The 459,278-nt window shown below is 58.8% G+C and carries 412 protein-coding genes, 3 tRNA genes, 2 rRNA genes, 1 other RNA gene, 6 pseudogenes and 1 riboswitch (2 of these 425 running past the window's edge); of the genes and pseudogenes, 180 read left to right on the top strand and 244 right to left on the bottom strand.

All coding sequences use genetic code 11. From position 1 onward, the window contains the following. Positions 1-383: the final stretch of a 3-hydroxybutyryl-CoA dehydrogenase gene (locus AT6N2_RS21460; RefSeq protein ID WP_063949214.1), read on the top strand. 499 nt of this gene lie to the left of the window's left edge; only the last 383 of its 882 coding nucleotides appear in the window; its start codon lies beyond the left edge, outside the window; its stop codon occupies positions 381-383. A gap of 45 nt (positions 384-428) precedes the next feature. On the opposite strand, the gene tlpA is transcribed toward AT6N2_RS21460, so the two are convergent. Continuing rightward, positions 429-1,097 carry a thiol:disulfide interchange protein TlpA gene (gene tlpA, locus AT6N2_RS21455; protein ID WP_209091297.1) on the bottom strand — a complete coding sequence of 223 codons (669 nt, stop codon included), beginning with the start codon at positions 1,095-1,097 and terminating at the stop codon, positions 429-431. A 22-nt stretch (positions 1,098-1,119) separates the two neighbouring features. On the opposite strand from tlpA, the gene argH reads away from it, so the two are divergent. The 4 genes from argH (at position 1,120) to AT6N2_RS21435 (ending at position 6,975) form a co-directional block, all read left to right on the top strand. Next, positions 1,120-2,520, top strand: a complete 1,401-nt coding sequence (gene argH / locus AT6N2_RS21450) for an argininosuccinate lyase (protein WP_209091296.1) — start codon at positions 1,120-1,122, stop codon at positions 2,518-2,520. A gap of 94 nt (positions 2,521-2,614) precedes the next feature. Next, the gene (lptM, locus tag AT6N2_RS21445; RefSeq protein ID WP_063949211.1) at positions 2,615-2,818 is read left to right on the top strand and encodes an LPS translocon maturation chaperone LptM; all 204 of its coding nucleotides are present in this window, start codon (positions 2,615-2,617) and stop codon (positions 2,816-2,818) included. 13 nt (positions 2,819-2,831) lie between these two features. Then, a complete protein-coding gene (lysA, locus tag AT6N2_RS21440; protein ID WP_209091295.1) occupies positions 2,832-4,100 on the top strand; it encodes a diaminopimelate decarboxylase in 1,269 nt (422 codons plus the stop codon). A gap of 178 nt (positions 4,101-4,278) precedes the next feature. After that, positions 4,279-6,975 (top strand): TIGR02302 family protein, encoded by a 2,697-nt coding sequence (locus AT6N2_RS21435; protein WP_209091294.1) that lies wholly within the window; start codon positions 4,279-4,281, stop codon positions 6,973-6,975. A 251-nt stretch (positions 6,976-7,226) separates the two neighbouring features. Here the strand turns inward: AT6N2_RS21435 and AT6N2_RS21430 are convergent, their stop codons facing one another. The 3 genes from AT6N2_RS21430 to AT6N2_RS21420 form a co-directional block, all read right to left on the bottom strand. Beyond that, the gene (locus AT6N2_RS21430) at positions 7,227-7,586 is read right to left on the bottom strand and encodes a response regulator (RefSeq protein WP_004445642.1); all 360 of its coding nucleotides are present in this window, start codon (positions 7,584-7,586) and stop codon (positions 7,227-7,229) included. 141 nt (positions 7,587-7,727) lie between these two features. Continuing rightward, positions 7,728-8,270 carry a hypoxanthine phosphoribosyltransferase gene (hpt, locus tag AT6N2_RS21425; RefSeq protein WP_063949207.1) on the bottom strand — a complete coding sequence of 181 codons (543 nt, stop codon included), beginning with the start codon at positions 8,268-8,270 and terminating at the stop codon, positions 7,728-7,730. 68 nt (positions 8,271-8,338) lie between these two features. After that, positions 8,339-9,010, bottom strand: coding sequence for a hypothetical protein (locus tag AT6N2_RS21420; protein WP_209091292.1), 672 nt, complete (start codon positions 9,008-9,010; stop codon positions 8,339-8,341). A 198-nt stretch (positions 9,011-9,208) separates the two neighbouring features. On the opposite strand from AT6N2_RS21420, the gene ftsE reads away from it, so the two are divergent. The 4 genes from ftsE to AT6N2_RS21400 all read left to right on the top strand — a co-directional run bounded on the left by ftsE (position 9,209) and on the right by AT6N2_RS21400 (position 12,624). Continuing rightward, positions 9,209-9,868, top strand: coding sequence for a cell division ATP-binding protein FtsE (gene ftsE / locus AT6N2_RS21415; RefSeq protein WP_063949205.1), 660 nt, complete (start codon positions 9,209-9,211; stop codon positions 9,866-9,868). Next, on the top strand, positions 9,861-10,868 hold the full coding sequence (locus AT6N2_RS21410; protein ID WP_209091290.1) for a cell division protein FtsX: 1,008 nt from the start codon (positions 9,861-9,863) through the stop codon (positions 10,866-10,868). The genes ftsE and AT6N2_RS21410 overlap by 8 nt, the downstream gene beginning before the upstream one ends. Positions 10,869-10,994: 126 nt before the next feature. Beyond that, positions 10,995-11,711, top strand: coding sequence for a YdcF family protein (locus tag AT6N2_RS21405; RefSeq protein WP_186376783.1), 717 nt, complete (start codon positions 10,995-10,997; stop codon positions 11,709-11,711). Between the two features lie 115 nt (positions 11,712-11,826). Next, positions 11,827-12,624 (top strand): lysophospholipid acyltransferase family protein, encoded by a 798-nt coding sequence (locus AT6N2_RS21400; RefSeq protein ID WP_209091288.1) that lies wholly within the window; start codon positions 11,827-11,829, stop codon positions 12,622-12,624. On the opposite strand, the gene AT6N2_RS21395 is transcribed toward AT6N2_RS21400, so the two are convergent. Continuing rightward, entirely contained in the window at positions 12,597-13,148 is a 552-nt protein-coding gene (locus tag AT6N2_RS21395) for a gamma-glutamylcyclotransferase (protein WP_144576556.1), read from the bottom strand. The genes AT6N2_RS21400 and AT6N2_RS21395 overlap by 28 nt on opposite strands. Before the next feature lie 49 nt (positions 13,149-13,197). On the opposite strand from AT6N2_RS21395, the gene AT6N2_RS21390 reads away from it, so the two are divergent. Then, positions 13,198-14,199, top strand: coding sequence for a DUF2125 domain-containing protein (locus tag AT6N2_RS21390; RefSeq protein WP_209091286.1), 1,002 nt, complete (start codon positions 13,198-13,200; stop codon positions 14,197-14,199). An 81-nt stretch (positions 14,200-14,280) separates the two neighbouring features. On the opposite strand, the gene rhaI is transcribed toward AT6N2_RS21390, so the two are convergent. Together rhaI and AT6N2_RS21380 are read right to left on the bottom strand one after the other, a co-directional pair. Continuing rightward, on the bottom strand, positions 14,281-15,573 hold the full coding sequence (rhaI, locus tag AT6N2_RS21385; protein WP_209091284.1) for an L-rhamnose catabolism isomerase: 1,293 nt from the start codon (positions 15,571-15,573) through the stop codon (positions 14,281-14,283). A 189-nt stretch (positions 15,574-15,762) separates the two neighbouring features. Then, a complete protein-coding gene (locus AT6N2_RS21380; RefSeq protein WP_209091282.1) occupies positions 15,763-17,859 on the bottom strand; it encodes a bifunctional rhamnulose-1-phosphate aldolase/short-chain dehydrogenase in 2,097 nt (698 codons plus the stop codon). Positions 17,860-18,059: 200 nt separating this feature from the next. On the opposite strand from AT6N2_RS21380, the gene AT6N2_RS21375 reads away from it, so the two are divergent. From AT6N2_RS21375 to AT6N2_RS21345, 7 genes are all read left to right on the top strand, one after another. After that, the gene (locus tag AT6N2_RS21375; RefSeq protein ID WP_209091280.1) at positions 18,060-18,884 is read left to right on the top strand and encodes a DeoR/GlpR family DNA-binding transcription regulator; all 825 of its coding nucleotides are present in this window, start codon (positions 18,060-18,062) and stop codon (positions 18,882-18,884) included. Between the two features lie 46 nt (positions 18,885-18,930). After that, positions 18,931-19,941: a rhamnose ABC transporter substrate-binding protein gene (gene rhaS / locus AT6N2_RS21370; protein ID WP_144576561.1), complete on the top strand. Its 1,011-nt coding sequence runs from the start codon at positions 18,931-18,933 to the stop codon at positions 19,939-19,941. A gap of 226 nt (positions 19,942-20,167) precedes the next feature. Beyond that, positions 20,168-21,700, top strand: a complete 1,533-nt coding sequence (locus AT6N2_RS21365; protein ID WP_233282563.1) for a sugar ABC transporter ATP-binding protein — start codon at positions 20,168-20,170, stop codon at positions 21,698-21,700. 14 nt (positions 21,701-21,714) lie between these two features. Then, complete coding sequence (locus AT6N2_RS21360) at positions 21,715-22,716, top strand: ABC transporter permease (protein ID WP_209091278.1); 1,002 nt, start codon at positions 21,715-21,717, stop codon at positions 22,714-22,716. Then, a complete protein-coding gene (locus AT6N2_RS21355) occupies positions 22,713-23,723 on the top strand; it encodes an ABC transporter permease (protein ID WP_144576563.1) in 1,011 nt (336 codons plus the stop codon). Before AT6N2_RS21360 ends, AT6N2_RS21355 begins: the two co-directional genes overlap by 4 nt. 3 nt (positions 23,724-23,726) lie before the next feature. Further along, positions 23,727-24,050 (top strand): L-rhamnose mutarotase, encoded by a 324-nt coding sequence (rhaM, locus tag AT6N2_RS21350; protein WP_209091276.1) that lies wholly within the window; start codon positions 23,727-23,729, stop codon positions 24,048-24,050. Then, positions 24,047-25,438, top strand: coding sequence for an FGGY-family carbohydrate kinase (locus AT6N2_RS21345; RefSeq protein ID WP_209091274.1), 1,392 nt, complete (start codon positions 24,047-24,049; stop codon positions 25,436-25,438). Before rhaM ends, AT6N2_RS21345 begins: the two co-directional genes overlap by 4 nt. Before the next feature lie 46 nt (positions 25,439-25,484). On the opposite strand, the gene AT6N2_RS21340 is transcribed toward AT6N2_RS21345, so the two are convergent. From AT6N2_RS21340 to AT6N2_RS21325, 4 genes are all read right to left on the bottom strand, one after another. Then, positions 25,485-26,321: an alpha/beta fold hydrolase gene (locus tag AT6N2_RS21340; RefSeq protein WP_063949191.1), complete on the bottom strand. Its 837-nt coding sequence runs from the start codon at positions 26,319-26,321 to the stop codon at positions 25,485-25,487. 317 nt (positions 26,322-26,638) lie between these two features. Further along, the gene (locus AT6N2_RS21335; RefSeq protein ID WP_144576567.1) at positions 26,639-27,334 is read right to left on the bottom strand and encodes an FkbM family methyltransferase; all 696 of its coding nucleotides are present in this window, start codon (positions 27,332-27,334) and stop codon (positions 26,639-26,641) included. Positions 27,335-27,449: 115 nt separating this feature from the next. Beyond that, positions 27,450-29,372: a putative bifunctional diguanylate cyclase/phosphodiesterase gene (locus AT6N2_RS21330; protein WP_233282562.1), complete on the bottom strand. Its 1,923-nt coding sequence runs from the start codon at positions 29,370-29,372 to the stop codon at positions 27,450-27,452. A 21-nt stretch (positions 29,373-29,393) separates the two neighbouring features. Continuing rightward, the gene (locus tag AT6N2_RS21325) at positions 29,394-29,900 is read right to left on the bottom strand and encodes a molybdopterin-dependent oxidoreductase (protein ID WP_063949188.1); all 507 of its coding nucleotides are present in this window, start codon (positions 29,898-29,900) and stop codon (positions 29,394-29,396) included. 602 nt (positions 29,901-30,502) lie between these two features. Between AT6N2_RS21325 and AT6N2_RS21320 the strand changes: the two genes are divergently transcribed. Continuing rightward, positions 30,503-31,939 carry an NAD-dependent succinate-semialdehyde dehydrogenase gene (locus AT6N2_RS21320; protein WP_063949187.1) on the top strand — a complete coding sequence of 479 codons (1,437 nt, stop codon included), beginning with the start codon at positions 30,503-30,505 and terminating at the stop codon, positions 31,937-31,939. A 95-nt stretch (positions 31,940-32,034) separates the two neighbouring features. Here AT6N2_RS21320 and queE read toward each other — a convergent pair whose 3' ends face one another. From queE to AT6N2_RS21260, 12 genes are all read right to left on the bottom strand, one after another. After that, complete coding sequence (gene queE / locus AT6N2_RS21315; RefSeq protein WP_209091272.1) at positions 32,035-32,790, bottom strand: 7-carboxy-7-deazaguanine synthase QueE; 756 nt, start codon at positions 32,788-32,790, stop codon at positions 32,035-32,037. Next, positions 32,787-33,143, bottom strand: coding sequence for a 6-carboxytetrahydropterin synthase QueD (queD, locus tag AT6N2_RS21310; RefSeq protein ID WP_063949185.1), 357 nt, complete (start codon positions 33,141-33,143; stop codon positions 32,787-32,789). The genes queE and queD overlap by 4 nt, the downstream gene beginning before the upstream one ends. Beyond that, a complete protein-coding gene (gene queC / locus AT6N2_RS21305; RefSeq protein WP_209091270.1) occupies positions 33,143-33,853 on the bottom strand; it encodes a 7-cyano-7-deazaguanine synthase QueC in 711 nt (236 codons plus the stop codon). The genes queD and queC overlap by 1 nt, the downstream gene beginning before the upstream one ends. Positions 33,854-33,999: 146 nt before the next feature. Beyond that, entirely contained in the window at positions 34,000-35,133 is a 1,134-nt protein-coding gene (locus tag AT6N2_RS21300; protein ID WP_063949183.1) for a Gfo/Idh/MocA family protein, read from the bottom strand. 22 nt (positions 35,134-35,155) lie between these two features. Then, entirely contained in the window at positions 35,156-35,920 is a 765-nt protein-coding gene (locus tag AT6N2_RS21295; RefSeq protein WP_209091268.1) for a sugar phosphate isomerase/epimerase family protein, read from the bottom strand. 54 nt (positions 35,921-35,974) lie between these two features. Beyond that, positions 35,975-37,063: an ABC transporter ATP-binding protein gene (locus AT6N2_RS21290; RefSeq protein WP_144576574.1), complete on the bottom strand. Its 1,089-nt coding sequence runs from the start codon at positions 37,061-37,063 to the stop codon at positions 35,975-35,977. A 5-nt stretch (positions 37,064-37,068) separates the two neighbouring features. Next, complete coding sequence (locus AT6N2_RS21285) at positions 37,069-38,010, bottom strand: carbohydrate ABC transporter permease (RefSeq protein ID WP_209091266.1); 942 nt, start codon at positions 38,008-38,010, stop codon at positions 37,069-37,071. Beyond that, positions 38,003-38,905, bottom strand: a complete 903-nt coding sequence (locus AT6N2_RS21280; RefSeq protein WP_063949179.1) for a carbohydrate ABC transporter permease — start codon at positions 38,903-38,905, stop codon at positions 38,003-38,005. Before AT6N2_RS21280 ends, AT6N2_RS21285 begins: the two co-directional genes overlap by 8 nt. A 141-nt stretch (positions 38,906-39,046) precedes the next feature. Next, a complete protein-coding gene (locus AT6N2_RS21275; RefSeq protein ID WP_209091264.1) occupies positions 39,047-40,279 on the bottom strand; it encodes an ABC transporter substrate-binding protein in 1,233 nt (410 codons plus the stop codon). A 290-nt stretch (positions 40,280-40,569) separates the two neighbouring features. Then, positions 40,570-42,000 carry a mannose-1-phosphate guanylyltransferase/mannose-6-phosphate isomerase gene (locus AT6N2_RS21270; RefSeq protein WP_063949177.1) on the bottom strand — a complete coding sequence of 477 codons (1,431 nt, stop codon included), beginning with the start codon at positions 41,998-42,000 and terminating at the stop codon, positions 40,570-40,572. A 52-nt stretch (positions 42,001-42,052) separates the two neighbouring features. Continuing rightward, positions 42,053-42,250, bottom strand: a complete 198-nt coding sequence (locus AT6N2_RS21265; protein WP_063949176.1) for a hypothetical protein — start codon at positions 42,248-42,250, stop codon at positions 42,053-42,055. Between the two features lie 22 nt (positions 42,251-42,272). Beyond that, entirely contained in the window at positions 42,273-44,702 is a 2,430-nt protein-coding gene (locus AT6N2_RS21260; RefSeq protein ID WP_209091262.1) for a glucose/quinate/shikimate family membrane-bound PQQ-dependent dehydrogenase, read from the bottom strand. A gap of 399 nt (positions 44,703-45,101) precedes the next feature. Here AT6N2_RS21260 and AT6N2_RS21255 point away from each other — a divergent pair, with 399 nt between their 5' ends. Together AT6N2_RS21255 and AT6N2_RS21250 are read left to right on the top strand one after the other, a co-directional pair. Further along, positions 45,102-46,001 (top strand): LysR family transcriptional regulator, encoded by a 900-nt coding sequence (locus AT6N2_RS21255; RefSeq protein ID WP_209091260.1) that lies wholly within the window; start codon positions 45,102-45,104, stop codon positions 45,999-46,001. A 159-nt stretch (positions 46,002-46,160) separates the two neighbouring features. Then, positions 46,161-48,449, top strand: a complete 2,289-nt coding sequence (locus AT6N2_RS21250) for an NADP-dependent malic enzyme (protein ID WP_209091258.1) — start codon at positions 46,161-46,163, stop codon at positions 48,447-48,449. Between the two features lie 156 nt (positions 48,450-48,605). Here AT6N2_RS21250 and AT6N2_RS21245 read toward each other — a convergent pair whose 3' ends face one another. After that, positions 48,606-50,339: a methyl-accepting chemotaxis protein gene (locus AT6N2_RS21245; RefSeq protein WP_209091257.1), complete on the bottom strand. Its 1,734-nt coding sequence runs from the start codon at positions 50,337-50,339 to the stop codon at positions 48,606-48,608. 288 nt (positions 50,340-50,627) lie between these two features. Here AT6N2_RS21245 and AT6N2_RS21240 point away from each other — a divergent pair, with 288 nt between their 5' ends. After that, the gene (locus tag AT6N2_RS21240; protein ID WP_209091256.1) at positions 50,628-51,881 is read left to right on the top strand and encodes an NAD(P)/FAD-dependent oxidoreductase; all 1,254 of its coding nucleotides are present in this window, start codon (positions 50,628-50,630) and stop codon (positions 51,879-51,881) included. A gap of 12 nt (positions 51,882-51,893) precedes the next feature. Here the strand turns inward: AT6N2_RS21240 and AT6N2_RS21235 are convergent, their stop codons facing one another. Then, entirely contained in the window at positions 51,894-52,427 is a 534-nt protein-coding gene (locus AT6N2_RS21235) for a hypothetical protein (protein WP_209091255.1), read from the bottom strand. Between the two features lie 66 nt (positions 52,428-52,493). Then, entirely contained in the window at positions 52,494-52,718 is a 225-nt protein-coding gene (locus AT6N2_RS21230; protein ID WP_063949169.1) for an aa3-type cytochrome c oxidase subunit IV, read from the bottom strand. Between the two features lie 391 nt (positions 52,719-53,109). Here AT6N2_RS21230 and AT6N2_RS21225 point away from each other — a divergent pair, with 391 nt between their 5' ends. Then, the gene (locus AT6N2_RS21225; protein ID WP_144576581.1) at positions 53,110-53,649 is read left to right on the top strand and encodes a TRAP transporter small permease subunit; all 540 of its coding nucleotides are present in this window, start codon (positions 53,110-53,112) and stop codon (positions 53,647-53,649) included. A 32-nt stretch (positions 53,650-53,681) separates the two neighbouring features. Beyond that, a complete protein-coding gene (locus tag AT6N2_RS21220; RefSeq protein WP_209091254.1) occupies positions 53,682-55,163 on the top strand; it encodes a TRAP transporter large permease in 1,482 nt (493 codons plus the stop codon). Between the two features lie 360 nt (positions 55,164-55,523). Here the strand turns inward: AT6N2_RS21220 and AT6N2_RS21215 are convergent, their stop codons facing one another. Further along, on the bottom strand, positions 55,524-56,621 hold the full coding sequence (locus tag AT6N2_RS21215; protein WP_144576582.1) for a TRAP transporter substrate-binding protein: 1,098 nt from the start codon (positions 56,619-56,621) through the stop codon (positions 55,524-55,526). A 290-nt stretch (positions 56,622-56,911) separates the two neighbouring features. On the opposite strand from AT6N2_RS21215, the gene AT6N2_RS21210 reads away from it, so the two are divergent. Next, entirely contained in the window at positions 56,912-57,667 is a 756-nt protein-coding gene (locus AT6N2_RS21210) for a gamma-glutamyl-gamma-aminobutyrate hydrolase family protein (RefSeq protein ID WP_209091253.1), read from the top strand. A 96-nt stretch (positions 57,668-57,763) separates the two neighbouring features. Here the strand turns inward: AT6N2_RS21210 and AT6N2_RS21205 are convergent, their stop codons facing one another. The 13 genes from AT6N2_RS21205 to AT6N2_RS21145 all read right to left on the bottom strand — a co-directional run bounded on the left by AT6N2_RS21205 (position 57,764) and on the right by AT6N2_RS21145 (position 72,771). Continuing rightward, a complete protein-coding gene (locus AT6N2_RS21205; protein WP_063949164.1) occupies positions 57,764-58,792 on the bottom strand; it encodes an ABC transporter permease in 1,029 nt (342 codons plus the stop codon). A 32-nt stretch (positions 58,793-58,824) separates the two neighbouring features. Next, positions 58,825-60,366, bottom strand: coding sequence for a sugar ABC transporter ATP-binding protein (locus AT6N2_RS21200; RefSeq protein WP_063949163.1), 1,542 nt, complete (start codon positions 60,364-60,366; stop codon positions 58,825-58,827). A gap of 224 nt (positions 60,367-60,590) precedes the next feature. Beyond that, on the bottom strand, positions 60,591-61,520 hold the full coding sequence (locus AT6N2_RS21195; RefSeq protein WP_063949162.1) for a sugar ABC transporter substrate-binding protein: 930 nt from the start codon (positions 61,518-61,520) through the stop codon (positions 60,591-60,593). Between the two features lie 346 nt (positions 61,521-61,866). After that, complete coding sequence (locus AT6N2_RS21190) at positions 61,867-62,577, bottom strand: ribonuclease activity regulator RraA (RefSeq protein ID WP_063949161.1); 711 nt, start codon at positions 62,575-62,577, stop codon at positions 61,867-61,869. A 33-nt stretch (positions 62,578-62,610) separates the two neighbouring features. After that, positions 62,611-63,408 carry an NAD-dependent epimerase/dehydratase family protein gene (locus AT6N2_RS21185; RefSeq protein ID WP_209091252.1) on the bottom strand — a complete coding sequence of 266 codons (798 nt, stop codon included), beginning with the start codon at positions 63,406-63,408 and terminating at the stop codon, positions 62,611-62,613. Between the two features lie 11 nt (positions 63,409-63,419). Next, entirely contained in the window at positions 63,420-65,144 is a 1,725-nt protein-coding gene (araD, locus tag AT6N2_RS21180) for an L-arabinonate dehydratase (protein WP_209091251.1), read from the bottom strand. A gap of 37 nt (positions 65,145-65,181) precedes the next feature. Beyond that, on the bottom strand, positions 65,182-66,261 hold the full coding sequence (locus AT6N2_RS21175; RefSeq protein ID WP_209091250.1) for an ABC transporter ATP-binding protein: 1,080 nt from the start codon (positions 66,259-66,261) through the stop codon (positions 65,182-65,184). 22 nt (positions 66,262-66,283) lie between these two features. Continuing rightward, the gene (locus AT6N2_RS21170) at positions 66,284-67,327 is read right to left on the bottom strand and encodes a carbohydrate ABC transporter permease (RefSeq protein ID WP_209091249.1); all 1,044 of its coding nucleotides are present in this window, start codon (positions 67,325-67,327) and stop codon (positions 66,284-66,286) included. Further along, the gene (locus tag AT6N2_RS21165; protein ID WP_063949156.1) at positions 67,320-68,288 is read right to left on the bottom strand and encodes a carbohydrate ABC transporter permease; all 969 of its coding nucleotides are present in this window, start codon (positions 68,286-68,288) and stop codon (positions 67,320-67,322) included. Before AT6N2_RS21165 ends, AT6N2_RS21170 begins: the two co-directional genes overlap by 8 nt. Before the next feature lie 57 nt (positions 68,289-68,345). Further along, positions 68,346-69,617, bottom strand: coding sequence for an ABC transporter substrate-binding protein (locus AT6N2_RS21160; RefSeq protein ID WP_209091248.1), 1,272 nt, complete (start codon positions 69,615-69,617; stop codon positions 68,346-68,348). A 22-nt stretch (positions 69,618-69,639) separates the two neighbouring features. Next, positions 69,640-70,713: a Gfo/Idh/MocA family protein gene (locus AT6N2_RS21155; RefSeq protein WP_209091247.1), complete on the bottom strand. Its 1,074-nt coding sequence runs from the start codon at positions 70,711-70,713 to the stop codon at positions 69,640-69,642. Further along, on the bottom strand, positions 70,710-71,726 hold the full coding sequence (locus AT6N2_RS21150; protein WP_209091246.1) for a Gfo/Idh/MocA family protein: 1,017 nt from the start codon (positions 71,724-71,726) through the stop codon (positions 70,710-70,712). The genes AT6N2_RS21155 and AT6N2_RS21150 overlap by 4 nt, the downstream gene beginning before the upstream one ends. Continuing rightward, on the bottom strand, positions 71,719-72,771 hold the full coding sequence (locus tag AT6N2_RS21145; RefSeq protein ID WP_209091245.1) for a Gfo/Idh/MocA family protein: 1,053 nt from the start codon (positions 72,769-72,771) through the stop codon (positions 71,719-71,721). Before AT6N2_RS21145 ends, AT6N2_RS21150 begins: the two co-directional genes overlap by 8 nt. 103 nt (positions 72,772-72,874) lie before the next feature. Here AT6N2_RS21145 and AT6N2_RS21140 point away from each other — a divergent pair, with 103 nt between their 5' ends. Both AT6N2_RS21140 and AT6N2_RS21135 read left to right on the top strand, forming a co-directional pair. After that, positions 72,875-73,588 (top strand): GntR family transcriptional regulator, encoded by a 714-nt coding sequence (locus tag AT6N2_RS21140; RefSeq protein ID WP_063949216.1) that lies wholly within the window; start codon positions 72,875-72,877, stop codon positions 73,586-73,588. A 33-nt stretch (positions 73,589-73,621) separates the two neighbouring features. Then, a complete protein-coding gene (locus AT6N2_RS21135) occupies positions 73,622-74,542 on the top strand; it encodes an SMP-30/gluconolactonase/LRE family protein (protein ID WP_233282561.1) in 921 nt (306 codons plus the stop codon). 15 nt (positions 74,543-74,557) lie between these two features. Here the strand turns inward: AT6N2_RS21135 and AT6N2_RS21130 are convergent, their stop codons facing one another. The 6 genes from AT6N2_RS21130 to AT6N2_RS21105 all read right to left on the bottom strand — a co-directional run bounded on the left by AT6N2_RS21130 (position 74,558) and on the right by AT6N2_RS21105 (position 81,280). After that, entirely contained in the window at positions 74,558-75,871 is a 1,314-nt protein-coding gene (locus AT6N2_RS21130; RefSeq protein ID WP_209091244.1) for an HlyD family type I secretion periplasmic adaptor subunit, read from the bottom strand. Further along, positions 75,858-77,687, bottom strand: a complete 1,830-nt coding sequence (locus AT6N2_RS21125) for a type I secretion system permease/ATPase (RefSeq protein WP_209091946.1) — start codon at positions 77,685-77,687, stop codon at positions 75,858-75,860. The genes AT6N2_RS21130 and AT6N2_RS21125 overlap by 14 nt, the downstream gene beginning before the upstream one ends. A 266-nt stretch (positions 77,688-77,953) precedes the next feature. Further along, complete coding sequence (locus tag AT6N2_RS21120) at positions 77,954-78,418, bottom strand: pseudoazurin (protein ID WP_233282560.1); 465 nt, start codon at positions 78,416-78,418, stop codon at positions 77,954-77,956. 8 nt (positions 78,419-78,426) lie between these two features. Next, the gene (locus AT6N2_RS21115) at positions 78,427-79,227 is read right to left on the bottom strand and encodes an ABC transporter ATP-binding protein (RefSeq protein WP_209091242.1); all 801 of its coding nucleotides are present in this window, start codon (positions 79,225-79,227) and stop codon (positions 78,427-78,429) included. Further along, entirely contained in the window at positions 79,224-80,252 is a 1,029-nt protein-coding gene (locus AT6N2_RS21110) for a FecCD family ABC transporter permease (protein WP_209091241.1), read from the bottom strand. Before AT6N2_RS21110 ends, AT6N2_RS21115 begins: the two co-directional genes overlap by 4 nt. Continuing rightward, positions 80,249-81,280, bottom strand: coding sequence for an ABC transporter substrate-binding protein (locus tag AT6N2_RS21105; protein ID WP_209091240.1), 1,032 nt, complete (start codon positions 81,278-81,280; stop codon positions 80,249-80,251). Before AT6N2_RS21105 ends, AT6N2_RS21110 begins: the two co-directional genes overlap by 4 nt. 157 nt (positions 81,281-81,437) lie before the next feature. Then, positions 81,438-81,670: riboswitch (cobalamin riboswitch) on the bottom strand. 370 nt (positions 81,671-82,040) lie between these two features. On the opposite strand from AT6N2_RS21105, the gene argE reads away from it, so the two are divergent. From argE to AT6N2_RS21075, 6 genes are all read left to right on the top strand, one after another. Then, positions 82,041-83,165 carry an acetylornithine deacetylase gene (gene argE / locus AT6N2_RS21100; RefSeq protein WP_209091238.1) on the top strand — a complete coding sequence of 375 codons (1,125 nt, stop codon included), beginning with the start codon at positions 82,041-82,043 and terminating at the stop codon, positions 83,163-83,165. A 20-nt stretch (positions 83,166-83,185) separates the two neighbouring features. After that, complete coding sequence (locus tag AT6N2_RS21095; protein ID WP_209091236.1) at positions 83,186-84,109, top strand: 2-hydroxyacid dehydrogenase; 924 nt, start codon at positions 83,186-83,188, stop codon at positions 84,107-84,109. A 27-nt stretch (positions 84,110-84,136) separates the two neighbouring features. Further along, complete coding sequence (locus AT6N2_RS21090; RefSeq protein ID WP_144576600.1) at positions 84,137-84,493, top strand: cupin domain-containing protein; 357 nt, start codon at positions 84,137-84,139, stop codon at positions 84,491-84,493. A gap of 190 nt (positions 84,494-84,683) precedes the next feature. Further along, entirely contained in the window at positions 84,684-86,147 is a 1,464-nt protein-coding gene (locus AT6N2_RS21085) for an aldehyde dehydrogenase family protein (RefSeq protein ID WP_209091234.1), read from the top strand. 13 nt (positions 86,148-86,160) lie between these two features. Then, entirely contained in the window at positions 86,161-87,204 is a 1,044-nt protein-coding gene (locus AT6N2_RS21080; RefSeq protein WP_209091232.1) for a tartrate dehydrogenase, read from the top strand. Between the two features lie 15 nt (positions 87,205-87,219). Beyond that, a complete protein-coding gene (locus AT6N2_RS21075) occupies positions 87,220-88,677 on the top strand; it encodes an NAD-dependent succinate-semialdehyde dehydrogenase (protein ID WP_209091944.1) in 1,458 nt (485 codons plus the stop codon). 645 nt (positions 88,678-89,322) lie between these two features. Here AT6N2_RS21075 and AT6N2_RS21070 read toward each other — a convergent pair. After that, a complete protein-coding gene (locus tag AT6N2_RS21070) occupies positions 89,323-89,970 on the bottom strand; it encodes an outer membrane protein (protein WP_209091231.1) in 648 nt (215 codons plus the stop codon). Positions 89,971-90,402: 432 nt separating this feature from the next. Here AT6N2_RS21070 and AT6N2_RS21065 point away from each other — a divergent pair, with 432 nt between their 5' ends. Next, entirely contained in the window at positions 90,403-91,044 is a 642-nt protein-coding gene (locus AT6N2_RS21065; RefSeq protein WP_209091230.1) for a DUF1007 family protein, read from the top strand. After that, positions 91,038-92,087, top strand: a complete 1,050-nt coding sequence (locus AT6N2_RS21060; RefSeq protein WP_209091229.1) for a nickel/cobalt transporter — start codon at positions 91,038-91,040, stop codon at positions 92,085-92,087. The genes AT6N2_RS21065 and AT6N2_RS21060 overlap by 7 nt, the downstream gene beginning before the upstream one ends. On the opposite strand, the gene AT6N2_RS21055 is transcribed toward AT6N2_RS21060, so the two are convergent. The 4 genes from AT6N2_RS21055 to AT6N2_RS21040 form a co-directional block, all read right to left on the bottom strand. After that, positions 92,078-92,308 carry a hypothetical protein gene (locus AT6N2_RS21055; RefSeq protein ID WP_063950490.1) on the bottom strand — a complete coding sequence of 77 codons (231 nt, stop codon included), beginning with the start codon at positions 92,306-92,308 and terminating at the stop codon, positions 92,078-92,080. The genes AT6N2_RS21060 and AT6N2_RS21055 overlap by 10 nt on opposite strands. Further along, positions 92,301-92,987 (bottom strand): GNAT family N-acetyltransferase, encoded by a 687-nt coding sequence (locus AT6N2_RS21050; protein WP_209091228.1) that lies wholly within the window; start codon positions 92,985-92,987, stop codon positions 92,301-92,303. Before AT6N2_RS21050 ends, AT6N2_RS21055 begins: the two co-directional genes overlap by 8 nt. 275 nt (positions 92,988-93,262) lie before the next feature. Continuing rightward, on the bottom strand, positions 93,263-93,958 hold the full coding sequence (locus AT6N2_RS21045) for a tellurite resistance TerB family protein (protein WP_209091227.1): 696 nt from the start codon (positions 93,956-93,958) through the stop codon (positions 93,263-93,265). A gap of 108 nt (positions 93,959-94,066) precedes the next feature. Next, a complete protein-coding gene (locus AT6N2_RS21040; protein ID WP_209091225.1) occupies positions 94,067-94,705 on the bottom strand; it encodes a 2-dehydro-3-deoxy-phosphogluconate aldolase in 639 nt (212 codons plus the stop codon). A gap of 169 nt (positions 94,706-94,874) precedes the next feature. Between AT6N2_RS21040 and AT6N2_RS21035 the strand changes: the two genes are divergently transcribed. The 3 genes from AT6N2_RS21035 (at position 94,875) to AT6N2_RS21025 (ending at position 97,470) form a co-directional block, all read left to right on the top strand. Further along, entirely contained in the window at positions 94,875-95,360 is a 486-nt protein-coding gene (locus AT6N2_RS21035; protein WP_209091223.1) for a CYTH domain-containing protein, read from the top strand. Further along, entirely contained in the window at positions 95,344-96,252 is a 909-nt protein-coding gene (locus tag AT6N2_RS21030) for a CHAD domain-containing protein (protein ID WP_209091221.1), read from the top strand. The genes AT6N2_RS21035 and AT6N2_RS21030 overlap by 17 nt, the downstream gene beginning before the upstream one ends. A gap of 273 nt (positions 96,253-96,525) precedes the next feature. Beyond that, positions 96,526-97,470 carry a rhodanese-related sulfurtransferase gene (locus tag AT6N2_RS21025; protein ID WP_209091219.1) on the top strand — a complete coding sequence of 315 codons (945 nt, stop codon included), beginning with the start codon at positions 96,526-96,528 and terminating at the stop codon, positions 97,468-97,470. A gap of 227 nt (positions 97,471-97,697) precedes the next feature. On the opposite strand, the gene AT6N2_RS21020 is transcribed toward AT6N2_RS21025, so the two are convergent. The 6 genes from AT6N2_RS21020 to AT6N2_RS20995 form a co-directional block, all read right to left on the bottom strand. After that, a complete protein-coding gene (locus tag AT6N2_RS21020) occupies positions 97,698-99,941 on the bottom strand; it encodes a bifunctional diguanylate cyclase/phosphodiesterase (protein WP_209091218.1) in 2,244 nt (747 codons plus the stop codon). 194 nt (positions 99,942-100,135) lie between these two features. Then, a complete protein-coding gene (locus AT6N2_RS21015; RefSeq protein WP_063950482.1) occupies positions 100,136-100,915 on the bottom strand; it encodes a MetQ/NlpA family ABC transporter substrate-binding protein in 780 nt (259 codons plus the stop codon). A 33-nt stretch (positions 100,916-100,948) separates the two neighbouring features. After that, positions 100,949-101,617: a methionine ABC transporter permease gene (locus AT6N2_RS21010; protein ID WP_209091216.1), complete on the bottom strand. Its 669-nt coding sequence runs from the start codon at positions 101,615-101,617 to the stop codon at positions 100,949-100,951. Beyond that, complete coding sequence (locus tag AT6N2_RS21005) at positions 101,607-102,647, bottom strand: methionine ABC transporter ATP-binding protein (RefSeq protein WP_209091214.1); 1,041 nt, start codon at positions 102,645-102,647, stop codon at positions 101,607-101,609. Before AT6N2_RS21005 ends, AT6N2_RS21010 begins: the two co-directional genes overlap by 11 nt. 468 nt (positions 102,648-103,115) lie before the next feature. Continuing rightward, positions 103,116-103,745: an NAD(P)H-dependent oxidoreductase gene (locus AT6N2_RS21000; RefSeq protein WP_209091212.1), complete on the bottom strand. Its 630-nt coding sequence runs from the start codon at positions 103,743-103,745 to the stop codon at positions 103,116-103,118. 211 nt (positions 103,746-103,956) lie between these two features. Further along, the gene (locus tag AT6N2_RS20995) at positions 103,957-104,829 is read right to left on the bottom strand and encodes a methylated-DNA--[protein]-cysteine S-methyltransferase (RefSeq protein ID WP_209091210.1); all 873 of its coding nucleotides are present in this window, start codon (positions 104,827-104,829) and stop codon (positions 103,957-103,959) included. Between the two features lie 200 nt (positions 104,830-105,029). Here AT6N2_RS20995 and AT6N2_RS20990 point away from each other — a divergent pair, with 200 nt between their 5' ends. From AT6N2_RS20990 to AT6N2_RS20965, 6 genes are all read left to right on the top strand, one after another. Further along, positions 105,030-105,845, top strand: a complete 816-nt coding sequence (locus tag AT6N2_RS20990) for a MurR/RpiR family transcriptional regulator (RefSeq protein WP_144576616.1) — start codon at positions 105,030-105,032, stop codon at positions 105,843-105,845. 202 nt (positions 105,846-106,047) lie between these two features. Beyond that, a complete protein-coding gene (locus AT6N2_RS20985; RefSeq protein ID WP_209091208.1) occupies positions 106,048-107,964 on the top strand; it encodes a bifunctional 5-dehydro-2-deoxygluconokinase/5-dehydro-2-deoxyphosphogluconate aldolase in 1,917 nt (638 codons plus the stop codon). Beyond that, on the top strand, positions 107,961-109,787 hold the full coding sequence (gene iolD, locus AT6N2_RS20980) for a 3D-(3,5/4)-trihydroxycyclohexane-1,2-dione acylhydrolase (decyclizing) (RefSeq protein ID WP_209091206.1): 1,827 nt from the start codon (positions 107,961-107,963) through the stop codon (positions 109,785-109,787). The genes AT6N2_RS20985 and iolD overlap by 4 nt, the downstream gene beginning before the upstream one ends. A 1-nt stretch (position 109,788) precedes the next feature. Further along, a complete protein-coding gene (gene iolE / locus AT6N2_RS20975) occupies positions 109,789-110,697 on the top strand; it encodes a myo-inosose-2 dehydratase (protein WP_209091204.1) in 909 nt (302 codons plus the stop codon). Between the two features lie 189 nt (positions 110,698-110,886). Then, positions 110,887-111,699 (top strand): 5-deoxy-glucuronate isomerase, encoded by an 813-nt coding sequence (iolB, locus tag AT6N2_RS20970; protein ID WP_209091202.1) that lies wholly within the window; start codon positions 110,887-110,889, stop codon positions 111,697-111,699. 36 nt (positions 111,700-111,735) lie between these two features. Then, on the top strand, positions 111,736-112,863 hold the full coding sequence (locus tag AT6N2_RS20965) for a Gfo/Idh/MocA family protein (protein ID WP_209091200.1): 1,128 nt from the start codon (positions 111,736-111,738) through the stop codon (positions 112,861-112,863). Positions 112,864-112,966: 103 nt separating this feature from the next. On the opposite strand, the gene AT6N2_RS20960 is transcribed toward AT6N2_RS20965, so the two are convergent. Then, complete coding sequence (locus AT6N2_RS20960; RefSeq protein WP_063950531.1) at positions 112,967-113,443, bottom strand: Lrp/AsnC family transcriptional regulator; 477 nt, start codon at positions 113,441-113,443, stop codon at positions 112,967-112,969. A gap of 229 nt (positions 113,444-113,672) precedes the next feature. On the opposite strand from AT6N2_RS20960, the gene AT6N2_RS20955 reads away from it, so the two are divergent. Next, positions 113,673-114,998 (top strand): NAD(P)/FAD-dependent oxidoreductase, encoded by a 1,326-nt coding sequence (locus tag AT6N2_RS20955; protein WP_209091198.1) that lies wholly within the window; start codon positions 113,673-113,675, stop codon positions 114,996-114,998. A gap of 80 nt (positions 114,999-115,078) precedes the next feature. Here the strand turns inward: AT6N2_RS20955 and AT6N2_RS20950 are convergent, their stop codons facing one another. From AT6N2_RS20950 to AT6N2_RS20920, 7 genes are all read right to left on the bottom strand, one after another. Then, complete coding sequence (locus AT6N2_RS20950) at positions 115,079-116,014, bottom strand: ABC transporter substrate-binding protein (RefSeq protein WP_209091197.1); 936 nt, start codon at positions 116,012-116,014, stop codon at positions 115,079-115,081. A 158-nt stretch (positions 116,015-116,172) separates the two neighbouring features. Beyond that, a complete protein-coding gene (locus AT6N2_RS20945; RefSeq protein WP_209091196.1) occupies positions 116,173-117,111 on the bottom strand; it encodes an ABC transporter substrate-binding protein in 939 nt (312 codons plus the stop codon). A gap of 21 nt (positions 117,112-117,132) precedes the next feature. Next, positions 117,133-118,944, bottom strand: a complete 1,812-nt coding sequence (locus AT6N2_RS24355; RefSeq protein WP_209091195.1) for an amino acid ABC transporter permease/ATP-binding protein — start codon at positions 118,942-118,944, stop codon at positions 117,133-117,135. Positions 118,945-118,957: 13 nt separating this feature from the next. Beyond that, on the bottom strand, positions 118,958-119,503 hold the full coding sequence (locus AT6N2_RS20935) for a GNAT family N-acetyltransferase (RefSeq protein WP_209091194.1): 546 nt from the start codon (positions 119,501-119,503) through the stop codon (positions 118,958-118,960). A 21-nt stretch (positions 119,504-119,524) separates the two neighbouring features. Continuing rightward, positions 119,525-120,712 (bottom strand): M20 aminoacylase family protein, encoded by a 1,188-nt coding sequence (locus tag AT6N2_RS20930; RefSeq protein ID WP_209091193.1) that lies wholly within the window; start codon positions 120,710-120,712, stop codon positions 119,525-119,527. An 82-nt stretch (positions 120,713-120,794) separates the two neighbouring features. Beyond that, entirely contained in the window at positions 120,795-122,135 is a 1,341-nt protein-coding gene (locus AT6N2_RS20925) for an LLM class flavin-dependent oxidoreductase (RefSeq protein ID WP_209091192.1), read from the bottom strand. Between the two features lie 22 nt (positions 122,136-122,157). Continuing rightward, entirely contained in the window at positions 122,158-123,159 is a 1,002-nt protein-coding gene (locus tag AT6N2_RS20920; RefSeq protein ID WP_209091191.1) for an LLM class flavin-dependent oxidoreductase, read from the bottom strand. 299 nt (positions 123,160-123,458) lie between these two features. Between AT6N2_RS20920 and AT6N2_RS20915 the strand changes: the two genes are divergently transcribed. Further along, entirely contained in the window at positions 123,459-123,908 is a 450-nt protein-coding gene (locus AT6N2_RS20915; RefSeq protein ID WP_063950464.1) for an RrF2 family transcriptional regulator, read from the top strand. Between the two features lie 29 nt (positions 123,909-123,937). Here AT6N2_RS20915 and AT6N2_RS20910 read toward each other — a convergent pair whose 3' ends face one another. From AT6N2_RS20910 to AT6N2_RS20895, 4 genes are all read right to left on the bottom strand, one after another. Beyond that, positions 123,938-124,891 carry an acyl-CoA dehydrogenase family protein gene (locus AT6N2_RS20910; protein ID WP_209091189.1) on the bottom strand — a complete coding sequence of 318 codons (954 nt, stop codon included), beginning with the start codon at positions 124,889-124,891 and terminating at the stop codon, positions 123,938-123,940. Positions 124,892-124,938: 47 nt separating this feature from the next. After that, on the bottom strand, positions 124,939-125,484 hold the full coding sequence (locus AT6N2_RS20905) for a flavin reductase family protein (RefSeq protein ID WP_209091187.1): 546 nt from the start codon (positions 125,482-125,484) through the stop codon (positions 124,939-124,941). Between the two features lie 144 nt (positions 125,485-125,628). After that, positions 125,629-126,798: an FMNH2-dependent alkanesulfonate monooxygenase gene (ssuD, locus tag AT6N2_RS20900; RefSeq protein WP_209091185.1), complete on the bottom strand. Its 1,170-nt coding sequence runs from the start codon at positions 126,796-126,798 to the stop codon at positions 125,629-125,631. Between the two features lie 212 nt (positions 126,799-127,010). Beyond that, complete coding sequence (locus tag AT6N2_RS20895; protein WP_209091183.1) at positions 127,011-127,628, bottom strand: alpha/beta hydrolase; 618 nt, start codon at positions 127,626-127,628, stop codon at positions 127,011-127,013. A 371-nt stretch (positions 127,629-127,999) separates the two neighbouring features. Between AT6N2_RS20895 and AT6N2_RS20890 the strand changes: the two genes are divergently transcribed. Beyond that, positions 128,000-129,070, top strand: a complete 1,071-nt coding sequence (locus tag AT6N2_RS20890) for an LLM class flavin-dependent oxidoreductase (protein ID WP_209091180.1) — start codon at positions 128,000-128,002, stop codon at positions 129,068-129,070. A 5-nt stretch (positions 129,071-129,075) separates the two neighbouring features. On the opposite strand, the gene AT6N2_RS20885 is transcribed toward AT6N2_RS20890, so the two are convergent. Both AT6N2_RS20885 and AT6N2_RS20880 read right to left on the bottom strand, forming a co-directional pair. Next, complete coding sequence (locus AT6N2_RS20885; protein ID WP_209091178.1) at positions 129,076-130,098, bottom strand: LLM class flavin-dependent oxidoreductase; 1,023 nt, start codon at positions 130,096-130,098, stop codon at positions 129,076-129,078. A 509-nt stretch (positions 130,099-130,607) separates the two neighbouring features. After that, the gene (locus AT6N2_RS20880; RefSeq protein WP_209091177.1) at positions 130,608-131,594 is read right to left on the bottom strand and encodes a GlxA family transcriptional regulator; all 987 of its coding nucleotides are present in this window, start codon (positions 131,592-131,594) and stop codon (positions 130,608-130,610) included. Between the two features lie 129 nt (positions 131,595-131,723). Here AT6N2_RS20880 and AT6N2_RS20875 point away from each other — a divergent pair, with 129 nt between their 5' ends. The 7 genes from AT6N2_RS20875 to AT6N2_RS20845 all read left to right on the top strand — a co-directional run bounded on the left by AT6N2_RS20875 (position 131,724) and on the right by AT6N2_RS20845 (position 136,515). Further along, positions 131,724-132,551 (top strand): alpha/beta fold hydrolase, encoded by an 828-nt coding sequence (locus AT6N2_RS20875; protein WP_209091175.1) that lies wholly within the window; start codon positions 131,724-131,726, stop codon positions 132,549-132,551. Positions 132,552-132,576: 25 nt separating this feature from the next. Beyond that, the gene (locus AT6N2_RS20870) at positions 132,577-133,368 is read left to right on the top strand and encodes an SDR family NAD(P)-dependent oxidoreductase (protein ID WP_209091173.1); all 792 of its coding nucleotides are present in this window, start codon (positions 132,577-132,579) and stop codon (positions 133,366-133,368) included. A gap of 12 nt (positions 133,369-133,380) precedes the next feature. Continuing rightward, a complete protein-coding gene (locus AT6N2_RS20865) occupies positions 133,381-133,866 on the top strand; it encodes a hypothetical protein (protein ID WP_209091171.1) in 486 nt (161 codons plus the stop codon). Positions 133,867-134,031: 165 nt separating this feature from the next. Continuing rightward, the gene (gene blh / locus AT6N2_RS20860) at positions 134,032-135,327 is read left to right on the top strand and encodes a bifunctional sulfur transferase/dioxygenase Blh (RefSeq protein WP_209091169.1); all 1,296 of its coding nucleotides are present in this window, start codon (positions 134,032-134,034) and stop codon (positions 135,325-135,327) included. Next, on the top strand, positions 135,321-135,677 hold the full coding sequence (gene bigR, locus AT6N2_RS20855) for a sulfite-sensing transcriptional repressor BigR (RefSeq protein ID WP_209091167.1): 357 nt from the start codon (positions 135,321-135,323) through the stop codon (positions 135,675-135,677). The genes blh and bigR overlap by 7 nt, the downstream gene beginning before the upstream one ends. Then, a complete protein-coding gene (locus AT6N2_RS20850) occupies positions 135,674-136,081 on the top strand; it encodes a YeeE/YedE family protein (RefSeq protein ID WP_209091166.1) in 408 nt (135 codons plus the stop codon). The genes bigR and AT6N2_RS20850 overlap by 4 nt, the downstream gene beginning before the upstream one ends. Further along, a complete protein-coding gene (locus AT6N2_RS20845; RefSeq protein WP_209091164.1) occupies positions 136,078-136,515 on the top strand; it encodes a YeeE/YedE family protein in 438 nt (145 codons plus the stop codon). Before AT6N2_RS20850 ends, AT6N2_RS20845 begins: the two co-directional genes overlap by 4 nt. Before the next feature lie 73 nt (positions 136,516-136,588). Here the strand turns inward: AT6N2_RS20845 and gpmI are convergent, their stop codons facing one another. The 5 genes from gpmI to AT6N2_RS20820 all read right to left on the bottom strand — a co-directional run bounded on the left by gpmI (position 136,589) and on the right by AT6N2_RS20820 (position 143,075). Beyond that, a complete protein-coding gene (gene gpmI / locus AT6N2_RS20840) occupies positions 136,589-138,106 on the bottom strand; it encodes a 2,3-bisphosphoglycerate-independent phosphoglycerate mutase (RefSeq protein ID WP_209091162.1) in 1,518 nt (505 codons plus the stop codon). A gap of 243 nt (positions 138,107-138,349) precedes the next feature. Then, a complete protein-coding gene (locus AT6N2_RS20835; RefSeq protein WP_209091160.1) occupies positions 138,350-139,645 on the bottom strand; it encodes a dihydrolipoamide acetyltransferase family protein in 1,296 nt (431 codons plus the stop codon). A 2-nt stretch (positions 139,646-139,647) separates the two neighbouring features. Beyond that, positions 139,648-140,661, bottom strand: coding sequence for an alpha-ketoacid dehydrogenase subunit beta (locus AT6N2_RS20830; protein WP_209091158.1), 1,014 nt, complete (start codon positions 140,659-140,661; stop codon positions 139,648-139,650). Positions 140,662-140,664: 3 nt separating this feature from the next. Further along, positions 140,665-141,903 (bottom strand): 3-methyl-2-oxobutanoate dehydrogenase (2-methylpropanoyl-transferring) subunit alpha, encoded by a 1,239-nt coding sequence (locus AT6N2_RS20825; RefSeq protein WP_233282559.1) that lies wholly within the window; start codon positions 141,901-141,903, stop codon positions 140,665-140,667. Positions 141,904-141,947: 44 nt separating this feature from the next. Continuing rightward, positions 141,948-143,075: an acyl-CoA dehydrogenase family protein gene (locus AT6N2_RS20820; protein ID WP_209091156.1), complete on the bottom strand. Its 1,128-nt coding sequence runs from the start codon at positions 143,073-143,075 to the stop codon at positions 141,948-141,950. 302 nt (positions 143,076-143,377) lie between these two features. Here AT6N2_RS20820 and AT6N2_RS20815 point away from each other — a divergent pair, with 302 nt between their 5' ends. The 8 genes from AT6N2_RS20815 (at position 143,378) to panB (ending at position 152,261) form a co-directional block, all read left to right on the top strand. After that, a complete protein-coding gene (locus tag AT6N2_RS20815; protein ID WP_209091155.1) occupies positions 143,378-143,851 on the top strand; it encodes an Lrp/AsnC family transcriptional regulator in 474 nt (157 codons plus the stop codon). Between the two features lie 78 nt (positions 143,852-143,929). After that, positions 143,930-145,102: an isovaleryl-CoA dehydrogenase gene (locus tag AT6N2_RS20810; RefSeq protein ID WP_209091153.1), complete on the top strand. Its 1,173-nt coding sequence runs from the start codon at positions 143,930-143,932 to the stop codon at positions 145,100-145,102. A gap of 9 nt (positions 145,103-145,111) precedes the next feature. Continuing rightward, the gene (locus AT6N2_RS20805; protein WP_209091151.1) at positions 145,112-146,713 is read left to right on the top strand and encodes a carboxyl transferase domain-containing protein; all 1,602 of its coding nucleotides are present in this window, start codon (positions 145,112-145,114) and stop codon (positions 146,711-146,713) included. A 7-nt stretch (positions 146,714-146,720) separates the two neighbouring features. Next, the gene (locus AT6N2_RS20800) at positions 146,721-148,712 is read left to right on the top strand and encodes an acetyl/propionyl/methylcrotonyl-CoA carboxylase subunit alpha (protein WP_209091150.1); all 1,992 of its coding nucleotides are present in this window, start codon (positions 146,721-146,723) and stop codon (positions 148,710-148,712) included. A 1-nt stretch (position 148,713) separates the two neighbouring features. Then, positions 148,714-149,640: a hydroxymethylglutaryl-CoA lyase gene (locus AT6N2_RS20795; RefSeq protein WP_209091149.1), complete on the top strand. Its 927-nt coding sequence runs from the start codon at positions 148,714-148,716 to the stop codon at positions 149,638-149,640. Beyond that, positions 149,630-150,400, top strand: a complete 771-nt coding sequence (locus AT6N2_RS20790; protein ID WP_209091148.1) for an enoyl-CoA hydratase-related protein — start codon at positions 149,630-149,632, stop codon at positions 150,398-150,400. Before AT6N2_RS20795 ends, AT6N2_RS20790 begins: the two co-directional genes overlap by 11 nt. Positions 150,401-150,546: 146 nt before the next feature. After that, positions 150,547-151,425 (top strand): pantoate--beta-alanine ligase, encoded by an 879-nt coding sequence (gene panC / locus AT6N2_RS20785; protein ID WP_209091147.1) that lies wholly within the window; start codon positions 150,547-150,549, stop codon positions 151,423-151,425. Then, complete coding sequence (panB, locus tag AT6N2_RS20780; RefSeq protein WP_209091146.1) at positions 151,422-152,261, top strand: 3-methyl-2-oxobutanoate hydroxymethyltransferase; 840 nt, start codon at positions 151,422-151,424, stop codon at positions 152,259-152,261. The genes panC and panB overlap by 4 nt, the downstream gene beginning before the upstream one ends. 163 nt (positions 152,262-152,424) lie before the next feature. On the opposite strand, the gene AT6N2_RS20775 is transcribed toward panB, so the two are convergent. From AT6N2_RS20775 to ruvC, 26 genes are all read right to left on the bottom strand, one after another. Continuing rightward, the gene (locus AT6N2_RS20775) at positions 152,425-153,501 is read right to left on the bottom strand and encodes a hypothetical protein (RefSeq protein ID WP_209091145.1); all 1,077 of its coding nucleotides are present in this window, start codon (positions 153,499-153,501) and stop codon (positions 152,425-152,427) included. A 283-nt stretch (positions 153,502-153,784) separates the two neighbouring features. After that, positions 153,785-154,021, bottom strand: a complete 237-nt coding sequence (locus tag AT6N2_RS20770) for a hypothetical protein (protein WP_209091144.1) — start codon at positions 154,019-154,021, stop codon at positions 153,785-153,787. A gap of 153 nt (positions 154,022-154,174) precedes the next feature. Next, positions 154,175-154,251, bottom strand: a tRNA-Met gene (locus tag AT6N2_RS20765). Positions 154,252-154,386: 135 nt separating this feature from the next. Beyond that, the gene (gene mnmA, locus AT6N2_RS20760; RefSeq protein WP_144576656.1) at positions 154,387-155,583 is read right to left on the bottom strand and encodes a tRNA 2-thiouridine(34) synthase MnmA; all 1,197 of its coding nucleotides are present in this window, start codon (positions 155,581-155,583) and stop codon (positions 154,387-154,389) included. 190 nt (positions 155,584-155,773) lie between these two features. After that, positions 155,774-156,964: an OpgC family protein gene (locus tag AT6N2_RS20755; RefSeq protein WP_209091143.1), complete on the bottom strand. Its 1,191-nt coding sequence runs from the start codon at positions 156,962-156,964 to the stop codon at positions 155,774-155,776. Positions 156,965-157,391: 427 nt separating this feature from the next. Next, positions 157,392-158,474, bottom strand: a complete 1,083-nt coding sequence (locus AT6N2_RS20750; RefSeq protein WP_209091142.1) for a Tim44 domain-containing protein — start codon at positions 158,472-158,474, stop codon at positions 157,392-157,394. A gap of 220 nt (positions 158,475-158,694) precedes the next feature. After that, positions 158,695-160,290 (bottom strand): phosphoglycerate dehydrogenase, encoded by a 1,596-nt coding sequence (serA, locus tag AT6N2_RS20745; protein WP_063950394.1) that lies wholly within the window; start codon positions 160,288-160,290, stop codon positions 158,695-158,697. Positions 160,291-160,375: 85 nt separating this feature from the next. Next, entirely contained in the window at positions 160,376-161,554 is a 1,179-nt protein-coding gene (locus AT6N2_RS20740) for a phosphoserine transaminase (protein ID WP_209091140.1), read from the bottom strand. 213 nt (positions 161,555-161,767) lie between these two features. After that, a complete protein-coding gene (locus AT6N2_RS20735; RefSeq protein ID WP_063950392.1) occupies positions 161,768-162,613 on the bottom strand; it encodes an outer membrane protein in 846 nt (281 codons plus the stop codon). Between the two features lie 183 nt (positions 162,614-162,796). Then, on the bottom strand, positions 162,797-164,149 hold the full coding sequence (glmM, locus tag AT6N2_RS20730) for a phosphoglucosamine mutase (RefSeq protein WP_209091139.1): 1,353 nt from the start codon (positions 164,147-164,149) through the stop codon (positions 162,797-162,799). 189 nt (positions 164,150-164,338) lie between these two features. After that, complete coding sequence (ftsH, locus tag AT6N2_RS20725; RefSeq protein ID WP_110758059.1) at positions 164,339-166,303, bottom strand: ATP-dependent zinc metalloprotease FtsH; 1,965 nt, start codon at positions 166,301-166,303, stop codon at positions 164,339-164,341. 154 nt (positions 166,304-166,457) lie between these two features. Next, positions 166,458-167,792, bottom strand: coding sequence for a tRNA lysidine(34) synthetase TilS (tilS, locus tag AT6N2_RS20720; RefSeq protein WP_209091940.1), 1,335 nt, complete (start codon positions 167,790-167,792; stop codon positions 166,458-166,460). A 27-nt stretch (positions 167,793-167,819) separates the two neighbouring features. After that, positions 167,820-168,827, bottom strand: a complete 1,008-nt coding sequence (gene ybgF, locus AT6N2_RS20715; protein WP_186376769.1) for a tol-pal system protein YbgF — start codon at positions 168,825-168,827, stop codon at positions 167,820-167,822. 157 nt (positions 168,828-168,984) lie between these two features. Next, positions 168,985-169,518: a peptidoglycan-associated lipoprotein Pal gene (gene pal / locus AT6N2_RS20710; protein WP_063950387.1), complete on the bottom strand. Its 534-nt coding sequence runs from the start codon at positions 169,516-169,518 to the stop codon at positions 168,985-168,987. Positions 169,519-169,728: 210 nt separating this feature from the next. Beyond that, positions 169,729-171,036 carry a Tol-Pal system beta propeller repeat protein TolB gene (gene tolB, locus AT6N2_RS20705; RefSeq protein WP_063950523.1) on the bottom strand — a complete coding sequence of 436 codons (1,308 nt, stop codon included), beginning with the start codon at positions 171,034-171,036 and terminating at the stop codon, positions 169,729-169,731. 20 nt (positions 171,037-171,056) lie between these two features. Then, on the bottom strand, positions 171,057-172,226 hold the full coding sequence (locus tag AT6N2_RS20700; protein ID WP_209091138.1) for a TonB C-terminal domain-containing protein: 1,170 nt from the start codon (positions 172,224-172,226) through the stop codon (positions 171,057-171,059). 9 nt (positions 172,227-172,235) lie between these two features. Then, positions 172,236-172,697 (bottom strand): protein TolR, encoded by a 462-nt coding sequence (gene tolR, locus AT6N2_RS20695; RefSeq protein WP_003506238.1) that lies wholly within the window; start codon positions 172,695-172,697, stop codon positions 172,236-172,238. A gap of 59 nt (positions 172,698-172,756) precedes the next feature. Beyond that, the gene (gene tolQ / locus AT6N2_RS20690) at positions 172,757-173,476 is read right to left on the bottom strand and encodes a protein TolQ (RefSeq protein WP_063950385.1); all 720 of its coding nucleotides are present in this window, start codon (positions 173,474-173,476) and stop codon (positions 172,757-172,759) included. A gap of 261 nt (positions 173,477-173,737) precedes the next feature. Then, entirely contained in the window at positions 173,738-174,178 is a 441-nt protein-coding gene (gene ybgC, locus AT6N2_RS20685; RefSeq protein WP_063950384.1) for a tol-pal system-associated acyl-CoA thioesterase, read from the bottom strand. After that, complete coding sequence (locus AT6N2_RS20680; RefSeq protein ID WP_209091137.1) at positions 174,175-174,711, bottom strand: NUDIX hydrolase; 537 nt, start codon at positions 174,709-174,711, stop codon at positions 174,175-174,177. Before AT6N2_RS20680 ends, ybgC begins: the two co-directional genes overlap by 4 nt. Beyond that, positions 174,708-175,232, bottom strand: a complete 525-nt coding sequence (locus AT6N2_RS20675; RefSeq protein WP_209091136.1) for an NUDIX hydrolase — start codon at positions 175,230-175,232, stop codon at positions 174,708-174,710. Before AT6N2_RS20675 ends, AT6N2_RS20680 begins: the two co-directional genes overlap by 4 nt. Beyond that, positions 175,222-175,809 carry a DinB family protein gene (locus tag AT6N2_RS20670; RefSeq protein WP_209091135.1) on the bottom strand — a complete coding sequence of 196 codons (588 nt, stop codon included), beginning with the start codon at positions 175,807-175,809 and terminating at the stop codon, positions 175,222-175,224. The genes AT6N2_RS20675 and AT6N2_RS20670 overlap by 11 nt, the downstream gene beginning before the upstream one ends. A 36-nt stretch (positions 175,810-175,845) precedes the next feature. Next, a complete protein-coding gene (locus tag AT6N2_RS20665) occupies positions 175,846-176,064 on the bottom strand; it encodes a DUF2945 domain-containing protein (RefSeq protein WP_209091134.1) in 219 nt (72 codons plus the stop codon). Between the two features lie 52 nt (positions 176,065-176,116). Then, on the bottom strand, positions 176,117-177,157 hold the full coding sequence (ruvB, locus tag AT6N2_RS20660) for a Holliday junction branch migration DNA helicase RuvB (protein ID WP_063950380.1): 1,041 nt from the start codon (positions 177,155-177,157) through the stop codon (positions 176,117-176,119). 82 nt (positions 177,158-177,239) lie between these two features. Beyond that, on the bottom strand, positions 177,240-177,857 hold the full coding sequence (ruvA, locus tag AT6N2_RS20655) for a Holliday junction branch migration protein RuvA (protein WP_209091133.1): 618 nt from the start codon (positions 177,855-177,857) through the stop codon (positions 177,240-177,242). 27 nt (positions 177,858-177,884) lie between these two features. Next, a complete protein-coding gene (gene ruvC / locus AT6N2_RS20650; protein WP_209091131.1) occupies positions 177,885-178,397 on the bottom strand; it encodes a crossover junction endodeoxyribonuclease RuvC in 513 nt (170 codons plus the stop codon). Between the two features lie 247 nt (positions 178,398-178,644). Here ruvC and AT6N2_RS20645 point away from each other — a divergent pair, with 247 nt between their 5' ends. Beyond that, complete coding sequence (locus AT6N2_RS20645; RefSeq protein WP_209091129.1) at positions 178,645-180,954, top strand: methyl-accepting chemotaxis protein; 2,310 nt, start codon at positions 178,645-178,647, stop codon at positions 180,952-180,954. Between the two features lie 141 nt (positions 180,955-181,095). After that, the gene (locus AT6N2_RS20640; RefSeq protein WP_063950376.1) at positions 181,096-182,097 is read left to right on the top strand and encodes an LLM class flavin-dependent oxidoreductase; all 1,002 of its coding nucleotides are present in this window, start codon (positions 181,096-181,098) and stop codon (positions 182,095-182,097) included. Between the two features lie 52 nt (positions 182,098-182,149). Here AT6N2_RS20640 and AT6N2_RS20635 read toward each other — a convergent pair whose 3' ends face one another. After that, on the bottom strand, positions 182,150-182,896 hold the full coding sequence (locus tag AT6N2_RS20635; RefSeq protein WP_063950375.1) for a YebC/PmpR family DNA-binding transcriptional regulator: 747 nt from the start codon (positions 182,894-182,896) through the stop codon (positions 182,150-182,152). A 195-nt stretch (positions 182,897-183,091) separates the two neighbouring features. Here AT6N2_RS20635 and AT6N2_RS20630 point away from each other — a divergent pair, with 195 nt between their 5' ends. Continuing rightward, complete coding sequence (locus AT6N2_RS20630) at positions 183,092-183,595, top strand: pyridoxamine 5'-phosphate oxidase family protein (protein WP_209091127.1); 504 nt, start codon at positions 183,092-183,094, stop codon at positions 183,593-183,595. A gap of 35 nt (positions 183,596-183,630) precedes the next feature. On the opposite strand, the gene AT6N2_RS20625 is transcribed toward AT6N2_RS20630, so the two are convergent. The 7 genes from AT6N2_RS20625 to AT6N2_RS20595 form a co-directional block, all read right to left on the bottom strand. Beyond that, on the bottom strand, positions 183,631-184,473 hold the full coding sequence (locus AT6N2_RS20625; RefSeq protein ID WP_144576669.1) for an MBL fold metallo-hydrolase: 843 nt from the start codon (positions 184,471-184,473) through the stop codon (positions 183,631-183,633). A gap of 112 nt (positions 184,474-184,585) precedes the next feature. Further along, complete coding sequence (locus tag AT6N2_RS20620) at positions 184,586-185,410, bottom strand: TIGR00282 family metallophosphoesterase (RefSeq protein ID WP_063950372.1); 825 nt, start codon at positions 185,408-185,410, stop codon at positions 184,586-184,588. A gap of 72 nt (positions 185,411-185,482) precedes the next feature. After that, on the bottom strand, positions 185,483-186,100 hold the full coding sequence (locus tag AT6N2_RS20615) for a 5-formyltetrahydrofolate cyclo-ligase (RefSeq protein ID WP_209091125.1): 618 nt from the start codon (positions 186,098-186,100) through the stop codon (positions 185,483-185,485). Beyond that, positions 186,100-187,362 (bottom strand): hemolysin family protein, encoded by a 1,263-nt coding sequence (locus AT6N2_RS20610; protein ID WP_063950370.1) that lies wholly within the window; start codon positions 187,360-187,362, stop codon positions 186,100-186,102. Before AT6N2_RS20610 ends, AT6N2_RS20615 begins: the two co-directional genes overlap by 1 nt. A 227-nt stretch (positions 187,363-187,589) precedes the next feature. Next, positions 187,590-187,748: non-coding RNA, 6S RNA (gene ssrS, locus AT6N2_RS20605), on the bottom strand. Positions 187,749-187,825: 77 nt separating this feature from the next. Next, complete coding sequence (locus AT6N2_RS20600; protein WP_209091123.1) at positions 187,826-188,203, bottom strand: cell division protein ZapA; 378 nt, start codon at positions 188,201-188,203, stop codon at positions 187,826-187,828. 10 nt (positions 188,204-188,213) lie between these two features. Then, positions 188,214-188,486: a DUF4164 domain-containing protein gene (locus AT6N2_RS20595; protein WP_046799912.1), complete on the bottom strand. Its 273-nt coding sequence runs from the start codon at positions 188,484-188,486 to the stop codon at positions 188,214-188,216. Between the two features lie 324 nt (positions 188,487-188,810). On the opposite strand from AT6N2_RS20595, the gene tkt reads away from it, so the two are divergent. The 8 genes from tkt to AT6N2_RS20555 all read left to right on the top strand — a co-directional run bounded on the left by tkt (position 188,811) and on the right by AT6N2_RS20555 (position 199,303). Further along, positions 188,811-190,793, top strand: a complete 1,983-nt coding sequence (tkt, locus tag AT6N2_RS20590; RefSeq protein ID WP_144576671.1) for a transketolase — start codon at positions 188,811-188,813, stop codon at positions 190,791-190,793. 62 nt (positions 190,794-190,855) lie between these two features. Then, on the top strand, positions 190,856-191,866 hold the full coding sequence (gene gap / locus AT6N2_RS20585; RefSeq protein WP_209091121.1) for a type I glyceraldehyde-3-phosphate dehydrogenase: 1,011 nt from the start codon (positions 190,856-190,858) through the stop codon (positions 191,864-191,866). 317 nt (positions 191,867-192,183) lie between these two features. Further along, positions 192,184-194,049 carry a potassium/proton antiporter gene (locus tag AT6N2_RS20580; protein WP_144576673.1) on the top strand — a complete coding sequence of 622 codons (1,866 nt, stop codon included), beginning with the start codon at positions 192,184-192,186 and terminating at the stop codon, positions 194,047-194,049. Positions 194,050-194,116: 67 nt separating this feature from the next. Next, positions 194,117-195,319 (top strand): phosphoglycerate kinase, encoded by a 1,203-nt coding sequence (locus AT6N2_RS20575; protein WP_209091119.1) that lies wholly within the window; start codon positions 194,117-194,119, stop codon positions 195,317-195,319. Positions 195,320-195,509: 190 nt separating this feature from the next. Continuing rightward, entirely contained in the window at positions 195,510-196,535 is a 1,026-nt protein-coding gene (locus AT6N2_RS20570) for a class I fructose-bisphosphate aldolase (protein ID WP_209091117.1), read from the top strand. 374 nt (positions 196,536-196,909) lie between these two features. Continuing rightward, positions 196,910-198,199, top strand: a complete 1,290-nt coding sequence (locus tag AT6N2_RS20565; protein ID WP_063950365.1) for an MFS transporter — start codon at positions 196,910-196,912, stop codon at positions 198,197-198,199. Continuing rightward, entirely contained in the window at positions 198,196-198,387 is a 192-nt protein-coding gene (locus AT6N2_RS20560; RefSeq protein WP_063950364.1) for a DUF1192 domain-containing protein, read from the top strand. The genes AT6N2_RS20565 and AT6N2_RS20560 overlap by 4 nt, the downstream gene beginning before the upstream one ends. Before the next feature lie 400 nt (positions 198,388-198,787). Further along, positions 198,788-199,303 carry a DUF1465 family protein gene (locus tag AT6N2_RS20555; protein WP_063950363.1) on the top strand — a complete coding sequence of 172 codons (516 nt, stop codon included), beginning with the start codon at positions 198,788-198,790 and terminating at the stop codon, positions 199,301-199,303. 150 nt (positions 199,304-199,453) lie between these two features. Here the strand turns inward: AT6N2_RS20555 and rpmE are convergent, their stop codons facing one another. Further along, positions 199,454-199,675 (bottom strand): 50S ribosomal protein L31, encoded by a 222-nt coding sequence (rpmE, locus tag AT6N2_RS20550; protein WP_003497640.1) that lies wholly within the window; start codon positions 199,673-199,675, stop codon positions 199,454-199,456. 258 nt (positions 199,676-199,933) lie between these two features. On the opposite strand from rpmE, the gene AT6N2_RS20545 reads away from it, so the two are divergent. After that, on the top strand, positions 199,934-201,733 hold the full coding sequence (locus tag AT6N2_RS20545) for an ABC transporter transmembrane domain-containing protein (RefSeq protein ID WP_209091115.1): 1,800 nt from the start codon (positions 199,934-199,936) through the stop codon (positions 201,731-201,733). A 2-nt stretch (positions 201,734-201,735) separates the two neighbouring features. On the opposite strand, the gene AT6N2_RS20540 is transcribed toward AT6N2_RS20545, so the two are convergent. The 6 genes and pseudogenes from AT6N2_RS20540 to AT6N2_RS20515 all read right to left on the bottom strand — a co-directional run bounded on the left by AT6N2_RS20540 (position 201,736) and on the right by AT6N2_RS20515 (position 208,435). Next, positions 201,736-203,379 (bottom strand): FAD-binding dehydrogenase, encoded by a 1,644-nt coding sequence (locus AT6N2_RS20540; RefSeq protein WP_209091112.1) that lies wholly within the window; start codon positions 203,377-203,379, stop codon positions 201,736-201,738. 87 nt (positions 203,380-203,466) lie between these two features. Continuing rightward, a pseudogene (locus AT6N2_RS20535) lies at positions 203,467-204,497 on the bottom strand (peptidoglycan -binding protein). 2 nt (positions 204,498-204,499) lie between these two features. Next, on the bottom strand, positions 204,500-205,519 hold the full coding sequence (locus AT6N2_RS20530; protein ID WP_209091110.1) for a flagellar motor protein MotA: 1,020 nt from the start codon (positions 205,517-205,519) through the stop codon (positions 204,500-204,502). 200 nt (positions 205,520-205,719) lie between these two features. Then, positions 205,720-206,520: an inositol monophosphatase family protein gene (locus AT6N2_RS20525; RefSeq protein WP_209091108.1), complete on the bottom strand. Its 801-nt coding sequence runs from the start codon at positions 206,518-206,520 to the stop codon at positions 205,720-205,722. 152 nt (positions 206,521-206,672) lie between these two features. Further along, positions 206,673-207,773: a tetratricopeptide repeat protein gene (locus AT6N2_RS20520; RefSeq protein WP_186376770.1), complete on the bottom strand. Its 1,101-nt coding sequence runs from the start codon at positions 207,771-207,773 to the stop codon at positions 206,673-206,675. An 8-nt stretch (positions 207,774-207,781) separates the two neighbouring features. Further along, the gene (locus AT6N2_RS20515) at positions 207,782-208,435 is read right to left on the bottom strand and encodes a thiamine phosphate synthase (RefSeq protein ID WP_209091106.1); all 654 of its coding nucleotides are present in this window, start codon (positions 208,433-208,435) and stop codon (positions 207,782-207,784) included. A gap of 104 nt (positions 208,436-208,539) precedes the next feature. Here AT6N2_RS20515 and AT6N2_RS20510 point away from each other — a divergent pair, with 104 nt between their 5' ends. After that, positions 208,540-209,304 carry a sulfite exporter TauE/SafE family protein gene (locus AT6N2_RS20510; RefSeq protein ID WP_209091104.1) on the top strand — a complete coding sequence of 255 codons (765 nt, stop codon included), beginning with the start codon at positions 208,540-208,542 and terminating at the stop codon, positions 209,302-209,304. A 99-nt stretch (positions 209,305-209,403) separates the two neighbouring features. Here the strand turns inward: AT6N2_RS20510 and AT6N2_RS20505 are convergent, their stop codons facing one another. Beyond that, positions 209,404-209,580 carry a YdcH family protein gene (locus AT6N2_RS20505; RefSeq protein WP_006314700.1) on the bottom strand — a complete coding sequence of 59 codons (177 nt, stop codon included), beginning with the start codon at positions 209,578-209,580 and terminating at the stop codon, positions 209,404-209,406. Positions 209,581-209,813: 233 nt separating this feature from the next. Here AT6N2_RS20505 and AT6N2_RS20500 point away from each other — a divergent pair, with 233 nt between their 5' ends. The 5 genes from AT6N2_RS20500 (at position 209,814) to AT6N2_RS20480 (ending at position 212,613) form a co-directional block, all read left to right on the top strand. Continuing rightward, a complete protein-coding gene (locus tag AT6N2_RS20500) occupies positions 209,814-210,017 on the top strand; it encodes a YdcH family protein (protein WP_003497661.1) in 204 nt (67 codons plus the stop codon). A gap of 47 nt (positions 210,018-210,064) precedes the next feature. Next, positions 210,065-210,532, top strand: a complete 468-nt coding sequence (purE, locus tag AT6N2_RS20495; RefSeq protein WP_209091938.1) for a 5-(carboxyamino)imidazole ribonucleotide mutase — start codon at positions 210,065-210,067, stop codon at positions 210,530-210,532. Between the two features lie 11 nt (positions 210,533-210,543). Next, the gene (locus tag AT6N2_RS20490) at positions 210,544-211,620 is read left to right on the top strand and encodes a 5-(carboxyamino)imidazole ribonucleotide synthase (RefSeq protein ID WP_209091936.1); all 1,077 of its coding nucleotides are present in this window, start codon (positions 210,544-210,546) and stop codon (positions 211,618-211,620) included. 146 nt (positions 211,621-211,766) lie between these two features. Next, the gene (gene ykgO, locus AT6N2_RS20485; protein ID WP_003497670.1) at positions 211,767-211,892 is read left to right on the top strand and encodes a type B 50S ribosomal protein L36; all 126 of its coding nucleotides are present in this window, start codon (positions 211,767-211,769) and stop codon (positions 211,890-211,892) included. 100 nt (positions 211,893-211,992) lie between these two features. Next, positions 211,993-212,613, top strand: coding sequence for a tetratricopeptide repeat protein (locus AT6N2_RS20480; RefSeq protein ID WP_209091102.1), 621 nt, complete (start codon positions 211,993-211,995; stop codon positions 212,611-212,613). A 68-nt stretch (positions 212,614-212,681) separates the two neighbouring features. Here the strand turns inward: AT6N2_RS20480 and AT6N2_RS20475 are convergent, their stop codons facing one another. The 3 genes from AT6N2_RS20475 to AT6N2_RS20465 form a co-directional block, all read right to left on the bottom strand. Beyond that, positions 212,682-212,936: a DUF2312 domain-containing protein gene (locus tag AT6N2_RS20475; protein WP_209091100.1), complete on the bottom strand. Its 255-nt coding sequence runs from the start codon at positions 212,934-212,936 to the stop codon at positions 212,682-212,684. 153 nt (positions 212,937-213,089) lie between these two features. Further along, positions 213,090-213,395: a DUF1244 domain-containing protein gene (locus AT6N2_RS20470; RefSeq protein WP_209091099.1), complete on the bottom strand. Its 306-nt coding sequence runs from the start codon at positions 213,393-213,395 to the stop codon at positions 213,090-213,092. Between the two features lie 14 nt (positions 213,396-213,409). After that, entirely contained in the window at positions 213,410-214,198 is a 789-nt protein-coding gene (locus AT6N2_RS20465; RefSeq protein ID WP_209091097.1) for an N-formylglutamate amidohydrolase, read from the bottom strand. Between the two features lie 194 nt (positions 214,199-214,392). Here AT6N2_RS20465 and AT6N2_RS20460 point away from each other — a divergent pair, with 194 nt between their 5' ends. Beyond that, complete coding sequence (locus AT6N2_RS20460; protein WP_063950352.1) at positions 214,393-214,875, top strand: DUF1036 domain-containing protein; 483 nt, start codon at positions 214,393-214,395, stop codon at positions 214,873-214,875. Next, positions 214,875-216,314, top strand: coding sequence for a pyruvate kinase (gene pyk, locus AT6N2_RS20455; RefSeq protein ID WP_209091096.1), 1,440 nt, complete (start codon positions 214,875-214,877; stop codon positions 216,312-216,314). Before AT6N2_RS20460 ends, pyk begins: the two co-directional genes overlap by 1 nt. 78 nt (positions 216,315-216,392) lie before the next feature. Here the strand turns inward: pyk and AT6N2_RS20450 are convergent, their stop codons facing one another. Together AT6N2_RS20450 and AT6N2_RS20445 are read right to left on the bottom strand one after the other, a co-directional pair. Continuing rightward, positions 216,393-218,297, bottom strand: coding sequence for a DUF882 domain-containing protein (locus AT6N2_RS20450; protein ID WP_209091094.1), 1,905 nt, complete (start codon positions 218,295-218,297; stop codon positions 216,393-216,395). Between the two features lie 176 nt (positions 218,298-218,473). After that, positions 218,474-220,021 (bottom strand): sigma-54-dependent transcriptional regulator, encoded by a 1,548-nt coding sequence (locus AT6N2_RS20445; RefSeq protein WP_209091092.1) that lies wholly within the window; start codon positions 220,019-220,021, stop codon positions 218,474-218,476. Between the two features lie 169 nt (positions 220,022-220,190). On the opposite strand from AT6N2_RS20445, the gene AT6N2_RS20440 reads away from it, so the two are divergent. Both AT6N2_RS20440 and AT6N2_RS20435 read left to right on the top strand, forming a co-directional pair. Beyond that, entirely contained in the window at positions 220,191-222,041 is a 1,851-nt protein-coding gene (locus tag AT6N2_RS20440; RefSeq protein ID WP_209091090.1) for a M3 family oligoendopeptidase, read from the top strand. Between the two features lie 99 nt (positions 222,042-222,140). Further along, positions 222,141-222,776 (top strand): aminotransferase class IV family protein, encoded by a 636-nt coding sequence (locus AT6N2_RS20435; RefSeq protein WP_209091088.1) that lies wholly within the window; start codon positions 222,141-222,143, stop codon positions 222,774-222,776. Here the strand turns inward: AT6N2_RS20435 and AT6N2_RS20430 are convergent. Beyond that, complete coding sequence (locus AT6N2_RS20430) at positions 222,773-223,681, bottom strand: GGDEF domain-containing protein (protein WP_209091086.1); 909 nt, start codon at positions 223,679-223,681, stop codon at positions 222,773-222,775. The two genes, AT6N2_RS20435 and AT6N2_RS20430, sit on opposite strands and share 4 nt — an antisense overlap. A 258-nt stretch (positions 223,682-223,939) precedes the next feature. On the opposite strand from AT6N2_RS20430, the gene AT6N2_RS20425 reads away from it, so the two are divergent. The 6 genes from AT6N2_RS20425 (at position 223,940) to AT6N2_RS20400 (ending at position 231,014) form a co-directional block, all read left to right on the top strand. Beyond that, entirely contained in the window at positions 223,940-225,385 is a 1,446-nt protein-coding gene (locus AT6N2_RS20425) for a homospermidine synthase (protein WP_209091084.1), read from the top strand. 149 nt (positions 225,386-225,534) lie between these two features. After that, the gene (gene omp10, locus AT6N2_RS20420; protein ID WP_063950516.1) at positions 225,535-225,912 is read left to right on the top strand and encodes an outer membrane lipoprotein Omp10; all 378 of its coding nucleotides are present in this window, start codon (positions 225,535-225,537) and stop codon (positions 225,910-225,912) included. A gap of 218 nt (positions 225,913-226,130) precedes the next feature. Then, positions 226,131-228,056, top strand: coding sequence for a 5'-nucleotidase C-terminal domain-containing protein (locus tag AT6N2_RS20415; RefSeq protein WP_209091082.1), 1,926 nt, complete (start codon positions 226,131-226,133; stop codon positions 228,054-228,056). 346 nt (positions 228,057-228,402) lie between these two features. After that, complete coding sequence (gene hemH, locus AT6N2_RS20410) at positions 228,403-229,437, top strand: ferrochelatase (RefSeq protein ID WP_209091080.1); 1,035 nt, start codon at positions 228,403-228,405, stop codon at positions 229,435-229,437. Positions 229,438-229,494: 57 nt separating this feature from the next. Continuing rightward, a complete protein-coding gene (locus tag AT6N2_RS20405) occupies positions 229,495-230,547 on the top strand; it encodes an SPFH domain-containing protein (RefSeq protein WP_144576696.1) in 1,053 nt (350 codons plus the stop codon). Positions 230,548-230,549: 2 nt separating this feature from the next. Further along, entirely contained in the window at positions 230,550-231,014 is a 465-nt protein-coding gene (locus AT6N2_RS20400) for an NfeD family protein (protein WP_209091078.1), read from the top strand. A gap of 71 nt (positions 231,015-231,085) precedes the next feature. On the opposite strand, the gene AT6N2_RS20395 is transcribed toward AT6N2_RS20400, so the two are convergent. Next, a complete protein-coding gene (locus tag AT6N2_RS20395) occupies positions 231,086-232,081 on the bottom strand; it encodes a KpsF/GutQ family sugar-phosphate isomerase (protein ID WP_209091076.1) in 996 nt (331 codons plus the stop codon). A gap of 111 nt (positions 232,082-232,192) precedes the next feature. After that, positions 232,193-232,558, bottom strand: coding sequence for a PAS domain-containing protein (locus AT6N2_RS20390; protein WP_209091074.1), 366 nt, complete (start codon positions 232,556-232,558; stop codon positions 232,193-232,195). A 412-nt stretch (positions 232,559-232,970) separates the two neighbouring features. Between AT6N2_RS20390 and uppP the strand changes: the two genes are divergently transcribed. Further along, positions 232,971-234,464: a polysaccharide biosynthesis protein UppP gene (uppP, locus tag AT6N2_RS20385; protein WP_209091072.1), complete on the top strand. Its 1,494-nt coding sequence runs from the start codon at positions 232,971-232,973 to the stop codon at positions 234,462-234,464. Positions 234,465-234,518: 54 nt separating this feature from the next. Here the strand turns inward: uppP and galU are convergent, their stop codons facing one another. Continuing rightward, a complete protein-coding gene (gene galU / locus AT6N2_RS20380) occupies positions 234,519-235,406 on the bottom strand; it encodes a UTP--glucose-1-phosphate uridylyltransferase GalU (RefSeq protein ID WP_144576701.1) in 888 nt (295 codons plus the stop codon). A gap of 195 nt (positions 235,407-235,601) precedes the next feature. Between galU and AT6N2_RS20375 the strand changes: the two genes are divergently transcribed. The 4 genes from AT6N2_RS20375 to AT6N2_RS20360 all read left to right on the top strand — a co-directional run bounded on the left by AT6N2_RS20375 (position 235,602) and on the right by AT6N2_RS20360 (position 240,398). Beyond that, on the top strand, positions 235,602-236,825 hold the full coding sequence (locus AT6N2_RS20375) for a lytic murein transglycosylase (RefSeq protein ID WP_209091070.1): 1,224 nt from the start codon (positions 235,602-235,604) through the stop codon (positions 236,823-236,825). 66 nt (positions 236,826-236,891) lie between these two features. After that, positions 236,892-238,127: an SGNH/GDSL hydrolase family protein gene (locus tag AT6N2_RS20370; RefSeq protein WP_209091069.1), complete on the top strand. Its 1,236-nt coding sequence runs from the start codon at positions 236,892-236,894 to the stop codon at positions 238,125-238,127. Between the two features lie 244 nt (positions 238,128-238,371). Continuing rightward, complete coding sequence (locus AT6N2_RS20365; protein ID WP_209091068.1) at positions 238,372-239,046, top strand: response regulator transcription factor; 675 nt, start codon at positions 238,372-238,374, stop codon at positions 239,044-239,046. Beyond that, a complete protein-coding gene (locus AT6N2_RS20360; RefSeq protein ID WP_144576705.1) occupies positions 239,043-240,398 on the top strand; it encodes a sensor histidine kinase in 1,356 nt (451 codons plus the stop codon). Before AT6N2_RS20365 ends, AT6N2_RS20360 begins: the two co-directional genes overlap by 4 nt. A gap of 72 nt (positions 240,399-240,470) precedes the next feature. On the opposite strand, the gene AT6N2_RS20355 is transcribed toward AT6N2_RS20360, so the two are convergent. The 4 genes from AT6N2_RS20355 to gltB are packed head-to-tail and all read right to left on the bottom strand — an operon-like array spanning position 240,471 to position 247,340. Beyond that, positions 240,471-241,925, bottom strand: a complete 1,455-nt coding sequence (locus AT6N2_RS20355) for a glutamate synthase subunit beta (RefSeq protein WP_144576706.1) — start codon at positions 241,923-241,925, stop codon at positions 240,471-240,473. 20 nt (positions 241,926-241,945) lie between these two features. Then, on the bottom strand, positions 241,946-242,344 hold the full coding sequence (locus tag AT6N2_RS20350) for a type II toxin-antitoxin system VapC family toxin (protein WP_209091067.1): 399 nt from the start codon (positions 242,342-242,344) through the stop codon (positions 241,946-241,948). Then, the gene (locus AT6N2_RS20345) at positions 242,341-242,631 is read right to left on the bottom strand and encodes an antitoxin (protein WP_209091066.1); all 291 of its coding nucleotides are present in this window, start codon (positions 242,629-242,631) and stop codon (positions 242,341-242,343) included. Before AT6N2_RS20345 ends, AT6N2_RS20350 begins: the two co-directional genes overlap by 4 nt. 41 nt (positions 242,632-242,672) lie before the next feature. After that, complete coding sequence (gene gltB, locus AT6N2_RS20340) at positions 242,673-247,340, bottom strand: glutamate synthase large subunit (protein ID WP_233282599.1); 4,668 nt, start codon at positions 247,338-247,340, stop codon at positions 242,673-242,675. A gap of 447 nt (positions 247,341-247,787) precedes the next feature. Here gltB and AT6N2_RS20335 point away from each other — a divergent pair, with 447 nt between their 5' ends. Beyond that, positions 247,788-248,840 carry a low specificity L-threonine aldolase gene (locus AT6N2_RS20335; RefSeq protein ID WP_209091065.1) on the top strand — a complete coding sequence of 351 codons (1,053 nt, stop codon included), beginning with the start codon at positions 247,788-247,790 and terminating at the stop codon, positions 248,838-248,840. A 30-nt stretch (positions 248,841-248,870) separates the two neighbouring features. Here the strand turns inward: AT6N2_RS20335 and AT6N2_RS20330 are convergent, their stop codons facing one another. The 9 genes from AT6N2_RS20330 to AT6N2_RS20290 form a co-directional block, all read right to left on the bottom strand. After that, positions 248,871-249,560 (bottom strand): response regulator transcription factor, encoded by a 690-nt coding sequence (locus tag AT6N2_RS20330; protein WP_209091064.1) that lies wholly within the window; start codon positions 249,558-249,560, stop codon positions 248,871-248,873. A 57-nt stretch (positions 249,561-249,617) separates the two neighbouring features. Then, complete coding sequence (locus tag AT6N2_RS20325; protein ID WP_209091063.1) at positions 249,618-252,320, bottom strand: sensor histidine kinase; 2,703 nt, start codon at positions 252,318-252,320, stop codon at positions 249,618-249,620. 54 nt (positions 252,321-252,374) lie between these two features. Further along, a complete protein-coding gene (kdpC, locus tag AT6N2_RS20320) occupies positions 252,375-252,941 on the bottom strand; it encodes a potassium-transporting ATPase subunit KdpC (protein ID WP_209091062.1) in 567 nt (188 codons plus the stop codon). 12 nt (positions 252,942-252,953) lie between these two features. After that, positions 252,954-255,038, bottom strand: coding sequence for a potassium-transporting ATPase subunit KdpB (kdpB, locus tag AT6N2_RS20315; RefSeq protein ID WP_209091061.1), 2,085 nt, complete (start codon positions 255,036-255,038; stop codon positions 252,954-252,956). A 44-nt stretch (positions 255,039-255,082) separates the two neighbouring features. Next, entirely contained in the window at positions 255,083-255,244 is a 162-nt protein-coding gene (locus AT6N2_RS20310) for a hypothetical protein (RefSeq protein ID WP_209091059.1), read from the bottom strand. Positions 255,245-255,253: 9 nt separating this feature from the next. Further along, positions 255,254-256,957 carry a potassium-transporting ATPase subunit KdpA gene (gene kdpA / locus AT6N2_RS20305; RefSeq protein ID WP_209091058.1) on the bottom strand — a complete coding sequence of 568 codons (1,704 nt, stop codon included), beginning with the start codon at positions 256,955-256,957 and terminating at the stop codon, positions 255,254-255,256. Between the two features lie 33 nt (positions 256,958-256,990). Continuing rightward, a complete protein-coding gene (kdpF, locus tag AT6N2_RS20300) occupies positions 256,991-257,080 on the bottom strand; it encodes a K(+)-transporting ATPase subunit F (protein ID WP_063950325.1) in 90 nt (29 codons plus the stop codon). Positions 257,081-257,410: 330 nt separating this feature from the next. Then, a complete protein-coding gene (locus AT6N2_RS20295; RefSeq protein ID WP_209091056.1) occupies positions 257,411-258,346 on the bottom strand; it encodes an asparaginase in 936 nt (311 codons plus the stop codon). Further along, positions 258,346-259,803, bottom strand: coding sequence for an amino acid permease (locus tag AT6N2_RS20290; RefSeq protein ID WP_144576715.1), 1,458 nt, complete (start codon positions 259,801-259,803; stop codon positions 258,346-258,348). Before AT6N2_RS20290 ends, AT6N2_RS20295 begins: the two co-directional genes overlap by 1 nt. A gap of 244 nt (positions 259,804-260,047) precedes the next feature. Between AT6N2_RS20290 and AT6N2_RS20285 the strand changes: the two genes are divergently transcribed. Beyond that, on the top strand, positions 260,048-261,502 hold the full coding sequence (locus AT6N2_RS20285; protein WP_209091055.1) for an aspartate ammonia-lyase: 1,455 nt from the start codon (positions 260,048-260,050) through the stop codon (positions 261,500-261,502). Here the strand turns inward: AT6N2_RS20285 and AT6N2_RS20280 are convergent. The 4 genes and pseudogenes from AT6N2_RS20280 to AT6N2_RS20265 all read right to left on the bottom strand — a co-directional run bounded on the left by AT6N2_RS20280 (position 261,471) and on the right by AT6N2_RS20265 (position 267,608). Next, positions 261,471-262,187, bottom strand: coding sequence for a FadR/GntR family transcriptional regulator (locus AT6N2_RS20280; protein WP_063950321.1), 717 nt, complete (start codon positions 262,185-262,187; stop codon positions 261,471-261,473). The two genes, AT6N2_RS20285 and AT6N2_RS20280, sit on opposite strands and share 32 nt — an antisense overlap. Before the next feature lie 192 nt (positions 262,188-262,379). Continuing rightward, positions 262,380-265,450, bottom strand: a pseudogene (locus tag AT6N2_RS20275) (efflux RND transporter permease subunit). Beyond that, complete coding sequence (locus AT6N2_RS20270; protein ID WP_209091053.1) at positions 265,447-266,532, bottom strand: efflux RND transporter periplasmic adaptor subunit; 1,086 nt, start codon at positions 266,530-266,532, stop codon at positions 265,447-265,449. The pseudogene AT6N2_RS20275 and the gene AT6N2_RS20270 overlap by 4 nt, the downstream one beginning before the upstream one ends. Then, positions 266,532-267,608: an efflux RND transporter periplasmic adaptor subunit gene (locus AT6N2_RS20265; RefSeq protein ID WP_209091051.1), complete on the bottom strand. Its 1,077-nt coding sequence runs from the start codon at positions 267,606-267,608 to the stop codon at positions 266,532-266,534. Before AT6N2_RS20265 ends, AT6N2_RS20270 begins: the two co-directional genes overlap by 1 nt. A 294-nt stretch (positions 267,609-267,902) precedes the next feature. Here AT6N2_RS20265 and AT6N2_RS20260 point away from each other — a divergent pair, with 294 nt between their 5' ends. Next, positions 267,903-268,517 carry a TetR/AcrR family transcriptional regulator gene (locus AT6N2_RS20260; protein WP_063950317.1) on the top strand — a complete coding sequence of 205 codons (615 nt, stop codon included), beginning with the start codon at positions 267,903-267,905 and terminating at the stop codon, positions 268,515-268,517. 40 nt (positions 268,518-268,557) lie between these two features. Here the strand turns inward: AT6N2_RS20260 and rutF are convergent, their stop codons facing one another. From rutF to AT6N2_RS20225, 7 genes are all read right to left on the bottom strand, one after another. Further along, positions 268,558-269,082: an NADH-dependent FMN reductase RutF gene (gene rutF / locus AT6N2_RS20255; protein ID WP_063950316.1), complete on the bottom strand. Its 525-nt coding sequence runs from the start codon at positions 269,080-269,082 to the stop codon at positions 268,558-268,560. A gap of 26 nt (positions 269,083-269,108) precedes the next feature. After that, positions 269,109-269,699, bottom strand: a complete 591-nt coding sequence (locus AT6N2_RS20250; protein WP_063950315.1) for a malonic semialdehyde reductase — start codon at positions 269,697-269,699, stop codon at positions 269,109-269,111. 17 nt (positions 269,700-269,716) lie between these two features. Continuing rightward, the gene (gene rutD, locus AT6N2_RS20245; RefSeq protein ID WP_209091049.1) at positions 269,717-270,508 is read right to left on the bottom strand and encodes a pyrimidine utilization protein D; all 792 of its coding nucleotides are present in this window, start codon (positions 270,506-270,508) and stop codon (positions 269,717-269,719) included. 12 nt (positions 270,509-270,520) lie between these two features. Then, complete coding sequence (gene rutC, locus AT6N2_RS20240) at positions 270,521-270,907, bottom strand: pyrimidine utilization protein C (protein WP_111792390.1); 387 nt, start codon at positions 270,905-270,907, stop codon at positions 270,521-270,523. A 23-nt stretch (positions 270,908-270,930) separates the two neighbouring features. After that, positions 270,931-271,671, bottom strand: coding sequence for a pyrimidine utilization protein B (rutB, locus tag AT6N2_RS20235; RefSeq protein WP_209091047.1), 741 nt, complete (start codon positions 271,669-271,671; stop codon positions 270,931-270,933). Then, complete coding sequence (gene rutA, locus AT6N2_RS20230; RefSeq protein ID WP_144576723.1) at positions 271,668-272,759, bottom strand: pyrimidine utilization protein A; 1,092 nt, start codon at positions 272,757-272,759, stop codon at positions 271,668-271,670. The genes rutB and rutA overlap by 4 nt, the downstream gene beginning before the upstream one ends. Before the next feature lie 459 nt (positions 272,760-273,218). Then, positions 273,219-273,830: a biliverdin-producing heme oxygenase gene (locus AT6N2_RS20225; RefSeq protein WP_209091045.1), complete on the bottom strand. Its 612-nt coding sequence runs from the start codon at positions 273,828-273,830 to the stop codon at positions 273,219-273,221. A 295-nt stretch (positions 273,831-274,125) separates the two neighbouring features. Between AT6N2_RS20225 and AT6N2_RS20220 the strand changes: the two genes are divergently transcribed. The 9 genes from AT6N2_RS20220 (at position 274,126) to AT6N2_RS20180 (ending at position 283,001) form a co-directional block, all read left to right on the top strand. Further along, positions 274,126-275,010 carry a dihydrodipicolinate synthase family protein gene (locus tag AT6N2_RS20220; RefSeq protein WP_209091044.1) on the top strand — a complete coding sequence of 295 codons (885 nt, stop codon included), beginning with the start codon at positions 274,126-274,128 and terminating at the stop codon, positions 275,008-275,010. A gap of 20 nt (positions 275,011-275,030) precedes the next feature. Then, entirely contained in the window at positions 275,031-275,687 is a 657-nt protein-coding gene (locus AT6N2_RS20215; RefSeq protein ID WP_063950308.1) for a GntR family transcriptional regulator, read from the top strand. A gap of 52 nt (positions 275,688-275,739) precedes the next feature. Further along, positions 275,740-277,068 (top strand): ABC transporter substrate-binding protein, encoded by a 1,329-nt coding sequence (locus AT6N2_RS20210; protein WP_209091043.1) that lies wholly within the window; start codon positions 275,740-275,742, stop codon positions 277,066-277,068. After that, positions 277,068-278,006, top strand: a complete 939-nt coding sequence (locus tag AT6N2_RS20205; protein ID WP_209091042.1) for a carbohydrate ABC transporter permease — start codon at positions 277,068-277,070, stop codon at positions 278,004-278,006. Before AT6N2_RS20210 ends, AT6N2_RS20205 begins: the two co-directional genes overlap by 1 nt. 14 nt (positions 278,007-278,020) lie before the next feature. Beyond that, entirely contained in the window at positions 278,021-278,842 is an 822-nt protein-coding gene (locus AT6N2_RS20200; RefSeq protein WP_170985582.1) for a carbohydrate ABC transporter permease, read from the top strand. Between the two features lie 32 nt (positions 278,843-278,874). Next, a complete protein-coding gene (locus AT6N2_RS20195) occupies positions 278,875-279,933 on the top strand; it encodes an ABC transporter ATP-binding protein (protein WP_209091041.1) in 1,059 nt (352 codons plus the stop codon). A 20-nt stretch (positions 279,934-279,953) separates the two neighbouring features. After that, on the top strand, positions 279,954-280,913 hold the full coding sequence (locus tag AT6N2_RS20190) for a sugar kinase (protein ID WP_209091040.1): 960 nt from the start codon (positions 279,954-279,956) through the stop codon (positions 280,911-280,913). A gap of 143 nt (positions 280,914-281,056) precedes the next feature. After that, positions 281,057-282,115, top strand: coding sequence for a P1 family peptidase (locus AT6N2_RS20185; RefSeq protein WP_209091039.1), 1,059 nt, complete (start codon positions 281,057-281,059; stop codon positions 282,113-282,115). 19 nt (positions 282,116-282,134) lie between these two features. Further along, positions 282,135-283,001: a D-amino-acid transaminase gene (locus AT6N2_RS20180; RefSeq protein WP_144576732.1), complete on the top strand. Its 867-nt coding sequence runs from the start codon at positions 282,135-282,137 to the stop codon at positions 282,999-283,001. Between the two features lie 7 nt (positions 283,002-283,008). On the opposite strand, the gene AT6N2_RS20175 is transcribed toward AT6N2_RS20180, so the two are convergent. The 7 genes from AT6N2_RS20175 to AT6N2_RS20145 all read right to left on the bottom strand — a co-directional run bounded on the left by AT6N2_RS20175 (position 283,009) and on the right by AT6N2_RS20145 (position 290,852). Continuing rightward, positions 283,009-283,905: a LysR substrate-binding domain-containing protein gene (locus AT6N2_RS20175; RefSeq protein WP_209091037.1), complete on the bottom strand. Its 897-nt coding sequence runs from the start codon at positions 283,903-283,905 to the stop codon at positions 283,009-283,011. A gap of 126 nt (positions 283,906-284,031) precedes the next feature. Continuing rightward, entirely contained in the window at positions 284,032-285,543 is a 1,512-nt protein-coding gene (locus AT6N2_RS20170; protein WP_209091035.1) for a serine hydrolase domain-containing protein, read from the bottom strand. A 227-nt stretch (positions 285,544-285,770) separates the two neighbouring features. Beyond that, positions 285,771-286,511, bottom strand: a complete 741-nt coding sequence (locus tag AT6N2_RS20165) for an ABC transporter ATP-binding protein (protein WP_022556864.1) — start codon at positions 286,509-286,511, stop codon at positions 285,771-285,773. Further along, on the bottom strand, positions 286,508-287,338 hold the full coding sequence (locus AT6N2_RS20160; RefSeq protein ID WP_144576735.1) for an ABC transporter ATP-binding protein: 831 nt from the start codon (positions 287,336-287,338) through the stop codon (positions 286,508-286,510). Before AT6N2_RS20160 ends, AT6N2_RS20165 begins: the two co-directional genes overlap by 4 nt. Before the next feature lie 3 nt (positions 287,339-287,341). Further along, positions 287,342-288,244, bottom strand: a complete 903-nt coding sequence (gene nikC / locus AT6N2_RS20155; RefSeq protein WP_004433196.1) for a nickel transporter permease — start codon at positions 288,242-288,244, stop codon at positions 287,342-287,344. Beyond that, the gene (locus AT6N2_RS20150) at positions 288,241-289,254 is read right to left on the bottom strand and encodes an ABC transporter permease (RefSeq protein WP_209091934.1); all 1,014 of its coding nucleotides are present in this window, start codon (positions 289,252-289,254) and stop codon (positions 288,241-288,243) included. The genes nikC and AT6N2_RS20150 overlap by 4 nt, the downstream gene beginning before the upstream one ends. Positions 289,255-289,256: 2 nt before the next feature. Next, positions 289,257-290,852, bottom strand: a complete 1,596-nt coding sequence (locus AT6N2_RS20145) for an ABC transporter substrate-binding protein (protein WP_209091033.1) — start codon at positions 290,850-290,852, stop codon at positions 289,257-289,259. A gap of 232 nt (positions 290,853-291,084) precedes the next feature. On the opposite strand from AT6N2_RS20145, the gene AT6N2_RS20140 reads away from it, so the two are divergent. Further along, positions 291,085-292,125, top strand: coding sequence for a dipeptidase (locus AT6N2_RS20140; RefSeq protein ID WP_209091031.1), 1,041 nt, complete (start codon positions 291,085-291,087; stop codon positions 292,123-292,125). Positions 292,126-292,180: 55 nt separating this feature from the next. On the opposite strand, the gene AT6N2_RS20135 is transcribed toward AT6N2_RS20140, so the two are convergent. Then, positions 292,181-292,474: a hypothetical protein gene (locus AT6N2_RS20135; protein WP_063950295.1), complete on the bottom strand. Its 294-nt coding sequence runs from the start codon at positions 292,472-292,474 to the stop codon at positions 292,181-292,183. 277 nt (positions 292,475-292,751) lie between these two features. On the opposite strand from AT6N2_RS20135, the gene mprF reads away from it, so the two are divergent. The 3 genes from mprF (at position 292,752) to AT6N2_RS20120 (ending at position 298,207) form a co-directional block, all read left to right on the top strand. Further along, positions 292,752-295,352: a bifunctional lysylphosphatidylglycerol flippase/synthetase MprF gene (mprF, locus tag AT6N2_RS20130; RefSeq protein WP_209091029.1), complete on the top strand. Its 2,601-nt coding sequence runs from the start codon at positions 292,752-292,754 to the stop codon at positions 295,350-295,352. Further along, complete coding sequence (acvB, locus tag AT6N2_RS20125; protein WP_209091028.1) at positions 295,349-296,719, top strand: virulence factor family protein; 1,371 nt, start codon at positions 295,349-295,351, stop codon at positions 296,717-296,719. The genes mprF and acvB overlap by 4 nt, the downstream gene beginning before the upstream one ends. Before the next feature lie 159 nt (positions 296,720-296,878). After that, on the top strand, positions 296,879-298,207 hold the full coding sequence (locus AT6N2_RS20120; RefSeq protein WP_209091026.1) for a telomere resolvase: 1,329 nt from the start codon (positions 296,879-296,881) through the stop codon (positions 298,205-298,207). A gap of 46 nt (positions 298,208-298,253) precedes the next feature. Here the strand turns inward: AT6N2_RS20120 and AT6N2_RS20115 are convergent, their stop codons facing one another. From AT6N2_RS20115 to graD, 7 genes are all read right to left on the bottom strand, one after another. Continuing rightward, positions 298,254-299,540: an MFS transporter gene (locus AT6N2_RS20115; RefSeq protein ID WP_209091024.1), complete on the bottom strand. Its 1,287-nt coding sequence runs from the start codon at positions 299,538-299,540 to the stop codon at positions 298,254-298,256. A 220-nt stretch (positions 299,541-299,760) separates the two neighbouring features. Further along, positions 299,761-300,099, bottom strand: a complete 339-nt coding sequence (locus AT6N2_RS20110; RefSeq protein WP_209091022.1) for a YciI family protein — start codon at positions 300,097-300,099, stop codon at positions 299,761-299,763. Further along, entirely contained in the window at positions 300,092-300,982 is an 891-nt protein-coding gene (gene graB, locus AT6N2_RS20105; protein WP_209091020.1) for a hydroxyquinol 1,2-dioxygenase, read from the bottom strand. Before graB ends, AT6N2_RS20110 begins: the two co-directional genes overlap by 8 nt. A gap of 12 nt (positions 300,983-300,994) precedes the next feature. Next, on the bottom strand, positions 300,995-302,050 hold the full coding sequence (locus tag AT6N2_RS20100; protein WP_209091018.1) for a maleylacetate reductase: 1,056 nt from the start codon (positions 302,048-302,050) through the stop codon (positions 300,995-300,997). Between the two features lie 3 nt (positions 302,051-302,053). Further along, positions 302,054-303,037, bottom strand: coding sequence for a gamma-resorcylate decarboxylase (tsdA, locus tag AT6N2_RS20095; protein ID WP_209091016.1), 984 nt, complete (start codon positions 303,035-303,037; stop codon positions 302,054-302,056). A gap of 46 nt (positions 303,038-303,083) precedes the next feature. Continuing rightward, the gene (gene graA, locus AT6N2_RS20090) at positions 303,084-304,313 is read right to left on the bottom strand and encodes an FADH(2)-dependent resorcinol hydroxylase oxygenase component (protein ID WP_209091014.1); all 1,230 of its coding nucleotides are present in this window, start codon (positions 304,311-304,313) and stop codon (positions 303,084-303,086) included. 37 nt (positions 304,314-304,350) lie between these two features. Further along, positions 304,351-304,890, bottom strand: a complete 540-nt coding sequence (graD, locus tag AT6N2_RS20085) for an FADH(2)-dependent resorcinol hydroxylase reductase component (RefSeq protein ID WP_063950285.1) — start codon at positions 304,888-304,890, stop codon at positions 304,351-304,353. Between the two features lie 199 nt (positions 304,891-305,089). Between graD and AT6N2_RS20080 the strand changes: the two genes are divergently transcribed. Then, positions 305,090-305,521: a MarR family winged helix-turn-helix transcriptional regulator gene (locus tag AT6N2_RS20080; protein ID WP_209091012.1), complete on the top strand. Its 432-nt coding sequence runs from the start codon at positions 305,090-305,092 to the stop codon at positions 305,519-305,521. A 132-nt stretch (positions 305,522-305,653) separates the two neighbouring features. After that, on the top strand, positions 305,654-306,043 hold the full coding sequence (locus AT6N2_RS20075; protein WP_209091010.1) for a hypothetical protein: 390 nt from the start codon (positions 305,654-305,656) through the stop codon (positions 306,041-306,043). Between the two features lie 114 nt (positions 306,044-306,157). Here the strand turns inward: AT6N2_RS20075 and AT6N2_RS20070 are convergent, their stop codons facing one another. From AT6N2_RS20070 to AT6N2_RS20055, 4 genes are all read right to left on the bottom strand, one after another. Beyond that, positions 306,158-306,784 (bottom strand): outer membrane protein, encoded by a 627-nt coding sequence (locus AT6N2_RS20070; RefSeq protein WP_209091009.1) that lies wholly within the window; start codon positions 306,782-306,784, stop codon positions 306,158-306,160. Positions 306,785-307,023: 239 nt separating this feature from the next. Then, complete coding sequence (locus AT6N2_RS20065; RefSeq protein WP_209091007.1) at positions 307,024-308,421, bottom strand: sensor histidine kinase; 1,398 nt, start codon at positions 308,419-308,421, stop codon at positions 307,024-307,026. Between the two features lie 35 nt (positions 308,422-308,456). Continuing rightward, the gene (locus AT6N2_RS20060) at positions 308,457-309,131 is read right to left on the bottom strand and encodes a response regulator transcription factor (RefSeq protein WP_209091005.1); all 675 of its coding nucleotides are present in this window, start codon (positions 309,129-309,131) and stop codon (positions 308,457-308,459) included. A gap of 169 nt (positions 309,132-309,300) precedes the next feature. Beyond that, complete coding sequence (locus tag AT6N2_RS20055; protein ID WP_209091003.1) at positions 309,301-309,933, bottom strand: TetR/AcrR family transcriptional regulator; 633 nt, start codon at positions 309,931-309,933, stop codon at positions 309,301-309,303. A gap of 141 nt (positions 309,934-310,074) precedes the next feature. On the opposite strand from AT6N2_RS20055, the gene AT6N2_RS20050 reads away from it, so the two are divergent. Beyond that, the gene (locus AT6N2_RS20050) at positions 310,075-312,111 is read left to right on the top strand and encodes an NADH:flavin oxidoreductase (protein ID WP_209091001.1); all 2,037 of its coding nucleotides are present in this window, start codon (positions 310,075-310,077) and stop codon (positions 312,109-312,111) included. Between the two features lie 158 nt (positions 312,112-312,269). On the opposite strand, the gene AT6N2_RS20045 is transcribed toward AT6N2_RS20050, so the two are convergent. Both AT6N2_RS20045 and cpdR read right to left on the bottom strand, forming a co-directional pair. Then, positions 312,270-312,344 (bottom strand) — tRNA-Val (locus AT6N2_RS20045). Positions 312,345-312,425: 81 nt separating this feature from the next. Next, positions 312,426-312,788, bottom strand: a complete 363-nt coding sequence (cpdR, locus tag AT6N2_RS20040) for a cell cycle two-component system response regulator CpdR (RefSeq protein WP_003497910.1) — start codon at positions 312,786-312,788, stop codon at positions 312,426-312,428. 181 nt (positions 312,789-312,969) lie between these two features. Here cpdR and AT6N2_RS20035 point away from each other — a divergent pair, with 181 nt between their 5' ends. Together AT6N2_RS20035 and hisN are read left to right on the top strand one after the other, a co-directional pair. Beyond that, entirely contained in the window at positions 312,970-313,854 is an 885-nt protein-coding gene (locus AT6N2_RS20035; RefSeq protein WP_209091000.1) for an N-formylglutamate amidohydrolase, read from the top strand. Between the two features lie 313 nt (positions 313,855-314,167). Continuing rightward, complete coding sequence (hisN, locus tag AT6N2_RS20030) at positions 314,168-314,944, top strand: histidinol-phosphatase (RefSeq protein WP_209090999.1); 777 nt, start codon at positions 314,168-314,170, stop codon at positions 314,942-314,944. A gap of 21 nt (positions 314,945-314,965) precedes the next feature. Here hisN and AT6N2_RS20025 read toward each other — a convergent pair whose 3' ends face one another. Both AT6N2_RS20025 and AT6N2_RS20020 read right to left on the bottom strand, forming a co-directional pair. Beyond that, a complete protein-coding gene (locus AT6N2_RS20025) occupies positions 314,966-315,907 on the bottom strand; it encodes an alpha/beta fold hydrolase (protein WP_209090998.1) in 942 nt (313 codons plus the stop codon). Beyond that, positions 315,879-316,124 carry a hypothetical protein gene (locus AT6N2_RS20020; protein ID WP_063950276.1) on the bottom strand — a complete coding sequence of 82 codons (246 nt, stop codon included), beginning with the start codon at positions 316,122-316,124 and terminating at the stop codon, positions 315,879-315,881. The genes AT6N2_RS20025 and AT6N2_RS20020 overlap by 29 nt, the downstream gene beginning before the upstream one ends. Positions 316,125-316,285: 161 nt before the next feature. Here AT6N2_RS20020 and hspL point away from each other — a divergent pair, with 161 nt between their 5' ends. Beyond that, complete coding sequence (hspL, locus tag AT6N2_RS20015) at positions 316,286-316,768, top strand: heat shock protein HspL (protein ID WP_063950275.1); 483 nt, start codon at positions 316,286-316,288, stop codon at positions 316,766-316,768. A 61-nt stretch (positions 316,769-316,829) separates the two neighbouring features. Here hspL and AT6N2_RS20010 read toward each other — a convergent pair whose 3' ends face one another. Further along, positions 316,830-317,849, bottom strand: coding sequence for a bile acid:sodium symporter family protein (locus tag AT6N2_RS20010; RefSeq protein WP_209090997.1), 1,020 nt, complete (start codon positions 317,847-317,849; stop codon positions 316,830-316,832). A gap of 98 nt (positions 317,850-317,947) precedes the next feature. Here AT6N2_RS20010 and AT6N2_RS20005 point away from each other — a divergent pair, with 98 nt between their 5' ends. Beyond that, positions 317,948-318,808, top strand: a complete 861-nt coding sequence (locus AT6N2_RS20005) for a LysR family transcriptional regulator (protein ID WP_209090996.1) — start codon at positions 317,948-317,950, stop codon at positions 318,806-318,808. Between the two features lie 6 nt (positions 318,809-318,814). On the opposite strand, the gene glpK is transcribed toward AT6N2_RS20005, so the two are convergent. The 19 genes from glpK to AT6N2_RS19910 form a co-directional block, all read right to left on the bottom strand. Further along, entirely contained in the window at positions 318,815-320,314 is a 1,500-nt protein-coding gene (gene glpK, locus AT6N2_RS20000) for a glycerol kinase GlpK (protein ID WP_209090994.1), read from the bottom strand. Positions 320,315-320,384: 70 nt separating this feature from the next. Then, positions 320,385-322,106 (bottom strand): extracellular solute-binding protein, encoded by a 1,722-nt coding sequence (locus tag AT6N2_RS19995; RefSeq protein ID WP_209090992.1) that lies wholly within the window; start codon positions 322,104-322,106, stop codon positions 320,385-320,387. 74 nt (positions 322,107-322,180) lie between these two features. Then, positions 322,181-322,474 (bottom strand): DUF2160 domain-containing protein, encoded by a 294-nt coding sequence (locus AT6N2_RS19990; protein WP_063950269.1) that lies wholly within the window; start codon positions 322,472-322,474, stop codon positions 322,181-322,183. A 2-nt stretch (positions 322,475-322,476) separates the two neighbouring features. After that, positions 322,477-323,391 (bottom strand): carbohydrate ABC transporter permease, encoded by a 915-nt coding sequence (locus tag AT6N2_RS19985; RefSeq protein ID WP_209090990.1) that lies wholly within the window; start codon positions 323,389-323,391, stop codon positions 322,477-322,479. Position 323,392: 1 nt separating this feature from the next. After that, complete coding sequence (locus AT6N2_RS19980; RefSeq protein WP_209090988.1) at positions 323,393-324,259, bottom strand: carbohydrate ABC transporter permease; 867 nt, start codon at positions 324,257-324,259, stop codon at positions 323,393-323,395. Positions 324,260-324,261: 2 nt separating this feature from the next. Further along, entirely contained in the window at positions 324,262-325,332 is a 1,071-nt protein-coding gene (locus tag AT6N2_RS19975; protein WP_063950266.1) for an ABC transporter ATP-binding protein, read from the bottom strand. 13 nt (positions 325,333-325,345) lie between these two features. Then, positions 325,346-326,416 carry an ABC transporter ATP-binding protein gene (locus AT6N2_RS19970; RefSeq protein ID WP_209090986.1) on the bottom strand — a complete coding sequence of 357 codons (1,071 nt, stop codon included), beginning with the start codon at positions 326,414-326,416 and terminating at the stop codon, positions 325,346-325,348. A 37-nt stretch (positions 326,417-326,453) separates the two neighbouring features. Then, positions 326,454-327,977 (bottom strand): glycerol-3-phosphate dehydrogenase, encoded by a 1,524-nt coding sequence (locus tag AT6N2_RS19965; RefSeq protein ID WP_209090984.1) that lies wholly within the window; start codon positions 327,975-327,977, stop codon positions 326,454-326,456. Positions 327,978-328,084: 107 nt separating this feature from the next. Next, entirely contained in the window at positions 328,085-328,858 is a 774-nt protein-coding gene (locus AT6N2_RS19960; RefSeq protein WP_063950263.1) for a DeoR/GlpR family DNA-binding transcription regulator, read from the bottom strand. A gap of 118 nt (positions 328,859-328,976) precedes the next feature. Then, positions 328,977-330,455 carry a siroheme synthase CysG gene (cysG, locus tag AT6N2_RS19955; RefSeq protein ID WP_209090982.1) on the bottom strand — a complete coding sequence of 493 codons (1,479 nt, stop codon included), beginning with the start codon at positions 330,453-330,455 and terminating at the stop codon, positions 328,977-328,979. Beyond that, positions 330,427-333,075 carry a nitrate reductase gene (locus AT6N2_RS19950; protein WP_209090980.1) on the bottom strand — a complete coding sequence of 883 codons (2,649 nt, stop codon included), beginning with the start codon at positions 333,073-333,075 and terminating at the stop codon, positions 330,427-330,429. Before AT6N2_RS19950 ends, cysG begins: the two co-directional genes overlap by 29 nt. A 237-nt stretch (positions 333,076-333,312) precedes the next feature. Beyond that, the gene (gene nirD, locus AT6N2_RS19945) at positions 333,313-333,648 is read right to left on the bottom strand and encodes a nitrite reductase small subunit NirD (protein WP_209090978.1); all 336 of its coding nucleotides are present in this window, start codon (positions 333,646-333,648) and stop codon (positions 333,313-333,315) included. A gap of 5 nt (positions 333,649-333,653) precedes the next feature. Next, a complete protein-coding gene (nirB, locus tag AT6N2_RS19940; RefSeq protein ID WP_209090976.1) occupies positions 333,654-336,101 on the bottom strand; it encodes a nitrite reductase large subunit NirB in 2,448 nt (815 codons plus the stop codon). A 5-nt stretch (positions 336,102-336,106) separates the two neighbouring features. Next, positions 336,107-336,904 (bottom strand): ABC transporter ATP-binding protein, encoded by a 798-nt coding sequence (locus AT6N2_RS19935; protein ID WP_209090974.1) that lies wholly within the window; start codon positions 336,902-336,904, stop codon positions 336,107-336,109. Positions 336,905-336,917: 13 nt separating this feature from the next. After that, positions 336,918-337,811, bottom strand: a complete 894-nt coding sequence (ntrB, locus tag AT6N2_RS19930; protein ID WP_209090972.1) for a nitrate ABC transporter permease — start codon at positions 337,809-337,811, stop codon at positions 336,918-336,920. A gap of 113 nt (positions 337,812-337,924) precedes the next feature. Continuing rightward, a complete protein-coding gene (locus tag AT6N2_RS19925) occupies positions 337,925-339,217 on the bottom strand; it encodes a CmpA/NrtA family ABC transporter substrate-binding protein (protein ID WP_209090970.1) in 1,293 nt (430 codons plus the stop codon). A gap of 379 nt (positions 339,218-339,596) precedes the next feature. Further along, on the bottom strand, positions 339,597-340,880 hold the full coding sequence (locus AT6N2_RS19920) for a CmpA/NrtA family ABC transporter substrate-binding protein (RefSeq protein ID WP_209090968.1): 1,284 nt from the start codon (positions 340,878-340,880) through the stop codon (positions 339,597-339,599). A 36-nt stretch (positions 340,881-340,916) separates the two neighbouring features. After that, positions 340,917-341,504: an ANTAR domain-containing response regulator gene (locus tag AT6N2_RS19915; RefSeq protein ID WP_209091932.1), complete on the bottom strand. Its 588-nt coding sequence runs from the start codon at positions 341,502-341,504 to the stop codon at positions 340,917-340,919. A 100-nt stretch (positions 341,505-341,604) separates the two neighbouring features. Beyond that, positions 341,605-342,270 (bottom strand): GntR family transcriptional regulator, encoded by a 666-nt coding sequence (locus tag AT6N2_RS19910; protein WP_063950255.1) that lies wholly within the window; start codon positions 342,268-342,270, stop codon positions 341,605-341,607. Positions 342,271-342,536: 266 nt separating this feature from the next. On the opposite strand from AT6N2_RS19910, the gene AT6N2_RS19905 reads away from it, so the two are divergent. From AT6N2_RS19905 to amyA, 6 genes are all read left to right on the top strand, one after another. Further along, positions 342,537-343,778: an NRAMP family divalent metal transporter gene (locus AT6N2_RS19905; protein WP_063950254.1), complete on the top strand. Its 1,242-nt coding sequence runs from the start codon at positions 342,537-342,539 to the stop codon at positions 343,776-343,778. A gap of 25 nt (positions 343,779-343,803) precedes the next feature. Beyond that, the gene (locus AT6N2_RS19900) at positions 343,804-344,571 is read left to right on the top strand and encodes a LamB/YcsF family protein (RefSeq protein WP_209090966.1); all 768 of its coding nucleotides are present in this window, start codon (positions 343,804-343,806) and stop codon (positions 344,569-344,571) included. 12 nt (positions 344,572-344,583) lie between these two features. Beyond that, on the top strand, positions 344,584-345,393 hold the full coding sequence (locus AT6N2_RS19895) for a putative hydro-lyase (protein WP_209090964.1): 810 nt from the start codon (positions 344,584-344,586) through the stop codon (positions 345,391-345,393). A gap of 7 nt (positions 345,394-345,400) precedes the next feature. Beyond that, complete coding sequence (locus tag AT6N2_RS19890; protein ID WP_209091930.1) at positions 345,401-346,990, top strand: 5-oxoprolinase/urea amidolyase family protein; 1,590 nt, start codon at positions 345,401-345,403, stop codon at positions 346,988-346,990. 17 nt (positions 346,991-347,007) lie between these two features. Further along, entirely contained in the window at positions 347,008-348,738 is a 1,731-nt protein-coding gene (locus AT6N2_RS19885) for an acetyl/propionyl/methylcrotonyl-CoA carboxylase subunit alpha (RefSeq protein ID WP_209090962.1), read from the top strand. A gap of 110 nt (positions 348,739-348,848) precedes the next feature. Beyond that, entirely contained in the window at positions 348,849-350,336 is a 1,488-nt protein-coding gene (gene amyA / locus AT6N2_RS19880) for an alpha-amylase (RefSeq protein WP_209090960.1), read from the top strand. A 29-nt stretch (positions 350,337-350,365) separates the two neighbouring features. On the opposite strand, the gene soxR is transcribed toward amyA, so the two are convergent. Further along, positions 350,366-350,821: a redox-sensitive transcriptional activator SoxR gene (gene soxR, locus AT6N2_RS19875; RefSeq protein ID WP_209090958.1), complete on the bottom strand. Its 456-nt coding sequence runs from the start codon at positions 350,819-350,821 to the stop codon at positions 350,366-350,368. A gap of 372 nt (positions 350,822-351,193) precedes the next feature. Between soxR and asnB the strand changes: the two genes are divergently transcribed. The 3 genes from asnB (at position 351,194) to nadE (ending at position 354,515) form a co-directional block, all read left to right on the top strand. Further along, complete coding sequence (gene asnB / locus AT6N2_RS19870; protein WP_209090956.1) at positions 351,194-353,179, top strand: asparagine synthase (glutamine-hydrolyzing); 1,986 nt, start codon at positions 351,194-351,196, stop codon at positions 353,177-353,179. After that, positions 353,176-353,436 carry an acyl carrier protein gene (locus AT6N2_RS19865; RefSeq protein WP_209090954.1) on the top strand — a complete coding sequence of 87 codons (261 nt, stop codon included), beginning with the start codon at positions 353,176-353,178 and terminating at the stop codon, positions 353,434-353,436. The genes asnB and AT6N2_RS19865 overlap by 4 nt, the downstream gene beginning before the upstream one ends. An 83-nt stretch (positions 353,437-353,519) precedes the next feature. Next, positions 353,520-354,515: an NAD(+) synthase gene (gene nadE / locus AT6N2_RS19860; RefSeq protein ID WP_209090952.1), complete on the top strand. Its 996-nt coding sequence runs from the start codon at positions 353,520-353,522 to the stop codon at positions 354,513-354,515. Positions 354,516-354,527: 12 nt separating this feature from the next. Here nadE and AT6N2_RS19855 read toward each other — a convergent pair whose 3' ends face one another. The 4 genes from AT6N2_RS19855 to AT6N2_RS19840 form a co-directional block, all read right to left on the bottom strand. Continuing rightward, entirely contained in the window at positions 354,528-355,283 is a 756-nt protein-coding gene (locus tag AT6N2_RS19855; protein WP_209090950.1) for a hypothetical protein, read from the bottom strand. A 368-nt stretch (positions 355,284-355,651) separates the two neighbouring features. Next, the gene (locus AT6N2_RS19850; protein WP_209090948.1) at positions 355,652-356,320 is read right to left on the bottom strand and encodes a N5-glutamine methyltransferase family protein; all 669 of its coding nucleotides are present in this window, start codon (positions 356,318-356,320) and stop codon (positions 355,652-355,654) included. 432 nt (positions 356,321-356,752) lie between these two features. Then, a complete protein-coding gene (locus AT6N2_RS19845) occupies positions 356,753-358,996 on the bottom strand; it encodes a polysaccharide deacetylase family protein (protein WP_209090946.1) in 2,244 nt (747 codons plus the stop codon). A gap of 145 nt (positions 358,997-359,141) precedes the next feature. Next, on the bottom strand, positions 359,142-359,531 hold the full coding sequence (locus AT6N2_RS19840) for an acyl-CoA thioesterase (protein WP_144576784.1): 390 nt from the start codon (positions 359,529-359,531) through the stop codon (positions 359,142-359,144). A 173-nt stretch (positions 359,532-359,704) separates the two neighbouring features. Here AT6N2_RS19840 and AT6N2_RS19835 point away from each other — a divergent pair, with 173 nt between their 5' ends. The 16 genes from AT6N2_RS19835 to AT6N2_RS19760 all read left to right on the top strand — a co-directional run bounded on the left by AT6N2_RS19835 (position 359,705) and on the right by AT6N2_RS19760 (position 377,029). Next, a complete protein-coding gene (locus AT6N2_RS19835) occupies positions 359,705-359,899 on the top strand; it encodes a hypothetical protein (protein WP_063950240.1) in 195 nt (64 codons plus the stop codon). A gap of 286 nt (positions 359,900-360,185) precedes the next feature. After that, positions 360,186-361,781 carry a peptide ABC transporter substrate-binding protein gene (locus AT6N2_RS19830; protein WP_063950239.1) on the top strand — a complete coding sequence of 532 codons (1,596 nt, stop codon included), beginning with the start codon at positions 360,186-360,188 and terminating at the stop codon, positions 361,779-361,781. A gap of 52 nt (positions 361,782-361,833) precedes the next feature. Further along, entirely contained in the window at positions 361,834-362,757 is a 924-nt protein-coding gene (oppB, locus tag AT6N2_RS19825) for an oligopeptide ABC transporter permease OppB (RefSeq protein ID WP_063950509.1), read from the top strand. Further along, positions 362,750-363,880 (top strand): ABC transporter permease, encoded by a 1,131-nt coding sequence (locus AT6N2_RS19820; protein ID WP_209090943.1) that lies wholly within the window; start codon positions 362,750-362,752, stop codon positions 363,878-363,880. The genes oppB and AT6N2_RS19820 overlap by 8 nt, the downstream gene beginning before the upstream one ends. 1 nt (position 363,881) lies before the next feature. Continuing rightward, complete coding sequence (locus AT6N2_RS19815; RefSeq protein WP_209090941.1) at positions 363,882-365,492, top strand: ABC transporter ATP-binding protein; 1,611 nt, start codon at positions 363,882-363,884, stop codon at positions 365,490-365,492. 677 nt (positions 365,493-366,169) lie between these two features. Beyond that, positions 366,170-366,559, top strand: coding sequence for a hypothetical protein (locus AT6N2_RS19810; protein WP_209090939.1), 390 nt, complete (start codon positions 366,170-366,172; stop codon positions 366,557-366,559). A 74-nt stretch (positions 366,560-366,633) separates the two neighbouring features. Further along, entirely contained in the window at positions 366,634-367,674 is a 1,041-nt protein-coding gene (locus tag AT6N2_RS19805; protein WP_209090937.1) for an ABC transporter substrate-binding protein, read from the top strand. A gap of 10 nt (positions 367,675-367,684) precedes the next feature. Next, positions 367,685-368,569, top strand: coding sequence for an ABC transporter permease (locus tag AT6N2_RS19800; RefSeq protein WP_209090935.1), 885 nt, complete (start codon positions 367,685-367,687; stop codon positions 368,567-368,569). Between the two features lie 9 nt (positions 368,570-368,578). Continuing rightward, entirely contained in the window at positions 368,579-369,382 is an 804-nt protein-coding gene (locus AT6N2_RS19795; RefSeq protein ID WP_209090933.1) for an ABC transporter permease, read from the top strand. Then, positions 369,379-370,458, top strand: a complete 1,080-nt coding sequence (locus tag AT6N2_RS19790; protein WP_209090932.1) for an ABC transporter ATP-binding protein — start codon at positions 369,379-369,381, stop codon at positions 370,456-370,458. Before AT6N2_RS19795 ends, AT6N2_RS19790 begins: the two co-directional genes overlap by 4 nt. Before the next feature lie 110 nt (positions 370,459-370,568). After that, positions 370,569-371,435 carry a TauD/TfdA dioxygenase family protein gene (locus AT6N2_RS19785; RefSeq protein WP_209090930.1) on the top strand — a complete coding sequence of 289 codons (867 nt, stop codon included), beginning with the start codon at positions 370,569-370,571 and terminating at the stop codon, positions 371,433-371,435. A 32-nt stretch (positions 371,436-371,467) separates the two neighbouring features. Further along, entirely contained in the window at positions 371,468-372,118 is a 651-nt protein-coding gene (locus AT6N2_RS19780; protein ID WP_209090928.1) for an RraA family protein, read from the top strand. Continuing rightward, positions 372,115-373,068 carry a carbon-nitrogen hydrolase family protein gene (locus AT6N2_RS19775; RefSeq protein ID WP_209090926.1) on the top strand — a complete coding sequence of 318 codons (954 nt, stop codon included), beginning with the start codon at positions 372,115-372,117 and terminating at the stop codon, positions 373,066-373,068. The genes AT6N2_RS19780 and AT6N2_RS19775 overlap by 4 nt, the downstream gene beginning before the upstream one ends. 16 nt (positions 373,069-373,084) lie before the next feature. Next, on the top strand, positions 373,085-374,458 hold the full coding sequence (locus AT6N2_RS19770; protein ID WP_209090924.1) for an MmgE/PrpD family protein: 1,374 nt from the start codon (positions 373,085-373,087) through the stop codon (positions 374,456-374,458). Between the two features lie 121 nt (positions 374,459-374,579). Beyond that, positions 374,580-375,677: an ornithine cyclodeaminase gene (locus AT6N2_RS19765; RefSeq protein WP_209090922.1), complete on the top strand. Its 1,098-nt coding sequence runs from the start codon at positions 374,580-374,582 to the stop codon at positions 375,675-375,677. Positions 375,678-375,688: 11 nt separating this feature from the next. Further along, complete coding sequence (locus AT6N2_RS19760; RefSeq protein WP_209090920.1) at positions 375,689-377,029, top strand: MmgE/PrpD family protein; 1,341 nt, start codon at positions 375,689-375,691, stop codon at positions 377,027-377,029. Here AT6N2_RS19760 and AT6N2_RS19755 read toward each other — a convergent pair whose 3' ends face one another. Both AT6N2_RS19755 and AT6N2_RS19750 read right to left on the bottom strand, forming a co-directional pair. Then, on the bottom strand, positions 377,030-378,091 hold the full coding sequence (locus AT6N2_RS19755; protein ID WP_337926175.1) for an amidohydrolase family protein: 1,062 nt from the start codon (positions 378,089-378,091) through the stop codon (positions 377,030-377,032). Positions 378,092-378,419: 328 nt separating this feature from the next. After that, positions 378,420-379,154 (bottom strand): response regulator transcription factor, encoded by a 735-nt coding sequence (locus AT6N2_RS19750; protein ID WP_209090918.1) that lies wholly within the window; start codon positions 379,152-379,154, stop codon positions 378,420-378,422. A 779-nt stretch (positions 379,155-379,933) separates the two neighbouring features. On the opposite strand from AT6N2_RS19750, the gene AT6N2_RS19745 reads away from it, so the two are divergent. The 4 genes from AT6N2_RS19745 (at position 379,934) to AT6N2_RS19730 (ending at position 383,291) form a co-directional block, all read left to right on the top strand. Then, a complete protein-coding gene (locus tag AT6N2_RS19745; RefSeq protein WP_209091928.1) occupies positions 379,934-380,653 on the top strand; it encodes a LuxR family transcriptional regulator in 720 nt (239 codons plus the stop codon). A gap of 158 nt (positions 380,654-380,811) precedes the next feature. Beyond that, entirely contained in the window at positions 380,812-381,576 is a 765-nt protein-coding gene (locus AT6N2_RS19740; protein WP_209090917.1) for an acyl-homoserine-lactone synthase, read from the top strand. Beyond that, positions 381,573-382,283 carry an autoinducer binding domain-containing protein gene (locus AT6N2_RS19735; RefSeq protein WP_209090916.1) on the top strand — a complete coding sequence of 237 codons (711 nt, stop codon included), beginning with the start codon at positions 381,573-381,575 and terminating at the stop codon, positions 382,281-382,283. The genes AT6N2_RS19740 and AT6N2_RS19735 overlap by 4 nt, the downstream gene beginning before the upstream one ends. A 582-nt stretch (positions 382,284-382,865) precedes the next feature. Then, positions 382,866-383,291 carry a hypothetical protein gene (locus AT6N2_RS19730; RefSeq protein WP_209090915.1) on the top strand — a complete coding sequence of 142 codons (426 nt, stop codon included), beginning with the start codon at positions 382,866-382,868 and terminating at the stop codon, positions 383,289-383,291. Between the two features lie 707 nt (positions 383,292-383,998). Here AT6N2_RS19730 and AT6N2_RS19725 read toward each other — a convergent pair. Further along, on the bottom strand, positions 383,999-384,349 hold the full coding sequence (locus AT6N2_RS19725) for a hypothetical protein (protein ID WP_209090914.1): 351 nt from the start codon (positions 384,347-384,349) through the stop codon (positions 383,999-384,001). Then, a pseudogene (locus AT6N2_RS24265) lies at positions 384,321-384,527 on the bottom strand (nucleotidyltransferase); the annotation flags it as partial. The pseudogene AT6N2_RS24265 and the gene AT6N2_RS19725, both read right to left, overlap by 29 nt. 234 nt (positions 384,528-384,761) lie before the next feature. On the opposite strand from AT6N2_RS24265, the gene AT6N2_RS19720 reads away from it, so the two are divergent. Next, positions 384,762-385,682 (top strand): LysR family transcriptional regulator, encoded by a 921-nt coding sequence (locus tag AT6N2_RS19720; RefSeq protein ID WP_209090913.1) that lies wholly within the window; start codon positions 384,762-384,764, stop codon positions 385,680-385,682. A gap of 261 nt (positions 385,683-385,943) precedes the next feature. Here AT6N2_RS19720 and AT6N2_RS19715 read toward each other — a convergent pair. Next, positions 385,944-386,449 (bottom strand): annotated as a pseudogene (locus tag AT6N2_RS19715) (transposase); the annotation flags it as partial. Positions 386,450-386,649: 200 nt separating this feature from the next. Next, a pseudogene (locus AT6N2_RS19710) lies at positions 386,650-387,671 on the bottom strand (IS110 family transposase). A gap of 467 nt (positions 387,672-388,138) precedes the next feature. Here AT6N2_RS19710 and AT6N2_RS24445 point away from each other — a divergent pair. Both AT6N2_RS24445 and AT6N2_RS19700 read left to right on the top strand, forming a co-directional pair. Then, a complete protein-coding gene (locus AT6N2_RS24445) occupies positions 388,139-388,348 on the top strand; it encodes a DUF2827 family protein (protein WP_209090911.1) in 210 nt (69 codons plus the stop codon). 122 nt (positions 388,349-388,470) lie between these two features. Beyond that, a complete protein-coding gene (locus AT6N2_RS19700; protein ID WP_209090909.1) occupies positions 388,471-389,124 on the top strand; it encodes a hypothetical protein in 654 nt (217 codons plus the stop codon). Between the two features lie 231 nt (positions 389,125-389,355). On the opposite strand, the gene AT6N2_RS19695 is transcribed toward AT6N2_RS19700, so the two are convergent. Further along, positions 389,356-391,167: an ABC transporter ATP-binding protein/permease gene (locus AT6N2_RS19695; protein WP_209090907.1), complete on the bottom strand. Its 1,812-nt coding sequence runs from the start codon at positions 391,165-391,167 to the stop codon at positions 389,356-389,358. Positions 391,168-391,459: 292 nt separating this feature from the next. Here AT6N2_RS19695 and AT6N2_RS19690 point away from each other — a divergent pair, with 292 nt between their 5' ends. The 8 genes from AT6N2_RS19690 to glgX all read left to right on the top strand — a co-directional run bounded on the left by AT6N2_RS19690 (position 391,460) and on the right by glgX (position 404,366). Then, positions 391,460-394,786 carry a DUF2126 domain-containing protein gene (locus AT6N2_RS19690; protein WP_209090906.1) on the top strand — a complete coding sequence of 1,109 codons (3,327 nt, stop codon included), beginning with the start codon at positions 391,460-391,462 and terminating at the stop codon, positions 394,784-394,786. Between the two features lies 1 nt (position 394,787). Then, entirely contained in the window at positions 394,788-397,193 is a 2,406-nt protein-coding gene (locus tag AT6N2_RS19685; RefSeq protein WP_063950233.1) for a circularly permuted type 2 ATP-grasp protein, read from the top strand. A gap of 3 nt (positions 397,194-397,196) precedes the next feature. Next, the gene (locus tag AT6N2_RS19680) at positions 397,197-398,075 is read left to right on the top strand and encodes a transglutaminase family protein (RefSeq protein WP_209090904.1); all 879 of its coding nucleotides are present in this window, start codon (positions 397,197-397,199) and stop codon (positions 398,073-398,075) included. Between the two features lie 167 nt (positions 398,076-398,242). Continuing rightward, positions 398,243-399,481, top strand: a complete 1,239-nt coding sequence (locus AT6N2_RS19675) for a vWA domain-containing protein (RefSeq protein ID WP_209090902.1) — start codon at positions 398,243-398,245, stop codon at positions 399,479-399,481. 121 nt (positions 399,482-399,602) lie between these two features. Further along, positions 399,603-401,225 (top strand): ABC-F family ATP-binding cassette domain-containing protein, encoded by a 1,623-nt coding sequence (locus AT6N2_RS19670; protein ID WP_209090900.1) that lies wholly within the window; start codon positions 399,603-399,605, stop codon positions 401,223-401,225. A gap of 348 nt (positions 401,226-401,573) precedes the next feature. Next, positions 401,574-401,840 (top strand): SemiSWEET family sugar transporter, encoded by a 267-nt coding sequence (locus AT6N2_RS19665; RefSeq protein ID WP_063950229.1) that lies wholly within the window; start codon positions 401,574-401,576, stop codon positions 401,838-401,840. A gap of 110 nt (positions 401,841-401,950) precedes the next feature. Next, positions 401,951-402,079 (top strand): DUF2934 domain-containing protein, encoded by a 129-nt coding sequence (locus AT6N2_RS19660; RefSeq protein WP_209090898.1) that lies wholly within the window; start codon positions 401,951-401,953, stop codon positions 402,077-402,079. A gap of 211 nt (positions 402,080-402,290) precedes the next feature. Continuing rightward, positions 402,291-404,366, top strand: coding sequence for a glycogen debranching protein GlgX (gene glgX / locus AT6N2_RS19655; RefSeq protein ID WP_209090896.1), 2,076 nt, complete (start codon positions 402,291-402,293; stop codon positions 404,364-404,366). Between the two features lie 146 nt (positions 404,367-404,512). On the opposite strand, the gene AT6N2_RS19650 is transcribed toward glgX, so the two are convergent. The 6 genes from AT6N2_RS19650 to AT6N2_RS19625 form a co-directional block, all read right to left on the bottom strand. Continuing rightward, positions 404,513-406,822: a GAF domain-containing protein gene (locus AT6N2_RS19650; RefSeq protein ID WP_209090895.1), complete on the bottom strand. Its 2,310-nt coding sequence runs from the start codon at positions 406,820-406,822 to the stop codon at positions 404,513-404,515. Positions 406,823-406,848: 26 nt separating this feature from the next. Beyond that, positions 406,849-407,274 (bottom strand): response regulator, encoded by a 426-nt coding sequence (locus AT6N2_RS19645; protein WP_063950225.1) that lies wholly within the window; start codon positions 407,272-407,274, stop codon positions 406,849-406,851. Between the two features lie 11 nt (positions 407,275-407,285). Next, positions 407,286-408,395, bottom strand: coding sequence for a PAS domain-containing protein (locus AT6N2_RS19640; protein ID WP_063950224.1), 1,110 nt, complete (start codon positions 408,393-408,395; stop codon positions 407,286-407,288). A gap of 73 nt (positions 408,396-408,468) precedes the next feature. Beyond that, positions 408,469-409,536 (bottom strand): lipocalin-like domain-containing protein, encoded by a 1,068-nt coding sequence (locus AT6N2_RS19635; protein ID WP_209090893.1) that lies wholly within the window; start codon positions 409,534-409,536, stop codon positions 408,469-408,471. After that, positions 409,526-411,934 carry an FtsX-like permease family protein gene (locus AT6N2_RS19630; protein ID WP_209090891.1) on the bottom strand — a complete coding sequence of 803 codons (2,409 nt, stop codon included), beginning with the start codon at positions 411,932-411,934 and terminating at the stop codon, positions 409,526-409,528. Before AT6N2_RS19630 ends, AT6N2_RS19635 begins: the two co-directional genes overlap by 11 nt. Continuing rightward, the gene (locus AT6N2_RS19625; RefSeq protein ID WP_209090890.1) at positions 411,931-412,590 is read right to left on the bottom strand and encodes an ABC transporter ATP-binding protein; all 660 of its coding nucleotides are present in this window, start codon (positions 412,588-412,590) and stop codon (positions 411,931-411,933) included. The genes AT6N2_RS19630 and AT6N2_RS19625 overlap by 4 nt, the downstream gene beginning before the upstream one ends. 327 nt (positions 412,591-412,917) lie before the next feature. Between AT6N2_RS19625 and AT6N2_RS19620 the strand changes: the two genes are divergently transcribed. Next, positions 412,918-414,078: a glucoamylase family protein gene (locus AT6N2_RS19620; RefSeq protein ID WP_209090889.1), complete on the top strand. Its 1,161-nt coding sequence runs from the start codon at positions 412,918-412,920 to the stop codon at positions 414,076-414,078. Positions 414,079-414,240: 162 nt separating this feature from the next. Here AT6N2_RS19620 and AT6N2_RS19615 read toward each other — a convergent pair whose 3' ends face one another. Further along, the gene (locus tag AT6N2_RS19615; RefSeq protein ID WP_144576840.1) at positions 414,241-414,540 is read right to left on the bottom strand and encodes a DUF982 domain-containing protein; all 300 of its coding nucleotides are present in this window, start codon (positions 414,538-414,540) and stop codon (positions 414,241-414,243) included. Positions 414,541-414,611: 71 nt separating this feature from the next. After that, a complete protein-coding gene (locus AT6N2_RS19610; RefSeq protein WP_144576843.1) occupies positions 414,612-415,088 on the bottom strand; it encodes an Hsp20 family protein in 477 nt (158 codons plus the stop codon). A gap of 322 nt (positions 415,089-415,410) precedes the next feature. On the opposite strand from AT6N2_RS19610, the gene AT6N2_RS19605 reads away from it, so the two are divergent. Next, positions 415,411-416,271 (top strand): alpha/beta fold hydrolase, encoded by an 861-nt coding sequence (locus AT6N2_RS19605; RefSeq protein WP_209090888.1) that lies wholly within the window; start codon positions 415,411-415,413, stop codon positions 416,269-416,271. 122 nt (positions 416,272-416,393) lie between these two features. Here AT6N2_RS19605 and AT6N2_RS19600 read toward each other — a convergent pair whose 3' ends face one another. From AT6N2_RS19600 to AT6N2_RS19590, 3 genes are all read right to left on the bottom strand, one after another. Then, entirely contained in the window at positions 416,394-417,242 is an 849-nt protein-coding gene (locus AT6N2_RS19600) for a GGDEF domain-containing protein (protein WP_209090887.1), read from the bottom strand. Between the two features lie 317 nt (positions 417,243-417,559). After that, a complete protein-coding gene (locus tag AT6N2_RS19595; protein ID WP_233282557.1) occupies positions 417,560-418,156 on the bottom strand; it encodes a hypothetical protein in 597 nt (198 codons plus the stop codon). A 68-nt stretch (positions 418,157-418,224) separates the two neighbouring features. Further along, positions 418,225-418,728 carry a PAS domain-containing protein gene (locus tag AT6N2_RS19590; RefSeq protein ID WP_144576849.1) on the bottom strand — a complete coding sequence of 168 codons (504 nt, stop codon included), beginning with the start codon at positions 418,726-418,728 and terminating at the stop codon, positions 418,225-418,227. Between the two features lie 216 nt (positions 418,729-418,944). Here AT6N2_RS19590 and AT6N2_RS19585 point away from each other — a divergent pair, with 216 nt between their 5' ends. Continuing rightward, complete coding sequence (locus AT6N2_RS19585) at positions 418,945-419,247, top strand: metalloregulator ArsR/SmtB family transcription factor (protein WP_337926174.1); 303 nt, start codon at positions 418,945-418,947, stop codon at positions 419,245-419,247. Between the two features lie 64 nt (positions 419,248-419,311). Here the strand turns inward: AT6N2_RS19585 and AT6N2_RS24440 are convergent, their stop codons facing one another. The 3 genes from AT6N2_RS24440 to AT6N2_RS19570 all read right to left on the bottom strand — a co-directional run bounded on the left by AT6N2_RS24440 (position 419,312) and on the right by AT6N2_RS19570 (position 420,905). Beyond that, a complete protein-coding gene (locus tag AT6N2_RS24440) occupies positions 419,312-419,512 on the bottom strand; it encodes an FAD-dependent oxidoreductase (RefSeq protein WP_209090885.1) in 201 nt (66 codons plus the stop codon). Between the two features lie 152 nt (positions 419,513-419,664). After that, positions 419,665-420,363, bottom strand: a complete 699-nt coding sequence (locus AT6N2_RS19575) for an anti-sigma factor (RefSeq protein ID WP_209090883.1) — start codon at positions 420,361-420,363, stop codon at positions 419,665-419,667. Continuing rightward, positions 420,360-420,905, bottom strand: a complete 546-nt coding sequence (locus AT6N2_RS19570; protein ID WP_209091924.1) for a sigma-70 family RNA polymerase sigma factor — start codon at positions 420,903-420,905, stop codon at positions 420,360-420,362. Before AT6N2_RS19570 ends, AT6N2_RS19575 begins: the two co-directional genes overlap by 4 nt. A 186-nt stretch (positions 420,906-421,091) precedes the next feature. Here AT6N2_RS19570 and AT6N2_RS19565 point away from each other — a divergent pair, with 186 nt between their 5' ends. Then, complete coding sequence (locus AT6N2_RS19565) at positions 421,092-421,880, top strand: DUF4394 domain-containing protein (protein ID WP_063950212.1); 789 nt, start codon at positions 421,092-421,094, stop codon at positions 421,878-421,880. 81 nt (positions 421,881-421,961) lie between these two features. Here the strand turns inward: AT6N2_RS19565 and AT6N2_RS19560 are convergent, their stop codons facing one another. The 4 genes from AT6N2_RS19560 to AT6N2_RS19545 form a co-directional block, all read right to left on the bottom strand. Continuing rightward, positions 421,962-422,519 carry a fasciclin domain-containing protein gene (locus tag AT6N2_RS19560; RefSeq protein WP_209090881.1) on the bottom strand — a complete coding sequence of 186 codons (558 nt, stop codon included), beginning with the start codon at positions 422,517-422,519 and terminating at the stop codon, positions 421,962-421,964. 153 nt (positions 422,520-422,672) lie between these two features. Then, positions 422,673-423,374, bottom strand: a complete 702-nt coding sequence (locus tag AT6N2_RS19555; protein ID WP_209090879.1) for an SDR family oxidoreductase — start codon at positions 423,372-423,374, stop codon at positions 422,673-422,675. A 12-nt stretch (positions 423,375-423,386) separates the two neighbouring features. Further along, positions 423,387-423,917, bottom strand: a complete 531-nt coding sequence (locus AT6N2_RS19550; RefSeq protein WP_209090878.1) for a lipocalin family protein — start codon at positions 423,915-423,917, stop codon at positions 423,387-423,389. 152 nt (positions 423,918-424,069) lie between these two features. Next, on the bottom strand, positions 424,070-425,002 hold the full coding sequence (locus AT6N2_RS19545; protein ID WP_209090876.1) for an AraC family transcriptional regulator: 933 nt from the start codon (positions 425,000-425,002) through the stop codon (positions 424,070-424,072). 135 nt (positions 425,003-425,137) lie between these two features. On the opposite strand from AT6N2_RS19545, the gene AT6N2_RS19540 reads away from it, so the two are divergent. From AT6N2_RS19540 to AT6N2_RS19510, 7 genes are all read left to right on the top strand, one after another. After that, positions 425,138-426,388 carry an ABC transporter substrate-binding protein gene (locus AT6N2_RS19540; RefSeq protein ID WP_209090874.1) on the top strand — a complete coding sequence of 417 codons (1,251 nt, stop codon included), beginning with the start codon at positions 425,138-425,140 and terminating at the stop codon, positions 426,386-426,388. 67 nt (positions 426,389-426,455) lie between these two features. Continuing rightward, positions 426,456-427,319, top strand: a complete 864-nt coding sequence (locus AT6N2_RS19535) for a carbohydrate ABC transporter permease (RefSeq protein WP_063950206.1) — start codon at positions 426,456-426,458, stop codon at positions 427,317-427,319. Next, the gene (locus AT6N2_RS19530) at positions 427,316-428,134 is read left to right on the top strand and encodes a carbohydrate ABC transporter permease (protein WP_209090872.1); all 819 of its coding nucleotides are present in this window, start codon (positions 427,316-427,318) and stop codon (positions 428,132-428,134) included. The genes AT6N2_RS19535 and AT6N2_RS19530 overlap by 4 nt, the downstream gene beginning before the upstream one ends. Before the next feature lie 7 nt (positions 428,135-428,141). Then, positions 428,142-429,188, top strand: a complete 1,047-nt coding sequence (locus AT6N2_RS19525; RefSeq protein ID WP_209090870.1) for an NAD(P)-dependent alcohol dehydrogenase — start codon at positions 428,142-428,144, stop codon at positions 429,186-429,188. Next, a complete protein-coding gene (locus AT6N2_RS19520) occupies positions 429,188-430,237 on the top strand; it encodes an ABC transporter ATP-binding protein (RefSeq protein ID WP_209090868.1) in 1,050 nt (349 codons plus the stop codon). Before AT6N2_RS19525 ends, AT6N2_RS19520 begins: the two co-directional genes overlap by 1 nt. Before the next feature lie 148 nt (positions 430,238-430,385). Continuing rightward, positions 430,386-430,586 carry a hypothetical protein gene (locus AT6N2_RS19515; protein ID WP_063950202.1) on the top strand — a complete coding sequence of 67 codons (201 nt, stop codon included), beginning with the start codon at positions 430,386-430,388 and terminating at the stop codon, positions 430,584-430,586. A gap of 207 nt (positions 430,587-430,793) precedes the next feature. Then, positions 430,794-431,027, top strand: a complete 234-nt coding sequence (locus tag AT6N2_RS19510) for a hypothetical protein (RefSeq protein WP_209090866.1) — start codon at positions 430,794-430,796, stop codon at positions 431,025-431,027. Here AT6N2_RS19510 and AT6N2_RS19505 read toward each other — a convergent pair. Beyond that, the gene (locus tag AT6N2_RS19505; protein WP_209090863.1) at positions 431,021-431,386 is read right to left on the bottom strand and encodes a hypothetical protein; all 366 of its coding nucleotides are present in this window, start codon (positions 431,384-431,386) and stop codon (positions 431,021-431,023) included. The two genes, AT6N2_RS19510 and AT6N2_RS19505, sit on opposite strands and share 7 nt — an antisense overlap. 252 nt (positions 431,387-431,638) lie before the next feature. On the opposite strand from AT6N2_RS19505, the gene AT6N2_RS19500 reads away from it, so the two are divergent. Then, positions 431,639-431,875: a DUF6894 family protein gene (locus AT6N2_RS19500; RefSeq protein ID WP_063950200.1), complete on the top strand. Its 237-nt coding sequence runs from the start codon at positions 431,639-431,641 to the stop codon at positions 431,873-431,875. Positions 431,876-431,981: 106 nt separating this feature from the next. Here the strand turns inward: AT6N2_RS19500 and AT6N2_RS19495 are convergent, their stop codons facing one another. Continuing rightward, positions 431,982-432,968, bottom strand: a complete 987-nt coding sequence (locus tag AT6N2_RS19495) for an MDR/zinc-dependent alcohol dehydrogenase-like family protein (protein ID WP_209090861.1) — start codon at positions 432,966-432,968, stop codon at positions 431,982-431,984. A gap of 211 nt (positions 432,969-433,179) precedes the next feature. Between AT6N2_RS19495 and AT6N2_RS19490 the strand changes: the two genes are divergently transcribed. From AT6N2_RS19490 to AT6N2_RS19455, 8 genes are read left to right on the top strand one after another with little or no spacing between them, the layout of a single operon-like run. Further along, positions 433,180-434,286: an NAD-dependent epimerase/dehydratase family protein gene (locus AT6N2_RS19490; protein ID WP_209090860.1), complete on the top strand. Its 1,107-nt coding sequence runs from the start codon at positions 433,180-433,182 to the stop codon at positions 434,284-434,286. Then, a complete protein-coding gene (locus AT6N2_RS19485; RefSeq protein WP_209090859.1) occupies positions 434,283-436,319 on the top strand; it encodes an NAD-dependent epimerase/dehydratase family protein in 2,037 nt (678 codons plus the stop codon). Before AT6N2_RS19490 ends, AT6N2_RS19485 begins: the two co-directional genes overlap by 4 nt. After that, positions 436,316-437,431 (top strand): glycosyltransferase family 4 protein, encoded by a 1,116-nt coding sequence (locus AT6N2_RS19480; RefSeq protein ID WP_233282555.1) that lies wholly within the window; start codon positions 436,316-436,318, stop codon positions 437,429-437,431. Before AT6N2_RS19485 ends, AT6N2_RS19480 begins: the two co-directional genes overlap by 4 nt. 3 nt (positions 437,432-437,434) lie before the next feature. Continuing rightward, on the top strand, positions 437,435-438,565 hold the full coding sequence (locus AT6N2_RS19475) for a CgeB family protein (RefSeq protein WP_209090858.1): 1,131 nt from the start codon (positions 437,435-437,437) through the stop codon (positions 438,563-438,565). After that, the gene (locus AT6N2_RS19470; protein ID WP_209090857.1) at positions 438,562-439,653 is read left to right on the top strand and encodes a CgeB family protein; all 1,092 of its coding nucleotides are present in this window, start codon (positions 438,562-438,564) and stop codon (positions 439,651-439,653) included. The genes AT6N2_RS19475 and AT6N2_RS19470 overlap by 4 nt, the downstream gene beginning before the upstream one ends. Next, positions 439,650-440,801, top strand: a complete 1,152-nt coding sequence (locus tag AT6N2_RS19465) for a CgeB family protein (RefSeq protein WP_209090856.1) — start codon at positions 439,650-439,652, stop codon at positions 440,799-440,801. Before AT6N2_RS19470 ends, AT6N2_RS19465 begins: the two co-directional genes overlap by 4 nt. After that, on the top strand, positions 440,776-441,810 hold the full coding sequence (locus tag AT6N2_RS19460) for a UDP-glucuronic acid decarboxylase family protein (RefSeq protein ID WP_209090855.1): 1,035 nt from the start codon (positions 440,776-440,778) through the stop codon (positions 441,808-441,810). The genes AT6N2_RS19465 and AT6N2_RS19460 overlap by 26 nt, the downstream gene beginning before the upstream one ends. A 3-nt stretch (positions 441,811-441,813) precedes the next feature. Beyond that, entirely contained in the window at positions 441,814-442,548 is a 735-nt protein-coding gene (locus AT6N2_RS19455; RefSeq protein WP_209090853.1) for a TIGR04290 family methyltransferase, read from the top strand. A gap of 75 nt (positions 442,549-442,623) precedes the next feature. Here AT6N2_RS19455 and AT6N2_RS19450 read toward each other — a convergent pair whose 3' ends face one another. From AT6N2_RS19450 to AT6N2_RS19435, 4 genes are read right to left on the bottom strand one after another with little or no spacing between them, the layout of a single operon-like run. Next, positions 442,624-442,770, bottom strand: a complete 147-nt coding sequence (locus tag AT6N2_RS19450; protein WP_155737548.1) for a hypothetical protein — start codon at positions 442,768-442,770, stop codon at positions 442,624-442,626. Between the two features lie 25 nt (positions 442,771-442,795). Further along, on the bottom strand, positions 442,796-443,020 hold the full coding sequence (locus AT6N2_RS19445; RefSeq protein ID WP_209090851.1) for a hypothetical protein: 225 nt from the start codon (positions 443,018-443,020) through the stop codon (positions 442,796-442,798). Positions 443,021-443,053: 33 nt separating this feature from the next. Beyond that, positions 443,054-443,386, bottom strand: coding sequence for a DUF982 domain-containing protein (locus tag AT6N2_RS19440; RefSeq protein WP_209090849.1), 333 nt, complete (start codon positions 443,384-443,386; stop codon positions 443,054-443,056). An 11-nt stretch (positions 443,387-443,397) separates the two neighbouring features. Beyond that, the gene (locus AT6N2_RS19435) at positions 443,398-443,625 is read right to left on the bottom strand and encodes a hypothetical protein (protein WP_063950188.1); all 228 of its coding nucleotides are present in this window, start codon (positions 443,623-443,625) and stop codon (positions 443,398-443,400) included. Positions 443,626-443,847: 222 nt separating this feature from the next. Between AT6N2_RS19435 and AT6N2_RS19430 the strand changes: the two genes are divergently transcribed. Together AT6N2_RS19430 and AT6N2_RS19425 are read left to right on the top strand one after the other, a co-directional pair. Continuing rightward, positions 443,848-444,207 (top strand): hypothetical protein, encoded by a 360-nt coding sequence (locus AT6N2_RS19430; protein ID WP_209090847.1) that lies wholly within the window; start codon positions 443,848-443,850, stop codon positions 444,205-444,207. A 19-nt stretch (positions 444,208-444,226) separates the two neighbouring features. Then, positions 444,227-444,583 (top strand): hypothetical protein, encoded by a 357-nt coding sequence (locus AT6N2_RS19425; protein ID WP_209090845.1) that lies wholly within the window; start codon positions 444,227-444,229, stop codon positions 444,581-444,583. A gap of 119 nt (positions 444,584-444,702) precedes the next feature. Here the strand turns inward: AT6N2_RS19425 and AT6N2_RS19420 are convergent, their stop codons facing one another. Genes AT6N2_RS19420 through AT6N2_RS19410 form a run of 3 tightly spaced genes read right to left on the bottom strand, consistent with a single transcriptional unit; the run spans position 444,703 to position 445,810 of the window. Beyond that, positions 444,703-445,359: a class I SAM-dependent methyltransferase gene (locus AT6N2_RS19420; protein ID WP_209090843.1), complete on the bottom strand. Its 657-nt coding sequence runs from the start codon at positions 445,357-445,359 to the stop codon at positions 444,703-444,705. 9 nt (positions 445,360-445,368) lie between these two features. Beyond that, complete coding sequence (locus AT6N2_RS19415; protein WP_209090841.1) at positions 445,369-445,626, bottom strand: hypothetical protein; 258 nt, start codon at positions 445,624-445,626, stop codon at positions 445,369-445,371. After that, positions 445,595-445,810, bottom strand: coding sequence for a hypothetical protein (locus AT6N2_RS19410; RefSeq protein ID WP_209090839.1), 216 nt, complete (start codon positions 445,808-445,810; stop codon positions 445,595-445,597). Before AT6N2_RS19410 ends, AT6N2_RS19415 begins: the two co-directional genes overlap by 32 nt. Before the next feature lie 242 nt (positions 445,811-446,052). On the opposite strand from AT6N2_RS19410, the gene AT6N2_RS19405 reads away from it, so the two are divergent. After that, the gene (locus tag AT6N2_RS19405; RefSeq protein WP_233282554.1) at positions 446,053-446,913 is read left to right on the top strand and encodes a c-type cytochrome; all 861 of its coding nucleotides are present in this window, start codon (positions 446,053-446,055) and stop codon (positions 446,911-446,913) included. Positions 446,914-446,915: 2 nt separating this feature from the next. On the opposite strand, the gene AT6N2_RS19400 is transcribed toward AT6N2_RS19405, so the two are convergent. The 11 genes and pseudogenes from AT6N2_RS19400 to AT6N2_RS19350 all read right to left on the bottom strand — a co-directional run. Continuing rightward, a complete protein-coding gene (locus AT6N2_RS19400; protein WP_209090837.1) occupies positions 446,916-447,329 on the bottom strand; it encodes a c-type cytochrome in 414 nt (137 codons plus the stop codon). After that, positions 447,304-448,197, bottom strand: coding sequence for a cytochrome c oxidase assembly protein (locus AT6N2_RS19395; protein ID WP_209090835.1), 894 nt, complete (start codon positions 448,195-448,197; stop codon positions 447,304-447,306). The genes AT6N2_RS19400 and AT6N2_RS19395 overlap by 26 nt, the downstream gene beginning before the upstream one ends. A gap of 295 nt (positions 448,198-448,492) precedes the next feature. Then, positions 448,493-449,095, bottom strand: coding sequence for a cytochrome c oxidase subunit 3 (locus tag AT6N2_RS19390; RefSeq protein ID WP_209090833.1), 603 nt, complete (start codon positions 449,093-449,095; stop codon positions 448,493-448,495). After that, positions 449,092-450,975, bottom strand: coding sequence for a cytochrome c oxidase subunit I (ctaD, locus tag AT6N2_RS19385; RefSeq protein ID WP_425292758.1), 1,884 nt, complete (start codon positions 450,973-450,975; stop codon positions 449,092-449,094). Before ctaD ends, AT6N2_RS19390 begins: the two co-directional genes overlap by 4 nt. 26 nt (positions 450,976-451,001) lie before the next feature. Beyond that, a complete protein-coding gene (coxB, locus tag AT6N2_RS19380) occupies positions 451,002-451,937 on the bottom strand; it encodes a cytochrome c oxidase subunit II (protein ID WP_209090831.1) in 936 nt (311 codons plus the stop codon). Between the two features lie 53 nt (positions 451,938-451,990). Beyond that, a complete protein-coding gene (locus AT6N2_RS19375; RefSeq protein WP_425292750.1) occupies positions 451,991-452,596 on the bottom strand; it encodes a c-type cytochrome in 606 nt (201 codons plus the stop codon). Positions 452,597-452,614: 18 nt separating this feature from the next. Further along, positions 452,615-455,017 (bottom strand): FdhF/YdeP family oxidoreductase, encoded by a 2,403-nt coding sequence (locus AT6N2_RS19370; RefSeq protein WP_209090829.1) that lies wholly within the window; start codon positions 455,015-455,017, stop codon positions 452,615-452,617. A gap of 103 nt (positions 455,018-455,120) precedes the next feature. Continuing rightward, positions 455,121-456,373: pseudogene (locus AT6N2_RS19365) on the bottom strand (IS3 family transposase). Positions 456,374-456,492: 119 nt separating this feature from the next. Further along, a tRNA-Met gene (locus tag AT6N2_RS19360) sits at positions 456,493-456,569 on the bottom strand. Between the two features lie 216 nt (positions 456,570-456,785). Next, positions 456,786-456,900, bottom strand: a 5S ribosomal RNA gene (rrf, locus tag AT6N2_RS19355). 271 nt (positions 456,901-457,171) lie between these two features. After that, a 23S ribosomal RNA gene (locus tag AT6N2_RS19350) occupies positions 457,172-459,278 on the bottom strand; it runs 699 nt beyond the window's last position.

Below are 459,278 nucleotides of genomic sequence, written 5' to 3'. Positions count from 1 at the left end.
ATGCGGCCAAGGACTATGTGCGGACACTTGAAAAGGCGATCACCGTCGCCGAGGATTTCCCGGCCTTCATCGTCAACCGCATCCTGCTGCCGATGATCAACGAGGCGATCTACACGCTTTATGAGGGCGTCGGCTCGGTGGAAGCCATCGACACCGCCATGCGCCTCGGCGCAAACCACCCGATGGGACCGCTGCAACTCGCAGACTTCATCGGTCTCGACACCTGTTTGTCGATCATGCAGGTGCTGCATGACGGCCTCTCCGACAGCAAATACCGTCCCTGCCCGCTGCTGGTCAAATATGTCGAGGCCGGCTGGCTCGGCCGCAAATCCGGCCGCGGCTTCTATGATTACCGTGGCGAGACACCGGTTCCGACGCGATAGAAACACCAGGGGTCGGGAGGGAAGAATTCCTCCCGCAGCCTCAGTTTACTTCGACGCTGCAGCCGTCACCAAGGCCTTCGCATCTTCGCTGTCCCAAGCGGCCGGCCCGTTCATCGCGCCAAGCAGGCAACCATTTTCATCAAGCAGCAGGGTGGCAGGCAAGCCAAAGGCAAGCCCTTCCTTTTTGAGGACATTGAAAACGCCCATGGAGCTATCGCGGTAGTGCTTCAGGGAATCGATTCTGTATTCATCCATGAAGGCTTTCGGCTTTTCATCGCCACCCGTATCGATGTTGACGGCCACGACTTCAAAGCCGTCGCTACCCTTGTCCTTCTCGAGCGCATTGAGGGCCGGCATTTCTTCGCGGCAGGGCACGCACCACGTCGCCCAGAGATTGAGCAGCACTGTCTTGCCCTTGAGATCGGCAAGGCTCATGTCTTTCCCCTCTGGCCCCTTGAAGGAGAGCGGAATGACGCGCGGGGTGTCGGCCGCCGACATGGCGGCCACCTGCCCCTTGAGAAACGGCTTCAGAGAGGCGATGCGGTTTGCCGCACCTTCACATAAACCGGCGTCGGCGACCGCTGCCCCTTGAACCGGGCTCTCAGACCCAATATGCCTGAACCAGACCGCGCCCGCACCGGCGAGCACACCGGCAACGGCAGCAATTGCAACCAACTTGGCGGAAGGAAGCCTGAACGGCCTTTTTTCTGTCATCGAATACTCCAGGGCACGACATATGGCTGACGGCACAGATCAGAAATCCTCCAACCAGATGTGGGGCGGGCGTTTCGCTTCCGGGCCATCTGCCATCATGGAAGAGATAAATGCCTCCATCGGCTTCGACAAGAAGCTTTACGCCCAGGATATCCGCGGCTCTATGGCGCATGCCACCATGCTGGCATCTAAAGGCATTATTTCGCCTGAAGATAAAGACAAGATCATTGAGGGTCTGAACACGATCCTGTCAGAGATCGAAGCCGGCAGTTTCGAATTCTCCCGCAAGCTCGAAGATATTCACATGAATATCGAGGCGCGGCTTGCAACTCTGATTGGCCCAGCCGCCGGCCGTCTGCACACCGCACGCTCGCGCAACGACCAAGTCGCTCTCGATTTCCGCCTTTGGGTCAAGGAAGAGTTGCAGAAGACCGAGGGCATGCTGACCGCCCTCATCGCCGCCTTCCTCGACCGCGCCGAGGAAAATGCCGATACGGTCATGCCCGGCTTCACCCACTTGCAGACGGCGCAACCCGTCACCTTCGGCCATCATTGCATGGCCTATGTGGAAATGTTCGGCCGTGACCGCGCTCGCGTGCGCCATGCCATCGAGCATATGGACGAAAGCCCGATCGGCGCAGCAGCCCTTGCCGGCACAGGCTACCCAATCGACCGCCACATGACGGCCAAGGCCCTCGGCTTCCGCGAGCCGACCCGCAACTCCATCGACACCGTCTCCGACCGCGATTTCGCGCTGGAGTTTCTCTCCATCGCCTCCATCTGCGCCACGCATCTGTCGCGTCTTGCGGAAGAGATCGTTATCTGGTCGACTCCCCAATTCGGCTTCATCCGCCTCTCGGACGCCTTCTCCACCGGCTCCTCGATCATGCCGCAGAAGAAAAACCCCGACGCTGCCGAGTTGGTACGCGCCAAGACCGGCCGCATCAACGGCTCGCTGGTGGCCCTTCTGACAGTGATGAAGGGCCTGCCGCTCGCCTATTCCAAGGACATGCAGGAAGACAAGGAGCAGGTTTTCGACTCCGCCGAAAGCCTGGAACTGGCGATTGCCGCCATGACCGGCATGATCCGCGACCTCGAAGTGCGCAAGGACCGCATGCGTGCAGCCGCAGGCTCCGGTTATTCCACCGCGACCGATCTGGCCGACTGGCTGGTGCGAGAAGCAGGTTTGCCGTTCCGTGATGCCCACCATGTGACCGGCAATGCCGTGGCGCTGGCGGAAAAGAAAGGCTGCGATCTTGCCGATCTTTCGCTGGAAGAATTGCAGGCCATCCACCCCGGCATTACCAACAGCGTTTTCGATGTTCTTTCGGTGGAAGCATCGGTCGCCAGTCGCACAAGCTTCGGCGGCACGGCTCCTTCGGAGGTGCGCAAACAAATCGCCTGGTGGCGCGGCCGCAACTGATAAATCTGCGTTAAGCCGCGATCACAAGAAACAGGGTGCACAAGCGCCCTGTTTTTCGTTATCAGAGAGGCACATATTTCCTTTGGACAGGCTCATGCTTTCAAAAACCGCGCGCAAACTCATCCTTCCCATCGGCATGACGCTCGCCGTCAGCCTTGCTCTCAGTGCCTGCGGCCGTAAGGGCGACATCGATCCGCCGAGCACGCCGGTCGAAATGCGCAACAAGCGCGCCGCCGATGGAAGCGAACCGAAGCCGGCAACGGCTGAGCGTCCGTTCATTCTCGACAAGCTTCTCTGACGGGTAAAAAGCCGTGAACCATTTTGGCTATATCGACGGCGTGCTGCACGCCGAAAACGTGCCCGTGCCCGAGATCGCCAAGGCGGTCGGCACGCCCTTCTACGTCTATTCGACCGCAACGCTGGAACGCCACTACAAAGTGTTCGCAGGCGCTTTCGCTGATGTGGACGCCATGGTCTGTTACGCCATGAAGGCCAATTCCAACCAGGCGGTGCTGAAGACGCTGGCAAAGCTCGGCGCCGGTATCGACGTCGTCTCCGGCGGCGAACTGCGTCGTGCATTGGCCGCCGGTGTCCCCGCAAGCCGCATCATGTTCTCCGGCGTCGGCAAGACGGTGGCGGAAATGGATTATGCGCTGAATGTGGGCATTTACTGCTTCAACATCGAATCCGAGCCGGAGCTGGAAGTCCTCAATCTGCGCGCCGTGAAGGCCGGCAAGCGGGCGCATGTCTCCTTCCGTATCAATCCGGATGTCGATGCGCGCACCCACGCCAAGATTTCCACCGGCAAGAAGGAAAACAAGTTCGGCATCTCCTATGAGCGCGCCCGCGCCGTCTATGCCCATGCCGCGACCCTGCCCGGCATCGAAGTCACCGGCATCGACATGCATATCGGCAGCCAGATCACCGAATTGCAGCCTTTCGAGGACGCCTTCCGGCTGCTGCGGGAACTGGTGGAAGCGCTTCGCGGCGACGGCCATGCGATCAGCCACGTCGATATCGGCGGCGGCCTTGGCATTCCCTATCGCGACGACAACAATCCACCGCCGCTGCCGGATGCCTATGCGCATATCGTCAAGAACGAGTTGAAAAGCCTTAACTGCAAGATCGTCACCGAGCCGGGACGCCTGATCGTCGGCAACGCCGGCATTCTGGTGACGGAAGTGATCTATGTGAAGGATGGCGGCGACAAGACCTTTGTGATTGTCGACGGCGCCATGAACGATCTCATCCGCCCCACACTTTACGAGGCCTATCATGGCATCCGCCCGGTCGTGCAGCCTGCCGAGAATGCCCCGCGCGTCAAGGCCGATATCGTCGGCCCTGTCTGCGAAACCGGCGACTATCTGGCGCTGGATCGTGAGATGGCCGCGCCGCAGCCGGGTGACCTGATCGCCGTCAGCTCCGCCGGCGCCTATGGCGCGGTGCAGGCGGGCACCTATAATTCGCGCCTGCTGGTGCCGGAAGTGCTCGTCAAGGGTGACAAATTCCACGTCATTCGTCCGCGTGGCACTTATGAGGAGTTGATCGCGCTCGATTCTGTACCTGACTGGCTCGACTGACCCCACCCAATATTTGAAGTGACTGATCACAATTGAGCGAAGCTGCCTAAAAAATGGGGGTGAGGGCTTTGGTGCCCTCGTCTTCGCCACAAAGAATGTTATCCTTGCCCCTGTGATATGAACAGCTCGCCGTTCCGGGAATGGCGTTCGACGTGGCCAGAACCGGGAGAACGGATTGATGACCACAGCCGGAAAGGACAGCACAGGCAGGAAGCGCCCGACCGGCGCGTTCGCGCAGCGGCCGGGCCTTGCCCGCCGGGTTGCCGCCAAGCGTTTTTTCGCCAAAATTGTGCTGCTCTGCGAGAAAATCGCGCCGAAAACGCTGTGGCCCCTCTCCATCGCTGCCGCCTTTCTGGCGCTTGCCTGGTTCGGCCTTTACCGGCAGATGCCGGATTTCCTGCGGCTCGGCATCGTTTTCGTTCTGGTTTTCGGTTTCATCGCCACGCTTTTGCCGATCCTTCGGCTGAAGTGGCCAACGGATCATGAAGCCTCGCGCCTTCTTGAGGATCGTAACGGCCTGGCGCACCAGCCGGTCGGCGTGCAGGAAGATGAGCCCGCTTTCGACACGCCATTTTCGCGCACGCTCTGGAAAGAACACCAGATTCGTATGGCAGAGCGCATTGCCGCACTGAATGCCGGCCTCCCGAAACCCGATATTGCCCGCTATGACCGTCTGGCGCTGCGCGCCATTCCGGCACTGCTTCTGGTCACCGCTTTCGGTTTTTCCTACTCAAATGGCGCCGGCACGGTTGCCGATGCGTTCCGCAGCCGGCCAGCCGTCGGCCCACTCAATCCCGATATCCGTCTCGATGCCTGGGTGACCCCGCCTGCCTATACCGGCCGCGCGCCGATTTTCCTGACCGGACGTGACGCGACCCACCGCGACGCGGTTTCCGTACCGCAATCTTCCAAGTTGACGATCCGCATGACCGGCGGCGATGGCGGAGAGGAAGTGACCTTCGAGCCGGAAACGGCGGGCGCATTGCAAAAGCTTTCGCCTGAGGCGGCCAAAGCCGACAGCGCTAGCGGCGATATCGCCGTCCAGGGCTCTGCCCGCTCCGCCGATCAGCCCGTTACCCCGCGCACTTTTGTGATGGATGTCACCGAAAGCGGCATGATTACCGCCAATGGTGAACAATGGGTGTTCAACGTCATTCCCGACCAGCCGCCCAGCATCGCCTTCGACAACATGCCGCGCCGCGCCGTCAATGGCGCGCTGGAAATCGGCTTCACGGCCAAAGACGATTATGGCCTGAAGGAAGCCCATGCCATCATCGAACCTGTGGGCGTTGCGGAAGGCGCGACGGCGCTTTACCCGCCGCCGGATTTCAAGCTCGATCTGCCGCGGCAGAACAATCGGGAGATAAAAGCGCTGACCAGCCGCAACCTGACGGAACATCCGATGGCGGGCAAACGCGTGCGCATCACGCTCGTCGCCACCGACGGCGCCGGCCAGACGGGTCGTAGCCCCGCACACGAAATGGTCCTGCCTGGACGCAATTTCTCCGAACCGCTGGCGGCCTCCATTGCCGAGCAGCGGCAGATTTTTTCGCTCGACACACGCCAGATGCCGAAGGCGATTGCCTATAACGAGGCGGTTGGAATGCGCCCGGAAGAGACCATTCCCAACACCACGCATTATCTCCTACTGCAATCGGCGCAGACCCGCATGCGGCTCGCCTATAATGAGGAGATGCTGAAGGACACGGCCGACTATCTCTGGGAAATCGCACTCGGCATCGAGGACGGCGATCTTTCGCAGGCGGAAAAGCGCCTGCGCGATGCACAGACCGCCCTTTCCGAGGCGCTTCAGCGCAATGCCTCCGACGAGGAAGTTGCCAAGCTGATGCAGGAGCTGCGCGAGGCGATGCAGCAGTTCATGAACGAGCTTGCGCAGCGCATGCAGAACGCGCCGCAAGCCAACATGAATCAACAGGCGCAGAACGTGTTGCGCCAGCGCGATCTGGAAAACATGATGAACCAGATCGAGAACCTTGCCCGTTCTGGCAACCGCGATGCGGCACAGGAAATGCTCTCGCAACTGCAGCGCATGATGAACAATCTGCAGGCTGGCCGCCCGCAGCGTCAGGGCCAACAGGGACAGCAGCAGAGCAGCAAGATGCGCCAGCAGATCGACAAGCTCGGCGAAATCCTGCAACAGCAGCAGAAACTGATGGACGAGACCTTCAAGCTCGATCAGGCGCTGCGCGACCGCATGCAGCGCGGCGACCCGCAGCAGGGTGGCGAAAGTGACGACCAGCAGATGGGCGAAAACGGCCAGCAACCGCAGCAGGGTCAACAAGGCCAACAGGGTGGGAATGACCAACAGGGCGGGCAGCAGCAGACTGATCAGATGACCGCCGAGCAATTGCGCGAAGCGCTGAAAAACCTGCGGGCCCAGCAGGATGCCCTTGGCAAGCAGCTTGGCGAATTGCAGCAGGGCCTTCGCGATCTCGGTATGGAGCCCGGCGAAAATTTCGGCAAGGCGCAGCAGGAAATGCAGGGTGCCGGCGAAGCGTTGGGCAAAAGCCAGGGCGAACAGGCTGTCGAGGGTCAGGGTAATGCGCTGAATGCGTTGCGGCAGGGCGCTCAGGACATGATGGGGCAGATCATGCAGGCCATGCGCCAACAGGGCCAGCAGCCCGGACAGGGGCAGGAAGGCATGGCAGGCCAAGGCGGGCAGAATGGCCGCGACCCGCTCGGCCGCCCGCGCAACGCCACCGGCCCTGACTTTGGCGATCAGGTGAAGGTGCCTGACGAGATCGACGTTCAGCGTGCCCGCGAGATTCTCGACGCCATCCGTGAAAAGCTCGGCAATAATCCGCCGGGTGAAATCGAGCGGCGGTATCTGGAGCGGTTGCTTGATATCAGGTGAGGGTCCGCAGAGGTAATGGCGCGCATCGTTACATCCTCAGCGCCTTAGACTTTCGTCATGCCGGACTTGATCCGGCATCAAATGGACATGCGTCTGCGCTGCGAAAAGAATGCTTTCGGTTCAAGGACTTAGACTGGCTGGATACCGGCTCAAGGCCGGTACGAAGGAGATAGGCAACTGCGCTGAGCCAGAGGCTGGCCAACAAAAAAGGCGGCCCGCAGCCGCCCTTTCGATTTCTGCGAACCTGTCGCTCAGGCCGCAAGCGCCCGCGCCACGGCCTTGCGAATATCAGGAAGCGCAAAGGGTTTGGAAACCACGTCCACGATCTTCGTGGCCAGATCATCGGCGCGTTCACGCTGCTCGGCATAACCGGTCATCAACAAAATGCGCATGGCCGGGAAGCTCTCGGCGGCGCGATGCGCCAACTCGATGCCATCCATGACCGGCATGCGGATATCCGAAAGAAGAAGATCGAAACTGGTTTCCTGAAGCTTTTCCAGCCCCTGCTCGCCGTCTGCCGCCTCATGGGTCTCGTGACCGTCGAGACGGAGCGCCCGCGCCACGAAAGAACGCAGCGCATCCTCGTCTTCGGTAATCAGAATCTTCGCCATTACTCATTGCTCCTGGGCATCATTTCCAGCCGTGAGCAACATCGCAGGCTCCTCTTTTCAAGAGGTAAACACCCAGCCCTTCGCTGGGTGAATGGTTAATGAGGCGTCTCCGCGCTGTGCCGTTCCGGCACGGCAAAGCATTCAGGCGTCGCCGGTCACCACCCCGACGAAGGGCAGTTCGCGGAACGCATAGGCCACATCCATGCCGTAACCCACGACGAAATAGTCAGGACATTCGAAACCGACATAATCGGCCTCCAGATCTTCCTTGCGCTTGACCTTCTTGTCGAGCAGCACGGCGATGGTGACGTTGCGGGCGCCACGCTCGTAAAGCAGTTCCTTGGCGAAACGCAGCGTGCGGCCAGACTCGAGAATATCATCGATCAGCAGGACATCGCGGTCCTTCACGTCGCTATCGATATCCTTGACGATCCTGACGCCTTGCGAAACCGTGCCGGTGCCATAGCTCGAGAGCGTGATGAACTCGACTTCAGGTGCAAGGCCGCTGTCATGCAGCGCGCGGATAAGATCGGCCGCGAAAATGAACGATCCCTTGAGCACGGCAATGACCAGCAAATCCTTGGTCGGGCCGCTGGCGATATGCTTGGCCATGTCGCGATTGCGCTCGGCGATCTGCTCGGCGCTGTAAAGCGGCTCGATGTTTTTTCCACGGACGACGGGCATTCTTACTCCTGTGCTGCGCCTTGCCGATTTTACCTTTCAGTAAAAATAGAAGACAGGCGTTAGCACAGTCAGCGTCCGGGCGCACCCGCCTCGACAAAGGAAAGCTTGATCTCGGGCGTTTTTCCACCGGGATGGCGCAGTTTTGCCGAAAAACCGTGGCTCAAACCCGGTTGCATCTGCTTGACCGGCGGTTCGATGACCATGCTGGCGACCAGCTGTCCCTTGGCGGCGAAGAGATCGGCGCGAATTGCGGGCACCTCTTCCAGATCGCCGCCATTGTTTTCCACGATGCCGTTGATGAGCAAAATATCCATGCCGCCTGCCTCCTGCGGCGTGATGGTGACATGGGAAATGGCGAGCGGGTTGACCGAAGCGGCGACCGCCGTTTTTTCCGGCACGACGACAGACAGGCCGCCGGAGCAGATGAAGACAAAAATGGCAAGGCCTGCCACCAGCGCCGAATAGGCATCGGCGGACAGGCGCGACAACCTGCGATCCAGCCAGCCGATGAGAGCAAGGCCAACCGCGCCCACGGTGACAGGCGGTTTTGCTTTATGCTGCGAAGTCGTTCCACGATTGTCGTTTCCCGGCTGCCGCGCCCGGTTTTCCTTGATGGTGACAAATTCCGCGTCTACGACATCGCGGTCGGGACCTGTCGTCCGCGCTGTCCGGCGCGTGGGCGTTTCCGGCATCAGGAGGTCAAAGTCGAATGCCGCTTGCCGGCGAGATGAACGGAACATAGCCATAGAATTCCTTGGGGTGAGGTTTTCCGGCCCGCAAAACTGGGCATTGCAACGAATCCTGCCAAGTTTTAAATTTAAATGGTTAATGCTTCGCAAAAACCGCTCGCCGGGCGTCCCGAACCGGGCTAGACCGCGCCCGCCGGCTTCACCCCAGCGGCTTGCGAACCACCACGAAACGAAGAGACTGGAAGTCCGTTGATCCATTTCGAAAATGTCGGGTTGCGTTACGGCATGGGACCCGAAATCCTGAGGGACATGACCTTCGATATTCCCAAAGGGTCGTTCCAGTTTCTAACCGGCCCGTCGGGTGCGGGCAAAACGACGCTGCTGCGCCTGCTTTTGATGTCGCTTCAGCCAACGCGCGGCCATATCCGTATGTTCAACCGTGATGTTTCCCGCATTCCGCGTGGCGAACTGCCGATGCTGCGCCGCCGCGTTGGGATCGTGTTCCAGGATTTTCGGCTGCTTGACCATCTGACGACCTATGAGAATGTCGCCCTGCCGCTGCGTGTGCGCGGCAAGGAAGAGAGCGCTTATCGCAACGACGTGATAGAACTTCTGAAATGGGTGGGGCTTGGTGAGCGTATCAATGTGCTACCGGCCATTCTTTCTGGCGGGGAAAAGCAGCGCGCCGCCATTGCCCGAGCGCTGATGGACCAGCCCGAAATCCTGCTGGCCGACGAACCAACCGGCAACGTCGACCCGCCGATGGCAAAGCGCCTCCTCAACCTTTTTCTCGAACTCAACAGACTGGGTACGGCTGTCGTCATCGCCACCCACGATTTCGCACTGATGGACCAGATCGATGCACGCCGGATGATCCTGACCGAAGGGCGGCTCGATATCTATGAATGAGATCACCCGCAAGCAATTGAAGCCCGAAGCGGCCCAGCCGAAGCGCCCGCCCATGCGCATCCGTCCCATGGCGCCCATCCTGCCGCCCTCCAACATTCAGGGCAATGCGCTGATGGTGGTGATCGCCATCATGGCCTTTCTCGCCTGCCTGACGCTTGGTGCCGTCTCCATGGTGCGCGCCACCGCCGCCACCTGGCAGAGCCAGATTTCCCGGGAAATCACCATCCAGATCAAGCCGGAAGACGGTTTGGACATGAACGCGGCGTTGAACAAGGCGCGCACGCTGGCGCTGACCTTCGTCGGCACGCGCGACGGCACGATCCTTGATGATGCGGCGACGTCACGTTTGCTGGAGCCATGGCTCGGCAGCGGCCTCGACCTTTCCGAACTGCCGGTGCCGCGCCTCGTTGTCATCACCATCGACGAGACCAATCCGCCCGATTTCCAGGCCATGCGGGATATGCTGAAGACGGAAATCCCGCAGGCCTTTCTGGACGACCACCGCACCTGGGTAGACAGGCTGGTTTCCATGGCCAGAACCACCGTGATGATCGGAGTCGGCGTGCTCATTCTCGTCTTCACCGCCATGGTGCTGACCGTCGTATTCGCCACCCGCGGCGCGCTTTCCGGCAACCGCCATATTGTGGAGGTTCTGCATTTCGTCGGCGCCGAAAGCAGTTTCGTGGCCCGGGAATTTCAGAAACACTTCCTGAAGATCAGCCTCAAGGGGGCCGCCGCCGGCAGCGCGTTGGCAGCAGCGGTGTTTCTCGTGGCCGGCTTCTGGCAGTCAAGCACTGTTGCCACGCCGCAAAGCGATCAGGCGAGCGCGCTTTTCGGTTCATTCTCGGTTGGTTTGGGTGGTTATCTAGGCATTGCCATGACCATGATCATCATCGCCTTGCTCACCACTCTGACGGCACGTGTAACTGTCATCCGCACCATCGACGATATCGACCGCGTTCGTTCGGATCCGTCAAAAAGCGACGGGCTGGCGTCCTGAAATGATCCCGTCATTTTGGGGCAATCCGAACATGTCACAAGCCGCATGTAACCTGCAGGCGGTGGACAAAAACGCCTGTTCCTTGCCTTAATCGGCGAGTATTCAGGAGGAATGTTTGTGAGTCGGATGGACCAGGACCAGACAACGATGCGACCGGCCAGAAAGGGCCTGTTGTCGCGGCGTGGTCCCCTGCGCCGCTTTATTCGTGGTTTTATCCTCCTCTGCCTCATTCTTCTCGGCGTTTTCTCAGGCGGCTTTCTGTGGTTTGCTGATTCCGTCGCCTCCATGCGCCCACCTGAAAGCGCAAGGGGGGACGCCATCATCGTTCTGACCGGTGGTTACCAGCGCATCGAGCAGGCGGTGGGTCTGCTGAGGGATGGCGTCGGAAAGCGGCTGTTGATCTCTGGCGTCAATCCCGCCACCACCCGTTCGCAAATTCGCAAGATGACGCAAGGCTCATCCGACATGTTCTCCTGCTGCGTCGATATGGGGTACAAGGCGATAGATACGATCGGCAACGCCAATGAAGCGGCAAGCTGGATACGCGATCACAACTATTCCTCCATTGTCGTTGTCACGAACAATTATCACATGCACCGCAGCCTGCATGAGTTGCGCAGCGCAAGTCCGCAGACGGAATTCATCGCCTATCCCGTCATCAGTGCCGATCTTGCCCGCACGAACTGGTTCGTTGAACCGGATGTTGTGAGAACGATGCTGTACGAATATCTGAAATTCGTCGCAGCGGCGGCGCGTGACCTTACCGGCTTCGGAAAAGGTGACGGCCTGCGCAAGGCCCCAACCGAGCACACGGCGCCGAAAGTAACGGCAGCCTCCTCGTAAGCTGCCAGAAACACGCTTGCTGCCGCCCCTTGTTTTCGTGTAGGCGTCTGGCATCGGCATCCGCACCGACGCCTTTCCAAGGCGTCGGAACGGCTGCGCCCCGGGAAGGCTGTTGATGCTCAAGCTGCGCTCTTTTCTTTTCAATACGCTGTTTTACCTCAATCTCATCGTCCGCATGATCGTGTTGACGCCGATATATTTCATTCTGCCGCGCAGGATCGCCTACGAAATCCCCAAGAACTGGGCGCGGTCCAACCATTGGCTGATGAAGATCATCGTTGGCACGACTTTCGAAATCGAGGGTCTTGAACACATCCCCGAAACAGGCTGCATTTTTGCGCCGAAGCATCAGTCTTTTTGGGACACCTATGCGCTGCTTCCCAACCTGCACGACCCGGTCTACATCCTGAAGCGCGAACTGCTCTGGATACCGCTATTCGGCTGGTACGCGATGAAGCAGCGCATGATTCCGGTCAACCGCGCGGCGCGCGGCAAGGTGATGCTGAAGGTTATGGAACGCGCGAAAGAGGAAATGGCCGCCGGCCGAGAGTTGATAATCTATCCCGAGGGGACGCGCCGACCGCCGGGCGCCGAGCCTGAATATCGCTACGGCATCGCAAGGCTTTATCGTGACCTTCAGGTTCCTGTCATTCCCGTTGCCATGCATCCCGGCCTCTTCTGGCCACGACGGTCCACCATGCGCTACCCAGGTCACTTCAAGGTGCGTATCCTGCCTGCCATCGAGCCGGGGCTGGACCCAGACGTTTTCTTCAAGCGCCTGATCGAGGTCACGGAGAAGGCGAGCGACGAGTTGCTCCTGGAAACGGCACGCAACAATCCGAGCCTGCCGCTGCCACCGAGCGCAGTCAAGCGGATCGCCGAGCTTCAGGGCCGCGAGAACATCGCCGGCTGAGCGGAAAGCGTATCGACATTCTTCGCGATGTTTTCAAGGAGTGAATCGCGAATGCCCATTTCCTGCAGGTGCCGCACGGTGTTGAAGACGTAATCCGTGTTCGGCCCGGAACGCCCGGTTGCTGCGGCAATGATAACAGCTGATTCGGCGACACCAAGACCGCCGATATATTGCTCATGCGCGGGGTCGGCGACATAAGTGACGGCGGTGGCACGGCGACCTCCAGCGAGCGTCACGGTTACCAGCCGCTCCTTGTAAACGTTCGTTACAAGCTCCCGCTCGCGCAGATAATCCATGACGGGATCACGGTCCGCGCCGCGCACGCGGAACGCAACGCCGAGGCAGGAACCGCCACGCTCGAGCCCGAGAACGAGGCCGGGCCGTTCCTCCGTGCCTCTGTAGAAATTGGAACTGATGCACAGCGAGCGCCGGTACCCGTGAAGCCGGGCCTGCTGCCTCTCCGCAAAGGCGAAGCCGGGGTTCCACATCAACGAACCGTAGCCAAAGACCCAAAAATCGTCCATATCCCAAGCCAAATCAAAATTCCCTGAAGTCTGTTCATCGGAGATCAATATGGCAGCGTCAAGCCAATCCGGCACGGCCAAGAAATTCCTCTGGCTCGCCATCGCCATTCTGGTGGTTATCGGACTTTATACGGCGGGGTGGTTTTACGCCGCCGAGAAATTGAAGCAGACGGTCCTGAACGTCATCTCCCCGTCGCAGGCCCGCAGCGTCAGCGGCGAATGCGGCGATATCGCCTTCAAGGGTTACCCCTTCCGCATCGGCCTCTTCTGCTCCAAGGTGACGGTGGATGACAGCCAGAACGGCGTGTCGGCGTCCTTCGGCGAACTGCGCTCGGCAGCGCAGGTCTATAATCCCGGCCATATCGTCTGGGAACTCGATTCGCCTGCTGAAATCCGCTCCGCGCATGGCCTGACGGTCTCGGCCGAATGGAAAAACATGCAGTCCAGCATCGTCACCAAACTGAAAGGCATCGACCGCAGCTCACTCGTGATCGACGGGCTGAAGGCACAGGCGGTTTCTTCCGTCACCGGTCAGACGATCGACTTTGACGCCGTCAAGACGGAGATGCACCTGCGCCAGAACGGCGCAGACCTCGACGGTGCGATCACGCTTACGGATTCGGCCACCGTCATCAAGGATTGGCCGCAGGTGCTTCCGCGACTGGACGCCATTCTTGATGTCACGCTCGCCGGTAAGGCAGGCATGGTAGATGGTACCGACAAATCCGGCCTATACGGCACCAGCGGGGAGCTTCGCCGCCTCGTTGCCGATATCGGCGAAGGCCGCACGATGCGGATCACCGGTCCCTTCTCCTTCGACAACGAAGGTTACCTGTCGGGCCAGTTCAAGCTGGAGATCGAAAAGCTCGGAGCCTGGTCGGACAATGCGAAGCAGGCTTTCCCGCAGTTGCAGTCCACCATCGAAACCGCCCGCAAACTGCTACGCGCGCTCGCCAGTGGCGCCGACCGCGCCTCCGTCGATCTGGTTGTCGACCACGGACGCGCAACGATCAGCGGCTTCATCCCTCTCGGCAAAATCCCCCCGATCTGAGTGGATACGGAGGCAAGGCGATCACATATAGGTTTCATAAGCCCTGCTCTCCGGCGCTCCTCCACCTAAAGCGCGAGAGGACTACACAATGCCGCCGCTACCGCCTATGGATGCCGGGCGTTCTGCAGCCACCCGCTTTCGGTAGCCGCTGGCACGATAGGTCGCAATCGGGTCAATCGCGCCGCCGGCCTGATGTCGCGCCATGGCGAGAATAGGCTCGACATCGGTACGATAAGCCCGTTTCAACGTATCTGAGGCCATCATCGCATCATTCTCCTGCTGATAGCCATCGAGCGCCATGCGATCCACCAGCAAGGCCTGCGCATAAGCGCGGCGAATTTCATTGGCGCTGGAGATCAGGCTCTCGATCGGGTCCGTCACATTATGCGACTGGTCGATCATATGCGCGGGATGGAAACCCTTCACGCCGCGATGTTCGGCGTCCACCAGTTCGTTAAAGACAAGGAACAGCCGGTAGGGCTCGATCGAGCCGGCATCCAGATCGTCATCGCCATATTTGCTGTCGTTGAAATGGAAACCGCCGAGCTTTCCGAACTGGATAAGCCGGGCGACGATCATCTCGATATTGGTGTTCGGCGCATGATGGCCGAGATCGACGAGGCAGAAGGCCTTTTCGCCGAGCGTATTGGCGATGAGGTAATTGGTGCCCCAGTCCTGTACCACGGTGGAATAGAAGGCCGGCTCGTACATCTTGTGTTCGGAAAAGATGCGCCAATCATCTGGCAGCGCCTTGTAGATATCCGCCATGGCCGCGAGATAACGCTCGAAACTCCTGGTGAAATTGCTCTGGCCGGGGAAGTTGGAGCCATCGCCCACCCACACCGTTAGCGCCTTGGAGCCGATGGCATTGCCAATTTCGACACATTCGATGTTGTGCTCGACGGCCTGCCGACGCGTGGCGGCATCCGTGTGGCTCAGCGACCCGTATTTGTAGGAATGGCTCTGGCCCGGCGCGTCCGAAAACGTGTTGGAATTCATGGCGTCGAAACCGAGGCCCAGCGCATCGGCATGCGCCTTCAATCGCTTCGGGTCTTCCTTATCCCACGGAATATGCAGGGAAACGTTGGGCGTCGCCCGTGTCAGCTGGTTGATGACGGCGCAATCATCGAGCTTGTCGAAAATGCCGCGGGGCTCGCCCGTGCCGGGAAAACGGGCAAAACGGGTGCCACCGGTACCAACGCCCCAAGAGGGCACGGCGACGAAAAACTCCGCCACCTTGGCGGCGATGGCATCGATATCAATATTGCGGCGGCCAAGCTGGTTGCCAAGCGCATCGTAATCTTGCGTCAGCGCGACAATGCGTTTTTCGTTTTCAGCCGCGATAACATCAGCGGCGATTTTCGTCTCGGTCATTTCTTCCTCCCCGGAATTGGTCCCGTGCATGCTTAGCTTATAGACCTTATCTCCGTCATACCGGCACTGTGCCGGTGTCCGGTCGACGCGCGTCCGCGCGGCGGGATAAGTTCCTTCAGCCCAAGGAGTTGGGCTGGCTGGATTCCGGCACAATGCCGGAATGACGGAAATAAGAAGGCCCCAAACGCCCTATCGCGTAAAACTCTGCGCATTACCGGCATCGACATTGATGATGTTGCCGGTCGATTTGGCGGAGGCGTCGGACGCCAGGAAGTAGATCGCCTCGGCGATATCTTCCGGAAAGACGTTCAGCTTCAGCATCGACCGCTTGCGGTAATGTTCCTCCAGGTCGGTCACCTCGATCTTGGAAGACGCCGCGCGCTGCTCGCGCCATTCGCCGCTCCAGATCTTCGAACCGCGCAGGACGGCATCGGGATTGACAGTGTTGACGCGAATGCCGGCTTCTGCCCCTTCGAGCGCAAGGCAACGGGCGAGATGAATTTCAGCGGCCTTTGCCGTGCAATAGGCCGACGCATTGGGAGAAGAGGCAAGGCCATTCTTGGAAGCGACAAAAACGACGTTGCCGCCGAGATTCTGTCGCCGCAGCAGCCGGAATGCTTCTCTCGAAACGAGGAAATAGCCTGTCGCGAGAATGTCGATATTCTTGTTCCACATGGCAAGCGTCGTCTCTTCCACCGGGGCGGAGGAGGCGATGCCGGCATTGGAGACCAGAATATCCACACCCCCGAATTCCACGCTCGCTTCCGCAAAGGCGGAAATGACGGCATCTTCCTGCGTCACATCAAGCTTGACGGTGCGCACCGCATCGCCGCTGTAACTTTTGACGAAATCACCCTTGGCAGCTTCCAGCGCCGCCTCGTCAATATCCGCCAGCACAACGCAGGCGCCCTCGCCTGCCAGCCGTTCCGCGGTTGCCCGGCCTATGCCGCCGGCACCACCGGTGACGAAGGCGACGCGGCCGGCAAGACTTTTCGGCTTCGGCATGCGTTGCAGCTTTGCTTCTTCCAGCAGCCAATATTCGATATCGAAGGCTTCCTGCTCCGGAAGACCCTGATATTCCGATACGGTGGAAGCACCGCGCATCACGTTGATGGCGTTGACGTAAAACTCGCCGGCAATGCGGGCGGTCGCCTTATCTTTCGCGAAAGACAACATGCCGACGCCGGGGATGAGGAAAATCACCGGGTTCGGATCGCGCATCTTCGGTGAATTATCGTGGCGGCAGGCCTCATAGTAGCGCGTGTAATCCGCGCGGTAAGCCTCAAGCGCCGAGTCGAGACCGGCGGTAAGCGCGTCCACATCCGGGTTCGCCGTATCGAGATCGAGAATCAGCGGACGGATTTTCGTGCGCAGGAAATGGTCCGGGCAGGATGTCCCGAGGTTCCCGAGCGGCTTCAGGTCTTTCGAATTGACGAATTCCAGAACCGCATCCTGATCATCGAAATGGCCGAGCTTGCGTTCCTCGCGGCCGATGCTGCCACGGATTTCCGGCATCAGCCGGGCAGCGATGGCGCGACGTTGGGCTACCGGCAGGCTCTTGGCCACGGCACCGCCGAAAATCACTTTGCCTTCGGTCTTTTCCGCAAACCACTCGATCGCCTTGTTGATGATCGCGAGCGTCAGTTCGTAGCAAGCCTTTGCGTCGTTATCCCAGGTGAAGAGGCCGTGACTTTCCAGCACCACGCCCTTGGCCCCAGGATTGGCCTTGACGAAAGCTTCGAGATCAAGACCCAACTGGAAACCGGGACGACGCCAGGGTAGCCAGCCGATTTCATCGCCAAAGATCTGCTGCGTCAGTTCTTTCGAATTCTTCGAGGCGGCAATCGCAATGATCGCATCGGGATGCATGTGATCGACATGATCATAGGGCACGAAACCATGCAGCGGCGTATCGATGGAGGCGGCGCGCGGGTTGAGGTTGAAGGTGCAGTGCGGCAGGAAACCGACCATGCGGTCCTCGTCTTCAACGCCCTTATAAATGCCCTTCAGCGCTTCCAGCTTCTCGAGATAAAGCGTTGCGAAACCATCAAGCTTGATGGTGCCGACATCGCCGCCGGAGCCTTTGACCCACATAACACGGACCTTTTCGCCGGTCAGCGGATCAGTCTCAAGAACCTTCGCAGACGTATTGCCGCCACCATAATTGGTGATGCGCTTGTCGGCCCCCAAGAGATTGGAGCGATAAAGCAGCTTGCCGGGCTCATCGAGCGTCTTCGCATAGGCGTCGTCCCAACGGCTTTCGAGAAGGCGGGATGTTCCCGTCATGTCTTCCTCCCAATATCTGTCTGCATTCGCGGAGCCGATATCGGCCCGCCTCCTTTAATGGCAGGTATCGCGCATCCAAAAGCACAATGTCAATCAAAAACGATCATAAATTCTCATGCTGCAGCGCGATATTGAATAATTTGATCGTTCTTGATTGACAACGTAAAGAGTTTGCGAATAATCACGGTCAGGAGGACCCCATGCACGAACGCGAACGCCATCGCATCATCTTGAGCGCCACACAGGAAAAAGCTGTCGTGACGGTGCAGGATATTGCCGAACTGACGGATGCGTCGGAAGCGACGATCCGCAGGGATATCGCGTCTTTGCATGTTCAGGGAAAGTTGCGGCGCGTGCGCGGCGGGGCGGAGGCGGTCCATCCGCCGCAGCTCGGCAACCTTGCAGCCCGACCGTTCCGCGTTTCCGAATCGGTCAATATCGACAAGAAACGCGCAATTGCGCGCAAAGCGGTCGATCTGTGCCACGATGGCGACGCGATCATCCTGAATGGCGGCACCACGACATTTCAGATGGTGCATTACATGGCGGCGCGCCGCCTGCAGGTGATGACCAATTCTTTCGCCATCGCCGAGCATCTGGTCAAACATTCCAAATGCAGTGTCAGCGTGCCAGGCGGCGCGATCTATCGCGACCAGAGCCTGATCCTGTCGCCTTTCGAGAATGATGCGATCCGCAATTTTTATGCGCGGCGGATATTTCTCGGTGCGCAAGGTGTCGGCGCGCTCGGCATTATGGAATCCGACGCGCTGGTGATCCAGAGCGAACAGAAGCTGATGCGGCAGGCGGAAGAGCTGATCGTAATGGTCGATTCTTCCAAATTCCAGAAACGGTCCAGCCTGATTTTATGCCCGCTCGAAAACGTCACGACCATCATCACCGATGACGGGATTTCAGACGAGGCGGCAAGGATGGTGGAAAATGCCGGCGTCGAATTGCTGATTGCCGGTGCCGTCGGAAAAACATCCGGCCCGCCGGATGAGGAGCATTCTTCTTCGGTCGCATGAGGAGCGCCGGAGAGAAAACAAGGTTCAAAACGGGAGGAAAAGGGACATGAAACTTACACGCAGAACATTGACCAGCGTCTTGGCACTGAGCGCGGCGCTTTCCGTCGCGGGGCTGGGCGGCGTCGCCCAGGCCGCCGACGTCAAGATCGCGCTCGTCGTCAAATCGCTCGGCAACGGCTTTTTCGAAGCCGCCAACAAGGGCGCACAGGAAGCCGCAAAGGACCTCGGCGGCGTCGAGATCATCTATACCGGCCCGACCAGCACCACGGCGGAAGGCCAGATCGAAGTCATCAATTCGTTGATCGCGCAGGGCGTTGACGCCATCGCGATTTCCGCAAACGATCCTGACGCCGTTGTGCCTGCACTGAAAAAGGCGGCACAGCGCGGTATCAAGGTCATTTCCTGGGATTCCGGCGTAGCACCTGAAGGCCGCATTCTCCAGCTCAACCCCTCGTCCAACGCGCTGATCGGCAAGATGTGCCTGCAGCTGGCTGCGGCACATCTGGAAGGCGGCAAGGGCGATTTCGCCATTCTCTCTGCTACCACCACCTCCACGAACCAGAATGTCTGGATCGGCGAGATGAAAAAGCAGCTGAAGGATTTCCCCGGCCTCAACCTCGTCACCACGGTTTACGGTGACGACCTTGCCGACAAGAGCTATCGCGAAGCGCAGGGCCTGCTCTCCTCGCAGCCGAATGTGAAGGTCATCGTGGCACCGACGACGGTCGGCGTTCTCGCCGCTTCGCAGGCCGTGAAGGATGCGGGCAAGATCGGTCAGGTCTTCGTCACAGGCCTTGGCCTGCCGTCCGAAATGGCGGGCGCCATCAAGTCCGGTGCGACAAAGGAATTCGCCATCTGGAACCCGATCGACCTCGGTTACTCCGCCACCCAGATCGCCTATCGTCTGGTAAAGGGCGAAACCGATGGCAAGCCGGGCTCGGAAATCGAAGCTGGCCGCATGGGCAAGATCAAGGTTGGCGAAAACAGCGAAGCGGCGATGGCTGATCCGTTCATCTATGACGCGAAGAATATCGATCAGTTCTCGAAGATTTTTTGATCTTGATAATATCCGGCGGTGCGAAGGTCGCCCCCCTCTGCCCTGCCGGGCATCTCCCCCACAAAGGGGGAGATCGATATGCGGCGGCCTCTCGGCCATCTCCAACGTTGCGAGTGAGCGAGCGTTTTCTTCTGGCCGATCTCCCTCCTTGTGGGGGAGATGCCCGGCAGGGCAGAGGGGGGTAGCCCCGATCACTTCACTCGAAACTGACCGGTAAGACCTGATAATGCATGCTGAAACCCAAACCATCAACATGACAGAGGCCCCCAGCCCCACGCCCATTCTGGAAATGCGCGGCATCAGCCAGATATTCCCTGGCGTGAAAGCGCTCGATAGCGTCGATATCGCGCTATACCCCGGCAAGGTTACCGCGCTGATCGGCGAGAACGGCGCGGGCAAATCCACGCTCGTCAAGATCCTTACCGGCATCTATCGCCCGAACGAAGGCGAAATCCTGCTGGATGGCAAGACTGTCCACTTTCACAGCGCACAGGATGCCATCGATGCAGGCGTTACCGCCATTCATCAGGAAACCGTGCTGTTCGATGAGCTTTCGGTCGGCGAAAACATCTTCCTCGGCCATGCGCCAAAAGGCCGTTTTGGCCTGATCGACTGGAAGACCATCAATGCGCGTGCCAGAAGTCTGCTGGAACAGCTGGAAAGCACCATCGATCCTTCAATTCGGCTGAAAGACTTGTCGATTGCGCAGCGCCATCTGGTCGCAATCGCCAGAGCGCTGTCCGTCGAGGCGCGTATCGTTATCATGGACGAGCCGACCGCGGCTCTTTCCCGCAAGGAAATCGACGATCTCTTCCGTATCGTTGAAGGTCTAAAGCGGCAGGGCAAGGCGATCCTCTTCATCAGCCACAAGTTCGATGAAGTCTATGAAATCGCCGAGAATTATGCCGTGTTCCGTGACGGAAAAATGGTTGGCGCCGGCACGCTTGCCACCACCCCGCAAGATGAAATCGTGCGACTGATGGTTGGCCGCGACGTGACGAATGCCTTTCCCAAACAGGCCGTCCCCCTTGGTCCAACGGTTCTTTCAGTCCGCGATTATTCACATCAGACCGAATTCCGCGATATTTCCCTGAATCTGCGCAGGGGTGAAATTCTCGGTCTTTACGGGCTGATCGGCGCCGGGCGCTCCGAACTTTGCCAGTCGTTGTTCGGCATCACCCGCCCGGCCTCAGGTGAGGTGACGCTGAACGGCCAGCCGCTCGCCATCCGCTCGCCTGAAGATGCGATCCGCGCCGGCATCGTTTATGTGCCGGAAGAGCGCGGTCGTCATGGGCTGGCGCTCGATATGCCGATCTACCAGAACATGTCGCTGCCCTCCCTCACCCGCACCTCGCGCAAAGGTTTTCTCGCCGCCGCCAATGAATTCGCGCTGGCGCGCAAATATGCCGCGCGGCTCGATCTGCGCGCCGCCGCCCTTTCGGTGCCTGTTGGCACGCTTTCGGGCGGCAACCAGCAGAAGGTGGTGATTGGCAAGTGGCTCGCCACCCAGCCGAAGGTCATCATTCTCGATGAACCGACCAAGGGCATCGATATCGGCTCCAAGGCCGCCGTGCATGGCTTCATCAGCGAGCTTGCCGCCGAAGGCCTGTCCATCATCATGATTTCATCCGAACTTCCCGAAATCCTCGGCATGTCCGACCGCGCCATCGTGATGCGAGAAGGCCTGATGGCGGGCCAGTTCGAACGCGCCGATTTTTCTCCGGAAAAGCTGGTGCGCGCCGCCACCGGCAATGCCTGAGAGGGGCCACGAACATGCAACGTCTACTCAAAAATCGCGAATGGCTGCTGGCGGGCATCATCATCGTCATGATTGCTGGCTTTGCCCTGCGCGCACCCGGCTTCGGCCGGCCCGGCAATCTCGTCAACATATTCAATGATACGTCCATCCTCATCATTCTGGCGCTCGGCCAGATGGCGGTCATTCTCACCAGATCCATCGATCTCTCCGTCGCCGCCAATCTCGCCTTTACCGGCATGGCCGTGGCGATGACCAATGCCGCCTTTCCGGGCATTCCGCTGCCGCTTCTCATTGCCATGGCGGTCGGCATCGGGGCGTTTCTGGGTTCCATCAACGGCATACTCGTCTGGTGGCTCGGCATTCCGCCCATCGTCGTCACGCTCGGCACCCTTACCATCTATCGCGGCATGGCCTTCGTGCTTTCGGGCGGCGGCTGGGTGAATGCGCATCAGTTTTCGCCGACCTTCCTCAATGTGCCGCGCACCATGATCCTCGGCATGCCGGTTCTGTCGTGGGTCGCCATTCTCATCATTGCCGGGGCCTGGCTGGTGCTCACGCGCAGCTCCTTCGGTCGCTCCGCTTACGCCGCCGGCGGCAATCCTGGTGCTGCCGTCTATGCCGGCATCGATGTCGGCCGCACCCGCTTCTTCGCCTTCGTGCTCTCGGGCGCGCTCGCCGGTCTCGCCAGCTATCTCTGGGTGTCGCGTTACGCCGTCGCCTATGTGGATATCGCCGCCGGTTTCGAACTGGATAGTGTGGCGGCCAATGTGATCGGCGGCATCTCGATTGCCGGCGGCATCGGCTCGGTGGCAGGAGCGGTGCTTGGCGCGCTGTTCCTCGGCGTCATCAAGAACGCGCTGCCCGTCATCGGCATCTCGCCCTTCGCGCAGATGGCGATATCAGGCGTGGTCATCGTGCTCGCTGTTGTCTTCAACGCGCGCGCTGAGGCCAGGAAGGGCCGCATCATCCTGCGTGACAGGGCCGCCGCAAACCATGGCAAGGAAGCATCCGCATGAGCACGAACTCCCAACCATCGCAGGCGCCGCGCGTCATTCCCGACAAACTCGGCACGCCGCTCAGCCGTATCATGGCCAGTTGGGAAGTGCTGCTGCTTGGCGTCGCGATCCTCATCTTCATCGCCAATTCGCTCGCCTCGCCCTATTTCCTCAATGCCTGGAATCTGTCTGACGCCACCTTCAACTTCACGGAAAAGGCCATCATCGCCTTTGCCATGGCGCTTCTGATCATCGCCGGTGAAATCGACCTGTCGGTCGCCGCGATCATCGCGCTCGCCTCCACCGCCATGGGAGCGGCGGTGCAGATGGGTGTCGGCACGCCCGGCCTCGTCGCCATTGGCATTGGCACCGGGCTTTTCTGCGGCGCCTTCAACGGCTTTCTGGTCGCGGGGCTGAAACTGCCCTCTATCGTCGTCACCATCGGCACCATGAGCCTGTTTCGCGGTATTTCCTACATGGTGCTGGGGGATCAGGCCTATGGCAAATATCCGGCGGATTTCGGCTATTTCGGTCAAGGCTATGTGTTCTGGGTGATCTCCTTCGAATTCGTGCTGTTCATCGTCATGGCCGTCCTCTTCGCCATTTTGCTGCACGCCACCAATTTCGGCCGGCAGGTCTATGTCATCGGCACCAACCCCTTCGCCGCCCGCTTTTCCGGCATTCCCGTCGAGCGCGTGAAGTTCATCCTCTTCCTGCTCACCGGCCTGATGAGCGGCATCGCCGCCGTCTGCCTCACCTCGCGGCTCGGCTCTACCCGCCCGTCGATCGCTCAAGGCTGGGAGCTTGAGGTGGTGACCATGGTGGTGCTGGGCGGCGTTTCCATTCTCGGCGGTTCCGGCACAATTGCAGGCGTCGTCATCGCCGCCTTCGTCATGGGCCTCGTCACTTTCGGTCTCGGTCTTTTGAATGTGCCCGGTATCGTCATGTCGATCTTTGTCGGTCTGCTGCTGATCATCACCATCGCCATCCCCATCGTCGTCCGCCGCCTTCGAGCCATGAAAGGCTGAGCCATGCCGGAACTCGAAAAACACGCCTTCAAGATGAAACTCTTCGCCGGCAAGGAGGCCGAATACAAAAAGCGCCACGACGAGATATGGCCTGAACTGGTGGCGCTGCTGCACGAGGCAGGTGTCAGCGACTACTCCATCCATCTCGACCCGGAAACCAACACTCTCTTCGGCGTGCTGACGCGGCCGAAGACCCACGGCATGGCGGCTTTGCCCGAACACCCCGTGATGAAAAAGTGGTGGGCCCATATGGCCGACATCATGGACAGCAATCCCGATAATTCACCCGTTGTAAAAGACCTGGTGACGGTGTTCCATCTGCCATGAGCGAGAGCACCAGACCGAGCCGGGTCGCGGTCATCGATATCGGCAAGACCAATGCCAAAGTGGTCGTCATCGACACCGGCAGCGGCGAGGAAATTGCCTGCGAGAAGCGGACGAACCCCGTTCTCCGCGATGGCCCCTACCCGCATTATGATGTGGAGATGCTCTGGCACTTCATTCTTTCCGCGCTTCAGCGGTTTGGCCGCGAGCCGGGTTTCGATGCGATTTCCATTACCACCCATGGCGCTTCAGCAGCGCTTCTCGATGGAAACGGCAACCTTGCCATGCCGGTGCTCGATTACGAACATAGCTACCCCAAACCCGTTCAGAAAGTATATCGCGAGCTCAGGCCCGATTTCGCAGAGACCGGCTCGCCGCAGCTTCCTGCAGGACTGAACCTCGGTGCACAAATCCATTTCCAGAAAACCGCCTTTCCGGACGATTTCGCCAAGGTGCGCGACATCGTCACTTACCCGCAATATTGGGCAGGGCTGCTGACCGGCGTTCAGGCAACCGAAACGACATCGCTTGGTTGCCACACGGACCTGTGGAACCCGCGCCGGAAGAGCTTTTCCTCGCTGGTGGAGCGTCTCGGCATCCAGCATCTGATGGCGCCTGTCCGCTCCGCTTTCGATGTGCTGGGAACGATCCACCCATCGCTGGCGCAGGAAACCGGGCTGTCTGCGACGATGCCGGTCTATTGCGGCATCCATGATTCCAATGCCTCGCTCCTGCCGCACCTTCTTCGCCGCAACGGAGATTTTTCTGTCGTTTCCACCGGCACCTGGGTGGTGAATTTCGCCATTGGCGGCAAGGCGGATGCATTGGATCCCAGCCGCGATACGCTTTTGAATGTCGATGCCCTCGGGCGACCCGTTCCTTCCTCTCGCTTCATGGGCGGCAGGGAATATGAGATGTTGGCGGCGCAATTCGGGCCAGCGACGATCCACGAGATTGAAGCCGCGCTCGGCGGAGTTATCGAAAAAGGAATGATGCTGCTGCCGAGCGTTGTCAGCGGCTCCGGCCCCTTTCCGGAAAAGGCGGCACGCTGGATCGCCGATGGCGATGCAACAGGGGCGGAGCGACATGCCACTGCCTCGCTCTATCTCGCCCTGATGACGGAATTCTGCCTTTCGCTCGTTGAACGACGAGGACCTGTGGTCGTTGAAGGACCCTTCGCCGGAAACACGCTCTATTTGAAGGCACTCGCCGCTTTCGCAGAAACCGACGTCATTGCCATGGAAGGCTCGACGGGAACCAGTGCGGGTGCTGCGCTCCTCACCGGGATCAAGCCGGTTGCAGGGCGAGAGCGTCATTTCACGGCGGGGGATATCCCCGAGCTGACGTCCTATCGCACCGCCTGGCGGGACAATCTGGCCTCGCCCAAATAAAATGCGGCCGAGTAACCGGCCGCATTCCTCCCGTTCTGCAGAAGCCTCAGCCCTTGATAAAGGCAAGCAGGTCGGCGTTCAGCACATCGGCATTGACGGTCAGCATGCCGTGCGAGAAGCCGGGATAGGTCTTCAGGGTGCCGTTTTTCAGCAGCTTGATCGATTTGTGAGCCGAGTCGGCGATCGGAACGATCTGGTCGTCTTCGCCGTGCAGAACCAGCGTCGGAACGCTGATATTCTTCAGGTCTTCGGTCTGGTCGGTTTCAGAAAAGGCCTTGATGCCGTCGTAGTGGGCCTTTGCGCTGCCCATCATGCCCTGACGCCACCAGTTCTGGATCACGCCTTCATGAACGGTCGCGCCATCGCGGTTGAAACCATAGAACGGGCCAGCCGGCACGTCGCGGAAGAACTGCGCACGGTTTGCGGCAAGCGCCGAGCGGAAGCCGTCGAAAACCTCCATCGGCAGGCCTTCCGGATTGGCTTCGGTCTTCACCATGATCGGTGGTACGGCGGAAACGAGAACGGCCTTGGCGACACGGCCGGCGGGCTCACCATGCTTTGCGACATAACGGGCAACCTCGCCGCCGCCGGTGGAGTGACCGATATGGACGGCGTTCTTCAGGTCCAGCGCCTCAACGACCGCAAAGGCGTCGGAAGCATAATGATCCATGTCGTGCCCCTCCGAGACCTGCGCCGAGCGGCCGTGGCCACGGCGGTCATGGGCGACGACGCGAAACCCCTTGGAGAGGAAGAACAGCATCTGCGCATCCCAGTCATCGGAAGAGAGCGGCCAGCCGTGGTGGAAAACGATCGGCTGGGCATCCTTCGGGCCCCAGTCCTTGTAGAAGATTTCGGTTCCGTCTGTCGTCTTAACAAAGCCCATAATCGTTTCTCCTTCGGTTGCGTTGGCATCTCCGGTGCATCCTGTTGTGCGCCGGTTTGATGGAGGGATAATGACGCAGGAAAACGGCCTCAACAATTACAATAATAATTCGGAATGAATTGCGTTTTTGGCAATAATAATGGAGCCGCCCGCTACCAGATGAATTGTGACACGGGCACTAAACGGCATGAAGCTCCAAAGGTTGCGCCGGATGGCGCAAGCGGCTGGTAAAATGATTGCGGGCAAAACGCTAAGCGCCCTGCCCGCAGTTTAAAACAAACTTTCCAACGTCGCTCTCGGCGTGAGATGCCCGGCTTTCAATCCACCTCGGGATCGTATTCCCTCGGGCCGTCATCCCGGGAAAACAGCACGCAGGGACCGCGAGAGCCGCGCGGATCATAGGCATAACCTTTGGCGGTGAGTGCCTGCATGATGTCGCGGACGCCGGCGAGACCGTAAAGGTGGTCGTGCAGTTCAACGAATATCCGCTCCACGCCGGCAAGCTCGGCCTTGCCGAGCAGATCGCGCTCCGCGCCTTCTATATCCATAACGAGCGCGGTAATGCCCTGCTCCGCAACAAATTCATCGATATTCGCGGAGGAGATTTCGATGCGTTTTTCATAAGGGCCCTGATTTTCGTCCATGGACGACATCCAGAGATCCTTGCGAACATAAAAGGCATAGGAGCTCGGCTCGTCGGCGGTAAGAAGTCCCTGCGAAAACACGACATTGCCGCGGCAATTGGCCTTGATGACCCGCTCCGCGAGCGCGGCCGTGGAGGGATTGGCCTCGAAAGCCCAGACGGATACATCCTCAATGCCGGCGATGATCGAGGTGATGATGCCGATGCCCGATCCCAACTCGAGAACACGATCGCCTGGTTTGATGGCTTTCAGGACGCTCCGCGCTTCTTTTGCCTCATAGCTGCCGTCGGTCAGCGCCTGCCAGATGACGGGCGAGACCTCATCGGAAGAAAGAGGAAGGGCCACCCCATGCACGTCCAGTATTTCCATTAGTTCATGCCTTTTCATAAAGTCAGCAACGTCAGCGAAGCGGATGCTGCGGTTTGGCAATCAACGACAAATCAAGTAAAAAAGCCATCGCTTTCGCCAGAGAACGGGCATTCGTTCACACAGAACTCCAAGCCACCAGTTCTTTCGCCGGCAGGGGTCTGCTGATGAGATATCCCTGAACCTGATCGCAGCCGAGGCGCCTCACGCACTCATATTGCTCTTCCGTCTCGATCCCCTCGGCAATCGTCGTCATCCGCAGACTGCGACCGACGCCAACCACGAATTCTACGATCGCAAGCGCATCGCGGTCGGTGGTTATATCTCGCAGGAAAGAACGATCGATCTTGATCTTGTCGAAGGGGACGCCGCGCAGGTTGGCGAGCGACGAATAGCCGGTACCGAAATCATCCATCGCGATTTTGATGCCGACCGCCTTCAGCCGTGACAGCGTATTGATCGTCTGGTCGCTCTTGTTGAGAAGGATAGATTCCGTAATCTCAAGCTCCAGACGGCTCGGCTCAAGTCCGCTTTTTTCAAGCGCGCCCATGACATTCTGGATGAGACTGGTGCTGTGGAACTGAACGGGCGAAAGATTGACCGCCACCTTCATGTCCTCGTCCCATTGCATGGCCTCCCGGCACGCGGTTTCCATCACCCATTTACCGAGCGAATGAATGAGGCCAGTCCTTTCTGCGACGGGAATGAACACGCTGGGCGGCACGTCACCGCGGATAGGATGTTTCCAGCGCAATAACGCTTCGAAGCCACAGAGCTTGCGGGTCTGGGTTGCCACCTGCGGCTGGTAATACACTTCCAGCTCGTCATTCTGCAGCGCAGTCTGCAGGTCAGCCTCGAAGGACTTCTTTTCGGTCAACTGCTTCTGCATGCGAACCTTGAACACACTCGCCCGGCCGGGACCGATAGCCTTGGCCTCGTAAAGCGCGAGATCCGCACGCTTGAACAATTCGTCCGCATCGACGGCGCCATGCGAAATGGCGATGCCGATACAGGTGCCGATTTTGACCTCCTGCTCACCCAGCTGGTAGGTGCGGCTGATCTGGTCGATGAGCTTGGAGGCGAGGCGTCGCGCGGCATCTTCGTTGAGATCGTCGGAAACCACCGCGAATTCGTCGCCGCCCAGACGGCAGACCATGTCGTAATCACCGCCGATTGCCGAAAGACGCTGCGCCACCGCCTGAAGCAGCGCATCGCCCGCATCGTGGCCAAGCGTATCGTTGACGTCCTTGAACCCGTCGAGATCGAGAAGCAGGATTGCGGTCGTGCCGGTTCCGCCAAAGGATCGGCGTAATCTCTCGATCAATTCCTGCCGGAACAGTGCGCGGTTGGGTAGCCCCGTCAGCGCGTCATGATAGGCGTCATGTTCGAGCCTGACATTTTTCGCCTGCAATTCCAGCGTGGCCGCCCGCAGATCGTCGGTCAGGCCACGCATGCTTTTCTGCGCCCGGTTCAGCAGATCGTTCTGGCGAAGCAGCAAGATCACCAGCGCGATGCCGCACAGGATCAGGCCGCCTGCAAGCGCGGTATAGACGATGTGAAGCTTGCGCACATCCTCGTGTGCGGTATCGATGAGATTGACGTCAAAGGCAACCGAGGACGAGGCAAGCGTCGTCATCGGCGCATCCAGCGCGCTCATCGCCGCAATCAAATCCGGAACCTCTGCTGGTTCGAGACTGTTGATCCGCTGCTCCAGCTTGGCCAAAACATCATCGATCTTGGCGACGAGTTCCCGCCACTGCTGCTGTTCGTTGATGAAGGCGCCAAGTTTTCCCTGTTTGAGAAGCTCGAGACGGCTTAGCATGATGTCCAGACGCAACTGCAATTCATCCCGGTCTACCTTACCGGGAGAGAGCGCAAACATCGCCAATCTGTTTTGGAGACGCAGGAATTCGGCGACCGTCTGGCTGACGGCCCAGGAATCATTATAACGGGCAAATTTCTGCAGAGCGGTCTGCCGCTCGGCAATGACGAAAGCGATATAGCCCGTTGCCAGGACGAAGCAACAGATAATGACCGCCACAAGTTTTCGCAAACGGCACCTTTATTCCACTATCAATTTGGCAACTTGCCATGCGGACCGTGTGTAATAGGTCTGCTTTTGCAATTCCGGATCGCTGTCATAGGGATATATGACGAACAAAGGGCCCTTTTCGCGAACGGTCATGTAATTGCCATTCAGTTTGATCGCCAGGATAACCTTGTATTTCTTAAAGTCGTCGATGGGTATGGTGCTGACGTAATCGTTAAGCGCGACTGCCGTGACGTTGGTGCCCTTTGCACCCACGATATCCATCAATTTAGAGAGCGGGACACCCTCGAAACGAACGCGGCCATCGTGCCAGGGGGTCGTCGTTTCCACCGCCTCCATGCCGAGCGCTTCCAGCATGTCGCGATCAAACTGCGCAGCGCCGTCGGCATTCGTATTGGTGATGTTGCCGGAAATGGTTAATATCGGCTTGCCCTGCGGTTTGGCTATGTCCCCCGCCTCGGCACAGGAAAGCCATATGAGCGACAAGAACGCGCTGAGCAGTACCCGGGCGAAACTCATGGTTTTTCTCCATCGATAGGTTCAGGTCGAGGGTTTTCGCCAACCGTTAAAGGTCAAGGGAACCGACGGTATCAATATATATCAGGAAATGATGTTATATCCTCACTGAGTTTTTGTCCGTATTTTCTCTAGGTTTTGAGTAAACTCTTTTGATAAGTTTTTCGCGCTAATGTAGTTTTTTGATCCCGGCGCCCGGTTATGGGTCAAGCAGGAGGCTTTTCCAAGGCGCAGGCCACGGGGGAGAGTCTATATAGCGGCGAGACTGCTCAACGACCTCCTCGGCGAAAGCCCTCTGATTCGCGGTAAAATACGGGCCAATCAAACGCCATCCGAAAGGCAAACCGGGAGCATGAGCGCGGGCTGCTTCAGCGAAAAATCCTCACGATTGCCAAAGTGCACGGTTGAAACACCCATCGCGAAACTTAATATAAAGGCTGTCGATTTCGTTTCCGGCGGTCCCTGAACCTCTGCTGGAAATATCCAGACACCTGTCCCGCGCAGCGAAAGCCGCGATGCCGGATATCGTCCGGTCAGGAAAATCTGTTCACGTCTCCGGGTCGGACGGCTAGCGCCGTATCGGCCGCATCATGAAGGTAGTCCCTATGCACACCTATCCCGACATCAAACTTCTCATTGATGGCGAATGGCGAGACGCCGTTTCCGGCAAGACGATCGCCGTGTCCGATCCCGCGACCGACGAAATCATCGGCGCGATCGCCCATGCCGAGAAGGAAGACCTTGATCTAGCGCTTGCCGCAGCCGAGCGCGGTTTCAAGCTGTGGCGCGACACCTCGCCCTTTGAGCGTTCGAAGATCATGCGCAAGGCTGCCGATATCCTGCGCGAGCGCAAGGAAAAGATCGCCTATATCATGACCCGCGAGCAAGGTAAGCCGCTGGCGCAATCCGCCACCGAGATCATGGGTGCTGCCGACACCATCGACTGGTTTGCCGAAGAAGCCCGCCGCACCTATGGCCAGGTCATCCCTGCCCGCGCGACCGGCGTTTCGCAGCTTGCCATCAAGCTTCCGGTCGGTCCCGTGGCAGCATTCACGCCTTGGAATTTCCCGATCAACCAGATCGTCCGCAAGCTCTCCGCGGCGCTTTCCACCGGTTGCTCCATCATCGTCAAGGCGCCCGAGGAAACCCCGGCATCTCCGGCAGAACTCATCCGCGCCTTCGTCGACGCCGGTGTGCCTGCCGGCGTCATCGGCCTTGTCTATGGTGTTCCTTCGGAAATTTCCGAATACCTGATCCCGCATCCGGTCATCCGCAAGATTTCCTTCACCGGCTCAACCCCGGTCGGCAAACATCTGGCAGCGCTTGCGGGCAAGCATATGAAGCGCGCGACGATGGAACTTGGCGGTCATGCGCCCGTCATGATCTTCGACGATGCCGATATCGACAAGGCGATCGAGGTCACCTCGCTTGCCAAGTTCCGCAATGCCGGTCAGGTCTGCGTCGCGCCCACCCGCTTCCTCGTGCAGGACGGCGTGGCGGATCGTTTCCTCGAAGGTTTCGTGGAAGCCACGAAGGCAATCAAGGTGGGCAATGGTCTGGAAGACGGCGTGGTCATGGGGCCGCTCGCCAATGAGCGCCGCATTCCCGCACTGGAAGGCCTCATCAACGATGCCGTTTCCCACGGCGCCGAACTGAAAACCGGGGGCCGCCGCATCGGCAACAAGGGCAATTTTTTCGAGCCGACGGTTCTCGCCAATGTGCCCACGTCTGCGAAGATCATGAACGACGAGCCCTTTGGCCCGGTCGCGATCATCAACCGCTTCTCGACGTTTGACGATGCCATCACCGAAGCGAACCGCCTGCCCTTCGGTCTTGCATCCTATGCCTTCACCGGCTCGGTCAAGACCGCGCACGCGCTCGGCCAGCAGGTCGAGGCCGGCATGCTGACCATCAACCACAACGGCCTTGCGCTCCCCGAAGTCCCCTTCGGCGGCATCAAGGACTCCGGTTACGGCACGGAAGGCGGCTCGGAAGCAGTTCAAGCCTATCTGGAGACAAAGTTCGTCAGCCAGATGAGCTGAGGCTCAGAAAAGTCGGTTCTGGGCGGAAATATTCGCCCAGAACTTCCATCGCGGCCCCCGATATCCTGGCGCACGGGCACCTGAACCGCAGCCAGTTAAACGCCCCGCTTGTTTCCCCACAAGAGCACATGAAGCTGCGGCAGCACGCGGGCGGAAAACCAGCGGTCTTCGCTCACCTTGTCCACCAGCCATAACATCCGGTCCATCACCCCATCGATATCGACACGCGCGTCGTCATCATCCGGGGGCGGCGGGGTGTGGTTGCCGGGTTGAAGATAGACCGCCAGATGCGGAAACCGCGCTGACGCGGCTTTGGCGTAGGCGTAATCAACATCATCGAAAACAACAACCTTCAAGGCCACCTGCGGTCGGGTGCCAGCGACACCGAGACAGTCTGCGAAAGCCGACCAGTCCGTCTCCATGCCGCTCGATGGCGGTTTCGGGCTCAGAACCAGGTAGTCGAGAGAGCCGAACCAGCCCTTGGCGATGCTGCCTTGCGTCTCAAGCGCGAAGCGATAACCTTCGGACTGCCCTTTTGCGATTAATTCGCCAAGTGGCTGGATGGCAGGGTTGCCGCCAGACAACGAGACCGTCAGCGGAACACCCGCGGACAGCCGCCGCACCTCCTGCCAGATTGCGTCGACCGACATGGGTTTCCACGTGTCGCGATAATCGCTATCGACCGCGTGCAGCGTATCGCACCAGGAGCAGCGGTAGTCACAGCCCCCCGTTCGCACAAAAACCGTCGGTGAACCGATCAGCAGACCTTCGCCCTGAATGGTCGGCCCGAAGATTTCGCTGATGCGGATCGTGGTGTGCTTCGCTGCAATCTTTTGTGCAGCCGCCGTCATGGCCGGTATTCCGCCCAGGTCTTGGCGGTTTCGCTAACCCGCACGGCGCTGGTTTCCGGCAGACGCTCCTTGCACCAGTCATAAAAATGTTTCGCCAAGTATTCCGCCGTGACCCGGTCATGGCCGAGAACATCATTCAGGTGGCGATGATCAAACTTGTCGTCAATGTAGTACTTCAGCGGCGCAAGCTCATGGTAATCGCGCACGAAACCGTGCTCGTTGAGCTCTTCGCCTGCAAGCTCGACCTCAACGATATAATTATGGCCATGCAGACGGCTGCACTGGTGGTCGGCGGGCAGGCTTTTCAACTGGTGCGAGGCGGAGAAGTGAAATTCCTTGGTGATGCGGAACATCAACGCACCTCCTGCGCCGCAAAGGCATGGGTGGCCGCCACCCAGAAGTCCGGGTCCTCATAATCGGTCGGGTCGGTCACGCCAGCCAGATGAAAGGCCTCACGCCGTTCCACGCATGTGCCGCAGCGGCCGCAGTGGCGTACGCCGCCCTTGTAACAGGACCATGTTTCGCCAAACGGCGTGCCGTATTTTACGCCATCGTTCACGATGGCCGCCTTGGAAACGGTGACATAGGGCGCGAAGAGTTTCACATCAGCATAGCCTTCAAGCGCGTGCGCCTGCATGGCATTGAAGCTGTCGATGAAGCCCGGCCGGCAGTCGGGGTAGATGAAATGATCGCCGCCGTGAACGGCAATCGCCACTGCATCCGCCTGCTGTGCGGCAGCCAGCCCGAACGCGATGGTGAGCATGATGGCATTGCGGTTCGGCACCACGGTGGAACGCATCGTCTCCTCCGCATAATGCCCGTCCGGCACCTCCACATCATCGGTCAGTGCGGAACCGGTGAGGTGCGCGCCGATGGCTCTGATATCGATGATATGATGCGGCACACTGAGCCGTCTGGCGCAATCGGCGGCAAAATCCAGTTCCTTCCTGTGGCGCTGGCCATAATCGAAGGAGACGAGAGCAAGAAGGTCATGTTCCGCGGCGATTTTATGCGCAAGCGAAACGGAGTCCAATCCGCCGGAGCAGATGACGATGGTTTTCATAGTTCAGGATCCCTTGTTTTGACCGGGTGGGCTGCGACCGGATAAGGCGCGGCTTTAAAGCAAAGCGAAGGGATTGTGAAGAGGTACCGCGAAGAACGGAAAGCGGCGAAGTTTCCTCCGCCGCTTTCCAAGCTATAGTAAAAACCTTAGCGCAGCAGCGCCTGTGCCTCCTCGATGCCGAGAGCTGCCGGCTGCGTGCATGTCGTCGTCATCTCGATGAAGCGGCCTTCTTCACCCGATTTCAGGATCGAGGTCATCACGTCGATACCGTGCAGCGAACGATCCAGCGAGCAGCGGGCGTCGCGACCTTCCAGTATGGCAATCGCCATATCGGCAAGCCCGGCCGTGCGATAGTTGGCGCGAGGGCCGTTCGGGCTTTCCTGATTGGCGATACCGAAGGGATGCGCCCAGTCTTCCAGCGGCTGGATGTTCTTGTCACGGCCGCTCGCCTCCACAACGCCCCCGAAGAAATTCGGGTCTGGCACAAAGATCGAGCCGTCCGTGCCGTAAAGTTCCATGTTTGCGTGGCGATGCGACCAGACATCCCAGCTGGCCGAAAGCGTAATCGTCGCACCATTCACGAATTCCAGCAGGGCGTGGATATTGGTCGGTGTTTCGACGGGGATGATCTCGCCGTTAAGCGGCTGGCTGGTTACGGTGCGGGTGGGGCTTGCCATCGAGGTGAGCGCGCCAACGCGCTTGACCGGGCCGATGAGGTTGATGAGATTGGCGACATAGTACGGCCCCAGATCGAGGATCGGCCCGCCGCCCTGCAGGAAAAAGAAACCCGGATTGGGGTGCCACATTTCCATGCCGGGGCTCATCACATGGCAGGTGCCCGAGGTGATGCGTCCGACCTTGCCCTCGTCGATATATTTGCGGGCAAGCTGATGCGCACCACCAAGAAAAGTATCCGGGGCGCAGCCGACGGAAAGGTTCTTCTCCCGCGAAATGCGCCGCAACTCCTCGCCCTCTTCCAGCGAAAGCACCAGCGGCTTTTCCGAATACACGTGTTTTCCCGCCTCAAGGGCCGCCTTCGAAACCGGATAATGTGCGGCGGGGATGGTGAGGTTCACCACCACGTCAATTTCCGGGTTGGCGAGCAGATCGTCGATGGACTGCGCGACAACACCGAACTCTTCCGCCCTCAGTTCCGCTGCATTGCGGTTGAGGTCGGCACAGGCCAGCACCTTGATGCCCTTGAAGAGCGGTGCCAGCGAAAAATATGCAGACGAGATATTGCCGCATCCGATGATGCCGACGCCAAGATCTCTGGCCATGATGAAACTCCGAAATTGAGACTTAGTAGGTTTTGAACGATGCGATCGAACGGGTGATCAGCCGGTCGATATCCTTGGGATTGTCATGCTCGACCACGAAATGTTTCGTGGCGGACTTTGCTTTCAATGCGGCGATAAGACCCTTCCAGTCCACCGTGCCATGACCAACATCGGCCCAACCGTCTTCATCCGCATTTTCGCCCGATGGTGCGATATCCTTTACATGCACGGCAGTGATGCGTTTGCCGTAGCTTTCGATCCAGGCGAGCGGATCGGCATTGCCCCTGACGATCCAGGCGATATCCGCTTCCCACTTCAGGTCCGGGCCACCGGCAAATATTTGTTCCTGCGGCGTGGAGCCATCGGCGAGCGCCTTGAACTCGAAATCATGGTTGTGCCAACCGAAGGTCAGGCCGGCGTCGACAAAAGGTTTGCCAGCCTCCTGCAGACGCTTGCCGAAGGCAAACCAGCCAGCGGCATCTGTCGGGCGCTGGTCGGGCATCAGGTAAGGGCAATAAATCGCCTCCACGCCCAAAACTTTCGCGATGTTCAGCGCCCTGCCCGGATCGCCCTCGAGGAGATCGAGGCCGAAATGGCCGGTGGGCATGGTCAGACCGTTGGCATCGAGTCCAGCGCGCAGGCCCTTCAGGCCGGCCTCATCGAGAGAGGCGTACATGGCGCCATACCCTTCGACTTGGCTGTAGCCCGCCGCCGATAGCTTCTTCAAAATATCGGAAAAGGGCTGAAAATTGCGGGCGCTGTAAAGCTGAAAACCGAGTTCTGTCATTGTCTCCTCCATAGAGATCTGGGTCTTGGGATTGTGTGGAACGTGGAAAACGCCTTAGAGCCGGTCCTCGCTCTCAGCGTCGAAAAGGGAGGCCATTGTCATATCAAGACCGAGGCGAACCTTCGTGCCCGGCGAGAACCGTCTATGACCGCCGACGCGCACGGAGAGCGTATGCCCTGCATGTTTCAGCCAGATCAGATTGTCGGCACCCATCGGCTCTTCGATATCGACAACAGCCTCATGCACTTCGCCACTCAGGATATCGGCATCGACGCGCACATGCTCAGGCCGCACGCCAAGGACCACGGCACGCCCTGCGGCAAGCGGTGTTTCGGCATGGTAGCCATCAAGTGAGAAGGTAACCCCATTGGTCGTGAAGACGACCTTACCGTCCTTTTCGATCAGCTCACCGCGCAAAAAGTTCATCGATGGCGAACCGATGAAACCGGCAACAAAAAGGTTTCGCGGCTTGTTGTAAATGGTGACGGGATCGGCCAGCTGCTGGATGACCCCGCTCTTCATGATGGCGATGCGGTCCGCCAACGTCAGCGCCTCGATCTGGTCGTGCGTCACGTAGATCATGGTGTTCTTCAACGACTGGTGCAGCCGCTTGATTTCGACACGCAGTTCCGAACGCAGCTTGGCATCGAGGTTGGACAGCGGCTCGTCGAAAAGAAAGACATCCACGTCCCGCACCAGCGCCCGGCCGATCGCCACGCGCTGACGCTGGCCGCCGGAAAGCTCTGCCGGCTTGCGCTTCAGCAAAGGCTCGATCTGCAGGATGCCGGCTGCTCTTTTGACGCGACGGTCAATTTCATCCTTTGGAACCTTGGCGACCTGGAGGCCGAATGACAGGTTCTTCTCCACCGTCATCTGCGGATAAAGCGCATAGGACTGGAACACCATGCCGATGCCGCGATCCTTCGGCTCCTCCCAGGTGACGTTGCGGTCCTTGATGAAGATCTGTCCGTCGGTCGGTTCCAGAAGCCCGGCAATGCAGTTGAGCAGGGTCGACTTGCCGCAACCGGACGAGCCGAGCAGAACGAGAAATTCGCCGTCGTAAATATCGAGATTGAGGTCTTTCAGAACGGTGACGGCACCGAAAGACAGAGAAAGATCACGGATGGAAACGCTTTTGTTCATATAACTCAACCTTTCACTGCGCCGGCGGCAATGCCGCGCACGAATAGCCTGCCGGAGACGAAATAAACGATCAGCGGCACAGCACCGGTCAGAAGCGTGGCGGCCATGTTGACGTTGTATTCCTTCACGCCCTGTACGGAGTTGACGATATTATTGAGCTGCACGGTCATCGGGTAATATTCCGGCCGCGTGAACACCACGCCGAACAGGAAGTCGTTCCAGATGCCCGTCACCTGCAGGATCATCGCCACGACGAAGATCGGCAGCGACATCGGCAGCATGATGCGGAAATAAATCTGCCAGAAATTGGCGCCGTCGATACGCGCTGCCTTGAAGAGTTCCTCCGGCAGCGAGGCGAAGTAATTCCGGAACAGCAGCGTCAGGATCGGCATGCCGAAGATGGTGTGGACGATGACGAGACCGGTCAGCGTGCCGTAAATGCCCAGTTCGCGCAGCACGATGACGATCGGATAGATCATGACCTGATAGGGGATGAAGGCGCCGATGATCAGGATCGAGAAAAACAGTTCCGATCCCTTGAACTTCCAGTTCGCCATGGCGTAGCCGCTGACGGAAGCGACGACGATGGAAATGACCACGGATGGCACGAGAATGCGTACGGAGTTCCAGAAACCACGCGAAAGCCCGTCGCAATTGAGGCCGGTGCAGGCATTGGCCCAGGCCTTCACCCACGGCTCGAAGGTGATCTCCACCGGTGGCGCGAAGATGTTGCCGAGGCGGATTTCCGGCATGCCCTTCAGCGAGGTGACGACCATCACGTAGAGCGGCAGGAGGTAATAGGCGGCGGCCACGAAGAGCGTGCCGTAGAGGATGATGTTGCGGCGGGAAAAGGTCTTCCTCGGCTTCTTGCCGCGCGGGCCGGAAAGCTTGTCGGCAACCGCGTCGCTGGCGGCAACAACGGTATTCAAGGTGCTGATATTAGCCACGCTTTTTGCCTCCGAATTCGAGGTAGGCCCATGGAATGATGATGATCGCGACGGTGATGAGCATCATGGTGGAGGCGGCAAAACCTTGCCCCAGGTTCTGCGCCTGGAACATGTAGTCGTAGACGTACTTCGCCGGCACTTCAGACGCGATGCCCGGTCCGCCGCTGGTCTGCGCCACGACCAGATCATAGACCTTGACGATGCCACTGGCGATGATGACGAGCGTGGTGATGAAGACGGGGCGCATCATGGGAATGATGATGAGAATATAGGTCTTCCACATCGGGATGCCATCCACGCGCGTCGCCTTCCAGATATCCTCGTCGATGCCACGAAGCCCGGCCAGCATCAGGCACATGACAAGCCCGGTTCCCTGCCAGAGCGCCGCAATCAGGATGCCGTATATGACAATCTGAGAATTATAGAGCGGATCGAATGTAAAGCTTTCCCAGCCGAGCGAGCGGACCACGGACTGGATCCCGAATTCCGGGTTCAACAGCCATTGCCAGACAAGACCTGTCACAATGAAGGACAAGGCGAAGGGATAAAGGAAGATGGTGCGAAAGGTGTTTTCGAAACGAATTTTCTGGTCCATCAGTGCCGCCAGCACGAAACCGATGACGAGGCTGAAGATCAGCGACAGCACGCCGTAAATCGCCAGGTTCTGGATCGAGACGATCCAGCGTGGCGCGGCCCATAGCCGCTCGTATTGATCGAAACCGACAAAGCTCGCCCGCGGCAGAAGCTTGGAATTGGTGAAGGAATAAACGACCGTCCAGATCGTCCCGCCGAGGAAGATCACCACTGCGGTCAATATCATGGGGATGGAAGCAATCTTGGAATTCAGATTGCGAAAGAGCTGGTTGGGGCGCCCGGAGCGCGCTTGACCCGCCATGTTACCTCCTCCTGTAACGTTACAGTCAACAGCCGAGAAAAATTCTCCGCTGCACGGAACCCCGACAAACAAGATTGTTTTTGTTGTGAGCCGGACGTTGGAAGGGGGAGCGAGCCGCTCCCCCCACCGGAGAAATCACGATCAGTCAGCCGAGCCGATGATATCCGCAAAGCGCTTCTGCGCATCCTCTGCCGACATCGAGCCAGCAAAGAATTCTGCCATCAGGTCTTCCTTCTGCTTCTGCGAGTCCGCGGAAATCAGCTGGTCAACGCTGGTCAGCGCATTGCCCTTGGCCAGAATGGCCAGTCCCTTTTTCATGCAGTCATTCGCTGCATTGAGGTCTACGTCACCGCGGATAGGCAGCGAGCCCTTCTTCAGGTTGAAGGCAACCTGCGTCTTTGGATCGACGATGGTTGCTGCCAGCACGTCCTGCGCCTTGGTTTTTTCCTCATCTTTAAGAACCGGGAAATAGAAGGCATCGCCACCCGTGGTCAGATATTCACTCAGGCCGAGACCAGGAAGGCAGGAATAGTCCGTGCCGGCTTTCTGGTTGGCCAGCTGGAATTCACCCTGCGCCCAGTCACCCATCACCTGGCCAGCAGCCTTGCCAGTTATCACCATGTTGGTGGCCTGGTTCCAATCCTGAACATTGGTGCCCTTTGCCATGTCGCGCGCCTCGACGGCAGCCGCGAAAATCTTTGCCATGTCGGGACCCGCGGCCGCTTCTTCATCCTTGTCGCCGTAGACCTTCTGGTACAGATCCTTGCCGCCGATCGAAAGCGTCAGCGTATCGAACAAGCCGTTTGCCTGCCAGGCCTGCCCGCCGAGCGCGAGCGGCTGGATGCCTGCTTTTTTCAGCGCCGGTGCGGCCGCAACAAACTCCGTCCAGTTCTTCGGAACTTCAACGCCTGCCTTTTTGAAGGCCGCATTGGACAGCCAGAGCCATTGCCAGGAATGAATATTGACCGGCGCGCAATAGATCTTCCCATCAATCGTGCAGCTGTCCAGTAGACTGGAGGGCTTGATGACCTCTTTCCAGTTCCCTTTTGCGGCGACATCCGACAGGTCACGCATCAGGCCGGCCTGAACGAGTTCTTCCGCCTGACGGCCATGGTTGAACTGGGTCGCGCCCATCGGGTCGCCGCCGGTGATGCGGCTGATCATTATCGGCCGGGCCGTACCGCCCGAACCGGCAATCGCGCCGTCCACCCACTTATTGCCGGTCGCATCGAAAGCCTTGGCCAGTTCGGCCACGGCGGCGGCTTCACCACCCGACGTCCACCAATGGGTCACCTCAAGATCGGTGGCACCGGCTACACCCGCCGGAATCATCACACTGGCCAAAAAGGCCGCAGAAATAAGACGCATTCGCATGAGCTCCTCCCTCACTGAAACGTTACAGTTGGAACCTATGCGAAGAATTTTGATTAGGCAACCGCTTAAAATGCGAATCTCGATGTGGCTATTTTAGACACCCTTCTCGACCCGAAATCCGGCAAAATCCGCGCGGGGCTGCATGCTACGTTCCGCCGTTCCCACCATTTTTGAAAAGAAGGCCGCTGCCGCATCCGTATTTGCGTAGCAGGTGCTCGCCGTTAAAAACATAAAGGCGAAGCGGAATACCTCCCGCTTCGCCCTATCGCGCTATCTTAGAAGGCAATCTACTATTCGCGCTTATAATCATCCTCTATGCGGATCACATCATCCTCGCCGAGATATGCCCCGGTTTGAATTTCAACCAGCTCGAGCGGAATCTGGCCCTCATTGGCGAGACGGTGCGGCTGGCCAATCGGGATATAGACAGACTGGTTCTCCGTCAGCAGACGGGTTTCCTCGCCGATCGTCACGGTCGCAGTGCCCTTGACGATGATCCAGTGCTCTGAGCGATGATAGTGTCTTTGGAACGAAATGCGGTGGCCGGGATCGACCGTGATGTGGCCGACCCGGTAACGCTCGTCCACGTACATGTGTTCGATATAGCCCCAGGGTCGGTAGACCCGCTTGTGAGTTTCGGTTTGCGGCGCATGTTTGCTGTCCTTGAGCGTCTCAACCAGACCCTTCACATCCTGTACCCGGTTCTTTGGGACGACCAGCACCGCATCCTTGGTGGTTACAACCACCATGTCTTTTGCTCCGACAACCGTCGTCAGCAGCTGTGTGGAGTGAATGAGGCAGCCTTCGGAATCGATGAACACGCCGTTGCCTTCAAGCGCGTTCTCATTGTCATGTTTGTCAGCGATTTCCCAGATCGCATCCCAGCTGCCGATGTCGGACCAGCGGAAATGGCCGTGCACCACCGCCATGCGCTTCGTTTTTTCAATCACCGCATAGTCGATGGAGTTTTTGGGAGAGGCTTCAAAGCTATCCTTATCCAGACGCACAAATCCAAGGTCGCTTTCATATTGGTCAACCGCCTGCGTTACCGCCGCGAGAATCTCCGGCGCAAAAGCCTTGAGTTCGGCAATCATCACATCGGAGCGGAACAGGAAGTTACCGGAATTCCAGAGATAACCTTTTTCCAGATAGGAAATCGCCGTCGATACATCCGGTTTTTCCTTGAAGGCATCGACGGTGCTGAGGTCCGCCTCACCATCAATCGGCTCGCCCGGCTTGATATATCCGTAGGAGGTGCGCGGCTCCGTTGGCACCAGGCCAAAAACAACAATGCTGCCCTGATCGGCGGCCTTGGCGCCAAGCTTTACGGCGTCGGAAAATTTTTCGGGATCGAGAACCACGTGGTCGGCAGCAAGCGCCAGTACGAGGCAGCCCGGTTCGCGGCGTTCGGCAAGCACCGCAGCGGCAGCCATCGCAGCGGCGCTGTCGCGGCGGGCGGGCTCGAGCACAACGGTCGCGGGCAGATCGATTTCTTCAGCCTGGCGACGGGCAAAGAAGCGAAAATCCTCGTTGGTAATGACCAGGGCTTCCGAATAAAGACGTTTATCACCGACGCGTTTCAGCGTCTGTTGATATGTCGAAAGATTGCCAACCAGCGGCTGAAACTGCTTTGGCAACTGATCACGCGATACCGGCCAAAGCCGCGAGCCAGCACCACCAGCAAGAAGAACCGGCGTGATCTTTCGAGATTGTTCGTTCACTACAAAACCTTTCTTACTCAAATTCCCTGACGCGCCGGACAATATAGATATTTCACGACACCGCCATCACCAGTTCAAGCTGTGGATAAGCAAGGGCCGATAATTCCGTCGTCTGAACGCCTGGTGCGGCGGTGCGTGGCCGGCAGGCTGTTTTTCCTAACGCCAGGATGATGATGAGGTTCCGCACGAACGGGCGGCATGCCGCACGCAGACAAAGGAAAACCCCGAAATCATCTTCCGGGGTTTCCATTCAAAAAACTGAACGACAAGGATCAGTTCGGTAAGGCATACGCGATGACATAATCGCCACGATCCGGAGACTGACGAGCACCGCCGGCCGAGATGACGACATATTGCTTGCCGGTCTTTGGCGACTTGTAGCTCATCGGGCCGCCCTGGCTGCCGACGGGAAGGCGGGCCTTCCAGACTTCCTTGCCGGTTGCCGTGTCGAAGGCGCGCAGATAGTAGTCCTGCGTGCCAGCGATGAAGACGAGGCCGCCCTGAGTGGCAAGCGTGCCGCCAAGCGTCGGCATGCCGATCGGGATGGGCAGGCCCATCTTGATGCCGAGCGGACCCGTATCTTCGACCGTGCCCACCGGCACCTGCCATTTGATCTGCTGCGTCTTCATGTCGATTGCGGTCATGGTGCCGTAAGGCGGAGCCTGGCAGGGAATACCGAGCGCCGAGAGGAAACGGTTCTTGTTGACCGCATAGGGCGTGCCCTTCATGGGAACGACGCCCATGCCGGTGTTGACGCTCTCGCCACCGCTGGCGACAGCTTTGGTCGGCGCAGCTTCTTTCATCTGGATCCAGAGGCCAAGGCGCATGTCATTGACGAAAATGGTGTTCGTCGTCGGATCCGTGGAAATGCCACCCCAGTTCATGCCGCCGAGCGAGCCCGGGAAAGAGAGCGAAAGGTCCGTACCGGGTGCCGTGTAAAGTCCTTCATAACGCATGCCCTTGAAGGCGATACGGCAAAGAAGCTGGTCAAACGGGGTCGCGCCCCACATGTCCGCTTCCGTCAAGGTCTGCGCACCGATCTGCGGCATGCCGACCGAGCGTGGTTGCGTCGGCGCATAAGGCTCGTTCGGAATGTTGGCGGGCTTCACCGGAACTTCTTCAACCTTGGTCAGCGGCTGCCCGGTCGCCCGGTCGAGAACATAGATCTGCGCCGCCTTGGTGCCGAAGACCAATGCCGGCACCGTCGTTCCATCCGCTTTCGGGAAATCGATGAAGCTCGGCTGCATCGGCACGTCGAAGTCCCAGAGGTCGTTATGAACCGTCTGGTAGACCCATTTTTCGCGACCGGTCGTGGCGTCGAGCGCCAGCATCGAGGCACCATATTTATGGTCGAGCGGTGTGCGGGTCGCGCCGTACAAGTCCACCGAAGGGCTGCCGACAGGCATGAAGACCGTGTTCAGGTCCGGATCGTAGGACATGGATGCCCAGACGTTCGGCGTGGAACGCGTATAGGTTTGGCCCGGAGGCGGCAGCTTGGTGATGTCAGGATTACCCGGGTCGAACGCCCAGCGAAGCTCGCCCGTCACCACGTCAAAACCGCGCATCACGCCGCCGGGCATATCGACCTGCACGTTGTCGGCGATACGACCGCCAACAACAACGGTCGTGCCGGCGAGCGTGGGAGCCGAGGTCAGGACATATTGCGGGTCGGGGGCATCTCCCATACCGATCTTCAGATCAACGCGCCCATTGGTGCCGAAGTCAGGGCAAAACGCGCCGGTGTCGGCATCAAGCGCGATGAGTTCCGCATTGATGGTGTTCATCAAGATTCGGCGCTGGCAAAGCGCGCCTTCGGCCACCACCGCCGGCGTGACGGGCGTCGAGCCCGGCGCGGTCGGCTGTTTCAGCGGCGCCTTGGCATCGAAATAGGCAAGGCCGCGGCAACGCATCCAGACCGAGGATTTGGCGTTGATTTCCGTCTTCCACTTTTCAGCACCGGTGTCGGCATCGAGCGCGATGACATTATTGTGCGGGGTGCACAGGAACACGGTGTCGCCCACCTGCAGCGGCGTTTCCTGATCTTCCGCGCCGTTTGCGCCGGGGCTGATCGGAGTATCGCCCGTGTGATAAGTCCAGGCCACCTCGAGGTTCTTGACGTTGTCGCGGGTGATTTGATCAAGCGCGACAAAGCGGCTGCCGCCGGAAGTATTGCCGTAATGTTCCCAGTTCTTCTGCTCCGCTTCCGGCGTTACGGGCGTCAGCGCGGCCGCCTCACCATTGAAGGCGACGGTCGGATGCGCAACGAACATGCCGGCAAAACCGGCGCCGGAGGCGATGGCAAGAACCGCCGCAACCGCAAGAGAAGAGCCCAATGCCGGCGTTTTGCCAGCCGCACGTCGCAGCAGCGGGTACGACAGGGCAACAACGGTTGCCCCGACGCCGATTGCCAGCAGGCGGGAAATCAGCGGCCAGAAATCTAGCCCCACTTCCCATACCGCCCAAACGCCGGTGAGGATGAAAATGAGACCGAAAACAAGCGCACCCGCAGGCTTGCGCAGCAGAATGAGCAGGCCGGAGACGACGAGCGCGATACCTGCGATGATAAAATAGGGGCTGCCGCCGAGGGCGACGAGTTGGCCGCCGCCAATGGAGAAGAACAGTCCTGCGGCAATGATGACCGCGCCGAGCACCAACAGCCATAATCTGGCCGGGAGCGACAATGAAGTTGCTGGATTACCCATAATATTTGTCCGGTTAGAAGAGCCGCCCAGAAGGCTTAAGGCCCGATGATCGTTCAGTGTCCCGCAAAGCGCGGACAGTTCGTCGCCGATGCGGCCATACGAAGGCGCGCCGGTGGCGGCGCGGCTGAACGGGGAACAATGGTGGGGAAGACTTCCGTTGTGACTGTCATTTGACCCATTCACTGCAGGTTACCGCCGTCCCCTTGGACGGCAGACAATGTGCTTGAACAAATCCTCCCCGGTCCGGATCGCCCTCACCTGCACAGGCGGTAAAGACGCTCACGATCCTGAGCTGCGGTATAACGTCGCCTGCGACAAGATGACAATGCGCGAAAAGGACAATTTTGATAAGCTGCACTTATATCACGCAAAGCCTGCCGCTATAAAGACCTCTCTGCCATGGACACTCGACAACTTACCATATTCGTGGAGGCCGCAAGGGCCAGGAATTTCCGCGCCGCAGCCATACAGCTCGGCATTGCCCAGCCGGCCGTTACACAGCGCATCCGACAACTGGAAGAAACGCTTGGCTTCAAACTCTTTCATCGTATCAATCGCGGTGTGGAACTCACGCCGGCGGGGCAATCCATGCTCGTTGAGGCGGAAGAAATCCTCGCCCGCACCAAGAGCGCGATGGACAAGGCGCGGCAGATAAGGCGTGGCCAGCTGGGAACGCTGCGCATAGGTTATGGCACCAGCGTCATGGCAGAGCGGAAGCTGCCGGCGCTCATCACCCGCTATGGGGATGAGCACAGGGATGTGACTCTGGAGCTCTTGCCTGGCATGACGATGGAACAACTGATCGAGCAAGTGGAAACGCGCAAGACCGATGTCGCCTTCATCCGCACGCCCCTTCCCCCGCTACCCCAAACCTTGAGGGCGATGCCGTTCGACCGCTCGAAACTATGCGTGGCGGTTTCGGAAGATCATCCGCTTGCCTCCCGCTCCAGACTCTCGGCTGGCGATATCGCGCAGGAAAATCTCCTGCTGCCGATCGACGAGATCGGCCTGGGCCTCAGCAACAGCGCACTGACCCTTTTCGAGGATGCCGGTTGCGAGCCGAAGATCGGCATGCGTATCGCCAATATCAATACGATCCTTGCGCTTGTGGAAGCAGGTGCGGGAATTTCCATTCTGCCGGAAAGCACCGTGCGTTCCACACGTGGCATTGCCGCTGTGCCGATCGACAGCGCCGAGGCATGGTCTGACTGCGTGCTCGTCGTCAGGCGTGGCCCACTCGCCCTTCATGTGGACGCCTTCGTAAATATGGCGCTCCGGGCTTACCAACGCGGCCCCTAAGGCCAGCAAGTGGACTTAATCGATTAAAACGTCTTTAAATTTCATTACGCTTAAATTTGCTGCACTGAACAACAATGAAGGCTTGGCAGGCGCGCGAAAAATACAATAACAACGGCTGATATTTTTACATTGTTATCGCCAGGAAAGCACGCTCAGCCCATGTCCGACACGACAAAACCCGCAAGCACCAGAACATCGGTTACGGATCAGGAAGCCCTTGATTTCCACGCACAGGGCAGGCCGGGCAAGCTGGAAATCACCCCGACGAAACCGATGGCAACCCAGCGGGACCTGTCGCTCGCCTACTCTCCCGGCGTGGCCGTACCGGTAAAAGCCATCGCCGAAAATGCGGCGACCGCTTACGATTACACGACGCGTGGCAACATGGTCGCCGTGATTTCCAACGGAACTGCGATCCTTGGCCTTGGCAATCTCGGCGCGCTCGCCTCCAAGCCAGTGATGGAAGGCAAGTCAGTTCTCTTCAAGCGCTTCGCCGACGTCGATTCCATCGATCTTGAGGTCGATACCGAAGACGCGGACGAATTCATCAATTGCGTGCGTTATCTCGGCCCCTCCTTCGGCGGTATCAATCTCGAAGACATCAAGGCGCCGGAATGTTTCATCATCGAAAGCCGGCTGCGCGAACTGATGGATATTCCCGTTTTCCATGACGACCAGCACGGCACCGCGATCATCGCCGCCGCAGGCCTCATCAACGCCATCGAACTGACAGGGCGCGATTTCAAGACGACAAAGCTCGTTTGCAACGGTGCAGGCGCCGCCGCGATTGCCTGTATGGACCTGATCAAGGCGATGGGCTTCAACCCGGAAAACATCACCCTCTGCGACACCAAGGGGGTAATTTATCAGGGCCGCACGGAGGGTATGAACCAGTGGAAATCGGCGCACGCGGTGAAAACTGAGAACCGTACCCTGGCGGAGGCAATGAAGGGCGCGGACGTCGTCTTCGGCCTGTCGCAGAAGGGCGCCTTCACCGAGGAGATGATCCGTTCCATGGCGCCGAAGCCGATCATCTTCGCGATGGCCAATCCGGATCCCGAAATCACGCCGGAGGAGGTGTCCCGCATTCGCGACGACGCCATCATGGCGACCGGTCGCTCCGATTATCCGAACCAGGTCAATAACGTCCTTGGCTTCCCCTATATCTTCCGCGGCGCGCTTGACGTTCGCGCCCGCCAGATCAACGACGCGATGAAGATTGCTGCTGCACAAGCGCTTGCCGATCTGGCGCGTGAGGACGTGCCTGACGATGTGGCGGCCGCCTATCAGGGCAACCGCCCGCGTTTCGGACCGCAATACATCATTCCGGTGCCTTTCGATCCACGCCTGATTTCGGCCATTCCCGTTGCCGTGGCCAAGGCTGCCATAGAGACCGGCGTCGCCCAGCGCGAACTACCTGATCTCGATGCCTATGCCCGCGAGCTTTCCGCACGCCGCGACCCGATGGCCTCGACGACGCAGCGCCTTTATGAGCGTGTTCGGCGCTCGCCCAAGCGCGTGGTCTTTGCCGAAGCGGAAGAAGAACAGGTCATGCGTGCGGCGATTTCGTTCACCGCTCAAGGGCTTGGCAACGCCATCCTGCTCGGCCGCGACGATATCATCAAGGCCAATGCGGAGCGTGCTGGCATCGATCTCGACCGTGCCAATATCGAAATCACCAATGCCCGTCTCTCCAGCCGCGTGGATGCCTATATCGACTATCTTTACGCTCGGCTGCAACGCGGCGGCTTCCTGCTGCGTGACGTGCAACGCCTGATCCACAACGACCGCAACCACTTCGCCGCCTGCATGGTGGCAATGGGCGACGCTGATGCGGTAGTGACGGGCGTTACACGCAATTATTCCACCGCGCTGGAAGACATCCGCCGCTGCATCAACACCAAGCCGGGGCACCGCGTGATCGGGGTTTCTCTTGTTGTCTCGCGCAACCGCACCGTTTTCGTCGCCGATACCGCCGTCCATGACATGCCGAATGCTGAGGACCTCGCCGATATCGCCGAAGAGGCAGCGGGCCTCGCGCGCCGTTTTGGTTACGAGCCCCGCGTTGCCATGCTCGCTTATTCCACCTTCGGCCAGCCGGTCGGTGAACGCTCCGACAAGGTACGCGAAGCGGTGAAAATCCTCGACAGGCGCAACGTCAACTTCGAGGTCGATGGCGAAATGTCGGCCGACGTCGCGCTGAACCACCAACGCATGCAGAGCCAGTATCCCTTTGCGCGGCTGTCTGGCCCGGCCAATGTTCTGGTCATGCCCGCCATCCATTCCGCCTCTATCTCGACCAAGATGCTGCAGGAACTGGGCGGAGCGACCGTCATCGGTCCGCTGCTCGTTGGCCTCGATAAATCGGTACAGATCACCTCGATGGGTGCCAAAGACAGCGATATCGTCAACATGGCAGCGATAGCGGCCTATAACGCCGGACGATAATGGACCGCCTGGGCGGATTGATCCCTGCCGACGGAACACGCACAGCACGAAGTCGAACCGTTCTCTCAGGAACGCCGCCTTCGCTTTAAACAGATACGGTGGCTGTTTTGCAGCCACCGGATTTTATCTCGTTAGAGCCTGCCTGGCGAAGCCCCCTCAGGCGGCCCGCGCCGGCCGATGGGACTGCCGCCCGGCATTTGGCCGCGCGGTATGGATTGAAGAGCCATCCTCACGCTGCACGGAGCGGCGGTTGAGCTTGAACAGGCTCACGAGCTGAGACAGAGCCTCTGCCCCTTCTGCAAGTGTCGCGCTGATGGCCGTCGTCCTTGCACTCATCGCGGCATTTTCCTGCGTCATACGGTCGAGCTGGCTGACGGCCCTGTTGATTTCGCCGATGCCGAGAGATTGCTCGTCGGCTGCCTTCGCGATCATGTCGACATTGCTGTCGATATGTTTCACGAGCGCATCGATCTGCTTGAGAGCTTCGCCGGTTTCGCCCACGAGCCGTACCCCTTCCAGCACTTCGGTGCCGGAATTATTGATCAGCGCCTTGATTTCCTTGGCGGCATTGGCGGAACGCTGCGCAAGTTCGCGAACTTCCTGAGCAACAACCGCAAAGCCCTTGCCTGCATCGCCCGCACGCGCCGCCTCCACCCCGGCGTTGAGTGCCAAGAGGTTGGTCTGAAAGGCGATTTCATCGATGACGCCGATAATCTGGCTGATCTCCCGCGACGCCGTCTCGATCCGCTGCATGGCATTGACGGTCCGCGCCACCACCTCCGTCGAAATGGATGTCGATTCGCGGGCGCTCTGAACGAGCCTTCGGGTCTCCCTGGTATTTTCAGTGGAGGAATGAACGGTTGCCGTGATTTCCTCCAGCGCGGCGGAGGTTTCTTCAAGCGCCATGGCCTGTTCGCGCGAACGCTCGGCCAGCTGTACCGATGCCTCGCTTACTTCCTGGCTGCTGCGTGTCAGATCACCTGTCTGGCCAAGCACATTTTCCAGCGTCTTCTGAAATTCGGCGATGGACTTGTTGAAATCGCGGCGCAGACCTTCGAATTCGCCGATGAACGGCCGGTCGAGGGTAACGCGGATGTTGCACTGGGAAAGCCGCTCAAGCGCTTCGCCCAGCTCTTCCACGGCACGAACCCGCTCGGTGATGTCAAAAGCGAATTTCACCACCTTGAACACGCGGCCGCGATCATCAAGGATCGGGTTATACGAGGCCTGAATGAAGACGCGTTTCCCGTCCTTGCCAAACCGCATGAACTGGCCGGTGGAGAAACTGCCCGAGCGTAGCTCCTCCCAGAAGGTCCGGTAATCCGCGGATTCAACATAGGATGGCTCGCAGAACATCGAGTGATGCCTGCCGACAATCTCATTCTCCTGATACCCGACCGCCTCCAGAAAATTGGCATTGGCGCAGAGAATGGTTCCGTCTGGGTCAAACTCGATCATGGCCTGCGCGCGAGACAGCGCCGCCAGCTTGCCGTTATCTTCGGCGCTCTTTCGCCTCGTCATGGTAATGTCGCTTGCAATCTTTACGACCTTGTAGGGTTTACCGAAACGGAAAACGGGATTGTAGGAAGCTTCGATCCACAGCTCGTCGCCGTTCTTGGTCCGGCGGCAATATTGCCCTTTGTCGTGTTCACCGCGCGACAGCTTCTCCCAGAAACGACGATATTCGGGAGAGGTGACTTCATCTGGAGAAACAAACATCCGGTGATGCCGACCGACGATCTCCGACTCCGTGTAACCGACAGCCTTGCAGAAATTCTCATTCGCCTTGAGGATGTTACCATTGAGATCGAATTCAATGATGGCTTGGGAGTTGCTGAGGGCGTCTAGAACCGCGCTCGCATCGAAACCGAACTTTGAAAAACGAGACATACTGAAATCCCCAAATTTACTGAATACGGACTGCCCGCCGTTCTGAAACCGGTTGCCGGCCTGGCTGCGAGAGAACCTAGTAGACGTGCGTTAAATAGCACTTAATGTTGGAGCATAACTATTTATAGTTGAAAGTATTTTTCCTGCCGTTTCCTTGGCGTCGCCTTGTGCCGTCAGCGCTTATTTGCCACACCACTAATATTTCTTCGAAGGCGGCATGAAGCGGCCTTTCATCGGCAAGGCATTCATTGGTATTGCGATCCAAGAAATTGTCTTGCAGGAGCGCCGATGACCAAAACCCTGAAATGCGACGTGCTGGTCATCGGCACCGGCATTATCGGTTCCATGGCGGCGCTTTATCTGCAGAATGCGGGCCGTGATGTGGTGCTGTTAGAGCGCGGCGACGTTGCACGGGGCGCAAGCTCCGGTAATGCCGGCATTCTGGCATTTTCCGAAATCATTCCCATCCCCGCCCCAGGCATCATGAAAAAAGCCCCCCGCTGGCTATTCGACCCGCTCGGTCCACTAAGCGTCCCGCCGGCCTATGCGAGCAAGATTGCGCCTTGGCTGTGGCGCTTCTGGCGCGCCAGCGCCGAGCGCAACTTCCGCCATGGCCTGAAGGCACTGACCGACATCAACCGGCTGGCCAGCGTTGAAATGGCCCATGTTGCGGCCATGCCGGAGCTTTCGCACCTCATTTCCAAAACCGGCACGCTCGATCTTTACGACAGCGAGGCAAGCCTTGAAGCTTCGCGGATAGACTGGGACGAAAAGGAGCGCGCCGGATTTACCTTCCAGCGCGTCGGTCGCCGGGAAATCGAAGAGCTGCAACCGGGACTCGCGCCGCAATTTGGCCACGCTGTATTTTCTCCTGATGGCTTGCAGGTCTCGGATCCCTACGATTTTACCCGCGCGATTTTCGATCTCGTCATCGCCCGCGGCGCCAGCTTGCGGAAAGGCGAGGCTGAGCGCATCGACGCCGTCGGGGAAAGTACGATCGTCACGCTGGAAAATGGTGACAAGATCGATGCCGACAAGGTGATTGTCGCCTGCGGCGCGTGGTCCCGGAAGCTCGCGGCATCGCTTGGTAATGTCGTGCCGCTCGAAACGGAGCGTGGCTACAACACCACGCTTCCCGCCAATGCCTTCAACCTAACGCGTCAACTTTATTTCAATGACCACGGTTTCGTCGTCACGCCGCTTGCAAACGGCATTCGTGTCGGCGGGGCGGTGGAGCTTGGCGGTCTGGAACTGCCAGCCAATTTCCGCCGCTCGGAAGCGATGCTGAAAAAGGCGGGACGCTTCCTGCCCGGGCTGAGGCTTGAGGGCGGGACGCAATGGATGGGTTTCCGCCCGTCCATGCCGGATTGTCTTCCCGTCATCGGAACGGCAAGGGCAACCCCTTCTGTTATCTACGCTTTCGGCCATGGCCATCTGGGCCTGACCCAGTCCGCCGCCACCGCGCGGCTGGTGACGCAGCTCGTCAACGCCGAAGACACCACCATTTCCGTCGATCCGTTTCGGGCTGGACGCTTTTCCTGACCGTAAAGCCTGTTACTTTACCGGCTCCATCGATCCTTCGGGGAATTTTACATCGGCAAAGGACGGATAGACCTTGCGCAGAATGCTCACCTGCTGCTGGTCGGTGACCCGCAGAAGATACCAGTCTTCACCATCCAGCATTGCCAGCGTATGGGATTTCGCCTCGATTTTCTGGCCGCCTGTCTCCATGACCGTCTTGGTGGGAACGAGAGCATAAGGCGTCCCATCAGGCGTCTGCGCATAGGTGATCGCCTGCTTGTCCATGCTGAATTCGGTGATCTTCACCGCTGCGAGCGCCATCTGCATCTGCGCCGTCAGCGCAGTCCGCAACTGTTCCACGGTTATGCCGGCGTCTTTTGCGATCGACTCGAATATCTTCGGCGGCACGGTTTTGCCGACGAGCTCGAAATCCTGCGCGTTCAACGCAGCGTCGAACCGCTCGATCTGTTTCAGCAGGCTATCCTGCTCGGCCCCCGACAGGTCACGCGACCATGACGGATGCGAAAGCGTCACCAGCAGAAACAGGCAATGGAGCAGGCGTTTCATCACAGTGCCTCTCCGGCCGTTCGGCAATGGTGGGCTATCGCCCAAACCGCCTACGAGCGTTTTCGCTCAGCGCAACAGAATGAAGCCTGCGACAGAAAGAACGAGGAAGACGACCAAGCCGCCGAGCAGACCCGCCGATGTGAAGAAGCCTGCAACCATCGCCAGCATCAAGACGCACAGCACCATCGTGCCATACTTCGTCAGGGCCAGGAAACCGTTATAGGTCTTCTCGTGTTCGGCATAATTCATCTCGGCACCAACTTCGACCGGACCTGTGTGGTGTTCGCTCATTCCGCTTCCCCTTTGCTCCATCCAACACGGCCGCGACGCGCGGCTTGCCCCCCAAAATCGATCGAGAGCGCATGCCGGATTCTCCATAGCTTGACGTAACATAAACCCGGCGAAAGACGCAATGCACCGCGCGCGAAAGAAAGGCGCAGTCACAAGAGAGAAGAAATTCTGAGCCTGCGCAACATCCTTTCAGGCGGGGTTGAAAAAAGCGCGTAAAAGCCCCGTTTCCTCGCGGTTTTTGTTGCTTTTCATGTCGCTGGACCATACACGGGAATCTGTGGGGAGGAACACCGGGACCTGTGGAAGCGGAGGCACGTGGAGGCGTGGCCGCGGGGAAAGGCGCCCGGCTTTACTTTCCGCCACAAGCCCGAAAAGGGAAGAGGGGAAAGTCATGAAATCGCTCTTGAAATTAAGTGCGCTGATAGATCTTGTCAGCGAAGGTCTAGGCAAGGTCGCCGGATATCTCGTACTGATCTGCTGCCTTGTGAGCGCCGGCAACGCCATGGTCCGTTATGCCCTGAACTATAGTTCGAATGGCTGGCTGGAAATCCAGTGGTACATGTTTGCCTTTATCGTGCTGATCGGCGCTTCCTACACACTGCGCATGAATGAACATGTGCGCGTGGACATCATCTACGGCGCGATTTCGGCGCGAAAGCGGATCTGGGTGGATATTGTCGGCATCGTGCTGTTCCTGTTGCCGGGCTGCTTCTACCTCGCCTGGCTGTCCTGGCCGATGTTCACCCTGTCATGGTATCAGAACGAGATGTCGTCCAATGCCGGCGGCCTCATCCGCTGGCCGGTCAAGCTCATCATCTTTGCCGGTTTTGCCCTGCTGGTTCTGCAGGGGTTTTCCGAACTCATCAAGCGCATAGGCGCCCTCAACGGGCTTTATGCGCTCGACACCAAGTACGAAAAGCCCCTGCAATGATCGCGCCGATCTGAACCTTCAGGATATTTCACATGTTTGAATATGGAATTCTTCCACCACTGATGTTCCTCGGCATGATCATCTTCATGCTCTATGGATTTCCGGTCGCTTTCTCGCTCGCCACTGTCGGCCTCGTCTTTGGGGTCATCGGCATCTTCACCGAGCATTTTTCACCGGCCTTCCTTCAGGCTCTGCCGCTGCGCATCTTCGGCATCGTCTCAAACGATCTTCTGCTCGCCATTCCCTTCTTCACCTTTATGGGCGCAATCCTGGAGCGATGTGGGCTCGCGGAAGATTTGCTTGAGGGAACCGGTAAACTCTTCGGCGCCATTCCCGGCGGCCTCGCTTATGCCGTCATCATCGTCGGCGCGATCCTTGGCGCCATTACGGGAACCGTTGCGGCTTCCGTGATCACCATGGGCGTGATCTCGCTGCCGATCATGCTGAAATATGGCTACAATCCGCGCCTTGCCACCGGGGTCATCGCGGCATCTGGAACGATCACGCAGGTCATTCCACCCTCGCTGGTACTGATCGTCCTGGCCGACCAGCTGGGAAAATCGGTTGGCGACATGTATCTCGGCGCGATCGGCCCATCGATCCTGCAGGTCGCCATCTTCATGCTCTTCATCCTGTTCATGTCGATCGTGCGACCGAAGGACCTCCCGGCACTGCCGCCGGAAGCCCGCGGTGAACTCAACCGGGCGCTGGTGTTTCGTGTGCTCGCGGGCATGATCCCTTCCATCGTGCTGATTTTCCTCGTCCTCGGCACCATCTTTCTGGGGCTGGCCACCCCCACCGAAGCGGGTGCGCTGGGCGTCGTCGGCGCGATGGCTCTCGCCGCTGCCCATCGTCGCCTCACCTGGGACCTCGTCAAGCAGGGTATGCATTCCACCATGCACATCACGTCGATGGTGGTGTTCATTCTGGTCGGCGCGACCTGCTTCTCCCTCGTCTTTCAGGGCATGGACGGTTCACTCTGGATCGAACACATGTTGTCGGGCATTCCCGGCGGCCCCATCGGCTTTCTGATCTTCGTCAACATCTTCATCTTCTTCCTGGCCTTCTTTCTCGATTTCTTCGAGATCGCCTTCATCGTCATTCCGATGCTGGCACCGATCGCCCAGTCCCTAGGCATTGACCTCATCTGGTTCGGTGTCCTGATCTGCATCAACATGCAGACGAGCTTCATGCACCCGCCCTTCGGCTTTGCGCTGTTTTACCTGCGCTCCATTGCGCCGCGCTCTGTCAAGACATCGGATATCTACATGGGCGCCATTCCGTGGCTCGGCATGCAGCTCATCCTTGTCGCCATCGTGATCTTCTGGCCGGAATCCGTCACCTACTGGCTCGATAAAACGCCGCAGGTCGACCTGAATTCCATCAAGATCGAAATACCAGCCTTCGGCAATCAGGGTGGTAACACGATGCCGAACTTCGGCCTGCCGGGGGGCCAGCCGGGAGGGTTGCCGGGCACGCCGAATCTGGGCGAGCCCCCGAAAATCGGGCCCTGACGACCGACTTATAGATAGATCGGCGCAAAGCTGCTGACAGCAACGTGGAAGGCAAGGTTGCCCCTTGCCTTCCACGTTTTTGAATCAAACCAGACCATCGCAACCAGCCTGCCCGGCTCCTTCCGCTGACGAACGACTTGCACGACGTTTTCGAACCCGCGCCCAATGGCAGGTTCGCAGAGGACATCGTGCTATTTCACCGGCCTGCCCCGGCTGTTCACGGGCCGCCGCCTTCGTTCTCAGAGGCGTTATAAATCGCCATCCACTTTTTCGAATCCGCGAAAGTATAAGCGAGCAACAAAAACCCCGGAGACCGAAGTCTCCGAGGCCTTTGCCCGGGCCGCCGCCGTTGCCGAATGATCAGAGCTTGCCGTTGCGCTGCTGGATCATCATGAAGGTGTCGAAAGTATATTCAGCGAGCTGCATCCAGAGATATCCCTCGCGCTTGAAGGCTACCTGATCCTCGTAGATTTTCTTGAAGTCAGGATTGGACGCCGAAATATTGGCGTAGACCTCGAGCGCCGATTTATAGCAAGCCTCGAGAATTTCCTGGCTGAACGGCCGCAGCACAGCACCTTCAGACACTAGCTGCTTGATGGCGATCGGGTTCCTGGCGTCGTATTTCGCCATCATATTGGTATTTGCGAAGGCGCAGGCGTCCTGCAGAGCCGTCTGGTAGTGCTTCGGCAGGCTGTTCCACTTGTCGAGATTGACAAAGGAGTGGATGACCGGACCGCCTTCCCAGAAGGCCGGATAATAATAATACTTCGCCACTTTCTGGAAGCCGAGCTTGTGGTCGTCGTAAGGGCCAACCCATTCCGCCGCATCGATGGTGCCCTTTTCGAGCGCCGGGTAAATATCGCCGCCGGCGATCTGCTGCGGCACGACGCCGAGCTTTTCAACCACCTTGCCGGCGAGACCGGCGATACGCATCTTCACGCCCTTGAAGTCATCAACCGTGTTGATTTCCTTGCGGAACCATCCACCCATCTGGGCGCCGGTGTTGCCAGAAATCATGCCGTAAAGATTGTGCTTGGCGTAAAACTCGTTCAGCAATTTGTTGCCGTTGCCCTCATAGAACCAAGAGTTCGTCAGGCGAGCATTAAGGCCGAAGGGTATGGCCGTGCCGATGGCGAAGGTCGGGTCCTTGCCGACATAATAATAGGAGCAGGTGTGGCACATTTCGACGGTGCCCGAAGACACCGCATCGGCCGCCTGCAGACCAGGCACGATTTCCCCAGCGGCAAAGGGCTGAATGGTGAAATTGCCATCCGTCGCGGCGGCCACATGTTTGGAAATATCCTCTGCGCCGCCATAGATCGTGTCGAGTGATTTCGGAAACGATGACGTCAGGCGCCAGGTGATCTTGGTATTTTGCTGCGCAATGGCGGGCGCAGCCAGTGCTGCCGTGGCAGCTCCCGCAAGCGCACCTTTTCTCATAAAGGAACGGCGATCCATCTATATCCTCCCAGATATGAACGCTGCCTGCAGCTTTGAATTCCCCTCGTTGCTGTTCAGGCAACACAAAGTAAGCACGGTTGGAGCCCGACTGACAAGCGCCTGAACAGAGAATTAATGGAGGAAGAACCTGTCAGCCGGGGAATTTTCTTCGCGTTTTATTTGCAACCGAAATATCGCGGCATCGCCTTATACTTTAGGTGCATGCGCGGTTGAGAGCTGGTGTAAGCAGCGCTTGACTTGGCGGACCGGCAGCCCCACAAATTTCGAAAATTCGTCTCGGAGCAATCATGCCAAAACCCATCATCGCCGTTCCCGCCGACATCAGGCATTTTGCCGGAGCCGACTGGCACGCCGCGCAGAACCAGTATCTTTCCGCCGCTCTGAAAGTCGCCGGCGTCATGTCCTTCGTCGTCCCCGCATTCGAGAATGGCAATGAGATCGACGCCATTCTGGACCGGGTGGATGGCCTGCTGGTATCCGGCTCCGCGACCAACGTGCACCCTTCGCTCTACGGAAAAGAGGCACAAGAGAGTGACGGTCCTTTCGATCCAGCCCGCGATGCCACCAGCCTGCCGCTCATTCGCCGCACCATCGAGCGCGGAATTCCAATGCTCGCCATCTGCCGTGGCATTCAGGAGCTGAACGTGGCGCTTGGCGGCACGCTGGCGTCCGAAATCCAGGAGCAGCCCGGCACATGGGACCACCGCAAGCCGGAACATGACGATCGCGACGTGGCCTTCGCCATTCGCCAGCCGGTTCATGTGAGCGAAGGCTCCTGCATCGCACAGCATCTCGGCATGTCGGGCGAAATCCAGATCAATTCACTGCACCGGCAGGCGATCGCCGAAACCGCACCGCGTCTGCAGGTGGAAGCAACGGCGGCGGACGGCACCATCGAGGCCGTCTCGGTTTTAGACGCCAAAGGCTTTGCTGTCGGTGTACAGTGGCATCCGGAATATTGGGCCGAAACGGATGCGCCATCGCGGGCGCTGTTCGAAGCCTTCGGCAAAGCTGTCCACGCCTACCGAGACAGCAAGGTCTGATCCCGCTGCGCTGTGGGGCGCAAGCACGCGCCTGTCGTCAGGACATAAAAAAGGGGCAAGCCCTGAAAGCTTGCCCCAGTTCGGGAGGAGGAGGATTTAGCGCTTTGCGCGCTTCTTCTGGCGGTAGACGTCGGCCACCACGGCGGCGACGATGATCAGGCCTTTGACGATCTCCTGATAGTAGGCGTCGACCCTGAGGAATGTGAAGCCGGACGTCATGACACCCAGAATGATCGTGCCGATCACGGTTCCGGTGATACGTCCCGCGCCGCCGGCCAGCGACGTGCCGCCGATTACGGCTGCGGCGATGGCATCAAGCTCATACATCACGCCCATACCGGCCTGTGCGGTCTGCGCACGGGCCGCGGTGACGACACCGGCAAGACCTGCGAGCAGACCGGCAATCGCATAGACCTTGACCAGATGCGCCTCGATATTGATACCGGACACGCGTGCGGCCTGCTGGTTGGCGCCGATCGCATAGGTAAACTTGCCGTAACGCGTATAGCGCAGCGCCACATGGAAGATGACGGCGACGACGAGGAACACCACGACCGGCCAGATGCCAGTGCCGATGAAATTGAAGCCATCGGTGAGCCCGGAGATCGGCTGACCCTTTGTGTACCATTTTGAAAGACCGCGCGCTGTCACCATCATGCCGAGTGTGGCGATGAACGGCGGAATTTTGGTTCGGGCAATAAGCTGGCCGTTAATGAAACCCGCCAATGCACCAGCCAGAACACCGACCGCCAGCGGAATGAAAAAAGGCAGATCGGTCAAACCAGGATAAAGCGCCCGGGGCCATGTCGATGACTGCCCGACGCTCGCGGACAACATCGCGGTCAGGCCGACAACGGAGCCGGAAGAAAGATCGATGCCGCCGGTGATGATGACCTGCGTCACGCCAACGGCGATGATGCCGATGACAGACACCTGCAGGATCATGATCGTCAGGCGCTGCTGATTCATCAAAAAGCTCTGGCCGATGAAAATCCAGCCGAGGATTTCATAGACCAGCGCAATGCCGATCAGAACGAAGAAAATATTGGCCTCGGGCGGTATGCGCCGGTGCGGCTTGCGTCCAGATTTTGCACCCAACTCCACGTCGGCGGCGTTCGTAGTCATAATAATTCCTCCTCGAGAAATCCCGGCGCGCCTCACCGCGATGCGAGATCCATCACCTTCACCTGCGTGGCTTCACTTCTATCAAGGAAGCCGGTCACCCGACCTTCATGCATGACCATGATGCGGTCGCTCATTCCCAGAACCTCCGGCATTTCGGAGGAAATCATGATGACAGCGACGCCCTGGCGCGCCATCTCGCAAACCAGCTTGTGGATTTCCGCTTTGGCCCCGACATCGATGCCGCGCGTTGGCTCATCCAGAATAAGAATGCGCGGCTTGGTCAGCATCCAGCGGCCGATCAACACCTTTTGCTGGTTGCCGCCCGAAAGGTTCTCGATGCGCTCATAAAGATGCGGCGTCTTGACCCGAAGCTTGCGGCACATCTCCTCGCAGGCTTCCGACAGGGCGCTTTCCTGCACGAAGCCATTGGCGACATATTTGTCCTGCAGGACCGCAATCTGCATGTTCTCGAGAATATTGAGGATCAGCAAGCACCCGGTGTCCTTGCGGTCCTCCGTCAGGAACGCCATGCGATGGCTGATGGCCGTCGTTGGGCTGTCGATCGACACGGTCTTGCCGTTGATTTCAATCGTGCCGGAGGACGCAGGCGTCACGCCGAAGACGGTTTCCGCCACGTTGGAACGGCCAGATCCGACGAGGCCGGCAACGCCGAGAATTTCACCGGCGCGGACATCGAAGGAGACGTCATGGAAGACGCCATTGAGTGTCAGGCCCTTGACAGACAGCACCACATCGCCGATCGGGACCTCTTCCTTCGGAAACATCTGCGTGATTTCGCGGCCAACCATCATGCGGATGATGTCGTCTCGCGTCACATCGGTCGAGGAATGGGTCCCGATATACTTCCCATCGCGAAAGACCGAAAACTCATCGGCGATCTCGAACAGCTCGTTCATCTTGTGGGTGATGTACACGATGCCGATTCCGCGTTCCCTCAGATCGCGAATGATGCGGAACAGATGCTCCACCTCACGCTCCGTCAGCGCAGATGTCGGCTCGTCCATGATGAGGACGTCGGAATCGTAGGAGACAGCCTTGGCAATCTCAACCATCTGACGGCTCGCGACCGAGAGTTCGCCGACGCGGGTCTCGGGATCGATGTCGATACCGAGCCTCTCAAGCAGCGCCTGGGTGCGCCGGTACATTTCACCATGGTCGATGAAGCCCAGCCGATTTTTCGGCTCGCGGCGGATCCAGATGTTCTCCGCAACGGTCATGTAGGACATCAGGTTCAGTTCCTGATGGATCATGGCGATGCCGTTTTCCAGCGCGTCGAGAGGGGAATCGAGACGGATCGGCGCGCCCTTGAGGCGAATTTCGCCCTTGTCCGGCTGGTAAATCCCCGCGAGGATCTTCATCAGCGTTGACTTGCCGGCGCCGTTCTCGCCCATCAACGCGTGAACGCTGCCGCGCTTGAGGTGAAACTGCACGTCGTCGAGCGCCATGACGCCAGGAAACTCCTTGCGTATACCATCCGCCGCGAGAAGAAATTCCGCATTCGGCACGGCTCCGCTGGCGCGCACGGCGGCCATTGTTGATGGACTGACGACCATCTCATCCTCCACAATAGACAAAATTCCGGCGTCAGGCATTCTCCTGCAGCGCCCTGCCTCCGAGGAGGCTTGCAGCACCATGTCGATCAGGACGCTAGACGGCGCTGCAACGGTTTCACGACGGAAGTCGGGCATCGATCGGCTGGGCCGGCACTGCCTCCGGCGCAGCCAGGAGCCGGCACCCTGACCCGATAACAATCGGACACGGATGCCGGAGGAAGGCCTTAGTTCTTGGCCACGTAGTCCTTGACGTTTTCAGGAGTTACGAGCTGGAAGGGAATGTAGACCTTCTTCTCGACCTTGTCGCCCTTCACGAGCTTCAGCGCTGCATCAAGAGCGCCCTTGCCCTGTCCTGCCGCGTCCTGGAAAACCGTAACATCGAGGTCGCCCGCCTGCATCGCGGCAAGTGCGTCCTGTGTCGCATCCACACCGGCAACGACATATTCCTTCATGTCCTTGCCGGCCGACTTCAGAGCCTGGATGGCGCCGATGGCCATTTCGTCGTTGTTGGCGATGACGGCGTTGAACTCGACGCCGCTCGACAGCCAGTTGGTGACGAGGTCGGCACCCTGGGTACGCTGCCAGTTCGCAGTCTGCTCCTCCACGATCGAGATGCCTTTGCACTCGTCGGTCTTGAGAACATCATGAACCGCCTGGGTACGCATGCGCGCGCCCTGGTTGGAAAGCTCGCCCATCATCACCACGGCCTTGCCCTTACCACCGAGAAGGCGGCAGACTTCTTTGGTTTCGAGCGTGCCGGCGACTGTTTCTTCGGAAGCCACGAAGGCCTGGCCATCCGGCAGGCTGTCAACGTTCACCGGCTGGCGGTTGACGTAGACGAGCGGAATCTTGGCATCGGCGGCAAGCTTCGACATGGCGGCCGTCGCGTCCGTATCGACGGGGTTGACGATGATCGCATCGACCTTGGAGGCGATGAAATTCTGGATCTGGCTCTGCTGCTTGGCGACGTCGTTCTGCGCGTCTTCGACCTGGAGGGTAACGCCCTTCAGCTCCTTGGAATAGTCCTGCATGCCATTGCGCAGCACCGTCAGGAAGTTGTCGTCGAACAGCGCCATCGAAACGCCGACAGTCTCTGCATGTGCCGCCGTGCCCATAAGCACAGATACGGCTGCACCGATGATGAATTTCCTCATTGTTTTTCTCCTCCATGGCGTCCGGTGCCGCCTCTCCCAACCGGAGGCGAACCCGCAGGTTCGCCGCAACCTCCTCACACCAGAAAACGGAATAATGAAACCGAATTTCTGTCTGTTCGATATATTTATTCCATTTTTGGCTCAGACGTCAATGCCTTCTTCGCAGCGACGCTGCAAAGCGGGACACAAGGCGGTAATGGGCTTGAATTTTCAGAAAAAACGATTTCGGAGCGAATGTTCGGAAAGCGCCGAGCGTCCTTCTCAATCATTGGATCCATTGGAGGCTCAAACAGAAACGCCGCGCAACTGGCGTCGCGCGGCGTTGGTTTTCGAATGGCCTGAGTGTTCAGCGATTGTTGATCTTACGCCACTCCGCAAAAGCAGTCTGATGCTCTTCCTTGGTGCAAGGGTAAAGCCCGATGATCGTCTCTCCGGCTTTCACCTGCTCCACCACGAAATCTTCGTAGGCCGTCATTTCCACCGCTTCCGTCGCCACCTCATCGGCAATGCCGGCGGGGATGACGATGACGCAATCCGCATCGCCCACAATGATGTCCCCGGGAAAGACCGGTGCATCACCGCAGCCGATGGGGCCGTTGATCTCGATAGCCTCGTGTTTGGTGAGGTTGGTCGGGCTGGAAGGCCGGGTGTGGTAGGCCGGAATATCCAGCTCGGCTATCGTGGCCGCATCGCGAAAACCGCCATCGGAAACGATGCCCGCACCGCCGCGCACCATCAGGCGCGTGACAAGAATATCGCCGGCCGAGGCGGCAGAGGCATCCTTGCGGCTGTCCATGACAAGTACATGGCCGGGAGGGCAGGTTTCGATGGCGACTCGCTGCGGGTGGGCCGGGTTGCGGAATTCGACGAGCTGGTTGCGATCCTCTCGGGCCGGCATGTAGCGCAGGGTAAAGGCAGGGCCAACCATGTTCTTGCCCTTGTAGCCCAGCGGGCGCACGCCCTGGATGACCTGGTTGCGCAGGCCGCGCTTGTACAGCGCTGTCGCCAGCGTGGCGACGGAAATCGTCAACAGTTTTTCGCGCGTTTCATTGTTCATATCTGTCTCCTCGCAATGGCCGGATAATGTGTTTCAGGTCCTGTGAATGGGCTCATCGATAAAAACGCCGCCCTGGTATTTCGCGATCGCGGCCTCGGAGTCGGGGCGCGGGACGTCGCGCTCGATTTCGGCCCGGTAGCGCGCGGCATTGTCGCGCCGCTGCCAGCCCAGAAAATCGACATGTGAATTATCCCACCAGCTGTCGTCATTGGCCGAAACGCCCCAGATAACCGGGCAGCCGAGTTTTCGCACGCGGAAGGTCGCCTCTATCAGAGAGACGAAGTCGCCATAGCTGAGCCAGGTCGACAACATGCGCCAGTTCGTGGGTTTCTCTTCACAGGAGCCGATGCGCACGACGGCCGTCTCCTGTCCGAATTTGGAATGGTAGAGGCTTGCCATCGCTTCACCGAAAATCTTGGAAACCCCATAGAGGCCATCAGGCAGAAAAGGCGTCTCAGGACCAAGCTGCTGCCCCTGGGCATAATAACCGATCGTGTGGTTGCTGGAGGCAAACAGGATGCGAGGATTGCCGTGTGCCCTCGCCGCCTCATAGAGATTGTAGACACCACGCAGATTGGCGGCCTCTATTGGATCGAAGGCCCTCTCGACAGAAATACCGCCGAGATGAACGATACCGTCACAGCCCTTGACAAGATCATGCACTGCCTGCTCGTCCTCCAGCGCGCAGCGGACGAGCTCTTCATGAGGCGCAGGCGAACCGAGATCAACCACATCAGAAAGACGGATGGTTTCAGCAACATGGCCAAGCCGTCCGCGCAACATGCTGCCCAGCTTGCCGCCGGCACCGGTGATGAGCAATCGCTTCAACATGATGGTGCCTCTTAGAAAATATCCGGCTCGCCGGCGGAGCGGCCAAAATCTGTCTGCAGGAAGTCAAAGTCGCAACCCTGATCCGCCTGCGTGACGTGTTTGGAGAAGAGATAGCCATAGCCACGATCATAACGCGGCGCAGGCGCCTGCCATGCCCGCCGGCGCTCTGCAATTTCCTCTTCGCTGACCAGCATATCGAGGCGGCGCTGCGGCAAATCGAGGCGCACAATATCGCCGGTTTTCAGCAGTGCCAGCGGACCGCCGACGAAACTCTCCGGTGCGACATGCAGGACGCACGCCCCGTAGGACGTGCCGGACATGCGTGCATCGGAAATACGCAGCATGTCGCGGTGGCCCTTTTTGATCAGCGCCTTCGGGATTGGCAACATGCCCCATTCGGGAAAACCGGGACCGCCGAGCGGACCGGCATTGCGCAGCACCAGCACATGGTCGGGCGTCACGTCGAGATTTTCATCGTCGATGGCGGCTTTCATTTCCGGGTAGCTGTCAAACACCAGTGCGGGACCCTGATGTACATGGAGTTTGGGATCGCAGGCGGCCGGCTTGATGACGGCGCCGTCAGGGCACAGATTGCCGCGCAGCACGGCAAGAGAGCCTTCCGCATAGACAGGATTGTCAAGCGAGCGGATCACGTCGTCATTATAGACTTTTGCACCCTCGAGGTTTTCGCCCATGCTGCGGCCTGTCACGGTCAGCACGGAACAGTCGAGACGACTTTCCAGCTGCTTCATCAGCGCTCTGAGACCGCCAGCGTAAAAGAAGTCCTGCATCAGATAGTCCTTGCCCGAAGGGCGGACATTGGCGATGAGTGGCGTAACGCGGCCAAGTTCGTCCAGTTCGTCCAGCGTCATCGGCACACCGGCGCGGCGCGCCATGGCGATGAGGTGGACGACGGCATTGGTGGAGCAGCCGGTGGCCATCGCAACGATGGCGGCGTTGCGGAAAGCTGCCGCCGTCAGGATCTGGTCTGGTGTCAGGTCTTCCGACACCATCTCGACAATGCGGCGGCCGCAGGCGGCGGACATGCGCTGATGTTCGGAATCGACGGCCGGAATGGAGGAGGCACCCGGAAGGGTGATGCCGAGCGCGTCGGCAATGGCCGTCATGGTCGAGGCCGTGCCCATCGTCATGCACACACCGGCAGAACGGGCAATGCCGCCTTGCACGCCACGCCATTCCTCGTCCGTCACATTGCCTGCGCGGCGCTCATCCCAATATTTCCAGGCGTCCGAACCCGAGCCGAGGACCTTGCCGGCATAATTTCCGCTCAGCATCGGGCCGGCCGGCAGATAGATCATCGGCACACCGGCCGAGATCGCACCCATGACGAGGCCCGGTGTCGTCTTGTCGCAACCGCCCATCAGCACCACGCCGTCAAGCGGATGCGAACGGATCATTTCCTCCGTCTCCATGGCCAGCATGTTGCGGTAAAGCATGGACGTCGGCTTGGTGAAGCTCTCATCCACCGAGAGGGAAGGCATTTCGACCGGGAAGCCACCCGCCTGCAACACGCCGCGTTTCACGTCCTGCACGCGCTCAGGAAAGTGCGAGTGACAGGTGTTGAGTTCCGACCAGGTGTTGAGGATACCGATGACGGGTTTGCCGACAAAATCCTCCTCCGCATAACCCAGCTGCATCATGCGCGAGCGGTGGCCGAAACTGCGCAGGTCGTCGGGTGCAAACCAGCGGTCGGAGCGGAGTTTTTTATCGGTCATGTCAATGGTCCTGCATTGCGGGTTGCGCTTAAGGCTATCAGTCCTGCCGGAGCGTCAGCCCGCTCGTCGTATCGAAGAGATGGATGTGTTGAAGCGGCGCCGACATGCGGATGACTTCGCCTGCCGATGTCGAGGTCTGGCCGGAAAGATGCAGCGTTACGTGAGTGCCGTCACCGAGATTGCCGTAGAGATAGGACTCCCCGCCCAGTTGTTCCGCTGTGCGAACCGACATCGTCAGCCCGCCGCCTTCGCCCGGCTCCACATGGTTCGGGCGCACGCCGAGCGTCACCTTCTGACCAGGCTTATAGGCAAAGCCGGTCTGCGGCAGCGGGATCAACTCGCCCGTCGCGATCTTCAGCGCGGGCGTTGCGTCCGAGGTCACTTCGCCTGCGAAAAAGTTCATTTTCGGGGAGCCGATAAAGCCTGCCACGAAGAGATTGGCCGGGCGGTTATAGAGATCGAGCGGCACGCCGAATTGCTCGAGCTTGCCGGCGCGCAGAACGGCGATCTTGTCGGCCATGGTCATGGCTTCCACCTGATCATGCGTGACGTAGATCATGGTGTTGCCGAGCCGCCGATGCAGACTGGAAATTTCGCCGCGCATATCAACGCGCAGCTCTGCGTCGAGGTTGGAAAGGGGTTCGTCAAAAAGGAAGACGCGGGGTTCACGCACCACGGCGCGACCGATGGCAACGCGCTGGCGCTGACCGCCCGACAGGTCCTTGGGGCGACGCTCCAGAAGCTGGTCAATCTGCAGCATCTTGGCGACCTGGGCGATCTTCTCGGCGATTTCCTTCTTAGGTGTGCCGATATTCTCAAGACCAAAAGAGAGATTTTCGCGGACCGTCATATGCGGATAAAGCGCGTATGACTGAAACACCATGGCAAGGCCACGATCGGCAGCGGGCACGGTGTTGACCACATCGCCACCGATGACGATATCGCCGCCGCTCAACTCTTCGAGGCCGGAGATCATGCGCAGCAGGGTGGACTTGCCACAGCCGGAAGGGCCGACGAACACGCAGAATTCGCCATGTTTGATATCGAGATCGACGCCTTTGATCACATCGAGTGCGCCATATGTCTTTTTGACCTGACGAAGCTGAATACTTGCCATTGTCGTATTTCCTCCCTGAGGATTATTTGCCGCCAGTCGATGCAATGCCGGTGGCGATGTATTTTTGCAGGAACATGAACACCAGCGCGATCGGGGCGAGTGTCAGCACCGTCATGGCCAGAAGATTGCTCCATTCCGTCGTCATCTCGCCCTGGAAGGAGTTGAGCGCCAGCTGCAGGGTGAAGTTGTCGTTGCGGGTCAGCACGATGAGCGGCCAGAGGAAATCGTTCCAGCGCCACATGATCGCAAGGATCGCGAGAACCGCAAGCGCCGGTGCTGAAAGCGGCAGAATGATGCGCCAGTAGATCTTCCACTCGCTGGCCTTGTCCATGCGCGCCGCATCGAGAATTTCATCCGGTATCGTCAGCATATATTGGCGCAGCAGGAAGACGCCGGTCGGTGTAGCCGCACCGGGTATAATCACGCCCCAGAGACTGTTGATCATGCCCAGCTGGCTGGTGATGAGAAACAGCGGCACCAGCACGACGGTCTGCGGGATCATCAGCGTACCGACCACCAGCGCCAGCACGGCGCCCCTGCCCTTGAACTGATATTTCGAGAGCGCGAAGGCCGCCATGGAATTGACGATCAGCATGATGATGGTCGAGGTCACCGTGATGAAGGTCGAGTTCCAGAAATAGAGCGGGAAATTGAAGCGCTGGAAAAGCTCGGTATAGTTTTCCGTCGCGAGCGCCACCTTTTCAGCCGGCTTCAGCTCGTTGAACGGCATCTTCAGCACTTCCGCCGGCTTGGCGGGATCAACCACCTGCGCCACGAGGCCGATGCGGCGGATCATGCCGAGCTTGCGGCCGTCTTTATCCACATAGGCCGGCAGCGGCGCCGCCTGCCCGTCGACTGCGACGGTTTCCTGGCTATAGGGCAGAAGGCGCGGCGGGAAGCGCTGGAGGTCGGCTTCCGTCTTGAACGAGGAGAGCACGAGCCAAACGACGGGGCCGAACATCATCAGCACGGCAACGCCGAGATAGGCGTAGGACAGCCAGTCGGTCCAGTGCAGCTTTCCGTCGCGGCCACGGGTACGGGTCAGAAATGCGCCAATCCTAGCCATCGACCTTGCTCCTGTTTGCCCGGAATTGCAGGGCGGTCAGCACCACGAGCACCACGGCGAGCAGCAGCGAAGCCGCAGCCGCGAGGCCGAAATTGCGGGGCGTCCCGGCAAAGCCGGTCTGATAGATGAACTGAATGATGAAAGTCGTCGCCGAACCCGGGCCACCGCCGGTAAAGGCAAAGACTTCATCGAACGTCTGCACGCCCTTGATGACAGACAGGACGAGAACGACCAGCATGGTGGGCGCAAGCAGTGGCAGGGTAATGCGTCGGAAGATGCGCCATGGGCTCGCCTTGTCCAGCTGCGCGGCCTCATAGACATCACGCGGGATCGCCTGCAGTCCGGCGAGAAGAATGAGGGTGTAAAAGCCCATATGCGCCCAGACCGACAGGAAGACCGACCAGCCGAAGGCAAGATTGGCTTCGAGCAGCCAGTCCACCGAACCGAGACCGAGCCCCTCCATGGCGGCATTAAGGACGCCGAAACGCTGGAGAATCCACTTCCAGATCAGCGCCACGACAACGGGCGACAACAGAACCGGGAAGAAGAAGACCGCGCGAAAAAAACCACGCGCACGGATATCACGATTGAGCACGATGGCCGTGATCAGTGAGAATCCGACCATGAAACCCACCTGCAGCACGACAAAGAACAGCGTGTTCCAGACGGAGCGCCAGAAGAGGTCTCGCTCGCAGGAATTCGGATCAAGGTAGTTCTGACAGGAAAGAAGGACCGAAAAGTTTTCGCCGCCCACCGAAGGACGCTCGGAAAGCAATATTTGTTCGCTGCCGGTCACGGAGTAGGCCATGTTCAGCACGATGGGCAGAAAGGCGAAGACCGCAAACAGGATCAGGTTGGGCGTCAGAAACACCCAGGCGATCCGACGGTGGCCGAGGACCTTCTGCAGGAAGGAAAAGGGCAGTTCGACAATGCCCATGACGGGCGCAAGAAATTTATACATGAGGGTCCTCCTTCTATCCGGCGCGGCGCGGCATGCGCCGCGCCGGAAGGCGATGGATCACTTCGCCTGCTTCAACGCTTCCTCAAGGTCAGCCTTCGCACGGGCCATCGCTTCATCGACCGTGCTCTCACCAACGATGGCCTGGGTGATACGCTGGACCGAGATGTTGAACATGGCGCGGTTGTTCTTGTAGCCCTGATAGGCATAGGCAATCGGGCTGATGCCGGGCACCTGATCCAGCCAGGCGTTCATGGCCTTCTGCGTTGCAGGCGTTGCGCCTGTGTAGGTCACGCCCTTGTCAGCCACGGCCTTGTTGGCTGGAACGTTGCGGGTGCGCACGGTGAAGTCGAGATAGTTCTCGTCCTGAGCGAGGAAGTTCAGGATGTCGGCAACGATCTTGGGGTTCTTGGTCTGCTTGAAGCCGACGATCCCGGTGCCGCCGGGCATGCCCGTGCAGGCTGTGCCACCACAGGGCTGCGGTACGACTTCCCAGTCAAACGCATCGCCGACCTGGCTGTCGAAACGCGCGGTCTGCCAGCTGCCGGAATAATAATAGACCAGCTGGCCGTTGATGAACTCCTGCGCGGCGTCGCGGTAGGTATTACCGCCCTGTCCGGCCCACACGTCACGCGCCATGGTTCCGTCCTTGTTCCACTCCACGAATTTCTTCACGAAAGTCGTAAAGCCCTCATCGACGAGGATCGGCTTGCCGTCAGCATCGAAAATCTTCGCGCCATAGGAAATGGCCGGGCCGGCAATGCGGTGGCCGGAGCGGTCGATCGCCATCGGGTAAGGTGTGCCGGTCGCCTTGGCGACGGCGGTGGCGGCCTTCGCCCAGTCGTCCAGCGTCGCATCCTTGCCGGGAACGGCGACGTTCGCCTGATCGAACAGGGTGCGGTTAATGAAGGCGCCGGTGATGGTCAGCTGCGTGTGCATGCCGTAGATGCCCTTGTCATCAGGGCCGCTGCGGTACCATTTCAGCACATTCGAGAAGTTGTCTTCCCAATATTTCGCGTCCACATAGGGCGTGAGATCAAGATAATAGCGGTTGAGGCCGCCCAGATCGGTCACGGTTGCGAAATCAGGACCGCTGCCGCCGGCGAGCTGCACGGGCAGGCCTTCCAGCAGTGCCTTGTAGGGCACGACGTCGGTAACGATCTTCACATCAGGATGCTGCTTTTCGTAGCGCGCGAGAATATCCTTCAGGATTTCGCAGCCGTTGCCGTCATAAGCGCACGTAAAGCGCACTTCCTGGGCCGCCTGGGCGGCACCGGCCAAGGACGCCGCGCCAATGGCGAGCGCCAGTGCCATGCTGTATTTTTTGGTCATCTGGTTTCCTCCCGTTAGATGATTATGCTTTGGCGGATGCGCTCGGAGCCCAACCCTTAATCCACTCGCCCTCTGCGGCATCGGACAGACGAACAGGTTTCCCTTCGCGCACCGACCGGTAGATGGCCGTCACGAGTTCGATGGACTGCAGGCCGTCATTGACAGTCACTTCCTTGCCGCCGCGTCCTTCCATCGCATCGGCAATGGCTTCGACAAAACCGGCAAAGCCGTTTTGACCATCAGCGACCGTCGCCAGAACCGCGTCAATCTGATCCTGCGTGGTCGGCGCGCGGGCGATGAAGCGCCAGGTATCTTCGGCCGGGCGATAGGGCAAGGTGCCGCTTTCAGCCGTAAAACCTTCGAAGCAGAACCGCAGGCGGGACGTGTCATTGGCCGCGCCAAGCGTGACCGAGCTGGTTGCCAGCGCACCGTTTTTCATGCGGAAGCTGAGCGCGGCGCTGTCTTCGGTTTCGATTGGATTGACCCGCGTATCGGCCATGGCAAAAACTTCCTCGACCGGGCCCAGGACGTAGCAGAGCAGATCATGGGCATGGATGGCGTGACCGAGGATCGCACCGCCGCACTCACCCTTCCAGGTGCCGCGCCAGGGAATGTCGTAGTAGCTCGCGCCACGGTTCCAGTGAACTTCCGAGCTAGCGACGAAGGCCTTTCCGGCAAGACCGGCATCAATCAGCGCGCGTAGCTGCCGCATGGCCTGCCCGAACCGGTACTGGAACACGGGAAAGACACCGCGACCCGTCTTCTTGACGGAATCGATCAGCGCATTCGCCTCTTCGAGGGAGCGGACAAGCGGCTTTTCGCAGACAACGTCCTTACCCGCTGCATGCGCCTTCAGCGTCACCGGAAAATGCAGATGGGGCGGCAGGCAGACGTCGATGAGCTGAATGCTCTCATCGGCCAGGACCTCATCGAGATCAGTGGTCACGCGAATGGAGGAATCATCGCCAGCGACCGAGCGGGCACGTTCCAGATCAAGATCGCAGATCGCCCTGACGGCGAAGCGATTGGGAAGTGCCCGGTACCCTTTCAGGTGCTCTGCGCCGATGCCGGCGCCAATAATGGCGACACCGATCATTTCGAAGCTCCCTCGGCCTTTGCCTGCGCCTGCAGCGAGAGGTCGCAGACCTTGAAGACATGCTCCTGCGTCATCGCCGTTTCCGTACGGTTGCGGATGTCGTCGCAGATGCGGGCGAAATAGGGCAAGCCAGCGCCGGAAGCATCAATATACTCGCAGCGATCGCCATTGACGAGGACGAGGCGGTCCGTGCCTTCGGTATTACCCACATCCACATATTTGCGCAGTTCGATGTAGCCCTCGGTACCGAGAATGGTCAGACGGCCATCGCCCCAGGTCGGCAGGGCATCCGGCGTGTACCAGTCGACGCGAATATAACCGTGACCCTTGTCGCCGCGCAGAACGACTTCGCCGAAATCCTGCAGGCCGGGATCGCCGGGGTTGGCGTAATTGGCAACGGTGGCGGACACGACCTCAACCTCGGTCGAGCCGGTGAAGAACATGAACTGGTCGATCTGGTGGCTGGCAATATCGGTGATGATGCCGCCGTAAGCTTCGCGCTCGAAGAACCACTTCGGGCGGATCTGGCGGTTGAGGCGGTGCGGGCCGAGGCCAACCGTCTGGATGACGCGACCGATGGCGCCCTGGGCGACGAGTTCAGCGGCCTTGGTAACGCTCGGCACTTCGAAGCGCTCAGAGAAATCGATCGTCCAGATGCGCTTGGTCTTCGCCACGGTCTGGCGCAAGCGATCTAGCTGTTCGAAGGTGGTGCAGCCGGGCTTGTCGGACATGACATCCTTGCCGGCTTCCATGGCGGCGATCGCGAGATCGGCACGCTTTGACGGGATATCGGCGATCACGACCAGATCGATGGAGCCGTCAGCAAGGAGGGCCGCTTTCGTTGCCGCGCGCGGCACATCTGGAAAGCGTTTGACGAAGCCTTCCACGACGTCGGGCTCGCCCTCTGTCCACCAGCCGGCAAATTCCGCGCCGGCGTCCATCAGATTCTGGGCCATGCCGAAAATGTGCCGATGCTCAATCCCGAGAGCGACGAACTTGATTGCTTTACTCATCCTGCAGTTCCACTTCCTTGCCGGTGTCGGCCGAGTTGATGATCGCGTCGATCAATCTGTGAGACAAAAGAGCCGCTTCACCGGTGACGACCGGCGGGCGTCCTGAAGAGATGGCGTCCGCGAAATCATCGAAGACGCCCTGATGCCATTCATGTGTGAAAGCCATCGGGTCGGCGCCGCCGCCCGTGCCAGCGGCTGCGCCGCCAAAAGTTTCCTGCCGCCCGTCGCGCCAGTCGACATGCAGCAGGCCGGAGGCGAGCCGCAGGCTGGCATTATCGAAATGCAGCAGGATCGATTCCGCCGCGCCGGGGAAACTTGCCGTGCTCGCCACCAGCGAACCGACAGCGCCATTCTTGAACCGCAGGCCGGCAGAGACATAATCTTCGGTTTCCATGCGGTGGAAACGCGTCGTCGCAGCCATGGCCTGAACACGGGCGACCGGCCCCGTCAGGCTCAAGGCAAGATCGATCGTATGGATTGCCTGGGAGATCAGAACCCCGCCGCCATCGCGCGCCAGCGTGCCGCGGCCCGGTTCGTCATAGTAGGACTGCGCGCGCCACCAAGGCACGGAGATTTCGCAGAGGCCCAGCGTGCCGAGCGTGCCGCCGTCAACGAGATCACGCGCCTTTTGCGAGGCAGCCCGCATGCGGTGCTGGAAGATGATGCCGAGCGTGACACCCGCTTCGCGACACAAGGCGACGAGACCATCTGCTTCCTGCGTGTTGCGAGCGACGGGCTTCTCCATCAGAATGTGCTTGCCGGCCTTCGCGAGCTGCCCAACGATATCGATGCGGGCATTGGGCGGCGTTGCGATGATGGCGAAATCGATATCCGCGTCACGGGCCGCTTCCTCGACCGAGGAATAAACGATGACATCGTGTCCGGTATGTTTCGACGCTTCGGCGGCCAGAGCCCTGGCGCGGCCGGAACCGCCATCGACAATGCCTTTCAGACGAATTTTTTCAGGGCTTGCCGCGCAGGCGAGCACATGCGTCTTCGCGACCATTCCGGCGCCAACGATGACACAGGTCTTGATATTTTGCATTTCGGGAGCCTCCTTCCCAATGCGCGATCATTTGCATACCGGTATGCCGGTTGTCAACAGGCTTGTGTTCCGGTATACCGGTTTTGAAAACGCTGGAGGGTCAATGCCGAAAATTCCCGTGACAGGCGGCTCCGTGCCGACAATGGAGCGACTGGACCTCAACCGTCCGGTGGTGGACCAGATTTACTCCGCGCTGAAATCGGCAATCCTGTCGCGGGAGCTTTTTCCCGGCCAGGCCGTCTCGGAAAACGAGATCGGGCAATCCTTCAACTCCAGCCGCACGCCGGTGCGCGAGGCGCTGAGCCGCCTGCGCGACGACGGCCTGATCGTCACCCTTCCAAGCCGCGGCACCTATGTTTCGCGCCTATCGGAAAAAAACATCCGCAGCGCGCAATTCATCCGCGAAGCGCTTGAGGTCGCGGCCGTGCGCAGGCTTTGCCAGATGGGCCTGACACCCGAGGCCGAGCAGGAGATAGAGCATGCGCTGAATGGCCAGCGGGCGGCGATGCATAACGGCGACAGAAAGGCGTTCCGCATCCATGACGACCAGTTTCATAGCGCTCTAGCCGCCGCAACCGGTCTGGAAAGACTGGAGTCGTTGCTAATCCGCGAAAAGGCAGGGCTGGATCGCCTGCGCGCCCTCGCCATCACCGACGAGGCGCATATGGCTAGGCTGCTTTCCGAACATGAAGCGGTTTATGACGCCATCAGGGCGGGTGACGAGGCCCGCGCGACTGATAATTTGCAAAAGCACCTGAGGCGCGTCCTCGGCATTCTCTCGCAGGTCTTCGAAAACCATCAAGATTATTTCGAGTAAGTCTGCAGCATCTCTTTGAATGGTTCGAACATCATGAATACCCAATTGGCCGGTCAAGCGATTGCCATGTCGCAGGCAAAACTTCTGTGCGACACGATGAGCACGCTCGCCGAATCCCCCGTCTGGGACGAACGGCGGCAGGTGCTTTTTTGGTGCGATATTCTCGGCAAGACAGTGCGGTCTGCCGCCCTTGAGCCTGGCCGCTACCGCGAATGGTCGTTTCCTCACACTGTATCGAGCCTGGGACTTTGTGAAAACGGCGATCTGGTCGTTGCCTGCGGCATGGATATTGTCATCCTTGATCCCGAAAACGGCGCGATGCGCCTCCTTCATTCCATCCCCGCACCGGAAGGCATCCCATGCCGGTTAAATGATGGACGGATTGGACCAGACGGCGCCTTCTGGGTGGGAACCATGCACAATGTGCCGCTTCCCGACATGAAACCGCATGGCGAGCTCTGGCGGATCACCGAAAAGAGCGCGGAGCGCATGCAGACGGGGCTGACCTGCCCGAACGGCCTCGCCTTTTCCCCGGACGGATCAATCATGTGGCAGAGTGACTCCGTCCAGAAATGGATACGCCGTCGCAGGTTTGACAGGGGCAACGGCACGTTTGACGAAGGCGTGCTGGTGGCGGAGATGACCGAAGAAACCGGAAGGCCCGATGGCGGCTGCCTCGATAGCAGCGGCACCTATTACAGCGCTGGCGTTTCCGCCGGCTTGCTCAACGTTTTCGGACCTGACGCCGGGCATGGGGTGGCACTCGCCGTTCCTGTTCCACATCCCACCATGCCGTGTTTCGGGGGCCCCGACTTCGACATCCTTTTCCTGACATCACACCGCCACAACATGTCAGAGGACCGGCTGAAAACAGCGCCGTTTTCGGGCGGTGTCTGGATGATTCCGACGGAAAAGAAAGGCTTCCCCGGCTTCCGCTTCGGGGACGCCGGATAATACGCACTCGGACCGCTACTCCTCCCGGAAAGCGCGACTGATCTGGTCCATCAGCGGTTTGGCGATATAGGAGAGCGCGGTTCTTTCGCTTGTCTGGATGAAGACTTCAGCCGGCATGCCCGGCAGCAGTGTCGCCTTGTTGAGGCTTTCCCTCTCGGATGCGGCAAGGGAAATGCGCGCCAGATAATAGGAGAGGCCGCTGCGCTGATCTATTGTTACATCCGCCGCGATGCGGCTCACGTGGCCTTCCAGTTCCGGTGTAACCCGCTGATTGAAGGCGGTAAGTCGCACCATCGCCCTTTGCCCCACCTGCAATTGGTCAATATCCTTGGGCGCAATCTGAACTTCGAGCGCAAGTTGATCATCATCTGGGACGATAAGCATGATGGGTTCAGCAGGCGTCACCACGCCACCCACGGTATGAACCGCCATTTCATGAACGAACCCGGACTGCGGCGCGACGATATCGATGCGCTTCAACTGGTCCTCGGCGGCGACCTTGCGCTCGACAAACTCACCCATCTGGGCCTGTATCTCGCGCAACTCCCGGCCGACCTCAGTGCGCAGCTCCTGATCGATCTGCAATATCTGGAGTTTTGTCTCGGTGATACGGCCGGCGGTCTGTGCCTGATAGGCGATTTTTTCCCCACGTTCGCCACCGAACGTCGCCGCCTGTGTCTGCAAAGTGTTCAGCCGCTGCACCGAAACGACGCCCTGTTCGCGCAGGGATTTCTGCGAGGCGATTTCAGCCTGCAGCAGGGCAAGGCCATTCTCATATGCGACTTCCTGCGCCTTCAGGCCTTCGATCTCATGTTCGAACTGAGTGATGCGTTCGTAAAGCTGCGCCTTGCGCCCTTCCCGATACGATTTGCGGAACTCGAACAGCTTGGTCTCGCTACGCATGGCTGAGGCGACATCCGGCTGATCTTTCCGCATCATCAGCACCTGTGGAAAGATGAGCGCCGGTAAATCGTCGCGCTCCGCCTCCAGCCTCGCCATGCGCGCCGTCAACTCATCCAGACGTTTGCTGACGATCGAAAGACTGGCGCGGCTCTGAGTAGCGTCGAGGCGAATGACGACGTCACCCGTTTTGACCCTGTCACCCTCGTTTACCAGAATTTCGCCGACGACACCGCCGCTCGGGTGCTGCACCTTCTTGGGATAGCTATCCACGACAAGATGACCGGACGCGACCACAGCCCCGGCAAGATTTGTCGTCGCCGCCCATCCCGCCACGACGCCCAACAGCGCGACGCCTGCCACGAGGCCGACGACAAGGTGTTTTCGGATGGAGCGAGATAAAGGAGAGTGCAGATTATGCTTCGTCATCCGCATCCCTTCCACTCCCTTCAAGCGCTGGCGTTTTAGGCTGCGCATTGGCAACGACGCGAAGCGGTGAGATTGTCTGAGCGGATGCAGTAAATCCTTTGCCTGCCTGACCTCTTGGACGGCGCAGCACCTTCGAAAGGACCTCGTCGCATGGGCCAAGAGCTCTCATCTGCCCCTCTTCCAACATCAGGACGAAATCGACGGCGCCGATGGCGCTGGGCCGGTGGGCGACGACGACCGCGATGCCGCCCCGTGTCTTGACGGAAGAAATGGCACTGACCACGGCGGCCTCGCCTTCCGCATCAAGGTTCGCATTGGGTTCATCCAGCACCACGATAAAGGGATCGCCATAAAGAGCCCGGGCGAGGCCTATGCGCTGGCGCTGCCCGGCAGAAAGCGCCGACCCCGCCTCGCCGATGTCATTGTCATACCCCTTCTCAAACCGAAGGATCAGCTCATGCGCGCCAGCAGCCCTGGCAGCAGCAATGATTGCCTCGGGGTCGGGACTATCCTCGAAGCGGGAAATATTCTCACCGATCGTGCCGTCGAACAGCTCCACACCTTGCGGAAGGTAACCGATATGTCGACCAAGCGCCTCACGGTCCCACTGTTCGAAACTCGCACCGTCCAGCCGCACCTTCCCCGCCGCCGGTGTCCAGACGCCCGCGAGAACGCGGGCAAGTGTGGATTTTCCCGAGCCCGAAGGACCGATGACACCAAGCGCATGGCCAGCGGTCAGGTTGAAGCCGAGGCCGGTGACGGTGGGCTTTCTCTTCCCCGGCGGAACGATGGTGACGTTTTCGACCAGCAGTTCTTTTTCCGGCCGGGGCAAGGCCATGGTGGTGCCATCGGCGTTCACGCGGCTGAAAAGCTCTTTCAGCCGCGCCCAGCTCTGCCGCGCGGCCACCAGGGACTTCCAGTTCGAAATGGCGAGATCGACAGGGGCCAGCGCCCTGCCCATCATGATCGAACTCGCGATCATCACGCCAGCGGACGCCTCCTGCTTAATGACGAGCCACGCCCCGACAGCAAGAATTGCCGATTGCAGCACGACCCTCAGCGATTTCGCGATATTGCCGAGACCGCTGACCACGTCGCCCGCGCTGCGGTTGGCAGCGAGATAGGCGTCGTTGGAGTGCTGCCAGCGTTGGCCGAGACGTCTGCCGAGTCCCATGGCCTGTACGACTTCAGCATTGCGCCGCGAGGTTTCGAGCTGCCGGTTGCGGACCATGTTTTGCACCATGGTGTCACGGCTGGGCTTCTGAGAGAAAATAATGGTGAGGATCGTGAGGCAAACCAGCAGTATCGCACCGGCAAGCGCCGTCACGCCTATCCACACGTGGAACAGAAAACACAGCCCGAGATAAAGCGGGATCCACGGCAGGTCGAAAAAAGCGGTCGGTCCCATGCCGGAGAGAAAGCCGCGCACATTGTCGAGATCGCGCAGCGGCTGCAGGCCATCACCCGGCATAGGTCTGACGAGCGGCAGGCGGACCACCGCATCATGCACCCTTGCGGCATAACGCGTATCGAAATCTTCGCCGATGCGGATCAGAATGCGGGCGCGAATGATATCGAGCAGACACTGGAAACAATAAAGCCCAAGGGCGAGAATGCCGAGACCGACCAGCGTCGGAACGCTGCCGCTCGCAAGCACCCGATCATAAATCTGCAACATAAAGAGCGGCGCCGTAAGCGCCAGAATGTTGACGACACCGCTGATGAGCGCAACACCGAGAAACGTGCCCTTAAGCGGCGCGACAACCGCCACCATCAGAGACTGCGGCGGTGTCTGCTGGTGGTTCTGAAAGCCCACAGGCTGGTTTTCCTCTACGCGGCAAACGCCGATGCACGACAATGACATCAGACCTTCAGGCCGATCACCGCTCAACGACGCCGACCCGGCCGGACCTTTACCACAAGGATAACGGCATTCGTTGTAGCCTTGTACCACAACAAATTACCCGCCAGACTGCGCATACACCTCCCCCACGCCGTCAGATGGGATTATCCACCGCACCGAAAACGCCATCTGGGGAACCTTTCTGCAATGAGGTTGGGGAAAGCTGCGACGCCTACACCTCATTTTTCCGCCTGGTCGAAAAGATCGTCCAATCGTGGCTTCGCACGACCGGGAACATCCACTGTCCTGTAGCTCTGCGGCAAGCCCGCATCGCCAACCTTGATGAGCATCACCATGCCCATCCCGTAATGCGGCGAGCATTTTATGCCGTAAAAGCCCGGCTTTTCGAAACTGGTCTCGAACTCATCGTTGATCCGGCTCTTGAAACCTTCGGCACCTTCCGGGACCATGCCGTCGATGGTCGCGGCGTTGTGGCTTTTGTGGGTGGGCACAAAGCGCACGCGGTCACCGGGCGCGATTTCGAGAAGATCAGGTTCGAATACCATCGGGCCCTTTTCGCCACGGTTCAGCATTTTCACCTCGAAGGTCTCGGCCGAGGCCTCAAGCGGAAAGGCTGTGAAAGCCGCCGCAATCACGGCAACGATGCAAAACGGTCGGATCTTTTTCGGGGCGTCTGCCAGCATCAAATTACTCATCGTGCCAGTTCTTTCCTTGGATGCTCCGCCAGTCCATGCGCCGGCAGAAAACGTATGTGCGGAAAGCCTCTCTCGTCCATGGTAACCACGCAGTCCACTCCGAACACCTCGGCGATCGTCCCGGAGGTGAGAACCTCTCGCGGCGGGCCGACGGCGATCATCTCGCCGCGATGCATGACGGCGATGCGGTCGCAGAACATAGCGGCGTGATTGAGATCGTGCAGCGCTGCGACGACTGTGAGACGCTGCCGCTTTACCAGATCGAGCAGGCTGATCTGGTGGCCGATGTCGAGGTGATTGGTGGGCTCGTCCAGCAGCAGGATTCGTGGTTCCTGCGCCAAGGCCCGGGCAATATGCAGGCGCTGCCGTTCACCCCCGGAAAGGTGGTGCCAGCCGCGCTCGGCCTTATCGGCCATATCGACATTAACAAGTGCCGCATCGACAATGGCGGTGTCGTTCGGCGACCAGGCGGACAGCGGCCCGAGATAGGGCGTGCGCCCAAGCTCCACGGCCTGTCGCGCAGTGATGCGCTCGGTGGTTTCGGCCTGTTGCTCCACAAAGGCAAGCAGGCGCGCGATGTCGCGTCGCCCCAGTGAACCAAGCGGCTCGCCGCCAAGCGCAACGTGCCCCCGGCGCGGCTTTCGGATGCCGGCCAGCATGGAAAGCAGTGTGCTTTTGCCTGAGCCGTTCGGCCCGATGATGCCGAGGAACTCCCCGGAGCCGACCTCAAGGGAAACACCGCGCACAATATCGGCGTTACCGGCATGGAAATGCAGGTCACGGGCGGATAGCTTCATGACCGCCCCCTTCTCTGCCCCAGGATGAAGGCAAAGGCGGGCGCGCCGACGAGCGCGGTGATGACGCCGATCGGCAGAACCTGACCCGGTATGACGATGCGAGATAGAATGTCGGCGACGATCATAAAAACGGCCCCGGTTAGCGCCGTCACCGGCAGCAGGATACCATGGCGAACACCGACGAAGATGCGTGCGGCGTGGGGAATGACAAGGCCCACAAAACCGATGGACCCGACCAGGGACACCATTGAAGCTGTCATGATGGCGGAAACCGAGATCAGCACCGTATAGACCCAGCGTACCGGGATCCCAAGCGATGCTGCCGCCTGGCCGCCGAAAGCGAAGGCGTCTAGCGCGCGGGCATACCAGAGGCAGATGAGAAGTCCCGCAAGGCTGACAGGTAGCGCCAGCCAGACATCCGGCCAGCGCACGCCGGAGAGATTGCCGAGCAGCCAGAACATGATGCCGCGTGCCTGCTCGGCATTGGCAGATTTGGTGACGATGAACGAGGTTACGGCATTGAACAACTGCGACCCGGCCACCCCCGCCAGAATGATGGCGCTGTTACCGTGTCCAGCTCGCACGGCAAGAAGGCTGACCAGTGAAAACGCGATGAAAGCGCCGATCAGGGCCCCTGCCGGCATGGTCAGAAACCCCGCACCGAATCCCAAGAGGGCGACAGCGACGGCGCCTGTAGAGGCGCCGGCGGAAATACCGAGAATATAGGGATCGGCAAGCGGATTGCGCAGAAGCGATTGCAACACCGCTCCGGCAAGCGCCAGCGAAGCCCCACAGCAGGCGGCAACGACAGCGCGGCTCAGACGATAGCTCCAGACGATGCCCTCATCCAGCGGCTCCAGCGGATAACCCGCATCAAAGACGCGATTGGCTATCGTTTTTGCGACCACGTCAAATGGAATGGCTGTCTCGCCGATGGCCGCTCCGGCCATAAGCGCTATCAACAGCAGGGCGAGCGCGGCAAAAACCAGGCCCGCCCTGCCGAGATGGAGGGAGAGGCCGTTCACTTGGCGAGGCCAGCAGCCGAAATCGCCTCGGCCAGCGTTTCGATGCCTTCAATGGTGCGAATGGTCGGGTTCATCGCCTGCGCATCCATTTCGAACACATGGCCTTGCCTGACAGCGGGCATGATGCTTGCCACCGGGTCAGTTGCCAGAAACTTCAGCTTGACGGCAATGTCATCGGCAGGGAAGCGGCGGCGGTCCATCTTGCCGGCGACAACGATAGACGGGTTGGATTTGGCGATGGTTTCCCAGCCGACCGTCGGCCACTCCTCGTCGCTTTCGATGACATTCTTCAATCCGAGAGCAGACATGATGTAACCCGGAGCGCCGTTACGGCCGGCGACGTACGGGTCGATATCCAGTTCGGCGCTCGAGAACCAGAAGACGGCCGAGAGCTTGCCATTGGCAGAAGCGATCTTGGCTCTGGCGGCGTCCTCTCGCTTCTTCAGGTCGGCGACGACTTCCTCACCGCGATCCTGAACGTTGAAGATTTTGGCGAGGTCACGGATTTCCTGGTAGATCAGTTCCATGGTGAAAACCGTGTTACGCACGCCATCGCCACCGCCGGAATTGTCTTTGCCCAGGCAATCGGCCGGCGAGGTGTAAACGGGAATGCCGAGTTCGGCAAATTGCGCCGGCGTTCCGACAACACCCTCCGGGCCGATCTGCCATTGGAACTGTGTCGTCACGAGATCCGGCTTCTTGCCGACAACCGCCTCAAAGCTGGGGTCGTTGTCGGCCAATCGCTCGATCTTGGCGTTGGCCTCTTCGTAGCCCTTCAGAACCGGACCGATCCACAGCGCCGTGCCGACAACCTTGTCGGCGAGACCAAGCAGGTAAAGGACCTCGGTTGTGCTCTGGCCGACAGATACGGTGCGGGCCGGCGCCTGCTTGAAGGTGATCTCCTGACCGCAGCTGTTGATTGTCAGGGGGTAGGTGGTTTCGGCGCCCTGCGCGCCAACGGCGGGCAAGGATGCAAAGGCAACCGCCACGATGCCGGCGAGAGACGGCAGGCGTCTTAAATGAAACATGTGTTCTCCAGTCGAAAGTAAACTTATTCCAGAGCAGCAGGCGTTAGAACGCGCACCAACAGCGGGACGTCTTGTACGGAGAACGATGATCGGATGCAAACAAAATGTAACGTAATAACATTACATTCTCCTCCTCCGGGCTTCCCCGCCCGTAACGATGGTTCATATTTTGACGGCAGGTCTCCTGGCTCACGAATTTGCGTCACTCATCTGCCTTCCCGCATTCCGGAGAATACAGTGGCATGACGCCATGAGGCGCCACGGGGATGAACGACAATCCGCTTACAGTTGCGGGGGCAGCCACGGCATTGGGCGAAAATATCGCCCGCACCATGTTCCCTATTAATCCCTTCGCCTTTCGGCTGCAGGAACCGTCATATACTCACATAAGGGGCAAGAGGCGGGGCGTCAATTGCGATCGTGTCGCAGCTTGGAACAAAGACGGCCAGCTAGCCCGCCGCAATGAAAAGTCAAGAGGTGGCCGGCTTAAAAACCGGCCACAAGCCCCAAGCGTGCAGGCGATACAGTTTCTCGGCATCTTCGACAAAATCCAACCGCTAAAAAGCCGCTTTACGGTTGACGTCTCCGTTCAACAACACGGCGGCATCGGAAAAAGGGCTGTCAGTTTTCCCATCGACCCGGCAGGATTTCGCCGAAACCGCTGTAAGGACACAACAATCTACCGAAATCTTCTTCACTTCAGCATACAAACGCAGCCGGTGACTTTTAGGCTCTGCGACGGTGAAGCGCGGAGAGAGCCATGAACGCCATCGAAATTCTGGAGCGTCTTGTCGGCTTTCCCTCGGTCGTCGGAACCGCCAATGGCGATATTGCCGGATGGATTGCCGATTATCTGCGAAGCCACGGCGCGAAGGTCTCGCTGCTTGCCGGTCCGGAAGGGGACCGCGCCAATCTCTTTGCGAGCTTCGGCCCGACGGATGCCAGCGGATACATCCTGTCCGGCCACATGGATGTGGTGCCCGCCGGGGAGCCGGAATGGTCCTCCGACCCCTTTGCGCTCAGAGCCGAGGGCGAGCGTCTTTACGGCCGTGGCACCACCGACATGAAAGGTTTCGTTGCCACGGTTCTCGCCGCGGCGCCGGCATTTGCGCAGATGTCACTGAAGCGGCCGGTTCACATTGCTTTTTCCTATGATGAGGAGGCGGGCTGCCGGGGTGTGCCCCATCTGATCGCCGCTTTGCCGGATCTTTGCGCAAAATCAGCGGGCGCGATCATCGGTGAGCCGAGCAATCTGCGCGCTGTGCGTGCTCACAAGGGCAAGGCAGCCGCACGCATCACCATCCGCGGCCGCTCCGGCCATTCCTCACGGCCCGATCAGGGCGTCAACGCGATCCATCTCATGACAGGCATCATGGCAAAGGCGGTGGAAACTGCCCAAGCCCTCACGCAGGGCCCCTTCGAAGGCACGTTCGAGCCGCCTTACTCCTCCCTGCAGATCGGCACCGTAAATGGCGGGCAGGCGATCAATATCGTCCCGGACCTGTGCACCATCGAAGTGGAGGCACGGGCTATTTCCGGTGTATCGCCGCTCGCCCTGCTCGAGCCATTGCGGGAGAGCGTCGAGAGGCTTGCAGCCAACGGGACAGACGTTCAATGGGCACCGATGAGCGACTACCCTGCGCTTTCGCTTGCCGCTGACGCGCCGCTCGTCAACCTCATGGAGCAGCTGACAGACGCGCCATGCATTGACGCCGTCAGCTACGGTACGGAAGCCGGACTTTTTCAGGCTGCCGGTATCGACGCCATCATTTGCGGTCCGGGCGACATCGGCCGCGCCCACAAACCGGATGAATATATCACCACCACAGAACTGTCCGCCTGCCAGTCGCTGCTGGAAAGGCTTGCCCATCGATGTGCGGCCTGAACCTTCGGAAACCGGATCACATGACGTTCTTGTTTAACTCAGATGCCAGGCGCGGCGAGATTTTCAGGCAGGCTCTTGCCCGTGATCTGCCCGACCTTCCCTTTTCGATGGAGCCACAGACCGTCGATCCGGATGGGGTGCGCTATCTCATCACCTGGACCGTGCCCGATGATATCGGCCGTTACCGCAATCTCGAAATCCTGTTTTCCATCGGCGCGGGTGTTGATCAGTTCCAGATCGATGCGGTTCCTGCCCATGTGAAGGTCGTGCGCATGGTGGATGAAGGCATCATCCGCATGATGCAGGAATATGTGAGCTTTGGCGTGCTTGCGCTGCATCGCAACATGCCCGCCTATCTGGATCAGCAACGTCAGAAATTGTGGAAGGCCCTGCCCCAGCCACAGGCCGAGGAGCGTCGGGTCGGCATTCTCGGCCTTGGCATGCTGGGCGTTGCGGCGCTTGAGCGGCTGAAACCCTTCGGTTTTCCGCTTTCCGGCTGGAGCCGCTCGCCACGTGCGATCGACGGCGTCACCTGCCACCATGGCGAAGCGGGATTGGATGATATCCTCGCGACAAGTGATGTTCTCGTTTGCCTGCTGCCACTCACGGACGAAACCGTGGGCCTGCTGAACCGGCATCGACTGGCCATGATGCCTGAAGGAGCGGGACTGGTTCACGCGGGGCGGGGCAAACAGCTGGATCATGATGCGCTTATCGATGCGCTGGACAGCGGCATGCTTTCGGGCGCGGTCATTGACGTCACCGAACCCGAACCGTTGCCACAGGACCACCGCTTCTGGACTCATCCGAAGATTTTGCTGACGCCGCATATCGCCAGCGTCACACAGCCCCACTCCGCAGCCCGCACCGTCATCGAAAATATCAAGCGGTATGAGGCCGGCGAACCAGCGCTTGGCCTCGTCGACCGCGCCCGCGGCTATTGATCATCTGTTCCAAGAAAGGACCTCCTCATGTCACTCCTCAAGACGCTCGATACCAGACCCACCTTCGAACCAAAGGCTTCGAAAGCCCTGCCAGAGCGCCTGATCTCCGGCGATCCTTCCTTCAAGACCTGGCCGCTGGACGAGGCCCGCGACGGCACCGTGCACACCGGCATATGGGAAGCGACTCCAGGCGAGAGCCGCTCTATCAAGGGTGAAACCTTCGAGTTCTGCCACATTCTTGAAGGTGTCATCGAGATCACTCCGGATGGCGGCGAACCGCTGCGCTATACGGCAGGGGACAGTTTCGTCATGAAGCCCGGTTTCGTTGGCGTGTGGAAGACAATCGAGACCGTGCGAAAGATCTACGTCACCGTCACCGGATGAGTTGACGTTTTGAATTCCCGGTGTGGGCCGAACTGGTTTGCATCCGGGAACTTCACCACGGATGGACGCACCGAAGATTGCACTGTCCGTCAGTGGCAAAACAGGATTTTCGTTCACCGCCCCCGCAGCAGTCGGCCGATGCTGCTTGCCACCAGGGATTAGCTTGAGGCGTATTCACAGAGGGTTTCAGATGTCGCTGAGCTTCGATCCAGAGAGAATTTCCTTGCCGATCGGCCACTTCATTGGCGGCAGGCTGATTCCGGCCGAAACCGGTATCGACATGCACCGCCCCTCGGATGGCGTGGGCTATGCCGGTTGCCCCAAGGCGGATGCATCGGTTGTCGATGAGGCCGTGCAGACGGCAAAGACAGCGCTCAAAAACAGCAACTGGGGTGGTGTTCGGCCGCGCGAGCGAACCAAGGTCCTGCAACGCTGGGCCGATCTGATCGAGCAGGAAGCCGAGACGCTGGCTAAAATCGAGGCGCTGTCCTCGACAAGGCCCGTGGGTCAGCTGATTTCAGGCGACATTGCCGTCACCGCCGAACAGATTCGCTTCTTCGCAGAATTCGCCGACAAGGAAGGCGGCGATCTCGTGCCGACCGACGATACGAGCCTCGGCATGATCATGACTGAACCCTACGGGGTCGTCGGCGCCATCACGCCGTGGAATTTCCCGGTCTCCATGGCTGGCTGGAAGCTCGGTCCCGCGCTTGCCGCCGGCAACGCCGTGGTGCTGAAACCGTCCGAAATGACCCCCTTTTCCAGCATATTCATGGCTCAGTTGGCGATCAAGGCCGGGCTCCCCGCCGGCCTCATCAATATCGTTCTGGGTGACGGGCCGGTCACTGGCAATGCCATTACCGGACATCCCAACATCGCCAAGGTCAGCTTCACCGGCTCCACGGCCGCCGGCGCCGCCATCATGGCCAATGTCGCCCGCACCGGTATCAAGCCCATGACGCTGGAGCTTGGCGGAAAGAGCCCGCAAATCGTCTTTGCCGATGCGGATATCGAAAAGGCGGCGGCGGCCATTGCTGGCAATATTCTTTCCAACGCCGGGCAGGCCTGCGTTGCCGGCTCCCGCATCATTGTCGAAGAGAGCGCGGCGGATACCCTTTCCGCCGCGATCATCGCCCGCATGAAGGCGGTGAAGCCCGGCCCAACCTGGGACGAGGCCACCCAATATTCGCCTGTTATCTCCGAAGTGCAGCGCCAGCGTATCGACGGCATCGTGCAGGCGGCGATCGCCCATGGCGGCGAATGCCTGATCGGTGGCGCAATCATGGACGGCCCCGGCTATTTCTACCAGCCGACGCTGATCGCCAATGTCGACCAGAGTTCCCCTGCCGTGACCGAGGAAATCTTCGGGCCGGTGCTGACGCTGCAGACGTTCCAGACGGAAGAGGAGGCTCTGGCGCTTTCCGATCATCCGACCTACGGTCTGGCCGCTGGTCTTTTCAGCCGCGACGTCTCGCGTGTCCTGCGCTTCTCACGCGCCATTCAGGCGGGCACGATCTGGGTCAACCGGTATGGCCGGTCGCGCGACCATATTTTGCCGACGGGCGGGTACAAGCGTTCCGGCATCGGCAAGGATCTTGGGCGCGAGGCCTATCTCGCCAACCGTAAGAGCAAAAGCGTCCTCATCGGACTGTAACAGGGGAATTCTCTTGAAAACGCATCGCATCGCACTCATCCCCGGGGACGGCATCGGCAAAAGCGTCACTGATGCCGCATGGCAGGTACTGAACGCCGCAGCCAAGTCGTCCGGTTTTGCGCTCGAGGGCACGGAATTTCCCTGGTCCTGCGCTTTCTACAAGGAGACCGGGGCGATGATGCCGAAGGACGGCATCGAAACGCTGCGCGGCTTCGACGCCATCATGCTCGGCGCAGTCGGCTGGCCGGCGGAAGTGCCTGACTCTGTGTCGCTGCACGGTCTGCTGCTGCCGATCCGCAAGGCTTTCGTGCAATATGCAAATATCCGCCCGCACCGGCTACTATCAGGCGTGCAAGGGCCCTTGAAAGCCGATGGCTTCGATATTCTCTGCATTCGCGAAAACACGGAAGGTGAGTATTCCGGCGCCGGTGGCCGCGTGCATCAGGGCACGGAGGACGAAGTGGCCGTCGAAACCTCGATCTTCACCCGCAAGGGTGTGGAACGCATCCTGCGCTTCGGTTTCGAACAGGCGCAAAAGCGTCGCGGCAAGCTCGCTTCCATCACCAAGTCCAATGCCCAGAAATATTCGATGGTGTTCTGGGACGAGGTAACCCACAAGCTCGCAGTCGAATATCCTGATGTCGAGGTGACCAGCTACCACATCGACGCCATGGCGGCGCGCATGGTCATGGCGCCGGAAAGCCTCGATGTCGTGGTCGCCTCCAACCTCTTCGGCGATATTCTGACCGATCTCGGTGCGGCCATTCAGGGCGGCCTCGGTTTTGCCGCTTCCGCCAATATCAATCCCGACCGCAGCGCGCCCTCGATGTTCGAGCCGGTACATGGCTCCGCGCCTGACATCGCCCATCTCGGCATCGCCAACCCCATCGCCGCCATCTGGTCCGGAGCGATGATGCTGGAGCATCTTGGCGAAAAGGATTCGGCAGCAAAGATCATGACGGCGCTGGAAACGACGACTGGTCGCGGCATCGGCACGGTGCCGGGCAAGGACAAGACGGACACCATCACCGCCGCGGTTGTCGCGGCACTCGACTGATTTCGGAGACTTATGATGCAGGGCTTGAAGGACAAGGAACTCTTTCGCCAGACGGGCTTCATCGGCGGCGCATGGAAAGCGGCGGCGTCGGGCAAGGCGGTGGACGTCGTCGATCCGGCGACGCAGGCGGTGATCGGCACCGTGCCTGCCATGGACGGCACGGAAACGCGCGCGGCCATCGAGGCCGCCAATGCCGCCTTTGCGCCCTGGAAAAAGAAAACCCACGCGGAGCGTGCGGCGCTGCTTGAAAGATGGTTTGCGCTGATGATCGAGAATATCGACGATCTCGCACTGATCCTGACCACCGAACAGGGCAAACCCCTTGACGAAGCCAAGGGCGAAATCCGCTACGGCGCATCCTTCGTCAAATGGTTTGCGGAAGAGGCGCGGCGCATCGGCGGCGGCACCATTCCCTCACCTACGCCCGACAGGCGCATCGTTATCCTGAAAGAACCTGTCGGTGTCTGCGGCATCATCACGCCGTGGAATTTCCCGAATGCCATGATCACCCGCAAGGTCGCGCCCGCACTCGCAGCCGGCTGCACCGTGGTTATCAAGCCTTCGGAATTCACCCCCTATTCGGCGCTGGCGCTTGGCGTTCTCGCGGAGCGGGCCGGCATCCCGGCAGGTGTCATCAACATTGTCACCGGCATGCCGACTGATATTGGCAATGAAATCATGGCCAACGAGACGGTTCGGAAAATTTCCTTCACCGGTTCCACCCGCGTTGGCTCGCTTTTGATGCGCGGCGCCGCCGACAGCATTAAGCGCCTATCGCTGGAACTCGGCGGCAATGCGCCCTTCATCGTGTTTGACGACGCCGATCTCGATCTTGCGGTTGAGGGCGCGCTCCTCTCGAAGTTCCGCAATGGCGGCCAGACCTGTGTTTGTGCCAACCGCCTTCTTATCCAATCCGGCGTGTATGACACCTTTGCGAAAAAGCTAGCCGATCGCGTCGATGCGATGCGGGTCGGCCCTGGAACCGAGGCAGGCGTCTCCATCGGGCCGATGATCAACGAACCGGCCATCGCTAAAATCCGTGCGCATGTTGACGACGCCGTATCAAAGGGCGCGACAATCATCACCAAGCCGCGCGAACTGCCGAAAGGCCCGCAATATACCGCACCCGTGGTCCTGACGGGCGCTACCACGGCAATGCAACTGGCCAGCGAAGAGACATTCGGGCCCGTCGCACCGCTTTTCCGCTTCGAAACGGAAGAGGAAGCGCTCGCCATCGCCAACGGTACGCCGTTCGGCCTCGCCGCCTATTTCTACACTGAAAGTCTCAAGCGCGCCTGGCGCGTGGGTGAAGCCCTGGAATTCGGCATGGTTGGCCTCAATACCGGCCTCATCTCCACCGAAGTCGCCCCGTTCGGCGGCGTCAAACAATCCGGGCTTGGCCGCGAAGGCGCACAGGTTGGCATTGAGGAATATCTGGAAACAAAGGCTTTCCACATCGGCGGACTCGCCTGATCCCCCTTTTCTCCCCGCCTAAAGGGCCGCGCTGCGGCCCTTCTTTTTTCGAGAAACGCACACCGTCTATCAGTCTCGAAAGACACGCGCAGGAAAATGGTGTCCACGAGAGGATTCGAACCTCCGACCCCAGGATTCATACCACTTCGGCTTTCGCCGCCGCTTGCGCGTTCGTGGTCTGGACTGTCCCTTCACCATAGGCACTGATGCCGTTAGGTGCTGCCCGTCCAGTCTCTACACACTTCCCCAAATTTCTCCGGGGCTTGGCTCGGGATTGGCATGCTGGAAGCCCAGCGAAGCGTTCCCCGACTTTGAGCAGTTTGATTGTATAGGTTTCCCAGTACAACCCCCAATTAAGGAATCCTGTGCTCTATCCTGCTGAGCTACGTGGACACACACGATTTTCAATAGCTCACACGAGCTAACCGGGCAACCGCTCATTTCGAAAAACGGCGATCAGTCAACAGCCGGGATTGGATATGCCGAAATGACGGAACTCATGGCCGCGACCGCGGCTGGAGCCATCGCGACAGGCTGACATTATTGCGGTCGGTTCTCATCGCGATCCTGCGAATAGGTGCCGTACAACTGACCGACGAAGTAGGCGTCGCAGCGTTGCGACGCCCTCTTTCCAGGGATAGACCTTCAGAACTTGACGCCAAGGCCAACCTTGACGACGTGTTCAGAGACGTCACCGGTCGAAGTGATTGGGCCGGTATGGTAGGTTTCCTTGCCGAAGTCGTTGTAACGATATTCCACGCGTCCAAACAGGTTGTTGGTGAACGCGTAGTCCACACCTGCACCAACCGTCCAGCCGTGCAATACCTTGCTGTCTGCGCCAAACGGCGCTTTGACTTCGCTGTCAGTTGCCGCGTAACCAGCGGCGGTATAGATCAGCGCCCGGTCGATCGCGTATCCGGCGCGCAGACGCGCAGAACCGTTCAGACCTGACGAGACCTCGCTGGTGACGATGGTTTTGTCGCCCCAGGCGTAGCCGAGATCACCCTCGACGCCGAGAATCACGGAGGGAGCAACCTCAGAATTGTAGCCCACGAAGCCAGAAAAACGACCGCCGTCAAAGTCGTGCTTCGTGGTGACACCAAAAGTTGTCGACTTGACCCGGTTCTTGCCGTAGCCCGCAGACGCGCCGAGATAAACACCATCCCAGGAAAAGGCGGGCGCAACGTCGTTGACAACAGGTGCGGACGGAATGTCGCTGACCGCGTCTGCGGCTGCAGCCAGACCGTAGGAAACGCCTAACATGGCGAACGCGAAAAATGATTGTTTCAACATGCGATAGCTCCTTGAAAATAACCCCTGCTCACCTGCGGATCGCGATTTTCGCGACCGGGAACGCAGACCTGTGACGGGGTTTTACGCACCCACAGATTGAAGCACATCATGGTTAAATTCCCGTAAAGCGCTACAGTAGAGACGCTACAACGGCCGTATTCCCGTTAATGCCAGCGGTATCCCCAAAATATTAGTTAGAATTTATGCGATCGCCTGGAGGTAGTTGCGGCGCTTTACCCAAAACTGGTATTCAGCCGCCTGCCACATGGCGGGCGCGATAAGCCACCCTGGTTGCGAAAGCTCCGGTATCACATCGGGGTTAACCCGCACTCTGACGTTCCCCAGCACGCCCGCGTGGCATCAGGTCGAAATTCGGTCCCAATTTCTGCTAGAGTCGGGCCTCCGAGATTCGACGTCAGGACAGACCGTATAATGAAAAGACGACTATTGCTTCTTGCGGCTGGGCTGACCTCCATTCCCGTTGCGGCTTCGGCGCATCCGCACATTTTTGCGGAAGCCCGCATGGAAATCGTCGAGGGGCCGAATGGCACCGTTCAGGAAGTGCGCAACATCTGGCGTTTTGACGAGATGTTCTCCGCAAGCGTGGTGATGGATTACGACAAGAACAGCGACCTGAAGCTGGACAAGAACGAGCTGGCCGAGATCGGCAATACGGTCAAGGAATCGCTTGCCGAATATTCCTATTACACCTTCATCACCGACAACGGGAAACCGGTTGAGTTTTCCAAGCCCGATACCATTCATGTCGACTACAAGGACCAGCAGATCCTGATGTTCTTCTCGGTGAAGCCAGTGAAACCGCTTGCCGTCAAGGGCAAGCTCAGTTTCGGCGCCTGGGACCCGACCATGTATACGGCGATCGATTTCGCCAAGGACAGCGATATCGCCACACAGGGCAAGGATCTGAATGCCTGCAAGCATCATATCGTTCGTCCTGACCCCGACGAAGTGATCTCGCAGAACCAGAGTTCGCTGACCGACGCCTTTTTCAACGATCCGACGGGCACCGACATGACCAAGCTCTTCGCCACCCGGCTGGAGATATCATGCTGAGCCGCAGGGCAGGCCTTGCCGCCGTTGCCATCGGCCTTGTTGCCGTGGCGAGCGCTGCCCATGCGCAGTCGCCGCTCGGCATCGGCTCGGCCGAGCCTTCCTTCTCCGTCGGCGGGCCGTTTGCGCCGCTGATGCAATGGATCAACGTGCACCAGCAGATGTTCTATCGGGCGCTGACCGGTGCGCTGAAGGCCATGCGTGAGGATGGCTGGGCGCTCGGCTCGCTGATCGGTCTTTCTTTTGCTTATGGTGTCTTCCACGCCGCTGGCCCCGGCCACGGCAAGGCGGTCATTTCGTCCTATATGATCGCCAATGAAACACAGCTGAAACGCGGTATCCTCATTTCTTTCGTCTCGGCACTCATTCAGGGCTTGATGGCCATCGGCCTCGTTGGTGCCGCCTGGCTGGTGCTGCGCGGCACATCCATCACCATGACCAGGGCGACGCAGGCGATGGAGATTGCAAGCTTCGCGATGGTGGCGCTGTTCGGCGCCTGGCTCCTGGTGCGAAAACTCTGGTCGTTGCGCATCCGACGCGAACCCGTGCCGGTCTTTGCTACGGCGGGCGAGTCACCTGCCGCCAGAACCACCGGCATGGGCACGGGACTGCGGTTTCAGGGCAAGCCCGTATTTGCAGATCACGACCATAACGGCACGGGTGATCTCTGCAGCGCCTGCGGGAAATCTCATGCGCCTGATCCCATGCTGTTGAAGAGCAAGAATTTCAGCCTGCACGAGGCATGGTCGGCAATCATCGCCGTGGGGCTCAGGCCCTGCTCGGGTGCGATCATCGTCATGAGCTTTGCGCTTCTGAACGGGCTTTATCTCGGCGGCGTGCTTTCCGTGCTCGCCATGTCGCTCGGCACCGCCATCACGGTGTCGGCTCTCGCCATCATGGCTGTCTCGGCCAAGGGCCTCGCCGTGCGCTTCGCCGGCCCCGGCAGCCGCAGGGCGGCCGGCATCAGCCACGCGATTGAAATCGCCGGCGCGCTCTTCGTGCTGATCATGGGATTATTGCTGCTTGGCGCGTCGCTTCAGTTCTGATGATCGCGGCGGCGCTGGTAGCGCGCCCGCAGCCAGAAGAGCAGGAAGAAACACAGCACGGCAACTGCGCCGAAGGCGGCGGCGAGCCAGGGCGAATAGTCGCCCAGCCAGAGCATGATCTTCGGCATGACGAAGAACACGATCCCGAAACCGACGATGATGAGGGCGGCGGCAATGGCCGGCGACCTGTCCTTTTTCTCAGATGTCGGCGTATCAGGCATTGGCAAGCTCCGCGCGAATATCCTCAAGCTTGCGTTTCTGTTTGCCATCGGCCCCAAAATTGTCAGGCGAAAGCCAGGCTTCGAAGGCCCTGGCGATCAGCGGCCATTCGCCGTCGATCATCGAAAACCATGCGGTATCGCGGTTCTGGCCCTTCGCAACCATGTGCTGGCGGAAAACGCCCTCGAAGGTGAAGCCATACCGTTTCGCGGTTGTCTTCGAGGGCTCGTTTTCGTTGTGGCATTTCCACTCGTAACGGCGATAGCCGAGATCCTCGAACACATGTTTCGCCATCAGGTAATGCGCCTCGGTGGCAAGTGGCGAGCGCTTCATCTTCGCGCCATGGGCGACCGAGCCAACCTCGACCACGCCATTGGCAGGATCTGGACGCATGTAGCTCGCCATGCCGACAACGTCGCCGGTGGCGTTTTCAACGAAGATCAGCGTGACCCAGTTGAGTTTTTCGCCCGAGCCGACAAGCCAGTCACCAAAGGCATCGGCATCGGGAAAGGCGCTTTGCGGGAAATATCTGAGCAGCGCATTCACGCCCTCGCCGCCAAGGGCGTCCCAGAGCCTTGTGAGGTGTTTTTCGCGATCAAACGGCTCGGCCGTGACGTAACGACCCTTCAGCACCACCGGCTGCGGTGCCGGACATCCCTTAAAATCACTCAGATCGCGCATTCTCTTCCCCATTTGCTGGGAGAAGGATTAGGGCAAGCGAGGCGGGATGACAACAGTGGAAGTAGCGTGGGATGCGGTGGCTTTGGCGGGCGTGGCTCCCCCCTCGGCCCTGCCGGGCATCTCCCCCTCAAGGGGGAGATCAGCAAGAGGCGCTACCAGCACTTCATCCATAAACGGTGAGAGAGCTAAGACATAGCCGCTTGTCGATCTCCCCCCTTGAAGGGAAGATGCCCGGCAGGGCCGAGGGGGGTGAACCGCGCCCGCCGAGGCCTACCTCAAGCCTTCGCAGCCACCACCGTCGCCTCGATGTGATCCACCAGTGAATCCGGCAACCCAAGCCGCCCGGCAAGAAGATCGAGATAGCCCCGCTCCGCCCGCGTATCCGCCTCGATGGCGAGCCGTGAGGCGGTGTAAAGCTCCACCTTCTGCTCTTCCGTCCGCGCAGCGGCCACCAGCGCGTTGATGTCGAGCGGATCGGCCAGTTCCTTTTCGAGGAAACGCTCGGCTTCGCTATCGAGGCCGGAGACCTGCACCTTGTCCATGATATTGGCGCGCTCCTTCTCATCGATATGACCGTCCGCCTTGGCGGCGGCGATCATCGCCTGGATGAGCTTCAGAGCAAAGTCATTGGAAAGAGCCGGCGATTGCGGGTGGAAGGCGGAATCGGCCGGCGGGGCGAGAAGCTCCGGCTCGGGTTTCGGCGCAACTTCAGGCGCCTGTCCTGATTTGTAATTCTTGTAAGCGAGATAACCGAGGCCGGCGATCGCAGCCACGCCCCCGATGGTGGCGACATTGCCGGCGAGCTTGCGGCCGGTCTTAGTGCCGAGAATGGCGGCGGCGAGCGCGCCTGCCTTCATCGGATTATTTTTTGCGATTTCGGCGGCCTGCCCGGCTCTGTCACGGACGCTTCCCGAAAGGCCCGGCACCTGGGAGCCGAGGAATTGTTCAAGAAGCTTCTTGGCGTCGAACATCAAAATCTCCTGTAGAGGTCAAATCTACTGGGGAGATAGGAAGCCGTGGGCCGAATACAAATGTCAAACCCGCTCACGCCTTCGTGAACGGGTTTGACAGGAGACAAATCAGGCGCGCAGCGCAGCCGCTTCGGCGGCGAGCTTGGTGATGCCCGCCCAATCGCCGGTTGCCACCAGTTCGCGTGGGGCAACCCAAGAACCGCCGACGCAGACGACGTTTGGCAGCGCCAGATAATCATTGGCATTCTTCAGCGACACGCTGCCGGTCGGGCAGAAGACGGTACCGGCGAGCGGCGACGACAGCGCCTTGAGGTAAGGTGCGCCGCCAGCCTGTTCGGCCGGGAAAAACTTCAGCACCTTGTAGCCTTCGTCGCGCAGCGCCATGACTTCGCTGGCGGTGGCAGCCCCCGGAAGCAGCGGCACCTTGGAGCCGCGCGCGGCATCCAGCACGCTTTTATTGATGCCGGGGCTGACAATGAAGGTGGAGCCTGCTTCGGCGGCCGCTTCAAAATCTTTCGCATTGAGAATGGTGCCAGCACCGACATTGGCGCCTTCGACTTCCGCAGCAACGGCGCGGATGGCATCGAGTGCCGCAGGCGTGCGCATGGTGATTTCAATTGCCTTCAGGCCGCCTGCCACCAAAGCGCGCGCCAAAGGCACGGCGGAAGCGGCATCATCCACGATCAGCACCGGAACAACAGGCTGGAGCTTGAGAATGGAGAGAAGTTTTTCGGAATCCTGGGCCAAGACAAGCCTCCTTGAGGGATTGAAACGATTGAAATTCTGTTTATCGATTAGCCTGCCACGGCGGTCATGTCGAGGCGCGACCATCGCATTTTTGCCCGCGACCCCAACCAATTCGCTTCATCGCAGTCCGATATTACGATAACCTGACGCACCAGTTTGCGGAGAGAGCATGGCCAAGGAAATCGAACGGAAGTTTCTTGTCGCGCGTGGCGAATGGCGCAATCAGGTCACGCGTAGCATGGCTTTTCGGCAGGCGTATGTCGCCTCGATGGAAGACCGCTCGGTCCGGGTCAGGATCGTCGACCGGCGCGACGCCACACTGACCGTCAAGATTGGTGCCAGCGCTCTGGTGCGCGACGAATATGAATATGCCATTCCCCTCGAAGACGCCGAAGAACTCATGCAGAGCGCCCCCGGTGTGGTGATAGAGAAGACGCGCCACACGGTGGAGCATGGCGGCTTTACCTGGGAAATCGACGTATTTGAAGGCCAGTATGAGGGATTGGTCGTCGCTGAGGTGGAGATGCACGATGAGAATGCGGATCCTGATTTACCGGCATGGTTAGGCAGGGAAGTCACCGGAGACCGTCGCTTTTCCAACCAGTCGCTCGCCATGGATCCGCAGGGAGACCTGACGGATGTCATTCAGAATTGATCCTGAAAAACCGTTCAGCGAAGAAGTCCACCGTTTGGGGCTGGCGTTGATCGATGATGCGATCGCAATACTTGGAGACAATACGGCTGGGTCACATGCGGCGGTACACGAGGCTCGCAAACGTTTCAAGCGATTGCGGGCGCTCTACCGCCTCCTCCGCAGCGCCGCGCCGGGCTTCGTGCGCGAGGAAAATGCCCGTATTCGTGATATCGCTCGCTCTTTCGCCGTCGCGCGGGACGCAACCGCACTTGTCGAAACGGCGGAATATCTCGAGACTTTCGCGCGCTCTGATGCACAGGGTGACGCGCTGCGCTCGATCACTGCCATGCTGCGCATCCGCCGCGATGACATTTTAAAACAGGAGTGCGGTCTCGGCGACGCAATGTCCGCCGCCGTTGACGCTTGCAAAGAGGCACGCAAAAAACTCGGTGCTGTGTCGCTGCCCGATGAGTTGAAAGCGACCACACGACTGGTGAGAACCGGATGGTCCAAACAGGGCAAAAAAGCAAGAAAAGCCCTCGCCCATTGCCACGAACAGGCCGGCGTCGAGCATTTCCATGATCTGCGCAAGGCTTCTCAAGCCTATGGGACGCATCTGGGCTTGATGCGATCACTCTGGCCATCCGCCATGCGTGCCAAACGGGCCGATGCCAAGCGGCTGGTCTCAATTCTCGGCCACGAGCACGACCTCTCGGTTCTCGCCGCCGTTGCCGACCGCGAACCGGATCGCTTCGGCAATGGTGAACGGCTGGCACTGCTTCTCGACGCGATCATCGAAAGGCAGCAGGCACTGCGAGCCGAAGCCCTCGAACTGGCCGACGAGGTGTTTTCTGGACCCGCCCGCAAGGAGGGTCGCATCGTCGGGCTGTTGTGGCGGCAGGCGGCCAAGTAGGCCGAAGACGGAGATGTTGGGGAAAGAGCGTAGACCACAATCGGCGTCATCCTCGGGCTTGTCCCGAAGATCTGCAACGTGTCGGTTTATGCGACGTGATTAGATCCTTGGGGCAAGCGCAAGGATGATGGAAGAGAGGTTTTGCCATCTCGGGCTTGAGGCATGGGCCGCCTGCCAATCGCCCGTCTATCTCGGATATTTGACGATTTTCAAAATACCGCTCCCCGCTGATAAATATTGCTTTGCAGCCGCCGCCGCTGTATTTCAGCGCCCATGACCGACACGACCATTCTCCCCCGCCCGGAAGCCTCTGGCGATTTCCTTGTGGCCGCGCTTTATCATTTCGCCCGCCTGCCGCGGTTCGAGAGCCTGCGCGATCCCTTGCTTTCACTTTGCCAGGTGGACGGCGTCAAGGGGACGCTACTCTTGGCCGCCGAGGGCATCAACGGCACGATTGCCGGGTCTGACGCGGGCGTTCACGCCGTGCTCTCCTTCCTTCGCGCTCAACCGGAATTCGCGGCTTTGGAGCACAAGGAAAGCCGCGCTTCGCACATGCCTTTCGTGCGCCTGAAGGTGAAGCTCAAGAAAGAGATCGTGACGATGGGCGTGCCGGATATCGATCCGAACCGCATCGTCGGCACCTATGTCGACCCCCGCGACTGGAATGAGCTGATCTCCGACCCGGATACCATCGTCATCGACACCCGCAATGATTATGAGACCGCCATCGGCGTCTTCAAGGGGGCAGTCGATCCGAAGACGAAAACATTCCGCGAGTTTCCCGATTGGGTGAAAAACAATCCCGGCCTGCACAACAAGCCGAAAATTGCCATGTATTGCACCGGCGGCATTCGCTGCGAAAAGGCCACGGCCTTCATGAAGGAACAGGGTTTCGATGAGGTCTATCACCTCAAGGGCGGCATCCTGAAATATCTGGAAGAGGTGCCGGAAGAAGAAAGTCTCTGGGAAGGCGCCTGCTTCGTCTTCGATGAGCGCGTCTCCGTCGTCCACGGCCTTGCCGAAGGCGATCACCAGCTCTGCCACGCCTGCCGCAACCCGATCACGCCGGAAGTGCGCCTGTCACCCAAATTCGAGGAAGGCGTGTCCTGCCCGAGCTGTTACGACGAGCGAAGCGAAGACGACCGCCAGCGGTTCCGCGACCGGCAGCAGCAGATCGAACTGGCGAAGAAGCGCGGCGAGCGACATCTGGGGCGCTAAGCCCGGGCGGCGATCTGACTGCATAACAGTTGGGGTTTGTTTGAGCGGGTGCCGTGTGTTTCTTCTCCCCGCCGGGGAGAAGTCCGCGGCAGCGGGATGAGGGGGCAAGCTCTCCGAAATCCGGCAACGTGCCCCCTCATCCGACCCTTCGGGCCACCTTCTCCCCGGCGGGGAGAAGAAATGGGCCGCACCTTCAGGTGATCAAGAATGGGTGGAAGTAATCAGCCTCACGCGCCTGCCCGCAACGCAAAAAGCGGCGTATCCTGCCCGTCCAGGAGGGCAGCGATCTCTTCCGCCGCAACCGGTTTCGAGAACAGGTAACCCTGCAATTCATCGCAGCCGCACAGATGCAGGATCGCCGCCTGTTCTTCGGTTTCCACGCCTTCGGCAGTGACCGGAATATCGAGCGACTTTGCGAGCGCCACGGTGGCCTGGAGCATTTCCAGTGATTTGCCCCCCTGCTCGAGCGCCATGACGAGCGACCGGTCGATCTTCATGCGGTCGAAACCGAAGCGGCGGAGATATCCGACGCTCGCAAAGCCCGCACCAAAATCGTCAAGCGCAATGTGCAGGCCGAGCTGCTTCAGCTTTTCGATGGCTGCGCTCGCACGTTCCGGATGCTGAATGAAGTAGCCTTCCGTCATTTCGAGCCGCAGCCTTTCGGGTGGTGTTTGGGTCTCCTCGAGAATATCCGCCACATGCCTTGAAAAAGCAGGATTGCGGAACTGGACGGGAGAAATATTCACCGACAATTTGATGGACGGCCATTGCCTTGCCGTCTCGCAGGCCTTGTGCAGGACGAGAAGGCCCAGCCGGTCTATCAGTCCGCTGCTTTCGGCGGCGCCAATGAAGATATCGGGCGGCACAAAGCCGTAACCAGGTCGCTGCCAGCGGGCAAGAGCCTCTACCCCGGTTATGTGGCGTGTGGCAGCATTCACGACAGGCTGATAGACGACCTTGATCTCTTCGTTGAGGATTGCGGCGCGAAGATCGGCCTCGAGCTGCAGTTTCTCCTCACGCAGCGCATCCATCTTCAACTCATAGGAAACATAACGGCCCCGCCCGCTCTCCTTGGCCTGATACATGGCCATGTCCGCGCGCCGCAGCAACTCTTCGCCGTTGATATCTCCGGCGCGGGAGATCGACGTTCCAATGCTGCAGCCGATGCTTGCCACACGGTCCCCGATGCTGATGGGTTCCGTGAACAGTTCGAGAAGCGCCAGACACAGTTTGCGGCCCTCGGTCCAGACATCTGTGCCCTGGATGGCGATTGCGAATTCGTCACCGCCGAGCCGCGCGAGAACGGCCCCTTCCGGCACCAGCACCTTCAGCGCCGCCGCCACGCCCTTGATCAGCCGATCGCCGGCGGCATGACCGTAGGCGTCGTTGATTTCCTTGAAACCATCGAGATCGAGATAAAGCAGCTTGATATCGGTCCTGTCCTGGCGGGCCTTACCCACCATACGGTTCACCCGCGCAAAGAGGCCCGCACGGTTGTCGAGCCCGCTCAACCGATCGCGCAGCGCCTCCTCCCGCGCCGCTGCTTCATCGGCCTTCAGCCGATCGAGCGTGGCCGAACCGATGAGAAGAAGCACGAGAAAGAATGTGCCCGCGATGCCAAGCGCCGTAAACACGACTGGCCGCGCCTCATGAAAACTGACGTCTCCCGGGAGATGTGAGCGCCAGACGAGATTCGCCAGCACCTGCCCCATGGGATTGACGATATCGACGTGGTTGGCGGTAGGTTCCTCTCCGTACCTCAGTTCCAGCCCCTCGATCACGTAGTTTCGAGCAAGCTTGTCCACTGTAGCCTGTTTGAGATGACGGGCGAAAATCAGATAACGACGCTCCGACACCACCGATGGCAATGCCCCCGACTTCAACCGTATGAGAGCGACCCCGGCAGCGGCGATACCGTCCTGAGTTTTGACGAAGCCCGTCACCTGTGCGTTCATGCCGGCAGGCATGATCCGGGCAGCCGCTATCATCTCCGTCAGCCCACCGGAGAAATATGTATCATAGGTCCACGCCACCGGCTTACCGTTCTGGTAGGCCATGCGAGCCCTGCCACCCTCGTCGATGACGATGGCTGTATCGAAAAGATCGTTATTGACGGTCGCGTCACCATAATTGCTCGACACCCAGTCGTAGCGATCGGCCGCATAAATATTGTCGGCGGCATCGTCCCAGGCGGCGTAGTCGTTCAGGGTTGCGCCAAGTTGCTCACGAAATGTCACGAGAGCGCCCGCCGTCGTCTCACGGGAACGGGCATTATCGAGCAGATTTGTCTTCTCGCGGACCTGACTGAGGGCGGAGAGAACGAGCGCAGTGACGATGAGAAGCACGAGCGCGAAAGTGGACAGCACAACGCCGACCGCAGTTCTACGGCCGACCGGCAGATAATCTCCAATGTTGCGCGGCGCAATGCGCATAAAGCCCCCTTCGAAAGCACCATTTTGCGAAGGAAACATTCAAAAGCCGTTAAACCACGCCGCCGCGCGAACCCAAAAAACAAAGGGTACGAACCCGTACTCCGGCGGAAAACGTGAAAAACCATTCCGCCAAATGCATCCGGTTTTTCATGGAAACCTGTTTTCCGCTGGTGTTAAACAAAAACCTCCCCCGCGAACGGGAGAGGCTAACAAACGGTCAGAATCGAAGTTTCTTACCAGGACGGGATGACCGTGCCGTTATATTTCTCCAGGATGAAAGCCTTCACTTCCGGGCTCTGGTAGGATTCGACCAACGTTTTTACCCAGGGCTTGTCCTTATCCTGTGCACGAACAGCGATGACATTCGCGTAAGGAGACTTTTCGCTTTCGATGGCGATGGAATCTTTTTTCGGGTTCAGGCCGGCAGCCGTGGCGTAGTTGGTGTTGATGACCGAAGCGTCGGTATCGTCAAGCGAGCGCGGCAGCTGGGCAGCGTCGAGCTCGACGATCTGGATGTTCTTCGGGTTTTCGGTGATGTCGGCAGGCGTTACCTTCAGACCGGCCTCTTCCTTCACCTTGATCACGCCCTTGGAGGCGAGAACCAGCAGTGCACGGCCGCCATTGGTCGGATCGTTCGGAATACCGACCGTCGCGCCATCCTTCAACTCGTCAAGGCTCTTCACCTTCTTCGAATAAACGCCCATCGGAGTGGTGATGGTGGTGCCGACGCTGACGAGATCGAATTTGCGGTCAGCGATCTGGTTGTCGAGGTAAGGCTGGTGCTGGAAGGAGTTCGCCTGCAGCTCGCCGTCATTCAGCGCCTGGTTCGGCACGACGTAATCGGAGAATTCGACGATATCGATGTCGAGGCCCTTGGCGGCGGCGATCTTCTTCACCTGCTCCATGATCTGCGCGTGTTCGGCGGGGGTGACGCCGATCTTGATGGTCTCCGCCAGCGCCTGACCGGCGGTGAAGAGAGCGGCGAGCGAGGCCGCGAGGATGAGTTTCTTCATGGGTGTCTCCTTGGGTTGTTATTATAAAGGCTGTTAATTCTTGCGTGTGCGCTTGTCGAAGCTGCGGGCCAGCCGGTCGCCGGCGCTCTGCACCAGCTGCACCAGCACGATCAGCACCAGAACCACGGCCAACATCACGTCTGGCATGAAGCGCTGGTAACCGTAGCGGATGCCGAGATCGCCCAGCCCGCCGCCGCCGACCGCGCCAACCATTGCCGAATAACCGATGAGGCTGACCAGCGTCAGCGTGAGCGCCAGCGTGATGCCGGGCTTGGCCTCAGCCAGCAGCACCTTGGTGACGATTTGCAGCGGGGTCGCGCCCATGGCGCGGGCGGCCTCGATCAGCCCCTTGTCCACCTCGCGGATTGCTGATTCCACCAGCCTCGCGATGAAGGGCACGGTCGCAACCGTCAGCGGCACAATGGCGGCACTGGTGCCGATCGATGTGCCGGCCACCAGCCGGGTGAAGGGAATGATCGCGACGACGAGAATGATGAAGGGCGTCGAGCGCGCCGCATTCACGATGAGGCCGAGGATGCGGTTGGTCATGGGCGCTGGAAACAGTTCGCCCTTGCCGCTGGTGGCGAGGAAAACGCCCATTGGCACGCCGATGATGGAGCCAACGATGCCGGCGACAGCGACCATATGCAGGGTTTGCAGCAGGCCCTTCAGCAGAAGGTTGAAGATCATATCAGGCGACATAACCGAGCACCTCCGTGTGAAGACCGGTTTCAGCATAAAAGCGATTGGCGCGCGCTGTAACCTCAGCCGAGGCCGGATAGGAGACGACGAGCGACCCGAAGGGCTCGCCGGAGATTTCCTCGATGGTGCCGGCGAGGATGTTCACATCAGGGCCGATTTCGGCAACGAGGCGGGCGGTCAACGGCTGGAAGGCTGTCTCGCCGAAGAATACCAGACGAACCAGAACCCGATCTCCTTCCGTGGCTTCAGGCTTCAGTCCTGAGGTAACCCAGTGCGGCAGCTTCACGCCGACAGACGACGACAGCAGGCTGCGGGTCGTCTCGTGTTTCGGCGCCGTGAAGATGTCGAAGGTCGTGCCTTCCTCGACAATCAGGCCCCTGTCGATGACGGCCACCTGCGACGCGATGGTCTTCACCACCTCCATCTCGTGCGTGATGAGCAGCACGGTCAGACCGAGTTCGGCATTGATGCGCTTCAGCAACTCGAGAATGGACTGCGTCGTTTCCGGGTCGAGCGCGGAGGTCGCCTCGTCGGAAAGGAGCAGCTTCGGCTGGGTGGCAAGCGCGCGGGCAATGCCGACACGCTGCTTCTGGCCGCCCGACAGCTCCGCCGGATATCGTTTCGCCTTGTCGGAAAGCCCGACAAGATCGAGCAGCGGCGCGACGCGGGCCTCGATTTCCTTCTTGCCCAGGCCGGCGATTTCCAGCGGCAGGGCCACATTGTCGAAAGCGGTGCGGGAGGACAAAAGATTGAAGTGCTGGAAGATCATGCCGACGGACCGGCGCAGCGTGCGCAGGCTCTTTTCATCAAGCGCCGCGACATCGACGCCATCGACGACCACGCGGCCGGTCGAAGGCTTCTCAAGACCGTTGGCGAGGCGAATGAGCGTGGATTTGCCCGCGCCCGAGCGGCCGATGATGCCGGTGATGGAGCCTTTCGGCACGGCGTAATCGATACCGGCAAGGGCCGCGAAGCCGGGCTTGCCGTCGGCGCCGCCAAAGGTTTTGGTCACGCCTTCAAACGTAACCATCGGCTCCTTTGCCGCCCCTTCCGGGACCGCTTGCTTTTGGCGCACGGTGGATGCCGTGCTGTGTGGGAAAGTCATTGTGAACTCTGGGAATGCGTGACGGATCGGGTCTCAAAAAATCCTGTTGCGGTGCTGAACCGCTCTCTTCATGCAGCCTTGCGGCACATTCGATGACAGCTGATTTTCCGGGTCATTTCGTCAGGCTTTCACTCAGAAATGCCGGGGATCGGCAATTCGATGGCGCATACTTGCCCGCACACGCCACCTTTTAACAGGGATGTTTTTTCAATTATCTGAAAAGAGGGGAAAAATCTACCGCAAAGCCGCGTAGGCGGCTCTGCGGCAGTCTGGAGCGCTTTTTGCGTTCTTCGAAGCGCAAAAATGCTTCAGCTCTTTGTGTGCCGCATTTCCGGACGGAAAACCGGATTCCACTTTTCCTGGAAATGCTTTAGCTTTCGCGATTGGGAGAAATCAGACGCGGCTGACGAATTCTTCGACTGGGCGGCGCACCTTCTTCAGGTTCACCAGCCAGTCGCCTTCCGGCTGGCGATAGCCGAGCGGCAGGATGGTAACCGAGCGCAGGCCCTTCTCCCGCAGGCCGAGGATTTCATCGAGCTTCGCCGGGTCGAAGCCTTCCATCGGGGTGGAATCCACGCCCTCAAAGGCGGCCTGCGCCACGGCCATGCCAAAGCCGATATAGGCCTGACGGGCGGCGTGCTCGAAATTCACTTTTTCATCGCGCTGCGGATAAGTGGACAGCAACATCTGACGATAGGCTTCCCAGCCTTCATTCTTGATGCCGCGCTCCTCGTTGACCAGATCGAACATGTGGTTGATCCGCTCTTCGGTGTAATTATCCCAGGCCGCAAACACCAGCAGATGCGAACCATCGGTCACCTGCGCCTGATTCCAGGCAATCTCGCGGATCTTGGCGCGCACGTCGGGATCGGTGACGACGATGACTTCAAAGGGCTGAAGACCGCTGGAGGTGGGCGCCAGCCGCGCCGCCTCGACAATACGCTCGACCTTGTCTTCAGACACAGCCTTGGAAGGATCCATTTTCTTGGTGGCGTAACGCCAGTTGAGTTTTTCGATAAGCATCTTCGTTTTCCCTGGGAGGACCAGCCCACATCGCCCCTTGACGGCGAGATGAGCGCTGCGCATCGCAGCCCGTCTCACATAGGGGGCGAGACGGCGGGCGCAAGCGGGCACTCAGGCGTTATCGAAAAAAAGTTTGGAAAGCTGACAATAAGAGGTCAGAACTTTTTTTAATCGAGCCTCTTCTCATCGGCTAACGAAGACGAGCACCGCCTCACACCTTGCCTGTTTCCCAGCCCAGCATTGCCCGTTTGCGTGTCAGGCCCCAGTGGTATCCCGTCAGCGCCCCGCTTTTACCGACAGCGCGATGACAGGGAACGACGAAAGACACCGGGTTGGCGCCAACCGCCGCGCCGACGGCCCGGGAGGCGGTGGGTTGACCGATATCGCAAGCGATATGGGAATAGGTGACGGCGCGACCCATCGGTATTTTCAGCAGGCTTTCCCACACGCGCACCTGAAAATCCGTGCCGAGCAGCACCATGCGCAACGGCCGATCCGCCGACCAGAGCGATGGCTCGAAAATACGGGCTGCATAGGGGGCGGTCGCTTCACGATCCTCGACATAACGCGCATTCGGCCAGCGGCCCGCCATATCTTCAAAACAGGCGCGCTCTTCCCCCGGATCGGCAAATGCACAGCCGGCAAGCCCGCGGTCGGTCACCATAACAAGGGCAAGACCGAAGGGCGACGTATGAAACCCATAGCGGATCGTCAGACCGCCGCCTTTTGCCTTCCATTCGCCCGGCGACATCGCTTCATGCGTGACAAACAGATCGTGGAGGCGTCCGGGGCCGGACATTCCGACCTCGATTGACGTTTCCAGCAGCGGCAGGTCTTCCTCACGCAGCAGTCTCTTGGCGTGATCGAGCGTGACCGCCTGCAAGAACGCCTTAGGCGAAAGGCCGGCCCAACGGGTAAAGGTCTTCTGCAACTGCGTCGGTGACTGACCGAGCCGTGCGGCAATGGCATCGAGGGAAGGTTGCTCGCGATAATCCAGCGTCAAAAGCTCAATGACCCCGCGCACCGTTTCATAATCGGAGCCGATGGGGGTGATGTCTTCGTTCAGCGAAATGTTGGCGTTCATCGCATGTCTCCTAACGCTTTATAGAAAACCATCAAAGCGTATCGGCCTCCACCCGTTTCTTGCGCCATCCTGCAATTACCGTCGTACCGCCGCATTGTCGACCGCCTGTGCATCCTGATCGACCCGTTAAAAACCCGATGGAATAAAAATTCCATTGAAGGTAAAGTGCCCGCAATTTTACGTGTCGCAAAGGGAAAACAATGACGGCAAGCGAGGCGCCAGATTCGGTGAAGGCTTTCGAGGAGCGATTGCTCCAGGTTGCGGAGGGCCTTCCGAAACGATTGCGGCAATGTGCCGACTATGTCGCCTCCAATCAGGACCGCATTGCTGTCTCCACCGTTGCCGAAATGGCCGAGGGGGCCGGCGTGCAGCCGTCAGCCTTCATGCGCTTCTGCCAGATCCTCGGTTTTTCCGGCTTTTCAGAAATGCAGCGGCTCTTCCGTGATTCCTATGTTGGTGGCTGGCCGGATTATGCCACCCGGCTCGATCACCTGCGCGAAAAGGGCGACGAGAGTGCTTCCGGTCTGCTGGCGGAATTCGTGGAGGCTGGCCGTTCTTCGCTCGAAATGCTGCTGAAATCGGTGGATACGCGGCAACTGGATGAGGCGGTTTCAGCGCTTGCCAAGGCACGCACCGTTCACATCATCGGTTTGCGGCGCTCGTTTCCCATCGCCAGCTATCTGGCCTACGCCTTCGAGAAGATGAAGGTGCCGGCGGTTCTGCACAGCGCGGTCGGCGGGCTAGGCAACGTCAGCGCCATCTCACAGGACGACGCGCTGATAGCGATCACCTTCTCTCCCTATTCCACCGAAACGCTGGAATTGGCTGAAAACGCCCGCTCCAATGGCATTCCGGTTGTCGCGCTTTCCGATTCCGCCGTTAACCCACTCCGAAAATCCGGTGCGACCCTGCTAACCGTCACCGAGATCGATTTTGGGGCGTTCCGCTCGCTTTCGGCCACTCTCTGTCTGGCCATCACGCTGGCGGTCGCTGTAGGCGCACGCAAAACCGCCTGAATATTTTTATTGAAAACGGGAAAAATAGAATTTATGATCCAAATTTATGAAACGGGCATTCCACGACCGTCCTTTCCGTAACGGCATCAGCGAGCAGAGGAGGCTCGCCGAAGCGGAATGGCGACAGCTGGCGGCACTCTGACCAGAACTGCCCGCACCATGAGGTACACCGCGTCAAAGCGCGGTGCTAAGGAGGAACCTTTTGAAAAAACTTGATCTTATCACGATCGGGCGCTCGTCTGTTGACCTTTACGGTTCGCAGGTCGGTGGCCGTCTGGAGGACATGGCCTCCTTTGCCAAATATATCGGCGGCTCTCCCACCAACATCGCAGCCGGTGCTGCGCGGCTTGGCCTTAACAGCGCCGTCATTACCCGCGTCGGCGACGAGCACATGGGTCGCTTCATCCGCGAACAACTGGTGCGCGAAGGCGTTGACGTGCGTGGCGTGAAAACCGACCCGGAGCGCCTGACGGCACTGGTGCTGCTCGGCATTCGTGATCAGAACCAGTTCCCTTTGATTTTCTACCGTGAAAACTGTGCCGACATGGCGCTGAGCGAAGACGATATCGATCCCGCCTTCATTGCCGAGGCGGCCTGCGTCTGCGCCACCGGCACACATCTGTCGCATCCGAAGACGGAAGCTGCGGTGCTGAAGGCGCTGAAACTCGCCCGCGAAAATGGTGCAAAGACCGCGCTTGATATCGATTACCGCCCCAATCTCTGGGGTGTGGCCGGCCATGGCGATGGCGAAAGCCGTTTCGTAGAATCGCAGAAGGTGACCGCCAAGCTGCAATCCACCCTGCATCTCTTCGATCTGATCGTCGGCACGGAAGAGGAGTTCCACATTGCCGGCGGCTCGACCGATACGCTCACTGCGTTGAAGGCCGTGCGCCAGGTTTCGAATGCCACGCTGGTGTGCAAGCGCGGCCCTATGGGTGCTTCGGTCTTCACCGGGGATATTCCCGCAAGCCTGGATGACGGGCAGACTGGCGAAGGTTTCCCGATCGAGGTCTTCAATGTTCTGGGTGCTGGTGACGGTTTCATGGCCGGGCTGTTCCGCGGCTGGCTGCGCGGCGAAGACTGGCCGACAACGCTGAAATACGCCAATGCCTGCGGCGCCTTCGCCGTCTCCCGGCATGGCTGCACGCCTGCCTATCCAAGCTGGGAAGAGCTGCAATATTTCTTCAAGGCCGGCATTCGCAACAAGGCGCTACGCAAGGACGAAGCGCTCGAGCAGGTACACTGGTCCACCAACCGCAAGGGCGACTGGGAGACCATGCGCGTCTTCGCCTTCGACCATCGCATGCAGCTGGAAGCGATCGCCGACGAGCTTGGCGTCAAGCACGAGCAGATCGGCGCTTTCAAGAAGCTTTGCCTCCAGGCTGCGCAAAAAGTTTCCGGTGGGGAGCCGGGTTACGGCATTCTCTGCGACGGACGCCTTGGACGTGACGCGTTGTTTGCGGCCAGCGGCTCCGGTCTCTGGATCGGCCGTCCGGTGGAATGGCCGGGCTCGCGCCCGCTGACGCTGGAACCGGAACTGGGCAAGGATTTTGGCGGGCTCTCCGAATGGCCGCTCGAAAATGTCGTCAAGGTTCTGTGTTTCTATCACCCTGACGACACCGATGAGATGCGCGCCGCGCAGGAAGAAACCGTTATACGGCTGTTCGAAGCGGCGCGTCGAAACCGGCTGGAAATGCTGCTGGAGGTCATTCCCTCCAAGGTCGGCCCGACCGACGATCTCACCGCCGCCCGCATCATCGAGCGTTTCTACGAGATCGGCGTTTACCCCGACTGGTGGAAGCTGGAGCCGATGAAAACCACGGCGGCGTGGAAGAATGCCTGCGACGCCGTGCATCGCAATGACCCTTATGTGCGGGGCATCGTCGTGCTTGGTCTCGACGCTCCGCAGAGCGAACTTGAAGAAAGCTTCCGCCTTGCGGCTGGCTTCGATCTGGTCAAAGGTTTCGCCGTTGGCCGGACGATTTTTGCGGACGCCGCCCGCGGCTGGCTTTCCGGCAAGATGACCGACGAGGAAGCGGTCAAGGATATGGCGCAGCGCTATACCAGCCTGTGCCGTATCTGGGATGAGGCGCGCGCCAAAAAGGGAGAGGCAGCGTGAAGACAGTAAGATTGACGGCTGCGCAGGCCATGGTTCGTTACCTGGCAGCGCAGATGAATGAACATGGCGAGACCTATATTGCGGGCATGTGGGCAATTTTCGGCCATGGCAATGTCGCCGGCATCGGCGAAGCGCTTTATGGTATCCGCGACGAACTGCCGACCTATCGCGGCCAGAACGAGCAGTCCATGGCCCATGCGGCCATTGCCTATTCCAAGCAGCTGCGCCGCAGACGGGCGATGGCAGTCACCTCCTCCATCGGCCCTGGTGCTGCGAACATGGTGACGGCGGCAGCGCTGGCCCACGTCAACCGCCTGCCAGTCCTGCTGATCCCCGGCGATGTTTTCGCTAATCGTGGCCCGGACCCCGTGCTGCAACAGCTGGAAGATTTCGGCGACGGCACGATGACGGTGAATGACTGCTTCCGCCCGGTCAGCCGCTATTTCGACCGCATCATGCGGCCGGAACAGTTGCTGACAGCGCTTCCCCGCGCCATGCGCACCATGACGGACCCTGCCGATTGCGGCCCGGTAACGCTCGCCTTCTGCCAGGATGTACAGGCGGAAGCCTATGACTATCCCGAAAGCTTCTTCGAAAAGCGGGTCTGGCGCCAGCGCCGTCCTGAGCCGGATGTGGTGGAATTCGAAGAGGCCGTCGCTGCGCTGAAGGCCGCGAAGAACCCCATCATCGTTGCCGGTGGCGGCGTTCATTTCGCCGGCGCAACGGAAACCCTGAAGCGCTTTGCCGAAACCCACTCCATCCCCGTTGTTGAAACACAGGCCGGCAAATCGGCATTGGCTTGGGATCACGACCTGAATTTCGGCCCCGTTGGCGTCACTGGTGCGGAAAGCGCCAACATCATCAGCGAAAAGGCCGATCTGGTCTTCGGTGTCGGCACCCGTTTTCAAGATTTTACCACCGGCTCCTGGGCGCTGTTCAAGAACCCGGACCGCAAAATCCTGGCGCTCAACGTGCAGCCCTATGATAGCGCCAAGCACGATGCGATCAGCCTGACGGCGGATGCCAAAATCGGGCTTGAAAAGCTCTCCGCAGCCCTCGGCAGCCACCGTTTTGCGGCGCCGGACGCGAGCCTCAAGGCAGCATGGTTTGAAAAGGCCGATGCCGATACGGCGGCGCCGGGCGAGGAGCACGCAAACAGCCTGCCCACCGACATGCAGGTCATCGGCGCGGTGCAGCGCCAGTCGCGCGACAATACCGTCGTCATGTGCGCGGCGGGCACCATGCCGGGCGAGTTGCACCAGCTGTGGAAATCCAAGCTGCCGCTCTCCTATCACATGGAATACGGCTTCTCCTGCATGGGTTACGAGGTGGCCGGCGGCCTCGGCATCAAGATGGCGGAACCAGACCGCGACGTGATCGTCATGGTCGGCGACGGCTCCTATATGATGATGAATTCCGAGCTTGCGACATCGGTCGCCATGGGCGTGAAGATCACGCTCGTCATCACCGACAACAGGGGTTACGGCTGTATCAACCGCCTGCAGATGGCCACCGGCGGCGCGCAGTTCAACAACCTCTACGCCCACACCAACGTCAATCCTATCGCTATCGATTTTGCCGCGCACGCGGCATCGATGGGCGCGGATGCGCGCAAAGTATCGACGATATCAGAGCTGGAGGAGGCGCTGGCAGCGGCCCGCGCTTCGACCCGCACCACCGTCATCGTTATCGATACCGACCCCTACCCGACACCGCAGGCCGGTGGCCACTGGTGGGACGTCGCCGTTCCCGAAACATCGGAGCGCCCGGAAGTGACCGATGCGCGCGCCCGTTATGAAAACGCCCTGAAAGAAAGAAGTTAAGATGATCCGTTACGGCACCAACCCCATCGCCTGGTCCAATGACGACGACCGCACGCTGGGCGCCCATATCAGCCTGGAGCAATGCCTTGATGAAACCGCCAAGATCGGTTTCGACGGCATCGAAAAGGGGCACAAATTCCCGACCGACCCGGAAGGCCTGAAGGGCGTGCTTTCGCCGCGCGGCCTCTCCTTCGTCTCGGGCTGGCACTCGCTGAACCTTCTGACCGACGATATCGAATCCGAAAAGAAGGCAATGCAGCCGGCGCTTGACCTGCTGAAGGCCATGGGCTCGAAGGTCATCATCGTCTGCGAGACCTCCAACGCCATCCATGGCGCAGATGACACGGCGCTGGTCGACCGTCCGCGCCTTGCGGCCGAAGACTGGGCGAAGTTTGGCGCCGGTGTCGAGGCACTGGCCGCCTTTGCCGCAGAACAGGGCATCACCCTCGTTTATCACCACCACATGGGAACGGTGGTCGAGAGCGAAGAGGAAATCGATCTCCTGATGAAGCATACCGGTCCGAAGACGCATCTGCTGCTTGATACCGGCCATTGCCTGTTCGGCGGCGGCGATCCTGTTCGCGTCGCGCAGAAATACATGGGCCGCGTTGGCCATATTCATGCCAAGAACGTGCGCCCGGTCATTGCCGATCAGGTCCGCAACGGGCGGCTCTCCTTCCTCGAAGGCGTTCGCCGCGGCGTGTTCACCGTGCCTGGCGATAGCGAAGGCGGCGTGAACTTCCCGCCGGTACTGAAAGTGGCGGCCGAGCATGGTTACAGCGGCTGGCTGGTTATCGAGGCCGAGCAGGATCCTGACGTGCGCAACCCGTTCGAGTATCAGAGCCTCGGGCTGAAATCGCTGAAGGCTTTTGCGCGCGAAGTGGGGCTGGATAAGGCTGAAGCTGCTTAAGCTGAGCCGACAGCGGGCTATACACCGCGCGCGTCATACCGGCCTTGAGCCGGCATCCAGCCAGCCCAAGTTCTTTGGGTTGAGAAAACTCTCCCCGCCGCGCGGACGCGCGTCGGCTGGACCCCGGCTCAAGGCCGGGTCACGAGACGGCAAGAACCGACGAACGACTGACCAAAAAGGAACGCCACCATGACCTCACTTCTGCGCAAGCCGGTCGCGACCAGCGGCAAGGTGCACGATATCACGCCCCAAAGCGCGGATTGGGGTTATGTCGGTTTCGGCCTTTACCGACTGAAGCCGGGCGAGACGGCAGCGGAGAAAACTGGCGACACGGAAGTCATCCTCGTGCTGGTCGAAGGCAAGGCGACGATTTCCGCAGGCGGTAAGGATTTCGGTGAACTCGGCGACCGCATGAATGTGTTCGAGCGCAAGCCGCCACATTGCGTTTATGTTCCGGCCGGCTCCGAATGGTCGCTGACCGCCACGACTAATTGCACCGTCGGCGTCTGCACCGCACCCGGCAAAAAGGGCAGCCGCGAGGCGCAGCAGATCGGGCCTGACGGTGTGCAGCTGACGGAGCGCGGCAAGGGCGCCAATACGCGCTACATCTTCCCCATCGCCATGGAAGAGCGCGATGTGGCCGACAGCCTGCTGGTCACGGAGGTCTTCACGCCCTCGGGCAACTGGTCTTCCTATCCGCCGCACCGTCATGACGAGGATAACTACCCCGACATGACCTATCTCGAGGAGACCTATTACCACCGCCTCAACCCGGCGCAGGGTTTCGGTTTCCAGCGCGTCTTCACCGAAGACGGTTCGCTGGACGAGACCATGGCGGTATCGGACGGCGATGTCGTGCTCGTGCCAAAGGGCCATCACCCCTGCGGCGCGCCCTATGGTTACGAGATGTATTATCTGAACGTGATGGCGGGGCCGATGCGCAAATGGCGCTTTAAGAACCACCCGGATCATGACTGGATTTTCAAGCGCGATAATCCCTGAAGCATTCAATCATCACATCTCTGGGAGGAGAATACCATGGCCGCTCTTGGCGTGGGCCTTATTGGCACGGGTTACATGGGCAAGTGCCACGCGCTGGCGTGGAATAACGTCACGAGTGTCTTCGGCGATGTGGAACGCCCACGCCTGGTGACGCTTGCGGAGGTCAATCCCGAGCTCGCGGCGAAGAAGGCCGCCGAATTTGGTTTTGCCCGTTCGACAGGCAACTGGCGCGACCTGCTGGCCGATCCCGAAATCGACGTGATCTCGGTCACCACGCCCAACGCCTTCCATCCGGAGATGGCGATTGCCGCGCTTGAGGCCGGCAAGCATGTCTGGTGCGAAAAACCGATGGCGCCTGCCTTTGCCGATGCAGTGAAGATGCGCGATGCGGCCCGCCGATCCGGCAAGGCAGCGGCGATGGGTTACAACTATATCCAGAACCCCGTCATCCGCCACATCCGCCGCCTGATCGACGAAGGCGCGATCGGCAACGTCTATCACGTCCGCGCCGAAATGGACGAGGACTTCATGGCCGACGCGACCCAGCCCTTCTACTGGAAGAGCGAGGCGTCCTCCGGTTATGGCGCGCTGGACGATTTTGCCGTCCACCCGCTGTCGCTGCTTTACGCCCTGTTCGGCCACGCGCAAAGCGCCATCACCGATATGGTAAAGCCCTATGAGACCCGCCCGCTTGCCGGCGGCGGCGAGCGCGCCGTCGAGACACATGATCTTGCCAGCGTTCTCCTGAAACTTGAAGGCGGCATTTCCGCCGTGCTCATTGCCAACCGTTCCGCCTGGGGCCGCAAGGGCCGCATCGCCATCCAGATTTATGGCTCTACGGGATCGATCCTGTTCGATCAGGAACGGATGAACGAGTTCCAGCTTTACACCACGGATGGACGCGCGGAAGAACAGGGTTTCCGAACTATCCTCACCGCGCCCCATCACAAGCCCTACGACCGCTTCATTCCCGCCCCCGGCCACGGCCTCGGCTTCAACGACCTGAAGGTGATCGAATGCCGGGAGCTGATCGCGGCGATCGAGGGCGAGAAGGCCTATATCATCGATTTCGAGGAAGGGCTGAAGATCGAGCGCAGCATTCACGCCATGGCCCGATCGTTTGCCGAAGGGCGCTGGGTGGGCGCCGACGAGATCGCGGAATAGGTTCGGGCGCTCGCCGTCGCGACCGCCATGCTGGGAACAGTTCCTATCTAGCAGGACGTGCCGGTCAGCGACACCGGTGCGCGGCCGCCGCGCACCGCCCAGCTCAAAGCGGAAACAGGCTGGTGAGCGGCATGTGGGTTTTGACAATTGGGGATTTCAGCACCACGAAGCTGAAATATTTGTCGATACCGACATCCATATCGGTCAGCCGCTCCATGATCGACTGGTATTCGACAATGCCTGACGTCACGAATTTCAGCAGATAGTCGTAGCCGCCGGAAACCAGGTGGCATTCGATGACCTGGTCGATCTTTTCGACGACGCCGAGGAAGCGGGCGAAATCGATCTGCCGATGATTCTTCAACGTGATTTCCGTAAACACCGTCAGCGTCTGGCCGAGCTTGTTCACGTTGATCTGTGCGGAATACCCACCGATATAGCCCTCCGCCTGCAGCTTTTTGACCCGCATCAGGCAAGGGCTCGGAGAGAGGTTGACGAGCTCTGCCAGCTCCACATTGGTGATACGACCGTTCTTCTGCAACTCGTAGAGAATCTTGATGTCGATTCGGTCAAGCTTCATCATCTGCGGAACCCCTCAATGTCTTTTATCGATGCAGCATAAAATTCTGGCACCTTTGAAGAAATCTTACCACACGGGCAACATCTGTCGACGTGGAGTTATTTTTTTGGTGCAGCATAAAGAGTTGCAGAAACGCTTCCGAACGGCAGGAGATTCCGATGAGAGGCGCAGTCTGGCAGCGTTTACACGTCAGGTGCGGTAAATTGGGACCAACAGAAGGAGTTCGACCATGCCCGCGCCGCTGCAACAGATAACGACCTCGCCGGAACTGCCCAACTCCGCGGATGCCGTCATTATCGGTGGCGGCATCGTCGGTGTCTTTGCAGCCTATTATCTCGCACGGCGGGGACTGAAGGTCGCTCTGGTGGAAAAAGGCCTCATCGGCGGGGAGCAATCCAGCCGCAACTGGGGTTGGTGCCGCCAGCAGAACCGCGATGCGCGTGAATTGCCGATCTCGACCAGAAGCCTCGCGCTGTGGGAGGAATTTGGCAAAGAAAGCGGCGAGAATACGGGCTTCCGTCGCTGCGGGCTGTTTTACCTGAGCGACAACGAGGCAGAGCTTGCCGGTTGGGCACGCTGGCGCGACTTTGCAATCACAGCCGGGGTCACTACCCATATGTTGAGCGCCGATGAGGCGAGCGAACGCGGCGGTGTCACCGGCAAGCGATGGAAGGGCGGCGTATTTTCACCAACCGACGGCACGGCCGATCCGTCCATGGCGGCACCATCAGTGGCACGCGCCATCATCAAACTGGGCGGGACGGTGCACCAGAACTGCGCAGCACGCGGGCTCGAAACCGAAGGCGGCCGCGTCAGCGCCGTCGTCACAGAACGAGGTACGATCCGCACCAGGACGGCCATCATGTCCGGCGGTGCCTGGGCCTCATCCTTCTGCCGTCAACTTGGTATCCGCTTTCCGCAAGCGTCGGTGCGTTCGTCCATTCTCGCCGTCACGCCCGGAGCGGAAGGCCTGCCGGATGCTCTTCACACCGCGGCCGTCTCGGTTACAAAAAGAAGCAATGGTGGCTACACGCTCGCCATAAGCGGGCTTGGTCGCATCGACCCGACAGCCCAGCAGATGAGATTTTCCCGCGAGTTCGTTCCGATGTTCGTCAAACGTTGGAAAAGCCTGCGCCCTGGCGGCCTGGAAGGCGTTCGTGGCGGCCACGAAACCTTGCGACGCTGGCGTCTGGATGCACCAACCCCAATGGAGCGTGTGCGCATCCTCGATCCGAAACCCAATGCAGCCGCTATCAAGGAAACACATGAAAGGGCTCTCAAGCTTCTGCCAGCCCTCAAAAACACCCGGATTGCGGCCGCATGGGCGGGTTTCATCGACAGCACACCGGACGGTGTGCCGGCGATTGGCGAAACGACGGAGTTGCCGGGCTTGATCCTCGCCGCAGGCTTCAGCGGCCACGGCTTCGGCATCGGCCCGGGCGCGGGCCATCTCATCGCCGATATCGTGACGGGATCGAACCCGATCGTCGATCCAACGCCCTATCAGCCCAGCCGCTTCCTCAACTCATCCTGGGGCAAGGTTGCGGATTTCTAGAGCGCGAGGGCCGGAAGCAGCACTACCCGCAGGTCCTTGCGCCTGTGGGTGGCATGGTCCACCGCATCTATATCCATCAATCAACTTTTCGGCAGGCCGGGCGGATTGGTCCGCGATTCCGGAAGAGCCTCTTCCGAAAGCTGCCAGCGATCCAGAATCTTTTTGTAGGCGCCGCTCTTGATCAGATCGTTTGTGGCGAGCGTCAGCGCATCGGCCAATCCGGAACCCTTGCGGGTGGTGATGGCAACATCGGAGCGCTCCGGCCAGCCGGCAGAGAGCGTTCCGACGCGCTTGATGGTCTTGTCGCGGGCGGCAATGAAAACCAGCTGCGCGTGCGGCTGGACGATAACGTCTGCGCGCCCTGCGGAAAGCGCCACGAGCCGCGTGGCCTCGTCGTCATAATATTGCAGCTCTATCGGCTTCAATCCGGCGGCGACATTCTCATCGCTCCATTTCAGCAGGATGCGCTCCTGATTGGTGCCCGCGCCGACGATGATCCTCAAGCCTGCGGCATCCTTGGGCTCATTAATGGCCCCTATGCCGCTGTCGGACTTGACGAAGAAGCCATGCAGCCCCTGCCGGTAAGTGGAGAAATCGAACTTCTCCTTACGCTGTTCCGTTACACCTACATTCGAGATAACGGCATCATATTTGCCGGAAGCCAACCCCAGTGGCCAATCCGCCCAGGCGACGGGCACCAGCTCCAGTTCAAGGCCGAGGCTATCTGCCACGGCGAGGGCATAATCGGGGTCTGCTCCGACCACGGTCTTCGCATCCGTCGCATAGGTGGCGAGCGGCGGTCCGCCCGGCGACACTGCGACGGTAAATTTTCCTGGCGTGACGAACTTATAGTCCTTTGGCAGCGCGGCGATGGCGCCGACGTCCTTTTCAACCCTGATACGGCCCGGCTGATCGGGAGAGAGATCGAAAACATCGGTTGCCGAAGCAGGTCCAAAGCCACCGGTGGAATAAATGGCGGCAAGCATTGCCGCGACAAGGCGAGAGGTGAACGTCATTGTGGTTCCCGATTAAACGCTTGCGGGACGGAGATAGCGCGGGCGGGAGGATGCCCGCGCTACCGGCTGAGTGATGTCCCACTTTCAGCTCAGCATTTGGCAACTCAGCTTTCGGCCACCCAGCGTTTGGCAACCCAGCTTTTCGGCAAACTTGCGCTTCAGCTCTTTGGCAGGCCGGGCGGGTTGGTGCGGGATTCGGTGATGGCTTCCGAGCCGAGATTCCAGCGGGCAAGTACCTTGCCGTAGTTGCCGTTCTGGATCTGGGCGTTCAGTGCCGCGGTGATAGCTTCGGCAATGCCAGCGTCCTTCTTGGAGGCGACTGCGATTTCTGCAGCTTCCGGCCATCCGCCGGAGAAGGTGCCGACGAGTTTGGTTTTCTTCTGGCTTGCTGCCTGGAAGGCAGAAGTCGCATTGGGTCCGAGATAGGCGTCCGCGCGGCCCGACTGCAGGGCGACATCGAGTACCGCCTGATCGTCGTAATATTGCACCTCCGTGTCGGCGAGCCCCTTGGCCTTGTTGTCCTTGATCCATTTCAGCAGGATCTGCTCCTGATTGGTGGCGGCGCCGACGATGACCTTCAAGCCCGCCACATCCTCCGGCTTGCCGATCGATGTCACCTTGCTGCCGTTGCCGACGTAAAAGCCAAGCAAGTCATTGCGGTAGCTGGAGAAATCGAACTTTTCCTTGCGCGCTTCAGTCACCGTGATGTTCGAGGCAACCGCGTCGTATTTCCCGGATGCCAGCCCGAGCGGCCAATCCGCCCAGGCAATCGGAACAAGCTGCAGCTCAAGCCCGAGACTGTCTGCGACCAGCTGGGCGATATCCGGCTCCACACCGATAGGCGTCTTGGTGTCACTCGCATAATCCACAAGCGGCAGACGGAAGGGAACGGTGGCGACCGTCAGTTTTCCATCAGCGATAAACTTGTGGCCGGCTGGCAGAAGCTTGATCGCCTCTTCCACCTTTTCGGCCCGCACCCGGGCCTTCTGCTCAGGCGACAGGTTCACTTCCTGCGCATGGGCGACCGGGACGAGGGAAGCGGTGGCGGTGAAAAGACCTGCCGCGAACAGGGACAATAATTTCGATGAAAATGCCATGAGTGTTTCCTTTGTTGTTGATTAGAGAACTTTTGCGAGGAATTCGGCGGTCCGGGGATGATCCGGGCTGTTGAAGAGCTTTTCCGGCGTGCCGACTTCGAGGATGCGGCCCTGTTCCATGAAGACGACCGTGTCGGAGACTTCGCGTGCGAAACCGATTTCATGGGTGACGATGATGAGCGTTACGCCGGAGCGCGACAGCTCCTTGATGACATCAAGCACCTCGTTCACGAGCTCAGGATCGAGCGCGGATGTCGGTTCATCAAAGAGCAGCACCTTCGGTCGCAGGGCGAGCGCGCGGGCAATGGCCACACGCTGCTGCTGCCCGCCCGAGAGCTGGCGAGGATATGCGCCTGCCTTTTCGGCCAGACCCACGCGGGCGAGAAGATCGCGCGCCTCGACCTCGGCCTGTTCTTTAGAAATGCCGCGAACTGCGACCGGCGCTTCAACGATGTTTTCAAGTGCGGTGAGATGGGGGAAGAGGTTGAAGCTCTGGAACACCATGCCCACCTCGACGCGACGTTTCAAAATGTCCTTTTCTTTCAGCTCATAAAGCGTGTCGCCTTTCTGCCGATAACCGACCAGCTCGCCATCGATCGCGATGAAGCCATCATCGACCCGCTCCAGATGGTTGATCGAGCGCAGCAGCGTCGACTTACCCGAACCAGACTGGCCGAGGATCGTGGTGACACTGCCGGCGGGAATGGAAAGGCTGACATCGTCAAGTACCTTCAGCGTCCCGAAAGATTTGGAAACGCCGTGGATGCTGACCGAGCCGCCGCGGTTGCCAAGATGGAAATGGGCAGCGCGTACCGGCACCGTCTGCTCAGTCTTCGCAATAGCGGGCTCCGCCGCATCAGGTGCAGTCTTGCGCGGCAGGAAGGTGCGAACAATCGTGGCGAAGGGTGATGGCGGCGGATTGCGCAACGCCCCGCGTGAGAAATGCCGCTCGATATGGTGCTGGACAATGGAAAGCGCCGTCAGGATCACCAGGTACCAGACGGTGGCGACCATCAAGAGCGGTATCACTTCCAGATTTCGCCGGTAGATGATCTGGATCGTGTAGAACAGCTCCGGCAGGGCGAGGATATAGACCTGCGACGTGCCCTTGGCGAGGCCGATAATGTCGTTGAAGGCCGTGGGCAGTATCGAGCGCATGGCCTGCGGCAGAACAATCCGGGACGCCTGTCGGCGGCGGGGAAGGCCCAGTGCGGCGGCTGCTTCGAGCTGTCCCTGATCGACCGACAGGATGCCGCCACGCACAATTTCCGAGGCAAAGGCGGCCTGATTGAGGGTAAGACCAAGGACCGCGGCCGCAAAAGGCGTCATCAGCTGCGTGGTGTTCCAGCTGAAGAAATTGATACCGGTATAGGGCACGCCGATCGTGACGGTCTCGTAGAGATAACCGAGATTGTTAAGGATCAGTAGAAGCACGATCAGTGGGATCGACCGGAAAATCCAGATATAGGTCCAGGAAACGGCTACCAGCAATGGTGAACGGGAAACACGGGCAAGCGCCAGCAACGTTCCGAGCAGGAAACCAAACAGAGCGCCAAGAGCAGTCAGCAGCAATGTCCGGCCGAGCCCGACCAAAACCGGCTCAGCAAAGAACCATTCGGCAAACACGTTCCAGCCCCAGCGCGGATTGCCGAAAACAGAATGCAGGACGGCCGCGATGACAAGAATAGAGAAAACCGTGCCCACCGTCCGTAGCGGGTAACGCGCCGGCACGATGCGGAAATGGGAATAGCCGCTTTTGGCCAACCCGCTCTCGAGAGGAGGGGCCTTCGGGTCGTTCAACCCAACATGCGGAAAATCAGAAGCTATGGTCATCAGAACGGGCCTTTCACGGATGGGCCGGAGAAAGTTGCGTCTGGCCCCCCAGTATCGGCGTTCGATCCAGAACTGTGCCGGACAGCCATTTTTCGAAGGGCAGCGATTTGATTGTCTCGGGATCGGCGGTCGTGTCGAAAAGAGCCCGATAGCCGTTGGTAAGGTAGAGCCCCACCGCCTCCGGCTGGCGGAACCCGGTTGTCAGGTAGACGCGGGCATAACCCTGCCGCGCCGCCTGTTCTTCAAGTTCCCGCAAAACGAGTTTTGCGAGCCCCTGGCGGCGATGAGCGGAATGGGTCCAGACACGTTTGAATTCTGCGGTTTCATCGTCGTGACGCATGAAGGCTCCACCGGCGATCGGCTTGCCATCCCGCAGGAGCAGCAGGAAATTTCCCGAAGGCGGGCTGAAGGCCTCCGGCGGATATTTGTTCAGTTCCGCCTTGGCGCCTTCCGCGTTGAAAAAGGTGCCGTAACGGCTGTCGTATTCGAACAGCAACTCCTCCAGAAGTGGGGTTGCGAGCGGATCTTTGACCGAGGTGTAGAGAAAACTGTCGCTCATGTCCTTATCCTCAATTTTGCATCAGGAGAGGTAGGCTTCGGCCAGGCGCACCCAGAAGCGCGCGGCCGGCGCGATGACCGCGTCATTGAAATCGTAGTGAGGGCTGTGCAACGGTGCGCTTTCGCCATTGCCGACGAAGAGGTAGGAACCCGGCCGCTCCTGCAGCATGAAGGCGAAATCCTCGCTCGCTGTCCGCGGCTGGAACGTTTCGGCAATCTGCGCGGACGGGAAATGCCTTCTGGCGACCTCACGGGCGAAGACCGTCTCCTGGGCGTGATTGATGACCGGCGGGAAACCACGGGAGTATGAGACATCGGCCCTTGCGCCGAAACTTTCCGCCTGCGCTCTGGCCAGCGCCGGAAGACGCTCCTCCAGCCTGTCGCGCACGGCGGGCGAAAAAGCCCGGGCGGTGATCTGCAGCTCGACACTCTCGGGAATGACGTTGGAGGCGGTTCCGCCATGGATGGAGCCGACCGTCAGCACCGCCATCTCGCGCGGATCGACATTGCGCGAAACGATGCTTTGCAGGGCGGTAATGAAGCTTGCCGAGGCAAGAACCGGATCGACCGTCTCATGAGGCGACGCTCCATGCCCGCCCCTGCCGATGATCTGCACCTTTGCCTTGTCGACGGAGGCCATCGCAGGACCTTCGACGAAGCCGAACTGCCCGGTTTCCACACCCGGCCAATTGTGCAGGCCAAAGACGGCATCGACGGGAAAGCGCTCGAACAGCCGATCCTTGATCATCGCCCTTGCTCCGGCTCCGATCTCTTCGGCAGGCTGAAAGATCAGGGTCAAAGTCCCTGAGAAATTCGATGTTTCGGCGAGATAGCGAGCGACAGCAAGCAAGATCGTCGTATGGCCATCATGGCCGCAGGCGTGCATGATGCCAGGTGTTCCACTGGCATAGGCAAGGCCTGTCTCTTCATGGATCGGCAACGCATCGATATCGGCGCGGATGCCGAGGCGTTTTTCACCATGGCCACGTCTGAGCGTGGCGACGACGCCATGGCCGCCGACACCTTCCGTCACCTCATATCCGAAAGACAGGAGATAACGGGCGATGAGCGCCGCCGTGCGCGTCTCCGTCAGCGAAAGCTCCGGATGCCGGTGAAGATCGTGCCGGATGGCGATGCTTTCCTCGATGAAGGCAAGGATTCCCCGTTCGACGTCGTCCTGCGGACGCGCGCCGTCAATGCGGATATTCATGGTTCTGTCTCCTGCGCAGCGTTTTTTTCGCCGCGCCTTGAAATCTTTGCCGGGCTGCGATCACCGCCGCCCGGCCGCAACCTTATGCGATGGCCTTTTCCGTGTTGCTTTCGCCGCTGGAATAGACGCTTTCCTTGAAAGGAAGGCCGAGGTGATCGCGCAGCGTCGCGCCTTCCAGATGCGGATCGAAATATCCGCGGCCTTGCAGCACCGGGATGACGAGGCGGACAAAATCGTCAAGCCCTTCGGCGATCACCGGAAAGCCGAGGATAAATCCATCGGCGGCGTCATGCTCCACCCAGCGGATGATTTCATCCGCCACTTTGTCTGGCGTGCCAATAAAGCCTTCGCGCGGGGTGGCGGCTTCCAACGCCGCCTCGCGCAACGTCTGGTTCTTTTCCTTCGCCCGGCGCTTGATGCGGTCGGTCGTCGAGCGAAAGCTGTTCTTGCCGATCTCCCCAAGTTCGGGAAATGGCTCATTCAGCGGATAAACACTGAAATCATGATGATCAAAGAAGCGCCCGAGATAGGCGAGCGCATCCTCAATGGTGATGAGGTTACGGATCACGTCATATTTCGCCTCCGCTTCCTCCTGTGTCTCGCCAACGATGGGCCCGATGCCGGGAAAAATCTTGACGTCGGCAGCCGACCTGCCCTGCGCGACAGCACTCTGCTTCACGCGCTTGAGGAAGGTCTGGTTTTCCTCTAGTGAGGCAGAATTGGTAAAGACGGCATCGGCATGTTTCCCCGCGAGGCCGATACCGGCATCGGATGAACCGGCCTGGAACACCACTGGCTGGCCCTGCACCGAGCGCTGGATGTTGAGCGGACCCTCCACCTGGAAGAACCGACCTTTGTGGCTGAGGGTGTGGAGTTTGGCGCGATCGAAAAACTGCCCGGTCTCGCGGTTGCGCACGAAGGCGTCATCGTCCCAGCTATCCCAGAGACCCTTGACCACTTCGAGATATTCATCGGCAATCTCGTACCGCAACGCGTGTTCCGGGTGATTGCGGCTATAATTCTTCGCCGTGCCTTCAAGCGGTGTCGTAACCGCATTCCACCCAGCGCGACCGCCGCTCAGAAGGTCGAGAGAAGCGAACTGACGGGCAATGGTGAAGGGATCGCTGTAGGAAGTCGATACCGTGCCCGCGAGACCGATCTTCGATGTGACGGCGGCGAGCGCCGAGAGGATCGTGAGCGGCTCAAACCGGTTGAGGAAATGCGGGATCGACTTCTCATTGATGTAGAGCCCGTCCGCCACGAAAGCGAAGGCGATTCCGGCCGCTTCCGCCTTCACGGCGTTCCTTTTGAAAAACTCGAAATTGACGCTGGCATCCACCGGGCTCTTGGGGTGTCGCCAGGCGTTCATGTGCCCGCCTGGACCCTGAAGCATGATGCCGAAACGGATTTTCTTTTTCGTCATATCATAGGCTCCTGAAAGAAAATCACGCCGCCCGTGACAGGCGGTGCGTGGCCAAAAGTTCGATCGAGGCGAGCCTTTGATCGGCCCCGACGTGAGGCGGCTCGATGATGAATTCTTCAATCCCGTGCTCTTCAGAGAGGGCGCGAAGCGCCTTGTGGATGCCCTCAGGGCCGCCGTGCAGGATGTTAGGCTTGCGCTCTTCGATGCGGTAATCAACGTCGCCTAATTGACGTGCAAATTCCTCCGCCTGCTCGCGGCGGCCGAGATTGAAAGCCCTGCCGTCGCTCAAGAATACCCGGTAGATGCGCTGACCCTCGACCTGTCTTGCCGCATGAGCTGGGTCGCTGGCGGCAAACACGGAGAGAGCAACGATGGGCGCCCGGCCACCGCTTTCCGCGCGAAAAGCCGAAAGGCTGCGACGGAGGACGTCGGTATCGCCATTCAGATGACCGGCAAAGACGAAATTCCAGCCCTTGGAGGCGGCAAGTCTTGCGCTTTCGGGACTTGCACCCAACAAAAACCGCTCAACCGCCACTGGCGGCACCGGGGTCGCCTGTAAGCCGGCCTGTGCATGTCCTTGAGGTGCTGCGCCCGACAAAAATGTCGTAAGCTCGCCGAAAGCGGCCTCAAAATCCGGCTTGCGGTCAGGATCGTAAGCCTGCTGGAGGGCCGACGTCGCCAGCGGCAACCCGCCCGGTGTCTTGCCGACACCAAGATCAACCCGGCCCGGTGCCAGCGACGAGAGCACGTTGAATACCTCTGCAACCTTATAGGGGCTGTAATGCTGCAGCATCACGCCACCCGACCCGACGCGGATGCGGGAGGTCTTCGCGAGGACCCATGCGACAAGCGCCTCTGGTGCAGAGCCGGCAAGCTCGGGCGAATTGTGATGCTCAGCCACCCAGAAACGCTTGTAACCCAGCTCCTCTGCCCGTCTGGCGAGGTTGATTGTGTCGCGGAACGCGCTCGCGGCGTCCTCTCCTGTCGGGACCGGGCTTTTATCCAGCAAACTGAGCGTATACATCGTCACCTCGCGCTTTTGATGGATACTTTGTCTACCGATTTTATAGACTAATAAAGGATGTTCGTTCCACGTTGCGGGGTGATCAGAGAAAATCTTGTTTATGGATGTCCTTTTCCGCATCGCGGCCGGTGAGCGTGCAACCGCAGGACCAAAAAAGTTGAAAACAGCTTTTGCAGTCGCTTTCGACATCAAACCCATTGGAACAGGCTTGCGCGCAAAATCGCTTAAAACTACTTAGTAACTAAGGAATAACGGTAGCCGTCATGCGGAGCGTGGCGGAACACTTCTCGGATCAGGCAATGTTGACCAAAAAAGGCAAATACGGATTGAAGGCCCTTGTCGACCTGGCGCGTTTGCCGCAGGGCGAAACCGCCTTCGTGACCGAAATTGCGGCTCGCAATAACATTCCGAAGAAATTCCTGGACACCATTCTGCTCGAACTGCGCAACACCGGCATTCTGCGATCCAAAAAGGGCCCGAATGGTGGCTACTCATTGTCCAAGACGCCATCTGAGATCATGATCGGCCAGGTCATCCGCACGCTCGATGGACCGCTCGCCCCCATTCGCTGCGCAAGCAGAACGGCCTTCGAAGCATGTGACGACTGTGACGACCCAGAAACCTGTCAGGTGAGGGTCTCGATGACGGATGTGCGGGACGCCATTGCAACCATATTGGACAACATGACGCTCGCCCAATTCGTAGCAAAGGGCGGGCACGAGCCGTTGGTGCTTCCAGCCATCAAATAGAACGACGAGAAGGCTCAATCTCGCTCGGGCTAGAGATGCGCCTGCAAATCGCTGAGATCGTCATTCAGGGAAGCGATCAGCCCTGCCTCGCTGCGCCCCTCGACAAGCCCGAGACGCGCCATCAAAATTTCAAGCGCAATGGCATTGTTGCGGACGGAGCGATTTGTCACATTCTCCGCTCCAACCTGGGCGGCATCAATGTTGCCCGCGAGGCTCGTCATCTGCGCTTTCAAGAGTTCGATGGCGAGAAATATTTCCCCAAGCACGGGTCGCGCGGCGCCCTCATCCGCCAGTCGGTCGATCAGGAGCGCCTCAAGCTCACGTTGCTTCTGCCCGAGGACTACCGCGGCCTTCAAAAGTGTTGCAACGGAAGCGGCGAGGCTGCCTGCATCCTGCGCAAGAACGGCGACATGATCGGCGAGCAGCCCGTGTCGTAAGGACTTGCGGTGATGACGCATGACGACAAGACGCTGCTGGCCCGTCTTGTTGACCGCCGGAACGACGATCCAGTGAGCATCTCCCGTAATTGACCCCGCGACCTCATCTGGAAGTGTCAGGGCGTCACCATCGTCGTTGACTTCGACCGCCGCATCCGGGTGCGACGCGACTTGTGCTGAGGCGAATGTCTCGCCCCTATCAAGACGGGAAAAAAGGGACTTGCGCTGTTCCTCACTCCCTGCATTCCGGATGAATTCAAGCGCAGTAAAATGTTCAACGAGGTCATGCGCAGCAGCCGTATCGGCCTTAGAGATGATGGCGATCGCTTGCGACAAAACATCGTTGGTTATATCCGCCCCGCCAAATTCCTCTGGGACCGAAAGAGAAAGAAGGCCTGAACGCGCGATCCGGGCACGGATCTGCGCGCCGCTTTCGAAGACGCAGTGCGATGCAATCGATCGGGCAACGCCGAGAACATCGACGTCCGCACCGAGGCGTGGAGGAACGAAACGACGTGTTTCGCCAAGAGGCGTGACAGATCCCATGCTCAACTCCCCTAAAAACGACTGAGCGACAGCGACCGACGATCGCGTCAGTCTACTGAATGATATCGCCCGTTCTGGTAAAGCAGCGAGTGACCGGAGCCGATGCGAATCGCCTCCACCTTGCCGATGACGATGACATGGCTATGGCGCTCGATCGCTTCTTCGATGGTGCAATCGATTGCAGCAACGGCATCTTCGAGGATCGGCGCACCGCTTGCTAGCCTTGTCCATTCCGCGCCACGATATCGCTCGGTTCCCTTTAGCCCGCCAATTCCTGCGAATTGATTGGCTACGAACTGATGGGGCGTACCGACGATGTTGACGGCAAAATGGCCGAACCGCTCCACGACAGGCCATGTGGACGATGAACGGTTGAGCGCAACAAGAATCCGCGGCGGATCGACTGACAGCGCCGTTGCCGACGTTACCGTAGCGCCCGTACGCGAATCGCCCTCGCCCGCCGTAATAACGCTGACGCCGCCCCCGAGCGTTCTCAGGGCTGCCTTCAGGCTGTCGGCATCGGCCGCCCTGCCCGCCACCGGCTCCCGAAGATTGATGAATTGTTGATCCTTGGCCGCATATTGCAATGTCATCACATGGCTCCTGAAACAGCTGAATTCTCTACAGCTAACAGCCGGGAAGGGGACAGAAATAGACATCGTTTTCCATAATACTATTAGTCTATAGAAATAATGTTTTTTACGCCTGCGTCACGCCTTCCGCGACTCTGAAACCGCTCAGGACCCCGAGACCAGCTTCACATTACCGCCGTGGCCGCCGCCACCGAACGCCTGCTTGGCGCCAAAGGAAGATCGGATTTCATTTCGCGGTCCCGCAAGGCCGATCTCCGGAAACAGAAGTTCAGAGATGCGATAGGCTTCTTCCAGGTGAGGATAGCCGGAAGCAATGACCGTATCGATGCCGAGTTCCTGATATTCCTTAAGCCGCGCTGCCACCGTCTTTGGTGATCCGACCAGCGCGGTACCCGCGCCAGACCGCACGAGGCCAATCCCCGCCCACAAGTTGGGAGACACTTCCAGCTTGTCGCGCCGACCATTGTGAAGCGCCTGCATCCTCGCCTGCCCGACGGAATCCGATGCCTTGGAGAAAACCTCCTGAGCGGAGGCGATCGTCTCGTCGGAAAGCTTTGAAATCAGCTTGTCCGCATCGGCCCAGGCTTCCTCGTCAGTCTCACGCACGATGAAATGCAAACGGATACCGAAGGTCACCTCCCGTCCCTTCTTGGCGGCGGCAGCGCGCACCTTGGCAATTTTCTCCGCCACCTGCGCCGGCGGCTCGCCCCAGGTCAGGTACTTATCGGCAAGACCAGACGAAAACTCGATGCCGGCATCGGAAGAGCCGCCGAAATAAAGCGGCGGGCGCGGCTCCTGCACCGGCGGTAGGCCAAGCTTTGCGTCGATCGCCTTGATGTAGTTTCCATCGAGGTGTGCCTTGCCGGTCTCGATCAGCGAATTGAACACCTGGAAGAACTCGTCGGCGTGATCGTAACGCTCATCATGTGGCAGGAAAATGCCGTCACCGGCCAGTTCCTGCGCGCTGCCGCCGACCACGATGTTGAGCAGCAGTCGGCCGTGGGAAACGCGATCGAGCGTGGAGGCAAGCCGCGCATAATAGGCAGGTGATGCCACGCCCGGGCGAATGGCGACGAGGAACTTCAGTTTTTCGGTATAAGCGGCAAGATTAGCCGCCAGGATGAAGGATTCCTCACATGCAACGCCAGTAGGAATAAGGACGCCGGAATAACCAAGCCGGTCGGCGGCCTGCGCAATTTCACGGAAATAGCCAGGGTCAGAAGGGCGCGACAGATCGTCCGAGCCGAGATAGCTGCCATCGCCTGACGAGGGTATGAACCATAAAAAATCGAGAGGGTTATCGCGCGTGCTCATTGACTGGTCCTTTGCAAAATGCCCTCGGGCAATGCGACGTGTTGAGAAAAGGGTAGCCACTTACCCGTCGTATTGAAGAAATGTCGTTCCAATTTCGAACGGCGGAAGAGAGTTTCTCACCTATGCCGCTGCTGCCCTGAAGAAAGAATTGAGCTCTTTTTCTAGCGCCGAAAACACCGGATAGAGCCCGAACGTGCCTGAAAAAACCCGTTTCAGGACGCTCCAACGTCAGCCGGCAAATTCTCGCCCTGTCCCACCGTTCTTGAGAACGGCCGGGGCCTCGGCGTTGTCGCCTCCACGCTCGTCTTCAATCGCTCAAAAAGAGCATAACCTTCAGGCCACCGCCCATGGCCGCTTGCGATGTTGATATGCCCGGCCGCACCAAGATTGGTAACATTGCTGCCCCACAGTCGCGCGGTCTGCGCAAGCTGCTCGCCATTCATATATGGATCGTTCGCGCTACCCACGATAAGGCTTGGGAAGGTGAGCCGCCGTCTCGGAAAAACGCCAAAGCGGACGATGCAGGGATGCATCGTCTCAACGCGATCGAGATGGGCAGGCGCAACGAGAAGCGCTCCCTTGATCTTGGTGGCGAAGGGCCGTGAAGCCGCGTTCGCCACCAGCAGGCAACCAAGGCTATGGGCAACGATGTATGCCTTATCCACCGTTGCTAGCGCTGTTTCCAGACGGTCTATCCAGTCTTCAAGGACAGGGCACTGCCAATCGTCCTGTTCGACCAGCGTGGCCTCGGGATTATCCCGCAACCAGTGCCGTTGCCAATGCCCTTCATCCGAGCCGTTCAAGCCGGGAACAATCAAGGTCGTACACATGCCTGCTCCATGGATGTGAATGATGTTGCGCAGCATCGCGAACTTTTCGCTGAAAGTACACGACGACAGTACTCAACTTGTTTCACGTCCCGAAAAAATGATCTAGAAATTATGGATAAAGCATAATTAGATTCTTTCAGAGGCGACACAGCCCCCACATATCGGAAAATATTACTCACAATTTTTATATAGAAAATATATGCAATATGGACCTCCTTGACAGAAAGCTTTTCCTCTACAGCGCTACAAAAGAAATATCGCGTTGTCGCGACGGGACCGCCGGTTTGCCATTCTAATCAATGAGAGGACCGCGCGTTCGGAACGGGGCACGTGGGCTTACGGTCATGAAATGGTAAGTCGGGCGAATGGATATGAGCAGAACGGGCGAATTTCTCTGGTACATTCCCAACGACGTCACGGCCGGCCACCGCGGCGACGCCGTCAGCGAAAATCACAACAGCCTGGATACATTAACGAACCATGCCACCGCTCTGGAGGCACACGGGTGGAAGGGCGCTCTACTCGGCACGGGTTGGGGGCGACCGGATACCTTCACGGTCGCGGCGGCGCTTGCGGCCCGCACCACCACCTTCGAGCCGCTGATAGCAATCCGCCCCGGTTACTGGAAGCCTGCCAATCTTGCATCCGCTGCCGCCACGCTTGATCAGCTCTCGGACGGAAGAGTGCGGATCAACGTCGTCTCCGGCCGGGACAAACTTGCGGCCTATGGCGACGAAGAGGCCGATCAGGCGCAACGCTATGCGCGTACGAAGGAATTCATGCGTCTGGTGCGGCGCCTTTGGACGGAAGAATCCGTTACGTTCAATGGTGACCATTTTCGAGTAAAGAACTCCACCGTCCTACCCCGCATCGCTCCACGCAACGACCGGCCGCACCCGAAACTTTATTTCGGCGGCGCCTCGGATGCGGCTGAGCAGGTTGCCGCAACCGAGGCCGACGTGCAGCTTTTCTGGGGGGAACCCCTTGCTGGCGTGCGCGAGCGGATCGAAAGGCTGAGGCACCTCAGCGCAGCACTCGGTCGGGATCTCCCGCCGCTGCAGTTCGGACTGCGTATTACCACCCTGGTGCGGGAAACAACGGCGCAGGCGTGGCGGGATGCAGAAGCGAAAGTTGCCGAGATGGCCGTCAGCAGCGGCGTCCGCTGGAACGACCACCTGCAGGCAATTGCGGTCGGCCAACGCCGCCTGCTGGAACTCCACCATCAAGGCGACGTGCTTGATGATAATCTTTACACGGCCCCGGGGAAATTCGGCGGCGGCGGCGCCGCAACGACGTGGCTGGTCGGTTCGGCGGAAGATGTCGCCGCATCGCTTAAAAAATACCAGGCGCTGGGCGTCAGCCATTTCATCCTTTCGGATACGCCATATCTGAAGGAAATAAAGCGGCAGGGCGACGCCCTCCTGCCGCTTCTGCGGGACTGAGAGCGTCAGCCCGCTACCTTCAAGGGCGAGGTATTTTTATTGAGCTGTGGCAGGATCGAAGCGAAGTCAGATAGAATCTGACGATAGTCCTCAGACTGGAACTCGTAAGGCAACTCCAGGCGGAGCTCCGAGACATGCGGCAAGACCGGATCGCGCGAGAGAGTTTCCAGGATCTTTTCGGTAGAGCCGACGATATCGGGCAGGAAAAGCGTGCGGCGTGCACCATGTGGTGCGCGCGTGCGCTTGTCGCGCTCCGCAACGAACTCCCCGTACCGGCGCCGGGTCGCGGGGCTGGCGCTGTCGGTCGGCAGGATCACACGGCCGAGAGCGACACGCGGCGGGCGCTCATGGGCCCATTCTCGCCTGAAGCGGGAAAGGAGAGCGGCCTGGGCCGTCAGGAAATCGTCGGTATCTTCACCACTAACGATATTTCCAGTCAGGAGATTAAACCCAGCCTTGCCGGCCCAGCGGGCGGAATTCTGGGATCCGCCGCCATACCACAGCCGGTCTGTTAGCCCCTCGGCAAAGGGCCGCAGACGCGGGACCTGCGCACCGGCCGCATTACCCGCCTCCGTATCGCTGGACAAGGGTTGCGACCTGAGCGCCGCGGCAAGCTTTTCGGCGCGGGCGTGGCTGTAATCCGCCTCGGGAGCGTCGTCTACATAGTCCGAGATGAGATGTGCGAAAGGCGGCGCACCAACCGACACCCCAACATTCAGCCGGCCACGCGAGAGAACATCAACTGTGGCCAGATCTTCGGCCAGTCGAAACGGGTTCTCATAACCCAGCTGAATGACGGCGGTGCCTAGTCCAATCCGTTTCGTACGCTGCGACGCGGCGGCAAGAAAGGTGGCCGCCGAGGATACGCCTCGCTCCAAGTGACGCTGCCGAACCCAGGCGCTATGAAATCCGAGCGCCTCGCCAACCTCGAAAAGCCCCAGTGTTTCCTCGATCCCCCGCCCCGGATCGTCGTCCAGATAATTGCCGGGCACGAGAAAGGCGAAGTGTGAAATATGGGAAAGTGGCATGGCGATGCATCCGAGTACGAGTGTAAATCTTCTGGGCGACACAGAGGCGGCCTCCCTGTGGCGGGAAAACCTCGAATACGCCGACTAGACGCCAAGCTTGCATCACGGCGCCCCCACTGGCGCGGCATGTTTGTTTATACTCCTCGCAACCGTTGAAAGATCGTTGCGCGATTTAATAGTCTACTAAAATTATCGATTACTGGCCGTCAGCCGGTGAACTCCGATATACGTCACCCGTTCAGGCCGGCCGTGTCGCTGCGCCTGAAAAGGCCTTTATTCCTCGCTCCACAGGAGGTTCGGATGCTCGCGAAAGCTTCCGACTTTCTGGTTGTCCCATAGGGTGCCCGGCTCTCAGGCTGTCGGCCTGCTACGGGCATCCGGGCCCTTTGGCTCGATCGTATCTGCGGCGGCGCCCTTCATGCCTCGCAGGCTCCCTCGCCTTCTATCGGCGGGCGCCCGCTTAGCCGTCAGGCTTCGCTACCCCAAACGAAAACCTTCGACGAGGACAGTCAGGCGGCAGCCATGGCGGAACTGCTTGAAAAGCGGTTTCGATATTCTCCCGGCGAAAGGCCGAGGACACGGTTAAAGACGCGGCGGAAGGCGGCGGCATCTTCATATCCGACTGACCATGCGATCTGGTCCACGGAACGACGGGTGAACTCCAGCAATTCCCGCGCCTTGCCAACCCGCAGGTGCTGTACGTATTCGATTGGTTTCATGCCCGTCGCAGCCTTGAAGCGACGCAGGAAAGTGCGCTCCTCCAGCCCGGCATGGGTCGCCATGTCGCTAACGCTTGTCGCGCGCCCGGCACGGGCCTGCAACCAGTGCTGGACCTTCAGGATCGGCTCGTCGCCATGCGTCAATCTCGGGGCGAAGCTGCTATAATGGCGCTGTTCCCGCCCGGCAGGATCGATCAGCAGGAACTTGCCCGTCTCGATCATCACCGAGGGGCCCAGCAGCCGGTCGACGATGCGCAGGCCCAGATCGGTCCATGCCATCAGCCCGCCGGCCGTGATAATATCACCGTCCTCGATGACGACCTTGTCTATGTCGAGACGAATATCGGGAAAGCGCTCCCGAAACAGCTCCGCAAAAAACCAGTGCGTCGTGGCGGGGCGGCCTGACAGCAGCCCGGTCGCAGCGAGAAGAAACGAACCGCCGCAACTGGCCGCCAGCGTGGCACCCTGGGCGTGGCGATCAAGCAACCAGCGGGCGTAAGGCTCGGCTTCGTCAATCTCAGCAGGGCCGGTCAACCTGCCGGGAACCACTAAGATATCGGGGTGCCCCGCTTGTCCCGGATTGGTGTCATGACAGCGTGAAAACTCGCCGTCGTCATCCATGCTCCAGTGGCTGACCCGCAATCTCGGCCCGCCGCGATCCTGCGAAAAAACCGATGCGATCGCAAAAAGATCGGTGATGCCGTGAACCATGGCGACCTGACAGTCCCGATAGAGGACAAGCCCCACCTCCAGCGCGCTTCCCGAGATTCCCGCCATGCCCCTTACCCCCGTTTTGTCAATTTTGGCCCGCTTTCTGTCAGAAGCGCCAATCCAGTGCCCGCCGCCCAAAGAGTATCTCTATTCCCACGGGACGCAAGCAAGCTCCCTGCAACAGGAGAGAGAGCGATGACAACGATAACCACCAGAGACGGAACACATATTTTCTATAAAGACTGGGGCACCAGGCACGGCCAGCCCATCATCTTCTCCCATGGCTGGCCGCTCAGCGCCGACACCTGGGATGCGCAGATGGTGTTTTTCGCCAACAACGGGTTCCGCACCATCGCCCACGACCGCCGCAGCCACGGGCGTTCCGACCAAGTCTGGCACAACAATACCATGGATCAATATGCCGATGACCTGTCCGAGCTGATCGAACAGCTTGACCTTCACGACATCATTCTCGTCGGTCATTCCACGGGCGGTGGCGAAGTTACCCGCTATGTGGGCCGGCACGGTACGGCTCGCGTCGCAAAGATCGCCCTCATCGGCGCCGTACCACCACTAATGCTGAAGACGGAGAGCAATCCCATCGGCCTGCCGATCGATGTTTTCGACGGTATTCGCAAGGGCACCTACGATAATCGCAGCCAGTTCTTCAAAGACCTGACAATCCCCTTCTACGGCTACAACCGGGAGGGTGCCGTGATTTCGGAAGGCATTCGCGAGGAATTCTGGCGTCAGGGCATGATGGGCGGGCTGAAGGGTCAACTCGACAGCATCCGCGCCTTTTCGGAAAGCGATTTTAATCAGGACCTGAAGGCCTTCGACAAACCCACGCTGGTTCTGCACGGCGATGACGACCAGATCGTACCGGTCGGTGCTTCCGCCCTTTCGACCGTCAAGATCGTCAAACATGCGGTTCTCAAAATTTATGAGGGCGCCGATCATGGCCTCACCCAGACCCACCAGGATCGGTTCAACGCCGATCTGCTTGCCTTCATCCAGGACTGAAACCACGCACACAGGAGACACGAAAATGTCGCAGAATACATTTCTCATTACCGGCGCATCCGATGGCATCGGCGCCGTCTATGCCGAACGTCTGGCAAAACGTGGCCACGATCTCGTTCTCGTGGCGCGGCGCGCCGAAAAACTGAAAGCATTGGCCGCGCAGCTGGAAAAGGATCACCACATTGTTGTCGAGGTTCTTTCCGCCGATCTGTCACGCGCAGAGGACCTAGAAAGGGTCGAAAGACGGCTGCGCGAAGATCATGACATCACCGGCCTCGTCAACAATGCCGGCATAGCCGGGGACGGAGCGATTACGGCGCTGGACCCCGCCTATGTAACGACGATGATCAACCTCAACATTCTCGCCGTGACCCGCCTTGCGGCCGCCATCGCCCCCCGCCTTGCCGACAGCGGAAACGGCACGATCATCAACATCACCTCCGTCACGGCGCTGATGCCCGCGGCATTCACCGCAGTCTATCCTGCCACGAAAGCCTTCGTGCTGGCCTTCACCGAGGCGATGCAGGCGCAGCTCTCACCTTCGGGCGTGCGGGTGCAGGCGGTCCTGCCCGGCATCACCCGCACCGCGATCTGGGAAGAGGAACGGCTCGACGCCATTCCGGCCTCCATGGTCATGGATGTTTACGAGATGGTGGATGCCGCCCTTGCCGGTCTCGATCTCGGCGAAACGCTGACTATTCCATCGCTGCCGGATACGACCGATCTCGACAATTTCCTCGCTGCGCGTGCAGCGCTGCGGCCCAACCTGTCACATGCACGTGCCGCCAGCCGGTATCACGCCATAAAATCCGAATAGAGGAGACGTGCCATGATCCTCGGCCTCACCATTCCCCAATTCACGGCATTGCACGTCGGTTTAAGCTTCATCGGCATTGCCGCCGGGCTCGTTGCCCTGCCAGCCTACGCGGCGGGGCGGTGGATGCCGCGAGTGACAGCAATTTTCCTCATCACCACGTTCGCCACGACTCTTTCCGGCTTCCTGTTTCCAATCGGCAATTTCACACCTGCCCTGGGGGTCGGCATCGTCTCGACGATCGTCATGGCTGTCGCGCTGATTGCGCTCTACGGATACGGCCTGAGGGGCAAGGCAAGGATTATCTACTCGATCACCGCCACGATCAGCCTTTACCTCAATATGTTCGTGCTGATCGTCCAGTCCTTTTTAAAGGTAGAAAGCCTGAACGCCCTGGCGCCGAACGGCAATGAGCCTCCGTTTCTCATTGCCCAGACGGTTCTGCTGGTTGCTGCCATCCTTCTTGGCTGGAGGGCAACGCGCCGCAGGCTTGCCGTTTGAGTAGGACGCGTCCCCGGCGAGCTGCCAGACCAGTGCCCTGTGCCTGCTTTCAGGCACAGGGTACATTTTTCAATAAGTACGCCCTCAGAAAAACATCAGTGCCGATTGCCACACTACAATATACATTATATGATAATATATATCGTATCATTGTAGGAGAGGCAGATGAAAGCCGTGAAGATCAATGAACGCCTGACCGTGGCGGACCAGCCAATGATCGCCGAATTCCAATCGCTCTCCGCACAGGGCTTTAAGACCATCATCAATGCCCGACCGGATGGAGAAGAGCCTGCCCAATCAGGTAACGCGCAGGAAAGAACGGCCGCTCAGGCCGCCGGCATGGATTATGGCTTCATCCCAGTCACGGGTCCGACCATCACCGAAGCAGATATCCGCGCCTTTCAAAAGAAAATGGCGGAAGCGGAAGGTCCGGTTTTTGCCCACTGCAAGGGCGGCACGCGTGCGCTCACACTCCATGTGCTCGGAGAAGCACTCGACGGGCGCATCGAGCGAGACGCCATTGAAGCCTTTGGCAATGCGCATGGCTTTGACCTGTCGGGAGCGATCCGCTGGCTTGATCGCCGCGCGGCAGCGGCACCGCATGTCAAAGCCTTTTTCGATCCGCGCACGTCGAGCGTTCAATATGTCGTTTCCGACCCCAAGACGAGGCGATGTGCGATTATCGATCCAGTCTTAGACTTCGATGAGAAGTCCGGCGCGACAGGAACCATGAATGCCGACGCCATTCTGGCCTATGTCGCAAGCGAGAACCTCACCGTGGAATGGATTCTCGATACCCATCCGCATGCCGATCATTTTTCTGCCGCTTATTATCTGAAGGGAAAGACCGGCGCGCCGACGGCGATAGGCGCAAAGGTCAAACATGTGCAGAAGCTCTGGCAGGAGAAATATAACTGGCCGGACTTCAAAACCGACGGGTCACAATGGGACCACCTGTTTGAAGCTGGCGAGAGCTTCCGTATCGGCTCTCTTGAGGCGCGCGTCCTCTTCTCCCCCGGCCATACGCTTGCCTCCGTCAGCTATGTGGTGGGCAATGCAGCTTTCGTGCACGATACGCTCTTCATGCCCGATTCAGGCACCGCGCGTGCGGATTTTCCGGGCGGTAGCGCAAGACAGCTCTGGGCCTCTATTCAGGATATTCTCTCGCTTCCAGATGAGGCGCGTCTTTTCACCGGCCATGACTATCAACCCGGCGGCCGCTCTCCAAAATGGGAAAGCACGGTTGGCGAACAAAAGCGCAGCAATCCGCATATTGCCGGCATGACGGAAGAGGGCTTTGTCCGCCTAAGGGAAGCGCGGGACAAGACTTTACCGATGCCGAAACTTATTCTTCATGCCCTCCAGGTGAATATTTGCGGCGGCCGCCTGCCCGAGCCGGAGGCGAACGGCGTCCGCTATCTGAAGCTCCCGCTCGACGTGCTTGGGGGTAGCGCATGGTAGAGAAAGCCACAGCCAACAAGCCGCACCATAGTGGTGAAATTTCCCTCCCCGCGATGGAGGAAAGGGCCGGCGAAGTCGCATTGCTCCTGAAAACGCTCGCTCATCCTGCCCGGCTGTTGCTCGCCTGCACGCTGGCGCAAGGGGAGTTTTCGGTCGGTGAGCTGGAGTCCAAACTGGACATCCGCCAACCGACACTCTCCCAGCAGTTAGGCGTCCTTCGCGAAGCTGGGGTGGTCGAGACGCGACGCGACGCCAAGCAGATATTCTACAGACTGACGCAGGAGAAAGCGGCCCAATTGATCGAGGCCTTGTACGCCATCTTCTGCGCGCCGGGCGAGGAAACCCAATGAGCCCTTACTGGCATCCTCTTTTCGGCGGCATGCTGCTCGGTCTTGCCTGCGTTCTGCTTTTTCTCTTTAACGGTCGTATCGCCGGGATCAGCGGTATGATCGGAAAGACGCTGAGCAGGGAGCGGCGCCTCGCGGACCTCAGCTTTCTCGCCGGCTTGCTGGCCGGACCATATATCTATGCGGCCTCCTTCGATCGGCTGCCCGCTATCACCGTCCTAGCACCCTTGCCGCTTGTTATCATCGCCGGACTTCTGGTGGGTTTTGGCACACGAATGGGCTCCGGCTGCACATCGGGCCACGGCATCATGGGGCTGGCGCGGTTTTCCCGACGCTCTATCGCGGCAACGGCGACTTTCCTGATTGCGGGGATGTTTGCGGCGACAATGGTGGGGGCGCTGTCATGAGAAATCCCGCCTTGGAGCGTGTTGCCCTTGCATTGGCCGCGGGAGCGCTGTTCGGATTCGGCCTTTCGCTGTCGGGCATGATCGATCCAGCCCGCGTTTCGGGTTTTCTCGATGTAGCAAGCGGCCACTGGGACCCGAGCCTGATGTTCGTTCTCGCGGGCGCTGTGATGGTGGCCGTGCCGGGTGTGCTGATCAGCAGGCACCTTGCCAAGCCTATCCTCGCTGAGGATTTCGGCGTGCCTGTAAAGAGCCGCATCGACCGACCGCTGCTGATAGGTTCGGCCATGTTCGGCATCGGTTGGGGGCTTGCCGGTTTTTGCCCCGGCCCGGCCTTGTCGGCTTTTGGCCTTGGGCTTACGCCGGTCGCGTTTTTCGTCACTGCCATGATTGCCGGCATGCTGGTCCACGACCGGCTCTACGCAACCCGCTCATAGCGCAATACACGTGCGGCCGACGCGGAAAGGACCATCGCGCGGCGCTGGGAGGGCTCCGCGCGATGGAATACGATCAAAGATCGATCAAGCTCTTGCCTGTCATTTCCGGCGGCAGAGGCTGGTTCATGAGTTGCAGCAGGGTGGGCGCGACATCAGCGAGAATACCGTCGTGCACCCTTGCCCCATCGGGACCTCCAAAAAGGATCACCGGCACAGGATTGGTGGTGTGGGCCGTGTGCGGGCCGCCCGTGACCGGATCGATCATGGTTTCGCAATTGCCGTGATCGGCAATGACCAGCATCGCGCCACCCACTTTTTCAAGCGCGGCAACGACTTCGCCAAGACCGCGGTCCACGGCTTCACACGCCTTGATCGCGGCCTGAAGATCACCTGTGTGGCCGACCATGTCAGGGTTGGCATAATTGGTGACGATCAGGTCATAACCCTTGCCGATTGCCTCGACAAATTTCTCGGTTACCTCAGCCGCACTCATTTCTGGCTGAAGATCGTAGGTCGCAACCTTGGGTGACTTCGGCATGAAGCGGTCTTCACCGATTTCCGGCTCCTCCTTACCGCCGTTCAGGAAGAAGGTGACATGCGGATACTTCTCCGTTTCGGCGAGGCGAAACTGCGTGAGGCCCTGCTTTGCCACCCATGCACCCAACGTATTGACGATGTCCCGCTTCGGATAAGCCGTGGTCATGAACGCGCTATGACGCGTGGAATATTCCACCATGCCAAGCAGCGCAGAAAGGACGGGCTTTTCGCGCGGAAAACCGTCGAATTCATCGGCACCGATCGCAAGCAGGATTTCACGCGCCCGGTCGGCACGGAAATTGAGGCAGAACAGACCATCGCCTGCCTTGAAGCCCTTATAGCCATCAATCACCGTCGGCAGGATAAATTCGTCGGTAATGCCATTCGCATAGCTCTGCGAGACGGCGCTTACGGCATCCCGCGCGTGTTCGCCCTTGCCAAGAACCATGGCGTCATAGGCTTTCTCGACACGCTCCCAGCGATTGTCGCGATCCATCGCATAATAACGGCCGATCACCGTGCCGATGCTTGCCCCCTGCGGCAGGCTTGCGACGAGCGCTGCGACGAAATCTTCTGCCGACTGCGGTGCGACATCGCGACCATCTGTGATGGCATGCACCACGACGTTCAGACCGTGACTGACCATCAGCTTCACCGCCGCCTGGCCGTGCAGGATATGACCATGGACACCGCCATCGGAAACCACGCACATCAGATGCGCCACACCGCCAGCAGCCTTGACCCTGGCGGCGAAATCGATCATCGCCGCGTTGCGGAAAAAGCTGCCATCCTCAATCGCGAGATCGATCTGACCGAGATCCATGGCGACGATACGGCCAGCGCCGATATTGGTATGACCCACTTCCGAATTGCCCATCTGCCCCGTCGGCAGGCCGACCTTCGGACCGAAGGTTGTCAGCGTCGCATTCGGGCAAGTGGCGAAAAGCCGGTCCATGGTTGGCGTGTTTGCCAGAAAGGGCGCATTGCCGGACGTTACCTCGCTCAGCCCCCAGCCGTCGAGAATGGTCAGAACAACGGGTTTGGGAGTGCGCATGGGAGGACCTTCTTCTTCATTCGGTTGCCGGCGGAGAGCGGACCGCAGGGCACCGGAGCGCCCTCGTCCGCCACTATGTTCATGATGAGAAAACATGCTTCTCGTTCTTCTCTTCTATACCCGAAGATGACGAACGCAAGCCTATACCGACAGCGAAACAGCGGCATGACGACCGAAAAGGTCGGTCCAATTCGGCTCTCTCAACCCCACGCCTGGCGCAGGAATGAGAGAGCGTAAAGACGGTCACTCAATGAAAATCAGTGCCGGCTTCTCCAGCAACGCCTTCATCGCCTGAATGAAGACGGCTGCGTCCCACCCGTCCACGACACGATGATCGAAGCTGGACGACAGGTTCATGATCTTGCGCGGCACAAAGCGGGCCCCATCCCAGACCGGCCGGGTCATGATCTTGTTGACACCAATGATTGCCACCTCGGGATGGTTGATGATGGGCGTCGAAACGACACCGCCTAACGGCCCAAGCGAGCTGATGGTTATCGTGGAGCCCATCAACTCTTCCCGATGTGCTGTGCCGGTGCGGGCGGCTTCGGCAACGCGTGCAACTTCCTCCGCACAGTGCCAAAGGCCGAGCGTTTCCGCATGGCGAACGACCGGAACCGTCAGGCCCGCCGGCGTTTGCGTGGCGATGCCAATATGAACCGCCTCGTAGTGGCTGACGACCCCTTTCTCGTCGTCAAAGGTGGCATTCATGCCGGGATGATCGGCAACGGCTTTCACCAGAGCGCGCATTAAAAACGGCAGGATCGTCAGTTTCGGCTGCCCGGAACGACGGTTGCCGTTCATCGTCGCGCGAAGATCCTCGAGATCCGTGACGTCGATCTCTTCGACATAGGTGATGTGGGGAATGCGGGACGCCGACAGCACCATCTTCTCGGCAATCTTGCGGCGCAGGCCCGTCAGTTTCACATCCTCGACGGCGCTGTCATGCGACGCGGTGGCCGAAGGACGTTCCGGCCGGCCACGCGCCGTCAGATATCCATCGAGATCGCTATGGGTGATGTGCCCATCCGGTCCCGTTCCCTTAACCTTTGCGAGATCGATATCGAGATCGTCGGCGCGCTGGCGCACGGCGGGCGCTGCGAGCGGCTTATGATGCGGCTCGGCAGCGCTTTCCGGTGAAGGTTCGCTGATGTCCCGGGCTGGATGGTGTGCTTCAACGGGTGGCGGAGCTTCGGTCATATCGGCTGGCGCTTCCGCCTCCGCGATAACGACCGGCGCTTCGGCAGCGGCTTCGCGATCAATGGCGTCCGCTTCGCGATCAATGGCAGCCGTTGCAGCATCCGTCTCGATGCGCAGGAGCGGCGCCTTCACCGGTACAGTGTTCCCGACAGTGACGGCGAGCCAGGTGACGACCCCCGCCACCGGCGATGGGATTTCCACGGTCGCCTTATCCGTCATGACGGCCGCAAGCACCATATCTTCATGGACGATATCTCCCGGCTTGACGTTCCACTCGACCAATTCGGCTTCTGCAACACCTTCACCCACATCGGGCATTGTGAGGGTAAATTCCGCCATAATCAGGCCTCCATGACATCGACGAGGGCGCGCCCGACACGGGCCGGACCCGGAAAATAGTCCCATTCCTGGGCATGCGGATAAGGCGTATCCCAGCCGGCGACACGCACGACGGGCGCCTCCAGATGATAAAAACAATGCTCCTGCACAAGCGACACGACCTCGGCGCCGAAGCCGGAAGTCAGCGTCGCCTCATGCACCATCACACAACGGCCGGTCTTGGAGACAGATTTCACAATGGTGTCGAGATCGAGCGGCAACAGGCTGCGAAGGTCGATAATCTCGGCATCGACCCCGGTCTCTTCCGCCGCCGCCAGTGCCACATGCACCATGGTGCCATAAGCGATGACGGTGACGGCGTTTCCGGCGCGGCGGATTTCCGCCTTTCCGATGGGGACCGTATAATGACCTTCCGGCACCTCCCCCATTTCGTGTTTGGACCATGGCGTTACCGGCCGGTCGTGATGGCCATCGAAGGGACCGTTATAAAGCCGCTTTGGCTCGAGAAACATCACCGGGTCCGGGTCTTCGATGGAGGCGATCAGCAGCCCCTTGGCGTCATAGGGATTGGAGGGGACGACGACTTTCAGCCCGCAGACATGGGTGAAAAGCGCCTCCGGACTCTGGCTGTGCGTCTGCCCGCCAAAAATGCCGCCGCCGGTCGGCATACGAAGAACGATCGGGCAGGTAAAATCGCCGTTTGAGCGATAACGGATACGCGCTGCTTCCTGGGTGATCTGGTCATAAGCGGGATACATGTAATCGGCAAACTGGATTTCGACACAGGGCCGCAATCCATAAGCGGCCATACCGATGGCGGTGCCGACGATGCCCGACTCACTGATCGGCGCATCGAAACAGCGGGTTTTACCGTATTTCTGCTGCAGCCCCTGCGTGGCGCGGAAAACGCCCCCGAAATACCCCACATCCTCACCAAAAACCACGATATCGTCGCTGCGTTCCATGGACACATCCATGGCGCTGCGGACGGCCTCAATCATCGTCATTCTTGCCATGTCTTACCATCCTGCCTTCTGGCGCTGGCGGACGAGATGCGGCGGCATCTCCTCGTAAACGCCCTCGAAAATATCCTTTTTCGGCGGTTTCTTGCCTTCATGCAGCGTGCCGTGGCTTTCCGCCTCGCGTTGCGCTTCAAGCACTTCATCAGCGATTTCTGCCTCCGCCTGCCGGTGCCGTTCCTCCGACCAGACGCCCCGCAGGATGAGATGTTTCTTCAATCTCAGAACCGGGTCGCCTAAAGGCCATGCCTCGGACTCGGTCTTGGGGCGGTAAGCGCTCGGATCGTCAGAGGTGGAATGTGCGCCGACGCGATAGGTCACATATTCGATCAGCGTTGGGCCGAGATTGCGCCGCGCCCGCTCCGCGGCCCAGCGCGCCACGGCATAAACGGCAAGATAGTCGTTGCCATCCACCCGGAGTGCAGGAATGCCGAAGCCCAGCCCGCGCGCTGCAAAGGTGCCCGAACCGCCGCGTGCGATGCCCTGAAAGGTGGAAATGGCCCATTGATTGTTGACGATATTGAGGATGACCGGGGCTTTGTAAGTGGAGGCGAAGACCAGCGCGGAATGGAAATCCGACTCCGCCGTCGAGCCGTCACCGATCCAGGCGGCCGCGATCTTGGTGTCGCCCTTGATGGCCGACGCCATCGCCCAGCCGACCGCCTGCACATATTGCGTGGCGAGATTGCCGGACACGGTGAAGAAACCATGGTCTTTCGAGGAATAAAGCACCGGTAGTTGCCGACCGTGCAGCGGGTCGAGTTCGTTGGAATAGATCTGGTTCATCATGGTGACGAGCGGATAGTCGTCAGCGATCAGCAGCCCCGCTTGCCGATAGGTCGGGAAGTTCATGTCGCCCTTCGAAAGAGCTTTGCGGAAGGCGCAGCTGACTGCTTCTTCGCCCAGATGCTGCATGTAAAACGAAGTCTTGCCCTGCCGCTGCGCCATCAGCATGCGCGCATCAAAAGCCCGAAGCCGCATCATGTATTTCAGGCCGACCAGCAGGTCGTCGTCCGAAAGCAGGCCGGCCCAAGGTCCGACAGCCTCGCCCTGGTGATTGAGGACGCGGATGATGGAATAGGCGAGATCGCGCATGCTCTCGGGCGCTGCATCCACCTCCGGGCGCGGCACGGAGCCGGCTCTCGGTATCTTTACATTGGAGAAATCCGGCTGGTCGCCGGGCCGCACCGCAGGTTCGGGAACATGCAGGCTGAGACGTGGCGTTTCTGATATGTCCATTCTACTCCTCCCGTCGCGATCTCCTCCAGACCACGAAACAACGCTCAAAGGTTCCGCGCGATCACCATGCGTTGGACATCGCTCGTCCCCTCGTAAATCTGGCAGATGCGCACATCGCGATAGATCCGCTCCACCGGATAATCCGCCATGTAGCCGTAACCGCCGTGAATCTGGATGGCGTCGGAGCAGACACGCTCGGCCATCTCCGACGCGAAGAGCTTGGCCATCGATGCCTGCGAAAGACAAGGCTCGCCCGCCTCCTTCAACGCCGCCGCGTGCAGCACCAGCTGTCTAGCGGCCTCAATGCGCGTCGCCATGTCCGCAAGGCGGAACGCCACCGCCTGATGTTCGATGATCGCCCGTCCGAAGGCTCTGCGCTCGCGGGCATAATCCCGCGCCGCCTCAAACGCCGCCTGCGCCATGCCGACGGCCTGTGCGGCGATGCCGATACGGCCACCTTCCAGATTGGCAAGCGCGATGCGGTAGCCCTGCCCTTCTTCACCGAGCCGCAAATCGGCCGGTATGGCCATGTCGGTAAAGGCGATCTGGCAGGTATCGGACGAGTGAAGCCCGAGCTTTTCCTCCACCCGGATCACCTCGTAACCCGGCGTGTCCGTCGGCACGATAAAGGCGGTGATACCCTTCTTGCCCGCGGCTGCATCCGTTACGGCAAAAACAATGACGACATCGCCGTTTTTGCCAGATGTGATGAATTGCTTCGCCCCATCGAGAATATAGCGATCACCATCGCGCCGCGCTTTGGTCTTGAGATTTGCGGCATCTGAGCCAGCCTGCGGTTCGGTCAGCGCAAAGCCGCCGATCCATTCGCCGGAAGCAAGCTTCGGCAGGAAACGCTGCTTCTGATCCTCGGTTCCGAATTTGAGGATCGGCACGCATCCCACGGAATTATGGACGCTCATGATGGTGGAACAGGCACCGTCCCCCGCAGCGATTTCTTCCAGCGCCAGCGCGTAAGCGACAGCACCGGTTTCCGCCCCGCCATACGCTTCGGACACCAGCATGCCGAGGAAGCCGAGCTCGCCCATCGCTTTCAATTCTTCCTTGGGGAAACGGCTTTCCCGGTCACGGGACGCGGCGCCAGGCGCAAGCTTTTCCCGCGCGAAGTCGCGGGCCATGCCCCTGATCTGCTGCTGGGATTCAGTGAGCATCATCGCCGCCTCCCGCCAAAAAGCAGAAGCGCATCAGGCGCGTCGCCAGCTGGAATTGGTCGCGAGGGCTGCCCATGAAAGCACGGGCGGCCCCGTCGATCACGACAGGGTCATGCACAGCCAAATTCACCTCCCTTGGCCAGCCCTGACGTGAGGAACCGGCCCGCCGCAAATCTCCTCCAGACCGCGACTGATATGAACGCTATCACTATCTCGAATTCATTTCAAAGCTATTTTGATTGACAGTTTTTTGATTGGCGATATCTTTGATCCAACAAATAGACATATCATAGAGCAAATGATCCATGATTGAGCTCGACAGTTTCGACCAGAAGATTCTGCATGTTCTCGGCGATGACGGGCGGGTCAGCTGGCGGGATCTTGCGGCTCGGATCGGCCTATCCTTCACGCCGACGCTTCGGCGCGTGCGCAAGCTGGAAGAGGAAGGGATCATTCGCGGCTATACCGCCGTGTTTGACGAGAACCGGCTGCTCGGCAATATGGGTGTCTTCATCTCCGTCACGCTCGAACGCCAGATCAAGGAAGCGTTGACGACCTTCGAGCACCATGTCGCTTCCATTCCAGAAGTCGTGGGTGGCTATCAGACGAGCGGCAGTTCCGATTATCTGATCCACGCCATGGTGCGGGATTTGCCCCATTACCAGCAGCTTCTGGATTTCCTGACCACGGTTCCGGGCGTGTCCCGCATCCAGTCCAACTTTGCCATCAAGACATTCGTGCGCCGTTCCGCCGCTTTCACCGCGGGTGACACGCCGTAAAGCAAGGGCTGCCGGCGCGGAGGAGGTGCCGGTTGCTGACAGAAGGGACGGTCAATACCGTCCGGAGGAGGAGACGCGATGAGTTTGAACCTCGCCGCCATTTTCGATGCCGATCTCGGCCCGGAAATCGCAGCATTGCGCGATAGCGCAAGTGCATTCGCAGACGATAAAATCGCCCCACTGGCGGCAGAGATCGACAGGGACGACCGCTTCCCGCGTCAGCTCTGGCCACAAATGGGCGAGCTTGGCCTGCACGGTATCACCGTTTCGGAAGAATTCGGCGGAGCCGACATGGGCTATCTGGCCCATTGCGTGGCGATGGAGGAAATAAGCCGGGCTTCCGCTTCCATCGGTCTTTCCTACGGTGCTCACTCCAATCTCTGTATCAACCAGATCCATCGGTGGGGCACACAGGAGCAGAAAAAGAAATATCTGCCGAAGCTGGTCTCGGGGGAACATGTCGGTTCGCTTGCCATGAGCGAGACGGAGGCCGGTTCGGATGTCGTCTCCATGCGGCTCAAGGCAGAACGAAAGGGCGACCGCTATGTGCTGAACGGCGCGAAGATGTGGATCACCAACGGCCACGAAGCCGATACGCTGGTGGTCTACGCCAAGACCGACATGTCCGCCGGCCCCCGCGGCATCACCGCCTTCCTGATTGAAAAGGGCTTCACGGGTTTTCGCCCGGCCCAGAAACTCGACAAGCTCGGCATGCGCGGTTCCCCCACCTCGGAACTCGTATTCGAGAATTGCGAGGTGCCGGAGGAGAACATTCTCGGACGCCTCAATGATGGCGTGACGGTGCTGATGAGCGGGCTGGATTACGAGCGCGCCGTGCTGGCGGCAGGTCCAGTCGGCATCATGCAGGCGGCCATCGATCTGGTGCTGCCCTATGCCCGCGAGCGCAAGCAGTTCGGCAAGCCGATCGGCGAGTTCCAGCTGGTACAGGGCAAGCTCGCCGATATTTATTCGGCCATGAACGCGTCGCGCGCCTATGTCTATGCGGTTGCCCGGGCCTGCGACAATGACCGCATCACGAGGCAGGATGCGGCGGGAGCGATCCTCTTCGCCGCCGAGCGGGCGACACAGGTGGCGCTGGATGCGATCCAGCTTCTCGGCGGCTCTGGTTATGTCAATGAAAGCCCCGCAGGACGGCTGCTGCGTGATGCCAAGCTTTATGAAATTGGCGCAGGCACCAGCGAAATCCGCCGGATGCTGATCGGCCGCGAGCTAGTCAAGGGAAACGGGTGAGAAGACGCGATGAAGCTTAAATCCACTCTCAACCGCGACCCTGCCTTCGCTGCCAATGTCGATTTCATGTCGGGCCTGGTGGATGACTTGCGCCGAAAGGTCGAGACAATTTCAAAGGGCGGTGGTGAGAAGGCCCGTGAGCGGCACCTTTCTCGCGGCAAATTATTGGTGCGTGACCGCATCGATGCGCTGCTCGATCCCGGCAGCCCATTCCTCGAGTTCTCGCAATTTGCCGCTCACGAGGTCTATGACGAACCCGTTCCCGCCGCCGGCATCGTTACCGGTATAGGGCGGGTCTCGGGACGCGAATGCGTGATCGTCGCCAATGATGCGACGGTAAAAGGCGGCACCTATTATCCGCTGACGGTGAAAAAACACCTGCGCGCGCAGGAGATCGCCGCCGAAAACTGCCTTCCCTGCATTTACCTCGTGGATTCCGGCGGCGCAAACCTACCCAATCAGGACGAAGTCTTTCCCGACCGCGATCATTTCGGGCGCATCTTTTATAATCAGGCGAATATGTCAGCCGCTGGCATCGCCCAGATCGCGGTGGTGATGGGCAGTTGCACGGCAGGCGGCGCCTACGTGCCTGCCATGAGCGACCAGTCCGTCATCGTCAAAAACCAGGGTACGATCTTTCTCGGCGGGCCGCCGCTGGTCAAGGCAGCGACCGGCGAGGTGGTGAGTGCGGAAGAGCTGGGCGGCGCGGACGTGCATTCCCGTCAATCCGGCGTGACCGATCATTATGCCCGCGACGACCGCCACGCGCTGGCGCTGACCCGGCGCATCGTCTCGACCCTCAACCGTCGCAAGCAGGTAGAGCTCGATGTCCGCGAACCGGTGGAGCCGCTTTATCCGGCAGACGAGCTTTACGGCATCGTGCCAGCCGATACGCGCAAGCCCTTCGAAGTGCGGGAGATCATTGCCCGTCTCGTTGACGGATCGGAATTTGACGAGTTCAAGGCGCTCTACGGCACGACGCTGGTCTGCGGTTTTGCTCATATCCATGGCTATCCCGCCGGCATTATCGCCAATAACGGCATCCTGTTCTCAGAGTCCGCACTGAAGGGTGCGCATTTCATCGAGCTCTGCTGCCAACGCGGTATTCCGCTGGTCTTCCTGCAGAACATCACCGGCTTTATGGTCGGCAAAGCCTACGAGGCAGGCGGCATCGCCAAGGATGGCGCCAAGCTCGTCACCGCTGTTGCTTCCGCCAGAGTGCCGAAATTTACCGTCATCATCGGCGGCTCCTTCGGTGCCGGCAATTACGGCATGTGCGGCCGCGCCTATTCGCCACGCTTCCTGTGGATGTGGCCGAATGCCCGGATTTCCGTGATGGGCGGCGAGCAGGCAGCGTCCGTCTTGGCGCAAATCCGCCGCGACGGCATCGAGGCCGATGGCCGCCACTGGTCGAAGGAAGGTGAAGAGGCGTTCAAGCAGCCGATCCGCGAAAAATACGAGCGGGAGGGCCATCCCTATTATGCCAGTGCGCGGCTTTGGGACGACGGTATCATCGACCCAAAGGATACCCGCCTCGTCCTCGGCCTCGGTCTGTCCGCCGCGCTCAATGCACCGATTGAACCCACCCGTTTCGGCATATTCAGGATGTGAGGCGACGATGTTTTCGAAAGTACTCATCGCCAATAGGGGCGAGATCGCCTGCCGCATCATTCGCACCGCCGCCCGAATGGGCATTCGTACCGTCGCCGTTTATTCCGATGCCGATCGCGACGCCATGCATGTGGCGTTGGCCGATGAGGCTATCGCCATCGGCGCTGCTCCTGCACGGGCCTCCTATCTCGACGGCGAAAAAATAATCGCCGCAGCAAAGGCAAGCGGCGCAGAGGCGGTCCACCCGGGTTACGGCTTTCTTTCCGAGAATGCCAATTTCGCGGAAGCCTGTGACGCCGCCGGGCTCGTTTTCATCGGTCCTTCGCCGCAGGCGATCCGCGCGATGGGCGGTAAAAGTGAGGCCAAGGCGCTCATGGCAGAGGCGGGTGTCCCCGTCGTTCCAGGCTATCACGGCACAGACCAATCCGCGCACCAGCTGCAAAGCGAGGCGCAGACGATTGGCTATCCGGTATTGCTTAAGGCTTCCGCCGGCGGCGGCGGCAAGGGCATGCGGGTTGTCCGGAACGAGCGCGACTTTACGGCAGAACTTTCTGGCGCAAAGCGCGAGGCGCTGGCTGCCTTTGGCGATGACCGAATGCTGATCGAGAAATACCTTGAACGACCGCGCCATGTGGAAGTCCAGGTCTTTGCCGATGCACATGGTAATTGCTTTTCTCTCTTCGAACGCGATTGCTCTATCCAGCGCCGCCATCAAAAGGTGATAGAAGAAGCCCCTGCCCCCGGACTGTCCGACAGGCTGCGTCAACGCATGTACGACGCTGCCGTAGCCGCTGCCCGCGCCATTGATTATCGAGGCGCGGGAACAATCGAATTCCTGCTCGATCCCTCCGGCGAGTTCTATTTCATGGAGATGAACACGAGGCTTCAGGTCGAACATCCGGTGACGGAATACATTACCGGGCTCGATCTGGTGGAGTGGCAGATAAGAGTGGCGAATGGGGAGGCCTTGCCGGAAAGCTGGGCCAATCTCGGCATAAATGGCCATGCCATCGAGGCACGGATTTACGCCGAGGACCCGTCCCATGATTTCCTGCCGTCCATTGGCACCGTCAGCCATCTCGTTTTCCCCGATCAAGGGCCTCATGTGAGGGTAGATAGCGGTATCCGCGCCGGTGACGCCATTACCGTGCATTACGACCCGATGATTGCCAAGCTCATCGTCTGGGACCAAGACCGCCCATCCTCGGTGCGGCGTCTCCGACTTGCACTTGAAAAGCTGGCGATTTCGGGTGTGAACAGCAATGCCGCATTCCTCACGCGTCTTGCAGGACTGGAGGCCTTCGCCAGTGCCGATCTCGATACGGGCTTCATTGCCCGCAACGAGCCGGCTCTTTTTGCTACGCCAGCGACCGGCGACATTGAGATTGCAATGGCCGCGCTTGGCCTGCTTCTTTCACGGCACAAACAAGGGGAATCCTCCTCAAAGTCAGATCCCCATAGTCCGTGGAAAGCCACATCGGCATTTCGCCTTAATGCACCAGCGCGGGAAACGCTCTCTTTCTCGTTCGATAACAAGCCGATACAAGTTATTGCCATCTATGAGAAAGGCACCTTTTCATTTGCCATCAATGGACGGACCATCGACGCCCGCGGCGGCCTTTCAGACGAAGGCAGACTTCAGGCGAGCTTGGACGGACGGAAAAAACAGGGACATTTCTTTGAGGGGGGCGGCAGTTTCGTACTTGTTCTCGATGGTGAGCGTTATCGTATCGCTCAACCTGATCCCGTCGATATGGAAGAGGCCAGCACTCATATCGGAGGTCTGGAAGCCCCCATGCCCGGCGTTATCCGCGCCATTCTGAGCGAGGACGGCGCCGTGGTGGAGGCCGGCGAGGCGCTTGTCGTGATGGAGGCCATGAAGATGGAGCACACCATCCGCGCACCCGCCAGGGGGACTGTGACGGCGATCAATTGTGCTGAGGGCGATATGGTGACGGCAGGCGCGGTTCTAGTCGATTTCGAGCCGGAGGTGACGTGAGGTGAGCTGGCCGCGAGCAGTAAAAATCGTCGAAGTCGGTGCGCGCGATGGATTACAGAACGAAAGCGCCGAGGTTCCGACCGCTGTCAAGATCGAGCTGATCGAGCGGTTGGCCGACGCGGGATTGAAAGCGGTGGAGGCCGGAGCTTTCGTATCGGCAAAAAAAGTGCCGCAGATGGCCGACTCGAAAGAGGTGTTTCAAAGCCTTAAACGGCTTCCTGGCACCTCCTATCCAGCGCTCGTGCCGAATATGAAAGGCTTCGAGGCCGCCGCTGAAGCCGGTGCAAAAGAGATCGCCGTTTTCGTCTCTGCATCCGAAGGGTTCAGCCAGCACAATATCGGCTGCTCGCGCGCTGAGAGTCTGGTGCGTTTAAAGGATGTCGCTGCGGCCGCGCAACGCCTCGATATCACCATGCGTGGCTACGTTTCCTGCATAGCCGGCTGCCCATACGACGGCACGGTGGCGCCGGATGAGGTGGCAGCTATGGCGGAATCTCTTATAGAGCTCGGTTGTTACGAAATCTCGCTCGGCGATACGATCGGTATCGGGACAGCGGCGCAGGTTCGCGGCATCATCGAACGCGTATCAACACGCATTCCACGCGAAAAAATCGCCATGCATTTCCACGATACCTACGGGCAGGGTATCGCCAACGTCCTGACCTCGCTGGAACAGGGCATAACCGTGTTTGACAGCTCCGTTGCGGGACTGGGCGGCTGCCCTTTCGCACCAGGTGCCACCGGCAACGTCGCGACGGAAGATGTTGTTTACCTGCTTCAGGGACTTGGCGTCGAAACCGGCATCGATCTCATGACGGTTGCGAAAACGGGGGACTGGATCAGCCGTAGCCTCGGAAGGCAAAATGCCGCACGCGCCGGCAAGGGGCTGCTTGCATCGGAGAGAAAGGGTGACGCGCATGGTGGCTGAACTGCTGAGCGAAAGGCGCAAGGACGTGCTGTGGCTGACGCTCAATCGGCCGGAAGTGCACAATGCACTCAATGCGGCCATGACCGAGGGGCTTTGTGTCGCCATCCGTGCGGCGTCAAGCGATAGCGGCTTGCGTGCCGTGGTCATAACGGGTGCTGGAGACCGCAGCTTTTGCTCCGGCGCCGATCTCAAGGAAAGCGCGGGTGGCATGTTTCTGTCGCGGGATGGCGCCAACCCGATCGCCGAGGTGATCCGCGCTATAGAAGTGTGCGACAAAATTGTCATTGCCCGTATCAATGGCCGGGTATTGGCCGGTGGAGTGGGGCTCGTCGCCGCCTGCGATCTGGCTTATGCCGCTGATAGCGCGGAATTCGGTCTGCCGGAAGTTCGCGTCGGCCTTTTCCCGGCGATGGTGGCGGCGAAGCTTCTGACGAAGATTCCGCCGGCCGACCTTCAGGAGATGGCCTATCTCGGTACGCCAATCAACGCTGTGGAAGCCGAACGGATTGGCATCATCAACCGTACCGTGCCATTCGCCGAGCTCGACAGCCTCATCGATGACGTTCTTGCGCGGCTGCGCCAGAATGCGCCAGGCGCAATATCCGCCGGAAAAGCCGCATTGCTTGAGATGCGCACCATGCTCCCCGGCGAGCGTCTGGCTTTCGCAGAAGGCATCATCGCAACGATAAGCAAAAGCAACGAGGCTGAAGAGGGGCGCGCGGCCTTTGCCGAGAAACGAAAGCCGTTCTGGGTGGCGTGAGGGCCAGCTGAACGCCTGCGGGATTTTTCCAACGCTTCGTCGGTGTAATTGATATAATCCCAGACCGCGCGTTGACCCGGTTCAGCAAATCGCGTTCTATCCAGCACCTTTCACCGGACGGTGGTCGGGGGAGCCGGAGGAGACCAATGCAGCTTATAACAACCGTCGCCGAATTGCGGGATGCCACCGCTGCCTTACGCCGCGCGGGCAAAACCATTGGCTTCGTGCCGACCATGGGCTTTCTCCATATCGGCCATCTCGCCCTCGTGGCCAAAGCGAAGGCGGAAAACGACGCCACCGTCACCTCGATTTTTGTTAATCCACTGCAATTCGGCGCGAATGAGGACCTGGCACGCTACCCAAGAAATCTCGAGCGAGACCGGGAGCTACTGGAACGGGCTGGCGTCTATATTCTCTTTGCCCCGGATGTGAGCGAAATGTATCCACGCCCCATGGCCACAGTTGTTGATGTCCCAGAACTTGGCAGTCAGCTGGAAGGTGCTGTACGCCCCGGCCATTTCGCGGGCGTTGCGACTGTTGTGACCAAGCTTTTCAATCTCGTTCAGCCGGACGCCGCCTATTTCGGTGAGAAGGACTATCAGCAGGTGGCATTGATCCGCCGCATGGTCGAAGACCTCGCCCAGCCGGTGAGGGTCGTGCCCGTTGCCACCGTGCGGGAGGCTGACGGGCTCGCCTGTTCCTCACGCAATGTCTATCTCAGCCCCACGGAGCGGGCCGCCGCCGTCATCGTGCCACGCGCGCTCGCCGAAGCGGAACGGCTTTATGACGAAGGTTTGGACGACCCAGCCGCATTCGAAGCGGCCATAAAAAAATTCATTGCTATCGAGCCGCTTGCGCAGGCAGAGGTCGTTGCGGTGCGCGCTCCAGATACGCTTGCACCCGTGACCTCCGTTCAGGCCGGGCCTGTTCTGGTTGCGCTTTTCGTGCGTGTCGGCAGCACGCGGCTTCTCGACAATCGCGTCCTCGGGCGCGTCCGGGCCGATCAACCGGAGGCAGCACCATGAGCGCCCATGCGAAACACAAGCGGCTGACGACGGCTTCCATTCGGCAGATGAAAGGTGAAGCACGGATTGTGTGCCTGACCGCCTACACGACCCCGATTGCACGTCTGCTCGACCCGCACTGTGATCTGCTGCTGGTGGGCGATTCCCTCGGCATGGTGCTTTACGGTATGGATACGACTGTCGGCGTCACGATGGACATGATGATCGCCCACGGACGCGCCGTCATGCGCGGCGTCGAAAATGCCTGCGTCATCGTTGATCTTCCCTTCGGCACCTATCAGGAATCCAAGGAACAGGCTTTCCGCAACGCCGTGCGGCTGATGCAGGAAACCGGTTGCGACGGCGTGAAACTGGAGGGCGGCGAGGAAATGGCCGAAACCGTCGCCTTTCTGGTGGCGCGTGGCATCCCGGTGTTTGGGCATGTCGGGCTGATGCCGCAACAGGTCCACACCGCAGGCGGGTTCCGTTCGCTCGGACACTCAGATGCCGAAACCCAGAAAATCTGGCGCGATGCCATTGCCATAGACCAGGCAGGCGCCTTCGCCATCGTGATCGAAGGCACGGTCGAACCTCTGGCGCGCGAACTGACCGAAACACTCGCCGCACCGACAATCGGCATCGGCGCCTCCCCCGCATGCGACGGTCAGGTTCTGGTCTCGGACGACATGCTCGGCCTGTTTTCCGACTTCAAACCGAAATTTGTAAAACGATATGCAGATATCGGATCGACCGTCTCAGAAGCAGCGGCAACTTACGCCGATGAGGTTCGTTCCGGCGCGTTTCCCGGGCCCGAGCATACATTTCAGGTGCGTCCGAGGCCTTCGTCAAAGCAATAGCCTGGGAGAATCGGGATCATGTTCCAAGCCGTCAGGAAGGATGCCAAGCAGCTGGTCTGCGGTAATGGACGTCTGCGCCGACAGCGAATAAATTGACTTTGCATCAACGATTTTTTGCATCTTTGAAATGCAGATGTGACGCAAGAGGTCTGTGCCCGCACCCTTACCGCTTAGACCATTCCACATTGATGAGAGTTCGAAGCCTACCCTCCACAAAGGGCAAATCATCTCGCTTCCGCCTCCGTGGAACGGCATATTGTATTGCGGATCGGATGATTCCGGGCTCAGTCAAAATGTCTTTCCAGAACGCACTATACCAGTATTCGTGGGATATGGGGATGTAGTCCAAGTAATATTCACCTCCCCAATTGCGAGGGGAAAGGTATGAAGCGGAGTGACCAAAAAGAGTCGCTTCATAAGCAGATCCGGAAGATATTGTAACTATTCTCAGGTCATCGCTTTTGCAGAACAATTCATATGTCGAGACATCTGCTGATATCTCTACGGTGCGGGGGAATAGTTCATTCCAAAAATCGAAAGACGCTTGATTGCGCTCTAGAGGATGCCTCTTATAAAAGATTGGATCCTCAGCCCGTACAATGTCTCTCAATTTTTCCGCGAAATCATTAATTCTCAGAAATTTTCCGCTCTCGATCAAGCTGGCATCTTCGAAGGTCTGGGCCATAAAAAGGGTCGATTTGCTGGGCACGTCGCTTTTCCCGTTTTCCCACCGCTTACGACAGAGTTCCACCTCTCGCTTCACGAAATCGCTTTCCATAGCGAAGCGTTTCAATCTTCGCGCAATACCTTTGTCGTTCGTCTTGATAGCGAAAACGAGATCGGAGGCGAAGCGGATCGGATGTACTCGAAAATTTAGATAGACATGACCCGCGGCATCCAAAGCCGCCATCATCGAGGGCGGAGCTTCAAACAAAAGAAATGTTGCTGCCCCCAGCGCTTCAATCAGTTCCCTGGATACGCGTGGCGGCAACCCATTATCGTAAGACGCAGCCCATTGATCTCTGAGGAGGCCGACTGTCGGATCGTAAATCGATTGAAGAAGACGCTCTAGGGGGAAATCTTCTTTCCCTGCCCCGATGGTGTCAACGCTACATCCGAGGCCCTCAAGAACCGGCGTGAAAATACGTGAAAACCAGGCGATATTGCCTGCCTGATGTGGCGCCATGTTCTCGTCTACCCGGGTCAAATCCCCAGATATAACGATTCTTTCGTTCAACATTCTACATTACCGGTGGTGTACGCTGCAAAGCGCTGCCCTACCAGATTGAATGAGTAATGTCTTTTATAAGAATCACCTAAAAGAACTTGTAGTGAGACATTGGGGAGGAGATTGGTGGCAGAATAATAATTGGACCAACATCCTTAACGCGAAAGCTTGCCAGTCGTCGATGGAAGCGCCGTCCGCGGCTGTTCAGGCGGGCGGCACCACTGGGGATCTAACCAGTATCGTCTGGGGGTGGAAACAGCCGGTGGCGTTCCGGCTGTGAAACGCATGGCGTTGCCTAGCGGCGCATCCAAAACGCGCCGCCGCCGATTCCCATATGTGTACCGAGGCTTTCGCCGATAATTTTTGAGGCTTCCCCAGACGCGCTTACGTGGAAAACTGGTAGTTCAATAGATCCACCGCCCATATCACCGTGGATGTAGGCCAGCAACAAATACTGCTCATTATAAAATCGAGTGAGCCATTCCTTGGGGTAATCGAATGGCAGGAACACATCGTGGATGCCAAACAGCATTCCTTTTTTCCGGCTTTGACACGTCTATTGCAATCGCATGATTCTGCAATTTCGCGCGTCAAATTTGCAAAACACCACTATAGGGTATAGTCAAAATTCCGACAGCATTGTTGTTGAATACAATGCTCAAACAGAAAGTCGAAATTATAAAAATGGTAGCGGGAGAGGGACTTGAACCCCCGACACGCGGATTATGATTCCGCTGCTCTAACCACCTGAGCTACCCCGCCACAGGGGAAACGTGACAGTCATTTGACTGGCCGCTCCATCAGGATGAGCGGCTTATAAGGTGCTGCTCCCTAAAGTGTCAAGCGCAAGATGCGCAAATAATTCTCTTTCCGCATTGTTGCGAAAAGCGAATGGTTTCAGGCGGCAACCGGCTTTTCGAGAAGAGCCTTCAGCGATGCCTCGGCTTCCGCCGAGCGCTCGGAGCGCTCGATGAAGCCGCCGCCGTAAACGCGGGCATCGGCACCTGGGGCGGAATAGAGAACGCAGGCCTGACCGGGCGCGACACCCGCCTCACCCGTCATCAGATCCACATAGATTCCGTTTTCATCGGCGTGCAGCACCGCTTCTGTCGGCGGGCGGGTGGAGCGCACCTTGGCGTAACAGGCAAACCCCTTCCCGGCATCCTCGGTCAGCTCACCGTCACCCAGCCAGTTCATGTCACGGAGATAGACGCGGTGGGTTTCCAGGGCCTCGCGCGGGCCAACGATGACACGGCGGCCACGCGCATCGAGATGCACCACATAGAGGGGCTCACCTGTCGCCACACCGATGCCGCGGCGCTGACCAATCGTATAATGCACGATGCCGTCGTGGCGGCCGAGCACACGGCCGTCCAGATGGACGATATCGCCCGCCAGCGCCGCATTCGGCTTCAGCTTGTTGATGATATCGGTGTATTTGCCCTGCGGGACAAAACAGATGTCCTGACTGTCGGCCTTCTTGGCAACGACAAGTCCCATATCCTCGGCGAGCGCCCGGGTCTCGGCCTTGGAGAGACCGCCGAGCGGAAAACGCAGATAATCGATCTGTTCCTGCGTGGTCGCAAACAGGAACCAGCTCTGGTCGCGGTCGCTATCGATCGGTCTATAGAGCGCCCGCCGTCCCGGCTGGCCGGGAACCGGGTTGGGGCGCGAGCGGATGTAGTGGCCTGTCGCCAGCGCATCGGCGCCAAGTTCCTGCGCCGTTGCGAGCAGATCCGCGAATTTGACCGTCTGGTTACAGGCAACGCAGGGTATTGGCGTTTCACCCATCGCGTAGGCCTCTGCAAAGGGATTGATCACGGTTTCGCGGAACCGCGCCTCATAATCCAGCACGTAATGCGGAATGCCAAGGGTTTCGCAGACCCTGCGCGCGTCATCGATATCCTGCCCGGCGCAACAGGAACCCGCGCGGTGCACCGCCGCACCATGATCATAGAGCTGCAGCGTTATGCCAAGGACATCATAGCCCTCGCGTTTGAGGATTCCAGCAACTACGGAAGAATCGACGCCACCGGACATGGCAACAACGATCCGGGTATCTTCCGGCCTCTTGTCAAAATCGAGCGTGTTCACGTTTTTTCCCATCGTCAGTCATAACGGGGGTAAAGGCCCCGCCGCCTGTCGGTCGTCCACAGCGAGCATATTGACCGTCGTTTCCGACTGCCTGCCTGCGGATTTAAGGGCTGCATATAGAAAGGAATGGCCTCGCACGCAAGTACGGGGCGGAAAACCGCCCCGTACTGTCGCGAACTCTGAGACGACCTTAGGCGCCTGCCGTCTTCTGACCGCTGCTGCCGAACCACTTGTCGCGTTCCCTCCACAGCGCCGGCAGGGCCAGCAATCCAATAGCGGTAAAGGCGATGAGCGTTTTGTTGAGCTGCGAGAGCTCCGCCGTGCGGCCATCCAGATAGTAGACGGCGTAGACGATAGCCACATGCCAGACGTAGACCTGAAGCGAGTGGCGGCCGAGCAGCTGCAGGAACTTCAGTGACAGGACCCAGATCACACCTTCGGCGATCGAACGCACGATCGGCCGGTGATGGTACGGACCTGCAATAACAAGCCATGTCACCCCTACGCCGACGGCGAGGAAGTTGATGAGGTAAACCGGGCCGAAGTCGGCACGGATTTCCATGGTCGAAAACTTGCCCATCATGAATTCGGGCATCAGGCCCCAGGCCGTGGCAATGCGCAGCGGCATGAAGAACAGGCAGATGAGAAGAGCGGCCTTCGGCAGCCACGTATGCTCTGGCGAGAAAATCTTCTTCCACGGAATGCGGTTCTGTGCGGTCATCGCGCCCATCACAAGCGCCGAATAAAACACAAGCTGCCAACCAAGCAGATTGAAGCTCACGCGGATACCCTGCTCATCTGCACCTTTGACAAGTTCGTTCAGCGGGGCCGTCACGATCTGCTGCAGGCCGAGCTGCCCGGCCATCCAGACCAGCAACGAGCCAGCCATGACATAGGCCCACTTGCCATCTAGGCAAAGCTTTACAAGGATCGGCGCGAACAGCATGTAGACGATATATTGCGGCAGAATATCCATAAAGGTTGGCTGGAATAGGAATGTCGCAATCGCTGCGAGACGCAGCGGATCGTCAAACGACGTCATGCCAAGCCAGTTGTACCAGATGTAAGGCGCATGGGGGATGACCATGCGGAAAAACAGGACCGCGATGACAAGACCCATCGCGTAGCGATAAAGCTCCATGGCCCTGTTCCAGATCATCTGCTTGCCGGCATCATAGCCGTATTTCATCATTTTTCGGGCATAGACCATGCCGATCAGCAGACCGGACAGGAACACGAAGCCCTGTGCATCCTCGACGAATGCGAATTGTCGGTGATTGATTTCCACCAGCCAGAAGCCGCCGGCAAACACCAGATGGTTGATCATCATGAAGACGAGGAAGTAACCACGCATCCCGTCGATCAGGTCGAAGCGTTTCATTTCGATAGCTCTCCGTTCTCGCGGGCCGTGCATTGCCCGGCCACCCAGCCCGGCCTGCGAGACGCCGGGAATTGGATTGTCAACGCGGATTTTCTGCTGAAGTTCCCTGCCCAAAGCGGTTTAGGACTATCGCGAAAATTCACATTGGCGTGTACAGAGCGTGGTTAGAATGTCGGGACTGAATGGCCGATGAATGAAAAAAGGCGATTCCGTGGAGGAATGAGCCATGCGCGGGTGATATGCCTCGGCTTTCAGGGTGTAAAGCCTTGCATAGCAACGCGAGACGAAAAACGGCCGTGAATCGCCCGGCGAGATGTCGTCCGTAAGATTTTGCCGCGCTTTCTCCTGTGAGGACGGCGGTTCCCGACAGGAAAAAGCCCAGAGCAATTGAACCCCGGGCTTCTCGAATCATGCGTAACAAAAATTATCAGGCGGCGGCCTGAATCGCGGCGACCTGCCAATTATCATTTCCTGGACGGCGAACGAAGGTCCACATCTCGATCGCTTCGGACGGATGCGTCTCATCGCCCTCGATCACCTTGCCAGAATTGCGATCCCGCATCACGTCAATAGCGGAATAACGCATCGCAACGGTTGCGTAATCCTGTCCTTCCTCGTGCCATGCCTCGGCAACATCGCCTTGGAGCAGGGTCACGTCACGCACGTCGTTCTTCACGCCGCTCGTCGCGTTGTCGCTCAGTTCCTCGGCGAGATAGGACATGGCTTCCGGCGTCGTCAGTTTGCGCAACGTGCCGTAGTCTTCAGCAGCATAGGCGGCCTGAACATCCTCCAGCATCTTCTGGAAGGTTTCGAGATCGCTCTGAGTAATCCCGATTTCATCGCCTTCGGACATGGCGTTGGCATGCGCTACAGGCTTGGCCGCCGCAGTCGCCGCCGTGGCCGTCGTCGCGCCGACGGTCGTGCCAGCCAGCGCTCCGATTTTCGGGATCTTGAAGGACGATGCTGCCGAGCCAGACTGAGGACCACCGTTGAAGGAGGAGCGCGCGTTATCAGCGCGCTGCGAATTGCCTGCAGAACCATAGGCCGGCTGGCCCTGACGGCGCGAGGCGAAGAAGCGCATGGCGAGCATGACGAGCAAGCCAATCAATGCCACCTGCAACAACATGCCGAAGAAGCCAGCCATGCCGCCGAAGCCGCCGCCAAGGAGCATGCCGAACAGGCCGCCCATGAGCAGGCCGCCCATCAAACCACCCATCATGCCGCCAAACAGGCCGCGGCTCTGCTGCGGAGCCTGGGCGCCTGGACGGGCAGGCTGAGCCGTGCTCGGTGCAGCCTGATTGGTGTTGGGCGTCATGCTACGATTGATCGGCGCGGTCTGGCCGGGTGCCGTGCTGGTCGAAGGGGGTGCGGAGTAGGTCCGCGTTCCACGGCTGCCGAATCCGCCGCTGGCGCGGCGCGCCTCTGCCATGTCAACCGCAACGAAAGACACCGCGATACCAAGCGCGGCGACTGCAAACAAACCCTTGAAGCGCCGAAAGGCAGCAAACATCGTTATCTCCTGTTGGCCACCCTCCCATGAGCGGCATCTCGCCAGCCGATATAGCAACTCACGATCATCATTTTTAGACCGCCCGGCTTAAATTTTTTGTGATATGCAACCGCTGCGCGATCCAGATGGCAAAAGCCGCAATAATGACAACTGGAAAACAAAAACCGGCACAGGGTTTCCCCCGCACCGGTTCGATTGTCCCCTTGGGAGGAACGATAGATCAGTCGACGTTAAACGTCAGCGGTTTGACCTGGCGGATGGCCGGGTTGGCGCGCAGCTTGTCCAGCACCTTTTCGGAAACCGGGCCGTCAACGTAAAGCAGGGCGATGGCGTCGCCGCCTTCCTTTTCACGGCCGAGCTGGAAGTTCGCGATGTTGACGCCAGCTTCGCCGAGTGTGGTGCCCATGAAGCCGATCATGCCGGGAACGTCCGTATTGGTGATGTAGATCATGTGCGCGCCAACGTCGGCGTCCATATTGATGTTCTTGATCTGGATGAAGCGTGGCTTGCCGTCCGAAAACACCGTGCCGGCAACCGAGCGGATCTGGTTTTCCGTCTTCACCGTCAGCTTGATGTAGCCATCGTAAACGCCGGTCTTGTCGCGCTTGACTTCGGACAGGATGATGCCCTTTTCTTTGATCATGACAGGCGCCGAAACCATGTTGACATCCGCAACCTGGCTGCGAATGAGGCCGGCCAGCAACGCGCTGGTCAACGCCTTGGTGTTCATGTTGGCGGTTGCGCCATCGTAAAGGATTTCGATTTCCTTGGTTGCGCTTTCCTGCACCTGACCAACGAAAGAACCGAGAACATCCGCCAGACGAATGAAGGGCTTCAGACGCGGTGCTTCATCAGCCGTGATCGACGGCATGTTGATGGCGTTGGAGACCGCACCCTTGACGAGGTAGTCCGACATCTGCTCGGCAACCTGAAGAGCGACATTCTCCTGAGCTTCGGTGGTCGACGCGCCAAGATGCGGCGTGCAGACGACGTTCGGCAAGCCGAAGAGCGGGCTCTCGGTGGCGGGCTCGACTTCGAACACGTCAAAACCGGCACCAGCGACATGGCCGGACTTGATGGCTTCGGCAAGAGCTGCCTCATCCACCAGACCGCCACGGGCGCAGTTGACGATACGAACGCCCTTCTTGGTCTTGGCAAGGTTCTCGGCATTGAGGATGCCGCGCGTCTTGTCGGTCATCGGTACATGCAGGGTGATGAAATCGGCCTGCGCCAGGAGCTCGTCCAGCTCAACCTTGGTGACGCCCATCTCCTGCGCGCGCTCCGGCGAAAGGAAGGGGTCGTAGGCCAGAACATGCATCTTGAGGCCAAGCGCACGCGAGCAGACGATGGAGCCGATATTGCCGGCACCGATGACGCCGAGCGTCTTGCCGGTGATCTCTACACCCATGAACTTCGACTTTTCCCACTTGCCGGCCTGCGTGGAGCTATCGGCTGCCGGAAGCTGGCGCGCGACGGCAAACATCAAAGCGATGGCGTGTTCCGCCGTCGTGATGGAGTTGCCAAAGGGCGTGTTCATGACGATGATACCGCGGCGCGAGGCGGCGGGAATATCGACATTGTCGACGCCGATACCTGCGCGGCCGATGACCTTAAGATTGGTCGCGGCTTCGATCAGCTTTTCGGTCGCCTTGGTGGCGGAGCGGATGGCGAGACCATCATAATTGCCGATGATTTCGGCGAGCTTATCCTTGTCCTTGCCGAGCTTCGGCTGGAAATCGACTTCGACGCCACGATCACGGAAAATCTGGACGGCGGTTTCCGACAGTTCGTCGGATACGAGTACGCGAGGTGCCATGGTTCACGGGCTCCTTGGAGGAAGGGATGGAAATGTGCGAATGGGAAATGCGCGGCCCTGCATCATCACAGGGCCGGTATCAAAATCAGGCGGCAGCCTTGGAAAGCGTTGCCTTCTGCGTCTCATACGCCCAGGCGAGCCAGGGCATGACGGCTTCCATATCCGCCGTCTCGATGGTCGCGCCGGCCCAGATGCGCAGACCGGACGGTGCGTCACGGTAAGCGCCGATATCGAGGGCGACATTCTCCTTTTCGAGCAAGGCGACGATGCCCTTGGCAAAATCTGCCTGCGCGGCCGCATCGAGCGCCTGTACCTCGGGATCAACGATTTTGAGGCAGACGGACGTGTTGGAGCGGGTTTCCGGCTTCACGGCCAGATTGGCAATCCAGTCGTTCTTCTCGATGAAGTCGTAGATAACCTTGGCATTGGCGTCAGCACGGCCGATCAGCGCGTTGAGGCCACCGAGGTTCTTTGCCCAGAGCAGCGCGTCAATGTAATCTTCAACGCAGAGCATGGACGGCGTGTTGATGGTTTCGCCGGTAAAGATGCCTTCGATCAGCTTGCCGCCGGAGACCATGCGGAAGATTTTCGGCAGCGGCCAGGCAGGGGCATAGCTCAGCAGACGCTCAACGGCGCGCGGCGACAGGATGATGACGCCATGACCGCCCTCGCCGCCCAGAACCTTCTGCCAAGAGAAGGTGACGACGTCGAGTTTCGCAAAGTCCATGTCCTGCGCAAACGCCGCGGATGTGGCGTCGCAAATGGTCAGGCCCTTGCGGTCGGCGGGAATGAAATCGGCGTTGGGAACACGAACGCCCGAGGTCGTGCCGTTCCATGTAAAGACCACGTCACGGTCGAAATCGACGTCGGCAAGGTTCGGCAGCAGGCCATAATCGGCCTCGAACTTGCGAACGTCCTTCAGCTTCAGCTGCTTGACAACGTCGGTGACCCAGCCAGCGCCGAAGCTTTCCCAGGCCAGCATATCGACGCCACGTTCACCGAGCAGCGACCAGAGCGCCATTTCAACAGCGCCGGTGTCGGATGCAGGAACGATGCCGATACGATAATCGGCGGGAACATTGAGAATTTCACGGGTGAGATCGATGGCCTGCTTCAGCTTGGCTTTGCCAACCTTGGCGCGATGCGAGCGACCGAGCGGTGCATCGGAGAGAGCATCTAGCGACCAACCGGGGCGCTTCGAGCAGGGACCAGAGGAAAAATGCGTATTGCCCGGACGAACGTCCGGCTTCACGAGATCTGTCATTTAACTACCCTTTCAGATAGGCGCCTCTCGTTAGGGAGAGGTGTCCTGACGCCGTTGCTATTCCTGTCGCCGGTTCCAGTCAAGCGGATAATGTCGCTGCGCAAAAGAATCTTGGCCAATATGCGTCATGCGCGGCGTCAGATGCCGGTAAAACAAAACCGCCCGCAACCCGAAGGGTGCGGACGGTCTGAAACTACCAGCGGTGCGTGACGTTTATTTATAAACGGCAGGCTGCAGCGGAATATCGGCGGGCGGCATGTATTGCGCTGTATCGCAGCCGTTGAAGACATAACGACCGCCGAGACGCACTTCATGCGAATAGAGGCCCTTGTCGCGGCCGGGGCCGCCATTGTTCTCATAGGCAAACATTTCGCCCTTGTTGATGTGGCGGAAACGATAGCCGACATCGGCCTTCAGGTTACAGGTCACGTCGATCGACGCGCCAGCCATGAGGGCATAAGCGAAACGCCACTTGCCACTGCCGCCGTGCTCCGTCGTCTCGTCGCAGTAACCCGACCCGTCGGTCGCGCAGGAGGTGTTACGAAGCTTGTCCCACTTAACGTAGGCAGCACCGACGCCGCCGCCAACGTAAGGCGTGACGCGACCATAGGTGCCGAGATCGACATAGGCATTAGCCATCAGCGTGTAGGCGCGCAACGCAGCCAGATCGGTAGAAACGCAGGGGGCGCCATTGCCACAGAAGCCGCGGGTAGAGCCACGGAAGTCCGACTTGCCCATATAGTCGAAGGTCAGATCGCTGCGGAAATAGTTGTTGAACTGGTAACCGACGCCCGCGCCGATATTGTAGCTGTCCTTGATTTTCGCGGTTTCGAAATCCGCGAGATAGCCACCAGGTCCACCCTGATAATAATTAGCACCACGAAGCTTGTTGAAGGAATAACCGACGTCGCCGCGCAGGTACCAGCCACTTGCCTGAGTGACGGACACCTCGGGGGCATCGACATAGGCAGGTGCGGGCTCGGCTTGATAAAGATCGGCAGCGATGGCGCTTGTACCGGTCAGCAGGACGGCCAGAAATCCGGCCAGGACGTTTTTCATGACTTCCACTCCAGAAGAGGCACGTGCGGTTCGGCAGCAGATGCCAGTGAACTGTTCAGTCATGGAGATTGACGTAAAATGGTTAAGTCCCGATTAACCACGATGATTCACTATGTTTATTAGATAAACCTCAAAGAAAAAGCCGGCCCCCGGGACCGGCTTTTTACATTCAATCCAGATCTGTTACGCCGCAGAGCGTGCGTTGGTGATGGCGACGACGAGATCATTGACGATCTGCTCCACCTTGGCGCTGTCGTCCCCTTCCGCCATGACGCGGATGAGCGGCTCGGTGCCGGAAGGACGGATAACCAGGCGGCCATTACTGGCCAATGCACTTTCGGCATCCGCAATGGCCTGCTGCACCACAGGATTTTCGAGCGGCTTGCCACCGGAAATACGGACATTCTTCAGAAGCTGCGGCACAGGCTCGAACTTGCGGCAGACCTCGCTGACAGTGCGGCCCGAGCGCTTGACCTTCGCCAGAACCTGCAGGGCGGCGACAAGGCCGTCCCCCGTCGTGCCGTAGTCCGACAACACGATATGACCCGACTGCTCGCCACCGACGTTGAAATTGTGGTTGCGCATATGCTCAACAACGTACCGGTCACCGACCTTTGTGCGCGCAAGCGTCAGTCCCTGATCGCCGAGGAATCGCTCAAGGCCAAGATTGGACATGACAGTTGCAACGATGCCGCCGCCACGAAGCATGTTGTCGGCCGCCCAGCTATCGGCAATCGTTGCCATCAACTGGTCGCCGTCGACGATTTCGCCGCGTTCGTCGACGATAATAACGCGATCCGCATCGCCATCGAGCGCAATGCCGATATCGGCCCGCACCTCGTGGACCTTCTTCTGAAGGGCTTCCGGGTGAGTGGAGCCACATTCGAGGTTGATGTTGATACCATTCGGCTCGTTGCCGATGGTGACAACCTCGGCACCAAGCTCCCACAGAGCGGCAGGCGCTACCTTGTAGGCCGCACCATTCGCACAGTCGATGGCAATCCGAAGGCCGCTCAGCGTGACGTCACGCGGCAGGGTGCGTTTGACGAATTCAATATAGCGATAGATATCGCCATCCACACGCTTCGCCCGGCCGATCTCAGAAGGCTTGGCAAGCTGGGCGTAAATATCCTTGTCGAGGAGGTCTTCAATCTCCAGTTCCAGTTCGTCGGAAAGCTTGTAGCCGTCGGGCCCGAAGAGCTTGATGCCATTGTCAGAGAACGGATTATGGGATGCGGAGATCATCACACCGATATCGGCCCGCAGCGAGCGCGTCAGCATTGCCACGGCCGGGGTCGGGATCGGCCCGAGCAGAAACACGTCCAGTCCTGCCGCCGTAAAGCCCGCGACCAGCGCATTCTCAAGCATATATCCGGAAAGTCGGGTATCCTTACCGATGACCACGCGATGGCGATGATGACCACGGCGGAAAATCGTTCCTACGGCAATGCCCACCCGCATCGCCAGATCAGGCGTCATCGGAAAGACGTTCGATTGTCCGCGGATACCATCGGTTCCGAAATAACGGCGTGCCATTTGAACTCCAAATCTCTCAGGCTTGCCGGGCAAAGACGGAAATAACCGGCAGCGTTTTTGGCTAGATGCCACAAACGAGAATAAACAGCACGTAAATTACCACAAAAATGGCTTATATCTTGTTACCAGAATAAAAAGGCCACCTGGAAATCCGGGTGGCCTTTGACAATAGCAAAACTGCTGGAGCTGTCAGTGCGGCTGCGGCTCCATGCCACCCTCCGCCTCACCGTCGCCTTTGGCCTCGCCGTCACCCTTGGCCTCGCTCGGGCCGTCCTTCTTGGTGCCAGCCTTCGGCACTGCCGAGCCACGGCTACCAGGCGAATCATCGCCCAGATCGCGCGCGGGCTTCTCGCCCTTCAAGAGGGCCTTGATTTCGTCGCCCGTCAGGGTCTCGTATTCAAGCAGACCTTCTGCAATCGCCACGAAGCCATCGTGGTTTTCCGTCAGGATGCGCCGCGCTTCGGCGTAAGCCTCATCGATCAGGCGACGAACTTCGGTATCGATCGTCTGAGCAGTGGCTTCAGAAACATTCTTCGACTGAGACACGGAGTGGCCGAGGAAGACTTCCTGCTGGTTTTCACCGTAGGACACCTGGCCAAGAGCGTCGGAGAAGCCCCACTGCGTGACCATGGCGCGGGCAAGCTTGGTCGCCTGCTCGATGTCCGAGGACGCGCCCGAGGTGATGTTCTCCTTGCCGAAAGTCAGCTCTTCGGCAACGCGGCCACCCATCATGATCACAAGACGCGATACCATCCACTTGTAGCTCATGGAATAGCGGTCGCCTTCCGGCAGCTGCATCACCATGCCCAGAGCGCGACCGCGCGGAATGATCGTCGCCTTGTGCAACGGATCGGCAACGGCAACTTTCAGCGCGGTGATGGCGTGACCGGCTTCATGGTAGGCGGTCAGCTTCTTTTCGGCCTCGGTCATGGCGGAGGAGCGGCGCTCCGCGCCCATCATGATCTTGTCCTTGGCGTCTTCGAACTCCTGCATGGTAACCACGCGCTTGTTGCGACGGGCGGCCATCAGGGCAGCTTCGTTGACGAGGTTCATCAAGTCCGCACCAGAAAAACCGGGAGTGCCGCGGGCCAGAACCTTGAGGTCGACATTCGGTGCCAGCGGCACGTTGCGGATATGCACCTTGAGGATGCGTTCACGCCCGACGATGTCAGGGTTCGGCACGACAACCTGACGGTCGAAGCGGCCGGGACGCAGAAGTGCGGGGTCCAGAACGTCAGGACGGTTGGTCGCCGCGATGAGGATGATGCCCTCATTCGCCTCGAAGCCGTCCATCTCGACGAGAAGCTGGTTCAGCGTCTGTTCGCGTTCGTCGTTACCGCCACCCAAGCCGGCACCACGATGGCGGCCGACGGCGTCGATTTCATCGATGAAGATGATGCAGGGCGCATTCTTCTTGGCCTGCTCGAACATGTCGCGGACGCGGCTTGCGCCGACGCCGACGAACATTTCAACGAAGTCCGAGCCTGAAATGGTGAAGAACGGGACGTTTGCCTCACCCGCGACGGAGCGCGCAAGAAGCGTCTTACCAGTGCCGGGGGGACCGACAAGCAGCACGCCGCGCGGAATCTTGCCGCCAAGGCGCTGAAACTTCTGCGGGTCACGCAGGAATTCCACGATTTCCTCAAGATCCTGCTTGGCTTCGTCCACGCCAGCCACGTCGTCAAATGTGACGCGTCCATGCGCTTCCGTCAGCAGCTTTGCCTTGGATTTGCCAAAGCCCATCGCGCCCCGCGAGCCGCCCTGCATTTGCCGCATGAAAAACAGCCAGACGCCGAGGATGAGGAACATCGGCAAAAGTGTGCCGAGGTAGCTCAGGAAGCCGGAGGAGCCGTCACTTTCCGGACGCGCAACAATGGTGACGTTCTTGCTCTGCAAGCGCTCCATCAGGCTGTCGTCAATGACGGGGGAATAGGTCTGAAAGGCCGTGCCGTTTTCAGTATAGGTTCCGAGAACCCGGTTACCAGTGACGGTCACGTCACGAACTCGCCCGGAGTCCACATCACGAAGGAACTGGGAATAAGGGATTTCCCGCGAACCAGTCTGCGTCGGCGATGTCTGGAACATACTGAACAACGCGATCAGCAACAGGGCGATCACGGCCCACAAGGCGAAATTTCTGAAATTTGGGTTCATCGAACTCCCCGAACTCACACGGACAAACCTGCTGCCCGCCATTATGTGCCCCTAACATAAGGACGACATATGCCCTTGCCAAGGCAAAGCGCACTTTCTGATGCGTTTTGGTGTAAAAACTCTTCCAAGGCAATTCATGAAAAAGAGGCCGGATTTAAACCGGTGGCTGTGGATAGGCAGGTCGGCCGAATAAAGCAGCGATTGCATTTGCCAGTTCGAGGTCGAAACGCGGCAGGAAAAGGTCGAAAGGCGCAAGTCTCGGTGCGATGCTGACGGCATCAGGCGGCAACGCCACACCAACCTCAGCTGCGGCAATTTGCGGCAGCCCCGCCACAGCCTGTTTCAGGACGCTTGATGGCGCCGTGGCAAAAGGCGCTACCAGCCGAGCGGCATCGCCAGCGCTGCCCGCTTTGACAAGCACCGAAACGGGCGATCCATTCTTCACGGCGAAGCGGTCATCCCAAACCGCTGTCTTTTGCGAACCGACCAACAGCTGCGGAAGGTTTCGTTGCTCGCGTAGCAGATAAAGGGCGTCGCGCCGTCGATCCAGAAGCACACGCCCCACCGTCATCCGTCCGGTGTCGCCCTCTCGCAGAAACACCAGGACACGCTCCATGCTGCGTGCAGCCGGGAAAAACGCTCTGCCGCCCAGAGTGGCAATCAGGGCTGCCAGCCCGTGGCGAAACTCCGGGCGATCGGGATCGACGTCTTCATTGGCGATTCTGGCCAGTGCCGCATGCAAGATTTGGGCGCGATCCGCCAGAAATGCGGCTGTCTTCCGAGCAAGGACCTGTCGTTTGAGGGACAGCTCAAAATCGATTGGTGAGGGAGACCGAGAGAGGCTGTTGCGGACCCGCACACGTTCATATCGTACGTTTTCATTGCTGGGGTCGTCGAGCCAAGTCTGCGCACGGGACAGGACATAGTCACGGATCGCCTGCCTCTCACAACGGAGGAAGGGCCGCATGACCCAGCATTGACCCTCGTATAAAACCGCATCTGCCATACCGGAAAGGCCGACAGCCTCACTGCCGCCATTGCGGGCGGCACGCATCGCCACGGTTTCCCGCTGGTCGCCCAGCGTATGCCCGGTCACCACAAAATCAGCGCGGGTTTGCCGGAACACCTCCGCGACCAGACGGTAGCGGGCCAATCGCGACGCCTCGGAAATGCCGGAGGCGGGCTTGGCGCCCTCCCATCGGCGGATCATGTGGGGAACTGAAAGCTCAGCGCAAAGTTTCGCGACCCTTTCAGCCTCATAAGCCGACTCGGCTCTCAACGCATGATCGACAGTGACGGCGGAAAGCTGGAGGCGCTCCCGCCCTGTTTCCGCCTGTACCTGACACAGCGCCAGCAACAGACCTGTTGAATCGCTGCCGCCGGAGATTGCAACGAGGATGTGGGTGGGCTTGCCTAGATTTTCGACAAAGGACCGTGCCGCGGTGAGCGGCGAAACCGGCGCTTCCGGCTGGGTGCCATCATCAGGCATAGACATACCCGCCCTCGCAGGGGAAAATCAGCAGCTGAGACGCTTCTGTTCGCTGGCAACCTTGCTCAGCACGGTCTTCGACGCGTTGGGGTAGCGCTTCGGCACCTCTCGCAGGGTCGCGCAGGCCGTTTCGGTATTGTCGAGAGCCGCAAGCGACATGCCGAGCTTCATCAACATTTCGGGAGCCTTGGGCGATTTGCCGTAAGCCTGGTGGCCGTTCAGGAAAGTCTTGGCAGCTTCGTTGAACTTGCCTTGAGAATATTGCGCTTCACCCAGCCAGAAGCTGGCATCCGCAGCCTTTGAACCCTTTGGATACCCCTGAAGGTACTGCTGGAAGCCCTGTTCTGCCAGCTTGTAATCACCGGACAGCACATGACCATAGGCTGCCTGATAAATGTCGCCCTCGCTCGTCAGCGCCGCGGTATTGACCGGGTCCGTTTTACGCGGGGTGTTGCCCGTCGTCACACCCGGAAGGCTGCCGGAAGAATTGTTCGCGCCCGAGTTAAGCGTACCACCGATCGGCATCCCCTTCGAGTCGAGTTCGATCGAACCGAGCGTCGTCTCACCCGGCGCGGCGGTCGGAGCATTGGAGGGAGCAGACGGAGAAACGGAAGCGCCACCCTGGGGTGGCGTTTCGATGATTGTTGCAACGTCGTCGGTCGGAGGTGTCGCCGGACTGACCGGGCTTGCTTCCGCCTTCTTTTTCGGCGCTGCTGCGGGACTTGCACCCTTGCCGCCTTCCAGTTCCTGGAAGCGGAATTCATTGTCTTCCTGCGCCTTGCGGATGGTTTCCTGCATCTGCAGAAGCTGGAAGCTCATTTCTTCGATACGGCCGTTGAGCTGCCGGATCTGCTCTTCAAGCTGCTGAACGCGATAGGCTTCATTGGCCTGAACCCGGATGACCGGGGGCTGCTGTTGAGAGTTGATCGTGCCGAAGCTACCCCCCGCACCGAACAGCGGACCCGAAACGGCAGTGCCGCTCAAGCCGGTGCAGGCTGCAAGCCCCAGCATTCCCGCCACGACAAGTTTCTTCATCTCATTCGTCCTGCCTTAACTGATTTGCATCGGAATGATGCAACCCGGATTTTTTCCATATCAACCGAAAAAGCAACTTAACTTCGGCCAAACTATGAAAAAATAAAAGGCGGCCCGAAGACCGCCCTTCATTCACGTTCACAATAACGTCAGACGATTACATGCCAGCGCCGCCGAGAACCGTCACAGCGCGACGGTTCTGCGACCAGCAGGAGATGTCGTCGCAGACAGCGACCGGACGTTCCTTGCCGTAGGAGATCGTCTTCATGCGGTTTGCCGGCACGCCCTGAGAGATCAGGAAGTCACGGGTGGCTGCGGCACGGCGGGCACCGAGCGCAAGGTTGTATTCGCGCGTGCCGCGCTCGTCGGCATGACCTTCAACAGTGATGGCGTATTTCGGATAACGAGCCAACCACTGCGCCTGACGCTGAAGGGTCTGCTGCGCGTCGGCGCGGATCGAGGTGGAGTCGGTGTCGAAGAAGATGCGGTCGCCGACATTGACCGTGAAGTCCTGCTGGGATCCCGGCGTTGCGGAGCCCGCGCCACCAAGGCCGAGCTCACCGGCGCTGTTCGGCATGTTCTTCTTGTTCGCGCAGCCAGCGAGAGCCAGTGCGAGCGTCATGGCGATGACAGCCGGGTTACGGGCCAGTTTCTGCATGGGGCTGAGTGCCGAAGTTTGTGTACGGCTCATCGCCGGTCTCTCCTTAGGATTTCAATAACGTTGCCGGACACTAACTGATCGCGGTTAACGGCCGACAAACGCTTATGGTTAACAGAAAGGAAATGTCCCACTTTTTTGCTCCCTCACAACACTTTGCGGCAAGAAAGAGGCACGGTTCCCCATGGTATCAATTAAAACACGATGGCGCCGGTTCAGACCGGCGCCATCGTGGCAGTCATATCAGTCCAGAAGCGGCGACCATGCCGGGTCCGAAGCGAATGTTGGCGTCTTGATGAGCTGTTCGTTATAGCCGGTCAGGTCGATCGAATAGAGCTGCGGGCCACCGGCGCCGGCGTTCTGACGGAAGAACATCAGCACGCGGCCGTTCGGCGCCCATGTCGGGCCTTCATTGTGGAAACCGCTCGTCAGGATGCGTTCTCCCGAACCGTCGGTCTTCATGACACCGATCGAGAACTTGCCACCCGATTGCTTGGTAAAGGCAATCAGATCGCCGCGCGGAGACCATACCGGCGTGGAATAGGAACCATCGCCGAAGGAAATGCGCTGCTGGCCGGAGCCATCGGCATTCATGACGTAAATCTGCTGGCGGCCACCACGGTCACTTTCAAAGGCGACGCGCTGGCCGTCAGGCGAATAGGACGGAGCCGTATCGATCGCCGACGTATTGGTCAGGCGTGTCGTGGTGCGAGAGCGCAGATCCATAGTGTAAATATTGGCGTTGCCGTCCTGCTGAAGGCTCATGATGACCTTCTGGCCGTCAGGCGAGAAGCGCGGCGAGAACGTCATGCCTGGGAAATTGCCAACGACTTCACGCTGTCCGGTTTCCAGCTGCAGAAGATAAACGCGCGGCTGCTGGCCTTCAAAGGACATGTAGGTGACCTCCTGGCGGCTCGGCGAAAAACGCGGTGTCAGGACGATGTCGTTCGAGTTAGTCAGGTTGCGGACGTTGAAACCGTCCTGGTCCATGATCGACAGCTGCCGCTTGCGGGCCGTCTTCGGACCACTCTCGGAAACAAAAACGACGCGGGTATCGAAGTAGCCCTTTTCACCGGTGATACGCTCGTAGATAGCGTCAGCAATGATGTGGGCCACACGGCGCCAGTTTTCCGGCTGGGTGAAGAACTGCTGGCCGGTCATCTGCTGGCCGGCGAAAGTGTCCCAGAGGCGAAACTCAGCCCGCAGGCGGCCATCGCTTTCACGGGTGACGCGTCCGGTCACGAGAGCCTGGGCATTGATGACTTTCCAGTCCTCGAAACGCGGCTGCTGATCCGGGTTGCTGATCTTTTCAATGAACGCATTCTTGTTGACCGGGGAAAACAGGCCGGAGCGCTGCAGGTCAGCAGCGATAACCGCAGAAACCTGCGCGCCGATGCCGTCGCTCGACATAAAATCGGTGATAGCGATGGGCAGCGGCTCGACATTACCCTTGTTGATGTTGATTTCCACGCGGGCAAAAGCTGGTGCGGAAAAAACCGACATGATGGCTGCGACAGCGAGCACCAGCCGGATCGGCGAAAATATCTTCATGTTGCCAGGCCTTTCAGCATTCATAGCAATTCACTGGGATCGAAGTTCACGACGACTTCGCTCCATGCATCGTATTTTTCGGCAGGAAGGTTTGTGAACGGAGCAGAACGCATGATGGCGCGATACGCTCCGCCGGAAAGTGCACGGCGTGTTCCTTCAGAACCGCCGGTTGCCTCGATCTCCGGCCGGCCAATAATGGTGCCGTCACGATCGAGCTTCATGGTGACCCGTACGCGCACATCGGAAGCATCCGCCATACCGGGAATAATCTGCCAGTTCTTCTGGATCGCGCCGCGGAGCGCATCCATTTCCGTCTGGCTCAGCGTCGAACCGCCGGTCGATTTTTTGCCGCCGAGGGCTGCCGTCTGCGTCGAGCGCTTCGCACCGCCGCCTGAAGGCGCCTGTTTGTTCAACAGCGCGGCAATATCATCAGCGTTGAAATCGCTTTCTTTCGATGAAGCGGATTTCGCCGTTTCCTGCTTCTTCTCGCCCGGTTTCTTATCCGAAGGCTTGTCCGTAGACTTGGCCTGATCGGGCTTCTTCTCAGCCGGTTTTTCGGCTGGTTTCTGCTCGGCGGGCTTCGTCTCGGCCTGCTTGGGCTCCTCCGGCTTTGGCGGCTCAGGCCGGGAATTCGGGCGGGGAACGTTCTGCGGCACGGGGATTTCGGCCGGCTCTTGCGTTGGCGGCGGCGGCTCTTCCGCTTTCGTTTCCTGCGGTGGCGGCTCGTTCTTTGGCTGCGGTGTGATCTCAGGCTTAGTTTGCGGCAAGGCGGCTATTTCCTGCGGCTTCGGAGCCGAGGTTTCTTCCTTGACGATTTCCTTCACCTCGTTCGCCTTGGTATCGACAACCGGCTGGGGCTTCTCCTGCTTGGGTGGAGCGGCGGCACTGATATTATCGTTAGGCTTGGCAGTCGGCGTCGGCGGCGCTTCGATATCGGCGGTGTTGTTGCCAATATTCTGCGCGTTTTCGATGATATCCGGACGAGTCGTGGGAACCGGTGCGGATTTTTCCGCCTTGGGTGCATTCTTGTCACCCTGTTGAATCTGAGTCAGTTCCTCAATCGGCACCAGCTCCACCGGCAGGGCCTCAGCCTGCGACACGTCGAGCGGTTCCGGCGAGCCCAGGGAGACAAGGGCGAAAGCCAGAAGCGACGCATGCACGATCGCGGATGTGGTAAGGCTGCCCTTCATTGCTTTACGTCAATTGTCCTGTTTCTGTTGGGTCACAAGGCCGATATTTTTGAAGCCGGCCGCCTGGATACGCGCCATCACATCCGCGACCACGCCATAGGCGGCAACGGAATCCGCGCGCACGAAAATGCGTTCATTGTAGCCCGTCGTGGCGATTGCCTGCAGCTTGTCCGCCACTTCGGCCGCCTGAATTTCAGTTTCCTGCAAATGGATCTGACCATTGGCATTCACGGAAATCGTGATCGGCTGCGTGTCCGAATTCAAGGCATTGGCTGAGGTTTGCGGCAGATCGATCGGCACGCCCACCGTCATCATCGGCGCAGCGACCATGAAAATGATAAGCAGCACGAGCATGACGTCGACGAGCGGCGTCACGTTGATTTCGCTGATCGCGCCGCCTTTGCGCCGCCCGCCGCGCCCACCACGGCGTCCACCGGACCCGCCGCCGCTGCCACCTGCTGACATACCCATTTCATCTACTCCATTTTGCCCGACGGCAAATCATTCAACGGCGTTTCAGTTGTGGCCGCTTATTGGGCGGCCTGCCGTGTCTGAAGTTTTTCGTCGATCTGGCGCGACAGGATCGCGGAGAATTCATCGGCAAAGCCTTCCATACGCGCAGAAAGCTTGTGCGCGTCGGCCGTAAACTTGTTGTAGGCGATAACCGCGGGAATAGCCGCGACAAGACCGATAGCCGTTGCCAGTAGCGCTTCCGCGATGCCGGGCGCCACAACGGCGAGGTTGGTCGACTTCGAGCCGGCAATCGCCTGGAACGAGGTCATGATACCGACCACCGTGCCGAAAAGTCCGATAAACGGACCAGCCGAACCGATGGTCGCGAGCGAACCGAGGCGCGCTTCGTATTGTTCGCCTTCACGCGCAATCGTCACATCCATCGCCCGGTCGATACGCATCTGCAAACCAATGGGCGAACGCGCGCCGCGCTCGAATGATTTCTTCCATTCGCGCATGGCGGAAACGAAGATCGCGGCGAGGCCGCCATTCTGACGTTCCGCCAGCGTGCGATAGAGTTCCTCGAGCGACTGCCCCGACCAGAACACCTGCTCGAACTGGTCGAACTGGCGCTTTGCCTTGCCGAAAGTCACATATTTGTCGAAGACGATCGCCCACGTCCAGACCGAGGCGGCGATCAGTCCGATCATTACGAGCTTCACGATGAGGCCCGCCTGCATAAACAGCGCCCAGAGACTTACATCGTGCGTCGCCGCTGCCAAACCTGCCTGTTCCATAAAAATCCAATCCCCGAATCCAAACGCCCGGTACGGGACCGGGCGATTCAAACGCGTGTTAACGCTCGAAGCTATGCGACGGCAGTCGCCAACCCCTTTGCCATACCCCGATACTTGCCAGTGAGCCTTACTCGCCAATAAATTTGGTGAAAGGAAGGCGTGCACTGCACAAATGCCGGTTGCTAAAGTAAGACACCATTATGGTTAAAGGAGTGTTACGACCGTGCCACACCGGATGGATTTACTGGTTGAACAGCTCAATTACTTCAGGAATTTTTCTGCAACCGTCTCCGGCAAACGCCTTGGCCGACCGCTGGCATTGATGACAGCGATGATGACCTTGGCGGCGACAAGAAGCGTTTCGCCGCGCCGAATTTCCTGATTGAGCACCATTTTCGCGCCACCGGCCTTCTCGGTAATCGTCGTGATCGTCAGGACGTCATCCATCCGCGCAGGGCTTTTGAAATCGATCTCCATGCGGTGAACCACGAAGACGAGGCCCTCTTCATCGGCTGTCAGAAGCGCGCTTTGTTCGCAGCCGAGGCAACGCAGATAATCGGTCCGGCCACGCTCGAGAAAATGCAGGTAACGCGCGTGATAAACGAGGCCGGAAAAATCCGTGTCCTCATAATAGACGCGTTGCATCAGGCGGTGACCATGGTCAATCAGTTCACCCGAAAGTGAAACCAAAAGCTCGTTCATACTGTCTCCTTGGGATTTTCAGCAGCGCCAGTGCGGCCTTCGCGGACGATTAGATGCTCGTGCCGCGAGGGCAGCGCCTCTATCCGCTCTGCAATGAAGCGCGGGCGGAGGTCGTTCTCGATCAACGCGGAAATGCGCGCGGGGAGCCAACGAAATTCGACTTCGATGCCATCCACCACACGATGGACTATATCGTTGTCATGGAACGGCATAGGATGATCCAGCGAGACGAGATAATAAAACCCCAGCTCATGGGCCGAATAAACGTCATAGGCAAAAAAGTTTTCCGCCGACCATACAAGGCGCTCCACCGAACACGCCCGATCGAGCTCCTCGCCGATCTCACGGACGATGGTTTGCTCGGAGCTTTCGCCGATTTCGGCACGACCTCCGGGCAGGGCCCAATAGTCGTCCTTCACGCCACGCTGTACCAGAAGATGTTCATTCTGGAAAATGAGGGCCGCCACACGCATGCTGAAGAGCTGCGGTTTGCGATCCAACCGGATCATATGGCGTTCGGGGGCAGAGGTCATTTATCGTCCAGATCGCCGTCGTCCCACACGAGATGCCTGGTGGTCTTCGGCAGGTTTTCAATTTCATCGGCGATGAAATAAGGCGGAATATCAAGCTCGGTCAATGCCTTCCTTGTTGCAGCCACCCAGCGAAACTCAAGCTCGTTATCGCCGTCCTGGACCCGGTGGATGATGTCCGTGGGATGAAATCTGAGCCCCTCCGGCAGGTCCATCAGGTAATAGAACCCGAGCTCATGCCAATCCTTGCCTTCGTAGTGGAAGAAATTCTCGACCGCCCAGAGAAGGCGTCCAACCTTTGCCTCAACGCCAAGCTCTTCCACCATCTCGCGCGCCAGCGTTTCTGCGGAGCGTTCGCCCATTTCAGCGCGGCCGCCTGGAAAGGTCCAGAATTTCTCATGCGTCGCGCGGTGCACCAGCACGTGGCCGTGGCGAAATGCAAGTCCCGCGACACGCATCTGGAAGATGCGTTTCGGCTTGAACTTGATGCGGATGCGGGTGTCCTGCTTGTTATCATGCGTCATGGTTGGGCCTGCGGGCTGGAAACATCAAATCGGTTTCCGTCCACCCTAGCGCATCCATTTCCTCTTTTCTTGCTCCTGCATCATCGCCCACAATGAATTCATCCAGTTGGGGCGGCTTGACCGACGTGCCCGCCAACATCGCATGTGCCTGGCCGCGATGATGAGTCTGATGCTGGAAGAGGTGGGAGAGAACATCATCGCAGCGATCCTGCTGCACACGCGCGCCCCGATGTATATCAACGATCCCGGCAAGGCCATCTTCATCGAGATCATCGACAAAGGCAATCAACGCTTTATCCAGCTGCGTCTGCGCTTCGTGTAACTCAGCAACCGTCGGGTAGGGCTCGCTCACCACGAAGGCTGCGTGTCCAAGCGTACCTCCCTGGAGAGCATCGATATAAAACCGGTCGACGATGAAAATGTGATTGAGCGTTGCCCTGAGGGTCGGGAAGAAACTGACGCGCTGCGCAACGAACGCATCCTCAGACAGCTGACGGCAGGCCTGATGCAGCCTGAAATTTGCAAGACGGTTGTTGCGGGCAAGTTTGCGGAAAACTCGCAACGGATCGTAAGGCATCAGCTTCCCCTTTCTGACGCCTCCCCTGCGGCGCCTTCAACCGGCGTGTTCGAGTTCCGACTTGCTTTTCAGGACCTTCGCGCCATCGTCCTGCTCGATGAGATAGGCAGGTTCGTCATTGCTTGCCTTGCGCTTTATCTTGGCGCCGGAAATCGTTTTCTCGACATCTTCAGTGAAGGTCTCGATGATTTTTCCTTCCGCTGTGCCCTTGCCCCATTTCCAGCGCACTTTCGTACCCTTGCGATATGCCGACATGATCATCTCCGTACCAAAGACGGTCAAATGCAACGGCGGCGGGCTTGTTCCCTCAATCGTCTTCCAGCGTCAGACGGAATTGCGCCGCCTCAAGATCCTTCGGCGGCTGCATGCCGAGATGTTTCCATGCCGTGCCGGTCAAAACGCGCCCACGCGGCGTACGCTGGATGAAGCCCTGCTGAATCATATACGGCTCGATAATGTCCTCAATGGCATCGCGCGGCTCCGAAAGGCCCGCAGCGATGGTTTCGATGCCCACGGGGCCGCCGCCGAAATTAACGGCGATCATGGTAAGGTACCGCATATCAAGCTGATCGAGCCCCATATTGTCGACCAGAAGCCGCGTCAAAGCCTCGTCTGCAATCTCGCGGGTGACGGCCTGCGCCCTTGCCACCTCCGCAAAATCGCGGACGCGGCGCAACAGCCTGCCAGCGATGCGTGGCGTTCCCCGCGCGCGTCGTGCCACTTCGCGCGCGCCCTCGTCGGTCATGTTCAGACCCATCAGCCGCGCCCCACGCCGGACAATCAGCTCCAACTCGTCCACGGTATAAAAGGCCAATCGAACGGGGATACCAAATCTGTCGCGCAGCGGCGTGGTCAACAGGCCGAGCCGGGTCGTAGCGGCGACAAGCGTGAACTTGGAGAGATCGATCTTCACCGACCGCGCCGCAGGCCCCTCGCCAATAATGAGATCGAGCTGAAAATCTTCCATGGCGGGATAAAGGATTTCCTCCACCGCCGGATTGAGACGATGGATTTCATCGATGAAGAGAACGTCGCGCTCCTCAAGATTGGTGAGAAGCGCCGCAAGATCCCCCGCTTTGGCAATGACAGGACCGGATGTAGACTTGAAGTTGACGCCGAGCTCCTTCGCCATGATCTGTGCCAGCGTTGTCTTGCCAAGGCCAGGCGGGCCGACGAAGAGCACATGATCAAGCGCCTCGCCCCGATTCTTGGCCGCCTCGATGAACACTTTCAGATTGGCGCGAGCCTCTGCCTGGCCCGTAAAATCGTCCAGCGACTGCGGGCGCAGCGTGGTGTCGATATCCTCGCCGCGCTTCTCCGGGGTAATCAGTCTCTCCGCATCGCTCATTCAGGGCATTCCATTGTTCTAGTCGAATTCCTCAAGTGTCGCCGCTATAGCATGACTATCGCGACAACGCGCTTCACGAAATTTACCGCGAAAGCTCCTTGAGACCGAGCCGGATGAGCTTGGCGCTATCGCCGCCCTCCCCGCCATTTTTGAGCGCAGCGGCAACCGCATTGGCAGCCTGGTCACGAGAGTAACCAAGATTTGTCAGCGCTGATACGGCATCCGCGACCGGCGCGGAAGCGACACCTTCTCCAAGCTCCTGCTTGAGCCCGATGGAGGCGGGAGCGTCTCCCGCAAAGGCCGGGGCCTTATTGCGCAACTCGGTCACGAGGCGCACGGCCACCTTCGGCCCAACGCCCGGTGCACGCGAGATCATGGTTTTGTCTTGCAGGGCTATTGCATTGGCAAGTTCGGAAGGCGAGAGCGTGGAAAGAACGGCCAGCGCCACCTTCGAGCCGACGCCTTGCACGCTTTGCAACAGATTAAACCACTCCCGCTCCAGCGCCGAGAGAAAGCCGAAGAGCTTCAGCTGGTCTTCACGCACATAAGTTTCGATGAAGAGCACCACAGCCTCCCCGACAGAGCCGATTTTCGACAAAGTGCGCGCCGAACAATAGGCGACGTAACAGACGCCATGCACATCCACCAGCACGTAATCCGCGCCGATTTCCTCGATGCTGCCTTTCAGTTTTCCGATCATGATGCCGCCCGCTCACTAAAAATGTAATTAACCGGCTGCCAGAAGCCGCCGCATCCTGTCACCACCGCGATTGTGCGCGTGGCAGATGGCGATGGCGAGCGCGTCCGCCGCATCGTTACCCTTGAATTCGGCCTTCGGCATCAGGATTTTCAGCATCATATGAATTTGCTGCTTTTCCCCATGCCCGACGCCGATCACAGCTTTCTTGACCGCATTGGGCGCATACTCGAAGACAGGCAATCCGGCGCGCGCCGGCACGAGCATGGCAATGCCCCGCGCCTGACCGAGTTTCAGCGTTGCAACCGCGTCCTTGTTCACAAAGGTCTGCTCCACCGCAGCCTCATCCGGCTGGTAGCCGTGTACCACTTCAGCCAGCCCATCATGCAACTGGCAGAGCCGGGAGGCGAGGTCCATATCGCCATCCGACGTCACCGTACCGGAGGCGACAAATCTGAGGCTGTTGCCGAGGGTGTCGATGACACCCCAGCCGGTGCGCCGTAGCCCGGGGTCGATGCCGATGATCCGAATCGTGTTTTGCATGAGCTACCTTATCTTTCTGGCCCCGACCCTGCCAGCGATAAGTGAACAAAACGACAACATTCATCATATTTGCAGTGCAGCATTTACCACTGCTTAAGCCGCGTGCCGCATTGTTCGCCCACAAAAATAAAATGGGGAGCTGCGGCCATGACGAGCCGCGGCGCAATATGTTCGCCAAATCAGCCGTCCAATGGCGCCCGTCATCCGAGGCGCGGGAACTGATCCGGCATTGGGGGCTGCATCGGCCATGCTCAACCGTTTTCATTCTATATCGACCAAAGTCCTGATTATTTTTTTAGCGCTGATGGCGATCTCGACCGGGACGCTCACGCTTCTCGGCTACCAGAGCAGCAGCCACGTTCTCGAAGAGCAGGCATCGAAGTCCATGGAAAGCGTTCTCGTCTTCCGCGGCGACATGCTTCAGGAACGCCTCGAGCAGCTGAAAACCCAGGCGGATTCCATCGCCAAGATCGAATCCCTGCAAATGGCGGTCGTCTCCATGCGAAGCGGCTGGGGCACGGTTCAGAAAAACTCTGGTGACGCCAAGGCGGAGCTTCAGCGCGTTTTCGTCAAGGAAAACCCCTTCAGCGAGAAGGAAAAGCTGATCAAGCCGGAAAACCCGAGCGGCTTTTATTATTCAACCCATGAAAAGACCCAGACGGACATAGCCGGTTATCTCAAGGGAACGCCGTTCAGCGACGTGCTCTTCATCGATCCGGCCGGCACTGTCTATTACTCTTATCTCAAGGGGGCGGCCTTCGGGGAGACCGTCAATAACGGCGTCTGGGCGGAAAGCGGTCTTGGCGCCGCGTTCGGTCGGGGTGCTGCGAATGCCCAAAAGGCCGTGGACGATGTGGCTCAGACGAGCTTCTCCGGCCTTCGGATCGATGCCGCAACAAACGAAGCGGGCATTTATTTCGGTGTTCCCGTGGTCAAGTTCGGCGCCTTCAAGGGCATCGTTCTTTTCCGCGTGAAGGAGGATGTCTTCAGCCAAATCCTGACGAAGGGTGTCTCGGCGGGCAGCTCCGAGCAATCCGCGATCATTTCTGCCGATGGCAAGGTTCTCGGTGTGGAGGGCAGCAAACTCGTCAGCCTTGATCCGGCGATTTATGGATTTCACGGGCAGGCCCTTAACGCTGCGGGCATGACAGTCGCCACGATCGAACGCGCCGATGGCGAGGCAAACGCCTATGCCCGACCCTTTTCCTTTGCGGGTGAAAAATATCTTGCAGTGGAAAGCATGCTGCGCAGCGAATTGAATGCCGGGTCGATCTCGATTGCCGGGACGCTCGCTGTCATCGGTCTTTGCGTTCTGGCTGCAATGTGCGCGGCAACGGCCTTCTTCGCCCGGCGTCTTTTCGCGCCACTCGAAAAGCTTGCAGGCCTGACCGGCGAAGTAGCGGCAGGCCGTCTCGATGCGGAAATCGGAAATCAGGACCGCAAGGATGAGATCGGCCGCATGGCGCGGGCGCTGGGCAGTTTCCGTGAGAAGCTCATTCTCCAGCGGGAGATGGAAGAAACCGCTTCGCGCACACGAGAGGAAGCCGAAACAGCGCGTCGCGCGCATCTGGCGGAACGGGAGGCAGAGGCCGGGACTCTGCAGATGGTCGTCCATTCCTTGGATGAGGGGCTTGACCGGTTGGCGAATGGCAATCTGGCTTATCGCATAGAAACCGTTTTTCCGGCTGATCTTGAGAGCCTGCGCCACAACTTCAACACAGCCCTCGCCCGTCTGAGCGAGACCATGGAAGCCATTGGCGGCAATTCCGCTGCCGTGCGCGGCGGCTCGGAGGAAATGCGCGTGGGGGCCGATCAACTTGCGGAGCGCACCGAAAGACAGGCGGCTTCCATCACCGAGACGGCCAGCGCCATCAAGGCGATTACCGAGGCCGTCCGTGACCAGATCGAGCGCGCCGAACAGGCCACGCGCATTGCGCGCGACGCCAGTGCGGAGGCAACTGCATCGAGCCGCGTGATGGAACAGACGATCGCCGCCATGGAAGCCATCCAGACGTCGTCGCGCCAGATCAACCAGATCATCGGCGTCATCGACGAAATCGCTTTCCAGACAAATCTTCTGGCGCTCAACGCCGGCGTTGAAGCGGCGCGCGCAGGAGAAGCCGGCAAGGGGTTCGCAGTGGTCGCGCAGGAAGTCCGCGAGTTGGCGCAGCGGTCTGCCGCCGCGGCAAAGGAAATCACCAGCCTTCTCAAACGCTCCACCGACGAGGTTTCCGCCGGCGTCACGCTGGTGGAAAAGGCCGGCGCATCACTCACCGGCATCGGCAAGCACGTGCAGACCATCAGCGCACGTATTGAAGAGATCATGGAATCCACACAAGAGGAGGCGCACACGCTGTCGGAAATCAACAGCACCGTTGCAAGCCTCGACACCATGACCCAGCAGAATGCGGCAATGGTGGAAGAAACGACGGCAGCCATTCACAGCCTTGCTTCCGAGGCAGGTGAAATGGATGGCAGGCTCGGGCAGTTCGTGCTGCCTTCCACTTCTGACGCAGCAAAGGCGAGAGGCGGCAGTCAACTCAGGCGCGCCGGCTAAGACAGAGCCGCCGGCAAAAAATCGGGGCCCCTTCGGAGGCCCCATTTTTTTTGAATCATCCTTCAATTCTGCGCGACCTGTCTGGTAAATGTCGCCAACCGCCTTACATCCGCAGCAACGACTTATTGCAGGAGTGTCGGCATGATCCCTTTTTCCATTCTCGACCTGTCGCCGATTGGCGAAGGCGAGAGCGTCAGTGCGGCGCTTGAAAATTCCCGCCGCATGGCGATCAAGGCAGAAGACCACGGCTACAATCGCATCTGGCTTGCTGAACACCACGGCATGCCAGGCATTGCCAGCGCCGCGACCTCGCTTGTCATCGCCCATGTCGGCGCGGCCACGAAACACATCCGTGTCGGCTCGGGCGGCATCATGCTGCCCAACCATTCGCCGCTCGTCATCGCGGAGCAGTTCGGTACACTCGCCGCGCTGCTGCCCGGCCGCGTCGATCTGGGTCTCGGTCGTGCCCCCGGGACCGATATGCGCACGGCAAGGGCGTTGCGCCGTAACCTTGATGCGGGCGCTGAAAATTTCCCACACGACATTGTCGAGTTGCAGCGTTACCTCGGCCCACCGCAGGCCGATCAGGCCATCCTCGCAGTCCCCGGCATGAACTCGAACGTTCCGATATGGCTGCTGGGCTCGAGCATCTACAGTGCGCATCTCGCCGCAGCACTCGGCCTGCCCTATTCCTTCGCATCGCATTTCGCGCCCGATATGCTCATGGAAGCGATCCATATCTATCGCGAGCGTTTCCAGCCTTCAGAGGTTCTGGACAAGCCTTATGTGATGGTCGGCGTGATGGGCGTCGGGGCCGATACGGACGAGGAAGCGCAGCATCTGTTCACCTCGTCGCAGCAGCAATTCGTGAACCTGCGCCGCAACGTTCGAACGCAGTTTCCAAAGCCGGTGGACAGCATGGACGACTACTGGAACGAGATGGAGCGTTTCTCGGTCGAGCACACGCTGCGTTTCGCGGCCGTTGGCTCTCCCCAGACGATCAAGCGTCATCTCGACGGCTTCCTTGCGGAAACGCAGGCGGATGAGCTGATCGTGTCGATGCCGATCCATGATATCGAGAAGCGGCTGCGCTCCGTGGAGATCTTTGCCGACGTGCGAACCTCCATAAAGAAGGCCGCCTAAACAAAGGCCCCGGAGCGGATCGCTACCGGGGCTTTTCGTCAGCCACGAAAGGTCAAGCTGAAAGCTTGGCCATGACTTCTTCTGAGACTTCGAAGTTCGAATAGACATTCTGGACATCGTCATCGTCTTCGAGATTGTCGATAAGCTTCATCAAAGACTGCGCCTTTTCTTCATCGACCGGCACCGTGTTCTGCGGCTTCCAGATGGCCTTGACGCTTTCGGCTTCGCCAAGCACCCCTTCCAGCGCCTTGGAGACTTCGTTCATCGCCTCGAATCCACAGATGATGGTGTGGCCGTCTTCAGACGATTCCACGTCGTCGGCGCCGGCTTCAATAGCGGCTTCCATGACCTTGTCGGCATCGCCGACTTCCGCCTTGTAAGTGATTTCGCCTACGCGGTCGAAGGAGAACGAAACCGAACCTGTTTCGCCCAGCGCGCCCCCAGCCTTGGTGAAGATGGAGCGGACGTTGGACGCGGTGCGGTTACGATTATCGGTCAAAGCCTCAACGATGACAGCGACACCGCCCGGGCCATAGCCCTCATACCGGACTTCATCATAGTTCTCGCCTTCGGCACCTGAGGCCTTTTTGATGGCGCGCTCGATGTTGTCCTTCGGCATGGACTGGGCCTTGGCGTTCTGGATGGCCAGACGCAGGCGCGGGTTCATATTCGGGTCGGGCATGCCCGTCTTGGCAGCAACGGTGATTTCACGCGCAAGCTTGGAAAACATTTTGGACCGCACGGAGTCCTGCTTGCCCTTGCGGTGCATGATGTTCTTGAACTGTGAATGACCAGCCATGGATAACCTGATTGTCGAAATTTGGAGATTGCCGGCCTTATAAGTGCGATAAGCGCATCGTTCAAGCCCGCAGGCGCTTTCTCTTAGCGTAACAATTGAAGGAACTGAATTAATCGCTTCTCGTTTTGATGGAGAACCGGCAGAGAAGAGCGCCAATTCTCTCCGCCGAGGCATCAAACCGGAAGGAGAGAACATATGGTCAGTCTGACTGAAGCAAGAGAAGCCCCGGCCCGCCAGCTCTGGGACGAAATCAATTCCGTTCATGCCGGCATGCTTGGCCTGGAGGGCCTGCACAGTCACATGCAGCCAATGGCACCCCACGCTGACCCAAAGACGAACACGATCTGGTTTTTCTCCAAAAGAGATACGGACCTCGTAAAATCCCTGAAGTCCGGCTCTCGCGCCCATTTCTGCGTCATTGGCAAGGACCATGATTATCACGCGTGCCTGTCAGGCGTTCTCGAAGTCCGCGACGATAAAGCAAAGCTCGATGAATACTGGAATTCCGTCACGGCCGCCTGGTACGAGCACGGCAAGAGCGATCCAGAGCTGGTGATGTTGGCGCTTCACGTCGACGACGCCGATATCTGGGCTTCCACCGACAGCAAGCTCAAGTTCGGCTGGGAAATCGCAAAAGCCAACATGTCGGATGAAAAAATGCCCGACGTGGGCGTGCGCCAGCACCTCACCTTCGCCTGATCACAGCTCCCCCGGCCTTCCTCGCCCGCCACCAGTTACATGCCTTTTGGCACCAGTATCTGAGGCTGGCGGGGAAGGTTTCTCATTGACACGCGAATGACAGAATCGCCGGCATAGGCAATCTGAAAATTCCCTGCAAACATGCCAAGGAATTGCTCGAGCGGCGGCCCGGTGCGGTGCATCGGCAGAATGAGCGCGGAGCGCAGGCGCTTAACCACCCGGCTCATGCTATCCGCCCCCATGGTCAACCCGCCGTCAACCGGCACCATCAGCACATCCAGCCGGCCAATTTCCGCATAATGCGTGTCCGTCAGTTCGTGATGCAGATGGCCGAGATGGCCGATGCAAAGTCCGGCAACCTCGAAGATGAAGATGGAGTTGCCATTCTCCTGGAACGTTTCGTAATCGCCCCATCGGTTGCGAATATCGGTTGCAACATTACGAATATAAACGTCGCCGACCAGTACCTTGTGATCTGCCTTCTCGCCGGGCGCCTCGCCCCAGCCGTGCAGGACATATTGGATTGCCGGGTCCGGATTAAGCGTGAAGTGGGTGGAATGAGCCCTGTTCATCGTCACCACAGTCGGCGTGACTGGTGGCCGAAAGACACCGTTATAATCCGTCGCGATGGTGACCCCGCCGGGACTCTCGATGAGGTAGGTGGAGTGACCGATGAAGCTTATCTTCACCTCTTCCTTCGCTGTCGCCTGCGCCAATTGAATATCAGGCGACTTGAAGCTTGCGAAGGTAACGTCGGGAATGTTGCTGGCGATCGCCTGGCATTGGCTGACAGGTGGTCTGCTGGCCGTTTGCGAGAAGGCGCCAGCCGTTGACGCGATCAGCCCGGATATTGCAAGCATTAGCACGCGCAGCATCATGCCACTCCCCTGAACTTGCGAAGTTTAGGAAGATGCGGCAGGTTTTGCGGAGCGTCCAGCGACAACAGCGCAGGAACGTCTGCCCTCGCGTCATTGTGAACGCTTCAGGGGCTCAAACCCAAAAAGACGGGATAGTTTCCGAAAGCCTCGGGCCAAGACGCAGGGGCGCAATCTTTTCGGCGAGACCGGTGCGGTCGGATATTTCAACACCAACGCCGCAGATCGTCGCTGGGCCACTCGCGGCTTCGAAACGTCCTTTCGGCATTTTGGAAATGAAGCGGTTGATCGGCTCCTCTTTCTCCATTCCGAGTGAGGAATCGTAGTCGCCGCACATGCCGGCATCGGACATATAGGCCGTACCGCCGTTCAGGATCTGTGCGTCGGCCGTCGGCACATGAGTGTGGGTGCCGACGACAAAACTCGCCCGACCATCCACAAAATGACCGAAGCACTGCTTCTCGCTGGTCGCCTCGGCATGGAAGTCGAAGATGATGGCATCGGCCTGCTCCTTAAGGGGACAGGCAGCAAGAATGGTCTCGGCGGATTTGAAGGGATCGTCCAGTTCCGGATGCATGAAGACCCGCCCCATGATGTTGGCGACGAGCACGCGTGCGCCGTTGCGGGCGTAAAACAGGCCGGAACCCTTGCCCGGCGTACCATCGGGATAATTGGCCGGCCGTAGAAACTGGTCGTGACGCTCGCTGAAGGAGACAGCTTCCTTCTGGTCCCAGACATGGTTACCAGTGGTTACGACATCTGCACCGGCGTTGATGGTCTCGAGATAGATGTCTTCGGTGATTCCAAACCCGCCGGCCGCGTTCTCACCGTTGACGATGACAAAATCCAGCTTCAGATCGGAAATAAGACCCGGCAATCGTTCCCAGACGGCCGTACGACCTGTCTTGCCAACCATATCTCCGAGAAAAAGCAGCCTCATTCACCCGCCCCGATCTTGCGCATGTTTCGATGTTTCGTCCCCTCTAGCGGGTAATCGATCTTTTAAAAAGTGCTAAACCGCGTTTTGCCCGCTGAACGGAACCGACGACGGGGCAGAGAACCAATGCAGACCGCTCTCGGTCAGGACGGCATGAAGCGGGACATCATGCGGCTCGGCGGGGATGGAGGCCGCTTCCTGGCAGTCGAACGCCACACCGACGAGAACAGGGTTTTTACCCTTTTCATAAAGCCGGGCAATGGCGCGGTCATAATGCCCCGCTCCATAGCCGACCCGCTGGCCCTGGCCATCGAACACGGAGAGTGGCACGAGCAGCATATCGGGATCCAGAACGTACGCGTCCTCGCCCGGGCCCGTCGTGCCGAAGCCGGTCTTCACCAGCGGCGTGTCCACATCGAAAGCGCGGAAAACAATCGTCTCCCGATCCAGAACGACTGGAAGCACCAGACGCGCACCACGCCCACGCAACGCTTCCATCAGGGGACGGATATCAGCTTCGGAGCGGATCGGCATGAAACCGGAAATCACCGTGCCCGGCGCAAATGGCAGGCCGGTGGCACCGTGTTCTGTTATGGAAAGGCTTTTCTGCTGCCGTTCCAAAGGCGTCAACGTGTCACGCGCGGCGAGTTTTTCGCCGCGCAACCGTGCTTTTTCGCCAGCGTCGCCGAACATCAGGCGGCCCGGCTCACAAGAACCTTGTCGATGCGGTGCCCATCGAGGTCGATAACCTCGAAACGCCAGCCATTCCGCGTCACGTGTTCGCCAAGCTCCGGCAGACGACGGAATTCATCGAGAACCAGACCGGCGACGGTTTCGAACTCGGCATCCTCGGCGATCTGGAAACCCATGCGGTCGGCGAATTCATCCGCAGGCATCCAGCCGGCAACCAGGAACGAACCATCCTCGCGCTCGACCATGGCAGGCTCTTCATCGTCCTCTTCCTGGAAGGCACCGGTAATAGCTTCCAGAACGTCGCCGGAACTGATGATGCCTTCGAAATGGCCGTACTCGTCGTAAACCAGCACCATATGCACGGTGGAACGACGCAGGGACTGGATGACGTCGACCGCACTTGTCAGGTCGGAAACAACGGGAACCTCACGAAGCAGTTCGCGGATATTGAGTTCCTTGCCGGAAGCGAGGGCATCGAAGGCATCCTTGGCAAAAAGCACACCGAGGATCTCGTCCGAAGCGCCGTTTCGCACCGGCAGGCGCGAGCGCTGGGTCTGGCGCAACTGTTCGCGGATTTCGTCCGCCGTGTCTTCGATATCAACCACCTCCACATCGCGACGCGGCGTCATCAGTCCGCGCGCATTGCGGTCGGCAAGGCGCATGACGCTGGTGATCATGGCCGATTCCTCGGTTTCGATCACGCCAGCGCTGTGGGCCTCGGCCAGAACGGTGCGAATTTCATCGTCCGTGACAGACGCATTGGACTCGCCGCTGTGGCCAAGCAGGGCAAGGACCGCCTTGCCCGACCGGTCGAGCAGCCACACCAGCGGCGCGCCGATCTTGGAAAGCAACAACATAGTGGGAGCGACGCGCGCGGCGACCTTTTCGGGATCACGCAGCGCAATCTGCTTCGGTACGAGTTCCCCGACGATGAGCGACAGATAGGTGATGGCGACGACCACCGAACCGACGCCAAGCGCATCGGCGGCACGGTCTGGCACGCCCTGTTCCACCAGCCAGGCAGTGAACCGGGCGCCGAGGGTTGCGCCTGAAAATGCGCCGGACAGCACGCCGACCAACGTGATGCCGATCTGAACGGTCGAAAGAAAGCGTCCCGGATTTTCGGAAAGCGTGAGCGCCAGCGTGGCGCCTTTGCTGCCTTGAGCGGCAAGCACTTTAAGCCTCGCCGGTCTGGAGGAGACAACGGCAAGCTCGGACATGGCAAGCACACCGTTCAATACGGTGAGCAGGACCACGATCATAATTTCAGTAAACAAGTTTAGCTCTTTGGGCTGTTGAACGGCACGTCGCGGTTGTGACCGCAGCGCCCCTTTTTAAAGGGCATGACAGACATACCAATCCGGATAATAGGGAATTGTTCCGCCATTGCAATGACGACACAATAAAAAAGCCGCCTCCGGCAGCCATGAAAAATCACTGTCGACTATATCAGAAATGGAAAAAGCACCGGTTTGATCCGAAGCCTGAAGTGCGTTCCACGGCGACCGATGGAGAGTTACGATCCTGGGTGCCTACAAAAGTAGGTGGGCACCGTGTGTCCAGCCCCACGGGACTGGCCAGGGACAGCTCCCTTTGGATCGAGTATGGCCCCAGGGATTGTGGTTCCTGTCGGGAAGCGCAGAACGCAACCAAGATATAGGACGGATCAGCGAAAACCGCCAGAGGCGGGAAGCGAAATTTTACCGTAACAGAAGCATCTAACAGTCAGTGCGTCGCCGGCTTTGGCCGCGCCAGCAGTTTTTCGGTGATACCGTTCAGGCGGTCCGCCAGGTCGCCGATGGCAAGCGCCACCAGTTCATCCGATTTGGCCTTGTGCTCGGCCATGCCGTCACGGTTGCGCGAAAGGGATGCCACCTCGCCTTCAAGCTTATCGATCTTGCGATTGAGCTCGGAAAGCTCGTCCATCACCATGATGCCGGCCATGACAGTCAAACGCAGATCGCCAATCTCCCCGAACTGGCTCTTGAGATGCCCGACATACCGGTCGAAACGGGTGGCGAGATCGGTCAGATGTTCCTCCTGCCCTGCCTCGCAGGCCATACGATAGGCCTTGCCGTCGATCATAACTGTGACTTGCGCCATGAGCCCGCTCCTATCGATCCAGCACCGCGCGGATCGTTTCCATCGCCGTTACCAGCCGACGGGAAACCTCGCGATTGACTTCTTCAAGACGGTTGGCGCGAAACTCGGCCTGATCAAGCTCCTGCGCAAGTCTCGCTCGATCGACATGGACCCGTTTGACCTCATTGTCGATTTCGCCCGTCTCCCGCTGCCGCTCGATACGCATATCGATGGCATTTTCGAGATTTGTGATGGCAGCATTCAGCTCCGTCAGCGCAGATTGCACGGTCTTCTCAGCCGACATTGTTTTTTCCAACTCGCACGTCACCGGCCGAATCGTCCGGTTTCAGGCCACTTAAACGCTCACGAGGTTATTACCCGATTTACCATCCCGTCAATCAAACCAGTGCATTGTGGCGTTTTGCTCTGTGGATGAACGAAGAAACCAGGCTGGGTGGTACACCAAATCCGTTCCAGCCCCCGCTCTGCGAAACGATTTTTATCGACCGCAGAACCGCAATTGCCCGTCGATTTATTGACTTGCCTGCCTCACCTGCTATGGATCAACCCGCTTTTTGGATAGTTGCGTAAAACTATCTCCTTTCACCCGGAAACAGACGGAAAAGCCATGATTTCTCGCGACAAACACAACCGGATGGCCAATGCGATCCGCTTTCTTGCCATGGATGCAGTGGAGAAGGCCAATTCCGGCCATCCCGGTCTGCCGATGGGCGCCGCTGATGTCGCCACCGTTCTCTTCACCCGCTACCTGAAATTCGATCCGAAGGCGCCGCATTGGCCGGATCGCGACCGCTTCGTGCTGTCGGCGGGCCATGGCTCGATGCTTCTTTACTCGCTGCTCTATTTGACGGGCTACGAGGACATGACGATCGACGAAATCAAGCGCTTCCGTCAGTTCGGCTCCAAGACCGCCGGCCATCCCGAATATGGCCATGCGACCGGCATTGAAACGACGACCGGCCCGCTCGGCCAGGGCATCGCCAACGCTGTTGGCATGGCGATCGCCGAGCGCAAGCTCGAAGAAGAATTCGGCTCCGACCTGCAGAGCCACTTCACCTACGTCCTGTGCGGCGACGGCTGCCTGATGGAAGGCATCAGCCATGAGGCGATTGCGCTTGCCGGCCACCTGAAGCTGAACAAGCTCGTCCTCTTCTGGGATGACAACAACATCACCATTGACGGTGAAGTTGGTCTTTCCGACAGCACCGACCAGATCGCCCGCTTCCAGGCCGTTCACTGGAACACGATCCGCGTTGACGGCCATGATCCCGACGCGATTGCCGCTGCCATCGAGGCCGCGCATAAATCCGATCGTCCGACCTTTATCGCCTGCAAGACCGTCATCGGTTTCGGCGCGCCCAACAAACAGGGTACCCATAAGGTCCACGGCAACCCGCTCGGCGCAGAAGAAATCGCTGCGGCCCGCAAGAGCCTGAACTGGGAAGCCGAAGCTTTCGTCATTCCGGAAGACGTGCTGGATGCGTGGCGTCTTGCCGGTCTGCGCTCCACCAAGACCCGCCAGGACTGGGAAGCCCGCCTCGAAGCGACTGAGACGGCCAAGAAGGCCGAGTTCAAGCGTCGCTTCGCCGGTGACCTGACGGGCAACTTCGACAGCTCGATCGACGCTTTCAAGAAGAAGATCATCGAGAACAACCCGACCGTTGCAACCCGCAAGGCATCGGAAGACTCGCTCGAAGTCATCAACGGCGTGCTTCCGGAAATGATCGGCGGTTCTGCCGACCTGACGCCGTCCAACAACACCAAGACCAGCCAGATGAAGTCCATCACGCCGACGGACTTCTCCGGCCGTTACCTTCATTACGGCATCCGCGAGCACGGCATGGCCGCTGCCATGAACGGCATCGCCCTGCATGGCGGCCTCATCCCCTATGCCGGCGGCTTCCTGATCTTCTCGGATTACTGCCGTCCGTCGATCCGTCTGGCTGCCCTCATGGGCATCCGTGTCGTCCACGTTCTGACGCATGATTCCATCGGCGTTGGCGAAGACGGCCCCACCCACCAGCCGGTGGAGCAGATCGCAGCGCTTCGCGCCATTCCAAACCTGCTCGTCTTCCGCCCGGCAGATGAGACCGAGACGGCGGAATGCTGGCAGCTGGCGCTGGAACAGAAGCATCGCCCGTCAGCGCTGGCACTCACCCGCCAGAATCTCGCTCCGTCGCGCAAGGAATATGAAGAAAAGAACCTCTCTGCTTACGGCGCATACGAACTCGTTTCCGCCAGCGATGCCAAGGTTTCGATCTTCGCTTCCGGTTCGGAAGTCGAAGTGGCTCTGAAGGCTGCCGCAACGCTGAAGGACAAGGGCGTATCCGCCCGCGTGGTTTCCGTTCCCTGCTTCGAACTCTTCAAGGAACAGCCGGAAACCTATCGCAACGCCATCATCGGCAAGGCTCCGGTCAAGATCGCGGTGGAAGCCGCCATCCGCCAGGGTTGGGATTACTTCATCGGTAACGATGGCGCTTTCGTCGGCATGCATTCCTTCGGTGCGTCGGCCCCGGCAAAGGATCTCTTCAAGCACTTCGGCATCACGGCGGAAGCCGTTGTCGCCGCCGTCGAGGCAAAACTTGCGTGAGGGCTTCGAGAGCCCTTACCACTCAGCAAAGACCACGCCCATTTTTGTTCGGGAGACTGTAAATGACTGTAAAAGTTGCCATTAACGGCTTCGGCCGCATCGGCCGCAATGTTCTGCGCGCCATCGTCGAATCCGGCCGCACCGATATCGAAGTCGTTGCCATCAACGACCTCGGCCCGGTTGAAACCAACGCACACCTGCTGCGCTACGATTCGATCCATGGCAAGTTCCCGGCCGAGGTAAAGGTCGAAGGCGACACGATCATCGTTGGCGGCGGCAAGCCGATCAAGGTCACCGCCGTTCGCGATCCGGCAACGCTGCCGCACAAGGAAGTCGGCGTCGACATCGCGCTCGAGTGCACCGGCATCTTCACCGCCCGCGACAAGGCCGCTGCCCACCTGACGGCCGGCGCCAAGCGCGTCATCGTTTCGGCACCGGCTGACGGCGCCGACCTGACGGTCGTTTTCGGCGTCAACGACGACCAGTTGACCAAGGACCATCTGGTCATTTCCAATGCGTCCTGCACCACCAACTGCCTGGTGCCGGTCGTGAAGGTTCTCGATGACGTCGTTGGCATCGATCATGGCTTCATGACCACGATCCACTCCTACACGGGCGACCAGCCGACGCTCGACACCATGCACAAGGATCTATACCGCGCTCGCGCCGCAGCCCTGTCCATGATCCCGACTTCGACCGGTGCTGCCAAGGCCGTTGGTCTGGTTCTGCCGCACCTTAAGGGCAAGCTGGACGGCACGTCGATCCGCGTTCCGACCCCGAACGTTTCGGTCGTGGACTTCAAGTTCATTGCCAAGCGCGCCACCTCGGTCGGTGAAATCAACGAAGCGATCAAGTCCGCCGCCAACGGCAAGCTCAAGGGTATCCTCGGCTACACGGACGAGCCGCTGGTTTCGCGCGACTTCAACCACGACAGCCATTCGTCGATCTTCGCCAACGACCAGACCAAGGTCATGGAAGGCAATTTCGTGCGCGTTCTGTCCTGGTACGACAACGAGTGGGGCTTCTCCAACCGTATGTCGGACACGGCCGTCGCCTTCGCGAAGACAATCTAACGAATAATCTTCAATCAATGCAGGTCCGGCGGGAGCAATCCTGCCGGATTTTTTATTTCCGGATTTTTCCTCTCAAGTGCCGCCAAGTTTTCAAGTTCCTGCCTTTGTCTGGTCCATTTTGAAACGGACAAGTGACGCAGGGATAACGGTCGTGCGCAATGCACTTCGGCCCTGCCGTATCTTTCGATACACCCCGCCTTGCGTCACCTTTCAACGCCGCCGAACAAGCGCTGACAGATCGCAACCCGTGGCGCATTGACTGCGAACGTGCAGAGCAATCATTGCAGCGGCCAGCGCGGCGTGAAGAGGCGGTGGACGTGGAATCATTTTATCTTCTGTTGCTGGTGGCAACTGTTCTTGTCCTTGTCGCTGCCTTCTCGAGCCTGATCGCCTACCGTTTCGGTGCGCCGCTGCTGCTGCTCTTCCTCGTGATTGGACTCGCGGCGGGTGTGGACGGTCTCGGTATTGAATTCACCAACAACCCTCTCGCTTATATGCTCGGTTCGCTGGTGCTCGCCGTCATCCTGTTCGACTCCGGGTTTGGCACGTCGATCCAGTCTTTCCGACTTTCCGCGGCGCCGGCAATGGCGCTTGCTACGGTCGGCGTCATTTTAACATCCGTCTTCTTTGCAGGCGCTGCCGCCCTGCTGCTCGGGCTCTCCTGGCTCGAAGGCCTGCTGCTTGGCGCTATCGTCGCCTCAACCGATGCGGCAGCGGTCTTCTTCCTGCTGCGCATCGGCGGCATCCACATTCGCGACCAGGTGCGCTCGACGCTGGAAGTCGAATCCGGCACCAACGATCCGATGGCCATCTTCCTCACAGTCGCCCTGGTCGAGATCATCGCCAAAGGACAGGGCCTCTCCGGTATCGACAGCGGTTTTCTGCTGCTTTTTGTTGAGGAAATGGGGCTCGGCGTGATCTTCGGCGTGCTGGGCGGCCTCATGATCGCCACCGTCGTCAACCGTTTCGCCGCCGACCGCGGACTGGCGCCGATATTCGTGCTAGCCCTGGCGCTCCTCGTGTTTTCCTTTACCGGCACGATTGGCGGCAGCGGCTTTCTGGCGGTCTATGTCGCCGGCATCGTCGCCGGCAATCGCAGGATCTTTGCCAAGGAAACCATCCGTCGCTTCCACGAGGGGCTGACATGGCTTGCCCAGATCATCATGTTCCTGATGCTCGGCCTGCTTGCGACGCCGTCGCAATTTCCAGCAATCGCGATTCCAGCCATCCTGCTGGCGCTGTTCCTGATCTTCGTCGCCCGTCCGCTCGCCGTTTGGCTGAGCCTCATGCCTTTCAACTACACGCAACAGGAAACATCCTTCGTCGCCTGGGTCGGCTTGCGCGGAGCGGTCTCGATCCTGCTTGCCATCATGCCAATTCTTGGCGGGCTTGATGATGCGCAGATCTATTTCAATGCCGCCTTCATCATCGTGCTGGTATCGCTTCTCGTGCAGGGCTGGACCATCAAGCCGGTGGCGACACGGCTGGGGCTTATCGTGCCTCCACGCATGGGCGAAGTGGACAAGCTGGAGGTAGACCTTCCCGGCACGGCCAATCACGAACTGATTTCCTATCGCGTCGCCAGAGGCAGCGCCATCATGCAGGGCGAGCGCATTCCGCGCTGGGCGATGCCTTCACTCGTCGTGCGCGACGGCAAGTCGATCCGCTACCAATATGCCGGGCGGCTGCGTGAAAACGACCTCGTTTATCTCTTCATAGCGCCCGGTTACTCCCGGCTGATCGACCGGCTGTTTGCCAGCGCCCTGCCCGTTGCAGATGACGATGCCGATTTCTTCGGCACATTCGCGATCTCGCCCACCCGCCCAGCAAAAGAACTGGACGCAGCCTATGGTCCCGGTTTGCTGTCGCCTACCGAGCAGGCGATGAGCGTCGCGGAATTGATCGAGGCACGCCTTGCCGGCAAGGCTGATTATGCCGATCGGGTCCGTCTTGGCTCCATCGTTCTGATCGTGCGGGCGCTGGACGAACATGAGGCGATCACCGGCGTCGGAATTTCGCTTGAACCGGTTGAGCCGGCAACCAGCCTCCCGATCTTCATCAGCTTCTCGGAAATCCTCAATCGCGTTCGGGAATACGTGGCGCGCAGGCGCCAGCCACGCCTTCAGGACCACCAGGAGAACGTGCCTGCGCCTCCCAATACCGTGAGAGAAAATGAGGGTTGACCGACTTGCGTCGGCATTCAGGCATAGTATGTTCCCTGCCGAACTCGCAACAAATCAGGATCGACCCATGCCCTCTTTCAAGACCCTCGACGACCTCAACGACATCGCCGGAAAGCGCGTTCTTGTACGCGTTGATCTCAACGTGCCGGTCGCAGATGGCAAGGTGACGGACGCGACCCGGATCGAGCGCGTCGCGCCGACTATCCTGGAGCTGTCTTCAAAGGGAGCCAAAGTCATCCTGCTCGCCCACTTTGGCCGTCCACAGGGCGAGCCGGTCGCCGAGATGTCGCTCTCGCAGATCGTGCCTGCCGTTGAAGACGTGCTGGACCATGCCGTTTCCTTCGCCAGCGACTGCGTCGGCGCACCGGCGGCAGACGCCGTTGCAAAAATGAATGACGGTGACATCCTGCTTCTGGAAAACACCCGTTTTCATAAGGGCGAAGAGAAGAACGATCCCGCTTTCGTCGAGGCGCTCGCAGCAAATGGCGATATCTATGTCAACGACGCCTTTTCCGCGGCCCACCGCGCCCATGCCTCGACCGAGGGGCTGGCGCGTCATCTGCCTGCCTATGCCGGCCGCACTATGCAGGCCGAACTCGAGGCGTTGGAAAAAGGCCTCGGCCAGCCCGTTCGCCCGGTGGTTGCCATCGTCGGCGGTGCCAAGGTTTCGAGCAAGATCGATCTCTTGATGAACCTCGTCAAAAAGGTCGATGCCCTCGTGATCGGCGGCGGCATGGCCAACACGTTCCTCGCGGCGCGCGGGACAAATGTCGGCAAGTCTCTCTGCGAGCATGATCTGGCCGAAACCGCAAAACATATCATGATCGAAGCGGCGACGGCCGGCTGCGCCATCGTGCTGCCGGAAGATGGCGTTGTCGCGCGCGAGTTCAAGGCAGGTGCCGCTAACGAAACCGTCGATATCAACGCTATTCCGGCCGATGCCATGGTTCTCGATGTGGGCCCAAAATCCGTTGAAAGCATCAAGGCCTGGATTTCCCGCGCCGAGACCCTCGTCTGGAACGGCCCGCTCGGCGCATTCGAAATCGAGCCCTTCGATGCAGCAACCGTGGCTGCGGCGAAACATGCAGCCGAATGCACCAAAGCCGGCAAGCTCATCTCCGTCGCCGGTGGGGGCGATACCGTCGCTGCGTTGAACCATGCGGGGGTATCGGACGATTTCTCCTACATCTCGACCGCCGGCGGCGCGTTCCTAGAATGGATGGAAGGCAAGGAACTGCCGGGCGTTGCCATCCTGACCGCCGCCAAGTAAACTTATCTCACTTGCCTGACACGAGGCCGGACAAGCCATGCTTGTCCGGCCTTGTCTTTTGGTAAGTGCACGCGGAGGAAAAGTTTCAAACGATTGAAATCATTTCAATCGTTTCAATGAGTTAGCGTGCCATTTCCCTGCCCTGGAACTTCTGTTATCGGGAATTTATTGTGCCTTGGGAGAATAGCAAATGACCGAACGTCTCGAAGACATCGCAATCAAAATGGTCGCCGACGGCAAAGGCCTGCTCGCCGCCGACGAATCCACGGGAACGATCAAGAAGCGTTTCGACAGCATCAACCTGGAATCGACTGAAACCTCGCGCCGCGACTATCGCGAGATGCTGTTCCGCTCCGAAGACGCCATGAAGAAATACATCTCCGGCGTTATCCTTTACGAAGAGACCCTGTTCCAGAAGGCCGCCGACGGCACGCCGTTCGTTGACATCATCAAGGCCGCGGGCAGCCTGCCGGGCATCAAGGTGGATATCGGCGCCAAGCCGATGGCCTTCCACCCGTATGAATTCATTACAGAAGGCCTCGATGGTCTTTACGAGCGCCTGCGCAAGTATCACGAAGCCGGCGCGCGTTTCGCCAAGTGGCGCGGCGTCATCACCATCGGAGAGCAGCGTCCGAGCTGGGGTTCGATTAAGGCCAACTCCCAGTCTCTCGCCCGTTATGCCGCGCTCTGCCAGCAGGCGGATATCGTTCCGATCGTGGAGCCTGAAGTGCTGATGGATGGCGAACCGGGCACGCATGACATCGACCGCTGTGCAGAAGTCACGCAATGGGTTCTCCAGACCGTCTTTGCAGACCTGTTCGACGCCCGCGTCAACCTTGAAGGCATGATCCTGAAGCCGAACATGATCATCGACGGCAAAAAGGCCCGCAAGGCTTCGGTTGAAGAAGTGGCGGAAAAAACCGTCAAGGTGCTGAAAGCAACCGTGCCGTCAGCCGTTCCGGGCATTGCCTTCCTTTCCGGCGGCCAATCATCGGAAGAAGCGACGGCGCACCTCTCCGCCATGAATTCCGGTTACGACCTGCCGTGGTCGCTCACCTATTCATATGGCCGCGCCCTTCAGGATACCGCTCTCAAGACGTGGGGCGGCAAGCAGGAGAACGTCGCTGCCGGCCAGCGTGCCTTCACGCATCGCGCCGCCATGAACAGCCTCGCCGCCAAGGGCAGCTGGAAACAGGAACTCGAAAAGGCAGCCTGAGGCTTCCGCCGCAGACATACCATAAAAGAAGCCGCCTCCCGGGGCGGCTTTTTCTTTAGAGCGATATGGCGTTAATGAAGGCCTAGGGCCGCAAGAGTAGCGTCGCCGACCAGATGACAAAAGCGGCAACCGCAATCTTCCAGCAATCACCCCTTTTCTTGAGGCCCGGCAGGCCCAGAGGCCGAATGATCTGAACCAGCATGGCCAGCAGTAAAAAAAGGCCGATCGCCTTCGTCATTTATTGAGCCTTTTCTTTATTTCTGCATCGTCACAGGCTGGACATTTTTACCGTTCACCAGAAGAGTGCAACTCATTCGGGTGACCCCGGTTGATTGGCTTGTCGGCTGTCCGTACGAACGCATGAGAGTGACTTTATGAGCAGAAATCTTCTACCTGTATTCGCTCTTTTATCCAGCACTCTGTTTCTTTTTCTCGGTAACGGCCTTCAGGGTCTCATCCTGCCGGTGCGCGGTTCGGCGGAGGGTTATTCCAACGAAATCCTCGGTTTCCTCGGCACGTCCTGGGCGGCGGGCTTTGTCATCGGTTGCTTCGTCGCCCCGGCCATCGTTCGCCGCGCGGGACATGTTCGGGCGTTCGCCTCTTTTGTCGCACTGGTGTGCCTGACAGTCCTGATGACCGGCCTGATCGTCGATGACATCTGGTGGATCACGTTGCGCGCGCTTACCGGCTTCTGCACCGCCGGCACCTCCATGATCATTGAGAGTTGGCTGAACGAACGCGCGACCAATGAGAGCCGCGGCATGATCTTTTCGCTTTACATTGCCATCACCCTGCTCGGCGTCGTCGCGGGTCAGATGATCGTGCCGATGGGCGATGTCAGCAATACGTCGCTGTTCATGATATGCGGCATCATCTATTGCATCGCCATCTTGCCGGCGACACTCTCGAAGGCCGCCAGCCCCCAGCCGTTGCAAAAGGTCAAGCTGGATCTGCCCGCTCTTTACCGCAACTCACCCGTCTCCTTCGTCGGCATCCTGATGATCGGCATCGCCAACGGTGCGTACGGCACGCTGGGCGCCGTCTTCGGCGCCAGGGCCGGTCTCGATCCGACCATGATCGCCATCATGGTTTCGGTCACGATCTTCGTCGGCGCGCTCGCACAATTTCCGGCCGGACGCCTTTCCGACAGGATTGACCGGCGTTATGTCCTGGCGGGCCTCGCCGGTCTCGGCGCGGTTGCCGGTCTCTCCGTTGCGGCGGTCCAACCGCACAACGTTTATGTGCTCATCCCGATGATTGCCATTTATGGCGCTGCAGCAAATGCGCTCTATCCCATTGCCGTCGCCCATGCCAATGACTTTGCGGCGTCACAGGATTTCGTTAAGGTGTCGGGCGGCCTGCTTCTGCTTTACGGCATTGGCACAATCATCGGGCCGACGCTCGGCGGTGCGGTCATGACCTATTCCGGACCCTACGCCCTCTTCTTTGTCACCGCCCTCGCTCACGTCTTGATCACCGCCTACGCCATCATCAGAAGCCGCAGACGTGCCGCTCTTTCGACCGACGAAAAAGACAATTTCTCAACGATGATGCCGACAACACCCTCGCCGCTGGTGACGCCGGAAAGTATTGCGCTCGATCCCCGCGCACCGCAATATCCTGAGGAAGGGGACGGCTATGTTGAAAAAGGAGCAGGCATATGAGCCTCTTTGATGATGATCGTCCGCAGAAGCCGCGAGCACACGAGATCGGCAGCGATCTCAGCCTTCTATCGGTGGATGAATTGAGCAATCGCATCGAAATTCTGCAGGCGGAGATTGCCCGACTCGAAGACGAGAAAAAGAAGAAGTCTGCCGGCAGGGAGGCGGCGGAGAACCTGTTTCGCTCGTGACGAGTCGTCTGCAACTTCGCCAGCAGGAAGCTCAAGTTGGATTTCTACGAGATCAAGATTAATCAGACCAGTGATTCCGGTGCAGTCTTTCGTTTACCATTAACCAAAAATTAAGCTTTCTGAGAGATTACTATACATGTCCAGTTCTTCTGGACCTCAGGCATCTTCTCCATACGGCGAATTGGTCTGATTTTTCTCCCTGTTTTACCTTGAGAGCCGCTTTCGCGGCTCTTTTTTTGCCGTGCATCCTATTTGGTAAAACTGTGGGTATTAACCCTTCTTTAATAATTGCCTTGCGCATTTCAGGTAAAGATACGATCCTGAAAACACTAAAGGCCGGAACAAAATATCCGGATCGTCGTTGCCTGACAGTGTGGTGCGTGAGCAGGGATTTAAAGAAATGTCAGAACAGGTTTTAAATACCATTAGCTTTGCGGGTCGCGCGGCTGCTTCCAACCAGTTCAAGACCCTCTATACCGAAGGCATGACCTTGGTCGAGGAAACGGCCAGCTATCTCGACGGTGCAGGCCGCACCGCTTCCAAGGTTCTGCCACGTATGGCGTCAGTTCTTTATGCTGCAGAATCGATGCGTCTTACAACGCGACTGATGCAGATGGCATCGTGGCTTCTTCTGCAGCGCGCCGTCAACAATGGCGAAATGACGCGCGACCAGGTTCTGAGTGAAAAGAACAAGGTACGCCTCGACAGCTTCAATGTTGACCGGAATGCGCCAGGCTGGAACGACCTGCCGGAATCCTTCCGTGATCTGATCGAGCGTTCGCTGCGCCTGCAGAACCGGGTTGCCCTGCTTGACCGCGAAATCTATCGCCCGTCCGAAGCCGCCAAGGTGCCGGACAACGAGAACAGCGTCCAGGCACAGCTCAACCTTCTACGCACGGCTTTCACGATCAACTGATAAATCGACATTACCCAGATGCTTTGAAAAGCAGGTCTCTCCAGACCTGCTTTTTTTGTTTTCAGGTCTTTTCTGATCGAAATGTCCGGATTCCGGCAACAAAAAAGCCCGGTTAAACCGGGCTTTTTCAAACGATCTGTTCGCAAGGGATCAGAGGCCGAGGCCGCCGAAACGCTTGTTAAACTTGGAAACGCGACCACCGCGGTCCATAAGCTGCTGGTTGCCGCCCGTCCATGCCGGATGGGACTTGGGGTCGATTTCAAGGTTCATGACGGCGCCTTCCGAACCCCAGGTAGAGCGGGTTTCGTATTCGGTGCCATCGGTCATGACCACCTTGATCGTGTGATAATCGGGATGGATATCAGCCTTCATGACAATCTTCCTGGTTAAGTGACGTGCGGTCCATTTGCCGCAATTGCGTCAACTGAGCCAATTCAATAAATGAAGCCATAGTCCAGATGGGCTATGGCTTCCCAATTTGATGCGGAGCCTATACATGAAGGTCGCCGAGATAACAAGAGCCTGCTATCCCCTTGTGAAGGGAGATGGCCGCAGGGACAGGATTTTTAACCCCGGAGGGAAAAACCCGTCCAATATGACGCGCGAAAGGCGTAATGAGGAGCACACAGCGTGGCAGACATTGAAGCGCAGAAAGCGGCAAAACAAAGAAGCCTGAAGCCGCTTCTCAGCCTCTTTCCCTACCTCAGGCGGTATCGCGGGCTGGTGGCTGCAGCGCTTTTTGCGCTTGTGCTGTCCTCCGCGACGACCCTGGCCCTGCCGCTCGCCGTACGACGAATTATCGATCACGGTTTCCAGACACCCGATGGCGGCATGATCAACAGCTATTTCGCCATGCTCCTGGCAATCGCCGTCATCCTCGCGCTCGCCAGCGCCATGCGCTACTACTACGTCATGACGATTGGTGAGAGGGTCGTTGCCGATCTTCGTCATGATGTCTTTGCGCATCTCACAACCCTCTCGCAGCAGTTCTTCGATGCCAACAGGTCCGGTGAGCTCACGTCGCGGTTGACGGCAGACACGGTGCAGATTCGATCGGCGTTCGGCTCGTCGGCATCCGTTGCCCTTCGCAACATCATCATGTGCAGTGGTGCTGTGGTGATGATGATCTATACCAGCCCCGGTCTCTCCGGGCTTGCGCTCCTTGCCATCCCCTTCATTGTTTTTCCGCTGATCGCCTTCGGACGATCGGTCCGCGCCCGCTCGCGCACGACGCAGGATACGTTGGCGAATTCCGCCGCCTATGCGTCCGAAACGATTGCAGCAAGCCGGACCGTGCAATCCTTCAACGCCGAGGCACTGGCAAATGCCCGTTACGGCGCCTCCGTGGAAGCCGCCTACAAGGGCGCTCGCGCTGCGATCGGCGCGCGTTCGATTCTCACCGCGGTCGCCATTACACTCGTCTTTGGCAGCGTGGTTGGTATTCTCTGGTACGGCGCGCAGAGCGTCCTCTCAGGAAGCATGACCGCGGGCACCCTCGGGCAGTTCGTCCTTTATTCGGTTATCGCCGCCAGCGGTCTTGGTCAGCTGTCAGAGGTCTGGGGGGAACTGGCACAGGCGGGAGGTGCAGCCGAACGCCTTTCCGAACTGCTGACTGAGCGCTCGCCAGTCGCCGAGCCTGCGGCACCCCTCACCATGCCGCAGCCGCCACGCGGGGAGGCACAATTCGAAAATGTCGATTTCAGCTATCCGCTCGCAACCGGACGGCCAATCGTCTCCGGCCTTTCCTTCAAGGTCAGCACCGGCGAAACCGTTGCGATCGTCGGGCCATCAGGCGCAGGCAAAAGCACCGTATTTTCCCTATTGATGCGCTTCTACGATCCGCAGCACGGTCGTATCACCGTTGATGGCATCGACATCCGTGATGTCATCCTTGCCGATCTGCGCGCGCGTCTTTCTATCGTGCCCCAGGATGTGGCGATCTTCGCCTCATCCATCCACGACAATATCGCCTTTGGAAGACCTGACGCGACCCGTGACGAAGTACGGGCCGCCGCGATTGCCGCACAGGCCGACAGCTTCATCGAACGCATGACCGACGGATATGATACCCAGGTCGGCGAACGTGGCGTGACCCTTTCCGGCGGCCAGCGCCAGCGTATCGCCATAGCCCGTGCCATCCTGCGCAATGCGCCGATCCTGCTTCTGGACGAGGCCACCTCGGCACTCGATGCGGAGAGCGAAACGCTGGTACAGAAGGCGCTTGATGAGCTGATGAAGACCCGCACCACCATCGTCATCGCCCATCGCCTCGCCACCGTGCTGAAGGCCGACCGCATTCTGGTGATGGACGAAGGCCGTATCATTGAGGAAGGCACGCATCAGAGCCTCATTCGCCAGAACGGCCTTTATGCGCGGCTTGCCAAGCTGCAATTCCAGACCGGGCCTGAGGATCTGCGCGCGCAGGCGTAACCTCAACACATGACGCTGCGCCCCGCAACGCGGCCCGAAAACAGGCAGCCGCCAAGGAATGTGCCTTCCAGCGCATTGTAGCCATGCATGCCGCCGCCGCCGAAACCTGCCGCTTCGCCGGCGGCATAGAGACCCGGCACCGGCTGGCCCACAACATCCAGCACCCGCGCTTCGAGGTCGGTGTGCAGCCCACCAAGCGTCTTGCGCGTCAGCACATGCAGTCGCACGGCGATCAGCGGGCCCATGGCCGGGTCGAGCAGCCGGTGCGGCTTGGCCGTTCGCATCAGGCGGTCACCGAGGTAACGTCGGGCACCATGGATCGCCGTCACCTGCGCGTCCTTGCCGAAGCCGTTTTCGATCTGCCGGTCACGGGCTTCAATCTGTCGGCGGATGTGATCAGTGTCGAGCCTATTGCCGCCGATGGCATTCATTCCCGCCACCAGCTCTTCCAGCGTGTCGCGAACGACAAAGTCTTCGCCCCGCTCCATGAACGCCCGCACCGGACCCGGCGGTTCCTTGCCCAACCGCTTCAGCAGCAGCCGCACATCCTTGCCCGTCAGATCAGGATTTTGCTCGGAGCCTGAGAGCGCGAATTCCTTCTTGATGATCGCCTTGGTCAAAATGAACCAGCTGTGGCTGCTGCCACGCTGTCCCAGCATCTTCAGCGTGCCAAGCGTATCGAAGCCCGGCATGGCGGGAGCATCAAGCCGGTTGCCATCCGCATCGCACCAGAAGGACGATGGCCCGGGGAGAATTCGGATGCCGTGGTTCGGCCAGATCGGATGATGATTTTTCACGCCCTCGGTATAGTGCCACATGCGATCCCGATTGATGACGGCGCCGCCCGCGAGCTCGGTGATACCGATCATGCGGCCATCCACATGTGCAGGCACACCGCACACCATCTCTTCGGGTGGACTGCAAAGCCGCTCGACCGGCCAATTGCGTCGTACCAGTTCCTGATTGCCGCCGATGCCACCAGAACTGACGATGACTGCAGCGGCAGAAAGGCGGAAATCTCCCTCAGTATTGCGGCTGCTTTTTTGGCCACGAAGAACCGGATCAGCGACAAGCACGACCCCGGAAACGCCCGTTATGCGGCCATCCGTCAATTCCAGACGATCAACCTGATGGCGAAAGCGAATACTCAATCGACCGCTCGCCGCCATTGTCCTCGCTTTCTTCACGAAGGGTGCCAGGACACCGGGACCGGTGCCCCACGTGACATGAAAACGCGGCACGGAATTGCCGTGACCATCCGCCAGAGAACCGCCGCGCTCGGCCCAACCCACAATGGGAAACCAGCGCATGCCCATGCGATGCAGCCACGCGCGTTTTTCACCGGCGGCGAAATCAAGATAGGCCTCCGCCCAACGGCGCGGCCAATGATCCTCAGGGCGATCAAAACCGGCCGACCCAAACCAGTCCTGCCGCGCAAGATCGAGGCTGTCGCGAACGCGCATCTGCCGCTGCTCCGGACTATCAACGAAGAACAGACCCCCGAGCGACCAAAAGGCCTGCCCCCCAAGGTTCTGCTCGCCCTCCTGATCCAGCACGCAAACGCTGAAACCGCGCTCAGCAGCCTCGGTTGCCGCCACCAGCCCGGATAGCCCCGCCCCAACAACGATCACATCGTAACGTTCCATCAGCCCCTCCCAGATATGACGGAATTACTTTTACGCGAACGTAAGTTCAGTTTCGCCGGAAGGCAATCGCCATGGCGGAATCGCGATTCAGCGCTCGGTCAGCTTGAGTTCGATCCGGCGGTTCTGCTGACGTGCTACAGGCGAATCACCTTCCGCGATCGGCTGATTTTCGCCAAAGCCGGCAGCAACCAGCCGGTTCGCCGGAACACCCCTGGAGATCAGGAATTTTACGACCGATGTCGCACGCGCGGAGGAAAGCTCCCAATTGTCCCGGTAACGGCCCGATCCAGACAGCTGAACATTATCCGTATGGCCATCGACGCGCAGAACCCAGTTGATCTCGGCCGGAATTTCCTTGGAGAGATCGAGCAGCGCCGTGGCGAGCTTAGCCATCTCCGCCTGCCCTTCCGGATTGAGTTCATTCCCCCCGAGGGAAAAAGAACTTCCGACTGGAAGACGAATCGGTCGCCGACAATGCGAATGTTTTCGCGATCCGACAGGATTTCACGCAGACGCCCGAAGAAGTCAGAGCGATAACGGTTCAGTTCCTGCACGCGCTGGGCAAGAGCCACGTTCAGGCGTCGGCCGAGATCGGCGATCTTGACTTGAGACGACGCATCCTTGGCCTCCGACGCCTGCAACGCCGCTTCGACCGAGGCGATCTGCGCTCTCAGTGCCGCGATCTGCTGGTTCAGCAATTCAATCTGTGCCGAGGCGCGGGAATTGGCCTGCCGCTGTTCGTCCAACTCGCCTGTCAGACTGCCAATGCGGGCGTTGGCGCTCGCATTGCTGCCAGAGCCGGCATCGAGCAACGCCTGGAGGCGCGAACGCTCATTTTCGGACGCTGCGAGCGTGGACTGCAGGCTCGCCAGCGCATCCTCGACATCCTGCTTGTTACCTTTTTCCATCGCCAGAAGTTCGGTCAACTCGGCTATCTGGCTGTTGAGGCGGGTCAACACCTCGTCCTTGCCGGTAATTTCACGCGACAACACGAACTGCGCCAGCACAAAGACCGTCAGCAAAAACATGATGGCCATCAGCAGCGTCGAGAGCGCATCGACGAAACCCGGCCAGTAATCTACGCCCCTGTCGCGGCGGCGGTTGCGCGCGAGCGCCATGGCTACTCGCTCCCGTTATCGTGCCGGGTGCGTCCGGGGGATTTTGACTCGCCATCGATCCGCGCCGACAGCCTGTCGAGCGTGCGGCGGAGCGATTTCGATTCCTCTTGCTGTGCCTCGATCCAGTCGCGCAACATCTGCTGTTCGCTACGCATGTTCTTCACAAGACCCTGGATGCCTTCCGCAAGGCTGGTCATGGCCGCCAGCGAACGCTCGGTGCTGACAACCGCGCCGGGTTCACCCTTGAACTCCCTCGGGCCTTCAGCGGAGGTATCTGTTACTGACGAGAGCCAATTTTCGAGCTGCGTGTAGAATCGGTTCTGAGCCCGGCCCGCCTGAAGATCAAGGAAACCGAGAACGAGCGAGCCGGAAAGGCCTAGCAGCGATGAGGAAAATGCGGTTCCCATGCCGGACAGGGGCGCGGTGAGACCAGCCTTGAGGGAGCCGAGAATATCATTGCTGTCACCCGCGCTCGGGTCGAGTGACTGAATGACGTTGCTGATGGCGCCGATTGTCCCGATCAGCCCCCAGAAGGTGCCGAGCAGACCCAGAAATACCAGCAGGCCGACAAGGTAGCGCGACGTGTCGCGTGATTCATCGAGTCGCGTCGCAATGGAATCAAGGATCGTCCGCTGCGTGACTGTGGACAGCCGGGTTTCTCCGCGCTTGCCGATCAGCGTGCTCATTGGCGCCAGCAGTTTCGGCGCGCGGCCCACCTTGTCGACACTACCGGCGGCGCGGAAGGCATTAAACCAGCTGACTTCGGAGCGCAGGCTCATCGTCTGGGTAAAAACCAAGATGATGCCGATGACAAGCACGCCAAGAATGAAGCCGTTAAGACCGGGATTGGTCATGAAGGCCGTGTGTGCCTGCCTGTAAAGAATGGCCGCCAGAAAGCCTACAAGGACCAGGAACAGAACCATCGTCCAGAGAAACGGCGTGGGACTGGACAGCTTGTGGCTATATTCCCGTGTGGTCACCGGTTTCTCGACACCAAGATCGAGCCGCTCCGAATCCGCCATAACGTTCGCATTCCCTATGGTCACCTATCCAGCGGAAAGCTATTTGAAAATTGCGACGATTTGAAGCGAAAAGCCCGTCTTTCGTCACAGGCATTTCATGAAAAAAAGCCGGGCGCGGGTAACGCGAACCAAAAACGCCCGGCGATGACCCGCCGGGCGTCCCAAACCTGAAGAAATCAAGGAGTTTCCGTTGAAATCAATCAACGGCCGGGAATGGGCCGGTTTGCGACTTCAACGAGCGCCTTGTGGATATATTCATTACCGGCAGCCACAGTGCCGCTTCCGAAGATATCAGAGCCGCCCTTGATGTCGGAGGCAAAGCCGCCAGCTTCGCGAATCAGCACCAGACCGGCAGCCATGTCCCATGGCGAGAGGTCGGCCTCCCAGTAACCGTCGAGGCGGCCTGCTGCGACATAGGCGAGATCGAGCGACGCAGCACCCATACGGCGGATGCCGGCAGCCTCACCCATGACATGGCGAAGTTCCACCAGGAACTTGCCGTGGTTGCCGCGACCGAGATGCGGCACGCCACAGCCAATGACGCAATCCGTCAGGGCCTTGCGCGCGGCAACGCGGATGCGGCGATCATTAAGGAATGCGCCACCGCCACGCTCGGCAGTGTATAGTTCATCGGTCGCCGGGTTGAAGATCACGCCAGCGACGACCTCGCCGTTACGCTCCAGCGCGATGGAAACCGCGAAATGCGGAATGCCGTGCAGGAAATTAGTGGTGCCATCAAGCGGATCAACGATCCAGCGATGCGCGCCGTCTGTGCCCTTTTCCTCGCCGCCTTCCTCACCCAGGAAGTCATAGGTCGGGCGAGCCTTCATCAGCTCTTCGCGCACGATCTTTTCAGCTTTCAGGTCTGCCTGGGAGACGAAATCGCTCGGTCCCTTGACCGAAACCTGAAGGTTCTGCACTTCACCGAAGTCACGCGACAAAGACTTACCCGCCTTGATGGCGGCCTGAACCATGACATTGAGAAGGGCTGAACGGGCCATCGATGTTGTTTCCTGGAAAGCTTGCGAACCGACCGGAAGCTCGCCGGGCCGGCACGTCATTATTTTCATGAATTGAAAGTTTGCGGTTCAAGACCACAAAACGCGCGGAAATTCAAGGTAAAAAGCCCGAACGCTGTGTCGCAACGGCAGCATCAGCTCGGGCGGAAACGATTTGCCGCCTCAATCGCCTTTTTCTGCTGCTCGTCGGTGATGCCGAGATAGAAGTCTTCCAGCTTCGGATCCTTCAGGCCCGCACGGCGGGAAAGCACGTACCATTTGGCGGCCTCGATAGGGTCCGGCCGAGTGCCAAGCGCCTGTACGTAAAGATGCGCGACCTTATTTTGCGCCACGATATTGCCGCGCTGCGCCGCGCCATAAAGCCAGCGGAAGCCCTCATCCAGATTGCGTTCACCGCCGAAACCATTGACCAGCCAGATTCCGAGATCGACCTGGGCAGTGTCATATCCAGCCTTTGCCGCGCGCATCAGCCAGTCGCGTGCCTTGGCTTTCTTATCCGCAGGCACATCTTTGACCGACCAGTAGATCTGCGATACCGCATATTGAGCGTCTGCGATCCCCTGCTCGGCGGATTTTTCATAAAAAGGCAAGGCCATCAGCAGACCCTTGGCGCCCGGATTTTCCGAAACCAGAATCTGGCCCCAATTGAACTGCGCAGAGGCGTTGCCGGCTTCCGCCGCCCGCCGCATGTAATCGTCAGCCTTTGCCTTGTCGCGCGTGACGAACTTGCCCTCCATCAGGATCAGCGCAAATTTGAACATGGCGACGGGGTCGCCGCCCTCTGCCGCCTGCTGGTACCAGAAGGCAGCGGTTTTCTCGTCGCGTGCGATGCCAAGGCCGCGCGACATCATTTCGGCAACCAGTGTCTGGGCCGCTGCGTCGCCGCTCTGCGCGCGGGTCAGCGCCTTGTCGAGCGCCTGAACATATTCGCCACGCTGAAAATGGCCATAGGCCTCATCCACCCGGCCCTTGAATTCCTTCTCCGGCGGCAGTGCCGGTAACTCAGCGCCCATCCGCTGATAGACATTCACACCCGCGGAGGGCTGCAGGTCCTTCTGTTCTTCGGATTGCACCCGGCCCTGCCGGGTCGGCTGCGCCTCATTTTCCAGCTGGCGGGAAAGCGCGTTGCTTTCGCTCTGCGGCCCGGACTGGGCAAACACGCCACCCGCCGGCCCGCCGAAAGCGAGCGCCAGCAGCGAAACGGAAAGGCAGCGTGGAAGCGAGCGCATGATCATGGCCTGTATCAACCGTCAAACCGTGGCGCTTTTTCGTCAAGCAGGGCGTTGATTTCGGAAACCGCCTGGGCCGCACCGCCGGCATTGTCAAAAACGGCGCTGCGCATCGCCACAAACTCCACGCCGGTTTCTGCCACGGCAACAGCCGAGGACAGATCGGTCCCGCCCATGACAATGGCAGGAATTTCGATCATCGACGCCCACCACTCGCCAAGCGCCAGATTTTTCGGGTGTGCCTCAGGCTTGATATCGCCCTCCAGCTTTCCGAAAAACACGTAGTCAGGGTTGGCTTCGCCCTGCTCAAGAGCTTTGTGACGATCATCCGCATTGCCGCCGCCGACGATCAGCTTCGGCGTGAATTTTTCCACGGCCTCCGCAAGCGCCTCGCCATTGCCAACAACATGCAGCCCGTCCGCCTTCACCCGGCCTGCAACACGGCTATCGCCGGCGATAAGCGCTGCTGCACCGGCCTTCTGCACGACGGGCACGATCAGTTCGGCACGTTTCTGGAAAGCAGCGTCATCCAGACCATATTGCGGAATGATAACGGATGCGACGTCGCCGCCCCGCAACGCCTCCTCCACCGCGGTCGCCTGCTTTTGCGCATCGTCCATTTGCGGAACGATGAGGACAAGGCGGCAACGATCTTCAACTGGGGTCATCGGTTCGTCCATTTCAGGCAGAAGACGCTTGCTGCGCAATCTGCACTCGTTTTCATATGACAAATCCGATAAACCGGACCGGCGAAAGGATCAACCGTCCATCCATGCTGACCGATTTTCATTTTTATCTCGTCGCCATTCCCGCAGTCGTCCTCGTCGGCCTTTCCAAAGGAGGTCTTGGCGGCGCATTGGCGCTCATGGGCGTGCCTTTGATGGCGCTTGCCGTTTCACCCGTGCAGGCAGCGGCAATCTTCCTGCCGATCCTGATCGTCATGGATCTCGTGGCGCTGTGGGCCTGGCGGCATCATAACCACCGGGAAACGCTGCTCATCATGCTCCCCGGCGCCATCGCCGGCATCGCGCTCGGCTGGGCGACGTCGAGCCTCGTATCCGCCGACGCCATGCGCCTCGTCGTCGCCTCGGTCACGATCCTGTTCGTGCTGCGGTATTTCTATGAGAGCTTCAAAAGCCGCAATGGCCAGGAAATCCCAGCCAAGCCGCAAAGACCTGCGGCTGCCACACTCTGGTCCTCTCTCTCCGGCTATGCCAGTTTCGTGGCCCATGCGGGGGGACCGCCCTTTCAGATTTACGTGCTGCCGCTGAAGCTCGACCCGAAGACCTATACCGGCATGAGCGTGCGCTTCTTCGCCATCATGAACGCAATCAAGCTCATTCCCTATTTTGCGCTCGGCGCGCTTGATGCCACCAACCTCAAGACATCGGCGAGCCTGCTGCCGGTTGCGATGCTGGCGACGCTAGCCGGCGCACGGGTCGTCAAATATCTGAAACCGTCGGTCTTTTACCCGCTGATGTATTCCATGGCGCTGATTGCGGCGCTGAAGCTGTTATGGGACGGGCTTCCATTCTGAACCGCGCAATAAAAAGCCCTGGAAGCCGGTTGGGCTGCCAGAGCTTGAAGGCTCAGACCACCGACCCTTCGTTCATCGAGAATCGGTGGTCCGGCAAAATTAATGCCTTGTTGAGGCCTTGAGCCTCTGGAGTTCATCCTTCAGGCGCAGTTTTCGACGTTTAAGGTCCGCGATCTCTTTATCGTCAGACGACGGGGAAGCAAGAATACTTTCGAGCTCCTCCTCCAGAGCACCGTGTTTCTTTTCGAGCGATGCAATATGAGCCTGAATGGTCATGCGGCACGTCCTTCCTTTTTGAACCTACCTCCAGCTCTCCATCGCTGGAGTTTCAGGTTTACGACGGCAATGTGACACGGATCGCGCCGCTTGTCGAAGGCGAAATGAAGGCAATAAGTGGGCAATTTGGTCGCAAGGGATAACTTCCCGTTACCGCGATTTGATGATAGAGGCTCGTTTACGATCAGAGACACGCCGGAGCCGATCCGGCGGCATAAAATGGGGATGACGAGATGCCCGATCAGGACCAGGCGGACATCAGGCTCACGCTGGCGCGGCTGCGCCAGGAGCATGAGGATTACGACGCGGCGATCAACGCGATGATCCAGACCAGCTGCGATGCGCTGAGAATCCAGCGCATGAAGAAGAAAAAGCTGGCGGTCAAGGACAAGATGACCCAGCTTGAAGACCAGGTCATTCCCGATATCATCGCCTGAGCCGGAGAGATTACGTGACAGCAGAAACGCCCCCCGTCGCCATCATCATGGGCAGCCAGTCCGACTGGGAGACCATGAAGAACGCCGCCGACACGCTGGATGCGCTCGACATAGAATACGAAGCCCGTATCATTTCCGCCCACCGCACGCCCGACCGGCTTTATGACTTCGCCAATGGCGCGAAGGACGAAGGCTTCAAGGTCATCATCGCGGGTGCGGGCGGCGCCGCCCATCTGCCGGGCATGACCGCAGCCATGACCCTGCTGCCTGTCTTTGGTGTTCCGGTCCAGTCCAAGACCATGTCCGGTCAGGACAGCCTCTATTCCATCGTACAGATGCCTGCCGGCATCCCCGTAGGCACACTTGCCATCGGCAAGGCTGGCGCGATCAATGCCGCACTTCTTGCCGCAGCAGTGCTTGCGCTCAGCGATGAAGATCTGGCCGACCGGCTGGATGCCTGGCGCGCGCGCCAATCGGCCGCCGTCGCGGAATATCCCATGGACAGCGCCCAGTGACGACAGACGCCATGGCAAAGACCACCAATCTCACCATCGGCATCATCGGCGGCGGGCAACTTGGCCGCATGCTGGCGATGGCCGCCGCGCGTCTCAACCACCGGACCATCGTGCTGGAGCCGCAGGCGGATTGTCCGGCAGCGCAAGTCTGCAACGATCAGATCGTTGCGGCATATGATGACGCGACAGCGCTTGCGGAACTCGCAAGCCGTTGCGATGTCGTCACTTACGAATTCGAAAATGTCCCGGTTACAGCGGCTGAGAAACTCAGCCTCTCCGTGCCGGTCTACCCGCCTGCAAAAGCGCTCAGCGCCTCGCAGGATCGGTTGACAGAGAAGCGCTTCCTCAACAACTGCGGCATTCCCACCGCCGAATTCCGCGCCGTGGATAGCCAGGAAGAACTGGAAGCAGCCTTGGCCGCCTTCGGTGGAAAGGGCGTGCTGAAGACTCGCCGCATGGGTTACGACGGCAAGGGGCAGCGTCTTTTTCGGGGCGGCGAAGACGCCGCAGGCGCCTTTGCGGCGCTCGGCGGCGTGCCGCTGATCCTGGAAAGCTTCGTAGCCTTCGAGCGGGAAATCTCTTTGATCGCCGCCCGTTTCCAGGACGGCACCGTCACCTGTTACGATCCGGCCGAGAACGTCCATCTGAACGGCATCCTGCACACGTCGACCGTTCCGGCGGCACTGTCAGACGCCGCGAAGGCTCTCGCCGTTCAATCGGCGGAAAAGCTTCTTGCCGCGCTCGATTATGTGGGTGTCATCGGCATTGAGTTGTTTGTGCTGCCTGACGGTTCGCTGGTTGCCAATGAAATGGCGCCGCGCGTCCATAATACCGGCCACTGGACGGAGGCGGCCTGTGTGATCTCCCAGTTCGAGCAGCACATTCGTGCCGTGTCGGGCCTTCACCCCGGCAGCACGGAACGCCATTCCGACTGCATCATGACCAACCTGATCGGCGACGACATCAACGACGTGCCGACATGGCTGTCGAAGAAAGACTGTCTCGTGCATCTCTACGGCAAGACAGAAGCACGGCCAGGCCGCAAGATGGGCCATGTGACGCAGCTTCTGCACACAGGAAAAGCCTAGTCTTTTAAGGCAAAGACACGGGCAAGTGTTGACAGGCAGGGCTCAAACAGGTATCTGCCTGCCAACCGAAAAGAGCGCGCCCCGTTGCGCGCTTTTGATTGTTTGAATAGCACGGCACAAACCGTGCAAAACTGCGGACCAGTAAAATGAAGATCAAGAATTCGCTTAAAGCGCTTAAGGCCCGTCATCGCGATAACCGCCTGGTTCGCCGCAAGGGCCGCGTCTACATCATCAACAAGCAGAACCCGCGCTTCAAGGCTCGTCAGGGCTGATTGACCGCGACTGCGGTTCGCGACGATGTCGTGGATCACTTTGTTGACAGTTCAGAAGTTTGCATTTGATATTGGGCGCAGCCGGGTTAAGCTTTAACCCATGTGCCCAAATCGTTTTTGCACCGCTGTTATTCTTGCTCAGGGCTTTCTGCTCTCAAGCCTTGCCTTTGCGGCAACGGCTGCTGTTGCCCATGCGGCAGACGGAAAACCAGCCACTACTGCCGAATCGGCGCCATCTCCGGCAAAGACCATCGACACGCTTTTCGCGTCGCTGAAAAAAGAACGAAATGCGGTCAAGGCGCGCAGCATCGCCAACCAGATCGCCGCCGAATGGAATGATTCTGGCAGCGCGACGATCAATCTCCTGATGCAATGGGCAGGTGAAGCTGCCGACGAAAAGCGCAACGCCGCCGCTTACGATTTTCTCGACCAGGTTGTTTTGCTTGATCCCGACTATGTGCAGGCGCCCTATCGCCGCGCCATGGTTCACTTCGCCGATGGCGACACCCGCAAGGCGATGGCGGACATCAACCTGACGCTGGAAAAAGAGCCTCGCTATTTCCCTGCGCTCGCAAGCCTCGCCAATATTCTCGAAGCGTCAGGGCGAGACGAACTGGCGCTGAAAGCATGGGAACGGTATCTGGCGCTTTATCCCGCGGACAAGGAGGCCCGCAAGGAAGCTGTCGATCTCTCCGAAAAACTGGCGGGCACCCGCGGGTGAATTCGATTGAGGCCGAAACAAAAATCGCCGCAAAAGCGGCGATTTTTCGTTGACGTCGTTTCAGCCGATCATTCCATGCCAAGCGCGGCCATATAGGTCTGAAGAATCGTTTCTTCCTCAATCCGCTCGTTGGCGTCCTTCTTGCGCAGGCGGATGATGGTGCGGATTGCCTTAATATCGTATCCACGACCCTTCGCTTCACCCATCACATCCTTGATATCACCCTGAATGGCGGCTTTCTCTTCTTCGAGGCGCTCGACACGCTCGATGAACTGACGCAGTTCTGCGGCGGCGACTGTTTCGGTGGTGCTGGTTTCGTCCATCGTATATTCCTTTATTGGCGGCCCGCATGCGAGCGCTGTGTTCATTTCAACCAGACGAGGCCCTCGCCGGTCGCTGCCAGCCGGCAGCATAATTCAGGCCTGTGAACTGCCCATTGTAAGGCGTTCCGTCAAGTCGTTTCCGTTAGCGAAGGCTTATTCCTTGGGCCGGTTCTGCTCGAAAGCGACTTTCTGGTCGCCGCTCGCTTCGCCCTGGTATTTTTCTTTCCAATCCTCGTAAGGCATGCCGTAGACGATTTCGCGGGATTGATCCTTGCTGAGCGGAACGCCAGCCTCCTCGGCGGCTTCACGGTACCAGTTGGAAAGACAGTTGCGGCAGAAGCCTGCGAGGTTCATCAGGTCGATGTTCTGCACGTCGTGGCGTTCACGGAGATGCTTGACGAGGCGTCGGAAGGCGGCCGCCTCGAACTCAATCTGCCCGTTTTCGTTTTCGGTCGTCATGGCGAACTCCTCGTTCAATAGGGGCCGGTTCGAGAGGCAAACTGCTGATACTCGTGCAAGACGGGATCGTCGTTCATTGCGGCGAAAATGGGAGCGAGCCGGTCAGACCACTCGGCAATCCCCTGCTCGTCCGCGATCAAGTCCTGACGCACCTCAAGAAGCGCATGCGGTATGCCCTTCATCATGCAATGGCGGTACATGGTGTCGCCCTTGAGCGCGCCGTCATAGGGTTCATTGTCGCCCACGAGGATGTCGCCAGTCGCGCGCAGATGTGCCAGAAGCGGATCGACCGCACGGTGATCGATATCCCACAGAACGGCTGCATGCCACGGCCGCGGCGTTTCTTTCCAGAACGGTGTGTAGGAGTGCAGCGACAGCACAAGCGGCGCTTCTTCAGACGCTTTCGCCACACCGGTCAACACACGATCCACGGCATCGTGATAGGGGCGATGAAAAACCTCGATCCGTCTCTGCCACTCCTCGTCGGAAATCGGATGGTTACCGGGAATGATCGCGCCATCGGAAATTTTCATAATGAGGGTTGGGTCGTCCTCGCCGCGATTCGGATCGATCAGCAGTCGAGAGAACCGTCCGAGCACGGCCGGAACCCCGAGCCGCGTCGCAAGGGAGCGGGTCAACCCCTCGATGCCGATATCAAATGCGATATGGCGATGAAAAGCGGTTTGCGGAAGGCCAAGATTGCCGTAGTGTGCCGGCAGGAGGTTCATGGCATGGTCCGCCAGAAGAACCATGCCTTTGTCATAATCGCCTTCTATGATTTCATAGGGTATGAAGTCGTTCATCGATGATTTTCTGGGGCAGGATTGAGGAGAGAAACTTGATGGCATGGCTTGAGGCCGGGCGCAAGTTCGGGCGGCATAACAGCCATCTACCTTACCGCACTCACGATCCCACGAACAATATAATCGATTAAACTCGCGTTGACTTTCTTGGGCGGCCACGCCAAGAAGTGTGTTCATTATAACATGGAATCCGGATGGAAGCCGTGACTCAGTCATCTCTCGCTCTTCCTCGCCACATCAGGCATATCACCCGTCTTATCTGCGCAGCGGCATTGTTTCTGACCCCGCTCATGATAGCAGCGCCCGCCCATGCGGATTTCCGCGTGTGCAACAGCACGCAGAACCTTGTGGGCGTCGCCATCGGCTATCGTGCAAAGGACGGCTGGGTCAGCGAAGGCTGGTGGCAGGTCCCCTCCTCGACATGCGCTACGCTGATCGAGGGTGAGCTGCAGTCACGTTATTATTATCTCTATGCCGAAGATGCCGCCCATGGCGGCCGCTGGACCGGTGACGTCAACATGTGCGTTGCGGAAAACGAGTTCAAGATCACCGGCGTGGACGATTGTTATGCCCGCAGCTTCCAGAGAATGGGTTTCAAGGAATATGACACGGGCAGACAGGGAAGCTGGATGGTCCAGCTTTCCGATACGCCAGGCACACAGGGAAATCAAAACTGATGAAGCGCAACCGGAAAGTCAAAATTCTTGCAACGCTCGGCCCGGCCTCTTCCGAAGAGGCAATGATCGAGAAGCTGCATCTTGCTGGCGCCGATCTTTTCCGGATCAACATGAGCCATGCGAGCCACGACGTGATGCGGACGCTGATCCAGCGCATCCGTTCCGTCGAAAGCCGCAATGGCCGCCCCATTGGCATTCTGGCCGACCTGCAAGGTCCCAAGCTGCGCGTCGGAAAATTTGCGGAAGGCAAGGTAGAGCTCGTTCCCGGCCAGACCTTTACGCTGGATAACAATGAAGCACCCGGCGACAACACGCGCGTTTTCCTGCCGCACCCTGAAATTCTCGAAGCCGTCAAGCCGGGCCATCGCCTGTTGATCGATGACGGCAAGCTGCATCTGCGCGCCGAAAAGAGCGACGGCAAGAGCATCGTGACGACAGTGGTTGCCGGCACGCGTATTTCGGATCGCAAGGGTATCAGCCTGCCTGACACCCTGCTGGGCGTTGGCGTTCTCACCGACAAGGATCGTGTTGACCTCGATGCCGTTCTTGAAACGGGCGAAGTCGACTGGGTTGCGCTTTCCTTTGTCCAGCGTCCGGAAGACCTGGCTGAAGTTCGCAAGATCGCTCGCGGTCGCGTTGGTCTGATGTCCAAGATCGAAAAACCCCAGGCTATCGAGCGCATCGAGGAAATCATCGAGCTTTCCGACGCATTGATGGTCGCCCGCGGCGATCTTGGTGTTGAAATGCCGCTGGAAGCCGTTCCGGGCATTCAGAAGCAGTTGACCCGCGCCTGCCGTCGCGCTGGCAAGCCGGTCGTCGTTGCCACGCAGATGCTGGAATCCATGATCACGGCACCGGTGCCCACCCGCGCTGAAGTGTCCGACGTCGCCACCGCCGTCTTCGAAGGTGCGGATGCGATCATGCTCTCTGCCGAGTCCGCATCGGGCGACTATCCGGTCGAGGCGGTGTCCACCATGGCCTCGATTGCGAGCACCGTCGAACAGGACCCGCATTATTCCAACATCATCTACGCGCAGCGCGCCCAGCCGGAGCCGACAGGCGCCGACGCCATCTCGCTTGCCGCGCGCCAGATCGCCGAGACGCTGAAACTTGCCGCGATCGTCACCTACACCTCGTCAGGCACGACGGGCCTGCGCGCTTCGCGTGAACGGCCGCAAGTTCCGATCATCGCGCTGTCGCCGATCATCCAGACTGCCCGCCGCCTGTCTGTCGTCTGGGGCCTGCATTGCGTCGTGACCGGCGATGCCAGCGATCTCGACGACATGGTCAACCGCGCTTGTCGCATCGTTGTTTCCGAGGGTTTCGGCAAGCCGGGCGATCGCATCATCATTTCGGCCGGCGTGCCGCTGGGCACCCCCGGTGCGACCAACATGGTGCGTATCGCCTACATCGGCTCAGACGGCCAGAGCGGCGTCTGACAGACTATCGTCACGCAACAAAAAACCCGCCGTCGCCGGCGGGTTTTTTGTTGGCCATTCGGCCATAGATAAACGTGCTCAGTGCATCTTAACAGGTGTGCTGAAGCGGCTGGACTCGATTGCAACGGCACCGGGCTTGAAGCTCGCCGACGTCGCTGATGCCGACCGGTCGTTGCTCAGCATGCGGTTGGCGACGACACGTGGAGCCTTGACCGAGCGACCGGTCGTGCCCTTGTTCTGGTTAAGGGCCCAGTCCGAGATCAAATCCTGCGTCAGGCGTCCGCCACCAACCATCGCCTGCTGGGACACGGCGGCATCCTGCTTGCTGGGACGCGAACCCTTGGTGGGCAGACCGGCGCTGAGACCGCCATTGAGGGACGGCTTCAGATCAAACGCATCACCAAAACCAGCCTGCGGTTCAGCCTTGGCCGTTTCTGCAGGAGCAACGGTGACCTTGTGATTAACGGCAGCAGGGAAGGGCGCGGCCGTCGGCGCAGCTGCTGACTGGACCTGCGACCGGGCAGCCTGTCCGCTCTGCTCAAGAGCGGCAACGACCGTCGGCGACAGCGTATCCTCGTTTGCTTCCGCAAGATCGTCCTCGCCTTCAGCGTCAGCGTTGGCTGCCGCCAGCAGGGCTTCTGCAACGGCCGGACGGTTTGCCGGGACAGGAACCGACGCAAGTTCGCCGGATGCCGCCGGTGTCGCACCGTCGGCAGAAGCGGTCAAGACAGAGCCCTCCGCATCACCCTTCATGGCGCGTGGGCCGAGAAGCGTGGGTACTGGCACGGAAACCTGAGCCAGGTCAGCAAATTGCTGGCGCTCGGCCGGCGCAGATGTCGGCGTCGGTGTGGTCGCCGCCTGCAGGGCATCCTGCGCGGCATTGCGGGCCGGTGAATAAAGCGCGGTCGCAAGCCCGGTATTGCCGGGCGGCGGGTTACCGAATGCCGGACGAGCGGTCGGCAGCGGTGCCTCGCTCACGCCAGGAAGCGGCTGGGCAGAAGCAACGGCGATCGTGGGTTCAGGCTCTGGAGCCGCCTGCGGCGGCGCGGCCGGGCGAGCAACCGCCGGACGTTCGGCGGGCTCGGGTGCTGCGATGCTATCGGGATCTTCATCCTCGTCACCGCCACCAAAGAGAGCCTGCAGAAGGGTCTTGCGTTTACCGCCTCCGGAAGATGCCGGGCCGGCGCCTGCACTGGAAGCGACCTGAATGGAAGACGAACTGACGCGCTTCTTATAATCCGCCATCGCCTGCTCATAACCGGGAAGCGGCTTTCCATCGGACGGAAGATGCAGCGTGTTGCCGTTCGGGAAAATGCGAACGAGTTCCTGACGGCTCATGCGTGGCCAGGCGCGAACGCCGCCGACATCCATGTGCACGAAAGGCGACCCCGAGGTCGGATAGAAGCCGACGCCGCCGATCTGCATCTGCATGCCAATCTCGCGAAGGCGGGAAAGCTTGACGCCAGGGATATAAAAGTCCATGGCCTTGCCGAGCATGTGCTGGCTTTTTTCCGCAACACCCTTGGTGCGCGTGCGCAGCAGACCATTCGTCTCCGGCGAGCGGAAAGCCGATACGACGTTGATGTAATCGGTAGCGCCGCTGCGGCGATAGACTTCCCAGACGAGATCGAAGAGACGCGGGTCCATCCGCGTCGGCTGATTTCGCCGCCAGTCACGCAGGAACCGGTTCAGCTCCTGCAGACCCTTCTGGTCGTACTTGCCATTGCGCTTGAAGGTGATGACCGCCTTCTCACGTGTATGGATGTAATACAGTTTGAGGCTGCGCGTTTCGGCGGCGGCTTCCGTCGCCGAAACTCCTACAAATGGCATTGCGGCAAGCATCAGGCAGGCAAAGGTGACAGCGCGCGCCGACAGCTTCGTGCATATATCCTTGATCAAGCCGCGCGCGATCTTTGTCGACGGCGCGTTATTCCGATGCAGATATGGCAATTCGATCCCCGCCTGGAAGACAATTTCTGTCACATTGCCTCAAATGAACGTCAAATACGGTGACACGATGGCAAAATTGCCACACACATGCAACCTTCCTCTATATAGTGAATCAGCCACTAACAAGAGGTTTATAGACGGTAAGCGGATATCCTTGCTCAGAAGTTAACGAATTTCACGATCTGCGATGGAATAAGTCGCTCAGCCCTTCATGCGGCGTCGCGAAGCGGATCATCAGGATCGATGCCATAATCCTTCAGTTTGCGGTACAGTGTCGAGCGGCCGATGCCGAGCTTTCTTGCAACCTGGCTCATCTGCCCGCGATAAAAGCGTAGAGCAAAACGGATGAGTTCTTCTTCGATCTCAGCCAGTTTGCGGATATTGCCCGAATCGTCAGTGCTCGAGATCAGGTTCCCACCCCGATAGATGGTGGTGGAAATATCCGAGGCGTCCTCGATCACCGCGTGGTTCTCGGCGGCCGGCGTCGGAGGCGGCGAATAGGCCGCCAGCTTCAGAGACGCACCGGAAGGCGACGGCGCGAGGCCATCAGCATCATTCCCGGTCGCAAATTCCGGCAGTTGCAGCGCGATCTGCGGGAAATCTGAGTCCGCCAGATCCCCACCCTGCGACAGCACGACGGCGCGAAAAACGGCGTTCTCCAGCTGGCGGATATTACCCGGCCAGTCATAGGCCGTGAGCAGGGCTAGCGCGCTCGCATCAAGTCCAACCGGATTGGGCAACTTCTGTTCCGCCGAAAAGCGCTCGGCGAAGACCCGTGCAAGATGCGGAATGTCTTCCTTGCGACGACGCAGTGCCGGAATGGTGATCGGGAAAACGTTGAGGCGGTAATAGAGGTCCTCACGGAAACGACCTTCCTTCACCTCTTCGATAAGGTTCTTGTTGGTGGCGGAAATCAGCCGCACATTCACCTTCTGAACCCGCGCGGAACCGACGGTTTCGATTTCGCCCTGCTGGACGGCGCGGAGCAGCTTTACCTGCACATCAAGCGGGAGATCACCGATCTCATCAAGGAACAGCGTGCCGCCATCCGCCTCCATGAACTTGCCGATGTGTTTTTCCGTCGCGCCCGTAAAGGCACCCTTTTCATGACCGAAGAGAATGCTTTCCACCAGATTATGGGGAATGGCACCACAATTGACGGTGATGAATGGCTTGTTTGCCCTATCGCCAGCCGACTGGATGGCCCGCGCGACCATTTCCTTGCCGACGCCGGATTCGCCCTCCAGCACCACGGGGATGCTGGACTGGGCGGCACGCTGCGCCAGGTCGATGACCCTCAGCATGGCCGGGCTTGCGGAAACGATATCGGTAAAATTCACAGCATTGCTCCGTCCGCGCCTACCCGTGCGAGCCTTTGCCTCTCTCCTGTCAAGCTTGAGCGCATTGGAGATGGCAGCGCCGATCCTTTCCGGCGAAACCGGTTTAACGACAAAATCGAAGGCGCCTGCGCGCATGGCCTGCACAACGGTATCGATGCCGCCCTGCCCCGTCTGGACGATCACGGGAACATCCGTTCCGAGTTCGCCGACAGCTTTCAGAAAGGCAAGCCCGTCCATTTCAGGCATCATGAGGTCGAGGACGATGACGTTGATCTCGCCGCTATATTGCTTGAGCAGTTCGAGCCCCGCCTTGCCGTTTTCGGCGAGCAAGGCGAGGTGCCCATAACGTTCCACCGCATTTTTGAGCAGGCGGCGCTGGACGGGATCATCGTCTATCACGAGAACATGCGCGGTCATTTTTAGCTCCGGTTTCCGGTTTATGGACCTGCTTCATGCGGTCCCTTATGCCGCACTCTGGCACGGGAGACTTGAACATCCAGTTTTGAGAATTGCTTGCATTTTATCCATTGCCGCGTGAAACAAGGTCCCCATATGCTTCGCACGCATAATCAGAAGGACACGTTCCATGACCCTCAACCGCCCCGCTTCGCACCCCGTCTTCTCGCTTGCCGAAACGTCCGGCGCTGCACTCGGCGACCTTCCAGGCTGGAAACTCTCGGATCTCTATCCGTCGGGAGATTCGCCGGAATATAAGGGCGATCTTGAGAAAGCGGCGTCGATGGCGGCGGCTTTCGAGAAGAAATGGAAGGGCAAGCTTGAAGCGGCCGCAAAGTCCTCCGGTGGAGATGGTATTGGCGCGGCGCTGAAGGAATATGAAGCACTCGACGATCTTATCGGCCGTATCGGTTCTTTTGCGGGCCTCACCTATTTTTCCGATACATCCAACCCGGCGAACGGCAAGCTCTACGGCGATGCCCAGGCGAAGCTGACGGATATCTCGGCCCATCTCCTGTTTTTTACCCTCGAGCTCAACCGAATCGATGATGCAGTCATGGATGCGTGCATGAAGAACGATCCTGACGCTGGACATTATCGTCCGTGGCTGGTCGATCTTCGCAAGGACAAGCCGCACCAGCTGGACGACCAGTTGGAACAGCTTTTCCTTGAAAAATCGATGACCAGTGCGGCAGCCTTCAATCGGCTGTTCGATGAGACCATGGCCGATCTGCGTTTTGACATTGACGGCGCGAGCCTTCCACTCGAAGTCACGCTCAACATGCTGCAGGAGCCTGAGCCGGAGACCCGAAAGAAAGCGGCGGAAGCGCTGAGCGCCACCTTCAAAAACAATCTGCGGGTCTTCACCCTCATCACCAATACGCTTGCCAAGGACAAGGACATTTCCGATCGCTGGCGCAAGTTCGAGGATATCGCCGACAGCCGCCATCTTGCCAACCGCGTCGAACGCGAGGTGGTCGATGCATTGGCCGCCGCCGTAAAGAACGCCTATCCGCGCCTTTCGCATCGTTATTACGCCATGAAGGCGAAATGGCTCGGCATGGAGCAGATGAATTATTGGGACCGTAACGCGCCGCTTCCTGATACGTCCAACACGATCATTCCCTGGGATGAGGCGAAGGACACCGTACTTTCCGCCTATGGCGCTTTCGCCACTGAGATGGCCGATATTGCGCGCAGATTCTTCGATGAACAGTGGATCGACGCCCCCGCCCGCCCCGGCAAGGCGCCGGGCGCTTTCGCCCATCCGACCGTACCTTCCGCTCATCCTTACGTGCTGGTCAATTACCTCGGCAAACCGCGTGACGTGATGACGCTCGCCCACGAGCTGGGCCACGGCGTGCACCAGGTCTTGGCCGGCGAACAGGGCGCGCTGATGTGCGCCACCCCGCTGACGCTGGCTGAAACCGCGTCGGTCTTTGGGGAAATGCTGACCTTCCGCAAGCTACTCGACGATACGAAAGATGTCCGCGAACGCAAGGCCATGCTCGCGCGCAAGGTCGAGGACATGATCAACACGGTCGTGCGGCAGATTGCTTTCTACGAATTCGAAAGGAAACTGCACACCGCCCGAAAAGAGGGCGAGCTGACCTCGGAGCAGATCGGCGAATTGTGGCTCTCCGTTCAGGCGGAAAGCCTGGGCCCGGCGATCCGCATTTCAGAGGGTTATGAGACATGGTGGACCTATATCCCCCATTTCATCCACTCGCCTTTCTATGTTTATGCCTATGCCTTCGGCGATTGCCTGGTCAACTCGCTCTACGCGGTTTACCAAAACGCCGAGACCGGCTTCCAGGAGAAGTATTTCGAGCTTCTGAAGGCCGGCGGCACCAAGCATCATTCGGAGCTTCTGAAACCCTTCGGCCTCGATGCAACCGATCCGTCCTTCTGGGACAAAGGACTTTCCATGATCGAAGGACTGATTGACGAACTGGAAGGGCTGGATAAGGAACAGGCTTAATCTCTTCCGCCGGCAAAGCTATCCTACTTCGGACAAGCTTTGTCGGTTCATACTGCCGGCAGAGATTCCAGTGAACAACCCAGGCGACGAGCAAAGGCCATGAAACGCAAACCCGCCGATCTGACCCTGAGGGAAACGCTGCGCTGGGAACCGCAGACCGGCTTTCAGCGCATTGACCAGCATATGCGCCGACTATTGCGTTCCGCCGATGCGCTTGGTTTCCGTGCACCTGTCAATGCCGTCCAGCTAATGGAAAAGAAGGTGGGCGGCGAGAAGCCTCTCTGCGTGAAACTGGTCATGAACTACAAGGGCGAACTCGACATCGAGACCGCCGACTTCGAACCCTTGCAGCCGGCCACAGTGTGGCGGGTACGCATTGCGCGACAGACCAGGCTCGACTCTTCCGACACCTTCTATCGCCACAAATCGTCCCGGCGGGAGCCTTATGACGCAGCCCGCGCCGAATTCCCGGCTGACGAGGCGGATGAGGTGTTGTTGCTCAACGAGCGCGGCGAATTGTGCGAGGGATCATCAACGAGCATCTTTGTGGAAATGCCTGAGGGACCGATGCTGACGCCACCGCTGGATAGCGGCATTCTGCCGGGTGTGCTGCGCGCGGAACTCATCCGTGAACGCAAAGCACGCGGGCAGACCCTCAAACCCGACGAGATGACCGGCCGGAAGCTCTTCGTTGGCAATTCGTTGTATGGACTGATTGCAGCGGAGCTGATTTAGACGGTGACCGCCAGAAGCCGGTCACGGCCTTTTTCCTTCGCCGCGTAAAGGGCCTGATCGGCGCGCATGAAAATATCGTCCGCGCTTTCCCCGATGCGGTAGGCCGTCAGGCCGGCCGAGCAGCTGTAGGAAAAATCCGGGAATTCGGAGAGAGGTCTGGAAAGGCGGACTCTCTGCAGCAGTCGCTCCACAGTCTCCCGGCCTTCGGCGACCGAACTGCGTGGCAGGATGAGCATGAACTCCTCACCGCCGATCCTGCCGAAACAATCCACGCGGCGGATGACGGAATGAGCGACAGCAACAAAATCCCGCAACACCGCATCACCGCATTTATGACCGAAGCGGTCGTTGATCTGCTTGAAAAAATCGATGTCGAACGTGCAGAGGCAGAACGGCGCTTCAAGCCCTTTGGCGACCTGATCTACCTGCACGGCAAGCTTTGTAAAGACGAACCGGCGGTTTGCCGTTCCCGTCAACTCGTCGGTCTGTGAGGCACGCACGGCCAGATCCCTGTCCTGCCGCAGCGCGCGATAACCCTGACGCAATTCGGTGACGTCGCTCGCGACGCATAGCATCCACCCATCCTGCTGCACCGTCTCGGTCATCCAGAACCAGCGACCGTCGTAAAGATCCATTTCGAAGGCTCGATATGGCAGCTTGCCGCGACGGGACTGCGCCGAAAGCAGCCATCCCTCGAAATCATTGTTGCGGATCACGACGCCGGTGCGCAGCCGGTGGTTCAGCCGCATGATGTCTGCCCAGCTGGGGAAATCGTCAGCGGCCAGATGAAAGCTTTCCCGAAATGACGGATTGGCATGGCGCAAGTGGTCGCCGGAGTCATAAAGAGCGATCAGAACGGGCGTTTCATTCTGAAGCGCCGTGGCGCGCCCTAACAGATCATTCAACAGGTAGCTCTCCTGCGATGGCAAAAACTTCTTTTCACCATCTGACCAAAGCCCCTCCAAACCTGTGGACCAAAGGACGAAAAGAAGAGTTCCACTATAGACGAACTTTCTTAAATTCGTAGTGGGAGAAATGGTGAAAAGATCGCGAGGATGGATCGTGCCGCGACCATCGTCATATGTCCGTCATCCAGCTGCCCTTTATTGTGGCACGCTTTTATGATCTAGCTTACTTATTGGCTAAAAAAGGAAAATTGACGAATGACGGATGCAGGCTACCCGATTTACGGCAATATTGACGGACCCATCATCATGATCGGCTTCGGCTCCATCGGGCGCGGTACTCTTCCGTTGATCGAACGTCATTTCAATTTCGACAGGGCCCGGCTCGTCGTTATCGATCCGCGGGAGGACATCGCCCCCTTTCTGGCCGAGAGAAACATTCGCCACATCAAGACCCACCTCACCAAGCAGAATTACAAGGACGTTCTCAAGCCGCTTTTGAAAGGCGTGCAGGGACAGGGCTTCTGCGTTAATCTTTCGGTCGATGCCGCGTCTGTCGATCTGATGCGGATATGTCGTAAGCACGGCATGCTCTATATCGACACCGTGGTGGAGCCATGGCCCGGTTTTTACTTCAATGGAGATGCCGACAACGCCTCCAGAACGAATTACTCCCTTCGGGAAACCATGCTGAAGGAAAAGGCGCGCAAACCTGGTGGTACGACGGCCGTTTCCACCTGCGGCGCCAACCCGGGCATGGTGTCATGGTTTGTAAAACAGGCCCTCGTCAATCTCGCGAGCGATGCCGGCCTCGATATCGATGAACCACAGCCTGATGACCGACAAGGCTGGGCGACGCTGATGAAACAGCTTGGCGTCAAAGGTGTGCATGTGGCCGAGCGCGATACCCAGCGGGCGAAAGAACCGAAGCCATTCGGGGCGTTCTGGAACACATGGTCCGTCGAAGGCTTCATCGCAGAAGGTTTCCAGCCAGCCGAACTTGGTTGGGGCACCCATGAAAACTGGATGCCGAAGAACGCCAACAAGCAGAAGAAGGGAAACAAGGCGGCGATCTATCTTGATCAGCCCGGCGCCAATACGCGGGTGCGCACCTGGTGCCCGGGCCTCGGACCGCAATACGGTTTTCTCGTCACGCACAACGAGGCGATCTCGATCTCCGACTACTTCACCGTCCGCAACGATGAAGGCGACGTCACCTACCGACCGACCTGCCACTATGCCTACCATCCCTGCAACGACGCCATCCTGTCCCTGCACGAGCTGTTCGGCAATGGCGGCAACCCGCAGCCGATCCAGCACGTACTTGCCGAGGATGAGCTTGTCGACGGTGCCGACGAATTGGGCGTCCTGCTCTATGGTCATGACAAGAACGCCTATTGGTACGGCTCGCGCCTCACGCTTCAGGAGGCGCGTTCGCTTGCCCCGAACCAGAATGCAACCGGATTGCAGGTGAGTTCCGCCGTGTTGGCCGGCATGGTCTGGGCAATTGAAAATCCGGAAGCCGGTATCGTTGAAGCCGACGAAATGGATTACCGCCGCTGCCTTGAGGTGCAACGTCCCTATCTCGGACCCGTTGAGGGGCATTACACCGACTGGACGCCGATCGACGGACGTCCGGGACTATTTCCTGACAATATCGATACGTCCGATCCCTGGCAGTTCCGCAATATCTTCGTCCGCTGACGCGCAAGAGTCTCATATTTGCCACGCTGGGGCTTTCGTGAATGCCATCGGGAACCGGTGGAAGCAAACAACGTTGCCTTGAAATGAAAAACGCTTCACGGCATGGTCGAAGCATAGAAAGTTTCATCGAATCGCAGGAGAACAGGCTCATGAACTTCAAGACAAGCGCTGCTTTGCTTTCAGCCGCCATCGCGGTGTCTTCATGCGTCGCGCCAGGTCCCTCCTCCCAGCAGACATCGATGGCGCCTTCGCTTTCCCGCGGCCCAGCCGTGGACGGTCGCTGGATCGACCGAAACGGCATCGTATCGACGTTCCAGAACGGCGCCTTCTCCACCCGATCTACTGACACCAATACGCTTCTCGCCTCCGGCACTTACGTGACGATTTCGCCGACGCTTTACGAAATCAACATGACATCGCTGGTGCGCAACACGCAGTCGCGTGTCAACTGCGCCCTCGTATCGCCGTCGCAATTGAACTGCACGACTGACAGCAACAGCCAGTTCTCGCTCACCCGCCAGGGCTGATTACCTAGCCGATTCAATGCGATGTCTTTCCCAAGCGCACGCCTTCGGGCGTGCGTTTTTGTTTGTTTTACACCTGTCATAATTTCGCTTGCGGCGACTGCCGCTAAATGAAAACATCCTGCTTTCGAATGACTGACATGTTTTCGGATTAAAGAATACGTCCGGTCGGAGGGTGATCAGCCGGCCTGGACTTCCGCTTTGAACAGGAGAGAGGGACGATGAAGAAAATTTTCGGAATGGGCATGCTGAGCGTTTCGGTGATCACGCTTTCAGCGGGAGCCGCGCTGGCGGATTACGAGCTCAACATTCTTCACATCAACGATTTTCACTCCCGTATCGAATCGATTAACAAATTCGACTCGACCTGCTCGGCGGAAGAAGAGGGCAAGAACGAGTGCTTCGGCGGCGCCGCGCGCCTGCTGACCGCAATCAACCAGACGCGCGATGCGCTGAAGGGTGAAGGCAAGAATGTTCTGCTTCTGAATGCCGGCGACAATTTCCAGGGATCGCTTTTCTACACCACCTACAAAGGCACCGTTGAAGCGGAAATGCTGAACGCCATGAAGTTCGACGCCATGACCGTCGGCAATCATGAGTTCGACGACAGTGAAGACGGCCTTGCCGGCTTCCTCGACAAGGTCCAGTTCCCGGTCGTGACCGCCAACGTTGTTGCCACCGCCGCCTCGAAAATTGGCGACCGCGTCAAGCCCTCCCTCGTGCTTGACGTCGGCGGACAGAAGATCGGTATCGTCGGTGCCGTCGCCAACGACACCGCGGAACTGGCAACGCCCGGTCCCAACATCACGATCGCTGAGGATGTCGCGAAAATCAGCGAGGAGGTTCAGAAGCTGAAGCAGGAGGGCGTCAACAAGATCATCGCGCTCACCCATGTCGGTTACCCGCGCGATCTCGAATTCATCGCCAAAATTCCCGATGTCGACGTCGTCGTAGGCGGCCATTCGCACACGCTTCTGTCGAACACCGATCAAAAGGCCGAAGGCCCCTATCCGACGCTCGTCGACAACCCGGGTGGCTACAAGGTTCCCGTTGTGCAGGCAGGGCAGTACAGCAAGTATCTCGGCGACCTCAAAGTCGTCTTCGATGACAACGGCGTCGTGAAGGAGAGCAAGGGCGACCCGATCCTCGTCGATTCTTCTTTCAAGCCTGATGAAGCCACGCTGAAGCGCATCGATGAGCTGAAGGCGCCGATCGAGGCTCTGAAAGCCAAGGTCGTTGGCACCTCCGAAGGCCCGATCGAAGGGGACCGCAAGATTTGCCGTGTGAAGGAATGCTCCATGGGCAATCTGGTCGCGGATGCGACACTTGCCCGCGTCAAGGATCAGGGCGTCACCATTGCTTTTGCCAATAGTGGCGGCCTGCGCTCCTCCATCGATGGCGGCGATGTCTCTATGGGTGAAGTGCTGACGGTTCTGCCGTTCCAGAACACCGTCGCAACCTTCCAGCTGAAGGGCGAAGATATTCGCGCCGCCCTTGAAAATGGCGTCAGCCAGATCGACGACGGTGCGGGCCGCTTCATGCAGGTCTCAGGCATGAAATATTCCTTTGACCGTTCCAAGCCGGCCGGCAGTCGTATCGTTTCGGTTGACGTCAAGGAGGGTGACGCTTTCGTGCCTCTCGATCCCGCCAAGACCTACATTGTCGCAGCCAATAACTACGTCCGTACCGGCGGCGATGGCTTCAAGGTCTTTGCGACCAACGCCATCAACGCCTATGACTTCGGCCCTAACCTCGAAGAGGCGGTTGCAGCCTATATTACCGCCAACAGCCCCTATAAGCCCTATACGGACGGTCGCATCAGCGAAGTGACGCCTGCCGGTTACGTCGCTCCGGCAAAGCCTGCGGCACCGGCGCCTGCGACAACTGCACCCGCCACTACTGCTGCTCCGGCACCTGCTGCCCCCACCGCGACTGCGCCAGCAACAACCGCGCCAGTAGCCCCGACACCTGCTGCAGCCGCTGCCGCGGCCAGCAAATACGTCGTTGAAAAGGGCGATTCCCTCTGGAAGATTGCAGCGGAAAAATACGGTGATGGCGCTCTATGGGGCAAAATTGCCAAGGCAAATACGCTGAAACATCCGAACCATATCGAGATCGGCGAAGAGCTGGAATTGCCCGCTCAATAAGCCGCACGCTGACAGCAGGGCAATTTGCCGCATTTAGAAGCCGGCCCTTGGAGATCGGGGCCGGTTTTCTATTTTCCTATAAAAAGCAGAGGCTTAAGGATAAATTGTTGACGGCTGGCAGCCTGCGGCTGCGCTATTGCCGGAAATAGCATCTCACAGTGGTTTAATCCTGAAAATTTTCGTCTAGAACACATGAACAAAACTACTGTCGGAGCGTATAGCTCGGACAATTTCGGCCAAACCGTGTCACGGTCTGGTTCAGGCACAAACACACGATGGAGCGTTAGCCTTATCCTTGGGCGAAATAACTCCTGACATCAGCAGTTCGAGTTTCAGGGTATCATTCATGGCGACAGAACTATCCCCTCTCCCCGCAAACCATCCTCGCGTAACCTTCGGCAAGGTGGGCGTGTTGCTCGTCAATCTCGGCACCCCCGACGGTACGGACTATTGGCCGATGCGCCGTTATCTGGCGGAATTCTTGAGCGACAAACGCGTGATAGAATGGTCCCGTCTTTATTGGTATCCGATCCTTTACGGCATCGTGCTCAACAAGCGCCCGCAGAAGGTCGGCAAGGCCTACCAGGAAATCTGGAACCAGGAGCGCAACGAAAGCTATCTGCGCACCTATACCCGCAGCCAGGGCGAACTGATGGCCGAGGCGCTTAAGGATTTGCCCAATGTCGTGGTCGACTGGGCGATGCGATACGGGCAGCCCTCGATTGCCTCCAAGATCGACGCGCTGAAAGAAAAGGGCTGCGAAAAGATCCTGCTTTTCCCACTCTATCCGCAATATGCGGCCTCAACCACGGCAACGGTGAACGACAAGGCTTTTGAGCATCTGATGAAGCTGCGCTGGCAGCCAGCCATCCGCACCGTGCCGCCGTACCATGACGATCCCGCCTATATCGAAGCGCTTGCGGCCTCCGTCAACAACCATCTGGCAACGCTGGACTGGGAGCCGGAGATGCTGATCACCTCCTTCCATGGCATTCCGCAATCCTATTTCAAAAAGGGCGATCCCTATTATTGTCACTGCCAGAAAACCGCCCGTCTGCTGCGCCAGGCGTTGGGTCGAACCGACAAGAACTTTATGATTACCTTCCAGTCCCGCTTCGGGCCGGAAGAATGGCTGCAGCCCTACACCGACAAGACGATGGAGAAGCTGGCCTCGGAGGGCATCAAGCGCATCGCCGTCATGAATCCCGGCTTCGTATCAGATTGTCTTGAGACGCTGGAGGAGATTGCCGGTGAAGCCGGGGAGATTTTCCTGCATCATGGCGGTGAGAAATTTACCCATATACCATGTCTGAACGACAGCGCCGAGGGCATGAATGTTCTCGAAGAGGTTGTAAGACGGGAGTTGCAAGGCTGGGTGTAATCTTGCCATAAGGCTGTTGGGATAAAACCCGGACGTTTTGATCGGAGGAGGAAAGTGATGATTGCATTGGGCGGTTTCGACATCGTCGTCATAGCGGCGGTTGTTCTGGTTATTCTGGTGCTGTTTGCCGGCATCAAGACCGTGCCGCAGGGGCATCGTTACACCGTTGAACGCTTCGGTCGCTACACGCGCACGCTTGAGCCCGGCCTCAATCTCATCGTACCGTTTTTTGAAAGCATCGGTTCGAAGATGAATGTCATGGAGCAGGTTCTCCATATCCCGACACAGGAAGTCATCACCCGTGACAATGCCAGTGTTTCTGCCGATGCTGTCACTTTCTATCAGGTATTGAACGCCGCGCAGGCCGCTTACCAGATTTCCAATCTGGAAATGGCGATCGAAAACCTGACAATGACCAATATTCGCTCGGTGATGGGCTCGATGGACCTCGACGAGTTGCTGTCGAACCGTGATGCCATCAATGATCGGCTGCTGCGTGTCGTCGATGAGGCGGTTGGGCCATGGGGTATCAAGGTCACCCGCATCGAGATCAAGGACATCGCGCCGCCCAAGGACCTCGTTGATTCCATGGCGCGACAGATGAAGGCAGAACGTGAGAAGCGCGCGCAGGTGCTGGAAGCGGAAGGCGCCCGCAACGCGCAAATTCTTCGCGCAGAAGGTGCAAAACAATCTGCTATTCTGGAGGCGGAAGGCCAGCGCGAAGCAGCGTTCCGCGATGCCGAAGCCCGAGAGCGCCTGGCCGAAGCCGAAGCTAACGCCACCCGCATGGTCTCGGAAGCCATCGCCGCCGGTAATGTCCATGCCATCAACTATTTCGTCGCCCAGAAATACACCGAAGCGCTTGCCGAGATCGGCACTGCGAAGAATTCCAAGATTGTGCTGATGCCGATGGAAGCCTCGGCGCTGATCGGCTCACTCGGCGGCATCGGCACGATTGCGAAAGAAGTGTTCGGTAACAACGGCGATTCGCCGAGCACGCCCACCGCAGCCCCTGCATCGTCCCGCTCCGTGCCACCAACCCGGGCTTCCGGCCAGAGCATCAATGTCGCTATCCCGGGTAATCCCTTCGGCTCTTCATCGGAGAAATAACGATGCTGCAACGGCTTGCGACAGAGCTAGGCCCCTGGAGCTGGTGGATTGTCGGCTTCGCGCTACTGGCAGCAGAGCTCATCGCCCCGGGCGTCTTTCTGATCTGGATTGGACTTGCCGCTCTGGTGATCGGCGCGTTGTCGCTGGTCCTTTGGGATGTCACTGTGTGGGCCTGGCAGTTGCAGCTGGTGCTGTTTGCAGCACTCTCCGTCGTTTTTGCCCTGCTTGGCCGGAAATATTTCGGCCGGAACCGCGATACAACCGACGAGCCATTCCTCAACCAGCGCGAAGCGAGTCTTGTCGGCCGCACTGCCACCTTGCAGGAGCCGATCGTTGAGGGTCGCGGACGCATCAGACTTGATGATACCTGGTGGCCGGTGAATGGCGAAGACCTGCCAGCTGGAACCCGCGTCAGGATTGCGTCGGCTCGCGGGCGCACACTGACGATCGAGCCGATCGACCGATAAGTCCGGCACCCGGTCGCCAGCATCGACGACCGACTTCTGGACGGCGATCGATGCAGCTGTCAGCAAAATTGTTAAGCGACGCCGATCCGCAGGAGATCGTGGAAATGCACCAGTCCAATCGGCCGATTGTCGTCGTCAACGACGATGAGGGCGCCGATGTGGAATTTTTCCAGCGTCGCCAGCGCACTGGTGGCCAACACCGACTTTTTGACCGTTTTCGGGCTGCGGGTCATGATATCGTCGACAACCAGTTCGGCGAGGTTACGCGACAGGTTGCGCGCCATATCGCCCTCGGTGATGATTCCGCACAGACGCCCCTCCTCATCCAGAACGCCGACGCAACCAAAATGCTTGCGCGAGAGAACGCCAACCGCTTCCGGCATCGCCGTTCCCTTTCCGACCAATGGCAGGCGATCGCCGGTATGCATGATATCGGCGACCAGCGTGAGGCTGGCACCCAGCTTGCCGCCGGGATGGAACACCTTGAAGTCACCCGCAGTGAAATTGCGCGCTTCCAGCAGAGCCACGGCAAGAGCATCCCCCAGCGCGAGCTGCATCAATGTGGACGTGGTTGGCGCAAGTCCAAGCGGACAGGCCTCCTGCTCATTGGGAACGAGCAGCACGATATCGGAGGCTTGCGCCAGCGATGATTTTTCCGAACAGGTGAGCGCAATCAGCGGAATGGAAAACCGGCGCGAGTAATTGATGATGCTGCGCAGTTCCGCACTCTCACCACCTTTGGAAATAGCCAGCACCACATCGTCGCCGCCGATCATACCAAGATCGCCGTGATTGGCTTCCGCCGCATGCACAAAAAAGGCGGGCGTGCCTGTGGAAGCAAACGTCGCGGCAAGCTTTGCGCCAATATGGCCGCTTTTGCCAACTCCGGTGATGATGAGGCGACCATTGGATTCGCCGATGGTCTCGATCGCTTTGCAGAAGGGCTCGGAGAGGCCGTTCTTCAAGGCATCCTCAAGGGCGGCAAGGCCAGCCCGCTCCATCGAGATCGTCCGCAGGGCGGATTCAATGGCGTTGTCTTCAACCAGTTTGACGGCGCGCGTAATCATGCCCGACTGTTACTCTTTAAGCCGGAATAAGTCTACTCTTCGCCCCGTGCACCGCATTTTAGAAGGCGTCTAGGCGCAAGTATTCAACAGTTTCGGTAGCGCTCGTTCCCCTCAGTGATGCCGCTCCGGGGGTGATATCTCCTCCATCGTCCCGAGTCGCTTGAAAGGAATGTTGTCTTCATCGACCAGATATCGTCCAAGCGTCCTTACCCACGAAACAGATCCATCGGTGCGGCGCACCGCATATTCCTGATTATAAAAACTCGCATTCTTCAACGTGGTCAGCGCCGTTTCGATCACCCGGTTCCGGTGATCGAGGTCCACTTTCTCCAGCACCTGAAAAATGCTGATGCCAAGCATCCCCTGTTTTATGGGAATTCCAAAGAGTCCAGCGCAAATTGCGTCCAGATAGAAACGGTCATTGGTGATATCCCAACAATAAAAACCAACTTGCCTGATGTTCAAAACGGGCTTCATGAAACGACGTTGTCACACAAAATAAATTCAATACGATTTTTGATCGCTTTAAAATCGATCATCGTAATCATACGGCAAACCCGTGCCAAAATGAAACGTTTTAATCTTCGCATATTAGAAATATTTAGCAATTTGGGTGTGGCCCCCGCGGCGATCATCGTCCATCTTTCGATCGGCAGGCTTGCGAGAAAATCGGCTCGCTTTTCGCCCCTGCCGGATGGATGAAAATTCAGTGATCTTTATCAACTGTTAACCATAAAAAACCTATTGTTAAAGCGATGTTAAAACTTGCGTCGCCTGTTCGGTCACTGGTTTCTTCACGTCATGTCATCGGCCTGTCTCCCGTCAGGTCTGGTGAGATGCCCTGTTTGCCTTTGATCTGACGTCGGCCGAATCCGCCGGGTGAGAAGGAATGAATGTGAAGGGCACCGCCACACGTCTGCCGACGTTGCGGAAAGCAGCGACCCTGCTGCTCGCCTGTACTTTTTTTTGCCCGCTGGAGAGCGCTTTGGCGCAGACGGCGACACCTGCCGGTCCAACGCTGCGGCAGGCGACGTCTTCCGATAATGCAACGGCCTCGCCAATGCCAAGCGCAGTTGACGCGGCGGCCACCGGCGCAGTCCAGCCGACGCCGACGCCCTCGCCCCCACCCCAGCTCTGGCGCCCCTCGAACAACCCGGGCGACCCGATCTACGAGCAGCAGGACGAGGCGGGCCAGCCCTTTGCTGACGCGGAAAACCCCTACGAGCCGACGGTGGATGGCGGTGAAAACCCGCGCATTCCTGCCGTGCCAGGACAGACGCCGGGAATTCGCGTCGGAACATTCGTGCTTCGGCCAGCAATCAGTCAGACGATCAACACGGAAAGGCAGACCAATACGGGCGGCCCTTCCAGACGCAATTATCTGACGACGGGCATACGCGGCACGCTCACCAGCGACTGGTCCCGGCACGCGCTTACGGTCACGGGCGACGGTGCCTGGGAAAGAAACTTCGGCAGCGACAAGGATGGCGAAGAACCTCGGGCGAAGATCGATGCGGATTTGCGTCTGGACCTCGGCGGACAGACGACCGCTAATCTCAAGGCCGGCTATGAATTTAGCCGCGAGGACACGATGGACCCGAATGCCCTGACCGGGGCCGCCGTCCAGGGCGGCGAGCACCGCTTCACGACGGGAGCATCGATCGAGCGGGATTTCGGCAAGCTTCGCGGTCTCGCGGCGCTCGATCTTTCTCGTACCGTCTACACGGATGCAAAAGGCATAGACGGCCGCCCGATCAGCCTCAGCGACCGTGACCAGAATGGCGCCAATCTGCGCGGACGTATCGGCTATGAACTGTCGCCGGCGCTCATCCCCTTCCTTGAACTGAACGTGGGGACGACGAAATACGATAGGCGCCGCGACAATTCCGGCTATGCCCGTTCTTCCAATTCCTATGGTGCAAAAGTGGGTGCCGAGGTCGATTTGGGCGAGAAAACGCGGGGCGAAGCCGCCATCGGTTATCTGCGCAAGCAATATGATGATGACCGCCTCGATGCGATCGACGCACTGACGCTGGATGGCACTCTCAACTGGTCACCCCAGCGCGGGACAAACGTCAATCTCGGTTTGCGCACGACGATCGAGGATTTTGCCGGCGGCCCTCAGGGTGGCTGGGTGTCCTATCGGCTTGATGCCGGCCTGACCCACGAGCTGCGCAACAACCTCGTCGCGCGGCTGACCGGGCAGGTGGTTCATCGCAAATTCCGTTCTTCCGAGGATGCCGTGGAATATACCGCCGGGGCCGGCCTGACTTGGGGTATCAACCGTTACCTCGACCTTACCGCTGATGTCAGCTACCAGTGGACCCCTGTCTATGACAGCAACGATCTGCGTGTCGGCGCCGGTCTGGTGCTCAAGCGATAATTCCGGAAAAAGAAATCCCGGCGCGAAGGCCGGGATTGTCTTGGCTTTTATGGACTATTTCAGACCGTCGATCAGGGCCTTGATTGGCTCTTCAATTGTGGGCCTGATGTCACCGCGTTCCAGGGCAAAGGCAACGTTGGCGAGGATAAAGCCATCCTTGGCGCCACAGTCGAAGGTCTGGCCGCGGAAATGGTAGCCTGCGAACTCCTGCGACTTGGCGAGCGTCAGCATGCCGTCGGTCAGCTGGATTTCGTTACCTGCGCCACGTTCCTGATTTTCAAGAATGTCGAAAATCTCCGGCTGAAGAATATAGCGGCCGTTGATGTAGAAATTTGACGGCGCTGTCCCCTTCGCAGGCTTTTCGACCATTTCGGTGATCTTGAAGCCTTCGCCGACGGTCTCGCCAACACCGACGATGCCGTATTTATGGGTCTGGTCAGGCGCACACTCCTGCACCGCGATCACGTTGCCCTGGGTCTGGTCGTAAAGCTCGACCATGCCCTTCAGGCAGCTTTTCTGCGAATGCATGATCATGTCAGGCAGGAGCACGGCAAACGGCTCGTCGCCAACGATATCGCGCGCGCACCATACAGCGTGGCCAAGACCGAGCGGCACCTGCTGGCGCGTAAAGCTCGCCGTGCCGGCCTTCGGCAGTAGACCAGCCAGCAATGTCAGCTCGGCATTCTTGTTGCGCTCGCGCAGCATCTGTTCGAGCTCAAACTGGATGTCGAAATAATCCTCGATCACAGCCTTGCCGCGGCCGGTAACGAATACAAAATGCTCGATGCCTGCTTCCGCCGCCTCATCAACGACGTACTGGATAACGGGCTTGTCGACGACGGTGAGCATTTCTTTCGGAACTGCCTTGGTGGCAGGCAGAAAACGCGTGCCGAGACCTGCGACCGGGAATACGGCCTTCCGAATTTTCTTATGTTCTACCACGTATCCCTCCTGAGAGATAAAACTTGATCACAATCCCCGCACGCTGTTGTTATTTCAAAAACAACAACGTTTTGTAAAGGGTGACGCTACCATCTATTAATGGTAAAGAATTTGTTGACGATCTTTTGTTATCCATGACGACGCCCGATGCGTTTTCGCAATCGAAATGACATTCGAGAGAACGAAAGACAGACGATGACAAAGATGATCCTTTCAGATCTCCGCAAATTCGGCTGCATGGTGTTTGCCGGCCTGGCAATCTCGCTGGCGCCTGTCTCGGCCAAAGCCGATCAGGGATTCCGTCAGTGGATCAACCAGTTCTATGCAACAGCCGCGAAAGAAGGCATTAGCAAGGCGACCTATCAGAAGGCCTTTGCCGGCGTCAGCGAGCCGGATCCCGACGCGCTTCGCAAGGCAACCTTCCAGCCGGAATTCACCACGCAGATCTGGGATTATCTTGACTCACGCGTCAATCCGTACACGGTGCGGATCGGCCGCGAGATGAAGATGAAACACGCGGCGACGCTTAACTGGATCGAGCGCAACTTCAACGTCGACAAACACATCATCCTTGCCATCTGGTCGATGGAGTCCAACTATGGCGCTGTTCTCGAAAAGCCGGAGCGGCTGCACAACATCCCGCAGGCGCTTGCAACGCTCGCCTATTCCGATCCCAAGCGCGCCAAATTCGCGCGCACCCAGCTGATCGCTGCGCTCAAGATTCTTCAGGCTGGCGATGTCACGCCCAAGCAATTGACGGGTTCGTGGGCAGGAGCCATGGGTCACACCCAGTTCATTCCCACAAGCTACCTGCTCTATGCGGTTGATGCTGACGGTAATGGCAAGCGTGATATCTGGCATTCCGTGCCGGACGCGCTGGCGACGGCCGCCAACCTCCTTGCAAAGAACGGCTGGGAGCCGGGCCGCACCTGGGGTTACGAGACGGCGGTCCCGCGGGGCGGCGCCCGTTATGAAGGGCAGACGAAAACCATTGCAGAGTGGGCAAAACTTGGCTTCACCCGGCCGAACGGCAAAAGCTTCACGCGTGGTACGGACCGCGCGATGCTGAAACTGCAGGGCGGTGCCAACGGTCCGGGTTTCCTGATGATGAAGAACTTCTTCACCATCAAAAAATACAACGCATCCGACAGCTACGCTCTGGCCGTGGGCCTGCTCGCCGACGAGATTGCCGGTTATGGCGGCATGCAACAGAAGTGGCCACGCCCGGACGGCACGCTGGATATCAGAGAAAAATTCGAGCTTCAGACTCGCATGAAGCAACTCGGCTATTATGATGGCGAAGTCGACGGAAACTTCGGCTCCGGCTCGAAAGCCGCCATCAGCGCTATCCAGTCGCGTATGGGTATGGAAACCGATGGCCAGCCGTCGCAGCGTCTGCTGAGGGCCCTGCGCAACTGATAATGTCCCGGCACATTCGGCGGCACCCAAAAATCCGCCGCCGAAATATCCGGAAGGGTTGATGTGATGAGTGCGAAACCTGCGGCAAACTATGGAAGAAGCGGCTGGCGTTTCTGCGCTGTCCTTCTTTGCGCGGTGCTTGCGCTGCCGCTTGCTCCCGCCGAAAGCATCGCGCAGGAGCAGCGGCGCACCCTGTTTGAGATGCTGTTCGGCAAGCCGGTGGGCCGCGACGGCGGGTCAAACCGCGAATACCAGCGCCGCAGCCGCCGCGATTTTCCATCTGCCCCGCCAACGAGATCGGTCACCCGGCCGCAACCGACCAAGAAAACACCGTCGGTTGTGCAGATGCGCACCGCAAAGCCGGAGCCTGCCGCCAAGCTTGAAAATGCGCGGCGCGTATTGGTCATCGGCGACTTCCTTGCCGGTGGCATGGGAGAAGAGCTGGTCAACGCGTTCGCCAACTCGCCGGCGATTGTCGTCGATGTGCGCGCCAACGGCTCTTCAGGTCTTGTTCGCACCGATTATTACGACTGGTTCAAGACCCTCCCGCAATTCATTACCGAGACGAATCCGGCAACCATCGTCATCATGATGGGGTCCAACGATCGCCAGCAGATGCAGATCGGCGATAGCAAGGAAAAATTCGGTACCGAAATCTGGTTCAAGGAATATGAACGACGCATCGACGAACTGCTGACGCTCGCAGGACGCCCAAAGGTTCCTGTGCTCTGGGTGGGACTGCCCGCCTTCCAGTCGCCGTCGCTCTCCGCTGATCTGGTCGGCTTCAACCGGCTCTATCGCAACCACGTCGAAAAATATGGCGGGGAATTCGTTGACGTCTGGGATGGCTTCGTGGATGAGGCAGGAAAATTCGTCGTCACCGGCTATGACATGAACGGCCAGCAGGCTCGCCTTCGTGAAGCTGATGGCATTGGCATGACACAGGCCGGCAAACGCAAGCTCGCCTTTTATGTCGAAAAGTTCGTGCGCCGTCACCTTGATGGCGCGGGCCCTGATCTGGTCAAACTCGACGGCAGCAATCTGCCAGCCCTCACCTCCCTGCCCGCACTCGGCATCGATGCCGGCCAGGTGCGTACCCAGCCGATCAGCCTCACGGATCCTGCTCTTGATGGGGGCGACAAATTGCTTGGCGATGTCCCTCCCTCTCTCACTCCGGCTCGCGTTTCCGTCGTGGAATCGCCACGCGAGAGGCTGACCAAACGCGGCGAGATGGCCGATGCGCCTGCAGGCCGCATCGATGACTATCGCGTGGTCACAGACACCACACAAGCGAAACAGTAAGCGCCATCTCCATCGAGCCGAGCCTCACCGGCGTAATGTTGAGGCAACCCATCAATGACAGTCTTGACTAAGCTTTGCAGGAGTGCTGGGTGATCGTCTATTAATTGCGATCATACTTTCTGCCTGGCGATATTTATTTCAAGCTAACGCGTCTGATGCACTGAGCATCGATGACGCAGTCCTTCTTATTTTGCGCGCGTGCCATTCCCCCGAGAAGTCACGCCTGTTAATGCCGAGATCGTTCATGCGCCTGCTTCTTGTTGAAGACGAACGCGAAATGGCGGCAGCGCTATCAGTTGCGCTCCATCGGTTCGATATTATCGTGGATTCCGTCGGCACGCTCGATCTTGCCCGTCACGCCATCATGGACGGCGTTCACGACCTGGTCATTCTGGATCGGCAGTTGCCGGATGGTGATGGCCTTGACCTCATCGAGGATCTGCGTCTCCTGCCCGCCACGCCACCCGTCATCGTGCTGACGGCGCAGGGCGCGCTTGCGGACCGGATCAATGGCCTCAATCTTGGCGCGGACGATTATCTGGCCAAGCCTTTCGCCGTTGAGGAACTGCTTGCCCGTATTCGCGCCCTGATGCGCCGGCCAGCCGGCCCCGTGACGATGACGGCGAAACTGGGCAGCCTGGAATTCTGCTTCGAAACCCGCGAAGTGCGCATCAAGGGCGAATTCCTTCCCCTGACCAGACGGGAGCTGCTGATCCTTGAAGCATTGCTCCGACGACAGGGAAGAACGGTGCTGCGTCCGACGCTCGAGGAGGCAGTCTACAATTTCGACGATGAAATCCAGTCCAATGCACTCGATTCCCATATCTCCCGCCTACGCCGCAAACTGGCGGCCGCGGATGCGGGTGTCGAGGTTCACGGCATCAGGGGCGTTGGTTACCTTATGCGGGCAATCCCATGAAACCGGCCAAAAGAAAATCACTCAAACGCCGTCTGACGATTCAACTGCTGCTGTTCCAGATCGGCAGCATCATCATCGTCACGGTCGCATTCTTCGTCTACATGATGTCCGATGGAACCGGAAGTGCCCTTCTCAGCTCTGAGGCGGCACAAATAACAGCAAACGCTCTCATTCGCGGGCCAGATGGAAAAATCGTGCTCAGGGAGACACCTGAATATATAAAACTGCGTAGAGAGACTCCGGATTTCTGGTTTGTTGCGCTGACGGAAAATGACGATATTGTCCAGGGTGGGCAGGTGCCCGAAGCTTTCAGCAATATGGGCCAAACGCTGAACGACGTTAGAATCTCCAATATACGCGACGCGGGAATGTCCTATTCTTATTTCGCCGTTTTGTACGTCGCGATCGTACGCCGGGTATCTGGTCCAGCTGGAGAATTTGCGATGATTGGACACGGCGGTCCGTTCAGCATGACCCTCCCGATCCTGCTATTCTCCAACATCCTTATCCTGCCGATTCTCGCTCTTGTTTCAATTGCGACGATCGCGGCAATTCCCTGGATCATTGGCCGGGAATTTCGCGCGCTCTCCGCCATTGCCCGAACGGCGGAGGCAATCGATATCGACAAACGGGGATACCGATTGCCGGATGGCAATATTCCAAGGGAGGTTCAGCCACTCGTGCATGCCGTCAACGGCGCATTGCAGCGGCTGGATGACGGCTATGAGAGGCACAAGCGATTCATTCTCGATGCAGCCCACGAGTTGCGAACCCCCGTCGCCATTCTCCAGACCCGGGTTGAGACCCTACTGGAAGGCCCGGCCCGCAGCAGAATATTGTCGGATGCCAGCCGCATTGCCGTGCTAGCCGAACAATTGCTCGATCTGCAACGACTCGGCGGGCAGAAAGCACCGCTTGTTCCGCTTGATATCGTCGCCCTGTGCAGGTCTGTTGTCGCGGATATGGCCCCGCTTGCAATTTCACAAGGTTACAATCTTTCTTTCGAGCCGGAAGAAGAGCCGATCCTCGCGCTTGCGGATTATGCCTCACTGCAGCGCGCCTTGATGAACATCGTGCAGAACGCCATCGAACATGGCGGCAGCCGGGGTACCATCACCATAAAGATCGCCTCAAACCGGGTGATCGAGATAGCCGATGAAGGCAATGGAATTCCGGAGGCGGAACGGGAGCTTGTTTTCGATGCATTTCACCGGCTGAAACCAAAGGATCACGGCACCGGCCTTGGGCTCAGTCTGGTGCAGGAAATCGTCCGTTATCACAACGGCGAGATCAGCATCAGCGATTCCTCCACCGGCGGCGCCTGCTTCCGCATCACGCTTCCCTTTTGTTGATCGCACCGCAATCAAACGAATAGGCCTGTCGCTTCTGCAACAGGCCTTTCCATCTTCATCGATTCCGCCGGCTCAGCGCGGCAGAACCGTGGCGCCCATCAGCGCCTCATCGATTGCGCGGGCTGCCTGCCGGCCTTCGCGGATTGCCCAGACCACAAGGGACTGCCCGCGGCGAACGTCGCCCGCAGCCCAGAGCTTGTCGACCGACGTCCTGTAGTCCGTCTCGTTGGCGACCACATTAGTGGAACCACGCCGGTCCGTATTGAGCGTCAACTTGCCTTCCATTTCCTTCAGCACGCTATCCGTGAAGGGACCGGAAAAACCGATGGCGATGAAGGCGAGATCGGCTTTGATAATGAACTCGGTACCGGCGATTGGCTTGCGGCGTTCATCCACCTGACAGCACTTCACACCAGTCAGAACGCCGTCTTCGCCGACGAATTCCAGTGTGGCGACCTGGAACTCGCGCACCGCGCCTTCCGCCTGCGACGAGGACGTGCGCATTTTGGTCGCCCAGAAGGGCCAAACCGCAAGCTTATCTTCCTTTTCCGGCGGCATCGGGCGGATGTCGAGCTGTGTGACCTTCACGGCGCCCTGGCGGAACGCCGTACCCACGCAGTCCGACGCCGTATCACCGCCGCCGACGACGACAACATGCTTGCCACCGGCAAGGATAGGATCGGCCGGCCAGCCGATGCTATCGATGTTTTCACGGCCAACGCGACGGTTTTGCTGCACGAGATATGGCATGGCATCGTGCACACCATGCAGGTCCGCCCCGCCGATGCCGGCTGGGCGCGGGGTTTCAGAGCCGCCGCAGTAGAGAACCGCATCATGGTCGGCCAGAAGCGACTGAACGGTCACGTCGACGCCGACATTAACACCGCAATGGAAGGTAACGCCTTCGCCCTTGATCTGCTCGACCCGCCGATCAATGAAGTTCTTTTCCATCTTGAAATCAGGGATACCGTAACGAAGCAGGCCGCCGGGCTTTGATTCCCGCTCATAGACATGCACCTCGTGACCGGCGCGGCCAAGCTGCTGTGCCGCCGCCATGCCCGAAGGGCCGGAGCCGATGATGGCGACCTTTTTGCCGGTGTGGATCGTCGCCGGCTTCGGCACGATGAAGCCCAGTTCATAAGCCTTGTCGGCGATGGCCTGCTCGACCGTCTTGATGGCGACCGGCGTGTCTTCGAGGTTCAGCGTGCAGGCTTCCTCGCAGGGCGCTGGGCAGACGCGGCCGGTGAATTCAGGGAAGTTGTTGGTGGAATGGAGGTTGCGGATCGCCTCTTCCCAGTTGTTATTGTAAACCAGATCGTTCCAGTCGGGGATCTGGTTGTGCACGGGACAGCCGGTCGGGCCATGGCAATAGGGAATGCCGCAATCCATGCAGCGCGCCGCCTGCTTCTGCACCTCGGCATCCGACATCGGAATGGTGAATTCGCGGAAATGGCGGATACGATCGGATGCAGGCTGATACTTGCCCACCTGCCGGTCGATCTCGAGAAAACCTGTAACCTTGCCCATATTTCAATTCCTTCCGCCGCTCAGCGCAGCCAATTCTCAATCTTCAATCCCGGTACGCGGGAAAATTCCTTTTCATTGTCGCTCACTAGGACGGTGTCCAAAGACAGCGCATGGGCGGCAATCAACATGTCCATATCGCCGATCGGCTGTCCGCTCCGGCTGAGACCATCTCTAACCGCAGCATAATGTAGGTCTGCCGGAGCCTCCCAAGGTAAAACCTCGAAATCCGCCAGCACCGTCTCCACCAGATTTGCCAATCGCGCAGAACCCTTCTTGGCAACCCCATACCTAAGCTCCGCCGCCACGATCAGGCTTGTTTTGAGCTCCCCTGGAGACAGCTTGGCAACGCGCCTCGCGGCCTCACCTTCCGGATTGCGGATGAGATCCGAAATCACGTTCGTGTCGAGCAGGTAACTCATTCCGGAAGATCCAGATCAATCGGACGAAGCGGGAGATCCTCGATCTGCGGTAACTCCTTACCGATCAGTGCGGACTCCCGCAGCCATTCGACCAATTCGGCCGGGGATCTTCTCGGTCTGGCAGGATGGATCGTAATCAACCCATCCCTTTCCTGCCGAATGATAACTTCATCAACCGGAAGGTCGAAATCACTCGGTATCCGTACAGCCCGGCTTCGGCCGTTTTTGAATATCTTCGCCTTCCGCTCCTTTGGCATAGGAAACATCGTCATCTCCCGTTTTGTCATATGCTGATGTCATATCACAAAACCCGTCAGAACGTAACGGCTTACTCCGCCGCCACGCCCATGCGCATGCGCTCCATTTCCTCAAGCGCACGACGGTATTCAACCGGCATGACCTTGCGGAATTTCGGACGGAACTCGCTCCAGCGATCGAGTATATCCTTGGCACGCGACGAATTCGTGTAATGGAAGTGGTTTGAGATCAGCTGGTAAAGGCGCTCCTCGTCGTGGCGCGTCATGTCCTCGGAAACGTCGACGCGTCCCTTGTGCATGAGGTCGCCGCCGTGATGGTGCAGCTTCTCCAGCATATCGTCTTCTTCCGGAACCGGCTCCAGCTCGACCATGGCCATGTTGCAACGAGTGGCAAAGTCGCCCTTTTCATCGAGAACATAAGCCACGCCACCGGACATGCCGGCCGCGAAGTTACGGCCCGTTTCCCCGAGAACCACCACGATACCGCCAGTCATATATTCGCAGCCGTGGTCGCCCACACCTTCGACAACAGCGACCGCACCGGAGTTACGCACGGCGAAGCGCTCGCCTGCCACGCCACGGAAATAGCACTCGCCGGTGATCGCACCATAGAGAACCGTGTTGCCCACGATGATCGAGTTTTCCGCGACGATCCGCGTATTTTCCGGTGGGCGCACGATGATGCGGCCACCTGAAAGGCCCTTGCCGACATAGTCGTTGCCATCCCCCACGAGATCGAAGGTGATGCCGCGGGCAAGGAACGCGCCGAAGGACTGACCCGCCGTGCCGCGCAACGTCACGTGGATCGTGTCGTCCTTCAGACCCTTATGGCCCCAGCGCTTCGCCAGCGCACCCGACAGCATGGCGCCGGCGGAACGGTCGACGTTCTTGATAGGTACTTCGAAGACCACGGGTTCGCGGTTTTCCAGCGACGGCTGCGACTTCTCGATCAGCTTGCGGTCGAGAATGTCGTCGATCGGGTGCTTCTGGCGTTCGGTCCAGAAGGTCGCTTCCTTCGGAGCCTCGACCTTGTGGAAGATGCGGCTGAAATCCAGCCCCTTAGCCTTCCAGTGCGCCAGCATCTCATCCTTCTCAAGCAATTCGGAAGCGCCGATGATCTCGTCCAGCTTGGTTACGCCAAGCGAAGCGAGGATTTCGCGCACTTCTTCGGCCACGAAGAAGAAGTAGTTGATGACGTGTTCCGGCGTGCCTTTGAAGCGCTTGCGCAGGACCGGGTCCTGAGTAGCGACGCCCACGGGGCACGTATTGAGGTGGCATTTGCGCATCATGATGCAGCCCGCCGCAATCAGCGGCGCGGTGGCAAAACCGAATTCATCCGCACCGAGCAGCGCGCCGATGATGACGTCGCGGCCGGTCTTCAGACCGCCATCCACCTGCAGGGCAACGCGCGAGCGAAGACCGTTCAGCACCAGCGTCTGCTGGGTTTCGGCAAGGCCGATTTCCCACGGAGAGCCCGCGTGCTTGAGGGACGTCAGCGGCGATGCACCGGTACCGCCATCGAAACCGGAGACGGTGATATGATCGGCGCGGGCCTTAGCCACACCGGCCGCAACCGTTCCAACGCCCACTTCCGATACCAGCTTAACCGAAACATCGGCTTCCGGATTGACGTTCTTGAGGTCGTAGATCAGCTGCGCCAGATCTTCGATCGAGTAGATATCGTGGTGCGGCGGCGGCGAGATCAGGCCGACGCCCGGGGTGGAATGACGGGTCTTGGCAACCGTCGCATCCACCTTGTGGCCAGGCAGCTGTCCGCCTTCGCCGGGCTTTGCACCCTGCGCTACCTTGATCTGCAGCATATCGGCATTGACGAGATATTCCGTCGTCACACCGAAACGACCGGACGCGATCTGCTTGATGGCAGAGCGTTCCGGGTTTGGCTTGCCATTGAGCAGCGGTAGGTAACGGTCGGATTCTTCGCCGCCCTCACCGGTGTTGGACTTGCCGCCGATCTGGTTCATGGCAATCGCAAGCGTCGTATGCGCCTCGCGGCTGATCGAGCCGAAGGACATGGCGCCCGTCGAGAAGCGCTTTACGATGTCAGCCGCAGGCTCGACCTCATCGATGGACACAGGCTTGCGGCCGAGTGCTTCCGCCGACTTGATGTTGAACAGGCCGCGGATGGTGTTCATGCGCAGTGCCGTCTCATTCACCATGGCGGCGAATTCGCGGTAGCGATCCTGGCTGTTGCCACGAACCGCATGCTGCAGCGAAGCGACGGCATCCGGCGTCCAGGCGTGGCTTTCGCCGCGCATGCGATAAGCATATTCACCGCCAATATCGAGCGTGTTGGCAAGGATCGGGTCCTTGCCGAATGCCGCGGTATGACGAGCCACGGTTTCCTCGGCAATCTCCGTCAGACCAACGCCCTCGATCGAGGTCGCAGTGCCGAAGAAATACTTCTCGACGAATTCCGAGGAGAGGCCGATGGCGTCGAAGATTTGGGCGCCGCAATAGGACTGGTAGGTGGAAATGCCCATTTTGGACATGACCTTGAGGATGCCTTTGCCCACCGCCTTGATGTAGCGATAGACCACTTCGTCATCGGAGACTTCCTTCGGGAACGCGCCGTGCTTGTGCATGTCGAGCAGTGTATCGAAGGCGAGGTAGGGGTTGATCGCCTCCGCGCCGTAACCGGCGAGCAGGCAGAAATGGTGGACTTCGCGCGGCTCACCGGTTTCCACGACGAGACCGACCGAGGTGCGCAAGCCCTTGCGGATCAGATGATGATGCACGGCGGCCGTCGCCAGTAGCGCCGGGATCGCAATGCGATCCGGTCCAAGCTGACGGTCGGAGAGAACGATGATGTTGTAACCGCCGCGAACAGCCGATTCCGCGCGCTCGCACAGGCGTTCGAGCATTTCGGGCATGCCCTCGGCACCGCGCTCCACATCATAGGTGAAGTCAAGCGTCTTGGTGTCGAAGCGGTCCTCCGTGTGACCGATGGAGCGGATCTTTTCCAGGTCGCCATTGGTCAGGATCGGCTGGCGCACTTCCAGACGCTTGGCGCGGGCGGCACCTTCGTGGTCGAGAATGTTCGGCCGCGGACCAATGAAGGACACGAGGCTCATGACGAGCTCTTCGCGGATCGGATCAATCGGCGGGTTCGTCACCTGGGCGAAGTTCTGCTTGAAATAGGTGTAGAGCAGCTTCGACTTTTCCGACATGGCCGAAATCGGCGTATCGGTGCCCATGGAGCCAATGGCTTCCTGACCCGTCGTCGCCATCGGCGACATCAGAAGCTTCGTATCTTCGCTGGTGTAACCGAAGGCCTGCTGGCGGTCGAGCAGCGACACGTCGCGGCGCAACGCGCGCGGTTCAACCGGCTTCAGTTCTTCGAGAATGAGCTGCGTGCGGTCGAGCCAGGTGCGGTAAGGATGCTTCGCGGCAAGCTCGTGCTTCACTTCCTCGTCGGAAACGATCGAACCCTTTTCCATATCGATCAGCAGCATCTTGCCGGGCTGCAGACGCCACTTCTTGACAATCCGCTCCTCCGGGACCGGCAGGGTGCCTGCCTCGGATGCCATGATGATACGGTCGTCATCGGTGACGAGGTAACGCGCCGGGCGCAGGCCATTGCGGTCGAGCGTCGCGCCGATCTGCTTGCCATCGGTAAAGGCAACGGCAGCAGGGCCGTCCCACGGCTCCATCAGGGCTGCATGATATTCGTAGAATGCCTTGCGTTCGGCAGACATGGACTGGTTGCCAGCCCAGGCTTCAGGGATCAGCATCATCACGGCATGGGCCATGGAATAACCGCCGCGCACGAGGAATTCGAGCGCGTTATCGAAGCAGGCCGTATCCGACTGGCCTTCATAAGAAATCGGCCAGAGCTTGGAAATGTCATCGCCGAACAATTCGGACGAAACGGAAGCCTGACGCGCCGCCATCCAGTTGACGTTACCGCGCAGCGTGTTGATTTCGCCATTATGGGCGACCATGCGATAGGGGTGCGCCAGTTTCCAGGACGGAAAGGTGTTGGTCGAGAAACGCTGATGCACGAGCGCCACGGCCGATTCGAAACGCGGATCGGCCAGGTCCTTGTAATAGGCGCCAACCTGATAGGCGAGGAACATACCCTTGTAGACGATGGTCGAGGAGGAAAGGGAAACGGGATAGAAATCCTGCGTTTCCTTGCCGCCGCCTTCGTCATAGATGCGGTTAGACAGAACCTTGCGGATCAGGAACAGCTTACGCTCGAAATCGGCATTGGTCGCGGCGTCGCGCCCAGCACCGATGAAAACCTGAACATGGTGCGGCTCGGTGGCAGCAATATCGGGCGCCTTCGACAGCGAGGAATTATCGACCGGTACGTCACGGAAACCGAGGAACTGCTGCCCCTCTTCGCCGATCACGTCGACAATCACCTTCTTGTAGTGCTCGATGCGCGAGGGATCACGCGGCATGAAGATGTGACCGACGGCGTATTCCCCTGCCTTCGGCAAGGTCACGCCCTGGCCCGCCATCTCTTCGCGGAAGAAACGGTCCGGGATCTGCACCAGAATGCCCGCGCCATCGCCCATCAGCGGGTCGGCGCCGACAGCGCCGCGGTGGGTCAGGTTTTCGAGGATGAAGAGGCCATCCTTGACGATCTGGTGCGACTTCTGGCCCTTCATATGCGCAACGAAGCCGACGCCGCAGGCGTCATGCTCGTTGGCCGGATCGTAAAGACCCTGCTTTTCCGGCAAACCACCCGCGAAACGCGCTTTCGCAGACATGGGCGCAGCGGCGGCCACGGAGGGACAGTCGTTGGTCAGGATTGCGGCGGCGCTTGCCGCCTGCTGCTCGATTTTCATTTTTGTCCCTCCTGCAAAATCACTTGCACGGTTTCATGCGAAGATCCGGCACCTTAGGGATTTTGCTGACCGCAAACACCATCTGGACCGACTGGATCAAATTTAGGACAGCAACACTGTCTCAATTCCCGGTGATTTTGGCAGAATTGGTCGCCTTTAGCAAGTGTCCGAATCCAATTAGCGGGCACCCTGGCATTCAGCGAAGTTTCGATACTGACCTATTGCGTGAAACATTGTTACCTGGAATACCTTCTTGCCATTGCTTTCATTGCCGGATTTGCCAATCGCGGTCAGAGGTCATAGAACTTTTTCTGAGCGTAGCCTCACACGTCCAGACACAGACCCTCACCCATCGGAAAGCCTTCGCAGATGTTTTTTGCTTCAGATAATTGGGCTGGCGCCCACCCGGCCGTCAACGAGCGGCTGTCTCGGGAATCGACACGTTTTGCCGCCGCCTATGGCACCAGCGAACTCGATCTCTCGATCGAACGGCGCTTCAACGAAATCTTCGAACGCGAGGTTGCGGTGTTTTTTGTCGCGACCGGTACGGCGGCCAATTCTCTGTCGCTCGCCAGCATCGCCCGCGCCGGCGGCTTGACGTTCTGCCATTCGGAAGCCCATGTAATCGAGGATGAATGCGGCGCGCCGGATTTCTTTTCCGGCATGCGCATGGTCGCTGTTGAGGGGCCGAATGGTAAGATGTTGCCGGAAAACCTGATCGAGCGCATTGCCCGATATCCGCAGGATGCCGTTCACCACGGCCGCGCCGCCGCCATCACCATGACGCAGGCAACCGAAGCGGGCACCGTCTACACGCTCGACGAAATAGACGCCATTTCCAAGATCGCCAAGGAAAATGACCTGCCGCTGCACATGGATGGCGCGCGGTTTGCCAATGCACTTACCGCTTTGGGTACCACGCCGGCCGAAATGACCTGGAAACGCGGCGTTGACGTGCTGTCCTTTGGCGGCACGAAGAATGGCTGCTGGTGCGCGGAAGCAATCGTCTTTTTCGATCCCTCGCTCGCGCGGGATTTCTCGTTCCTGCGCAAACGCACGGCCCAGCTGTTTTCGAAGTCACGTTTCATCGCCGCGCAGTTTGAAGCTTATCTGCAGGACGACCTCTGGCTCGGTCTTGCAAGCCACGCCAACACCATGGCCAACCGGCTGCGCGCTGGCTTTGGCTCTCTGAACAGCGCGCGTCTCGCCTGGCCGACCCAGGCCAACGAGGTTTTCGCCATTCTTCCGAAAGCAGCCGCTGAAGCCGCAACTGAAAAAGGCGCGAAATTCTATGACTGGCTGGAGCCGCGTGACATGCCGGAAAAGGTCAGCAAGGACGAAGTCTTGATACGCATGGTGACGAGCTTTGCGACGACAGAAGCCGATGTGGACGAATTCCTGTCCATCTGCGCTACCGTCTAAGACGTAGGAGGGCGTTGCTGTGCGACGCCCTCAAACCTCCTGCAACCGGTAGCCGACCCCGGTTTCCGTCAGGATATAGCGCGGCTGATCCGGAATTTTTTCGATCTTCTGGCGTAGCTGTCGGACATAGACCCGCAGATATTGCACGTCGGTCAATTCGTCCCACACATGTTCAAGCAGAAATCGGTGGGTCAGGACCTTTCCCGCGTGCTGGACGAGGACCCGCAGGATGTCATATTCCTTCGGCGAGAGTTTCACCTCCCGGCCCTCAACCTTCACAATGCGTCTCACCAGATCAACCGAAAGATCACCGGTCTGAAAAACAGGTTTCTCCCCCTGGCTTTGCAACCGATGACGCAGGGCAACCCGGATGCGGGCGACGAGTTCGTTCATGCCGAAAGGTTTGGAAACATAGTCATCGGCGCCAAGCTCCAGTGCCCTGACGATACCCGCCTCGTCCGTGCGGCTGGAAAGAATGATGACAGGCAGGGCAAGCCCCTCGCGGCGCCATTTCGCAAGGAGATCGTGGCCCGACATATCCGGCAGGCCGAGGTCGAGAACGATCAGATCGGGCTGGTCCTGCTCCACCAGTTGCATGGCCACCTTCGCATTCATCGCCTCGCTCACCGCGTAATCCTGGCTCGACAGGCCCACGCGCAATAGCTTGCGAATGGGCGGTTCATCGTCGACGATCAAAATACGAACGGCGGAATTGGTCATTCCGATCTCCTTCAGCGGCCGAATGCGGCATCACCGTTTCTTATCAGCAATCGCGCCTTAATCATGGTCTATCATCGGGGCATCTGGAGGAACCGGTAGACTGACCGTAAACTGAGCGCCCGCCCGACCCGATCTGTTTTCCGCCCTTATCGAGCCGCCCATGGCCTCGATAAACCCCTTGCAGATGGAGAGGCCAAGCCCGGTTCCCGCCTGCACGTGATCCGTCTTCCGTACCCGGTAAAAACTGTCAAACACCCGCTCCAGATCGGCAGGCGGAATGCCCGGTCCGGCATCGGCGACAGCGAGGAAGATTGTTTTCCCCTGCCGCCAGCTGCGGATTTCGATTTGTGTATTTTCGGGCGCATATTTGGCGGCATTGTCGATAAGATTGAACAGCACCTGCTCGAACAGCACAGGATCGACTTTCAGCATCGGCAAGTCGGAGGGAATATCCAGAACAATTTCATGCCTCACGATAATTTTCGCCGCACGGGAAATTGCGGTGCCAACCATATCGCCGACAAAGTGCAGACCAAAATTCGGCTCCATCGCACCGGAACCGATCCGGGTCATGTCGAGAAGGTTGGAGATGAACCGGTTGAGCCGCTCGGATTCTTCGATGATCGTCGAGAGTAGCTCCCCGCGCGCGTCCGGCGGGATATCGTCGGCGAAATCCTTTAGCGTTCCGGCCGAGCCGAGGATTGCCGCGAGCGGCGTTTTGAGGTCGTGGGAAATGGAGGTCAGGAGTGCGGTCCGCAGCCGGTCGGTCTCCGCCGCTAACCTTGCCCGATCGACATCGGACACAAGTTGTATCCGCTCGATGGCGAGAGCCGCCTGATCGGCCAAGGCATCAAACAGCCGTTGCTGCTCAGGCGTCAGCAGCGGTCCGACGCGGTCATCGTCCAGCCCCACCACACCGACCGCACCGCTGCCGGTCCGCAATGGGAGATAAAGCCGTTTGGCGCCAGGCAGTGTGTCAGCCCCACGGCCCGCGGCCTTGTTATGCTCCCAGGCCCACTGCGCGGCGGCAATATCGGCATCGACAAGTGTATCATCGGGCGGGTAGCCGGCCTTGACCGCGATCGTGTTGTTTTCCGGCAGAAGCAGAATGATGCGCACCTTCAGCATCGAGGCCATCTGGAACGCTGCGGCCCACAGGACGTCGTCCAACGTGGCCGTTACCGAGAGCTTCTTCGAAAACAGATACAGGTCTTCCGTGGTCCTGGCCCTCGCTCGCGCGGCGGCGGCCTGTCGCTGTACCGCTGCGGTGAGATTCGAGGCGACCAGCGCCACACCAAAATAAAACAGCAGCGCCACCACGCTTTCGGGATCGCGAACGGTGAGCGTGTAACGCGGCTCGAGAAAAAAGAAATTGAAGGAAAAAGCGCCGAGAAGGGAGGCGTATATGGCGGGTCCCAAGCCACCGCGGACGGCAGCCGCCAGCACCGCCATAAGGAATACCAGCGCCAGATTTCTCACATCGAGCGTCTGGTCGAGAACGATGCCTGCGACAATTGCCAAACCGACGAACAGCGTACTTGTCAGATATGGCCAGAGCGAGCGGTGCAATGGCGGCGACGCCGCCTTGGCGGCCTGCGCCGGCTTTTCTGTGGACTTATCGCCGGAAATCACATGCACGCTGATATCGCCCGCATGGTCGATCAGATCATGTGTCAGCGAACGCTGGAATAGTCGCTGCCACCACGATTTTCGCGGGCGACCGATGATGATGTGAGTGAAATTATTGGCATTGGCGTAAGACAGGATCTCGCGGGTCAGATCAAGGGCCGGCAACGTCACCGTCTCGCCGCCAAGCTGCTGCGCAAGGCGCATGGTGGAAGCCAACCGATCCTTATCGGCGTCAGACATCTGCTGGGAGCGCGGTGTATCGAGGTGCAGAGCCGTCCACGGCGCCCGCAGGCGATCCGCCTGCCTTCGGGCATATCGCACCAGCCCCGGGCCGTTGCCGCCGTGATCCAGGCAAACGAGGACCCTGTCTCCCGCCGCCCAGGGGCCGGAGATGGCGTGGGACTGCATGTGGTTGAGCAATTGCTCATCCACTCGCTGCGCGGTGCGCCGCAGCGCCAGTTCGCGCAACGCCGTCAGGTTGCCGCGTGAGAAATAATTTTCGATGGCCCTGCGCGCTGTACGCGGCAGATAGACCTTGCCATCCTGCAGACGCTTGATCAGATCGTCAGGCGTAATGTCGATGATTTCGACATCGTCAGCCCGGTCGATGATGCTGTCGGGCACGGTTTCACGAACACGGATGCGGGTGATTTGCGCGACGATGTCGTTCAGGCTTTCGACATGCTGGATATTCAGCGTTGTGTAGACATCTATCCCCTGCGCCAGAATCTCCTGAACATCCATGTAGCGCTTTGGATGACGGCTGCCAGTCGCATTGGTGTGGGCCAGTTCATCGACCAGAACAAGGGAGGGCCTGCGGGCAAGGATGGCATCCAGATCCATCTCCTCCAGTACCTGTCCGCGATATTCAATACGCCTGCGCGGAACGACGGACAGCCCGTCGATCAGAGCCTCGGTGTCTTTACGACCGTGGGTTTCGACGACACCGATGATCGTGTCGACGCCGTCCGCAAGCTTCGCCCGGCCGGACATCAACATCTCATAGGTCTTGCCGACGCCGGGTGCTGCGCCCAGAAAAATCTTCAGCCGGCCTCGCGCCTCGCGCCTGGCGCTCTCCAGAAGCGCATCGGGCGACGGTCGGCTCGGGATATTGCTGATATCGTCAGGCATTTAACCACCAGTGGTCGAGGCTATGGCTTGCGGACAAGCCATAGCCATTTCAATTCATGAGCCGGCTGCGTCAAGCTCCATATTCAGCGCGAGCACATTCACCACGGGCTCTCCCACGAAACCAAGCTCCGGCCCTTCGACATGACGCTCGACGATCGCCCGCAGGGCTGCCTCATCCACGCCCCTCGCCTTTGCAACCCGGGGAATCTGGAAATAGGCAGCCTCTGGTGAAACATGCGGATCAAGGCCGCTGCCCGACGCCGTCACCAGATCGGCCGGAACCTCGGCCGCCGGGTTTTCAGCTTTTGCGGCCTCATAATCTTTCTTCACCCTGTCGATGAGTTTGCCGCTCGTCGGACCGAGGTTGGAGCCGGATGAAGACGCGGCATTGTAGCCATCACCGGCAGCCGATGGCCTGCCATGGAAATATTTCTCACTGGCAAAGGCCTGCCCGATCAATTGCGAACCCACAACCGCACCATTCTTTTCGATTAGGCTGCCATTTGCCTGAAAGGGGAAGATCGCCTGAGCGAGACCCGTCATGCCCAGAGGATAGGCCAGGCCGGTGATGGCGGTGGTGGCGAGGATGAGCACCAGTGCGGGACGAAGCTGCTTGAACATTGTCTTTACTCCTCAGGCGAGACCGAGCGCCGTGACGGCGAGGTCGATGAGCTTGATGCCGATGAAGGGGACGATGATGCCGCCAAGCCCGTAGATCACCAGATTGCGCGACAGGAGTGCGCCTGCGCCGATCGGACGGTATTTGACACCCTTCAAGGATAGCGGGATGAGCGCGATGATGATCAGCGCGTTGAAGATGATGGCCGACAGAATGGCGCTCTGCGGCGTCGAAAGCCCCATCACGTTGAGCACGCCAAGCTGCGGATAAAGCGCCAGAAACATCGCCGGGATGATGGCGAAATATTTGGCGATATCGTTGGCAATGGAGAAGGTCGTCAGAGCGCCGCGCGTCATCAGCAACTGCTTGCCGATTTCAACGATCTCGATGAGCTTGGTCGGATCGCTGTCGAGATCGACCATATTGCCCGCTTCACGCGCCGCCACCGTGCCAGTGTTCATGGCAACCCCGACATCTGCCTGCGCCAGCGCCGGCGCATCATTGGTGCCGTCGCCGCACATGGCCACCAGCTTGCCCTTGGCCTGTTCCTCGCGGATGAGGTCCAGCTTGTTTTCCGGTGTCGCCTGGGCGAGGAAATCATCGACACCGGCTTCCGCTGCGATGGCGGCAGCCGTCATCGGATTGTCGCCAGTGATCATGACCGTGCGGATGCCCATGCGGCGAAGCTCCGCGAAACGCTCGCGAATGCCACCCTTGACGATATCCTTCAGTTGCACGACGCCGAGCAGCTTGCCGTCGCGCACCACGGCAAGCGGCGTGCCGCCGGCCTTGGCGATGTCTTCTGCTATTGCGCGGATAGCCCGCGTAGCATCCGTTTCGGTTTTGAGGGCAAGCGCCACATTGCCATGTTGCAGAGCGCCGCCATCGACATAGGCAAGAACCGCATCAACCGCACCCTTTCGAATGGAGGCTCCTTCAAAGTCCACGCCGCTCATGCGGGTCTGGGCGGTGAAGGGCACGAAGCTGGCGTGCAGCTTCTGCATGTCACGGGCACGGATACCGTATTTTTCCTTGGCCAGCACCACGATGGAGCGGCCTTCCGGGGTTTCGTCGGCGAGCGAGGCGAGCTGCGCAGCATCGGCAAGCTCCTGTTCGGAAACCCCGGGGATGGGGCGAAACTCGGTCGCCTGCCGGTTGCCAAGCGTGATGGTGCCGGTCTTGTCGAGCAGCAGCGTATCGACGTCACCCGCCGCCTCGACGGCGCGGCCGGACATGGCGAGAACGTTGAAACGCACCAGCCTGTCCATGCCAGCAATGCCGATGGCCGACAGAAGCGCACCGATGGTGGTCGGGATGAGCGTCACGAACAGCGCCACCAGCACGATGATCGGGATGGAGCCGCCGGCATAGGCCGCGAAACTCGGTATGGTCGCGGTAGCCAGAACGAAGATCAGCGTCATGCCCGCAAGCAGGATGTTGAGTGCGATCTCGTTCGGCGTCTTCTGGCGCTCGGCGCCTTCGACCAGCGAAATCATCCGGTCGAGGAAGGTAGAGCCGGCAGCGGCGGTGATGCGAACGCGGATCCAGTCCGACAGCACCTGCGTGCCGCCGGTAACCGCTGAACGATCGCCGCCGGATTCGCGGATGACGGGAGCGGATTCGCCTGTGATGGCGGCCTCATTGACGGAAGCAACGCCTTCAATGACCTCGCCGTCGGACGGAATGATGTCGCCTGCCTCGACGAGAACGACATCGTTCACCTTCAAACTGGTGCCGGCCACCATCTTATATTGACTGCGGTCGTCACCGCTCAGCAGCTTCGCCTGGGTTTCGGTCCGGGTGCGGCGCAGCGAATCCGCCTGCGCCTTGCCGCGTCCTTCGGCAACGGCTTCCGCGAAATTGGCAAATAGCACCGTGAACCAGAGCCAGAGATTGATCTGGAAGGAGAAAGCGAGGTTGGCGCCGCCGGTGACGAGATCGCGGACAAACAGCACCGTCGTCAGCACCGACACCGTCGCCACCACGAACATGACCGGATTACGCGCAAGCGTGCGCGGATTGAGTTTTTTGAATGCGTCGGCAATGGCCGGCACGAGAATGCGAGAATCAAGGATGCTCGCTTGTTTAGACTGGCTCATGAAGAGGCTCCAGCGTTTGAAACAGGGCGACCGATGAGGGTCGATCAGCCCGTGATAACTTCGAGCGCGACAACGGCGGCGAACAGAGCTGCCATCATCGCAAGGATGAGATTGGAGGCGCACCAGCCGCCCGGCGTGGCGCTCCCTTTAACGGGAGCGCCTTTGCGAGCGGAGACGCGGTCACGTGGGGACATGTAGTCAGTCATGGCATCACCTCAGAACAGCTGGCCTGCCGCCATCACCAGGTGTTCGGCAACGGGGCCGAGCGCGAGTGCTGGCAGGAAGGTAAGGCCGCCGACTACCAGGATGGTACCGACAAGCAGGCCAACGAAGAGCGGTCCATCTGTCGGGAAGGTGCCGGCCGAGGCCGGAACCGTTTTCTTGGCGACCAGTGAGCCGGCTATGGCCAGAGCTGGAATGATCACCAGAAAGCGGCCCATCAACATGCCAAAGCCAAGCGTAATGTTGTACCAGCTGGTATTGCCGCTAAGCCCCCCGAAAGCCGAGCCATTATTGGCCGCCGCCGACGTATAGGCGTAGAGGATTTCGGAAAAGCCGTGCGGACCTGCCGTTCCTATCGACGCCACGGCCGAAGGCAGGACGGTGGCAATGGCCGTAAAAATGAGCATGGCGAGCGGCAGGCAAAGAATGGCCAGAACCGCCATCTTCATTTCCTTCGCCTCGATCTTCTTGCCCAGATATTCCGGCGTCCGTCCGACCATCAGCCCCGCCACGAAGATGGCAATGACGATGAAGAGCAGAATGCCATAGAAACCCGCGCCCACGCCACCGACGATCACTTCGCCCAGCTGCATATTGATAAGCGGGATAAGACCACCCAGCGCCGTGAAGCTGCCATGCATGGCATTGACCGCGCCACAGGATGCCGCGGTTGTAATCACCGCAAAGAGCGACGAGAGCGCCACGCCGAAGCGGACTTCCTTGCCCTCCATGTTACCGCCGGCAAGACCAAAGCCGTGCATCAGCGGGTTTCCGGCCGCTTCCGCCCAATAGGTGACGGCAACGCCGGCGACGAACAGCACACCCATGGCGGCGAGGATTGCCCAGCCCTGACGCTGATTGCCGACCATGCGACCGAAGACATTGGTAAAGGCCGCGCCGATCGCGAAGATCGACACCATCTGGATCATGTTGGAAATGGCGTCCGGGTTCTCGAAGGGATGCGCGGAATTGGCGTTAAAGAAACCGCCGCCATTGGTGCCCAGCATCTTGATCGCCAACTGCGACGCCACGGGGCCAACGGCAATCGTCTGCTGCGCGCCTTCCAGCGTCTGCGCCGTGACATAGGCGCCGAGCGTTTGCGGTACGCCGAGCCAGACGTAAACCAGTGTCAGCACTATGCAGAGCGGCAGCAGCACATAAAGCGTGGAGCGGACCATATCCACCCAGAAATTACCGATCGCCTTGCCGGAGGCCCGCGAAAAAGCGCGGATCAGGCCAATGGCGATTGCCATGCCGGTTGCGGCGGAAACGAAGTTCTGCACTGTAAAACCGGCCATCTGGGTCAGGTAGGACATGGTGCTTTCGCCACCATAGTTCTGCCAGTTGGTATTCGTGACAAAGCTGACCGCCGTGTTAAAGGACAGCTCCGGCCCCACGGCCGGCATCGCCTGCGGATTATAGGGTAGAACCGCCTGAAAGCGCATTAGCGAATAAAGCAGGGCAAAACCGAGAAGGTTGAAGAGAAGCATAGAGAACGCGTAGGTCGTCCAGTGCTGCTCCTCACGCTCGCTTGTTCCAGCAAGCGCATAAAGTCCGCGCTCGACGGGTACGAGAACCGGCGACAGCACGGTCCGCTCGCCATTGAAGACGCGCGCCATATAGAAGCCGAGCGGCTTCACCAGCGCAAAGATGATCCCGCAGAAAAGCAGGACCTGAAACCATCCAATGAGGGTCATGGTATTTAACTTTCAATAGCCGCCGCTTCCCGATCAGAAGCGCTCGGGGCGAATGAGAGCGTAGGTGAGATAGGCGGCGATAAAGACCGTGACGGCGCCGCTCAGGATATAATCGAGGGTCATCGCAGCCTCCGTCTAAAGCCGGTCACAGGCGCGCGTATAGGCAAAGCAGATGGCGAAAAACACCGTGGCTGCGCCGACAAGAACAAGATCCATCATCGATGGGACTCCTTTTTATTCGAGGAGCCGGACAGGAAGAAAAGCGCCGTCATGTGGGACGTCGCTTTTCAATCTTTCTGGCTGGAAAGGGAACACCATCCCTTCCCGCACAGAAGATGCACCCGAACCGCATAAAGGTTCGAGACGGCCGCAAAGGGAATAAAATAGGAATCCTATAGGAATTTTCGAAGCCGGCCGGAGCGAGCAACGGGCCACGTCTTTACGAAAGAGCGGTCACGCGAAAGCGGAAACAATGTCCTCTGGCGCACTTTCGCTTGCCATCAACGCCGCGAGCAGAATACGGGCCTGTCCCGGCCGAAGCGTGGACGAATGCACGGCACCCGCCGCGACGAGATCGTGGCCGCCGCCGCCGCCGCCATAACTCGCGACCAGCAGGCCTTCAGGGACACGGCTGGAAACCACGACCGGAACACCGCGATCTGCGCAGCGCTTCACCGCTTCAGCAATAAGCGGATTGGCGTTGCCGGAACCGAGGGCGGCGAGAACGATGCCCTTTGCGCCGGCCTGTAGGCTCGCATCGATGTGGGTGGCGTCACAGCCGGGATGGATGGCGACAATATGGACGCGTTGGCTGGCAACGGAGGCGGTAAGATGGAGCGCCCCATCGGTAACCAGCGGCCGGGCGGAGCGGAAGGCGTCCGCAGCGTCAGCGCTCAACTTATAAAGTCCCCACGCCGGCAACGAGCGACCACCAAAAGAAAGAAGCACACCCTTCGTGGCGTTCTGTTCATCGAGCGCCATCTCTATGGCGCGGCCGAGGTTCGCCGGTCCGTCGGCCTCATCATGGTCTGCGGTAAACTGCGCGCCGGTGAAGACGACAGGCTTGGTGAGGACATGTTGCAGATGCACAAGCAGGGACGTTTCCTCCATGGCATCGGTTCCATGCAGAACGACGACACCCGCCACGGCGGGATCGTCAAGTTCGGCACCGACCGCATCGCTGATGCACTGCATGTCGGTCAGTGTCAGGCTGGAGGAATCCTTTGCCATCAGATCGATCGGCTTCAGCCGGGCGTTGACCTGCGGCACAAGCGCCAGCAGATCGTCACCGGAGAGGCTGGGCGTGCTGGCGCCATCGGCGCCTCGCCTGCTCGCAATGGTACCACCGGTGGCGATCACCGCCACCAGTGGAATTGATCCCTGCCCCATCAATGCGACGCTCCTGTGCCTGCCTGTTCGCCTGCAAGACGGTGGATGCGATCCCGCAGGAGGTACCAGCCGATCACCAGTGCAGGAATGATGACAATCAGCGAGGCGATGGTCCAAGAGCCGACAGGATAATCAAACGCCATCAGCACAAGGACACCAAAAAGGAAGATGAGCGTGAGGATGCCGGTATAGGGCGCGCCGAACATGCGGAAATCCGGACGCGCAAGCTCGCCACGCTGCGACAGTTGCCAGAGCTTCAGCTGGCAAAGCACGATGACCGCCCAGGCGCAGATAATGCCGAGCGCTGACAGGTTGAGTGCGATTTCAAACGCGGCAGAGGGAACAACGGCGTTGAGCGCGACGCCGAATACGGTAACGACGGCCGTGACCGCGATGCCACCATAAGGCACGCCATTCTTGTTCATCTTCGCCAGCGCTGCCGGGGCCGAGCCGGAAACCGCCATGGAGTGGAGGATGCGACCGGTGGAATAGAGCCCGGCATTGAGCGAGGAGAGAACCGCAGTCAGAACAACGAGGTTCATGATGACATCGGCACCCTGCACGCCGATGGAGCCGAAGAAGGTCACGAACGGACTCTCGCCAGCCTTGTAGGCCGTGTAGGGCAGGAGCAGCGTGAACAACAGCACCGAGCCGACATAAAACACGACGAGACGCAGGACGACGGCGCGGATGGCGCGCGGCATGACCTTGCGCGGGTCCTCGGTTTCGCCTGCTGCCGTGCCGATCAACTCGATCGAGGCATAAGCAAAGACCACACCCTGGATGATGACGAAGGCAGGAAGAATACCGTTCGGGAAGAAGCCGCCATTGTCAGTAATGAGGCTGAAGCCGGTAACGTGGCCTTCGATAGGCGTGCCAAAAATGACGAAATAAACGCCGACGACGAGGAAGATCGCCAGCGCCAGCACCTTGATCAGGCTAAACCAGAACTCCAGTTCCCCGAAGACCTTCACCGACAGCATGTTCATCGCCAGCACGACGACCAGCGCCGTCATCGCGAATACCCACTGATCGATGCCCGCAAGCCACGGTACGTATTGCTTGAAGAAATTCATGTAGAGCGCGACGGCGGTGACATCGGCCACCGAGGTCATCGCCCAGTTCAGCCAATACATCCAGCCGGCCGCAAAGGCCATCTTCTCGCCGTAGAACTCGCGTGCATATGAAACAAAGGAACCGGAGCTCGGGCGGTGCATGATAAGCTCGCCAAGCGCACGCAGCACCAGAAACGCGAAGAAGCCGCAGAGCGCATAAACGAAAACCAGCGCCGGACCGGCCTGTGCGAGACGTCCACCCGCGCCCAGAAAAAGGCCCGTTCCGATGGCGCCGCCGATGGCGATCATCTGAATCTGGCGCGGCTTCAGGGCTTTATGGTAACCGAGGTCCTCTTCAACGAAGACCTCACGTTCGGCGGGCGCCGTTTTTCCAGAATGCATGGATTTATCCTCCCGATAAAATGCTTGTAATCGGCAATAAGCCGGAAATCAAAGTGGAACTGGCGTCGTCCCCAATGCTGGAAATGCGGCCAGCGAATGCGTGCAATCAGTAAAGCTGCATGACAGATTTTTGACCTCATAATTGCATGTCATGGCTTTCGTCAAGAGCGACGGACGATGTTGACCTTCCCCCTCCCTGGGAATATGGTGGATTAATCTGTATGACAGCTTTACAGATTTTGCAATGCTTAAGCCAGTGGAGGACATTGTGAGCGTGACGCGCAAGGAGCATGATTTGCTCGGGCCGAAAGAAATTCCTGCAGAAGTCTATTGGGGCGTGCACACGGCGCGTGCCGTGGAAAACTTCAAGATCACCGGGGTAACCATTGGCCACAATCCTTATCTCGTCAGGGGATTGGCCTATGTGAAGGAGGCGGCCGCACGCGCAAATCACGAACTAGGCCTGCTGGACAAGGAGCGCATGGAAGCGATCGCCGAAGCCTGCCGCGAAATTCGCGCGGGCGCTCTTCACGAGCAATTCGTTGTGGATGAAATCCAGGGCGGCGCCGGCACCTCCACCAACATGAACGCCAATGAGGTCATCGCCAACCGCGCACTCGAACTGCTTGGGCACGAGAAGGGCGATTATACTCATCTGCATCCAAACGATCACGTCAATCTCAGTCAGTCCACCAACGATGCCTATCCGACAGCCGTCAATGTCGGCCTGATCGAGTCAATCGACGACCTCGCCGCCTCGATGGGCGTGCTGAAGGAGGCGTTCGACCGCAAGGCGCAGGAATTTGCCGGCTTCATCAAGATCGGCCGCACCCAATTGCAGGACGCGGTGCCGATGACGCTCGGTCAGGAATTCCGGACCTTCGTTGTGATGCTGGGAGAGGATCAGGCACGCCTCATCGAATCGGCAGCCCTTCTACACGAGATCAATCTTGGCGCCACGGCCATCGGTACCGGGCTCAACGCACCGCGCGGTTATGCCGAGCTTGCCTGCCGCCATCTGGCGGAACTGACCGGGCGGCCGCTGGTGACGGCTGCCGACCTCATCGAAGCCACCCAGGACCCCGGCGCCTTCGTGCACCTTTCCGGCGTGCTGAAACGCGTCGCGGTCAAGCTCTCCAAAACCTGCAACGACCTTCGCCTGCTTTCGTCAGGCCCGCGCGCCGGGATTGGCGAAATCACCCTTCCCTCCGTTCAGGCGGGCTCCAGCATCATGCCGGGCAAGATCAATCCGGTCATTCCCGAAGTGGTGAACCAGGTGGCCTATGCCGTCATCGGCAACGACATCACCATCACGATGGCGGCGGAAGCGGGACAGCTGCAACTGAATGCTTTTGAACCCATCATGGTGCGCGCGCTATCCCAGAGCATCAGCCAACTCAGCGCCGCCTGCCGTACGCTGGCAGAAAAATGCGTAGACGGCATTGTCGCCAATCCGGCAATCATGGCGCAGCGCGTGGAGGAATCGATCGGTCTCGCCACGGCGCTCAACCCGCTGATCGGTTATTATGCGGCAACCGATGTCGCCAAGGAGGCCCTTGCGAGTGGTCGCACCGTGCCGCAGGTGGTTCTGGAGCGTGGCTATCTCACGGAGGCGCAGTTGCAGCAGGCGCTGAGCCCGCGACACCTTGCCAACCTGCCAACGCTGGTCACGGCTGGCGAAGCCGATCTTCGCCAATGATGGTGGTCACAACCTGCTTCACCTGACCAAGGTGGAGTTCCATTGCCTCCCGCGCCTCGGGCGCTGAACCCCGCCGGATTGCCTCGACAATCCGGCGGTGCTCGAAATTCGAAGCGACGCGGCGACCGGCCATCAGGTTCACCATTCCCGATTGTTGGGCGACGGCTTCGCGGGCATCCGACACCACCTTCGCAAAGAGACGGTTGGCAGAGGCTTCCGCGATGGCACAGTGAAACTGGCCGTCCAGCAGCACCCAGGGATGCGGCCTCTCCTCGGTTTCCATGCGGCTACAGAGATCGAGCAAGACCTGCAATTGCGCATCCGTGCGCCTCAAGGCCGCCCAACCTGCCGCCGGGACTTCGATGAACGGGCGCGCTTCAATGAGATCGCGCGCGGAATAAGCGCCGTAATTCAATTCCGAGGGTGGCGCCAGCGTCATGACGTAGGTGCCGCTGCCGGTGCGCGTTTGCGTCAGGCCCAGCGTCTGGAGAGATCGCAATGCCTCACGGATGATCGGACGGCTGACGCCATAGCGCGTTGCGAGATGGGCTTCCGAGGGCAGGCGCGTGCCGACCCCAAGCTGGCCAGACGTGATGGCGGAACGGATATCTTCGAAGACCGCTTCTGCGGCGTTCTTGCGGTTGATCGGCTGCGCGTCTGCAAGCCAATCCGTCAATCCGCCCATATAAACATCCTCCACATTCTCGATATGTCCGCACCATTACGCCAGCGAGACGGTCCAAACGGGAAAGGTCGGCTGCCGCTCTCGCTGCTAAGCCGACCTTCCTATCATTATCCGGCCTGCCGGAACAACGAGGGTTGATATTTTTGTTGGGGCGAGCGCCGGTGCATCACCGCCCCCAAACCAGAGGCGAAATTATGCCGTGACTTTAGATGCCTCCGGTTTGTCATCTTCACGCGGGATCCGGAACCACGCGACATAGAGCGCCGGAAGGAAGAGCAGCGTCAGCGCCGTGCCCACCACAATCCCGCCCATCATCGCATAGGCCATCGGCCCCCAGAAGATTTCCCGCGATATGGGAATGAGCGCAAGCGTTGCCGCTGCCGCCGTCAACATGATTGGCCGCATGCGGTGCTCGGTCGCTTCGATGACGGCATGCCATGCCGAGACGCCCTCGCTCCTCAAATGCTCGATCTGCACCACTAGAATGACCGAGTTGCGAATGAGGATGCCGATCAACGCCAAGACCCCGAGAATGGCAACGAAGCCCATCGGCGCATTGGAGACGAGCAACGCCACCACAACGCCGATCAATGCCGTGGGCGCGACGGCGAAGACGAGGAACAGGCGGCTGAAGCTCTGAAGCTGAACCATCAGGATTGTCGCCATCGCAAACAGCATCAAAGGCACCACGGCAACGATCGGAGCCTGCGAATCCGCGCTGGACTCCACCGAGCCGCCGATTTCGAGCTTGTAACCGACGGGAAGTGTCTTTTCGAACGCCTCGAGCTTTGGCTTCAACTGTTCCACGATCGTGGCGGGTTGTGTCGGGCCAATAATGGCTGCCTTGACGGTAACGGTCGGAATCCTGTCGCGACGCCAGATGGTCGGCTGCTCCAGCTCATAGCGGAAGTTTGCAATTGCGGAGAGTGGTACTGCCTTTCCATTGGTCGCCGGCAGCTGCAGGTTCTGCAACGTCTCGATCGAACCGCGCTCCGCCAGCTGCGCGCGCGCCACGACGTTCACGAGATAGATGTCATCCCTGACCTGGGTGACGGTGGAGCCCTCGACAATGCTGTTCATGGCATTGGCGATATCTTCCGAGGAAACACCGAGCTGGCGGGCTTTGTCCTGGATGACATCAACCTTCACCACACGCGTCGGCTCGTTCCAATCCATCACGAGATTGGAAAGCAACTGGTGGTCTCCGACGATGCCGGACAATTGCTGGCCAAGTTCGCGGACCTTCTGAATATCAGGACCGCTCAGCCGATATTGAACCGGTTTCCCGACGGGGGCCCGATATCAAGCAATTTCACGAAGGCATCCGTACCGGCAAATGTCCGGTTGAGATACTCCTGCAGGTCCGCGCGGACCTTGTCGCGCACATCCAACCCCTTGGTAACGATCACCGTCTGACCGAAGGTCACGTCAGGGGTCTGAACGTCGAAGGACAAGATAAAGCGCGGGGCGCCTTCGCCGACATAGGTTGTCCAATGGTCGACATCAGGGTTGTTGGCGAGCATGTCCTGCTCGAACTTCGCCATCTGGCGGTTGGTTTCCGCAATCGAACTGTTCTGCGGCAGGTTCCAGTCGACGATCAGTTCGACGCGGTCGGATGAGGGGAAAAACTGTTGCTGGACCAAACTCATGCCCGCGATGGAAAGACCAAACAGTGCGATGGTCATGATGATCGTGACCCAGCGCCAGCGCAGCGCCCTACCAAGAAGCCATGAAAAAGCAGAAGCGAAGCGACCTTTCTTTTCATGGTGGGATTTCATTGTCTTCGGAAGGATTGTCACGCCGAGAAGCGGCGTGAAGAGAACCGCGACGATCCACGACACGATGAGCGAAACGGCAATCACCACGAACAGCGTGAAGGTGAATTCACCCGCGGCGCTATTGTTGAGGCCGACGGGAATAAAGCCCGCGACAGTGACCAGCGTTCCCGTCAGCATCGGAAAAGCGGTCGACGTGTAAACGTAGGTTGCGGCTTTCCTGAGATCGTCTCCGACCTCCAGCCGCGCCACCATCATCTCGACGGCGATCATCGCGTCATCAACAAGCAGACCAAGCGCGATGATGAGTGCACCAAGCGAAATACGTTGCAGCGAAATGCCCGTGTATTCCATGTAGACAAAGGTAATGGCCAGCACGAGTGGAATGGAGACGGCAACCACCATGCCGGCCCTGAGGCCAAGGCTGATAAAGCTGATGACGAGGACGATGGCGATGGCTTCAAAGAGCGCCGAGGTGAAGCCGGAGACCGCTTCATCGACCACGGCCGGCTGATCGGACACGCGGTGCACGTCGACACCAACAGGCAAATCCGAAACGACGCGCTTCATCTGCGCATCCAGCGCTTCCCCGAAATGGAGAAGGTTCGCGCCGGTCTTCATGCCGATAGCAAGGCCGATTGCCGGCTGGCCGTTGAAGCGGAACAGCGAGGATGGCGGGTCGACATAACCACGCCGGATCGTCGCCACTTCCGTCAGCGGGAAGAAGCGGTTGTTGACCCGCAGATTGATGGAGCGAAGGCTTTCCTCGGAGGTGAATTGCCCGCTCACCCGCAACGCCACACGCTCAGGCCCTGCATTGACGAAGCCGGATTGCGTGACCGCGTTCTGGGATTGCAGCGTGTTGATGATCGACTGCTGGTCGATGCCGAGCGCCGCGATCTGCCGCGTGGAAAATTCCAGATAAATCGCCTCGTCCTGCGCGCCAATGACATCGACCTTACCGATATTGTCGACCGTCAGCACCTTGGCACGGGCATCCTCTACCAGATCACGCAATTGGCGCTGGCCGAGACCGTCGCTGGTGAAGGCATAGATATTGCCATAGACATCGCCGAACCGGTCGTTGAAAAACGGGCCGACCACGCCAGAGGGAAATTCACCCTTGATGTCGCCGATCATATTGCGGACACGCACCCAGGTCGGCTCGACATTCCGCGCCTTGGTTTCTGGCACCAACTCCACAAAGATCGTCGTGCGTCCGGCCATCGTCTGGCTGCGCACATAGTCGAGATTGTCGAGTTCCTCGAGCTTCTTCTCGATTCTGTCGGTGACCTGCTTGGCCACCTCCTCCGCGGAAGCGCCGGGCCATTGCGCGCTGATCACCATGGTTTTGATGGTGAAGTTTGGATCTTCCTCGCGGCCTAGATTGAGGTAGGAGAAAACGCCGGCGAGAACGAAGACCAGCATGAAATACCAGACAAGCGAACGGTGTTCGAGCGCCCAGTCGGAAAGGTTGAATTTCTTCACTGACGGACCTCCTGATCGATCCTGATGGCCTGTCCATCCTTGAGTTTGTGGACGCCGGCGCTGGCGACGCGCTCGCCCGGCTTGATACCGCCGGTGACGCGCACACTTCCACTCTCTGCGGGATCGCCCTCAATCGTGACGGGCCTGAACGTCACTGTCGCCGTATCGACATTGACGATCCAGACGCCCCAGCCGTTGTCGGTTTTCAAAAGGGACGATGAGGGCAGCATGATGCGGGGTTCGGATGCAACAACGACGGAGGCCGTGACCACGGAGCCCAAGCGGAAGGCTGATGGTGCATCCTGAAGGCTGATCTTCGTGCGACGTGTCCTTGTCGCCGTTTCGGCTTCCGGCGCAATTTCGCGCACGACGCCGGTGGTGCGAATTTTTGGATCAAGTTGCAGGGCGACATCGAAGACGGAGCCGATCTCCAGTCGCTGGGCTGCAAATTGTGGAACGTCGACCACCACATCACGCACCTCCGGGCGGGCGATGGTCACGACAGTCTGACCGGCGGAGACGACCTGGCCAATCTCACCTGCCGTTGCCGTGACCACGCCGTCGAATTCAGCACGCAATTGCGCATAACCCAGCTGTTCCTCGGCCTTATCGAGATTGGCCCGGGCCTTGGCGACGGCGGCATTGGCAGTGCGGGTCGCCTGTTCGGCTTCTTCCAACGCCGCTTCCGTGCCGCTTCGGGCTTCGGCCAGCACGCGCTGGCGCTGTTCTGTCGTGACCGCATTGGCGAGTTGCGCTTCCGTATTGGAAAGATCGGATTGAGCACTCTTCACCGCAAGCTCAAGGGCAAGCGGATCGATCGAGGCCACGACATCGCCTTTCTTGACCAGATCGGCGACATCGACGTTGCGGGCGATGATGCGTCCCAGAACACGGAAACCGAGATTTGTCTGGATGCGCGGTTCAACCGTACCGGTCAGCCGCAGCGCATCCGCTGGCTTCTCTTCCACGACGACGGAAAGTACCGGACGCGGTGGCTCAGCGGCGGCTTCCTGCTGTTCCTGGCAGGAGGAAACGGCAATTACCACGGCTCCCACAAACAAGCTTTTGTATATCCTGAACATTATTGTGCTTGCCCCTTTTCATAGGCGACCTTTTCACCGGCGCGGAGGAACTTCGTCCCAACGGTTACGACGAGATCGCCGGGATTAAGCCCCTCAGCGACAACAAACTGGCCGGTCTCGTAATCGGCGACCTCAACACGCCGCATATCCACCTCCTGCGACCGCAGATCGACCACCCAGACGGCTGGAGAACCCTCTTGCGACGTCATCGCAGACCATGGCAGCTCGATCGCGTCGACCTGTTTGAAGCGGAAATGACCGGAGACGGGAGCGCCGAGCGGCATTGTCATGTCACCATTCAGCCCGACCTTGACCCTTATCGTGCCATTGTCGGGATCGATCGTCGGCGAAATCTCCCGCACCGGCGCCGCAATCGTGCGGGCAGGATCCGAGAGAAGACTGACATCGACGAGATTGTTGATATCGCGCTCTAGGAACAGGGATTCATAGACATCGAAAACCGCATCGCGCGGCCCGTCATGCGCCAGCGTGAAGACGAGCTGGGCTGCCTGCGCCACCTGACCCACTTCGACGTTGCGCGCCGTAATCACACCGTCTGCATCGGCTCGAAGCTCAGTATATGACAGCGCATCCCGCGCGGTATCCAACTGCGCCTGTGCAGATCTGACGGCACCCTGCGCCGTGAGCAGAGTTTCCTGGGCCTTGTCCACCGCCGAACGCGATGTCACCTGCGTCTTGAAGAGGCTTTGCTGCCGATCGAAGGCCAATTGAGCCTGAGTCTGCTGCGCCTCGGCAGATTGGAGGTTGGCAAGCGCGACGTCGAGATCAGCCTTTTGTTCCTCAGGATCGATACGGGCCAGCAATTGCCCTGTCTTGACCCTGGTACCGACATCCACAAGCCGCTCGATTATCTTGCCACTGACCCGGAAAGACAGATCCGTCTGAACCCGCGCCCTCACTTCGCCCGTGATAAGGCTGCCGCGATCCACGGGCTTCTTTTCAGCCACTACCACGTCCACCGTGCGCAGTGGTTTTTTGGCAGGCGGCTCTTCGTTGCTGCAGGCCGAGAGGGCGAAAATGCCGCCGAGCGCCGCCGCGATGAGAATGGTTTTCATGGTGACCTCTTGATCTTCGCATCGTCCTATAATATTTGACTAACCGAATAGTCAATGAAATTCTTGTGCCGTAGATCGGTTGTCTGCACACCATCAAACCGGACCTCGGAAGGACTCTCCTGTTCGCCCCGCACACGCCCGCGGGTGCGTCAGCACCCGTCCTTAATGGTGTCGAATGAGCAGCTTGGCAAAAATCCATTCCGGTTTTTACGCCGGTGCTGTAGGCACTGATCTCTCATTTCCGCCAATGCGACGGACAGAAGGGCACGCGCCAAAACATAGGAATCCCCGGCCATGGCAAAAGCAAAACTGACACGCGCTGAACAGAAGATACAACGTCCGTTGCAAATTCTCGATGCCGCATTCGAGGAATTCACCAAAACAGGATTTGCCGCCACGCGGGTGGAGGACATCGCTGAACGCGTGGGTGTCACGAAAGGAACTGTCTACGTCTATTTCGAAACGAAGGAGGCACTCTTCGAGGCCATGGTTCGGCATTCGTCTCAGCCATTCCAGCAGGCCTTCAACGCCTACTCACAAACTTCCGATGACCCTGTCGAAGCGCTTCGACTGCTCTTGGAATTTCTGTTCGACGCGCTTGTCGACAACAAGAAAATGCGGGAGCTGTTCCGCCTGATCCTCGCCGAGGGGGCGAAATTTCCGGACCTCATCGACCAGCATCATGATACGATGATGGAGCCGGTTTTCCAGCGCATCAACGCCATCCTGGAGGATGGCGTGGCAAAAAAAAGATTCAGGGCCAATCCGCCCGAACTCTGCAAGGTCGTGGCGTCGCCTATGGTCGGGACTTTAGTCTTTCGGCTGATATTTAACGACCGGCGTAGCCTCGACAGACAGGCAGTTCTTAATATTCACCTTGAATTGATCATGCGCGGGTTGCTCGCATAGGTCTTGCCTGGTCAAGGCAAGACCCGAACCGATCAGCGCTTCACAGCATGCGATAGCGCCGGTTGAAATACATCAACGCTTCGTCGCCATCGTTGATCTTCATATCAACGACATCACAGATCAGAATATCATGTGTGCCGCCGTCATGGGCCTCGCGGATACGGCAATCGAAAGAGACAAGCGCGTCCTCGAGAACCGGCGCGCCGGTTTCAAGCAAGCCCCAGCTGCCAGCAGCAAAACGTTCCTCCGCCGGCGTCTTGCCGCCGAAAAGCGTGCTCAGCACCTCGTGATGCGCAGCAAGCGTATTGACGCAGACTACCGCGTTAGCTTTTACCACCTTATAAGCGGATGAATTGCGGTTGAGGCAGACGAGAAGCGTGGGCGGATTGTCGGAAACGCTGCAAACGGCAGTCGCGGCAAATCCCGCGCGGCCTGCAGCCCCGTCAGTGGTCACGATATTGACCGCCGCACCAAGCCGCGCCATCGCATTTCTGTAATCCTGGCTGCGCTGCTCTGCAGTCTTCGTCTCCATACCCGCTTCCCTTTCAAGAGACATCATCTGCATCTAACCCATCCTTTCTTAACAGCCTATCAAGCCAGCACGCAGGCATCGTCAAAGGCAAGACGCGGCAGACGCCCAAAAAGCTTCGACGGATCGCCATGGCCAAGATTGATCAGGAAATTGGATTTCCACGTCGTGCCGGCAAAAAACGCCGCATCCACCTTGCCCTTGTCGAAACCGGACATGGCACCAGTGTCCAGCCCCAACGCGCGGGCGGCGAGGATCAGATATCCGGCCTGAAGCGTTGCGTTGCGAAAGGCCGTTTCTTCGGACACCGCAGGGCTGGAGGTAAACCAGGAACGCGCATCCGCATGAGGAAACAGCTCCGGCAGCTTTTCATAAAATTCGCTATCTATCGCTGCGATGACGGTCACGGGAGCCGCCATCGTCTTTTCGAGATTACCGGAAGACAGTGCGGGCCGCAGCTTTTCCTTCGCTGCGGCGCTGCGCACGAAAACGAAACGCGCTGGTGAGCAATTGGCCGACGTCGGTCCCATCTTAACCAGGTCGTAAAGCGCTTTCAGCGTTTCATCGCTGACCGGATCGTCCGTCCAGCCATTGTGGGTGCGTGCTTCGGTAAAAAGTGCTGCGAGTGCTGCATCATCGAGTGCTTTCGTCATCGTGCTTTAAAATCCTGTCAGATTGTCGCGTCGGCGGGCAGAAGGAACTGCAGCAGCCGGGTGTTGAAAAGGTCGGGCTCGGTAATATTGACCGCGTGAGCCCCGAAATCGAAAAGGCAAAGCTCGCTTTGCGGCAAACCGTCGGCAAGACGCAACGAGCGGGTGTAGGGCACCAGAAGATCGTCCTTCGTCGCCACCACCAGCACCGAACTGCCTATCTCGCCAAGCCGTGTGTCCACATCGAAGGCCCGCAGCGCGGCGATACGCCGGAGCACATTTTCCTTGCCCTGAAAATGCACCACGCCATGCGCATCGTCCCGCGCCAGCCGCTCCTGATTGTCCGACATCCACTTCGCTGGATAAAGGAACAGCGGCTGAGCTTTGACAAAAGCCTCGACACCGGATTTCTCCAAAAGCTCGATCCGCACGTCAAAGCAGCGCCCGGAATGCGGATCGGCCTTGCTCCACGCGTTGATAAGCACCAGCCGGTCGATAAGGCCGGGCAGCCGCAGCGCAATATCGAGGCCGATCAGGCCACCGAGGGCATGTCCCATGAAGTGGAATTTTTCGAGGCTCAGGGCCGAGACAATTTCCAGCACATCATCCGCCATGGCGGAAATGCCGCCATCCTCCGGCACCTCGCCGCCGGTCCTGCCGGTGCCGCGATGGTCATAGGTGACCACCCGGAAATGGCCGGAAAGAGCCTCGATCTGCGGTACCCAATAGGCACCCGATCCGCCAAGGCCCGAAGACAGCAGGATAGTGGTTGCCTCGGCATCGGCGCGGCCATGAACCTCGAAATGCATCATCTGCCTTTTCGCCTATTTGCCGATATGGGCGACGGTGGCGATTTCGACCAGCGCATCGGGCTTCACGAGGCCGCACTGGATGCAATATCGCGCCGGTTTATCGCCGGGGAAATATTCCGCATAGACCGCGTTGACGGCCTGATAATTCGCCCAGTCGGTGATGAAGATGTGGTTCATCGTCACGTCTTCCATCGTGCCGCCGGCGGTTTCGATGACCGACTTGATGGTTTCCAGAACATGGCGTGTCTGGGCGCTGGCATCACCCACATGCACGACATTATTGTCCTTGTCGAAGGGCAGCGTGCCGGACACGTAAACCACGCCATCGGCAAGGGTGCCCGGCGAGAAGGGAGCGATGGGTTTGCTAGTACCCGCAGGCACGACGATCTTTTTCGGCATTTCGTTCTCCTCTTATGTTGAAATCAAGCGCTGACAGGTGCGGCCTGCGAAATGACGCCGCAGAAATCATTGACGGTGGCAACCCAGCCGAAAAATTTCTCGACATTATAGACCGTCGCCTGCTGGATATAGTCCGGCCCCAGATGATGCGTGGCATCCTCCAGCATCACCCCGAAATATTCGAGGTGAAAGGCATCACGCAGCGAGCTTTCCACGCAGACATTGGTGGCAATGCCGACAAAGACCAGATTGCGGATGCCACGCGCGCGCAGCACGCTATCCATATTGGTGTTGAAGAAACCGCTGTAACGCGTTTTCGGCACCAGAATATCGCCGGGCTGCGGTTGCAGCTCATCGACAATGGCGTAGTCCCATGTGCCCTTGGCGAGCAGCTGGCCCTGCAGTTCCGGCCTTTTGCGCATGGTCTTCAGCGCATTGGACTTGTGCCAGTTGGGCGAACCCGGCCCGCCCGCCTCGACATAGTCCTTGTCCCAGCCATTCTGGAAGTAGATGACCTGAACGCCTGCCGCCCGCGCCGCATCCAAAGTCTTCTTGATGTTGGCGATGGTCCCCTTCGCCCCTGATATATCGAAACCGGCAAGATCGACGTAACCGCCCTCGGTTGAGTAGGCGTTCTGCATATCGACCACAACAACGGCGGTCTCGCTGGGTTTCAGTGTGATCGGCTCCGGCCTTGCAGGCAGCGTGACGCTTTGCGAGCGAGTTTCCGGGCCCTTGTAACCCGCCACGACGGCTTCGCTCATTCCGCTGCCTCCAGTGCCGCTTGAACATGCGCGCGGCTCTTCATCAGCGGCTGCACATATTTGCCGAATTTCTCGACCCCTTCGAGGAAGTCATCGAAGGTCAGCATCACGCCGCCCGTTCCCGGCACCTCGCTCATTTCATCCAGCATTGCCGCCACTTCCTCATAGGAGCCGATCAAGGTTCCCATATTGATATTGACCGCAGAAACGGGGTTGGACATATGCCGTACATTGGTGTCGGAGCCGGATTTGGTATCGACGGCGCTCTGCAGGCCAAGCCATTTGATCGCGTCCTGATCCGCGCCAGCCTTGTAATGCTCCCACTTCGCCCAGGCATCCTCGGATTTTTCCTCGGCGAGCACCATCGTCAGCACAACGGATTTAACCTCGCGGCCGCTCTTTTCCGTTGCCGCCAGCAGGCGCTCATTAGTGGGCGCAAAGGCCTTCGGCGTATTGACGCCCACGCCAAAGCAGAAGCTGTAATCCGCGAATTTGGCCGAGAACGCCATGCCGGAATTGGAAGAACCGGCGCAGATGAGCTTCACATCACCCTGCGGCACCGGCTTCATGCGGCAATCGTCCATCTGGAAGAACTTGCCCTTGAAATCCGACTGCCCTTCCGTCAGCAGCTCTTTCAGCACAGTCGTATATTCGCCGAGATATTCGTAACGATCGCCGAAATAATCGTCACCCGGCCAAAGCCCCATCTGGCTATATTCCGGCCGCTGCCAGCCGGTGATCAGGTTGATGCCAAAACGGCCACCGGAAATGGAATCGATCGTGGTTGCCATGCGCGCAACGATAGCCGGCGGCATGACCAGCGTGGCGGCGGTGCCGAACAGCTTGATCTTGGAGGTGACGGCGGCCAGCCCCGCCATCAGCGTGAAGGATTCCAGATTGTAATCCCAGAACTCGGTCTTGCCGCCGAAGCCACGCAGCTTGATCATCGACAGCGCAAAGTCGAAACCATATTGCTCGGCCTTCAGCGTGATCGCCTTGTTGAGATCGAAGCTCGGCTTGTATTGCGGCGCGTTTTCGGAAAGAAGCCATCCATTGTTCCCGATCGGGATAAAAACACCAACTTCCATTTTACTGTTCCCTTTTTGACGTCAGGTGTCTCCTGACTTGACAAAAGAGTAGCAGGTTCTGTGCCAGACCAAATAAAATAATTTTATCAAATGGATAAAATTTCGGGGCAGACTGAGCCTTGACCGAAAGGCAAATTTTTTATCATTTGGTAAAAATATTTGCCTGTTTATTCAGCATATATTGAGGACGATACGTCGAAGGTGGGTGACCTTCACGGCAATCGCAGACCGATCTAAAAATTCGAAGGCTCTCCTCCGTTATGCCGGACCCGATCGGGCATCCCGCCACGGCGCGTCTGCGCGGGAAATAGAATCTTTTGCGATCAAGGACTTGATCGCACTGGACCCGGATCAAGTCCGTGGTGACGGCGGTAGGGAGTTAAGACTCAATCAAATGCGCACGCGCGAAGGGGTATTTCTGCGCGATGAGGACAACGGCCGCGCAGCTATGCCAAAACCTCAACCCATCCGCTGCTGGGCATAGGCATGCACTGCCCGGAATGCCGCCTCGGCACCCGCGATAACCCGCTCTTCCTCTTCAACGGTCAGCGAAATTTCGTCCAGTGCGGCAGTGAAAGTGCGCCAGTGCAGGCCGCGTCCTTCCGGTGCGCCGGCCAGATGCCGCGCACCGAATTCTTCAGTCAGGCCAAGCTTGGCCGCATCCTTCAGCAGGAAGGCCGCGCCGAGATTGGAGCCTTCGACCACGTAAAGCCAACCCATGGCCTCCGGCAGATCAAAGGGCGTTTCGGCGGTAAAGCGCGGTGCGGACGCTTCTGGAATGGCAAGACCGAGATCGGCAAGGTCCTGCTCGATCATGGGAAGACGACGCCGGCCCTTGAGGTCTGGAAGCAGGCCGTCAAGTGTTTCATTGGAAAAAAAGACATCGAGATCGCGGTGGAAGAGATATTGTGTTTCGACAAATTTGCCGAAGTTCTCGCCGCTCTCAAACGGCTTTGCCGCCATGATGAAAGCATCCAGATCGCCATGCGCGCCCCGCGTCGCTGCCTTCAGGCGCTTGACGCGGCTCTGCTCGATCGCTGCTACAGGCGCTGCCGGCTCCGCAATGGTCATGATGAAAGTTCCTTTATCCCAATATTCAGATTGCCTGATAAAAATCTTTACTGCGTCAGTCAAATTTTATTTTCGCGCATGCCAGCGCTGCGATGGGCGTCCACTGGCGTCGTGCCGTTGGAGAAGCGCCCGCCCTGGTCCTGTGCAACCCTTCGGCTTCGGCTTGTAATGTTACCTGCCCGACAAGACGCGGATGCTGGCTCGGCAGTTCCAAACAATCATACTGCAATTACCTCTTTACAACTAACATGTCAGTATGTCATCAATTCGTAGTCACCTTGGAGGAGCATCGTAATTGACCCAGAAATTCGGCCTTTCGGCAGCTTTGACCACACCTTTCAAAACCGACGGAACAGTCGATATCGATGCCATGATCGCCCATGCCCGCCGTTGCCTGTCGAACGGCTGCGACAGCGTGACACTCTTTGGCACGACAGGTGAAGGCTGCTCCGTCGGCAGCCGTGAAAGGCAGGCGATACTCTCCGGTTTCATTGCGGCGGGCATCGCACCGTCGCGCATCGTCACCGGCGTTCTGGTCGATTCCATCGAGGATGCGGCCGACCAGTCGGCCGAAGCATTGAGAGCCGGCGCCCGCAACATTCTGCTCGCCCCGCCCTCCTATTTCAAGAATGTCAGTGACGACGGCCTGTTTGCCTGGTTCTCAGCGGTCTTTTCGATGATTGGCAAAGATGCACGCGATATCCTCGTGTACAACATCCCCTCCGTGACCATGGTGACGTTGTCGGTCGAGTTGGTCGGACGGCTGAAGGCGGCGTTTCCGGGCATCGTCACCGGCGTCAAGGATTCCTCCGGCAACTGGAGCCATACCGAACGTTTGCTGAAAGAACACGGTGAGCTCGCCATCTTGATCGGCGATGAGCGCGATCTGGCGAAAGGCGTGCGCCTCGGCGGTCAAGGTGCGATATCAGGCGTTGCGAACTTCCTCACACAGGAAGTGCGGGCCATGGCGGTTGACGGCAAGGACGACCAGCGCATCGTCGATCTAGTTGTGGAACTTCTGAAATTCCCGGTTACACCCGCCGTCAAGGTGCTGGTATCACACACGACAGGGGAAGCGATCTGGTCGGATGTGCGCGCGCCTCTCGTCGCCATTTCGGCTGAAGGCCGGCGGCAGATCGAAGGTGCATTCGACGCGCTGTTTCGCAAACAGGCCGCCTGAACGGAGCTGAAAGGTTGAGCATGGACGATACCGGCGAACAGACATTGCGGGAACGGGCGTATGAGAGCTTTACGCATCACCTTCTCTCGCGTGATGTTCGTCCGGGGCAATTCATCTCGCAGCGCCGCCTTGTGGAGCTGACGGGTCTGCCGCTCGGTGCAATCCGGGAGGCAATTCCGCGGCTGGAGGCGGAAGGTCTGATCAAGACCGTGCCACAGCGGGGATTGCAGGTCGCCCATATCGACATCAACCTCATCCGCGAGGCATTCCAGTTCCGCATCTTCCTCGAAAAGGAAGCCGTGGCGCTGTTCACCCGTTCTGCCTCAGACGCAGCTATTGCCAAACTGTTGAAACAGCACCGTGATGTCGCCGAAGCGGCTGAAAATGGTGGAGAGTCGCCGGAACTGGAGCAGCACGCGCAACAGGTGGACTGGGGCATGCACGATGCTTTCATCGATGCGCTCGGCAATTCGATCATCTCGAATGCCTACCGCGTCAATTCCATCAAGATGCGCCTCATCAACCAGGAGCGCTTTCGCATCGCCGGTCATGTGAAGTCAGTGATGAAAGAACATCTCGCCATTCTCGAAGCCATCGAGAAGCGCTCCGTAGAAGACGCCGTGGAGCGGCTGACCGCCCATATCCGCAACGCAAGGGACAGGGCGCTGGCGGTATAAAATGTAGCAAGCCGGGGTGAGGAGAATTCCGGCACAAGGAGGAGAACTGGACATGACGAATTGGTTGCTCAACCCGACGCGCCGCGGGTTTCTTGCCGGTACGGCCGCGCTTGGCAGCAGCGCGGTGCTTGGCATTCGACCGGCATCGGCGGCGGTGAACTGGAAAAAACACGCCGGCACGACGCTTGAGGTCAACCTCGTCAAAAGCCCGCGCAGCGAAACACTGATTAAATATCTCGGCGAATTCGAAGAACTGACCGGCATCAAGGTCAATGCCGAAGCAACGCCGGAACAGCAGCAGCGTCAGAAGGTGGTCATCGAACTTTCCTCGGGCAAGCCGAGCTTCGATGTGGTGCATCTGAGCTACCACGTGCAGAAGCGCCAGTTCGAAAAGGGCAAGTGGCTGGCCGATATCAGCGGCTTCCTGAAGGACCCTTCGCTGACCGATCCGTCGCTCGTTGAGAAAGACTTTGCCGAGGCCGGGATGCTGTTCGCCAAGGACAGCGACGGCGTGCTGCGTTCGCTGCCCTTCTCGGTGGATTACTGGATCGTCTACTGGAACAAGGAGCTCTTCGAAGCCAAGGGGCTGAAATACCCTGAAACTTTCGAGGAACTGGTAACGGCGGCGGAAAAGATCACCGATCCCTCCACCAACACCTATGGTTTCGTGGCGCGTGGCCTCAAGAACGCCAATACACCCGTATGGACCTCGCTGATGCTCGGCTACGGCGCAAAGCCGATCGTCGATGGCAAGGTCAACACTGAATCCAAGGAGGCGGTTGAAGCGGCAAAGCTCTATCAGCGCCTGATGACGAAAGCCGCCCCTCCCGGCGTTTCCGGCTTCAACTGGGCGGAAGCACAGTCGGCATTCCTGCAGGGCAAGATCGGCATGTGGTTCGATGGCGTCGGTTTTGCGCCGCCGATCGAGAACCCGGAAAAATCCCGTGTCGTCGGCAAGGTCGGTTACGGCGTCATGCCGAAGGGCCCGGCAACCCAGGCAGCGGGCACGTTCGGCGATGGTCTCGGCGTCGTCGAAGCCAGCAGCAAGAAGGAAGCCGCTTACCTCTTCTGCCAATGGGCGATTTCGCATGAAATGGGCGCTCGACTGCTGCAGGCGGGCGCCGGCGTTCCGTTCCGCCAGTCCATCCTCGAAGACCAGAAGGTGCGTGATGGTGTGAAGATGCCGGCCGCCTGGCTGGATGCCGTCGTCGGTTCCGGCAAGGTCTCGCAGCTTGCGCTTCCCGTCATCATTCCGGTGACGGAGTTCCGCGACATCTACGGCGTCGGCCTTACCAACATGATCGGCGGCGCCGACCCCGCGGCGGAACTCAAGAAGGCAACGGAACAATTCACACCCGTTCTGGCGCGTAGCGAGGGATAATGGCCTCCGTGAGCATCGAAAACACCAAGACAGGCGTCAGCCGCAAAGAAGGGAGCAGGCCGGCAAGGCTTGCTCCCAACTACTGGCCCTTCGTCATACCGGCACTTGTCGTCATTTCAGCGGTTATCGTTTTTCCTTGGGTCTTCACCCTCTGGATGAGCGCGCATCGCTGGACGCTCGGGCAGGAGCAGAGCTTTATCGGTTTCGAGAACTACGTCAGGCTCGCCAGCGACGCAAGATTCTGGGAATCGCTGTGGCATACGCTCGTTTATACCGTGCTGTCGGTCGTTGCCCCGCTGTTTCTCGGAACATTGGCGGCGCTGGTTTTCGATGCGCAGTTTCCACTGCGTGGTTTTCTGCGCGGCGTCTTTGTCATGCCGATGATGGCGACCCCGGTCGCCATCGCGCTAGTCTGGACCATGATGTTCCACCCGCAACTCGGCGTTTTGAACTATCTCCTGTCTTTCATCGGCATTGGCCCGCTGGAATGGATCTACAATCAGTCGACGGTCATTCCCTCGCTGGTCCTTGTCGAAACCTGGCAATGGACGCCGCTCGTCATGCTGATCGTGCTCGGCGGTCTCGCCGCCGTTCCGCGCGAACCCTATGAGAGCGCCGAGATCGACGGCGCCAATGCCTGGCAGAAGTTCCGTTATCTCACCATGCCGATGATCGCGCCGTTCCTGATGATCGCCGTCATCATCCGCTCGATCGATGCCGTCAAGAGCTTCGACATCATCTATGCGATGACCCAGGGCGGACCCGGCACCGCATCGGAAACCATCAACATCTACCTCTACAATACGGCCTTTGCCTATTACGACATCGGTTACGGCTCGGCCATGGCCGTCGTCTTCTTCATCATCATCGTGGCGCTTTCCTTCGTGCTTCTGATGGTGCGCCAGCGGTCGCAATGGAACGAGATGGAGGATCGCTGATGTCCGCAAAAATCCTGAAACGTAAAAATCTCGACCGGCTCGGCCTGTTCTTCGTGGCGCTGGTGATGATCTCTCCGGTCATCCTGTTCTTCATCTGGATGATCTCGCTGTCGCTGAAATATGAAATCGACAACGGCGCCTATCCGCCGATCCTCATTCCCGAACGTTTCGCCTGGTCGAACTATGTGAAGGTGTTCGAAGAGAACAATTTCTTCCTCTATTTCTGGAATTCGGTTCTCGTGACAGGGGCTGCCACCATTCTGGCGCTCGTCATCGGCGTGCCTGCCGGCTACGGCATCGCAAGGCTGAAGGCGGAAAAATCCGCCGTCGTCATCATGATCGCCCGCATGACGCCCGGCCTTTCCTTCCTCATTCCGCTGTTCCTGCTGTTCCAATGGCTGAACCTCTTGGGCACGCTCTGGCCGCAAATCATCATCCATCTTGTCGTGACGGTGCCGATCGTCGTCTGGATTATGATCGGTTATTTCGAGACGACGCCGAAGGAGTTGGAAGAGGCCGCAAGCATCGACGGCGCATCTTCCTGGCAGGTGTTCCGGCTGGTGGCGCTGCCGATTGCCAAGCCGGGCATCGTCGTCTCCTTCATCCTCGCGGTCATCTTTTCGTGGAACAACTTCGTCTTCGGCATCGTGCTGGCTAGCCGCGAAACGCGCACCCTGCCGGTCGCGGTCTACAACATGCTCTCCTTCGAACAGGTGAGCTGGGGTCCCCTGGCCGCAGCCGCGTTGATTGTGACGCTGCCAGTGCTGCTGCTGACCATGTTCGCACAGAAACAGATCGTGGCGGGTCTCACCGCCGGCGCCGTCAAGGGCGGCTGAACCATCAAACAAAGAAATACGGGAACCTGCACATGGCACCGGTCAATATTCAAAATGTCCAGAAGCGCTTCGGCGCGGTCAACGTCATCCACGGGATCGATATCGACATCAAGGACGGAGAATTCGTCGTCCTCGTCGGCCCTTCCGGCTGCGGCAAATCCACCCTGCTGCGCATGATTGCTGGACTCGAAGAGCTGAGCGATGGCGAAATCCACATCGGGCCACGCGAGGTCAGCCACCTGCCCGCCCGCGACCGCGACATCGCCATGGTCTTCCAGAACTACGCGCTTTATCCGCACATGACGGTCAAGGACAATATGGGCTTTGCGCTGAAACTAAAGAAGGTGAGCGCGGAGGAAACCAAGGCCAAGGTGGACCGGGCGGCCGCCATTCTGGGGCTGGAAAACCTGCTCGACCGTTATCCGCGCCAGCTTTCCGGCGGTCAGCGCCAGCGTGTCGCCATGGGCCGCGCGCTGGTGCGCGACCCGCAGGTCTTCCTGTTCGACGAGCCGCTTTCCAACCTAGACGCCAAGCTGCGCGTGCAGATGCGCGGCGAGATCAAGGCCATGCATCAGCGCATCGGCACGACAACCATTTACGTCACCCACGATCAGGTGGAAGCCATGACCATGGCCGACAAGATCGTGGTGCTGCATGATGGTGTGATCGAACAGATCGGCGCGCCGCTCGAACTCTACGACAATCCCGCCAACCTCTTCGTTGCCGGTTTCATCGGCTCGCCCGCCATGAACTTCATTCGCGGCCGGGTGGAGGAAGGTGTGTTCCGCACGGCGAAGGGCCTCAGCTTGCCGCTGCCCGCCCATGCCGATATCGGCAAACTGGGCGGCCGCGATCTCGTCTACGGCGTGCGCCCGGAACATATCCGCGCCGCTGAGAGTGGCATCGAAGGCCGGGTCGAACTGGTCGAAGGCACCGGCTCGGAAATCTATGCCAAGCTGAATTGCAAGGGTGACGAGATCGCCTGCCTGTTCCGCGAACGCCTCAATGTCCGCTTCGGCGATACGATCCACATTGCCATCGATCCGGCAACGGTGCATCTGTTCGACAGGGACAGCGGCAAGCGCATCTGAACACGGCAGGAGTGAGTAGCATGGTAGACAGTCAGGGCGGCAAGCATGTGCTCTGCGTGGGTGCCGCCGTGTTGGACACGCTGTTCCGTGTGCATGACATGCCGAGGGGCGAAGGCAAGGTCCTGCCCTATGAGATGCTGCAGATCGCCGAGGGTATGGCTTCCAGTGCTGCCTATGCCGTGCATCGCATGGGCGGGCGCGCCAGCCTCTGGGGCGCTGTTGGTGACGACGAAACCGGAAGCCGTATCCTGCGCGATCTCAGCGAAAGCGGCATCAACACGAGCGGCATGACGGTCGCGGCCGGCGCACGCTCGGCCCTGTCAACGATCATCATCGATAACAGGGGAGAACGGCTGATCGTGCCGTTCTACGATCAGCGGCTGCACGAGAAAAAACGCTCCTGTACGCCGGCAGACATTTCTCCGTTCGACGCCGTTCTGGTGGATGTGCGCTGGCCGGAACTGGCGCTGAATGTCCTCACCGTGGCGCGCACGCTTGGCAAACCCGCCATTCTGGATGGCGACGTTGCACCCGTCGAAATCCTTGAGAAGCTTGCGCCAGCCGCGAGCCACATCGTCTTTTCCGAACCCGCCGCCGCCCGGCTGAGCGGGCTTGAAACGGTGAAGGACATGCTGCCGGTGCTGCATGCCCGCTATCCGCAGACCTTCCTCGCCGTCACCGCCGGTCCGCAAGGCTGCTGGTGGACGGAAGCCGGTGATCCCACGGTGCATTTCCAGTCAACGATGCAGGTCGAAGCAGTGGACACGCTGGCGGCGGGCGATATTTTCCACGGCACGTTTGCACTTGCGATGGCTGAGCGCATGGAAAGCCGCGCCGCCATCCGCCGCTCCTCCGTTGCTGCCGCGCTCAAATGCACAGTCTTTGGTGGCCGGGCCGGCGCACCGACGCGCGAAGAGACGGAAGACGCGATGCGGCAATGGCTAGAGCGTGAAGGCGAACCCGCGCTACGCGCCTCCTGAGGGCATCCAATGCCCGCATGAAACTATTCCATTTTTGCGATGCCGTTTCCCGGCGAACTAGGCTAACGTCAAGTCAGAGCAAAGCTTTTTGCAAGCCGCGCTCGTTTTACATTTAGCCTGCATTCCGCAAAAGTGATCACCCGATGCATCAGACGACCCGCCCGAGACTGCGCGATATCGGTTTCCGGCCCGGCCATTTCGAAACCGGCCCGCTCAACGCCATCACCGATGTCGCGGGCGTAGCCGTTGGCCATTCGACCGTCATCGAAGGAGACAAGATACGCACCGGCGCAACCGCGATCCTGCCGCATGGCGGCAATCTGTTTCAGGACAAGGTGCCCGCCGCCTTCGCCGTCTATAACGGCTTCGGCAAGTTTGCCGGCTCGACCCAGATCGAGGAACTCGGCGAACTCGAAACACCCATCATCCTCACCAATACGCTGGCGACAGGCCGGGCCATCGAAGCGATCAACCACCATACACTGACGCAGCCGGGCAATGAGAAAATCGTCTCTATCAACGCCGTCGTCGGCGAGACCAACGATTCCCGCCTGAACGACATCCGCGCCGGCCGCCCGACCATTGAAGAAATTTCGGCCGCGCTAAAAAACGCCACTACAGGCCCAGTCGCCGAGGGCAGCATTGGCGCCGGAACCGGTACGGTCGCCTTCGGCATGAAGGGCGGTATCGGCACCGCGTCGCGCTGCATCACCATTTCCGGTCAGACCTATACCATCGGCATTCTCGTACAGTCCAATTATGGCGGGCATCTGCTGGTCTGCGGCAAGCCTTATGTGAACCCTGATCATAAGGACAAGGACGGCTCGATCGTCATCATTGTTGCAACCGACGCGCCGCTTTCCTCCCGCAATCTGAAGCGCCTCGCGGCCAGAAGCTTCGGCGGACTGGCACGCACGGGTGCCGCGCTCAGCAATGGCTCCGGCGATTATGCGCTGGCATTTTCCACCGATGAGTGGCTTTGCCGCACGCCGGCGCGCCGCAAGGCCGTGACGGACTATCCTGAGCTTTCCAACGATGCGGTCTCGCCGCTTTTCGAAGCTGCGATAGAGGCAACGGAGGAAGCGATCCTCAATTCGCTCTGCACAGCGACCACGACCATGGGCTTCAATGCCGGCACCGGCAAGGTGTCCACGGTCGAGGCCATTTCCATCGTCGCCCTTAAAACCCTTCTTTCAGCCTGACCTTCCAGACGGAGTTTCCATGACCAGCCCATCCGGCCGCATCGTTTACGTCAACGGCGAATTTCTGCCCGAAGCGGACGCCCGCCTTTCCATCTTCGACCGCGGTTTTCTGTTCGGCGACGGTATTTACGAAGTCACCTCGGTTCTGGAAGGCAAGCTGATCGACAGCGATCTGCATATGGCCCGGCTGGAACGCAGCGCCCGCGAAATCGACGTGGCCCTGCCGGTCACGACGAAGGACATCGTTGAGGCCGAACGCCGCCTAATCGCCGACAACAATCTCGTTGAAGGCATGATCTATCTGCAGCTGACGCGTGGCGCCGAGGACCGCAACTTCCTGTTCTCCGCCGATCTGAAGCCGACGCTCGTCATGTTCACCCAGGCCAAAAAGCTGCTTGGCACCCCCGTCGAGGAGGCCGGCGTCTCCGTAAAGTCGGTTCCCGACCAGCGCTGGGCACGCCGCGACATCAAGAGCGTCTGCCTGCTGCCGCAGGTCATGGCGAAGCGTATCGCCAAGGCCGAAGGCTGTGACGAGGCGTGGATGATCGAGGACGGGTTCGTGACCGAAGGCGCCTCCTCCACCGCTTACATCGTCACTGCAGACAAGAAGATCATCACCCGCGGTAACAGCAACAAGACTCTGCCCGGCTGCACACGCCTTGCTGCTCTGCAACTGGCCAAGGAGGCCGGCTTCACGCTGGAAGAACGCCCCTTCACGCTGGAGGAAGCCATGAACGCCGATGAGGCCTGCCTAACGAGCGCGTCCAACTTCGTGGTTTCTGTCACGAAGATCGACGGCAAGCCGGTAGGTAACGGCAAGCCCGGCCCGATGGTAAGCCGCCTGCGCGAACTCTATCTCGAAAACGCCCGCCGCACGGCGATTTAAGCAGGTATCAACCTTCGAGAACCGCCCAGATGCGCTCGACAACGGGCCGGCGGTTCTCTCTCGAACGGTAGAGCCTGATATCGACGGAAATGTCGAAACTCGGATCGGCGGCGCGCACCAGCGCGCCGCTATCCATCTCCTGCCGCATCAGGCTTTCCGGCACCCAGGCCACACCCCAGCCGGCCATCGCCATGGCTTTCAGCCCCACCGACATACTGCCCTCATGCACCCGCTCGAATTTGGGCAGCCGCGCGCTCAGGAGATCGCGCAACAAAGGCCCGAAGAACGACGCTTTTTCATAATCCAGATAGGCGAAGGGTTTTTTTGCATCTTGCTGAAGCGCGTGCAGCGGTGAACCGTCTTTTGCGGGCGCTGAAACAGGAATGATCTTTTCCGCACCGAGCACCCGAAACTCGAAAAGCTGCGCATCGAGCAGCATCGGCACTTCGTGATGGGCATAAGTCAGCAGGAAATCGCTCTGCCCGTCCACCAGCGAGTTGAGGTTTTCCTCCATGCTGCCGGAGTCGGGCCGCAGCACGGAAAACAGCGGCCCCGCCTTTTCGTTCACCCGTTTCAACCAGCCGGGAAAGAAGGTGAAAGACAATGTATGCAGCGCCGTCAGCCGCACCGTCCTAGCATCCGCCCCCTCCTCCTGAAGAAGCGTCCGCCGCGCATGGTAGAGCTGTTTCAGCGTCTCCTGCGCTACCGGCACGAACTTCACGCCCGCCTCGGTCAGCCGCGATGGATAGGACGCGCGGTCGACGAGCGTCGCACCCACCCAGGCTTCCAGCTGCTTGATGCGCCGGCTGAAGGCGGACTGCGTGACATGCCGTTCATCGGCGGCCTTCGAGAAATTGAGCGTTCCGGCCAGCGCCAGGAAATCCTCGAGCCATTTGACTTCCACGGCTCATACTCCCAACAAAAAATCTTTCCGGTTATTCAGAAGCGTCTTTATTAGGTGCAATGAGGCGTGAAAGAAACCCTCTTGTAAAGCGCAGACCTGCGACCAAATCGCAGGTCTGCGGACGACCTATCGGCTACGATAATATTCGATCATCCGCGCCCGGCTGGAGACGAGTTCGATCCGGTCGTTGCTGAGACGGTTGAGGCAGACGCGCTTCGTCCACGGCCCATCGATGAGCGTGAACAGAAAGCGGCCATTGCCGAGCGCCTTCAACGGCATGCTGCGACGCGTCGGGCCGATGCCCATCGTCAGCGACGGACCGCTGATGATAAATTCCGCGCCCTCATCCGAACGCCATGTTCCCGAAAGATCATTCGGCACCGTATGCTCTCCGACAGGCAGGAAACGACGGGCGGCGTGACCGGCCTCGCCGACAATGGCATCGCCATCTAACCTGAGACGCATCGGAGAAGATGCGGAGCGGGAAGAAACCCAGCCATCGACATCTTCATAGAGCGTGTCGTCGCCATCGATGAAGGTGGAGGTGCTGCCCTTGATCTCAAGCCACCACGGACCGCTTTCGGTCACATAAAGGCCTTCCGGCAGGCTGGCGGCCGGCTTGGGCAAAGGCAGACCGGTCAAAGCCACCATGCTTTCCAGCGCGATCTTGAAACCGTTGGTATCCTCGCGGTTCGAGACCACCACGAATCCCGTGCCATTTTCAGGGTCGAGCAGGAAGTAAGTCTTGTAGCCGGGATGCGAACCGCCGTGGCCGACAAACCGGCGGTCGCCCAAATGCGACCAGCGCAGACCGAGGCCATATTCGCTCATCCGCACGTCAGCGAGCGGCCGCTCAGCCGAAAGCCCGTCGAGAACACCCGCGAAGCTGCCCTCGCCCCGCATCAGCCCCTGAAGCCAGCGGGTGAGTGCTTCGGCACTGCCCGCAAGGCTGCCGGATGCGGAGATATGCAGGCCGGCGGCGGAAAGCTGCCAGTTCTCTTCAGACTTCCAGTAACCCGGGACAAGTCTGTCAACCGGATCGTTCCAGACGTCAGGCGCTTTCAGAAACACACCAAAGGGACCGGCAATCTGCTGCTGCACGAAATCGTCAAAACGGAGACCCCGGCGCTCGAGGGCCGCTTCCACCAGACGGTAACCCGTATTTGAATAGGACACCTCGCTGCCGGCAGGGAAATTCAACCGGGTGAGCCGCGACAGATAATCGAGCAGCGGTCCGGCCTTCGTTTCGGTATAGACGGAAAGGCCAAGCAGTGACAGGCATTCGCGTGTATCCGGCAGTCCGCCGCTCATATCCAGCGCCTGCCCGACCGTCACCTCGCGGAGCGGCGATTGCAGCTCCGGCAGATGTTTGCCGAGTGGGTCATCGAGGCCGATCAGATCGGAATACGCAAGCACCATGGCGCAGAAGGCATGTTTGGTGACCGAGGCATACCGCACCACGCTCTGCGGCGTAAAAGATGCGAAGGTCGAGAGGCTCTCGACACCGCCGGCATGAGCGAAACGGATGCCATCGAGATCAAAACCGATGACCGCCCCGCCCGGCTCATTGTCCGCCCATTGTGAGACGAAGCTTTGCGAAAGGGTTGAAGCGGCATTCCAGTCGAATTGCTGTGGCATGGTTCGGTCTCGTGGTTTGTCGTCTTTGCAGAATGCCTCGACGCTGCGGCTCGTTTCTTCTCCCCGCCGGGGAGAAGGTGGCCCGAAGGGTCGGATGAGGGGGCAACGCGAGCGATAGACCCCACCCTTGCCCCCTCATCCCGCTGCCGCGGACTTCTCCCCCTCGGGGAGAAGAAGCGGGCGGCACCCGCTCGATCCATGTGTAATTTAGGCCGGGTGACCAGCCCTCAGGCCGGCTCTTCCAGCCGGATGCTCAGGCTGCGCAGCTCTTCCGTATGCGGATGTTTCGTCCGTCCCTCGCGCAGATCACCCGCGCTCAACTGTTCCACCATCTCGCCATTCAACATCACGCCCACCTGCGGGCAAAGATGCGCAATGACAGCAAGATTGTGGCTGACAAGAATATAGGTGAGATTGCGCGCCGCACGCAGGTCCTGCAACAGGTTCAGAATTTCCGCCTGCACCGAGACATCCAGCGCCGACGTCGGCTCGTCGAGCAGCAGCACCTGCGGATCGGCGATCAGCGCACGAGCAATCGCCACGCGCTGGCGCTGGCCACCGGAAAGCTGATGCGGGAAACGGAAACGGACCGCCTGCGGCAGCGCCACGTCGGACAAAGCCTGCTGGATGCGTTTTTCGATGTTGTCCATGCCGTGCACCAACGGCAATTCGCTGAGAATACGGTCGATGGTCTGGCGCGGATGCAGTGAGCCATAGGGGTCCTGAAACACCATCTGCACCTGCCGGAAGAATTCCGGCGTACGACGCAGAGGGGCATCCTTGCCGGCAAAGGCGATGCGCCCTTCCCAGCTTTCGTTGAGGCCCGCCATGGCGCGCAGGATGGTGGATTTGCCCGAGCCGCTTTCGCCGACGATGCCGAAGCTGCCGCCCTTCTCCACCGAAAAGGACACGCCCTTCACCACTTCGCGGTCACCGAACTTGATACGGAGGTTTTCGACGTCGATCATTGGCTGGACCACGCTGCATCACGGTTGAGAACGGGAAGACGCTCGCGCGGGTGCGTCAGCGAGGGAATGCAGTTCAGAAGTCCCTTTGTATAGGGATGTTCGGCTTTCAGCAGTTCGGAAGCCTTCAGCTCCTCCATCACCCGGCCGGAATACATGACGGCGACGCGGTCGCAGAAATGCGAAACGAGCGGCAGGTCGTGGCTGATGAGGATGAGGCCCATGCCACGCTCCGACACCAGCTCCTCGATCAGCCGCAGGATTTCCGCCTGCACCGTGGCGTCAAGTGCGCTGGTCGGCTCGTCGGCGATCAGCAATTCCGGATCGGGGGCGAGCATCATGGCGATCATGACGCGCTGGCCCATGCCGCCGGAAACCTCATGCGCGTAGGATGAAGCCACCTGACGCGGATTGCGGATTTTCACCTGATCGAGCAGGGCGATGGCCGCTTCCATGGCGGCACGCTTGCTGCCGCCCTTGTGGGTGCGCCAGGCTTCAGCCACCTGCGCGCCGATGGTCTTTACCGGGTTCAGCGAATATTTCGGGTCCTGCAGGATGAAGCCCGCCCGCTTGCCGCGGATCTGGCGCATCTGCCTTTCGCTGGCGGACAACACGTCGATGCCGTCGAATGCGAGCTTGTCGGCGCGGATATCGGCATTGGAGGGCAGAAGCTTCATCAGCGCACGCGCCGTCAGGCTCTTGCCCGAACCGGACTCGCCGACGATGCCAAGCTTCTCAGTGCCGAGCTTCATGGAAACACCACGCACCGCCTCGAAACGGCTGGTGCGGGTCTGGAAAGCGATCTTCAGATTTTCGATTTCGACCAGCATGGCTCAATGTCCCTTCGGGTCGAGAACGTCGCGCAGGCCATCGCCGAGGAAGTTGAAGGCGAGCGAAACGAGGAAGATGGCGATGCCGGGAATGGTGGCGACCCACCATTGTTCGAAGATGAAGCGCTTGGCCGTCGCAATCATCGCACCCCATTCCGGCGAAGGCGGCTGTGCGCCCATGCCGAGGAAGCCGAGGCTGGCGGCGGTGATGATGATCGAGCTCATGTCGAGCGTGATGCGCACGATAAGGCTCGGCACGCAGAGCGGCGCGATATGCCGGGCGATGATGCGCCAGGCGGAAGCGCCGGTCAGCCGGTAGGCCGCCACGAAGTCGCTGCCGCGCACCGTCATGGTCTCGGCGCGGGCAAGACGCGCATAGGGTGGCCATGCAGTGAGCGCGATGGCGAGAATGGCGCTTTCAACGCCGGGCTTCAGCGCCGCAACAAAGGCCAGCGCGAGGATGAGGCGCGGAAAGGCCAGGAACACATCCGTTACCCGCATCAGCACCGTATCGACAATGCCGCCGAAATAACCGGCGATGCAGCCGATGGCGAGGCCAATGGGTGCCACGAGAACGACGACGGCAATGACCATGCCGAGTGTGACGCGGCCGCCATAGAGAATGCGCGAGAGAATGTCGCGGCCCAGCTCATCCGTGCCGAACCAGTGTTCGGCGCTCGGGAATGCCAGGCGATTGCCGAGATTCTGCGTCGCCGGGTCGTAGGGCGCAAGCAGCGGCGCCAGCAGCGACAGCGCAATGAAGAGGACGATGATGGTCAGACCGATCACCGCCAGCGGATTGGACTTGAGGTTGAGCCAGATGCGATATCGGTTGCCCCAGGCAGCCTGTGTTCGCGAATGCGGCGTTTCATCCAGCGCCCAGTTTCTGAAATTAGCTAACATCATCGAACGCGAGGATCCATAACTCTGTAAAGCACGTCTGCAAGCAGGTTGAGGGCGACATAGATGAAGCCGATCAACAGGGTTGCGCCGACGACGGGGTTCATGTCCGCGTTCATGAGCGAGACGGTGAGATATTGGCCAAGGCCCGGCCAGCTGAAGACGGTTTCCGTCACCACCGCACCTTCGAGAAGGCCGGCATAGGTGAGCGCGAGAACCGTGACGAGCTGCACGGCGACCGTCGGGAAGGCGTGTCCCCAGATCACGGTCATAGCCGAAAGCCCCTTGGCGCGGGCGGTGATGACATATTCACCCTTCAGCGCGTCGATCATAAAGGCGCGCGTCATGCGGGTAATATAGGCCATGCTGAAATAGGCGAGAATACAGACAGGCTGCACCATATGGGCGATGGCATCGTAAAAGGCGTCCCAGTCGCCCGCAAGCAGCGTATCGACCGTCATCAGGCCGGTCACCTGCGTGATCATGCCGTCATAGATGATGTCCTGCCTGCCGGGTCCGGGTGCAACGCCAAGCGTGGCGTAAAAGACCAGCAGCGAAATCAGCGCCAGCATGAAGACGGGCACGGAGTGGCCGGCAAGGCAGACGACGCGGACGACCTGATCGGTGAGCTTGCCCTGCCTCACGGCGGCCCAGACACCAAGCGGAATGCCAATCAGTGCAGCGAGGATAAGCGCTGCGGTGGCAAGCTCGAATGTGGCGGGGAAAACGCGCTTGATATCGATCCAGACCGGATTGCGGGTCAGGATCGAATTGCCGAAATCGCCATGCAGAACCTGCCAGACATAATGGAAGAACTGCACGACCAGCGGCTGGTCGAGACCCATTTCGGCCCGGACCCGCACGATGACGTCTTCAGGCGCATTATCGCCAACCGCCGCGATGACGGGATCGACCGGCATGACGCGCCCGATCATGAAGGTGATGATCATCAAACCGAACAGCGTCAGGAGGACGCTGCTCAGTATCGACGATATGCTTTTAACGCGCTTGTTCAATGTCACGCTTTCTTCGCATCGTGGTAGGAATTGCCCTCGGAGAGAACGCCGAGTTCGAAGCCGGACACGCCCTTGCGGAAGGCGGCCGTCTTCGTGGTCTGGAACATGAACACGAAGGGGCTGTTTTCCATGTGCTCGCGCTGCAGGGCTTCATAAAGCTCCACGCGCTTTGCAGGATCCTTCTCGTCACGCGCGGCTTCCGCCTTGGCGGCAAAGTCGTCGTTCTTGAAGCGCGAACGCCACAGGAAGGGCTTCGACTTGGCGTCGTCGCCATTGTCCTTGTTGATGTTGAAAACATCGGCGTTGGAATGCGGATCGAAATAATCCGTGCCCCATGCGGAGAGCGCCATCTGGTGTTCGCGGGCGCGCATCTTGGTCAGGACCTGGCGGTTTTCGGCCGACTGCAGGCGCACCTTGATGCCGATATCGGCAAGGTTTGCCTGGATGGCCTGCGCCAGATCCGGATAAGGCTGGGCGGAATAGTGGTCCATGCTGATTTCGAAACCATCGGCAAGGCCGGCTTCGGCCATCAGCGCCTTGGCCTTCTCGACATCGCGCTGGAACGGAATGTCGTTAACGGCGCCGGGGAAGCCCTTCGGCTCGAAGCTCTGGTGGATTTCGTGCGTCAGCGGCACGATGTTTTCCTGCATGCCCTTATAGTCCAGCGCCCACTTGATCGCCTGCCACACCTGCGGCTTCGCAAGGTTCTCATTGCCCTGGTTGAGCGAAATCAAGACCAGCGAGGCAATGGACTTACGCTCCAGCTCGATGTTGGCGTCGTCCTTGACGGTGCGCAGCTGCTCCGACGTCAGGTCGCGGGCGATGTCGATATCGCCCTTCTGCAGCATCAGAAGCTGGGAAGACGGATCGGTAACGTGACGCAGGATGACGCGCTTGATATTGCCCTTGTAGGGCCCATTCGGGTTGACCGTCAGAGCGACGCTTTCGCTCGGCTTCCAGGCCTGAAGCATGAAATCGCCCGAACCCGCGCTGTTCTTCTGCAGCCAGCCATTGCCAAGGTCTTCACCGGAAGCATTGGCAAGAACGGCCTTCTTTTCGACGATCGCGCCGATATTGGCGGAAAGGCAATAAAGCAGGAAGGAGATGGCGGTCGGCTTTGCCGTCGTCAGCTTTACCGTCTTGTCGTCGGCGGCAACAATGGTCGTTTCGGCGTTTTCAGGCGTGAAGCCGAACTGGCCGATGATGAAGGCCGGGCTCTTGTTCATCTTGATGGCGCGCTGCAGCGAGAACGCAACGTCTTCCGCCGTCACTTTCGCACCGCTCGCGAAGGTCGCATCGTCACCGATCACGAAGGTAAAGACCTTGCTGTCGGCATCGGCTTCCCAGGATTTTGCTATAACCGGATCGACCTTGGTGGAATCCTCACGGTTGGCGCGCACCAGCTTTTGATACATGTTGGAGATGATTTCACCGCCGACAGCCTCGAAACCTTCATGCGGGTCAAGGCTCGTCATATTGTCCAGCTGCTGGGCAACGACCAGAATGTCCTTCGGGGTCGCGGCAAATGCCGGAATGCGCGCATAGGACAGGAACGGAACGGCAGCGCCGGCAATCAACAGGTTGCGTCTTGAAATCATCGAAAATCCCCTTTCGGACCTTATTTTTCGGAAAATGGTGGGTTTGCCCCAATCCAGTCGTTTTTTTTATGTTTCCCGCGATTACCATGAGCCAACGAGGCCCGACCAATTCCAAATTTGGCAGAGCCTATGCACGGATTGCATTTGCTCCCGGCTTGACCTTTCCTCTACCAATTCTGAAAACTCTCCCGCAGGCGCGTCCGCGCAACCCCGTTTCCGAAGGTGAATGACCATGACCGATCTAAAAACCGTACCCGTCTTCGACGGTCACAACGATGTACTTCTGCGGTTATGGAAATCGGGCAACGCCTCCCCCGAAACGCTTCTGATCGAAGGCGACACCGTCGGCCATATCGATCTGCCTCGTGCCAAAAAAGGTGGCCTCGCCGGCGGCCTCTGCGCCATGTACGTGCCGTCGCCCAACATGGAAAAGGATGCCAATGGTGATTTCCCGACACCGGCCGAAGCCGACGCGCTGAAAGCGACGCTTGCCATGGCGGCGCTGCTGTTCCGCGCCGAGAAACAATCCAATGGTGCGCTGAAAGTCTGCCGCACGGCGGCCGATATCCGCAGCGCCATGGCCAAAGGCGCCTTCGCCTCCGTTTTTCACATCGAGGGCGCGGAAGCGATCGGCGCCGATCTGGATGCGCTGCACGTTCTGCATGAGGCGGGCCTGCGCACGCTCGGGCCGGTCTGGAGCCGCCCGAACATCTTCGCTTATGGCGTTCCCTTCCGCTTCCCCTCGACACCGGATATCGGCCCCGGCCTCACCGATGCAGGCAAGCGGCTGGTGAAGACCTGTAACGAGCTGAAGATCATGGTCGATCTGTCACACATGAACGAACAGGGTTTCTGGGATATCGCCAAGATATCAGACGCACCGCTGGTGGCATCGCACTCCAACGCTTACGCAATCTGCAACCACAGCCGTAACTTGACGGATCGTCAGCTGGACGCCATCCGCGATACGGGTGGCCTCGCTGGTATCAACTTTGGTGTCTTGTTCCTGCGCCAGGACGGCGTGAAGAACCCGGATACCGATCTCAACGAACTCGTCCGCCATGTGGACTATATCGTCAACCGGATCGGAATAGACCACGTCGCGCTCGGTTCGGATTTTGATGGCACCACTATTCCCGCCGCCATGAAGGATGCGGGCGACCTGCCGTTGCTGGTTGAAGCCCTGCGCAAGGGTGGTTATGACGATGAGGCACTGGCCAAAATCTGCCACGGCAACTGGATTCGCGTATTGGAAAGAACCTGGGGCGCTTAACGCTTCCAGTTTTGCACTCCGGCGCTATGCGCCGGAGGTCTAGAGCGGCGAGGTCTCAGACCTTGGCCGCTTTTTTCTTGCCCGTGGCACGAAACGCGAAAAGTCCGGCAATAAGACCGATCAGAGCCCATTTCATCGGCAGTACGTCTGCTGTCTCGCTGCGGATCGGCCGCACCGTCACGGTACCCGGACGCGATTCATAGCCCGTCTGACCTTTCGCCTGCGCCTCGGCAATCTGTTGTGGCGAAACCACCCACTCGGCCCCACGCATCTTGTCGAACGTCATGTAACCGCCTCCTGCCACGAGGGCGACGACGAGCGCAATCGCTATTCTAGTCGGCATGTTCATATGCATCTCCTTCCATCGAAAGGAGCGTGTAGTTGCATTAAATGCCACCACCAAGCAACCGCCGCGTTTAATTTATTGATGTTTTAGCAGGCGAGGATACTTCCACATTTTCAAGTTGCATTCCGGCTGTTAAATTTGTCAAAATCTGGCGACAACCTGCACAAACTTCACATCGACACGTCACGCAATTCTGCTAAGCAAATTTCCTCAACCGAAACGAATTAGCGACACAATCCTGTGGTTCGCCAACCAACGGGATTGGCGCTGGAAAAAGTAGATGGCAGACAAGAGCGAAGTTATAGAGACGGATATTACAGAATCCCCGGTTGAAAGCTTTTTCGCCAGAAACCGGCCCTATCTGACGGCCATCGCCATAACGCTCATCTTTGTGATGATGACGTTTGCGATTTACCGTCTCACATCGGAAGTACGATATGACGATGTCATCGCTGCTCTTCTTGGCACGTCGTTTTCCGCCGTCCTGCTGGCAATCGTCTTTACCGCACTAAGCTTCGTCGCACTGATCTTCTACGATGCGAATGCCATCGAATATGTCGGCAAGAAAGTCCGTTTTCCATCGATGGCGGTCACGGCCTTCGCGGCCTATGCCATCGGCAATACGGCCGGCTTCGGTCCGCTGAGCGGCGGCGCCATCCGCTTTCGCGCCTATTCCCGACTCGGTCTTTCGCCGGGTGATATCGCCCGTGTCATCGCTTTCGTCACGCTTTCTTTCGGCCTCGGGCTGCTCTCGGTCAGCGCGATCTCCACCTTCATCGTCGCGCCGCGCATCGCCTCGATTATCAACGTCGATCCGGCCGTTCTGCGTGGCGTTTCGCTCGCGATCATCGCCGTGCTCGTGACCACGGCCTATATCGGACGCAACGGCAAGGTCATCAAGCTCGGAAAGTGGCGGCTGCGCCTGCCCGATAGCCGCACCTCGTCACAGCAATTTCTTGTCTCCGCGTTTGACATCGCCGCTTCAGCCTCCGTGCTCTATGTGCTTTTGCCGGAAACCCATCTCGGCTGGCCGACCTTCTTCGCCATTTACGCCACTGCCGTCGGTCTCGGCGTTCTCAGCCATGTGCCCGCAGGCCTCGGTGTTTTCGAAACCGTCATGGTGGCGGGGCTCGGCAATGCCATCAGCGTCGATCAGCTGCTCGGAAGCCTCGTTCTTTACCGCGTGATTTACCATGTGCTGCCGCTGGTGGTCGCGATTCTGGTCATGATCGTTTCCGAGACGAAACAGTTCGCGGCCAAACCCGTTGTGTCGGATATCAGCCAGCTTGCCGTCAGGCTCGCTCCACCGCTGCTTTCCACCTTCGCCCTCATTCTCGGCACCATGCTGATCTTTTCGAGCGTGACGCCGACGCCGGACAGCAATCTCGATTTCCTCTCGAATTTCGTGCCATTGCCCATCATCGAAGGCGCACACTTCCTGACGAGCATTCTCGGCCTCGGCCTCGTCGTCGCCTCCCGCGGCCTCGGGCAGAGACTGGACGGCGCGTGGTGGATCGCACTGGTTGCGGCCTCCCTCGCCCTTATCCTCTCGATACTTAAGGCCATCGCTGTCTTTGAAGCGATCTTCCTCGGCCTCTTCATCGTGGCACTCGCCTTCAACATGCGTAGCTTCAACCGTCACGCCTCGCTGGTAAAACAGGCGCTCGGTCCAAGCTGGATCGCCGCGATGATGGTGATCATTGCGGGCGCGGCAACCATTCTGCTTTTCGTGTACCGCGATACGGATTACAGCCACACGCTGTGGTGGGAATTCGAGTTTTCGGAAGAAGCGCCGCGCGGCTTGCGCGCCCTTCTCGGCCTCGTCCTTGCCTCCTCGACCATCGCCATTTTTAGCCTCATGCGCCCGGTCCGTTTCCGCCCGGATGCCGTCGAGGCGGACGATATTGCCAAGGCGACGGAGATCGTCATGACGCAGGACGCCGCGGACGCCAATCTGGTGCGCATGGGCGACAAGCATGTGATGTTTTCGGAGACCGGCAATGCCTTCATCATGTACGGCATTCAGGGCCGCTCGTGGATCGCCTTTGCCGATCCTGTCGGTGACGAGGAGGATTTCCCCGATCTCGTCTGGCAATTCGTGGAATCTGCCCGCGGAGCCGGCGCCCGTGCGGCCTTCTATCAAATATCGCCTTCGCTTCTGTCCCATTGTGCCGATGCGGGCCTGCGCGCCTTCAAGCTTGGGGAGCTCGCCCTTGTCGATCTCACCACGTTCGAGCTTAAAGGCGGCAAGCTCGCGACACTTCGCCAGTCTCTGAGCCGTGGCGCACGCGACGGGTTGAGCTTCGAATTGATCGAAAAGGCCGATGTTCCGACCGTTCTCGATGATCTGAAGCAGGTGTCGGACGGCTGGCTTGAGCATCACAATACCCGCGAGAAACGCTTCTCGCTCGGTGCTTTCGAACCCGCCTACATTCTTTCGCAGCCGGTCGCGGTCTTGCGCAAGGACGGCAAGATCACCGCTTTCGCCAATCTCATGGTGACGGACACCAAAAAGGAAGCGACCATCGATCTCATGCGGTTTGCGCCCGACGCGCCGCGCGGCGCGATGGACTTCCTGTTCGTCAGCATCATGCAGCATCTCAAGGAAACGGGCTACCAGAGCTTCAACCTCGGCATGGCGCCGATGTCCGGCATGTCGAAGCGTGATGCCGCACCCGTCTGGGACCGTATCGGCAGCACGCTGTTCGAACACGGCGAACGTTTCTACAACTTCAAGGGACTTCGCGCCTTCAAGGCAAAGTTCCACCCGAAATGGGAACCGCGTTACCTTGCCGTGCAGAATGGCGCAGACGCCGCTCTGGCGCTGATGGATGCGACGGTTCTGATTAGCGGCGGCGTCAGAGGAGTGATCGGCAAATGATGAAACGCAACCTGATAGGGGCATTCATTGCCGCCTCGACGTTACTCTCCTCGTCGGCCGCCTTTTCCCAGGATAAGCCGGCTTACGAAACGGGCATGATCCCGGCCGACCACATGATGGTGCCCGATGGGGATATTCAGGCCAGCATCTTCCTGATCTCCGATGCCAATGGCTGGACGGATGCCGACGAGACCCGCGCCAAGGCGCTCGTCGAAAAAGGCGCCGCCGTCGTCGGTATCGACTTCAAGGAATATCTTAAGGCGCTGGAGGCCGATGATGACGAGTGCATCTACATGATCTCGGACATCGAATCGCTGTCGCAGCAGATCCAGCGTACCGCCGGCACAGGCAGTTATCGCCAGCCGATCGTCACGGGCATCGGCAAGGGCGGCACGCTTGCGCTCGCCATGATCGCGCAAAGCCCGGTTTCCACCGTCCGCGAGGCGGTGGCGGTGGACCCGAAGGCGGGCCTGCCCCTGGAAAAAATTCTCTGCACCCCGGCAACCAAGGACAAGGTGGATGGTGAAACCGTCTATGGCCTCACAGATGGTCCGCTTCCGGCACCGGTCAGCGTCATCTTCACCCCTGACGCCGACCAGAAAGGGCGCGACCACGTCAACGCGCTTGTAAAACTGCATTCCGACATCGACGTCACAGACGTTACCGACAAAGCGGACGAGGTGCTGACCCAGACCCTTTCCGACAAGGTCGATGCGGCCGGAGACAGCGACAACCCGCTCGGGCTTCCAATCACCGTTCTGGAAGCGAAACCTGTGATGGATACCATGGCCGTGATCTATTCGGGCGATGGCGGCTGGCGCGACCTGGACGAGGAAGTCGGCAGCGCCCTTCAGAAACAAGGCGTGCCGGTCATCGGCGTCGATGCTCTCAGGTATTTCTGGAAGGAGAAAGAACCGAAGGAAGTGGCGAGTGACCTCGCCCGCATTATTGAGACCTATCGCAAGGAATGGAAAGTTCGCAATGTCGTGCTGATCGGTTACTCCTTCGGCGCCGACATCATTCCCGCCACCTACAACCTCCTGCCCGACCGGGTGAAATCTTCCGTTGCCCAGCTTTCGCTGCTCGGCCTTTCCAACGAAGTGGATTTCGAAATCTCCGTTCAGGGATGGCTGGGCGTGGCTGGCGAAGGCAAAGGCGGCAAGACCGTCGATGACATCGCCAAGATCGATCCCAAGCTGGTGCAATGCGTTTATGGCACCGAGGAAGAGGATGAAGACCCGTGCCCCGGCCTCAAGGCAAAGGGTGTCGAAACCATCGGCATCGAAGGCGGGCACCATTTCGACGAGGATTACGAGGCGCTTGCCAAACGCATCGTCACCTCGCTGAAAACCAGGCTGGCGAAATAATCCGCTAGTTCCCGCTGGCAGTGAAGCTTGCGGAATCGATCAAACTATTATTCAAAAGAAACCGGCCTGCGGCGAATGTTCATCACATTCCCGCAACCGTTCTGTCGTTGATCGCCAACCATGGATTTACATTTCCGGACCGGTTCAGGGAGCCGCCCCATGCTCGCCGCAAAACGAAAAACAAAAACCCCGGTCCTCGTGGAACGCATCGATCAATTCGTCTGCCAGGTCAAAAAGGCGATGAAAAGTGACGACGCTTCGCGAAACAGGAAAATCCGCGATCTCTGGGATGCCGAAGTCCGCTATCATTTCGACAATGGTCGCACGGAAAAGACACTCGAACTTTACATCATGAAATATCGCAATGCGCTGAAGGCCGAGTTCGGCCCGAAGAGCACCCCGCTTGCCATCTGCAACATGAAGAAGCTGCGGGAGCGGTTGAACACCTACATCGCCCGCGGCGATTACCCAAAGACCGGCGTGGCGACATCGATTGTCGAAAAAATCGAGCGGGCGGAATTCAACACTGCCGGCCGCAAACCCACTGTTCTCCTTCGCATCGCCGATTTCATTGCCGCGATGAATGGCATGGGCGCGAAGCAGGACATGCAGGCCTTGTGGGACGCCGAAATCGCGATGATGAAGGGCCGAGCGCAAACGACGATCATTTCCTACATCACCAAATATAGGAACGCGATCCGCGAAGCCTTCGGCGACGACCATCCGATGCTCAAGATCGCCACCGGTGATGCCGCGATGTATGACGAGGCACGCCGGGTCAAGATGGAGAAGATCGCCAGAAAACACGGCGCGCTGATCACCTTCGAGAACTACGAGCAGGTTCTAAAGATTTGCGCCGATAAACTCCTGTCGGCCGATCCCCTGATGATCGGCATCGGCCTGATCGGCATGACAGGGCGCCGCCCGTATGAGGTCTTCACTCAGGCGGAATTTTCACCTGCCCCCTATGGCAAGGGTGTTTCGAAATGGAGCATTCTCTTCAACGGTCAGGCGAAGACGAAGCAAGGCGAGGGGACGAAATTCGGGGTGACGTACGAAATTCCGGTGCTTGCCCGATCGGAAACCATTCTGGCAGCGTATAAGCGCCTGCGTGAAAGCGGGCAGGGAAAATTGTGGTATGGCATGTCGATCGACGATTTTTCGTCAGAAACACGCCTGCTGCTGCGCGACACGGTTTTTAACCTCTTCGAGGATATCTGGCCAAAGGAAGAGCTTCCCAAGCCCTATGGTCTCAGACACCTCTATGCGGAAGTCGCCTATCACAATTTCGCGCCGCCGCACGTCACCAAGAACAGCTATTTCGCCGCTATCCTCGGCCATAACAATAACGACCTCGAGACCTCGCTGTCCTATATGACCTACACGCTGCCGGAAGATCGCGACGACGCGTTGGCACGCTTGAAACGGACCAATGAGCGGACATTACAGCAGATGGCGACGATCGCGCCGGTGTCCCGTCGGGGATGAGCGGCCAGCCGCGGATTTTCAGTCCCGCGGCCAGCAGTTCTATTCGTCAAGCCTGCGCGTCGCCGGACGTGCGGTAAAGCAGGGTCAAAACGGTGAGCATCAACCCGACGAGCGCGACCGAGCCGAAAATGTAGAAATTCCACTCCGGCGCCAGCCCCCTTTGCAACACCAGCCCGCCGATCATCGGTCCGGCAATCCCGCCAAGCCGCCCGACCGCCAGCGAGAAGCCGAGACCCGTGCCGCGAATATGGACAGGATAAAGCCGCCCGACCAGGACATTGGCCAGTATCTGGGTTCCGATGGTGCCGGCACCCGCAAGGGCGACGAGGGCATAAAGAAGCGGACCCTTGTTGACAGTCAGGGCGAAGATCGATGCAGCGCCGATGGCAAACAGGATCGCCACCACCACCTTGACGTTGCCCTTGTCTGCAAAACGTCCGCCAATAAGGATGCCGATTGCGGCACCGACATTGAGCATGACGGCGAAGCTGAGCGCCGAGCTGATGTCATAACCCATCTTGTTCATGATGGTGGGCAGCCAGTTGACCATGCCGAAGGTGAGCAGCAGCGAGCAGAAGTGAATCCCCCATGCATTCAGCGTCGAGGCCAGTCTGCCTTCCGAGAACAACGAAACGACGCCACCCTTCTGCATTTTTGCGTGCGGCACGATGCGTTGCAGACCATAACTGTCGCAGATGCCGTCAGCCTCCGCCTGCCGGCCTTTACTCGCCAGCCACTCCGGCGATTCCGGCAGGAACCGCATGAAGATCGGCAGCAGGATCAGCGGCAGGCCGCCGATCAGCATCAACGGTCGCCAGCCATAACTTTCCAGAAGCAGCATGCCCATGACGCCGGAAATGATGCCGCCGATAAGGTAACCCAGGAAGGACAGGGAATTGGCCTGCGCCCTGCGCTGCGGCGGTGAAAATTCCAGCACCAGCGCGGTCACCGTCGGTAACAATGCGCCGAGGCCAAGACCAGCGAAGAATCGGGTGATTTCGAAGGCCAAAAAATTCGGCGTCATGGCCGAGGCAATCATCATCGCCGAAAAACCGGCGAGGCTGAGAAGCACCACCTTCCGCCGGCCGATGCGATCGGCCATGGTGCCGGCAAACAGTGCGCCGAGCAGCATGCCGACCAGCGTCAGGGCGGCCGCGCGCCCGACCATGGCCGGGTTAAGCGCCCAGGCGCCTTCTTTCAGCAGCGCCGGTGCGACCGCGCCATAAACGACCAGATCGTAGCCGTCGAACATGATCATGAGGCCGCATGTCGCGATGACGCCGGCCGGGTTCTTCGTCCGCACGGAAGCGGCGCTCAGATAATTCGCGGACATATTCCTCCCTTTCACGCATGAACGCGCCATCCGGTACGGATTAGCGTCTCCCCGTCCCTGCATTATCCTGCTTGAGTGCCCGGCAGGCTCCACCCTGATATGTGCCCTGCTCCTGTCAAGCCACACGTCGCCGATATCACTCACTGTCGATTAAATGTTGCATTTGCAAAAATTGCAAATGAAATATTGATAAATGCCGGTCGCCTGGCGACGGCTGAAATCAGCGGGATTCCAGCCCGGAAATCGTTGACAGCGTCGGCGTCCAGTTCAAAATGCGAATGCGATTATAGACCCCGTGAACAACGAAGGGATCGGCGTCGCTGAAGGCGATAACGTCCTCGAGAGAATGCGCCTCGGCGATGACGAGCGCCGCGGGCGGACCACCGTCACCAGCGCTCATCGGCCCGGACGCCAGGATACGAAACCCTTCTGGCTTCCCTTCACCATTGCGCAAATGGGCCTTGTGCGCCTCCATCTGCGCCGCCCGCTGCTCAGCGGCGCCGGCATCGCTTTCGGCAAAGCGCACGTAAAGCTTCGGTAGATTGCTCCGTTCACTCATGGGCAAGCACGAAATCGTGGTTCACGGACCAGAACCAGTCACCGACAAAACCCAACTCCCGTGCCTTCTCCCGATCCTCGACCCGCTCGAAATTCGCCAGCAGGCTTTCCTTCACGCCAAATACCGCATCGGAGCGAATGTAAGGATCGTCCGGATCGAAAATATGGGTGACGAGCGTCGTGAAGCTCTCGGCCGAAACGATGTAGTGCAGATGCGCCGGGCGGTACGGATGCCGCCCCATCGCCCGCAACAGCCGCCCCACCGGGCCGTCATCCGGTATCGGGTAATATTTGGGTTTCGTCGCCCGGAACCAGTATCGCCCGTCTTCGCCGGTAACAAAGACGCCGCGCAGGTTGAAATCGGGCTGGATACCCTTTTGCTGCACGTCATAAAAGCCCTCGTCATTGGCCTGCCAGACATCGATGCGCGCGCCCGCGACCGGCGCGCCTTCGGTATCGAGAATGCGGCCGGCGACGACCATATCCTCGCCCTTACCGTCAAGACAGATATTGGCACCCATCGGCATTTCCGGCGCATCGGCCACATGGAAGGGACCAAGAACGGTGGATTCGGATGCGCCGCTCGGCTTGCGGTGGTTGATGGCATCGACCAGCATGGAAACACCGAGAATATCGGAAAACAGGATCCATTCCTGCCGCCACTCGTTACAGATCTGGCCCACTTCGGTAAGGAAATGAATGGCCTTCATCCACTCCTCCTCGGTCGGCTCGATTTCCTTCACCGCCTCATGCAGCTTGCGGGTCACGACCGCCATGATCTCCTTGAGCCGCGGATCGTCACAATCGCGCATGCGGGCAATCACGGTTTCCGCGGAGCGTTCCTCGACGAAATAGCCGTCGTCGCTGGTCATCTTCATATCCATAATTTCCTCCCATCAGTCCGGCCGCGAGCCCTCGAAGGCGCGCTGCAGCAGGTCCCGGATCGCGTTTTTTTCAATCGCCCGCGGGCACCAGTAAGGATTGGCCGTCGCAAGCTCGGCCATGGGGTCGAGATCGTCAGCCCCAACGCCAAGGGCCGCCAGGCTTGAAGGCGCGCCGAGCCGCGCGGCAAAATCGTAAAGCCCCGGTCCGGCCCGGCCGCCAACCAGTGCAGCCAATGGCGCGAGCAGATCCGGCGCGGCTTCCTCCACATAGGCGATGGTATGTGGCAGAAGCACCGCATGCGTTTCCGCGTGCGGCAGATCGAGACTACCGCCGAGCGTGTGGCAAAGCTTGTGATGCAACGACATGCCGACCGCACCCAGCACCGTGCCGCAAAGCCAAGCGCCATAAAGTGCCGTCTCGCGCGCGTCGATATCGTGCGGCGCTTCCCGAATGACCGGAAGCGCATCGATCATTGCCCGCAGCCCGTCCACCGCCATCAGGCTGGCAATGGGGTTACGATCCCGAGCATAAAGCGCTTCCGCCGCATGTGCCATGGCGTTGAGACCACTCGTCATGCTGATCGAGACCGGCAATCCAAGTGTGAGTTCAGCATCATAGATCACCACTTCCGGCAGGATTTCCGGCCCGCGTATAGTGGTTTTCACGCCGTTTTCCGTCTGGCCAAGAATGGGCGTCACCTCGGAACCGGCATAGGTGGTCGGGATCACGATCTGCGCCGCTTTCGTTCGTAGCGCAACGGCCTTGCCGAGACCGGTGGTGGAACCGCCTCCCAACGCCACAACGCAATCCGCACCCGCAGCGCGATAGGCATCGACCGCATCCCTCGTCACCGCGACCGGCGTATGCATGGTCGCATTGGAAAAGACCCCAGCAGCAAATGGGCCGAGACGGGCGGAAAGCGCCTCGGCGTCTCCTTTTTGCTGTGGTGTGGAAAGCACCAACGCTCGCGTGAGGCCGAGACGGCTGATCTCCTGCACCACATCCGCCAGGCTGCCCGCCCCGAAAACGATGCGGGCAGGTGCGGCCGTGTAGACGAACGGCTCCATGGCTCAGGCCGCGTCGAGCTTGAACAGGCGGCGCGCATTGGTACGACCGATCTTCACTCGATCCGCCTCCGCGATACTCGTCGCGTGGAACCAGTCGGAGGCATGGTCGATATTCTCGAAGGGCCAATCGGTGGAGAACAGAATGCGATCGGCACCGATTTCCAGAATGGCATCGATCAGCGTCTGGGTACGGAAATTGCCCGATGTGGTAATGTGGAAATTTTCGTTGAAGTAATCCACGAAACGGCGCTTAGCCGGGTAACGCGGCGGCAGCTTCACCCAGGCATTCCGATGGTCGATACGCCACATCATGTAGGGCAGGCCCTCGCCCATATGGCCGAGAATGATGTTGAGACGCGGATGTTCATCGAACAGGCCTGATGCCATGAGGCGGAGCGCATGGACAGCCGTTTCCTGTGCAAAGGCCCAGGTGGGGCCGAGCAGCCAGGGATGGCCGTCATAGATGCGTGAATCCTGCGGCAGCGGGTTGCGCGGATGCAGGTAGAAAGGCACGTCGAGCTTCTCGACCTCGCCCCAGAAGGGACGATATTGCGGCAGGTCGTAATAAAGCGGGGTCTGGCCATCCCCCTCCTGGCTGAAACCGTTGACGAGCGCGCCGACGAAACCAAGATCGTTGACGCAGCGCTGCAATTCCTGCGTCGCCGCATCGGGGTCCTGCAAAGGCAGGGCGGCGAAGGCGAGGAAGCGATCTGGCCGCTTGGCGCATTCTTCCGCAAGCACGTCATTGGCGCGACGTGCGATCTCGATCGCCTTGTTCTTGTCGGGAATGGCCTGCACCGCCGGGGCATTCAGCGACAGGATCATGGTCTCGATGCCATGCGCATCCATCAGCTTCAGGCGCGTATCCTGAATGTCGAGCAGGCGGTGCTGTAGTTCCTTCCAGTAGTCGCCGGGGACGAAACCGGCCGAATCCTGAAGTGTTTCCGGGATTGCGAAATGCTCCTCGAGAGCGACCTTGCCTTGCATGTAGTTTCCTCCGAATTGCGCTGTTGGTTTGCCGCCTGAATGGCGGTCAATATTGGCCCTTGGGTTCGAGGCCGAGCATGCTCTGGCCGATCATGGTGCCGACGGCATCCCAGTTCATGCTGATGTGGCGGCCAACCGCATTGGCATCCCGCCAGGCGCGCTGCACCGGGTTCGCCAGATCGAGCCCGACGCCGCCGGTGGAGTCATTCAGCGCCTGTACCGCACGCAACGAGAGAGACACAGCAAAGGACTGGCCACGGCGGCTCAGAAGGCGATCGTCCACGGTAAACTCCGAGCGACCCTCGATGCGGGACTGTGCCAGCGCCTGAGCGCGCGAGACGTCGCGCAGCAAGATTTCGCAGGCTGCGTCAACACTCGCCGCCGCTTCCGCGACGCGCAGCTGGATGGTCGGGAATTCGGCCATGCGGTTATTGCCGCCCGCCACCGCGCCGCGCGTAACCCGGCCACCGACATGATCGACATAGGCGGCAAGCGCCCCCTTGGCCGCGCCGACGCCGGCCGCCGCGAGACAGGAGGGGATGCCGGTCAGAAGCGGCATGTTGAACAGGCCCTCATGCGCATAATAGCGCCCACCCGGCGTGTGCCCGCTGGTTGCGTCCGGAAAGGTGAGAACCCGGTGTTCGGGTACAAAGACGTCATCGAGAACCAGCGTCTTGGAACCGGTGCCGGCCAGCCCAACCACATGCCAGGTGTCTTCAATGACATATTCGCTGGCGGGAACGAGCAGAAAGGCGGGAACCGGCTTTCCTTCACCCTTCGGCGGCAGAATGGCGGCGCAGAGAGACCATTGTGCGTTTTCGCAGCCGGAGGCGAAGGCCCATTTGCCGCTGAGGCGATAGCCGCCATCGGCAGCCTCCGCCATCTTCACCGGCGCATAGGAACCGCACAGCAGAGCATCGGGATTTTCACCCCAGACATCAGCCTGCGCCTGTTCCGGAAACATCGCCAGCAGCCATTGATGGGCGGACAGCAGGCCGGCGACCCAGCCTGTCGATGCACAGGCCGCCGAAAGCTCTATATTGGCCTCCACCAACTCGGCAAAATCGCCACCCTTGCCGTTAAAGGCGCGGGGCTTGACGACATCGAAATAACCGATGCCACGCAGCGCCTCTATATGGCTCGCAGGCACGCGCCGCGCCTCCTCCGTCTGTCTCGCGCTGGAGCGGAAAAGATCGGCTATGCCGACAACGCGGCTGGCGAGGCGGACATGCGGGTTCGTTTGCACCGGCTGCGGCGCATGGCTCATATCGTTCATGATTGTCTCCTTGCGGGAATGCTCTGACCGCGGAAATTCAGGCGGGTTCGTGCGCGGGGCTTGCCGCGCAATATTGGGCGTTTTCGTAAAGCAGCGGCCGCGTCGTCTCGCTGACATCGGCCGAGACCACCTGTCCGATGAAGACGGTATGGGTTCCATAGGGCATGGCCGCAACCCGGCGGCAGGCGATGGCAGCATGGGCCGTGGGCAAATAAAGGACGCCATTCTCGTGGCGCTGCCAACTGCCGTCACGGAAACGCTCCTCCGGCGGCAGCTTGCCGCTGAAGCCATCCGAAAGCGCGATCTGGTCCTGCGTCAGCACGTTGACGATGAAATCGGGTCGGCACAGCAGCAATTCATGCAGAAGGGTACGATTGTTCAGACAGACCAGCAGAGACGGCGGCTCCATCGAAACCGAGGTGACGGCCGTGACCGTCATGCCGTGATCGCGCTGATCACCGGCGGCGCAGGCGGTGATAACAGTTACAGTTGCCGGGAAACGCCGCATCGTCGAACGGAAATTCTGGCCGACGCCTTCAGGCGCAAGACTGCTCAGGCCAAACAATGCTGATGTCATGAGATCCTCCCAAATCCTGGTTCTTGTTTATTTTCATTTGCAACATTTGTCAATGCAAATGTTTTACGTCATTTTTCGCCAGAGGGCCTGCTCTTCCCGGCGTTGTGGCGCGACACTCTTGAAACCGATGGATTGTGCCGGTACAGCCGATAGGCGCACATCTGGATCTGGCGCATGGTTCTCAAACAGGGATTTGCTTGTGTCTTATCAGTTCACCGACTCGGTACCCTACCTGCTCAACTGGGTGGGCGTTCGACTGGGCGAGCGTTTTTCCGTGAGACTGACGTCCTACGGCATCACGCTGCCCATGTACCGCGTGCTGGCGACGCTCCGACAACAGGAAAGCAAAACGCTGACCGAGCTTTCGGACATGGTGTCGGTGGAAATTTCCACCTTGTCGCGACTGGTAGGGCTGATGGTGCGGCGCAATCTCGTCAGCCGCGAGCGGCCGGCCGACAACGCCCGCATCGTGCGTATCACCCTGACAACAAAAGGCGAGGAACTTGCCGACGAGCTCATGCCTATCGCGGCCATGTTTGAAAAAACCGCGATCGAGGGCCTCGACCCGGCCGAGGTGAAGCTTTTCAAGAGCATCCTGCGCCATATCGGCCTGAATATCGCCGGTCTCTGAGAGCGGCGTCAGGGCGCTCAATCGCTGGAGGCGGAACCAGCAAGCCAGAGCTCTCCAGGCCCAGGGCATGCAATGTTTCTGCAATGGCGGATTCCTATTCTTGCGAAACCTTACGCGGATGAAAGGAATCCCATGACCAAGCGATCGTCAGTAACCATCCGGTCTGCAATATTGGCCGTCGCCAGCGCATCCGCGCTGCTTACCGCCTGCGCCTCGACGACCATGAAGAGTTACATCGGCGCGCCCATCACCAATGTGATGCTGGATTATGGACCGCCGGACAACATCTACAGCCTTGGCCCGGGCCAGCAGGCCTACCAATGGCGAAAAAACAAGACACAGGTCTTTCCCGGATCCTCGAACGGCGAAATGCGCACAACGAGTCAGGGCGAGCGGTATGAAGTCTCCGAAACGCCCGGCTATGTAGAGCGCATTGATTGTTTTTACACGTTCTACACCCGCAGCTCAGGCAGCGACTGGTATGTCACGGACTTCAGGCAGCCATCTCTAGAATGCGAGTGAGTGTTTACGACTTTCAGGCCGCCGCTTGCGGCATAATTCCCGTTGGTCGGCCACCGCTTCCGCGTTGAAAGCGGCGGCTTTCCGTCTCCCTGTTCGCCTTCATTTTTGAGCCGATCAGAAGCGATAGTTCACGCCGGCCTTGAAGACGTGATCGCTGATATCGGTCTTCGACCTGCCACTCGCCGTGGTCGTCGCCACATCTCCCGTATTCACATAATTATACTCGAACTTTGCCGAAAGACCGCCGCCGAAACTCTGCTCTACACCTGCACCCAGGAGGTAGCCCTGTTTCCACCGATCAGGCCCGGTCACACCGTTACCATCCTTGAACCTTGTGGTGGTCAGGCCCGCGGTTCCATAAAGAAGCGTTTGATCCAGAGCCACACCTGCCTTCAGTTTGGCCGCACCCCGGAAACGCTCGCGCAACCGGCCGTTCGGCACACGGGCATCGTTTCCGAGATAGGAGCCTTCCACTTCTGCACCGACGACACCGGAGCCGAACTGGAAATTGTACCCCGCCTGAACGCCACCCGTCAGGCCACGGCCGCTGGCCAGTGGACTGAACTTCGGAGAGGCGACACCGCCATGGGCACCGACATAGGCCCCGCTCCATGAGAAAGCCGGCTGATTGCCGTAGTTGAAGGATTGCTGATTGTAGTTGGTGAGATCGGCGGAATAAGCGTTACCCGCGACCGCGACGGCAATAATGACGGCGGCAAGTGATTTCTTGATGATCGACATGAATGGCTCCAGACGAAACCGCTGCGCCAAGGCCTGGCGCCCGCAAGGTTTCAGTTCGCGTTGAAGAACCGGAAACCGGTTCCCGTTCGTCTCCTGCGCCCAATCGGCATGACATGCCGATGAGCTCAGCAGATAAGGGCATCTTCCCCACGAGAATTACGCCTGCATTGCACGCGACCAATTTGACTATAAATAATTGATTTATTTAATATAGTTAGAGGATTTTATTTAACTGTATCTTAACCATTGTCGGACGCGACCGCTCTTGGAACGACCGAACGGACTTCCAACCGAACGCAGAAGCCGGGGTTCAAATCAAGGAACAGAACACGGCCACGATGAAGCTCGGCGGCCTTCTGGACCAGATTTAACCCAAGGCCTGCGCCCGGCGAATTTGTGTTGATGCGATGAAAGGGCTCGAAGACCTGACCGCGCTCCGCAACGGGTATGCCTGGCCCTTCATCACAGACCTCGATAGCCCCGGCCGCGTCAATCCGAATTGTGATTGCACCCTTGCCGCCGGCATGATCGATCGCATTGCGAACGAGGTTGACGACCGCCATCTCGATGATCGACGCCTGCATGGTAAAAATGGCGGGACCCGCGCTCGGCTCGAAATCGAAATCGTAACCGGCGTCCAGCGCAATCGGGGCAAGGTCGGTCGCGATGCGCTCAACAAGTTGATTGAGATCGCACGGCTCCGCCGGCAGTTCGACAGCGCCCACCGCCTGCATTTCCAGCAGCTGATGCGCAACGCGGGTGAGGCGATCGATATCCGCCCGGATCTGACGGCTCAGCGCGTTATCCGGCAAAAGATCGGCTCTGGTCCGCACGATCGCAATAGGCGTTCTCAGCTCATGTGCCGCATCGGCGAGAAAACGGTTACGGCGGTTATAGCCGTCATCAAGCCGCGACAGCGCAATGTTGAAGGCATCCACCAGCGGAATGAGTTCAACGGGAACCTTCGACCGGTCGATCCGCTCTGACCGGTTGTCGAAATCGATGGACTCAGCCTGCTTGACTGTATCCATCAGCCCGCCGAGAGAACGGCCGACTGCCCTCGGCGTCACCAGCAGTGTCGCGATACCCGTCAAAATCAGCATCGGCACAACAGCGATGAGAATAATAAAGCCCAGCGCGGGCAGCACCTTGAACCAGCGGATCGAGCCATTGGCATCCTTTTCCAGATCCAGCTGGACATTGATCCAGATGCTGAGGCCGTCATTCGGCATTCCATCCTCAGTACCCGCAATGAACTGGAGGCGGCCCGCCGCGGTATCGCGGTTCTCGACAGTGGCACGCAACGTCCCGGCCGCATCCAGACGCGCACGATCAAAGCTCCAGGGAAAGATAGCGGAAAGGGCCGGTGGCGGGACAGCGCCGAATTGCAGGACGACGCCGTTGGCGTCGCGCACGACGAACCAGAGGTTTGGATAGCGCCGCTTCAGCTCCGTCAGTTCAGGCGTCGCTGGCAGTTGCGGCCTGCCTTGCCCATCCTTTGTCACACTCTCCGCGACAATCCGGGCGGCCTCTTCATTCGCACCTTCAAGACGTGGATCGATGATCCAGATCCAACCGATGAAGAGGATAACGAAGAGGATGAGCAGGAAGGCCTGTAACGCGAAAAGCCGCTTCATCAGCCCCCACCGCAGGGATCGATTGCGCGCCGTCTTCATGCCTTCAACCGGATGAGATACCCGATATTACGCACGGCTCTTATTTCCACCGTGGCCCCAGCCTGCAGCAATTTCTTCCTGATGCGGGAAATATGCGCATCGAGGGCATTGGACTCGATCTCGTCATCGAGCGTATAGACCGCGTCGATCAGGTTCGACCGCGTGACGATGCGGTTCGGTCGCCGCATCAGCGCTTCGAGAACGAGGTATTCGCGACGCCGCAATTCGATGATGGAGTTACCGATGCTCACTTCATTGCTGCGCGGATCAAGGCAGAGATTTCCGAACTGGGCGCATCTTTCAGACAGCGAGGGTCCGCGTCTGTGGAGAGCCCTGAGGCGCGCGAGCAATTCTTCGATGGCGAAGGGCTTGGCAAGATAATCGTCGGCACCGGCATCGAGGCCATCGACACGATGATCGACACTGCCGAGTGCAGTGAGCACAAGGATCGGTACGGACTGCCTGCTCTTGCGCAGCGAAGCCACCAGGTTCAGCCCTTCCCCATCAGGAAGACGGCGATCAAGCACAAGCACATCATAGGAGCCGTCCCTCGCCAACGCGTCCGCATCGCTGATTGTGCTGACATGGTCGGCGAGGACGTCGCGGCGGCGTAGCGCTTCCAGAAGCGCGCGTGCCATTTCCGGTTCATCCTCCAGAAGCAAGATTCGCAATGCCGTTTCCCCGATGGACTATGCCATCCCCTCCACTCATCCGTGAATGTTACAGCAACATTGCAGGATCATCGTCAGACAATCGATATCCTACCGCATGCCGATCAAAAGCCGATGGCGGAGCGTGTGGCAAGACCTGGAAATCAACAGAGGCGCTGAGACTTCCCCATCACCTGACGGGCTTGTAGCCGTGCCTCGCGTGAAACCGGTCAAGCTCGCGCGGCTGCGGCTGTTCGCCGGTGTAGATGGCAATATAATCCGGAATTCGTTGCATGCGTACCGAGATATCTTCTTCGGATTGCATGGAAATATAGCCGATCTGCACCAGATAGGTGGTGCGTGCGCGCACATCCGCCGTGCTTTCGCTGTGGCCGAACCGCACGAACATGCGGGAGAGTGCCCCCATTCTTGCCTCATCGGCCTTACGGACCTCCGCGAGAATTTCGTCGGATTGAAGAGCCCAGCTTCTTACCGCAAATTCAAATCGGCTATCAAACAGCGATGGATCGAGCCAGCAATCGAACACATTCAGCATGGCCTCCGCCAGTGTCTCCGCGTAGGCCTCCGACTGCCGGAGGATGCTGCCTGTATTTTTCTCCCGCCAGCGGGCGACGAGCGCAGCCAGTAATTCCTCCCGGTCCTTAAAGAACCAGTAAAAGCTTGTGCGGGACACGTTGAGCTTTTTCGCCAGGGGCAGGATTTTCACGGAGTCGACCCCGGATTCCAGCAACGCCTGATAGGCGGCGCCCAGCCACCCCTCCTGCGAACCGCGCCAACCGTTTTCGTTTATTGTCGCTTCCATGACAGGTTTCTAGCAAACTGGCCTCTGCGCGACAAGAAAAAGTACACCCACGTCAAATCTCTATACACATATGTTTTGTAAATTGACATAGGTGTACATTCGCATTTAGCCTCGGTCGGAATATTCTCTTTGGAGCAGGCCATGTCGAGCGATCCCCTTCTGCAGCCCTATCAGCTGAAACACCTCACCTTGCGCAACCGCATCATCGTCACCTCGCACGAGCCCGCCTATCCGGAAGACGGCATGCCGAAGGGGCGCTATCGCGCCTACACGGTAGAGCGCGCCAAAGGTGGTGTCGCGTTGACAATGACGGCGGGTTCCGCGGCCGTATCGAAGGACAGCCCGCCCGTCTTCAACAATCTGCTCGCCTACAAGGATGAGATCGTTCCCTGGATCCGGGACATGACCGACGCCGTGCATGAACAGGGTGCTGCGATCATGATCCAGTTGACCCATCTTGGACGACGTACCCGCTGGGACAAAGGCGACTGGCTGCCAATCCTTGCGCCGTCGCATCATCGCGAAGCAGCGCACCGGGCATTTCCGAAGAAGATAGAGGATTGGGACATCGAGCGTATCATCAAGGATTTCGCCGATGCCGCCGAGCGGATGAAGGCTGGCGGGATGGATGGTGTGGAGCTGGAGGCCTATGGTCATCTCATCGACCAGTTCGTCTCGCCATTGACGAATGAGCTCGATGGCCCCTATGGCGGCCCGCTTGAAAACCGGATGCGCTTCTGTCTCGATGTTTTCAGGGCGATGCGCGAACGCGTGGGCGACGATTTCATTCTCGGTGTCCGCTATACAGCCGACGAATGTCTTGAGGGCGGCACGGAAAAGGCTGACGGAATCGAAATCGCCAGACGGCTGAAGGACAGCGGACTGATCGATTATCTCAATGTCATCAGAGGCCATATAGACACCGATCCCGGCCTGACCGATGTCATTCCTATCCAGGGCATGGCCAATGCGCCGCATCTCGATTTCGCCGGCGAAATCCGCGCCGCGACGAATTTCCCGACTTTTCACGCCGCCAAGATCCAGGACGTCGCGACCGCCCGTCACGCGATCGCGTCCGGCAAGCTGGACATGGTGGGCATGACGCGCGCCCACATGACCGACCCCCATATCGTGCGAAAGATCATGCAGAAACGCGAGGACGATATCCGGCCCTGCGTGGGCGCGAATTATTGTCTCGACCGGATCTATCAGGGTGGCCTTGCCTTCTGCATCCACAATGCGGCAACAGGCCGTGAGGAGACCATGCCGCACGAGATATCAAAGGCGACAGAACGCCGAAAAGTGGTGATCGTCGGTGCCGGGCCGGCAGGGCTGGAGGCCGCGCGTGTCTGCGCCGAACGGGGGCATGAGGTAGTCGTTTTCGAGGCTGCCAACAATGCAGGGGGGCAGATCCGCCTGACCGCGCAGAGCGAGCGGCGTCGGGAAATGATCAGCATCATCGACTGGCGTATGGCCCAATGCGAGAGGCTAGGGGTCACTTTTAATTTCAACAGCTGGGCAGAAGCGGACACGGTGCTTTCCGAAAAACCCGACGTCGTCATTATTGCGACAGGCGGATTGCCACATACGGACGTCCTGTCCAAAGGCAACGACCTTGTCGTCTCTGCATGGGATATCATCTCGGGAGACGTGAAGCCGGGCACGAGCGTGCTGGTTTACGACGACGCCGGCGACCACGCCGGACTACAGGCCGCAGAATTTCTCGCCAAAGCGGGGGCAAAGGTGGAAATCATGACGCCGGACCGCGCTTTCGCGCCGGAGGTCATGGCCATGAACCTCGTTCCCTATATGCGCTCCCTGCAAAAGCTGGATGTCACCTTCACCGTAACCTATCGGCTGGAAGCGGCCGAGAAGCAAGGTAACCAGCTTATCGCCCATATCGGCAGCGACTATGGTGGCGTGATGAAATCGAGGATGGTGGACCAGATCGTCATCAATCACGGCACCGTTCCGCTGGATGACCTCTATTTTGAACTCAAGCCTGGTTCAAAGAACCTTGGCGAAGTTTCATACGACGACCTGCTTGCTGGGAAATCCCAGAAGGTGGAGCGCAACCCTGAAGGCACATACCAGCTCTTCCGCATCGGCGACGCCATCGCTGCGCGCAATACGCATGCGGCAATCTACGATGCATTGCGCCTGGCCAAGAATATTTGAGGCGGATCGGCGCGGCGCGAGAGGTGGAGATGGAGAAGGTTGGCCCGATGAGGACTGCCTACCAATCCACCGCGGCGCCGTTCGACTCATGGCTCGAGCCCAGTAAGCAAAAAGGCCCTGCGATTTATCGCAAGGCCTTGATACATAAAGAATTCGGATGGTGGGCGTGACAGGGATTGAACCTGTGACCCCTACGATGTCAACGTAGTGCTCTCCCGCTGAGCTACACGCCCTCCGTTGCGGCGGATAGACCACAAAACCGGTTCATGCGTCAACTGCTTTTTTTCGGTTTTGTGAAGGTTTTTTGAGAGGCCTTACGCCACAAGGAGTTTGTTCACCTCATCCACGAGATCGCGCAGATGGAACGGCTTGGAAAGCACCTTGGCATCCTTCGGAGCCTTCGAATCGGCGTTCAGCGCAACGGCTGCAAAGCCGGTGATGAACATGACTTTCAGGTCAGGATCGAGTTCGGTCGCGCGACGTGCGAGCTCGATGCCATCCATTTCAGGCATCACGATATCGGTCAGCAGTAACGAAAATGGCTCTTCGCGAAGCCGGTCATAGGCGCTGGCGCCATTGTCGAAGGAAGAAACCTTGTAACCGGCTTTTTCCAGCGCTTTCACGAGGAAGCGGCGCATATCGTTGTCGTCTTCAGCGAGAAGAATTTTCTGATTCATCATAAGTGACCGTAACTGCTCAATGTTTGGAATACCCTAGCCCGATTATAGGATTTTCACGGTAAATATCCTGTGAACGCGTGAATCGGTATAGCGCTGTTTGGGCGATAGTATGGACTTGCCGCACCGTAACTGGCAACATGAACCTCCTGATAGTTTACGACATGGTAAATGGTACTGAATGGACTGGGTGACGGGTGAATACGAGCTGTTTGAAGTAACGGAACCTGCCGTCCAGACCCTGCCATTTGTCTATAATTCCCCCCATAGCGGCCGCTGCTATCCCATCTCCTTCCTCGAGTCGGCACGGCTCGATTCGCACGACATCCGTCGCTCCGAAGATCATTTCGTCGATGAGCTCTTCGAGGCGGCGCCAGAAATTGGCGCACCGCTTCTGAAAGCCAACTTCCCGCGCGCCTATCTCGACGTCAATCGCGAGCCTTACGAACTCGATCCGCGCATGTTCGACGGCACGCTGCCGCCCTATGCCAATATCGGTTCCATGCGTGTCGCCGGTGGCCTTGGGACGGTGCCTCGCATCGTCGCCGAAAACATGGATATTTACGCGCACCGCCTGCCTGTCGAGGAGGCGCTTTCGCGGATCGAGACGATCTATAAACCTTATCATGCCTGCCTGCGCCGCCTGTTATCGCGCACCCATGCCCATTTCGGCATGGCGGTCCTGATCGATTGTCATTCCATGCCCGGTAATATCCGTGTCGCCGGTTCCAACCTCAGGCCGGACGTGATCATCGGCGACCGCTACGGAACCAGCGCGTCGCAGGAGGTCTCCCGCGCCGCCCTGCATTTCCTGGAGGAGCTGGGCTTCGTCGCCACCTGCAACAAGCCCTATGCCGGCGGCTTCATCACCGAGCATTATGGCCGGCCGATCCGTTCGCTGCATGCGTTGCAGATCGAAGTCAATCGTGGCCTTTATGTCGATGAAAAAACGCTTCTGAAAAAACGTGATTTCCCCGTCATTCAGGCATCGCTGGAAATCTTCATGCGCCAACTCGGCGCGTTTGTTTCGGAATATGCGATCGAGACGTCTCTCGCCGCCGAATAACCCACCAGCTAACAAACTGTTTCAGGCCCCGCCTCTCTCGTCCGGTTCCCAAACCGGGCAAAAAAAACCGCGCCTTGGCGCGGTCAAGTCTAGGGAGGAAACACCCAAGGAGGGTATTTACAGTCAAAGACTGTAGAATGAAGCTACGCCGCCCATGCCTAATTGTCAATCATTTTATTATTTGCCTATTTATTGAACTTTTGCTGAAAATTTAGAAACCGTGCGGTCAGAAGCATTCGGGTGGACGGCAGATGACATTCCGGTTTAAGGATGAGGCACCAAACTGATTACTCTTCCAGCGACGAGGTTTAGCATGCTGCCCGATCGGGATTTCTTCTTTAAACTTGCCGATGCCGCCAGCGCCGAAACGCTTCCTCGCTTTCGCACGGGCATAGCCGTCACGAACAAGGAGGATGGTGGCTATGATCCGGTGACGGAGGGCGATCAGGCAGCAGAAACCGCCATTCGTACGCTTATCGAGCAGCGTTTTCCGCAGCACGGCATCCTTGGAGAAGAACACGGCAATGTCGGTCTCGACCGCGACCACATCTGGGTCATAGACCCGATCGACGGCACACGCGCGTTCATTTCGGGCGTGCCGGTCTGGGGCACGCTGATCGGGTTCCAGTCGGGTGGTCGCGCAAGAATGGGCATGATGGACCAACCCTTTACCAAGGAACGCTATTTCGCCGATGGCGAGGCTGCCTGGTATTTCGGACCGGATGGCGAACGAAAAATACGCACGCGCAATTGTACCTCGCTTTCGGATGCCGTTCTGTTCACCACGACGCCGCACATCTTTACCGAGGAAGAAAAGCCCGTTTACGAGAAAGTCCAGGACCAGGTTCGGCTTTTCCGTTACGGCGTGGATTGTTACGCCTACTGCCTCCTCGCCGCCGGTCACGTCGATCTCGTGATCGAATCTGGCCTGAAGCCCTATGACGTCGGCGCCTTGATACCTGTCATCGAACAGGCCGGTGGCATCATGACCACGTGGGACGGGGGACGTCCGGAAAATGGCGGACGCATCCTGGCGGCTGGCTCAAAAGCGGTGCACGAACAGGCGCTCGCCATTCTCTCAAAACTCTGAGGCAGCCCGCTTAAGCGGCCATCACTCCGGCGCGAAAAACGCATCGATGGCCGCCAGCGCCTGTTTGCGGAAAACGTCACGCTCATGCAACAATTCGTGGCGCGCGCCGGTGATCGGAAGAAGCTGCGCTGCCCGGAAATTGCGTGAGAGTTCCTCCTGCGCCTTATAGGGCGTGATTGTGTCCAGCATGGGCGCCAGAACGAGCGTCGGCACCATGATATTTGTGAGGTGCTCCTGACGCGTGACACGCCGCATCGTCTTCAGCGCCTCGTAGACCCAGCGTGCCGTGGGCGCGCCGATGAATAGTTCGGGAAACTGCCGGTGCAGGGTCAGATTCCTGGAAAAACGCGTGGCGTCTGAAGTGAGCGGGTTGCCGTCAAAGTCGCGCTCCCGCTGGTCTCTTCCGAGTTGAATTCGACCCAGTCCAAGGATGCTGAACATCGTTGCAACCAGCTTGATGACCCATGAAGGGACGGACTGCTGGCTGTCGAGTTCGATGAAGGGCGAGCACAAGGCAAGGCGGTCGATACGATTGGCCAAGCCGGGAGCGGCAGCAAGGGCCGCAAGCGCGCCGGTGGAGTGGGCGATCATGAAGAAGGGCAGCCGCGTATCCGGCAGCACAACCTGCTCAAGAAACAGGCTAATATCGCGCGTGTAGTCCGAAAATCGCCGTACATGCCCGACACCCGGTTTCTTCAGGAGCCGTTCCGATCCGCCCTGCCCCCTTGTATCGAAGGTCGCGACCCAGAAGCCCATGGCTGTCAGGTCGGCGACAGTCTCGAAATATTTCTCGATACATTCGTTCCGGCCGTGAAGCAGAACCACCGTTCCGCGGGCAAGAGAGCGGCTGGAACGGAAGATCGCATATCGAAGCTGTTTGCCGCCATGTCCGGTAAAATATCCGACGGTATGGTTGCCGGGAACCGGGTTGTCTTCACTGGCGCGCAAGGTGGCTTCGATCATCGGTCTTTTCCGGCTTTTCTGCCCTTTCGGGATAGGTCGGCGGCGCGGGAAGGTCAAAGAAAAAATTGCCGGAACCGTCGGTTAAAGCAGTCGCGGTTCCGGCCAGTAAGACAGAAGAAGAAGGGACGTTATTGCTTCTGCCGACGGAGGATGCCTCCGATGACCGCAGTTTTATGGCGCTCAAACTGAACGATCCCGGAACCGGATGTTCAGCCATGGTTCATATTGCTTTCGTCTTTTCGCGCCTCTTGACGACGCGTGTCAGCATTCCCATCTCATTCATGCGGTCGCCAGAACGGGGCCGCGCCAAATGTCCAACCATCGCCAGAACGGGGTGGTGGACCTAACCGCAAACAGTCGCTTCTTAAGGAGGACACCATGCGCCACGTTGATTTTTCCCCTCTCTATCGCTCCACCGTCGGCTTCGACCGTCTTTTTTCGATGCTTGACGGCCTTGGCCAGCCCGAGCAGGCTCAGTCCTATCCGCCCTATAATATCGAACGGACTGGCGAAAATACCTATCGCATCACCATGGCGGTTGCCGGTTTCGATGAAACCGAACTTAGCATTGAATCCCGCGCCAATGCGCTGACAGTGAAAGCTGAAAAGGCCACGGACGACAAAACGACCGAAGGCGAGTTCCTGTATCGCGGCATCGCGACCCGCGCTTTTGAACGCCGCTTCCAGCTTGCAGACCACGTCGAAGTGCAGACCGCTTCCCTGAAGAACGGGCTGCTTCACATCGACCTCGTTCGCAATATTCCGGAAGCCATGAAGCCGCGCCGCATCGCGATCTCGTCCGACAGCGCCGATGCGCCGAAGACGATCGAAGCTCAGGTTACCCCGGCTCAGGTCAACTAAGGATTCCGACAGGCAAGACGGACGGCCCCTCGCGGGGCCGTTTTTGTTATGGGAGAGCGCTTTATCGAGCGGAGGCTACGGCGCCTTCTGCTGCAGCCGCTTCGGCTACCGCCGCCTTTTCATGCGCCTTTCGGGCGTAACGCTGGGCGAGAACCGCGCAGACCATCAACTGGATCTGGTGGAACAGCATGATCGGCAGAACTATCGCGCCGATGCTCTGCCCTGCGAAGATCGCGCCCGCCATCGGCACGCCGCTCGCAAGGCTCTTCTTCGAACCACAGAAGGTGATGGTGATTTCATCCGCCTTATCGAAACCAAGCAGACGGCTGCCGAACATTGTCGCGCAGAGAACCAACGCCAGAAGCACGATGTTGATGACGACGACGACGCCGATATCCCTGATGGAAAACGTGTGCCAGATGCCCTCGATGACCGCATCGGAAAACGCCAGATAGACCACCATCAGGATCGAGCCGCGATCGACAGGTGACAGAAGTTTCTTGCGCGCCCGGATCCAGTCGCCGATCCAGGGCTGCAGCACCTGGCCGGCGATAAAGGGCAGAAGCAATTGCAGGAAGATTTGCAGGAACGCGTCCAGCGAAAATCCACCGCCGTGGCCCCCGACCGAAAACAACAGACCGACGAGGAGTGGCGTCAGGAACATGCCGAAAATGTTCGATGCCGAGGCCGAACAGATTGCCGCCGGCACGTTTCCGCCCGCCATTGACGTGAAGGCGATGGAGGACTGCACGGTGGATGGCAGCACGCAGAGAAACAGTACGCCCATATAGAGCGGTGCCGGAAGGATGCTTTCGGGAATGAAGCCGATCGCCACACCGAGAAGCGGGAAAAGGCCGAAGGTGACGAGCAGAATCGCCAGATGCAGGCGCCAGTGCAGAATGCCCGCGATGACCACATCGCGCGAAAGGCGCGCGCCATGCAGGAAGAACAGCAGGGCGATGGCAAGTTTCGTCGCAAGCCCGAAATATTCAGCCGGCTCGCCACTGATCGGCAGAATGGAAGCCAGAATTACGGTGGCCACCAGCATCATGGTGAAACGGTCGGGTAAGAAGCGGGTCATGGGACGTCTTTCCGGCATTGGTTTTGCTTGAAACGCCCGCCACTATCCATCATCATGATTTCGGATGCAAAGACTAACAGTTATCATGATTTGAGATAATGCTGAACCTTCAACATCTTGCCAGCTTCGTCATGTTGCAGCAAACCGGCAGTTTCACCCTCGCCGCCGAACGGCTCGGCATTGGGCAATCTACCGTCAGCCAGCATATTCAAAGGCTTGAGGCATCGCTTGGCCGGCGACTGATCGCACGCAACACGCATCAGGTGAAGCTGACTGGCGAGGGTGAGGCATTGCTTGGTTACGCCCGCAACATGCTCGAAATCGACAGCAAAGTGTCGTCGCTCTTCACCGAAAGTCGTCTGCGTGGGCGGCTACGGCTTGGCGTGTCGGAGGATTTCGTCGCGAGCCGGCTCACGGCCATCCTGGAGGAATTCATCCGCCTTTATCCCCTTGTTGATCTGGAGCTGACGGTTTCGCTGAGTGGGGTGCTTTACCAGATGCAGGATAATGGTGAGCTGGATGTGGTACTGGCAAAACGTCGCCTGGGCGACAAGCTTGGCCATTTCCTTTACCGTGAGCCACTCGTCTGGCTGGCGCGCGACCCCGAACGCATGCTGAACCAGCCGGATGCCCTGCCGTTGATCGCCTTCCCGCCGCCGAGCATTACCAGAAAGGCCGCACAGGAAGCATTGGACCGCGCCGGACTTTCTTGGCGAATCGTATGCACCTGCGGCAGCCTGAGCGGACTTACTGCTGCGGCAAGGGCGGGCATGGGTATTCTGGTGCAGCCGCGCAGCATGGCACCGGCCGGTCTTAAGGAGATTACCGCCGGCGTGTTACCCGTCCTTGAGGATGTCGAATTTGTGCTTCAGCCGAGCAAGGGCGTCGATGCGAAGCTGGTGCGCGCCCTTTCCGACCTCGTGTCGAGCAAGAGCATCGCACCCGGCAGCTTTGTCTAACGCGCCTTAATTCGTCCGGTTTGACAGGCAGCGGCCGACGCTGTCACGCCAACCGGCGATCGCGTTTTTTCGCTCCCCCTCGTCCATCTCGGGGCTGAAGCGGCGGTCGCGTCGCCAATGGTCAGCGAAAGCCTTGCGGTCCGGCCAGATGCCTGCGCGTGAGGCCGCAAGCCAAGCGGCACCCAGGATGGTCGTCTCCAGAAAGACAGGTCTATCGACGGGCGCAGCGAGAATATCCGCCAGCCGCTGCATGGTCCAATTGGAAGCGACCATGCCGCCGTCGACCCTCAGCACCGTTTTGCCATTGTCACCCGCCCAGTCCTTGCGCATGGCATCCAGCAGATCAAACGTCTGATAGGCGACGCTTTCCAGCGCCGCGCGGGCAAATTCCGCCGGCCCGGTGCCCCGCGTCAGGCCGAAAATCGCACCGCGCGCTTCGGCATCCCAATAGGGCGCGCCAAGACCGGTGAAGGCCGGCACGAGATAAACCCGCTGCTTGGGATCGGCTTTTTCGGCAAGCGCGCTGACTTCAGATGCGACAGAGATGAACCCAAGCTCGTCACGCAGCCACTGCACGGCGGCACCGGCAATAAAGATCGAGCCTTCAAGTGCATAGGTCGTCACGCCATCGAGGCGGTAAGCAATCGTGGTCAGCAGGCGGTTGGTGGATGTAACCCGGTCGGTACCAGTATTGAGAAGCGCGAAACAGCCGGTGCCATAGGTGGATTTCATCATGCCCGGCTCAAAGCAGGCATTGCCGATCACGGCCGCCTGCTGATCGCCGGCCACACCCAGGATCGGAATTTCCGCACCCAGCAGCGACTTGTCCGTCACACCAAAATCCGCGGCGCAATCCAGAACTTCCGGCAGCATGGCGCGCGGAATATCCAGGATCGACAGCAACTCGTCATCCCAGGCATTGTCTTCGATATTATAGATCAACGTGCGCGAAGCATTGGTGGCGTCGGTCACATGGCGACGACCGCCGGTGAGGCGATAGATCAGAAAGCTGTCAACGGTGCCGAAGCAGATGTCGCCCTTCACGGCTTTTTCACGAAGGCCGCTGACGCTATCGAGAAGCCATTTCAGCTTGGTACCGGAGAAATAAGGGTCAAGCAGCAGCCCGGTCTTTTTTGAAAAGAGCGGCTCCAGTCCGCGGCGTTTCAGATCCTCGCAGATGGGCGCGGCGCGCCGATCCTGCCAGACCACGGCGCGATGCACCGCCTCGCCGGTATTGCGGTCCCACAGCACCGTCGTTTCGCGCTGGTTGGTGATGCCTATTGCCGCAATATCGGAGGCGGCAATGCCGGCATCGGCAAGCGCCAGCCGGATGGTTTCGAGTACGCTTTTCCAGATATCCTCGGCATCATGTTCGACCCAGCCGGAGGCAGGGAAATGCTGCGGAAATTCTCGCTGGCCGACACCGATGACCCGCATGTCGCCATCAAAGACCATCGACCTCGTCGATGTCGTGCCCTGGTCGATCGCCAGAATATAACCGCCCATTATGTAACTCCCTTTCAAACGCAATGACGGGGCGGCAGAGCCGCCCCGGTTTCACGATTTTAGGCAGACATTACTTCTGCCAGCTTTTGACCAGTTCGTCGTAATTGACGGTGACCGGCTTTTCCTTTTCGTTGGCAATCTTCAGCTGCGGCGCCAGATTGCCCTTGGAAACGGCGTCCTTGTTCCAGTATTCAATATCATGCTCTTCCGCCAGCTTCGGGCCGATATCGCCCTGCACGCCGGCACGTTCCAGACGGCCCATGACCTTTTCCTGCTCGGCGCAGAGCGAGTCCATCGCTGCCTGAGCGGTTTTGGCACCCGACGACGCATCGCCGATTGCCTGCCACCACAGCTGCGCCAGCTTTGGATAGTCAGGAACGTTCGTCCCCGTCGGCGACCATTGGACGCGGGCCGGCGAGCGATAGAACTCGACGAGACCACCGAGCTTGGAGGCACGGTCCGAGAAGCTCTTGTGATGGATGGTGCTGTCACGAATGAAGGTGAGACCGACGTGGCTCTTCTTCACATCCACGGTTTTCGAGGTCACGAACTGTGCATAAAGCCATGCGGCCTTGGCTCGGTCGTCAGGCGTGGATTTCATCAGCGTCCAGGAACCCACATCCTGATAACCAAGCTTCATGCCGTTCTTCCAGTAGACGCCATGTGGCGAGGGGGCGACACGCCATTTCGGCGACCCGTCCTCGTTCACGACAGGCAAGCCCGGCTTGGCCATATCGGCCGTGAACGCCGTGTACCAGAAGATCTGCTGAGCAATGTTGCCCTGTGCAGGCACCGGTCCGGACTCGGAGAAGGTCATGCCCTGTGCTTCCGGCGGCGCATATTTCTTCAGCCACTCAAGATATTTCTCGATGGAATAGACCGAGGCCGGGCCATTGGTATCGCCGCCGCGCGCTACGCAGGAACCCACCGGCTGCGACTTGTCATTGACCTTGATGCCCCATTCATCGACCGGCAGGCCGTTTGGCAGGCCCTTGTCGCCGTTGCCGGCCATGGAAAGCCAGGCATCGGTGAAACGCCAGCCAAGCGAGGGGTCCTTCTTGCCGTAGTCCATATGGCCAAAGACCTTCTTGCCGCCGACATCGCGGCCGGTGAAGAATTCGGCGATGTCCTCATAGGCCGACCAGTTGACGGGAACGCCGAGGTCGTAGCCGTACTTGGCCTTGAAGTCAGCCTTGTTCTTGTCGTCGTTGAACCAGTCGTAACGGAACCAGTAGAGGTTCGCGAATTGCTGGTCAGGAAGCTGGTAGAGCTTCTTGTCCGGCGCCGTCGTGAACGCGCTGCCGATGAAGTCCTTGAGGTCGAGACCAGGATTGGTGACGTCCTTGCCTTCATTGGCCATGAAGTCGGTCAGGTTGCGGACCTGCTGGTAACGCCAGTGGGTGCCGATGAGGTCGCTGTCATTGACCCAGCCATCGTAGAGGTTCTGGCCGGTCTGCATCTGGGTCTGGATCTTTTCGACAACGTCACCTTCCTGGATGAGGTCGTGCGTCACCTTGATGCCGGTAATGGCGGTAAAGGCCGGAGCCAGAACCTTTGATTCATACTCGTGGGTGGTGAGAGATTCGGAAACAACCTTGATCTCCATGCCCGCGAAAGGCTTCGCGGCATCGATGAACCATTGCACTTCCTTTTCCTGCTCCGCACGGGAAAGCGCCGACATGTCGCCGATTTCCTTGTCCAGAAACTGCTTTGCTTCCTCCATTCCGGCAAAAGCCGAACCTGTCATTGCCAGCAGCATGGCTGCCGTCGTCGTCATCAGATGCCGTCGCATGTCATTCCCTCCCAAAGGTTGCGATTGCATGAAGTCTGCAAGTGCGGTTTTCCTCGTCCGCACCTTTTCCTGCTCTATACAAAACGGAAAACGCCGATGGCGTAGACCAGAGATAGAGCGAGAGCCCACCACAGGTTCGGGCCGACCAGCCCGAGCCATGCGAGATGAATAAACGCGCTGCCGAGCAGCGAGATGAACAGCCTGTCCCCACGCGTCGTCTCGAAGCGCAACAGACCGAAGCGGGGATTGCCGCCGGGCGACAAACGTTCCCATAGCCACATGCCGACCAGCAGGACGGCGATGGTGCAGAAGAAGGCCGCCGTCTGCCAGGTCCATGCCATCCAGGTGAAGTCGGGCATCTTCGTCATGGTCAAACCCTCCCCAGCGCGAAGCCCTTGGCGATGTAATTGCGCACGAACCAGATCACCAGCGCGCCCGGTATCAACGTCAGCACACCGGCGGCTGCAAGAAGCCCCCAGTCCATGCCGGCGGCGGAAACAGTGCGTGTCATCGTCGCGGCAATCGGTTTTGCGTCCGTCGTCGTCAGAGTGCGGGCGATCAGAAGCTCGACCCACGAGAACATGAAGCTGAAGAAGCAGGCGACGCCGATGCCGGAAGCGATGAGCGGCATGAAAATCTTCACGAAGAATTTCGGGAAGGAATAACCGTCAATATAAGCGGTCTCGTCGATTTCCTTCGGCACACCGGACATGAAACCTTCGAGGATCCACACCGCCAACGGGACGTTGAACAGGCAATGCGCGAGCGCCACGGCAATGTGGGTGTCGATCAGTCCGAATGCAGAGTAAAGCTGGAAGAACGGCAGCGCAAAGACGGCGGGCGGCGCCATGCGGTTGGTCAAAAGCCAGAAGAACAGATGCTTGTCGCCGAGAAAACGGTAGCGCGAAAAGGCATAGGCTGCTGGCAGCGCGACAGCGACGGAGATCACCATGTTCATGACGACATAGGTGATCGAATTGATATACCCGGAATACCAGGATGAATCGTTGAAGATCGTCCGATAGTTCTGCAGCGTCGGCTCGTGCGGATAGAGCGTCATGGATGAGACGATTTCCGCATTCGTCTTGAAGCTCATATTGATAAGCCAATAGATCGGGACCAGCAGAAGCAGAATATAGATCGTCGGCACCAGCCAGGAAAAGCGTGATGGTCCATGGTGGCGGCGTGACCGCGCTGTCGCGGCGAAGCTCGGCCGCACCGACACCGCGGAGCCTGCATTCAGGCCATTACGTTCCACCCCGGTCGTGACATTGGAAGCGCTCATCTCAGGTCTCCGCGTCGTGGCTGGTCATCACGGTGTAGAACACCCAGGACAACAGCAGGATGATGAGGAAGTAGATCAGCGACATGGCTGCTGCCGGGCCGAGATCGAACTGGCCGAGCGCCACCTTGACGAGATCGATGGACAGGAAGGTTGTGGAATTGCCCGGGCCGCCCCCGGTGACGACGAAAGGCTCGGTATAGATCATGAAACTGTCCATGAAGCGCAGCAGGAAGGCAATAAGCAGGACCCGCTTCATCTTCGGCAGCTGGATGAACCGGAACACCGCGAAACGCGACGCGCCGTCGATCCTTGCCGCCTGATAATAGGCGTCCGGAATGGAAACGAGGCTGGCATAACACAAGAGCACGACAAGGCTCGTCCAGTGCCAGACATCCATGATGACGACGGTAATCCATGCGTCGATGGGATCGTTGACATAGTTATAGTCAAGCCCGAGTTGATTGGCATAATAACCGAGGAGCCCGATATCGCTGCGGCCGAAAACCTGCCAGATCGTGCCGACGACGTTCCACGGGACCAGCAGCGGCAACGCCATGGTGACGAGGCAGATGGGCACGCCGATGCCGGACTTCGGCATTTTGAGCGCAATAAAGATGCCGAGCGGGATTTCAATGGCCAGGATGATGCCGGAGAATAGCAGGTTGCGCCCCAGGGCATCCCAGAAACGGTCCGACGCCAGGATTTCCTCGAACCATTGTGTTCCTGCCCAGAAAAACTGATTGTTGCCGAAAGTGTCCTGCACCGAATAATTCACGACGGTCATCAGCGGAATGACGGCCGAAAAGGCGACCAGCACCAGCACCGGCAGCACCATGAACCATGCCTTGTTGTTCCAGCTTTTTTCCATGGTCAGGCCCCCATCTTCACACGCCAGGAATCAGCGAAAACGCCGATGGCGGCCGGGTCGAAGCGCACACCCGCCTCCGCCGGGATTTCCTCGTCCTCGGCAACGACAATCGCCAGTTTCTGGCCGGCAAAGCGGGCACGGACGATCTTCTGGCGGCCGATATCCTCGACCTTGTCGATGCTGATCGGCATGCCGCCGCGCTCCAGCCGGACGAATTCCGGGCGGATGCCGATTTCGATGCGCTGCGCTCCATCAACTTTTGGCGCACCTGCCAGCGGCACACCAAGACCGCCGACCACAGCCGTCGTCCCCTCAATATTGGCTGGCAGCACGTTCATGCCCGGCGAGCCGATGAAATAACCGACGAATGTATGCCCCGGCCGCTCGAATAGCTCGGCCGGCGTGCCGATCTGAACGATCTGCCCGTCATACATGACAACCACCTTGTCGGCGAAGGTCAGCGCTTCGGTCTGGTCGTGCGTGACGTAGACCATGGTGAAACCCGATTGCCGGTGTAGCCGTTTCAACTGTGAGCGTAGCACCCATTTCATATGCGGATCGATGACCGTTAGCGGCTCATCGAACAGGATTGCGTTGACGTCGGAGCGTACGAGGCCACGCGCCAACGAAATCTTCTGCTTCTGGTCCGCCGTCAATCCGCGGGCCCTGCGTTTGGCCATGCCGGAAAGGTCGGTCATCTCGAGGATTTCCCGCACGCGGCGCTCCACTTCGGCTTCCGGCACATGCCGGTTTCGCAGCGGAAAGGCCAGATTGTCGTAAACCGTCATCGTGTCGTAAACGACCGGAAACTGGAACACCTGCGCGATGTTGCGGTCTTCAGTCGCAAAATCCGTCACGTCTGTTCCGTCGAAAGCGATGCGGCCTTCGGACGGGCGCAGCAGGCCGGAAATAATGTTGAGCAACGTGGTCTTGCCACAACCGGAAGGGCCGAGAAGTGCATAGGCACCGCCATCTTCCCATTCGTGATGGACTTCCTTCAGGGCATAATCGCCTGCAGCCTGCGCCTTGGCGTTATAGGCGTGGCGGATGTGATCGAGGGTGATGCGTGCCATGACCGATCTCCCCTTACGCCGCTTCGCCAATGGCGCGGCCATTCGCGTCAAAGGCCATCAGGTGTTTTGTATCGAGAAACAGCTCAATGTCCCTGTCCGGCTCGATGTCGTGGATGCCGTGCGCCAGCATGACCCATCGCTTGCCGGAAAACTCCACATGCACGAAGCTTTCCGACCCCGCGATTTCCGAAATCAGCGTGCGCGCCCTTATGGATTGCCGCGCTTCGCCCTTCGCCTGCGGGAAAAGATGATGTGGCTGGAAAGCGATGGTCAAAGGCCCATCCGGTACAGCGGCAAGATGCGCCGGCACGGCAACCACCGTCTGGTCGGCGCGCGTAAAAGCGTTACCCGCCTTGATGACCTCAATGGTGTTGAGCGGCGGATCGGCAAAAATTTCCGCGGTCACGATATCAACCGGCTGCCGGTAAACCTCGATCGTACGGCTGAACTGCGTCACTCTTCCTTCGTTAAGCGTTGCGGTATTGCCGCCCAGAAGCAGCGCCTCTGAAGGCTCCGTGGTGGCGTAAACAAAGATCGCGCCCGACTCCGCGAAGATACGCGGCAGTTCCTCGCGCAACTCTTCGCGCAGCTTGTAATCGAGATTGGCGAGCGGTTCATCGAGCAGCACCAGATTGGCGTTTTTGACGATGGCGCGGGCGAGTGCCGTGCGCTGCTGCTGGCCGCCGGAAAGATTGAGCGGCGTGCGGTCGAGATAAGGCGTGAGCCGCAGAAGTTCGGCGGCCTTCTTCACCTCCCGGTCGATGGTCGACTGATCCTTGCCAGCAACGCGCATCGGCGAGGCAATGTTTTCGTAAACGCTCAGCGCCGGATAGTTGATGAACTGCTGGTAGACCATCGCGACGTTGCGCTTCTGCACCGGCCAGCCGGTTACATCCTCTCCATTGAAGAGGATCGACCCGCTGCTTGGCTTGTCCAGCCCCGCCATCAGTCGCATCAGCGACGTCTTGCCCGAAAGCGTCGGTCCAAGCAGAACGTTCAGGCTTCCGCGCTGCAACGTCAGATCGGTCGGGTGAATATGATAGTCACCCCCCACCATTTTCGAGACGTTTCGCAATTCAAGCATGGTGATCCAAAGCCTCCTCCGCTTTTCGATCGGATCGTCAGATTGCCTTCAAGCGTCCACCTGCAATGTCATCGATATAGTCCTCCAGAGCACGCACCTCGTCGGCGCTCAAGAACAGCCCCTGCTTGGTGCGGCGCCACAGGATATCCTCCGCCGTCGCCGCCCATTCCCTCGCCATCAGCCAGCGAACCTCGACCTCGTAGAGCGTACCGCCGAAGTGCCGCCCCAGCGCAGAGGTGTCCGTCGCAGAACCGAGCATCGAAACTGCATCGGTACCGTAGCAGCGCACCAGCCGCTCGGCATGACGCTGATCGAGAAAGGGATAACGGGATCGTAATGCGGACACTTGCGCCGCGTATTCCTCCACGCCGAAGTTACCCCCCGGCAAATGGGAGCCTGCCGTCCATGGAACACCCTTTTCCCCCAGCGCATCGCTGATTTTTTCAAGAGCATGTTCGGCAAGCCGCCGGTATGTCGTAAGCTTGCCGCCAAAGACGTTGAGCAGTGGTGCTTCGCCTTCCGTCCCCTCGGTTTTCAGCACGTAGTCGCGGGTTGCTTCCTGCGCCTTGGAAGCACCATCGTCAAAGAGCGGGCGCACGCCGGAATAGGTCCAGACGATATCCTCCGCCTTCACCGGCTCAGCAAAATATTCACTCGCCGCATTGCAGAGATAGCTGATTTCCTCGTCGCTGATCTTAACGGACCGAGGATCGGCGGTATAGTCGCGATCCGTGGTGCCGATCAGGGTGAAATCCTGCTCATAAGGAATGGCGAAAATGATGCGGCCGTCCGGGTTCTGAAAGAAATAGGCGCGCGGATCAGAAAACTTTTTGCGAACGATAATATGGCTGCCCTGTACGAGGCGGACATTGTGGACGTTGTTTTTACCGAACGTCCGCGACAGCACCTGGTCGACCCACGGGCCGGCGGCATTCACCAGCATTCGCGACTTGTAAGACTTCGTTTCTCCACCCGCGTTTTTTGTTTCTATCCGCCAGAACGCGCCTTCCCGCCTGGCGGAAACCACTTGCGTACGGTTGAGGATCAGGGCGCCTCGATCAGCGGCATCGCGGGCGTTCAACACGACAAGACGGGCATCATCCACCCAGCCATCGGAATATTCGAAAGCGCGGGCAAAAATCGGCTTCAGCGGTTTTCCAGCTGGGTCACGGCGAAGGTCGAGCGAGCGGGTCGCGGGCAGAAGCTTGCGGCCACCAAGATGGTCGTAAAGGAAAAGCCCCAGGCGCACGAGCCAGGCGGGACGAACACCACCTTTCTGAAACGGCAGCACGAAGCGCATGGGCCAGATAATGTGCGGCGCCATGGCCCACAGAACCTCGCGTTCCATGAGCGCTTCGCGCACCAGACGGAATTCGTAATGTTCGAGATAACGCAGGCCGCCATGGATCAGCTTCGTGGCAGCCGAAGACGTACCGGAGGCAAAGTCGTTCATTTCCGCAAGCGCAACGGAATAGCCGCGCCCGACAGCGTCCCGCGCGATGCCGCAGCCATTGATGCCGCCGCCGATCACGAAAATATCGTGGATTGCCTCGTCAGACATCGCCCCTCCCGCGCTTTCATCGATGCTCTCCCCATCGATATTTTGAAAGCATGGCCATCTAATTCGAAGACAAAACGAATGTCAAACGAAATTCGGAAGTCGCTAGGTCAGCCGTCCTGCGCCTCGGTTTCGATCAGGCGGACATCGTGATCTGCGCAGATGCTGCGGATGGAATCGACCGGACAATGGTCCGTAATAAATGTGTGGACCTGAGAGAGATGGCCGATCCGCACCGGGGCCGTGCGCTCGAATTTCAGTGAATCCGATACGAGAATCACATGACGGGCATTGGAGATGATCGCCTGCGCGACCTTGACCTCGCGGAAGTCGAAATCCAGTAAAGCCCCGTCTTCATCGATAGCTGAAACGCCGATCACGGCAAAATCGACCTTGAACTGGCGAATGAAATCCACTGCTGCTTCCCCGACGATACCTCCATCGGAACCACGCACGACGCCGCCGGCAATCACCACTTCAATGCCCGGGAACACCCGTAACCTGTTAGCAACATTGATATTATTGGTGATCACCATCAGTTCGTGATGGTCCGCAAGGGCTTCGCCCACCGCCTCCGTGGTCGTGCCGATATTGATGAAAAGCGACGAGTTGTTCGGGATGAGCGCTGCGGCGGCAGCGCCAATGGCCTGCTTTTCAATAGAAGCAATCGCCCGACGCGCTTCATATTTGACGTTTTCATTGCCGCTGGGGAAAAGCGCGCCGCCATGAATACGCGTCAGGACGCGCGTATCGCAGAGATCGTTGAGGTCCTTACGGATCGTCTGGGGTGTCACCGAAAACCGCGCCGCCAGCTCGTCAACCAGCACCCGCCCATTCGCTTTTGCCAGCGCAACGATTTCATCCTGACGCGGTGTAAGCAGCATTTCACCCTCCCTCCTCTTTCAATTTTTTCGTTTTATTGAAGAGCGAAGGAAAAACCAATGTCAAGGTACGGTTGAGCGCCGGAGGCGCCTGCTTTTACCGGAACGGCCGAAAATCCCTTTAGCCAGCTATTCGTATTGGAGCGGCATCCGCTGTCTTTGCGTGTTCAGCCGCAGGCGCCGTACGTGCGGCATGAAACGTATCACCGATGCCGATAAGAACAGGCTCATTCACGCCTAATCCCGTCACGCCCTCTGCCAGTTGCGCAAGCGAACCGCACCAGCGTTTCTCATTGTGACGACTGACGGAAACCATCACCACCACCGGCGTCGCGGCGGGCATTCCATTGGCAATCAATGATGCCTGAATATCCGCCGCGGTTCGTCCGCCCATGTAGAAAATAGTTGTTACTGACGGGTTCGAAAGGGCCGGCCAGTCGATATTGTCCGGCAGTTTTCCCTGTCGTGAATGGCCGGTGACGAAGCGGACCGACTGGGCGTGATCGCGATGCGTCAAAGAAACGCCGAGGCGTAAGGCCATGGCGCTTGCGGCGGTGATGCCGGGCACGACCTCGACGGGGATGTTTTCCGCTTCCAGCGCGGCGATCTCCTCACCGGCGCGCCCGAAAATCATCGGATCGCCTGACTTCAGCCGCACCACTCTCTTGCCGGCCTTGGCAAGCGTGATCATCATGTCGTTGATGTCTTCCTGTTTACAGCTTTCCCGACCGCCGCGCTTGCCGACCAGCATCCGCTTGGCCTCCCGCCGCGCCAGTTCCAGCACCTCCGCCGAGACGAGATCATCGAACAGGATGACGTCGGCCGCCTGCAGGGCGCGCACCGCTTTCAGGGTTAAAAGCTCGGCATCGCCCGGCCCCGCGCCCACAAGCGTAACCGACCCGACGGTGGCCGCCGTCCGAGCAGCTTGTGTCCCGAGATCGGCGAGCAAGCGCTCCTCACTGTCGTCATCAAGACGCTCCGTGAAGGCTCGATCGACGAATTTTTCCCAGAACGAACGCCGCGCGCTGCCAGGCGAGAGCCGCATGTTGACACGCTCGCGGATAGACGCCGCAAGTGCCGCCCAGTCCTTCAGGGAGCGCGGCAGCAATGTCTCGATCCGGCGACGAATGGCCTGCGCCAGGATGGGGGCTGCCCCATCGGTGGAAATCGACACCACGACCGGTGAGCGATTGACGATCGACCCAAACTGGAACTGGCAGAATTCCGGCTTGTCGATGATGTTGACGGGAACGCCTGCCGCGCGCGCCGCCTGATAAAACCGCTCGGCCTCGCACAGGGTCTCGCAATCCGCCAGCGCCAGTTCCGCGCCCGCCAAACTGTCTTCGTTCCAGCAACAGTCGTGCCATGTCAGCCGCGCGCTCTTTGCCATCAGCGAGATCAGGCATTGCGAAAGCTCGCGCTCCTTGCAATACAGATGAAGCTCAGCGCCGCAGGCGAGCAGCAGCTCCGCCTTCCAGGCGGCGGCATCCGATCCGCCAGCCAGCACAACGCGCTTGTTCTCTAGCCCCCAAAAAATGGGCAACGTCGCGAGCTTTTCCATGCGGGCCGGTTCATTCCGCTGCGGTTTTAAGGCATCCATCGATGATCCCCCTGATTTCGGCGCGGCAGGAGCCGCAATTGGTTCCGGCGTTCAACGCCTTGCCGATGGCTTCGACGCTGTGGCAACCATCACGGATGGCGGCGGTGATCTGGTTCACCCCGACATTGAAGCAGGAGCAGACGGTAGCGCCCGGATCGGACCGCCCTGCCCCCGGACGCCCGGCCACCAGCGCAAAACGCAGACGCAAATCCTCATGGCGTTCGGTCAATTGCGCGATCGCCCAGTTGCGGGCAACGGCCACAGGCTCTTCGGCGATGAACAGCGCCGCCAGAAGAGTGTCGCCGTTAAAGAAAGCCAGGCGCAGATCGCCGGTCTGCCGGTCGCTATATCCCAGCGGCTCGACGCGCGCCTCGATGCCGAAAACCCGCCGCGCCCAGAGCGTCCAGTCCCGCGGCACTTCAGCGAAGGCCAGCTCCATGCGATAGCCCCCATGCGCCTTGGCAATCGCCCAATAGGCGCAATCGGGCACATCTGGCCGGGTGCGGGAAATGGCGAAGCCGTAAGCTTTTGCTTCGTAACGCCTTGCCCGAACGCCCACATTCTTCGAAGCCGGCTGGCCGGAATGCGGGTCCGTTACCGGCGCGACCACCACGTCGATCCGCGCCTTCGAGGCAAACCGGTCGTTCCAATGCATCGGCACGAAGACCGAGCCGCGCGCCTGTCTTTCGCTCACCAGCGCCCGCAGCAGCACCCTGCCATGCGGGCTTTCCAGTTCCACCAGATCGGCGCTTTTTATGTCGAGCGCCTGCGCATCGCGCGGGTGAAGTTCGGCGAACGGCTCGGCGATATGGGCGGTGAGGCGGGCGCTTTTGCCGGTGCGCGTCATCGTGTGCCATTGGTCGCGGATGCGGCCGGTATTCAGCGTCAGCGGGAAATCCGCCGATGTCCTGTCTGTCTGCGGCAAGGCGGTGGCGATGAGCCTTGCCCGGCCATCGGCATGGTAAAACCGGCCGTTCGCGAAAAAGCGCGTCACCTCGGCCTTGCCCGCCTCGGCTTTTGGCCATTGGAAGGGTGTCATCGTATCGTAGCCATCCCGGTCGATCCCGCCGATATCGAAATCGCGGCTTCCGGCATTTTCGAAAGCGGAAAGAGCGGCATGTTCGGCAAAAATCTCCGATGGCTGACGAAAAGCGAAGGCGGCGGCGAAGCCCATGCGCCGGGCCACTTCCGCCATCTGCCACCAGTCCGCTTTCGCTTCGCCCGGCGCATCGAGAAAACCGCGCTGGCGGGAAATGCACCGCTCGGAATTGGTGACAGTGCCGTCCTTTTCACCCCAGCCAAGCGATGGCAGAAGCACATGCGCATGGCGGGCCGTATCGGTACTCGCCATGACATCGGACACCACGACGAAAGGACAGGCCTTGATGGCCGCCTCGACGGCGCCGGCATCCGGCATGGAAACCACCGGATTGGTGGCCATGATCCACAGCGCCTTTATGCGACCGTCGGCCACGGCCCTGAACATGTCCACCGCCTTCAGTCCGGGTTTTTCCGCAATGGCGGGCGAGGCCCAGAAGCGTCGCACGCGGTCGCGATCCTCGGCATTTTCGATAGCCATATGGGCGGCCAGCATGTTGGCCAGCCCGCCGACTTCGCGTCCGCCCATGGCGTTCGGCTGGCCGGTCAGCGAAAAGGGACCCATGCCCGGCCTGCCGATGCGGCCGGTGGCAAGGTGGCAATTGATGATAGCGTTGACCTTGTCGGTGCCGCTTTGTGACTGGTTGACGCCTTGGCTGTAGCAGGTGACGGTTTTTTCGGTGCGTTCGAACAATTCGTAAAAGGAAATCAGTTCGGCAATCGCCAAGCCGGTGGCTTCGGCGATCTCCGGCAGGCTATGCTCGCTTGCTGCCTGCATCGCTGCATCAAAACCGAGCGTGTGATTTTCCACATAACCGCGATCGATTGCAGGACTATCGGAAAGATGCGCCAGCAAGCCGGTGAACAGCGCCACATCTCCATCCGGGCGGATGGCGAGGTGCATATCGGCAATATCGGCGCTCATCGTCCGACGCGGATCGATGACAACGACTTTCATGTCCGGCCGCGCCGCCTTTGCCGCCGCAAGCCTTTGGTAAAGTACTGGATGGCACCAGCCGAGATTGGAACCGGTGAGGATCACCAGATCGGCAAGCTCCATATCCTCATAGGTGCCCGGCACCGTATCGGCCCCGAAGGCACGGCGATGGCCGGCGACGGAAGACGACATGCAGAGCCTGGAATTGGTATCGATGTTGGCCGAGCCGATGAAACCCTTCATCAGCTTGTTGGCGAGATAATAATCCTCGGTCAGCAATTGGCCGGAGACGTAAAAGGCGACCGAATCCGGGCCGTGTTCGGCGATGGCTTGAGAAAACCGGGAAGCGACGAGATCGAGTGCCTCGTGCCATGCGGCCGGTTTTCCGTGAATTTCAGGATGAAGAAGGCGGCCATCGAGATCGATGGTTTCGGCCAGAGCCGAGCCTTTGGAACACAGGCGGCCGAAATTGGCGGGGTGATCCGGATCGCCTTTGACGGAAACGACGCCGGAATCATTGACGGTGGCGATGACGCCGCAGCCGACGCCGCAATAGGGACAGGTAGTCTTGGTTTCAACGGGCATGGGTTTGCCCTCTCAGTGAGTACTGTTTACCCCGCCTCGGTATGTGGCGCTTACCCCCCTCGGTCCTGCCGGACATCTTCCCCTCAAGGGGGAGATCACTTGCGGCACGGACTTCGTTTCACAGTTTAGGTCGCCGACCGTAGAGATGAAGCGGAAAGTCTGCCGCTTGTCGATCTCCCCCCTTGAGGGGGAGATGCCCGGCAGGACAGAAGGGGGTAACCTCACTGCCATCGCCATTCACTCCGCCGCTATCATCAAAGTTTCGAGCGCTATCGAAAGCCTTCCGTCGAGATTGCGTATCGGAATCGTCCTCACCTCGCCCTCATCAGCCCCCAGCGCCTTGCCGGTCTCCAGCGAAATAACCCAATTGTGCAAGGGACACGTCACTGAAGCCCCATGCACGATGCCCTGGGAGAGCGGCCCGCCCTTATGCGGGCAATGGTCCTCAATCGCGAAGACCTGATTTTCCGCCGTGCGGAACACGGCGATCTTGCCCATCGGGGTTTTCACGCAGCGCGCGCCGCGCAACGGGATGTCGGAGATATCGCCAATATCGATCCAGTTGCTGTCCATCGTCCTCACTCCGCCGCCTCGCTGAAACCGATCGCCGCCATGGGCCTGAACTCATGCTTGTCGCGGCCGGACACCCGTTCCGACCAGGGATCGACCTGCGCGAATTGCTGACTGAAGACGAAGCGCTCGAAATAGGCCCGGCGCTTGTCGGCATCCTCCATGATCTGGCGGCGCACCTCGTCGTAACCGATGCGCTTGGCCCATTTGTAGATGCGCTCGAGATAGCGCGCCTGTTCGCGATACATCTGCGTCAGCGCGACGATATGTTCCAGCGCCTCGTCCTCGGTATGGACGAGACCGAGCACTTCCGTGCCCTTGATATCGAGACCGGCGGCGCCGGCGAAATGGATCTCGAAACCGGAATCGACGCAGATGACGCCGATATCCTTGCAGGTGGCCTCCGCGCAGTTGCGCGGACAGCCGGAAACGGCGAGCTTCAGCTTGGCGGGCGTCCACGAGCCCCACATGAATTTTTCGATGCGGATGCCGAGCCCGGTGGAATCCTGCGTGCCGAAACGGCACCATTGCTGGCCGACGCAGGTTTTGACCGTGCGCAAGCCCTTGGCATAGGCCTGACCGGAAATGAAGCCGGCCTTGCCGAGATCGGCCCAGACGGCGGGCAGATCCTCCTTCTCGATGCCGAGAAGGTCGATACGCTGGCCGCCCGTCACCTTCACCATCGGAATATCGAACTTGTCGACCACATCGGCAATCGCCCGAAGCTCGGAGGAGGAGGTGACGCCGCCCCACATGCGCGGCACGACGGAATAGGTGCCGTCCTTCTGGATATTGGCGTGAACGCGCTCATTGATGTAACGCGACTGGTAATCATCGGCATATTCGTCCGGAAAATCGCAGACGAGATAATAATTGAGCGCCGGCCGGCACTTGGCGCAGCCGCAGGAGGTCTTCCATTCCAATTCCTGCATCACGGCGGGAATGGTCTTCAGGCCCTTGGCCTTGATAAGCAGGCGCACATCGTCATGGCCGAGATCGGTACATTTGCACATGGGCTGCACGGCAGCGGGATTGTAGCTGCCGCCGAGCGTTATCGTCATCAGCTGCTCGACAAGGCCGGTGCAATTGCCGCAGGAGGCGGACGCCTTGGTGTGGGCGCGCACATCGTCGAGCGACGTCAGCCCCTTGGACGTGATTGCCGACGTGATCTTGCCCTTGCAGACGCCGTTGCAGCCGCAGATTTCCGCATCATCCGGCAAGGCTGCAACGGCCGCCATAGGGTCCAGCGGCGACCCTCCCTGATAGGCCTGACCGAAGATCAGGGTTTCGCGCATGGCGGAAATATCGGTCGATTTCTTCATCAGGTCGAAGAACCACGATCCGTCCGCCGTCTCGCCGTAAAGAACCGCGCCGATGATGCGGTTTTCCTTGAGGATCAGGCGCTTGTAGACACCGGCGGTGGCGTCGCGCAGCACGATTTCCTCGCGGTCGTCGCCTTCTGCGAAATCGCCGGCGGAAAACAGGTTGATGCCGGTAACTTTCAGTTTCGTGTTGGTGACGGAGCCGTGATATTCGGCCGAGCCGCCACACAGCCGGTCCGCGAGCACACGCGCCGATTCGTAAAGCGGTGCAACCAGCCCGTAGCACATGCCGCGATGCTCGGCGCATTCGCCGAGCGCGTAGATCGAAGCGTCCGAGGTCATCATGCCGTCATCGACGACGATGCCGCGATTGACGGCGAGACCAGCGTCCTTGGCAAGACCGGAAGCCGGGCGAATGCCGACCGCCATCACGACCATGTCGCCCTTGATGATCCGGCCGTCCTCCAGCTCGATGCCTTCGACCTTTTCCTCACCGAGAATGCATTTGGTATTGGCCTTGGTGATGATGTCGATGCCGCGCTCGGTGAGCGCCTTTTCGAGAAGATAGGCCGCTGCCGGATCGAGCTGGCGCTCCATGATCGTCGGCATCAGGTGGATGACGGTAACGTCCATGCCCTGGCGCTTGAGACCATATGCGGCCTCCAGCCCGAGGAGACCGGCGCCAATGACGATGGCGCGGCCCTTGCCCTCGGCGATCGCCAGCATCTTCGTGACATCGTCGAGATCGCGATAGGCGAGCACGCCAGGAAGCTGATGGCCGGGGACGGGGATGATGAAGGGCAGGGAACCGGTGGCGATCACCAGCTTGTCGTAGGAAACCGTGATGCCGTTTTCGCTGGTGACGGTCTTTTTGTCCCGGTCGATGCCCGTCACTTTGGCACCCTTGTGCAAGGTGACGTTATTGGCCGCATACCAGTCGTCATTATGGATGACGATATCGTCATAGCTCTTCTCACCTGAAAGTACCGGCGAGAGCATGATGCGATCGTAATTGACGCGCGGCTCGGCGTTGAAAATGGTGACATCGTAAAGGCCGGGCGCGGTTTCGAACAGGTTTTCCAGCATGCGCCCCGGCGCCATGCCATTGCCGATGATGACGAGTTTTTGCGTCATGATTGTTACTCCGCGGCTTCGACGAAGCGGTGACGTTCGTAAAGGAACTTCAGCACGGCCTCGCGGCATTTGAGGTAGGTCTTGTCGGATGCAAGCTCGATGCGGTCGCGCGGGCGGGCGAGCGGCACGTCCAGCACTTCGCCGATATGGGCGGCGGGACCGTTGGTCATCATCACGATGCGATCGGAAAGCAGCACCGCCTCATCGACATCATGGGTGATCATGACCATGGTGTTGCCGAGCCGCGCGTGGATTTCCATCACGGCGTCCTGAAGATGGGCGCGAGTCAGCGCGTCGAGCGCCCCGAAAGGCTCGTCCAGCAGCAGGATCTTCGGTTCCATGGCGAGCGCCCGGGCGATGCCGACGCGCTGCTTCATGCCGCCGGAAATTTCCGAGGGTTTCTTGTCCCTGGCATGTGCCATCTGCACGAGATCGAGATTGCGCATGACCCAGTCATGGCGTTCGGCACGTGTTTTTGTCCTGCTGAACACCTTCTCTACGGCGAGATTGACGTTCTCATAAACCGAAAGCCAGGGCAGCAGGCTGTGGTTCTGGAACACGACTGCGCGTTCCGGACCGGGCTCGTTGACCTCCCGGTTTTCGAGCAGAACGGCACCGGCCGAAACCTTCGTCAGCCCGGCGATGAGGTTGAGCATCGTGGATTTGCCGCAGCCGGAATGGCCGATGACCGAAACGAATTCGCCTTTTTCGATGGTGAGGTTGATGCCTTTCAGCACCTCGGCGCGCGAGCCGCCCCTGTCGAAATATTTGTCGATGTGATCGAGCTTCAGATAAGCGTTCATAATCGTCGCCCTCTCAATTCGCCGCAACGCCGCGGGTGATGACCTTGCCGAGCGCCGCCACCAGCTTGTCGAGCATGAAGCCGACGACGCCGATATAGGCGAGCGCCACGATGATGTCGGGCAGACGCGAGGAATTCCACGCATCCCAGATGAAGAAACCGATGCCGACACCGCCGGTCAGCATTTCCGCCGCGACGATCGCCAGCCACGAAAGGCCGACACCGATGCGCAGGCCGGTGAAGATGTAAGGGGCTGCCGATGGCAGCATGATCTTGAAGAAGAATTCGAACTGGTTCAGCCGCAGCACCTGCGCCACGTTGCGGTAGTCCTGCGGAATATTGCGCACGCCGACCGCCGTATTGATGATGACCGGCCAGATGGAGGTGATGAAGATCACGAAAATCGCCGACGGATTGCTGTCCTGAAAGGCGGCCAGCGACAGCGGCAGCCAGGCGAGCGGCGGCACGGTGCGCAGCACCTGGAAGATCGGATCGAGACCGCGCATCGCCCAGACCGACTGGCCGATCACAGCCCCGAGGATGATGCCCGCGATAGCGGCAAGGCCGAAACCGTAAGCCACCCGCTCGAGCGAGACGAGGACACGCAGGCCAAGGCCGATATCCTGCGAACCGTTCTGGAAAAACGGCGAGACGATGAGATCGTAGCTCTCCTCGAAGACCTGGCTCGGCGGCGGCAGGGAGGCGCCGGGGGCGGAACAGAGCAATTGCCAGATCCCGAGCAGAATGGCGAGGACGACGAAGGGTGGGACGATGTTGCGGGCCGCGATCGCACCCCAGTTGCGCAGATCGATGCGCGGCAACTGCCTCGGCGCGAGCGCCACGACGTTTGCCTTGCGTACTGCCGGCTGCTGCGGCTCTTCCTTGAATTTTCGCGCTAATGCGGACATGGGCATTTCCTCTTGATTGCGGTTGCGGTCAGGGCTCGCCCTTCATCCGGTCTTCAGTCTCGGCCGCCGAAAGGCGGGCACTGGCGGATGAAGGGCGATGCCCGGTCTCCTCCTCAGGAGGCCGCCTTGATGGAAAGGCTTTCGAGATAGGCGGACGGATTTTCCGGGTCGAAGACCTTGCCGTCGAAGAAGGTTTCCTTGCCGCGCGAGGTGGAGGCGGGAAGATCGGCAACGCCGAGGTCCTTGGCCGCCGCGCGCCAGATATCCTCACGGTTCACCTTCGCAACCAGCGCCTTCACATCGGTGTCGGGCGCGAATTTTCCCCAGCGGATGTTTTCGGTGATGAACCAGCTGTCATGGCTGTGGAACGGATAGGAGGCATGGTCCTGCCAGAACTTCATCTGCAGGCCAGTATTTTCCATGACGCGGCCGTTGCCGTAATTGATATTGCCCTTGAGGCGGCCGAGAACATCCTTCGGCGGTACGTTGAACCATTGGCGTTTGCCGAGGATGGCGGACATCTCCTCCTTGTTGGCCATCTCGTCGCACCATGCTTGAGCTTCCATCACGGCCATCAGCAGGGCCTTGGTGGCGTTGGGGTTCTTTTCCACCCAGTCGGCGCGCATGCCGAGCGCCTTTTCCGGATGGCCCTTCCAGAGTTCACCTGTCGTACAGGCAGTAAAGCCGATGCCCTGATTGACCAGCTGCTCGTTCCACGGCTCGCCCACACAGAAGACGTCCATGTTGCCGACCTTCATGTTGGCGACCATCTGCGGGGGCGGAACGACGATGGTGGAGACGTCCTTGTCCGGATCGATGCCGCCGGCGGCGAGCCAATAGCGGATCCAGAGATCATGGGTGCCGCCGGGGAAGGTCATGGCCGCCTTGATTTCCTTGCCTTCGGCCTTCTTCTTCTCGAAAGCCGCCTTCAGTTTGGATGCATCCAGCTGAACGCCGGTCTCGGCATATTCCCTGGCGACGGAGATGCCCTGGCTGTCGAGGTTTAGGCGCGCGAGGATGGTCATCGGCACCGGCACATTGTTCTGGGTTACCTTGCCGGTATGCATGAGATACGGCATCGGCGTCAGGATGTGTGCGCCGTCGATGCCGTTCGAGGCGCCGCCGAGCACCAGATTATCGCGCGTCGCACCCCAGGAAGCCTGCTTTAGAACCTCGACCTCGGGCATGCCATGTTTGGCGAACAGGCCCTTTTCCGCCGCGATGACGAGCGGCGCGGCATCGGTGAGCGCGATAAAGCCGATTTTCGCGCCTTTCACTTCCGGCTCAGCGGTTGCCGCGAAAGCACCGGAGGGAAAGGCCACGCGTAAGGCGCTGACGAGGGCTGCCGCGGCTGTCGTCTGAAGTATCGTGCGGCGGCTGACATCGCCGGAGAATATCTTTTTCATTCGCATGTTCCCCTTATTGGGCCACCTCTGCGGGTGACGCTTTCGCTTGCGAAAAAACCTGAAAACAAAAAAACGCCGCTCGGTGTTTGCGCCTTCGGAACGGGAGGTGTTCCGGGCAGCAAAACCTTGCGACGTCTATGTCTTTGAAAGCGCCTATGCCGCGCCCTGCTCGCTCCGATCGCCGTTGACCGGTGCAAACAATAGGAAGCAAGAGGCGTGCCAGTTTACAAAATTAAGTTTAAATCATTGAAAATAAAAGTTTATTTATCGAGATCGACCGCATGATTAAATTTTAATCAGCGACATTCTTGTCTTTCCTTTGTGCAAATTGGAGGAATGCGCGCTTGAAATTTGCGCAGATGGAACGGCGAAAGACCGATCATGCCTCACCCGGAGTGGCGGAAACGGGTGCAAATGTGCGCACGGCAAAGCTGTTCACATAACTGGCTATATCGGCAGGATCGAACACGACGCCATCCACGAAACGGTCTCCCTCGTCTTGCCCCTCGATGCGGATGTCGGCATCGTCGGGCGCTTTCCCGTCACCTAAAGCCGCCCGATAAATATCCGGTCGATAGGCAGAGAGAGCGGCGTTGCCACCGGCCTCAGACAATTCCGCCTGCCCCCAGCGGACCATCTGGCTGTAAATCCACAGGGCCTGGCTTTGGCGCGGATAATTGGCGTGGTCGCCATGGAAGGTGAAATATTTGTCGATGACCCGACGGTTGCCCTGGCTGTCGATGCTGAATTCGCCCGCTAGCACGCGGCGAATAATGCTTTGCGGCGCGCCGATATAACGCGGATCGGCGAGCGCACCACTCAGCGCGTCGTGATTATCTGCGCTATCACACCAGCTTGCGGCGGCATCGAGCGCCGTCAATAGCCTCCCCACCGTTTCCGGCTGGCTTTCCGCCCATTCCGGCCGCATGGCGATGACTTTTTCGGGAGCGGAGGGCCACAAATCCTGCTTGGCAGCCACGATCCGTCCGACACCACGCTCGGCAGCGACAATGTTCCATGGCGCACCGACACAGAAGCCATCGATGGCGCCTGCCGCCAGCGCATCCGAGGTCATGGGCGGCGGCACCACCACAAGCTTCACATCATGATCGGGATGAATGCCACCGGCGGCGAGCCAATAGCGGAACTCGTAGTTATGCGAGGAAAACGGGTAGGTCATACCAAGCGTCGGCGGCGGTTCGCCGCGCGCGCGCATATCATCGAGCACCCGCTTCAACGCCTCGGCATTTTCGAGCGCTCCCGCCGTTTCGGAAAGCCCGGTCAAAGCCTTCATCCGTGCAAACAGCCGGGTCGAAAGCGTGATCGCATTTCCGCCACGTCCGAGTGAAAAGGGCGTGATTGTCGGCGACGGATTGGAGCCGAGCCCGAGCATGGAGGCGACGGGCATCGGCGACAGCATATGGGCGATATCGAATTGCCGGAACGCCAACCGGTCGCGCACATTCGCCCAGGAAACATCCTTGACGAGATCGAGCGTCAGGCCCTCGCGTTCGGCGAAACCGAATTCGGCCGCAGCAATGAGAACGGACGCATCGACAAGAGGAATAAAACCTGCACGCAGGATTTTTTGCCGGTCGCTGCCGACCATTGCCGGTGAACCAGGGGCTTGCGTTTCGCCGCCATGTGATTCCGGTGCCGCCATTTCACGCACTCCTTGATTGTCCGGCCGGCAGGTTCGTCAGATCAACAGACCCGCCGCGGTGACCACGCTTTGCGCGATCTCGGAAATCTTCTTTTTTTCGTTCATCGCCGTCTGCCGCAGAAGCGCAAAAGCCTGTTCCTCGGAAAGGCCGCGCATCTTCATCAATATACCCTTCGCCCGCTCCACGACCTTGCGTTCCTCCAGCGCCGATTTTGCATCGGCAAGTTCCCGCTGCAGGCGGCTGAAGGCATTGAATCGGCTGACGGCCATATCGAGAATGGGCTTGACCCGCTCCTTCTTCAGCCCGTCGACCACATATGCCGACACCCCGGCCTCGACCGCCGCCTCGATGGAGGCCGTATCGGAACGATCGACAAACATGGCGATGGGGCGGCTTACCGTGCGGGTCAGCTGGAAAAGATGCTCCATCATATCACGGTTGGGATTTTCAAGATCAATGAAGATGACATCGGGCTGCAGCGTCTCGATGGTGCGAGCGACCCCGTTCACCTCATGGATGACGGTGACGCGCTGATATCCAGCTTCGCGTAGCCCCTCCTCGATGATGGAGGCGCGGATCGCGTTTTCGTCAATGACAAGAATGGTGAGGTCGCGAAGCGTCATGGCAGCATTGATGACGCAGCGCAGCAAACTTGGCAATCGCCTCGATCTGCAAAAGTGGGACGGTACGGCAAGGAACGTTTCTAAACCTGCCGCCCGCACCTCAAGAGGCGTGTTCGACGGCGCGTTCGAGCGCCTTCAGTACCGTGCGCTCGGAAAGATTGAGATAGATATCCATCTCGTCGCCCGCCTCTTTCGCCTTGCCTTCCTCCATCAGCGACAGGATTTTGCTGTTCATGTCGACAAAGGGAGAATGAAGCTGTTCGGGATCTTTCAGGAGGCCGAAACACAGCCTCAGTTCCGCAGCGATACGCTCGTAAAAGTCGCTGATCCGGGCACTGTCGAGGAGATCGACCACGGCGGCGTGAAATTTCATGTTGGCGCTGCCCACGCCCAGCCAATCGGCGGCCTCGCGCTTGATTTTGGCGTCCTCGACCGCTGCGCGCATCGTCTTGATCGCCGCATGCTTGTGCCAGGCCTGGCGCAGGGCCCCACACTCAACCATGCGCCGCACCCGGTAAATGTCGATGACCGAAGACATGGTGGGCACGGCAACAAAGACGCCACGATTGGCTTCATGACGCAGCAGCCCGTCCTTCGTCAAAAGGCGGAATGCTTCGCGCAGCGAGTTGCGGGAGACATCAAAACGTTCACTGAAGGCCGCCTCTGAAAGGCGCTGCCCCGGCGCCAGCTCACCAGATATCAGCAGGGTGCGAATACCCTTGGCCAATCGATCCGCAAGCGGCAGACCTTCTATCGTTTCCGTCATGGCGCTCCTTTCTGAAGAGCAATGCAGCATCGGGAATTCCGTGACAGGCATGTTCAGACACGGCTATGTTCTGCCCATAGCACAAAGCATTAGCAAAGCACGAAAAAAACGTGGTGAATTCATGCGCATAACGTCCAACAAATAGACAAAATGAGAGAACGATTATTATTTATTGTTGAACAATATTGACAATTTCACAGAACACGACAAACTCTTGCCATAAAGCATCCGCGAGGGGCGGATAGCGATAGGAGCGGAGAAAATCCATGGAGCAGAAAAAGCTCACCCCGACTGCCGATCTAAAAATGTCAAAACGAGCTTCGCTTCTGGGAGCGATCTTCCTGATGGCGACCTCCGCCATCGGTCCGGGCTTCATCACGCAAACGGCGACATTCACCACGCAGCTGGGCGCTGCCTTCGCCTTCGGCATTCTTGCGTCCATCCTCATCGACTTCGTTGTTCAGCTCAACATCTGGCGCATTGTTACGTTGACGCGTATGCGCGCATCCGACATCGCCAATGCCGCCATTCCCGGTTCTGGTTATCTCCTGGCCATCCTCGTCATTGTTGGTGGCTTGTTTTTCAACATCGGCAACATTGGCGGCACCGGACTTGGCCTAAACGCCATTTTCGGGCTTGATCCGAAAATCGGCGGCGCCATCAGTGCCGTTTTCTCCATCGCCATTTTCGTTTCCAAGCGGGCGGGCCTTGCGGTCGACCGTTTCATCATCTTCGCCGGCATCCTGATGATCGTGCTCACGCTCTATGTGGCTTTCGTTTCCGCTCCGCCGGTGGGCGACGCTTTCCGCCAGACCTTCCTGCCAGACACGATCAATTTCGCCACCATCACCACCATCGTCGGCGGCACTGTTGGCGGCTACATCACCTATTCCGGCGCACATCGGCTGCTGGACCGCGGCATGGTCGGCATCGAAAACCTGCCGGCCGTCAATCGGGCCGCTTTGACCGGCATCGCCGTCACCGGCGTCATGCGCTATGTGCTGTTCCTTGCCATTCTCGGTGTCGTCGCCAGCGGTGTCATCATCGACACCTCCAGTCAGGCCGCCAACCCTGCCGCACAGGCTTTCCGTTCGGCCGCCGGCGACCTTGGCTTCCGGCTTTTCGGCATCATCTTCTGGGCCGCAGCCATCACCAGCGTCATCGGCGCGGCCTATACCTCCGTTTCATTCCTGCCAGTCTTCAAACAGGACATGACGGAACGCGCCCGCAACATGGCAACGGTGGTTTTCATCGCCGTCTCGCTCGTCTGCTACCTGCTGATCACGACGCCGCCCGCCGCCATGCTGGTCTTCGTCGGTGGCCTGAACGGCCTCATTCTGCCCATCGGCCTCAGCATCTTCCTGTTTGCCGCATGGAAACGTGAAGACCTGATGGGTGGCCACCGCTACTCGCGTGTTCTGCTGGTGCTCGGCGTTCTGACTTGCGCATTGACATGGTACATGGGCTACAAGTCCGCTGGCACCATCTTCGGCCTGCTCGGCCTGTAAGCAAGAAACCAAAAGGGAGGCAAACATGGCCGCTATCGATCTCAACAGCGATCTTGGCGAAAGTTACGGCGCATGGCGCATGGGGGATGACGAGGCAATGCTCGCCATCGTTTCCAGCGCCAACATCGCCTGCGGATTTCATGCAGGCGACCCGGCCGGTATCTACCGCACCGTCAAGGCCGCTGCCGAAAAGGGCGTGGTCGTTGGCGCCCATGTCTCCTATCCGGACCGCGTCGGCTTCGGCCGCCGCGATCTGGACGCCACCTCGGAAGAACTGATTGCCGATGTCATCTACCAGATCGGCGCGCTGAAAGGCGTTTCCGCCGCGGCCGGCACCACGGTTCGTTACGTCAAGCCGCATGGCGCGCTCTATAACCGCATCGCCAATGATGCGAAACAGGGGCAGGCCGTGATCGACGGCATCAAGGCAATCGATCCTTCACTGGTGCTGATGGGCCTTGCCAACGCGCCCATCCTCGATCTCGCCCGCAAATCCGGTCTTGCCGTCGTTGCCGAAGCCTTTGCCGACCGCGCCTATACGCCTCAGGGCCAGCTCGTCTCCCGCCGCGAAGCCGGGGCCGTGCTGCATGACGCGACAAAAATCGCCGAACGCATGGTGCAGCTTGCCCGCGAAGGCACGTTGGAGGCAATCGATGGCAGCGTCATAAAAATCGAGGCGCAATCCATCTGCGTGCATGGTGACAGCCCCGGTGCGGTCGCGATCGCCCAGGAAATCCGCCGTCGCTTCGAGGCTGATAGCATCGACATCCATTCCTTCGCATCCGATCGCTGAAAGGGGTAGTCGATGACGATACCAACATCCTATCTCAACCACACGGATGCCGAGACAGCACGAAAGGCCCGTGCGACCTATCGCGACGGCCTTGTCGCACCCACCTCAGGCATTGCACCCGGCTTCACGCAGGCGAACATGATCGTACTGCCGCGTGACTGGGCCTTCGACTTTCTGCTTTATGCGCAACGCAATCCAAAACCCTGCCCGGTCCTTGATGTTTCCGATCCCGGCTCGCCGACCACGCTTCTGGCTCCCGGTGCCGACCTCAGAACAGACCTGCCGCTCTACCGCATCTGGCGGGATGGCAAGCTTGCCGAGGAAACTGCCGACGCAACGGCCGCCTGGGCGGAGCGCGACGATCTCGTTGCCTTTCTGATCGGCTGCAGCTTCACTTTCGAGACTCCGATGGTGGAAGCGGGCATCGAAATCCGCCACATGACCGACAAGAGCAACGTTCCGATGTATCTGACCAACCGACCCTGCCGCCCCGCCGGTCGGCTGAAGGGCAATATGGTCGTTTCCATGCGGCCGATCCCGGCGTCGCGCGTGGCCGATGCTGCCACGATTTCCGGGCGTTTTCCGGCTGTGCATGGCGCGCCGGTACATGTCGGCGCACCGGAGGAGATCGGCATTTCCGATCTTGCAAAACCTGATTTTGGCGATGCCGTACGGATCGAACCCGGTGAGGTGCCGGTGTTCTGGGCCTGCGGCGTGACCCCACAGGCCGCCGTGATGGCATCCGGTGTTCCCTTTGCCATTACCCATGCGCCGGGCCACATGTTCATCACCGACATTCCCGACACCGCCTATCACGCGTGAGGATATGATGCGTTTTCTCCCCGTCAGCCTCACCACGATTCTTGTCGAACTCGCCGATCTCGATGAAACGCTGGCGCTGTTCGCCTCGCTTCAGAGTGATCCGGTCGAGGGCGTTGAAGAGACGGTGCCGGCTGCCCGTACCCTGATGATCCGTTTCCGCCCCGAAAAAATCGGTGCGGAGATGCTGGCGGCGCAGCTTGCAAGCCGCGACCTCTCGGCAAAGATAGCACCTTCGGACAATCTTGTGGAGATTCCCGTCCATTATGATGGTGAAGACCTCGCCGACGTTGCCGGCCTAACCGGCCTGAGCATCGAAGAGGTCATTCGCCGGCACACCGAAAGCGAATTCACCGTCGCCTTCTGCGGCTTCGCTCCCGGTTTTGGTTATCTGGTCGGAGGTGATCCCGCGCTGCATGTCCCGCGCCGGCAAAGCCCGCGCACCCGCATTCCGGCCGGCTCAGTAGCATTGGCCGGTGCTTTCAGCGGCGTCTACCCGCAAAACAGCCCCGGCGGCTGGCAAATCATCGGCACCACGCCGGTGAAGATGTGGGACATTGACCGCGATCCGGGCGCGCTCTTCCAGCCGGGCTACCGCGTGCGTTTCTTCGACATGGACAAGACCGGTCGAACGGTCGATATCCCAGCCCCGGCACCGGACAGGAAATTACCAAAAAAGGACCGCCCGCATTTCGAGGTGCTTGCCGCGCCGATGCCAGCCATTTTTCAGGACCTCGGCCGTTTCGGCCAGACCGGGCAGGGTGTCTCCGCGTCAGGCGCGCTGGATCGCGGCGCGTTCAACGCCGCAAATCGCATCGTCGGCAATCCGGTCAACACGCCCTGTCTCGAACTGACGCTCAGCGGCTTTTCCTTCAAAAGTGCAAGCCGCGCCGTTATCGGCATAACCGGCGCCCCCTGCCCCATCACCATAACGGCGGCAGATCGCAGTTTCGTGGCAGAGACCTATGCACCAGTTTCCCTTGAGGCCGGTGACGTGGTGACCTTCGGCCAACCGCCGAAGGGCATGCGCTGTTATCTTGCCGTGCGTGGCGGGTTCGATATCGAGGCGGTTCTCGGCAGTTTTGCAACCGATACTCTGGCTGTCGTCGGCCCCGATCCGGTGGGTGCAGGCACCATTCTGCCGCTCAAGGGTGAGAAATCCGGTCTATCCAGCGTATCGATCGACGAGGTTCCGGCTTTCGATCCCCCGGCAACGGGCGAGATCGTGACACTGGACGTCGTCCTCGGGCCCCGAACCGACTGGTTTACGCAAGAGGGTATCGAGACGCTGACCGGCCAACTCTGGCAGGTCACCCCGCAATCGAACCGCGTCGGCATTCGCCTTGCGGGCGACGTGCCGGTGGAACGCAGGGACAGCGCCGAATTGCCGAGCGAAGGCACGGCAACGGGCGCGATCCAGATTCCCCATAGCGGCCAGCCGGTTCTTTTCCTTGCCGATCACCCCCTGACCGGTGGTTATCCCGTCATCGGCGCAGTGGCCGAATATCATCTCGATCTTGCCGGGCAGATCCCGGTCAACGCCAAAATCAAATTCCGCCCGATCGGCCCCTTTGCCGAAATCGCAGCGAAAAACACATAGTTCGGAGGAGAAAAGCGATGAAAAAAGTGCTGATTGCCAATCGCGGCGAGATCGCGGTGCGCATCATCCGCGCCTGTCGCGATTACGGCCTGCAATCGGTCGCCGTTTATGCCGACCCCGATCAGGACGCGCTTTTCGTCCGGCTGGCGGATGAGGCCTACGCGCTGGAGGGCGTGCGCCCCGCCGAGACCTATCTCGACATCGCCAAGCTGATCGCGATTGCCAAACGCGCCGGTGCGGACGCCGTGCACCCCGGTTACGGCTTTCTGTCCGAACGCGCGGAGTTTGCCCAGGCCGTCATCGATGCCGGCCTGATCTGGATCGGCCCCGACCCTCATGTCATCGAGGCGTTAGGCGATAAGGTCGAGGCACGGCGCATCGCCACGGGCGTTGGTGCGCCGCTGGTTGCTGGCAGTGATGGCCCCATCTCTTCCGCCGCAGAAGTCACCGCCTTTGCCGAACAGCACGGCCTGCCGGTCGCCATCAAGGCTGCCCATGGCGGTGGCGGGCGCGGCCTGAAGGTCGCGTGGAAGATGGAAGAGATCGCCGATCTCTACGAATCCGCGGTGCGCGAGGCAACTGCCGCCTTTGGCCGCGGTGAATGTTTTCTTGAACGTTTCCTCGACCGGCCGCGCCATATCGAAGCGCAGGTTCTGGCCGATAAACACGGCAATGTGCTTGTCCTTGGCACCCGCGACTGCTCACTGCAACGACGGAACCAGAAACTGATCGAAGAGGCGCCAGCCCCGTTCCTGTCCGATGAACAGCGGCAGAAAATCCACGCGGCCGCAAAGGCGATCTGCGCTGCCGCCGGTTATTCCGGCGCCGGCACCGTCGAATTCCTGCTCGGCGTCGATGGCACGATTTCCTTCCTTGAGGTCAATACACGCCTGCAGGTGGAACATCCCGTCACCGAGGAAACCACCGGCATCGATCTCGTCATCGAACAGTTCCGTATTGCGGAAGGCCAAAAGCTGCGTGTCCTCGAAACACCCGAACCACGCGGCCATTCGATGGAATTCCGTATTAATGCCGAAGACCCCGGCCGCGGTTTCCTGCCGACGCCCGGCTCAATCTCGGTTTTCGATGCCCCCTCCGGCCCTGGCATTCGCATGGATAGCGGCGTCGTGAGCGGCTCCAGCGTGCCTGGTGTGTTCGACTCGCTCATGGCGAAACTCGTCGTGACAGGTGTCGACCGCGATCAGGTTTTGCGCCGTGCCCGCCGCGCGCTGAAGGAGTTCCGTATCGAGGGTATCGCGACCGTACTGCCGTTCCATCGCGCCGCAATCGAGACGGACGACTTCATCGGCACGGATGGGTTCAAGGTTCACACCCGCTGGATCGAAACCGATTTCGCGGCCATGCCCGACGCCATGGAGCGCCCGGCACCGGCCGACGACCCTTCGATGACCCGCACCTATCTCGAAATCGACGGCAAGCGTGTTTCGGTCGGGCTGCCGAGCATTCTACTCTCCAGCCTCGGCACCGTTAGCGGAGGCAATGCAACCACGTCTGCGGCCGCGACCAAGGAAAAGGAGGGTGAAATCAATGCCCCCGTTTCCGGTACCCTGCAATCCTTCAAGGTAAAAGATGGTGACACTGTCTCAAAAGGCGATCTTCTGGCGGTCATGGAAGCCATGAAGATGGAGACGCAGATTGTCGCCACCAAGGCCGGCAAGGTTCGCCTCATCGGCAAGGAAGGCGACTATCTGCAGGCGGGAACGGCGGTGCTCGAAATAGCCGGCTAATATACGCCGGCGCGTCGGCCTCCCAATCCCAGATCGCCCGGCACCGGCGGCGGAACCCTTTCGTCACCGGGCCGTTTATGGCGCGACCTGCTAACCATTGTGAGGGACATATGGCCGGACGCACCTTGCTTCAATTCTTCCACTGGTATTATCCGGACGGAGGCAAATTATGGAGTGAGGTTGCAGAGAAGGCCGAAATCCTTGCCAAAATGGGCGTCACCGACGTCTGGCTGCCGCCCGCCTACAAGGGCGCAGCCGGCGGCTATTCGGTTGGATATGACACCTACGATCTCTTTGACCTCGGCGAATTCGACCAGAAAGGCACCGTCGCCACGAAGTATGGTGACCGCGGCGCCCTTGAGCATGCTGCAAAGACACTGAAAGAGAATGGCATCCGTGTCGTTCACGACGTCGTCCTCAACCACAAAATGGGTGCGGATGAAAAAGAAAACGTCCGTGTTCGCCGCGTCAATCCCGATGATCGTACCGAAATCGACGATGAGGACTTTTCCGCCCTCGCCTATACGCGCTTCACCTTTCCCGGCCGGGGCGGCACACACTCCGAGTTCATCTGGGATCACAGGTGTTTCAGCGGCGTCGATCACATCGAGGAACCGACAGAGAACGGCGTATTCCGCCTCGTCAACGACTATGGCGACGGTGAGTGGAACGAGGAAGTCGATCAGGAGAACGGTAATTTCGACTATCTCATGGGCGCTGACGTCGAATTTCGCAACAAGGCCGTTTATGAGGAGTTGAAATATTGGGGCCGTTGGCTCTCCGAGCAGGTTGAAGTGGATGGCTTTCGCCTCGACGCTGCCAAACATATCCCGGCCTGGTTCTTCCGCGACTGGGTGGGGCATATGCGTGAGGCGATCAACCCCGATCTTTTCGTCGTAGCAGAATATTGGCACCCAGACCTGGAGGCGTTGAAAAGCTATCTTGAACTCGTCGACAAGCAGCTGATGCTTTTCGACGTCGCTCTTCATCATAGCTTCCATGAGGCTTCGAAACAGGGTAGCGATTTTGACATGCGCAGCATCTTCAATGGCTCACTCGTCGCCGCCTTCCCCGACCATGCTGTCACGCTGGTCGATAATCACGATACCCAGCCGCTGCAAGCGCTCGAAGCGCCGGTGGAACCCTGGTTCAAACCTCTTGCCTACGCGATCATTCTGCTGCGGGAAAATGGCGTTCCCTGCGTCTTCTTTCCAGACCTGTTCGGCGCGAGTTATACCGACACCGGCAACGATGGCAGGGAATACACGATCGATATGCCTGCGATTGAATGCCTGCCGAAGCTGATCGAAGCCCGCAACCGTTTTGCCAACGGTCCACAGACGGACATTTTTGACGATGCGGACTGCGTCGCCTTTGTGCGACATGGCACGGCGGACGCGCCGGGATGCATTGTGGTGATGTCAAATGGCGGACCGGGGGAAAAACAAGCCGATCTCGGCCCCGAACGAGCGGGAACTGTCTGGCGCGACTATCTTGGCCACCGTGAGGAGCGGATCACCTTGGACGAAAACGGCAGGGGTGTCTTCCCAACCAATGGCGGCAGCGTCAGTGTCTGGGTCCCCGCCGACCTCTCGTAAGTTCCAACGGCCTTGGCAGAGATAGCTGCTTATTCAATGGAAACAAGGCGGCGCGGTCCAGCGCCGTCATCGGCCAGTACATCATTCGGGTTACGCAGGGGACAATCCTCAAGCGAAAGGCATCCGCACCCAATGCAGCCTGTCAGCTGATCACGCAGCATGACAAGGTTGTTGATGCGGGTCTGGAGCATTTCCCGCCAGGACTGCGAAAGTCTGCGCCAGTCCGCAGTCGATGCCACCCGGTCCTGGGGCAGATCGGCCATCGCATCCCTGATGACGCTGAGCTGGATGCCGGCGCGTTGCGCGATCCGGATAATGGCAATACGCCGCAAGACCGCGCGATGGTAGCGCCGCTGATTACCAGCGGTCCGCCACCCCTCGATCAGGCCCTTCGCCTCATAGAAATGAATTGTAGACACGGCAATGCCGCTGCGCCGCGCAACATCTCCGACCGACAGACTGTGTTTAAAGAGAGTGCTTTCCATTCCTGCTCCTGCTTCCGGATCATTGTCGCTGATAGATGCGACAAACGATCGAAGAGCAGCCGGTATAATTCCTCAACCAAGGTTGAGGTCAATAGAGAAGTGTCCCGAAAAGAGGCTTGACTGACTACGATCCGATCTGTGTTTGATGACAGGTTTGCAGTTACCACTTTTGCAATAGGATCAAATCTCTACCCTCTGATTGAGCGGATCGAACGCCCCATCTTTATGTTTGAGCCATTCGGTTGTTTCAGCGCCTCGATGAAATCGAAGCTGCAATTTAACCGACCGTAAGCCTTTCCTTCCCATAGTGGTCGAATTTCAAGCGGAAATACTTTATTCTGGAAAATAAATCGCGGGTTTTGTGGGTTATTGATGTGCGGTTTTGCGGGTTTTTTTGGGAACGTTCGTGAGCCGGCGCGGCTGCTTTCCGCGATGGCTGACGCCGTCTCCCACCGTGGGCCGGATGATCGTGGTCATTTCATCAGCTCTTCGACTGGGACCGCCCCTCAAGCAGGATTGGCGCATGTCCGCCTGTCGATTGTTGGCGTCGATGATAGCCACCAGCCTATGACCTCTCCCGACGGCAAGCTTGTGATTGCTTTCAACGGCGAGATTTTCAATCACGTCGAACTCCGCAAGGACCTGATCGCACAGGGCCATGTCTTCCGCACATCGGGCGATACCGAAGTCCTGCTTCAGCTTTATGATCGCCTGGGTGAGAAGTGCCTATCGCTGCTTAACGGCGACTTTTCGTTCGCAATCTGGGACGGTCGGCGCAATCGCGTGTTTCTTGCTCGCGATCGGATGGGCGTTCGCCCTCTGTTTTACATGCGCCACGCGGGAACCCTCTATTTTGCATCAGAGATTAAAGCCCTGCTGACGGTGCCCGGCTTTCAGGCTGCACTCGATCCTTTGGCGCTCGATCAGATCTTCACATTATGGTCGCCCATCGGTCCAAGAACCGCCTTTGCCGGCGTTTCTGAAATTGAACCCGGCACATCTATGGTGGCAACTCCCGACGGAGAGCACCTATCGTCCTATTGGCATCTCGATTTCCCGGATGCGGCGGATGCACGTGCCGACGAAGCCGGCGATACGAAGAGTACGGAAGAGCTGCGGTACCTCCTCGGTGACGCGACGCGTCTGCGTTTGCGCGCCGACGTTCCGGTGGGCGCCTGTCTCTCGGGAGGCCTCGATTCGTCTATCGTCTCAACACTTGCTGCCGAGCATTCTCCGCGCGGCCTGAAAACATTCTCGGTGGCCTTCCAATCCACTGAGTTTGACGAAAGTGCGTTCCAGCAGGAGATGGCGCGCCATCTCAATGTGCATCAAGCGACGACCCTGTGCACGAATGACGATATCTCGTCTCTCTTTCCCGAGGTCATTCGATTGGCGGAGAAGCCGCTAGTCCGCACCGCACCGGCACCAATGTTGAAGCTGTCGTCCCTCATCCGTCAAAACGGCATCAAGGTCGTGTTGACGGGCGAAGGCGCAGACGAAGTTTTTGCCGGCTACGATATTTTCAGGGAAGCCCACGTTCGACGGTTCTGTGCGAGACAGCCAGGATCAACAAAGCGCCCTGCTCTCTTTCGCAAGCTCTATCCCTATATGCCGGCTCTGCACAAACAAACCCCTGAGAGCCTCGCCGCATTTTTTGGTGTCCACGCAACGTCGCTTAAAGACCCGCTTTTTTCGCATCGTCCGCGTCTCAACAACACCGCTGCGGCAAAAATGTTCTTCTCTGCGGACCTCAAGGAGACCCTTCGCGGCTACGATGCAGCCGACGACATGATTGGTTGTCTGCCCGAACGCTTCGGAAGGTGGCATCCCCTGCATCAGGCGCAGTATCTGGAAACGCGGTTCCTCCTGCCCGGTTACATCCTGTCGAGCCAGGGAGATCGCATGTCGATGGGCAATGGCGTTGAAGGGCGTTATCCGTTCCTTGACCACCGCGTCGTTGAATTTGCCTCGACGTTGCCGCCGCAATCTAAACTGCGGGGTCTTCGGGAAAAACATATCCTACGCGAGGCACTGGGGCATCGCCTGCCGCAATCTATTGTGGAGCGCGCGAAACAACCCTATCGTGCACCGGACAGCCGTTCTTTCGTCGGTCAGGAAACGGCTGGCTATGTCGAAGAGGTATTCGACACGACGCGGCTCCGGGATCAGGGACTTTTTAATCCGCTGGCCGTTAATAAGCTGGTCGAGAAATGCAGGAATTCGGATGCACCCGGCTTCCGATCAGACACAGCCTTCGTTGGCATTCTGTCAACCGGGCTATGGTTGGACGCCTTTACCAAACCGAAAAATATAATGGATGCCGCGAAAGCGGACGATATTTTGGAGACATTGGCATGACTGGAACAACATCTCTCGCAGTTCGCACATTCATTCTGGAAAACTTCCTGTTCGGAGACGAAGCCGCTCTTCCAGCAGACAACCAATCCCTTATTGCCGGCGGCATCATCGATTCCACCGGCGTTCTGGAGCTGGTTGCATTTATCGAGGACGGCTTCGGCGTTAGTGTCGATGACACCGATATTACGCCGACCAATCTGGACTCGGTCGATGCGATCGTCTCCTTCCTGCAACGCAAGGCGCAGCTTGCGGCCTAAGCGTGGAAGTCCCGGCACCGCGGTGGGAATTGCGCGCTTTTTGATCGAAGCGGCGCGTCGGAGCATTTGGAAAGGCGACGACTTTGGACGTTGAGAGGAAACCGGTATCCTTCGGTCCTGATGTCTTCGATCTTGATGTCGAGGCTGAGACCCTTCGCATCGTGGAGGCGCTCCGAGGGCAACTCCGCAGCCAGCGCAAACGGGGGCTGGTCCTCGGCCTGTCCGGCGGCATCGATTCGAGCGTCTGTGCGGCTCTGGCGGTTAAAGCCGTAGGACAGAGTAACGTCTGCGCGATTTTCATGCCTGAAGCGGATTCCGATCCGGACAGCCTTCATCTTGGCAAGGCCGTCGCGACAAGGTTCGGTCTTGAAGGCATCGTCGAAAATATCGGGCCGACATTGCTTGCCATGGGTTGCTATGAGCGCCGCGATGCATTTATCCGCCAGATCGTGCCGGATTACGGTGTTGGATGGGCCTCCAAAGTGGTGATCTCCAGCGCCTTGCAAGGCGGTTTCAGTCTCTCTTATCTGGTCGTGGCGGATCCCCAGGGAAAACAATCCAAGCATCGAATTCCGCACGCCGCCTATCTGGGCATTGTCGCAGCCTCCAATATGAAGCAGCGAACCCGCAAGCAGATCGAATATTACCACGCCGATCGTCTGAACTTTGCTGTTCTCGGGACCCCGAACCGGCTGGAGTACGATCAGGGATTCTTCGTGAAGAACGGCGATGGCGCGGCCGATGTCAAACCCATCGCCCACCTCTACAAGAGCCAGGTCTATGCGCTGGCGCGGCATCTGGGCGTGCCGGACGACGTCCTCTCACGACCGCCGACCACCGACACCTACTCTCTGCCGCAGACCCAGGAGGAGTTCTATTTTTCGCTGTCGTGGGATCGTATGGATCTGTGCCTATACGGCCTAAACCATGACATCCCGCATCATGAAATTGGTGCGGCCGCGCAGCTCACACCGCAAGAGGTCGAGCACGTGCTCGCGGACATCGTGGCAAAACGGCGCGCGACGCGCTACCTGCACCAACGCCCGCATTTGGTGGAGGACATCAGGGAAATCGGCTGAGGATAACCCATTTCAGGCTACGCCGCCGCCGAAAAAACGGTTCCATGTTTCTCCTGCCAGGCCATTGATGAAGCCACGGCCATCAAGAAAAGGCTCCGCAAGGGTCGGATCCTTTGCGTGGATGACGCTGGCCGACAGATTGGCAAACAGCATGGAGCGTCCAGGCGCCACTTTAAGAAGCGCGGGAGTGCTGCGTCCGCGCAGGCCCGCCGCGCCTCGTCGAAACGCATCGGCGAATAAATGGTCGAGAATGAGACCGTAGTTCGACGTCGTCGATGCGATCTGCAAAACACGCGCAATAGCGCCCGGCTTCGTGTGATACAGAAAGCCGCCCAGGATCGCTCCATCCTTTCGACGCACGATGCCGATGACGGGGTCGCCATATTCGGGTTTTTCCAAAGAAGCGTTCAACACATGCTCAAGATAGCCGTTGCTCCAGTCAGGACGCGCTGCAAATGAATTGCCAAGACGGAGGACGAGGGCGGCGAAGGCTGCAATGTCGCCAACTTCGGTAAAGACGTTTGCGTTGATTGGCTCCGGAACGAAACCGGTCAGTCCCGATGACGTGCGACGCCTCTGCAAAAGCCCGTCCGCGTAACCGGCAACGGTGCCAACGGCTCTGAGAAAAGGCAGGCGGTGTGAGCCGGCGGCAAATGCGAAGCTGGCGGGCCGTAAAATGCGAAACCACTCGAGGCTTTGTTGACCGATCACGCCGCCGCGTAGCTTCTCCCACATTGTCTTGGTGACGGTGCTGGCGGTTTCACTCAAGGAAATATCCTGAGCCCCGGCCAGAAATCCCTTTAGCAGACGCGCCCCCGCCAGCGGATCTCTGCCTTGCCGTTCCGTCATGAGTGCGCCACAAAACGCAGCCCTGACGCTGCGGACCCCGGTCTCGAACGCTGCGTCATCAATGAGGTAGGGTACCGTATGGACACCGATAAAGCCGGAGACACGTCCGTTTTCAGTGACATGGACGAGCGAAGGAATATCCGCATCCCGGAAAGGTCCATCGAAATAAAATTCCCCAAGATAATTTTTGATGGATGCAGTCGTCCGGCCTCGTCTTCGAAGGAATGTTGCGTGATAAAGGTCTGCGACATCCTCAAGGTCGCGCTCTTCGAGGGGGCGAACCGCACTCACGGGTTTTGACCCACGAAACGGGCGACAGCCACTCTTGGATGTCCATCATCGTCCTCGGCGAACTTTACAAGCTCGAATACGCCAGATCTTGAAAGAAGCGAGCGTACCTGGCGATCCTGGCCCAATCCGAATTCAAACAACAGATATCCCCCTTCCCGTAGATAAATTGGTGCTTCCTTAACCAGCCGTTGCTGGATGGAAATGCCGTAGGGGCCACCATCGAAGGCTTCGCGCGGCTCGTTGACAAGCAGGTGCGCGCTTTCGCCCGACAGCTTTCCGGTCGAAATATAGGGCGGGTTGCAGACGACCATCGTGCATCGGCCTTCGGCACCCTGATGCGCCAGTGCGGAGAATAGATCGCCCTGCAGGACTGTAACTCTGGCCGCAAAGCCGAGCCGCTCGACGTTTGCACGTGCCACGCGCACCGCATCGTCGGTTAGATCCGCGGCAAGGACCGTGGCATCAGGTGACGCCGCGGCCAAGGCGCAGGCGAGATTACCCGAGCCGCAACACATATCGATCAGAAGATGTTTTCTTTCGGGAAATTCTCCGAGGATCAAGATTGACGTCCGCGCCAGCAATTCGGTCTCGACGCGCGGCGCAAGCACAGTGGTATCGACAATGAAGTCCAGACCCATGAAGTAAGGTTTATTCTCCGAAGCCATGGATATCCCGCCAAACAAGGCAGATATTAAGCCTCTTAATGGTTACCAATTCACCCCTCATTCAGGCGCCACTCAATATATGGATCTTGCGCTCAAACCCAGCGCAGCGAAATAAATATCATCCCGCCAAAAATTATTGTCGAGCCTCTAAAAATAATTCTTCCCTAGACGCTCTAGCACACATTTCGTGGGGCAACTTTTGGACCGTCCGTTCGGATCTCGGAAGCCGAAGCAACGCCACGGGAGGCAAAATGCAAAGTGTGCTGCGCCACGCAAACGAGCTCCCTCAATCAAGCACAATTTCGCTATACGCCGTCTACTCACCTCGATCACGCCGACGAGGAGCGCTTATAGTGAGCCGGCCAGCGGCTGGGAGCGATGAAATGGAGCCCAGCAGGAAGCTAACGCGGTCCTACGTCAAACGTACATGCATCAGAGGAACCGGAAAGGCAGCCCGGATATCAGCGCTTTGACGAAGCGCTTTTTTTGGAAGCGTCCGTTGAGCGAAACGCGGGACAACTGTGTCGGCCTCTCAAGGTTTTGGCGGCTGATAGTGCCGGCCTGCGTGGTCACAGCCACGGGATATCCAGCGTCGTAAACCGCCTTTGCTTCGCGCGCTCCCGCGGCCGTCACCCAGCCATAGGGGTAGGAGAACGACCGCGGCCTTTGCCCGGAATAGGACTCCACCCGCCGTGTCGACTCGGCGATCTCGTAAGCGAGCCGCTCCGCATCGATCTTGCACATATTCACATGTGTCATGGTATGCGCGCCGAGATGAACCAGGGGGTCTTTGGAAAGCATCCCGAGTTCAACGGCATCCATGACCAACTCGTCCACGATGGCGAGCGGGTCAATGCCGTGTCGGCTTGCCGCGTGGTCAATTCTTTTGACCGCCTCGTCCTCCTCTGACTTCTGGACGAAATCTTCCAGGCGCGTGAACGCTTCCGCTTTCTGCGACGGGCTCACGCACGGCACCTGCTCCGGCCCCATTCCGAAATCGAATTCGAAGGATGTGGCTTTCTCCGTCAGGGCGGCTGCTGTTTCCCACCACAGGCTGCGCGTTCGCTCGACAAAACCCGGCGTAATGAAAATCGTATAGGGCACCGCATATTTGCGGAAAATCGGCGCCGCAAATTGGGAATTGTTGCGATAACCATCATCCAGCGTGAAGGCGCAAAACGATCTGGTGTCTCGGGGGTCGGCCAGCAAAGCCGGCAGATCGTGGAGATGAACGGGCACAAGACCCGATTCAAGCGCTGCCTGAATAGCCTCTTCCAGGAATTCGGGTGTGACAGACAGTTGAACATTTGGTGCGAAGGCGGAGATGGCCGCGCCCGGCCGCACGTGGTGAAGTGTGAAAATCACCCCACGTCCGCCAAAGGATGGAAATGCTGACCGCACGGGCCGTAGAGCGCTTAACTCCAACCCCGCTCTTATCATCGCATATTTCGCGATTTGCCTGAGGGGCGGAACAAGACCAATCTTCGTCGTCGCCGTCGCTATTTGCGGAAGAATTCGTTTTTTGAGGACCCGCCAGACCGTCAGCGGCAGATCGATCAAACCCGGCATGGGATCGTTGAGGGCAAATGCGGCCCAGCTGCGGATTTTGATCAAGGAAGCGAAATAGTCTGTCATCCTCGCCTGTCCCCGGCGCGCCAGTGTGAAAGCCGCGACCGTGTCGCGGATGAGATAAGACCACGAAACGCCCTGCCGCGCAGTGGCAGATTGGTTCGTCGACGCCTCATTGGCAACCCGCCACAACAGCGCGCCAAGATCAACGCCAGCAGCTCGGCATAGGCCGAACCACGACCATGGCCGCGGGTTGACGTCGAGGAGTTTAAGTTCGCCGTCGCGGCTGTCGAATTTAAACTCAACCTCGACCAGCCCGCTATGGCGAGCCAATCGCAGTATCTTCCGGGCCGCATCGACCGCCTGCCGGTTATCTATGACCTCGACTCGGGTGCTCGTATAGCCGAAATTGACCGGATATTGCCTGGCGCGCCGAGCGGTAAATTCCGCGACCGGCTCTCCATCTAGCCATAGTGCCGCATAGGAAAACTGGCTTTCTCCGCCGCCGGGAATAAGTTGCTGTACGACGACGTTGCTAGCGCCAATTTCCGCGCTCGCATCGGCGAAAGCCGATCTCAGCGTCCGACGATCGTCCGCGCGGACCACTTTCGCGCGCGCGATTACTGTATCTCCACCGCCCATGTTCGGTTTGAGAATGATGGGAAAGGCCACGTCGAGCGCGTCGATATCGGCAGCCGATGCCAGCGCGTAGGTGCGCGGAATGCTGACACCAAGCTCCAGCGCGCGCTGATAAAGAAGCGGTTTCTCGCAGAGCCACTTCAGTTCCGCCCAATTCGGCAGGATGATCCGATAGAGGGCCGAAAGCTCGTCACGATGCTGGGAAACGAGTTGAACCTCACCATCTCCGGACGGGACAAGCAGATATCCCTTCAAACCATGCGTCTCGGCCAGTTGGTTCAGGAAGAGAGCTGCGCCGGCATCGTGCGGGCCCGCCCATCGAATTGTCTTGCGCACGAAACGCGACCAGCGCGGCAAAGGGGAATCGTGGGTGAGGTAAACAACCGGCACATCAAGGGCACCGAGGCTGCGGGCAAGCGCAAGTGTGCCGTGAGCACCGCCTACGATAACAACACCTGGAATGGTCAAAGCCTGGTCCCCATCCTATTCCATGTCTTGATCGCAAAAATTGATAAATAAATTGGATATTTCTAAAGTATCGGCCTATGGAAATTGAACGGAGGGGAGGCCAACTCCCCCTCCCCTGCGGCGCCCTCTTCAACGGATCTGATCGTCATGCCTCTTTGCGCACAGGGCGTGGTTCACCCTTGTCATCCACGGCAACCATGATGAAAACGGCTTCCGTCACCTTATCGCGAGAATCCTGATAGTGCCTGCGGGTCCAGGCCTCGATCTTAAGCGTGATGGATGTGCGCCCGATTTTCTCGATCCTGCTGTAGACACACAATGTGTCGCCGATCTTGACCGGCTTTTTGAAAATGATCTCGTTGACTGCCACGGTAACGGTGCGTCCGCCAGCCACGTCGTTGGCACGCACGAAAGCCGCAAGGTCCATCTGCGACATGACCCAGCCGCCGAAAATGTCGCCGGCCGGATTGGCGTCGGCTGGCATTGCAAGCGTTCTCAGTGTCAGTTCCATATCGGCGGGCGGTTGCTGGTCCATTTGCCAAGTCCTTTCATAAACCTCCCGCTGCCGGACTTAAACCAGCCGCCCCTGATCCGCCAATAGCCGATTTTTCGCAGCTGCCCTTCCAAAACAGCAAGGAATATCAGGCCATCGTAAGTTTCGGTTAACCATGATGAGGCACGATTCCAGCGAAACATGGGGGCGTGCGAATGGCCTATGACTGGAGTGGAAACAACACGATACAACAGCGCTACGACCGTATCGTCCTGGCGGTCGCGAGTGTGATTGCCGTCAGCCTCGCAACAGGCACGATTGCCCTGCAATCACAGCCGAAGCCTGACGCGCCGGTTCACATTGTCAAGCAGCAACGCCTCGCGTCGGACACATGGCACTTGCGCCTCTGATCCGTTCGATCTGACTTCCCGGGTCTGTCGAAAGACTCCACTGCAAAAGCCAGAGCCTCAGCAAGAACAACTGGCGCTTCAAAAGTTGTGGAGTACGGCTTTGCTTCCCCGCGTGTTTGCCAAGAAGCTGAAATACCGGAAAATGCTGATTTCCCGTGGCAATAACCATATCCCTTCAACGAAGCGCTCCGCGCAATTCCCAGAACAAATCACAATTTATTGTGGTTGCACTTCGTCGCGATTTGGACTTGGTTAGCGGCTCAAAAAACTCACGGGGAAAGAAACAATGTCGACCACAACCAAGACTCGCGCCGCACTTCTGGTGGGAACGCTTCTTTTTGGTGCAAGCTCCGCGCTCGCAGAAACGGTCCTGCACCGTGGCAATGCCGGCGAACCACAAACGCTCGATCAGGCACAGACGTCCATTAACATCGAAGCCTTTATCGTCAAGGACCTCTATGAAGGTCTGACGATCTATGATGCAGCCGGAAAGATCATTCCGGGTACGGCGGAAAGCTGGACGCTGTCTGAGGATGGTACCGTCTACACGTTCAAACTGCGCGCCGATGCGAAGTGGTCGGACGGTACGCCCGTGACGGCAGAAGATTTTGTTTTCTCCTACCAGCGCGTCGAAGACCCGAAAACCGCAGCGAAATACGCCAACATTCTATACCCGATCAAAAACGCCGAAAAGATCAATAAGGGTGAGACAGCCGTCGACCAGCTCGGCGTAAAAGCGGTGGATGACAAGACGCTTGAGATCACGCTTGAGCGGCCGACGCCGTTCTTCCTGGAACTCCTCGCCCATCAGACGGCTCTGCCCATTTCCAAGGCGAGCTTCGAAAAGAACGGCACGAATTTCGTGAAGCCTGGTGTGATGGTCTCGAACGGCGCTTACAAGCTCGAAGCCCATGTTCCGAACGACAGCCTGACGGTCGTCAAGAACACCAATTTCTGGGACGCTGCCAATACCAAGATCGATAAGGTAATCTTCTACCCCGTTGACGATCAGGCCGCCTCCGTTCGCCGTTTCGAGGCGAAGGAAATGGACCTCGCTTACAATTTCTCCGCTGACCAGATTGACCGCCTGCGCAAATCCTATGGCGATCAGGTGCATGTTTCACCGACGCTTGCGACCTACTACTACACCTTCGATACGCGCGAAGCGCCTTACGACGATGTCCGCGTACGCCGGGCGCTATCCATGGCTGTCGACCGCGACTTCCTCGCCAAGGAAATCTACAGCGGCTCGCAGGTTCCGGCCTATTCGATGGTTCCCCCGGGTATGGATTCCTACGGTGAACCCGCCAAGGCCGACTTCGCGACCCTGTCGCAGCTCGACCGCGAGGACGAAGCCCTTAAGCTCATGAAGGAGGCCGGTTATGGTGAAGGCGGCAAACCGCTGTCCATCGAAATTCGTTACAACACCAACCCGAACCACGAGCGTGTTGCGACCGCCATCGCCGACATGTGGAAGAACACCTTCGGCGCCAAGGTTTCCCTCGTGAACCTCGACGTTGCCTCGCATTACGGCTACCTCCAGGAAGGCGGCAAGTTCAACGTGGCGCGGGCCGGCTGGGTCGCCGATTATGCGGATGCGGAAAACTTCCTTGCGCTCTCCATCTCGTCCAACAAGACCTTCAACTACTCGAAGTTCAACAATGCCGAATACGACGCATTGATGAAGAAGTCCTATGAGGAAAAAGATCCGGCAGCACGCTCCAAGCTGCTGCATGAGGCAGAAACCATTCTCATGAAGGAACAGCCGGTGGCACCGCTTCTGACGCAGGCCGATCTCTGGCTGGTTTCCAACCGCGTCAAGGGATGGGTGGACAATGCTGCTAACGAACACCTCAGCCGCTTCCTGAGCGTTTCCGAATAAGCAGCGCTGGCACGGTGGCAGACACCACCGTGCCTTGCCGGAGCCCGAAAACATGATCTCGTTTATTCTGCGCCGTTTGGCGAGCGCCGTGCCGACGTTGTTCATCGTCGTCACGATTTCGTTTTTCCTGATGCGTTTTGCGCCGGGTGGCCCCTTCAATCTTGAACGTCCCCTGCCGCCGCAGACGATGGAAAACCTGATGCGGACCTATCATCTCGATGAGCCATTGTGGCGCCAGTATCTCATCTATCTCGGCAATGCCGTCACCGGCGATTTTGGCCCGAGCTACATCTACAAGGACAACACCGTCGCGCAGCTGATCGGCAAGGGCCTGCCCTATTCGCTCGAACTGGGTTGTTATGCCCTGTTGCTGGCGCTGGTGGGCGGTGTGCTTGCCGGCACGCTCGCGGCACTCAGGCAAAACAGCGCCTTCGATTTCTCGATCATGTCTATCTCGACGGTCGGCGTGACCGTACCGAACTTCGTTGTCGCGCCGGTTCTCACGCTTGTATTTGCCGTGCTGCTTGGGCTTCTTCCGGCAGGCAGTTGGGGCGACGGATCGTTGCGCTATCTCATTCTGCCAATGATCGCGCTCGCCTTGCCGCAGCTTGCAGTCATTGCGCGCCTGACGCGCGGCGCAATGATCGAGGCGTTGCGTATGGACCATATCCGCACGGCCAAGGCCTATGGGCTTCCCGCGCGCAGCGTCGTCGTTTTCCACGCCATGCGCGCGGCAATGCTGCCGGTCGTTTCCTATCTCGCCCCCTGTGCGGCAGCCCTGCTGACGGGCTCCGCGGTCATCGAGACGATCTTCACCATTCCCGGTGTCGGCCGCTACTTCGTTCTCGGCGCCATCAACCGTGACTATACGCTGGTGATGGGAACCGTCGTTCTCGTTGCCATCTTCGTCATAATATTCAATCTCGTGGTCGATATTCTCTACGGCCTGCTTGATCCGAGGGTCAGACATGACTGATATCCCCGGCACGAACGCCCATACGCAACAAGTCAAAAGCCGCAGCCTGTTCCAGCTGGCAGCCCTGCGTTTCAGACGCAACAAGGCGGCCATGGCTGGCTCCGTCATGCTGCTCCTGATCACTCTGTTTTCGTTTATCGGGCCACATTTTCTGACGCACACCTATGATCAGGTATTTTCGTCCTATGTCTCGGTGGCACCGAGTCTGGAGCCGCGCCCGGATTTGAACAACCTTCAGGGCGTGATGGAGGGTGTGGCAAGCCGCGCCCGCGTCGAGCTGAAGGAATTTTCCGTTGAGGGCCAGACATTTACGGCGACCATCACCTCCAGCAGCGCAATCGATCCGCGTGCCACACGATATTTCGACCGCGCCAACGAATTCGAAAATACCAAGGTGATTGCAACCGAAGATGACGGCCGCACGCTAAAGCTGGAAGGCGATGTCAACCGCGAATACTTCTTCTTCGGCACTGATTCGAATGGCCGGGACATCCTGGCACGCGTCATGCTGGGCGGACAGATTTCGATTGCCGTCGGTGTGCTGGCGAGCCTCGTTTCGCTGGGAATCGGCGTGGTCTACGGTGCAACAGCGGGCTATATCGGCGGGCGCGTCGACAATGTGATGATGCGCTTCGTCGAAATCCTCTATTCGCTACCCTTCGTTTTTCTGGTTGTGGTTCTGGTGGTCTTTTTTGGCCGCAGCTTCATCCTGATCTTCCTCGTCATCGGGGCGGTGGAGTGGCTGGATATGGCGCGTATCGTACGCGGACAGACACTTGCCCTGAAACGGCGGGAATTTGTAAGCGCGGCACAAGCTCTGGGTTTGAGCGACTGGCAGATCATCCGCCGTCACATCATCCCCAATACAATCGGACCCGTGGTCGTGTTCGTTACGGTCGTCGTGCCCAAGGTCATTCTTCTGGAAAGCTTCCTGTCTTTCCTAGGTCTCGGCGTTCAGGCACCATTGACAAGCTGGGGCGCACTGATCTCCGAAGGTGCCAATAATATCCAGTCGGCTCCCTGGCTTCTGATATTTCCGGCGATCTTCTTCGTGCTGACCCTGTTTTCGCTGAATTTCGTCGGCGATGGGTTGCGTGACGCACTCGATCCCAAGGATCGTTGACATGAATACGACAACAGAAACTATTCTCGCCGTTCGCGACCTCAAGGTGGATTTCACCACGCCGGATGGCACTGTCCATGCCGTCAAGGGCATCGACCTTGACGTCAAGCAGGGAGGAACGCTCGCCGTCGTCGGGGAGTCCGGCTCGGGCAAAAGCCAGACCATGATGGGCATCATGGGGTTGCTTGCATCCAATGGCGAGATCAGCGGCTCTGCGAAATATCGCGGGCGGGAACTGCTTGGATTGCCTGTCGGCGAACTGAACAAGATCCGCGGCGCGAAAATCACGATGATCTTTCAGGAGCCGATGACCTCGCTCGATCCTCTCTATCGGATCGGCGCGCAGATTGCCGAACCGATCATTCATCACCGGGGCGGCACTAAAAAGGAGGCGCGGGCGCGCGTTCTTGAGCTGCTCAAGCTCGTCGGAATTCCAGAACCCGAGCGGCGGATCGATAGCTATCCGCACGAGCTTTCCGGTGGTCAGCGCCAGCGCGTCATGATCGCCATGGCGCTCGCGAACGAGCCGGACATCCTGATTGCGGATGAGCCGACAACCGCCCTCGACGTCACGATCCAGGCCCAGATCCTTGATCTTTTGAAGTCGCTGCAGCAGCGTTTCGGGATGGCCATCGTCCTGATCACCCATGATCTCGGTGTCGTCCGCCACTTCGCAGATCGCGTCGCGGTCATGCGCCGAGGGGAAATTGTGGAGGCCGGGACAACGGAGGATATCTTCGAGCGCCCGAAGGCTGATTACACGCGGATGCTTCTCGATGCTGAACCCCGTGGGCACAAGCCCGCAGTCAGCCAAGAAGCTCCGATTGTGCTTTCCGGCCAGAACGTGACGATAGACTACACAATTCCGGGCGGCTTTCTGTCGAAATCGAGCAAGTTCCGGGCCGTTGATGGCGTGAACGTCAACCTTCATCAGGGACAGACGATCGGCATCGTCGGCGAATCTGGGTCAGGCAAATCCACGCTCGGTCGTGCGCTCCTGCGCCTGATCCAGGCGGATGGCCGGATTTTTTTCGGGAAGCAGGACATCACCGGATTGGATCGAAAGGCCATGCGGCCGCTGCGGCGGCATCTGCAGCTGGTGTTTCAGGACCCGTATGGTTCACTTTCCCCGCGACAGACGGTGGGCGAGATCATCACCGAGGGTCTCTTCGTGCACGATCAGGGCCTCAGCCGCGCGGAACGGGACGGGCGCGCGATCGAGGCGCTGAAGGAAGTCGGCCTCGATCCCGCGGCGCGCAACCGCTACCCCCACGAATTTTCCGGGGGACAACGCCAACGCATCGCCATTGCCCGCGCTATCATTCTGAAGCCCGAGGTCATCATTCTTGACGAACCCACGTCGGCGCTGGACCGATCCGTTCAGGGGCAGGTCATTGACCTGCTGCGCGACCTACAGAAGGCGCATGGCCTTTCTTACATCTTCATCAGCCACGATCTGTCCGTTATCAAGGCTATTTCAGATTACGTCATCGTCATGCGGAACGGAAAGATTGTCGAGGAGGGGGAGACAAACGCTATCTTCAACCGGCCGTCGGCTGAATACACCAGAACACTTATCAAATCCGCTTTTTCACCCGCCGTCGTGCCGTAGATAAAAAATGGAGCGCACGCAGATCGCAGCGCACCTGCTCCGCCCGTGCGAAACCAGTTGCTTTTGGGCAGGTGCTTATTAGACTGTGACGTCCAAGATGCGGGCGGCTGGTGCATATCGAGGTTAACATCTCCTTGGTCGCTCAATAGTGAGGCACAGGGGTCGCCACTTGCCGGAGCCTGCACGACCGTTGAGCGGTCGAAGCGCTCGTCTGGGCCCAGTATCGAACGTCGCGCACTATCGAGGAGCGCTGATTTCGCACAAACGTCAGGGCGCCTCGCTATTGCGGACGTGCGACCTGACGATCACGCACCATTCCCTTAGGAGCACAGGAGCCCATTATTAAAGGCCTGTCGCTGGTCGTTATCTGTTTACTCCTTCTTCGATTGTTTGATGACGTGGAAACGCCAGGAAAGACCGGCAGTCGGACCATGCAAACTTCAGCCCTCATCAGCCGTTGAACGACACTCGACCGACCAGAGTCGATCGTCTTCCTCACTCGATGATCAACCGCAAGTATGTTGCCTGACATAAATTGGCTTCACCCAAGAGCCGAATTGATCTATCCTGTTGGCCGACATGACAGTCGATGTGTATCCGGACGGCGAGGGTCGCCAAGGCAATGTCCGGCCACAAGCGACTTCGAAACTCGGCCGGGCTCTCAATGGAGAGTCGTCATGTCGGAACTATCTGCTGCATTCCCGTCCCTGCCCTTTACGCCCGTCGATGTTTGCGACGGAATACATGCTGCTGTCGCCTTCGAGGTGCTGCGCGATCAGTATAGCCTGCAGGCCGCGACAATCGCGGCGTGGTGCGCCATCGACGCGCGCACCCAAGGTGATGAGCACCGGTACCGTTTCTGGCTCGCCGTGTTTTGCGACCTTCGCAAGGCCTCGCCTGTCTTTTCTCTCGTGCTACCCACGGCCTCCAAACTGCGGCCGTTCTTCCCTGAAGGAACCAATTTTCTGTCTGCAAACGGCAGAGGCGGCGACGTTGATCGCCTGCTTCACTCCAAGGATATCGGGAGCGCTATTATTCGTCAAATTCGATCAATAATCGAAAACTAATATTGGAACTGGGACGCATTTCTTTCGCAAAGTCTCCGGGACGCCAGTCAACCAGACAAATGTGAGGGTGAACGATGAAATGGAAAATCCTGTTTGTTACATTAAGTGTAACAATGACTATGGCCGACAAGGCGAGTTCCGAGCAGTTGATCGTCAACAGCTACGGCGGACCCTACGAAGACATTATCCGCAGCCGGATCATTGAACCCTTCGAAAAAGAGTTCAATGTGAAGGTTACTTATGACGCCGTGGGGTCCGCGTCGCAAGATTACGCGAAAATCAAGGCGACACGCGGCCGGCCAGGCTTTGACGTCGTCGTCATGACTGCCTCTCAGTCCCTCGACGGGTGTCGCGATAACCTTCTCGAAAAGTTCTCAACCGAAACCGTACCGAATATCGCGAAACTGAATCCGGAGATCAGCGGCATCGCCGGGGCCTGCGGAGCCGTCCACGAGGTCCAGTATCTTTCTCTTCTCTGGCGCAAGGACAAGCTCGCGAAAGCGCCCGTCTCCTGGTCGGCGTTCTTTGATGAAGAGCTAAAGGGAAAGGTGATCCTTCCGACTTTCCAGAACATCATGGCGGCATATCTGATGCAGATCATGTCCGTCGCGAATGGGGGCGATCTTATGGACAACGTTGACCCAGGTTTCGAGGCCATGGGCAGGCTCGCCAGCCAATCGATGGGCTTCGAGCAGTCCTCGTCAATCATGGAAAATTACATCAAGGAGGGCGAGGTCTGGGCCATGCCGTTCTGGAACGGGCGTGCACAGCTCCTCGTCGATAGCGGTCTACCGGTTGATTACGTGAGACCGGCGGAAGGGACAATCCCGCTTGTCGCAACCTTGAATGTCCCGGTTGGCGCTCGCAACAAAGAGCTCGCATACAGGTTCGTCAATTTCTTCCTTGAAAAATCCAGCCAGGAAGCGTGGGTGACGGGCTATAACGTCGGCAGCGCCCGCACCGATATTGAGGTGCCCGATGCCGTCCGCGCGCGTCAAATCACAACCGAAGCAGATCTCAAGACACTTCTTCTCCCCGACCTTTCAGGTCTTGCAGCCAAGTTGCCCGAATGGGGTGCGCGCTGGGAGCGTGAAGTGATCGCGGCAGGGCGATAAGGGGGCGATCATGACAACAATCGAACTCCAGTCGCCAATCAAACCAAGCCGCCATCGGGGCTTCACACTCAGGCCCTATGCCTCGCTGGTTCCGCCTTCAACCGTCCTTTTGCTCTTTTTCGCTCTGCCAATGGGTATGATGATTGGAATGAGTTTCCATGGGAGCGACGGCGAGGACTGGACTATTGCAAATTATCAAAGGTTCTTTGCTGATGATCTGATGATGGCGGGTCTCGGGCGCACGATGCTGATGTCGGGACTCGTCGCGATTTGCGTCACTATCATGGCGTATCCGCTTGCTTATTATCTGGCTCGTGCGACGTCCCGATGGCGCATGGTTGTCTTCGCCCTTGCGATTGCCCCGGAACTCGCCGGCGTTGTCCTGCGCACCTATGGATGGCTCGTGATCCTGGAGGACCGGGGTTTTGTAAACTCGATGCTCCTGTGGGCGGGATTGATCTCCGACCCGCTGCCATTGTCAAGAAGCATGTTTGGCGTCGTCGCCGGCCTGACGCATGTCGTTCTGCCTTTCGGCGTTCTTTCGCTGATGACGAGCCTGCAAGGCATCAATCACAATCTTGAAAAGGCCGCGCATGTTCTGGGGGCTTCCCGGCCAGCCGTACTGCGCCACATCGTTCTGCCGCTTTCCGTTCCGGGGATCGTCAGTTCCCTGCTTATTGCTTTCACAATGGCGGCCAGCGCTTACGCGACACCAGCGCTGCTTGGAGGCGCGGGTTTCAAGGTTCTGGCAACGATGGTCTACGAGCAGGTGCTTTTCTACATCGACTGGCCGTTCGCGGCCGTGATGGCGAATGTGTTGCTTGTGGCAATGCTCGTCGCCGTCTTCATCGGCTCGCGCATTGAGGCGCGGCTCCACAATAAACTGCATCTGTAGGAGACGGTCGTGAACAGGTTTTTATCGATGACGTTCAGGATCTCGCTCGGACTCATCCTCGCATTCATCACGCTGCCGCTGCTGGTCGTGCTTGTGGCTTCCGTCAGTCCAACGGCGAGGATTGTCTTTTCGCCATCGCTCTGGACGACAAAATGGTACGGCGCCCTCATGTCCAGTCGCTGGATTGACCCATTTTTGCTGAGTGTCGAACTCGCATTGATCGTCACGGTTCTCAGCGGGCTATTCGGGCTGCTCGCAGCTTTTGCCGTCGCCTACGAGAAGTGCCCGGGCCATGCTGCAATCATGTCCTTCCTGTTGTCTCCCCTCTCCGTGCCGCAAATCGTCAAGGGGGTAGCACTCGTTCTGTTCCTGTCGTCGACCGGATTTTACACTCTCCTTGGTACGCCGGGCCTGATCATGGCCCACGTCATTCTCACGCTGCCATTCGTCGTGAGGATGATCGCAGGAGCGATGTTCAATGTCGACAAGAGGCTTGACCTTGCCGGCCGTGTTTTAGGCGCGAACAGGCTGCAGCGGATCCGCTACATCCTGCTGCCTTTGATCAAACCCGGTCTGTTTTCAGGAATGACCTTCGCCTTCATTCTCTCCTTCAACAACATTCCCTTGTCGGTCTTTCTCGTCCGGCCTGGCGAGACGACGCTGCCCATCACCGTCATCAATCATCTTGAATACAGCCTCGACCCGGTGTTGGCGGCGGTCAACGTCGCCTCCCTCCTTTTTATTCTTGCAGCCGTCTTCCTGTTTGAGCGGATCGGCGGTTTTTCGACACAGATACATGGTGGAAGCAAATGAGCACAATGGACATAGAACTGATCGCGGTTTCCAAGAGCTATGGAGCCAATCGGGTCGTCGACAATATCGATCTTTCCATTCCGGCCGGAGAATTCGTCAGTATTCTGGGGCCGTCCGGGTGCGGAAAGACAACCACCCTGAACATGATCGCCGGCTTTTCCGATCCTTCCGGCGGAGACATCCGGATCAGGGGACGGAGCCAGTTGGGTGTTCCGCCGGAGAAGCGCGGAATTGGACTGGTTTTTCAGAACTACGCCCTTTTCCCGCACATGACGGTCGCCGAAAATGTCGCCTTCGGCCTCAAGATGAAGGGAACTCCGCGCGCCGAGACCGAGACCGAGGTGCGATCGGCACTGAGACGCGTGCATCTTGAGGGGTTCGAACAGAGGTATCCGAAAGAACTGTCCGGCGGCCAGCAACAAAGGACGGCGCTTGCCCGGGCGATCGCGCCGAAACCGTCGCTGCTTCTGCTCGATGAGCCTCTGTCAAATCTCGACCTCAAACTGCGCGAGGCCATGCGTATCGAGCTCAAGGAGATACAGGAGGAGCTGGGTATGACCTTTATCTATGTTACCCACGATCAGGACGAAGCGATGGCCATGTCCGATCGCATCGTGGTCATGCATGGCGGCCTCGTGGCCCAGGAGGGCAAGCCCGATGATATCTATGATCATCCCCGATCGCGTTTCGTTGCCGACTTTATCGGAAAGTCGAACCTTCTGCCGGTTGCGTCCTTGAGAGCGGAAGGTGGATCGACAATTGTCGTGCTCGAAGACGGCCTTACCCTGACGGCATCGTCATCCGAAAATCCAGGCACCGTCCACTACTGCTGCCTGCGTCCCGAGGCCGTCCGTCTCACGCCTGCGGGAGAGGGAGTGCCCTCCCCGGTCAACAGGATCGACGGAAACCTGACACGGATCGTCAATCTCGGCGCTTACCGGGAATGCTTCGTTACCCTGTCAAACGGGACAGTGCTCAAGTCTCTTGTCCGCTCGACGAGACTGCCGGACTTGAGTGTTGGGCAATCGGTCGTTCTCTGGATCGATCCTGACGCGGTGCAGCTTCTCGATAGCTAGGATTGATCGTCAACCCATATCAATGAACTCAAATTGATATTGGAGACGGAGTGATCGGTCGCGTTACTCTTCCCTTGCAGAGAAAAACTATCCAAGGAAGGAACAGAAATATGCTCAATACCCGAAGGATTTCAGCGGTCCAGGACGGAAGCAACGTTTGTGCGGATATCGTTGGCTTCGACTTTAACGACTATGGCGAACAGGACATTGCAGAGGTTCGCAAATACTGGCTCCACTATGGCGTGCTTCGCTTCCAGAGTGCCAATATAACAGACCAGCAACACGTCGACTTTTCCCGTCATTTCGGGGAGTTCGTGATCCACCCCAAGCAATTGCAGGAAGGCGGACATCCGACGCACAAGGAAATCCTGGTGATCGCCAACACCATGAAGGACGGCAAGCCATCGGGGGCCATGGGCAACAGCGAGGCGACCTGGCACACTGACACCTGGTTCTACGAACGTCCGCCCGCCGGCGCGATTCTGCGAGCCGTGGAAGTGCCGGCGGAAGGCGGAGACACCTATTTTCTCTCCACCTATCAGGCTTACGACACCTTGCCTGATGACGTGCGAAAGGAAATCGACGGTCGGCAGATATTCTTCCAGAATGTCTACGACAAGACCGGCAAGCTTCGGCTTGGCAAGCGCGAGCCGAGGACCAGCGATTTCCGTGAGTGGAGCGGTATAGTCCACCCGCTGGTGCGAACCCATGCTGAAACCGGGCGCAAAGCGCTTTATCTTGGAGGAACGGCTGAAGGTGCCTGGATTGTCGGCATGCCGCTTGATGAAAGCGACGATCTGCTGACGCGCCTTTGGCGCCATACGACGGATACGAAGGAGGTTTTTGTCCAGAAATGGACGAAAGGCGACATCATGATGTGGGACAATCGCTGCACCATGCATCGTCGGGATTCCTTCGATCCGAACACGATCCGGATCATGCACCGGACCACGACCGCCGGCGAACGCCCGATCTGATCATTTCTGACGCCAGCAAAGCGACCTAATTCATGGAACAGTATCGGACAAAACCGGGAGAGCCCCCTCTCCCAACGGACCTCTGCGCCCTGCTGCGCGATGTTGAGACCGCAACCATCGGACATACCGAACATCTCGGCTTTCTCAGCACGAGCATCCGCCCGGTCTGCTCCGCGAAGGTCACCGGTCAAGCCCTCACCGTCGCGGCCCCGGGCCGCGACGGCGTTGTGATCTACAAGGCGATCGACCTTCTCCAGCCCGGCGATATCCTCGTCATCTCGAGGATCGACGGGGATGACATCGCATGTGTCGGCGGCGGTGTCGCGACGGCGGCAAAGGCGCGCGGCGCCGCTGCCATCATTGTCGACGGCCCGTGCACTGACATCGAGGAAATTGTCGCATCGGGTCTGCCGGTCTGGTGTCGCGGCGTCTCGGCAAAAACCACGAACCGGACATTCCGGATTGGTGGTTCCATCAACGTTCCCGTCGCCTGCGGCGGCACGGCGGTCCTTCCCGGTTTCGCGGTGCTCGCCGACAACGCCGGCATCTTCGTCGCAGACCGTTCACTAATGCGCAGCCTGGGTGAGGCTGCGCTGAAGCGTCAGGAACGGTCCGCACGGCTGCGAGCCCATCTTGCGGCAGGCCATTCAATCTTCACGTATGATGAGGGGCACTCCCAATGAAAATATCGCTCATTCAAATGAACTCCCAGCCGGACCGCCGGGCAAATCTGCGTCAGGCGCAGGCTCTGATGCTCAAGGCCGTCAAGGAGGAAGTGCCGGATCTTATCGTCCTGCCGGAACATTTCGACTGGTCGGGAGGTACCGCCGCGGAAAAACTCGCGGCAGCAGACTATATGCCTGGCGGTGCGGCTTACCGGATGGCACAGGAATTTGCCTGCCGGCACGGATTATGGCTCCACGCAGGGAGCATGCTTGAGCGTGTTCCCGGGGAAGAGCGTATCTACAACACCACTGTTGTGTTCGATCCCGAAGGGAAGGAGGCTGGCCGCTACCGCAAGATTCATCTTTTCGACATTGTGGCGCCCGACGGCAAAGCCTATCGCGAGTCCGCCACAGTCGCGCCGGGGCACGACCTGCTCGTCTATGACGCTTGCGGCCTCCGGATCGGCGCCGCAATCTGCTACGACCTTCGATTTTCCCGCCTGTTCGATCAACTTGCCGAAAACAAGGTCGATCTCGTTATTCTGCCGGCTGCCTTCACGATGCAGACCGGAAAGGATCACTGGGAGGTCCTGTGCAGGGCACGCGCCATCGAGTTCCAGGTCTATTTCGCCGCGTGCGGCCAATGGGGCGGTTACCTCGCGGCCGGTGGCGAGACCCGGCAGTGTTTCGGCAACTCGCTGGTTTGCGATCCCTGGGGGCAAGTCATCGCCCGCGCCTCGGACGGGATGGGAATTGCGACAGCACGGCTGGACAGCCAGCGAATACATGATGTGCGTCGGCTTATTCCGATGGCGCGCCATCGTCAGCAGTTTCCGGCCGCGGCATCCCGGGCATGTCTCGCTGAAACGCCGGGACCAGCAGCTCAACATTTGGCAGTCGATCATGCTGTCTGCGATGGGCTATGTTCGAGTTGCCGCAGCAAGACAGGCCTGCCTGCCTCATTTTGACAGTGGAGTGAGCATCATGACTGCCCCCGCAACGCTGACCCTTGCCGACTACCTCGTGAATACGACTTTCGAGAACCTTCCGTCCGACGTGGTAGAGAAAGCAAAGCTCTGCCTGATGGACTCGCTCGGGTGCTTTTTTGCCGGTCATCAAACCCCGGTCGCATCGGGTCTGGAACGGCTTTTGGCGGATATCACCGGAGGTTCCACCATGGCACCCTGTCCGGATCCCGCCTGGCAGGCATTTCATTACGCGACTTTGGCCAACGCCCTCGACCTCGATGACATCTACTGGAAGGGCCATCCCGGGGCGACGGTGATTGCTGCCGCGCTCGCAGTTGCCAACCGCTCGGGCTCTACGGGGCGCGACCTGATTGCTGCAATCGTCGCCGGATATGAGGTAGGGTGCCGCATTGGTATGTCGATCGTCAACGACACGCCGCGTAAGACAGTCCATGGCCACGGCACCTGGCAAATATTTGGCGCAGCCGCCGCATCGGCGAAACTGCTGAAACTCGATCGTCGACGAGCGGCCCATGCCTTTGCCATCGCAGCTGTCAATGCTCCTGTCGCTTCAGTCATGAAGACGGTTTACGGGACCACACCGACAATGGCGAAGAACAATTTTGCGACCGCGGCAATGGGCGGTGTCAATGCAGCGTTTCTGGCGCGTGCCGGATTTGAGGGGCCGCTCGACGTTTTCCAAGGAGACACCGGGTTCTGGCGGATGGCGGGCGCCGACGGCGCCGACCTGTCTCGGCTGAAGATCGGTCCCGATATGCGCTACGAGATACGAGACGTCGGCTTCAAGGCGTTCAGCTGCTGCAGGATCATTCAGAGCAGCGTCGAAGCTGCTGTTGAGGCTTTCGCTCTCGGAGCCATTGAAGAGACCGGTCATGACGTCAGGGGGATCGAGGTCTTCGCCTCGGAGATTGTCTGCCGTCCTCCATTCAATGATCCCGAACCCCGCGATATCTGGGCAGCACAGTTCAGCGCACCGTTTGCAATCGCGATGGGGGTGCTCGGGCATGCGGCCGGTCCGGAATGGTTCGCACCATCGCGTTTTGCAGAACGAACAGTGCGCGAGCTGACGGGAAAAATCCGGCTCTTTCCTCTGAGGTCGGTCGATCGAGCGCATCACCACCACGCGGCAAGGGTTCGTCTTCACCTGCTCGGCGGTCAGGTCGTGGAGACCACCGTCGAGGTTGCAAAGGGCGATGCTGCCAATCCGCTTGCGCCTTCATTCCTGGAGAAGAAGTTTTTGCGCCTGTCGGCGGGGCACTTAACCGGAAACGGAAGGCTGAAAATGCTGCAGTTCCTTAAACAGCTGCAGTTGAAAGACGACCTGCGGTTTCTGCTGGATGCGGTCCGTGTACCAGGATGCTCATGTTAATCTGCGGACAGTCCCATGTAACCGCAATGCATATTGTTGCATAAAAGATAGCTAATCTTGGCTTTATTTCCCGGCGATTCCTGCTGAAATCCTCTCGTTCGACATTCGAGGAGGATCACGCATGAGCCGAGGATTTATCAGTCGAAGCCTGTCAGACATACCGTGTTACTCCGCGACCGAGATCGCCAGGGATGGAGTTCTGCTTGATGGAAAGATCGTCCATGCGGTCGCCGGGAAAGCATGGGACGACATTGCCCTTGGCTCCGCGTACGGCACGAAATCGGTGCTTTCCATCCCGCTCGGGGAGACTGACGGGCACCCCTTGATCAAGGAGGCAGGTTTGCTCGAGGAGCGCCTCGGCTGGAAGCTGTCTTGCCTTTCAAGCGTCAACAGCCGCTACGGGGCAGTGAAGATCGTTGGCGCAAACGCCCTCAATCGGCAGCTTGGTCTTCCACGCTCACGGTCTACAATTGTCCTCATGGACAAGTTTACCCTCGTTCCTCTGTGCCTGCTGGATGGAACCGACATCTCCGCCGCCCGGACAGCGAGTTATGCGACGCTTGTTCTTGAGCGATTGCTGACGGCCCGTCGGGATATGTCTGTCTTCCTGTTTGGCGCCGGACCAATTGCCGAGAAGATTATTCTGGCGCTCGATCGATGCCATGGGGAGAGGGTCCGCGAGGTCCTTGTGCGTAGCCGGACAGGTGACTCTGCCATACGGCTCGCGCGATCGCTCAGAGAGAAGGTGACCTTCGACATCAAGCCTGTTTTGGACAACCGCGATCTCAGTCGATGTGATTTTGTGATTACGGCATCGAACGCCAAAGCGCCGGTTTTCGAGGCCAGTGAGATCGGCGACGCTGCCGTGCTTCATCTCGGTGGAGATGAGACCCCGCCCGCACATCTGGAGCGGGCGCTGCGGTGCGGTCGCGTTCTATGTGACGACGTGGCGATGGTGTCGCGCCGTGGTTCCCAAAGCCTAGCGCTTCACTTCTCGCGAAAGGGGACGACGCTGGAGCAGTTGGGATCCCTGCTCGGTATCGGCTCAATCGTGACGATCCTGGATTCGTCGGAAATCGGGAAGGAAAAACCTGTCCACATTACCTGTGTGGGCCTTCCCATGCTGGACCTTTATGTGGCCGCCCATGTCTATGAGGCTTTGTCTAGCGTCACAAATGATAACGCCAGCGGAGCGCCGGTTGCAGAAGCGATCCAGTGAGAGATGCTCCCATGTATTTAACGACGCTTCTCGCCGGATGCATTGCCGACCGCGTTTTCCATGGCGCGCCGGTAGAGGTCAGGAACAAGGCGCTGGCCTGTCTGTTCGATGCCGTGGTGTGCGCCCTCGCCGGAAAAAATACCACGGGATCGACCAGCGCCAAACTCGTTGCAGCCCGAATTTTCGGCCCCGGACCAGCACCTCTGTGGTTTTCGGATGACCGCTTATCGACCGTCGGTGCCGCCTTTGCCAATTCGGCTTCTGTATGCGCCCTTGATTTCGATGACGGTCATCGTGCAGCGCGTGGACATCCAGGTGCTGCGGTTATCCCTGCTGTTCTGGCCGCCTGCGCGGACAGCACAATCGACCCGGAGGACTTTGTCGCTGCGATTGTCGCCGGCTACGAGATCGCCATCCGGATCGCCGCCGCACAAAACCCTGACAACATAAAAAGCCGCCAGAGCGGTCTCTGGGCCGGCTACGGCGCTGTCGCTGCAGCCGGCTGTATCCTTAACACAAGCACGGATCATCTCGCTCAAGCCCTTGCGATCAACGGTGTTTGGGCTCCCAATCAGGCCGCAAACGGAAGTTCCGGCTATTCGAAGCTCACCGGAAATCATGCGAAAGAAGGAATCCCGTGGAGCGTTGTTACTGGCCTTACCGCACTCGAATTGGCCGAGGAGGGGTTTACGGGTCCGGCAGACATTCTCGATCACGCATCTCATTTCAATGGGGGGCGTATCAGGAGCGGACTTGGTCTGACCTGGGAAATACTGGGAACCTATTTCAAGCCATATTCATGCTGCCGCTATATCCATCCGGCCATCGATGCAACGCTGGACCTGATGCGAAGCCGGAGACTCGAGCCGAAAGACGTGCTGTCAATTGAAGTTCAAACGTTCAAATGGGCTCAGCGGCTGCAAAACAAGGTGATGCCGAAAACTCTTGTTGAGGCGCAATACAGTTTGCCGTTTTGTCTGGCCGCGGCGGTCCGTCACGGCGCCTCCGCTCTCGCACCCATCAATGAGCAGCTTCTCGAAGACGGGGACATCTGCTCCCTTACCGGCGCCGTCACCCTGACGGTTGATGACCAGATCGACCAGAAATTTCCGGCAGAAACCTTGGCGAGGGTGACGTTGACCACTCCTTCAGGCGAAATTACGTCCACCACCGCCATGCCGCGTGGGGATGTAGGCCGGCCGATGCTTTGGGAGGAACTCGAGAAGAAGTTTCATGGGGTCTGCAGCGGGAAAATGACTGCAGCGCGCGAGGAGGATTTCGACAGGGCGATTGATCATCTCAAATCCGGCGATCCTGTGCCGTTCCTGCAAGAGATTTCGGCCGACCTGTGATTATCGACGCACTCGCTCGGCCGCCGAAGCAGCCCAACCCTTCCCACCAATCGCTCCATTCCAGACCACAACCTTGCCATGGATGATGACATGGCGGACGCGTCCCAGATTAACATGATCGACGATCACGAGATCCGCGCGCCTGCCCTTCTCGATCAGACCGCGATCGCCTGCCAGTTGAGGAAAGGCGCGTGCAACGTTGCCGGTGGCCAAAGCGACAGCTGCAGCCGGTGACATCTGCTTTTTGCGAACAATGCGCTGGATTGCCACGAGGATGCCGTCCCAATGGCCGCCGGCATAGTCCGTCGAAATCGTATCGACGCATCCCGCCTCGATTAGAGCGTCGAAATTCGCCGGATTATTCCGCCAGCGTGTCTGGATGCTGTCGAGCGTCGAAACATCAATGGTGACGCCGCGCTTTCGCAGTTCGCGCGCGAACGATACGGATTCATCCGGCAGAAACATGGGATGGTTCGAGTGACCCGCGACGATGTTTGCGCTCGGGTATTTTTCGGCGACTTCGATCAGGCGTTCGACCGACGGCGCCGAATTATGAAAAATCGCCGGGAAGCCCACACGCGCGGCTTCTCGGGCCACTTCCCCAAAGCCTCTGAGCGCGAGAGCGACGGACGGCATCACGGAGGCAAGAATGACCTGACGGCAGGCTTGCGCGCTGCAGACGTCTGACAGACCAGCTTCGTCGAGAATCGCCTCCAATTCCCCGTCGGGAACTCCATCCTCGACTCTAAGGTATCGGCCGACCACCGCATTTCGCAACTGACGTGAAACCAGAGGTGAGACGTCCCGTCCCGTCGCCCGCTTCATCGCCTCGGGAATGAACCGGTATTCCTGCGCGCCGCCGCCCAACGTCTGTCCCCCGCCGACCTCGCCGAGCGCTTTTGCTCCCTGAGACAAAGCATCATCGATCGATGCCTGTCGATGCTGTTCGGTGAGGCCGGCGCCGTCAATTGCGAGTGCCGCTTCGATATTAGATGCCGTGTGAGCCGTGGAGATGTGGACATCTAGCGGATGTGCATCGCCCGCAAACGCCTCCTCAGGCAATGCCAGACCGCATACATTCAACAATGTCGTCGTCCCCTCGAGGAGATGCCTGTTCCTGTTCCAGAGAATAAGCTCCTTGTCGACAGGAGATGACCCGCTCGGCATGGATGGGCCGCTGACGCAGCCATGGGCATGCGCGTTGATCACGCCGGGAATGACCGTATAGCCAGAGGCGTCAATGACGTCGACCCCGACAGGATTGACGGATATGTTCCCTGGCTGGACGAACACGATTTTGCCCTCACCTATCCCAATGGACGCATTTTCGTGAAACGTGGTTCCATCTCCCGTTATCACCGAAGCACCAAGGATGATCCTGTCGAGCCGATTATGAGACATCGCGATCGCCTCCCAAACCGTCCTGAGCCTCGCGTGCAGGGGATTCCAGGATGTATCCGACACCGCGGACGGTGCGGATCAGATCGGGAAGCCCATCCTGCTTCAGTCTCCTTCGCAATCGGCCTATGTGAACGTTCAGGGTGCGCTCCTCGACGTGATGCAGCCGGGGCCACACCGCGCTCATGAGTGCCTCACGATGGCAGATCTCTGCCGGTCGCTCCATCAGGAAGGACAAGACAGCAAATTCCAATGGCCCCAGGTGGATGTTGTGACCGCCTCTTGAGACGCGATGATGCTCGAAATCGATCTCGATGCCGCCATAGGATAACTGACCTGTTCGCGCTTGAGGCGGTGTCCGATTGAGCGCAGACTTGCGCAGGTATTCAAGCAGCTTGATCGGCGCAAAAGGACGCACGAGACATTCGTCAGCGCCAGCGCGCTGCATGTCCACGTATTGCCCCTCGGCACCCGCACCAATGATAGCTAGAACGGGGACGGCCGCGGTGCGATTATTTTCCTTGATCCTGGCGCACACCTCAACAGCGGGAAAAGGATCAGGCCGGCAGTCAAGGAGCACGGCTTTTACCTGGGGATCGTCGGCAAGATGGGACATCTCTTCAACGCCTCTGGCCATCAGAACCTGATAACCCTCAACTTGCAGAATATGCGACAGGAGGAGAAAGAAGTCCGCGTCGACCGAACCGATCAGGATCAATTTTGTCATGAAATGTCCTTTACGCTGGCTGCAAGCCTTGAGAGCAGGGAGATTACTCCCCGACTTGAACCACCCTTCTTACGATTAATGTATCAATTTCCCTCAATTTTTTTCCAAAATCGACTACTAGAAGTAGTAGTCGTCAAACGCGGCGCATTGTGACATGTTTTAAATTTCGCTTTTGGTATCGGAGGAGACGGTGGCTGCCCGCACAAGTTGGCAGTTCACAAGAAAAGCATTGTAAGGACGGACATTTGGCCAGATCGAAGAGGAAAGAGACCGGGAAGGTCGTTGAACTAGCTTCCTATCCAATGGATGGCAACAAAATCGCAAGCATGGCGTCGTTATCCCTGAAATATCGTCGCATCGTCCTGCCAGAGAGAAACGCCTCCGCAGGGCGACGTTTCACGCTGCCGAACCAGATTCCCCCACCAACCGGACACAGCACACTGATTGCTACGCCGTCGCGAGAGCGCGGTTGGATGTTGCACCGTCGGCATCGGAAGGTTGCTCCTGCCAGACCATGTCGGTCGACCGAAGCGACTTCTGACAAACCGGCCATGGCGACCGAGCGCCAGGCTTACCGAATTGCGCAGCTATGCAGGTATCGGTTTCGAAGCGACCATCCCGCCAAAGTCGCGCCGGTAGCGGCACGATAGGTCGAGACAGGCAACAGCCCGCCATGGCTTCGGCCGTCAAACGCTGGCGAGTTGATGTTGAGCGATCATGGGAACTATGCCCTCGTCTGCACCATGAATTTTTCCCATACACCGGAAAGGGTTTACCGCATGAAAACAGTATCTGCGACTCTCGCTAAAGGTATCGAGACAATCACAGATGCCCCCACAGTCTATGAGGCTCTTTTATCTGTTCAGGAAATCTACGACGTAGATTTCGTCACCTACCACCTAACCGCAACAGTGATCACTGATCTTGATGCACCGTTTGTTCAGTCCACCTATAGTCCGGAATGGATCGCACGGTATTTTCTGAAACGATATGTCCAGGTTGACCCTGTCGTGCAACAGGGCTTTTTGCGGCAACTTCCATTCGACTGGCGTGAATTCGAGATGGCGCCCGAAATTGCAGCATTCTTTGATGATGCCTGGCAACATGGCGTCGGAGAGTTCGGTTACTCAATCCCCGTTACGGACAGGGTCGGCCGGCGCGCGATTTTTTCCGTCAGCGCGGTAGGTACCGTGAAGAAGTGGGACCGACTGGTTGCAGACAACCGATCAGACTGGATCGAACTCGCATATCAGATCCACATGAAGGCGATCAGCGAGATCCACAAGGGAGGAGACCCCGTTCCGGGCCTTAGCGCGCGTGAACGGGAGTGCCTGTCGTGGGTGGCACGCGGAAAGGATCATAAGGACATCGCGCTTATCCTCGGCATTTCCGAGCACACTGCACGAAGCTACCTTAAGTCAGGACGGTTAAAACTTGGATGCGCGACTATTTCCTCCGCCGCGGTCCAGGCGATGAAGTTCAGGCTGATCACTATCTGATGTTGCAGCAGGAGCCTAGCCCTTTCACTCTATCGCATAAACAGCCATAGACATTTAACTTTCGGCGCAATACCTCAATTGTTTGTGCCCATGCGTGGCGATGGGCAGCCCGGAATTTACGTGCAATTTGTGTCCGACAGATGATCGGAGATCGGCTCGTGTTCCTTCTTATCCAACCCCATCAATATGACCGGTACGGAGGCTTGCTGGAGCAATCGTTCCGATTGCGGAAACGGGTTTTTCACGATTGCCTTGGCTGGCAGGTCGATGTGCCTCACGGCCTTGAACGGGACGCTTATGACGGGCTGGGCGCTGTCTACCTGGTCTGGTGTGACGAGGACGAGCATCATCTCTATGGCGCGGTGCGGCTCATGCCAACAACAGGACCGACATTGCTGCGGGATGTGTTCAGTCGAACGTTGGCAGGAAAGGATATGGTGTCCCCAGTCGCATGGGAAGGCACGCGAATGTGTCTCGATGTCGACCTCCTTAAAAAGTCACAACCGGCGCTCAGCCCATCAAGGGCGTTTGGGCTCCTTTTGCTGGCGTTGTTTGAATGCGCCTTCGCCCACGGCATCAAAACACTCGTGTCGAATTACGAGCCGCCAATGGAGAGGGTATACCGGCGAGCGGGATTGAGAGTGAAGGAGATTGGCCGTGCCGATGGTTACGGCCGGCTCCCGGTGTGTTGCGGCGTGTTCGCGGTCTCAGCCGAAACGCTTCACCAAATGCGGAAAGTCCTTCGCGTTGCGCAACCTCTGTACGGGCGCATTCTGCCTGACCGGACGGAAGCGACGGACCGGCAAACGCCTCGACGCGCGGATCCTATCAAGCCTCTCAGAAGAACGAAGAACCTCTGGACCTGCAATGCAACTCACAGTCAGACGTGCAACTCCCGGGCGGGGCGAAAAGACCTGGGATGAAAATCTGGCTGCGCAAATTAATCGATACGACGTCCATGATGAAAACCAGCCAGGCGACGGCCGAACTGCTGGATCATCTGACCCGTGAGCTTGGGTTTGACTACTATCACGCGGTGACCGTCCGTCACCCCGGATTGGGAAACGCCATCTTGTCCAATGCCCCGGAGGAGTGGCTGGACAGATATGCGCAGGAACGTTTTGACGAAATCGACCCAATCCTCATTCGAGCCCGAGAAATAATGGCGCCATTTGTCGTTGATATTGAGAATGAGGGAAGAGGCGCACGCGGACAGCTTCAGGCATTCTATTCTAGTGCCGACCTAGCGGGCGTAAGGGCCGGCATATGCATGCCCGTGACAGCACCATTCAGCGAATTGTTCACCCTCTCACTTTTCACCGGTGATGTTACCGTGCCCCACAAATACCAACTGCAGCCCGTTCTGAGTGCAAACGCTGTCGCGCTACTCCATAAGCACATCGAAGCAACCGAGGCGGCGTCGACCAGAGCACCGCCCATCGAATTGACGGCGCGGCAGTCAATCGTCCTTAAATGGGCGGCTGAAGGAAAAACGACCCAGGAGATAGCGCTGCTTGAGAACATGACGCACCACACTGTCAATTTTCATATGAAGAACATTCGGCGGAAACTTAAGACCGTAACGCTCCCGCAGACGACTGCACTGGCCACAAAGTTGAAACTGATCTAAAAACCACGAGGTCGTCGACATTCGTCCACTATAACAACCTAAGCAGCGTTCGCTGAATCAACTCCACCGAAATCGATCAGTCGGCCGATAGCATAGCCGACATTTTTCCGCGCCGTGCTCAATTTTGCCAATGCACAAGATGAGGACGATCGTCCGTTCGCCCTTAGGTGCCGAAACTTAAGAAATTGTGTGTTTTGTTATGTACTATTTTTTCCTGCCGGGCTGTAAGAAGGTCTGCTATTCTGCGTTACGTCGGCTATGAGCCGCGTCTTCCCGCGCAATCAAATCGTGCACTACGGGGCTTTGCAAGGTAGATCAAAAGCAGCCACCAACAGGCCGCTTGTCGGTTGCAATTCTGATTGCAAGCACCGAACGGCGGTCTCCAAAGGGTTGACTTCCTGCACCGGCGCTGGCGCAATGGTGCCTAGGGGGCAAGCCATGAAATGACGGTTGAGGAGACTTTGGCCTCATTGGTCGAGGCGGTAAAGCGTTTCCTCAAGCAGGTAGAACTCGCCTATGCTAACAACGACGAGACGGCGCTATTGAGCGTCCTCTACGCTCAGATGTTTGGCCGATATGCGGGTGGTGCGTGAACGCGGATGGGACAAGCGCGAGCAAGACGGCAAATGGATGGACGCGACTGGCAAGGCCGACAGCGATCTGGTGACAAGAATTCAGCCGGACGTCGTCGCTCATATAGTCGGGAAGCGCAAAAACCTTCTGGTCGTGGAAAAGAAGCGCTCCGCTAACCGAAACCGAAAAGCTTTGGCCCGCGATATCCTTACCCAACAGGAAGGGGATTACGGATGTGCGGTTGGCGTTCACCTTATCGTAGACATAACTAGGAGCGTCATCACCGGATGCAACGCCTACATCAACGGCGCGATAGACGACCACTCGACAGGATGGCTAATGGGAGCGACTTCCATAGATCCCGTGTTTGCGGCTCTGCGCGTGATTGGCCAAATGCATCTGCAAAATCATAGCCTCTTGACGGAGGCGCCGTAAGAGCGAGTTTCCGCATCGATTAGCGCCCTAAGTTTCACTTTGGGGTAGATAATTGTCTCCCATTGACTGAATGCTCGATGTTCAAAGCGGGCCTGAAAGCAGGTTTAGCGGTGCGTAAGGTCACAAGCCCGTATTTTTTTAGGTTCGTTTCCTGGCGGGGTGTAAGAGACGACAAGATACCCGGAGAGGTTATAGATTCGATTGGTTTGACCAACTGGCCGCCAAGAGCCGGTTGACCTTGTCCGGTCGGTCGAGCCAGACGGCTGGATTCACCCCGCCGCTGGACCAAAACCGGGAAGCACTTCACGACTGTCTGGTTTCCATGCAGTGGATGGCATGCCCAGGGTCAGCGCGCAGCTGGTTGGCGGTCAAACTCAAGCACCAAATGAAAGACCAAGTCTTCAACCTGCGGAGGAGACTTCGAATGAGTGCATGATATCCGGCAGAAACGCTTGGGTTCGCCGCCTTAAGGGAGCGAATGATGGAAGGTGGGTATGACGGGAGTAGCGGCGGCCATGCCGGCGTCAGTTTCATCTGACCGCACGCTACGATCATCGGTCACAGTGTAAGCCACCATCCCGCCACAAGCTCGTCGGTGTATGGCTCCTTCGGATCAGAGAACCGTCCGAGGCCGTGAAGAAAGAGATACTGGTCGGAAATATCTCTGTCCTTAACCAAATACCTTGGCCTCCATTCTCAGTTCCACGTCACCAAGGCCCGCTTCGATATAAAACGAAATCCGTGGGTTTGGCTTTTCGACCTATCCCGGTCTTCTGTCTGCGCGGAACCTCTGTATGAAACTCAAGACTGTCGATATCTGCAACTTCCGGGCCGAGTGTCGTCCGCCTCAGCATTGGGCCGCACTTAGCATTTTCCATTTCGTCGCGGAGAGCTTCGGAAAGCGCTGTGTCCTCAGGCACCCAATAGCCGCCTGCACCATGTTTCCGATGGGACGATTTGCGCCACCACCCCTCTAAAGCTGCGTATTTAGCCTGACCTTCGAAACTGCAAATCCGTTGTTCGGCCTCGGCGAAACGTAATTGACGTGTGCGGCTCATCGATCCACGCACCGGGGGCATAGGAGCCGAACAGGACAATTTGATAAATCCGTCCGTGCTTCTTGCCCTCGGACTTCGAGCGCTCGACGATGCCAGCGAACTCTTCATGGATGATTCGGACGACTTTTTCCAGTTCACGCTGCTTTGTCTGTGGAAGATGTCCGATATCCGTTTTGATGGTCTCACCATCGATTCTTTCGGGTAGATATTCTCGCCGCTATCGGCAGACTATTGCTGCTCCACATGTAACCCAAACGCGACTGCATTATGCGGCGCTTCACCGCCCTCAGCAAGCATTAATAGTGATGCCTTATCAATGTCGCATCTGGACCTTGGCAACCGAGCCTTTTATCTTTCCTGTAATCGAGGCCTGCCTCGACCCTAATTATACTGCTAGGCGAAAGGGACTGGAATGGATTTGCGCCAAATGAGCACATTCGTTGCTGTCGCGGAAGAACTGCATTTCGGGCGCGCCTCTATCCGGTTAAACCTCGCCCAGCCCGCCGTCACGGCCCAGGTCCAGGCGATCGAGAAGGAGCTCGGCGTTCCCCTTCTCATCCGTTCCACGCGCCGTGTTCAGCTTACACCCGCGGGTTCTGTTTTCTATGAGCGCTGCGTTCAACTGCTCCGCGATGTTGATGAAACTTGTGCCGTCACACAAGCGGTGGCGGGCAAGGCTGCGAGCAAGATCACCATCGGCACGATCCATCCGGCAACCTTCGGTGTTCTGCCTGACTTTCTTGCCCGAATTGGCCGACGCTATCCGGATATCCGCATTCATATCCGCAATGGCACTACCGATTCCATCGTACGGGACATCGAACGCGGACAGGTCAATATCGGTTTCGTCCGACCTCTGGACAACAACGGCGCATTGCGATGGCAGGCGATAACGGAGGAGCGGTATTTACTCGCCGTTGCCAAGAATAATGCTCTCGCCGAAGCCCAAAGCGTCACACTAGAAGATCTGCGCCGCCAGAAGATCATTTCCTTTTCGCGTTCGAACCTGTCCTACACCGAGCGGTACTTTCTGGAGACTTTTCGCGAGCATGAACTTTCCGACCGCATCGTCTATACCTGCGACGACACGCTTTCTCTGATCGCGCTCGTTTCCGCAGGTGTCGGTGTCGGGTTCGTTCCGGAATGGGCGGCAAACCTGCCGAATAGGAACTTCTGTTTGAAGGCAGTGGAGGAGATTGATCTGCGCATCGACCTTGGATTGGCCTGGAGCAATCAGGACCCAACGGCCAATCGTGATGACATCATCGAGATCGGCCGCCAGCTAGCAGCCAACATTGCGAAAGGGCCCGCTCGTAAGCAATATCGCAATTGAACGTCCGATACAGCATGGCGACGGTCCTACGGTTTCTCGTTTGGAGTAAAGTTGTGATCGCCCCGAAACAAGCCCCCCTTGTCGTGTGCGACGACCAAGCAGCAAGTCTGTCGCACGCTGCAGCCCTGCCTCCGTTCATTGCCAAGACCATTCCTTGGACAAAGGGCCTACGAAGAATCGAGACCGACGGCAGGACCCGCTCGGAAGAGGTGGGAGGACCTGCTGTTTCCAGCCATCCTGACCTTTGATCCACCAGCCTGCGGCGGGCAGAAGCTCTGCATCCTCGACCTTGTGGTATGGCCCACGCGCCTTTGTTTTGCCTTTCAGCCGCTCGATGAGGTTTGAACGGGAGACGCCCAGCGTGTCTGCGACGGCCTTCGTCGCGAACCGTCCTTCGGCAACAAGATCGGCCGCGATATCCGTTTTTTTGAGTCCGCTTTGGATAGGGCTTCGCGGAGGATTTCAACCTCCATCGTCTTGCGACCGAGCATGCGCTCCAGCTCGCGGACACGATCCTCCAGCTTCTTCACTTCGGAATTGCCGACAACTGGCTCGTCAGAATCCACGGCTGCAGCACCTCCCTCGCTCAAGTGCCTGCGCCGCCGATAAAGCAGATTGGGCGCGACGCCATGACGGCGAGCGGTCGAAGAAGCCGTCTCCCCGGGTTCGAAACTCTGCTCAATGATTGTCAACTTTTGCTCGGTTGTCCAACGCCTGCGGCGGACATCACCCGTCAGCAATTCAAAGTGTCGATACTCGTTAGACATAAGCCTGATGGGGTTGTGTAATCGCAGCCGGGGCGTCAATAGGAAATTTTGTCGATGCATCGCGCTGCCGGGTGCAGGACGAGCCTTCAATGTGGACGACGCATTCAACTGAGACAGTGATGCAACCCCATCAACGGAATGGCTCGGCTCACGTCCCGGCAGGGACACTTTTCGCGCTCAGTTGTGAGCGCTACTTGATACTATGCCGTCACTCCCGCAGTTGGATTGAAGAACTCTCCGGTTTTCAGCGTCGTGTGCATGATGACCGCAAGCTTTCGTGCGACCGCCACAGCAGCTCTTTTGAAGCCGATCCTTTCTCGCAGTTGAAGCCCCATGTTCGCAATGAACTCTGCACGGAGCGGCGCGTAAGAATTACCGCAGCCGCATCGTACAGGAGCCCGCGCAAGTGGCGTCTCCTCTTCGAGATATGTGTCCATCATAATCGCTTCACCGGATTAATAGCGGCGCGCGGTGAGGCCGATCCATGCACCCACGGATCGTGACTTCCTGAAGTTTTCCGGCTCTTCAATGGCGGCAGCGAAAGATGTCGCAGTGATTGCTCCCACGCCCGGGATGGACATCAGGATGCGGCAGGCCTGGCTTTGACGGGCATCCGCGACCAACTGGCGTCCAAGGTCTGCGGCGCGAGCGCGGAGACCTTTCCAGGCATCAAGAAGCGGTAGCACGATATGGGCGAGATCATCATCGCTAGGAAGAAGATTTCGAACGTTCTTCTCGAACACGCTTCCTTTACCGGCCGGAACGACCAGGCCGAACGTCTTCATGATGCCGCGGATCTGGTTGGAGAGTTCGGTCGTCATATGGACCAAACGGGTGCGGGCCGCGACGAGCGTGCGCGCTAACATGCTGTCGAACCCCTTTACGCGAACCTCGCGAAAGAATCCCACCTCCGCCAGGTGGGCCAGCCCATCAGCGTCATCGGCATCCGTTCTATTCGTCGCCGTGTCGAGCGCTGCTTTGGCGTGTCTTGCATCAATGCAGATGATAGGAAGGTCTTTGGCTCGAAGCGCGTGATAGAACCACACGGAGAGCGGCCCTGTTTCAAACACCACGCGTTTCACCGCGGGTGCTCGTTTGCGGATCAACTCGGCAATGATATGAGGATCTGATGCGCATTTCCGCACCAGACACGCACCCCATCCCGGCGGATGGCAAGTGCTGTCTCTTTCATAGATACATCGAGGCCGATATACTCTTCCATGGCTGTTCTCCGTTGATGCTGGGCCCGGCGTCCAGTCGAGAGCCCGTACTTCATCTTATCGGGGAACAGCCGCCATCCAACATCAGGATCTGATCGAGAGGGGCATCGTTCCCGCGATTACCCCCATGTGGACGCCTCCTTCGCCACCCTTGTGGAAGCGTGGCAGTATTCAAAGTGTTCACCACCAGGAGGTTGACTCAATGACGCAGGTAGTTCTCATCGGCTTGGATGTAGCCAAGCATGTTTTCCAACTGCATGCAGTGGCTCAGACGGACGTGTTGTTTTCCGCCGACAGGTCCGGCGGCCTCAGCTAGTGAAGTTTTTTATGTCGATTCCACCATGCATGGTCGCGATGGAAGCTTGTGGGACCGCGCCGTGTTGGGGCCGGCAACTGGAAGAGCTTGGCCATGAAGTATCCCTTATACCGCCGGTTCACGTCAGGCATTTCGTGAAGAGACAGAAGAACGATGCTGCTGACGCCGAGGCCATCGCGGAGGCCGCGCAGCAGCCCGACATGCGCCGAGCGCCTGCTTTCTGCGCTTCGCCACCACGATGCTCTCTGGGGAGATTACCTGGATACGCAGCAACGTCATATCTGGCGTTTCCACGCGGAGAACCCCCACCTCATCCAGCAATATGACGACCTTCTTTTTGAACTTTTATCTCTCCACCCGTGAAACATCGCTCATGGTCTCGCCGCATGTCGGGTATCCGAGCTGAGAGGGCTGATATGAAAACGATAAATGAAACCGAAAATCCCGGAGCAGATCATGCAGATGCGGTTGAGCTAGCAGACCATTTGCGATCTTCAACGCGGCTGCGCAGCCACCTGAAAATAGCGGCCGGCGTGATGCTAATGATCGCAACAGGCGGAAGTCTCGCGCTCCTTTCGCCAAGCGGCAATGCGGTGGCCGGAGCGAACGACAAACAGCAGCCTCGGGCTGTTCAAAATCAGCCGCAGGAAAAGAAACCTGATGCCCAGCCGCAAAGGTCGGCCAATCCGGCGCCGGGGTCAGTGCAGGCCGAGCCCGGGCAACCGGCCGAAGGCATCTTTTCCGAGAACGCAACCAAAATTGGTGCGACCACCCGTGCCGGTTTCTACGGTGCCCTCGGCAAGGACATCACGCTCGGCACGGCCTTTGCCGTTCAGACGCAAACGGCAGGCAGCGACCCCGCGGAACACGCCACCCTCGGCCTCATCGGCATGAACTTCAACAATCCAAATGACTATGCCGGCCCCGGAAGCGGCGTCGTTCTGGCGGTTCCCACGGCAAAGGGCTACGAGGGGAACATGGTGAAAATCGTGCCGTTCCCGCAGAGTTGCGTCGTCGCCCAGTCAAGTCTCCCAGAGGGCAGCAACAAGCAGACCCCGCTTATGGGCATGGATGTGTTCGGACTGCCAGGCGGCAGCCAGGCGATGTTCATGCCTCAGCGGGCGGCTGCGTCATCGTGACAGTTGCACGACGCTGAGAGTCAACGCGACCCCATCGTGCGGGTCACTCACCGCACGATGCTTCTCGAGCGGCCGGCAGGCGGGCGTCACGCATCGCGTCCGGGCATCACAAAGCGATGATATGCGGCATTCCTGGTTGTCCGGCTTCACCAGACATGCATTTAACAGGGCCTGCCGCAATGTGTGTTCATTTAACACTGCGCTGAAAATCAGTGCGGCACGCCCCGCCCTTCATTCCAGCTGAGTGTTATCGACATTGGCGAGATTCTCCTTCGGCGTGGCATGATCGAGATGGGCGACGTCAGGCGTCAGGGTCGACAGAAATGTCTCGGACCGGCCGATATAGATGATCGCCGCACCCTCGATGCCGTTCAGGACCTCCGCCAGTGTATCCTGCGTCTGCTTTTCCAGCCCTTCCAGCAAATCGTCGATCACAATGAATTTCGGTTTCAAAAGCAGCGCATTGGCGATGCGGATACCGGCCTGTTCGTCCGAGTCGAGTTTCTTGTCCCAGCGGATATTCTCATCGAGACGCGCGGTCATTTCCGCAAGCCCGCATGCGGTGAGTGCTGCGACACACTCCGCATCCGCATAACGCTGCGGTGCGCGTGGATAGGCAAGGATTTCGCGAAGTGTTCCCGCTGGAAGGTAGCCATGCTGGGCAATGAAAAGCGTGTCCGATTGTTCTGGCATTTCGATCCTGCCCTGCCCCCAGGGCCACAGGCCAGCCATGGCTGCGAACAGGAGGCGCCGGTTGACGCCCTGCTCACCATTGACCATCAGCCGCTGGCCGGGGCCGATCTCGACCTCCGCCTCGCGCAGGCGGAACCCGCGCTCCAGATCCTGTCCGCCCGCCTCCCGGCAGATCGTCACCGACCGCAGACGGATTTTTTCATGCTCCGCGTTGCGGTCGAGATCGATCGTGAGGCCGTGCTGCTCGACGCTATCCATTTGAATGAGAGCGTTGCGAAAGACCGAAACGCGCTGCAACGTCGCCTTCCAGCTGGCGATCGGGCCGAAATTATCGATATACCAGCGCAGCGCCGTGTTGACCTGGTTGAACGCTCCAACGGCCATCATCAGCCCGCCGAAGGTGAGGTTGCCGGAAAAATAGACCGGTGCCGCAATCAAAATTGGCGCGACCACCGCCAGCCAGCCATAACCTGCGGAGACCCATGTCAGATGCGTCAAGGCCATGGCAAGCCCGCGAATGACGCCGAGCACGGCGTCGATATCGATGCCGATGCGGCGTCTCTCGTTTTTCTCACCTCCAGCGAGCGCGATCGCCGCGAGATTTTCGCTTGCCCTCATCAACGAAAAGCGCAGCTCCGCCTCCTTTGAGTAACGCTCGGCATTCAACCCCACCAGCCGATACCCGACGAGATTGCTGAGAAGCGAGGCCGACCCTGCATAAAGGATCGCCGCCCAGACCATATAGCCCGGTACCGCGTAGGTATCGCCACTGATCGTGATTGCAAAGCCCGCCGAAAGTGACCAGAGGACACCGATGAAGCTGACGAGCAGTATCGTTGCATTGACGAGGCCGATGGAAAGGGCTGTGCTGCTTTCCGCAAGATTGCGGACGTCGTCATGCAGGCGCTGATCCGGGTTGATGGAAATCGTGCCAAAGCTGGCGAGCCGGGCCGCGCGACCCGGCTTCAGCCACTGGTCCACCATATCCTTGGCGAGACCCTCGCGCATGTTGAGAGCCGTCATCTGGTTGAGCCAGGTCTGGATGACATTGAGCAGCAATAGTAGCCCGGCAATGATGGCGAAAACTTCGAGCTGATGAAGGAAGGCATCGAGATCGCGCCGCTCAAGTGCGTTATAAAAGGGCGCGTTCCATTCATTGAGCCTGATCTGCCCGTAGGCAGTGAGCAATATCACCGTCAGCAGAGCCACCGATAGCAGGATTAGCCGCGTGCGCACCGGCGACGTCCAGAAGGCACGGCCCATCATGCGCAGCTGTGCTGGAAAATCGAGATCGAAACCCGAAAGATTAGCCGCGCCTTTGCGCTGATCGTCGGTTACCGATGTTGCCATTCATTCCATTCCGAAACGTCAATCGGCAAAGAAAGCGGGTCGCGATTCTGCGCCTTGCGATGCCAAGCAATAACATGCCGTTCACCCTTGTCCACAATCGCGGCAAAATCTGAACGGCAGTGACTAAAAAGCCGGGGCAATTCTTTGTGCGGGGAAGTACCGCCATCCAAAGCGAACAATGCGATTGCCCCCGGAAATGATCCTTGCTTTCTCTTCCTGCATTGCACAAAATCCCGTTAATTTCAGAGGGGCGGACAACCGCATAAACCGGAAAACCGGGCAAGGCAGATTAATGGCGATCAAAGCGAGCATCTATCATCTGACGCATTATAAATACGATAACCCGGTCCGCCTTGGACCACAGATTATAAGACTGAAGCCCGCCTCGCATTCCCGAACCCGCGTCATCAGCCATTCGCTCAAGGTTTCGCCTACAAACCACTTCGTGAACCTTCAGCAAGACCCCTACGGCAATTACCTCGCCCGCTTCGTTTTTCCCGAGCCGGCGACGGAGTTCAAGATCGAGGTCGATCTTGTCGCCGATATGACGGTTTATAATCCGTTCGACTTTTTTGTAGAGGAAGAGGCGACCAAGTGGCCCTTCGATTATCCGCAGGAACTGCGGGACGATCTTTCCATTTACATGAAGCCGGAGCCAGCGGGCCCTTTGCTCTCCGCCTTCATGGCCACCGTCGACCGCACACCTGGGCAACCGACCGTAGATATGGTTGTCGGCCTCAATGCCCGGCTGCAGCAGGAAATTGGGTACGTGATCCGCATGGAACCCGGCGTCCAGACGCCCGAGGAGACGCTCGCCTCCGGCAAGGGTTCGTGTCGCGACACAAGCTGGCTGCTGGTGCAGGTTCTGCGGCACCTTGGGCTCGCGGCACGCTTCGTGTCGGGATATCTCATTCAGCTGACGCCTGATCTCAAGGCCCTCGATGGCCCCTCCGGGACCGAAGTCGATTTTACCGATCTGCACGCCTGGGCCGAAGTCTATATGCCCGGTGCCGGCTGGATCGGCCTCGACCCGACCTCCGGGCTGCTGACGGGAGAGAGCCATATTCCACTCGCGGCAACGCCACATTACCGCAATGCGGCACCGATCTCGGGTGGATATTTCGGCCACGCCAATACCGAATTCGCCTTCGACATGCAGGTTCGGCGGGTTGCGGAAACGCCGCGCATCACGAAACCGTTCTCCGATGAGAGCTGGGACGATCTTAATGCTCTCGGCCATAGGGTGGATGAGGTTCTCAACAGCCATGATGTCCGGTTGACAATGGGCGGCGAGCCGACGTTCGTATCCATCGATGATTTCGAGTCCGACGAATGGAATACCGGCGCGGTGGGGCCGACAAAACGTGAAAAAGCAGACATCCTGATCCGCCGTCTGCGGGAACGCTTCGCACCGGGCGGCTTTTTGCATTACGGACAGGGAAAATGGTATCCCGGCGAAAGCCTGCCGCGCTGGACTTTCTCGCTTTACTGGCGAAAAGACGGTCTCCCCATCTGGCAAAATCCTGATCTGATCGCCAATGAGGGCGCAGACACGGGCGTTGGTGCCGACGATGCGCAGAAACTACTAGGCGGCATCGCAACACAGCTCGGCATCGAAGGCGATCTGGTGTTGCCCGCCTATGAGGATCCAGCCGAATGGATCATCAAGGAAGGAAGCCTTCCCGACAATGTCGATCCGTCCAATTCCAAGTTGAAAGACCCGGAAGAACGAAACCGCCTCGCCCGCGTCTTCGAGCGCGGACTGACGACGCCAACGGGCTATATCCTTCCTGTTCAGGCGTGGAACGCGCGGGCTGGCGGCAAGCGCTGGATCAGCGAGAAGTGGAAGACCCGTCGCGGCAAGATATTCCTTGTTCCCGGCGACAGCCCCGTGGGTTATCGCCTCCCGCTCGGCACCCTGCCCTACGTGCCGCCATCTGCTTATCCCTACATCCATGAGGCCGATCCTTCTATTCCCCGCGGTCCGCTTCCCGATGCCTTCAAGCCATCCGGCCGCCCCATGCCGGAAGCGTCTTTCCAGGCAAACGAGGTTTCGGGGCAAGAGCGGATCGAACAGACGCTCGGCGAGATTGGCGGTGCGGTGCGGACGGCCCTTTCCGTCGAGCCGCGCGATGGCCGGCTCTGCGTCTTCATGCCGCCGGTCGAGCGCATCGAGGATTATCTGGAGCTGATAGCCGCCGCAGAAGCAGCCGCTGCCGAGCAAGGATTGCCCGTGCACATCGAAGGATATGCGCCGCCCCATGACGAGCGCATCAACGTCATCCGGGTCGCGCCCGATCCCGGTGTCATCGAGGTCAACATCCATCCCGCTTCGAGCTGGAAGGATTGCGTCGACATCACCACCGCAGTCTATGAGGAGGCGCGCCAGTCGCGTCTCGGTGCCGACAAGTTCATGATCGACGGTCGTCACACCGGCACAGGCGGCGGCAACCACGTGGTGGTTGGGGGCGCGAGCCCCAATGACAGCCCGTTCCTGCGCCGTCCCGATCTTCTCAAAAGCCTCGTGCTCCACTGGCAGCGGCATCCGTCACTCTCCTATCTTTTCTCAGGCCTGTTCATCGGCCCGACGAGTCAGGCGCCGCGCATCGACGAGGCCCGGCACGACAGCCTTTATGAGCTGGAAATAGCGTTGGCGCAGGTGCCCCCACCCGGTGAAGGGGTGCCACCGCTGCCATGGCTGGTCGATCGCCTGTTCCGCAACCTGCTGACGGATGTGACAGGCAATACCCACCGCGCTGAAATCTGCATCGACAAGCTGTTCTCGCCAGATGGGCCGACCGGTCGTCTCGGGCTGGTGGAATTTCGCGGCTTTGAAATGCCGCCCAATGCCCGCATGTCGCTTGCCCAGCAATTGCTGGTGCGTGCCCTTATTGCCCGTTTCTGGAAAAATCCGGCCGCCGGCAAATTCGTGCGCTGGGGCACGGCGCTCGCTGATCGCTTCATGCTGCCGCATTATATCTGGGCCGACTTTCTCGATGTGCTGGCTGACCTCCGTGAAAACGGATTCGACGTGAAACCTGAATGGTTCACGGCCCAGCAGGAATTCCGTTTCCCGTTCTTTGGTGAAGTGGAATACGAGGGCGCGAAACTCGAATTGCGCCAGGCGCTGGAGCCGTGGCATGTCATGGGCGAACAGGGCGCCATTGGCGGCACCGTGCGTTTCGTCGACAGCTCCGTCGAGCGGCTGCAGGTGCGGCTGGAAACCTCCAATCCCGCCCGTTACACCGTGGCCTGCAACGGCCGCGCCGTCCCGCTGACGCCCACGGAAAATCGTAGCGTTTCGGTGGCCGGCGTCCGCTTCAAGGCCTGGCAGCCCGCCTCCGGTCTGCACCCGGTTTTGCCGGTCAATTCACCCTTGACCTTTGACATTTATGATACATGGTCGGGCCGATCGATCGGCGGATGCATCTACCATGTTGCTCATCCGGGCGGGCGCAATTACGAGACCTTTCCCGTCAACGGCAACGAGGCGGAGGCACGCCGCCTCGCCCGTTTCGAACCATGGGGACATACGGCAGGGCAATATCCGTTGCAGGCGGAAACCGTGTCGCCAGAATTTCCGCTGACGCTTGATCTGCGCCGGCCTTACGGAGTGTAAATTGTCCAAAGCCCCGGCAACGGATCGCAAGTTGAAGACGGGCCCGCAACCGAGCGGGCTTGACTATTTCCCGCTGCCGGGTGTGGCCGATGAAATGCTCGATACCAACGGCAGGGTTAGGCCGGTATGGAGGACCCTGCTCGAGGCACTGTCGCGCATGTCGGAGCGGGAACTGCATGAGCGTTTTGCCCGCACCGACCGCTATCTGCGCGACGCCGGCGTATTCTATCGCGATTACGGCAAGGGCAGCGGTGAGAGAAACTGGCCGATTTCCCACATTCCGGTCCTGATTGACGACCGGGAGTGGGCTGTGCTTTCGGAAGGCTTAAAGCAGCGCGCCGATCTCCTGGAGGCGATGGTCGCTGACTTCTATGGCGAGAACCGGCTGGTCAAGGAAGGCTATGTGCCGCCGGCGCTGATTGCCTCCAATCCGGAATATCTGCGCCCCATGGTTGGCGTGAAACCAGCAAGCGGCCACTACCTGCATTTCTGCTCTTTCGAAATCGGCCGGGGGCCGGACGGAAATTGGTGGGTGCTGGCCGACCGGACGCAGGCGCCCTCAGGGGCCGGCTTCGCGCTGGAAAACCGAGTGGCGACAACCCGTGCCCTGTCCGATATCTACGCGGAAAGCCATGTGCATCGCCTCGCCTCGTTTTTTGGGGCCTTCCGTGATGCCCTGCAGTCGCACCGGAAACACCCTGACGACCGCATCGCGGTGTTGACCCCCGGCCCCGCCAACGAGACCTATTTCGAACATGCCTATATAGCCCGTTATCTCGGCTTCATGTTGCTGGAGGGCGAGGACCTGACGGTCGTCAACGGTCGCGTCATGGTCAGAACTGTGGCCGGACTGAAGCCCATTGGCGTGCTGTGGCGACGTCTCGATGCCTCCTATTCCGATCCTCTCGAGCTCAACCAGCACTCCCATATCGGCACGCCGGGCATGGTCCAAGCGCTGCGCAATGAAGCGCTGACGATCGTCAATGCGCTCGGCAGCGGCATCCTGGAAACGCGGGCGCTGCTTGCCTTCATGCCGCGCATCTGCCGCCACCTTCTCGGGGAGGAGCTAAAACTTCCATCCATCGCCACCTGGTGGTGCGGACAGGAAGCCGAGCGTCGCCATGTTGCCTCCAATATTGAAGGCATGGTCATTGGCCCCGCTTATTCGCGGCTGCCTTTTTTTGATGATAACGGCCAATCCGTACTCGGCTCCTCATTGCGTGAAACAGCCAAGGAATCGATCAGCGACTGGCTTGCTTCCGATGGCCACAGGCTGGTGGGCCAGGAAGTGGTGAAGCTTTCGACCACACCTGCCTATGTCGACAATAAGCTTGTCCCGCGTCCGATGAGCCTTCGCGTCTTCGCCGCCCGTACGCAGGAGGGCTGGCAGATCATGCCCGGTGGCTTTGCCCGCATCGGCAGCGGCGACGATGTCTCCGCCATCGCCATGCAGTCGGGTGGAAGTGCGGCTGACGTCTGGATCGTCAGCGACCAGCCGGTTGAGCGCACATCGCTGCTGCCAGCGGAAGAGAGTTTCACCCGCAATATGCCGGGAAGCCTGCCGAGCCGCGCCGCCGACAACCTCTTCTGGCTTGGCCGCTATATCGAACGCTCGGAAGGCGTGCTGCGTATCCTGCGCGCATGGCACGGGCGCTTCGCGGAATCCGCCGATCCGCGCCAGCCGCTGCTTGCCCATGTGACGCGTTATCTCGAAGCGCTCGACGTCGAGATGAATGATGCGGTGCCGGAAAGTCTGCTCAACAACATCAACAGCGCTCTTTACTCGGCCAGCAATATTCGCGACCGCTTTTCACCGGATGGCTGGCTGGCGCTGAACGATCTTGCCAAGACCGCGAGGCGTTTCCACGCCAAGGTGGCGCCCGGCGACGACGCCACCCATGCGATGACGATCCTGCTGCGCAAGCTCGCCGGTTTTGCGGGCCTTGTTCACGAAAACATGTATCGCTTCACGGGCTGGCGTTTCCTCTCGATTGGCCGTTATCTCGAGCGCGGGCTGCATATGACGCGGCTTCTCGGCCACATGGCCGGTCCCGACGCTCCGGATGGTTCTTACGACATGCTGCTTGAGATCGGCGACAGCGTGATGACCCATCGTCGTCGCTACAATGTCAACACGGCCGGTCTGACCGTCACCGATCTTCTGGCGCTTGATCCGCTCAATCCGCGCTCGATCCTGTTCCAGCTGAATGAAATCCGCACCGAGGTGGAGCAGCTTCCGAACGCTTTCGTCAATGGTCAGATGTCTCCCTTCTATCGGGAGGCAATGCGTTTGCATTCCGGACTGGCGGTCATGACACCTGAGACCATGAACGGCGCGATCTATCGTCAGCTTGAGACCGATATGGAACATCTCTCCGATGTTCTGGCCCGGACCTACCTGGGATAACCGATGCTTTACGACCTTTCCCTGCATATGGGTTATACCTACGACACGCCAGCCCACGGCGCACGCCACATCATTCGTATCCTGCCGCTCTCGATACCTGGTCGGCAAAGGCTGGTCGCCGGATCCATCGATGTTTTGCCGACGCCGGAAGAGCGTGTCGTCTTCGAGGACTTCTTTCATCAGTCTGCAACATCAGTGCATCTGCGTTCGCCGCATGAGAAGCTCGACATTCGAATGCAGGCCCGCGTGATGGTGGAGCCAATCGCACTAACCGCGGATTTTTCGCCGGAGCTTTCGCGCCTGCCACAGGAACTGGCGGATGTCTGGTCGCTGGATTTCCAGTCACCCCACCATCTCGTCGGTCCAAGCCCTAGAATTGGAACGGATGCGGCGATCTCCGCCTATGCGCGGGACATGGTGGAACCCGGAATGACCATTCGCGAAATCGCTCTTTCGCTCTGCAAGCATATCCACAAGGACTTCACGTATGATGGCGAGGCAACGACGGTGGACACAACACCATCGGAAGCCTTCAAGCTCAAGCGCGGCGTGTGCCAGGATTTTTCGCACATCATGATCTTGGCGCTGCGCAGCCTTGGTATTCCTGCCGGTTACGTCAGCGGTTTCCTGCGCACCATTCCGCCGCCTGGCAAAGAGCGGCTGGAAGGCGCGGATGCCATGCATGCCTGGGTGCGCATCTGGTGCGGTGAAGCAACCGGCTATCTGGAACTGGACCCAACGAATGATATTGCCGCGGGAAGCGACCATATCGTCGTCGGGTACGGCCGGGACTATTCCGATGTCGCTCCCGTCATCGGCGTCTTGAAGAGCTACGGTAACCAGCAGATAAAACAGGCGGTCGATGTCGTCCCCGTCCAATAATGATACGATCTGTATTATTGCGGACAACGCCTCAAGCAATTCTTGAAAATACTTCAAAATCTGCAACAATTTGAACGCTGCGTAAAATTGAAGCGGTCATGTTAGCGTATTTTACATCGTTTGCGGCTTTCCTGCGCTCAGTCGAATATTCTAATAGTGAGCACCCGATGACCGTCCTGCCGTCCAGAAGCCTCAAGCGCCGTTTCTTTGCAGATACGAGCGGAAATTTTGGCATGTTGACGGCTATATTGCTTCCGGTCCTGCTGGGCGTTGCAGGCGCCGGCTTGGAACTCGCAAATGTTATGCAGGCGAAAGCGAACCTGCAGAATACGGCAGATTCCGCCGCACTTGCCGCCGCAACGGAAGCGCGTCTGCGGGAGGGCAAACTGACCGATGAACAGATAAAGGAAATCGCCAAAGCCTTCATCGCGGGCCAGATGGACCAGAGCCTGACCGAGGAGCAGAAAAAGGAACTGGACGAGAATTCTCTCACCAATGTCGGGGCAACCGAAAACGCCCGCGGCAAGACCTTCATCATTGAAACCAAGATAAACCAGAAAATCCAGCTTAACCCGCTGCTCGGTTTGATCGGGGCGCACACGATCGACGTTTCCGTAACGGGCACGGCAAAGAGTACCGTCAACAAGGGCGCGCCGATCTCCATGTATCTGGCGCTCGATCGTTCCGGTTCCATGTCGTTCAAGACGGACACAGTCGACACCAAAAAAACGTCCTGCCAGAACTACACTGCTGACAACTGGATCAAATATCCCAATCTTACCAAGTCATCGCCGTGTTACGTCAACAAGGCCACCTCGCTGAAAACCGCAGTCGGGTTCCTTGTCGCAACGTTGAACAAGGCCGATCCGACCTACACGGCGAACGGCGGCTCGGAACTCGTCCGCACGGGCGCGTCTGTCTATACGCACGAGACCTATCCTGCCCAGCCCCTCAGCTGGGGGACGAACAGCGTCGTCACCTACGTCGACAAGCAGATCCCGGAATTCCCCACCGGCGGCACGGATGCCCGCAGCAGCCTGACCGCCGCCTACAACGCGCTTAAAACATCCAACCCCGCCGAAGCGAAGGCACACAAAGACAAGGGCAGTGAATCCTTCGAGCGCTATATCGTTCTCATGACCGATGGCGAGATGACGGGAAACAGTGCGTCGTGGAATTCCAGCATTGACCAGTCCGTGCGCACCACCTGCGAAACCGCGAAGAAGGACGGCATCAAAATTTTTACCGTCGCCTTCATGGCTCCCGATAAGGGCAAGGCGCTGCTGCAATATTGCGCCTCAAGTGCGGACAATTATTATGCGCCTGAAAACATGGAGCAGATCGTGACCGCGTTTGGCGAAATCGCCCGCAAGGCCGCCGGCAGCATCGCCACGCTGACAAATTGACGGGTCTCGCGATCTCCCCGGATGAGGTTTATGCCATGCATGGCTGTCAGAACCTGCACGGCAGGTGACAGCGGCAGCGGCCCATGGCATAGGAGGGCCGCTCCCATTCACAGGCCCTGTCATGATCCGCATCGAAAATATCAGCAAGTCGAACAGCCATCGCATTCTCTATATCGAAGCCTCCGCCGCGCTCAATCGCGGTGAGAAGATTGGCCTCGTCGGCCCGAACGGCGCCGGCAAGACCACGCTGTTCCGGATGATAACGGGGGAAGAGCAGCCCGACGAAGGCCAGGTCGTTGTCGAGAAGGGCATGACGGTTGGCTATTTCGATCAGGACGTCGGCGAAATGTCCGGCAGGTCTGCCGTTGCCGAGGTCATGGAGGGGGCAGGTCCCGTCAGCGCCGTGGCTGCCGAACTGCGGGAGCTGGAGGCCGCGATGTCCGATCCTGACAGGATGGACGAGATGGACGCGATCATCGAGCGCTATGGCGAGGAGCAGGCGCGGTACGAGGAACTTGACGGCTATGCGCTGGAAGGCCGCGCTCGGGAAGTTCTTGCCGGGCTGAGCTTCACCCAGGACATGATGGACGGTGATGTCTCCAAGCTATCAGGCGGATGGAAGATGCGCGTGGCGCTTGCTCGCATTCTGCTCATGCGCCCCGACGTGATGTTGCTCGACGAACCGTCGAACCATCTGGACCTTGAGAGCCTCATCTGGCTTGAGGACTTCCTGAAAAATTACGATGGCGCTTTGCTCATGACCTCGCATGACCGCGAATTCATGAACCGCATCGTTACCAAGATCATCGAAATCGATGCGGGTAACCTCACCACCTATTCCGGGGACTACGGTTTTTACGAGCAGCAGCGCGCCCAGAACGAAAAGCAGCAACAGGCGCAGTTCGAGCGCCAGCAGGCGATGCTTGCGAAGGAAATCAAGTTCATCGAGCGTTTCAAGGCCCGCGCCTCGCACGCCTCGCAGGTGCAAAGCCGCGTGAAGAAGCTTGAGAAGATCGACCGTGTAGAGCCGCCGAAACGGCGACAGACGGTGGCATTCGAATTCGCGCCCGCCCCGCGCTCAGGGGAGGATGTCGTCGCGCTGAAGAAAGTCAACAAGACCTATGGCAGCCGCACGATCTATGACGACCTCGACTTCATGGTTCGCCGCAAGGAGCGCTGGTGCATCATGGGTGTGAATGGCGCCGGGAAATCGACATTGCTGAAACTGGTGACGGGAACGGCAGAACCGGATTCCGGCAATGTTACCCTCGGCGCCAGCGTCAAGCTGGGTTATTTCGCGCAGCACGCCATGGATGTCCTTGACGGTGACAGCACCATCCTCGAATGGCTTGAGGAACGGTTTCCCAAAGCCGGTCAAGCACCGCTGCGCGCCCTTGCCGGCTGCTTCGGCTTTTCTGGCGATGATGTCGAGAAGCGCTGCCGCGTTCTGTCCGGCGGCGAAAAAGCGCGCCTTGTCATGGCCGCCATGCTGTTCGACCCACCGAATTTCCTCGTGCTGGACGAGCCAACCAACCATCTTGATCTCGACACCAAGGAAATGCTGATCAAGGCACTGTCCGACTATGAAGGCACAATGCTTTTCGTTTCGCACGATCGTCATTTCCTGGCCGCGCTTTCAAACCGCGTGCTGGAACTGACACCTGACGGCATCCATCAGTACGGCGGCGGCTACACCGAATATGTCGAGAGCACGGGACAGGAAGCACCAGGTCTGCGCAGCTGAGCTCAGGAACGTCAATCACGATTAGACGGAGTAGTCTCTAGGAGCGTAGACAAAAAGAACGTAGGCGCCCGGCGGCATGGCTTTTTGATGTCCGCCGCCAAGGGCCATGATTTCATCGCTGAGTGACTGGTGCTGAATCCCCATCCGGCGCCGCGTAGCTCGAGATCAGACCAAACTGCCGTTTAAATCGGGCAAATGGTCCGCAAGTTCCCTAACCCGCGCATATAAAGGCTTGGAACCACGACTGGCCACCGCGGTTCGCACTATTGCTGTGCTCGAGCCGTCGTCCTGCGAAGGTGCTGATGGTTAGAAACGATTCTTTGTGAACTGCGCAGGAAAGGAACAGTGATGGATGCTGGTTTGATCGTTGGTTATCTCGCCTCGTTTTGCTCGGTTTCCAGTTTCATACCGCAGGTCTGGAAGGTGGTGAGAACAGGCGACACGGCAGCTATTTCGGCGCGCATGTATTTCCTGACCGTGACGGGATTTGCGCTTTGGGCGACATTCGGTTTTCTGCGGAGCGAATGGCCGATCATTCTGACGAATTCCATCTGTTTCTGTCTCTCCGGCATCGTCCTGTTTAAAAAGCGACAGGCACAACGTCAGCACCGCTAAGATTTTTGCATTTGGCGATCTGGCGCGCGCTCGTGTGCCATGGCGGAACTTTCCTTTCGGGCTGAGGTTGGACAGGACGACATTTTCTCGAACCTTCAAGGGAGAACGACATGGGTACGGATCGCGAGGAATGGATTTCGAAACGCGCTTATGAACTATGGGAACAGGCGGGCCGCCCTGATGGGCAGGATGAAGAGCAGTGGCACGCCGCGAGCGCGGAATGGGAGGAGGAGTTCTGACCCACCGAAACCCCGCCACAGGATGACACGTCGTTGGAAAGCATTGATGCGGAGCGCACTGAAACGTCGCTCGCGCCTTGAGCGCGAATAATCTTCACGACAGGGAGGAACCGTTCGGCTGCGCGGAGGTTGTTTGCGTGGCGGAAAACGAGTTCGTCTTTCCTCCAGATGCCACGACCTCCTTTCCCCGTCGAACTTTTCAGAGGCAATAATGATCAGCAGAAATTCCCGTATCGTCGCCGGTGACTATCGTCAACTCGGCGCGACAGCGGACGATAAGGGTGTGAATTTCGCGCTGTTCAGCGCGCATGCGGAGCGGGTGGAACTCTGCTTATATTCGGAAGACGGATCTCAGGAGGTCGATCGCTTCGATCTTCCCGAATATACGAATGAGATCTGGCACGGCTATGTGCCGGGCCTGAAGGCAGGCGCACTTTATGGCTACCGTGTTCATGGTCCTTTCGACCCCGAAAAAGGTCACCGCTTCAATCCGAACAAATTACTTTTGGATCCCTATGCCAGAGAGCTCGTGGGCGATATTGCGTGGCAACAGGCCCAGTTCGCTTACGTTATCGGCAGCGAGGACAAGGATCTTTCGTTCGACGAGACCGATAGCGCGCAATTCGTCCCAAAAGCCCGAATCGTCGGATCTACAGACAAATCTCCTCGTGCAACCCGCCCCGAAATTCCTTGGTCCAAGACAATATTTTACGAAACCCATGTCAAAGGCTTCACGCAGTTGCACTCGTCCGTTCCGCAAGAGCTTCGCGGGACTTTCGAGGGCCTCGGTCATAAAAATATCGTCGATTATGTCAAAAGCCTTGGCATCACCTCCATCGAGCTGTTGCCCGTCCACTGGTTCCCCGACGACGCCCACCTATTGGACAAGGGGCTGAAGAACTTCTGGGGATATAACACTCTGGCTTTCTTCGCGCCGGCCAACCGATATTTTGGACCCCGCGGCATAGATGGTTTCCGCGACATGGTCCGTGCATTTCACGATGCCGGTATCGAAGTCATTCTCGATGTCGTCTACAACCATACGGCCGAAGGCAATGAGATGGGGCCGACGCTCTCCTTTCGGGGCATCGACAACTTTTCCTATTATCGCACGATGCCGGATCAGGCCCGGTATTACATCAATGATACCGGCACCGGAAACACCGTGAATACATCCCACCCCAGGGTTTTGCAGATGATCACGGACTCTCTGCGCTATTGGGCGCAGGAGATGGAAATAGATGGCTTTCGGTTTGATCTTGGAACAATTCTCGGGCGCGAGCCTGAAGGTTTTGACCAGCGCAGCGGTTTCTTCGATGCGGTTGGCCAGGATCCTGTTCTGTCGCGTCTGAAGCTGGTCGGTGAGCCCTGGGACATTGGCCCCGGCGGATACCAGGTAGGCGGGTTTCCTCCCGGCTGGGCTGAATGGAATGACAAATACCGCGACACCGTGCGCGACTACTGGCGGGATAAAGACGGGACCACGCCAGATTTTGCCGCGCGAATTCTTGGTTCCGGTGACGTATACGACAAGCGCGGCCGCCGCCCCTGGTCGGGCGTCAACTTCCTGACGGCCCACGATGGCTTCACCCTCAACGATCTTGTCTCGTACAACGACAAACACAATGAGGCCAACGGGGAAGACAACAAGGACGGTCATGGCGACAACCGCAGTTTCAATTTTGGCGTCGAGGGCCCTACGGACGATGAGACAATCATCGCTCTTCGCGATCGCCAGAAGCGCAACTTCCTGGCGACGTTGTTCCTGTCCCACGGAACGCCCATGCTGCTGGCAGGCGACGAATTCGGCCGTAGCCAGATGGGCAACAATAACGGTTATTGTCAGGATAGCGAACTCAGTTGGGTCCACTGGGACAATCTGCCTGAAAGCGCCGACCAACTCCGTAATTTCGTCCGCAAACTGATCGCATTGCGCCATTCCCATTCAATCCTGAGGCGCGACGACTGGCGTGATGGCATGGTCATGACCTGGTACAATCCCGCCGCGACCGAACAGACGGAGGAACAGTGGGCTGATCCCGGCGCGACCACGATCGGTCTACGGGTTTCCCGTGATCATGACGAGGAAGAGGGCTGGGACGACATTCTCATCCTCTTCAATCCACATGACGGACACGTGCCGTTCGCCCTGCCCGAGGTTGAGGGCGGCTGGTTTGAAGTACTGACCACCGCCGATCCTCTCCTGGAAGAGCGGGAGGTGGGGGATTCTCCATATGATCTGGTCGAACGCAGTCTGGTCCTGCTTCGCTCCGGGAAGCACCGCTAACGTAGATGGCCGGCGCCGTCGAGCCCTGCTCCAGTCGATATGAAAAGCAGATAGCCCCAGAGGTCGCCGACACCTGGGGCTGATACCCTTCGAGTTCACGCAAACCAAAGAGCCTCGCCTATCGCTGGCGCTATTTGTGGCAAATGCTATTGTCCCAGCTGTGAAACCAGCGCCTGCATGGTCACGCGCAGTCCGTCAGGATCGTAATTGATCTCGACGCCTCCGGTTCCCAGGAGGCCCATACGGATCAGCTTCGATCCAAACCCTTTGCCCGACGGCAGTACGACCGGGGGACCATCCTGTTCGTCCCACTCGACAACGAGCGTGCTGTCCCCACCGACGGGCTCGACCCTCCACGTCACGATGACCTTTCCAGCGTCGCTCGACCAGGCGCCATATTTCAGGGCGTTGGTGCCGAGCTCGTGCATGAGAAGCCCAAGGCTGAGCGCCGTCCGCGGACCGATCTCAAGGTCCGAACCTGAAAGACGGTAACGATCCGGAAGGGAAAGTTGCCGAAGCACGGAATCGATCACGGTCATCATGCGCGCTGATGACCAGTCGTGATTGAGAAGGACTTCATGCGCTTTCGAAAGAGCATGAAGCCGGCTGACAAAGGCTTCCACGGGCGCCCTGTCGGTGACGGGCCGAAGGGTCTGGGTCGCGATTGCCTGAACCATCGCCATCGTGTTTTTCAGCCGATGGCTTATCTCGTGGTTGAGAACCTGTTGCTCATGCTCCGCACGGATCCGCGATATTGCTTCGCGGGTCCGATCGGCAATCGTCCGCACAAAATCCCGTTCTTCTGGAGAAAATTCGTGCGGCTTTTCGTAGTGCACAAACATGACGCCGACAAAAGCGCCCCGTTCAAGGATTGGGACGTTAACAAGGACGGAAATGCCCAGCGAGTTCAAAAGCTCCGCTGACCCCGATGTCCTCGGATCGGCAGCGACGTCAGCTATGATCACTAGCTCGCCACGCTTCAAGTCTTCGATATAGGAACCGTATTCACGAAAATGATGGCGGCCGGCAACGGTGAACATCCCGGCCGCGCGCCAGTCAGGCAGCATCTCCACAGTCTCGGCGATGGGATCGACGATGCCATAACCCGCCCGCGTTGCCCCTTGCAGATTTCGAGCCATAATTTCCGCGGCGGCGAAAGCGACGTCGGCGACCGAGTCGAGTTCGCGGATCTTTTCCCCCAGTTCGAGAAAAGCGAGCTGCCTGTCCTCCGAGAGCTTTTGTGCTGTCGCGTTTCTCGCAACCTTGATGAAGCCGGAAAGATGGGAGGAGTAATGATTGGGCATCGGGCGTATGGTGCCATCGAGAAAGACCCGCGTACCATCGGCGGTGAGATGCCATCGGCGATCAAGTGCAACACCCTCGCGACCCGCCGTGTCGATCTCAAGCTGCGGAATATTCGCCGCCCGATCTTCCTGCGTAAAAATATCTTCGAACGGTCTGCCAAGCATCTGCGCTTCCGACCAACCGAAAGTCTCCTCGGCACCGCCAAACCAGCTGGTGATGCGGTGGTTCTCATCGAGCGTCAGGATGATGTAATCCTTGGCCCCTTCAACGATCAGTCGCAGTTTCGTCTCGCTGTTGCGTAACGCCTCCACCGCCTGCATGCGATCAGTAACGTCGACGAAGATGATGACGAATTTATCGTTGCCGGTCGCCTGCACGTAGCCGTCGAACCAGCGATCCAGGGAGCGGATCTTGCGTGTGAAACGCTTGCTTTGCCTGGTCTCCATCGCTTCGGCGACATCGGAAATCCATTCTTCCTCAAAGTCTGGGAAGACATCGCGCATCGTTTGGCCGGGGACATTATCTCCGGGTAAGCCGAGAAGAACACTCCAGGCCGGATTGATTGTTTCAAACCGCCAGTCGATGATCGATCCTTCGAGATCGCGGATCACGGAGCCGACGACGATGCCCTCTTCCAGCTGTCGAAACAGTGTTTCCCATCGACGCTCAGAGAGGAAGGTGGCAATCTGATTGGAAGCGACACGCCCGATCCGGCTCAGCAGTTCCAGCTCACTCTCAGTCCAGCTTCGCGGCTCTCCGTCGATTGCCGCGAGCGCGCCGATGACCAGACCATCCGGCATGGTGACCGGAACGCCCATATATGAAATCACGCCGAGATCGGCGATGGCCAAATTGTCCCTGACGAGGTGGTGGAGTGTCGCGTCGCCGATGATGAGGGGTATCTTGTCGCGCACCACGTGCTGGCAAAAAGAATGCGTCAGCGGCGTCTCTGCCGCTTCGGCCCATTTTTCCGGAAGGCCGAGATGGGCGATGAAGACTTGCCGATGCTCATCGAGAATGGAAATCAGTGCTACCGGACATTTCAGCCCGGATTTAACAACCTCGATAATCTCCTGGAATTCGGATTGGCCCTGAACATCAAGCAAACCAGAATTGCGAACGGCTTCGATGCGTTCAGATGGCGAGTTCAAGGGCAAATCCTATTTACGACGGCGTCTTACACCGACAATGCAGCGAGCAAGTTCGGCGACAACACAAGACTTGGCGGTGCGGTAACCGACTGGTGCTCGCCGTTCACGATGGTGTCGATGAATTCAAGTGCATTTTGCAACCCGTTCATCGTGTAAGGTTTTTCGATCGCGCCAAGCGCCCCCGCGAAATCCTCAGGGATGCGCTTCAGGTTTCCGGAAACGAAAACATAGGGAATTGAACGGGACGCAAGATGCCGACCGACGTCGATACCAGTTGGACCGTCAAGCAATTGAATATCCACAAAGGCGAATTGTGGCGAGGTTTTTTCGATCAATGAAAGAGCTTGCTTGCTGTCAGCGGCGACGCCCACGATCTCGTGCCCGGCCTCTTCCACTTCACTCTCAAGCTCCATAGCCAGTAAAGCCTCATCTTCAACAATCAAGATCTTCACGAGATATCCTTTCAGTCTTTTACAGAAAGCGTGACCTGGACGTCCGTCCGGCGATTATCGACGGTCCTCACCATCGTTGCACGCAACTGTTTTAGTGATGCTTCCAGCATCTTTTTGCTGAAGGCGGCTTGTTCGCTATCGACGTCAACCGGAACAACGATATCAACGACCCGAATGAGGAAGTGGCCGTTGAGCCGTTTCACTTCCAGATGCAGTTCGCCACCGCCATCTTTCAGTCCACGGCCAATCGCGTCTCCAATCAGCTCGTTGATGATCAACGCCAAAGGCGATGCCTTGGTTGCTGGAACCACGACCTCGTGGAGGTCCGTCGTGAGAGTGATGTCGCTCCGTTTCAAGGCACCGATCTTGTCCAGCATCAGGGTATTGGCGAAATCCGCCACATCGAAATGGCCCACATCCTCATCGTTCAGGAGTTTGCGCTGAACGGTGCTCAGCGCTTCGACGCGGTTCAGCACGGACATCAGTGTCCGCTCGACGACCTCATTGTCTGTCATTCGTGCCTGGAGCTTGACGATGGAGGCGATCGTCAAAAGATTGTTTTTGACGCGGTGATCGACTTCATGGACGAGCGCCGTTTTTGCGCGCAGTGCCTCGGTCAGATCGGCCGTCCTCAGCGCCACCTCTTCCTCGGCAATATGCCGGGCGCGGGCGAGCTCGGCCTCCTTGCTTTTGATGTTGGTGAAATCGAGCTGCGATGCGAAAAAGTAGATGACCGCTCCGGACACGTCGCGCACAGGGCTGACGAAAAGCGCGTTCCAGAACTCCGAGCCATCTTTGCGGTAGTTCAGGATGTCGATGGCGAGATCCCGTTCCGAAGCGATCGCGTCGCGCAGCTTGTTGACCGCCTCCGGATTTGTCTTCGGTCCCTGAAGAAGGCGGCAGTTGCGCCCAATCAGCTCCTCCATCCCATAGCCGGTCAGGTTGCAGAAGGCGCGGTTGCAGAAAATGATTGGATTGTCGGGCTGCCGAGGGTCGGTGATGAGCATCGGCATGCGGGTGGCTTTAAAAGCCGCCGCAAAAGGATCTTCTGAAGCGTGGCCTGAAACAAGACGCTCTCCGGCGTCTCTAGCGTCCTGCCGGGAGTGTGGGTCGTCTTTCATTCAGCGTCCTGAGGATTATACGCCGGGGAAATGTGTCATCTTCAATTTTGTTCCGAGCGTTTGAGAAAAAATCTCAGTAGCCGGTCATTTCCAGATAGCCACTCCCCGAGGCGGTCCCTGTGAAACTGATAGGCCCCTCCCAATAGGGCGTCGAGGTCGCCATCCAGGCCTGTTCATTAAGAGCGGTCATGTTGATGTCGAGACCGCGGCTCGGTATCTTCAGGTTCCATTCCACAGGGATGACCCTGCCGTTGACAGTTGCGGTTCGCAAGGGTGAAAGCTGCACATCTGCGGGATCCATGGCTGCGGTCGTGCCGTCCGCCGACACCCAATTGGCAGAAACATATCCTTGCCTGTCGTCCCGCAGGCGAAACGCCATAACCTTTTCACCCGTCGCAAGATGGAGGGAGAACCAGTCCCACCCCGTCTGATTTGACGCCAGCGGCTGGGACGACCACTCCCGATCGAGCCAAGCCCTGCCATTCACCTCGCGTGATCGGCCATCAAGGATGACCGTCCCGCGCACCTCGTAAAATGGCTGTGAATAATAAAAGCTTGCCTGGCCTGCCGCCGATTTGACGGAAAAGCCCTTTTCACCCTGCAAAACCAGAGGTCCTTTCGCGGTAAGCCTTAACTGATACTGGAAACCGTCGCCTTTGGCATTCAGATCAATCTTGTCGAGAGGATCGGCAAGTTCACTCGTCACCGCTTCCATCTGCCAGTTGTCGATCCAGGCGTCGAACGGCTCAGCTTCGACGCCTGCCTGTCCAACACCGCCGCGCGCCAATCTTTCAGCCACGTAATGACGGTTAGCGGTCGTTACTGCCGCATGGCCGAGCCATATTTGCGGATCGGCCCATCCGCCACGCTTACCAGGTTGAAGCGCCGACCGGAAAAGCGTCCATTGCGCACCGAGTTCTTCACCATCGGATGTGCGCAGATTAGCTGTGACGTACCACCACTCGATCCTGAAATCGGGATGCGCCCCATGGTCCTGCGGGAACACCAGCGGCACGCCTCTCCTCGGAACGCTAAAACCTTCCGCGTTCGACCCGAGACCGGCAAAACCCTGCCCGACTGCCGCGGCGGGCATCAGAACAAGAGAAGCGCAAAGAAAAGCGATGATGGGATTAGCGTTCATTGGCAAAGACCCTCAGAAGGTCGGCAGGAGCCGTTCTCGCCAGCCGCCGGATCGGAATGAGAACCGAGATGACGGCGGCGAGCAGCGCGACAACGGCCAGTCTAAGCCATTCCAGGGGGAAGAGCATCATGGGCAACCGCCAGCCGAATGCTTCGACGTTGATGATCACCAGGAGAACCCACGCCAATACTAGCCCGACGGGAATTGCCGCGAGGAAAGTGATGAACCACAAGGCAAGCGTCCGGAGAAGTTCTAGCCACGCCAGATCGCGACGACGAAGCCCGAGCGCCCAGACAGGAGCCAGCTGTGGCAACCGGAGCGACGAAAGCGTCAAAAGGCTCGAAAACATCGCAAAGCCCGCAACGGCAAGCGTCAGGACGTTGAGCGCACCCGTCACTGCAAAGGTCTGCTCGAAAATGGCCGTCGACTGCCGCTTGAGAGAAGCCTGGTCAACGATATTGCTTTCAGGCAGCCCGAATTCGTCCATCAGCCGCTGCCGGAAGGCGGACGTCTCCTCCGGGGCGATGCGGAGCCCGTAGCGCAGCTTCTCGACGTCGGGATAGTGTTCAACAAGGGCTTTGATACCGATGATGACTTGGCCGGTCGGATTGCCGTAATCCGAAAACACACCGACGACGGTGGCGCTCCAGCCGCCCGGCAGGGCGATTTTCTGTCCGAGCGATGCCTTGCCGGACCGCCAGAACTGCTCGTTGACAAGCGCTCCCTGCCCACTCGCAACCTCGTCCCAGGTCGCTTTGGTACCTTGGATCAACGGCCAATGGTCCCTATAGGTGGCGTCATCGGCGACACCAAAAATCTGCACCTTTTCTCCCGAAATTTCGCCCTGCGTACTCCAGATCGGCAGAACCGCTTTTGTATGATCAGGGAACCATTGACGCAATCGGTCCGCCTCACTCTCATCCCTTGCCGTTACATAAACTTCCGCCGCGAGCCGCTGGTCCAGCCAACCGACAAACGTTTCGCGAAAGCTCGAAACCATGGTTCCCACGCCGATATTGGCCGACAATGCCAACAGCAATGCCATCAACGCGAGCGACAGTCCCGGCAATTGCTGCCGTGTGTCGGCAAAGAACCATTTTGCCAACACATGTCGGGATGTCTGCTCACATGTTTTCAGGGCAACAGCCAGTGACGGTGGGAGGATAAGAGCTGCGCCCAGCAGGAATGCCGCCAGCGCGGAAAAGCCGGCAACGAGACCCTTGCCCCACCAGATCAGCAGGATAGAAAGCGCAAGAAGAACTACGCCTGCTATGGCCTGAAGCACAAGCCCCTTGAAGGAGGCCATTGCCCAAGCCCTGCTTTGCGCCGCTGACAGGATCGGCATCTTCCAGACACGCCAGAGATGTTGAAGGGAAGAAAGCCAGGTGCCGACCAGCGCCATGCCAAGGCCTGCCAGCCACCATTCCGGCCTGATGGAAAGCGAACCCACAACGCTCGCCCCGTAAAGGCCGCCGAGCGTCGCTGCCACGCCAGGCAGAAGTGCCGAGGCAATCACGTAACCCAGCACAACGCCGAAAGCGCCCGAAACGAGCGCAAAGAGCGTCACTTCGATAAAGAGCATGGCCGTGAGGGATGTCAGCGAGACGCCGAGCGATCTCATCGTCCTGAAGGTGCCACGCCGCTGCTCAAACGACAGGCCGGTTGCGGAATAAACGATGAAAAGACCAACAACGAAAGCAAGAAACCCAAATGCGGCAAGGTTGAGATGAAAGCTGTCGGTGAGCCGCGCGACATCCGGCCGCCCACCTGCTTCTCTAATCCTCAGCTCGGGCGCGACGGCCGCAATCGCCTGCAATTTCTGCCCTTCTCCCGCGGAAACGACAATTCGGCTAAGGCGGCCATTGCGTTCAAGGAGACGGTCCGCGGTGGCGATGTCGACAAAGGCGGCACCGTCAGGGATATTTTCTGCCGTTCTCACCGCAAGGCCTGAAGTTTCTTTCAGGCTACCGGCTGTTGCCGGCGACACGATCATGACACCGGGCGGCGTCATGAATTCGATCAGTCCAGATCGATCATTGGCGGGCAGAAGCGTACGGTCCGACGGCATCGTCAACGGATCAATTCCGATAAGCCTGATACGCGTCATCCCAAACCGGTGTTGACCCTCAATGACTGGAGAGACATCGAAACCCGCACGCCGAAGTTTTGCGTAAGTCTGCGACGCTATCATGCCCCCGTCCTTTGCCACCAACTGATCCAGCTGGTTTTGAGACAAAACGGAGGCAGCCCGGTCATAACTCGCCCGCGCCTCGGCATTGATGGCCTGCACGGCGGACCAGAGAGCTGTCGCGAGCGCCACGCCCATCACGAGCGTCATCAGCTGAACAGGTCGATAGCGCCAATGCGAAAGCAGCGCGTTGAAGGCGGATAGGTTCATTGCGAAACCTTCCCGCCGCTTAAGGTGATTCGCCGATCAAGCTTCGCGGCAAGCCGGCTGGAATGGGTGACGAGCAGAAGTGCTATATTGGCCGACTTTGTCAGCCGAAGCATGATGTCGATGACGATATCCGCGGTCGCCTCGTCCAGATTGCCGGTTGGCTCGTCGGCGAGGATCAGTGCCGGCCGTGCCGCAAGGGTTCGTGCGATTGCAACCCGTTGCTGTTGCCCGCCCGATAGCTGCTCTGGGTAGCGCCTCAGCAGCGTTGCAATTCCGAGCGCTTCGACCAGCGTCTTTTCCCACGTCGGATCATGGCGGCCCGCAAGCTTTGCATGGAAAGAAACATTGGAGCCAACATCAAGGCTCGGTATCAGATTGAACTGCTGAAAAATCAGACCGACATCATGTCGGCGAAATTGCGCCCGGCCCCTGTCGTCAAGATCGGTGATCTTGCGGCCGCTTACCATGATGGTGCCGCTGTCGGGAAGATCAAGGCCGCCAGCAAGATGGAGAAGCGTGCTTTTGCCGCTGCCGGATTCTCCTGTCAGGGCAAGGCTTTCACCGGCATCGAGCGATAGCCCGACACCATTGAGCACCGGAATTACACCTTCAGCCGTTTCATAGGTCTTTTTGACGTCGGAGATGAAGAGGATCATGCGGCTTCGGTTTCCCAACTCGTGTTCTGCTCGGTGACATGCGTACGGTCATCAACCAAGCTTACCCGGCGATGTTCCCGAAACGCGATGTGGTAGAGTGTTGGATTTTGCCAAGCGACCCCAATTCAGCCCTGCATGTCTGCACATTTGGAATCAATAGCCGAGTCGGTTAAGCCTGTGTGCGGATCTGCTTCCGATTGTGCTGCGGATCATCCGAGGTTGGAAGTGACAGACGAATTTTCTGCTCAGCTTGATGGCTTGCATCATAGCACTTTTGATTATTTCTGGTCCGGCAGCCATCGCGAAAGCGGACTTCCGAGGGATCGAATGAGTTCGGACGGAGAGCCGATTCATGAGGTTACCTCCATATCCGGTGTCGGCTTCGGATTTCTGGCGCTGATCGTCGGTGTACACCGTTCGTGGATCACGCGGCAGGAGGGGATTGACCGGGCAAATCGAATGCTTCGCTCTCTTCTTGCGATGAAACGATTTCACGGCGCCTTTCCGCATTTTGTGCAGACATCAGGAGGCAAGACCATTCCGTTTGCAAAGTTCGACGATGGCGGAGACCTCGTTGAAACAGCGCTTCTGGTCCAGGCGCTGATCTGCACACGCGAATTCTTCGGCGAGCCGACGCCAAGCGCAATCGGTCTGCGCCAGTCCGTAGCCGCCATTGTTGACACGGTGGAATGGGACTGGTTCACACAGGGCAAGCCCGGCCCGCTCTTCTGGCATTGGAGCCCCCGGTTCGGCTGGGCGAAGAACCTGCCGATCGTGGGGTGGAACGAGGCTCTGGTCTGTTATGTTCTTGCCGCGGGATCGGCGAAACATTCGATCGATCCCGCATCTTACCATATCGGCTGGGCGCGCAACGGCGACATCAAGAATGGTGCATCCTATCTGGGTGTCCGGCTGCCGCTCGGGCAGCCATTCGGAGGTCCGCTTTTCCTGTCGCATTACTCCTTCTGCACGATCGATCCGCGCGGATTGCGGGATGCCTATTGCCAGGATTATGTCGAGCAGGCGCATGCTCATAGTGTCATCAACTATCGCTATTGCAGCAATCGCTATGCGCCTGCTGACGGATGGGGGCTTTCCGCTTGCGATGGTCCCAAAGGATATATCGTCAATTCGCCGACGGAAGATCACGGCATCATTGCAACGACGGCTGCTCTCTCAAGCATGCCGTTTCTCCCGGCACGATCAAAACAGGCAGCGATGTCCTTTCTGCAATGGCGGGAAGGCAGGCTAATGGGTCGCTTCGGCCTGATGGATTCCTTTGAGCCATCGACTGGATGGGTTTCCAAAACCCATCTCGCGATCAATCAGGGCCCGGTCGTGGCGATGATGGAAAACTATCGCAGCGGCCTGATATGGGATTTGTTCATGAACGCGGCTGAGGTGAGGAGCGGCCTGACAAGGCTCAGTTTCCAGACGGAGAGGTATTTAAACGGAGCCGACATGCAGGAAACGCAGCAATCACCATAAGTCACCTCGCCTCACCTGACCCTATCAGCTGCTGACCGTGCCGGCTCGCTTGAGCTCGGCGCAACGCCGCGCATATCTCCTAATCGGAAGTAAGAAGCCAGCCCGCCGGCGCTCGAACCGCGCGCCCTGTTATAATTTCGTTGACGGGCGTCGAGGGTTGCCTCAGGCGAGGCGTGGATCCTTATCCCGGCGCGAACCAGTCGAGGCGATAAAGTTCGTCTCCGGCGCCAATAAATCATGTTTTTGCGCGAAGGCGGCAAACAGCCCTCTGGCAGTTTCCGCTTCGATCTCACCGCGCAGTGCTGCTCCGCACGCCTTGAGCGCGACCGAATGTGCGCTGTCTCTAAGCGCTGTCGGCCATTCTACGAGGTGTCGGTAAGCATCGATGACGCTGCGCACCTGGGCGGGATAGCCGAGACCAACAAGAATTGAAACAGGTTCTCTGAACATATCGGGTTTCATTGCTTCCTCCTTCCAAACCCGTGATGTCGAAGGCGCCGCGGCCACGGCGCCCTCATTGAAAGCTATAAAGCTTACGCGGCTTTTTTTGCTTCGATCTGCGCAGGAGACGATGTCGAGCCAAGCGCGGGCGCGGTCTCGATGGTTATCCTCCGCGGCTTCATTTCCTCGGGAACCTCACGGACGAGATTGACGGACAAAAGACCGTTTTTCAAATCTGCTCCGCTGACCCTGACATGATCGGCAAGCTCGAAACGATGCTCGAATGACCGGCCGGCAATGCCGCGATGCAGATAGGCCTCTGCGGCCGTCTCCTGCTTTTTGCCGGTGACTGTCAGCAGATTGGATTGAAAGGTAATGTCGAGATCGTCCTGCGCAAAGCCGGCAACCGCGATTGCAATCCGGTAGCTGTCATCGCCCGTCTTGACGATGTCGTAGGGCGGCCAGTCGCTGACCGAGCGAGCGCGCTGCGCGTTTTCGAGAAGATTGAACACCCGGTCGAAACCGACGCTGGACCGGAAAAGGGGGGAATAGTCAAAAGATGTTGCCATAGCCATATCCTCCTTGAAGCAACATGGGTACGGAGCGCCGAAAGATGGCGCTTCCAGCAGTGCCAGCCCTGTCGTGAGCGGCCGGCGCGTATCGATTTGGTTTTGGACGCCGCGAATTCAAGAGCCGCCTTTAAAAAATTTCGAGGGCGGCGGTCGATTAGAGCGTGAAGGTTCAGCAGGTGGCGTTTCTCATCCCAGAACACGCCCAAATGCGTCGTGCAGCGGAAGCCCCCCCTGGCGTTTTCCACGTCTCATACAACGGGACATCTCTCGGAACCGGCAATCACGAAGATCGTTCAGCATCTTATTCAAGGGAGTGCGCATGTTCGAAGATTTCAAGCTTGAAATGATCAGGTTGCCGGAGACAATGCTTCGTGTGCGACATGGCGGAAGTGGCCCACCTATTCTTCTGCTGCACGGACATCCCAGGACTCACACCACCTGGCACAAGGTCGCTCCTATTCTTGCGAAGAATTACACGGTAATTTGCCCAGATCTGAGGGGGTTTGGAAAGTCCGGCAAGCCGGCTGACCCCTATGATTATGAAGCGTCTTCCAAACGGGCCAAGGCCCGTGACTGTGTCGCACTCATGGAGCACCTGGGCTTCGACCGATTCTTCCTGGCAGGTCATGACAGAGGCAGCTACACCGCGTTCCGCACGGCCATGGATCACCAGGAAAGGGTGAAAAAGCTTGCCATCCTGGATGGAATTCCGATCCTGGAAGCATTGGAACGATGTGACTTTCGTTTTGCCTCACGATGGTGGCACTGGTTCTTTTTCGCGCAACATGGCAAACCCGAGCAGGCCATCCTCGCTGATCCCCTGACATGGTACGGTGGCAACGAAGCGTCCATGGGGCGCGAGAACTTTGCGGATTTCTTTTCGGCGATCCGTGATCCGTTGACGGTTCAGGGTATGCTTGGCGACTATCGGGCCGGTGTCCGGGTCGACCACCTCCACGACCGCGATGATCGGAACACCGGAAAAAAGCTGACTTGCCCGCTCCACGTGTTGTGGTCGATGCAGGACGACCTCGAAGAACTATATGGAGATATTCGGGCAATATGGCAGCCTTGGTCAACACATCCGGTCTCAGGGCAAGGAATAGACAGCGGCCACCACATGGCGGAGGAGGCACCTTCGGAACTGGCGCAGGCCCTCACTTCATTCTTCGAGGCATGAAGCCAGGGTCAAATGCTGCTAATACTGTCAACGGAGGGCCTTACCTCCCTCGCCATAGGAGAAAGAGGTCGACGTTGACACCGACTGTCCGTCGAACGGCTTTCTATCTCGGTCACCTCAAGTCATTTTGACTGGGCGCTCTTCACGAGATTTCTACCGCCATGTTTAGCCTGGTACAGCGCGGCATCCGCCCTCAGAAGGAGTTCCTGGAGCCTCTCGTTCTGTCGAGCTTCAGCGACACCGAAACTGCAGGTGATGCGCCCTTTTGCCAGCGGCTCGACAACACATTCGGCGACGGCGTTACGGAGCCGTTCAGCCACGATCAGTGCCGACGCCATGTCAGCCCTGGGCAACACGATGCAAAATTCTTCGCCGCCGATCCTTGCCGCATAATCATAGGGGCGCAAGTGATCCTTGACGGCCTCGGCAACCGCCATCAGCGCCTTGTCACCGGTCTCGTGTCCATATTCATCATTGATCCGCTTGAAGTGGTCCAGGTCGAAGAGGATGATGGAAACCGCGTCATCCGATCGGCTGGCCTGGGCCTGAATAACCGGCATGCGTTCCATCAGCGCCCTGCGGTTTCCGAGGCCCGTGAGAAAGTCCGTGCTTGCTTGATGCTTGAGCTTCCTTGTCAAGTCCTCGACCTCCAGCAGCATGGACCGCGCAATATCGGTAACGGTGCCGATTTCATCAGAGGCGGACGCTGGCAAGGTCAGGATCGTTTTGTCGTCGGGATAGCGCTTCAAAGCCGATGCAAGCCGGTTAAGTGGACTGATAAGTCGCCAGATCGCGTAAAGACACAGAACCGTTCCGACCAATGTCGCGCTGAGGACAAGACCGAAAATCGACAGGGCGCTTGGTTGGAAGCCGAGCGACAAAAAGGTAACGAGCGCAATGAGCGGCACGTGGACGCTGACGAAGCAGACAAGAAAAATCTTCGCAACGATGGACGATTTGATTTTATTCAAGCGATCCCCGAACATCAATTTGGCTATCTATCAGTTGACTCTTATTTAGGTAAATTGCGCGCACCGGCCCATTCTGCTTTTGGATGGGCAATATTTTGGAGGTGGAGATGTCGGTATACGTCATCATGAAGCGGCTGCACCTCCTTTTGCGGCATCGCTGATCGCGTTCCGCGTGCCAGGCCGCTATCATGAAAGAAAAAACTCCCTGACTGGAACGTGGGACAAAGACCGCTGGCACGGCCTGAGCAAGTCTTGGGAACCAAATCAGTCAATAGATGCAGGGTGCTATGGACGGGGCGCCTCATAGGCCACGACCGTTAAGGACATGTATCCGGCAATCCACTCAGTCCCTGTGTCATATGCTTGAACTGCGGCTTTTCGCCGTTGCCTGGAAAGTCCAGGACATAAAGACTGTCGAAATCATCGCCTGACCATTTGGGGATATCATCAGGGTCTCCGCCTTCAGCCTCCACCAACGCCCTTGCGACTTTGACCAGTTTCTTGTGCTCCCATGCGACCAAGGTCACACGGTCTGGGTGTTCGGTAGGATCCAAAGCGGTCACCAATTCTTTGACGTCGTTGTAGCCTATCGACGTTTCCACTGGCAGGCCGTTTGCAATCGCTGTTGGCTCGATTGTCGCCAGCGGTCGGACATAGGCATAGCTCTTACCATCATCTTCTTTTTGCCGGGATGGATCGGGCGCAATGATGCGGTCAGGCTTGCCGAACAATCGGGTGAGAACTGCCGGCAGAGCCAAGGACCTGTTCAAGCCACGGCAACTCAGCTGGCCCAATCCATTTGACGGCTTTTCTCCGTGCCGAATAAAGACGATAACGTGATCGTTCTTGCGGACCTGTTCCGCCGCACCGATGGCACCAGCGCCAGAGATGAAGACGCTTGCCAAAAGCAGCATCAGTAGGTTTCGCGTAGTCATGGAGCCTTCAACGCCCGCATGTAGTTTTAGTATTTTTGAGTCGCGTGTCATGAGCCAGATACGAGTGCCAGGGCCGACTTAAGATAGCGCGCAGCAAGATCGTCACCGTTTCGGTTTGCAATCTCATAGGCTGCACGACAATGCGCTTCAAGCGCACTGGAGCCAAATGTAACGTCCGGCATGACGGCATCCATGACAGCCCCGGTGAACACCGACGGCTCGCCGTTGCTGTCCCTCAGACATCGCCCATAGGCGACAAGGCATTTTCGCCCGCCATTTTTGAGCTGCACGGCGTAAGATGATGCGGATGTATTACCGGAAATTATTGCTTCATGCGTATTACGGGCAATCATCGCCCTATCCTCCTCAACGATCCTTGAGAGGATGGTCTCGACTGGCATGCCCTTAACTAAATCCTCAAGTGGTATCTCGTAGAGCGACGCGAATACCGCATCGGCAAAAAGAAGATTGTCGGCAAGAACCCAGCTGAAGAACCCGATGGAATCGCTCAAACCGCCGACATATTTGATGTCATCGTTGAAGTCGCGCATCTCTTTTCCATTGCTGTCAGTTGAACCTATGACGGCACTAAATGCATAACTTGCCCGCCTTAAGTTTGTTGCATAGTATGGGAAAGCTCAGAATTGAGGGCAAAGCGCAGCTTGGCATATCTGATTGCTACTTGTCCCAAGTTGATCAAATGAGGTCAGGACAGGGTTGAACAGTTCCGGATCGGTACCATGTACTCAAATTCTTCCAAGGCCAGATTGTTATCCAATCTCTCAAACGAGGTTCGGCTGGAGATTTTGTCGATCATCTGCGACAATGAGAGCTCAGTTGGCAGTCTGGCCGAGCGACTGAATATGAGCCAGTCGGCTATCTCACAGCACCTTGCCAAGCTTCGCCGCGACGGACTAGTCGCGACGCGCAAGGACGGCCAGACGGTTTATTACATCTGCCGAAATCCCGGCGTTCAACGCGTCCTTGATATGCTGAGCGAGATCTTCAGCCCCAGTTTTGAAAAAAAGAACGGCTATCCCCTGGCGCATCCTCGCAAGAGCCGCATCTAGGCACCGCAGGCACCGGTCATTTCAGGACTTGACCCACTCGATAGAATGGACAGTTCTGATTGATTCAGCGAGGTGGTCCGCCAGGCGCATGGTGGTTGGTTGCGTTCACCACTCGACCGCCGTTATCGTGTTGTCCCGCCTCGACCAGAAGAACGCCGATACCCTGTTTCTCCAGGCGAAATGCAGTGGCTAGTCCCACCGGCCCAGCACCAACGATGCAAACCTGAAACGGTAATGATGTCACGTCCTGCGCACGCGTGATCATGGAGCCTGACTTCCCAGTATCATCCCTACACTAAAGGGACAGGGGGCACGAGTTGCAACGACCAGATTTTAGCAGTCACTTCAGGCGAGCGGCCACAAGCCGTTCAACATCCGGGCAACATCGAGATCACATGTCACGCTTTGCGGACAGTCCTATCGTGGCATCCGGGCAAATCCCTTTGCAAGAATTGGCCCAGTGGGTTTGCCGGTTGGCGAGCCACCCGCCTGCTCGAGCGTGATTTCGTAAAGCTGGTCGGTTCGGGGGGCAGGAAGTGGAGGCCCTTCCAGCTGCGCGGAACGCACGCCCTCGAGCAAACCGAGCGAAACGGGACCAACCTCCTTCGAGGGCAACGTCCATAGCTGGATCGTCTTGTCCTGCGGCACCGCAAAATCGGCCAGCATCCGCACCGTTGCCCTCTCGTTTCCGAAATCCTCAACGACAGCCTGCACCTGACCTCTTTCGTCAAGGAGAACCGCGATCACGAGGGGATCGGAAGGCCGCGCTAGGCTGAAGGCAAGACCGATGGCGAGCAGCAGGCTTGCGGCGATAGCTGAAAGAGCGACGCTACGCCAGCTATTGTTATCATTTGCGGACCTGGGCGACGCGTCCTGTGCAGGAGCGCTTTGCTGAACCAGGCGGGCTTCGATTTTTTCCCATAAGCCTTCGGTATTTGCAGCAGGTTCAACCGCGGTATCAAGGGGAAGAAATCGCTCCCGGCTTCTGGACACCTCCGCGCGCAGGGCAGCATCATGCACCAGTTCAGCCTCGATTGCTCCGACGTCCTTTTCATCCAGCAGGCCAAGAACGTAATCATCGGCAAGATCGGCACTGTCTTTGCGGTCAATGGTCATGCCATACACTCCCGCAGGGCGATGAGGCCACGCCTTATCCAGGACTTTGTCGTTCCGAGCGGAATGGATAGCCTGCCGGCGATCTCACCGTGAGAGTATCCCCCGACATAGGCCATCAAGATTCCCTGACGCTTCGTCTCGTCGAGCTGACCGAGACATTCATAGAGCCGTGAGTTCCGATCCAGTTGCTGCCATGCGGCGATCACCTGTGTTGCGGCTTCACTATCCCGAAGCATGTCGACGTCCTCAACGGTCAGTTCGCGGCGCGTATCGCGGACAAGATTGAGGGCGCGGTTGCGGACGATCGCGTAAATCCATCCCCGCGCAGATCCCTGATCGGCGCGATATTGATGCGCATGGGTCCAAATTCGCACAAAGCTTTCCTGAACAACCTCTTCGGCCAGCTCGCGCCGCCTGACGATACGCTGGGCTACCGCGACGAGCCGCCCGGCCTCGCGATCGAATATCAACCGCAACGCATTTTTATCGCCTTTCGCGCAGGCAGCGAGCGCCCTGTCGAGATCGTTCGGCACGGAGCCCATCTGCATCCTATTCCTTTCCACGTGGTCGGGTGAACGGCGACCGCTGCATCATACCCATCAGACAAGTTAATGGATGCATCTTAAAATAATTTTTCCCGCCTGCATCCAACCGCGCGGGCTGCCGTGTCCTGAAACCGGAGGCGTTCGAACGACGCCTTCAGAATGGTTCAACAACGGGAGAAGCACATGCATACTATCCGCCTCGGTCTCATCGCATCCATGGCCCTCGCGGCATCGGCAGGTTTTGCCGTAGCGGCGCCGGTCCTTGGTCTCACAGGAGACAAGACCCTCGTCATGTTCGATACGCAAAAACCTTCGGTTACGAAGTCCATGGAGGTGACCGGCGTCGAAAAGCTCGTCGGCATCGACTTCCGCCCGGGCAACAAGTCCGTCGTTGGTGTGACATCGGATCATCGTATCGTCACCATCGACCTCGAGACCGGCGCTGCCACCGAGGTCGCGAAGATGGACAAGACGCTCACCCTTTCCGATGCACCTGTTGTCGTCGACTTCAATCCCGCTGCAGACCGTCTTCGTTTCATGACGGGCACCACGAACCACCGCGTTCACCCTGACACCGGGGCAGTCACGGTGGATGGTTCACTCGCTTATGAGGATGGCGACATGCATAAGGGTGAAACGCCGAATATCGTTGCTGCGGCTTACACGAACTCGATCGGCAAGCCCGAGAAAACCGCGATGTACAATATCGACGCCACAATCGGGGCGCTGATCCAGCAGACAAAGCCAAATGATGGAACGTTGAAGTCGATCGGCAAGCTCGGCCTGAAGGAAACACCCGCAAGCTATGCATTCGATATCCACGGAGAGGAAGGCGGCAAGAACACTGCCTTTCTGGCTGCGGGTAATACGCTTTACACCGTCAATCTGGACACGGGTGCTGCGACTGAAATTGGTGCGATTGCCGGTGCTGACGGCCGGATTCGCGACATCGCCATCCTGCCTGCAACCTGAGACACTGTTGCGGCAACAACGCGAGATGACAAAGGGCTGGCTCCGAAACCGGAGCCAGCCCTGTTTATCAAGGGTTTACCGTCACATCTTGGGAAGCAGGACCTTGTCGATAACGTGAATGACGCCGTTCGACTGTTTCACGTCGGCGATTGTGACATGCGCTACACCGCCAGTCTCGTCGGTGAGGGTGATCTTACCTTTGCTCTCCTTGGCTTTCAGAATACACCCGCCCACTGTCTTCACGTCGTGGGTGCCGTTGTCGTCCTTGATCATCTTTGCAATAGCCTTTGACATGGCGTCAGCCGCAACGACGTGACAGGTGAGAACCTTGGTCAGCTGTGCCTTGTTCTCAGGCTTCAAGAGATTGTCGACGGTGCCCTTGGGCAGGGCCGCAAAAGCTTCGTTGGTTGGTGCAAAAACCGTGAAGGGACCCTTGCCCTGCAACGTTTCCACCAGGCCGGCGGCCTTGACGGCTGCGACAAGCGTCGTGTGGTCTTTTGAATTCGCGGCGTTTTCAACGATGTTTTTGTTTTCATACATCGCGGCGCCACCGACTTTCGGATTAGCGGCAAAAGCGCCAGTCGAGATGGCAGAAACGATTGTGGCAAGCGCGAGCTTCTGTATTGCAGACCGGATCATCGTAACGTCCTCTTGTTCAATTGCCCCGACGCGGATTGCGCGCCTCCTCGGGCTAACACTCCTTCATTGGAGCGAGACAAAAGACGAAAGGACTGACAGAAAAGTTTCAGGACATGATAACTAGCCGTTAAAATCGTTTTGCGAGATCGAAAACTACCATTCGATTCTTGAGCCGTCATAGGCAAAGAACTGACCGGTCTGCTCTGGCGTGAGGGCGTCTATCGTCTGGAGGAGGCGCGCGGCAGACTCTTCCGGCTCGAACCGATCCTTTCCCTTTGAAAACGGCTGCGACAAATCAGTCGCGACCGTTCCGGGATGAAGCGCCACGACAATAGACCGTGGATTGGTGCGCCCGATCTCGATTGCTGCCGTTCTTATGATTTGGTTCTGGGCCGCCTTAGATGCCCTGTAAGAGATCCACCCGCCCAATCGGTTGTCTCCGATCGAGCCGACGCGTGCGGACAGCGAGGCAAAAACGCATTTTTCTTCGCGCTTCAAAAGCGGCGCGAAATGTTTCAACAGCAGGGCTGGTCCGATAGCATTCACGGCAAACTGTTTGGCCATCTGCAAAGGGTCGATTGCCTTGATCGACTTTTCAGGGCCAACGCCGTCAATCGTCAAGGCGCCGGTCGCGTTGAAAATCAGATCGAAGGACCCGCGCTGGTCGCCGAGACGGCTCGCGGCCGCGGCGACGCTCGTCTCATCGGTAATGTCCAGATCGTCCTTGCTGCGGGAGAGCGGCAGGGCAACCGCGCAGCAAGCATCGGCTTCAAGGAGGGACATCAAGGCCCCTCCGACGCCGCCGGATGCGCCTATCACGATCGCCCTGTAGCCGTCCGCTAGGGAATGCAGCATCGATATACCCCTTCAGCGTTGAGCGGGAAACTCAAGCTTGCTGACGTCATAGCCCAGCTCGCGCGTTTTCGCGATCATTCCCTGGAGTTTCGCTTTGGAGGGTATGCCACGCGCATAAATCCACACGTCGTCAGTGGAGGGGTTGGCGCTGATGAACCAGGATTTGTCCGGGGATTTGTACAGAACCCAATAGTTAAACGTGATGAGAAGCGGATAACGCACCCGCATCCTGGCATTTGCGGAGCCAAAGTCCTCGATCTTGCCGACACCCTTGATGGTTTTCAGCCGGCCCTGCGGAGTGCCTACCCGGCAGCCGTCCTCCACCATGACCTCGTTTGCAGCGCTACCCTGCCGGTAGGTCGAGTAGCCGGCGACGCAGCCGTCCGTCAGCAGCATGGGCATGCGGCCGATCTCAAGCCACGTACCGCGGTAGTGATCAATCCCCACCGGAACCGGCTTCGGGCTGGCGGCGACGGCGGATTGGGCCGATAGCGCAACAGCAAGCGTTAACGCTCCGGCCAGCTTTTTGATACCCGTCTGCATGAACTCCTCCTTTTGATGGCGTCCATAGGCCCAGGTATCCGCCCGCCGTCGCGGTATACCCCGACAGCGATCAAGGACGAACGCTGGCGCCATAGAACGCATCGGCGTCAAAAGCGTTGCACATGCGGACCCAATCAGGTCAGCGACAAACCCTATTTCGCTGACGGTCCCGCGATGACGGATTTCGCCCTGATGCGCGCCGCCTTTCTGTAAGCCCTGGGGGTAAGCCCCATCTCCAGTCGAAAGTAACGATTGAAGTTCGACAGGTTGTTGAAGCCCGCCTCGAAACAGATATCGGTAATGGATGTCTCCGTCTCGGCAAGCAGGGTTCGCGCCCGCCAGACGCGAACCGATCGGCTGTAGTCGGAGAAGTTCATGCCGGTCAGGCGTCGGAAGGCGCGGGAGAATGCCGAGGGCTCGAAGCCAACCAGCTCGGCCACTTCCTGCATCTGGGCGGCCGGGTTCGATTGGAGGATCTGGATCGCCTGATCGATCCTGCGATGCCTGCGGTCAGACACCTGGTTATAGACGGATATGAAATGTTCGCTTGCGAGCAAGCGTTTGTCGGCGGCTGCCTCGATATCTTCGAGGATTTCCAGAAAAAGCCCAAGCCCGCCGCGGTGTCCTACCGCGTGCAATTTTAGGATTTTGGCACCGATCGAGAGAGCGTCTTCGCCCAGAACCTCGATGCCACGCTGTGCCAGAGGTTTGAGCCGGTGAAGGACATCAAACTCCGGACAGACCGCGCGGATACCGATCAGCGCATCCGCATCAAACTGCAGAACCATGTCTCGACCGGGCAACGGGGGCGCGCCCGGCGTAATCCAGTTATGGGGAAGGTTCGTCCCCGTGAGCACCAGATGCCGCGGGCGGAACGGCCCGATGTAATCCCCTACATAGGCAAAGCCTGTAGCATCAGGAATGAAGTGGATTTCCCATTCTGGGTGGTAGTTCCAGATGCAGATCGGATTGGGGTAGTCGTCCCTGCGGATCAGATAGGACGCCCCTCCTGGCAGAACGATCTGTTCGCGTGTGGCGGAGAAGGTCTCGGAGACCGATTGCGGAAAGTCCGATGCAATACGCATTCATCTGCTCATGTTATGGCGCACAAATATCAAGATAATACCAGTTCTGTGATTGACGCCAACTAGTTTACGCGTCTCGCTTGCGCAAATCTGGCCCGGTCGATGGCACGGGAGTTGCCACCAAGGGAGGACATCATGACACTGAACGCACTCCGCGCCGGCTGCGCGGTTATCGCCATCTTTGCCGCATCCAACGCGTTTGCCGCCGCACAATGCACCAGCGACGTGCGTGTGCTGGCGCAGCCACGCGACGGACTGACACTTCTCGAAAAATACGTCGATGAGTTTGAAGAACTCTCGGGCGCTGGTTTCGAGATCAGCTATCTCAACGAGAACGATCGCCGCGCAAAGTCACAGGCTGACGCCTCGACGGTCGGGAGCTTTAACGTCTATTACGTCGACGAGGCCAATCTTGCCCTTTTTGCGTCGTCGAAGTGGATCGTTCCGCTCGAAGGCTTTTACCCGGCAGAATACGATTACAAAGATTTCGACGCCGGCATGCGCGCTGCTGCGACCTATGATGGCAAGGAGTGGTTTGCACCGGTACAGGGCGGCGGCGACCTGATGGTCTATCGCACCGATCTGTTGGAGAAGGCAGGCATCAGCCCGCCGGAGACTTGGGACGACTATTTCGCCGCGGTGAAGAAGCTGCATGATCCGGCAAATGGTGTTTACGGCACCGCCCTGCGCGGACAGCGCGGTTCAGGCGCCAATGTCTGGCGCTGGATGCCCTTCTTCAAGGCAAATGGCGGCGAGTGGTTCAAGGATGGCAAACCGGCCTTCAATTCCGATGCAGCCGTAAAGGCGACCGAAACCTACCTCGAACTGTTCAAATACTCCGCACCGGGCACCCAAACGGGCTCCTGGGATGAGTCCACCGGCGCTTTCCGCTCCGGCAAGGTGGCGATCATCATCGAATCTGCGCCACTCGGTGGCATGTCGGTCGATAAGGCGCAGAGCCAGGTTGCAGACAAGGTCGCCTTCTCGGTTCCACCGTCGCCGCTGCCGGGCGCTGGTTACGCCCATGGTTTTGCAATCGCTTCCAAGGCCAACAAGACGGATGAGGATAAGGCCTGCGCCGGCCTCTTCGTTGCCTGGGCGACATCCAAGGAACAGGAGGCACGCCGCCTCGCCGCCGGTCAGCCGGGGGAGTTGACGCGTACAAGCACCTATCAGAGCCCGGAATACGCCAAGACCTTCGGCCAGAATCTTGCCGATGCGATGGCGGCGACCGGCGAAAAGACCACCGTTACCTTCTGGCAGGATGCACGCTGGCAGGAACTGGGCAACCAGTGGGGTATCATGCTGGAAGAGCTGATCACCGGCAGCCGTACCGATATCAAGGCGACGCTCAACGAACTTGAAGCTTTCGCCGCCAAACTCTGACGCCTCCCAAGCCGTCTGAGGGGCGCGTCTGGTGACGCGCCCCCTTTTTCCCACCCGAGGATCTGCCATGCGCCGCGGCCGCTCGCTGCCTTACGTCTTTCTTGGACCCACTCTGGGTATCCTGATCGTTCTGGCGCTCGTGCCGACGGTCTACGCCATCAATATCTCCCTGCAAAACCGCACGCTGTCTGCGCCCGACGCGGACTATGTCTGGTTTGCCAATTATCTGGCGCTGTTTTCAGATTCCCGTTTCCTGAATGCGCTATGGGTGTCCTTCAAGTGGGAGATCATCAGCGTTTCATTGACCATGGTTACCGGGCTTGCACTCGGGATTGCGATGTTCGAGGCCGCAAGCCCGCGCATGCGCAACGTGCTCTGCGTGCTCTTCATCATCCCGGTTCTTTTGCCACGCGTCTGCGCCGCTTTCGTCTGGAAGTTCGCCTTCCATCCGCTCTACGGCGCCTTGACATGGCCGGTCAGGGAACTCACCGGCATCACGCCCGATATCCTGTCGACGCCGCTTGGCGCACTCCTTGCCGTTGCCTTCGTAGACGTCTGGCAGTGGGGCCTTTTCTTCGCCGTGATCATCCTGAAGCTTCTGGAATCCCTGCCGCCACAGCCGCTGGAAGCCGCACGCATCGATAAAGCGACCCGCTTCGAAATTCACCGCTTTGTCACGCTGCCGATGCTAAAGGCACCCTTGATCAGCCTGCTGCTTGTCAAGGCGATCGAAAGCCTGCGCTCTTTCGACCTCGTCTATGTCATGACCCGCGGTGGTCCCGGCATCTCGACCGAGACGCTGGACATGTACGCCTATTCCCAGGGATTTATCGAAGCCGGCAAGATTTCGTACGCCTCCTCCATGGCCGTCATCATGATGGTCCTGACCATCGTCACCTTTACCTTCACCTGGAAGAGGCTGAATCGATGAAGATTTCCACCTTCCTGCTCAGGCTCTTGCTTGTCCTTGCCGCCGCGCTCGTCGTGCTGCCGCTGCTATGGACGCTGCTTAACGCTTTCAAGACCAATGCCGACCTGCTGGTATCGACTCCGAAGCTCGTCTTCCAGCCTGTTCTCGAGAATATGAGTTACGTGGTGAACCGCCGATCGGTCGCACGCGCGCTCACAAATTCCTTGATCATCTGCTCGAGCGCGGTCGTCCTGGGGGCTGTCCTCGGTGTGCCCGCCGCCTATGTGATCGCCCGGTTCAAGAACAGGATCACGGCGGAAGCGCAGTTCTTCGTGCTGTCGCTCCGCTTCCTGCCGCCCGTTGCCATCGCCATTCCCATGCTGGTCATCTGGCTCGGCCTCGATCTCTACGACACGCGACTGTCCCTGATCGTGACCTATCTCATCGTGACGGCGTCGATCACCATCTGGCTTTCCGTCCCGGCTTTCGAGCGCGTCAGCCACCACGTCGAAGAAGCTGCCAGGGTGGACGGACTTGGCCCTTATGCGACCTTCTTCCGCATCGCCCTGCCAATTGCCCGTTTCCAGGTCTTTGGTGCCATCGCCTTCTCCTTTGTCCTCGTCTGGAACGAGTTCCTTCTCGCCATGATGTTGACGACCTCGAAGGCAAAGACCCTGCCGATCATCGCGTCCGAAATGTCGCAGCTTGGCATGAACGTTCCCTGGGGCATTCTCAACGCCGCCGTGGTGCTTCTATCGCTGCCGCCGCTGATCCTGCTCGGCGTGCTTGCCGGTGGCCTCAATGCTGCATTCTCCAAAAAAACTGATCAAGGTTGACTGACCCATGAAAGCACTTGTCCTCGAACGTGTCGGCGAACTTTCCCTGCGCGACATCGAAATTTCCCATGAAATGGGGCCGGATGACGTTCGCATTCGTCTCCATACTGTCGGCGTCTGCGGCAGCGACGTGCATTATTACACTCATGGACGCATCGGTGACTTCGTCGTCAACGAGCCCATGGTTCTCGGTCACGAGGCGGCCGGCACCGTCATCGAGACCGGTGCCAGTGTCACCCATCTGAAGCCGGGCGACCGGGTTTGCATGGAGCCGGGTATCCCCGATCCGAAATCGCGCGCCTCCCGCCTCGGCCTCTACAACGTCGATCCTGCCGTCACTTTCTGGGCGACGCCTCCCGTCCACGGCGTTCTGTGCCCCGAGACAGTTCATCCCGCAAGCTTCACCTATAAACTGCCGGATAATGTCTCCTTTGCCGAAGGCGCTATGGTCGAACCATTCGCGGTTGGGATGCAGGCGGCCGCCCGGGCGAAGATAACGCCCGGCGATACGGCAGTTGTGACCGGCTGCGGCACGATCGGCATCATGGTGGCCCTGGCCGCTCTCGCCGGCGGCTGCTCGCGGGTCCTGATTTCGGATATTTCCGCCACGAAGCTGAAGCTTGCCGAAAGCTATGGCGGCATAACGGGGGTCAATCTGAAAGAGGTCGATCTCGTTCAGACCGTCAATGAAGCAACCGAAGGTTGGGGAGCGGACATCGTTTTCGAATGCTCGGGCGCGCCGGCTGCGGTCCGCGATCTCTTCAAGGTCGTGCGTCCGGGCGGAACGGTGGTCATCGTCGGCCTGCCGCCGGAACCGGTCGCCGTTGACCTTGCAGCGGCCTGCTTCCGTGAATGCCGTATCGAGACCGTTTTCCGCTATGCGAATGTGTTTGATCGTGCGCTGGCGCTGATTGCCGCGGGCAAGGTTGATCTGAAGCCGCTGGTTTCCGGCACCTACGCCTTCGATCAGTCGATCGCCGCTTTTGAGCGGGCGGCCGAAGGCAGGCCTGAAGACGTGAAGCTGCAGATCATCCTGGATGGGGAGACGCATTGATGGCCACCGTCGAGTGCCGGGGAATCCGGAAAGTCTATGGCTCGCTTGAGGTGATGCGCGATTTCGACCTGAAGATCGACGATCACGAATTCGTCGTCTTTCTCGGTCCGTCCGGCTGCGGGAAATCCACGATGCTGCGGATGATCGCCGGGCTTGAGGAAATTTCCGGCGGTGATCTTCTCATTGGTGGCGCGCGGATGAACGACCGCGACCCGGGCGACCGGGGCATCGCCATGGTGTTTCAGAACTATGCGCTCTACCCTCACATGAGTGTGCGGGACAATATTACCTTTGGTCTTGAGAGGGCCGGCATTGCCAAAACCGCAATCGATCAGCGTCTGACGCCTGTGGTTGATGCGCTTGGCCTTGGCGTCTATCTCTCGCGTAAGCCCACCGAACTATCTGGCGGCCAGCAGCAGCGTGTGGCGATTGCCCGCGCCATGATCAAGACGCCAGAGGTCTTTCTGTTCGATGAACCGCTTTCGAACCTCGACGCCAAGCTGCGCGGTAGTCTGCGTGTTGAGATCGCACGGCTACACAAGGACCTGAGAACGACGAGCATCTACGTCACTCATGATCAGCTCGAAGCCATGACGCTTGCCGACCGTATCGTGCTCATGAAAGATGGTCGGATCGAGCAGATGGGCACGCCCGAAGAGATTTACCAGACACCCCGAACCATATTTGCCGCAGGCTTCATCGGCACGCCGAACATGAATTTCCTGCAATTGCAGATGACGGCTGAGGGCGTCGGCGACGATCTCGTCACGTTTGCAGCCCCGGCGGGTCTGCGCTCTGGTGAGGTCACCGTCGGGATCAGGCCGGGATCATTCCGCCTGAACCACGATGCCAAGGCGTTTCGCGGAACCGTTGAGCGCAATGAGTTCCACGGTGAGACACGTTTGATCTGCCTCAAAAACGACCGGCACGAGATCAACATTTCCGTTCCGGCGGAGGTCAGACCAGCCGTAGGCGAGGTGCTCGGGGTCGACGTGGCCGCGTCGGATATTCACGTCTTTGATCCCGCCACAGGTTTACGGTTGAACTGACGACTGTTAGGCCAGTTTTGCAGCCTCTCGGCCCCCGTGACAAACCCCGAGAACGCTTTCACGCGGCGTCTGCTCTGCAGTGCTTTAAGCCCGAGGGTACCGGAACCGGGAGGTCATTTGATGGTTCGTCCTTCAAAAGGAGACCATGATGCGTGACCTGAACAAGAACACGGTGGGCAAGCCTGACGACCCGAAAGCCACACGCGGATCGACGTGGCGGCCGAGAGCCCGGGATGAGGACATCATCACGAACGGGGACGAGGGTGCCCCGCCGGTCCCTATCGGCCAACCCGGCGACAGGGAGAAAGAAGCCGGTAACGCGGCGCCGGGGTCTGACGAAAAAATTTAGGATGTCAGAGCCGCGACGGAAGAGTTCGCACTCCCCACATATTGGGGTGGACTCTGCGCCGATCAATGTTATCCTTTAGATATTGCCACCAACCGAATTCGTAGGCGGTGGCAACTGAGGGTTACTATGTGCTCCCGCCTGCTGATCGGGAGAGCCATTGTGTCCTCTTACAATAATCTCGACAATTGTCTTTTACGGCGCACATTGATGCGCTGGGCCGTACGTTTTACCTCGCACGAAGGGCTGCGGGTGAAACTGGTAGAAGATACCATCAATCACACATTGCGACGCTTCCCGGTGCAAGATGACGAGCTTGCCATCGATGTTGAGTTGTTCGCAACGATGCGGCGGGTTTTCCTGCGCGAATTCAGTATCCCTTCCACCCGCACCGACAATCTTCCCGCTCGGCCTGAAGCAGGCGTGATGAAAAACGGTCAGTGAAGCATTGACGACGTTCCCGGGGGGCCGAACAGCGCGTCGGCAATTTTTCGAAGCTGTTTTCTGTCATCGCTGAGGACGTAACCTGCGCGGTTTGCGGACATGGGAGAAGAAAAGACGAAAGGTAGCCCCATCGCCTCGAAAAGCGTCGTTAGTTGCAGCATCGTTTCAACGTCGACGTTGATATCGATGATGACGGCGTCGGCGTCTCCCGCTTCCAGTGTCCGCAGTACCGCCCGCAACGAGGGGACGGGACCGAGGACAGTCGCTCCGGCGGCCGCAATCTGCTCACGGCACGCCGCCGTCAGCACCTTACGCTGCTCAACCACCATCAGCCTCTTGCCTCTGAAGACACGTAGCACGGTAATGTCCTTTTTATGCCGGCAGCCGCTCCATGGCGGCAAGCAGGAGACAATCACTTCCTTTGTCCCATGCGTTTATGTCCTGCATCGTTACGCCAGCTAAACCGGCTATCCTTGCACCGCAACACAACCGAGCAGCAACAGACAGGTTCCAGTCTGATTTATCGGCGAAGCTTTTTTTGGGCTCCGGCAATGGAACCAAGACCGCGAGAGCAGGTTGAATGAAAATCCATGAAAACGGGATAGTTTGCAATGCCGCGGTATTATTTCCACATCAGAGATGCTGAAGGTCTCTCTGTGGATACAGAAGGTGCAATGCTTTCGAACGACGAAAGGGCCTGCATCGAGGCATTGCAGGCCGCCAGGGAAATGCTTGCCGAGAAAATTCTGAAAAACGAAATTGTCGATGGCGCTGAGTTCGAGGTCGTGAGGGGCGATGGCGTTCTGGTCGCGAAAATCCCGCTAAAATCTGTTGTCCGGTTCGAGTAAGGAGATTTCTGATGGAACGTCGGCGTTCATTGCCGACCATGACATCCTGCCTTCTCCCGACGCCCCTTGAATGGAAAGGCTCCGCTGCGCGCAGTCGTCCGCTGGGTCACGGATAGAAAATAAGGGCCTTCAAAAACTCCCCCGGACGATCCCTTGTGTCATTGAGTGCCTTATCGAGATCTCGTAGCGGGTAGCTGTGGGTGTATAACCTCGATGGGTCGAGTGCGCCGGAAACCACGGCTGCCGCCGCCTTTTTCATGCCACTGATATAGATTTGTGGATCCCGTTCATGGGCATTGATGACGTCCAATCCCCGCCAGTTCCACGATTGCATGTTGACCTGCCGTGGGCCGTCCTGATGATAGCCTGCAATGATCAGGCGGCCGCGCTCGGCAGCGAGTTCTCCTGCGAGATCAAGCGGCCATTGTTGGCCGACGGCTTCAATGACCCGGTCGCAGAACCTGCCGCCGGTCAATTCCTTGACGCGTTCGATGATTCTCCAGTGGTCGTCCATCTCGATGAGATCCGCTGCACCCATCGTGCGTGCCAGGGCCAGCGAAAAAGAACGTCGTGATATGGCGATGACCCGCGCACCTTCTCGGGCAGCAAGTTGGGTCAGCAGTGCTCCAAGGAACCCGACGCCCACCACTGCAACGGTCTGGCCGGCCTCGATCTGACACCGTTCGAAGATATTCATGGCGCAGCCCAGCGGCTCACCCGGAAAGGGCTGGCCATCAAGTTCCGACGGCAGGCGAACCACCATATCGGCCTCGGCAATATCATGCGTGGCATAGGCGTGATAGCTTAAGGCCGCGACCCTCTCGCCGACTTTTAAATGGGAAACGTCAGTGCCGATCCTGTCGATAACGCCCCACCCTTCATGCCCCAGACCGCCCGGCTCGGTCGGAAACTGCATCCACTCAGGGCCAGCCCAAGGCGTCAGATTGGAAGCGCAGACGCCGCACCCTTCCAGCCTGATCCGGACCTGACCCGGGCCCGGCTCACGAAGCGGATATCGTCCAACCTGCAAGATGCCGGGGCCGCTGACGACCGCGGCTTCCATGGTGCCGCTGCGGTTTTCCATAAGGTTCATCGAAGCGCTCCTCGTTCAGATGATGCTGGTCCCGCCACCCTTAATGCTGCAACGGATCTCGGGGCGCCGAACAACCAGGGGCACCATCGGTTCCGGAAGAAGTCATTGATCAAGATGACAACATTGAAGTCATTCAAGAAGGAACTTTTGCAAAGGTGTGCGGTTGGGGAGCCCAATTCGCACCCCTCTCACCGAGCAAAGGACATTCCCCATGGCGACAATCCTGGTAACAGGTGGCGGTGGTTTTATTGGCCGCCACGTTGCGGCAGAACTTGCAGAGCACGGTTATGGCGTCCGCGTCCTCGATGCCTTCATCGATCAGGTCCATGGCGATGGCGGACCTGCTCTTGCCAACCTGACCGATATCATCAAAGCCGACATACGCGACAAGGAGGCGGTGCTGTCAGCGCTCGAGGATGTTGATGGGGTCATCCATCTGGCAGCGGAGGTTGGGGTCGGCCAATCCATGTATGAGATCGCCCGCTACGTCGGCAGCAACGATCTGGGGACGGCGGTTCTACTCGAAGCGCTAATTGAGCGTCCGGTCCGAAGAATCGTCGTTGCCTCCTCCATGAGCGTTTATGGCGAGGGGCTCTATCGGGATCGCAAGAATACCATCCTCGGACGTGTTCGCCGAAACACCCATCAGGTCAAACAACGGCACTGGAATCCAACGGACGCCGATGGCGCCGACCTGATGCCTGTTGCAACCGATGAGGAAAAACCCGTCGACCTTGCGTCGATCTACGCCTTGACCAAATACGCACAGGAACAACAGGTCCTGATATTTGGCCGCGCCTACGGGGTCGAAGCGGTCGCGCTGCGACTATTCAACGTGTTTGGGGCGGGCCAAGCGCTTTCCAATCCCTATACCGGCGTCCTTGCGAACTTTGCTGCGAGGCTCTCAAATGGTCAACGCCCGATCATCTTCGAAGACGGCGAGCAACGGCGAGATTTCGTCCACGTAGAGGACGTGGCCCGCGCTTTTCGTCTCGCTCTCGAAAAGCCTGCCGCGCCCGGTCACGTTTTCAATATCGGCAGCGGCCAAGCATACACAATCGCGCAGGTCGCCGCCCTTCTTGCGCAGGCCATGGATTGCCCGGATCTGGAGCCGGAAATCACCTCGCAAGCCCGCGCCGGCGATATCCGCAACTGCTTCGCCGACATCTTCAAGGCACAGGAGCTTCTAGGTTTCACGCCCCGCCACCGGCTGGAAAACTCACTCGGCCCCTTCGCCGCCTGGGTGCGGAATACCGGAGGATTGGACCGGGGAGCCCAGATGCAGCAGGAACTCATGGCAAGGGGCCTGGTGTTATGACGGAACCCTTGAGCATCCTGCCGGCGCAGCAACGCAAGTTCGGATTTGTGGAGTGGTTTCGCCCGGGCGAATATGACAGGGCGAAGGCAGCTCTTCCAGACATCTGCGCAAGTGGCGCAAGCTATCTGCGGACGCATCTGTCCTGGGCGGAATATCTGGCGCCCGGTGGCGAAGAATGGTTCGACTGGCTCATTCCCCACCTCGCCAGCCAGATCGAAATCGTGCCCTGCATTCATTATACCCCGCCATCCATGTCGCGCACGGGCCGCTCTTCCGGCGCACCGCACGACCTGAAGTCCTATGCGGATTTCGTCGACCACATCCTGACCCGCTACGGCAAGCACTTCAGCCACATTGAATTGTGGAACGAACCGAACAACCTGCTCGACTGGGACTGGCGCGAAGACAGCGATTTCATGCTGTTCTGCGAGATGGTTGGGGGCGCCGCCTATTGGGCCCGTCAACGTGGCTTCAAGCCGGTTCTTGGCGGCCCCTGCCCCTTCGATCCGCTCTGGCTAAACCTGATGGGAGAGCGTGGCGTCCTCGCAGTCGTAGACGCCGTCGGCTTCCACGGGTTTCCCGGCACCTGGGACAGCGAACAAGGTGCCTGGGGCGGCTGGGACATGCATCTTGGGGAAATGCGCAAGGTTCTTGATCGCTTCAACCCGCAGGCTGAAATCTGGATCACTGAAACCGGCTATTCGACGTGGCGAAAGGATGAGATCGAACAGGCAAGGCGGTTCATGGTCGCGCTTAATGTCGATGCGGACCGAATGTACTGGTACGCCTGGCAGGACGTGCCTCCTGACGTCGCGGTGCAGGAAGGCCTCTGGTTCGATCCACGACACTATCATCTCGGTGCAGTCACCCATGACAATCAACCGAAGCTTCTCGCGCGCCTGCTGACGGAGGGCGGCGTAAACAGACTTCAAGAGGTGACGCGGCTTGCGACCCCGCGCGTGGCAACCCACGCCGCCCCGATCGTCATCACCGGCGGCAGTGGCTTCATCGGGTCCAATCTCGCCGACAGTTTTCTCAGGGATGGCGAGGATGTTGTTATCGTCGATAATCTGCAGCGCCCTGGGGTGGATCAGAACCTCGAATGGCTGATGAGAAGGCACCGTGACAGGGTGCATCCAGTTCTCGCCGATGTCCGCGACTTCAACGGCATCGAAGCCGCATTCGCCGATGCGAAAGCGGTGTTTCATCTGGCAGCTCAGACAGCGGTCACCACCAGCCTCGTCCATCCTCAGGATGACTTCGAGACGAATGCCCGTGGCACACTCAACGTCCTTGAAGCGGTGCGGCGGGCGGGTCTCCGGGCAGCTGTTGTCTTTGCCAGTACCAATAAGGTGTATGGCGCCCTCGACGATCTCGCTATGATCGAAGCCGGCGACCGCTATCTGCCAGCGGACGAAAACGTCCGTGCTTTCGGGATAGGTGAGGACAGACCGCTTTCGTTCTGCACTCCCTATGGCTGTTCGAAGGGCGTGGCCGATCAGTACGTCCTCGACTACGCCCACTCCTTCGACATTCCGACGAGTGTTCTGCGCATGAGCTGTATCTACGGCCCTCGCCAATTCGGAACCGAAGATCAGGGATGGGTAGCTCATTTCCTTCTTCAATTGCTGGCCGGCGAGCCCGTTTCCATCTACGGCGATGGCCGACAGGTGCGGGATGTCCTGCACGTCAATGATGCAGTTACCGCCTACCGCACTGCCTTCCAAAACATCGAAGCAATCAAGGGGCAGGCGTTCAACCTGGGCGGCGGACCCGGCAATACCGTGAGCGTGATCGAAGTCATTCGGGAGATCGAGACGGTCACCGGGCGCCGGGCCGAGATCAGCTTTGGTGAGTGGCGGGCAGGCGACCAGCTCTTTTTTGTCGCAGATACCCGCAAGCTTGAAACAGCGCTCGGATGGCAGGCGCGGACGCCGTGGCGGCAAGGGCTGCGTGATCTCGCGGCATGGCTTATCGAAAGCCGCATTGACGCCGTGGACGCTTCTCCTGAACAGGGCAGGAGGCGCGCATGAGCCCGCCTCCGGAAACGCCTACCATCAAAACGATACTGATGACTGTCGATGCTGTCGGTGGTGTCTGGCGTTACGCGTTGGATCTTGCCACGGGACTGGAGGACGCCGATATCGAGGTGATCCTGACCGGGTTTGGACCACCGCCCACCTCTCGGCAGATTCTGGAGATCCCCCGCAATTGCAGGCTCGCCTGGCTTGATGCACCGCTCGACTGGATAGCGGACGACGTCGCGCAGCTTGTGCGTATACCTGCAATGATCGAAGAGCTGGCTCTCCGTCAGGAGGTTGACCTGTTGCACCTCAACCTGCCATCGCAAGCCGCAGGCCTTCGACTCGAAAAGCCGGTGATTGCTGTGTCCCACTCCTGCATTCCAAGCTGGTTCTCCGCTGTGAGGGGGACGCCACCCCCCTCCGGCTGGGAATGGCATGAGGAGCTCGGAAAACGCGGCTTTGAACGTGCCGATCTTGTTCTAGCCCCGAGCCGGAGCCACGCCGATCAGCTGGAAGCCATCTACGGGGCATTGCCCAACCTGCAGGTCGTATACAATTCCTGTGGCGACGTCCCCGATGTCGCGGAAAAGCAGGACTTCATCGTTGCAGCCGGGCGCTGGTGGGATGAGGGAAAAGGTGGCGATGTCCTTGATCGCGCCGCGCGCGACGCGGTTTGGCCCGTGATCATGGCAGGGTCGACAAGAGGGCCGAACGGTCAGGGCATCGAAATCGCAAATGTTCATGTCGCTGGCGAATGTGCTCATCGGGATGTGCTTGAGCTGATGCACACAGCTTCAATTTTTGTGTCGCCTTCTCTTTACGAACCATTCGGTCTTGCAGCGCTGGAGGCGGCCAAGAGCGGCTGCGCCCTAGTGCTGGCTGATATCCCGACCTACCGCGAATTATGGGATGGAGCCGCCGTGTTCGCTTGCCCCCGTGACCCCTCGTCTTTTTCGGCGGCGTTCAACAGGCTCGCTGCGGAAGCCAGCCTTCGCAACCACCTGGCACAAGAAGCGCGAACACGCTCACAACGCTTCAGCCGTGAGGCGCAGGTTAACGCCATGCTGGCGCAGTATCGCGCCATGGCAAAGCGGCCGTCCTCTCTCACCGCTGCGGAGTGAAACATGAAGTTCGTCTTTTACACCCATTCGCTTATATCGGACTGGAACCACGGCAACGCCCATTTTTTAAGGGGCGTGATGCGCGACCTCACACGTCGCGGACACGTGGCCATCGCGTTGGAGCCTGCGCAATCATGGAGTCGCCAAAATCTGATTGCCGATCAGGGAAGCGTTGCCGTTTCCGCCTTCCATGACGCTTTTCCCGACCTGCGCTCCGTAGTCTACGACGATGGCTTCGACCATGAGGCCGCTCTCGATGACGCTGACGTCGTTATCATGCACGAATGGACAGACCCGGCCCTTGTGGCCCGGATCGGGCGGCTGCGCCAGGCGGGCGCAGCATTTACGCTGCTGTTCCACGACACCCATCACCGCGCCGTTTCCGCCGATACCGATATCGCAGGCCTTGATCTAAGCGCCTACGATGGCGTCCTCGTCTTCGGTGGCACGTTGCGCGAGCGTTACCTTAAAGCCGGGTGGGGGCGCAACGTTTTCACCTGGCATGAAGCCGCCGACGACAGCATTTTCAAGCCGCTGCAATCGGTGTCGAAAACCGGTGACCTTATCTGGATCGGCAACTGGGGAGATAACGAGAGATCGGCCGAGATCGCTGAGTACCTCGTGCAGCCTGCGGCGGACCTGCGTCTGAAGACGACGGTGCACGGCGTGCGATATCCGCGCCCGGCGCTCGCAGCATTGGCAGAGGCAGGCATATCCTACAAGGGTTGGATTGCCAACGCCGCGGTGCCTGAAGCCTTTGCGCAAAACCGGGTGACGGTTCACATTCCTCGAAGGCCCTATGTCGAAAATCTGCCGGGTATCCCCACCATCCGCGTGTTTGAAGCGCTGGCCTGCGGCATTCCTCTTGTGTCCGCACCATGGAACGATTGCGAAGGTCTCTTCCGCACTGGCGACGACTATCTATCCGTCAGTTCAGGCGACGAAATGAAAGAACAGCTCCGAACCGTTCTCGCCGATCGCGATCTCTCCAATCATCTCATTCAATCCGGCCTCGAAACAATCAGGAGCCGCCACACCTGCCGTCACCGTGTCGATGAACTGTTCGAAGTCCTGCGCACCTGCGGCTCGTCCAGAGTAACGGATGCCCTGACGGCAAGGGAGGCAGCCCAATGAAAATCGCCTTTTATGGATCAAGCCTTGTCTCCGCCTACTGGAATGGTGCCGCCACCTATTATCGCGGTCTGCTCAAGGCTTTGGCAGCAAGAGGCTACGACATCACCTTCTACGAACCCGATGTGTTCGATCGGCAAAAAAACCGGGACATCGAACCGCCGGACTGGTGCAGGGTGGTTGTTTACGAAGGGACCATCCCGGCGTTAAAACAGGCGGCGAGTCTTTCTGCCGACGCGGACATTGTCTGCAAGGCGAGCGGCGTCGGATTCGAGGACGATCTCCTTTTGACGGAGGTGCTGACGCACGCCCGGCAGGATGCCCTCAAGATTTTTTGGGATGTCGACGCCCCAGCGACGCTCCAAGACATAAGGATGTCTCCGGATCACCCATTACGCCGGGCCCTTGGTGAGATAGACCTTGTCTTGACCTATGGCGGCGGTGAGCCGGTCATCCGGGCGTATCGTGCCGTTGGCGCAAAGGATTGCATCCCGGTCTATAACGCGCTCGATCCCGAGACGCATCATCCTGTCCCATCTGAACCACGCTTTGCTGCCTCCCTCGGCTTCCTGGGCAACCGATTGCCGGATCGCGAGGAACGAGTAGAGGCGTTTTTTCTTGAACCCGCTTCCCGGTTGCAAGACGAGACCTTTCTGCTTGGAGGCTCCGGTTGGGAGGGGAAGGCGATGTCTCCCAACATCCGTTATATCGGGCACGTTTCTACCCGGGACCACAATGCCTTTAACGCCACGCCGAAAGCCGTGCTCAACATATCGCGGGCGAGCATGGCACAAACCGGATTTTCGCCAGCAACCCGGGTTTTCGAGGCAGCGGGGGCCGCGGCCTGCATCATCACCGATTATTGGGACGGTATCGATCTCTTCTTTACCCCCGGCGAGGAAATCCTGGTTGCACGTGACGGTCAGGATGTCGCGGACACCTTAACGGCGCTTACACCTGAGAAAGCCGCTGCAATCGGCCAACGTGCATTGGCGAAAGTGCTGGACAAGCACACGTATCAGGATCGCGCCGCTGCGGTGGACGAACTGTTCCGACGTCGTTTCGCCGACAGCAGGGAGGCGGCAGAATGACGAAACCGCTCGATATCGTTTTCTTCGGCCTCAGCCTCTCATCCTCCTGGGGCAACGGTCACGCGACAACGTTCCGCGCGCTTATCCGCGGCCTCAACAAGGCTGGTCACCGCGTTCTTTTCCTGGAGCGCGATACGCTCTGGTACGCCTCGCGCCGCGATCTCCCTGCCCCAGATTTCTGCGACCTTGTCTACTATGATGACCCGCTCGCCATTACGCAAAAATATGCATCCCGTTTGCGAGAGGCTGATGCCGTTATTATAGGTTCCTATGTGCCCGACGGCGTAGCGGTTGTTGACGCTGTCAATGCGCTGGGGCCCAAGCGGTTCTGTTTCTACGATATCGATACACCGGTAACCATGGCGAAACTGGATCGCCACGAGGAAGACTATCTGGCCGCCCGGCAGATTTGCCTCTTTGACATCTATTTCTCCTTCACAGGCGGTGAAACGCTGAAACGGCTCGAGCGACATTATGGTGCGCGCAAGGCTGCGGCGCTCTATTGCTCTGTCGATGCAGAGCGTTATCGAAGTTCAGCTCAACCTATCAGATGGGACCTCGGCTATCTCGGCACTTACAGCCCCGATCGCCAGCCAAAGCTTGAAGAACTGCTGATCGAACCGGCCAGGCAATTGCCGCATATGCACTTCGTTGTCGCAGGCCCGCAATACCCTGAGACCATCATCTGGCCCGACAACGTGGAACGGATCGATCATCTTCCACCGGAGGATCACCCGGAGTTCTATAGCCGCCAGCGCTTTACCCTGAATGTGACGCGCGCCGATATGGTCGCTGCCGGCTGGTCGCCAAGCGTTCGTCTCTTTGAGGCGGCGGCGTGCGGCACTCCCATCATCAGCGATTACTGGCGTGGCCTGTCGGAACTACTGCCGGAAGACGAAGCTGTCATCATCGCGCAGGGAACAGCCGGTGTCGTCAAGGCGCTCACTGGCGTCGATGAAACGAAACGGATGGCAATTTCAACCGCTGCCAAGAGCCGAATTGTCAACCACCATACCGGTGAAACAAGAGCCGCAGAGCTGGAAGCATATCTTGATGGAATATCGCCTCGACGGTCAGAGACTGCGCGACGCGCCAATCTTACCCAAACCAGGGAGAATGATTATGCCGACACCAAATCCACCTACTAGAACGATTGTCGTCGCAGGCGGCGGGGGCTTTGTCGGGTCGCACCTCTGCGACGCTTTGCTGGCGCGGGGCGATAGGGTTCTATGCATCGACAGTTTCCTCACAGGCTCGCACGCAAACGTGCGTCCTCTTTTGAACCATCCACATTTTCGGCTGATCGAGCAGGATATATGCGACCTTCAGGAGATCGATGAGCCGGTGCACCAGATTTACAATCTGGCCTGCGCGGCATCGCCACCACAGTACCAGGCAGATCCGGTACACACGATGATGACCTGTGTCTCAGGCACGGCGAACCTCCTTGCGCTCGCTCAACGCAACCGGGCATCTTTCCTGCAGGCTTCAACGAGCGAGGTCTATGGCGATCCCGACGAACATCCTCAGCGGGAGGATTATCGCGGCAATGTCAGCTGTACCGGCCCTCGTGCCTGTTACGACGAGGGCAAGCGGGCGGCCGAGGCGCTGTGTTTCGATCTTTTCCGGGCCGGTAAAGTGGATGCTCGTGTTGCCAGAATTTTCAATACTTACGGCCCGCGCATGCGCCCCGACGACGGCCGCATCGTGTCGAACCTGCTGGTGCAGGCCATCGCGGGACAACCGTTGACAATCTACGGCACAGGCGAGCAAACTCGATCTTTCTGTTACGTCAGCGACCTGATCGCCGGCCTTATCGCCCTGATGGATGTCCAGCCCAATCCGGGGCTTCCTGTTAACCTGGGCAACCCGGGCGAGTTCTCAATCAGGCAGCTCGCAGATCTGGTTCTTGAAACTGTTCCGACGCGCTCGGTCCTTGTCCATAAACCCCTGCCGACCGACGATCCGCGCCGACGGAAACCGGACATATCGCGGGCAGCAGAATTGCTTCGCTGGGCGCCGACGGTACCGCTCGCTGAAGGTCTGCGCCACACTGCGGAGTGGTTTCTCCTCGCCGCATCGAAGCAGCATCCGGCACCTGGAGCCATTGTGGCCGGAAGCGGCGCCATTGCCGCCAGTGCGGTGCTGGGAGCTTAAGCCATGGGGGGCGTTAAAAAGCGCATCATCGAGCTTGGCCCGTGGTTCCAGAACATGGAGATCGCCGGTGTAAAAACCGCACCGGATCATTTTCTCGGGGATTATCCGGCGTTTAAGTGGGAAGGGTTCGCTCATGTCATTCCAGACAATCTCGAGGGTCGGAGCGTTCTCGACATCGGCTGCAATGCCGGCTTCTACAGTCTGGAAATGAAGCGTCGAAATGCGGGGCGTGTGGTCGGGATTGATTCCGACCCGCACTATCTCGATCAGGCCCGCTTCGTGGCCGAACAGTCGAGGCTCGACATCGAATTCCGGCAAATGTCGGTCTATGACGTTGGCTCGCTGAACGAGCGATTTGATCTCGTCATCTTCATGGGTGTCTTTTACCATCTACGCCATCCCCTGCTCGCTCTGGATCTGATTTTTGAGCATGTCGCTGATGACATGATGCTGTTCCAGTCCCTTCAACGGGGCGACGAAAGAACGCTGGCTATAAAAGAAGATTATCCCTTCTCGGAGTGGGCCGTTTTCGACGAACCGTCCTCTCCCAAACTCTTCTTCGTTGAGGAGCGGTACGCGGCCGATCCGACGAACTGGTTCATCCCGAATAAAGCGGCTGTGGAGGCGATGCTGAGGAGCGCTGGGTTTATCATCCAGGGAAATCCGGAACGCGAGGTGTATCTCTGCCGGCGTGGCAAACGCCACTATGCGGCAGAGCCGCCGCCGCAGGCGACGTGAAGGGGCTGACGTCACCCAGAGAAAGGCCGTTTTTGATGAGCCGCCGAACGGCTCTTTAAGACATCCGGGGAGGGATCAACGCCCAATTATCCAGGCGATGACGCCGCCCGCAACAATCAGCAGGATAATAAGACCCAATAAACGCGCCAAGCCTTCGTTGGTGTTCCTGTCGGCACCGACAATGGCCCAATAAAGCGACTTTTCGTCAGTTCGTTCACTCATCTCATGCTCCTCTTCAGCTCTTGTATCACGAGACCCGACCCGGATGCGTTCCCAGGAGGAAGGACAAAGCGATGACGATTGCGAGGGCAAAAATGACCAGCACATAACCGATCATTCTTTTCCAAGTCCTGTTCCGCCCGCGAAAGGCCCCATCATCGATACCGACAGGCGAAAATTTCGAATCCAGCTTTTCGCTGACGGTGCGGTTCAGGTCCTCCTCCGGCCTGATACGTTCTCGTGGCTCCGGCATCGCAACCTCCTGCTTTTTTTGTGGCGACGACGCCTACTGGCGACCCGCTCCCGGTGAAGGATGTTCATCATCCTCCGGCCCGGCAAAAAGAGGCAATTGCTCCTTATCGGAACCGGACTGAAATTGGTGTGGAATGCCGGCCTCCAGACAGGCGGCGATCAAATCCTCGCGCGCAACGGCGGCGGGCCCGTTCCTGAGCAATGCCAAACGACAGCTCCTGAGCGCCCGGCCATAGTGGATGCCCGTCTTGTTCGGCCAGTGTTGTTCAAGCAACTGCACGGCGTCATCGACACCGGAGAGCATGAAGCGGCGGGTTCCCACAAGGAGACCGATTGGATTGGCGCCTAGTTGCGGAACGGTTGCCATTTAATTCTCCATCAACGCGAGTGGCTAAATACAGTGAACGCCGCCCGGGCCGGAATTTCTTCCCGCGCCGGCGATTTCGCTACGTCGTTCGTGCAAGCCGAGAGGAAATTATGCGGCCCTTCGACTTTCTGGTTCGCGAACGCAAGCTTGGTGAGCTTTTTGTCCGTTGCGCCATCCTCATCCAGATTGGCCGTCGAGGGTCTTTTGAGTAGCCATTGGGGATCTCCGTGTTTGAACATGGCCCCGAACCTTGGCAGTCCTGTTTTGTTCCTGTCAAAATACAAAGCGGAATTGAAATATACCCGTTGCTGAAACTCGCCGAGCACTAGGTTCGTATATACCAGACGAAGTCTGCGCAGCCTCGCAGATATTTGATGAAGCCCGATGGGCCTTTATGGCTTGCCGCGCGTATACGCCTTCATGAAACGAGGCGTGGCTGGCGAGCACGCAGGGAGTATTGCATGCGAAGCACAGGACGCTTCACCATCCTTGTCATTGGCGAGGCCAATGATCTTACACCCGAGATCAGGGGGGCATGGGCAGCGGCCCACATCGATCTGCTTGGACCTTACGCTGCGGATGCAATAATCGATGGTCACGATCTGTCGTATACGGCCGCGATAATCGACGTTCGTTACGACGCCGAAATCATGCTGCGCCTGACACAGGAGCTGGAAGAAAGAGGCACGCGCTTTCTCTTCTATGTGTCACAAACGCTTGCTCGGCAGGAGGCTGGCCCCTACGTCCTTTCCGCCCACCCGCGGGATATCAGGAATATTGTTTCTGGTTTGACCGCGCAACAAGGGGGCACCTTCCACTAGAGCTCTTTCGGCTACCTAGATGACCCACAATGCTCTATTCTTCGTTTTTATGCATTCCGCACGAAAAACCGGCGCCAGAGGTTTGCCGGGACGTACCCGGGATCTGACCGATCTGCTGGCGCGCATGCCGGTCGCTTTAAAGAAATTGCTCCTGCTTCCAACGCTTATAGGGTGCAAGCGCCTGACCGGGAAAACGGTTTTCGATTTCACTAGCTGTCAACTCAACCTGGGCGGCGACCTCATCCAGACCTTCTTCTTCGCTCCTGATTTCAAGCTCTCGCATTTTCTGAAACAGTTCGTCGTCGGTCGCAACGCGAAAGAATTCGGCAAGGTCGGTCTCGTCTGTCATTGTAAGTCCCGGCGTTATTGCGGTTAAGGCAGAAAGCTGAACAAGCACCGCCTCTCATCATCGACAAACGGCGATAGAAATCGTTTGTTCCTTCAGCATTCGATCTCCGGGAACAGCTGCTTTTGCATGAGCATCACAGCCTCGCCTCAACGCCTTTGGCGACCGATGCGAAGAAGACGGAAATACCCGGTCGGGCGAATTTTTCTGTTTTCGATCATCTGAAAAGATGGGTTCTTTTGCAGCCATCTTTCGATCTCTTCGATGTGAAAGGCAGAACTCAAACCGATTTGTTGCGCTAGCGGCGACACCAATTGCTCGACCCGACGCACCGCGCCCGCACTATCTGTGATCTTGCTGACGATCACGATTTCCCCCTTTGGTCGAAGCACGCGCGCGCAGTCGGAAAGCAGACGATCTGTATCCGGTATCAGCGGCATGACAAAGGGAAGCGAGATCACGTCAAAAGAATTGTCGTCGAAGGATAGATCGCAGGCATCCATGACATGAAGAGCTTTGACGTGCGGCAAAGATCCAAGCGCGACTTTCTGTTTCGCTCTCAAAAGCATGTCCTGCGACAGATCGATACCGGTTACGGTAGTTGTCGGCGGATAGAGTGGAAGCACGAGGCCAGTTCCCACGCCGATTTCGAGGACGTCGCCTGCGACGTTGCCCGCACATCGCGCCAGCTCAACCTGCGCGGGCCTTAGGAAATAGCCATAGACCCGGTCATAAATCGGCGCCCACAAGCGGTAAGCCTTTCGCTGCTGTTCGCGTTTTGCATCGATTGCGTCTGTTGCCTGCAAGTCTTTGCCTCAGCGTGAAACGAATTTGTTAAAGCGGCTTTCGCCTTTGGACGTCTTATCCTGATGAAGGAACGCCAGTTTTCTTTCTTCGAAGATTTCAAAAAACTCGTCCCAGGAAATCTCTGTCAGGTCCTCTTCCGGTTTGCCGAAATCAATCCGCAGGATACCTCCGTCACCGGAGACGTCCACCTTGGCGGGGCGACCATCGCGTTCCTCGACCCATTTCCTTATTGTTTCATGGTCGGTGGTTGTCGCTGCTTCCGTCATTGTGCTCATCCTTGTCACTGCCGCCGTACCGTTCTTTGCGCATGCGGTCGGCGTTTTCCTTTGCTTTCTGCCGGTCCTCCCGGCTGACATCCCCGTCTGCAGATCGGGCGTCGTCGCTACCGGGTTCTGGCTTCACGTTGTCTCTGTCGCTTTCCATTGCCTGCCCCTTGTAAAAACCAATCATGGGCTTCGGTTCACAACCCAACCCAGCAGCTGCCAAGATGTTCCAGCCAGGGCAGGTTTGCGCGCTACTGGGATAGCAAGGAACCGGGAATGTTCATGAAAGTTCGATACAAGAAGATCGCGCGGCCCCGCCGTCGCCATTGAGGATGGACATGATCGATGATGATCCCCCATGCTGCCGTTTCTCATTCGTTGCTGCGGTTTCGCCTGGTACTCGTTGGGGCCTGCATCGCAGGAGTTGCATTGACTGCCTTCTGGTTTTTGACTGCTCCGAAAACACTCTTTGATCAGGCCGATCCCCGCCTTACCGCGGGCGATCCACAGGTGGGAAGACTGGTGTTCCTTGCTGGAAGCTGCGGGTCGTGTCACGCGACACCGGGTCAGGCAAATCCTCTTCTTCTCGGCGGCGGCATGGCGCTCGCTTCCCCCTTCGGTGTGTTTCGGCCACCCAATATTTCTCCCGACGTTAAGGATGGTATCGGCTCGTGGTCGGCGGCTGATCTCGCCAACGCATTGATTGCAGGCGTTTCTCCCGCCGGCCGTCACTATTATCCTGCTTTTCCCTATACGAGCTATACAGGCATGGACGTGCGGGATGTCGCACACCTCTATGCCTACTTAAGGACTTTGCCGGCGGTTTCCGGCCGCCCACCGCCGCACGACCTCCCGTTCTTTGCGCGCATCCGACGTTTGATCGGGCTCTGGAAGCTCTTCTTTTTCGCCAGGCAACGCCAAGCGCCGAATGTTGCCGGTGACGCCGTCTTCAATCGCGGCGCCTACCTTGTCGAGGCTGTCACGCATTGCGCTGAATGTCATTCCACGCGCAATGTTCTCGGAGCAATCAAACCCACAACGCGCTATGCTGGCGGCCCGGATGCAGAGGGAACAGGCTTCGTGCCAAATATCACAGCACGCCGTCTGTCCGGTTGGACGCAAGCCGATGTCTCGGAGATGCTCGCAACGGGCAAGACCCCGCAAGGCGGGCACGTTGGCTCCGCAATGGTGGATGTCGTCGCCAATCTCTCGCAACTCCCTCAGGCCGACCGCGACGCCATCGCGCGCTACATCAAATCCCTGCCCCCGGTCGAAACCCCGCATCCGTAAGGTCATCTGGCATAAAGGTAGGCAGCAACATGCCGCGCCTCGGTTTCAGTTATCCCTGTCTCGGGCATCGCCGTCCGCTTGGAAAAATCCGTTGGAGACACGATCCAGCGGACGAGATTGTCCGGGGTGTTGTTGAGACCGTCGCCAATATAGACCCGTTCCCGAACCATGGTCAGTTCGCCGCCCACCTTCCCATCGGCGCCCGCAACGCCGGGAATCGTATGGCACCCGCTACAGCCGTAGCGGCGAAAAATTGCGGGCGCGAGCGTTTCATCCCCGCCAGTCATCGCTGTCGCGACCGCACTTCTCTGCGACCCGTCCTTGACGATGGCGACGGCGACGCCGGTGAGAACCGCGGTTGTCAAAACCGCAGAAATGACGAGGCCAGCTTTAAACGGCAGGAGCGTGACTGTCATAACCACCTCGCTTGCTGGAGCGTGAAATCCACGCTGCCATCATCATGAGTGCCGCTCCCGCATAGATGATGCCGCCCGGCACCCACATCAGAAGGCCGGCTAGCTGTTGATCCTCAAACGGCGTCAGACCCCATGCGGGCGCGGCCTCCGTTTGCGACACGTAAAAGACCCGGGGCGCAAGGGCGATCAACGCACCCAGAATGCTCGTGTGCATCATCGTCACGAATAGATGCCAGGCTGCCACTCCCTTCCCAGAGCGCCAGAGCACGGACCACCAAAACAGGATCGCCGTCAGGAAAAAGGAAAGATGCTGCAGCCGGTGCAGCGTCACGTCCGTAACCGTCGCATCGAATATGTCCGGCGCGTGCCAGACCCAAATGGCGGCACCGTGCAGCGTTGTCGCAACCGCCCCGCCGGCAAGCAGGTTCCACGATGCCCGGACCGGCTTTGCGGTCATGCCAGCCGCGATGAGGTGGCGGACACGCCTGGGCACGCTCCAGAGGATGAAGCCAACGGGCCGGGCAAGGACGATTAGCGGCGCGGCAACCGCCATGACCAGCTCATGTTCGATCATATGGAATGTGAAAAGATGTTCGCCCATGAAATGGATGGGCGAGACAAGGGCTGCAACAAGGACAAGCAGGCCGCTGTAGAAAGCCAGAGCGGATTTAGTCATTTCCCGGCTTTTCCCCGATCGGCGTCGCAGCCGAAGGAAACCCGCACCGGCGAGCACGGCCGAAAGGATGATCGGACTGACGATCCAGGCATCGAATGTCCATGTCGCCGCGGATGCGTGCTCCTCTCCCTGATGCGCTGCAATCGGGCTGGCGCTGGCGAGAACCACGATGATCAGTGTCAACGCGCGCATGGGCTTAGCAGCAATGATGCTGTCCCTTGCAGAAGAAGCGCAAAAGCAAAAATAAGGGCGATGAGCACACTCAACGACGCGATGAACAAGGAAAGCCGCGACGTCTCAACACCTCTCCTTCCTTGCGCGATAACAGCCGACGCAAGTGCGACCACAGCGCAGCCGAATGAGACGGCCGCCGTGACGTTCACAGCGATGGCGCAGTCTGCCGGAGGCAGTACTTGACCGAGTTGGGTGTTGAGCAGCCAGGCCACTGGAGCGAAAAACAGCCTCGCATAATTTGCGAACCTTGATGTCATAGCCGCGGTATCCAGTAAATGCAGAGATAGAGCGGTAGCCAGGTAACGACGACGAAGTTCCAGTAGAGGGCATTGTCCTGCACGTCCCCGTAGCGGCGCGGACTATCTCCGTGCCGGGTGAACATCAGGCAGGTGAGGACGATCGTATCGATAAGGTCTGTGAGAATGTGGGTCGTGTGCAGCCCAAGTATCGTCCAGACGATAGAGCCATAGGCGTTGTCGTCCCATTTCACCTGAAGGGCCGGGAATTCGAACGCCCGCAGGCAGATGAGGGCGATGCCAGCCGCAGACATGACCACGAGCCCGACCCGAACGTGGCCGAGCTGGCGCTGGCGGGCCCACCGCGCGACCATCATGTTAGGGATGACGCTGAGGATAAGAACCGCCGTCAAAATGAGCCCGGCGTTCAAGTCGGGCACTGGCGCGTCGATGGGCCAGCGGGGCGCAAGGCTCATCAGATAGAGATAGACGGCGATCGCCAGGGAAAAGCCCGTTCCTTCAATCAACATGAACGCGCATGTTCCCCACCAGGCAGGGCTTGCTGTGCCCGTTCCAGAGATTGGTAGCTTCGACACGTCGAGAACAGCACGCTCTTTCACGATTCTTCCTCCGCCGTTCCCTTCGGCCAGAACCAGCCGATAAGCGCGATTGCAATCGGGATCGACCCCCACACGACTGCCCAGGCGGAAAACATCGACCAGATAAGCATGATCGAGGTCGCAATGGCCGCCCAGAAGGGCCACACGGAGTCGGTCGGCGAGGCTTCCCGTGCCTCGGGCTGTGCTTCGCCCACGCTGGTGACCAGAATTTCACGGCGATCTGCCCGCAGGCCGACAGCAACAGGAAACTCAGTCCGAGCCGCCCATAGAGGGTCGCGGTTTTGGACGACGGGAATGGAGCGGAAATTGAATGAAGGAGGCGGTGACGTCGTCGCCCATTCAAGTGTCGCCGCCCCCCAGGGATTGTCTCCGGCAGGTCTTCCCGTGTGGAAACTCCTCACAACATCGATGAAGAAGACAAGGAACCCGGCCGCCAGCAAAAATGCGCTCAGGCTCACGAAAAAATTGAGACCGGCCCACGGCAATTCCGGTTGATAGGTGTAGACCCGTCGCGGCATTCCAAGAAGTCCGAGCATATGCATCGGGAAGAAGGTCAGGTGGAAGCCGATGAAAATCATCCAGAAGCTGAGGCGGCCGAGTTTTTCGCTCATCATGCGTCCTGTCATTTTCGGAAACCAGTAATAGACGGCCGCGATCAACGGGAAGACCGCGCCGCCGATCAGGACGTAATGGAAGTGAGCGACCACGAAGTAGGTATCGTGAACCTGGGTATCAAAAGGCACCGATGCGACCATGACGCCCGTCAGCCCGCCGATCACGAAGGTCACGATAAACCCTAGGATGAACAGAAGCGGTGTCTTGAAGACGGGGCGCCCCGCCCATAATGTGGCCAGCCAACAGAAAATCTGGACGCCTGCCGGTACGGAAATCGCCATGCTCGACGCCGTGAAGAAACTTTCGCCAAGCTTTGGCAGACCAGCGACGAACATGTGGTGGACCCAGAGACCGAAAGAGAGGACACCGGTCGAAATCAGCGCCATGACCATCGCGAGATATCCGAAGACCGGTCGGCCAACGAAAGCGGGCAGAATGGTGGATACCATTCCGACGGCGGGAAGAAAGATGATGTAGACCTCAGGATGGCCAAAAAACCAGAAGACATGCTGCCAGAGAAGCGCGTCTCCGCCCTCGGCGGGATTGTAGAAATGGGTGCCCACCAGCCTGTCCATTATCAGTGTTGAGCTGGCAAACATGATCGCCGGCATGGCGATGATGACGAGAAATGCCATTACCAACATAGACCAGACGAGCAGCGGGATGCGGTCGAGTGACATTCCGGGCGCCCGCTGCTTGAAGACAGTCACGACAATCTCGACCGCAATCGAAAGGGCGGAAAGCTCGGTAAAGGTAATCATCTGCGCCCAGATATCCGCCCGCTTTCCGGCCCCATATTCGGGGCCCGCAAGCGGAACATAGGCAAACCAGCCAACGTCGGGTGCGCTGTCGAGCAGGAACGACAACCACAGGAGCAGCCCGCCCACAAGGAATACCCAATAAGAGTAGGCATTGAGCCGGGGAAAGGCGATATTGCGGGTTCCCACCATTAGCGGCACGAAATAGACCGCCATCGCTTCCATGACAGGCACGGCGAAAAGGAACATCATGTTTGCGCCGTGCATCGTGAAAATCTGATTATAGCGATCCGGATCGATGAAGCGGGCTTCGGGCGTAGCAAGCTGTACGCGCATCACGAGCGCGAGTATCCCGCCCAGGATGAGGAATACAAAAGCCGTGACAATGTATCTTCTTGCAATGACCTTGTGATCGACGGTGGCGATTGCGCCCCAGAATCCAGGACGGGGATCCCAGGTCTTGTGTAACTTTTCGTCGAGTTGCGACGCCGACAGATGACTATCCATGACCGCAGGAGCTCTTTCGTCGGGCATCATTTGAGCCCCTCCATATAGGCGGATACCTGCCTCAACTCCTCGCCGGTCAACGGAACCAAAGGCATGTTGTTGCCGGGTTTCAGCGTTTGCGGTTCGGTGATCCAGGCTGCAAACGAGCCCCTGGTTGTTGCCAAAAGACCTGCTCCGATCGTTTGCCGACTGCCAACATGAGTAAGGTCGGGACCGTTTAGACCGGCGGCAGGCGTTCCCCTGATCGTATGGCAGGCGGCACATTGCCTGCCCATGAAGACGGCCATGCCGGCCCGCGCTTCCGCACTGTCCGGCGGTAACGCATCATCCTTTTGTCGTTCAGTCCAGCGGCGATAGTCAGCCTCCTCCTCGGCAATCACCATGAAGGCCATATGACTATGTTGGAGCCCGCAGAATTCAGCGCATTGACCTCGATAAACACCTGGTCTATCGGCCCGAAATGTCAGCATATTCTCGCGGCCCGGCACCAGGTCCATCTTGCCTGCCAGGCTCGGCACCCAGAAGGAATGAATGACATCGGCACTTTCAAGCATCACGCGGATAGTGCGGCCAACAGGAATATGCATCTCATTTGCGGTCTGAAACGACTGATCGGAACCCTTCGCTTCATAAACGAACTGCCACCACCATTGCTGGGCACGGACCCGGATCGTTACAGCGGCGTCGTCGTTGACATCCAACGCCCGCGTGGTCAAAAAGCTCGCGACAGTCAAGCCCGCGACAATAAATGTGGTGGCGGCAACCGCAACCGCGACCACGATCGACAGCCTCCTCTGGTTGTGCGGGTCCTCGGCGGTGACCTTCTTGCGATGCCGCAGCAGCGCCCAGACCAGAATGCAAACGACGAGGATCCAGACGACGACACTGATGCCGACGATGAGAACGATCAGTTCTTTCAACTTAGAGGCAGCGGGCCCTGCGGTATGCAATGCCGACTGCATGCCGCTGCAGCCGGAAAGCAGGGTGAGACCGACAAGAAGGGCGGCGGGCGTCTTCAAGGCACCGGACCTTCTGGTCTCCTCCACGCTTTGCCTTCGTTGAAGAGAATTGCAGCCGGTGCACGATTTTCCGCGGGCCGTGTCTGGCGATCATCATTGCGCGCCGGCGCCGAAACTCTCGCCGAATAGGCACCAATGGTCCTGACATATCCGGCAAGCTGCCAGATCTGGTCTGTCGTCATCCTGTCGCCAAACGATGGCATTCCACCGGGGCGACCATCCCTGATCGAGCCGGCAATAGACATCATCGAGGGCCCGTAAATCCAGTCGCCATCCAGAAAGGAAGGTCCTTTTCCACCCTGCCCTTCAGCGTGGCATGACGCGCATCCGAACCAGCCGTAGAGCCGCTTTCCCTGCGAAAGATCATAGGCTGTGCGTTCGAACGGTTTCCCAAGGGCGAAATAGACTTCGGGAGGCGCGCCGGAAACGGGAACAGGCATAAAGCGGAGCTGGTTGAGCGCGGACATTATCGGAGGATCGCCGCGAAACACACGGGGCTCCCGCCAGTACCCGATGATCGCTGCAACACCGACCGCCACCATTCCCAGACCCGACCAGAAAACCATGCCGGAAAGAGTCGCGCGTTCTGTCGTCCTCCCCATGCTGCACCTCGACAATCCTCAATTGTTCGGAACAGTTGTTGATGGCTCCAGTCGGACCGGCAGCAGCTTGTAAGACGGGGTCTTGGCCTTGGGGCTGTGGTGAGCGAGCGGAAACAGGGGGTTGGTTTCCGGAAAATAGGCAGCGCAACAGCCGGAAGGGATGTCATAGGTGACAATCCGAAAGCCGCGCACAGCCCGCACCGTCTCCGGCTCGATCGCCGTGACGATATCAACGATATCACCATCGGCAAAACCGAGCAGCGCGATATCGTCGGCGTTCATGAAAATGACCTGACGTGTTCCCTCCACGCCACGGAACCGGTCGCTGTAACCGTAAACCGTCGTGTTAAACTGGTCGTTGGATCGAAGCGTAGCAAGGTGGAGGACATCCGATGCCGCGGCGTCAAACGGAAACTCCGGAAAAAGGCGGTCCGGTGTGAGAAAATTCGCCTTGCCACTTTTCGTCACCCATTTGCGTTCGCGCGCTGGTAAGGGACGCGGAATTCCACCGGGCTGGAAAAGCCGCTTATTGAAATTTTTGAACGTCTCTGGATAGGTCTCCTCTATGGCGTCGCGGATGAGCGCGTAATCATCCACCCATTGTTTCCAGGGAACATCGCCGCGCGTGAGCGTCGCCAGCGCCATTCCGGCGATGATCGCAGGCTCTGACCGCAACTCCGGGCTTGCCGGTTTCGATCTTCCTCTCGAGCCATGGAAATGGGCAACGGAGCTTTCCATGGAAACAGCCTGCGGGCCTGTAGCCTGGTCGTCGATTTCGATACGCCCAAGACAGGGAAGCAGGTAAGCAATCTCGCCGTGAATGACGTGACTGCGATTGAGCTTCGTGGCGATCTGCACCGTCAGCCGCAAGTTCCGCCACGCCGCCTCCATGGCATCCGTCTCTGGCGCGGCGCGCAGAAAATTGCCCCCGAGGCTGACAAATGCCCTTGTTTCCCCAGAAAGGATGGATTTGCAGCTGTCGACCGTCGAGTGGCCCTCCCAGGTCGGAGGCTCAAAATCATAAAGTTCCGCCAGCTTGTCCAGGGGAACCAGGCCCGGTTTTTCGGTGATGCCAACAGTTCGCTGCCCCTGGACATTGGAATGCCCCCGGACCGCACAGATGTTTGCGCCGGGCTTGCCGATGTTCCCCCGCAGCAGAGCAAGATTTGCGACCATGTGCACATTTTCGACGCCCATCAGATGTTGGGTAAGGCCCATGCCATAGACCATCATCACCGCGTTGGATTCGGCATAGATCGAGGCTGCCTCCATCATTTCTTTGCGGGCCAGACCCGAAACGCGCTCCAGTTCCTCCCAGCCGTAGCTGCGGGCTACCTCTGCGAATTCCTCAAAACCGGCGGTGTGCTCCGCGAGAAAGTCATGATCGAGAACGTTCTTCCTGTCGGCTGCGGCAATGGAGGCCGCGAAGGCGACGGTTGCTGCATTTTCCGGGTCTCGCGGTTGTGCGTCGGAACCGGAGACCTTGCTGTCTCCGCGCGCCTGGAAGGCGTCGTCGGCTTCGATGAGGGCTTTGCAGATACCGAATAGCGCAGCAATATCGCCGCCGTTCTTCACCTGATAATACTTCGTGGAAATGGGTGTGGCCGGTGTCGCAAGCATCTGGGCGGGCGACTGCGGGTTGACGAAGCGCTCCAACCCGGGTTCGCGCAGCATATTAAACGTCAGGATTTTGACGCCGCGATCCACCGCGTCCTGGAGATCATGAAGAAGGCGGGGTGAGGAGGTCGCAACATTCTGCGCGATATAGAAGATGCAGTCGCAATTCTCAAAGTCGGAAAGGACCGCGGTTCCGACAGACGCGCCAATGCTTTCGGGCAGTCCAACGGACGAGCTCTCGTGACACATGTTCGAGGAATCCGGCAGATTGTTGCTGCCATAAATGCGGGCAAAAAGCTGGTACATGTAGGATGCTTCGAGCGACGCGCGGCCGGAGGTGTAAAACTCGGCCTGTTCGGGGGCGATCGCTCGCAATTCCCGGCCGATTTCGTCGAATGCTTCCTCCCAACTGACCGGAAGATATTTGTCGGACGACGCATCCCAACGCATCGGGTGGGTGAGCCTCCCCTGTTCCTCCAGGTCGTGATCGCGCCAGCTCTCCAGCTCTGCCAAGGTGTGTTTTTCAAAAAATTCCCTGTCGGCACGACGGTTCGTCACTTCCCACGCGGTGGCCTTCGCACCGTTTTCACAAAATTCCAAAGGGTGGGTTTTTGCCGGCTTCGCCCAGGCACAGCTGACGCACATATACCCCTGAGGCTTGTTCTGGTGCTTCAGCAATGTCGCGCCTGAAAGAGGAACATGCTCCCGCATCAACACCTCCCCAACCGACTTCGCTGACCCCCAACCACCGGCCGGACCCGGCTTGAAACCAATATCGGGATCTCTTTTGCGCCGCGATGTCATGGTCGATGTACTCCCGATTGATGCCTTTCCGAACTTTCGAAAGCGGTCCCGGTTTCCATTCGGCAGAAAAATTTTCGTGTGGGATTTGTGAATCCGTGTGACGTCATCCCGACCCAAATGAGCATAAGCTGGTGGCGGACTGACGCGCCCGCAAGTTTCGTCCAGCTTTGAATTCGCTCCAGCGGTCTTGGGTTCCGTATTTAGGGCGGTAACGGCCGGTGGCAATGAGGAACCATTCCGGCTGCGCAGCACCGTATCACGTCCCGGGTTGATGGTCTGGGTGGTCTCGGCAGGTGTCATCCAGCCGGGGCCGGAATGCGGTCGGTGATCGTTGTAATCGCTGCGCCAGTCTAAAGCGCTAATCGAGCATGGCTTAGTGACGAGAAGAGCGTTTCATTCAGGAACTCATCTCGCAGCAACACCTTGAAGCTTTCGATGAAGGCGTCCTGGATCGGCTTGCCGGTGCGATGTGGTGCCACTTTACTGTTGCCCGGTCGGCTCATTGCAGGATCGCGTTGCCGGTGAACGCACTGCAATTTTCGCTGACGATCATCTTCGGCTTGCCCCGTCCCTCGATGATCCGATCCAGCTGACGAGCAACCCGTAGGGCCGAGAGCGATGTATCGGCGCCGTTGCCCAGGCATTCTCTAGTGCGATCATCAACGATCGCTGGCGCCCGGAGCCTGCGGCCATCGTGAGCTGATCCGACACGAAGTCCAGCGACAGGAGATCAGTGGCCGTCTTCGGGACCAGTATCGGCGCAGGAGTGCCGATTGCTCGTTTCCAGCCGCCGCGCTTGCGCACCGCCAGCTTCTCCTTCCGATACAGCCGGAAGAGCTTCTTGTGGTTTACAAGGTGTCCCGGACGCCTGAGAAGCACGTGAATGCGTCGATATCCGGAGCGGCGGAGTTCATGCGCCAATGCTTTCATTTGCTCGCGAAGACGATCATCGTCGCTGCGCCTGATTTCCTAGCGGATTGTCATTCGGCTAAAGCCCATTGCTTTACACGCCCGCCGTTCGCTCATCTCGTGGTGAACCGTCCGATGCACGACAGCTTTCCGCCTGGCTGCGGGGGTCACCACTTGTTTCCAAAAAGATCTTTCAAAGCTGCATTGTTGAGCATCGCGTACGCCAGAAGCCGCTTCAGCTTCGCGTTCTCGTCTTCAAGCGTCTTCAGGCGCTTGGCTTCGAATACGTCCAAGCCACTGAGTTTTCTCTACAATTATAGATGCTGGCATCGCTGACGCCGTGCTTGGGCAGAGTTCCGAGGCCGGCGGAGCCGCATCGTGCTCCTTCAGAAGGCCGATGATCTGTCCGTCTGCGAAACGAGTGTGCTTTTTTCTGGTCTTCTCAATGGGCCAGAGCTTAGTTCAAAATTGATTATTTCAACGGGGCAAAGTCATTCATGGCCCGAACGCAAAAAGCCGCCCAGTTGGTACGGCTGATGCGCGCGATTTGGTATCGCAATTTGATTTGGTTGCGGGGGCAGGATTTGAACCTGCGGCCTTCAGGTTATGAGCCTGACGAGCTACCGGGCTGCTCCACCCCGCGTTACCAGCGCATTCGGCAAAGCCGAATGTCGCGTCTACGTCGTTGCTTTAGCGACGACGGATTTCTTTCGGAGTAAATTGCACAGCAATTTATCTCCTGTAAGGGACGCATTATCATTTGTGCCTGTTATAGCACAAAGGCCGCTTGAGCGGCCTTTTTGATTTGGGCATTGGCCCATTTTGGTGATTTGAGAAGATTTTGTGTTGCGTTTTGCAGACCTGGCAGCGACCTACTCTCCCGCGTCTTGAGACGAAGTACCATTGGCGCTGGGGCGTTTCACGGCCGTGTTCGGAATGGGAACGGGTGCAGCCGCCCCGCGATAACCACCAGGTCGGCAAAACGCAACAACGAAAGTTGTTTTCGAGAAGCTGGGAAGCTTGCGCTTCGTTTTAATTTACACGTCTTTCTGTGACCGATCCGTATTCCACCGTTGCTCGAGATCGAGCGTGGCACCGATACAGGACGCTAGTCCGTCGCCTCTGGTTTTTGCCTTGGCAAAATACCCTGACGGCGCGCCGTCTGCAGCGTAGTGGCCGAAGGCCACGTCAGCGTGAAGACAGAACAGATCATCGAGCTTGGCTTGATGAACATAATCAATGGGAACGAAGAAGTCGATCGAGCTATTAGTAACGGTAAGCTTCACACATTGCTGTGCTTCCACACCCGTCCTATCAACGTGGTCGTCTTCCACGGCTCTGATAGGGAACACTCGTTTTCAGGTTGGTTTCCCGCTTAGATGCCTTCAGCGGTTATCCATTCCGTATATAGCTACTCTGCTATGCCCTTGGCAGGACAACAGATCCACCAGAGATACGTCCATCCCGGTCCTCTCGTACTAGGGACAGATCCTGTCAATATTCCTACACCCACGGCAGATAGGGACCGAACTGTCTCACGACGTTCTGAACCCAACTCACGTACCGCTTTAAATGGCGAACAGCCATACCCTTGGGACCTGCTCCAGCCCCAGGATGCGATGAGTCGACATCGAGGTGCCAAACAACCCCGTCGATATGGACTCTTGGGGGTCATCAGCCTGTTATCCCCGGCGTACCTTTTATCCGTTGAGCGATGGCCCTTCCACACGGGACCACCGGATCACTATGACCGACTTTCGTCTCTGCTCGACTTGTCAGTCTCGCAGTCAGGCTAGCTTATGCCATTGCACTCGACGACCGATTTCCGACCGGTCTGAGCTAACCATCGCGCGCCTCCGTTACTCTTTCGGAGGCGACCGCCCCAGTCAAACTACCCACCATACACTGTCCCGGATCCGGATAACGGACCGCGGTTAGACATCCACGAAGATAAGGGTGGTATTTCAAGGATGGCTCCACACAGACTGGCGTCCATGCTTCAAAGCCTACCACCTATCCTACACATGCCTTGGCGAATGCCAGTGTAAAGCTATAGTAAAGGTGCACGGGGTCTTTCCGTCTGACCGCAGGAACCCCGCATCTTCACGGGGAATTCAATTTCACTGAGTCTATGTTGGAGACAGCGGGGAAGTCGTTACGCCATTCGTGCAGGTCGGAACTTACCCGACAAGGAATTTCGCTACCTTAGGACCGTTATAGTTACGGCCGCCGTTTACTGGGGCTTCAGTTCAGAGCTTGCACCCCTCCCTTTAACCTTCCAGCACCGGGCAGGCGTCAGACCCTATACGTCGTATTGCTACTTCGCAGAGCCCTGTGTTTTTGATAAACAGTCGCTACCCCCTGGTCTGTGCCACCCCATCATACTTGCGTACAAAAGGGTCACGCTTCTTCCGAAGTTACGCGTGCAATTTGCCGAGTTCCTTCAACATAGTTCTCTCAAGCGCCTTGGTATACTCTACCTGACCACCTGTGTCGGTTTCGGGTACGGTCTATACGGTGGAGCTATTTCCTGGAACCTCTTCGCCGCCCAACCAATCCAATAAGGTTGAACAACACACGAGATCCGTCACTACCACCAGGCCCACGAATATTAACGTGGTTCCCATCGACTACGCGTGTCCGCCTCGTCTTAGGGGCCGGCTAACCCTGCTCAGATTAACTTTAAGCAGGAACCCTTGGTCTTTCGGCGAGGGAGTCTCTCACTCCCTTTATCGTTACTCATGTCAACATTCGCACTTCCGATATCTCCAGCAGCCCTCACGGGTCCGCCTTCACAGACTTACGGAACGCTCCGCTACCACTGCGGCAACCCAAAGGTTGCTACAATCCTCAGCTTCGGTGCATGGCTTTAGCCCCGTTACATTTTCGGCGCAAAGACCCTTATTTAGACCAGTGAGCTGTTACGCTTTCTTTAAATGATGGCTGCTTCTAAGCCAACATCCTGGTTGTTTTGGGATCCTCACATCCTTTCCCACTTAGCCATGACTTGGGGACCTTAGCTGGAGGTCAGGGTTGTTGCCCTTTTCACGACGGACGTTAGCACCCGCCGTGTGTCTGCCGACTAGTACTCCTCGGTATTCGGAGTTTGGTTAGGATCAGTAAGACGGTGAGTCCCCATAGCCCATCCAGTGCTCTACCCCCGAGGGTATTCGGTCGACGCTCTACCTAAATAGATTTCGCGGAGAACCAGCTATTTCCGAGTTTGATTGGCCTTTCACCCCTAGCCACAAGTCATCCCGAACTATTGCAACAGTTATGGGTTCGGCCCTCCAGTTGGTGTTACCCAACCTTCAGCCTGCTCATGGCTAGATCACTCGGTTTCGGGTCTAAT

The sequence above is a fragment of the Agrobacterium tumefaciens genome, from assembly GCF_017726655.1.
GTDB classification, from domain to species: domain Bacteria; phylum Pseudomonadota; class Alphaproteobacteria; order Rhizobiales; family Rhizobiaceae; genus Agrobacterium; species Agrobacterium tumefaciens_B.
The sequence above is the reverse complement of the archived record's forward strand: the minus strand, read 5'-3'. Positions and strand labels throughout refer to the sequence as shown.

What these genes read in the sequence shown, in the direction of transcription:
- tlpA (WP_209091297.1), bottom strand. Translation starts at nt 1,097, where the DNA reads ATGACAGAAAAAAGGCCGTTCAGGCTTCCTTCCGCCAAGTTGGTTGCA.
- argH (WP_209091296.1), top strand. Translation starts at nt 1,120, where the DNA reads ATGGCTGACGGCACAGATCAGAAATCCTCCAACCAGATGTGGGGCGGG.
- lptM (WP_063949211.1), top strand. Translation starts at nt 2,615, where the DNA reads ATGCTTTCAAAAACCGCGCGCAAACTCATCCTTCCCATCGGCATGACG.
- AT6N2_RS21435 (WP_209091294.1), top strand. Translation starts at nt 4,279, where the DNA reads ATGACCACAGCCGGAAAGGACAGCACAGGCAGGAAGCGCCCGACCGGC.
- AT6N2_RS21430 (WP_004445642.1), bottom strand. Translation starts at nt 7,586, where the DNA reads ATGGCGAAGATTCTGATTACCGAAGACGAGGATGCGCTGCGTTCTTTC.
- hpt (WP_063949207.1), bottom strand. Translation starts at nt 8,270, where the DNA reads ATGCCCGTCGTCCGTGGAAAAAACATCGAGCCGCTTTACAGCGCCGAG.
- AT6N2_RS21420 (WP_209091292.1), bottom strand. Translation starts at nt 9,010, where the DNA reads ATGTTCCGTTCATCTCGCCGGCAAGCGGCATTCGACTTTGACCTCCTG.
- AT6N2_RS21410 (WP_209091290.1), top strand. Translation starts at nt 9,861, where the DNA reads ATGAATGAGATCACCCGCAAGCAATTGAAGCCCGAAGCGGCCCAGCCG.
- AT6N2_RS21405 (WP_186376783.1), top strand. Translation starts at nt 10,995, where the DNA reads ATGGACCAGGACCAGACAACGATGCGACCGGCCAGAAAGGGCCTGTTG.
- AT6N2_RS21400 (WP_209091288.1), top strand. Translation starts at nt 11,827, where the DNA reads ATGCTCAAGCTGCGCTCTTTTCTTTTCAATACGCTGTTTTACCTCAAT.
- AT6N2_RS21395 (WP_144576556.1), bottom strand. Translation starts at nt 13,148, where the DNA reads ATGGACGATTTTTGGGTCTTTGGCTACGGTTCGTTGATGTGGAACCCC.
- AT6N2_RS21390 (WP_209091286.1), top strand. Translation starts at nt 13,198, where the DNA reads ATGGCAGCGTCAAGCCAATCCGGCACGGCCAAGAAATTCCTCTGGCTC.
- rhaI (WP_209091284.1), bottom strand. Translation starts at nt 15,573, where the DNA reads ATGACCGAGACGAAAATCGCCGCTGATGTTATCGCGGCTGAAAACGAA.
- AT6N2_RS21380 (WP_209091282.1), bottom strand. Translation starts at nt 17,859, where the DNA reads ATGACGGGAACATCCCGCCTTCTCGAAAGCCGTTGGGACGACGCCTAT.
- AT6N2_RS21375 (WP_209091280.1), top strand. Translation starts at nt 18,060, where the DNA reads ATGCACGAACGCGAACGCCATCGCATCATCTTGAGCGCCACACAGGAA.
- rhaS (WP_144576561.1), top strand. Translation starts at nt 18,931, where the DNA reads ATGAAACTTACACGCAGAACATTGACCAGCGTCTTGGCACTGAGCGCG.
- AT6N2_RS21365 (WP_233282563.1), top strand. Translation starts at nt 20,168, where the DNA reads ATGCATGCTGAAACCCAAACCATCAACATGACAGAGGCCCCCAGCCCC.
- AT6N2_RS21360 (WP_209091278.1), top strand. Translation starts at nt 21,715, where the DNA reads ATGCAACGTCTACTCAAAAATCGCGAATGGCTGCTGGCGGGCATCATC.
- AT6N2_RS21355 (WP_144576563.1), top strand. Translation starts at nt 22,713, where the DNA reads ATGAGCACGAACTCCCAACCATCGCAGGCGCCGCGCGTCATTCCCGAC.
- rhaM (WP_209091276.1), top strand. Translation starts at nt 23,727, where the DNA reads ATGCCGGAACTCGAAAAACACGCCTTCAAGATGAAACTCTTCGCCGGC.
- AT6N2_RS21345 (WP_209091274.1), top strand. Translation starts at nt 24,047, where the DNA reads ATGAGCGAGAGCACCAGACCGAGCCGGGTCGCGGTCATCGATATCGGC.
- AT6N2_RS21340 (WP_063949191.1), bottom strand. Translation starts at nt 26,321, where the DNA reads ATGGGCTTTGTTAAGACGACAGACGGAACCGAAATCTTCTACAAGGAC.
- AT6N2_RS21335 (WP_144576567.1), bottom strand. Translation starts at nt 27,334, where the DNA reads ATGGAAATACTGGACGTGCATGGGGTGGCCCTTCCTCTTTCTTCCGAT.
- AT6N2_RS21325 (WP_063949188.1), bottom strand. Translation starts at nt 29,900, where the DNA reads ATGAGTTTCGCCCGGGTACTGCTCAGCGCGTTCTTGTCGCTCATATGG.
- AT6N2_RS21320 (WP_063949187.1), top strand. Translation starts at nt 30,503, where the DNA reads ATGCACACCTATCCCGACATCAAACTTCTCATTGATGGCGAATGGCGA.
- queE (WP_209091272.1), bottom strand. Translation starts at nt 32,790, where the DNA reads ATGACGGCGGCTGCACAAAAGATTGCAGCGAAGCACACCACGATCCGC.
- queD (WP_063949185.1), bottom strand. Translation starts at nt 33,143, where the DNA reads ATGTTCCGCATCACCAAGGAATTTCACTTCTCCGCCTCGCACCAGTTG.
- queC (WP_209091270.1), bottom strand. Translation starts at nt 33,853, where the DNA reads ATGAAAACCATCGTCATCTGCTCCGGCGGATTGGACTCCGTTTCGCTT.
- AT6N2_RS21300 (WP_063949183.1), bottom strand. Translation starts at nt 35,133, where the DNA reads ATGGCCAGAGATCTTGGCGTCGGCATCATCGGATGCGGCAATATCTCG.
- AT6N2_RS21295 (WP_209091268.1), bottom strand. Translation starts at nt 35,920, where the DNA reads ATGACAGAACTCGGTTTTCAGCTTTACAGCGCCCGCAATTTTCAGCCC.
- AT6N2_RS21290 (WP_144576574.1), bottom strand. Translation starts at nt 37,063, where the DNA reads ATGAACAAAAGCGTTTCCATCCGTGATCTTTCTCTGTCTTTCGGTGCC.
- AT6N2_RS21280 (WP_063949179.1), bottom strand. Translation starts at nt 38,905, where the DNA reads ATGGCGGGTCAAGCGCGCTCCGGGCGCCCCAACCAGCTCTTTCGCAAT.
- AT6N2_RS21275 (WP_209091264.1), bottom strand. Translation starts at nt 40,279, where the DNA reads ATGCGAATGCGTCTTATTTCTGCGGCCTTTTTGGCCAGTGTGATGATT.
- AT6N2_RS21265 (WP_063949176.1), bottom strand. Translation starts at nt 42,250, where the DNA reads ATGGAAACCCCGGAAGATGATTTCGGGGTTTTCCTTTGTCTGCGTGCG.
- AT6N2_RS21260 (WP_209091262.1), bottom strand. Translation starts at nt 44,702, where the DNA reads ATGGGTAATCCAGCAACTTCATTGTCGCTCCCGGCCAGATTATGGCTG.
- AT6N2_RS21255 (WP_209091260.1), top strand. Translation starts at nt 45,102, where the DNA reads ATGGACACTCGACAACTTACCATATTCGTGGAGGCCGCAAGGGCCAGG.
- AT6N2_RS21250 (WP_209091258.1), top strand. Translation starts at nt 46,161, where the DNA reads ATGTCCGACACGACAAAACCCGCAAGCACCAGAACATCGGTTACGGAT.
- AT6N2_RS21245 (WP_209091257.1), bottom strand. Translation starts at nt 50,339, where the DNA reads ATGTCTCGTTTTTCAAAGTTCGGTTTCGATGCGAGCGCGGTTCTAGAC.
- AT6N2_RS21240 (WP_209091256.1), top strand. Translation starts at nt 50,628, where the DNA reads ATGACCAAAACCCTGAAATGCGACGTGCTGGTCATCGGCACCGGCATT.
- AT6N2_RS21235 (WP_209091255.1), bottom strand. Translation starts at nt 52,427, where the DNA reads ATGAAACGCCTGCTCCATTGCCTGTTTCTGCTGGTGACGCTTTCGCAT.
- AT6N2_RS21230 (WP_063949169.1), bottom strand. Translation starts at nt 52,718, where the DNA reads ATGAGCGAACACCACACAGGTCCGGTCGAAGTTGGTGCCGAGATGAAT.
- AT6N2_RS21225 (WP_144576581.1), top strand. Translation starts at nt 53,110, where the DNA reads ATGAAATCGCTCTTGAAATTAAGTGCGCTGATAGATCTTGTCAGCGAA.
- AT6N2_RS21220 (WP_209091254.1), top strand. Translation starts at nt 53,682, where the DNA reads ATGTTTGAATATGGAATTCTTCCACCACTGATGTTCCTCGGCATGATC.
- AT6N2_RS21215 (WP_144576582.1), bottom strand. Translation starts at nt 56,621, where the DNA reads ATGGATCGCCGTTCCTTTATGAGAAAAGGTGCGCTTGCGGGAGCTGCC.
- AT6N2_RS21210 (WP_209091253.1), top strand. Translation starts at nt 56,912, where the DNA reads ATGCCAAAACCCATCATCGCCGTTCCCGCCGACATCAGGCATTTTGCC.
- AT6N2_RS21205 (WP_063949164.1), bottom strand. Translation starts at nt 58,792, where the DNA reads ATGACTACGAACGCCGCCGACGTGGAGTTGGGTGCAAAATCTGGACGC.
- AT6N2_RS21200 (WP_063949163.1), bottom strand. Translation starts at nt 60,366, where the DNA reads ATGGTCGTCAGTCCATCAACAATGGCCGCCGTGCGCGCCAGCGGAGCC.
- AT6N2_RS21195 (WP_063949162.1), bottom strand. Translation starts at nt 61,520, where the DNA reads ATGAGGAAATTCATCATCGGTGCAGCCGTATCTGTGCTTATGGGCACG.
- AT6N2_RS21190 (WP_063949161.1), bottom strand. Translation starts at nt 62,577, where the DNA reads ATGAACAATGAAACGCGCGAAAAACTGTTGACGATTTCCGTCGCCACG.
- AT6N2_RS21185 (WP_209091252.1), bottom strand. Translation starts at nt 63,408, where the DNA reads ATGTTGAAGCGATTGCTCATCACCGGTGCCGGCGGCAAGCTGGGCAGC.
- araD (WP_209091251.1), bottom strand. Translation starts at nt 65,144, where the DNA reads ATGACCGATAAAAAACTCCGCTCCGACCGCTGGTTTGCACCCGACGAC.
- AT6N2_RS21175 (WP_209091250.1), bottom strand. Translation starts at nt 66,261, where the DNA reads ATGGCAAGTATTCAGCTTCGTCAGGTCAAAAAGACATATGGCGCACTC.
- AT6N2_RS21170 (WP_209091249.1), bottom strand. Translation starts at nt 67,327, where the DNA reads ATGGCTAGGATTGGCGCATTTCTGACCCGTACCCGTGGCCGCGACGGA.
- AT6N2_RS21165 (WP_063949156.1), bottom strand. Translation starts at nt 68,288, where the DNA reads ATGTATAAATTTCTTGCGCCCGTCATGGGCATTGTCGAACTGCCCTTT.
- AT6N2_RS21160 (WP_209091248.1), bottom strand. Translation starts at nt 69,617, where the DNA reads ATGACCAAAAAATACAGCATGGCACTGGCGCTCGCCATTGGCGCGGCG.
- AT6N2_RS21155 (WP_209091247.1), bottom strand. Translation starts at nt 70,713, where the DNA reads ATGATCGGTGTCGCCATTATTGGCGCCGGCATCGGCGCAGAGCACCTG.
- AT6N2_RS21150 (WP_209091246.1), bottom strand. Translation starts at nt 71,726, where the DNA reads ATGAGTAAAGCAATCAAGTTCGTCGCTCTCGGGATTGAGCATCGGCAC.
- AT6N2_RS21145 (WP_209091245.1), bottom strand. Translation starts at nt 72,771, where the DNA reads ATGCAAAATATCAAGACCTGTGTCATCGTTGGCGCCGGAATGGTCGCG.
- AT6N2_RS21140 (WP_063949216.1), top strand. Translation starts at nt 72,875, where the DNA reads ATGCCGAAAATTCCCGTGACAGGCGGCTCCGTGCCGACAATGGAGCGA.
- AT6N2_RS21135 (WP_233282561.1), top strand. Translation starts at nt 73,622, where the DNA reads ATGAATACCCAATTGGCCGGTCAAGCGATTGCCATGTCGCAGGCAAAA.
- AT6N2_RS21130 (WP_209091244.1), bottom strand. Translation starts at nt 75,871, where the DNA reads ATGACGAAGCATAATCTGCACTCTCCTTTATCTCGCTCCATCCGAAAA.
- AT6N2_RS21120 (WP_233282560.1), bottom strand. Translation starts at nt 78,418, where the DNA reads ATGCTGGCAGACGCCCCGAAAAAGATCCGACCGTTTTGCATCGTTGCC.
- AT6N2_RS21115 (WP_209091242.1), bottom strand. Translation starts at nt 79,227, where the DNA reads ATGAAGCTATCCGCCCGTGACCTGCATTTCCATGCCGGTAACGCCGAT.
- AT6N2_RS21105 (WP_209091240.1), bottom strand. Translation starts at nt 81,280, where the DNA reads ATGTTTCATTTAAGACGCCTGCCGTCTCTCGCCGGCATCGTGGCGGTT.
- argE (WP_209091238.1), top strand. Translation starts at nt 82,041, where the DNA reads ATGAACGCCATCGAAATTCTGGAGCGTCTTGTCGGCTTTCCCTCGGTC.
- AT6N2_RS21095 (WP_209091236.1), top strand. Translation starts at nt 83,186, where the DNA reads ATGACGTTCTTGTTTAACTCAGATGCCAGGCGCGGCGAGATTTTCAGG.
- AT6N2_RS21090 (WP_144576600.1), top strand. Translation starts at nt 84,137, where the DNA reads ATGTCACTCCTCAAGACGCTCGATACCAGACCCACCTTCGAACCAAAG.
- AT6N2_RS21085 (WP_209091234.1), top strand. Translation starts at nt 84,684, where the DNA reads ATGTCGCTGAGCTTCGATCCAGAGAGAATTTCCTTGCCGATCGGCCAC.
- AT6N2_RS21075 (WP_209091944.1), top strand. Translation starts at nt 87,220, where the DNA reads ATGCAGGGCTTGAAGGACAAGGAACTCTTTCGCCAGACGGGCTTCATC.
- AT6N2_RS21070 (WP_209091231.1), bottom strand. Translation starts at nt 89,970, where the DNA reads ATGTTGAAACAATCATTTTTCGCGTTCGCCATGTTAGGCGTTTCCTAC.
- AT6N2_RS21065 (WP_209091230.1), top strand. Translation starts at nt 90,403, where the DNA reads ATGAAAAGACGACTATTGCTTCTTGCGGCTGGGCTGACCTCCATTCCC.
- AT6N2_RS21060 (WP_209091229.1), top strand. Translation starts at nt 91,038, where the DNA reads ATGCTGAGCCGCAGGGCAGGCCTTGCCGCCGTTGCCATCGGCCTTGTT.
- AT6N2_RS21055 (WP_063950490.1), bottom strand. Translation starts at nt 92,308, where the DNA reads ATGCCTGATACGCCGACATCTGAGAAAAAGGACAGGTCGCCGGCCATT.
- AT6N2_RS21050 (WP_209091228.1), bottom strand. Translation starts at nt 92,987, where the DNA reads ATGCGCGATCTGAGTGATTTTAAGGGATGTCCGGCACCGCAGCCGGTG.
- AT6N2_RS21045 (WP_209091227.1), bottom strand. Translation starts at nt 93,958, where the DNA reads ATGTTCGACGCCAAGAAGCTTCTTGAACAATTCCTCGGCTCCCAGGTG.
- AT6N2_RS21035 (WP_209091223.1), top strand. Translation starts at nt 94,875, where the DNA reads ATGGCCAAGGAAATCGAACGGAAGTTTCTTGTCGCGCGTGGCGAATGG.
- AT6N2_RS21030 (WP_209091221.1), top strand. Translation starts at nt 95,344, where the DNA reads ATGTCATTCAGAATTGATCCTGAAAAACCGTTCAGCGAAGAAGTCCAC.
- AT6N2_RS21025 (WP_209091219.1), top strand. Translation starts at nt 96,526, where the DNA reads ATGACCGACACGACCATTCTCCCCCGCCCGGAAGCCTCTGGCGATTTC.
- AT6N2_RS21020 (WP_209091218.1), bottom strand. Translation starts at nt 99,941, where the DNA reads ATGTTTCCTTCGCAAAATGGTGCTTTCGAAGGGGGCTTTATGCGCATT.
- AT6N2_RS21015 (WP_063950482.1), bottom strand. Translation starts at nt 100,915, where the DNA reads ATGAAGAAACTCATCCTCGCGGCCTCGCTCGCCGCTCTCTTCACCGCC.
- AT6N2_RS21010 (WP_209091216.1), bottom strand. Translation starts at nt 101,617, where the DNA reads ATGTCGCCTGATATGATCTTCAACCTTCTGCTGAAGGGCCTGCTGCAA.
- AT6N2_RS21005 (WP_209091214.1), bottom strand. Translation starts at nt 102,647, where the DNA reads ATGGTTACGTTTGAAGGCGTGACCAAAACCTTTGGCGGCGCCGACGGC.
- AT6N2_RS21000 (WP_209091212.1), bottom strand. Translation starts at nt 103,745, where the DNA reads ATGCTTATCGAAAAACTCAACTGGCGTTACGCCACCAAGAAAATGGAT.
- AT6N2_RS20995 (WP_209091210.1), bottom strand. Translation starts at nt 104,829, where the DNA reads ATGAACGCCAACATTTCGCTGAACGAAGACATCACCCCCATCGGCTCC.
- AT6N2_RS20990 (WP_144576616.1), top strand. Translation starts at nt 105,030, where the DNA reads ATGACGGCAAGCGAGGCGCCAGATTCGGTGAAGGCTTTCGAGGAGCGA.
- iolE (WP_209091204.1), top strand. Translation starts at nt 109,789, where the DNA reads ATGATCCGTTACGGCACCAACCCCATCGCCTGGTCCAATGACGACGAC.
- iolB (WP_209091202.1), top strand. Translation starts at nt 110,887, where the DNA reads ATGACCTCACTTCTGCGCAAGCCGGTCGCGACCAGCGGCAAGGTGCAC.
- AT6N2_RS20965 (WP_209091200.1), top strand. Translation starts at nt 111,736, where the DNA reads ATGGCCGCTCTTGGCGTGGGCCTTATTGGCACGGGTTACATGGGCAAG.
- AT6N2_RS20960 (WP_063950531.1), bottom strand. Translation starts at nt 113,443, where the DNA reads ATGAAGCTTGACCGAATCGACATCAAGATTCTCTACGAGTTGCAGAAG.
- AT6N2_RS20955 (WP_209091198.1), top strand. Translation starts at nt 113,673, where the DNA reads ATGCCCGCGCCGCTGCAACAGATAACGACCTCGCCGGAACTGCCCAAC.
- AT6N2_RS20950 (WP_209091197.1), bottom strand. Translation starts at nt 116,014, where the DNA reads ATGACGTTCACCTCTCGCCTTGTCGCGGCAATGCTTGCCGCCATTTAT.
- AT6N2_RS20945 (WP_209091196.1), bottom strand. Translation starts at nt 117,111, where the DNA reads ATGGCATTTTCATCGAAATTATTGTCCCTGTTCGCGGCAGGTCTTTTC.
- AT6N2_RS24355 (WP_209091195.1), bottom strand. Translation starts at nt 118,944, where the DNA reads ATGACCATAGCTTCTGATTTTCCGCATGTTGGGTTGAACGACCCGAAG.
- AT6N2_RS20935 (WP_209091194.1), bottom strand. Translation starts at nt 119,503, where the DNA reads ATGAGCGACAGTTTTCTCTACACCTCGGTCAAAGATCCGCTCGCAACC.
- AT6N2_RS20930 (WP_209091193.1), bottom strand. Translation starts at nt 120,712, where the DNA reads ATGAATATCCGCATTGACGGCGCGCGTCCGCAGGACGACGTCGAACGG.
- AT6N2_RS20925 (WP_209091192.1), bottom strand. Translation starts at nt 122,135, where the DNA reads ATGACGAAAAAGAAAATCCGTTTCGGCATCATGCTTCAGGGTCCAGGC.
- AT6N2_RS20920 (WP_209091191.1), bottom strand. Translation starts at nt 123,159, where the DNA reads ATGTATACGCTCAGTTTGCTGGATAAAAGCCCGGTCCCGACAGGAGAG.
- AT6N2_RS20915 (WP_063950464.1), top strand. Translation starts at nt 123,459, where the DNA reads ATGTTGACCAAAAAAGGCAAATACGGATTGAAGGCCCTTGTCGACCTG.
- AT6N2_RS20910 (WP_209091189.1), bottom strand. Translation starts at nt 124,891, where the DNA reads ATGGGATCTGTCACGCCTCTTGGCGAAACACGTCGTTTCGTTCCTCCA.
- AT6N2_RS20905 (WP_209091187.1), bottom strand. Translation starts at nt 125,484, where the DNA reads ATGACATTGCAATATGCGGCCAAGGATCAACAATTCATCAATCTTCGG.
- ssuD (WP_209091185.1), bottom strand. Translation starts at nt 126,798, where the DNA reads ATGAGCACGCGCGATAACCCTCTCGATTTTTTATGGTTCATACCCTCG.
- AT6N2_RS20895 (WP_209091183.1), bottom strand. Translation starts at nt 127,628, where the DNA reads ATGTGTACGACCTTGATTGTTCCCGGCTTGAACGGCTCGGATGAAGGG.
- AT6N2_RS20890 (WP_209091180.1), top strand. Translation starts at nt 128,000, where the DNA reads ATGAGCAGAACGGGCGAATTTCTCTGGTACATTCCCAACGACGTCACG.
- AT6N2_RS20885 (WP_209091178.1), bottom strand. Translation starts at nt 130,098, where the DNA reads ATGCCACTTTCCCATATTTCACACTTCGCCTTTCTCGTGCCCGGCAAT.
- AT6N2_RS20880 (WP_209091177.1), bottom strand. Translation starts at nt 131,594, where the DNA reads ATGGCGGGAATCTCGGGAAGCGCGCTGGAGGTGGGGCTTGTCCTCTAT.
- AT6N2_RS20875 (WP_209091175.1), top strand. Translation starts at nt 131,724, where the DNA reads ATGACAACGATAACCACCAGAGACGGAACACATATTTTCTATAAAGAC.
- AT6N2_RS20870 (WP_209091173.1), top strand. Translation starts at nt 132,577, where the DNA reads ATGTCGCAGAATACATTTCTCATTACCGGCGCATCCGATGGCATCGGC.
- AT6N2_RS20865 (WP_209091171.1), top strand. Translation starts at nt 133,381, where the DNA reads ATGATCCTCGGCCTCACCATTCCCCAATTCACGGCATTGCACGTCGGT.
- blh (WP_209091169.1), top strand. Translation starts at nt 134,032, where the DNA reads ATGAAAGCCGTGAAGATCAATGAACGCCTGACCGTGGCGGACCAGCCA.
- bigR (WP_209091167.1), top strand. Translation starts at nt 135,321, where the DNA reads ATGGTAGAGAAAGCCACAGCCAACAAGCCGCACCATAGTGGTGAAATT.
- AT6N2_RS20850 (WP_209091166.1), top strand. Translation starts at nt 135,674, where the DNA reads ATGAGCCCTTACTGGCATCCTCTTTTCGGCGGCATGCTGCTCGGTCTT.
- AT6N2_RS20845 (WP_209091164.1), top strand. Translation starts at nt 136,078, where the DNA reads ATGAGAAATCCCGCCTTGGAGCGTGTTGCCCTTGCATTGGCCGCGGGA.
- gpmI (WP_209091162.1), bottom strand. Translation starts at nt 138,106, where the DNA reads ATGCGCACTCCCAAACCCGTTGTTCTGACCATTCTCGACGGCTGGGGG.
- AT6N2_RS20835 (WP_209091160.1), bottom strand. Translation starts at nt 139,645, where the DNA reads ATGGCGGAATTTACCCTCACAATGCCCGATGTGGGTGAAGGTGTTGCA.
- AT6N2_RS20830 (WP_209091158.1), bottom strand. Translation starts at nt 140,661, where the DNA reads ATGGCAAGAATGACGATGATTGAGGCCGTCCGCAGCGCCATGGATGTG.
- AT6N2_RS20825 (WP_233282559.1), bottom strand. Translation starts at nt 141,903, where the DNA reads ATGGACATATCAGAAACGCCACGTCTCAGCCTGCATGTTCCCGAACCT.
- AT6N2_RS20820 (WP_209091156.1), bottom strand. Translation starts at nt 143,075, where the DNA reads ATGATGCTCACTGAATCCCAGCAGCAGATCAGGGGCATGGCCCGCGAC.
- AT6N2_RS20815 (WP_209091155.1), top strand. Translation starts at nt 143,378, where the DNA reads ATGATTGAGCTCGACAGTTTCGACCAGAAGATTCTGCATGTTCTCGGC.
- AT6N2_RS20810 (WP_209091153.1), top strand. Translation starts at nt 143,930, where the DNA reads ATGAGTTTGAACCTCGCCGCCATTTTCGATGCCGATCTCGGCCCGGAA.
- AT6N2_RS20805 (WP_209091151.1), top strand. Translation starts at nt 145,112, where the DNA reads ATGAAGCTTAAATCCACTCTCAACCGCGACCCTGCCTTCGCTGCCAAT.
- AT6N2_RS20800 (WP_209091150.1), top strand. Translation starts at nt 146,721, where the DNA reads ATGTTTTCGAAAGTACTCATCGCCAATAGGGGCGAGATCGCCTGCCGC.
- AT6N2_RS20790 (WP_209091148.1), top strand. Translation starts at nt 149,630, where the DNA reads ATGGTGGCTGAACTGCTGAGCGAAAGGCGCAAGGACGTGCTGTGGCTG.
- panC (WP_209091147.1), top strand. Translation starts at nt 150,547, where the DNA reads ATGCAGCTTATAACAACCGTCGCCGAATTGCGGGATGCCACCGCTGCC.
- panB (WP_209091146.1), top strand. Translation starts at nt 151,422, where the DNA reads ATGAGCGCCCATGCGAAACACAAGCGGCTGACGACGGCTTCCATTCGG.
- AT6N2_RS20775 (WP_209091145.1), bottom strand. Translation starts at nt 153,501, where the DNA reads ATGTTGAACGAAAGAATCGTTATATCTGGGGATTTGACCCGGGTAGAC.
- AT6N2_RS20770 (WP_209091144.1), bottom strand. Translation starts at nt 154,021, where the DNA reads ATGCTGTTTGGCATCCACGATGTGTTCCTGCCATTCGATTACCCCAAG.
- AT6N2_RS20755 (WP_209091143.1), bottom strand. Translation starts at nt 156,964, where the DNA reads ATGAAACGCTTCGACCTGATCGACGGGATGCGTGGTTACTTCCTCGTC.
- AT6N2_RS20750 (WP_209091142.1), bottom strand. Translation starts at nt 158,474, where the DNA reads ATGTTTGCTGCCTTTCGGCGCTTCAAGGGTTTGTTTGCAGTCGCCGCG.
- serA (WP_063950394.1), bottom strand. Translation starts at nt 160,290, where the DNA reads ATGGCACCTCGCGTACTCGTATCCGACGAACTGTCGGAAACCGCCGTC.
- AT6N2_RS20740 (WP_209091140.1), bottom strand. Translation starts at nt 161,554, where the DNA reads ATGACAGATCTCGTGAAGCCGGACGTTCGTCCGGGCAATACGCATTTT.
- AT6N2_RS20735 (WP_063950392.1), bottom strand. Translation starts at nt 162,613, where the DNA reads ATGAAAAACGTCCTGGCCGGATTTCTGGCCGTCCTGCTGACCGGTACA.
- glmM (WP_209091139.1), bottom strand. Translation starts at nt 164,149, where the DNA reads ATGGCACGCCGTTATTTCGGAACCGATGGTATCCGCGGACAATCGAAC.
- ftsH (WP_110758059.1), bottom strand. Translation starts at nt 166,303, where the DNA reads ATGAACCCAAATTTCAGAAATTTCGCCTTGTGGGCCGTGATCGCCCTG.
- tilS (WP_209091940.1), bottom strand. Translation starts at nt 167,792, where the DNA reads ATGCCTGATGATGGCACCCAGCCGGAAGCGCCGGTTTCGCCGCTCACC.
- ybgF (WP_186376769.1), bottom strand. Translation starts at nt 168,827, where the DNA reads ATGAAGAAACTTGTCGTGGCGGGAATGCTGGGGCTTGCAGCCTGCACC.
- pal (WP_063950387.1), bottom strand. Translation starts at nt 169,518, where the DNA reads ATGAGCCGTACACAAACTTCGGCACTCAGCCCCATGCAGAAACTGGCC.
- tolB (WP_063950523.1), bottom strand. Translation starts at nt 171,036, where the DNA reads ATGAAGATATTTTCGCCGATCCGGCTGGTGCTCGCTGTCGCAGCCATC.
- AT6N2_RS20700 (WP_209091138.1), bottom strand. Translation starts at nt 172,226, where the DNA reads ATGAAGGGCAGCCTTACCACATCCGCGATCGTGCATGCGTCGCTTCTG.
- tolR (WP_003506238.1), bottom strand. Translation starts at nt 172,697, where the DNA reads ATGGGTATGTCAGCAGGTGGCAGCGGCGGCGGGTCCGGTGGACGCCGT.
- tolQ (WP_063950385.1), bottom strand. Translation starts at nt 173,476, where the DNA reads ATGGAACAGGCAGGTTTGGCAGCGGCGACGCACGATGTAAGTCTCTGG.
- ybgC (WP_063950384.1), bottom strand. Translation starts at nt 174,178, where the DNA reads ATGAACGAGCTTTTGGTTTCACTTTCGGGTGAACTGATTGACCATGGT.
- AT6N2_RS20680 (WP_209091137.1), bottom strand. Translation starts at nt 174,711, where the DNA reads ATGACCTCTGCCCCCGAACGCCATATGATCCGGTTGGATCGCAAACCG.
- AT6N2_RS20675 (WP_209091136.1), bottom strand. Translation starts at nt 175,232, where the DNA reads ATGACGCATGATAACAAGCAGGACACCCGCATCCGCATCAAGTTCAAG.
- AT6N2_RS20670 (WP_209091135.1), bottom strand. Translation starts at nt 175,809, where the DNA reads ATGCCTTACGATCCGTTGCGAGTTTTCCGCAAACTTGCCCGCAACAAC.
- AT6N2_RS20665 (WP_209091134.1), bottom strand. Translation starts at nt 176,064, where the DNA reads ATGTCGGCATATCGCAAGGGTACGAAAGTGCGCTGGAAATGGGGCAAG.
- ruvB (WP_063950380.1), bottom strand. Translation starts at nt 177,157, where the DNA reads ATGAGCGATGCGGAGAGACTGATTACCCCGGAGAAGCGCGGCGAGGAT.
- ruvA (WP_209091133.1), bottom strand. Translation starts at nt 177,857, where the DNA reads ATGATCGGAAAACTGAAAGGCAGCATCGAGGAAATCGGCGCGGATTAC.
- ruvC (WP_209091131.1), bottom strand. Translation starts at nt 178,397, where the DNA reads ATGCAAAACACGATTCGGATCATCGGCATCGACCCCGGGCTACGGCGC.
- AT6N2_RS20645 (WP_209091129.1), top strand. Translation starts at nt 178,645, where the DNA reads ATGCTCAACCGTTTTCATTCTATATCGACCAAAGTCCTGATTATTTTT.
- AT6N2_RS20640 (WP_063950376.1), top strand. Translation starts at nt 181,096, where the DNA reads ATGATCCCTTTTTCCATTCTCGACCTGTCGCCGATTGGCGAAGGCGAG.
- AT6N2_RS20635 (WP_063950375.1), bottom strand. Translation starts at nt 182,896, where the DNA reads ATGGCTGGTCATTCACAGTTCAAGAACATCATGCACCGCAAGGGCAAG.
- AT6N2_RS20630 (WP_209091127.1), top strand. Translation starts at nt 183,092, where the DNA reads ATGGTCAGTCTGACTGAAGCAAGAGAAGCCCCGGCCCGCCAGCTCTGG.
- AT6N2_RS20625 (WP_144576669.1), bottom strand. Translation starts at nt 184,473, where the DNA reads ATGATGCTGCGCGTGCTAATGCTTGCAATATCCGGGCTGATCGCGTCA.
- AT6N2_RS20620 (WP_063950372.1), bottom strand. Translation starts at nt 185,410, where the DNA reads ATGAGGCTGCTTTTTCTCGGAGATATGGTTGGCAAGACAGGTCGTACG.
- AT6N2_RS20615 (WP_209091125.1), bottom strand. Translation starts at nt 186,100, where the DNA reads ATGTTCGGCGACGCTGGCGAAAAAGCACGGTTGCGCGGCGAAAAACTC.
- AT6N2_RS20610 (WP_063950370.1), bottom strand. Translation starts at nt 187,362, where the DNA reads ATGATCGTGGTCCTGCTCACCGTATTGAACGGTGTGCTTGCCATGTCC.
- AT6N2_RS20600 (WP_209091123.1), bottom strand. Translation starts at nt 188,203, where the DNA reads ATGGCGCAAGTCACAGTTATGATCGACGGCAAGGCCTATCGTATGGCC.
- AT6N2_RS20595 (WP_046799912.1), bottom strand. Translation starts at nt 188,486, where the DNA reads ATGTCGGCTGAGAAGACCGTGCAATCTGCGCTGACGGAGCTGAATGCT.
- tkt (WP_144576671.1), top strand. Translation starts at nt 188,811, where the DNA reads ATGATTTCTCGCGACAAACACAACCGGATGGCCAATGCGATCCGCTTT.
- gap (WP_209091121.1), top strand. Translation starts at nt 190,856, where the DNA reads ATGACTGTAAAAGTTGCCATTAACGGCTTCGGCCGCATCGGCCGCAAT.
- AT6N2_RS20575 (WP_209091119.1), top strand. Translation starts at nt 194,117, where the DNA reads ATGCCCTCTTTCAAGACCCTCGACGACCTCAACGACATCGCCGGAAAG.
- AT6N2_RS20570 (WP_209091117.1), top strand. Translation starts at nt 195,510, where the DNA reads ATGACCGAACGTCTCGAAGACATCGCAATCAAAATGGTCGCCGACGGC.
- AT6N2_RS20565 (WP_063950365.1), top strand. Translation starts at nt 196,910, where the DNA reads ATGAGCAGAAATCTTCTACCTGTATTCGCTCTTTTATCCAGCACTCTG.
- AT6N2_RS20560 (WP_063950364.1), top strand. Translation starts at nt 198,196, where the DNA reads ATGAGCCTCTTTGATGATGATCGTCCGCAGAAGCCGCGAGCACACGAG.
- AT6N2_RS20555 (WP_063950363.1), top strand. Translation starts at nt 198,788, where the DNA reads ATGTCAGAACAGGTTTTAAATACCATTAGCTTTGCGGGTCGCGCGGCT.
- rpmE (WP_003497640.1), bottom strand. Translation starts at nt 199,675, where the DNA reads ATGAAGGCTGATATCCATCCCGATTATCACACGATCAAGGTGGTCATG.
- AT6N2_RS20540 (WP_209091112.1), bottom strand. Translation starts at nt 203,379, where the DNA reads ATGGAACGTTACGATGTGATCGTTGTTGGGGCGGGGCTATCCGGGCTG.
- AT6N2_RS20530 (WP_209091110.1), bottom strand. Translation starts at nt 205,519, where the DNA reads ATGGCGGATTCGGAGCGGCTCGATCTTGGTGTCGAGAAACCGGTGACC.
- AT6N2_RS20525 (WP_209091108.1), bottom strand. Translation starts at nt 206,520, where the DNA reads ATGGCCCGTTCAGCCCTTCTCAATGTCATGGTTCAGGCCGCCATCAAG.
- AT6N2_RS20520 (WP_186376770.1), bottom strand. Translation starts at nt 207,773, where the DNA reads ATGATCATGCGCTCGCTTCCACGCTGCCTTTCCGTTTCGCTGCTGGCG.
- AT6N2_RS20515 (WP_209091106.1), bottom strand. Translation starts at nt 208,435, where the DNA reads ATGACCCCAGTTGAAGATCGTTGCCGCCTTGTCCTCATCGTTCCGCAA.
- AT6N2_RS20510 (WP_209091104.1), top strand. Translation starts at nt 208,540, where the DNA reads ATGCTGACCGATTTTCATTTTTATCTCGTCGCCATTCCCGCAGTCGTC.
- AT6N2_RS20505 (WP_006314700.1), bottom strand. Translation starts at nt 209,580, where the DNA reads ATGACCATTCAGGCTCATATTGCATCGCTCGAAAAGAAACACGGTGCT.
- AT6N2_RS20500 (WP_003497661.1), top strand. Translation starts at nt 209,814, where the DNA reads ATGCCCGATCAGGACCAGGCGGACATCAGGCTCACGCTGGCGCGGCTG.
- purE (WP_209091938.1), top strand. Translation starts at nt 210,065, where the DNA reads ATGGGCAGCCAGTCCGACTGGGAGACCATGAAGAACGCCGCCGACACG.
- AT6N2_RS20490 (WP_209091936.1), top strand. Translation starts at nt 210,544, where the DNA reads ATGGCAAAGACCACCAATCTCACCATCGGCATCATCGGCGGCGGGCAA.
- ykgO (WP_003497670.1), top strand. Translation starts at nt 211,767, where the DNA reads ATGAAGATCAAGAATTCGCTTAAAGCGCTTAAGGCCCGTCATCGCGAT.
- AT6N2_RS20480 (WP_209091102.1), top strand. Translation starts at nt 211,993, where the DNA reads ATGTGCCCAAATCGTTTTTGCACCGCTGTTATTCTTGCTCAGGGCTTT.
- AT6N2_RS20475 (WP_209091100.1), bottom strand. Translation starts at nt 212,936, where the DNA reads ATGGACGAAACCAGCACCACCGAAACAGTCGCCGCCGCAGAACTGCGT.
- AT6N2_RS20470 (WP_209091099.1), bottom strand. Translation starts at nt 213,395, where the DNA reads ATGACGACCGAAAACGAAAACGGGCAGATTGAGTTCGAGGCGGCCGCC.
- AT6N2_RS20465 (WP_209091097.1), bottom strand. Translation starts at nt 214,198, where the DNA reads ATGAACGACTTCATACCCTATGAAATCATAGAAGGCGATTATGACAAA.
- AT6N2_RS20460 (WP_063950352.1), top strand. Translation starts at nt 214,393, where the DNA reads ATGGAAGCCGTGACTCAGTCATCTCTCGCTCTTCCTCGCCACATCAGG.
- pyk (WP_209091096.1), top strand. Translation starts at nt 214,875, where the DNA reads ATGAAGCGCAACCGGAAAGTCAAAATTCTTGCAACGCTCGGCCCGGCC.
- AT6N2_RS20445 (WP_209091092.1), bottom strand. Translation starts at nt 220,021, where the DNA reads ATGACCGCGCATGTTCTCGTGATAGACGATGATCCCGTCCAGCGCCGC.
- AT6N2_RS20440 (WP_209091090.1), top strand. Translation starts at nt 220,191, where the DNA reads ATGACCCTCAACCGCCCCGCTTCGCACCCCGTCTTCTCGCTTGCCGAA.
- AT6N2_RS20435 (WP_209091088.1), top strand. Translation starts at nt 222,141, where the DNA reads ATGAAACGCAAACCCGCCGATCTGACCCTGAGGGAAACGCTGCGCTGG.
- AT6N2_RS20425 (WP_209091084.1), top strand. Translation starts at nt 223,940, where the DNA reads ATGACGGATGCAGGCTACCCGATTTACGGCAATATTGACGGACCCATC.
- omp10 (WP_063950516.1), top strand. Translation starts at nt 225,535, where the DNA reads ATGAACTTCAAGACAAGCGCTGCTTTGCTTTCAGCCGCCATCGCGGTG.
- AT6N2_RS20415 (WP_209091082.1), top strand. Translation starts at nt 226,131, where the DNA reads ATGAAGAAAATTTTCGGAATGGGCATGCTGAGCGTTTCGGTGATCACG.
- hemH (WP_209091080.1), top strand. Translation starts at nt 228,403, where the DNA reads ATGGCGACAGAACTATCCCCTCTCCCCGCAAACCATCCTCGCGTAACC.
- AT6N2_RS20405 (WP_144576696.1), top strand. Translation starts at nt 229,495, where the DNA reads ATGATTGCATTGGGCGGTTTCGACATCGTCGTCATAGCGGCGGTTGTT.
- AT6N2_RS20400 (WP_209091078.1), top strand. Translation starts at nt 230,550, where the DNA reads ATGCTGCAACGGCTTGCGACAGAGCTAGGCCCCTGGAGCTGGTGGATT.
- AT6N2_RS20395 (WP_209091076.1), bottom strand. Translation starts at nt 232,081, where the DNA reads ATGATTACGCGCGCCGTCAAACTGGTTGAAGACAACGCCATTGAATCC.
- AT6N2_RS20390 (WP_209091074.1), bottom strand. Translation starts at nt 232,558, where the DNA reads ATGAAGCCCGTTTTGAACATCAGGCAAGTTGGTTTTTATTGTTGGGAT.
- uppP (WP_209091072.1), top strand. Translation starts at nt 232,971, where the DNA reads ATGAATGTGAAGGGCACCGCCACACGTCTGCCGACGTTGCGGAAAGCA.
- AT6N2_RS20375 (WP_209091070.1), top strand. Translation starts at nt 235,602, where the DNA reads ATGACAAAGATGATCCTTTCAGATCTCCGCAAATTCGGCTGCATGGTG.
- AT6N2_RS20370 (WP_209091069.1), top strand. Translation starts at nt 236,892, where the DNA reads ATGAGTGCGAAACCTGCGGCAAACTATGGAAGAAGCGGCTGGCGTTTC.
- AT6N2_RS20365 (WP_209091068.1), top strand. Translation starts at nt 238,372, where the DNA reads ATGCGCCTGCTTCTTGTTGAAGACGAACGCGAAATGGCGGCAGCGCTA.
- AT6N2_RS20360 (WP_144576705.1), top strand. Translation starts at nt 239,043, where the DNA reads ATGAAACCGGCCAAAAGAAAATCACTCAAACGCCGTCTGACGATTCAA.
- AT6N2_RS20355 (WP_144576706.1), bottom strand. Translation starts at nt 241,925, where the DNA reads ATGGGCAAGGTTACAGGTTTTCTCGAGATCGACCGGCAGGTGGGCAAG.
- AT6N2_RS20350 (WP_209091067.1), bottom strand. Translation starts at nt 242,344, where the DNA reads ATGAGTTACCTGCTCGACACGAACGTGATTTCGGATCTCATCCGCAAT.
- AT6N2_RS20345 (WP_209091066.1), bottom strand. Translation starts at nt 242,631, where the DNA reads ATGACAAAACGGGAGATGACGATGTTTCCTATGCCAAAGGAGCGGAAG.
- gltB (WP_233282599.1), bottom strand. Translation starts at nt 247,340, where the DNA reads ATGTCTGCGAAAGCGCGTTTCGCGGGTGGTTTGCCGGAAAAGCAGGGT.
- AT6N2_RS20335 (WP_209091065.1), top strand. Translation starts at nt 247,788, where the DNA reads ATGTTTTTTGCTTCAGATAATTGGGCTGGCGCCCACCCGGCCGTCAAC.
- AT6N2_RS20330 (WP_209091064.1), bottom strand. Translation starts at nt 249,560, where the DNA reads ATGACCAATTCCGCCGTTCGTATTTTGATCGTCGACGATGAACCGCCC.
- AT6N2_RS20325 (WP_209091063.1), bottom strand. Translation starts at nt 252,320, where the DNA reads ATGCCTGACGATATCAGCAATATCCCGAGCCGACCGTCGCCCGATGCG.
- kdpC (WP_209091062.1), bottom strand. Translation starts at nt 252,941, where the DNA reads ATGTTCAAGCAGCTTCGTCCCGCACTGGTGCTCATCCTCGCCACCACC.
- kdpB (WP_209091061.1), bottom strand. Translation starts at nt 255,038, where the DNA reads ATGAGCCAGTCTAAACAAGCGAGCATCCTTGATTCTCGCATTCTCGTG.
- AT6N2_RS20310 (WP_209091059.1), bottom strand. Translation starts at nt 255,244, where the DNA reads ATGACTGACTACATGTCCCCACGTGACCGCGTCTCCGCTCGCAAAGGC.
- kdpA (WP_209091058.1), bottom strand. Translation starts at nt 256,957, where the DNA reads ATGACCCTCATTGGATGGTTTCAGGTCCTGCTTTTCTGCGGGATCATC.
- kdpF (WP_063950325.1), bottom strand. Translation starts at nt 257,080, where the DNA reads ATGACCCTCGATTATATCCTGAGCGGCGCCGTCACGGTCTTTATCGCC.
- AT6N2_RS20295 (WP_209091056.1), bottom strand. Translation starts at nt 258,346, where the DNA reads ATGGGGCAGGGATCAATTCCACTGGTGGCGGTGATCGCCACCGGTGGT.
- AT6N2_RS20290 (WP_144576715.1), bottom strand. Translation starts at nt 259,803, where the DNA reads ATGCATTCTGGAAAAACGGCGCCCGCCGAACGTGAGGTCTTCGTTGAA.
- AT6N2_RS20285 (WP_209091055.1), top strand. Translation starts at nt 260,048, where the DNA reads ATGCTTAAGCCAGTGGAGGACATTGTGAGCGTGACGCGCAAGGAGCAT.
- AT6N2_RS20280 (WP_063950321.1), bottom strand. Translation starts at nt 262,187, where the DNA reads ATGGGCGGATTGACGGATTGGCTTGCAGACGCGCAGCCGATCAACCGC.
- AT6N2_RS20270 (WP_209091053.1), bottom strand. Translation starts at nt 266,532, where the DNA reads ATGTTCAGGATATACAAAAGCTTGTTTGTGGGAGCCGTGGTAATTGCC.
- AT6N2_RS20265 (WP_209091051.1), bottom strand. Translation starts at nt 267,608, where the DNA reads ATGAAAACCATTCTCATCGCGGCGGCGCTCGGCGGCATTTTCGCCCTC.
- AT6N2_RS20260 (WP_063950317.1), top strand. Translation starts at nt 267,903, where the DNA reads ATGGCAAAAGCAAAACTGACACGCGCTGAACAGAAGATACAACGTCCG.
- rutF (WP_063950316.1), bottom strand. Translation starts at nt 269,082, where the DNA reads ATGCAGATGATGTCTCTTGAAAGGGAAGCGGGTATGGAGACGAAGACT.
- AT6N2_RS20250 (WP_063950315.1), bottom strand. Translation starts at nt 269,699, where the DNA reads ATGACGAAAGCACTCGATGATGCAGCACTCGCAGCACTTTTTACCGAA.
- rutD (WP_209091049.1), bottom strand. Translation starts at nt 270,508, where the DNA reads ATGATGCATTTCGAGGTTCATGGCCGCGCCGATGCCGAGGCAACCACT.
- rutC (WP_111792390.1), bottom strand. Translation starts at nt 270,907, where the DNA reads ATGCCGAAAAAGATCGTCGTGCCTGCGGGTACTAGCAAACCCATCGCT.
- rutB (WP_209091047.1), bottom strand. Translation starts at nt 271,671, where the DNA reads ATGAGCGAAGCCGTCGTGGCGGGTTACAAGGGCCCGGAAACTCGCTCG.
- rutA (WP_144576723.1), bottom strand. Translation starts at nt 272,759, where the DNA reads ATGGAAGTTGGTGTTTTTATCCCGATCGGGAACAATGGATGGCTTCTT.
- AT6N2_RS20225 (WP_209091045.1), bottom strand. Translation starts at nt 273,830, where the DNA reads ATGACCATTGCGGAGCCGGCAGCGCCTGTAGCAGCGATCGAGCAGAGC.
- AT6N2_RS20215 (WP_063950308.1), top strand. Translation starts at nt 275,031, where the DNA reads ATGGACGATACCGGCGAACAGACATTGCGGGAACGGGCGTATGAGAGC.
- AT6N2_RS20210 (WP_209091043.1), top strand. Translation starts at nt 275,740, where the DNA reads ATGACGAATTGGTTGCTCAACCCGACGCGCCGCGGGTTTCTTGCCGGT.
- AT6N2_RS20205 (WP_209091042.1), top strand. Translation starts at nt 277,068, where the DNA reads ATGGCCTCCGTGAGCATCGAAAACACCAAGACAGGCGTCAGCCGCAAA.
- AT6N2_RS20195 (WP_209091041.1), top strand. Translation starts at nt 278,875, where the DNA reads ATGGCACCGGTCAATATTCAAAATGTCCAGAAGCGCTTCGGCGCGGTC.
- AT6N2_RS20190 (WP_209091040.1), top strand. Translation starts at nt 279,954, where the DNA reads ATGGTAGACAGTCAGGGCGGCAAGCATGTGCTCTGCGTGGGTGCCGCC.
- AT6N2_RS20185 (WP_209091039.1), top strand. Translation starts at nt 281,057, where the DNA reads ATGCATCAGACGACCCGCCCGAGACTGCGCGATATCGGTTTCCGGCCC.
- AT6N2_RS20180 (WP_144576732.1), top strand. Translation starts at nt 282,135, where the DNA reads ATGACCAGCCCATCCGGCCGCATCGTTTACGTCAACGGCGAATTTCTG.
- AT6N2_RS20170 (WP_209091035.1), bottom strand. Translation starts at nt 285,543, where the DNA reads ATGCCACAGCAATTCGACTGGAATGCCGCTTCAACCCTTTCGCAAAGC.
- AT6N2_RS20165 (WP_022556864.1), bottom strand. Translation starts at nt 286,511, where the DNA reads ATGATCGACGTCGAAAACCTCCGTATCAAGTTCGGTGACCGCGAAGTG.
- AT6N2_RS20160 (WP_144576735.1), bottom strand. Translation starts at nt 287,338, where the DNA reads ATGCTGGTCGAAATCGAAAATCTGAAGATCGCTTTCCAGACCCGCACC.
- nikC (WP_004433196.1), bottom strand. Translation starts at nt 288,244, where the DNA reads ATGATGTTAGCTAATTTCAGAAACTGGGCGCTGGATGAAACGCCGCAT.
- AT6N2_RS20145 (WP_209091033.1), bottom strand. Translation starts at nt 290,852, where the DNA reads ATGATTTCAAGACGCAACCTGTTGATTGCCGGCGCTGCCGTTCCGTTC.
- AT6N2_RS20140 (WP_209091031.1), top strand. Translation starts at nt 291,085, where the DNA reads ATGACCGATCTAAAAACCGTACCCGTCTTCGACGGTCACAACGATGTA.
- AT6N2_RS20135 (WP_063950295.1), bottom strand. Translation starts at nt 292,474, where the DNA reads ATGAACATGCCGACTAGAATAGCGATTGCGCTCGTCGTCGCCCTCGTG.
- mprF (WP_209091029.1), top strand. Translation starts at nt 292,752, where the DNA reads ATGGCAGACAAGAGCGAAGTTATAGAGACGGATATTACAGAATCCCCG.
- acvB (WP_209091028.1), top strand. Translation starts at nt 295,349, where the DNA reads ATGATGAAACGCAACCTGATAGGGGCATTCATTGCCGCCTCGACGTTA.
- AT6N2_RS20120 (WP_209091026.1), top strand. Translation starts at nt 296,879, where the DNA reads ATGCTCGCCGCAAAACGAAAAACAAAAACCCCGGTCCTCGTGGAACGC.
- AT6N2_RS20115 (WP_209091024.1), bottom strand. Translation starts at nt 299,540, where the DNA reads ATGTCCGCGAATTATCTGAGCGCCGCTTCCGTGCGGACGAAGAACCCG.
- AT6N2_RS20110 (WP_209091022.1), bottom strand. Translation starts at nt 300,099, where the DNA reads ATGAGTGAACGGAGCAATCTACCGAAGCTTTACGTGCGCTTTGCCGAA.
- graB (WP_209091020.1), bottom strand. Translation starts at nt 300,982, where the DNA reads ATGGATATGAAGATGACCAGCGACGACGGCTATTTCGTCGAGGAACGC.
- AT6N2_RS20100 (WP_209091018.1), bottom strand. Translation starts at nt 302,050, where the DNA reads ATGGAGCCGTTCGTCTACACGGCCGCACCTGCCCGCATCGTTTTCGGG.
- tsdA (WP_209091016.1), bottom strand. Translation starts at nt 303,037, where the DNA reads ATGCAAGGCAAGGTCGCTCTCGAGGAGCATTTCGCAATCCCGGAAACA.
- graA (WP_209091014.1), bottom strand. Translation starts at nt 304,313, where the DNA reads ATGAACGATATGAGCCATGCGCCGCAGCCGGTGCAAACGAACCCGCAT.
- graD (WP_063950285.1), bottom strand. Translation starts at nt 304,890, where the DNA reads ATGACATCAGCATTGTTTGGCCTGAGCAGTCTTGCGCCTGAAGGCGTC.
- AT6N2_RS20075 (WP_209091010.1), top strand. Translation starts at nt 305,654, where the DNA reads ATGACCAAGCGATCGTCAGTAACCATCCGGTCTGCAATATTGGCCGTC.
- AT6N2_RS20070 (WP_209091009.1), bottom strand. Translation starts at nt 306,784, where the DNA reads ATGTCGATCATCAAGAAATCACTTGCCGCCGTCATTATTGCCGTCGCG.
- AT6N2_RS20065 (WP_209091007.1), bottom strand. Translation starts at nt 308,421, where the DNA reads ATGAAGCGGCTTTTCGCGTTACAGGCCTTCCTGCTCATCCTCTTCGTT.
- AT6N2_RS20055 (WP_209091003.1), bottom strand. Translation starts at nt 309,933, where the DNA reads ATGGAAGCGACAATAAACGAAAACGGTTGGCGCGGTTCGCAGGAGGGG.
- AT6N2_RS20050 (WP_209091001.1), top strand. Translation starts at nt 310,075, where the DNA reads ATGTCGAGCGATCCCCTTCTGCAGCCCTATCAGCTGAAACACCTCACC.
- cpdR (WP_003497910.1), bottom strand. Translation starts at nt 312,788, where the DNA reads ATGAATCAGAAAATTCTTCTCGCTGAAGACGACAACGATATGCGCCGC.
- AT6N2_RS20035 (WP_209091000.1), top strand. Translation starts at nt 312,970, where the DNA reads ATGGACTGGGTGACGGGTGAATACGAGCTGTTTGAAGTAACGGAACCT.
- hisN (WP_209090999.1), top strand. Translation starts at nt 314,168, where the DNA reads ATGCTGCCCGATCGGGATTTCTTCTTTAAACTTGCCGATGCCGCCAGC.
- AT6N2_RS20025 (WP_209090998.1), bottom strand. Translation starts at nt 315,907, where the DNA reads ATGATCGAAGCCACCTTGCGCGCCAGTGAAGACAACCCGGTTCCCGGC.
- AT6N2_RS20020 (WP_063950276.1), bottom strand. Translation starts at nt 316,124, where the DNA reads ATGGCTGAACATCCGGTTCCGGGATCGTTCAGTTTGAGCGCCATAAAA.
- hspL (WP_063950275.1), top strand. Translation starts at nt 316,286, where the DNA reads ATGCGCCACGTTGATTTTTCCCCTCTCTATCGCTCCACCGTCGGCTTC.
- AT6N2_RS20010 (WP_209090997.1), bottom strand. Translation starts at nt 317,849, where the DNA reads ATGACCCGCTTCTTACCCGACCGTTTCACCATGATGCTGGTGGCCACC.
- AT6N2_RS20005 (WP_209090996.1), top strand. Translation starts at nt 317,948, where the DNA reads ATGCTGAACCTTCAACATCTTGCCAGCTTCGTCATGTTGCAGCAAACC.
- glpK (WP_209090994.1), bottom strand. Translation starts at nt 320,314, where the DNA reads ATGGGCGGTTATATTCTGGCGATCGACCAGGGCACGACATCGACGAGG.
- AT6N2_RS19995 (WP_209090992.1), bottom strand. Translation starts at nt 322,106, where the DNA reads ATGCGACGGCATCTGATGACGACGACGGCAGCCATGCTGCTGGCAATG.
- AT6N2_RS19990 (WP_063950269.1), bottom strand. Translation starts at nt 322,474, where the DNA reads ATGACGAAGATGCCCGACTTCACCTGGATGGCATGGACCTGGCAGACG.
- AT6N2_RS19985 (WP_209090990.1), bottom strand. Translation starts at nt 323,391, where the DNA reads ATGAGCGCTTCCAATGTCACGACCGGGGTGGAACGTAATGGCCTGAAT.
- AT6N2_RS19980 (WP_209090988.1), bottom strand. Translation starts at nt 324,259, where the DNA reads ATGGAAAAAAGCTGGAACAACAAGGCATGGTTCATGGTGCTGCCGGTG.
- AT6N2_RS19975 (WP_063950266.1), bottom strand. Translation starts at nt 325,332, where the DNA reads ATGGCACGCATCACCCTCGATCACATCCGCCACGCCTATAACGCCAAG.
- AT6N2_RS19970 (WP_209090986.1), bottom strand. Translation starts at nt 326,416, where the DNA reads ATGCTTGAATTGCGAAACGTCTCGAAAATGGTGGGGGGTGACTATCAT.
- AT6N2_RS19965 (WP_209090984.1), bottom strand. Translation starts at nt 327,977, where the DNA reads ATGTCTGACGAGGCAATCCACGATATTTTCGTGATCGGCGGCGGCATC.
- AT6N2_RS19960 (WP_063950263.1), bottom strand. Translation starts at nt 328,858, where the DNA reads ATGCTGCTTACACCGCGTCAGGATGAAATCGTTGCGCTGGCAAAAGCG.
- cysG (WP_209090982.1), bottom strand. Translation starts at nt 330,455, where the DNA reads ATGGATGCCTTAAAACCGCAGCGGAATGAACCGGCCCGCATGGAAAAG.
- AT6N2_RS19950 (WP_209090980.1), bottom strand. Translation starts at nt 333,075, where the DNA reads ATGCCCGTTGAAACCAAGACTACCTGTCCCTATTGCGGCGTCGGCTGC.
- nirD (WP_209090978.1), bottom strand. Translation starts at nt 333,648, where the DNA reads ATGGACAGCAACTGGATCGATATTGGCGATATCTCCGACATCCCGTTG.
- nirB (WP_209090976.1), bottom strand. Translation starts at nt 336,101, where the DNA reads ATGACGCAAAAACTCGTCATCATCGGCAATGGCATGGCGCCGGGGCGC.
- AT6N2_RS19935 (WP_209090974.1), bottom strand. Translation starts at nt 336,904, where the DNA reads ATGAACGCTTATCTGAAGCTCGATCACATCGACAAATATTTCGACAGG.
- ntrB (WP_209090972.1), bottom strand. Translation starts at nt 337,811, where the DNA reads ATGTCCGCATTAGCGCGAAAATTCAAGGAAGAGCCGCAGCAGCCGGCA.
- AT6N2_RS19925 (WP_209090970.1), bottom strand. Translation starts at nt 339,217, where the DNA reads ATGAAAAAGATATTCTCCGGCGATGTCAGCCGCCGCACGATACTTCAG.
- AT6N2_RS19920 (WP_209090968.1), bottom strand. Translation starts at nt 340,880, where the DNA reads ATGGCGGCACCGGAATCACATGGCGGCGAAACGCAAGCCCCTGGTTCA.
- AT6N2_RS19915 (WP_209091932.1), bottom strand. Translation starts at nt 341,504, where the DNA reads ATGACGCTTCGCGACCTCACCATTCTTGTCATTGACGAAAACGCGATC.
- AT6N2_RS19910 (WP_063950255.1), bottom strand. Translation starts at nt 342,270, where the DNA reads ATGACGGAAACGATAGAAGGTCTGCCGCTTGCGGATCGATTGGCCAAG.
- AT6N2_RS19905 (WP_063950254.1), top strand. Translation starts at nt 342,537, where the DNA reads ATGGAGCAGAAAAAGCTCACCCCGACTGCCGATCTAAAAATGTCAAAA.
- AT6N2_RS19900 (WP_209090966.1), top strand. Translation starts at nt 343,804, where the DNA reads ATGGCCGCTATCGATCTCAACAGCGATCTTGGCGAAAGTTACGGCGCA.
- AT6N2_RS19895 (WP_209090964.1), top strand. Translation starts at nt 344,584, where the DNA reads ATGACGATACCAACATCCTATCTCAACCACACGGATGCCGAGACAGCA.
- AT6N2_RS19890 (WP_209091930.1), top strand. Translation starts at nt 345,401, where the DNA reads ATGCGTTTTCTCCCCGTCAGCCTCACCACGATTCTTGTCGAACTCGCC.
- AT6N2_RS19885 (WP_209090962.1), top strand. Translation starts at nt 347,008, where the DNA reads ATGAAAAAAGTGCTGATTGCCAATCGCGGCGAGATCGCGGTGCGCATC.
- amyA (WP_209090960.1), top strand. Translation starts at nt 348,849, where the DNA reads ATGGCCGGACGCACCTTGCTTCAATTCTTCCACTGGTATTATCCGGAC.
- soxR (WP_209090958.1), bottom strand. Translation starts at nt 350,821, where the DNA reads ATGGAAAGCACTCTCTTTAAACACAGTCTGTCGGTCGGAGATGTTGCG.
- asnB (WP_209090956.1), top strand. Translation starts at nt 351,194, where the DNA reads ATGTGCGGTTTTGCGGGTTTTTTTGGGAACGTTCGTGAGCCGGCGCGG.
- AT6N2_RS19865 (WP_209090954.1), top strand. Translation starts at nt 353,176, where the DNA reads ATGACTGGAACAACATCTCTCGCAGTTCGCACATTCATTCTGGAAAAC.
- AT6N2_RS19850 (WP_209090948.1), bottom strand. Translation starts at nt 356,320, where the DNA reads ATGGCTTCGGAGAATAAACCTTACTTCATGGGTCTGGACTTCATTGTC.
- AT6N2_RS19840 (WP_144576784.1), bottom strand. Translation starts at nt 359,531, where the DNA reads ATGGACCAGCAACCGCCCGCCGATATGGAACTGACACTGAGAACGCTT.
- AT6N2_RS19835 (WP_063950240.1), top strand. Translation starts at nt 359,705, where the DNA reads ATGGCCTATGACTGGAGTGGAAACAACACGATACAACAGCGCTACGAC.
- AT6N2_RS19830 (WP_063950239.1), top strand. Translation starts at nt 360,186, where the DNA reads ATGTCGACCACAACCAAGACTCGCGCCGCACTTCTGGTGGGAACGCTT.
- oppB (WP_063950509.1), top strand. Translation starts at nt 361,834, where the DNA reads ATGATCTCGTTTATTCTGCGCCGTTTGGCGAGCGCCGTGCCGACGTTG.
- AT6N2_RS19820 (WP_209090943.1), top strand. Translation starts at nt 362,750, where the DNA reads ATGACTGATATCCCCGGCACGAACGCCCATACGCAACAAGTCAAAAGC.
- AT6N2_RS19815 (WP_209090941.1), top strand. Translation starts at nt 363,882, where the DNA reads ATGAATACGACAACAGAAACTATTCTCGCCGTTCGCGACCTCAAGGTG.
- AT6N2_RS19810 (WP_209090939.1), top strand. Translation starts at nt 366,170, where the DNA reads ATGTCGGAACTATCTGCTGCATTCCCGTCCCTGCCCTTTACGCCCGTC.
- AT6N2_RS19805 (WP_209090937.1), top strand. Translation starts at nt 366,634, where the DNA reads ATGAAATGGAAAATCCTGTTTGTTACATTAAGTGTAACAATGACTATG.
- AT6N2_RS19800 (WP_209090935.1), top strand. Translation starts at nt 367,685, where the DNA reads ATGACAACAATCGAACTCCAGTCGCCAATCAAACCAAGCCGCCATCGG.
- AT6N2_RS19790 (WP_209090932.1), top strand. Translation starts at nt 369,379, where the DNA reads ATGAGCACAATGGACATAGAACTGATCGCGGTTTCCAAGAGCTATGGA.
- AT6N2_RS19785 (WP_209090930.1), top strand. Translation starts at nt 370,569, where the DNA reads ATGCTCAATACCCGAAGGATTTCAGCGGTCCAGGACGGAAGCAACGTT.
- AT6N2_RS19780 (WP_209090928.1), top strand. Translation starts at nt 371,468, where the DNA reads ATGGAACAGTATCGGACAAAACCGGGAGAGCCCCCTCTCCCAACGGAC.
- AT6N2_RS19775 (WP_209090926.1), top strand. Translation starts at nt 372,115, where the DNA reads ATGAAAATATCGCTCATTCAAATGAACTCCCAGCCGGACCGCCGGGCA.
- AT6N2_RS19770 (WP_209090924.1), top strand. Translation starts at nt 373,085, where the DNA reads ATGACTGCCCCCGCAACGCTGACCCTTGCCGACTACCTCGTGAATACG.
- AT6N2_RS19765 (WP_209090922.1), top strand. Translation starts at nt 374,580, where the DNA reads ATGAGCCGAGGATTTATCAGTCGAAGCCTGTCAGACATACCGTGTTAC.
- AT6N2_RS19760 (WP_209090920.1), top strand. Translation starts at nt 375,689, where the DNA reads ATGTATTTAACGACGCTTCTCGCCGGATGCATTGCCGACCGCGTTTTC.
- AT6N2_RS19750 (WP_209090918.1), bottom strand. Translation starts at nt 379,154, where the DNA reads ATGACAAAATTGATCCTGATCGGTTCGGTCGACGCGGACTTCTTTCTC.
- AT6N2_RS19745 (WP_209091928.1), top strand. Translation starts at nt 379,934, where the DNA reads ATGAAAACAGTATCTGCGACTCTCGCTAAAGGTATCGAGACAATCACA.
- AT6N2_RS19735 (WP_209090916.1), top strand. Translation starts at nt 381,573, where the DNA reads ATGAAAATCTGGCTGCGCAAATTAATCGATACGACGTCCATGATGAAA.
- AT6N2_RS19725 (WP_209090914.1), bottom strand. Translation starts at nt 384,349, where the DNA reads ATGAGCCGCACACGTCAATTACGTTTCGCCGAGGCCGAACAACGGATT.
- AT6N2_RS19720 (WP_209090913.1), top strand. Translation starts at nt 384,762, where the DNA reads ATGGATTTGCGCCAAATGAGCACATTCGTTGCTGTCGCGGAAGAACTG.
- AT6N2_RS24445 (WP_209090911.1), top strand. Translation starts at nt 388,139, where the DNA reads ATGCTGCTGACGCCGAGGCCATCGCGGAGGCCGCGCAGCAGCCCGACA.
- AT6N2_RS19695 (WP_209090907.1), bottom strand. Translation starts at nt 391,167, where the DNA reads ATGGCAACATCGGTAACCGACGATCAGCGCAAAGGCGCGGCTAATCTT.
- AT6N2_RS19690 (WP_209090906.1), top strand. Translation starts at nt 391,460, where the DNA reads ATGGCGATCAAAGCGAGCATCTATCATCTGACGCATTATAAATACGAT.
- AT6N2_RS19680 (WP_209090904.1), top strand. Translation starts at nt 397,197, where the DNA reads ATGCTTTACGACCTTTCCCTGCATATGGGTTATACCTACGACACGCCA.
- AT6N2_RS19675 (WP_209090902.1), top strand. Translation starts at nt 398,243, where the DNA reads ATGACCGTCCTGCCGTCCAGAAGCCTCAAGCGCCGTTTCTTTGCAGAT.
- AT6N2_RS19670 (WP_209090900.1), top strand. Translation starts at nt 399,603, where the DNA reads ATGATCCGCATCGAAAATATCAGCAAGTCGAACAGCCATCGCATTCTC.
- AT6N2_RS19665 (WP_063950229.1), top strand. Translation starts at nt 401,574, where the DNA reads ATGGATGCTGGTTTGATCGTTGGTTATCTCGCCTCGTTTTGCTCGGTT.
- AT6N2_RS19660 (WP_209090898.1), top strand. Translation starts at nt 401,951, where the DNA reads ATGGGTACGGATCGCGAGGAATGGATTTCGAAACGCGCTTATGAACTA.
- glgX (WP_209090896.1), top strand. Translation starts at nt 402,291, where the DNA reads ATGATCAGCAGAAATTCCCGTATCGTCGCCGGTGACTATCGTCAACTC.
- AT6N2_RS19640 (WP_063950224.1), bottom strand. Translation starts at nt 408,395, where the DNA reads ATGAAAGACGACCCACACTCCCGGCAGGACGCTAGAGACGCCGGAGAG.
- AT6N2_RS19635 (WP_209090893.1), bottom strand. Translation starts at nt 409,536, where the DNA reads ATGAACGCTAATCCCATCATCGCTTTTCTTTGCGCTTCTCTTGTTCTG.
- AT6N2_RS19630 (WP_209090891.1), bottom strand. Translation starts at nt 411,934, where the DNA reads ATGAACCTATCCGCCTTCAACGCGCTGCTTTCGCATTGGCGCTATCGA.
- AT6N2_RS19625 (WP_209090890.1), bottom strand. Translation starts at nt 412,590, where the DNA reads ATGATCCTCTTCATCTCCGACGTCAAAAAGACCTATGAAACGGCTGAA.
- AT6N2_RS19620 (WP_209090889.1), top strand. Translation starts at nt 412,918, where the DNA reads ATGAGTTCGGACGGAGAGCCGATTCATGAGGTTACCTCCATATCCGGT.
- AT6N2_RS19615 (WP_144576840.1), bottom strand. Translation starts at nt 414,540, where the DNA reads ATGAAACCCGATATGTTCAGAGAACCTGTTTCAATTCTTGTTGGTCTC.
- AT6N2_RS19610 (WP_144576843.1), bottom strand. Translation starts at nt 415,088, where the DNA reads ATGGCAACATCTTTTGACTATTCCCCCCTTTTCCGGTCCAGCGTCGGT.
- AT6N2_RS19605 (WP_209090888.1), top strand. Translation starts at nt 415,411, where the DNA reads ATGTTCGAAGATTTCAAGCTTGAAATGATCAGGTTGCCGGAGACAATG.
- AT6N2_RS19595 (WP_233282557.1), bottom strand. Translation starts at nt 418,156, where the DNA reads ATGCTGCTTTTGGCAAGCGTCTTCATCTCTGGCGCTGGTGCCATCGGT.
- AT6N2_RS19590 (WP_144576849.1), bottom strand. Translation starts at nt 418,728, where the DNA reads ATGCGCGACTTCAACGATGACATCAAATATGTCGGCGGTTTGAGCGAT.
- AT6N2_RS24440 (WP_209090885.1), bottom strand. Translation starts at nt 419,512, where the DNA reads ATGATCACGCGTGCGCAGGACGTGACATCATTACCGTTTCAGGTTTGC.
- AT6N2_RS19575 (WP_209090883.1), bottom strand. Translation starts at nt 420,363, where the DNA reads ATGACCATTGACCGCAAAGACAGTGCCGATCTTGCCGATGATTACGTT.
- AT6N2_RS19570 (WP_209091924.1), bottom strand. Translation starts at nt 420,905, where the DNA reads ATGGGCTCCGTGCCGAACGATCTCGACAGGGCGCTCGCTGCCTGCGCG.
- AT6N2_RS19565 (WP_063950212.1), top strand. Translation starts at nt 421,092, where the DNA reads ATGCATACTATCCGCCTCGGTCTCATCGCATCCATGGCCCTCGCGGCA.
- AT6N2_RS19560 (WP_209090881.1), bottom strand. Translation starts at nt 422,519, where the DNA reads ATGATCCGGTCTGCAATACAGAAGCTCGCGCTTGCCACAATCGTTTCT.
- AT6N2_RS19555 (WP_209090879.1), bottom strand. Translation starts at nt 423,374, where the DNA reads ATGCTGCATTCCCTAGCGGACGGCTACAGGGCGATCGTGATAGGCGCA.
- AT6N2_RS19550 (WP_209090878.1), bottom strand. Translation starts at nt 423,917, where the DNA reads ATGCAGACGGGTATCAAAAAGCTGGCCGGAGCGTTAACGCTTGCTGTT.
- AT6N2_RS19545 (WP_209090876.1), bottom strand. Translation starts at nt 425,002, where the DNA reads ATGCGTATTGCATCGGACTTTCCGCAATCGGTCTCCGAGACCTTCTCC.
- AT6N2_RS19540 (WP_209090874.1), top strand. Translation starts at nt 425,138, where the DNA reads ATGACACTGAACGCACTCCGCGCCGGCTGCGCGGTTATCGCCATCTTT.
- AT6N2_RS19535 (WP_063950206.1), top strand. Translation starts at nt 426,456, where the DNA reads ATGCGCCGCGGCCGCTCGCTGCCTTACGTCTTTCTTGGACCCACTCTG.
- AT6N2_RS19530 (WP_209090872.1), top strand. Translation starts at nt 427,316, where the DNA reads ATGAAGATTTCCACCTTCCTGCTCAGGCTCTTGCTTGTCCTTGCCGCC.
- AT6N2_RS19525 (WP_209090870.1), top strand. Translation starts at nt 428,142, where the DNA reads ATGAAAGCACTTGTCCTCGAACGTGTCGGCGAACTTTCCCTGCGCGAC.
- AT6N2_RS19520 (WP_209090868.1), top strand. Translation starts at nt 429,188, where the DNA reads ATGGCCACCGTCGAGTGCCGGGGAATCCGGAAAGTCTATGGCTCGCTT.
- AT6N2_RS19515 (WP_063950202.1), top strand. Translation starts at nt 430,386, where the DNA reads ATGCGTGACCTGAACAAGAACACGGTGGGCAAGCCTGACGACCCGAAA.
- AT6N2_RS19510 (WP_209090866.1), top strand. Translation starts at nt 430,794, where the DNA reads ATGCGCTGGGCCGTACGTTTTACCTCGCACGAAGGGCTGCGGGTGAAA.
- AT6N2_RS19500 (WP_063950200.1), top strand. Translation starts at nt 431,639, where the DNA reads ATGCCGCGGTATTATTTCCACATCAGAGATGCTGAAGGTCTCTCTGTG.
- AT6N2_RS19495 (WP_209090861.1), bottom strand. Translation starts at nt 432,968, where the DNA reads ATGAACCTTATGGAAAACCGCAGCGGCACCATGGAAGCCGCGGTCGTC.
- AT6N2_RS19490 (WP_209090860.1), top strand. Translation starts at nt 433,180, where the DNA reads ATGGCGACAATCCTGGTAACAGGTGGCGGTGGTTTTATTGGCCGCCAC.
- AT6N2_RS19485 (WP_209090859.1), top strand. Translation starts at nt 434,283, where the DNA reads ATGACGGAACCCTTGAGCATCCTGCCGGCGCAGCAACGCAAGTTCGGA.
- AT6N2_RS19480 (WP_233282555.1), top strand. Translation starts at nt 436,316, where the DNA reads ATGAGCCCGCCTCCGGAAACGCCTACCATCAAAACGATACTGATGACT.
- AT6N2_RS19475 (WP_209090858.1), top strand. Translation starts at nt 437,435, where the DNA reads ATGAAGTTCGTCTTTTACACCCATTCGCTTATATCGGACTGGAACCAC.
- AT6N2_RS19470 (WP_209090857.1), top strand. Translation starts at nt 438,562, where the DNA reads ATGAAAATCGCCTTTTATGGATCAAGCCTTGTCTCCGCCTACTGGAAT.
- AT6N2_RS19465 (WP_209090856.1), top strand. Translation starts at nt 439,650, where the DNA reads ATGACGAAACCGCTCGATATCGTTTTCTTCGGCCTCAGCCTCTCATCC.
- AT6N2_RS19460 (WP_209090855.1), top strand. Translation starts at nt 440,776, where the DNA reads ATGCCGACACCAAATCCACCTACTAGAACGATTGTCGTCGCAGGCGGC.
- AT6N2_RS19455 (WP_209090853.1), top strand. Translation starts at nt 441,814, where the DNA reads ATGGGGGGCGTTAAAAAGCGCATCATCGAGCTTGGCCCGTGGTTCCAG.
- AT6N2_RS19450 (WP_155737548.1), bottom strand. Translation starts at nt 442,770, where the DNA reads ATGAGTGAACGAACTGACGAAAAGTCGCTTTATTGGGCCATTGTCGGT.
- AT6N2_RS19445 (WP_209090851.1), bottom strand. Translation starts at nt 443,020, where the DNA reads ATGCCGGAGCCACGAGAACGTATCAGGCCGGAGGAGGACCTGAACCGC.
- AT6N2_RS19440 (WP_209090849.1), bottom strand. Translation starts at nt 443,386, where the DNA reads ATGGCAACCGTTCCGCAACTAGGCGCCAATCCAATCGGTCTCCTTGTG.
- AT6N2_RS19435 (WP_063950188.1), bottom strand. Translation starts at nt 443,625, where the DNA reads ATGTTCAAACACGGAGATCCCCAATGGCTACTCAAAAGACCCTCGACG.
- AT6N2_RS19430 (WP_209090847.1), top strand. Translation starts at nt 443,848, where the DNA reads ATGCGAAGCACAGGACGCTTCACCATCCTTGTCATTGGCGAGGCCAAT.
- AT6N2_RS19425 (WP_209090845.1), top strand. Translation starts at nt 444,227, where the DNA reads ATGACCCACAATGCTCTATTCTTCGTTTTTATGCATTCCGCACGAAAA.
- AT6N2_RS19415 (WP_209090841.1), bottom strand. Translation starts at nt 445,626, where the DNA reads ATGACGGAAGCAGCGACAACCACCGACCATGAAACAATAAGGAAATGG.
- AT6N2_RS19410 (WP_209090839.1), bottom strand. Translation starts at nt 445,810, where the DNA reads ATGATTGGTTTTTACAAGGGGCAGGCAATGGAAAGCGACAGAGACAAC.
- AT6N2_RS19400 (WP_209090837.1), bottom strand. Translation starts at nt 447,329, where the DNA reads ATGACAGTCACGCTCCTGCCGTTTAAAGCTGGCCTCGTCATTTCTGCG.
- AT6N2_RS19395 (WP_209090835.1), bottom strand. Translation starts at nt 448,197, where the DNA reads ATGCGCGCGTTGACACTGATCATCGTGGTTCTCGCCAGCGCCAGCCCG.
- ctaD (WP_425292758.1), bottom strand. Translation starts at nt 450,975, where the DNA reads ATGGATAGTCATCTGTCGGCGTCGCAACTCGACGAAAAGTTACACAAG.
- coxB (WP_209090831.1), bottom strand. Translation starts at nt 451,937, where the DNA reads ATGCAGTCGGCATTGCATACCGCAGGGCCCGCTGCCTCTAAGTTGAAA.
- AT6N2_RS19375 (WP_425292750.1), bottom strand. Translation starts at nt 452,596, where the DNA reads ATGGGGAGGACGACAGAACGCGCGACTCTTTCCGGCATGGTTTTCTGG.
- AT6N2_RS19370 (WP_209090829.1), bottom strand. Translation starts at nt 455,017, where the DNA reads ATGACATCGCGGCGCAAAAGAGATCCCGATATTGGTTTCAAGCCGGGT.